Origin of the sequence: Bifidobacterium apousia (genome assembly GCF_007559275.1) — a bacterium.
Classification (GTDB): Bacteria; Actinomycetota; Actinomycetes; order Actinomycetales; family Bifidobacteriaceae; genus Bombiscardovia; species Bombiscardovia apousia.
The window spans coordinates 230,686-692,058 of sequence record NZ_VMHK01000001.1 but is presented as its reverse complement, the minus strand read 5'-3'; the positions used below and the strand labels follow the sequence as shown (position 1 = coordinate 692,058).

376 protein-coding genes, 17 tRNA genes, 1 other RNA gene, 5 pseudogenes and 1 CRISPR repeat array (2 of these 400 cut by a window edge) are annotated in these 461,373 nt (G+C 60.7%); of the genes and pseudogenes, 100 read left to right on the top strand and 299 right to left on the bottom strand.

From position 1 onward, the window contains the following. The 5 genes from FPK30_RS02840 to FPK30_RS02820 all read right to left on the bottom strand — a co-directional run. Positions 1 to 1,023, bottom strand: the 5' portion of a protein-coding gene (locus FPK30_RS02840) for a glycosyltransferase (protein ID WP_144085185.1). The gene continues 135 nt to the left of window position 1, outside the view; 1,023 of the gene's 1,158 nt are visible here — the first part of the coding sequence; it begins with the start codon at positions 1,021 to 1,023; the stop codon falls past the left edge of the window. A 77-nt stretch (positions 1,024 to 1,100) separates the two neighbouring features. Beyond that, the gene (locus tag FPK30_RS02835; RefSeq protein ID WP_144085184.1) at positions 1,101 to 1,964 is read right to left on the bottom strand and encodes a MetQ/NlpA family ABC transporter substrate-binding protein; all 864 of its coding nucleotides are present in this window, start codon (positions 1,962 to 1,964) and stop codon (positions 1,101 to 1,103) included. A gap of 33 nt (positions 1,965 to 1,997) precedes the next feature. Further along, positions 1,998 to 2,879, bottom strand: coding sequence for a MetQ/NlpA family ABC transporter substrate-binding protein (locus FPK30_RS02830; RefSeq protein WP_144085183.1), 882 nt, complete (start codon positions 2,877 to 2,879; stop codon positions 1,998 to 2,000). A gap of 25 nt (positions 2,880 to 2,904) precedes the next feature. Continuing rightward, complete coding sequence (locus tag FPK30_RS02825) at positions 2,905 to 3,585, bottom strand: methionine ABC transporter permease (protein ID WP_144085182.1); 681 nt, start codon at positions 3,583 to 3,585, stop codon at positions 2,905 to 2,907. Next, positions 3,582 to 4,634 (bottom strand): methionine ABC transporter ATP-binding protein, encoded by a 1,053-nt coding sequence (locus FPK30_RS02820; protein ID WP_198199093.1) that lies wholly within the window; start codon positions 4,632 to 4,634, stop codon positions 3,582 to 3,584. The genes FPK30_RS02825 and FPK30_RS02820 overlap by 4 nt, the downstream gene beginning before the upstream one ends. A 135-nt stretch (positions 4,635 to 4,769) precedes the next feature. On the opposite strand from FPK30_RS02820, the gene purT reads away from it, so the two are divergent. The 6 genes from purT (at position 4,770) to purD (ending at position 14,675) form a co-directional block, all read left to right on the top strand. Further along, positions 4,770 to 6,077 carry a formate-dependent phosphoribosylglycinamide formyltransferase gene (gene purT, locus FPK30_RS02815; protein WP_144085180.1) on the top strand — a complete coding sequence of 436 codons (1,308 nt, stop codon included), beginning with the start codon at positions 4,770 to 4,772 and terminating at the stop codon, positions 6,075 to 6,077. A 77-nt stretch (positions 6,078 to 6,154) separates the two neighbouring features. Next, complete coding sequence (gene purC, locus FPK30_RS02810) at positions 6,155 to 6,907, top strand: phosphoribosylaminoimidazolesuccinocarboxamide synthase (protein ID WP_144085179.1); 753 nt, start codon at positions 6,155 to 6,157, stop codon at positions 6,905 to 6,907. A 79-nt stretch (positions 6,908 to 6,986) separates the two neighbouring features. Further along, positions 6,987 to 10,766, top strand: a complete 3,780-nt coding sequence (locus FPK30_RS02805) for a phosphoribosylformylglycinamidine synthase (protein WP_144085222.1) — start codon at positions 6,987 to 6,989, stop codon at positions 10,764 to 10,766. Positions 10,767 to 10,783: 17 nt separating this feature from the next. Next, positions 10,784 to 12,289, top strand: coding sequence for an amidophosphoribosyltransferase (gene purF / locus FPK30_RS02800; RefSeq protein WP_144085178.1), 1,506 nt, complete (start codon positions 10,784 to 10,786; stop codon positions 12,287 to 12,289). Between the two features lie 45 nt (positions 12,290 to 12,334). Further along, positions 12,335 to 13,384, top strand: a complete 1,050-nt coding sequence (gene purM, locus FPK30_RS02795; protein ID WP_144085177.1) for a phosphoribosylformylglycinamidine cyclo-ligase — start codon at positions 12,335 to 12,337, stop codon at positions 13,382 to 13,384. Positions 13,385 to 13,403: 19 nt separating this feature from the next. Then, positions 13,404 to 14,675: a phosphoribosylamine--glycine ligase gene (purD, locus tag FPK30_RS02790; RefSeq protein WP_144085176.1), complete on the top strand. Its 1,272-nt coding sequence runs from the start codon at positions 13,404 to 13,406 to the stop codon at positions 14,673 to 14,675. On the opposite strand, the gene FPK30_RS02785 is transcribed toward purD, so the two are convergent. Together FPK30_RS02785 and FPK30_RS02780 are read right to left on the bottom strand one after the other, a co-directional pair. After that, complete coding sequence (locus FPK30_RS02785) at positions 14,672 to 16,849, bottom strand: sulfatase-like hydrolase/transferase (RefSeq protein ID WP_144085175.1); 2,178 nt, start codon at positions 16,847 to 16,849, stop codon at positions 14,672 to 14,674. The genes purD and FPK30_RS02785 overlap by 4 nt on opposite strands. Positions 16,850 to 16,975: 126 nt before the next feature. Further along, positions 16,976 to 17,896 (bottom strand): metal ABC transporter solute-binding protein, Zn/Mn family, encoded by a 921-nt coding sequence (locus tag FPK30_RS02780; RefSeq protein ID WP_186279329.1) that lies wholly within the window; start codon positions 17,894 to 17,896, stop codon positions 16,976 to 16,978. 220 nt (positions 17,897 to 18,116) lie between these two features. On the opposite strand from FPK30_RS02780, the gene FPK30_RS02775 reads away from it, so the two are divergent. Further along, positions 18,117 to 19,481, top strand: coding sequence for an alpha/beta hydrolase (locus FPK30_RS02775; RefSeq protein WP_144085173.1), 1,365 nt, complete (start codon positions 18,117 to 18,119; stop codon positions 19,479 to 19,481). Between the two features lie 54 nt (positions 19,482 to 19,535). Beyond that, entirely contained in the window at positions 19,536 to 22,145 is a 2,610-nt protein-coding gene (locus tag FPK30_RS02770; protein WP_232345895.1) for a bifunctional lysylphosphatidylglycerol flippase/synthetase MprF, read from the top strand. Here the strand turns inward: FPK30_RS02770 and FPK30_RS02765 are convergent. The 3 genes from FPK30_RS02765 to purE form a co-directional block, all read right to left on the bottom strand. Then, entirely contained in the window at positions 22,117 to 22,560 is a 444-nt protein-coding gene (locus tag FPK30_RS02765) for a Fur family transcriptional regulator (protein ID WP_144085172.1), read from the bottom strand. The genes FPK30_RS02770 and FPK30_RS02765 overlap by 29 nt on opposite strands. Before the next feature lie 69 nt (positions 22,561 to 22,629). After that, the gene (purK, locus tag FPK30_RS02760; protein WP_144085171.1) at positions 22,630 to 23,796 is read right to left on the bottom strand and encodes a 5-(carboxyamino)imidazole ribonucleotide synthase; all 1,167 of its coding nucleotides are present in this window, start codon (positions 23,794 to 23,796) and stop codon (positions 22,630 to 22,632) included. Next, entirely contained in the window at positions 23,780 to 24,286 is a 507-nt protein-coding gene (gene purE, locus FPK30_RS02755) for a 5-(carboxyamino)imidazole ribonucleotide mutase (protein WP_144085170.1), read from the bottom strand. Before purE ends, purK begins: the two co-directional genes overlap by 17 nt. Positions 24,287 to 24,465: 179 nt before the next feature. On the opposite strand from purE, the gene FPK30_RS02750 reads away from it, so the two are divergent. Beyond that, positions 24,466 to 26,367 carry a 1-deoxy-D-xylulose-5-phosphate synthase gene (locus tag FPK30_RS02750; RefSeq protein WP_144085169.1) on the top strand — a complete coding sequence of 634 codons (1,902 nt, stop codon included), beginning with the start codon at positions 24,466 to 24,468 and terminating at the stop codon, positions 26,365 to 26,367. Positions 26,368 to 26,405: 38 nt separating this feature from the next. After that, a tRNA-Arg gene (locus FPK30_RS02745) sits at positions 26,406 to 26,482 on the top strand. 176 nt (positions 26,483 to 26,658) lie between these two features. On the opposite strand, the gene FPK30_RS02740 is transcribed toward FPK30_RS02745, so the two are convergent. Next, positions 26,659 to 29,322 carry a multicopper oxidase domain-containing protein gene (locus FPK30_RS02740; protein ID WP_144085168.1) on the bottom strand — a complete coding sequence of 888 codons (2,664 nt, stop codon included), beginning with the start codon at positions 29,320 to 29,322 and terminating at the stop codon, positions 26,659 to 26,661. 58 nt (positions 29,323 to 29,380) lie between these two features. On the opposite strand from FPK30_RS02740, the gene FPK30_RS02735 reads away from it, so the two are divergent. From FPK30_RS02735 to FPK30_RS02725, 3 genes are read left to right on the top strand one after another with little or no spacing between them, the layout of a single operon-like run. Next, positions 29,381 to 30,133, top strand: coding sequence for a helix-turn-helix transcriptional regulator (locus FPK30_RS02735; protein WP_186279328.1), 753 nt, complete (start codon positions 29,381 to 29,383; stop codon positions 30,131 to 30,133). Continuing rightward, positions 30,130 to 30,516 carry a ferredoxin gene (gene fdxA / locus FPK30_RS02730; RefSeq protein WP_144085166.1) on the top strand — a complete coding sequence of 129 codons (387 nt, stop codon included), beginning with the start codon at positions 30,130 to 30,132 and terminating at the stop codon, positions 30,514 to 30,516. Before FPK30_RS02735 ends, fdxA (FPK30_RS02730) begins: the two co-directional genes overlap by 4 nt. Next, positions 30,513 to 31,118, top strand: a complete 606-nt coding sequence (locus FPK30_RS02725) for a DNA-3-methyladenine glycosylase (protein WP_144085165.1) — start codon at positions 30,513 to 30,515, stop codon at positions 31,116 to 31,118. Before fdxA (FPK30_RS02730) ends, FPK30_RS02725 begins: the two co-directional genes overlap by 4 nt. Before the next feature lie 47 nt (positions 31,119 to 31,165). On the opposite strand, the gene FPK30_RS02720 is transcribed toward FPK30_RS02725, so the two are convergent. The 5 genes from FPK30_RS02720 to FPK30_RS02700 form a co-directional block, all read right to left on the bottom strand. Then, positions 31,166 to 32,317, bottom strand: coding sequence for an MFS transporter (locus FPK30_RS02720; RefSeq protein ID WP_222102855.1), 1,152 nt, complete (start codon positions 32,315 to 32,317; stop codon positions 31,166 to 31,168). Positions 32,318 to 32,435: 118 nt separating this feature from the next. Continuing rightward, complete coding sequence (locus FPK30_RS02715; protein WP_144085163.1) at positions 32,436 to 33,650, bottom strand: SLC13 family permease; 1,215 nt, start codon at positions 33,648 to 33,650, stop codon at positions 32,436 to 32,438. A 243-nt stretch (positions 33,651 to 33,893) separates the two neighbouring features. Continuing rightward, a complete protein-coding gene (gene uriT, locus FPK30_RS02710) occupies positions 33,894 to 35,342 on the bottom strand; it encodes a uridine transporter UriT (RefSeq protein ID WP_144085162.1) in 1,449 nt (482 codons plus the stop codon). 5 nt (positions 35,343 to 35,347) lie between these two features. Next, positions 35,348 to 36,292 (bottom strand): uridine-preferring nucleoside hydrolase UriH, encoded by a 945-nt coding sequence (gene uriH / locus FPK30_RS02705; RefSeq protein WP_144085161.1) that lies wholly within the window; start codon positions 36,290 to 36,292, stop codon positions 35,348 to 35,350. 105 nt (positions 36,293 to 36,397) lie between these two features. Then, positions 36,398 to 38,548 carry a DUF2075 domain-containing protein gene (locus FPK30_RS02700; RefSeq protein ID WP_232345911.1) on the bottom strand — a complete coding sequence of 717 codons (2,151 nt, stop codon included), beginning with the start codon at positions 38,546 to 38,548 and terminating at the stop codon, positions 36,398 to 36,400. A gap of 67 nt (positions 38,549 to 38,615) precedes the next feature. Between FPK30_RS02700 and FPK30_RS02695 the strand changes: the two genes are divergently transcribed. Continuing rightward, on the top strand, positions 38,616 to 38,948 hold the full coding sequence (locus FPK30_RS02695; protein WP_144085159.1) for a nucleotide pyrophosphohydrolase: 333 nt from the start codon (positions 38,616 to 38,618) through the stop codon (positions 38,946 to 38,948). A gap of 10 nt (positions 38,949 to 38,958) precedes the next feature. On the opposite strand, the gene FPK30_RS02690 is transcribed toward FPK30_RS02695, so the two are convergent. The 7 genes from FPK30_RS02690 to FPK30_RS02660 all read right to left on the bottom strand — a co-directional run bounded on the left by FPK30_RS02690 (position 38,959) and on the right by FPK30_RS02660 (position 47,034). Then, positions 38,959 to 39,732, bottom strand: coding sequence for an HAD family hydrolase (locus FPK30_RS02690; protein WP_144085158.1), 774 nt, complete (start codon positions 39,730 to 39,732; stop codon positions 38,959 to 38,961). An 84-nt stretch (positions 39,733 to 39,816) separates the two neighbouring features. Then, complete coding sequence (gene dnaG / locus FPK30_RS02685) at positions 39,817 to 41,907, bottom strand: DNA primase (RefSeq protein WP_144085157.1); 2,091 nt, start codon at positions 41,905 to 41,907, stop codon at positions 39,817 to 39,819. 57 nt (positions 41,908 to 41,964) lie between these two features. Beyond that, positions 41,965 to 43,248 carry a deoxyguanosinetriphosphate triphosphohydrolase gene (locus FPK30_RS02680; RefSeq protein WP_144085156.1) on the bottom strand — a complete coding sequence of 428 codons (1,284 nt, stop codon included), beginning with the start codon at positions 43,246 to 43,248 and terminating at the stop codon, positions 41,965 to 41,967. A gap of 18 nt (positions 43,249 to 43,266) precedes the next feature. Beyond that, the gene (locus tag FPK30_RS02675; RefSeq protein WP_024626651.1) at positions 43,267 to 43,725 is read right to left on the bottom strand and encodes an Ohr family peroxiredoxin; all 459 of its coding nucleotides are present in this window, start codon (positions 43,723 to 43,725) and stop codon (positions 43,267 to 43,269) included. A gap of 70 nt (positions 43,726 to 43,795) precedes the next feature. Continuing rightward, entirely contained in the window at positions 43,796 to 45,154 is a 1,359-nt protein-coding gene (gene alr, locus FPK30_RS02670) for an alanine racemase (protein ID WP_144085155.1), read from the bottom strand. Positions 45,155 to 45,196: 42 nt separating this feature from the next. Further along, entirely contained in the window at positions 45,197 to 45,832 is a 636-nt protein-coding gene (locus FPK30_RS02665; RefSeq protein WP_144085220.1) for an N-acetyltransferase, read from the bottom strand. Between the two features lie 146 nt (positions 45,833 to 45,978). Beyond that, positions 45,979 to 47,034, bottom strand: a complete 1,056-nt coding sequence (locus FPK30_RS02660) for a LacI family DNA-binding transcriptional regulator (protein ID WP_144085154.1) — start codon at positions 47,032 to 47,034, stop codon at positions 45,979 to 45,981. 150 nt (positions 47,035 to 47,184) lie between these two features. Here FPK30_RS02660 and FPK30_RS02655 point away from each other — a divergent pair, with 150 nt between their 5' ends. The 5 genes from FPK30_RS02655 to FPK30_RS02635 all read left to right on the top strand — a co-directional run bounded on the left by FPK30_RS02655 (position 47,185) and on the right by FPK30_RS02635 (position 52,319). After that, positions 47,185 to 48,468 (top strand): enolase C-terminal domain-like protein, encoded by a 1,284-nt coding sequence (locus FPK30_RS02655; RefSeq protein WP_144085153.1) that lies wholly within the window; start codon positions 47,185 to 47,187, stop codon positions 48,466 to 48,468. Positions 48,469 to 48,549: 81 nt separating this feature from the next. After that, positions 48,550 to 49,341 (top strand): SDR family oxidoreductase, encoded by a 792-nt coding sequence (locus tag FPK30_RS02650; RefSeq protein WP_101432669.1) that lies wholly within the window; start codon positions 48,550 to 48,552, stop codon positions 49,339 to 49,341. An 8-nt stretch (positions 49,342 to 49,349) separates the two neighbouring features. Then, entirely contained in the window at positions 49,350 to 50,618 is a 1,269-nt protein-coding gene (locus FPK30_RS02645) for an MFS transporter (protein WP_144085152.1), read from the top strand. 1 nt (position 50,619) lies between these two features. Beyond that, entirely contained in the window at positions 50,620 to 51,417 is a 798-nt protein-coding gene (locus FPK30_RS02640) for an amidohydrolase family protein (RefSeq protein ID WP_144085151.1), read from the top strand. Between the two features lie 2 nt (positions 51,418 to 51,419). After that, the gene (locus tag FPK30_RS02635) at positions 51,420 to 52,319 is read left to right on the top strand and encodes a dihydrodipicolinate synthase family protein (protein WP_144085150.1); all 900 of its coding nucleotides are present in this window, start codon (positions 51,420 to 51,422) and stop codon (positions 52,317 to 52,319) included. A gap of 79 nt (positions 52,320 to 52,398) precedes the next feature. Here FPK30_RS02635 and FPK30_RS02630 read toward each other — a convergent pair whose 3' ends face one another. The 10 genes from FPK30_RS02630 to FPK30_RS02585 form a co-directional block, all read right to left on the bottom strand. Next, entirely contained in the window at positions 52,399 to 52,881 is a 483-nt protein-coding gene (locus FPK30_RS02630; protein ID WP_024626660.1) for an S-ribosylhomocysteine lyase, read from the bottom strand. Positions 52,882 to 52,959: 78 nt separating this feature from the next. Then, positions 52,960 to 54,963, bottom strand: a complete 2,004-nt coding sequence (locus tag FPK30_RS02625) for a RecQ family ATP-dependent DNA helicase (protein ID WP_144085149.1) — start codon at positions 54,961 to 54,963, stop codon at positions 52,960 to 52,962. 90 nt (positions 54,964 to 55,053) lie between these two features. Beyond that, positions 55,054 to 56,016 carry a hypothetical protein gene (locus FPK30_RS02620; protein WP_144085148.1) on the bottom strand — a complete coding sequence of 321 codons (963 nt, stop codon included), beginning with the start codon at positions 56,014 to 56,016 and terminating at the stop codon, positions 55,054 to 55,056. After that, entirely contained in the window at positions 56,013 to 56,873 is an 861-nt protein-coding gene (locus FPK30_RS02615) for an ATP-binding cassette domain-containing protein (protein ID WP_144085147.1), read from the bottom strand. Before FPK30_RS02615 ends, FPK30_RS02620 begins: the two co-directional genes overlap by 4 nt. Further along, entirely contained in the window at positions 56,870 to 57,235 is a 366-nt protein-coding gene (locus FPK30_RS02610) for a GntR family transcriptional regulator (protein WP_144085146.1), read from the bottom strand. Before FPK30_RS02610 ends, FPK30_RS02615 begins: the two co-directional genes overlap by 4 nt. Before the next feature lie 253 nt (positions 57,236 to 57,488). Beyond that, positions 57,489 to 58,337, bottom strand: a complete 849-nt coding sequence (locus FPK30_RS02605) for an ATP-binding cassette domain-containing protein (protein ID WP_144085145.1) — start codon at positions 58,335 to 58,337, stop codon at positions 57,489 to 57,491. Then, entirely contained in the window at positions 58,324 to 59,118 is a 795-nt protein-coding gene (locus FPK30_RS02600) for an ABC transporter ATP-binding protein (RefSeq protein ID WP_144085144.1), read from the bottom strand. The genes FPK30_RS02605 and FPK30_RS02600 overlap by 14 nt, the downstream gene beginning before the upstream one ends. Continuing rightward, positions 59,109 to 60,059, bottom strand: coding sequence for an ABC transporter permease (locus tag FPK30_RS02595; RefSeq protein WP_232345912.1), 951 nt, complete (start codon positions 60,057 to 60,059; stop codon positions 59,109 to 59,111). Before FPK30_RS02595 ends, FPK30_RS02600 begins: the two co-directional genes overlap by 10 nt. A gap of 77 nt (positions 60,060 to 60,136) precedes the next feature. After that, on the bottom strand, positions 60,137 to 61,114 hold the full coding sequence (locus FPK30_RS02590) for an ABC transporter permease (protein WP_144085143.1): 978 nt from the start codon (positions 61,112 to 61,114) through the stop codon (positions 60,137 to 60,139). 2 nt (positions 61,115 to 61,116) lie between these two features. Further along, positions 61,117 to 62,763 (bottom strand): ABC transporter substrate-binding protein, encoded by a 1,647-nt coding sequence (locus FPK30_RS02585; protein WP_144085142.1) that lies wholly within the window; start codon positions 62,761 to 62,763, stop codon positions 61,117 to 61,119. Positions 62,764 to 62,908: 145 nt separating this feature from the next. Here FPK30_RS02585 and FPK30_RS02580 point away from each other — a divergent pair, with 145 nt between their 5' ends. Next, a complete protein-coding gene (locus FPK30_RS02580) occupies positions 62,909 to 63,706 on the top strand; it encodes a type III pantothenate kinase (protein WP_144085141.1) in 798 nt (265 codons plus the stop codon). On the opposite strand, the gene FPK30_RS02575 is transcribed toward FPK30_RS02580, so the two are convergent. From FPK30_RS02575 to FPK30_RS08260, 12 genes and pseudogenes are all read right to left on the bottom strand, one after another. Then, the gene (locus FPK30_RS02575) at positions 63,663 to 65,765 is read right to left on the bottom strand and encodes a beta-galactosidase (protein ID WP_144085140.1); all 2,103 of its coding nucleotides are present in this window, start codon (positions 65,763 to 65,765) and stop codon (positions 63,663 to 63,665) included. The genes FPK30_RS02580 and FPK30_RS02575 overlap by 44 nt on opposite strands. Positions 65,766 to 65,875: 110 nt before the next feature. Beyond that, on the bottom strand, positions 65,876 to 66,628 hold the full coding sequence (locus FPK30_RS02570; protein ID WP_144085139.1) for a pseudouridine synthase: 753 nt from the start codon (positions 66,626 to 66,628) through the stop codon (positions 65,876 to 65,878). A 6-nt stretch (positions 66,629 to 66,634) separates the two neighbouring features. Continuing rightward, positions 66,635 to 68,527, bottom strand: a complete 1,893-nt coding sequence (gene glmS, locus FPK30_RS02565; protein WP_144085218.1) for a glutamine--fructose-6-phosphate transaminase (isomerizing) — start codon at positions 68,525 to 68,527, stop codon at positions 66,635 to 66,637. A gap of 87 nt (positions 68,528 to 68,614) precedes the next feature. Then, positions 68,615 to 69,427 carry an amino acid ABC transporter ATP-binding protein gene (locus FPK30_RS02560; protein ID WP_144085138.1) on the bottom strand — a complete coding sequence of 271 codons (813 nt, stop codon included), beginning with the start codon at positions 69,425 to 69,427 and terminating at the stop codon, positions 68,615 to 68,617. Positions 69,428 to 69,443: 16 nt separating this feature from the next. Further along, positions 69,444 to 70,418 carry an amino acid ABC transporter permease gene (locus tag FPK30_RS02555; protein ID WP_144085137.1) on the bottom strand — a complete coding sequence of 325 codons (975 nt, stop codon included), beginning with the start codon at positions 70,416 to 70,418 and terminating at the stop codon, positions 69,444 to 69,446. A gap of 109 nt (positions 70,419 to 70,527) precedes the next feature. Continuing rightward, the gene (locus FPK30_RS02550; RefSeq protein WP_144085136.1) at positions 70,528 to 71,466 is read right to left on the bottom strand and encodes an ABC transporter substrate-binding protein; all 939 of its coding nucleotides are present in this window, start codon (positions 71,464 to 71,466) and stop codon (positions 70,528 to 70,530) included. A 290-nt stretch (positions 71,467 to 71,756) separates the two neighbouring features. Next, positions 71,757 to 72,233, bottom strand: a complete 477-nt coding sequence (gene smpB, locus FPK30_RS02545; RefSeq protein ID WP_024626674.1) for an SsrA-binding protein SmpB — start codon at positions 72,231 to 72,233, stop codon at positions 71,757 to 71,759. A 93-nt stretch (positions 72,234 to 72,326) separates the two neighbouring features. Next, positions 72,327 to 73,715 (bottom strand): CHAP domain-containing protein, encoded by a 1,389-nt coding sequence (locus FPK30_RS02540; protein ID WP_144085135.1) that lies wholly within the window; start codon positions 73,713 to 73,715, stop codon positions 72,327 to 72,329. 88 nt (positions 73,716 to 73,803) lie between these two features. Continuing rightward, positions 73,804 to 74,727, bottom strand: a complete 924-nt coding sequence (ftsX, locus tag FPK30_RS02535; protein WP_144085134.1) for a permease-like cell division protein FtsX — start codon at positions 74,725 to 74,727, stop codon at positions 73,804 to 73,806. 775 nt (positions 74,728 to 75,502) lie between these two features. Continuing rightward, positions 75,503 to 76,538, bottom strand: a pseudogene (gene ftsE / locus FPK30_RS08265) (cell division ATP-binding protein FtsE); the annotation flags it as partial. 97 nt (positions 76,539 to 76,635) lie between these two features. Further along, positions 76,636 to 77,769, bottom strand: coding sequence for a peptide chain release factor 2 (gene prfB, locus FPK30_RS02525; RefSeq protein WP_045924723.1), 1,134 nt, complete (start codon positions 77,767 to 77,769; stop codon positions 76,636 to 76,638). A gap of 107 nt (positions 77,770 to 77,876) precedes the next feature. Continuing rightward, the gene (locus tag FPK30_RS08260) at positions 77,877 to 78,008 is read right to left on the bottom strand and encodes a hypothetical protein (protein WP_255297770.1); all 132 of its coding nucleotides are present in this window, start codon (positions 78,006 to 78,008) and stop codon (positions 77,877 to 77,879) included. A gap of 146 nt (positions 78,009 to 78,154) precedes the next feature. Here FPK30_RS08260 and dapD point away from each other — a divergent pair, with 146 nt between their 5' ends. Beyond that, positions 78,155 to 79,114, top strand: coding sequence for a 2,3,4,5-tetrahydropyridine-2,6-dicarboxylate N-succinyltransferase (dapD, locus tag FPK30_RS02520; protein WP_144085132.1), 960 nt, complete (start codon positions 78,155 to 78,157; stop codon positions 79,112 to 79,114). A 19-nt stretch (positions 79,115 to 79,133) separates the two neighbouring features. On the opposite strand, the gene FPK30_RS02515 is transcribed toward dapD, so the two are convergent. The 3 genes from FPK30_RS02515 to FPK30_RS02505 all read right to left on the bottom strand — a co-directional run bounded on the left by FPK30_RS02515 (position 79,134) and on the right by FPK30_RS02505 (position 82,352). Then, the gene (locus FPK30_RS02515) at positions 79,134 to 80,423 is read right to left on the bottom strand and encodes a citrate synthase (protein ID WP_144085217.1); all 1,290 of its coding nucleotides are present in this window, start codon (positions 80,421 to 80,423) and stop codon (positions 79,134 to 79,136) included. A 350-nt stretch (positions 80,424 to 80,773) separates the two neighbouring features. Further along, positions 80,774 to 81,550: a type I methionyl aminopeptidase gene (map, locus tag FPK30_RS02510; protein WP_029678693.1), complete on the bottom strand. Its 777-nt coding sequence runs from the start codon at positions 81,548 to 81,550 to the stop codon at positions 80,774 to 80,776. Between the two features lie 103 nt (positions 81,551 to 81,653). Continuing rightward, positions 81,654 to 82,352 carry an HdeD family acid-resistance protein gene (locus FPK30_RS02505; RefSeq protein ID WP_144085131.1) on the bottom strand — a complete coding sequence of 233 codons (699 nt, stop codon included), beginning with the start codon at positions 82,350 to 82,352 and terminating at the stop codon, positions 81,654 to 81,656. Between the two features lie 176 nt (positions 82,353 to 82,528). Between FPK30_RS02505 and FPK30_RS02500 the strand changes: the two genes are divergently transcribed. Next, positions 82,529 to 84,622, top strand: coding sequence for a M13 family metallopeptidase (locus FPK30_RS02500; RefSeq protein ID WP_144085130.1), 2,094 nt, complete (start codon positions 82,529 to 82,531; stop codon positions 84,620 to 84,622). Positions 84,623 to 84,741: 119 nt separating this feature from the next. On the opposite strand, the gene FPK30_RS02495 is transcribed toward FPK30_RS02500, so the two are convergent. Continuing rightward, positions 84,742 to 85,251 carry a single-stranded DNA-binding protein gene (locus tag FPK30_RS02495; RefSeq protein WP_144085129.1) on the bottom strand — a complete coding sequence of 170 codons (510 nt, stop codon included), beginning with the start codon at positions 85,249 to 85,251 and terminating at the stop codon, positions 84,742 to 84,744. A gap of 370 nt (positions 85,252 to 85,621) precedes the next feature. Here FPK30_RS02495 and FPK30_RS02490 point away from each other — a divergent pair, with 370 nt between their 5' ends. Continuing rightward, on the top strand, positions 85,622 to 86,476 hold the full coding sequence (locus FPK30_RS02490; protein WP_144085128.1) for an exodeoxyribonuclease III: 855 nt from the start codon (positions 85,622 to 85,624) through the stop codon (positions 86,474 to 86,476). Positions 86,477 to 86,604: 128 nt separating this feature from the next. On the opposite strand, the gene FPK30_RS02485 is transcribed toward FPK30_RS02490, so the two are convergent. Next, on the bottom strand, positions 86,605 to 88,419 hold the full coding sequence (locus FPK30_RS02485) for a proline--tRNA ligase (protein ID WP_144085127.1): 1,815 nt from the start codon (positions 88,417 to 88,419) through the stop codon (positions 86,605 to 86,607). Between the two features lie 221 nt (positions 88,420 to 88,640). On the opposite strand from FPK30_RS02485, the gene FPK30_RS02480 reads away from it, so the two are divergent. Next, entirely contained in the window at positions 88,641 to 89,111 is a 471-nt protein-coding gene (locus FPK30_RS02480) for a GNAT family N-acetyltransferase (RefSeq protein ID WP_144085126.1), read from the top strand. Positions 89,112 to 89,156: 45 nt separating this feature from the next. Here FPK30_RS02480 and FPK30_RS02475 read toward each other — a convergent pair whose 3' ends face one another. The 8 genes from FPK30_RS02475 to rpmE all read right to left on the bottom strand — a co-directional run bounded on the left by FPK30_RS02475 (position 89,157) and on the right by rpmE (position 97,418). Next, complete coding sequence (locus FPK30_RS02475) at positions 89,157 to 90,563, bottom strand: PIF1 family DEAD/DEAH box helicase (protein ID WP_144085125.1); 1,407 nt, start codon at positions 90,561 to 90,563, stop codon at positions 89,157 to 89,159. A 39-nt stretch (positions 90,564 to 90,602) separates the two neighbouring features. Continuing rightward, on the bottom strand, positions 90,603 to 91,304 hold the full coding sequence (gene orn / locus FPK30_RS02470; RefSeq protein ID WP_101432699.1) for an oligoribonuclease: 702 nt from the start codon (positions 91,302 to 91,304) through the stop codon (positions 90,603 to 90,605). 194 nt (positions 91,305 to 91,498) lie between these two features. Continuing rightward, entirely contained in the window at positions 91,499 to 93,046 is a 1,548-nt protein-coding gene (guaB, locus tag FPK30_RS02465) for an IMP dehydrogenase (protein ID WP_144085124.1), read from the bottom strand. 49 nt (positions 93,047 to 93,095) lie between these two features. Next, positions 93,096 to 94,301 carry an MraY family glycosyltransferase gene (locus tag FPK30_RS02460; protein WP_144085123.1) on the bottom strand — a complete coding sequence of 402 codons (1,206 nt, stop codon included), beginning with the start codon at positions 94,299 to 94,301 and terminating at the stop codon, positions 93,096 to 93,098. Next, on the bottom strand, positions 94,298 to 94,945 hold the full coding sequence (locus FPK30_RS02455; protein ID WP_232341824.1) for an L-threonylcarbamoyladenylate synthase: 648 nt from the start codon (positions 94,943 to 94,945) through the stop codon (positions 94,298 to 94,300). The genes FPK30_RS02460 and FPK30_RS02455 overlap by 4 nt, the downstream gene beginning before the upstream one ends. Positions 94,946 to 95,066: 121 nt before the next feature. Further along, positions 95,067 to 95,972, bottom strand: a complete 906-nt coding sequence (gene prmC, locus FPK30_RS02450; protein WP_186279345.1) for a peptide chain release factor N(5)-glutamine methyltransferase — start codon at positions 95,970 to 95,972, stop codon at positions 95,067 to 95,069. Positions 95,973 to 96,013: 41 nt separating this feature from the next. Further along, positions 96,014 to 97,102 carry a peptide chain release factor 1 gene (gene prfA, locus FPK30_RS02445; protein ID WP_144085120.1) on the bottom strand — a complete coding sequence of 363 codons (1,089 nt, stop codon included), beginning with the start codon at positions 97,100 to 97,102 and terminating at the stop codon, positions 96,014 to 96,016. Between the two features lie 103 nt (positions 97,103 to 97,205). Then, positions 97,206 to 97,418, bottom strand: coding sequence for a 50S ribosomal protein L31 (gene rpmE, locus FPK30_RS02440; protein ID WP_015022244.1), 213 nt, complete (start codon positions 97,416 to 97,418; stop codon positions 97,206 to 97,208). A gap of 208 nt (positions 97,419 to 97,626) precedes the next feature. On the opposite strand from rpmE, the gene FPK30_RS02435 reads away from it, so the two are divergent. Next, positions 97,627 to 98,400, top strand: a complete 774-nt coding sequence (locus FPK30_RS02435) for a (S)-acetoin forming diacetyl reductase (protein ID WP_144085119.1) — start codon at positions 97,627 to 97,629, stop codon at positions 98,398 to 98,400. 88 nt (positions 98,401 to 98,488) lie between these two features. On the opposite strand, the gene FPK30_RS02430 is transcribed toward FPK30_RS02435, so the two are convergent. Continuing rightward, on the bottom strand, positions 98,489 to 99,700 hold the full coding sequence (locus FPK30_RS02430) for a MalY/PatB family protein (protein ID WP_144085118.1): 1,212 nt from the start codon (positions 99,698 to 99,700) through the stop codon (positions 98,489 to 98,491). Positions 99,701 to 99,841: 141 nt separating this feature from the next. Here FPK30_RS02430 and FPK30_RS02425 point away from each other — a divergent pair, with 141 nt between their 5' ends. Then, positions 99,842 to 100,618, top strand: a complete 777-nt coding sequence (locus FPK30_RS02425) for a helix-turn-helix transcriptional regulator (protein WP_144085117.1) — start codon at positions 99,842 to 99,844, stop codon at positions 100,616 to 100,618. 591 nt (positions 100,619 to 101,209) lie between these two features. Here FPK30_RS02425 and FPK30_RS02420 read toward each other — a convergent pair. From FPK30_RS02420 to FPK30_RS02410, 3 genes are all read right to left on the bottom strand, one after another. Beyond that, positions 101,210 to 101,283, bottom strand: a tRNA-Ile gene (locus tag FPK30_RS02420). 70 nt (positions 101,284 to 101,353) lie between these two features. Further along, the gene (locus FPK30_RS02415) at positions 101,354 to 102,982 is read right to left on the bottom strand and encodes a peptide ABC transporter substrate-binding protein (protein WP_144085116.1); all 1,629 of its coding nucleotides are present in this window, start codon (positions 102,980 to 102,982) and stop codon (positions 101,354 to 101,356) included. Positions 102,983 to 103,085: 103 nt separating this feature from the next. Further along, positions 103,086 to 103,712, bottom strand: coding sequence for an ECF transporter S component (locus tag FPK30_RS02410; protein WP_144085115.1), 627 nt, complete (start codon positions 103,710 to 103,712; stop codon positions 103,086 to 103,088). A 305-nt stretch (positions 103,713 to 104,017) separates the two neighbouring features. On the opposite strand from FPK30_RS02410, the gene ettA reads away from it, so the two are divergent. Beyond that, a complete protein-coding gene (gene ettA, locus FPK30_RS02405) occupies positions 104,018 to 105,694 on the top strand; it encodes an energy-dependent translational throttle protein EttA (RefSeq protein ID WP_101432710.1) in 1,677 nt (558 codons plus the stop codon). 38 nt (positions 105,695 to 105,732) lie between these two features. After that, a complete protein-coding gene (locus tag FPK30_RS02400; RefSeq protein ID WP_144085114.1) occupies positions 105,733 to 106,647 on the top strand; it encodes an acyl-CoA thioesterase in 915 nt (304 codons plus the stop codon). 108 nt (positions 106,648 to 106,755) lie between these two features. Here FPK30_RS02400 and FPK30_RS02395 read toward each other — a convergent pair whose 3' ends face one another. From FPK30_RS02395 to FPK30_RS02350, 10 genes are all read right to left on the bottom strand, one after another. Next, complete coding sequence (locus FPK30_RS02395) at positions 106,756 to 107,310, bottom strand: DUF3180 domain-containing protein (RefSeq protein WP_144085113.1); 555 nt, start codon at positions 107,308 to 107,310, stop codon at positions 106,756 to 106,758. After that, positions 107,307 to 108,389, bottom strand: a complete 1,083-nt coding sequence (locus FPK30_RS02390; protein WP_144085112.1) for a dihydroneopterin aldolase — start codon at positions 108,387 to 108,389, stop codon at positions 107,307 to 107,309. The genes FPK30_RS02395 and FPK30_RS02390 overlap by 4 nt, the downstream gene beginning before the upstream one ends. Positions 108,390 to 108,445: 56 nt before the next feature. Continuing rightward, complete coding sequence (gene ftsH, locus FPK30_RS02385; RefSeq protein WP_144085111.1) at positions 108,446 to 110,560, bottom strand: ATP-dependent zinc metalloprotease FtsH; 2,115 nt, start codon at positions 110,558 to 110,560, stop codon at positions 108,446 to 108,448. Continuing rightward, positions 110,557 to 111,159, bottom strand: a complete 603-nt coding sequence (gene hpt, locus FPK30_RS02380; RefSeq protein WP_144085110.1) for a hypoxanthine phosphoribosyltransferase — start codon at positions 111,157 to 111,159, stop codon at positions 110,557 to 110,559. The genes ftsH and hpt overlap by 4 nt, the downstream gene beginning before the upstream one ends. Further along, a complete protein-coding gene (tilS, locus tag FPK30_RS02375; RefSeq protein WP_144085109.1) occupies positions 111,146 to 112,255 on the bottom strand; it encodes a tRNA lysidine(34) synthetase TilS in 1,110 nt (369 codons plus the stop codon). Before tilS ends, hpt begins: the two co-directional genes overlap by 14 nt. A gap of 19 nt (positions 112,256 to 112,274) precedes the next feature. Next, positions 112,275 to 113,699 carry a D-alanyl-D-alanine carboxypeptidase/D-alanyl-D-alanine-endopeptidase gene (locus FPK30_RS02370; protein WP_144085108.1) on the bottom strand — a complete coding sequence of 475 codons (1,425 nt, stop codon included), beginning with the start codon at positions 113,697 to 113,699 and terminating at the stop codon, positions 112,275 to 112,277. Positions 113,700 to 113,809: 110 nt separating this feature from the next. Next, positions 113,810 to 115,441, bottom strand: a complete 1,632-nt coding sequence (locus tag FPK30_RS02365) for a hypothetical protein (protein WP_144085107.1) — start codon at positions 115,439 to 115,441, stop codon at positions 113,810 to 113,812. Continuing rightward, complete coding sequence (locus FPK30_RS02360) at positions 115,438 to 116,283, bottom strand: ABC transporter ATP-binding protein (protein ID WP_144085106.1); 846 nt, start codon at positions 116,281 to 116,283, stop codon at positions 115,438 to 115,440. The genes FPK30_RS02365 and FPK30_RS02360 overlap by 4 nt, the downstream gene beginning before the upstream one ends. Before the next feature lie 58 nt (positions 116,284 to 116,341). Next, a complete protein-coding gene (locus tag FPK30_RS02355) occupies positions 116,342 to 117,568 on the bottom strand; it encodes a glycosyltransferase family 2 protein (RefSeq protein ID WP_045924751.1) in 1,227 nt (408 codons plus the stop codon). Next, positions 117,568 to 119,007: an AI-2E family transporter gene (locus FPK30_RS02350; protein ID WP_144085105.1), complete on the bottom strand. Its 1,440-nt coding sequence runs from the start codon at positions 119,005 to 119,007 to the stop codon at positions 117,568 to 117,570. Before FPK30_RS02350 ends, FPK30_RS02355 begins: the two co-directional genes overlap by 1 nt. A 90-nt stretch (positions 119,008 to 119,097) precedes the next feature. Here FPK30_RS02350 and FPK30_RS02345 point away from each other — a divergent pair, with 90 nt between their 5' ends. Together FPK30_RS02345 and FPK30_RS02340 are read left to right on the top strand one after the other, a co-directional pair. Beyond that, positions 119,098 to 119,991 carry a glycosyltransferase family 2 protein gene (locus FPK30_RS02345; protein ID WP_144085104.1) on the top strand — a complete coding sequence of 298 codons (894 nt, stop codon included), beginning with the start codon at positions 119,098 to 119,100 and terminating at the stop codon, positions 119,989 to 119,991. Between the two features lie 60 nt (positions 119,992 to 120,051). Next, positions 120,052 to 120,126 (top strand) — tRNA-Glu (locus FPK30_RS02340). A gap of 299 nt (positions 120,127 to 120,425) precedes the next feature. On the opposite strand, the gene FPK30_RS02335 is transcribed toward FPK30_RS02340, so the two are convergent. The 4 genes from FPK30_RS02335 to trmB all read right to left on the bottom strand — a co-directional run bounded on the left by FPK30_RS02335 (position 120,426) and on the right by trmB (position 125,416). Then, the gene (locus tag FPK30_RS02335) at positions 120,426 to 121,958 is read right to left on the bottom strand and encodes a xylulokinase (protein WP_415873688.1); all 1,533 of its coding nucleotides are present in this window, start codon (positions 121,956 to 121,958) and stop codon (positions 120,426 to 120,428) included. A gap of 63 nt (positions 121,959 to 122,021) precedes the next feature. Continuing rightward, positions 122,022 to 122,402 (bottom strand): VOC family protein, encoded by a 381-nt coding sequence (locus tag FPK30_RS02330; protein WP_144085102.1) that lies wholly within the window; start codon positions 122,400 to 122,402, stop codon positions 122,022 to 122,024. 114 nt (positions 122,403 to 122,516) lie between these two features. Next, positions 122,517 to 124,538 carry an elongation factor G gene (locus tag FPK30_RS02325; protein ID WP_144085101.1) on the bottom strand — a complete coding sequence of 674 codons (2,022 nt, stop codon included), beginning with the start codon at positions 124,536 to 124,538 and terminating at the stop codon, positions 122,517 to 122,519. 65 nt (positions 124,539 to 124,603) lie between these two features. Beyond that, a complete protein-coding gene (gene trmB / locus FPK30_RS02320; protein ID WP_144085100.1) occupies positions 124,604 to 125,416 on the bottom strand; it encodes a tRNA (guanosine(46)-N7)-methyltransferase TrmB in 813 nt (270 codons plus the stop codon). 143 nt (positions 125,417 to 125,559) lie between these two features. Here trmB and galE point away from each other — a divergent pair, with 143 nt between their 5' ends. From galE to FPK30_RS02305, 3 genes are all read left to right on the top strand, one after another. Further along, complete coding sequence (gene galE, locus FPK30_RS02315; protein ID WP_144085099.1) at positions 125,560 to 126,570, top strand: UDP-glucose 4-epimerase GalE; 1,011 nt, start codon at positions 125,560 to 125,562, stop codon at positions 126,568 to 126,570. 72 nt (positions 126,571 to 126,642) lie between these two features. Continuing rightward, positions 126,643 to 126,716 (top strand) — tRNA-Asp (locus tag FPK30_RS02310). 47 nt (positions 126,717 to 126,763) lie between these two features. Continuing rightward, positions 126,764 to 126,839, top strand: a tRNA-Phe gene (locus FPK30_RS02305). Between the two features lie 65 nt (positions 126,840 to 126,904). Here FPK30_RS02305 and FPK30_RS02300 read toward each other — a convergent pair. The 3 genes from FPK30_RS02300 to FPK30_RS02290 form a co-directional block, all read right to left on the bottom strand. Then, positions 126,905 to 127,444, bottom strand: coding sequence for a low molecular weight protein-tyrosine-phosphatase (locus tag FPK30_RS02300; protein ID WP_144085098.1), 540 nt, complete (start codon positions 127,442 to 127,444; stop codon positions 126,905 to 126,907). Continuing rightward, the gene (locus FPK30_RS02295; protein ID WP_144085097.1) at positions 127,444 to 128,112 is read right to left on the bottom strand and encodes a dihydrofolate reductase; all 669 of its coding nucleotides are present in this window, start codon (positions 128,110 to 128,112) and stop codon (positions 127,444 to 127,446) included. The genes FPK30_RS02300 and FPK30_RS02295 overlap by 1 nt, the downstream gene beginning before the upstream one ends. An 89-nt stretch (positions 128,113 to 128,201) precedes the next feature. Then, complete coding sequence (locus tag FPK30_RS02290) at positions 128,202 to 129,077, bottom strand: thymidylate synthase (protein ID WP_144085096.1); 876 nt, start codon at positions 129,075 to 129,077, stop codon at positions 128,202 to 128,204. A 143-nt stretch (positions 129,078 to 129,220) separates the two neighbouring features. Here FPK30_RS02290 and FPK30_RS02285 point away from each other — a divergent pair, with 143 nt between their 5' ends. Beyond that, positions 129,221 to 129,634 carry an OsmC family protein gene (locus tag FPK30_RS02285; protein WP_024626723.1) on the top strand — a complete coding sequence of 138 codons (414 nt, stop codon included), beginning with the start codon at positions 129,221 to 129,223 and terminating at the stop codon, positions 129,632 to 129,634. A 71-nt stretch (positions 129,635 to 129,705) separates the two neighbouring features. Here the strand turns inward: FPK30_RS02285 and FPK30_RS02280 are convergent, their stop codons facing one another. From FPK30_RS02280 to manA, 4 genes are all read right to left on the bottom strand, one after another. Next, positions 129,706 to 130,752 carry a universal stress protein gene (locus FPK30_RS02280; RefSeq protein WP_101432730.1) on the bottom strand — a complete coding sequence of 349 codons (1,047 nt, stop codon included), beginning with the start codon at positions 130,750 to 130,752 and terminating at the stop codon, positions 129,706 to 129,708. A gap of 171 nt (positions 130,753 to 130,923) precedes the next feature. Continuing rightward, positions 130,924 to 131,637 carry a C40 family peptidase gene (locus FPK30_RS02275; protein WP_232341825.1) on the bottom strand — a complete coding sequence of 238 codons (714 nt, stop codon included), beginning with the start codon at positions 131,635 to 131,637 and terminating at the stop codon, positions 130,924 to 130,926. Between the two features lie 69 nt (positions 131,638 to 131,706). Then, positions 131,707 to 132,615, bottom strand: coding sequence for a CHAP domain-containing protein (locus FPK30_RS02270; protein WP_144085095.1), 909 nt, complete (start codon positions 132,613 to 132,615; stop codon positions 131,707 to 131,709). 293 nt (positions 132,616 to 132,908) lie between these two features. Further along, positions 132,909 to 134,294, bottom strand: coding sequence for a mannose-6-phosphate isomerase, class I (manA, locus tag FPK30_RS02265; protein ID WP_144085094.1), 1,386 nt, complete (start codon positions 134,292 to 134,294; stop codon positions 132,909 to 132,911). A gap of 141 nt (positions 134,295 to 134,435) precedes the next feature. On the opposite strand from manA, the gene FPK30_RS02260 reads away from it, so the two are divergent. After that, positions 134,436 to 134,723 carry a DUF2530 domain-containing protein gene (locus FPK30_RS02260; protein ID WP_144085093.1) on the top strand — a complete coding sequence of 96 codons (288 nt, stop codon included), beginning with the start codon at positions 134,436 to 134,438 and terminating at the stop codon, positions 134,721 to 134,723. Here the strand turns inward: FPK30_RS02260 and FPK30_RS02255 are convergent. Next, positions 134,656 to 135,906, bottom strand: coding sequence for a sensor histidine kinase (locus tag FPK30_RS02255; protein ID WP_232341826.1), 1,251 nt, complete (start codon positions 135,904 to 135,906; stop codon positions 134,656 to 134,658). The two genes, FPK30_RS02260 and FPK30_RS02255, sit on opposite strands and share 68 nt — an antisense overlap. 200 nt (positions 135,907 to 136,106) lie before the next feature. On the opposite strand from FPK30_RS02255, the gene phoU reads away from it, so the two are divergent. Then, a complete protein-coding gene (gene phoU / locus FPK30_RS02250; protein WP_101432733.1) occupies positions 136,107 to 136,784 on the top strand; it encodes a phosphate signaling complex protein PhoU in 678 nt (225 codons plus the stop codon). A 93-nt stretch (positions 136,785 to 136,877) separates the two neighbouring features. On the opposite strand, the gene FPK30_RS02245 is transcribed toward phoU, so the two are convergent. The 3 genes from FPK30_RS02245 to FPK30_RS02235 all read right to left on the bottom strand — a co-directional run bounded on the left by FPK30_RS02245 (position 136,878) and on the right by FPK30_RS02235 (position 139,971). Further along, positions 136,878 to 137,732, bottom strand: coding sequence for a carbohydrate ABC transporter permease (locus FPK30_RS02245; protein ID WP_373924680.1), 855 nt, complete (start codon positions 137,730 to 137,732; stop codon positions 136,878 to 136,880). A 53-nt stretch (positions 137,733 to 137,785) separates the two neighbouring features. Then, on the bottom strand, positions 137,786 to 138,559 hold the full coding sequence (locus FPK30_RS02240; protein WP_198189320.1) for a carbohydrate ABC transporter permease: 774 nt from the start codon (positions 138,557 to 138,559) through the stop codon (positions 137,786 to 137,788). Between the two features lie 137 nt (positions 138,560 to 138,696). Continuing rightward, positions 138,697 to 139,971, bottom strand: coding sequence for an ABC transporter substrate-binding protein (locus FPK30_RS02235; RefSeq protein ID WP_186279323.1), 1,275 nt, complete (start codon positions 139,969 to 139,971; stop codon positions 138,697 to 138,699). Between the two features lie 335 nt (positions 139,972 to 140,306). On the opposite strand from FPK30_RS02235, the gene FPK30_RS02230 reads away from it, so the two are divergent. Both FPK30_RS02230 and FPK30_RS02225 read left to right on the top strand, forming a co-directional pair. Further along, positions 140,307 to 141,320 carry a LacI family DNA-binding transcriptional regulator gene (locus FPK30_RS02230; protein WP_144085091.1) on the top strand — a complete coding sequence of 338 codons (1,014 nt, stop codon included), beginning with the start codon at positions 140,307 to 140,309 and terminating at the stop codon, positions 141,318 to 141,320. A gap of 280 nt (positions 141,321 to 141,600) precedes the next feature. Then, on the top strand, positions 141,601 to 143,781 hold the full coding sequence (locus FPK30_RS02225; protein WP_144085090.1) for a hypothetical protein: 2,181 nt from the start codon (positions 141,601 to 141,603) through the stop codon (positions 143,779 to 143,781). A 123-nt stretch (positions 143,782 to 143,904) separates the two neighbouring features. Here FPK30_RS02225 and FPK30_RS02220 read toward each other — a convergent pair whose 3' ends face one another. The 4 genes from FPK30_RS02220 to lysS form a co-directional block, all read right to left on the bottom strand. Then, entirely contained in the window at positions 143,905 to 144,645 is a 741-nt protein-coding gene (locus FPK30_RS02220) for a phosphoglyceromutase (protein ID WP_024626731.1), read from the bottom strand. Between the two features lie 69 nt (positions 144,646 to 144,714). Continuing rightward, positions 144,715 to 145,662, bottom strand: a complete 948-nt coding sequence (gene menA, locus FPK30_RS02215) for a 1,4-dihydroxy-2-naphthoate octaprenyltransferase (RefSeq protein ID WP_144085089.1) — start codon at positions 145,660 to 145,662, stop codon at positions 144,715 to 144,717. A gap of 66 nt (positions 145,663 to 145,728) precedes the next feature. Further along, positions 145,729 to 146,709 carry a 1,4-dihydroxy-2-naphthoate octaprenyltransferase gene (gene menA, locus FPK30_RS02210; protein ID WP_144085088.1) on the bottom strand — a complete coding sequence of 327 codons (981 nt, stop codon included), beginning with the start codon at positions 146,707 to 146,709 and terminating at the stop codon, positions 145,729 to 145,731. A gap of 34 nt (positions 146,710 to 146,743) precedes the next feature. Next, positions 146,744 to 148,372, bottom strand: a complete 1,629-nt coding sequence (lysS, locus tag FPK30_RS02205) for a lysine--tRNA ligase (protein ID WP_144085087.1) — start codon at positions 148,370 to 148,372, stop codon at positions 146,744 to 146,746. Positions 148,373 to 148,500: 128 nt separating this feature from the next. Between lysS and FPK30_RS02200 the strand changes: the two genes are divergently transcribed. The 6 genes from FPK30_RS02200 (at position 148,501) to FPK30_RS02175 (ending at position 155,091) form a co-directional block, all read left to right on the top strand. Then, positions 148,501 to 148,574 (top strand) — tRNA-Pro (locus tag FPK30_RS02200). Positions 148,575 to 148,875: 301 nt separating this feature from the next. Next, complete coding sequence (locus FPK30_RS02195; RefSeq protein ID WP_144085086.1) at positions 148,876 to 150,078, top strand: ATP-binding protein; 1,203 nt, start codon at positions 148,876 to 148,878, stop codon at positions 150,076 to 150,078. Beyond that, on the top strand, positions 150,071 to 150,652 hold the full coding sequence (locus FPK30_RS02190; RefSeq protein ID WP_144085085.1) for a hypothetical protein: 582 nt from the start codon (positions 150,071 to 150,073) through the stop codon (positions 150,650 to 150,652). The genes FPK30_RS02195 and FPK30_RS02190 overlap by 8 nt, the downstream gene beginning before the upstream one ends. Before the next feature lie 128 nt (positions 150,653 to 150,780). Further along, positions 150,781 to 152,820 carry a DUF4037 domain-containing protein gene (locus FPK30_RS02185; protein WP_144085084.1) on the top strand — a complete coding sequence of 680 codons (2,040 nt, stop codon included), beginning with the start codon at positions 150,781 to 150,783 and terminating at the stop codon, positions 152,818 to 152,820. 12 nt (positions 152,821 to 152,832) lie between these two features. After that, positions 152,833 to 153,525, top strand: coding sequence for a DUF4125 family protein (locus FPK30_RS02180; protein ID WP_144085083.1), 693 nt, complete (start codon positions 152,833 to 152,835; stop codon positions 153,523 to 153,525). Between the two features lie 9 nt (positions 153,526 to 153,534). Then, positions 153,535 to 155,091 carry an acyl-CoA thioester hydrolase/BAAT C-terminal domain-containing protein gene (locus FPK30_RS02175; RefSeq protein ID WP_260804367.1) on the top strand — a complete coding sequence of 519 codons (1,557 nt, stop codon included), beginning with the start codon at positions 153,535 to 153,537 and terminating at the stop codon, positions 155,089 to 155,091. On the opposite strand, the gene FPK30_RS02170 is transcribed toward FPK30_RS02175, so the two are convergent. Both FPK30_RS02170 and FPK30_RS02165 read right to left on the bottom strand, forming a co-directional pair. After that, a complete protein-coding gene (locus FPK30_RS02170) occupies positions 155,041 to 155,301 on the bottom strand; it encodes a hypothetical protein (RefSeq protein WP_144085082.1) in 261 nt (86 codons plus the stop codon). The genes FPK30_RS02175 and FPK30_RS02170 overlap by 51 nt on opposite strands. Before the next feature lie 139 nt (positions 155,302 to 155,440). Beyond that, complete coding sequence (locus FPK30_RS02165; RefSeq protein ID WP_186279322.1) at positions 155,441 to 157,345, bottom strand: PspC domain-containing protein; 1,905 nt, start codon at positions 157,343 to 157,345, stop codon at positions 155,441 to 155,443. Positions 157,346 to 157,521: 176 nt separating this feature from the next. On the opposite strand from FPK30_RS02165, the gene FPK30_RS02160 reads away from it, so the two are divergent. Together FPK30_RS02160 and FPK30_RS02155 are read left to right on the top strand one after the other, a co-directional pair. Beyond that, positions 157,522 to 158,760 (top strand): PspC domain-containing protein, encoded by a 1,239-nt coding sequence (locus FPK30_RS02160; RefSeq protein ID WP_420809425.1) that lies wholly within the window; start codon positions 157,522 to 157,524, stop codon positions 158,758 to 158,760. Positions 158,761 to 158,872: 112 nt separating this feature from the next. Then, positions 158,873 to 159,574, top strand: a complete 702-nt coding sequence (locus FPK30_RS02155) for a LuxR C-terminal-related transcriptional regulator (protein ID WP_144085080.1) — start codon at positions 158,873 to 158,875, stop codon at positions 159,572 to 159,574. Positions 159,575 to 159,779: 205 nt separating this feature from the next. Here the strand turns inward: FPK30_RS02155 and yicI (FPK30_RS02150) are convergent, their stop codons facing one another. Next, complete coding sequence (gene yicI / locus FPK30_RS02150; RefSeq protein WP_144085079.1) at positions 159,780 to 161,846, bottom strand: alpha-xylosidase; 2,067 nt, start codon at positions 161,844 to 161,846, stop codon at positions 159,780 to 159,782. 77 nt (positions 161,847 to 161,923) lie between these two features. After that, positions 161,924 to 163,186, bottom strand: coding sequence for an ABC transporter substrate-binding protein (locus tag FPK30_RS02145; protein ID WP_144085078.1), 1,263 nt, complete (start codon positions 163,184 to 163,186; stop codon positions 161,924 to 161,926). A gap of 239 nt (positions 163,187 to 163,425) precedes the next feature. Here FPK30_RS02145 and FPK30_RS02140 point away from each other — a divergent pair, with 239 nt between their 5' ends. Next, positions 163,426 to 164,481: a LacI family DNA-binding transcriptional regulator gene (locus FPK30_RS02140; RefSeq protein WP_186279321.1), complete on the top strand. Its 1,056-nt coding sequence runs from the start codon at positions 163,426 to 163,428 to the stop codon at positions 164,479 to 164,481. Here the strand turns inward: FPK30_RS02140 and FPK30_RS02135 are convergent. The 3 genes from FPK30_RS02135 to FPK30_RS02125 all read right to left on the bottom strand — a co-directional run bounded on the left by FPK30_RS02135 (position 164,471) and on the right by FPK30_RS02125 (position 167,440). After that, positions 164,471 to 165,313 carry a carbohydrate ABC transporter permease gene (locus FPK30_RS02135; protein ID WP_029676007.1) on the bottom strand — a complete coding sequence of 281 codons (843 nt, stop codon included), beginning with the start codon at positions 165,311 to 165,313 and terminating at the stop codon, positions 164,471 to 164,473. The genes FPK30_RS02140 and FPK30_RS02135 overlap by 11 nt on opposite strands. A gap of 1 nt (position 165,314) precedes the next feature. Continuing rightward, on the bottom strand, positions 165,315 to 166,169 hold the full coding sequence (locus FPK30_RS02130; RefSeq protein ID WP_024626747.1) for a carbohydrate ABC transporter permease: 855 nt from the start codon (positions 166,167 to 166,169) through the stop codon (positions 165,315 to 165,317). A gap of 623 nt (positions 166,170 to 166,792) precedes the next feature. Then, entirely contained in the window at positions 166,793 to 167,440 is a 648-nt protein-coding gene (locus tag FPK30_RS02125; RefSeq protein WP_144085076.1) for an HAD family hydrolase, read from the bottom strand. A 204-nt stretch (positions 167,441 to 167,644) separates the two neighbouring features. Here FPK30_RS02125 and FPK30_RS02120 point away from each other — a divergent pair, with 204 nt between their 5' ends. Then, complete coding sequence (locus tag FPK30_RS02120; protein ID WP_144085212.1) at positions 167,645 to 168,256, top strand: Type 1 glutamine amidotransferase-like domain-containing protein; 612 nt, start codon at positions 167,645 to 167,647, stop codon at positions 168,254 to 168,256. A 10-nt stretch (positions 168,257 to 168,266) separates the two neighbouring features. Here the strand turns inward: FPK30_RS02120 and FPK30_RS02115 are convergent, their stop codons facing one another. The 7 genes from FPK30_RS02115 to FPK30_RS02085 all read right to left on the bottom strand — a co-directional run bounded on the left by FPK30_RS02115 (position 168,267) and on the right by FPK30_RS02085 (position 174,143). After that, the gene (locus tag FPK30_RS02115; RefSeq protein ID WP_232345913.1) at positions 168,267 to 169,826 is read right to left on the bottom strand and encodes a ClC family H(+)/Cl(-) exchange transporter; all 1,560 of its coding nucleotides are present in this window, start codon (positions 169,824 to 169,826) and stop codon (positions 168,267 to 168,269) included. 125 nt (positions 169,827 to 169,951) lie between these two features. Beyond that, entirely contained in the window at positions 169,952 to 170,167 is a 216-nt protein-coding gene (locus tag FPK30_RS02110) for a YbaK/EbsC family protein (protein WP_186279320.1), read from the bottom strand. 115 nt (positions 170,168 to 170,282) lie between these two features. Continuing rightward, on the bottom strand, positions 170,283 to 170,780 hold the full coding sequence (locus FPK30_RS02105) for a hypothetical protein (protein WP_144085073.1): 498 nt from the start codon (positions 170,778 to 170,780) through the stop codon (positions 170,283 to 170,285). 189 nt (positions 170,781 to 170,969) lie between these two features. Beyond that, a tRNA-Ser gene (locus FPK30_RS02100) sits at positions 170,970 to 171,054 on the bottom strand. Positions 171,055 to 171,147: 93 nt separating this feature from the next. Then, positions 171,148 to 172,434 carry a serine--tRNA ligase gene (serS, locus tag FPK30_RS02095; RefSeq protein WP_101432752.1) on the bottom strand — a complete coding sequence of 429 codons (1,287 nt, stop codon included), beginning with the start codon at positions 172,432 to 172,434 and terminating at the stop codon, positions 171,148 to 171,150. Positions 172,435 to 172,577: 143 nt separating this feature from the next. Further along, positions 172,578 to 173,453, bottom strand: a complete 876-nt coding sequence (gene sdaAA / locus FPK30_RS02090) for an L-serine ammonia-lyase, iron-sulfur-dependent, subunit alpha (protein ID WP_144085072.1) — start codon at positions 173,451 to 173,453, stop codon at positions 172,578 to 172,580. 12 nt (positions 173,454 to 173,465) lie between these two features. Then, positions 173,466 to 174,143: a serine dehydratase beta chain gene (locus FPK30_RS02085; RefSeq protein WP_144085071.1), complete on the bottom strand. Its 678-nt coding sequence runs from the start codon at positions 174,141 to 174,143 to the stop codon at positions 173,466 to 173,468. A gap of 221 nt (positions 174,144 to 174,364) precedes the next feature. Between FPK30_RS02085 and FPK30_RS02080 the strand changes: the two genes are divergently transcribed. The 4 genes from FPK30_RS02080 (at position 174,365) to rpiA (ending at position 179,105) form a co-directional block, all read left to right on the top strand. Next, a complete protein-coding gene (locus tag FPK30_RS02080) occupies positions 174,365 to 175,459 on the top strand; it encodes a diacylglycerol/lipid kinase family protein (RefSeq protein ID WP_144085070.1) in 1,095 nt (364 codons plus the stop codon). Between the two features lie 62 nt (positions 175,460 to 175,521). Next, positions 175,522 to 177,195: a phosphoglucomutase (alpha-D-glucose-1,6-bisphosphate-dependent) gene (gene pgm, locus FPK30_RS02075; protein WP_144085069.1), complete on the top strand. Its 1,674-nt coding sequence runs from the start codon at positions 175,522 to 175,524 to the stop codon at positions 177,193 to 177,195. 60 nt (positions 177,196 to 177,255) lie between these two features. After that, positions 177,256 to 178,299 carry a ribonuclease H family protein gene (locus FPK30_RS02070; RefSeq protein WP_144085068.1) on the top strand — a complete coding sequence of 348 codons (1,044 nt, stop codon included), beginning with the start codon at positions 177,256 to 177,258 and terminating at the stop codon, positions 178,297 to 178,299. A 107-nt stretch (positions 178,300 to 178,406) separates the two neighbouring features. Beyond that, complete coding sequence (gene rpiA, locus FPK30_RS02065; RefSeq protein ID WP_144085067.1) at positions 178,407 to 179,105, top strand: ribose-5-phosphate isomerase RpiA; 699 nt, start codon at positions 178,407 to 178,409, stop codon at positions 179,103 to 179,105. An 85-nt stretch (positions 179,106 to 179,190) separates the two neighbouring features. On the opposite strand, the gene FPK30_RS02060 is transcribed toward rpiA, so the two are convergent. Then, a complete protein-coding gene (locus FPK30_RS02060) occupies positions 179,191 to 179,280 on the bottom strand; it encodes a 30S ribosomal protein bS22 (protein ID WP_004268639.1) in 90 nt (29 codons plus the stop codon). A gap of 67 nt (positions 179,281 to 179,347) precedes the next feature. Then, the gene (locus FPK30_RS02055; protein WP_144085066.1) at positions 179,348 to 179,998 is read right to left on the bottom strand and encodes a hypothetical protein; all 651 of its coding nucleotides are present in this window, start codon (positions 179,996 to 179,998) and stop codon (positions 179,348 to 179,350) included. Between the two features lie 90 nt (positions 179,999 to 180,088). On the opposite strand from FPK30_RS02055, the gene radA reads away from it, so the two are divergent. From radA to FPK30_RS02035, 4 genes are all read left to right on the top strand, one after another. Continuing rightward, the gene (radA, locus tag FPK30_RS02050; protein WP_144085065.1) at positions 180,089 to 181,495 is read left to right on the top strand and encodes a DNA repair protein RadA; all 1,407 of its coding nucleotides are present in this window, start codon (positions 180,089 to 180,091) and stop codon (positions 181,493 to 181,495) included. A gap of 123 nt (positions 181,496 to 181,618) precedes the next feature. Continuing rightward, entirely contained in the window at positions 181,619 to 182,482 is an 864-nt protein-coding gene (locus FPK30_RS02045; protein WP_101432761.1) for an ABC transporter substrate-binding protein, read from the top strand. A 25-nt stretch (positions 182,483 to 182,507) separates the two neighbouring features. Next, positions 182,508 to 183,365: an amino acid ABC transporter permease gene (locus FPK30_RS02040; protein ID WP_144085064.1), complete on the top strand. Its 858-nt coding sequence runs from the start codon at positions 182,508 to 182,510 to the stop codon at positions 183,363 to 183,365. After that, positions 183,362 to 184,129, top strand: coding sequence for an amino acid ABC transporter ATP-binding protein (locus FPK30_RS02035; protein ID WP_144085063.1), 768 nt, complete (start codon positions 183,362 to 183,364; stop codon positions 184,127 to 184,129). The genes FPK30_RS02040 and FPK30_RS02035 overlap by 4 nt, the downstream gene beginning before the upstream one ends. A 21-nt stretch (positions 184,130 to 184,150) precedes the next feature. Here the strand turns inward: FPK30_RS02035 and ribF are convergent, their stop codons facing one another. From ribF to nusA, 5 genes are all read right to left on the bottom strand, one after another. Next, positions 184,151 to 185,284 (bottom strand): bifunctional riboflavin kinase/FMN adenylyltransferase, encoded by a 1,134-nt coding sequence (gene ribF, locus FPK30_RS02030; RefSeq protein WP_144085062.1) that lies wholly within the window; start codon positions 185,282 to 185,284, stop codon positions 184,151 to 184,153. 119 nt (positions 185,285 to 185,403) lie between these two features. After that, a complete protein-coding gene (truB, locus tag FPK30_RS02025; RefSeq protein WP_144085061.1) occupies positions 185,404 to 186,462 on the bottom strand; it encodes a tRNA pseudouridine(55) synthase TruB in 1,059 nt (352 codons plus the stop codon). Continuing rightward, on the bottom strand, positions 186,446 to 186,949 hold the full coding sequence (gene rbfA / locus FPK30_RS02020; RefSeq protein WP_045925129.1) for a 30S ribosome-binding factor RbfA: 504 nt from the start codon (positions 186,947 to 186,949) through the stop codon (positions 186,446 to 186,448). Before rbfA ends, truB begins: the two co-directional genes overlap by 17 nt. Before the next feature lie 129 nt (positions 186,950 to 187,078). Then, entirely contained in the window at positions 187,079 to 189,847 is a 2,769-nt protein-coding gene (gene infB / locus FPK30_RS02015) for a translation initiation factor IF-2 (protein WP_144085060.1), read from the bottom strand. Positions 189,848 to 190,030: 183 nt separating this feature from the next. Then, positions 190,031 to 191,089, bottom strand: coding sequence for a transcription termination factor NusA (gene nusA / locus FPK30_RS02010; protein ID WP_101432768.1), 1,059 nt, complete (start codon positions 191,087 to 191,089; stop codon positions 190,031 to 190,033). Positions 191,090 to 191,229: 140 nt separating this feature from the next. Between nusA and FPK30_RS02005 the strand changes: the two genes are divergently transcribed. After that, on the top strand, positions 191,230 to 192,042 hold the full coding sequence (locus tag FPK30_RS02005) for a hypothetical protein (protein ID WP_144085059.1): 813 nt from the start codon (positions 191,230 to 191,232) through the stop codon (positions 192,040 to 192,042). A gap of 431 nt (positions 192,043 to 192,473) precedes the next feature. Here the strand turns inward: FPK30_RS02005 and yicI (FPK30_RS02000) are convergent, their stop codons facing one another. The 11 genes from yicI (FPK30_RS02000) to FPK30_RS01950 all read right to left on the bottom strand — a co-directional run bounded on the left by yicI (FPK30_RS02000) (position 192,474) and on the right by FPK30_RS01950 (position 201,002). Then, complete coding sequence (gene yicI, locus FPK30_RS02000; protein ID WP_144085058.1) at positions 192,474 to 194,894, bottom strand: alpha-xylosidase; 2,421 nt, start codon at positions 194,892 to 194,894, stop codon at positions 192,474 to 192,476. Position 194,895: 1 nt separating this feature from the next. Further along, positions 194,896 to 195,819, bottom strand: a complete 924-nt coding sequence (locus FPK30_RS01995) for a LacI family DNA-binding transcriptional regulator (RefSeq protein ID WP_144085057.1) — start codon at positions 195,817 to 195,819, stop codon at positions 194,896 to 194,898. 111 nt (positions 195,820 to 195,930) lie between these two features. Further along, positions 195,931 to 196,016 (bottom strand) — tRNA-Ser (locus FPK30_RS01990). 108 nt (positions 196,017 to 196,124) lie between these two features. After that, entirely contained in the window at positions 196,125 to 197,087 is a 963-nt protein-coding gene (locus tag FPK30_RS01985; protein WP_144085056.1) for a tRNA pseudouridine synthase A, read from the bottom strand. Between the two features lie 78 nt (positions 197,088 to 197,165). Continuing rightward, a complete protein-coding gene (gene rplQ, locus FPK30_RS01980) occupies positions 197,166 to 197,810 on the bottom strand; it encodes a 50S ribosomal protein L17 (protein WP_144085055.1) in 645 nt (214 codons plus the stop codon). Between the two features lie 128 nt (positions 197,811 to 197,938). Further along, positions 197,939 to 198,934: a DNA-directed RNA polymerase subunit alpha gene (locus FPK30_RS01975; protein WP_015022327.1), complete on the bottom strand. Its 996-nt coding sequence runs from the start codon at positions 198,932 to 198,934 to the stop codon at positions 197,939 to 197,941. Positions 198,935 to 199,009: 75 nt separating this feature from the next. Beyond that, positions 199,010 to 199,408 (bottom strand): 30S ribosomal protein S11, encoded by a 399-nt coding sequence (rpsK, locus tag FPK30_RS01970; protein WP_015022328.1) that lies wholly within the window; start codon positions 199,406 to 199,408, stop codon positions 199,010 to 199,012. Between the two features lie 80 nt (positions 199,409 to 199,488). After that, the gene (gene rpsM / locus FPK30_RS01965; protein ID WP_015022329.1) at positions 199,489 to 199,866 is read right to left on the bottom strand and encodes a 30S ribosomal protein S13; all 378 of its coding nucleotides are present in this window, start codon (positions 199,864 to 199,866) and stop codon (positions 199,489 to 199,491) included. A gap of 132 nt (positions 199,867 to 199,998) precedes the next feature. Further along, positions 199,999 to 200,112: a 50S ribosomal protein L36 gene (gene rpmJ / locus FPK30_RS01960; protein WP_015022330.1), complete on the bottom strand. Its 114-nt coding sequence runs from the start codon at positions 200,110 to 200,112 to the stop codon at positions 199,999 to 200,001. 25 nt (positions 200,113 to 200,137) lie between these two features. Beyond that, on the bottom strand, positions 200,138 to 200,356 hold the full coding sequence (gene infA / locus FPK30_RS01955; protein WP_015022331.1) for a translation initiation factor IF-1: 219 nt from the start codon (positions 200,354 to 200,356) through the stop codon (positions 200,138 to 200,140). 184 nt (positions 200,357 to 200,540) lie between these two features. Further along, positions 200,541 to 201,002, bottom strand: coding sequence for an Hsp20/alpha crystallin family protein (locus FPK30_RS01950; protein ID WP_144085054.1), 462 nt, complete (start codon positions 201,000 to 201,002; stop codon positions 200,541 to 200,543). 384 nt (positions 201,003 to 201,386) lie between these two features. On the opposite strand from FPK30_RS01950, the gene gdhA reads away from it, so the two are divergent. Next, the gene (gdhA, locus tag FPK30_RS01945; RefSeq protein ID WP_144085053.1) at positions 201,387 to 202,733 is read left to right on the top strand and encodes an NADP-specific glutamate dehydrogenase; all 1,347 of its coding nucleotides are present in this window, start codon (positions 201,387 to 201,389) and stop codon (positions 202,731 to 202,733) included. A 457-nt stretch (positions 202,734 to 203,190) separates the two neighbouring features. Here gdhA and FPK30_RS01940 read toward each other — a convergent pair whose 3' ends face one another. From FPK30_RS01940 to FPK30_RS01800, 29 genes are all read right to left on the bottom strand, one after another. Continuing rightward, positions 203,191 to 205,203: an ABC transporter ATP-binding protein gene (locus FPK30_RS01940; protein WP_144085052.1), complete on the bottom strand. Its 2,013-nt coding sequence runs from the start codon at positions 205,201 to 205,203 to the stop codon at positions 203,191 to 203,193. After that, complete coding sequence (locus FPK30_RS01935; protein WP_260804363.1) at positions 205,196 to 207,001, bottom strand: ABC transporter ATP-binding protein; 1,806 nt, start codon at positions 206,999 to 207,001, stop codon at positions 205,196 to 205,198. The genes FPK30_RS01940 and FPK30_RS01935 overlap by 8 nt, the downstream gene beginning before the upstream one ends. Before the next feature lie 337 nt (positions 207,002 to 207,338). After that, positions 207,339 to 207,911 carry an adenylate kinase gene (locus FPK30_RS01930; protein ID WP_144085050.1) on the bottom strand — a complete coding sequence of 191 codons (573 nt, stop codon included), beginning with the start codon at positions 207,909 to 207,911 and terminating at the stop codon, positions 207,339 to 207,341. Between the two features lie 241 nt (positions 207,912 to 208,152). Continuing rightward, on the bottom strand, positions 208,153 to 209,481 hold the full coding sequence (gene secY, locus FPK30_RS01925; protein WP_024626782.1) for a preprotein translocase subunit SecY: 1,329 nt from the start codon (positions 209,479 to 209,481) through the stop codon (positions 208,153 to 208,155). Between the two features lie 185 nt (positions 209,482 to 209,666). Continuing rightward, positions 209,667 to 210,131: a 50S ribosomal protein L15 gene (gene rplO / locus FPK30_RS01920; RefSeq protein WP_029676013.1), complete on the bottom strand. Its 465-nt coding sequence runs from the start codon at positions 210,129 to 210,131 to the stop codon at positions 209,667 to 209,669. A 2-nt stretch (positions 210,132 to 210,133) separates the two neighbouring features. Then, on the bottom strand, positions 210,134 to 210,319 hold the full coding sequence (gene rpmD / locus FPK30_RS01915) for a 50S ribosomal protein L30 (protein WP_045924814.1): 186 nt from the start codon (positions 210,317 to 210,319) through the stop codon (positions 210,134 to 210,136). Further along, positions 210,319 to 211,080, bottom strand: coding sequence for a 30S ribosomal protein S5 (gene rpsE, locus FPK30_RS01910; RefSeq protein ID WP_045924815.1), 762 nt, complete (start codon positions 211,078 to 211,080; stop codon positions 210,319 to 210,321). Before rpsE ends, rpmD begins: the two co-directional genes overlap by 1 nt. Continuing rightward, positions 211,077 to 211,448, bottom strand: coding sequence for a 50S ribosomal protein L18 (gene rplR, locus FPK30_RS01905; RefSeq protein ID WP_015022343.1), 372 nt, complete (start codon positions 211,446 to 211,448; stop codon positions 211,077 to 211,079). The genes rpsE and rplR overlap by 4 nt, the downstream gene beginning before the upstream one ends. Position 211,449: 1 nt before the next feature. Continuing rightward, positions 211,450 to 211,989 (bottom strand): 50S ribosomal protein L6, encoded by a 540-nt coding sequence (rplF, locus tag FPK30_RS01900; protein ID WP_144085049.1) that lies wholly within the window; start codon positions 211,987 to 211,989, stop codon positions 211,450 to 211,452. 16 nt (positions 211,990 to 212,005) lie between these two features. After that, positions 212,006 to 212,404 (bottom strand): 30S ribosomal protein S8, encoded by a 399-nt coding sequence (gene rpsH, locus FPK30_RS01895; protein WP_024626787.1) that lies wholly within the window; start codon positions 212,402 to 212,404, stop codon positions 212,006 to 212,008. 80 nt (positions 212,405 to 212,484) lie between these two features. Beyond that, on the bottom strand, positions 212,485 to 212,670 hold the full coding sequence (locus tag FPK30_RS01890; protein ID WP_015022346.1) for a type Z 30S ribosomal protein S14: 186 nt from the start codon (positions 212,668 to 212,670) through the stop codon (positions 212,485 to 212,487). A 1-nt stretch (position 212,671) separates the two neighbouring features. Next, positions 212,672 to 213,244 carry a 50S ribosomal protein L5 gene (gene rplE / locus FPK30_RS01885; protein ID WP_024626788.1) on the bottom strand — a complete coding sequence of 191 codons (573 nt, stop codon included), beginning with the start codon at positions 213,242 to 213,244 and terminating at the stop codon, positions 212,672 to 212,674. Beyond that, entirely contained in the window at positions 213,241 to 213,576 is a 336-nt protein-coding gene (rplX, locus tag FPK30_RS01880; protein WP_015022348.1) for a 50S ribosomal protein L24, read from the bottom strand. Before rplX ends, rplE begins: the two co-directional genes overlap by 4 nt. Position 213,577: 1 nt before the next feature. Beyond that, a complete protein-coding gene (rplN, locus tag FPK30_RS01875) occupies positions 213,578 to 213,946 on the bottom strand; it encodes a 50S ribosomal protein L14 (protein WP_015022349.1) in 369 nt (122 codons plus the stop codon). A 79-nt stretch (positions 213,947 to 214,025) separates the two neighbouring features. Next, entirely contained in the window at positions 214,026 to 214,292 is a 267-nt protein-coding gene (gene rpsQ / locus FPK30_RS01870; RefSeq protein ID WP_015022350.1) for a 30S ribosomal protein S17, read from the bottom strand. A gap of 2 nt (positions 214,293 to 214,294) precedes the next feature. Next, entirely contained in the window at positions 214,295 to 214,558 is a 264-nt protein-coding gene (rpmC, locus tag FPK30_RS01865; RefSeq protein WP_015022351.1) for a 50S ribosomal protein L29, read from the bottom strand. Further along, on the bottom strand, positions 214,558 to 214,977 hold the full coding sequence (gene rplP / locus FPK30_RS01860; protein WP_015022352.1) for a 50S ribosomal protein L16: 420 nt from the start codon (positions 214,975 to 214,977) through the stop codon (positions 214,558 to 214,560). Before rplP ends, rpmC begins: the two co-directional genes overlap by 1 nt. A gap of 3 nt (positions 214,978 to 214,980) precedes the next feature. Next, complete coding sequence (rpsC, locus tag FPK30_RS01855) at positions 214,981 to 215,826, bottom strand: 30S ribosomal protein S3 (protein ID WP_029678066.1); 846 nt, start codon at positions 215,824 to 215,826, stop codon at positions 214,981 to 214,983. Continuing rightward, the gene (rplV, locus tag FPK30_RS01850; RefSeq protein WP_045924817.1) at positions 215,826 to 216,185 is read right to left on the bottom strand and encodes a 50S ribosomal protein L22; all 360 of its coding nucleotides are present in this window, start codon (positions 216,183 to 216,185) and stop codon (positions 215,826 to 215,828) included. Before rplV ends, rpsC begins: the two co-directional genes overlap by 1 nt. 21 nt (positions 216,186 to 216,206) lie before the next feature. Beyond that, entirely contained in the window at positions 216,207 to 216,485 is a 279-nt protein-coding gene (rpsS, locus tag FPK30_RS01845; protein ID WP_015022355.1) for a 30S ribosomal protein S19, read from the bottom strand. A gap of 15 nt (positions 216,486 to 216,500) precedes the next feature. Beyond that, complete coding sequence (gene rplB, locus FPK30_RS01840) at positions 216,501 to 217,331, bottom strand: 50S ribosomal protein L2 (protein WP_015022356.1); 831 nt, start codon at positions 217,329 to 217,331, stop codon at positions 216,501 to 216,503. A 35-nt stretch (positions 217,332 to 217,366) separates the two neighbouring features. Beyond that, positions 217,367 to 217,669 (bottom strand): 50S ribosomal protein L23, encoded by a 303-nt coding sequence (rplW, locus tag FPK30_RS01835; RefSeq protein WP_015022357.1) that lies wholly within the window; start codon positions 217,667 to 217,669, stop codon positions 217,367 to 217,369. A 5-nt stretch (positions 217,670 to 217,674) separates the two neighbouring features. Beyond that, positions 217,675 to 218,349, bottom strand: a complete 675-nt coding sequence (rplD, locus tag FPK30_RS01830; RefSeq protein WP_015022358.1) for a 50S ribosomal protein L4 — start codon at positions 218,347 to 218,349, stop codon at positions 217,675 to 217,677. A gap of 4 nt (positions 218,350 to 218,353) precedes the next feature. Next, on the bottom strand, positions 218,354 to 219,007 hold the full coding sequence (gene rplC, locus FPK30_RS01825; protein ID WP_015022359.1) for a 50S ribosomal protein L3: 654 nt from the start codon (positions 219,005 to 219,007) through the stop codon (positions 218,354 to 218,356). A gap of 16 nt (positions 219,008 to 219,023) precedes the next feature. Then, positions 219,024 to 219,332: a 30S ribosomal protein S10 gene (gene rpsJ / locus FPK30_RS01820; protein WP_006295278.1), complete on the bottom strand. Its 309-nt coding sequence runs from the start codon at positions 219,330 to 219,332 to the stop codon at positions 219,024 to 219,026. A gap of 285 nt (positions 219,333 to 219,617) precedes the next feature. Next, on the bottom strand, positions 219,618 to 222,374 hold the full coding sequence (gene adhE, locus FPK30_RS01815) for a bifunctional acetaldehyde-CoA/alcohol dehydrogenase (protein ID WP_144085048.1): 2,757 nt from the start codon (positions 222,372 to 222,374) through the stop codon (positions 219,618 to 219,620). Between the two features lie 311 nt (positions 222,375 to 222,685). Then, a complete protein-coding gene (rpsI, locus tag FPK30_RS01810) occupies positions 222,686 to 223,177 on the bottom strand; it encodes a 30S ribosomal protein S9 (RefSeq protein WP_015022361.1) in 492 nt (163 codons plus the stop codon). A gap of 20 nt (positions 223,178 to 223,197) precedes the next feature. Beyond that, complete coding sequence (gene rplM, locus FPK30_RS01805; RefSeq protein WP_024626794.1) at positions 223,198 to 223,647, bottom strand: 50S ribosomal protein L13; 450 nt, start codon at positions 223,645 to 223,647, stop codon at positions 223,198 to 223,200. A gap of 203 nt (positions 223,648 to 223,850) precedes the next feature. Further along, a complete protein-coding gene (locus FPK30_RS01800; protein ID WP_144085047.1) occupies positions 223,851 to 224,483 on the bottom strand; it encodes an AbrB family transcriptional regulator in 633 nt (210 codons plus the stop codon). Between the two features lie 108 nt (positions 224,484 to 224,591). Between FPK30_RS01800 and FPK30_RS01795 the strand changes: the two genes are divergently transcribed. Next, positions 224,592 to 225,227 (top strand): IMPACT family protein, encoded by a 636-nt coding sequence (locus tag FPK30_RS01795; protein ID WP_144085046.1) that lies wholly within the window; start codon positions 224,592 to 224,594, stop codon positions 225,225 to 225,227. A gap of 48 nt (positions 225,228 to 225,275) precedes the next feature. Here the strand turns inward: FPK30_RS01795 and FPK30_RS01790 are convergent. Further along, positions 225,276 to 225,362: transfer RNA gene (locus tag FPK30_RS01790), tRNA-Ser, on the bottom strand. Between the two features lie 226 nt (positions 225,363 to 225,588). Here FPK30_RS01790 and dinB point away from each other — a divergent pair. Next, on the top strand, positions 225,589 to 226,860 hold the full coding sequence (gene dinB, locus FPK30_RS01785; RefSeq protein ID WP_144085045.1) for a DNA polymerase IV: 1,272 nt from the start codon (positions 225,589 to 225,591) through the stop codon (positions 226,858 to 226,860). Here dinB and dapC read toward each other — a convergent pair. From dapC to FPK30_RS01765, 4 genes are all read right to left on the bottom strand, one after another. Beyond that, positions 226,857 to 228,011 (bottom strand): succinyldiaminopimelate transaminase, encoded by a 1,155-nt coding sequence (dapC, locus tag FPK30_RS01780; RefSeq protein WP_144085044.1) that lies wholly within the window; start codon positions 228,009 to 228,011, stop codon positions 226,857 to 226,859. The two genes, dinB and dapC, sit on opposite strands and share 4 nt — an antisense overlap. Before the next feature lie 70 nt (positions 228,012 to 228,081). After that, positions 228,082 to 228,399 (bottom strand): ferredoxin, encoded by a 318-nt coding sequence (gene fdxA / locus FPK30_RS01775; RefSeq protein ID WP_015022367.1) that lies wholly within the window; start codon positions 228,397 to 228,399, stop codon positions 228,082 to 228,084. A gap of 57 nt (positions 228,400 to 228,456) precedes the next feature. Further along, on the bottom strand, positions 228,457 to 229,980 hold the full coding sequence (locus tag FPK30_RS01770; RefSeq protein ID WP_144085043.1) for an amino acid permease: 1,524 nt from the start codon (positions 229,978 to 229,980) through the stop codon (positions 228,457 to 228,459). Between the two features lie 93 nt (positions 229,981 to 230,073). After that, positions 230,074 to 231,303, bottom strand: coding sequence for an FAD-binding protein (locus tag FPK30_RS01765; protein ID WP_144085042.1), 1,230 nt, complete (start codon positions 231,301 to 231,303; stop codon positions 230,074 to 230,076). Between the two features lie 370 nt (positions 231,304 to 231,673). Here FPK30_RS01765 and FPK30_RS01760 point away from each other — a divergent pair, with 370 nt between their 5' ends. The 5 genes from FPK30_RS01760 (at position 231,674) to FPK30_RS01740 (ending at position 239,027) form a co-directional block, all read left to right on the top strand. Beyond that, complete coding sequence (locus FPK30_RS01760) at positions 231,674 to 232,738, top strand: uroporphyrinogen decarboxylase family protein (protein WP_144085041.1); 1,065 nt, start codon at positions 231,674 to 231,676, stop codon at positions 232,736 to 232,738. Positions 232,739 to 232,788: 50 nt separating this feature from the next. Continuing rightward, positions 232,789 to 233,979: an ABC transporter substrate-binding protein gene (locus FPK30_RS01755; protein WP_232345897.1), complete on the top strand. Its 1,191-nt coding sequence runs from the start codon at positions 232,789 to 232,791 to the stop codon at positions 233,977 to 233,979. 9 nt (positions 233,980 to 233,988) lie between these two features. Beyond that, entirely contained in the window at positions 233,989 to 235,809 is a 1,821-nt protein-coding gene (locus tag FPK30_RS01750) for an ABC transporter permease (RefSeq protein ID WP_144085040.1), read from the top strand. After that, positions 235,806 to 237,593, top strand: a complete 1,788-nt coding sequence (locus tag FPK30_RS01745) for an ATP-binding cassette domain-containing protein (RefSeq protein ID WP_144085039.1) — start codon at positions 235,806 to 235,808, stop codon at positions 237,591 to 237,593. The genes FPK30_RS01750 and FPK30_RS01745 overlap by 4 nt, the downstream gene beginning before the upstream one ends. 102 nt (positions 237,594 to 237,695) lie before the next feature. Further along, on the top strand, positions 237,696 to 239,027 hold the full coding sequence (locus FPK30_RS01740) for an O-acetylhomoserine aminocarboxypropyltransferase/cysteine synthase family protein (protein ID WP_144085038.1): 1,332 nt from the start codon (positions 237,696 to 237,698) through the stop codon (positions 239,025 to 239,027). Between the two features lie 161 nt (positions 239,028 to 239,188). On the opposite strand, the gene rpmG is transcribed toward FPK30_RS01740, so the two are convergent. From rpmG to FPK30_RS01675, 13 genes are all read right to left on the bottom strand, one after another. Then, a complete protein-coding gene (rpmG, locus tag FPK30_RS01735) occupies positions 239,189 to 239,356 on the bottom strand; it encodes a 50S ribosomal protein L33 (protein ID WP_015022386.1) in 168 nt (55 codons plus the stop codon). A 46-nt stretch (positions 239,357 to 239,402) separates the two neighbouring features. Then, positions 239,403 to 239,476 (bottom strand) — tRNA-Met (locus tag FPK30_RS01730). Positions 239,477 to 239,480: 4 nt separating this feature from the next. Next, positions 239,481 to 239,552 (bottom strand) — tRNA-Thr (locus FPK30_RS01725). Between the two features lies 1 nt (position 239,553). Continuing rightward, positions 239,554 to 239,635, bottom strand: a tRNA-Tyr gene (locus FPK30_RS01720). 116 nt (positions 239,636 to 239,751) lie between these two features. Beyond that, complete coding sequence (gene nrdF / locus FPK30_RS01715) at positions 239,752 to 240,747, bottom strand: class 1b ribonucleoside-diphosphate reductase subunit beta (protein ID WP_045924827.1); 996 nt, start codon at positions 240,745 to 240,747, stop codon at positions 239,752 to 239,754. Between the two features lie 170 nt (positions 240,748 to 240,917). After that, positions 240,918 to 243,113, bottom strand: coding sequence for a class 1b ribonucleoside-diphosphate reductase subunit alpha (nrdE, locus tag FPK30_RS01710; protein WP_144085037.1), 2,196 nt, complete (start codon positions 243,111 to 243,113; stop codon positions 240,918 to 240,920). 51 nt (positions 243,114 to 243,164) lie between these two features. Next, entirely contained in the window at positions 243,165 to 243,662 is a 498-nt protein-coding gene (gene nrdI, locus FPK30_RS01705) for a class Ib ribonucleoside-diphosphate reductase assembly flavoprotein NrdI (protein WP_144085036.1), read from the bottom strand. Between the two features lie 175 nt (positions 243,663 to 243,837). Then, entirely contained in the window at positions 243,838 to 244,833 is a 996-nt protein-coding gene (gene nrdF, locus FPK30_RS01700; protein ID WP_045925134.1) for a class 1b ribonucleoside-diphosphate reductase subunit beta, read from the bottom strand. 65 nt (positions 244,834 to 244,898) lie between these two features. Then, positions 244,899 to 245,387, bottom strand: coding sequence for a class Ib ribonucleoside-diphosphate reductase assembly flavoprotein NrdI (gene nrdI, locus FPK30_RS01695; protein WP_144085034.1), 489 nt, complete (start codon positions 245,385 to 245,387; stop codon positions 244,899 to 244,901). A gap of 178 nt (positions 245,388 to 245,565) precedes the next feature. After that, the gene (locus FPK30_RS01690) at positions 245,566 to 246,666 is read right to left on the bottom strand and encodes a histidinol-phosphate transaminase (RefSeq protein WP_186279342.1); all 1,101 of its coding nucleotides are present in this window, start codon (positions 246,664 to 246,666) and stop codon (positions 245,566 to 245,568) included. A 118-nt stretch (positions 246,667 to 246,784) separates the two neighbouring features. Then, positions 246,785 to 247,078: a co-chaperone GroES gene (gene groES / locus FPK30_RS01685; RefSeq protein WP_015022393.1), complete on the bottom strand. Its 294-nt coding sequence runs from the start codon at positions 247,076 to 247,078 to the stop codon at positions 246,785 to 246,787. Positions 247,079 to 247,256: 178 nt separating this feature from the next. Then, entirely contained in the window at positions 247,257 to 248,645 is a 1,389-nt protein-coding gene (locus FPK30_RS01680) for a hypothetical protein (RefSeq protein ID WP_144085032.1), read from the bottom strand. 76 nt (positions 248,646 to 248,721) lie between these two features. After that, the gene (locus FPK30_RS01675) at positions 248,722 to 249,375 is read right to left on the bottom strand and encodes a GNAT family N-acetyltransferase (RefSeq protein ID WP_144085031.1); all 654 of its coding nucleotides are present in this window, start codon (positions 249,373 to 249,375) and stop codon (positions 248,722 to 248,724) included. A gap of 80 nt (positions 249,376 to 249,455) precedes the next feature. Between FPK30_RS01675 and FPK30_RS01670 the strand changes: the two genes are divergently transcribed. From FPK30_RS01670 to FPK30_RS01660, 4 genes and pseudogenes are all read left to right on the top strand, one after another. Further along, a complete protein-coding gene (locus tag FPK30_RS01670) occupies positions 249,456 to 250,133 on the top strand; it encodes a 5-formyltetrahydrofolate cyclo-ligase (protein WP_144085030.1) in 678 nt (225 codons plus the stop codon). 101 nt (positions 250,134 to 250,234) lie between these two features. Continuing rightward, the gene (locus tag FPK30_RS01665; RefSeq protein WP_144085029.1) at positions 250,235 to 250,447 is read left to right on the top strand and encodes an FmdB family zinc ribbon protein; all 213 of its coding nucleotides are present in this window, start codon (positions 250,235 to 250,237) and stop codon (positions 250,445 to 250,447) included. Between the two features lie 72 nt (positions 250,448 to 250,519). After that, positions 250,520 to 250,858, top strand: a pseudogene (locus FPK30_RS08340) (SAF domain-containing protein); the annotation flags it as partial. Between the two features lie 622 nt (positions 250,859 to 251,480). After that, complete coding sequence (locus FPK30_RS01660) at positions 251,481 to 251,894, top strand: MscL family protein (protein WP_420809424.1); 414 nt, start codon at positions 251,481 to 251,483, stop codon at positions 251,892 to 251,894. A gap of 9 nt (positions 251,895 to 251,903) precedes the next feature. On the opposite strand, the gene FPK30_RS01655 is transcribed toward FPK30_RS01660, so the two are convergent. The 37 genes and pseudogenes from FPK30_RS01655 to FPK30_RS01480 all read right to left on the bottom strand — a co-directional run bounded on the left by FPK30_RS01655 (position 251,904) and on the right by FPK30_RS01480 (position 319,425). Then, positions 251,904 to 252,140: a hypothetical protein gene (locus tag FPK30_RS01655; RefSeq protein ID WP_144085027.1), complete on the bottom strand. Its 237-nt coding sequence runs from the start codon at positions 252,138 to 252,140 to the stop codon at positions 251,904 to 251,906. Further along, on the bottom strand, positions 252,140 to 255,850 hold the full coding sequence (locus tag FPK30_RS01650) for a helicase (protein WP_144085026.1): 3,711 nt from the start codon (positions 255,848 to 255,850) through the stop codon (positions 252,140 to 252,142). Before FPK30_RS01650 ends, FPK30_RS01655 begins: the two co-directional genes overlap by 1 nt. Before the next feature lie 8 nt (positions 255,851 to 255,858). Further along, complete coding sequence (locus FPK30_RS08255; RefSeq protein WP_260804351.1) at positions 255,859 to 257,382, bottom strand: variant leucine-rich repeat-containing protein; 1,524 nt, start codon at positions 257,380 to 257,382, stop codon at positions 255,859 to 255,861. A 367-nt stretch (positions 257,383 to 257,749) separates the two neighbouring features. Beyond that, positions 257,750 to 258,130, bottom strand: a complete 381-nt coding sequence (gene rplL / locus FPK30_RS01640) for a 50S ribosomal protein L7/L12 (RefSeq protein WP_045924837.1) — start codon at positions 258,128 to 258,130, stop codon at positions 257,750 to 257,752. Positions 258,131 to 258,233: 103 nt separating this feature from the next. Next, positions 258,234 to 258,755 carry a 50S ribosomal protein L10 gene (gene rplJ, locus FPK30_RS01635; RefSeq protein ID WP_024626821.1) on the bottom strand — a complete coding sequence of 174 codons (522 nt, stop codon included), beginning with the start codon at positions 258,753 to 258,755 and terminating at the stop codon, positions 258,234 to 258,236. 380 nt (positions 258,756 to 259,135) lie between these two features. Then, positions 259,136 to 259,870 (bottom strand): 5'-methylthioadenosine/S-adenosylhomocysteine nucleosidase, encoded by a 735-nt coding sequence (gene mtnN / locus FPK30_RS01630; RefSeq protein WP_144085025.1) that lies wholly within the window; start codon positions 259,868 to 259,870, stop codon positions 259,136 to 259,138. Positions 259,871 to 259,934: 64 nt separating this feature from the next. Next, a complete protein-coding gene (locus FPK30_RS01625) occupies positions 259,935 to 261,155 on the bottom strand; it encodes a 3-deoxy-7-phosphoheptulonate synthase (protein ID WP_144085024.1) in 1,221 nt (406 codons plus the stop codon). After that, complete coding sequence (locus tag FPK30_RS01620) at positions 261,136 to 262,296, bottom strand: 3-deoxy-7-phosphoheptulonate synthase (protein ID WP_144085023.1); 1,161 nt, start codon at positions 262,294 to 262,296, stop codon at positions 261,136 to 261,138. Before FPK30_RS01620 ends, FPK30_RS01625 begins: the two co-directional genes overlap by 20 nt. Positions 262,297 to 262,441: 145 nt before the next feature. Continuing rightward, positions 262,442 to 263,806, bottom strand: coding sequence for a C1 family peptidase (locus tag FPK30_RS01615; protein WP_144085022.1), 1,365 nt, complete (start codon positions 263,804 to 263,806; stop codon positions 262,442 to 262,444). 114 nt (positions 263,807 to 263,920) lie between these two features. Continuing rightward, positions 263,921 to 264,901 carry a CPBP family intramembrane glutamic endopeptidase gene (locus FPK30_RS01610; protein WP_144085021.1) on the bottom strand — a complete coding sequence of 327 codons (981 nt, stop codon included), beginning with the start codon at positions 264,899 to 264,901 and terminating at the stop codon, positions 263,921 to 263,923. A 176-nt stretch (positions 264,902 to 265,077) separates the two neighbouring features. Next, positions 265,078 to 266,808 carry a cell division protein gene (locus FPK30_RS01605; RefSeq protein WP_144085020.1) on the bottom strand — a complete coding sequence of 577 codons (1,731 nt, stop codon included), beginning with the start codon at positions 266,806 to 266,808 and terminating at the stop codon, positions 265,078 to 265,080. Between the two features lie 144 nt (positions 266,809 to 266,952). Next, positions 266,953 to 267,672, bottom strand: a complete 720-nt coding sequence (locus tag FPK30_RS01600) for a pyroglutamyl-peptidase I (RefSeq protein WP_144085019.1) — start codon at positions 267,670 to 267,672, stop codon at positions 266,953 to 266,955. A gap of 22 nt (positions 267,673 to 267,694) precedes the next feature. Further along, positions 267,695 to 268,486: an IspD/TarI family cytidylyltransferase gene (locus FPK30_RS01595; protein WP_144085018.1), complete on the bottom strand. Its 792-nt coding sequence runs from the start codon at positions 268,484 to 268,486 to the stop codon at positions 267,695 to 267,697. A gap of 119 nt (positions 268,487 to 268,605) precedes the next feature. Next, positions 268,606 to 269,586 carry a purine nucleoside phosphorylase YfiH/LACC1 family protein gene (locus tag FPK30_RS01590; RefSeq protein ID WP_144085017.1) on the bottom strand — a complete coding sequence of 327 codons (981 nt, stop codon included), beginning with the start codon at positions 269,584 to 269,586 and terminating at the stop codon, positions 268,606 to 268,608. Continuing rightward, positions 269,583 to 270,464 carry an aldo/keto reductase gene (locus FPK30_RS01585; RefSeq protein ID WP_144085016.1) on the bottom strand — a complete coding sequence of 294 codons (882 nt, stop codon included), beginning with the start codon at positions 270,462 to 270,464 and terminating at the stop codon, positions 269,583 to 269,585. Before FPK30_RS01585 ends, FPK30_RS01590 begins: the two co-directional genes overlap by 4 nt. A 78-nt stretch (positions 270,465 to 270,542) precedes the next feature. Continuing rightward, the gene (locus tag FPK30_RS01580; protein ID WP_222102854.1) at positions 270,543 to 272,717 is read right to left on the bottom strand and encodes a DUF2207 domain-containing protein; all 2,175 of its coding nucleotides are present in this window, start codon (positions 272,715 to 272,717) and stop codon (positions 270,543 to 270,545) included. Between the two features lie 74 nt (positions 272,718 to 272,791). Continuing rightward, positions 272,792 to 273,376, bottom strand: a complete 585-nt coding sequence (locus FPK30_RS01575; RefSeq protein WP_144085014.1) for a LemA family protein — start codon at positions 273,374 to 273,376, stop codon at positions 272,792 to 272,794. Positions 273,377 to 273,456: 80 nt separating this feature from the next. Further along, positions 273,457 to 276,246: a polyribonucleotide nucleotidyltransferase gene (locus tag FPK30_RS01570; RefSeq protein ID WP_144085013.1), complete on the bottom strand. Its 2,790-nt coding sequence runs from the start codon at positions 276,244 to 276,246 to the stop codon at positions 273,457 to 273,459. Positions 276,247 to 276,496: 250 nt separating this feature from the next. Then, positions 276,497 to 276,766, bottom strand: coding sequence for a 30S ribosomal protein S15 (gene rpsO / locus FPK30_RS01565; protein WP_024626835.1), 270 nt, complete (start codon positions 276,764 to 276,766; stop codon positions 276,497 to 276,499). A gap of 165 nt (positions 276,767 to 276,931) precedes the next feature. Continuing rightward, the gene (locus FPK30_RS01560) at positions 276,932 to 277,648 is read right to left on the bottom strand and encodes a hypothetical protein (RefSeq protein WP_144085012.1); all 717 of its coding nucleotides are present in this window, start codon (positions 277,646 to 277,648) and stop codon (positions 276,932 to 276,934) included. A gap of 486 nt (positions 277,649 to 278,134) precedes the next feature. Further along, positions 278,135 to 278,392 carry a hypothetical protein gene (locus FPK30_RS01555; protein WP_260804305.1) on the bottom strand — a complete coding sequence of 86 codons (258 nt, stop codon included), beginning with the start codon at positions 278,390 to 278,392 and terminating at the stop codon, positions 278,135 to 278,137. A gap of 265 nt (positions 278,393 to 278,657) precedes the next feature. Next, the gene (locus FPK30_RS01550; protein WP_144085010.1) at positions 278,658 to 278,936 is read right to left on the bottom strand and encodes a hypothetical protein; all 279 of its coding nucleotides are present in this window, start codon (positions 278,934 to 278,936) and stop codon (positions 278,658 to 278,660) included. 409 nt (positions 278,937 to 279,345) lie between these two features. Next, positions 279,346 to 294,467: a CRISPR direct-repeat array (repeat unit 32 nt; unit sequence ATTTCAATCCACGCTCCCGTGAAGGGAGCGAC). Between the two features lie 446 nt (positions 294,468 to 294,913). After that, positions 294,914 to 295,204: a CRISPR-associated endonuclease Cas2 gene (gene cas2, locus FPK30_RS01545; RefSeq protein ID WP_180335456.1), complete on the bottom strand. Its 291-nt coding sequence runs from the start codon at positions 295,202 to 295,204 to the stop codon at positions 294,914 to 294,916. Positions 295,205 to 295,216: 12 nt separating this feature from the next. Continuing rightward, complete coding sequence (gene cas1c, locus FPK30_RS01540) at positions 295,217 to 296,239, bottom strand: type I-C CRISPR-associated endonuclease Cas1c (RefSeq protein WP_232345899.1); 1,023 nt, start codon at positions 296,237 to 296,239, stop codon at positions 295,217 to 295,219. Positions 296,240 to 296,307: 68 nt separating this feature from the next. After that, positions 296,308 to 297,009: a CRISPR-associated protein Cas4 gene (gene cas4 / locus FPK30_RS01535; protein WP_260804293.1), complete on the bottom strand. Its 702-nt coding sequence runs from the start codon at positions 297,007 to 297,009 to the stop codon at positions 296,308 to 296,310. Between the two features lie 10 nt (positions 297,010 to 297,019). Then, complete coding sequence (gene cas7c, locus FPK30_RS01530; RefSeq protein WP_029678124.1) at positions 297,020 to 297,952, bottom strand: type I-C CRISPR-associated protein Cas7/Csd2; 933 nt, start codon at positions 297,950 to 297,952, stop codon at positions 297,020 to 297,022. Beyond that, complete coding sequence (gene cas8c / locus FPK30_RS01525; RefSeq protein ID WP_144085008.1) at positions 297,945 to 299,738, bottom strand: type I-C CRISPR-associated protein Cas8c/Csd1; 1,794 nt, start codon at positions 299,736 to 299,738, stop codon at positions 297,945 to 297,947. The genes cas7c and cas8c overlap by 8 nt, the downstream gene beginning before the upstream one ends. Continuing rightward, complete coding sequence (gene cas5c / locus FPK30_RS01520) at positions 299,735 to 300,391, bottom strand: type I-C CRISPR-associated protein Cas5c (RefSeq protein WP_144085007.1); 657 nt, start codon at positions 300,389 to 300,391, stop codon at positions 299,735 to 299,737. The genes cas8c and cas5c overlap by 4 nt, the downstream gene beginning before the upstream one ends. Positions 300,392 to 300,436: 45 nt before the next feature. Beyond that, positions 300,437 to 302,581, bottom strand: a complete 2,145-nt coding sequence (gene cas3, locus FPK30_RS01515) for a CRISPR-associated helicase Cas3' (RefSeq protein ID WP_144085006.1) — start codon at positions 302,579 to 302,581, stop codon at positions 300,437 to 300,439. Continuing rightward, positions 302,568 to 302,816: an HD domain-containing protein gene (locus FPK30_RS01510; RefSeq protein ID WP_144085005.1), complete on the bottom strand. Its 249-nt coding sequence runs from the start codon at positions 302,814 to 302,816 to the stop codon at positions 302,568 to 302,570. The genes cas3 and FPK30_RS01510 overlap by 14 nt, the downstream gene beginning before the upstream one ends. A 1,009-nt stretch (positions 302,817 to 303,825) precedes the next feature. Next, entirely contained in the window at positions 303,826 to 304,296 is a 471-nt protein-coding gene (locus FPK30_RS01505; RefSeq protein WP_144085004.1) for a holo-ACP synthase, read from the bottom strand. A gap of 291 nt (positions 304,297 to 304,587) precedes the next feature. Then, positions 304,588 to 304,661: transfer RNA gene (locus tag FPK30_RS01500), tRNA-Gly, on the bottom strand. A gap of 811 nt (positions 304,662 to 305,472) precedes the next feature. After that, positions 305,473 to 307,488 (bottom strand): annotated as a pseudogene (locus FPK30_RS08335) (beta-ketoacyl synthase N-terminal-like domain-containing protein); the annotation flags it as partial. 74 nt (positions 307,489 to 307,562) lie between these two features. Beyond that, positions 307,563 to 314,799: pseudogene (locus FPK30_RS01495) on the bottom strand (fatty acid synthase subunit beta domain-containing protein); the annotation flags it as partial. Positions 314,800 to 314,850: 51 nt separating this feature from the next. Continuing rightward, on the bottom strand, positions 314,851 to 316,422 hold the full coding sequence (locus FPK30_RS01490) for an acyl-CoA carboxylase subunit beta (RefSeq protein WP_144085002.1): 1,572 nt from the start codon (positions 316,420 to 316,422) through the stop codon (positions 314,851 to 314,853). After that, positions 316,419 to 318,254: an acetyl/propionyl/methylcrotonyl-CoA carboxylase subunit alpha gene (locus FPK30_RS01485; RefSeq protein ID WP_144085001.1), complete on the bottom strand. Its 1,836-nt coding sequence runs from the start codon at positions 318,252 to 318,254 to the stop codon at positions 316,419 to 316,421. Before FPK30_RS01485 ends, FPK30_RS01490 begins: the two co-directional genes overlap by 4 nt. 64 nt (positions 318,255 to 318,318) lie before the next feature. Continuing rightward, the gene (locus FPK30_RS01480) at positions 318,319 to 319,425 is read right to left on the bottom strand and encodes a biotin--[acetyl-CoA-carboxylase] ligase (protein ID WP_144085000.1); all 1,107 of its coding nucleotides are present in this window, start codon (positions 319,423 to 319,425) and stop codon (positions 318,319 to 318,321) included. 177 nt (positions 319,426 to 319,602) lie between these two features. Between FPK30_RS01480 and FPK30_RS01475 the strand changes: the two genes are divergently transcribed. Together FPK30_RS01475 and FPK30_RS01470 are read left to right on the top strand one after the other, a co-directional pair. Continuing rightward, entirely contained in the window at positions 319,603 to 321,495 is a 1,893-nt protein-coding gene (locus FPK30_RS01475; RefSeq protein WP_144084999.1) for a DUF6020 family protein, read from the top strand. Continuing rightward, on the top strand, positions 321,492 to 322,724 hold the full coding sequence (locus tag FPK30_RS01470; RefSeq protein WP_144084998.1) for a PucR family transcriptional regulator: 1,233 nt from the start codon (positions 321,492 to 321,494) through the stop codon (positions 322,722 to 322,724). Before FPK30_RS01475 ends, FPK30_RS01470 begins: the two co-directional genes overlap by 4 nt. Before the next feature lie 74 nt (positions 322,725 to 322,798). On the opposite strand, the gene rplA is transcribed toward FPK30_RS01470, so the two are convergent. The 12 genes from rplA to dapE all read right to left on the bottom strand — a co-directional run bounded on the left by rplA (position 322,799) and on the right by dapE (position 334,520). After that, positions 322,799 to 323,488 carry a 50S ribosomal protein L1 gene (rplA, locus tag FPK30_RS01465; protein ID WP_029678147.1) on the bottom strand — a complete coding sequence of 230 codons (690 nt, stop codon included), beginning with the start codon at positions 323,486 to 323,488 and terminating at the stop codon, positions 322,799 to 322,801. Positions 323,489 to 323,552: 64 nt separating this feature from the next. Next, positions 323,553 to 323,984 carry a 50S ribosomal protein L11 gene (gene rplK / locus FPK30_RS01460; RefSeq protein ID WP_015022451.1) on the bottom strand — a complete coding sequence of 144 codons (432 nt, stop codon included), beginning with the start codon at positions 323,982 to 323,984 and terminating at the stop codon, positions 323,553 to 323,555. A 138-nt stretch (positions 323,985 to 324,122) separates the two neighbouring features. After that, a complete protein-coding gene (gene nusG / locus FPK30_RS01455) occupies positions 324,123 to 324,965 on the bottom strand; it encodes a transcription termination/antitermination protein NusG (protein ID WP_144084997.1) in 843 nt (280 codons plus the stop codon). A 30-nt stretch (positions 324,966 to 324,995) separates the two neighbouring features. Beyond that, positions 324,996 to 325,220, bottom strand: a complete 225-nt coding sequence (gene secE, locus FPK30_RS01450) for a preprotein translocase subunit SecE (RefSeq protein ID WP_024626851.1) — start codon at positions 325,218 to 325,220, stop codon at positions 324,996 to 324,998. A 44-nt stretch (positions 325,221 to 325,264) separates the two neighbouring features. Beyond that, positions 325,265 to 325,340: transfer RNA gene (locus tag FPK30_RS01445), tRNA-Trp, on the bottom strand. Between the two features lie 120 nt (positions 325,341 to 325,460). Then, positions 325,461 to 326,669, bottom strand: a complete 1,209-nt coding sequence (locus tag FPK30_RS01440) for a pyridoxal phosphate-dependent aminotransferase (protein WP_186279339.1) — start codon at positions 326,667 to 326,669, stop codon at positions 325,461 to 325,463. 43 nt (positions 326,670 to 326,712) lie between these two features. Beyond that, on the bottom strand, positions 326,713 to 327,855 hold the full coding sequence (proB, locus tag FPK30_RS01435) for a glutamate 5-kinase (protein ID WP_144084995.1): 1,143 nt from the start codon (positions 327,853 to 327,855) through the stop codon (positions 326,713 to 326,715). After that, a complete protein-coding gene (gene obgE, locus FPK30_RS01430; RefSeq protein ID WP_144084994.1) occupies positions 327,852 to 329,531 on the bottom strand; it encodes a GTPase ObgE in 1,680 nt (559 codons plus the stop codon). Before obgE ends, proB begins: the two co-directional genes overlap by 4 nt. Before the next feature lie 129 nt (positions 329,532 to 329,660). Then, positions 329,661 to 329,912, bottom strand: coding sequence for a 50S ribosomal protein L27 (gene rpmA, locus FPK30_RS01425; protein WP_015022457.1), 252 nt, complete (start codon positions 329,910 to 329,912; stop codon positions 329,661 to 329,663). A gap of 32 nt (positions 329,913 to 329,944) precedes the next feature. After that, positions 329,945 to 330,253, bottom strand: coding sequence for a 50S ribosomal protein L21 (rplU, locus tag FPK30_RS01420; protein WP_144084993.1), 309 nt, complete (start codon positions 330,251 to 330,253; stop codon positions 329,945 to 329,947). A gap of 155 nt (positions 330,254 to 330,408) precedes the next feature. After that, positions 330,409 to 333,054 (bottom strand): Rne/Rng family ribonuclease, encoded by a 2,646-nt coding sequence (locus FPK30_RS01415; RefSeq protein WP_144084992.1) that lies wholly within the window; start codon positions 333,052 to 333,054, stop codon positions 330,409 to 330,411. 236 nt (positions 333,055 to 333,290) lie between these two features. Beyond that, entirely contained in the window at positions 333,291 to 334,520 is a 1,230-nt protein-coding gene (gene dapE / locus FPK30_RS01410) for a succinyl-diaminopimelate desuccinylase (protein WP_144084991.1), read from the bottom strand. A 143-nt stretch (positions 334,521 to 334,663) separates the two neighbouring features. Between dapE and FPK30_RS01405 the strand changes: the two genes are divergently transcribed. Then, on the top strand, positions 334,664 to 335,608 hold the full coding sequence (locus FPK30_RS01405; protein ID WP_144085209.1) for an AEC family transporter: 945 nt from the start codon (positions 334,664 to 334,666) through the stop codon (positions 335,606 to 335,608). A 22-nt stretch (positions 335,609 to 335,630) separates the two neighbouring features. On the opposite strand, the gene FPK30_RS01400 is transcribed toward FPK30_RS01405, so the two are convergent. The 8 genes from FPK30_RS01400 to FPK30_RS01365 all read right to left on the bottom strand — a co-directional run bounded on the left by FPK30_RS01400 (position 335,631) and on the right by FPK30_RS01365 (position 345,487). Next, the gene (locus FPK30_RS01400; RefSeq protein ID WP_186279317.1) at positions 335,631 to 337,007 is read right to left on the bottom strand and encodes a Maf family nucleotide pyrophosphatase; all 1,377 of its coding nucleotides are present in this window, start codon (positions 337,005 to 337,007) and stop codon (positions 335,631 to 335,633) included. Beyond that, positions 336,970 to 338,022, bottom strand: coding sequence for a homoserine kinase (thrB, locus tag FPK30_RS01395; RefSeq protein ID WP_144084989.1), 1,053 nt, complete (start codon positions 338,020 to 338,022; stop codon positions 336,970 to 336,972). Before thrB ends, FPK30_RS01400 begins: the two co-directional genes overlap by 38 nt. After that, positions 338,022 to 339,362: a homoserine dehydrogenase gene (locus FPK30_RS01390; protein WP_186279316.1), complete on the bottom strand. Its 1,341-nt coding sequence runs from the start codon at positions 339,360 to 339,362 to the stop codon at positions 338,022 to 338,024. The genes thrB and FPK30_RS01390 overlap by 1 nt, the downstream gene beginning before the upstream one ends. A gap of 113 nt (positions 339,363 to 339,475) precedes the next feature. Then, positions 339,476 to 341,047, bottom strand: a complete 1,572-nt coding sequence (locus FPK30_RS01385; protein WP_144084988.1) for a diaminopimelate decarboxylase family protein — start codon at positions 341,045 to 341,047, stop codon at positions 339,476 to 339,478. Between the two features lie 27 nt (positions 341,048 to 341,074). Continuing rightward, the gene (gene argS / locus FPK30_RS01380) at positions 341,075 to 342,832 is read right to left on the bottom strand and encodes an arginine--tRNA ligase (RefSeq protein WP_144084987.1); all 1,758 of its coding nucleotides are present in this window, start codon (positions 342,830 to 342,832) and stop codon (positions 341,075 to 341,077) included. Positions 342,833 to 342,875: 43 nt separating this feature from the next. After that, on the bottom strand, positions 342,876 to 343,265 hold the full coding sequence (locus FPK30_RS01375) for a Rid family detoxifying hydrolase (RefSeq protein ID WP_144084986.1): 390 nt from the start codon (positions 343,263 to 343,265) through the stop codon (positions 342,876 to 342,878). A gap of 103 nt (positions 343,266 to 343,368) precedes the next feature. Further along, a complete protein-coding gene (gene spxB / locus FPK30_RS01370) occupies positions 343,369 to 345,123 on the bottom strand; it encodes a pyruvate oxidase (RefSeq protein ID WP_144084985.1) in 1,755 nt (584 codons plus the stop codon). Between the two features lie 288 nt (positions 345,124 to 345,411). Further along, positions 345,412 to 345,487, bottom strand: a tRNA-Arg gene (locus FPK30_RS01365). A 365-nt stretch (positions 345,488 to 345,852) separates the two neighbouring features. On the opposite strand from FPK30_RS01365, the gene FPK30_RS01360 reads away from it, so the two are divergent. Beyond that, on the top strand, positions 345,853 to 346,482 hold the full coding sequence (locus tag FPK30_RS01360; protein WP_144085207.1) for a CYTH domain-containing protein: 630 nt from the start codon (positions 345,853 to 345,855) through the stop codon (positions 346,480 to 346,482). A gap of 12 nt (positions 346,483 to 346,494) precedes the next feature. Here the strand turns inward: FPK30_RS01360 and FPK30_RS01355 are convergent, their stop codons facing one another. The 3 genes from FPK30_RS01355 to FPK30_RS01345 all read right to left on the bottom strand — a co-directional run bounded on the left by FPK30_RS01355 (position 346,495) and on the right by FPK30_RS01345 (position 349,685). Further along, positions 346,495 to 347,460, bottom strand: coding sequence for a tetratricopeptide repeat protein (locus FPK30_RS01355; RefSeq protein ID WP_144084984.1), 966 nt, complete (start codon positions 347,458 to 347,460; stop codon positions 346,495 to 346,497). 117 nt (positions 347,461 to 347,577) lie between these two features. Continuing rightward, positions 347,578 to 348,603 carry a DUF8094 domain-containing protein gene (locus tag FPK30_RS01350; RefSeq protein WP_144085206.1) on the bottom strand — a complete coding sequence of 342 codons (1,026 nt, stop codon included), beginning with the start codon at positions 348,601 to 348,603 and terminating at the stop codon, positions 347,578 to 347,580. Positions 348,604 to 348,608: 5 nt separating this feature from the next. After that, a complete protein-coding gene (locus tag FPK30_RS01345; protein WP_144084983.1) occupies positions 348,609 to 349,685 on the bottom strand; it encodes a hypothetical protein in 1,077 nt (358 codons plus the stop codon). Positions 349,686 to 349,767: 82 nt separating this feature from the next. On the opposite strand from FPK30_RS01345, the gene FPK30_RS01340 reads away from it, so the two are divergent. After that, complete coding sequence (locus FPK30_RS01340; protein ID WP_186279315.1) at positions 349,768 to 350,703, top strand: FKBP-type peptidyl-prolyl cis-trans isomerase; 936 nt, start codon at positions 349,768 to 349,770, stop codon at positions 350,701 to 350,703. A 92-nt stretch (positions 350,704 to 350,795) separates the two neighbouring features. Here FPK30_RS01340 and FPK30_RS01335 read toward each other — a convergent pair whose 3' ends face one another. The 15 genes from FPK30_RS01335 to FPK30_RS01265 all read right to left on the bottom strand — a co-directional run bounded on the left by FPK30_RS01335 (position 350,796) and on the right by FPK30_RS01265 (position 364,042). Next, on the bottom strand, positions 350,796 to 351,707 hold the full coding sequence (locus FPK30_RS01335; protein WP_144084982.1) for a cysteine ABC transporter substrate-binding protein: 912 nt from the start codon (positions 351,705 to 351,707) through the stop codon (positions 350,796 to 350,798). Between the two features lie 85 nt (positions 351,708 to 351,792). Continuing rightward, complete coding sequence (locus tag FPK30_RS01330; RefSeq protein WP_232341842.1) at positions 351,793 to 352,647, bottom strand: amino acid ABC transporter ATP-binding protein; 855 nt, start codon at positions 352,645 to 352,647, stop codon at positions 351,793 to 351,795. A gap of 10 nt (positions 352,648 to 352,657) precedes the next feature. Continuing rightward, entirely contained in the window at positions 352,658 to 353,332 is a 675-nt protein-coding gene (locus FPK30_RS01325) for an amino acid ABC transporter permease (protein ID WP_144084980.1), read from the bottom strand. Next, positions 353,319 to 353,972: an amino acid ABC transporter permease gene (locus FPK30_RS01320; protein ID WP_144084979.1), complete on the bottom strand. Its 654-nt coding sequence runs from the start codon at positions 353,970 to 353,972 to the stop codon at positions 353,319 to 353,321. The genes FPK30_RS01325 and FPK30_RS01320 overlap by 14 nt, the downstream gene beginning before the upstream one ends. 373 nt (positions 353,973 to 354,345) lie before the next feature. Continuing rightward, positions 354,346 to 354,588, bottom strand: coding sequence for a glutaredoxin-like protein NrdH (nrdH, locus tag FPK30_RS01315; protein WP_024626874.1), 243 nt, complete (start codon positions 354,586 to 354,588; stop codon positions 354,346 to 354,348). 226 nt (positions 354,589 to 354,814) lie between these two features. After that, a complete protein-coding gene (gene nucS, locus FPK30_RS01310; RefSeq protein WP_144084978.1) occupies positions 354,815 to 355,618 on the bottom strand; it encodes an endonuclease NucS in 804 nt (267 codons plus the stop codon). An 89-nt stretch (positions 355,619 to 355,707) separates the two neighbouring features. Beyond that, on the bottom strand, positions 355,708 to 356,004 hold the full coding sequence (locus tag FPK30_RS01305) for a F0F1 ATP synthase subunit epsilon (RefSeq protein WP_144084977.1): 297 nt from the start codon (positions 356,002 to 356,004) through the stop codon (positions 355,708 to 355,710). Positions 356,005 to 356,006: 2 nt separating this feature from the next. Beyond that, the gene (gene atpD, locus FPK30_RS01300; RefSeq protein ID WP_101432899.1) at positions 356,007 to 357,491 is read right to left on the bottom strand and encodes a F0F1 ATP synthase subunit beta; all 1,485 of its coding nucleotides are present in this window, start codon (positions 357,489 to 357,491) and stop codon (positions 356,007 to 356,009) included. A gap of 8 nt (positions 357,492 to 357,499) precedes the next feature. Continuing rightward, on the bottom strand, positions 357,500 to 358,450 hold the full coding sequence (locus FPK30_RS01295) for a F0F1 ATP synthase subunit gamma (protein ID WP_144084976.1): 951 nt from the start codon (positions 358,448 to 358,450) through the stop codon (positions 357,500 to 357,502). A 3-nt stretch (positions 358,451 to 358,453) separates the two neighbouring features. Beyond that, positions 358,454 to 360,112, bottom strand: coding sequence for a F0F1 ATP synthase subunit alpha (atpA, locus tag FPK30_RS01290; protein ID WP_144084975.1), 1,659 nt, complete (start codon positions 360,110 to 360,112; stop codon positions 358,454 to 358,456). 46 nt (positions 360,113 to 360,158) lie between these two features. Further along, positions 360,159 to 360,986, bottom strand: coding sequence for a F0F1 ATP synthase subunit delta (locus FPK30_RS01285; RefSeq protein ID WP_144084974.1), 828 nt, complete (start codon positions 360,984 to 360,986; stop codon positions 360,159 to 360,161). 51 nt (positions 360,987 to 361,037) lie between these two features. Continuing rightward, positions 361,038 to 361,580 (bottom strand): F0F1 ATP synthase subunit B, encoded by a 543-nt coding sequence (locus tag FPK30_RS01280; protein WP_024626881.1) that lies wholly within the window; start codon positions 361,578 to 361,580, stop codon positions 361,038 to 361,040. Positions 361,581 to 361,630: 50 nt separating this feature from the next. Continuing rightward, positions 361,631 to 361,858, bottom strand: a complete 228-nt coding sequence (gene atpE, locus FPK30_RS01275) for an ATP synthase F0 subunit C (protein WP_015022486.1) — start codon at positions 361,856 to 361,858, stop codon at positions 361,631 to 361,633. 130 nt (positions 361,859 to 361,988) lie between these two features. Continuing rightward, entirely contained in the window at positions 361,989 to 362,804 is an 816-nt protein-coding gene (gene atpB, locus FPK30_RS01270) for a F0F1 ATP synthase subunit A (protein ID WP_101432903.1), read from the bottom strand. Between the two features lie 191 nt (positions 362,805 to 362,995). After that, positions 362,996 to 364,042: a homoserine O-succinyltransferase gene (locus FPK30_RS01265; RefSeq protein WP_144084973.1), complete on the bottom strand. Its 1,047-nt coding sequence runs from the start codon at positions 364,040 to 364,042 to the stop codon at positions 362,996 to 362,998. A gap of 95 nt (positions 364,043 to 364,137) precedes the next feature. Between FPK30_RS01265 and FPK30_RS01260 the strand changes: the two genes are divergently transcribed. Then, positions 364,138 to 364,214, top strand: a tRNA-Met gene (locus FPK30_RS01260). A gap of 188 nt (positions 364,215 to 364,402) precedes the next feature. Here FPK30_RS01260 and FPK30_RS01255 read toward each other — a convergent pair. After that, on the bottom strand, positions 364,403 to 365,929 hold the full coding sequence (locus FPK30_RS01255) for a DUF2130 domain-containing protein (RefSeq protein WP_144084972.1): 1,527 nt from the start codon (positions 365,927 to 365,929) through the stop codon (positions 364,403 to 364,405). Between the two features lie 957 nt (positions 365,930 to 366,886). On the opposite strand from FPK30_RS01255, the gene FPK30_RS08250 reads away from it, so the two are divergent. Both FPK30_RS08250 and FPK30_RS01250 read left to right on the top strand, forming a co-directional pair. Beyond that, positions 366,887 to 367,267 (top strand): aldo/keto reductase, encoded by a 381-nt coding sequence (locus FPK30_RS08250; RefSeq protein ID WP_260804152.1) that lies wholly within the window; start codon positions 366,887 to 366,889, stop codon positions 367,265 to 367,267. Further along, the gene (locus FPK30_RS01250) at positions 367,212 to 367,895 is read left to right on the top strand and encodes an aldo/keto reductase (protein WP_260804144.1); all 684 of its coding nucleotides are present in this window, start codon (positions 367,212 to 367,214) and stop codon (positions 367,893 to 367,895) included. Before FPK30_RS08250 ends, FPK30_RS01250 begins: the two co-directional genes overlap by 56 nt. A gap of 49 nt (positions 367,896 to 367,944) precedes the next feature. Here the strand turns inward: FPK30_RS01250 and FPK30_RS01245 are convergent, their stop codons facing one another. Then, complete coding sequence (locus FPK30_RS01245) at positions 367,945 to 368,826, bottom strand: AraC family transcriptional regulator (RefSeq protein WP_144084971.1); 882 nt, start codon at positions 368,824 to 368,826, stop codon at positions 367,945 to 367,947. Positions 368,827 to 368,982: 156 nt separating this feature from the next. Between FPK30_RS01245 and FPK30_RS01240 the strand changes: the two genes are divergently transcribed. The 4 genes from FPK30_RS01240 to FPK30_RS01225 are packed head-to-tail and all read left to right on the top strand — an operon-like array spanning position 368,983 to position 372,508. Next, positions 368,983 to 370,272 carry an MFS transporter gene (locus FPK30_RS01240; protein ID WP_144084970.1) on the top strand — a complete coding sequence of 430 codons (1,290 nt, stop codon included), beginning with the start codon at positions 368,983 to 368,985 and terminating at the stop codon, positions 370,270 to 370,272. A gap of 29 nt (positions 370,273 to 370,301) precedes the next feature. Beyond that, complete coding sequence (locus tag FPK30_RS01235) at positions 370,302 to 371,357, top strand: zinc-dependent alcohol dehydrogenase (protein WP_045924891.1); 1,056 nt, start codon at positions 370,302 to 370,304, stop codon at positions 371,355 to 371,357. Continuing rightward, positions 371,338 to 371,826 (top strand): HIT family protein, encoded by a 489-nt coding sequence (locus tag FPK30_RS01230; RefSeq protein ID WP_222102853.1) that lies wholly within the window; start codon positions 371,338 to 371,340, stop codon positions 371,824 to 371,826. The genes FPK30_RS01235 and FPK30_RS01230 overlap by 20 nt, the downstream gene beginning before the upstream one ends. Next, the gene (locus FPK30_RS01225) at positions 371,813 to 372,508 is read left to right on the top strand and encodes a D-lyxose/D-mannose family sugar isomerase (protein WP_144084969.1); all 696 of its coding nucleotides are present in this window, start codon (positions 371,813 to 371,815) and stop codon (positions 372,506 to 372,508) included. Before FPK30_RS01230 ends, FPK30_RS01225 begins: the two co-directional genes overlap by 14 nt. 115 nt (positions 372,509 to 372,623) lie before the next feature. On the opposite strand, the gene FPK30_RS01220 is transcribed toward FPK30_RS01225, so the two are convergent. Continuing rightward, positions 372,624 to 376,514: an LPXTG cell wall anchor domain-containing protein gene (locus FPK30_RS01220; protein WP_144084968.1), complete on the bottom strand. Its 3,891-nt coding sequence runs from the start codon at positions 376,512 to 376,514 to the stop codon at positions 372,624 to 372,626. Between the two features lie 157 nt (positions 376,515 to 376,671). Between FPK30_RS01220 and FPK30_RS01215 the strand changes: the two genes are divergently transcribed. From FPK30_RS01215 to FPK30_RS01190, 6 genes are all read left to right on the top strand, one after another. Then, positions 376,672 to 377,163 carry an inorganic diphosphatase gene (locus tag FPK30_RS01215; RefSeq protein WP_045924895.1) on the top strand — a complete coding sequence of 164 codons (492 nt, stop codon included), beginning with the start codon at positions 376,672 to 376,674 and terminating at the stop codon, positions 377,161 to 377,163. Between the two features lie 150 nt (positions 377,164 to 377,313). Beyond that, complete coding sequence (locus FPK30_RS01210) at positions 377,314 to 377,760, top strand: DUF3290 family protein (protein WP_015022498.1); 447 nt, start codon at positions 377,314 to 377,316, stop codon at positions 377,758 to 377,760. A gap of 3 nt (positions 377,761 to 377,763) precedes the next feature. Next, positions 377,764 to 378,408, top strand: a complete 645-nt coding sequence (locus tag FPK30_RS01205) for a DUF421 domain-containing protein (protein ID WP_198189381.1) — start codon at positions 377,764 to 377,766, stop codon at positions 378,406 to 378,408. Positions 378,409 to 378,548: 140 nt separating this feature from the next. After that, positions 378,549 to 378,866 (top strand): type II toxin-antitoxin system RelE/ParE family toxin, encoded by a 318-nt coding sequence (locus FPK30_RS01200; RefSeq protein ID WP_144084967.1) that lies wholly within the window; start codon positions 378,549 to 378,551, stop codon positions 378,864 to 378,866. A gap of 48 nt (positions 378,867 to 378,914) precedes the next feature. Then, the gene (locus FPK30_RS01195; protein ID WP_232341890.1) at positions 378,915 to 379,229 is read left to right on the top strand and encodes an addiction module antidote protein; all 315 of its coding nucleotides are present in this window, start codon (positions 378,915 to 378,917) and stop codon (positions 379,227 to 379,229) included. Between the two features lie 217 nt (positions 379,230 to 379,446). After that, positions 379,447 to 380,010: a manganese efflux pump MntP gene (locus FPK30_RS01190; protein WP_144084965.1), complete on the top strand. Its 564-nt coding sequence runs from the start codon at positions 379,447 to 379,449 to the stop codon at positions 380,008 to 380,010. Between the two features lies 1 nt (position 380,011). On the opposite strand, the gene FPK30_RS01185 is transcribed toward FPK30_RS01190, so the two are convergent. Continuing rightward, positions 380,012 to 380,674, bottom strand: a complete 663-nt coding sequence (locus FPK30_RS01185) for a hypothetical protein (RefSeq protein ID WP_144084964.1) — start codon at positions 380,672 to 380,674, stop codon at positions 380,012 to 380,014. Between the two features lie 181 nt (positions 380,675 to 380,855). Here FPK30_RS01185 and FPK30_RS01180 point away from each other — a divergent pair, with 181 nt between their 5' ends. The 5 genes from FPK30_RS01180 to FPK30_RS01160 all read left to right on the top strand — a co-directional run bounded on the left by FPK30_RS01180 (position 380,856) and on the right by FPK30_RS01160 (position 392,519). Next, positions 380,856 to 381,668, top strand: a complete 813-nt coding sequence (locus tag FPK30_RS01180) for a winged helix-turn-helix transcriptional regulator (RefSeq protein ID WP_232341891.1) — start codon at positions 380,856 to 380,858, stop codon at positions 381,666 to 381,668. A gap of 61 nt (positions 381,669 to 381,729) precedes the next feature. After that, a complete protein-coding gene (gene nth, locus FPK30_RS01175) occupies positions 381,730 to 382,377 on the top strand; it encodes an endonuclease III (RefSeq protein WP_144085202.1) in 648 nt (215 codons plus the stop codon). A 10-nt stretch (positions 382,378 to 382,387) separates the two neighbouring features. Beyond that, on the top strand, positions 382,388 to 383,920 hold the full coding sequence (locus tag FPK30_RS01170) for an ABC transporter substrate-binding protein (RefSeq protein ID WP_144084962.1): 1,533 nt from the start codon (positions 382,388 to 382,390) through the stop codon (positions 383,918 to 383,920). A 44-nt stretch (positions 383,921 to 383,964) separates the two neighbouring features. After that, positions 383,965 to 386,706, top strand: coding sequence for a valine--tRNA ligase (valS, locus tag FPK30_RS01165; RefSeq protein ID WP_144084961.1), 2,742 nt, complete (start codon positions 383,965 to 383,967; stop codon positions 386,704 to 386,706). Positions 386,707 to 387,026: 320 nt separating this feature from the next. Then, positions 387,027 to 392,519 (top strand): RCC1 domain-containing protein, encoded by a 5,493-nt coding sequence (locus FPK30_RS01160; protein ID WP_144084960.1) that lies wholly within the window; start codon positions 387,027 to 387,029, stop codon positions 392,517 to 392,519. 65 nt (positions 392,520 to 392,584) lie between these two features. On the opposite strand, the gene FPK30_RS01155 is transcribed toward FPK30_RS01160, so the two are convergent. Next, a complete protein-coding gene (locus FPK30_RS01155; protein WP_144084959.1) occupies positions 392,585 to 392,941 on the bottom strand; it encodes a chorismate mutase in 357 nt (118 codons plus the stop codon). A 166-nt stretch (positions 392,942 to 393,107) separates the two neighbouring features. Here FPK30_RS01155 and FPK30_RS01150 point away from each other — a divergent pair, with 166 nt between their 5' ends. After that, positions 393,108 to 396,863 carry an RCC1 domain-containing protein gene (locus FPK30_RS01150; protein ID WP_186279314.1) on the top strand — a complete coding sequence of 1,252 codons (3,756 nt, stop codon included), beginning with the start codon at positions 393,108 to 393,110 and terminating at the stop codon, positions 396,861 to 396,863. Positions 396,864 to 397,024: 161 nt separating this feature from the next. Here the strand turns inward: FPK30_RS01150 and rho are convergent, their stop codons facing one another. Beyond that, positions 397,025 to 398,890 carry a transcription termination factor Rho gene (gene rho / locus FPK30_RS01145; RefSeq protein WP_232341893.1) on the bottom strand — a complete coding sequence of 622 codons (1,866 nt, stop codon included), beginning with the start codon at positions 398,888 to 398,890 and terminating at the stop codon, positions 397,025 to 397,027. Positions 398,891 to 399,112: 222 nt separating this feature from the next. Between rho and FPK30_RS01140 the strand changes: the two genes are divergently transcribed. Then, positions 399,113 to 399,775 carry a TetR/AcrR family transcriptional regulator gene (locus tag FPK30_RS01140; protein WP_052692865.1) on the top strand — a complete coding sequence of 221 codons (663 nt, stop codon included), beginning with the start codon at positions 399,113 to 399,115 and terminating at the stop codon, positions 399,773 to 399,775. 61 nt (positions 399,776 to 399,836) lie between these two features. On the opposite strand, the gene FPK30_RS01135 is transcribed toward FPK30_RS01140, so the two are convergent. The 11 genes from FPK30_RS01135 to FPK30_RS01085 all read right to left on the bottom strand — a co-directional run bounded on the left by FPK30_RS01135 (position 399,837) and on the right by FPK30_RS01085 (position 411,270). Beyond that, positions 399,837 to 401,426, bottom strand: a complete 1,590-nt coding sequence (locus FPK30_RS01135; RefSeq protein WP_144084956.1) for an NAD(P)/FAD-dependent oxidoreductase — start codon at positions 401,424 to 401,426, stop codon at positions 399,837 to 399,839. 138 nt (positions 401,427 to 401,564) lie between these two features. Further along, positions 401,565 to 401,879 (bottom strand): DUF2469 domain-containing protein, encoded by a 315-nt coding sequence (locus FPK30_RS01130; RefSeq protein ID WP_015022511.1) that lies wholly within the window; start codon positions 401,877 to 401,879, stop codon positions 401,565 to 401,567. Then, on the bottom strand, positions 401,876 to 402,922 hold the full coding sequence (locus FPK30_RS01125; protein ID WP_232341894.1) for a GNAT family N-acetyltransferase: 1,047 nt from the start codon (positions 402,920 to 402,922) through the stop codon (positions 401,876 to 401,878). The genes FPK30_RS01130 and FPK30_RS01125 overlap by 4 nt, the downstream gene beginning before the upstream one ends. Positions 402,923 to 403,167: 245 nt before the next feature. Beyond that, on the bottom strand, positions 403,168 to 404,670 hold the full coding sequence (gene gatB / locus FPK30_RS01120; protein WP_144084955.1) for an Asp-tRNA(Asn)/Glu-tRNA(Gln) amidotransferase subunit GatB: 1,503 nt from the start codon (positions 404,668 to 404,670) through the stop codon (positions 403,168 to 403,170). Positions 404,671 to 404,694: 24 nt separating this feature from the next. Then, positions 404,695 to 406,248 (bottom strand): Asp-tRNA(Asn)/Glu-tRNA(Gln) amidotransferase subunit GatA, encoded by a 1,554-nt coding sequence (gatA, locus tag FPK30_RS01115; protein WP_144084954.1) that lies wholly within the window; start codon positions 406,246 to 406,248, stop codon positions 404,695 to 404,697. Positions 406,249 to 406,252: 4 nt separating this feature from the next. Next, on the bottom strand, positions 406,253 to 406,549 hold the full coding sequence (gene gatC / locus FPK30_RS01110) for an Asp-tRNA(Asn)/Glu-tRNA(Gln) amidotransferase subunit GatC (protein ID WP_015022515.1): 297 nt from the start codon (positions 406,547 to 406,549) through the stop codon (positions 406,253 to 406,255). Between the two features lie 43 nt (positions 406,550 to 406,592). After that, positions 406,593 to 407,582: an ABC transporter permease subunit gene (locus FPK30_RS01105; RefSeq protein WP_144084953.1), complete on the bottom strand. Its 990-nt coding sequence runs from the start codon at positions 407,580 to 407,582 to the stop codon at positions 406,593 to 406,595. After that, positions 407,579 to 408,505, bottom strand: coding sequence for an ATP-binding cassette domain-containing protein (locus FPK30_RS01100; protein WP_144084952.1), 927 nt, complete (start codon positions 408,503 to 408,505; stop codon positions 407,579 to 407,581). Before FPK30_RS01100 ends, FPK30_RS01105 begins: the two co-directional genes overlap by 4 nt. Beyond that, a complete protein-coding gene (locus tag FPK30_RS01095; protein ID WP_144084951.1) occupies positions 408,502 to 409,206 on the bottom strand; it encodes a TrmH family RNA methyltransferase in 705 nt (234 codons plus the stop codon). Before FPK30_RS01095 ends, FPK30_RS01100 begins: the two co-directional genes overlap by 4 nt. Continuing rightward, the gene (locus tag FPK30_RS01090) at positions 409,203 to 409,880 is read right to left on the bottom strand and encodes a type I phosphoribosyltransferase (RefSeq protein WP_232341844.1); all 678 of its coding nucleotides are present in this window, start codon (positions 409,878 to 409,880) and stop codon (positions 409,203 to 409,205) included. Before FPK30_RS01090 ends, FPK30_RS01095 begins: the two co-directional genes overlap by 4 nt. 37 nt (positions 409,881 to 409,917) lie before the next feature. Then, on the bottom strand, positions 409,918 to 411,270 hold the full coding sequence (locus FPK30_RS01085) for a DNA recombination protein RmuC (protein ID WP_144084950.1): 1,353 nt from the start codon (positions 411,268 to 411,270) through the stop codon (positions 409,918 to 409,920). Between the two features lie 176 nt (positions 411,271 to 411,446). Between FPK30_RS01085 and FPK30_RS01080 the strand changes: the two genes are divergently transcribed. Beyond that, positions 411,447 to 413,510, top strand: a complete 2,064-nt coding sequence (locus FPK30_RS01080; protein ID WP_144084949.1) for a P-type ATPase actuator domain-containing protein — start codon at positions 411,447 to 411,449, stop codon at positions 413,508 to 413,510. Between the two features lie 78 nt (positions 413,511 to 413,588). Here the strand turns inward: FPK30_RS01080 and clpB are convergent, their stop codons facing one another. From clpB to ptsP, 18 genes are all read right to left on the bottom strand, one after another. Then, the gene (clpB, locus tag FPK30_RS01075) at positions 413,589 to 416,372 is read right to left on the bottom strand and encodes an ATP-dependent chaperone ClpB (protein ID WP_144084948.1); all 2,784 of its coding nucleotides are present in this window, start codon (positions 416,370 to 416,372) and stop codon (positions 413,589 to 413,591) included. A 160-nt stretch (positions 416,373 to 416,532) separates the two neighbouring features. Further along, a complete protein-coding gene (locus tag FPK30_RS01070) occupies positions 416,533 to 417,348 on the bottom strand; it encodes a fumarylacetoacetate hydrolase family protein (RefSeq protein WP_144084947.1) in 816 nt (271 codons plus the stop codon). 66 nt (positions 417,349 to 417,414) lie between these two features. Then, entirely contained in the window at positions 417,415 to 418,227 is an 813-nt protein-coding gene (locus tag FPK30_RS01065) for a YggS family pyridoxal phosphate-dependent enzyme (RefSeq protein ID WP_144084946.1), read from the bottom strand. Between the two features lie 94 nt (positions 418,228 to 418,321). Further along, positions 418,322 to 419,365: a tRNA glutamyl-Q(34) synthetase GluQRS gene (gluQRS, locus tag FPK30_RS01060; RefSeq protein WP_186279313.1), complete on the bottom strand. Its 1,044-nt coding sequence runs from the start codon at positions 419,363 to 419,365 to the stop codon at positions 418,322 to 418,324. An 87-nt stretch (positions 419,366 to 419,452) separates the two neighbouring features. After that, positions 419,453 to 420,799, bottom strand: a complete 1,347-nt coding sequence (locus FPK30_RS01055; protein WP_045924921.1) for a metal-dependent hydrolase family protein — start codon at positions 420,797 to 420,799, stop codon at positions 419,453 to 419,455. Between the two features lie 253 nt (positions 420,800 to 421,052). Further along, entirely contained in the window at positions 421,053 to 421,784 is a 732-nt protein-coding gene (locus FPK30_RS01050; RefSeq protein WP_144084945.1) for a GntR family transcriptional regulator, read from the bottom strand. A gap of 245 nt (positions 421,785 to 422,029) precedes the next feature. Further along, a complete protein-coding gene (locus tag FPK30_RS01045) occupies positions 422,030 to 423,436 on the bottom strand; it encodes a PTS ascorbate transporter subunit IIC (RefSeq protein ID WP_101432952.1) in 1,407 nt (468 codons plus the stop codon). After that, complete coding sequence (locus tag FPK30_RS01040; protein WP_101432953.1) at positions 423,433 to 423,738, bottom strand: PTS sugar transporter subunit IIB; 306 nt, start codon at positions 423,736 to 423,738, stop codon at positions 423,433 to 423,435. Before FPK30_RS01040 ends, FPK30_RS01045 begins: the two co-directional genes overlap by 4 nt. A 5-nt stretch (positions 423,739 to 423,743) precedes the next feature. Next, positions 423,744 to 424,193: a PTS sugar transporter subunit IIA gene (locus FPK30_RS01035; RefSeq protein WP_232341845.1), complete on the bottom strand. Its 450-nt coding sequence runs from the start codon at positions 424,191 to 424,193 to the stop codon at positions 423,744 to 423,746. Positions 424,194 to 424,391: 198 nt separating this feature from the next. Further along, positions 424,392 to 425,126: an MIP/aquaporin family protein gene (locus FPK30_RS01030; protein ID WP_144084944.1), complete on the bottom strand. Its 735-nt coding sequence runs from the start codon at positions 425,124 to 425,126 to the stop codon at positions 424,392 to 424,394. A 564-nt stretch (positions 425,127 to 425,690) separates the two neighbouring features. Then, a tRNA-Lys gene (locus FPK30_RS01025) sits at positions 425,691 to 425,764 on the bottom strand. Positions 425,765 to 425,859: 95 nt separating this feature from the next. After that, positions 425,860 to 427,380 carry a formate--tetrahydrofolate ligase gene (locus FPK30_RS01020; RefSeq protein ID WP_144084943.1) on the bottom strand — a complete coding sequence of 507 codons (1,521 nt, stop codon included), beginning with the start codon at positions 427,378 to 427,380 and terminating at the stop codon, positions 425,860 to 425,862. A 39-nt stretch (positions 427,381 to 427,419) separates the two neighbouring features. Beyond that, complete coding sequence (locus tag FPK30_RS01015; protein ID WP_144084942.1) at positions 427,420 to 428,946, bottom strand: C69 family dipeptidase; 1,527 nt, start codon at positions 428,944 to 428,946, stop codon at positions 427,420 to 427,422. Positions 428,947 to 429,138: 192 nt separating this feature from the next. Beyond that, entirely contained in the window at positions 429,139 to 429,711 is a 573-nt protein-coding gene (locus tag FPK30_RS01010) for a YbhB/YbcL family Raf kinase inhibitor-like protein (protein WP_144084941.1), read from the bottom strand. Positions 429,712 to 429,916: 205 nt separating this feature from the next. Continuing rightward, positions 429,917 to 431,464, bottom strand: a complete 1,548-nt coding sequence (locus FPK30_RS01005; RefSeq protein ID WP_144084940.1) for a PTS ascorbate transporter subunit IIC — start codon at positions 431,462 to 431,464, stop codon at positions 429,917 to 429,919. An 88-nt stretch (positions 431,465 to 431,552) separates the two neighbouring features. Beyond that, positions 431,553 to 431,825, bottom strand: a complete 273-nt coding sequence (locus FPK30_RS01000) for a PTS sugar transporter subunit IIB (protein ID WP_024626949.1) — start codon at positions 431,823 to 431,825, stop codon at positions 431,553 to 431,555. Between the two features lie 42 nt (positions 431,826 to 431,867). Beyond that, the gene (locus FPK30_RS00995) at positions 431,868 to 432,314 is read right to left on the bottom strand and encodes a PTS sugar transporter subunit IIA (RefSeq protein ID WP_144084939.1); all 447 of its coding nucleotides are present in this window, start codon (positions 432,312 to 432,314) and stop codon (positions 431,868 to 431,870) included. A gap of 77 nt (positions 432,315 to 432,391) precedes the next feature. After that, positions 432,392 to 434,041: a phosphoenolpyruvate--protein phosphotransferase gene (gene ptsP, locus FPK30_RS00990; protein WP_144084938.1), complete on the bottom strand. Its 1,650-nt coding sequence runs from the start codon at positions 434,039 to 434,041 to the stop codon at positions 432,392 to 432,394. A gap of 233 nt (positions 434,042 to 434,274) precedes the next feature. On the opposite strand from ptsP, the gene FPK30_RS00985 reads away from it, so the two are divergent. Together FPK30_RS00985 and FPK30_RS00980 are read left to right on the top strand one after the other, a co-directional pair. Further along, the gene (locus tag FPK30_RS00985; protein ID WP_144084937.1) at positions 434,275 to 434,541 is read left to right on the top strand and encodes an HPr family phosphocarrier protein; all 267 of its coding nucleotides are present in this window, start codon (positions 434,275 to 434,277) and stop codon (positions 434,539 to 434,541) included. A gap of 51 nt (positions 434,542 to 434,592) precedes the next feature. Next, complete coding sequence (locus FPK30_RS00980) at positions 434,593 to 435,651, top strand: LacI family DNA-binding transcriptional regulator (RefSeq protein ID WP_144084936.1); 1,059 nt, start codon at positions 434,593 to 434,595, stop codon at positions 435,649 to 435,651. A gap of 19 nt (positions 435,652 to 435,670) precedes the next feature. Here FPK30_RS00980 and FPK30_RS00975 read toward each other — a convergent pair whose 3' ends face one another. The 5 genes and pseudogenes from FPK30_RS00975 to ffs all read right to left on the bottom strand — a co-directional run bounded on the left by FPK30_RS00975 (position 435,671) and on the right by ffs (position 442,018). Next, positions 435,671 to 436,831 (bottom strand): DNA polymerase III subunit delta', encoded by a 1,161-nt coding sequence (locus FPK30_RS00975; protein WP_045924934.1) that lies wholly within the window; start codon positions 436,829 to 436,831, stop codon positions 435,671 to 435,673. Between the two features lie 332 nt (positions 436,832 to 437,163). Then, positions 437,164 to 437,817 (bottom strand): annotated as a pseudogene (gene tmk / locus FPK30_RS00970) (dTMP kinase); the annotation flags it as partial. Next, complete coding sequence (topA, locus tag FPK30_RS00965; RefSeq protein WP_144084934.1) at positions 437,814 to 440,660, bottom strand: type I DNA topoisomerase; 2,847 nt, start codon at positions 440,658 to 440,660, stop codon at positions 437,814 to 437,816. The pseudogene tmk and the gene topA, both read right to left, overlap by 4 nt. Positions 440,661 to 440,809: 149 nt before the next feature. After that, positions 440,810 to 441,829 (bottom strand): phosphatase PAP2 family protein, encoded by a 1,020-nt coding sequence (locus tag FPK30_RS00960; RefSeq protein WP_144084933.1) that lies wholly within the window; start codon positions 441,827 to 441,829, stop codon positions 440,810 to 440,812. Between the two features lie 98 nt (positions 441,830 to 441,927). Then, positions 441,928 to 442,018, bottom strand: an RNA gene (ffs, locus tag FPK30_RS00955) — signal recognition particle sRNA small type. Between the two features lie 236 nt (positions 442,019 to 442,254). Between ffs and glf the strand changes: the two genes are divergently transcribed. Continuing rightward, positions 442,255 to 443,433, top strand: a complete 1,179-nt coding sequence (gene glf, locus FPK30_RS00950; RefSeq protein WP_144084932.1) for a UDP-galactopyranose mutase — start codon at positions 442,255 to 442,257, stop codon at positions 443,431 to 443,433. Positions 443,434 to 443,684: 251 nt separating this feature from the next. Here the strand turns inward: glf and FPK30_RS00945 are convergent, their stop codons facing one another. Then, positions 443,685 to 444,827, bottom strand: coding sequence for an inositol-3-phosphate synthase (locus FPK30_RS00945; RefSeq protein ID WP_024626959.1), 1,143 nt, complete (start codon positions 444,825 to 444,827; stop codon positions 443,685 to 443,687). 194 nt (positions 444,828 to 445,021) lie between these two features. Here FPK30_RS00945 and FPK30_RS00940 point away from each other — a divergent pair, with 194 nt between their 5' ends. Next, the gene (locus tag FPK30_RS00940) at positions 445,022 to 447,247 is read left to right on the top strand and encodes a transglycosylase domain-containing protein (RefSeq protein WP_144084931.1); all 2,226 of its coding nucleotides are present in this window, start codon (positions 445,022 to 445,024) and stop codon (positions 447,245 to 447,247) included. A gap of 103 nt (positions 447,248 to 447,350) precedes the next feature. Here the strand turns inward: FPK30_RS00940 and leuA are convergent, their stop codons facing one another. The 8 genes from leuA to FPK30_RS00900 all read right to left on the bottom strand — a co-directional run bounded on the left by leuA (position 447,351) and on the right by FPK30_RS00900 (position 456,177). Then, on the bottom strand, positions 447,351 to 449,261 hold the full coding sequence (gene leuA, locus FPK30_RS00935; protein WP_144084930.1) for a 2-isopropylmalate synthase: 1,911 nt from the start codon (positions 449,259 to 449,261) through the stop codon (positions 447,351 to 447,353). Between the two features lie 226 nt (positions 449,262 to 449,487). Then, the gene (locus tag FPK30_RS00930; RefSeq protein ID WP_024626962.1) at positions 449,488 to 450,108 is read right to left on the bottom strand and encodes a DUF5701 family protein; all 621 of its coding nucleotides are present in this window, start codon (positions 450,106 to 450,108) and stop codon (positions 449,488 to 449,490) included. 84 nt (positions 450,109 to 450,192) lie between these two features. Next, positions 450,193 to 450,885 carry an L-ribulose-5-phosphate 4-epimerase gene (locus tag FPK30_RS00925; RefSeq protein ID WP_144085197.1) on the bottom strand — a complete coding sequence of 231 codons (693 nt, stop codon included), beginning with the start codon at positions 450,883 to 450,885 and terminating at the stop codon, positions 450,193 to 450,195. Between the two features lie 94 nt (positions 450,886 to 450,979). After that, entirely contained in the window at positions 450,980 to 452,341 is a 1,362-nt protein-coding gene (locus FPK30_RS00920; protein ID WP_144084929.1) for an MFS transporter, read from the bottom strand. 131 nt (positions 452,342 to 452,472) lie between these two features. Continuing rightward, positions 452,473 to 453,429, bottom strand: coding sequence for a sugar kinase (locus tag FPK30_RS00915; RefSeq protein WP_144084928.1), 957 nt, complete (start codon positions 453,427 to 453,429; stop codon positions 452,473 to 452,475). Positions 453,430 to 453,641: 212 nt separating this feature from the next. Then, positions 453,642 to 454,511 (bottom strand): L-ribulose-5-phosphate 3-epimerase, encoded by an 870-nt coding sequence (locus tag FPK30_RS00910; RefSeq protein WP_144084927.1) that lies wholly within the window; start codon positions 454,509 to 454,511, stop codon positions 453,642 to 453,644. Continuing rightward, positions 454,508 to 455,182, bottom strand: a complete 675-nt coding sequence (locus FPK30_RS00905) for a 3-keto-L-gulonate-6-phosphate decarboxylase UlaD (protein WP_024626967.1) — start codon at positions 455,180 to 455,182, stop codon at positions 454,508 to 454,510. The genes FPK30_RS00910 and FPK30_RS00905 overlap by 4 nt, the downstream gene beginning before the upstream one ends. 5 nt (positions 455,183 to 455,187) lie before the next feature. Further along, positions 455,188 to 456,177 (bottom strand): phosphotriesterase family protein, encoded by a 990-nt coding sequence (locus tag FPK30_RS00900; RefSeq protein WP_024626968.1) that lies wholly within the window; start codon positions 456,175 to 456,177, stop codon positions 455,188 to 455,190. Positions 456,178 to 456,421: 244 nt separating this feature from the next. Between FPK30_RS00900 and FPK30_RS00895 the strand changes: the two genes are divergently transcribed. Further along, positions 456,422 to 457,462: a sugar-binding transcriptional regulator gene (locus FPK30_RS00895; protein WP_232341846.1), complete on the top strand. Its 1,041-nt coding sequence runs from the start codon at positions 456,422 to 456,424 to the stop codon at positions 457,460 to 457,462. 61 nt (positions 457,463 to 457,523) lie between these two features. On the opposite strand, the gene FPK30_RS00890 is transcribed toward FPK30_RS00895, so the two are convergent. The 5 genes from FPK30_RS00890 to FPK30_RS00870 all read right to left on the bottom strand — a co-directional run. After that, a complete protein-coding gene (locus tag FPK30_RS00890) occupies positions 457,524 to 458,612 on the bottom strand; it encodes an aspartate-semialdehyde dehydrogenase (RefSeq protein ID WP_144084926.1) in 1,089 nt (362 codons plus the stop codon). A gap of 17 nt (positions 458,613 to 458,629) precedes the next feature. Further along, positions 458,630 to 459,193 (bottom strand): ACT domain-containing protein, encoded by a 564-nt coding sequence (locus FPK30_RS00885; protein WP_015022547.1) that lies wholly within the window; start codon positions 459,191 to 459,193, stop codon positions 458,630 to 458,632. 23 nt (positions 459,194 to 459,216) lie between these two features. Next, positions 459,217 to 460,023 carry an aspartate kinase gene (locus FPK30_RS00880; RefSeq protein WP_144084925.1) on the bottom strand — a complete coding sequence of 269 codons (807 nt, stop codon included), beginning with the start codon at positions 460,021 to 460,023 and terminating at the stop codon, positions 459,217 to 459,219. A 157-nt stretch (positions 460,024 to 460,180) separates the two neighbouring features. Next, a complete protein-coding gene (gene recR, locus FPK30_RS00875; RefSeq protein WP_015022549.1) occupies positions 460,181 to 460,783 on the bottom strand; it encodes a recombination mediator RecR in 603 nt (200 codons plus the stop codon). Continuing rightward, positions 460,783 to 461,373, bottom strand: the 3' portion of a protein-coding gene (locus FPK30_RS00870) for a DNA polymerase III subunit gamma and tau (RefSeq protein WP_144084924.1). The gene runs 2,331 nt beyond the window's last position; the window shows 591 of its 2,922 coding nt (coding positions 2,332-2,922); its start codon lies off the right edge, out of view; its stop codon occupies positions 460,783 to 460,785. The genes recR and FPK30_RS00870 overlap by 1 nt, the downstream gene beginning before the upstream one ends.

The window sequence follows — 461,373 nt, the reverse complement described above, 5'->3', positions numbered from 1 at the left end:
ATGGTCTATCCACCAGTCAATTTGCGCAGCTAGTGCCTGAGCCTTGCCGACCGGGAAGAGCGAGTGCTGCGTCAGGGCGAAGTGCCCTGCGGCGCTCAGATCAGACTGGGCGATGATCGGGACTGCGCCGCAGGCCATCCCCTCCAGGACGCTGACGGATTCCAGATCCGCGATGGATGGGTGGACCAGCAGGTCGGCCTGCCTGAGCAGATCAGGCATGGTCGCGTTCTGATGGAATCCAATTGAAACCTGCATGCCGGCCAGCTGCCGGGCGGCTTCCGCTCTCAGCCGGCGCTCCATGGGACCTGTACCTGCTACGGTCAAGCGGATCCTGTATTTGTTCCTGCACAAGGCCAGGGCACGGATCAGGGTCAGATGATCCTTTTCCCGAGCCAGCCTGCCAGAGGCCACGACCTGGATCAACCGACCGGATCGCTGCCACTCGTATCGGTCACCAGGGTTGAACCTAGGCTGGTACCCGTTGGATATGACGTGCAGACGGGCCTTGTACCCATGCGAGCGCAGCAGGTCGGCCGTCAGCTGAGTGGGAACGTGGATGTGCCCGACATGGTCGTAGAGCCAAAACCGAAAGAGCCGGTAGACGGCCGCATCCACCCCGGGCAGCCAGCGCAATGGGCCTGCGGAATAAGTGATGTTCTCAGGCTGAATGTGAAACCCTGCGGTCACCGGTATGCCCATGGATCTGGCCTGTTCCAGGGCGGCCCGGCCGAAGGCGAAGGGCTCATAAATATGAACCAGGTCAACACCGGTAAAGGCCTTTCGGAAGAGTTCCGGATCAGCACGAGCAAAGCTCATCTGCTGCCTGGCCGCCACACGGGAAACCAGAGGAATTCGATGCACCCGTGCCGGATACTCGGTCGATCCCACCCCCACCAGACGGATCCGGTGCCCAAGAGCCTCCAGACCCTGGGCGTATTGGATGGCGGAGTTGGAGGTCCCGTTGCCCCTGTTGCCAAAGGAGTCCAGGACCAAGGCCAGCGTCAGGCGAGCAGGATCCCTCATCAGCGTTCCCTCCGCTGTTCATCATCAGCAGACTTGGGCCGAACCAAGACAGAGCAACGACCCGATTGCACCCACTATTAGTAGGAGAAGGCCGGGACGGCCGCCCCACGATAGTAGCGGTTGATGGCATCAGCCACATAGCGGCTGTGATAGGCGGAGACCAGGGCCTTGTAGGCGGCATCATTTTTGTCGGCCTGCCTGGCCACGATGATATTGACATAGGGGTGATTGGCTGGCGATTTGAGATCGCCAGGCACCTGGTAGATGGCATCCTGGATCTTCATGCCGGCATCCAGGATGAAATTGGTGTTGGTAATGCCGGCCGCATAGTCGGGCAGGACCTTGACGATTCCCGGCGGATCGACCTGGTCCAGGACCAGCCCGCGCGGGTTGTCGACGATGTCTTCAGGAACCGGCGTGGTGGCCTTGGGGTCTCGCAGACCGATCAGCCCGGCGCTGGCAAGCACCTTCAGGGACCGTCCCAGGTCGATGGGATCGCTGGGAATGGCCAGCCGCTCGCCATGCCCTATCTGGTCGATGCTCCGGTACTTCTTTGAGTACAGGTTGAGGGGTGAAATGTAGGTGTCGCCAATGGCGGCAAACCGGTACCCATGCTGCTTGGACTCCTGCTCAAGAAAGGCGTAGTGCTGGAAGGCATTCAGATCGATCTCCTTGTTGGCCAGCGCCTGATTGGCGTAACGCCCGTATTGGAAGGAGCGGAGCTTGATTGTTATGCCGGCCCGGCGCTGGTCCAGTTCGTGCTGCACGGCCTTCCAGATCTCCTCATCGGCGTCGCCCACCAGACCGATGCTGATCTCCCGCTGGTCGCGCTCGGGCTGGTTGACCTTGACATAAGCCACGCCCATCAGGACGGCGACCACCAGGATGACGACCGAAACTGCCGCCAGCTCTCGCTTGGCTCTGGTTCTTCTGGTGCTCATATCCGTCCTCCTTCATCGATGGAACCTATCGCATCAGGAAACCTTGAAAGCCGGCAGGCAGGCGCCCTTGTAGACACGGACGATGGTGTCGGCCACAGGCTTGGAATGATAGGCGCGCACCACTGCGGCGTAGGTGGGGTTGTCCCGCTGATCCTTGGTGGTGACGATGATGTTGATGTATGGCTTGTTGGCCGGGTTCTGCAGGTCGTAGGGAACCTCGTGGATGGCATCATGCACGCTGCGCCCTGCATCGACCACGAAGTTGGCATTGGTGACCCCGCCCGCATAGTCAGGCAGCAGATTGAGGATGCCAGCCGGATCCACCTGCTCGATACTCAGATGCTTGGGATTGTCCACCACATCCTCGGGCAGCGGGTTGGTGGCCTTGGGGTCGCGCAGCCCGATCAGCTTGGCATCGGCCAGGACCTTCAAGGCCCGACCCATGTTGGTGGCGTTGTTGGGAATGGCCACCCGGTCGCCGTCCTGGAACTGCGAGGGCTCGGCATAGCGCTGCGAGTAGAGATTCATGGGCGAGATGTAGGTATTGCCAAGCACGGCCAGCTGGTAGTGGTTGGTCTTTACATCGTCCTCCAGGTAGGCATAGTGCTGGGCGGCGTTGAAGTCCACCTCGCGGTTGGATGTGGCCTGGTTGACGTAGATGGCGTCCTGGAAGGGCTTGAGTTCGATCCTGATGCGTTCGCCACGCCGATCCAGCTCTGCCTGGACGGCCTTCCAGATCTGGTCGTCCGAGCTGCCGATGACGCCGACCTTGACGACCTTGACATCGGCACCCACCCGGTTCAGACGGACATCGGTACCGACCACCAACGCCAGCAGGAGGACGATGACCAGGCTGAGCGCCGCCAGCTGGATCTTGGCTTTGTTCTTTTTGCCGACGCGACTACGACCGACCACGATAATCTGACCTTTCCCCGGTTGCTCAGTGTTCGACGACCTCGGCCAGAAGCCGGCCGAACAGTTCGATCAGGGCGATGAAGATGACCAGCACGATGATGGTGGCGATGGTCACGTCATTCATGGACCGCTGGTAGCCCAGACGGATGGCGAAGTCGCCCAGACCTCCGCCGCCCACGATGCCCACGGTGGCGGTCTCGCCCACCAGACTGACGATGGTGATGGTGGTCACCCGGATGATGGAGGGGATGCCCTCACGCAGGTAGACATGCCAGATGATCTGCCAGGTGGTCATGCCCATGGACTCCGCCGCCTCGACATACCCAGGATCCAGACCGGCAAGGGCCGACTCGATCTGTCGGGAGAAGAAAGGCGTGATGCCCACGACCAGGGGGAAGATCGCCCCCTTGGGCCCGATGGCCGTGCCCATGAGCATCCTGGTCACCGGCACCAGGGCCGCCGCCAGAATGATGAAGGGGATGGAGCGGAAAAGGTCGATCAGCTTGTCCAGGATAGTGAAGACCAGGCCGTTGTGGCGGATGCCGTCACGTCGGCTGATGATCAGCCCCACCCCGATGACCAGGGCCAGCAGGAAGGAGATCACCCCGGAGACGCCGACCATGACCAGGGTCTGAACCATGCTGCTGAAAAACTCCGGCAGCCGGCTCATGACGTTGGGGAACCAGGTGGTAAGCAGGGACGTCATGACTTGAGAACCTCGATTCCGATGTTGCGCGCGCGCAGGTATTCCATGGCCTGGCGGATATTGTCAGCGTCGCCGCCCATCCTGACCACCAGACCGCCCAGGGGCGCCCCCTCCACCACATCGATGTCGCCGAAGATGATGTTGACGTCCAGGTTGTAGCGACGGCTGATGGTGGAGACCAGGGCCTCGGAGACCTCCTTGGAGACATAGGACATGCGCATGAGAATCTGCCCGGGCTCCAGGGCCACCAGGGGCGAATCGGCAGCCATCAGATCCTTGACCTTATCCAGGTTGGAGGTGGTGGCCACGAAGGATTTGGTCAGCTGGGCCTTGGGGTCTGCAAAGACATCGAAGACCCTGCCCTGCTCCACGATGACGCCCTGGTCGATGACCGCCACCCAGTTGCAAATCTGCCGGATGACCGACATCTCATGGGTGATCATGACCACGGTGATGCCCAGCTGGTCGTGCAGGTCACGCAGCAGCTGAAGAATGGAGCGCGTGGTGGTCGGATCCAGCGCGCTGGTGGCCTCGTCGCTGAGCAGGATATCCGGCTCATTGGCCAAGGCTCGGGCGATGGCCACGCGCTGCTGCTGGCCGCCGGAGAGCTCGGCGGGATAGTGGTCGGCCAGCTCGGTCAGCCCTACCAGCTCCAGAAGCTCGGACACCCGGGCCCGTCGAGATGCACGGTCGCGGCCGCTCCCCCGCAGAGGCAGGCCCACATTGTCGGCCACCGTTCTGGAGGGCATCAGGTTGAAATGCTGGAAGATCATGCCGGTACGACGCCTCAAGGCCCTCAACTCAGCCGGTGACAGATCCTTGACCTCACGGCCGCGAACCTTGACGCTGCCCGAGTCGTAATCCTCCAGCCCGTTGATGCAGCGGACCAGAGTGGACTTGCCCGCCCCACTCAGTCCGATGATGCCAAAAATATCCCCAGTCTCGACGGTCAGATCGATGTCGGCCAGTGCCGTCTTGTCTTCGTCGTCGTCGCTGTGATAGGTCTTGGTCAGGTGCTCCATCCGCACCGCCGGTGTCCGCTCGCTCACATTCCCGCCTTCCCTGGTCGACTGCATGACATGGTAATCGTCCTGGCGGTCAGCGGACAAGAAGACCTCTATAGATGTCGTTTATAGGCATGTATCGATAAACTGCCTGCTTGGTCGATGGGTCGGTGGCAGAATATGGGTATGAGCGCATCCGGTCAGCAGCGGATTATCAACACCATCAATCCCGGGGAGCGACCGTTCGGCTCTCCTCTGGGGCCAAGACCTACACGAGTCCTACTCCTGGGAGCCGGCGAACTCGGCCGCGAGATCGCCATCAGTCTGATGCGGCTGGGTGCCTGGGTAGGTGCGGCGGACTCTTACCCTGGCGCACCGGCCACCCAGGTGGCCCATGCCGGCTACCAGGTGAAGATGAGTGACCCCCAGGCTCTTGAGGACCTGATCGACAAGGTCCAGCCTGATTTGATTGTGCCTGAAGTGGAGGCCATCGCCACAGACCGCCTGGTCGGTGCCGCGGCCCGGGGCATCCAGGTAGTGCCTGCCGCCCCCCTGGCGGCCATGTGCATGGATCGCAGGGCCCTGCGCGTCTTCGCCCACGAACAGGTAGGCCTGCCCACTACCCCCTACCGATTCGCCGACTCACCCGAAGAGCTGGCCAGTGCGGCGGACCAGGTGGGCTACCCCTGCATGGTCAAACCCTTGATGAGCTCCTCCGGACACGGACAGACCCTGGTGCGGAGCAAGGATGACTTGTCGCAAGCCTGGAATTCGGCACTGACCCAGGGCCGGGCAGCCACCAAGCACCAGGGCAAAGCCGAGGTCATTGTGGAGGCTCTGGCCCCCCTGGCCCATGAGCTGACTGTTCTGACCGTGGCCTCCTCGGCTGGCGTGGCCACCTGCACGCCCATCGGTCAGCGTCAGGAGGACGGGGACTACAGGCTCTCCTGGCAACCGGCGGCGCTGAATCCCGACATCTTGCAGCAGGCCCGGAGTATGGCCACCCGGCTGGTTGAGGCCATGACCTCCCTGGCCCGCCAGAGTGACGAGACCGGTTGGGGGATCTACGGAGTGGAGATCTTCGTCCTGCGCGACGGCTCGCTGCTCTTCAACGAGGTGGCCCCGCGCCCCCATGACACCGGCATGGTGACCATGATCTCCCAACGCCTGACCGAGTTCGACCTTCACGCCCGGGCCATCCTGGGCATTCCCGTCCATCAGGAGGATCTGGCCCTGAATCTGCCGGAGGGCACCTGCGCGGTCAGCCGACCCATCCTGGTCAGGGGCCAGGGACCGGTCAGCTTCCAGGGCCTGCCGCAGGCCCTGGACCACCCTGGCACCGACCTGCGCATCTTCTCCAAGCCCGAAGTGTATGGTCTACGCCGCATGGGCGTGGCCTTGGCCTTGGGGCCAGATTTGCAGACTGCCACCGAACGTGCCGAAGCCGTGGTCCGCGATTTGAAACCCCGGGTGGGCGCGGGGATGTAACCCGGGCTTGCTATGGTGGTCGTGTCCCAAGCAGTGCAGAAGTTTCCAATTCGCAACAAACTCGAGGAAGGCGAACAGTGGAAAAGTTGGGAATGCGCTATCAAGGCAAGGCCAAGAAACTGTACGAGACGGATGACCCGGACATACTCTGGGTTGAGTACACCGACCAGGCCACCGCGGGGAACGGGGCCAAGAAGGCCAATATCGAAGGCAAGGCCAGACTGAACAATAGGATCACCACGGTGATATTCTCCCTGCTGGCCCGCCGGGGTATCCCTAGCCACTTCGTACGCAGCATCTCGGATACCGAACAGCTCAACCGCCGGCTGGACATGTTCCCGCTGGAGATCGTCATGCGCAACCGGGCCGCAGGCTCCTTCGCCCAGCGGTACGGTGTTGCGGAAGGCACCGCTTTGAAGCAGCCGGTGCTGGAATTCTTCTACAAGTCCGATCCTCTGGATGATCCGTTTATCAACCGGGACGACATTCTGGCCCTGGGACTGGCCACTGAGCAGGATCTGGACATCATCGCAGCAAAGACCCGGGAGATCAACGGGGCCCTGACCAGCATCTTCCGCGCCATCAACGTGGAGCTGGTGGATTTCAAGATCGAAATGGGCAAGACCGGATCGGGCATCATCCTTCTCGGCGACGAGATCACCCCCGACACCTGCCGGCTCTGGGCCATCGGCAACAATCATGACGGCCAGGTCACCCACCTGGACAAGGACATCTTCCGCAGGGACCTGGGCAGCATCATTCCGGCTTATCAAACCATTCTGGATGGGCTGACCGAATTGGAGGAGCGCGAAAGCCAATCGAACAGCTGAATCGGTGGACCCGGAAGCGAGCATATCGCCTCCGGGTTTTTCATTGGTCCCCAACCAGTCCATCGCGAAAGGATCCATTGTGCTCTTCCGTGTCTATACCGAGAAAAAGCGGGGCTTCGACCAGGCCGCCGACAGGCTTGCCGAACAGCTGCGCACCCTGCCGGGCGTGCAAGGGCTGACCGGCCTGCGCATGTTCAACCGCTACGATCTGGAAGGCATCGACGAAGACCTCTTCAAACGCTGCCTGCCCACGGTCTTCGCCCAGCCCCAGACCGACCTGGTGGCCACCCGGCTGGAGCAGGCACTACGCATGAAGGGCGACGAGGACCTGCCGCCGCTGGACTCCCCCATGCTCTTCGCCGTGGCCCCCCTGCCCGGCCAGTTCGATCAGCGAGCCGACTCCGCAGCCCAGTGTGTCCAGCTGATCGGCCAGGGCGCCCGCCCCTTGGTGGCCACAGCCACTGTCTACCTGCTCCAGGGCGATCTGAATGCCGAACAGATCGAGACCATTCGCAATTACCTGGTCAACCCGGTCGACTCACGGGTGGTAGGGCTGCAGCAGCCCAAGACCCTGGCCATGCCTGATGACGATCCGGATCCAGTGCCCGTATTGGACGGGTTCCGCGATCTGAATGATCCTGAACTCGAAGCGCTGATTGACAAGCTGGATCTGGCCATGGATCTGCCGGATGTCCGCTTCTGCCAGGATCACTACCGCCAGGAAAAGCGGGATCCCACCCTGACCGAGCTCAAGGTGATCGACACCTACTGGTCCGACCACTGCCGGCACACCACCTTCAATACCAGGCTGGAGCGGATCGATGCGGACAACCCCCGAGTCCGGGCCACGCTGGAGCATTATCGGGCCATTCGCGCAGAGCTGGGCCGTCAGGACCGGCCGGAATGCCTGATGGACATGGCCACCATCGGAGCCAAGTACCTGCAGAAGCGCGGCATCCTGAACGACGTGGACCAGTCCGAGGAGGTCAACGCCTGCACTATCCGGACCAAGGTCGACGTGGACGGCCAGGATCAAGACTGGCTCTTTCTGTTCAAAAATGAAACGCATAACCATCCCACCGAGATCGAGCCCTTCGGTGGTGCCGCCACCTGCATCGGTGGAGCCATCCGTGATCCCTTGTCCGGAAGGGGCTACGTCTACCAGGCCATGAGGGTCAGCGGGGCAGCGGATCCCCGCCAGCCCCTGGATCAGACCCTGCCGGGCAAGCTACCCCAGAGCCGGATCGTCCGTCAGGCGGCCGATGGCTACTCCTCCTATGGCAACCAGATCGGGCTGGCCACCGGGCAGGTTCGGGAGATCTACCACCCCGGCTATGCGGCCAAGCGGATGGAGGTGGGCGCTGTAGTGGCCGCCACCCCGGCCGACCATGTGATCCGCCGGCGGCCTGCACCCGGCGATCTGATCATCCTGGTGGGCGGCAGGACCGGCCGCGACGGAATCGGCGGCGCCACCGGGGCTTCCAAGTCCCAGAATGAAGAAAGTCTGGAACGTTGCGGAGCCGAGGTGCAGAAGGGCGATGCCCCTGAGGAGCGCAAGCTCCAGCGCCTCTTTCGCCGTCAGGAGGCGGCCAGGCTGATTGAGCGCTGCAATGACTTCGGAGCCGGCGGCGTTGCCGTGGCCGTGGGCGAACTGGCGGACGGGCTGAACGTGGACCTGGACCGGGTGCCGCTCAAGTACCAGGGGCTGGACGGGACCGAAATCGCCATTTCCGAGAGCCAGGAGCGCATGGCCGTGGCCCTGGCTGCCGAAGACGCGCCCGCCTTCATCGAGTACGCCCAGCAAGAGGACCTCGAGGCCACCGTCATCGCCGAGGTCACCAAAGAACCCCGGCTGCGGATGACCTGGCGATCAGAGACCATCGTGGACATCCCCCGATCCTTCCTGGCTTCCAACGGCGCCCCTCATAAGGCCGATGCCCAGGTGGCGGTCCCTGCTCCCTACCATGCCCCCTTCGAGGTCCAAGGCAACCTGGACGCGCGCATGAAGGCCCTGCTTGCAGATATCAACGTCTGCTCCCAGCAGGGTCTGGCCGAACAGTTCGACTCCACCATCGGTGCAGGCACCGTCCTCATGCCCTTTGGCGGAGCCCGACAGCTGACACCGGCCGAGGCCATGGTGGCCAAGCTGCCCGTGGACGGACACACCACCACCGCTTCGGCCATGGCCTGGGGATTCAACCCCTGGATCAGCAGCCAGGATCCATACACCGGCGCCTACCTGGCCGTGGTCGAGAGCCTGGCCAAGCTGGTGGCCAGCGGCTTCAGCCGTTCCCGGGCCCATCTGAGCCTGCAGGAGTACTACCCCAAGCCCGGCGACAACCCACGGCGATGGGGTCTGCCAGTGGCCGGCGTCCTTGGCGCCCTCCAGGCCCAACTGGACCTGGCGGTGGGGGCCATAGGCGGCAAGGACTCCATGTCCGGCAGCTTCGAGGACCTGGATGTGCCGCCCACCCTGATTAGCTTTGCTGTGTCCCTGGGGCAGGCCAAGGATGCTATCTCCCCCGAATTCAAGGCAGCGGACCGCCAGGTCTATCTCTTGGCGCCCGATTACCAGGAGGACGGATTGCTGCCCGCTCCGGAGAGCCTGCGGACCGTCATGGATCAGGTGCAGACGCTGATCAGCCAGGGCCTGGTGGATGCGGCTGCCACTCCAGGCTACGGATGCGTCGCCCAATCCCTGATGGAGATGTGCCTGGGTAACAAGATCGGGTTGGATATGGCAGCAAACACTGCTATATCGGCGCTCTTCCGTCCCGCCTATGGAAGCTTCATCCTGGAGGCTTCTGGTCCGGAGCCCTTATTTATTCAGGATTCCGGCCTACATTTGCACCTCCTGGGGCACACCCGTGAGGATTACCGCCTGCGCTGCGGCAGCGAGGATCTGGACCTGGCCGAGCTTGAGGAAATCCGTGCCAAAGGTCTGGAATCCGTCTTCCCATACCGAGGCCAAGGCGACCCGGTGCCGGCCATTGGACGCACCGACCGTGAACCCGGCAGGCCTGCAGCGCGCAGAACCAGGGGGACTGCCAAGACCGCACACCCTAGGGTGGTCATGCCCGTCTTCCCGGGAACCAACTGCGAGTTCGACTCCGCCCGGGCCTTCCGGGATGCTGGAGCCCAGGTGGATACCGTGGTCATCCGCAACTTAAATGCCGAGGATGTGACCGAGAGCTCACGCCGCCTGGCCCAGGCCATCCGCAACAGCCAGATACTGATGCTGCCCGGAGGCTTCTCCGGCGGCGATGAACCCGACGGTTCGGCCAAACTGGTGGCATCCTTCCTGCGTTCGAACCAGGTTGCCGATGCCCTCCAGGAGCTTTTGCAGGACCGGGACGGGCTGGTTTTGGGCGTCTGCAACGGCTTCCAGGCGTTGATCAAACTGGGTCTGGTCCCCTATGGCAAAATCGTCACCGGCTCACCCGAGGATCCCACCCTGGCCGTCAACGCCATCGGCCGCCATCAGAGCCGTCTGGTCCACACCCGGATCAGCTCCACACGCTCTCCCTGGCTGAGCGCCTGCCGGGTGGGCGATATCCACACCATGCCCATTAGCCATGGCGAAGGGCGGTTCGTGGCCGAGCCCGGCCTCCTGCGCACCCTGATCGACCGAGGACAGGTGGCCGCCCAGTATGTAGATGAGCAGGGCCGTCCCTCCATGGATCCGTTGGTCAACCCCAATGGATCCGAGATGGCCGTCGAGGCCATCACCAGCCCGGACGGCCGGGTGCTGGGCAAGATGGGCCACACGGAGCGCAGCGGCCCCGACCTGTACCTCAATGTGCCCGGAAAACGTACGCAGCCGCTTTTCCAATCGGGAGTGGACTACTTTGCCGCCTAGGGGAAAGGACGTAGACCATGTCGTTGGAGCTTGAAGGCATCCACGAGGAGTGCGGGATCTTCGGGGTCTGGGGACACCCCGATGCTGCCCGAATGACCTACTTCGGCCTGCACGCCCTGCAGCACCGCGGCCAGGAGGGTGCCGGCATCGTTTCCAACGACCAGGGGCACCTGATCGGACGGCGGGGCCTGGGCCTGCTCACTCAGGTCTTCCCGGACGAGTCCAGCCTGGCGCCGCTGACCGGGAACCGAGCCATCGGCCATGTGCGCTACGCCACGACCGGTTCAGGATCCATCGAGAATATCCAGCCCTTCGTCTTCCGCTTCCACGACGGTGACATAGCCCTGGCCCACAACGGTAATCTGACCAACTGCACCAGCCTCAAGGCACAGCTGGAGGATCAGGGGGCCATCTTCCATTCCAATTCCGACACCGAGGTGCTCATGCACCTGATCCGGCGCAGCCCTGAAAAGGACTTCATGGCGGCGCTCAAGCAGGCCCTGCGCCAGGTCCATGGCGGCTTCGCCTACCTGCTCATGACCGAAGACGCCATGATCGGCGCCATGGACCCCAACGGCTTCCGCCCCCTCTCCCTGGGCCAGCTGCCAGGAGGGGCCTATGTCCTGGCCTCGGAGACCTGCGCCTTGGATCTGGTCGGCGCCACGCTGGTCCGGGACATCGGCCCCGGCGAAATCGTCCGGGTGGATGACTCAGGCTACAGCATCGAGCGCTATACCGATCAGACCTGCCTGTCCATATGCTCCATGGAGTTCATTTACTTCGCCAGGCCCGACTCCAATATTTATGGGGTCAATGTCCACTCGGCCCGCAAGCGGATGGGGGCCAGGCTGGCCCGTGAGGCCCCGGTGGACGCCGACATGGTCATCGGGGTGCCCAACTCCTCCCTGTCCGCCGCTTCAGGATATGCCGAGGCGGCCGGGCTGCCCAACGAGATGGGGCTGATCAAGAACCAGTATGTAGCACGCACCTTCATCCAGCCCAGCCAGGCCATGCGCGAACAGGGTGTCAGAATGAAACTGGCCGCTGTGCGCGGTGTCGTGGCCGGCAAACGAGTGGTGGTCATCGATGATTCCATCGTCCGGGGCACCACCTCGCGCAGAATCGTCCGCCTGCTTCGGGAGGCCGGGGCCAGCGAGGTGCACATGCGCATCGCCTCCCCGCCCCTGCGCTACCCCTGCTACTACGGCATCGACATCCAACGGACCTCCGAGCTGATTGCCGCCAAGAAGTCCGTGGAGCAGATCAGGGAAGCCATTGAGGCCGATTCCCTGGCCTACCTGAGTCTGGACGGTCTGGTGGATTCCATCGGCCTGGGTCGTGATGCACCCTACCAGGGACTCTGCGTGGCCTACTTCAACGGAGACTACCCAACGCGGCTTGACGACTACGAGCAGGGCTTCCTGGCCTCGCTGACCCCAGAGGACCGGGCCCGGCTGGAAGCCTCCAAGGGATCCTACGGGCTTGACATGCCTGCGGGGTCGGGGCAGAAGACAGACCAATGAGCACTAGCGAAGAGCAAAACAGACAGCGCAGAGAAAGGGGCATCCATGCCGAAGGCATATGAGCAGGCTGGGGTATCGGTGGAGGCCGGATACGAACTGATCGACAGGATCCGTTCCCATACGGCTAGAACCCGTAGGCCGGGCGCCGGCGACATCGGCGGCTTCGGCGGCGACTTCGATCTGTCTGCGCTCAATTACCGCCACCCGGTCCTGGTCTCGGGCACTGACGGCGTGGGCACCAAGCTGATGGTAGCCCGGGAAGCCGGCCGCCATGACACCATAGGCCAGGATTGCGTGGCCATGTGCGTCAATGACATCATCGCCCAGGGGGCCGAGCCGCTGATCTTCCTGGACTACATCGCCTGCGGACACAATGACCCGGCTCTGCTGGAGCAGGTGGTCAAGGGTGTGGCCGACGGCTGCGTCCAGGCCGGGGCCGCCCTGGTAGGCGGCGAGACCGCTGAGATGCCCGACATGTACCAGCCCGACGAGTACGATCTGGCCGGATTCACCGTGGGTGTGGTCGAGCGTGAGTCCCTGGTGGACGGTTCGGCCATCAAGGAAGGCGACCAGCTGATCGGTCTGCCCTCCTCGGGCGTCCACTCCAATGGCTTCTCCCTGATCCGCCAGGTCCTGCTGGACCAGGGGGGCATGAAGCTGGAGGATCGGCCCTACCAGCTTGACGGACGGACCCTGGGAGAGGAACTGCTGACCCCCACCCGCATCTACGTCAAGGCCCTGCGCCCGCTCTTCGCCTCGGGCCTGCTCAGGGGCGCAGCACACATCACCGGCGGCGGCTTCGTGGAGAAGGTGCCCAGGATCCTGCCCGAAGGACTGGCCGCCAGCTTCGACCTGAATGCCTGGCAGGTGCCGCCCATCTTCACCATGATCGAAGAGATGGGCAGGGTCGACCATCTGGAGATGTACAACATCTTCAACATGGGCATTGGGATGGTTCTGGTGGTTTCCCCTGACCAGCTGGACCAGGCCCGCGCAGTCCTGGATGAGGAGCAGGAGCCCTACGCCCTGATCGGACGGGTGACAGATGCTCAAAACGGCCAGCAGGTCATCCTCAATGAAAACGGTCGTCAGTAAATAGCGAGAGGAGCCCATCATGACGGACAAGGTACTGGTCATCGGGTCGGGAGCCAGGGAGCACGCTATCGCCACCACCCTGCTGTCCGGGCCAGGAGTGGATCATGTCTGGTGCGCCCCGGGCAACCCCGGCATGGAGCCGGACGGCATCAGCCTGCTGCAGGTGGATTCCTCGCAGCCTGAACAACTGATCGCTGCTATACACGAGCTGGGGATCGACTGGGTCTTCGTCGGACCCGAGGCCCCACTGACCGCTGGGCTGGTAGACGACCTGCAGGTTGCCGGCATCCCCGCCTTTGGTCCTACCAAGGCTGCGGCCCGCATCGAAGGATCCAAGGGCTTTGCCAAGGATCTGATGCGCAGGCATGGGATCCCTACCGCCGACTATGAGGTCTTCCACGACATGGAGACAGCCAAGGCCTATGTGCGCTCGCACGGGGCGCCGGTAGTCATCAAGGCTGACGGGCTGGCAGCCGGCAAGGGCGTGACGGTGGCCGCCGACCTTGACCAGGCCATGCAGGCCCTGGATGCCATCTTCATCGATCATAAGTTCGGGCAGGCTGGAGCCCAGGTGGTCATCGAGGATCGGCTGGTGGGCCAGGAGTGCTCGCTCATGTGCTTCGTCAGAGGCGAGCAGTTCTGGCCCATGCCCCTATCCCAGGATCACAAGCCCGCCTATGACGAGGATCGTGGTCCCAACACCGGCGGCATGGGGGCCTACTCCCCTCTGCCGCAGTTCGGCCCGGAACTGACCCAAAAGGCCCTGGATACCATCGTTGCCCCCACCGTCCGTGCCCTGGCCCAGGAAGGTAGCCCCTTCACCGGAGTCCTGTACACAGGATTGATGGTCACCGACCAAGGCCCCCAGGTCATCGAATTCAATGCGCGACTGGGGGATCCGGAGACCGAGGTGGTGCTGCCTGCGCTGACCAGCGACTTGGGCACGGCCATCCGCACGCTGATGGAGGGCGAAGAGCCGCAATTCACCTGGGACGACTCCCACAGCCGCTTGGGAGTGGTTCTGGCAGCCCAGGGCTATCCCGGCAATCCCAAGACCGGGGTGCCCGTGCCGCTGATCGCCCCGGAGCAGGATCTCAGAGCCTACTACGCCGGAGTGTCCGGCTCGGCTTCCACTGGCCTGACGTCCTCCTCGGGAAGGACCGCCCTGGTCGTGGCCCAAGGCGACGACCTGGCCCAGGCCGCCCGGCGAGTCTATGACCGGCTGGACGGATTGTCGATGCCCGGACTCTTCTATCGACACGACATCGGCCACCGCGGACTGGAAGCCTAGTTGGCCGAACTGGTCGAGCTCTCTCGGTCCTTGTCCCGGTTCTGCTCTTCCTGACGGACTTGCTCCTTGGCCTGCTCTTTGGCCTGGCGCTTCTTTTCAGCCTTCTGTCGGGCAGCATCGGAGCGGCGGGTGGGCGTGGCAGTGAAGCCCGTCCCCTGCAGGTAGTGTTTGCCGGCCATGATGTCGTACTGGATCAGCTTGTAGTCGTTCAGGAGCTGTCGAGTGGCTTTGTCGAAGTCTCGGGCATTCATGGGCTGGCCCTGGGCATTCAGATAGTTGGTCTGCCCTGCCGGTATTCTGTTCCAGTCCTGGATCTGGTTGGCCACCGGAGGCTCAATGGCGCTGATCTTTTCGTGGAGCTCGGTCAGGAAGGCCGTAAAGGGCGAGACCTTGGCATCCATGTGCTCGGCCGCCTGGGCCTGGAAGAAGTTGGGCGAGGAATAGGCACTGTTGCTGACCTGTGCTCCCGAAGCATCCGAAGCCTTGTTCGACCAGATGAAGTAATCGGTCAGATGCAGGGCCAGGGAGTTGCGCTCGTCCCAGCTTGCCGTGCCATAGATGCCGGGCAAATGATCCCCGTAGAAAACCACGGTGACCGGCTTGCTCTGGGAGTCCAGGCTGTTCAGAAAATCGGCGGTAGCCTGATCACTCAGGCTGACCCCCTTGGCGTAGGTGCGTATGGATTGCATCTCATCGTCGCCCAAGGGTCTATTGGGGTCGGATGAACTGACCGAGAAGCCGTTGTTGTCATACCAGTCGTTGTAAGGCATGTGATTCTGCATGGTGATGACCTCGACGAACTGGTTGCCCCTGTCGTCGCCCATCTGCTCCAAGGCGGATTCGTAAGCGGAGCGATCCCCCACATACTGGCTACGGTCGATGCGGTCCTGGTGGGCTATCTGGTCAGGGCCAGTCAGCGAGTAGAAGTGCGAGAAGCCGAACTTCTTGTAGTTCTCGGCCCTGGAATACATGGAGGACTCATAAGGATGGAAGGCCAGGGACCTGGATGGCGTCCCCCAGGCCTGATTGACCGTAGGTATCCAGTTCAGGTGAGGGATGACTTGCTGATAGGGAGAGGTCAGCGAGGGATCGAAATTGGCCATGGATAGGCCGGTCATGGCCTGGAACTCCAGATTGGCCGTGCCCCCGCCGTATCCGGAGGAGAGCATGAGCCCGCTGGTGGTCCCCCCCTTGATGGATCTGATATGAGGCATGGGGTCCTGGTTGAGCGCGACGCCCGGCACTCGTGTGGGATCCGAGAACGACTCGGAGAGGATGTAGACCAGGCTCGACTCATTCATATAGGCCTTGCGGTCATGGTTGATGCGGTCCGCCGAAAGCTGGTAGCGATGGGCCAGGGACTGCATGGTGGCACGACTGTATCCCGCGGGCTGGTCCATGACCTTGGGCCGCAGCTGCCGGGAGAATGACACGAAGACCCCGTTGCGCTGGGCGTCATAGACCGAGTCCCACATGGAGGGTATGTCGCCCATGAACTGCGAGAAACGATAGGCGGGACTGCCATACGTGCCCACAGTAGACATAAAGACCGCCACCACCAGAACCGGAACCAGGACCCCTGCCGTACGCAGCCCGGCGCCCAAAGGCTTGTTGCCAGTAGCCACCGGACGGCCACGACGGGCATCCATCCGTGTCAGCACCCAGCACAGCGCTCCGAGGACGATCAGGGCCACAACACCCAGCCCGATCATGATCAGGGACCGGGCCGGCAGGAAGGAGACCAGGTTGGCCGCATCAGCATGGAGGAAATCCAGATCCGAGGGCAGGATGGCCTCATAACGGGCACGCACCTTGAAGCGTTCAATGACCGCAATGACCGCACAGATGGCCAGAATCAGGCCTGATGCCGCCCAGAAGCGATTGGTCAGGTAGGTCAGAGCCAGGTAGACCAGGCCCACAGCCAGCATGTTGAGCACCAGGACGAACCGACGCTGGGTCCAAATGGCCGAGATGAAGCCCCAGAATCCAATCAGCGGGTTGGACAGCTCGACGCGGGAGCTGTTCAGAGAGACCCCCCACTGCAGGATGCCCACCGACAGGAAGTCAATCAGGATGAAGGCGAGCAGGTAGACCCACCCGCGTACCCGAAGACGTCCGGTCATGTTCTGCATCCAGGATGTCCACCGGCCGGGCTGACGCTTACGATCCTTCACCGCATACTCCTGACTTTGGCGATTGGGCCCACTGGGCCTTTACCCATACCTGTGCCATTGTTCCCATCAAGGACGACAAGCCCCACGAAAACACCCCTTAGCGAACATCAAGCGCAAGCGGACTCATCAGGCCTTGGTGCCCGGCACCTGCTGGACCAGGGCGCTGATCCAATCCTCCAGGTTCCGGTACTTATCGGGGCGCTGCTCGCTGACCTCGAACACCGGCACATGCGCCTTGCCAGCCTCAACAGCCAGCTCCTTGGAGGTTCGATTGACTTCTTGGGTGTTGAGGACCAGCATGTCCAAGCGTCCGGACGTCAGCAAATGGCGGAAGGCCACCAGGTCCTCAGGGGAGGGTTCACTCTCGTTGGCGGCCGCCCGCAGGTACCCCTCGGGGGTCAGATCCTCCATGCCCAGATCATGACAAAGATAGTAGGCAGCCGATTCCGTGGCCGCATAGTGACGCCCCTGGGTGTGCTTGCGCGCATCGGCAATCTGATCGTCCAACCGGGCCTGCCGACCCTGCCAGTCCTGGTAGGCCTTGTCGAAGCCAGCCGCTCGGTCTGGACGCAGCTGCCGGTAGGCCTCATGCACGGCCTTGGCAGCTGCCCCCCTGCCCTCGGAGGAAAACCAGAGATGGGGGTTGTCGCCGGTCTTGCGCCCTGCTGCCTTGGATACGTCCACCAGTTTGGCCTGTCCGGTTTCCGCGGCCTTGGCAGCCCAGTCGTCGATGCCGGCCCCGTTGACGATGACCAGATCTGCACGACTGATCCGGGCGATGTCCGCCGTTGTCGGCTCATAGTCGTGGGCATCAGTCGAGGTGTTGCTCAGAACGGTATCCACACGGGCCTGGTCGCCGCCCAGGTCCACGGCCAAGGACTGCCATTGGTTGATGCTGGCCACCACCTGCAAGGGGCGGGATCCCGTGGACGACGAGGACGATTCGCTCTTTCCGCAACCTGTCAGACAGATCAGCAGGGTCAGTCCGGCCAGGAGGGCGGCGACCAAGGTGCGGGTCCGGCGGAGGCGTGGGCTGCTGGCATGCATGAATGGGGGGTTCCTTCCTAGCGGCAGCATGGGACGGACCTGTCGTCAGGCTCGCCGACCGTTACTGAGATTGATTATCAATAAATCTACCATAGACGAACCCATGACCGGAATCTGAAGATGCGGTCTTGGCGAGCATGAATGACTGCTCAAATGGCTGCCATGCGACCGGACACTCCCTATACTGAACTGCGGATGTATTTTGGCTGGAAGGAATGGCATGGGTGCATGGCTGGCAAAGGTCCATCTGACCCAGGGGTGGCTGCCTGCGTCAATATTTTCGCTGACAGCCCTGGCCCTGATCGTGCTGACGCTGACCGGGCTGACGCACGGACGCTGGCGGACCCTGCTGCGCCAAGTGGCCATTGCCCTAGGCATAGGAGGCCTAGGGCTGTTGGCCACCTGGCTGGTCTCCGATGTCTTTATGCTCTTCGGTGTCTCCCTGGGCTGGATGGTCATCATCAGCGTGGCCCTGGGGTTTCTGGCAGTGGGGTTTGCCGTCTGCATCCTGATCACTGCACGTGGCTGGCGCCGGATTCTGGCCGCCCTGACCGTCCTGCTTTGCCTGCTGTCCACCGGGCTTCGAGTGGATATCATCTACGGGGAGTTCACCACGCTGGGATCCCTGTTCAGCGTCTCCCTCTACCCCGACTACAGAGACCATAAGGCAGCCAAACCGGCCATGAGCGTGGCACAGTGGCGATCCTTGGCCTCACGGGGCAAACTGCCCTCGCATCCCAGCGTCGGCCGCTCCTACAGCATGCGCATCCCCAACAGCCGCTCCCGATTCGCAGCACGGCCAGCTGATATCTACCTGCCGCCTGCCGCCCTGAGCGACAAACCACCCGCGCTGCCTGTGTTCGTGCTTCTGGCCGGCCAGCCAGGAAGCCCCGATCGCCTCTTCACCGCCGGAGCCATTCCAGCCATGATGGATGCCTACGCCGCCCAGCACGACGGTCTGGCACCAGTAGTGGTCTCCCCCGACCAGAACGGTGCATCCTCTCACAACAGCCTATGCGTGGACTCCCCCGTCTACGGGAAGGCCGAAACCTACCTGAGCAGTGACGTCCCCGCCTGGATCCGCGCTGAACTGCCCGTCGCCAGCCAGCCCCGGCAATGGGCCATCGGCGGATTCTCCCAGGGCGGGACCTGCTCCACCCAGCTTGGGGCACGGCATCCCCATGTCTACGGAAACATGCTCCCAGCAGACGGAGAGCTGGAACCGACCCAGGGTCGGCAGGAGCAGATGATCCGCGACTACTTCGACGGCGACCGAAAGCGCTTCCTGGCCCAGGTTCCGGCCAGGGCCATGCTGGAGCGGGCGCCATCCCGCCAGCTTCTGTTCACCGCAGCCGGGTCCAATGACAAGGAGTCCCAGCACAATATGATGGTCATCGCCAAGGCCGCCAACCAGGCAGGCATGAAGGTGCGGGCCGTCATCACCCAGGGGTCGGGCCATGACTGGCATACCGTCAAGACCGCTTGGAAACCCGGGCTGGAGTGGGTGGGCCAAGCCATGGGACTAGGTCCTATGTCCCGACCAATTGAAGATTTCCCGAACATTACCGAAACACACATCGGCTGAACCGCCGGCAGGTCAGAGCGTCCAAACCGATAAGCAGAAAGAGCCGCCGCAATCATGGAGACAACACATAAGGGATCCGGACTGATGGAGCCTTCGGCCAAGACCGTGCTTCTGCGGGACCTGACCCGGTGGGTCAGACGTCACGCTCTTGCACTGGCTTTCAGCCTTGCACTGGTCCTGCTCAACCTGATCAGCTGGCTGCTGATCTGGCTGCTGCGCATCCCCGGCAGGACACGGCTGGGCATGCCGTTGTCCGACCTGATCATTCACCAGGTTCCGCATCCGGTCCACGGCCCGGGCCGCCCCTCGCTTCTGGTCCAGTTCGGTCGGCTGCTGGTATCCTTGGTCATCACTCCTGGCCCCCTGCAACTGGCCATAGATGTGGCCCTGGTCCTGGTCATGCTGTGCATCGCCGAGACCCGACTCGGTCGCAGGCGCACCGTGCTGGCGGCAGTCATCAGCACGGTAGGCGGCGTGGCTGTCGGGCTGATCATCTGCACCCTGATCAATGCACTCCAAGACCATTGGGCCTGGTTCATCCGAGTGCCCATGACGCTCAGCCCCATCATCCTGGTGGTCGGATCCCTGATGGCCTCCATCCCCTTCAGCGACTTCCTCTGGCGACGCAGGATCGCCACCATAGGCTACACGGCCTTGATATTGATGGTGCTGTATACCGGCAATCCCGGCTACTATTGCGCCCTGGCTGCAGCCCTGATCGGCCATCTGACCGGCCACCTCTGGCACGGACCGGTCCAGGACGCCAATCCGCATGGCCGCAGCGGATCCTATGAGACCCGCCACCTGCTGGGGGCCATCTCCACGGTTCTGGCTCTTGGCCCTCTGGTCACTGTCTCCTCCAGGATCCGCGCAGGATTCTTCACTCCGCTGGGCATGTTCCTGGGTTCGGACCCCGGCGGCAGCGCTGCCCTGTCCCGCTGCCTGGCCGAGAACAACCAGGCCAGCTGCTATGCCCAGTATGGTCTGGTCGCCGGCCGAGCGCCCACCGGCGTCTCGTCCCTGATCATGCCCACCCTGGTACTACTGGTGGTGGCCTGGGGCATCTACCATGGCCGCCGAGTTGCCGCTGTCACCGGTCTGGTGCTCAATACCCTGACCATCGTCCTGGCCGTGCTCTATTTCCTGGTCTTCCCCCTGACCATCGGCGACGGCCTGTCTCGGGTCATCCACCACGGCGCCCTGCCCTCCCTGATGATCATCACCCTGCCGCCGCTGATTCTCAACTGGTTCCTGGCACGCAACCTGCACATCTTCCTAGTGCGAACCAAGGCCTCGCGCCTGCAGGTGGGCTGGGCAGCCATCGTCCTGGCCTTCCTGGCCACAGCCATGGGCTATCTGGCCTTCACCGCCGCAAGCCCCGGATCCTTCCACCCCTGGCCCACCACCGGCAGAGCGCTCTCCCAGCTGCCCGAACTCTATCTGCCCAATGGAGTGGCCTCGCGCTTCCGCCCAACCCTGGTCCCACGCACGCCCACGGGGATGATCGTCAGCCACGGGGTTGGACTGATCTTCTGGCTGGCGGTCCTGGTGGTTCTGCTCTCCTGGATGCGCAGCTCGGTCATCCAGAACGGCAGCGAGCGCCAGGAGGCCGATCGGCTGGTCGAGTACGGGGGCGAGAGCATGTCCTTCATGACCACCTGGGAGGGCAACAGCTACTGGTTCTCGCCCAGCGGCCGGTCGGCCATTGCCTACCGGCTTTTGCACGGCATCGCCCTGACCACCACTGGCCCATTCGGCGACACTGACGAGTATGCAGACGACCTGGACGAATTCACGCGCTTCTGCAGCGCCCACTCCTGGTCACCGGTCTTCTACAGCGTCCACAAGCCTCAGCGCGATCTGCTCGCCTCCCGTGGCTGGTCCACCCTGACGGTCGGTTCGGAGATGGTGGTCACCCCCAGCCTTTGGCAGACCAAGGGCAAGAAGTGGCAGGACATTCGCACAGCCATCAACAAGGCCAAGCGCGACAAGATCACCGACGTGTTGACCACATTCAACGATGCCTCATGGGATGTCCAGTCGCAGATCGTTGACATCTCCGAGCAGTGGGCCGAACTCAAGGCCCTGCCCGAGATGAAGTTCACCCTGGGTGGCCTGGATGAGCTGAGGGACCCGCGCATGGCCATCCTCTACGCCGTGGACGACCAAGGCAAGGTGTTGGCCGTGACCAGCTGGATGCCCACCTACCGCCAGGGCCAGGTAATTGGATGGACCCTGGACTTCATGCGACACAGGACCGACAGTCCCAATGGGATCATGGAGTTCCTGATAGCGCGCATGGCCGAACGACTGCGCGACCAGGGCACGGCGGAATTCATGAGCCTGTCAGCCGCTCCCCTGGCCGGCATGGACAGCAGCGAAGACGATGGGGATGATCAGAGCGAAGATCGGACTGCCTTCCTGCAGCACGCCCTGCATCTGGTGGCCGACCTGATGGAGCCAGCCTATGGCTTCCGCTCGCTCTTCTTCTTCAAGAAGAAGTTCCAGCCCAGCGAACACCCGGTCTATATCTGCTATCCCGACCCGGCCCAGTTGGCCCAGATCGGTTTAGCTGTAGTCCAGGCCTACCTGCCCAATCTCAAGGCTTCGCAGGCCTGGGATGCCATCAAGACCATCATGCCCAAGGGCCGGGAGGATCACTGACATCCGCCTGATCGGATCGATCACGACAGCTGCTGCACAGGCCGTAGACCTCCAAGGTGTGCGAGGAGACTGTAAAGCCATGTTCAGCCGCCACGGACTTCAGCCAGCCATCATCGGGCGGGCTGATTTCGACGGTCCTGCCGCAGCGTTCACAGACCAGATGATGGTGGTGCCTACGCTGGGCCAGGCAGACCCGGTAGAGGCGGATGCCTCCATGCTCAATGCAGTCCAGGCTGCCGGACATATGCAGGGAACCCAACTGACGATAGACCGTGGCCAAGCCGATTCGCTGGCCCGAATCCCGAAGAAGCCTGTGCAGCTCCTTGGCTGAGACGAAGTCATTCTGGGCCTGAAGAACCTTCCAGATGGCGTTCTTCTGCCGCGTCCGGCGACTGACGGATGAGCCAGCGTTCATGATGAGACACACTCCTTGGGCTCCACCAAGCCTACATCCGGATTGCCAGGGCAGATGTGAGGATTCGGTTCAGTCCAGGTCGGACCAACAGCCTGTGGCCTCCAGATCCTGGGCAGTACGCTCAGGATCGTCGGTCAGCACCGTCAGATGCCCCATCTTGCGGTCGGTGCGCACTTCGGCCTTGCCGTAATCATGCAGGAACCATTCAGGGTGCTCACCCAGCAGCCTCCTGACCGGAGCCACATGCTGGCCCAGAACGTTGACCATGACCGCCGGGCTGAGCAGGCGAGGGTCAGGCAGGGGCCACCCAGCGATGCCCCGGACGTGGGCATCGAACTGGTCCATGGAACAGGCCTCGATAGTGTAATGACCGGAGTTATGAGGGCGCGGGGCCAACTCGTTGACCACCAGACCGCCGTCGGGCATGACAAAGAGCTCAAGGGCCAAGGTCCCGGCCAGCTTGAAACCGCCGGCCAAAGTCAAGGCCATGTCACGCGCCCGGTCAGCCATCTCAGGCTCGACCTTCGCCGGCGCCAGAGTCATGTGCAGGATGTTGTGACGATGCTCGTTGCGCACCATGGGGAAGGTCACATAATCCTTCCCGTTGCCTGAAACCAGTATGGAGGCCTCGAAGGCGAAGTCCACGAACCCCTCCAGCACGGAGGACGGGAAGTCACGGCCTTCCATCCGTCCTTTCAGGGCCTGCAGATCCTCCTTGGTGCGCAGGACTGCCTGCCCGTGGCCGTCATAGCCGCCGGTTCGCGTCTTGAGCACAGCGGGCATTCCCAGCTCTTTTAGGTCTGCGTCAAGCTGGTCAAGACTGTCAACCTGCCTCCAAGGGGCGGTATCGATGCCATGGCGGTTGATGAAGGTCTTCTCGTGGACCCGGTCCTGGGTGACCCTGAGCAGGTCGGTCCCCTGGGGGATGGCCACATGGTCCCTCACCTGATCCAGTGCGTCGGCATCCACGTTCTCGAATTCGTAGGTGAGCACATCGCTGCGTTCGGCAAGCCGCTTGAGGGCATCCAAGTCCCCATAGTCGGCTGTCTCCTGGAAGTCGGCTACCTGGGCCGCGGGAGCATCGGGCGTGGGGTCCAGCACACCGATGCGGAACCCGTGGTAGCGGGCGCTTAGGGCCATCATCCGTCCCAGCTGGCCACCGCCCACGATACCGATGACGGACCCCGGCTCCAAATGATCGATTCTTCCCTTGGTCTCCTCAGACAAGCTGGGCATTGGACGCCTCCACGGATCGGGCCAGCTCGGCACGGTAGTCATCCAGGGCCTGAGCCAGCCTTGGATCGTTGATGGAAAGAATCGAAGCCGCCAACAGGCCGGCGTTGGTAGCCCCGGACGCCCCAATAGCTGTGGTCGCCACAGGAATGCCGGCGGGCATCTGCACGATGGACAGGAGTGAATCAACCCCGCTCAGGGCGTGGGATTTCACTGGCACCCCGATGACCGGCAGCGTGGTCTGAGCCGCCACCATCCCAGGCAGATGGGCTGCTCCTCCGGCCCCGGCGATGATGACCCCTATGCCCTGGCTCCGGGCCTGATGCGCGAACTCCGCCATGCGCCCAGGTGTGCGATGGGCGGAGATGACCTCCTTGGTATAGACGATAGCGAACCGGTCCAGCATCCGACAGGCTTCCTTCATCGTCTCCCAGTCGCTCGATGATCCCATGATCACTGCGACGCGTGCCCCTTCATGTGTATTGTCAGCCATCGGCCCTCCAATGTTCATGCACATCCGATACTACGCAAGGCCGGGGAGAAGCCGATTAATCGTGACGGTCCTATGAATGTAAGGGCCGGGCCTGGTGAACATCGGGCTTTCAACGGTTCCAAACCCCCTTCCCAGACCTAGAATCATTGGATTGCATTACAGAAACCGACAGGAGGGTTATGGGCAAGCTTCTGGACAGCATCGACTCCCCACAGGATCTGAAGGTTCTCTCCTTGGAAGAGCTGAATCGACTAGCCGACGAGATCCGTCAGCTGCTGATCCGCTTCTGTCGACGTCACGGCGGCCACCTGGGCTCCAACCTGGCCACCATCGAGCCCATCATCGCCCTGCACTATGTCTTCGATATGCCTCATGATCATCTGATCTTCGACGTCTCCCATCAGGCCTACACCCACAAGATCCTGACCGGTCGGCGCCGGGCCTACACGGACCCGGAGTCCCAGGAAGATCTTTCCGGATTCACCTCGCCCAAGGAGAGCCCCTACGACGACTTCATGCTGGGGCATACCGGCACCTCCATCGGCTTGGCCTGCGGAATGGCTGCCCACCGGGATGCGACCGGAGGCAGGGCCAACATCATCGCCTTCATCGGTGACGGCTCCCTGAGCAGCGGACCGGCCTTCGAGGGGATGGACTGGGCTGCAGAACAGGGCGGCAACCTGATCATCGTGGTTAATGACAACGAAATGTCCATCGCCGAAAACCACGGAGGGCTTTACAAGAGTCTGGCGGCCCTGCGTGCCAGCGGGGGACACAGCTCAAACAATCCCTTCCGCGCCCTTGGATTGGACTACCGCTACGTGGAGGAGGGCAACCGCATTGAGGACCTGATCAAGGCCTTCCGCCAGGTCAAAGACACTGACCATCCGGTGGTGGTTCATATCCATACCCGCAAGGGACTGGGACTTGGTCAGGGCAGCCAAGGACAGATAGGATCGACTTCGATGGCCCAGAGCGATGGGCAAACAGCTCATATGACTTCCCTGCCAGATTTGCCCGCCGAGGGTCCGGTGGAGGCCAACCACTGGCAGGACGGCTTGGACTCCCTTAACCGTCTGCCCAACTCACGAAAGACCTACGGAAGAATGGCCATGCAGGCCCTGGAGGCCAGGTTCTCTCAAGAGCCGGGTCTGACGGTCATCTCCCCCGCTACACCGCTGTCCAACGGCATCGATCCCGACTTCCGCCAGCGGGCCGGCAACCACTACCGGGACGTGGGCATCGCCGAATCCCACGCGATAGCCTATGCCGCTGGCATCGCCAAGGCCGGAGGCACTCCCGTGGTCGCCACCTCAGCTACCTTCTTCCAGAGGGCCTACGACCAGATCGAGCAGGAGATGGCCTTGAACGGCAGTGCGGTGACCCTGCTGGTTTTTTCCACCGGCATCGCCAAAACCGATGCCACACATTCCGGCACGGCCGACATGGTCATGATGCGAGGCATCCCCGGACTGACCTGCCTGGCCCCGACCAACGGATCCGAGTTTCTGGACATGTTGGCCTGGGCTACTGGCCCGGCCCGGCAGCCTGTGGTCATCAGGGTGCCCGGCGAGCGCACGCTGGCTGCAGAACGCGCGGGCAAGCCGATAGCGGGGTCTCCAGATTCCTCGAAGACCGGTGCCGAATGCAGATCAGACGATGCTCCATGGGATCGCTATCGCATCCTGCAAGGGGGCAGAACGGTAGCCCTGCTGGCTCTCGGCGATGCCCTGCCGCTGGGCCGTGACCTTGCTGATTCTTTGGAGAGGTCCACAGGGGTACAGCCCACACTGGTGGATCCTCATCGCTATGACCGTTTGGATGAGCAGACCTTGGATGACCTGGCCAGCACCCACTCCCTGGTGGTCACCATCGAGGACGGCCAGCTGGACGGCGGCTGGGGGCAGACCGTGGCAGCCTACTACGGACCGAGCCAGGTTCGCACCCTGACCTTCGGAGCGGCCAAGGAGTTCAACGACCGGGTTCCCCAGGCCACCCTGCTGGAAAGGTATGGCATGACCGTTCCTGCAATGAGGCAAGCCATATCGGATGCCCTTGGCGACCAGGCTTCACAGATCTGACCCGCCGGTGGACCCAGGCGGGTACAATGAAAGGGTTTGGCCCCGTAGCTCAGCTGGATAGAGCAACTGACTTCTAATCTGTAGGTCGAGAGTTCGAATCTCTCCGGGGTCACCAATAACGCTCCCTGCATTTGCCCAGGCACAGGGAATCTCCCGTTTAGTGCATGTCGCCATAGCAGCATTTGTTCCCTCATGCACGACCTACTCGCCTGAAGACAGAAGGACGGTCAGGTCAAGAGGCTCCAGCAAGAACTTAGGAACCTGCTTTGCACAGGACATCGATTGTTCGCGTCACGACACCCGCAGGATGCCATGCGCGCCTTTTTCAGCCAGGCTCATGACGTGATTGACTATGGCATAGTCGCCGGGCTGATCGACCTTGAGCTCGACAAATCCACCTTGGGCCGGCAGCAGCGGCAGGACCTGCGCTCCCGCTGATGAGGATGAGGCAGCAGCGGAATTCCCTCCTGCGCCTCCGCCAATCAGGTAGCGGCCCTCGGTCCAGACCGTGTCGAACTGGGTTCCCACGATATGGAAGGACAGCGGCTGGTTGGGTCCGGCGTCCAGAACCCAGATGCGAACCCTTTGCCCCTTCTCCAGCTTGAGGGGGTGGGCGTCATATTGAAAGGCCCGTCCATTGAAGGTCATGATATCCGGGGTCAGGGCCGCCACTTTTTCCGCATCGGCAGTCCCTCCGTTGGGCCCCAGATAGATTTCAGACTGGACCAGAACGTATTCGGCAGCCACTGGCGGCAGGGTGCCGTCATCGACCACCACAGCCCCATACATGCCGTTGGCTATATGGTTTGACATGGGGTCGCTGCTGCAGTGGTACATCCAAATGCCAGCCCGATCAGCGGTGAAGGTGTACAGGAGCTCCTTGCCTGGCTCTATATTGCGCATCATGGTCTGGGGGACGGCCGGACCGGCATGAAAATCAATGGAATGACTCATGCTTCCCTTGTTCCTTATGGTGACTTCAAAGGTGTCTCCCACCCGGCCTCTGAGCACCGGACCCTGAGCCAGGGGCCGCGACCCCTTATCGCGTGGATCGCCCGCGTCGTCGAAGCTCCAGACCGTGCGCTCAAGCCCTGCTGCCACCTGCTCCTTGCGCTCTTTGACCTCCAGCGTGTACTTTCTGGTTCCTGCCTTCCCATGGTCATCCAAGGGTGGAAGAGCCGCCTTGACCGGGTCGCTCTTCTCAGCCTGCAACTTGAGCTTGGCGGCTGATGGAACATGGCCTAGGGCTGTCTTCCCAGTGGAGGACTGACCTGGCTCGGCAACAGTTCCGCCCTGTGTTTCGATCTTGAGCTCCATGCCCATCTGGCGATGTCCTGCCAGTGAGCACCATCCCAAGGTATCCGCACCTAGGACCCCCACGTCGACCGAGACGCTCTTACCTACAGGGACGGATCCTGTGCTCTTGCCATTGGCGAAAACCAGGTCGTGCCGCTGATCTCCGGTGTTGCGAAAATCCACAACCAGCCGGTCGCCTGCCTTGATGGTGATGACATCCGGCACAAAAGCCATCCCCTTTACCTTGATTGAAGCTCTGCTGGTGTGACCCGTTGGTTGGACGCTCTTCGACGATGCCTCCTGGACGCCTCCGGCACTGGGCGCCGCCCCGACCGAAACAGCCAATGTCGGCCGCAGGGCCATCACAGTCACGGCGGCCACGAGGACCAGCACAGCAGCCGAGGTGGCAATCAGGTCCGTTCTCAGTGCCAAAGTCCCCACGCGTTCGTTTTGCGAACCCCCGGGCTGGCGCCGACGGTAGCGCTTGGACGCCAGGATCTGCTTGCCACGAGCAGCCAGGTAGACCACAGTCAGCATCATGGAGAGGATTCCCAGAACATTCAGCAGGTTCCCCGCCTTCCACAAGGGTGTGTAGAGTCGGATGGCTCCCAGGAGCCTGATCAGCAAGCCAATCTGCATAAGCGCCCAGGCACCCCAAAGGAGGGGATGGAAGGGCAGAGGCCTGCGAATGACCGAGGGGACGATCATGCAGACATGGGCGATGACCATGGTCATGATGAATCCCACAGCCAGCGCGTGCAGTGCCATGTCCCCCCAGTAGGTGCTGGAATCCAGGGGTGCCGCCATCCAGATGAGGGCAGCCAGCAGTCCCCAGGCGTAGGCCGACAGCATGCAGGTGCCCATGAATCCCGGCAGGCCGCCATGACGGAAGGTGCCCTTGGCCACATCATGACTGGCCATGACCAGGAGGAGCAGTCCCAGCGACAGCCCCAGAAGCGGATAGCCGACCGAAGGCGCCATGGCTTGGATCGGCAGCATCAGGACTGTCAGGAGGCTCAGACCCAGGATTCCCGATTCAAGACGAATATCCGAAAAGACCGCCCTGGCCAGCTCCACCCGCTCCCCCACGATGGTCAGAATCAGAAAGAAGAGCCAGGTTGGAGTCAGAACCGAGGCATCCAATCCTGTGACCCAGCCAGCGGCCCCGACCAGACCCACCAGGGATCCGAGAACCTGTATGAGCACCTCTGCAGAAGGCTGCCGACGCCAGATGGCCACATACATGGCTGTCAGAACCAACATGGACAAAGTCCATGGAATGCCGCCAACAAGCTCCACCCTGACCCATGCCGGGGCACCACCATGGCTGGAAACTATCAGCGACAACAGGCAGAGCAGAGACCCCAGCAGACCCAAGGCAGGAGCGAAAAATCCCCAAGAGGGTTTGCTGGATCCGCCGCTGCGATAAGCCACTGCCCTCTCCAGGCCAATGGCAGCGCCCAAAAACCCATAGACCATGAGCCCGCCGTGCAGGTCAGCCAGGGGCACCCTGTCTGAAAGGTGGATCAGATCCGCGCGGATCAGCGCCGCTACAAGACCAAGCAGCGCAGCCAGACCTGCGCCGATGAGGAGGACCATTCTGGATCTGGGCACGGCCATTCTGCCGCCGGACTTACGCATCTTCTGGTCATCCTGCATGAGTCTGTCCGCCTTGTCCTGGGTTGATAATTAATTTGATAGTTATACAATTTAATCGATGAGTCAGGAAATTCAAGCCCGCAAGCAATGGATCCAAGCCCCCGCCAAGCGCAGAAGCGGGGAGGAGATCCGCTCCGCAATCATGGATTACCTGCGTGCGGCAGCCGAACAGACCGGTGCAGGACTAACCGCGCAGCAGATCGGAGCAGTCTTCGGCATCCATCCGACGACCGCTCGTTTCCATCTTGAACGCCTGGTCGAACAGGGTAAGGCAGTCCGTCAAAGAACAGGCAGTGACAGCCAGTCAACCGGTCGAGGCAGACCTGCTGTCATCTACTCCCCCACATCCATGAACCAAGCCAGGGAGGATATGATCTCCTCGCTCTGCCTGGCACTGGAAACTGCCTGTCCCGATACAAGGAGCAGGAATGAGGCCGCCTTGAAAGCGGGGCAGGCATGGGGTCGTACTCTGGCTCGGCAGGACAAGATCAATGCAGGAAAAAGCGTGCCATCGAGCATGAGGCAGACACTGCTGGATGCTCTGACCACCTTAGGTTTTGCACCGGTGAGAGCGCGGCCGGATTCAGCAAGTCTGTATCTGACCGCATGCCCCTTTCTGGAAAGTGTCAGCAACCATCCCATTATCTGCAAGATTCATCTAGGAATGATCCAAGGGCTGGCGGACGGCAGCAATAAGGAGGCCGGCGACAAAAAAGCCAATGTAGTGTTGGAACCCCTGTCATCGCCAAAAGGATGCTTCCTGAAAGTAGCAAAAGCGGACAACCAATCAAAAAGGAGAGCAAAGCAATGACCTACGTGATTGCCCAACCTTGCGTGGACGTCAAGGACAAGGCCTGCGTGGACGAATGCCCGGTGGATTGCATCTACGAGGGCCCCAGGAACCTGTACATCAATCCTAATGAATGCATCGACTGCGGCGCCTGCGAGCCCGTCTGCCCCGTGGAGGCGATCTTCTATGAAGAGGACCTGCCAGAGGAATGGACCTGGTTCAAGGATGCCTCCGAAGACTTCTTTTCCCAGGTCGGTGATGCTGGCGGCGCCCAGGCCCAAGGACCCTACGATCACGACCATCCACAGGTCGCCGCCCTGCCCCACCAGGATAATTTCGTCTGCCTTCAGCCGGAATCACGCGGCCAGCGCGCGGTCTGGGTCCGCAAGGACCAGACGGAATGAAGACCGGTTCAAGCCTGGACGATCACCTGGTCTTCCCAGACTTTCTGGACCGCCCTGTGGATCAGGCCGCCCGGATGCTTCTGGGCTGCCTGATCATTCGGGACTACGATCCGGAAGGCGAACAGGCCAGGGTTCGGATCGTGGAAACCGAAGCCTACGATCAGAATGATCCGGCCAGCCATGCCTATCACGGGCGGTCGGCGCGCAACGCTGCCCTCTTCGGCCCCAGCGGACACATGTACGTCTACTTCACCTATGGAATGCACTACTGCCTGAACATCTCCTGCCAGGAGGACGGATTCGGCGCCGGTGTGCTGATTCGGGCCTGCCAGCCAGTGCAAGGTCTGGACCTTCTGCGCAATCACAGACACGGCCGTCACCCGGACCGGGAGCTGACCAACGGTCCCGCCAAGCTCTGTCAGGCATTGGACATCGACAAGCGCTACTACGGCCATGACCTGAGAACACCGCCCATCCGCTTGGCAGCCGCCGGGCTGGCCCAGGACGAGACCATCAAGGCAACCCCCCGAATAGGCATATCTCGCGCCAAAGAGACTCTGCGAAGGTTCGTCATCACAGGCAATCCCTATCTGTCTCGATAAGCAAGCGAAATGCTTCACTGTTGGCTCCCACGGTCTAACAGCGTGGGTCATTGCTCAATGAAGCGTGACTCGACACAGCTCTGGAAGCGGACAAGCGAGAGCATGACAGCAGCCAGCAGAGCGATGATCAGCATGCCCATGAAACTGCCGGTCACCGGATCCAGACCAAACGCTGACGAGAAAGCCTTGAAGACCCAGGTGGATGCCGTAAAACCGAGGCTGGTTGTGGCTGAAAAGACCCCCATGACCAGCGGATAGCGCTTGTGCTCAGTCAGATTGGACAGATAGAAGGGGCAGGTGGCCATATTGATGGCGCTGCCCGACCCAATCAGAAACGCCGATAAACAAACCAGCGGGAATGAGCGGGTGGTCAGGAAAAGCAGGGCGCCCAAGGCCATCAGAAGGAAGGCGACCGGAATGGTCCATTGCCGGCATACCCGCTTGATGCCGTTGATGCTTAGCCCGACCACGACCGAGGAACCCGTGTTGAACATCAGGGCCACCCCGGCTGCACTGGTACTGCCCAAGCCGTACTTGGCTATGTAGACCGCGAGCTTGTTGTACAGGACCGCGACCAGGAAAATGCTCAGAAACCCGATGAGAATACAGGAAATGGTAGCCCACCAGCATTGTCCGCTTTTTTGAGAGGATGATGCCTCGGATCTTACGGCCTTTTCCGACTCCTCCTCGACGGCACCGACTCCGGGGACCATGAAGATGACCAAGACCAAGGCAGGCAAGGCCAGAAAATAGAGCCAATAGTTGTGCAGCCAACCTCCCTTGGCCAGAACACCACCCAGGGCAAGGACCAGCATGGAAGAGCCATCCTGAACAGCCAGGACCAGCCCCATCAGCGCCGCCAACTGCTTCCCGCGGAAGAACCTGGCCGACAGGCTGGGGAGAACTGTAGTGGCGATACCCACGCCAAACCCGACAACCAAAGCAAAGAGAAGAAGCTGACTCACGCTGCCATGCACAACCAAGGGCATCAAGCCGCCCAGGGCGACACACAGACAGCTGATGCAGGCAGCGGTCCTGAAACTCATTCTGGTCAAGAGCTGACCGAACAGAAGAGCTGAAACTATGGCAGCCGAGGAGCCTATGGAAACCACCGACTCGACAGTGGAAGGATCGGCGCGAGGAAAGGATGCCTGAATGGCCGCCACGGAGGGAGAGATGATGGAGTCAAACCGCGACATGATGGCCAAGGACATGATTCCGATCAGAACCCCAAGATTCCGTCTGGTCAATATCCCTGTGTTCTTAGGCTTAGACGCGCACGGATCCGGTTCCACCGTTGCTGCCTCCCTCTCAATATCAGCGGCACCATTCCTGGTTGATGGGGGTAGTCTCCTCCAGCAGCAGGGCCATGCCAACCAACACGACGAGGAAGAGCAGATTAAAAGCGGTATAGATTTTCAGGTAATCGCCTTTCTTGCCCGGATACTGCTTGACCACAGCCTTGTAGGAAATCAGTGAGGCCATCGAAGCAACCAGGGTGCCGAGCCCGCCCAGGTTGGTACCCAGAATGATCGGGCGCCAGGCTGTCGAAAAACCTGAGACCAGCAGGGCTGTAGGCACATTGCTGATGACCTGACTGCACAGGACCGAGGTAATCAAAGGGTGGATATTGACCAGGCCACTGACCAGGTTGTAGAACTGGGGGATCCTTCTGGCATTGCCTATAAAGATGAAGAAAGCCACAAAGGTCAGGAGCAGTCCCCAATCCACATGCAGAAAGACCCGCCTGTCGCAGATCAGAAAGGTCACCGCCACCACCAGGACCATGGCCCACTGGGGAATCAGCTTGGCCACACCAAGCAGGCAGACAAGAAAGAGCAGGAGGTAGACGGTGATGCGCCATCCGCTGGACTGCTGCATCTCCTTGACCTGAGGCTGTATCCCCTCCTCCCTGGGCGCTAGTATGCTGCGGCGAATCTCTTGCGCATCCATGCCCTCGAACTTGTTCAGATGCTGATTCCTGAAGACGAACCAGCAGCACAGGAAGAGCATCAGAGCTGCAGCCAGGGCATAAGGCGCCATGAGGAGGAGGAACTCACCGGCAGGCATCTCGGAGCGGGCCTTGAGGTATAAGTTATGGGCGTTGCCGATGGGCGTCAGCATGCTGCCCACATTGGCGCCCAGGGTCATCAGGGTGACGATCAGCAGGGCATGGTTCTCCAGGCCGGCCATGATGAGAACAGCAATGGCGAAGGGCACGAAGGTAACCAGGGCTACATCGTTCGTGATGAACATGCTGGAGAAGAAAGGCAGAGAAACCAGCACCAAGGCCAGGCCCCGCACCGATCGGACAAGACTCAGCAGGCCGGCACCAATGGCATGGAAGACCCCGATGCGCTGAAATCCGCAGACCACCATCATGAGGGATCCCAGCTGGGTGAGGGTATTGACGTGGATGTAGCCCAGATACTGCCGGTCGGGAGGAATGAGGATGCAGGATACGAGAGCGATGACTGCCGCGACGACCAGGACGGTCTCGTTTTTCAGCAGTCCGATCACCCGATGTTGCATGGTCACCTCCGGCGAACGAATTCCTCACTTAGTTTACGCGCCCGCCCCCGGCTTACAGGACCTCTCCAGGCGCTATTTTCCGCCCCTAAGCCCAAGGTCGGGACACTCGGCGCTACTGGCTGCTAGCTTGACTGGCCCCGACTTCTGACCCTTGTCGGATACGCATAGAGTCGGATGCCTATGAGACATGGAAAGGGGTCCTGCGAATCAGTACATCCGCAGGACCCCTATCACACCGGAATATTACCTGTCGTTCATTTGTCCCGGTTCGGGAATCAGATAGGACAGAGCCAGGGCGATCAGCACCAGCACGCCGCCGCCGATCATAGCCGCAATGTATCCAGTACGGGCTCCGCCGGATGCCGCCAAGCCGCTCATGCATGCATAGAGGACCGCATAGCTCAGGCCTGAACCCAGGTTGAAGGCTCCGGCGTTGAGTCCCGGCAGATAGCCGGTGTTGTCCGCAGGAGACAGAACCACGCCCAGCCCATTGAGCATAATGTTAGCCGTCCCTGCGTAGGAGACACCTAGGATCAGGGAGAGCGCCACCAGGCTCCAGATGCTGGGAACCAGGCAGACGTAGATGCCAAAGACCAGTCCCAGAACGCTGACAAGCTGACCGACTCTCAGAACCTTAAGATAGCCGAAGCGCGAGGCCAGCATCCCAGCCACAGGGCCAAAGACCAGACCGACCAGGGCATATGGGGTCAGCGTCGCAAAGGAGACGATGCTGGCCTTCAAGCCGACGCCGACCTCGCCATCCTGAGCAAGCGCCGGAACGATCCCGTTCATGATGGCGAAGACGCCGACCATGGTGGTCAGAGTCGTCAGCAGAAGGCCCCAGGTGCGCCGCTGCTTGAGGTAGGTGGTGGTGACCATGGGTGCCAACGTGGTGCTTTCGACTTTCCAGAAGATCATGAAGAAGACCGCAGCAACCAGGATCTCGACGACCACCAGGATCCAGCGCGCTTGAGCCAGCTTCTCGACCTCATTGATAGCCAGGTAAGCCGCCAGGAAGGCTATGCAGAGGAAGACCACGCCGGCCCAGTCCATGCGGGGACGATCGTCTGCATAGCTCTCGCGGGCGAAAACTGCTACTAGGAGGACAGCAATCACTGCAATGGCCACCATGAACCAGAAGACCGACCGGAAGCCGAAGGTGCCGGCCAGCCAACCGCCTAGGATGGCATCCACGCCTCCGATGCCACCGTTGACCGCCGTCAAAACGGCCATGAGCTTGGCGTAGCGGGCCTCATCGGTCACTTCGGCATGCAGCATGATCAGGGTCATGGGTACGACCGGACCGGCCACTCCTTGAATGACGCGCCCAATCATCAGCATCGTCACATTGGGAGCCAGGGCGGAGACCACGCATCCCAGCGCCGTCAGGCTCAGCATGCTCAGCAGCACCTTCTTGCGGCCGGCCAAATCGCCCAGCCGAGGCAGGAAGAGGGAGAAGACGGCACAGGAGGTGAAGAACACCGTTTGTGTCAGACCAATGCTGGAGCTGCTGGCATTGAGCTCGGTTTCCATGGTCGTTAGGGCCGGCGAGAGCATGGAGGCGTTGAGCTGGAAGGCGAAGACGGCGGCCATCAGGGCCGTCATCAAGGCGACAATAGAAGCGCCAGAGCCACCAGCGGTCGTGGCAGCGGGCTTGTCAGTCTTGGGTGCAGCTGCGTTCGAAGTCTTCATTGATTTCATCCAATCGTGGTGATGGCCTTGACCACCAGGTCCCAGAATCCCTGGAAGTCCAGCTTGACAGCCACCTGGGTGTGGCAGTCCTCAGCAGAGGGCTCAGGGCCGCGCAGATCGGCCACGGTCATCCCGCAGGTCAGGTCCCCGCGCAGCTCCACATCAACCGGGCAACGACGGGTGCTCACAACAGAGGGGTCGATCAGATAGGCCACAGTGCAGGGATCATGCACAGGCGGATCCACGAAGTCCTGGTTGTCCTGGTAGGACTTGCGGAAGAAGTCCATCAACCCGCTGACGAAATGGGCCAGATCGGTGCCGATGCCCTCAATGCGCTGCTGGACCACCGGGGTGCACAGGGCCTGATGAGTCAGATCCAGCCCCACCATGGTGACCGGCCAGGGCTCGTTGAAGACGATATGTGCGGCCTCGGGATCCACCTTGATGTTGAATTCAGCAACAGCGCTCCAGTTGCCCACATGATAGCCGCCACCCATGAGCACAACCTCTTGAACGCGATCGACAATGCGGGGTTCCTTGCGAACGGCCATAGCGATGTTGGTCAGGGGTCCAGTGGGAACCAGAGTCACCGTGCCTGGCTCCTCGCGCATGATGGTCTCGATGATCCAATCGACAGCGTGGCCAGGATCCAGGGGGCGGGTAGGTTCGGGGAGCTCGACACCGTCCAGACCCGTCTGACCATGGATGGAGGCGGCTACTTCCTGAGGACGCACCAAGGGCCTATCACATCCGGCATGGACCGGCACCTGGCGCGCATGAGCCTTTTCCAGCACAGCCCTCGCGTTGTAGGTAACCTTGTCCAGACTCTGGTTGCCCCCAACCGTAGTCACTCCGATCAGGTCGATCCGCGGATCGCCTACTGCCAGAAGGATAGCCACCGCATCGTCATGACCTGGATCGCAGTCCAGGATGATCTTGCGCGTCGTCATATACTCGCCTGCGCCTTTCTCATGAATATGTCCTGGGCCATGGATCATGGCCCAGGACATGATACCCCTGATTGGCATTCAATCCTTGTAGGCGCGTGAAGCTGGTCAGACCTGGACGCGGGCGAACCCACCAACTGCCCAGGCCAGTCGATTCCGAAGCTCGGGATCGACTGCGAATAGCCCCAATCCGTGCACCCCTCGTTTGAGCAACACATTGAACTCATGACGAAGGTTATCCACAGGATTCATCTCTGGCTCCGACCGATGATTAGTCGCCAGTGTGTTGCAACTGAACTTCGGTTCAAATTTGATCTTTCCATTCCTATAAGTGACTGATGGTCCAATGATGACCCCCGCGTAGTTGAGGTCAAAACCTTGGATGGTGAATATGGAGCCCACCTCATCGATGGTGAAGGGCAGCTCGGCCCAGGCAATCCGGTGATTTGCAGCAGAGTTTCCCTGGGCCTCATATAGCTCGTAATTCCAAGGCATGGCGAATTCACCATCCCCTTCCTGACCCTCTTCGGCCCACACCCACTGGCCTGAATCCCCTTGGCGCAGTACAACCTGCCAATGACGGGACGAATCCAGTGGATCCGGGTGTTTCTTGCTGCTGTAAGGCCAGTCATAGGTGGCCAGGAGTCGGCAAAGGCCCAAGGAGCCCTCTCCCCTTTGCTCCCTGTCTTTATAACGAATAAACTCCCTTAAATCCTTGGGCGAATCAAAAACCTTAATCTCATAAGGATGCTCCCAAGGATCCGGATGCAGTGGTTCAATGACACCATCCTTGGCTGTCATCCGATCCAGCCAGGCGCAGGTTGCAGGGTCAGCCTGAATACGCATCTGTTGATCCAAACGAACATGACTGACCTGGAAGGTATCCTCGTGCGCCTGACCGTCCCGTGACTTTTCGCGGATATGCATTGGTTGCGAGAAGGCCTTGTCATGCTCGGAACCAGTCAATCCCAGAAGCCGACTTTCCTGGGCATCCACGAACTGGGACCCACGCAAGACTTGTTCGGGATCGAAGACCACGATGGCTACTTTTGCCCGCCGTAGGATGTCATAGAGCTGGTTGCTTCCGGAGTAGCTCTGCGACCCTTGCGTCAGCAACAGGTGCGCCTCGTCAATCAGCACCACATCCGCCTTGGCATCGACGCTATTCATGGGGTCAGCTGCCCTGCCCGTGGACCGGCCATTTCGATTGGTGTGCTTGCTGAACCGGTTGATGAACTGGACAGCCCCGACCACGCACTGACCGCGCTTCTTCTGCAATCCCAGCTTCAGAGCCATCTGGTTGTAGACATTAGCCTGCTCGGTCTGGTTGACAATAATATAAGAACGTTGCCTGGCCTTTGACGAATGGTTATCGTCATCGCCGTTCAAGTTTCCATAGATGCCATATCTAGCACATATTTGATAGAAGAGATGGCTGAGCAAAACGGTCTTGCCAGTCCCTGACATACCCTGAACGACAATGACCTGGGTATCGGCGTCACCATCAATCTGCACCGGACCCGTCGACTCCGTCATCGAGTGGAAACCTTCGCCAGGGTTTTGGATAATCACCGACTCCAACACATGCAGAACAGCCTCTTCAGCCCGCCGTTGTTCGTCGGTGAGTTTGCGGAAGGGCGAGGCCTTGAACAGGGCAGAGTCCAAGATCGCCTTCTCTTCCGGGAACAGATCGGGCTCCATTTCGTGCAGAGTCTGCCAAGCCTTGGAAAAGATGCTGTCGAATTCATCGCTGGTGTAGTACATGTCCTGAGCGTTGGTTCTACGGTTCATAACCAGCTTGACCGCGTCGACGCTCTGCATATACCCCATCAGCCGATTTTCCATATCCAGAGTCAAGGACTTATTGAAGTGGCGATCGCCGATGATGTACTGGCTGACTCTGTCCTGATGATTGCGCATGAATCGCACCAGGCGTTCCCAATCCGTCCGGGTCCGTGGGTCCAGCTCAATGTGCTGCCTGGTTCGAGAACGGATATCGTTGGTTTCCCCGACGTAAACCACATAAGGAGGCTCACCGCCATGCTTTTTGCTGCTGTCCCTTTCGTCGGCAGAGACGATATACACGGTGGGATATCGTAGGAACAGCTCCTCAAGCAGCCTCTCCTCTAAATTACTGCCCTGGCTGCCATCAGCTTTCGCCTGCTTGTACTCTATAATGGCCTTGGAAAAATCCTCATCCCTGAAATCGCTGTAAGGCAGAGTCATCACCACAGGCTGCGGCGCGCTTGATGAATCCATGGTTTTCACTATGCCACGAACCCACACCAATCTGAATGCAGGAGGGCCGACTGATAGGCTCGAAATCATGATCAGCAAGGAAACCGACAGAGCGGTAATGAATTTTGTACACGAGCGCGACTGGGATCAATTCCACACGCCAGCCAACCTGGCCAAATCAATCTGCATCGAAGCTGCCGAGCTCTTGGAATGCTATCAGTGGGGGGATGATCCCAGGGACGGAGATGAAGGCCACGTGACCGACGAACTGGCAGACGTGCTCACCTATTGCATCCAGCTGGCGGATCGGCTGAATCTGGACATGGATCGGATCATCATGGACAAACTGCACAGGACGGCCAACCGGTATCCAGTGGCCACTTCACGCGGTTCCAGCCGGAAATATCGGCCCCTGCAGTAGACAGATTGATTCAGCAGGTCTGCGCAGCCGGTGACCCAGATTGTTCGAGTCGCTTGGCGATCAATGCTGACAGATCATCCAAGGTGACTCCAGCATAGCTATTCATGGAAACGAACTGAGGACCTGAAGAGGTGTCGACCGGGTTGCTGCCGGTATAGGCCACAGTGGTGGCTCCCGATGCCACAGCAGAAGTAATACCAGTCAGGGTGTCTTCGAAGGCCAAGCAAGAGACCATTTGATCAGGACTTGTAATGCCCAGCAGACCCGCCGCATGTAGATAGGGGGCGGGGTCGGGCTTTTGCGCCAGTCCGTCATCCCCACACACATAGTCAGCAAAAGCCCCGTCAGGAGCCTTGGCGACCACAGCCTGAGCCATGCGGCGTGGCGAAGTAGTGACCAGAATGGAGGTGATGCCAGCCTCAACTAGGTCTGCCAAGACGTCACGGACTCCTTCAATCCATGGCATGTGATGCTCCTCCATGGCAATCACCCCGTCAATCAGCAGATCCGGAATCTGATCCTCTGGAAGGTCAAGACCCCGCTCGCGCATCACCCTTGCTACTTTGGGCAGGGGTTTGCCCGAAACCTGCCAACCCATGTCAGTGTTCCAGTCCCCTCCATGCTTGCGCGCTAAATCAACCTCCGCCTGATGCCAGTAGGGCTCTGAGTCGATCAGAGTTCCGTCCATATCCCAGAAGACTGCAAGCGGTCGACGATCCTCAACAGACCGAGTTTTGCCAGTCGACTCGGCACGACTTTCTTCCTTTTGATGCTCCATGTTCATGCATTCACCCTATCGGCAGGGCTTGCCGACAGTCAAAACACCAACAAGAACAGGGGGGGGGGGGCAGCTTATCTGGTCACCAGATCACTCGGCGTTGCCGAAGACCTGGTTGCGCAAGTTGTTGCGCTGGGTCTCGTATTGAGTGAGCTGGCCAAGAAGGTCGAACTTTTCCTGACCGTCGGGCAACTGATTCATCTGATGCTTGACCGAGGCAATCAGCCGCATGTAGGTGGCATCCAACAGCCTTGCCAACAGCTCGGAGGCATACTGACGCTCCTCCGGGCTAGGCTGCCTCAACTGAACATCCGCTTCTTTGGAGCCCTCGCCCCGGTCTTCTTTCTTATTGCCTCTCTTGGAGCCCGGTCCCGAGTCCCGCTGCTTATCCTCCTGCTTATCCAGATTCAGCGGCAGGGGCATGACGGCCAGCTCATTGATGGCCGACTCCAGCATGGGCCCGCCAGCCTTGGTCAAATTATGCATCCACAGCCCCTGGGGCGTCTTCCTGTCGGGCAGCCCTCCGGCTGCCTGCACAGCCCGATAGAGCGAGCGGAAAATCGGAACCTCGAAACTGTCCGGGCTGAGCTGGGCGAAGGCATCCGACCCGACCGCTCTGGGAATCTGGATGAGCACGCCCATGAACTGCTGCTCGCAGATGAAGACAGCATCATCGATGTGATGATAGCCCTGTCGGAGGGCATCCTCACGCTGTATCCTGCGGCGTTGCATGGCATCGTCACTACCCTGGCCCGCACGACCCTCAGATTCACCCGCGCCGTGGCGAGGAGTGCGGACCGCATAGGCATCCTGGTCCTTCACATGCAGCTTACGACGTGCTCTGTTGACCTCCTGACGCAGCAGATCCAGATCCACGCCGATTTTTCTGGCGGTCTTACGGGTATAGGCCCCCACCAGGGAGCGGTCCCTGATCTGGGCCAGGATGGGCGCCACGGCCTTGACTGCCCCCATCTGCCCGGTGGTGTACTGGGTATCGAACATGGTCACAGCGGTATCGATGACGAAGTCATAGAGCGGCCGGGCATGCTCGACCAGGGAACGCACGGCCTCATCGCCATAGCGGATGCGCAGATCACATGGATCCAGATTCTCCCGGGCCACCGCCACGAAGGTCTGCGTCAGAAAGCTCCCGTCAAGGCCAAAGGCATGCAGAGCGGCCTTCTGCCCGGCGGCATCACCGTCGAAGGTGAAAACCACCCGGGAACCCTGGACCGGCCCGATCAGCTGGATGGCGCCGAGGGCGTCGTCGGAGATGAGCCGGCGGACGATCTTGGCATGATCCTCGCCGAATGCAGTGCCGCAGGTGGCTACAGCCGTATCGACACCGGCAAGGTGGCAGGCCATGACGTCGGTATAGCCCTCCACGATAACCACCTGCCGCTTTTTGACGATGGCGTCTTTGGCCAGGTCGATGCCGTAAAGCACCTGGTTCTTGCGGTAGAGCTGGGTGTCCGGCGTGTTGATGTACTTGGCGTTGATGCCGTCGTCCTCGTAGAGCTTGCGAGCGCCAAAGCCGAGGGTACGGCCCGTGGAATCCCTGATAGGCCAGGTGACCCTGCCCCGGAAATAGTCATAGACCCCCCGTTGCCCCTGCCTGGCCAGACCTGCATCCAGCATCTCCTGCTGTGTGAAACCCTTGGTAGCCAGGTGGCGAACCAGATTGTCCCATCCGCGTGGAGCATATCCGCAGCCGAAATGCGCGCTGTCAGCCTGGGAGAAGGTTCTGCCCGCCAAGAGCTTGCGCGCCGCCAGCGCCTCCTTGCTCATGATCTGCGAGACGAAGAAACGCTGGGCCTCCTCGTTGGCCTCCAGCAACCGGGAACGTTTGGACCCCCGGCGCTTGTCCTGGCGGGAGTTTTCGTAATGCAGCTCAATCTGGTACTTGTCTGCCAGAATCTCGACGGCATCACCGAACTCGACGTTCTCCTCCTGCTCGACATAGGTGAAGACATCGCCGCCCAGGCCGCAGCCGAAGCAGTGCCAGACCCCCATGGACGGACGTACCGAAAAGGACGGGGACTTCTCATCGTGGAAGGGGCACAAGCCCATGTAAGTGCCGGAACCTGAAGGCTTCAGAGTCACGCTTTCAGAGACGATCTCATACAGATCGGCCTTGGCTCTGACCTTCTCGATGTCTTCCTTCTTGATCATTCCGGACATGACACCCAGCCTACCGGGCCAGGCCGATGTGTTGCGCCCGGCATAAATACCGCAGGCCTAGGGGCAGACCAGGGAATGCAGGGCCAACGCCGAGCCGTCGGTCAGAGAGGCCACCTGGTCGATGGCCACCCTCAGGCGCCCCCCGTCTGAACCCGCATGGCGCCAATCCTCCAGGAAGACATCCTCCAGAGCATCCGAAGGTGCTGGCGAGTCGGCCATCATCACCTCAACCAGGTCGGTCACGATTTTCAGCTGCTCTGCATGGAAGGGCTCCTTCTCACGGGGAGCCATGACGAAGTAGACAGCAATCCCCTTCAAGGCCACAATCTCATAGGAGGTCCGGGGAGGAATGACCAGCCCCCCCGAGTACCTGGTCAGCGGACCTTGGCCATGGCGGCTTCGGGTGGCCGCCTCCACGGAGTCGGCAAAGCGCCCTATCAGATAGCTGGTGGTGTTCTTCAACGTAGCCAGGGCCCGACGTGAACCGTCGAAGCCCAGCGGCAACATGCCACGAACAGTTTCCAAAGCTCGTACCAGCTGGTCGGCATCCCAGCGGTCGCCATACCAGGATCGGGCGGCCCGGACCACACCATCGATGATCCTGGGCTCAGCCAGTCGCTCAGGCACGAAAGAACCGACCACGATGGCATCCTCCACGTCATGGACGCTGTAGGCGATGTCATCAGCCAAATCCATGACCTGGCACTCCATAGGAGTGCTGGCCTGCGGCGCCCCCTGCTTAAGCCAATGAAAGACCTCTTGGTCGTCAGGGTAGACGCAGAACTTGGCCGTCCTCTCCCCCTTGGGATGAGCCGAGGCCTCAGCCAGGGTCCAGGGATATTTGACCGCAGCATCCAAGGCAGCCCTGGTCAGATTGACCCCTGCCGAGCGTCCGTCCGGATGGAAGACCTTGGGCTCCAGCCTGGTCAGCAATCGAAGGGTCTGTGCATTACCCTCGAATCCCCCAATATCCGAGGCCAGCGAGGACAGGGCACGTTCGCCGTTATGGCCGAAGGGCGGATGGCCTAGGTCATGGGCCAGACAGGCACAGTCCACCACGTCGGGGTCGCAGCCCAGCATGGTGCCAATCTGCCTGCCGATCTGGGCCACCTCCAGGGTGTGGGTCAGCCGTGTACGGGCAAAGTCGTCAGTTCCAGCGACCAGAATCTGCGTCTTGGCCCCCAACCGACGCAGCGCCGACGAGTGAACCAGGCGCGCCCTATCGCGTTCAAAGGCGGTCCTGCTACTGGTCTTTGGAGGCTCTGGGGCCCACCGTTCCTGATCCTGGGCAGAGTAGCCCTCGGCCAGCAGGCGGGATCCGCCCTCCTCGTCAGTGCCCATCAGGCGCACCCGCTCCGTTCAGTCCAGATTGTCCACAACCACCACTTCAGTGGGCACATTGCCCGCCGTTGCCTTGGAATAGGGGCAGAGCTCCTGGGTGCGTTCCACCAGGCGGGTGGCCAGATCACGATCGACGCCGGGCAGGCAGACCTCAATTAGAGCCTTGATGCCAAAGGACTCGCCCTGGTCGCCAAGGGAGATATGAGTGCGCACCTTGCTCTGGGCCAACTTGGTGGCTGGCACACGCAGCTCCTTGCCGGCCAGTCCCATAGCTCCCTGGAAGCAGGCTCCCCAACCGATGGCGAAGAGCTGCTCGGGGTTGGTGCCCTGGCCCTTGCCCCCCATGGCCTTGGGTGTATCCAGGTCCAGGGAGAGATCGGGCTCGTGGCTATCCGCATGGCCCTCGCGGCCTCCGGTGATGTCAGCTACGGCTGTGTATGAGATATTGCTGGGTTCATTTCCTGTATATGTAGTCATAACCTCATCTCACCACTTATATTGCCCCTTGACAAGGCCCCAAGCCCAGGTTCTACCTGTGATAGTGGTCTCAAAGAATGGATTCAGCGGCCATCAGATGCAGGTCGGCAGGGTCGATCACCTCATGCACGCCCAAGTAGAGCCGTGGAATCCGGCTGCGCAGGCAGGTGAAGATCTCATAGCTGATAGTGTCGGCGGCCCGGGCCCAGTCATCAGCGGTTGGCTCGGCCTGATCCACTCCACTGCCTGGACCGAAGAGAACAACGGTATCGCCTTCGCTCACTCCCAAGTCGGAAGCCATGCCCTTGAGGTCAAGTACGCACTGGTCCATGCAGACCCTGCCAGCGACGCGAACCAACTTGGGCCCTTGACGAGTCATCAGACGGACGGGTCCGCCCCGGTGCTCCCGGCCCGTGGCGCCCTGGCGGTCAAAGCCCGAGGCAGACCGATGGATCCCGTCGGCGTAGCCCAGGGGCATGATGGCCGTGCTGGTGGGTTTCTCCGTCAGATAAGTGCGCCCATAGGAGATGCCGTGGCCGGACGGCATATCCTTGACGGTGCCCAGCTGAGCCTGGAGGGTCATGGCCGGACGCAGACCATAATCGGCCGAAACCCCCATGGAGGGATCAGGCTCGTATCCGTACAGGCCGATGCCCGGACGGGTCAGATCGTAACGTATCCCAGGACGGGTGAGCGTGGCGGCGGTATTGGCCAAATGCCGGATTTCGGGTTTCATGCCTGCGGCCGTCATCTTGTCGGAGAACTCCTCGAAGAGCGCGATTTGCTCGTCAGTGGACGACACAAACTCGTCCACGCCAGGCATGTCGGCCACTGCCAGATGGCTGAAAAGCCCCACAGGCTCCAACAGCCCCTTGGCGGCCAGGCGGGAGAGCTCGTGCAGGGCATCCCCGAAGGCTTCAGGGGTGAAGCCGTTGCGTCCAAAGCCGGTGTCCACCTTGATATGGACGCGTGCAGGTCTGCCGGCCCGATCTGCCGCCTGGGCTGCCATGTCCATGGTCTTTAGGGAACCGATGCCCAGATCGATGTCAGCCTGGATCAACTGATCAAAGGGGGCGCGGTCCCCATTGAACATCCAGGACAGAATCCGGCAACGGTCGGGGCCGATGCCTGCACGACGCAGACGCAGGGCCTCGCTGGACTGTGCCGTTCCCAGCCAAGTTGCCCCGCCCGCCAGTGCCGCTAGGGCGGCGGGGATGAGCCCGTGGCCGTAGGCATCGGCCTTGACCACACCCATGACTGCAGCACCGGAGTTCGTGGAATGAACCAGCTTCACCAGGGTGGCCATATTGGCCTTCAAGGTCCGCAAGTCCACGATGATCTGTCCAGGATAGGCCCGAAGAGCCTGCTCGTAATGCCGCTGGCCCTCGGGCCCGGAGAACCGCCATGCCGGTGCTGCGCTCAATGTCATGGCTCCATTGTGCGACGGCGCTGCGACGGTCGGCCTCCGCCCTCAGACGGCAACCAAGCGCCTGGCGGCCCTTTCGCGCCCAGCCAGGTCAAGAGGCCGATCGTGCCGCTGGTAGGCCACCCGCACGTTCTCGATCTCCTTGTTCTCAGGCATGATGATGTTGCCGCAGCGTGTGAAGCCATGAGTCTCCAGGATGTGCTGCATGGCGTAGTTCTTCAATCCCGTGTCGGCGCGGATGTTCTCGTACCTGCGCATGCTCCAGTCAAGCAGGTCCCCAGCCGCGTGACGTCCCAGGCCGGAAGCGGCCACCCGATGGATGGTGGTATAGGGCCGGTCGTCCAGCCAGCTGCCGTCAATGACCTTATAATCAGGTTCCGGGTCATGGAAGAGGGCAAAAACGCCGATGATGCGCTCGTGGCTGCCCTTGTGCTCGTCCAACTCAGGTTCAGGGTAGGCAGGATCGTCAGGAATCTGATCCATGCCATCCGCATCGTCAACCAAGAGCATGGTGTGACCCCCGGCGATGTCCTCGCGGATGCGTTCAGGCAGGGGGTACTTGTCCCCCCACTGACGGGGGTTGCCAGTCTCGGCCATCCGCTTTCTGGCGTAGGCGTAGACAGGCATGATCGCCTCAAAGTCGTCCATGGTGGCATGACGGATCCAACGTGCAGTCTCCATCGCGTACCTGCTCACTGTGGCTACCTCTTTCTCGACCGGTGCGGCAGGGACGAGACCCGCCCCCGCGATTGCCGAAGTACGAGTGTATCCATCAGCAGGCAGTCACGAAGTGAGTACGCATTGAGCGAATCGGGGAATAGTTTGGGCTATTGTGCACTCTCCTGAACCCGGTCTTCCGAGCGCAAACGGCGAGCACGGGTCAGATTGACCACGCTATGTCGGCTGACCAGACGGGTTGGCATGACCACATGCCGCTGGAACTCCTTGCCCTGGCGTGCATTGATGATCATTCCCACCGCCATCCTAGCCATGAGATCGAATGGCTGGTCCACCGTGGTAAGGGCGGGCATCAAGTAAGAGGATGGATAGACGTTGTCGAATCCGACCACAGACAGGTCCTGCCCGGGCTCCAGCCCACGTTCGCGCGCTGCTCTGTAGATATTGACGGCTGTCAAGTCGTTGCAGGCCAGAATCGCAGTTGGACGGTCAGCGCGGTCCAGCAGATCACATGCGGCTTGGTACCCTCTGTCGGGCAAATAGTCTCCCTGCTGAACCATGTTTGACGGCAGACTGGCACCAATGGCTGCCAATGCTGCTCGGTATCCAGCCAGTCTGGCCTGCGCGGATTGCACATTCGCCGGTCCGGCGATGACGCCAATGCTCCGGTGCCCGGCGTCAAGAAGGCATTTGGCCGCTTGGTATCCTCCAGTCCAATTGTCGAGCGTTATGCTCATGTCCTCATCATTGACCAAATCCACCGGATCGACCGCCACCAGGGGAATGCCCCTTGCCTTGAGCACATTCTTGCCCTCCTGATCTATAGAGGACATCTGGGTGATCACCCCCAGCGGGTTGCGATCAATGATCCCCCTCAGGCATTCCTCGGCACGCCGCTGGTGATCAGTCTGTGTCACTGTCAGCGCCAGACCGGCATCCAAAGCCCACTTTGAGGCATAACGTATCATCTCGATAGTGCCATTGTTGGCAATATAATCCACGACCAGCTCAATAGTCTGAGCAATTTTCGTGCTGACAAGCGGATGCGCATAGCCCTCATCTGCCAACGCTTTTTCGACCCTTCGGCGGGTTTTTGCCGCCACGCCCGGTCGACCGTTGATCACCTTGGAGACGGTCGAAGCAGAGATGCCGAGCTGCTCGGCTATGGCGCCAACGTGCGGATTGCCTGGTTCCTGTCTGGCCATGTGCGTCCTTTCCATTACCCACCAATCGTAACCAAGGAAGCACCGAAACCATCCATGTCGGATTTAGAATTTTTACATCTCTAATTTTCAAATTTCTATTTCTACGCCTATACTGAGGTATACGTTCACAAGATTGGCAAAGGAGCCACGATGAGTACTATCACTGCGGTGAAAACGTATGACTTTCGTTTTCCCACTTCTCTGACCCTTTCAGGGTCGGATGCCATGAACAAGGACCCCGACTATTCGGCCGCCTATGTGGAAATACACACCTCGGCTGACGACGGCATCACAGGTTGTGGCCTGGTCTTCACCATCGGACGAGGCAACGATGTTGTTTGCAGAGCCATCGATTCCATAGGAGAGACTCTGCGTGGCCTGGAGGTTGAACGTCTGCTGGACAGCATGGGCCTGGCCTGGGACCTATTGGTCCATGACTCACAGCTGCGCTGGTTGGGGCCCGAAAAGGGAGTCGAGCACATGGCCATTGGCGCACTGCTGAGCGCCCTTTGGGACATGAAAGCCAAAAGGGCGAGAAAACCCTTGTGGTTGCTGCTGGCTGAAATGGATCCTGAGGATCTTGTCAGCACATTGGACTTTCGATATCTGTCTGACGCCCTGCGCCCCGAGGAGGCCATAGACATCCTCAAGGATGGGCAATCCGGCAAGCAGGAGCGCATCGAGGACATTCGCCAGCACGGGTACCCAGGTTATTCGACAGCACCAGGCTGGCTTGGCTATAGCGACGAAAAAATGGTGGAGATCGCTAAACGGGAGACGCAGGAAAAGGGCTTTAAGCAGATCAAGCTCAAGGTAGGCCAGAACCTCGATGATGACATACGCCGCCTGGGACTGGCCAGGGATGCCATCGGTCCCGACGTCCGCCTGGCCGTCGACGCTAATCAGGTCTGGGATGTCCCGCAAGCCATTGATTGGATCAACCATTTCCATGACTTCGACCTGGCATGGGTCGAAGAGCCCACCAGCCCCGACGACATCATCGGCCACGCAACCATTGCCAGAGCCATCAATCCCATACCCGTGGCAACCGGCGAACAGATGCAGAACCGCATCATGTTCAAGCAGTTCCTGCAGGCCAACGCCTTCGGCATCATGCAGATCGACGCCACCAGAGTGGCGGGCCCCCAGGAGATAGTTCTGGAATACCTGCTGGCTCGCAAGTTCCATAAGATAGTCTGCCCACACGCCGGCGGAGTCGGATTGTGCGAGATGGTCTGCCACTTCGCCATGTTCGACTACGCAGCCGTCTCATGCACTACACAGGGCCGAATGATCGAATACGTGGACAATCAGCACGAATATTTCGTGAACCCCGTGCATATCAGCCAAGGCATGTATCAAGCACCGACCGCTCCCGGCAATGGGGCTGAAATGACCGTGGAAACCGCACAGCGCTACCTGCACCAGGAGTGAGAGCGGCCCACCTCAATCAAAATCCGGTCCAAGCACTGGACCTCTAACAAATCATCCATCCATATAGACAAAGGAGTTCTCATGGATCTGCATCTCAAGAACAAGGTATTCATCATCACCGGCGGCTTCAAGGGCATCGGCAGGGGCATCACTCTACAACTGGCCCAGGAGGGTGCCATAACCGCAGTCATAGACCGTGACGAGTCAGCCAAGGACCAGTTCTGCAAAGACATCGAGGCCTATACCGATACCTACCGGACCTTCATTTTGGATCTGAACGACACCGACGGCATAGCACCCATTGTGGAGCAGGTACACAAGGAATTCGGCCATATCGATGGCATAGTCAACAACGCTGGAGTCAACGACAACAAGGCTTTGGAAACCACTGACTGGCGGGAGTTCGAGCGTTCCGTACACGGCAATCTCACCCACTACTACGAACTCATGCATGCCTCTTGTGCCTATCTCAAGGAAAGCCACGGATCCGTCATCAACATCACCTCCAAAACCGCCGTGACCGGTCAGGGCAAGACCAGCGCCTACGCGGCAGCCAAGGGCGGAGTTCTGGGCCTGACCAGAGAATGGGCTGCGGCCTTGGTGCACGATGACGTACGAGTGAACGCCATCGTGGTCTCGGAATGCTGGACCCCGCTCTATGCCGACTGGATCAAGACCTTTGGCGATGAAAAGGCCCAGCAAGCCCGTCTGTCGGTCATCACAGACAAGATTCCTCTGGAGCATCGTATGACCACACCCGAGGAGATTGGGAACACCGCCACCTTCCTGCTCTCTGATCGCGCATCACACACCACCGGCCAATGGGTGTTCGTCGACGGCGGATACGTCCACCTGGACCGGGCACTGAATTGAGCTCTGCCATGGAAAATACAAATACGCGAAACAAGAGCGGATCCAAGGCCACCGTCGCCATAACCCTGGTCATCGGGCTCTTCTTCATCTGGGGTTTGACCATGAATCTGGTCAACGCCCTCAACAGCCCATTCAGCAACTACATGGAGCTGAATAGTACCCAGGCATCACTGCTGCAGGTGGCCTACTACGGAGCCTACTTCGTCATGGCCATCCCAGCCGGAATCATCTCCAAGCGCTTCGGTTACAAGGGCGGGGTCATCTCCGGACTGATACTGTTCGCAGTCGGAGCATTCATCGTGGTGCCGGCCACAAATATGGCCAGCTACGGACTCTTCCTATTCGCCATGTTCGTGGTAGCGCTGGGAGCCTCCTCTCTGGAGACCAACTGCAACCCCTACGTCACTAAGCTGGGCGATGAAAAAGGCGAATCCTTCAGACTCAATCTGGCACAGAGCTTCAACGGCGTCGGCAACGTGGTGGGGCCTCTGATTTTGGGCAGAGTGTTATCCAAAACCCTGACCCCAAAAGAGCCAGGCTTTGAGCAAGCCAAGGTCAAGTTCCTGTCTGATACCAGGATGATCTATATCGTCATCGGCATCGTTCTGCTGTTGGTGTTGGCCGTCTTCATCGTCTTCAAACTGCCAACACCACCCGGCGATGACGAGCAGGAAGGGAAAACTGGCACCGGTTCCGGCACCTCAAGCCTGCTGAAACGCCCTTACTTCGTACTGGGCGTGATAGCCGAGTTCATCTTTATCGGCTTGCAGGTGGCAGGCATGGCCATGTTCTCCGCTTATGCTCTCAAACACTGGGGCGCCGGCATCACCGCCGGTCTGGCTGCCACACTGTTGGCCTTGCTGTCGCTGCTGTTCACCCTTGGCCGGTTCCTGACCACTCCGTTAATGACCAAATTCGATGCCGGCAAGATACTGGGCATCTACATGTGCGTCACAGCCGTGCTGATGGTTCTGGTATTCCTGGGTCTGGGACGATTCTCGGTCATCTGCTTCCTGATTGCTTACCTGTTCATATCGATCGGCTACCCCACCATCTTCTCGCTGACACTCAAGGGCATCAGGGGCAACGACGCCAAGACCGGCTCTTCGGCGCTGGTCATGAGTATCGTCGGAGCAGCCCTGATCCCGCTGCTGCTGGGTGCCATTCAGGATGCCATGGGCATCGAAATCGCCATGCTGGTGACCGTGCCCGGGTTCCTCTACATCGCCTGGTATGCCTTCCGCGGGTGCCGCATAGGTCTTAAGCAGGGAGCCTGACATGACACGACAACTACAGGTCATCGATGCTCACTTCCATATGTGGGATCTTGCGCGGCAGCATCTGCCTTGGCTGGACGGAATGCCCTCACTGAACCGGAGCTTTCCCCTTCACGAGCTGGAAAGGGAATACGAGCAGCTGGGAGTGGAATTTCTGGGCGGAGTCTATGTGGAAGTAGACTCGGACGACCCCCTATTAGAGGATCGCTTGGTCTATGAGAACGATGACCCCAAAATTCTTGCCCGAATGCTACGAGCCCAGGTAGGGCCCTATATGAGGGTGCCCATCAATGCTACGGGCATCAGAGAGCCGCTGCATACGGACTCCGCTCCTCGCGGCCGTTGCATGGAACCCTCCTTCATCGCTGGGCTTCGCGCCATGGCTGATAAGAGCCTGCCCTTTGAGCTATGCAACCGGGGGGTAGAACTGCCGGACATGGCTCAGGCATTCTCTCAGGTTCCTTCCCTGACTGTCATCATGGACCATCTGGGCAACATGCCCGACTTGTCGCCAGCCTGCAGAAAGGCCATGCAGGCCATGGCGGCGCTGCCGCACTGTTATATCAAGGTGTCAGGCGACTTGCCGGTCGATCGCGACATCGTCGCCTTCGTCAGGGACACATTTCCCCCGGACAGGATCCTCTATGCCTCCAACTGGCCGGTCGTCACCGTGCACTCCTCACTCCAGGAACACTGGCAACTGATGCTGGATACCTTTGGCCCTGATGAGGACTTCTTCAAGCACAATGCCATGAGGGCCTATGGGATCGATGCCGATATGCTTACTGTGGAAGGGTGAACATGAGCACATCATCAGCCAAATTCGAGGGAATATTCTGCCCGTCGATAACCGTCAGCGACGATCAAGGAGTCATCGACACCGACCTGTGGGGACGACATCTGGACCATCTGATCCAAGCTGGCATTAATGGGGTGCTCCTGTTCGGAAGCATCGGCGAGTTCTATGCCTATGATCTCCAAGAGAAGCGCTCAGCCCTGCAATTCGCCGTCGACCATATACGGGGGCGCATGAAAGTATTCGTCGGAGTAGGCGACACTGACATGGACCGGGTTATGGATCTGACAAAGTTTGCCGGAGAAATCGGCGCCGATGCCGTGGTGGCTGTCAGCCCCTATTATTTCGGTCCTTCGGAACCGACCGCTTACCGATATTTCACCAGCATCGCCCAGGCCTCGGCTGTACCGGTGATCCTCTACAACTTCCCTGCTCGTACAGGTAACGACTGCTCCCCGGAGTTGGTCGCGAGACTGGCCCAGGAATGTCCAAATATCGTTGGTATCAAAGACACCGTAGACACAATCAGCCACACACGCCGAGTTGTATCAGCAGTCAGACGTGTCAGCCCTGAGTTCTCGGTGTTCTCCGGATTCGACGAATACTATATGGTCAATCGCATCTGCGGAGGCAACGGTGTTTTATCGGGCCTGACCAACGTGGAGCCGGAAACCTTCGTTGCTATGCATCGGGCCTATCAAGAGGGCGATTACCGGACTGCGTTAGACAAGGCCCGACGCATCAACCACTTGATGGCGATTTACGACACTGCGGATTTGTTCGTGTCGGCCATCAAGGGAGCCGTGCGACTGCAGGGTCTGCCCATCAGCACACGAATCCGCGAACCTGCCATGCAGATTGATGACGACCAGATGAAACAGATCGAAACCATACTGCGTAGTTGAGCTTTCGTCTGTTAGATCGAACTGGGCCTGAGGAAAGGAACATACCCTTCCTCAGGCCCAGTTGTTTGCCTGTCAGCGATCAGACCAGCTTGCGCTCAAAAGGATCGGAGCTGATGCCGGCGGCCACGATGTCGCGGCTCCACTGCTTGGCCGAGAAGAGCGAATGGTCGCGGTAGTTGCCGCAGGAGGTGATCTCGGTGCCGGGCACGTCGTCCCAGGTGGCCTTTTCGGCGATGAATTCCAGCGACTCCTTCAGGGCCTTGGCCACATCCTCGGTCGAATGACGGCCCCAGGCAAGCAGGTGGAAGCCCGTCCGGCAGCCGAAAGGCGAGCAGTCGATGTAACCGGGGATGCGCTCGCGCAGGAGCACAGCGATGGTGTGCTCGATGGTATGCAGCCCGGCAGTTGGGATGGCGTTCTGGTTGGGCTGGACCAGGCGCAGATCATAGTTGGAGATGATGTCTCCTTGGGGCCCTTTCTCCTCGTCGATCAGACGAACGTAGGGCGCCTTGACCTTGGTGTGATCCAGCTGGAAGCTCTCTACAATAGGTTTGTCAGCCATTGTTATTTCCTTTCCTGTCGGGCGCCCGGTATGAAAGGCAACCTTGATGAAGTCGTGTATGTCTCATGGTAGGCCGACCTACCTATCAGATTCGGCAGTGCCCCTGACCACATCCACCCCTCCTCTGGCCGAAAACTCGGAGATGACACCCATGAACTGGGGTCCATACTGCTCCAGCTTGTGCTGCCCCACACCATTGACGGCCAGGAAGGTTGCATCATCAGCCGGACGAAGACGGCACATATCGCGCAGTGCCTTGTCAGAGAAGACAATGTAGGGAGGCTTGCCAATCTTGCGGGCTATGCTGGTCCGCAGATCGCGCAGCTTCTGGAAAAGTTCCTCATCCTCTGGGCTGGCATCGTTAGCAGCGGCCTGATCGAGACCATCATCGTCGACAGTCGAAGAAGACCTGCCGCCGTAAACCTTGCCCGAGGCGCGTGGGCGTTCCGTCCGCTTGATCTCGTAATGGAAGTCCGGACTGACCGTCTGCGCGGCCTTGGGCCCGAAATGGACCATGGGCAACCGCCCTTCGGTGATATACAGATACCCGTCCGAGGCCATCTGGTTGAGCACGTCACGGATTCGCGCCTCTGGAACCTGATCCAGAGCGCCATAGCTAGGGCACCGATCCAACCCTCGACGAAGAAGATCCTGCGAGCGCGAACCTCGGAGAATTTGCGCGATCTTGCCGGAGCCGAATCCCTGGTTCACATCATGCACGCACCTGCTGATGGCACGGGCCACATCGCTGACGTCGATGGTCGTGAAGGTGCTCAGACAGTTGGAACAGTTCTGGCAGCCGCCGCTACACGTGTCGGGATGCCCGACCGGGACGGAATTGCCCTTATCGGCCTCGGCAGGCGAAAGGCCCGCGGCAGCCTGGTCCATCTCCTCACCGAAGTACCGCAGCATGTACTGGTGAAGGCAGCCGGTGGTTCGACAGTAGCCGATCATGACGTTGAGCAGACGCCGGTGTTCAGCCCTGACTGCTTCAGTCTGATCCCCGGTCAGCCTGTCATTGCCGTTGTCCATGTCCAAGAGGCGCCTGCGGGTGACGATGTCGCTCTCGTTCCACAGCAGCGAGCAGCGGGCGGGCTCGCCGTCACGTCCAGCTCTGCCGGCCTCCTGGTAGTAGGCCTCGATGCTCTCAGGCATGTTGTGATGGATGACATAGCGCACGTTGGACTTGTCGATGCCCATGCCGAAGGCGTTGGTGGCCACAACCACCTGCACCTTGTCGTTGACGAAGTCCCGTTGCGCCTGCTCCCTGTCCTGGGCATCCATCCCAGCGTGGTAGCTGACAGCGCTTACACCGGCCTTGGTCAGGTCATCGGCCAGGGCCTCGGTCTCCTTGCGAGTCGCGCAGTAGACGATGCCTGAGTCCTCGCCATGCTTCAGGGCGTACTGGACCACCCAGCGATTCTTGTATTTGCTCTCCAGCTTGATCACGTCGAAGAAGAGGTTGGGCCTGTCGAAACCCGTCACCGCTACGTAAGGGTCGTCCAGGCCCAGCATGTATACGATGTCACGTCGAACCTTCTCGGTCGCCGTAGCGGTGAAGGCTGCCACCGTGGGCCGGTTGGGCAGGAATCTGATGAAATCGCCGATGCCCAAGTAGGCAGGGCGGAAGTCCTGACCCCACTGGGATACGCAGTGGGCTTCGTCCACAGCCAGCAGGGAAATTTTTGTATGTTGGGCGAATTCCCTGAATCTGGGGGCGTCCAGCCGCTCTGGGGCCACATAGAGGATCTTGCTGCGCCCTTGTGCAGCCTGAGCCAGGGCCAGGGACTGCTCATCCATATCCTGGGTAGAATTAACGAATGAGGCCTGTATGCCGGCATCCTCCAACCCGTCCACCTGGTCCTTCATCAGAGAAACCAAGGGAGAGATGACGATGGTCAGACCATCCAGAAGAGTGGCAGGAATCTGATAGCAAATAGACTTGCCGGCACCGGTCGGCATAACACCCAGGCAGTCCTGCCCGTTCAGGATAGCCTTGACCAAATCCTCCTGACCCGGGCGAAAGGACTCATATCCGAAATACCTCTTCAGCGCCTGCCCTGCATCCTGGATGTCCACCATGATTCCCCAGTCTATTGCCCCGGCAGGAGTCAAGCAGTGGGCGAACGACCATGTGGTCAATCGTTGCCGGAATTCTTAGCCATCCTGCTACTAACTCAGAATGCTGAACCCTTGGATAGCTGGTAGCTGCCGACGGCTGGTGAGCCAGTAGCTGAACAGGATGCATATGGCGGAGAAGACTAATGTGAAGACCACTTGGGGCCAGAGTAAATACACGGTGACGTATCCCCATAAATCAACATTCATGAAGGGGCTTAAGGTCTTGTACATCCAATGGCCGCGCATAAGGTTGATCATCTGAACCGCCGTTTGCTGCCACCCCCAGAAATTCCAGCCGGAAATCGAATGCCAGAAACCAACACAGATCAACAGCCCTACCAGCAGCAGACATCTGCCTTTTCGATCAAGACGGGCGGCCAGGTCACCCAGCACCTGGCCAAGCAGAACGAAGGCTACCTGCACCATAAAGACATGCAGCGCCAGAGCCAGCCAACGGGACGGCTGCTGGGCATACGACTGGTTAAAACATGACACACTCCAGGGATCAAGAGTCAGTCTCCAAGACGAACAGCCCTGTACGAGAAACCTTCGGTAACTTTCCGTAAAGGGCATCCATCCGATTTGACCCAGGCTGCTGATCATGGCGATCGCGATCATGAAAGTAGCTGTCGCTAGGGCCATGACCACATTGGAGATGATCTGGGTCCATGCGATCGTGGACCGGGTCACGGCGTTGGAGATCAGGGGCCGGAAAGTCGCCAGTGAGCAGGCAAGGGCGGTGGCCATGAACACCATCTCGGTGAACAGACCAGTGAAGCCAGAGCTTAGGGGAATAAACCCCACAACTCCTAGAGCGAGGACGAGAGCCCAAATCAAAAAGACGATCAGCCTCGGCATCACCTGTACGCGCAGGGCCATCCGGGTCTGCACCGCAGGCGAAAGAAAGCGCTTGATACGAGCCCAGCCTTCAGCAGGTCCAGCACCTAGGCCGGGGCTATCTGACCCCGGCTTGGTCTTCGTCCGCACTACCCCCGCAACTTGCGTGTTATTCATTGTGCCGCTCCTTCCGTTATCTGGACGAAGTAGGTCTGCAGATCCATGGGGGCGACAATAAGCCCCTTGGGCTGCTCGTCGGACACTGGCCCCTCGAAGCTGACGCGCAGCAGGTCGCCGATGCGCTGCCTGCTCAGCAGCTGTGGGTCGCCCTGGGCAAGGTAGCCCTCCACGTCACGCGGACGGCCAGTGACAGTGGTCCCCAGGGCTGACAGATCATCCACGCTGAAAGATCGCAGGACCCGCCCCTGGTCGATGATCGTGGCGCGGGAGATGAGCTGGCTGACCTCGTTGATGATATGGGTGGCGATGATCATGGTCGGTCCGCGCTGCTGATAGGCCTCCAGAACGAATGAGTAGATCCTCTCCCTGGCCGCCGCATCCATTCCTGTTGTCGGTTCATCCAGAATGAGGTATTCCACAGGCAGGCAGAGTCCGATGACGTCCTTGACCACCTGACGCTGCCCCATGGAGAGGGAAGCAAAAGTGTCAGTCAGCCTCAATGCGAAGCTCTTAAGAATACGCTCAGCCAAGTGCCAGTCGAAATCACCGTAAAACCCCTCGGCCATGGCGAATGCTTGTCTAATGTGTCGTCGGGATGGATAGGGCCAGGTTTCGTTGACCAAGGCCACGCGGCGAGCGATTCTTGAGTCGCTGACCAGATCGCTTCCATCCAAGTGAACCAGCCCCTGGTCAGGAAGTGTCCTGCCCGTCATCAGATTGCACAGGGTGGACTTGCCGGCTCCGTTCCGCCCGAAAAGTCCGTATATATTGCCAGGCTCAAAGCAGAGCGAGATCTCATCCAGGGCCTTCAGCTTTCCGTACGATTTGTCCACCTTGGAAACTGTCAGACTCATTGGTAGACCCTTTCTATGATGGCGTCCAAGTCCTCACGGGATACGTCCAGAGCCTTGGCTTCTTCGACCAGATCCTGGAACCTGCCGTTCAGAAGTTCCCTCCTCCGACGCTCACGAACGCTCCGGCCAGCACCGGCAGTGACAAACATGCCCAGCCCCCGCCGTTTCTCCAGAAGGCCCCGGTCGACCAGCAGGTTCATCCCCTTGAGGACTGTGGCCGGGTTGATCTGGTAGGCAGTCGAGATTTCCGTGGTGCTGGGAATCCTTTCACCATCGGCGACCAGTCCCTCGGCTATGGCTTCGGTCAACCGGTCTGCCACCTTCACGAAAACGGGCCGACCATCCGGTATTTCGATCGCCATCGTTTGACCGCCTTGTCTGCCTTGATTCGGGGCGTCGAATTAGGATCTGCATTACTGTTTATTACTTAGTTACTTGAGTAACTAACCAACAGTCTACGATTTGTTTTCCCAACCGTCAATTCAGATGCAGCTTTAATCTGCCCGCTTGCTCATGCTCAGCACGTATGCTCTTGCCGCCCTCTTTCGTTCCGGCAAGGACGGGCATGTCCTCATGTAATTCTGCCTGGCCGGGATGCCGGACGAGTCCCAGTACCTAGAGGGTTGCAGCTGCCAGTAGCTGACGGGTATAGGACCGACTTGGGTAATCGAGGATGGTCCTTACCGAACCCTCCTCCACCACCTTCCCCCGGCTGAGCACCATGATCCTGTCCGCGATGTGCTGGACCACACCCAGATCATGGGAAATGATGATCATGGACATGCCATTGGACGGATCGCTCTGCTGCCTGGACCGGGCCATGATGGATTGAAGGGTATGGAGAATTCCGACGCGTGCCGAGACGTCGATGGCGCTCATTGGCTCATCGGCCAAGAGTATCCGGGGCTTGACGATCAGGGCCCGGGCTATGGCCGCCCGCTGGGCCTGGCCGCCAGACAGATCTGAAGGATAAGCCGTCATGATTCTGCCTGGGTCAAGCTGAACCTCTGACAAGACCTTGGCCACCCGATCAGCGAGGTCTTGCTCCCTCTGATACCGATGCCAGCCGTATCTGCTCGCCTTGAGCCTGGCAGCCAGAAGAGGTTCGGCGACCGATCGGCCGATTGTCCACCGGGGATCAAGCGAGGCAAAGGGGTTCTGAAAGACCAGAGCAGAGTCCCGCACAAGTGCCTTGGCGGCCTGGGAACCATGTAGAACGGGTCCGCCCTCATATGCCACCTGCCCGGCATCAGGCCTCAACTGGCCCAGGAGCAGACGTGAAAGCGTGGTTTTTCCTGAACCAGACTCCCCTATGATCGCCAGGCACTCCCCTGGCAGAAGGGAGACATCGATGCCGTCAACCGCAGCCTTTCGAGCCGTTCCACTTCCTGTGGAGGCATAGACCTTGGTCAGGCCCTTCCCTGTCAGGATCGGATCGGCATGTGCACCGTCAGTCAGCCTCATGCTTACCTCCATCTGTGCTCAGCGTCAACTCTCTGGCCGCTCGCACCAGGGTCCTGCCCTGCGGACTGGATGGACTACGCAGAATGCTCTGCGTCTGTCCGCTTTCCACCACTCGCCCAGCATCAAGGATGTAGCAGTAATCAGCAACCCGAGCCAGTACGGAGAAGTCGTGGGTGATGAACAGGAGGGAGGCCCCGCTCTGATCGACCAGGGAAACCAGCAGATCCACAATCTGCCGCTGGGTGATGGCATCCAGGGCCGTGGTCGGCTCGTCTGCCAGTATCAGTCTGGGCTTGGTGACCAAGGCCGTGGCTATGGCCGCCCGCTGCTGCTGTCCCCCGGACAGCTCATGCGGATAGGATCCAGCCAGATCCGCATCCAACCCGACCTGGGCCAATATCTCCATGACCCGCCTGCGCCGTTCCTGGACGCTCAGACGATAGTGGCGGCGAAGAGGCAGCTCAACCTGGCTGTAGATCTTCTTGACCGGGTTCAGGGCCGTGGAAGGATTCTGAAAGATCATGCCCATCCGGGAACCGCGCAGATCCGCCAGGGACCGGTCGTCCGAACCGAGAATCTGGAGCCCGTCCACCAGAATGGATCCCGACAGGGAGGCCGTCAGTGGTGTGGTGCCCAAAACGCTGCGGGCGATCATCGACTTTCCGGAGCCTGAGGAGCCGATCAGGCCTACCCGCTGGCCGTTCCCGACTTTGAGGTCCACCTGGTCGAGAATGGTGCGGCCATTGATGGACAGGCTCAGGCCGTCAATATTCAGCGACATGATTGGCCTCCCTCGCCTGTATGGACCGCATTCTCGACATGATGATCAGCGTCATCTGATTGCCCGGATTGAAGAGTGGACCTTCCGGCGGCAGCTACGGCAGCCCTGAGCCTGGGGATGGTAACCGGATCGATGGCATCACGCAGAGCGTCGCCGAATAGGTTCAGAGCAACCACCACCATCGTGACCACCAGGCCAGGCCAGAGCACAGTCAGCGGAAAGACGTTGATGAACTTGACCGAGGTGGTCAGCGAGTGCCCCCAGGAGGGCAGACCAGAGGGAACGCCCACCCCCAGGTAGGTCAACCCTGCCTCAGCGAGCACAGAGGTCCCCGCCGACATGGAAAGCTGTACGCACAGGACCGGAATGACATTGGGCACCAGATGGGTGCAGAAGATTCTGAAGGATCCGACCCCGCTGTGCCGGGCGGATCGCACGTAGTCCGACTCTGCTGCCAGAAGCGCTTGGGGCCGTACGATCCGGGCCAGGTTGAGTCCGTAACCGAATCCGCAGGCCACGACGACCACAGCGATGCTGGGGCCTAGGGGGACAGCCAGAATCAGAGCCAGCAAAACTGTGGGCAAAGAAATCAGGGCGTCGACCAGGACCACGACGGTCTGCGACACTCCTGAACGGCGCGAGACCATGGCCATAACCAGAAGAAGCCCCAGAACGCCTGATAGGAGGACCGCCAGAAGGCTGATGGCCAGGTTGGTGGCCGATCCCGCCATCAGCCAGGAGAGAATGTCTGCCCCGGTGCCATCCGTTCCCAGCAGGTGGTCGCGGCTGGGGGCCTGCCAGATCCGGTACCCGTCGGTAGTCCAAATAGGAACCGGTGTCCAGAACCTGGAGATCAGGGAGACCAGGATCCATATGGCCAGAACAGTCATCGAGTATCGCCCCGAGGCCTTGCGCCACATGCTGGACAACACCACCCGCATCCGCCCGAAGAATCCTAGTTGCCCGGGGAATGTGGCCCTGGGTCCCAAGCGCGGCCTGTCTGCGTGTTCCCAGCTCATCAGTCAGCCACCTCCTGCCTGGCCGCACCTCGAAAACGCGGATCGATCAGCCTATGAATAACGTCCACCAGCAGTCCCAGGAAGAGGAAGAAGGCCGCCAGAAGAAGCAGCTCGGACTGAACAGCCGGAAGATCCCGGTTGCCCACATCGGTGATCAGCATGGAGCCAAGTCCCGGCAGGGCGAACAGGTTCTCGCTGACCATGACCCCGGTGATCATCTCGGCCATGGTCAGCCCGATCACCGAAACCAGCTGGGGGGAAGCCAGCCGCAGACCGATACGCAGGGCGGCCTGGGTCCGGGTCATCCCGCAGGCCATGCCCATGTCCACATACCCCGAAGAGAGCATGTCGCCCAACAAGGAGCGGGTGTACCGCATGATGCCGGCACCCACGATGATGCCGGTGGACAGAGCAGGCAGAATCAAAGCAGCCAAGGCCTGACCCGGCTGAGCCCAGCCGAGAGCAGGAAAGCCCTGGGAGGGCAGCAGGCCAATCAGGCCGCTGCCCTTGGCGAAGAGCATGATCAGCAGCAGTCCTGACCAGAGGGCGGGTATGGATCCGCCCACGATGGCGGCCATGTGGCTGAAGGACTGCATCCGTGGCGAGCGCGCCAAAGCGGCCGCGCAGCCCAGGGGAATACCCAGCAGCAGGGCCACACCCAGCCCCAGAAGAATCAGCGGGAAGGTGATCTGGGCCCGGACACCAACCTGGGAGGCGATGGGACGGTTGGTCAGAATGGACCTGCCCAGGTCCCCTTGCAGAAAGCCGCTGATCCAGTCCAGATACTGCCTTGGGTAGGAGCGGTCCAGGCCCATCTGCCGACGCAGCCGGTCAACACGCGCAGGCGGAGCATCCAGTCCGGCCATGACGGCGGCCACGTCACCGGGCAGGATGCGCAGTGCCAGGAAGATCAGCAGGGAGATGCCCATCAGCGCCAAGATGAAGAGCACCAGGCGCCGCACTAGGAATTTGGCCATGGTTATCCCCGCCTGTAGGTCACGTCGGACAAGGGCATGAGGGACTGGTTCAGATCGACCGGGAAGCCCTCCAATCCCGTCCGCCAGGCCGTGGTCACCCGGTAGTTGAAGAGCCAATCCGCCGCCGCATCGTTGCTGACAATCCGGGCGGCCTTGGCCAGGAGCCTGTCGGAGTCATCGGCGGAGGTCGTGGCCATGGCCTGCCTATAGAGCTCCTGGACCTGACGATTGTCATAGTTGTAGTAGTAGCCGGGGTTGGCCCACTGATGGAAGTCGTGGCTCTCGCCATGATCCACCAGAGACAGGTCATAGTCCTTGTTGGCATGGACGTCCTGGAGCCAAACCGAGAACTCCACCACCCGCACATCCAGGTCGATGCCCACCTGACGCAGCTGCGAGCGCAGCTGATCGCCCAACTCGCTGCCGTAGGTGTTGGCGTAGGTCAGCCGCAGCTTGAGCCGGTGTTCGGGACCGTACCCTGCCTGGGCCAGAAGCCGCCGCGCCTGCTCCGGATCGTGGGGGTAGAGCCCGGTCAGATCCTGATAGCCGGGATCCAGGGAGGATATTGGGCCGCCCATGGCCCTGTCCGATCCGCCCCGGGAGGCGATCAGCTGCCGATGGTCGATGGCATGGCGGATGGCCTGACGCACCCGCAGGTCGGATGTGGCGGCACCCTTGCCATTCATGGCCAGGACGTACTTGTCGGTGTCGTCGCCCGCCTTGACCTGGAAGTCCGGGTTCTTGCGGAAGGGACTGGCCAGGTTCTCGGTGACCGGAGCCAGCACCTGCACATCCCCGCTGCGCAGGGCGTTGACGGCGGCGTTGTCGTCATTGAGGTAGCGGATGACGATGGTTGGCGTCTTAGGCTTGTCGCTGCCCCAGTAGTGCGGATCCGCCTTGAGGGTGACCGAATCGTTTGGCCGGAAGCTTTCCAGCAGGTATGGGCCGGATCCCACGGCCTGGGTCTTCATGTCGTAATGAGCCCGCCGGTCGAAGACCAGGCCAGCCCGGCCGCTCAGCTGCCAGAGCAGGTCCTGGTAGGGTCTGGACAGCGTCAGGCGCACTGTCAGCGGATCTGTGGCCTCAACGCCCTGGAAGCCCTCCAGCATCTCGCTGCCCTGATAGTGGCCTGCCATGAGCCCGCGAATGGAGTCGACCACGTCCTGGGCCCGAAGAGCATGACCGTTGGAGAAGCGGATGCCCTCATACAGGTGGAAGGTGTAGACCAGGCCGTCCTCGGAGACATTCCAGGTTCTGGCCAGGCCCGGGCGCACCTGGTTCCGGGAATCCCGTGACACCAGGCCCTGATAGACATTGCCGATCAGAAGCTGATCCAGCGCCGTACCCGACTGGTTGCGGATGTCCAGATTGGTGGGAGCCAGCTTGAGCCCCACCGTGACCGTGTCCGCAACGGTTCCTCCCTCGGCCTGGCCAATAGGTCCACGATGCCCGGTCCACAGCGAGAGAGCCAAGGCCAGGGCCAGCAGGAGACTGAGCAGCTTCCAGGGCAGGGTGTTGCCACCCGACCTCATAGGCCTGATCCTGGCGTTGAGTTCGGGGTCAGTGCTGGGGCCTGGCTCCTGGGCCGAGTCTGTATCAGTTGCGGTCACGCTGCCGTGGGCATGCGTGCCGTGTCGATCTGCATTCATTGACGAATCCTTATGCTGCGGTTGACCGCCATTTTGGTCGATCACCGCCCACCAGCATACTCCCCGAAGCCATCACCCGGGTCTATGCGCTTAGGATGGATCCAGAAAGCGCCACGCGCCCGGACGACGGCAGGGAGGAAGAAGCATGCTGCTGGCCATCGACATCGGCAACACCAACATCGAGGTCGGATTCATGGAGGGCGACCAGGTCGCCGCCTCCTACCGGCTGACCACAAGAATCGACCACACGGCCGATGAGTTCGGGCTTCTGCTGGGGCAGCTCATGGCCCTGGCAGGCTACAAGACTGCGGACGTGCAGGACGCCATCATCTCGTCAGTAGCTCCCGCGGTCATGCACGCCGTCAGATCCTGCCTGATCCGTTTCTTTTCCATCGACCCCATGGTGGTAGGCCCCGGCGTGAAGACAGGCATGAACATTCGTTTGGACGACCCGCGCTCCCTGGGCGCCGACTGCCTGGCCGACTGCGTGGGCGCCTTCCACCGCTACGGAGGGCCGGTCCTGGTCATCGACTTCGGCACAGCCACCACCTTCAACTATGTGGACGACAAGGGCGCCATCCGTTCAGGCCTGATCGTGCCGGGCATCCGTTCGGGGGCTCAGGCCCTGGCCGGACAGACCGCCCAATTGCCCCAGGTGGAAATCACCCGTCCTCAGACCATCATGGCCACGGGTACCAGGACGGCCATGCAGGCCGGACTCTACTACAACTTCCTCGGCGGCCTGGAGCGGATCATTCGCCAATACCGCAGCGAAATCGGCCGAGACTTCCACGTGGTAGCCACGGGCGGCATGGGTCGCACCTTCTCAGAGGACACTGACCTGATCGGGGTCTACGATCCCGAGCTGATCTTCGCTGGCATGTACAGGATTCACCAGCTCAATGCCGATGGCCGACCACACGCTGCACCAGCGCGCCATTGACCTGCAGGCTGGCCTGCTTGCCATCCCCGTCGACGCTGGCCAGCGAGCCCACCAGGGCCTGGCCCTCCAGCTGAACCTGCACCGGATGCCTGGTCCGGTTGAACAGAAAGACGAAGCGCGTCCGATCATCTCCGCTGACTCGCTCAACTCTCAACAGATCGGGGTCGCCCTGGGCTGACCTCATATCAGCGATATCCAGCGCCTCCAAGAGAGCAGGAAGGACCTTGGGCAGATCCTGGGCATCCAAACGGCAGCCCAGGTAGGCGGCCTTGCCGTGACCCCAGTCATGGACGGTCATGGCCGGCATGCCATCCATACCTGTCCAGGGATCCGCCCGGTAGCTAGCCAGGACCTTGGTGCCCTTGTCCAGGTGGCCGATGACATCGGCCCAATCTTGCGCCCTGACCCCGTTGGTCAGGTCAAGATGGTCCAGCAGACCAGGCGTGCCGAGGGCCATGGGTGCGAACTCCTCGACCGACAGACCCAGCAGGTCCCGAAGCGGCCCCGGATATCCTCCCGTCCAGACACGGTCCTGCTCGTCGGCGATACCGCTACCCCAAGTGACGATCAGCCGCCCCCCACCATGTACATACTTGTGCAGCCGCTTGGAGAGGTCAGCGTCGATCAGGTAGAGGGCTGGCAGGACCACCAGCGGATACTCCTCCCATCCGGCCCTGACCGGCAGGACATCAGGCCGGATGGCGTTGTCCAGAAAGGCCCGGTACCAGACCGGCGGCTCCTGGCCATGCTCGACCCGGTCGCTGGGTGAGGCTGCGTGAGAGCTGGCCCACTGGCTTGCATAGTCGAATACCAGGGCCACCGGGGCCTTGGCCAGCGTGGTACCAGCCAAACCAGCCTGCGAGAGGCCCTGCAGGTCCCCTCCCAACTGGCAGACGTCGCGGAAGACTGCCGTGTCCTCGCCGGCATGAGGCAGCATGGCCGAGTGGAACTTTTCCGCGCCGGCCCGGGACTGCCTCCACTGGAAGTAGCAGATGGCATCAGCACCGAGTGCCAGGTGGACCAGGGAGTCGCGCTCCAGCTGTCCAGGCTCCTTGCGGAGGTTGACCGGCCGCCAGTTGACCGCCGAGGTGGACTGCTCCATAAGCCACCAGGGACGTCGGCGGGCGATGGCGTCCACCAGGCTGGAGGAATAGGCCAGCTCCTCCAGATGATCCCTGCCCGGCATCACATAGTGGTCGTTGGCCACAAAGTCCACCTGGTTGCCCCAGTCGTCGTAGTCCAGGGCGAATCCGCCGGCGCTGACCATGAAGTTGGTGGTCAGGGGGATGTCCGGGGTGATCTCAGCCAGGGTGTCACGCTCAGCCATGTAGAAATTTTTGAGGGCATCGGAGCTGAATCGCTCGAAGTCCAGCATGCGGCCCGGATTCTGGAAATTCCCCTGACCGATAAAGCGCGGCGGCAGAATCTGCGAGAAGTCGCTCAGCCGCTGTGACCAAAAGTCCGTGCCCCAGGCGCAGTTGACGGCCTCGATGTCCTTGTAGCGGCGGCGGCACCAGCGCTGGAAGGCCCGCATGGCATCGTCGGAATAGTCGAAGCGATTGTGGCAGCCATACTCATTGCCCACATGCCAGGCCACCAGATAGGGGTTGTCCCGGTAGTGCTCGGCCATGGCCCGGCAGAGTTTCAAAGCGTAGGAGCGGAAGACCGGCGAGGTGGGCCGCCAGTGCTGCCGGGCCCCGGGCCAGACCGTGTCGCCTCGCTCGTCCCTGAGCAGAACCTCAGGATGGGCCTGGGTCAGCCAGAGCGGCGGCGAGGCTGTGGCCGAGGCCAGGTTGACCCCGATGCCCGCCCGGCCAAGCTTGTCGATGATCCGGTCCAGCCAGTCAAAGTCGAATACACCCTGGCTGGGCTCTATGCGCGACCAGGAGAAGACCCCTAGGGCCACCACGTTGACCCCTGCCTTGGTCATCAGCCTGATGTCTTCATCCCATGTATCCTCGGGCCACTGGTCGGGGTTGTAGTCGCAGCCGTACCAGAGGGACTGCTGACCCTTGAGATGCTTGGGCCATCGATAGGCCCGCCGTGTCGGTTTGCTCATGGGTAGAACCTCCTGGTCCGTCTCAATCCTCGGACGGGGGTGCCTGCCGCGTCCACGTCGTCCCGCGGCTCCGGAACCCCTTGACCATTATGGCCCACCAGGCTGACTGTTCAGACTTCTCCTTGAGGCTCCAAGGGAACAGAAGAGTTGAAGATGCGATTAACCCCGGTGAAGGGGTCGGTGAACTCCAAGCGACGGGCCACCAATTGCAGTGGTCGGGAGAAGTCGTCATAGGCACGGGTCTGGATCCGGGGGTAAAGATCGTCGCCCACTATGGGCAGCCCCAGAGCGTTCATGTGCACACGAAGCTGGTGGGTCTTACCGGTCTTCGGGTAAAGGGTGTAGGTGGCCAGGCATCCCTGGCCCGCCGTCAAATCGATCCGAGTAACCGCATTGACAGGCCCTCGCTCCTCCCAGGCCTGGAGAACCCCTCGGCGTTTGATTACCCTGGAACGGCGCTCTAGCGGAAAGACCCGTGGTGGATCCAGGTGTTGCACGGTGCCGGTCCGCGGGCGAGCCATGGGTCCTACCGGCGCCAGGCACTGGTAGACCTTGCGCACGCGATGCTCCTGGAAGAGCATCTGATAGGCCCGCCTGGCAGCCGGATCTCGCACCAGAACCAGCACGCCTGCAGTAGCCCTGTCCAGCCGGTGGGCGGGTATGATGGCGGGCTCCCCGTAGAGCCGGCGCATCCGGATCAGCACGGTACTGGCGTACCACATCCCTCGAGGCATAGTGGCCAGAAAATGGGGCTTGTCGACCACGATGATGCGTTGGTCCTCGTATATGATTCTGGGTTCGAAGGGGATCTGCGGCTCCTTCAGGACCATCCGGTGCCCCCGCTGCCCGGACCCGACAGCCATGGGACCCTATTCCACCGTGACTGACTTGGCCAGATTGCGGGGCTTGTCCACATCCAGACCTTTGAGCCGGGCCATGTCCAAGGCGAACAGCTGCAGGGGGACCACATCAACCAGGGGGCTGAGCAGGGTCGGGCAGGGCGGCCGCCAAAAGACCACGTCAGCATAGCGGTCGGCATCCGGGTCGCCCTCCTCAGCCACGACGATGGTGAAGGCACCACGGGCCTTGACCTCCTCGATGGCCGAGATGACCTTGTCGTGCAGTACATTGCGGCCCCGTGCGCTGGGGACGATGACCACCACAGGCTCCCCTGGCTCCACCAGAGCGATGGGACCGTGCTTGAGCTCGCCAGCGGCGAACCCCTCGGTGAAGATGTAGGCGATCTCCTTGAGCTTGAGCGCCCCCTCCAGCGCCACCGGGTAGCCCACATGCCGACCCAGGAAGAGGAAGGAACGGGCCTTGGACATGCGCTCAGCCGTCTGGCTGATGACCTCGGCCTGTCCGTCCAGCACCTTCTGGATCTTGGCAGGCATGGCCTTGAGGCTGTCGATGGTCTGGTGGATCTCGTCTCGATACATGGTTCCCTTGACCTGGGCCAGGTAGAGCCCCAGCAGGTAGGCCGCCACGATCTGGGCCAGGAAAGCCTTGGTCGAGGCCACAGCCACCTCCGGGCCGGCGTGGGTGTAGAGCACCGCATCGGACTCCCTGGGGATGGTGGACCCTTGGGTGTTGCAAATGGCCAAAACCCGCGAACCCTGCTCCCGTGCATGCCGAAGCGCCATCAGCGTGTCCATGGTCTCCCCGGACTGGGAAATGGCCACAACCAGGGTGCGCGGGGTCAGAATGGGATCGCGGTAACGGAACTCATGGGCCAGCTCAACCTCCACCGGGATGCGCACCCAGTGCTCGATGGCGTACTTGGCCACCAGGCCAGCGTAAGAGGCCGTCCCGCAAGCCACAACGATGATCTTGTCGATCTGGCGGAAGACCTCTTCATCGATGTGAACCTCGTCCAGATCCAGGTCGCCTGACTCATCGTACCGGCCCAAGAGGGTGTTGGAGACGGCCGCCGGATCCTCGTGGATCTCCTTGTCCATGAAGGAGTCCCAGCCTCCTTTTTCGGCGGCCGAGGCATCCCAGTCAATGGTGTAGCGGCGCGGATGCTCCACCGGATGCCCCTGAAAGTCGGTGACCAGGACCTGGTCCGCACTGATGCAGACAGCCTGGTCCTGCCCCAGCTCCATGGCCTGGCGTGTATAGGCTACGAAGGCCGCCACATCGGAGCCCAGGTAGTTCTCCCCGTCTCCCAGGCCGACCACCAGCGGCGAATCGTGTCGGACGCCCACCACCAGATCAGGCTGACGTGAGTCCACAGCCAGGATGGTGAAAGCTCCTTTGAGCATGCGGGCCAACCGCCTGATGGCCTCGAAGATGTCGGGCCGGCCGGTAGCGTCGACGATCTCCTGGGCAATCTTGCCTAGAAGCTTGGCCGCCACTTCAGTATCCGTAGAGGACACGAAGGTGTATCCCTCGGTCTCAAGGTCCAGCCGCAGCCTGGAGGCGTTCTCGATGATCCCGTTGTGGATCAGCGCGACCTTGCCGTCACGGCTGGTGTGGGGATGAGCGTTGACATCAGTGGGTTCGCCATTGGTGGCCCAGCGGGTGTGCCCGATGCCCACGGTGGCCTCGGGCATGGGCTTGGTCTTCAGATCAGCAACCAGATTGCCCAGGCGCCCCGCCTTCTTGCGCACGGCCACCTGCGTCTTTCCCGGGGCAGCCAGGGCCACTCCAGCCGAGTCATAGCCCCGGTACTCCAAACGTTCCAGACCCTTGAGGCAGACCTCCAGGGGCCTGCCACAGGCCGTCCGTACTGACCCCGCATAACCGACGATTCCGCACATGGACCCCAGTCTAGCCATGGGAGCTCCGCCGTCGCCTGTCCGGAAGGCTTCTTGCCGGAATTTCTACAACCTGAACAGCGCCTGAGCCTAGAGTACGGTGTGCAAGAATTCAGCGAACCTCTCGGAGTGCGGATGGTCGATGATGTCAGGACCTCCCTGCTCCACCACGACACCCTGGTCCATAAAGACGATCTGCTCAGCCACCTCGCGGGCGAAGCCCATCTCATGGGTGACCACCACCATGGTCATGCCCTGTTGGGCCACCTGCCGCATGACCCCCAGAACCTCTCCCACCAGCTCAGGATCCAGGGCTGAGGTGGGCTCGTCGAAGAGCATGATGTCGGGGTGCATGGCCAGGGCTCGCGCAATGGCCACACGCTGCTGCTGACCGCCGGAGAGCTGGGCAGGATAATAGTCCATCCTGTCCTCCAGTCCTACACGTTCCAGCTGGGCCTGTGCCTCCTTGCGGGCATCGCTCTTAGGAACCCGGCCCACATGGACCGGCGCCTCCATGACGTTCTCCAAGGCAGTCATATGAGGAAAGAGGTTGAAGCGTTGGAAGACCATGCCGATCTTGGAGCGCTGCCTGGCAATGGCCTTGTCGTCCAGGGTCTGCAGCACAGGGCCCTTGCCGGTATCGATCTTCTGGTATCCGGTCAGCTCGCCGTCCACATAGATTTCGCCGGCTGTGCGGGTCTCCAGCTGGTTAATCAGCCGCAGCAGCGTTGACTTGCCCGAACCAGAAGGCCCTAGGACGGCCGTTACCGTGCCGGGCATGACCTCCAGGTTGATTCCCCGCAGTACATGCTGGTCGCCGAATACCTTATGCACATTCCTGATGACGATGGCCGGATTCTTATTGCCTTGACCATCTTTCTTGGTCTGCCTGTCCTCGTCCATGATTCTCCTCCTGCGCTCAGGCGTTCAGCCCGGCCATCATGACCTTGTTGACTTTGTCAGTTTCCTGACGGGTCTGCGGGTCCTCGCCATCCTTGCCGTCCTTGTTCCCCGACCCTGCCAGGGGCCGCGAGTCGAAGCCCTTGCCGTAGTGCTTCTCCAGCTGGGCCTGAATGACCATGAGAACGGAGGTGATGACCAGGTACCAGATGCAGGCCACGATCAGCAGCGGGATGGTCTTGTAGATGCGGCTGGCGATGGCGTTGGTGGCGAACTGAAGTTCCAGGGTGAAGGGCACGGCAAGGGCCAGGGATGTGGTCTTGAGCATGCCGATGGTCTCATTGCCGGTAGGTGGCACGATGATGCGCATGGCCTGAGGCAGGACGATCCGCCGCATGATCATGGAGGGCGGCATGCCCAGAGCCTTGGCGGCCTCCTCCTGGCCAGGGTCCACAGCCTCGATGCCGGCACGGACGATTTCGGAAAGGTAGGCAGCCTCGTTCAGTCCCAGACCCAGCACCGTGGCCACGGTGGCGTTGAGCACGGTCTTGGTGTCGATGCTCCAGAACTCTGGCCCGAAGGGGATGCCGATGGCCAGCTTGGGTATTAGCACGGAAAGCAGGCCCCAGAAGACCAGCTGGGTATATACAGGAGTGCCGCGGAAGAACCAGATGAAGAACCAGCTGACCCAGCGCAGAACCGGATTGGACGACTTGCGCATGACTGCCAGGATGATGGCCAGGATTGTGGCCAGGACCATGGCGTAGACAGTCAGCAGAAGGGTCCACTTGATACCGTCCAGGACATGCTCGTTGAAGAGGTACTTCCAGACCGTGGGCCAATCAAAGTTGGGATTGGTCACCATGCCATGGATCAGCATGGCCACGAAAATGGCCACGATGACGGCAGCCACGATCGGCCCCGGCTTGCGCACCGGCCTGGCCTCTATTCTGCCGGGGATCTGAATCTGGTCCGTCCCCTTCTTGGTATGCATCTCCTGCTTCCTTCCGCACCGCTGAACGTATTCAGGCCCAGCCTATCCAGCCGGGCCAACCGCTAGGCGCAGTCCGGTTGTTGAGCCGACCCTCGCCTAGAGGCCTGTCTCAGTCAGAGACCGCAGGGTTGATCTCCGCCTTTTCGACTGCCCCGCTCTGGACGCCCCAGTTCTTGAGGATCTTGGCGTAGGTGCCGTCGTCGATCAGCTTCTGGAGCGCCGCCTGGGTGGCCTCAGCCATGCCGCTGCCCTTCTTCAGAGCGGCGCCTTGCAGGACGATGTCGGTATCCTTGCCCAGCTTCTCCAGCTGGCCGTCGGTCTGCTTGATGGCATACCCGGTCACCTGGGAGTCGGCGTAGAAGACGTCGATCTTGCCGTTGACCACCGCTGTGGCGGCATCGGTCTGCTGCTTGTAGGACTGCACATCCACCGGCTTCTTGCCCTTGGCCTTGCACTCGGCCGAGATCTTGTCGGTCGCCTGCTGCTCTTCGATGGTGCCCGTCTGCACACCGACCTTGACGCCGCAGATGTCGTCAGGATTGATCTTGTTGGGGTTGCCTTTTTTGACTGCAAAGGCCGTGCCTGCCTTGAAGGTGGTGACGAAGTCAACCGACTGCATCCGCTCCTTGGTGATGGTGAAGCTGGAGATACCTGCGTCGTACTTGCTGCCGATGGCTGGGATGATGGTGTCAAAGGAGGCGCTGACCATCTCCCCCTTGAGCCCCATCACCTTGGCAATGGCGTTGGACAGGTCGATGTCATAGCCGATCGGTGTCTTGCCGTCCTCATTCATGAATTCACCGGGCGCATACGAGGTCTCCATGCCCACAGTCAGCTTGCCGTCCTTGGCAACCGACTCGGGTACCTTGGCCGCGATGGCCGGATCCTTCTTGATGCCACTGACATCAAAAGCCGCCGGGTGGGAACTTGTTGTGGCCTTGCCCGACGCACTGTTGTTGTCCGCCTCGTCGGTGGTTCCGCAGGCCCCGATGGAGGCCAGCAGGGCGACACTCAGAGCCGCCGTCAGCATCGCCTTGATCTTGCCCATGTCTTCTCCTCTTCCGGACCGCCCCGAGGCGACCCTCCGTGTCCCTTGATCGACATGCACTATTATGCACACATTTGTATTTTTATGCACGCGGCTGACTGTTGGTCTTCCATTGCGGTTTGCTCTGCAGGGCGGAATTTGGCTCCAGATCAAGCTTCAGGACCTTATAGAACACCGCCAATCGCCTTAGCCCCGGGCGTGTCGACCTGCATAGTGCAAGGGAATATCAGCCAGACGACCGTCCCTATCCAAGAGTCATCTGAGCATCGGAAAGTGCATAAGCACGTATCTCAGCCCCGACGGTTCCGGTAGCGCATGGCCCTTTGGGCCTCACGGCGGTCCTGTTCCTCCCGCAGGGACTGACGCTTGTCATACTCACGTTTGCCCCTTGCCACGGCGATCTCCACCTTGACTCTGCCATCCTTGAAATACAAGCTCAGTGGGACGATGGTGTAGCCCTTGGCCTGAATCTGCCGCTCCAGGCGAATGATCTGCTTGGCATGCAGAAGCAGCTTGCGCTTGCGCTTGGGGGCATGATTGTTCCAGGTGCCGTTGAGATATTCAGGGATATTCGCGTTCTCCAGCCAGACCTCGTGCCGACGGTCGATGCTGACGAATGACTCGGCCAGGGAGGCCCGCCCCTCGCGCAAGGACTTGACCTCAGTCCCGGTCAGGGCGATGCCTGCCTCATACCGATCCTCGATCTGGTAGTCATGACGGGCCCTGCGATTCTGGGCAATCATCGACGTGCCAGTCTCCTTAGCCATGATGTCCTCCTCCGGACCATGCCGATCATGTCGCCTGGTAGGCCGGACGGCTAGGAGTGGCGTCCCAGGTGGCGGACCTGGTCCGCTTCGATGTCAGTAATGAATGTACTGGTAGTTGCCAGCCCCGTAAACCGTCTCATAGGCAGGGAACGAGGCAAATCCGGTGCCTCCCTCGGAGATGAGCACGGACCCGTCCCCGTTGACCCGCTCGACCACGGCCACATGACCATAGGTCCAGTCGGCGTTCCAGTAACCGACACGCTGGCCACGGGCGAAGACCATGGCGGCTCCGACGTGTGGAGTGTTGTTGACCAAGTAGCCCAGACTGCGTGCGGTATTGGCCCAGTCAGCCCCGTTGCCCATGTAGGATCCCACAGGAAGGGACAGCTGCGAGCGGCGGATGTAGGCCCAGAGGGTGCACTGACGGGGGGGATAAGCGCTGCCGCCCACCGAGTTGCCGGTGGGATGGCCGTAGCAGAACCCAGAACCCTCAGGACAGCTGCCAGGTACCCCGTAATTCATACCGGAGGCACCTCCACCGCCCCCGTTGCTCGGCGGAGCCGGCTGCGGAGCCGGCGATGGTGCGGAGCCGCCACCGCCGACCTGCTGGGCGCCGCCGGCATGGGGATCTGCACCGCCGCCGGCATTGCCTGTGTTGAGGGAATCGATCATCGACTCGGTGGCCACGATGTCAGCGGCCTCACGGGCTGACTGGGTGGTCAGGGCAGCCTTCTGCCCCTCCAGCTGCTTGCGTGCTGCAGTTCCCTGGTCGCGCAAGGCCTGCAGACTGTCCTGCTTGGCCTGCGCCGCGGCTGCCGCCTGTTGAGCTGCCGCCTGCTGCTGGTCGGCCTTGGCCTTCAATGTGCTGATCTGCTCCTCGATGGCCTCGAGACGCTGCTTGCGATTCATGGACGAATTGAGGGTGTTGGCGGCATCATTGGCTGTGTTGGCCTCGGATCGGGTCACGGCTGCATCGGACTGCATCTTGTCCACAAAGTCCTTGGTGCTGGAGGACTTGGTCACCACATCCATGACCTGGGAAGCCTCAGAGCCGTGGAAGCTTTTTCTCGCCATCTGCGCCACACCGGCCTTGGCATCGTCATAGTCGATGCCGGTCTGACGGATCTTGGCCTCCAGGTCGGCACGATCCTTGCGGGCCGCCTGCAGTCGGTCGTTGGTGGCCTGAACCAGACTGTCGGCCTGCTCGGCCTGCTGCTGAGCTTCGACAGCGCTCTGCTGAGCCGCCGGGATCTGGTTGGCTGTCAGATCGTTGAGGCTGAGAATCTGGTCGGCCAGCTGGCTGTTGACACCTGCCAGTTTGTTCTTCAGAGCCTCATGGCTCTGCACCTTCTGCTGATAGCTACTCCAATCGGCCCGGGCCGGCGCAGGGGCCACCGTCAACCCCAGGATCCCACCGCCCAGCATCATGGCCAACGACCCCACCAGGCCGCAGATGGCTTCCAAGTGCTTCGTACGATTCATGGTCAAGTCCTCACTATCACTTATCCATGCTAGTCATCATTATGGCAGAGTTCGTGCCCATAAGGTCAACCCGGCCCGTCGCTGCGGATCAGATCCTCAGATACCGCCGCAGGGAGATGGAAGAGGCCAATGCGGACAAGAGCATGGCCCCCAGGATCAACGCCGGGGCCATGAGCAGGACCGTGGACTGGTCCACGTAGGGCATCCACTGGACCGTCCGGGCCAGCCAATCCGTGATGAAAAGCTTGACGATGGCGCTCAGAGCGCCGACAGCCAGAAGAGACCCCAGCAAGGATGCCACCACGCCCTCCAGGATGAAGGGCAGCCGTATGGTCCAGTTGGAGGCTCCCACCAGTCTCATGATCTCGGTCTCGTTGCGACGCGAGGCGGCGCTCATCCTGATGGTGGTGCCAGTCAGCAGGATGGCCACGATCACCATGACTACGGCCAGAACCAGGGTGACTGCCGTAGCCCTGTTGAGGATCTTGAAGACCGGATCGAATATCTGGCGCTGGTCGGACACCTCCTCTACGCCGTCGCGTCCGGACAGCACCTCGGAGACCACCTGGTACTTGGTTGGATCCTTGAGCTTGAGACGCAGGGAGGCCTGCATGTCCGCTGCGGTCATGGTCCTTCCCTCATATGTGCCGTTGGGGTACTGCTTGAGGAAGGTGTTCTTGAAGAAGTCCTCCCGGCTCTGGTAGGTGATTTTTGCCACAGAGTCGCGCAGCTCAGTATTGATGGTGTTCTCCAGCTTGACGATCTCGTCGTTGGTGGGCGCCTTGCCGGTCGCGCAGGATGCCGCCTGGCTGGCACCGTCCGGGCATAGCCAGACCACTACCTCTACTTGGTCGTACCAGTCCCCCTTGGCCTTGCTGATCTGGGCCTGCATGAGTCCCGATGCGCCGATGAAGAGGAAGGAGATGAACGTGACCAGCATGACCGAGAGGATCATGGAACCGTTGCGCCGCAGGTTGTCCCAGGTGCTGGAAAGGATGAACCGCAGTCTCATCGTGCCGCCTTCTTCTTGTCATGACGCTCGTCCCGAGCCTGTGCTCCGCTCTTTTGCTGGGGCTTCCTGGCCGCCTTGGGGGCTTCAGGGGGAGCGGGCGGGGCCGGCGGGGCCCCCATGGACTCGGCACCGTAAGACTCAACATCATGATCTATTTCATTCGTCGAGTCCTTTTTACTGGTCCTGCTCTTGCCGGAGGGTGCTTTTGAGGATTGCGCGCCGTCCTGCTTCATGCGGACCGCAGCCTGACCGGATTCGCCGGTCGGTTGGGCTGGGCTGGATACATCGGGCCTCTTGAACTGTTGTTCACGATCAGAAGCCTCAGCAGAGGATTCCTTCAACGGTTGGCGGTTTTTGACTTTGTCATCTTTCTTGGGCCCGCCTTGACCATGGTCATGATTGTGATCGTCATGCGCGAGACCCTTGCGGTCACGACCTGGGTTCCTATCCTGCTCTTGACTGCCCGCATCTTCGGGCCGCGGAGCAGCTTCCGAACCACGAGCGGACTTCCGAGACTTCCTGGAGGCTGCAGGTTCTGCAGGTTCTGCAGGTTCTGCTTGGGGACGATTCCCGGATTCGGCGCGATCAATTCCTGCCTTGCCCTGGTCTTTGTCACCGGAACCTTCACTCGACTGACCCGGTCGATCCTGGCTGCCCTGAGACACCGGTGCAGGTCTGCGGAATCGTTCGTCAGAATCGGAGTCGGCCTTCCGATCGGGCTGCCCCGCAGAGGCTTCTCCATGCTGACTGGAATCTTCCTGCGCAGACTCAAGACTGCCCAGGCCCTTCCCCCAGGTCAGGGTGTCCTCCACCGAGGTGAAGACCTGCCCATAACGTCCTGTTCTCCCCGAATGCATGGACTTGGCCAGCCGTGCGATTCCCTCATCGCCATACTGACCCTGGTCGACGGCCTGTGCCGCCGCCTGGACCACCTGCTTGGCCCCCTTGGTTCCATCCGCGATGGGTTCGGTAGCCGAGCTATTCCCATCCTGCACGACAACCTGCACCGGACGGCGCCCTCCAACACCAACCTCACGAGCACGGTCCAGGGCATCGCCGTCGGCGGGATCCCCGATGGCATGATGGGAGCGCGCCGCAACCTCGGCATCGGGGAAGAAGCGCGAAGAATCGTAGGAACCGTGGGCCTCGTCGCGCATGATCCGACCCGTATGCAGCTCCACCACCCGCTTGCGCATGGAGTTGACGATCTCCTCGTTGTGGGTGGCCATGACCACGGTGGTGCCGGTCCGGTTGATGGCATCCAGAACCTCCATAATGCCCAGGGAGGTTGTGGGATCTAGATTGCCTGTGGGCTCGTCAGCCAGCAGGATTTCCGGATTATTGACGTAGGCGCGGGCCAAAGCCACCCTTTGCGCCTCGCCGCCGGAAAGCTCGTGCGGGTAGTTTTGCTCCTTGCCCGTCAGCCCCACGGTCTTGAGCACCTGAGGCACCAGAGTCTTGATGGTGGACCGGCGAGCGCCGATGACTTCCAGCGTGAAGGCCACATTCTGCCATACGGTCTTGTTGTTGAGCAGCTTGTAATCCTGGAACACAAAGCCGATGGAGCGCCGATACCCGGGAATCTCACGATTGCGCAGACGTCGCAGGTCGTTGCCGGCCACACGGATCTCCCCCTCGGTGGCCTCCTCCTCGCGCAGAAGCAGGCGAAGCAGGGTGGTCTTGCCCGACCCGCTGGCGCCCACAAGGAAGACAAAATCCCCACGATCGACATCCAGGCTGATGTCATCCAAGGCGGGACGGGACCCCTTGGGGTAGATCTTGGTCACGTCCTTGAGCGAAATCAACGCCATTGACTCTCCGTTCCTCGGTATTCCCCTACAGAGGCTATCAAGAAGACCGACACCACACGCTCATGAAACACCGACCCGGAAGAGGCCGAGCGCAGGGTTATTTGCTGGCTTCCTCCTCACGGGCCTGAACCCGCTGCTGATGCCGCCAGCGGATGCCGGCCTCTATGAAGGCATCGATGTTGCCGTCGAAAACGCCCTGGGTGTCAGAGGTCTCGTATCCGGTGCGCAGATCCTTGACCATCTGGTAGGGATGCAGCACATATGAGCGCATCTGGTCCCCCCAGCTGGCCTTGATGTCGCCGGCCAGCTCTTTCTTCTTCTTGGCCTCCTCTTCGTGCCGCAGCACCAGCAGACGGGACTGCAGAACGGCCATGGCAGCCGCACGGTTCTGGATCTGGCTGCGCTCATCCTGCATGGTGACCACGATATTGGTCGGCAAATGAGTGATACGCACGGCCGAATAGGTCGTGTTGACACCCTGGCCGCCGGGGCCGGAAGAGCAGTAGGTATCCACTCGGATATCCGAATCGGGGATGTCGATGTGGTCGGTTGGCTCCACCAGGGGGATGACCTCGACGGCGGCGAAAGAGGTCTGCCGTCGGCCCTGGTTGTCAAAGGGCGAGATCCGCACCAGACGATGGGTGCCGCCCTCCACCGACAGCCGACCGTAGGCGTAGGGGGCATCCACCTGGAAGGTGGCTGACTTGATGCCGGCCTCCTCTGCATAGGAGGTATCCATGACCTTGGTGGAGAAGCCGTGCCGCTCAGCCCACCTCATGTACATGCGCAGGAGCATTTGGGCCCAGTCAGCTGCGTCCACCCCGCCGGCGCCAGAGCGGATAGTGACCACGGCGGCGCGCTCGTCATACTCCCCGTCCAGCAGGGTCTGGATCTCCATGTCAGCCAGGTCGGACCTCAAGGAGTCGATCTCCTTGCGGGCCTCCACCAGGGTGTCCTGGTCATGCTCCTCCTGGCCCAGCTCCTCCAGAGCCTGGACATCCTCCAGCCGGGAGGATGCGGACTCCAGATGCTTGAGCTGGGATTGCAGGGCCGAGAGCCTGCTGGTCACCTTCTGGGCATTCTCCTGATCATCCCAGAGTCCGGGCGCGCTGGCCTGACGCTCCAGATCAGCAATCCGCGAGCGCAAACCCTCCGGGTCCAGCGCCTTGGAAATCATCTCGTACTTGGCCTTGGCCTGATCCAATGCTTGGGCAAAATCCATCTCTGCCATACCGTCTCACCGCTTTCCAGACCGGCTCCACGCGAGTCGGTCGCCGTCTTCATTCCCATTTGCCTTTGACTGTGACGGCCGGATTCCCGCCGACCGGACGGACCGGGTCAAAGGCCGCTGAAGATGGCGGGAATGACAAGACTGGCCAGCAAAGCCACGGCAATGACCAGGCAGACCGCCCTGGCTGTGTTGCGGCGCCGACGTTCCCGGCGCTCGCGCTCATGACTGTAGGCACTCATGATTGATAATTTTACCTACCGGCTGGGACCTGGCTGGCGACCATCCAGACCCGACTGTCGGACGGACCATCGCTGTTTGAGCATCGACCGGTTTATCCTGTAAGACAACCTATGACAATACGACTGCACAGCCTGAAGGAGGAACGATGAGCACAGCACGCACCGCATGGGGTTGGGGCTTGGCCAGCCAGGACGAGCAGGGCCGGACCCTGGACACCTGGTACCCCAAGGCCGAGATCTCGACACCGCCGACCCCGGCCAACCGTCCCAACCACGACTTTGGCGACCAGGTCAACAACCAGCCCGACGCCCGCGGCATCCGAAAGGTTCCGGTCTTCACCGTGGCCGATTTGGATGGCCCAATAGCCAATGCCGCCGATGCCTATCTGCGGCTTCATCTGCTCAGCATGCGCCTGAGCCTTCCCAACAGCATGAACCTGGATGGGATCTTCGAACAGCTCAACACGGTGGTCTGGACCAACTACGGACCCTTTGCCGTGGAGGACTTCGCCCTGCGCCGGTCAGCGGTCATGGCCGCAACCAGCCGGTCCATGCCAGGCATCCCGGTGACACAGGTAACGGTGCTGAGCGTGGACAAGTTCCCCCGCATGGTGGATTATGTGGTTCCCGAGGGTGTACGCATCGGCAACGCCGACCGGATTCGGCTCGGCGCCTATCTGGCGCCGGGAACGACAGTCATGCACGAGGGCTTCGTCAACTTCAACGCTGGCACGCTGGGCCACTCCATGGTCGAAGGACGGATCTCCCAGGGAGTCGTGGTCGGCGACGGTTCGGACATCGGTGGCGGAGCCTCCATCATGGGCACCCTGTCCGGAGGAGGCCGCCACCGGGTCTCCATTGGTCAGCACTCCTTGCTGGGAGCCAACGCCGGCATCGGCATCTCCCTAGGCGACGACTGCGTGGTTGAAGCCGGGCTCTATGTCACCGCCGGCACCAAGATCGGCCTGGGCGACGAGGAGGTCAAGGGGGCAGCACTCAGCGGACGGGATCATCTGCTCTTCATCCGCGACTCCCGCACGGGCCAGGTCAGAGCCCTGCCCCGCAAGAAGGGGATCGAGCTGAACGAACGACTGCACGCCAACTGAACCCAGGCGGTCATAAGACTCAGCGCTCTTCTATAGGCAGGTAGTCGCGTGGCCCCTGACCGGTATAGACCTGCCTGGGTCGACCTATTTTCGTGTCAGGATCGTCCAGCATCTCCCGGTACTGGGCGATCCATCCGGGGATGCGACCCAAGGCGAAGAGCGTGGTGAACATCTCCGGGTCGAAGCCGATGGCGCGGTAGATGAGCCCGGTGTAAAAATCCACGTTGGGATACAGGTGCCGCTCGACGAAGTAGTCGTCATGCAGGGCCAGGTCCTCCAGCTGGAGGGCCACGTCGAAGAGCTCTGCATCCTCGGCGTTCCTGTCCTGGTCGGGCTCGTCCATGAGCTTGTAGAGCCACTGCTTGGCTATTGCCGCGCGCGGGTCATAGGACTTATAGACCCGGTGGCCCAGACCCGCGATTTTCCGCCCCTCGTTCTTGGCCTGGTCCACATAGCCTCGTACGCCCAGTCCGGAATCCCGTATGTTCTTCAGCTGGCGCAGCACGGCCTCGTTGGCGCCGCCGTGCAGGGGGCCTGACAGAGTGTTGATGCCGGCGGCCACCGCAGAATACAGGTTGGCCCGGGCCGAGCCGGCAATCCTCACCACTGAGGTGGAGCAGTTCTGCTCATGGTCGGCATGGATGATCAGGAGCTTGTCCAAGGCTTGCACCCTGAGAGGATCGGCCTGATAAGGCTGGTAGGGCATGGCGAAGCTCATCCGCAGGAAGTCCTCCACATAGCCCCAGGTTCTGTCCGGGTAGAGCAGAGGCTGGTCGCGGCGACGACGGTGGATCAGGGAGACGATGGTGCGCACCTTGGCCATGATGATGGCGCTGGCCTCCTCCAGCTGATCAGGATCATCAACATTGCAGGTGTCAGGATGAAAGCCTGCAAGTGCGTTGACCGCTGCGGCCAGCACACTCATGGGGTGAGCCTGGCGGGGGAAGGACGAGAGCAGATGGCGGAAGTCCTCACCCACGACCGTGTAACCCAGGACATGGCTGCGGAACCGCTGGTACTGCTCGGCATCAGGCAGTTCGCCATGGGACAGCAGCCAGGCCACTTCGAGAAAATTGGACTGGGCGCACAAGTCCTCTATGGCATAGCCCCTGTAGCGCAGTATGGACCGCTTGCCGTCAATGAAGGTAATTCCCGAAACGCACTGAGCTGTGGTCTGGAAGCCGGGATCGAGCGTGACCCAGCCGTCATTGCGCAGGGAGGAGACCAGAATGCCGTCGGGCCCCTCGGTGGCGCGAACCAACGGCAAATCAACCTGGTCGGAACCGATGGACAACCGTGCTGTAGACACCACGCACCTCCTGTCAATCAACCAGTGAGGTGCCAGTGAGCGTCGACGGCCATGCCAGATCAGGCTACCGGCACCTGTACCGGCTTGGAATTGCCGACATGCTAACAGAAACAATCACGATTTCGATTACCGGCTTGTAACCGCAAGCAGGAATCCGCAGCCTCCACCCACGATGCGCAGCTCCAAGCCAGTGCCGTCTTCGCTCCCGCACCAGCTTGCGGGCACAAGGCCAATGAAGCAAGTGCAGGCATCAAACAGGGTCGGCATCAAAAAAGGATCCAAGAGCATCCACATTGTGGACATTCCTAAATCCCTTATAGTCCTGATTCGGCCTCGGACAGCCTTCTGGCTCAGTCCCTGGTCGTCAGGATGACAGGCCCCTGCTCGGTGATGGCGATGGTGTGCTCGCTGTGGGCGCCGCGCGATCCATCTGCAGAACGCAGGGTCCACCCATCCTTGGGATCCTGGTAAATCTGATCGGTGGTCGCTAGGAACCAAGGCTCAATGGCGATGACCAGACCCGGGCGCAGCTTGTAGCCGTGATGGGGAGTGCCGTCGTTGGGCACATGGGGATCGCCATGCATGATCCGCCCTACCCCGTGGCCGCCGAACTCCAGGTTGACGCTGTATCCGTTTTCATGGGCAACCTCACCGACTGCAGCGGAGATGTCGCCTAGGCGGTTACCGGGCTGAGCCTGGGCGATGCCGGCCTTCAGGGCCTCTTCGGTGGTCCGAATCAGCCGCAGATCCTCCGGATCGGCATGCTCGCCCACAACGAAGCTGATGGCCGAGTCGCCTACCCAGCCGTCCACGTTGATGGCCAGATCGAGGGAGAGCAGGTCGCCGTCCTTGAGGTTGTAGTCATAAGGCACCCCATGCAGGACGGCATCGTTGACGGATAGGCAGATGTAGTGGGCGAAGGGTCCGGTGCCGAAATCAGGCGCATAATCCACATAACAGGAAGTGGCTCCCTTGCGGGAGTTGATCCTGTCCTTGACGTAGTCGTCCAGCTCCAGGAGGTTGACCCCAGGCTTGCTCATGGCCTTGAGCTCCTTGAGGATGCTGCCGACAAACCTCCCCGCCGGCTTCATCTGTTCGATCTCCTGCTTGGTTTTGAGCTCGATCATCCTCTGCGTCCTTTCATGATTGGTGCCCGCGGGTGCCGCCCCTCAGGATCCTGCCCAAGTACTACCTCTCAGTATTATCGGGTCACTCGGACGAGTCCGGATCTCAGTTCCGGCCGAAGGTGAAGGCCCTGATAATGGAGACGACTCCCAGCACCAGAAGAGCGCACCCACTGAAGATAACCAGGAAGATGACGGAGCTCAACGGGTAGATCATGACGATGATTCCGGCGATGATGGAGACGATGCCGGAGAAGATGGCCCAGCCTGAATGCGGGAGCCCCCAGGAGGCGGCCAGGCTCATCACGCCCTCCATGATCCAGCTGATGCCCACAATGATGGTGACCAGCAGGGTCAGCGCTGAAGCGGACAGGGCCGTGTTCCTGACGATGACGATGCCGCCGACGGCAATCAGGGCGCCAAAGAGGACACCCAGCACCCTCCAGCCGCCAGGAAGCCCCTTGGACACGATGGAGGTGGCCAGACGAACCACGCCGGAGATGATGAAGTAGATACCCAGCACCACGGTCACGGCAATCAGGGTCTTGTCCGGCCTGAGCAGCAGGGCCAGGCCCAGGATGACTCCAATCACGCCCATGACGCCCATGATGACGCGGATGGCCCGCAGGGTTCTGAATCCCAGGTCCTCAGCGATCATGGAGAAAGGATCCATCCGCGGCGGGCGCCCCTGATAGCCGGGGTATTGCCCATACTGGGCATAATTATTCTGGTATTGGCCGCTATTCTGCCCAGAATCCTGACCACCGTACTGATTGGGCTGACCGCCCTGCATGGGATCCGTCATACCGTCCTCTTTCGCTCGCTCAGGGCGGCCTATGGGCCGTCCCGTTACCGTCTTCCAAGTGTAAATCACCAACGGAGGCAATCGCGGCTTTTCCCTTCGGCGGAGGATTCGCCAGTCCGTCGATTGCCGGTGACCACAGGGTATGGCATGTCACCAAAGATGGCTAGGCTTGTACCATGGCACAATCTACAGCATCCACGACCTCCTCCGGACTTGATCCGGCCTCCTTCTCTTCGGTCATTCGCCCTCAGGACGATCTTTTCCGCTTCGTCAACGGCCCCTGGATCGACACCTACAGTCTGCCCGAGGACCGCTCCCGGTTCGGCTCCTTCGACAAGCTTGCCGAGGATGCCGAAGCACAGATCCATGAAATCCTCGAGGATCCGGAATCTCCGGCAGTCAAATCGGCCCTGCTCTATCGCAGCTTCCTGGACACCGATGCCATCGAGGCTGCGGGAATGGAACCCATCCGCTCCGACCTGCAGGCCATTGATGATGTACCCGACAAGACAGCGTTAACCAGCCTGCTCGGCCAGCTCAATCCGACTGGCGGCCCCGATCTGTTCGGCATCGCCATCTATGGCGATCCGGGCAATGCTGGCGTCAACGTGGCTCATGTGGAGCAGGCTGGGCTGGGACTCCCCGACGAGGCCTACTACCGGGAGAAGAGCTACGCTCCAGTCCGCCAGGCCTACACCGACATGGTCGCCTCATTGCTCAGGCTCTCCGGCTACGCCGACGACCAGGAGGGTGCCCACAGGCAGGCGGAGTCCTTCCTTGAAGTCGAGACGCGCATAGCGGCACGCCACTGGGACAACGTATCCACTCGAGATGAGGATCGCACCTACAATCCCACCACCCTGGCTGATTTGGAGTCAACGCTCGCCGATTTCGATCTGCACACCTGGATCGAATCCTGGCAGAAGGCCTATGCAGCCAGCCCTGTCGCCAATGTGCAACCAGTCGAACTGAGCGCAGCCCTGTCCAGGACCATCGTGCACGAACCCTCCTTCCTGCAGGGTTTGAACGAGCTATGGAAGACCAGCGATCTGGAGGATCTCAAACTCTGGGCCCGCGTGCACACCCTGATCGAGTGGGCAGGTCTGCTCAGCAGCGACTTCGATCAGGCCAGGTTCGACTTCTACGGGAAGGTCCTTTCCGGCACGACCAAGATGCGGGACCGCTGGAAGCGAGCCGTCTCCCTGGTCAACGGCATTTGCGGCGAGGAGGTCGGACGCGAATATGTGCGTCGGCACTTCCCTGCCTCCAGCAAGGCCCGCATGGAGGCCCTGGTCTCAGACCTGATCGACGCCTACCGGGTCTCCATCACCTCCAGCGACTGGCTGGGCGAACAGACCAAGGTCAAGGCTCTGGCCAAGCTGGACAAATTCTCGCCCAAGATCGGCTACACCGAGCACTGGCGCGACTACACGGCCCTGGCTGTGGACGAGAAGCTGGGCCTGGTCGACAACGTGCGGCGGGCCAACCTCTACGAGTCCGGTTATCAGTTCGGCAAGGCCGGCCAGCCTGTGGACAAGGAAGAGTGGCTGATGAACCCTCAGACGGTCAACGCCTACTATGAGCCCACCCTGAATGTCATTGTCTTCCCGGCAGCCATCCTGCAGCCGCCCTTCTTCGATCCTGAAGCCGACGATGCCGTCAACTACGGAGGCATCGGATCGGTCATCGGTCATGAGATCGGCCACGGATTCGACGACCAGGGTTCCAAGTACGACGGCGACGGACGTCTGCAGGACTGGTGGACCCCGCAGGACCGTGAGAACTTCGAGCAGCGGACCAAGGCGCTCATCGAACAGTACAACGGGTTCGTCCCCCAGCAGCTTGCCGAGAAGTACGCCGACAAGCCCGAGCAGGCACCTCATGTCAATGGGGCGCTGACCATCGGCGAAAACATAGGAGACCTGGGAGGCGTCAACATCGCTATCAAGGCCTATGCCATCGCCTTGCAGAAGCGGCAGGGCGGCACGGCCAGGTCAGACGACGCGGCCATGGATCAGGCATTGGCCTCGGCTCCGGTCATGGACGGCTACACTGGCCTGCAGCGGTTCTTCCTGTCCTATGCCTCCATCTGGAGGACCAAGAACAGGGATCAGCTGGCCGAACAGTATCTGCAGATCGACCCCCACTCCCCTGCTGAATTCCGCACCAACGGCATCGTCAGGAATGTGGATCGCTTCTACCAGGCCTTCGGGGTCACCGCCGAGGACGGCATGTGGCTGGAACCCGAAGCACGGGTCAAGATCTGGTAAGCCTGTTCTGATTGAAATCATCGGTTGACGGTTTCAATCAGCCTGTTGATCAAGGCGGGATGTCGACTGGAATCAGCCGGCCTTCCGCCTTCGTCTTGCTCGGCCGAAACAACCATTGCTCATCCAGCATTGGAAGCCCTCACTGGTGTCCGCTCGGCTGCAGATGATACCGATGATGCTGGGGCGGTTTCAGAGGGTGAAGATGTCAGCGGAGTGGTCCAAGGATCCGCACCGGCGGCCCCCTCATCGATAGATGCAGTGCCCGATCGGATCCTGGTGAAGGTATCCTGTCCCCTAGCCAGGTCGTGACCGATGCCATCCGCTACCAAGACCAGGCTGCTATGCGGCTGGCCGTCGCTGGTCCACTCCTCTGTCACCAAGGATCCCGTCACCATGACCGGATCGCCCTTGTGCAGACAGGCCAGAGCATTAACCGCCAGAGTCCTGAAAGCCTTGACTGTCAGCCAGGTAGTGGATTTTCGTTTCCATACCCCAGCCGCAGCATCGTAATAGGCCGGTGTAGAGCCCAGCCTGAAGGAGCAGACTGGTGTGGCTCCCGGCTGTCCCAGACGGGCCGGCTGGGTCCCCATAAAACCGAAGACCGTCGTTTTTATTTCGTTGATGGACATATCGGAACCTCTCTGTCGATGGTATGAATCCGACGCTGTAAACCTGCCGGTCGATTACTCATTGCATAGCAGTGAAGCCGTCCCACGGAGAATCCCTAGCCAGAGCGCGGATAATCGGAGCGGGGGAAGGGACTGGCCCCGGCCAGGAACCCTCCGTCGAACGGTGACTCCATCCTGCCTCCGCACAGGTTCCGTGCACCCGACCCGGAGGGCATTGTGGTCGAATGGGCTCGGCCTGTTTGCGTGGTGGACAACCCTGCCCACGACTGGTTTGGCAATGGCTCTTTCACTGCGCAAGGACATCGAACATCGGTCCTGGGCTACACTGTGAGAGCAGATACATCGGCACGGTTTGGAAGGACCCGCAGTCATGGTTCACACGCTGGTCAGTTGGAACATCGATTCGCTCAACGCCGCCCTGCTGGGCAAGAGTAGCCGCAGCGCCCTCTCCCTGAAGGTGGTGGAGACCATCCGGGATCTGGACCCTGATGTCGTAGCCATCCAGGAGACCAAGCTCAACGGTGACCAGAAGAAATCCGCAGGCATCCTGAAGGCGCTCATGCGCTACTTTCCCGATTACCAGGAGGTGGACCGCCGCTCCGAGCCCCCGGCCCGCACAGGCTATGCAGGCACGCTCATGCTCTACCGCAAGATCCTGCCGGAGCCTACCGTGACCCGCCCCCGCATCGGCGCTCCGGACACCATGGACGACGAGGGCCGCATGCTCACTCTGGAGTTCCCGGACTGCTTCGTCACCACGGTCTACACCCCCAATTCCGGATCGGGACTGGTCAGGCTCAAACCACGTGGCGTCTGGGACGATTGCTACCGCCGCTATCTGCAAGAGCTGGATGCCCGCAAACCGGTCCTGGCCTGTGGCGACTTCAACGTGGCCCACGAGGAGATTGACATCGCCAACCCCGGTTCCAACCATCACTCAGCCGGCTTCACCGACCAGGAGCGCGAGAAGTTCGGCCTTCTGCTGGATGCGGGCTTCACCGACACCTTCCGAAAGATCCATGGCGATGCCGCCGGCTTCTACGACGATCACCGCAGCGTCTACACTTGGTTCGCCCAGCGGGCCCCAAAGAGCAAGATCAACAACTCCGGCTGGCGCATCGACTACTGGCTGACCTCCAACCGAATCGCTGACCAGGTCGACACCAGTGAACCTGTGGACACCGGCAAGCGCCAGGATCATCTGCCCATTCTGCTGCGCATCTGACCTGATAGATTCCTGAACCCAAACCGATACAACCAGAAGGGTGGGGTCTTGGTCGCATACATCATGACGTGACCAAGACCCCACCCTCCTGTATCAGTTGCGATAAGCAACTACGGGTGAGGCATACCCTACTGCAGATCGGCGATCCGATCCACGATCACCTGAGCAGCCTGATCAGCAGGAACTGCTTGCACATCCGAGCCGTCGCGGTTGCGGATCTCGATGGTGCCGTTGGCAATGGTGTCACGACCGGCGATGGCGACCAGGGGGACCCCGATCAGCTCCGCATCCTTGAACTTGACCCCGGGAGATACCTTGGGACGGTCGTCGTAGATGACCTCCACACCACGGTCCTCCAGATCGGCGACCAGCTTCTCTGCGGCATCGAAGGCCTCCTGCTTCTTGCCGGTGGCTACCACATGAACCGCGGCAGGAGCGACAGCCTTGGGCCAGGCCAGACCCTTGTCATCGTGATGCATCTCGGCAATGCAGGCCAGAACACGGGAGATGCCGATGCCGTAGCAGCCCATCCAGACCGGCACCGCCTTGCCGTTGCGGTCCAGGACCTTCAGCCCCAATGCGTCAGAGTATTTCAGTCCAAGCTGGAAGACCTGCCCGATCTCCACGCCACGCTCGAAGCTGAGCGGCCCGGAACCATCAGGACTCATGTCCCCGTGACGGACCTCGGCGGCCTCCACCACTCCGTCGGATTGGAAGTCACGCCCGTAGACCGCATTGGCCAGGTGCATGCCTTGGGCATCAGCCCCGGTCACCCAGGCTGAGCCAGGGGCCACATGGGCGTCGAGGAAGTAGCGGATATGAGCGGCAGACTCGGTGTCAGAACGCTGAGGACCCAAAACACGGGGGCCAATGTATCCCTTGACCAGCTCGGGATGGGCAGCAAGGTCAGCCTCGCTGGCCTCCTCGATTTCAGCAGGGGCGAACTGGGCCTCCAGCCGCTTCATATCCACCTGACGGTCGCCCGGCAGGCCGACGGCCACCAGTTCCCGCCAGCCCTCGGGATGGTCATCATCCGCAGGGTGCTTGACGGCCACGATCAGGTTCTTCAGAGTATCGGCAGCGGTCCAGTCACGGCCATCCTCGCGAGGATGCAGCTGGTTGAACCGCTCTACCAGGGTGTCGATGGTGGTCGAGTCGGGGGTGTCCAGCTCTTGCATGGCCGGGGTTTCAGCGTAGTCGACGGGCTCAGGACGCGGAGTGGTCAGCGCCTCCACGTTCCATGCCTTCCCCGAGGGAGCCAGGGCAAAGGTGTCTTCGCCTATGGGCAGCGGAGCCAGGAACTCCTCGGACTCGGATCCCCCCATGGGTCCGGAAACCGCATGGACAATGACGTACTTGACACCCAGACGCTTGAAGATTCGCTCGTAGGCGCCGCGCTCATCCTGGTAGGCCTTCTTCAGCCCCTCCTCATCCACAGTGAAGGAGTACGCGTCCTTCATGATGAATTCGCGTCCCCTGATCAGCCCGGCGCGGGGACGGAACTCGTCGCGGTACTTGGTCTGGATCTGGTAGAGCACCACCGGCAGGTCCTTGTATGAGGAGTACATGTCCTTGACCAAAAGGGTGAACATCTCCTCGTGAGTGGGAGCCAGCAGGTAATCGGCGCCGTGCCTGTCCTGGAGACGGAAGAGATTCTCCCCGTACTCCTCCCAGCGGTGGGTGGCCTCGTAGGGCTCGCGAGGCAACAGGGCCGGGAAGTGAACCTCCTGGGCGCCAATGCTGTTAATCTCCTCCCGGACCACGGCCTGAACCTTGTCAAGGACCTTCAGCCCCAGCGGCAGCCAGGTGAAGATGCCGGGGGCCACCTTGCGGACATAACCGGCCCGCTGCAGGAGTTTGGCCGAGTCCACATCGGCGTCGGCCGGATCCTCCCTGAGGGTCCGCAGAAAGAGGGTTGACATGCGCATGGCTTTGGTTCTCATACCTCCCAAAGATATGCGCGCAAAGGGACAAGCAGCTGCAGGGGAAGCTACATGACGATTCGCGCAACCAAGCCCGAAACCAAACAGCATAGGCAGGTGCAAGTCGGTCAATTCATAACCTGGCATCCATCCAGCTCCAAGCCCCCTCCATCAAGACAGCCAAGATATAGTGGTTGTATATCGAACAGGTTTTCTGATTTACCAGGACAAGGCGGGCACCTATGTCATCAGAGCCGGGTGTGACCATCCAGACCTTTACCAACCTCGACGCAGAGCACATGACACTCCTCTTGGAGGCCGATCCTTCAGAACGGATAATTCATGACGTTTTCACCCGTTCCCGTGCCTACGAAATCCGAGTGGGACAAGCTCTGGCCGGTGTCATGCTGCTTGTCAGACCAAACACGGATAGCTTGGAAATCGCCAATCTCAGCGTGGATCGCGCTTATCGCCGACAGGGACTTGGCAGCCGATTAATAGACCGAGCCAAGATGGAGTCTGTCAGACTGGGGCTGGAAAGACTGGAAGTAGGCACCGGATCCACCAGTTTTGGGGCCCTTTGCTTCTACCAAACATGCGGGTTTCGCATGGACAGCATTGCACGGGATTATTTCGTCAATCGCTACGCGCATCCCATTGTCGAGAACGGAATCACACTTAAGGACATGGTCCGCCTGTCATGGCATCTCTAGCGGCCCGAATGGCCACACCCGGCCAAGACCAGTAAGGGCGACCCTTCAGAAAAGCTGATCCTGACTGAATTCGTCTTCTGGTTCCTGACCGACGGCGCGCTTGGTGAAGGACTCGGGTCCTTCATCCTTCAGGCGTGCGCAGGCCGCCTTGGACTCGGCCCTCAAACCGGCATCCAGAACGACGGCATCAGGAGAGACCAGGAAGGCATGCTCATTGATGCCCGTCAGGTAGAGCCCATCCAGACTCTCCACACGGGAGAGGGCCACGTACCCCATCCCTGGCGCGAAAGTCCGTCTTAAATCCATGACGGCCCTGTCCAAAGTCATCCCCTGGGACTTGTGGATGGTGATGCCCCAAGCGCAGCGAAGCGGCACCTGGTTGACGGCGGCCAAGACGGTGTCCCCATCCATGGTCTCCCAGGCGGCCGGCTTCATGGTGACCACGTTGCCGTTCTGGAAGGAGACGATCGGCCATCCCCCCTTGGCCGAGCTGGTGAATCCACTGACGGTGCCGATGGAGCCGTTGACATATTGATGGTCCTGGTCGTTGCGCAGGGCCATGACCGCGGCCCCGGTCTTCAGGGCCAGATCCTCGGGGGCCAGCATGTTCTTCTTCAGCCGTTCCACCAGCCTGGCCTCACCTCGGGATGTGGCCTGGTAATGGTGGGCCTCTTCGTCGATGGAGGCCAGGCGCTGGTCGTTGAGCGTGTCGGCCTGTTTGTTGACCGGGAAGAGGTGGACCGCCACCTGACCGGGGGCGGGCACTGCGCCGACACGGGCGGCCAGGACCTCATGGTCCTCCTGGGTGACGCCACCCTCTCTGATATCAGTCAGGACGGTCAACAGCTGGCCATCGTCCTGGCGGTGCTGCTCGGTCAGGTAACAGATGACCGGGTCCAAGTCCTGCCAGACCAGTGATTCGGTGACGAACCCATCCGGGTCCTTGCCGGCCTGGGCATAGCGTTCCCGGGCAGTCTGGAATTCAGGGCTGGGCAGTATTCCTGCAGCTCGGTTGGACCGCGTCACCGGCGGCAGCTGAAAGAAGTCCCCGGAAAGGACCACCTGGATCCCTCCGAATGGTTCGGGGCTGTGGCGAACGGCCCGGCAGGCCTGGTCGACCATGTCGAAGAGCCAGGCGTGCATCATGGAAACCTCATCGATGACCAGGATGTCGGTGCTCTCGATCTGTCTGCGACGGCGGGTCTTGATCCGTTTCAAGAGTGATTCGGTCATGCAGGTGGCGATGCCTACTCCGCTCCAGGAGTGGATGGTCTGGCCGTTGATGTGCGTGGCGGCGATGCCGGTCGAGGCGGTCACCGCCACAACCGCCCCGGCCTGACGGGCCTGGGCGACAAACTCATTGAGCACAAAGGTCTTGCCTGACCCGGGGGCACCCGTGATGAAGGCATTGGCCCCCGCACTCAGTATGGTCAAGGCTTCGGATTGCTGCATGCCTCCATGGTGCCACCGCAGAGGTACATGGCACGCCTGTCAGTAGTCGGTCTTCTCGGGCTTGTTGGCATCCTCGACCGGATTGCCGGATTCTTCGTAATGACGCAGCAGGCTGGTCTGCTCGATCTGTTCCGCGCCAGCCTTGGACTGGGCTTGGTCGGGTCCGGGAGCCGGAAGGAAGAACATGGAGCGGTAGTAGCGCAGTTCGTCCATGGACTCGATGATGTCAGCCAGGGCCCTGTGGCCGCCATGCTTGGCCGGCTTGTTCTTGTAGACGTCCGGGTACCAACGGCGGGACAGCTCCTTGAGGGTGCTCACATCGATGACCCGGTAGTGCAGAAGATCCATCAGATCAGGCATGTACCTGTCAAGGAACTTCTTGTCGGAGCCCACGGAGTTGCCGGCCAGATGGGCCTTGCCGTTCTTGGGCAGGAAGGGCTTGACGTACTCGATCACCTGACGCTGGGCATCCTCCAGGTCAAGGCCGGTCTTCATCTCCTCGATCAAGCCCGAGGAGGTGTGCATCTTCCTGACGAAGTCCCCCATGTGATCCAGGGCCGCCTGGGAGGGCTTGATGACCAGATCGATGCCCTTGTCCAGGACCTTCATGTTAAAGTCGGTGGGCACCACGGAGACCTCGCACAGCTCGTCATGGAAGATATCCAGACCGGTCATCTCGCAGTCTATCCAGATCATGCGGGATTCCTCCGCCGAGAAAGTCAGATCATTCTTATCGCTCATCTGTACGCCTTTCAGATCCGGGTTGCGCACCGGATCGCTCCTTCCGCCGCCTTGGACGGAACATTACAAGATACCGCCAGCGCGTGACCGACAGAGGGATCGCCAACACAACCAACTGGATCATGACTGCCATGAGAGATGCAATCGGCGCAGGTCCTGATGAGATCCTGCGCCGATCACCTGCCTATGTAGGCTCAGTTGTGGAAGCCTGAGTAGTTGGGGGCTTCCTTGGTCATGACGATGTCATGGGGATGCGATTCACGCAGACCGGCATCGGTGATCCGAATGAACCGGCCCTTGCGCTGCAGCTCGGGGATGGTTCGTGCGCCGGTGTAGAACATGGTCTGATGCAAGCCGCCGACCAGCTCGTAGAGCACGTAGTTGAGCGGACCGCGGTAGGGCACCTCGCCTTCGACACCCTCGGGCACCACCTTGTCGGAGCTGGTGACGTCGGCCTGGAAGTAGCGGTCCTTGGAGTAGCTCTTCTTGCCGCGCGGAGCCATGGCACCCAGCGAGCCCATGCCCCGATAGACCTTGTACTGCTTGCCATGCAGGAGGACCTTCTCGCCAGGGGCCTCCTCGGTGCCTGCCAGCAGACCGCCCAGCATGACCGAATCAGCTCCGGCCACGATGGCCTTGGCGATGTCGCCGGAGTAATGGATTCCGCCGTCGGCCACCAGGGGAATCCCGGCAGGGCGGCAGGCCAGGGCTGCATCGTAGACGGCGGTCAGCTGGGGCACACCCACACCGGCCACCACGCGGGTGGTGCAGATGGAGCCAGGGCCCACACCGACCTTGACCGCGTCAACGCCGGCATCGATCAGCGCCTGGGCGCCCTCACGGGTGGCCACGTTGCCGCCTATCACATCCACATGGTCGAAGGCATGATCTGCCTTGATCCTGCGAATCATGTCCAGCATGAGCTTGGCATGGCCATGAGCGGTGTCCACGACCAGGATGTCGACCCCGGCATCAGCCAGGGCGGTGATGCGCTGCCAGGCGTCGCCGAAGAAGCCCACGGCTGCAGCCACACGAAGCCGGCCACGCTCATCCTTGGTGGCCTCGGGGTACTGCTCGGTCTTGACGAAGTCCTTGACAGTGATCAGCCCGGTCAGCTTGCCCTCATCATCGACCAGAGGAAGCTTCTCCACCTTGTATTTGGCCAGAAGCTCGTGGGCATCCTCCTTGGTGATGTTGGACGGACCGGTGATCAGGTGGTCCTTGGTCATGATGTCGCTGACCTTGAGCCGGTCGAAGTCAGCGGGATTGACGAAGCGCATGTCGCGGTTGGTGATGATGCCCACCAGCCGCTGCCGACGGTCCACCACAGGCAGACCGGAGACCTTGTAGGTGGAGCAGAGCTTGTCCAGATCGGTCAGCGTGGCATCTGGGGTGACGGTCAGGGGGTCGGAGATCATGCCGGACTCGGACCGCTTGACGATGTCGACCTGATTGGCCTGATCCTCGATGCTGAGATTGCGGTGGAGGACGCCGATGCCGCCGTTGCGGGCCATGGCCACAGCCATGGCGGCCTCGGTTACGGTGTCCATGGCGGCCGAAAGCACCGGGGACTTCATGGTGATGTTCCGAGTCAGCCGGGTGGTGGTGTCTACCTCGGAGGGGATGACATCGGATTCGTTGGGCAGCAGGAGGACGTCGTCATAGGCCAGACCGATTTTCTGGAAGGCGTCGGGAAGTTGAGTGTAGGAGGAGGGTTCGCTTTGTGGGTTTTCCATAGCCATAGCACCATGCTACAAGTGCTTCTTGACCGTTCACTGCACCGTGTCCGCACTATTTCATTGGGTGAATATCGTCCTCATCCTTGTCGTGGCGGCTCTTGCGATGCCAGTGCGGTCTGGCCGCATGCTGCGAACCTTGGGCGGCAAGAAGAGCGTTCTCACGCCTGATTTCGGGAAGGCGACGACGGTAGTAGGGGTAGAGGGTAGCGAAGGTCAGCAGTATGGCGGCCAGGGCCAGACCGATCAGGACATATCTCAGAGGGAAGAAAAGAATAAAGAGCGAGCCGAAGGCAATCAGGGCGGCCCAGCCCCAGAGAATGAGGACCGCGGAACGAACCGTGTGACCGATGCGCAGCATACGGTGGTGCAGGTGCATGCGGTCGGGGTGCATGGGTGATTGCCCATGGCTGAGCCGCCGGACAATGGCCAAGCACATGTCCAGAACAGGCAGGAAAAGCACCAGGATGGGCAAAAGAATGGGCATAAAGGCCGGCAGATAGATGCTGGCATGAATGGTGGCTGGATCCAGCCGTCCGGTGACCACAATGGATGCGCAGGTGATCAAGTAACCCAGCAGCATGGATCCTGAGTCGCCCATGAAGAGCTTGGCCGGATGCCAGTTGTGCAGGAGGAATCCCACGCAAATGCCCACCATGGCGACGTCGATCAGCGTGGCCAGGGAGGCGTAGTCGGGCGAGATGCGGGCGATGATATATGAGTAGATGGCGAAGGCGATGCCCCCGATGGCTACGATGCCCGCAGCCAGGCCGTCCAGTCCGTCCACAAAGTTGACCGCATTGATGGAGGCCACGATCAGAAATGCCGTGATGGCCATGGACAGGCTGGGCGATGCCGCCACCAGGGATCCCAAAGGCAGGGAGATGATCTGGATGCCGCCCCAGGAGACGAAGACCGAAATCAGCAACTGGCCGGCCAGCTTGAGCATCCAGTCCAGATCCCAAAGGTCGTCGGCTATGCCCAGCAGGCAGATGGCCACGGCCCCGGCCAGAATGACCCAGGCCTGATGACCGGACTGGAAGAGGCCTGTGATGAAGGGGATGCGGGAGGCGAAGCACATGGCCACGGCAAAGCCGATCAGCATGCCCAGGCCGCCCATACGGGGGGTGGGCACCTTATGTACGTCGCGAGCGCGGACCACACCTACGGCACCAACCCGGATGGCGAGATGACGCACCATGGGCATGACCAGCCAGGTGGCTCCGCCAGCGATGGCAGCAATGAACAGGTATACCCTCACCGACCCTCCCCTCCGCTGGTTTGGCTGGACAGTATTGCGCGGACCCGAGTCTCGCCTATGACGCCCTGCCGCAGCACGTGTATTCCGTCAGCATCGGTCCTGTCGGCTTCCACCACCGTGCTGGCCACTGAGCCTGGGGTCGGCCCCCCGTCCAGGTAGAGATCGACGCTGTCACCCAGCTCGGATTCGGCCTGCTGGACGGTCTCCACGCTGGGATTGCCGGATCGGTTGGCGCTGGAAGCAGCCAGGGGGCCGGTCACCTGCAGGAGGGCCCGGCAAATGGACGAGTCAGGCACCCTGACGGCCTGGGTGGGACCCTCGGGCTCCCTTCGAGGGGTGCGCAGAGGGCAGGAACTTCCTACAAGGGCAATAGGCGAAAAGGGGCCCGGCAACAGGGCATCGGACAGGCGATCCAGAGGCGCAGGCAGGCTAAGATCCAGCCGGTCCATGGCCTGGACCCCATCCAACAGCACCTGGATGGACTTGGTCCTGGGACGGTGCTTGGCCTGGAAGAGCCTATCGATGGCCGCGTCATTGCATGGATCGCAGACGATGCCATAGACCGTGTCGGTAGGAATGACCGCCAGCCCCCCGGCGGCCACCACCTGGGCCAGTAACTGCGGCGACCGACTGTCATAGGTCATCACCCGGCTCATACCCTGCATCACGACCTTTCGGCTCGACATGTTCATGTGACCAGCTACCAATCTATCCCAGGACCCCGGCAGCCCGCCAGGACCTGAAGAACCGCGGATCTGCGTCCCGTCACCCTGGCCGTCGGGCTGTCAGGTAGCGGTCGCGGCCAGTCAGATCCCGGTGTGTGTGCGCATCCAGGTACCCTCGCTCCTGTGCAGCTGCAACCATGGCCGCCCCCTGGGAGGCGTCATGCTCCATGACCAGCAGACCGCCGGGTGCCAGCAAAACCATGGCCCTGTCCAGAATGCGGCAGGGCACAAGGCACCCGTCGGGTGAACCGCCATAGAGGGCCAGGTCCGGATCCCAGTCACGCACCTCGGGCTGGCTAGGAATCGCATCCATGGGGACGTAGGGAGGGTTGCTGATGACCAAATCCACATGGGCATCCAGATCAGACAGAGCGGCGGAATCCGTGGCATCAGCCAAGAGCAGCTGATAGTCGGATCCAGCCTCCCGAATGGCAGCCTCCTGAGCGGCGGCATTCAACGCACCCCACCGATATGCCTCCTTGTCCACCTCCACGGCCCGAACCCGCGCACCTGGAACCTCTGTGGCCAAGGACAGGCCGATGGCTCCACTGCCGGAACACAGATCCACTGCCAGTGGATGATCCACTCCAGTCAAGGCATCGATACCTGCCTGAGCCACCGTTTCGGTCTCAGGACGTGGGATAAAGACCCCCGGCCCCAGGCGGAGATCCAAATAACGAAAGTAGGCGTGGCCAAGAATGTACTGCAGGGGTTCGCGTCCGGTTCGCCTCTGCAGATAGGACCGATAACGTTCCAGGGCCGCCGACTGAAAACCACCAGCCTGTCTGCGACCACCTTCATTCGTCAACAGTTCCTCAGCTGTCCGGTCCAAGAGCAGAGCCTGATCCAGCTTATGCAGATCGCACCCAAGGGCATCGGCCAGCAGCAGCCTGGCGTCATTGAGCGGAGTAGGCACACCGGCCTGGGCCAGCAAGTGATGACCCATGTCAACCAGCTCGGCCAGACTGGTCCCATGCTCCTGCTGATTCACCCCTGTGAAGCCATTCTGCGGGCCTCATCAGCTTGAATGTCGGAGTCGATGACGGCCTGCAGGTCGCCGTCCAGGACCTGCTCCAGGTTGTAGGCCTTGTAGCCGGTACGGTGATCCACGATCCGGCTCTCGGGGAAGTTATAGGTCCTGATACGCTCGGACCGATCCAAGGAACGGACCTGGGAATGGCGCATGTCGGCAGCCTGGGCGGCCTCCTCCTCGTGCTTCATGGCCAGCAGACGGGACTTGAGCACCCGCAAGGCGGCCTGACGATTCTGTATCTGGGATTTCTCATCCTGCATGGAGACCACGATGCCGGTGGGGATGTGGGTCATGCGCACAGCCGAGTAGGTGGTGTTGACGGACTGTCCTCCTGGGCCGGAGCTCATGAAGATGTCAACCTTGAGGTCCTTGGGGTCGATCTCGATCTCGTCGTCGTCCTCGTCAGCCTCTGGAAAGACGATGACCCCCGCAGCTGAGGTCTGAATACGGCCCTGGGACTCGGTGACGGGGATGCGCTGGACCCGATGCACGCCGCCCTCGTACTTGAGGGAAGCCCAGACGCCATCGGCAGGAGCCACCTGACCGCGAGCGCGAATGGCCAGCTGGGCATCCTTGACCCCACCAAGCTGGGTGCGGTTCTCGCTCATGATCTCGGTGGTCCAGCCGCGTTTTTCGGCATAACGCACATACATGCGCATCAGATCGCCAGCGAAGAGGGCCGCCTCCTCGCCGCCGCTGCCGGCCTTGATCTCCATGATCGTATCGCGGCCGTCATCGGGATCACGCGGAATAAGCGCGGTGCGCAGGGCCTGTTCCAGGTCCGGTATGCGGTCAGCCATGGCCTTGGCCTCTTGCGCGAAGTCAGGATCCTCCCGTGCCATCTGTTCGGCGGCCTGGCTGTCTTCCAAGGCGCTGTGATAGGCCTTGTAGGCTTCAACGATGGGTGCGAGCTCAGCATGCCTGCGGCCCAACTTGCGGATCTGCGCCGGATCTGAAGCCGTTTCGGGCTGACTCATCTGCTTTTCCAGGCGACCGTACTCCTCGACGGCAGCCACCGCCGCCGGAAACTGCTCCTCGCTCATCTACACCCTTCCCGTCCGCTCATCCGCATGGTTCAAGTCATAAAAAACGCCAGTCCCCACCGGGCATAGCAGAGCGACCCGGAAGGGACTGGCGTTGGAAGTGCTACTTGGTCCTCTTGCCGTAACGGGCTTCGAACCGAGCCACGCGACCACCGGTGTCCAGAATCTTCTGCTTGCCGGTGTAGAAGGGGTGGCAGTGCGAGCAGACATCAACCGTCATATGATCGCCGGGAGCGGTCGAACGGGTGATGAAGGTATTGCCGCACGAGCACGTGACCTCAACGGGATGATAATCGGGATGAATTCCCTGCTTCATGGTTACTCCTAGATTCAAGGGCCCCGGGTCGACCGCCCCTGTGGCGGACGTGAACCGGCAACCGCGTAATAGTCTAGCGCAACCCGGGGAGAATACGACCCCCCTTGCGCCACACGCCGAATCAGCCAACCGGTGTGGCGGACCGCTCGCCCTTTAGAATCAAACAGTCGGACCGACCGGCCCGGCGAGGCGACAAAGGAGGGCAGCAATGCAGCAGGAAGTGGCGTTCGTTACAGGGGCGGCTCAGGGAATCGGCGAGGCCATTGCCCGCCGTCTGGCCAAGGACGGGTTCGCCGTGGCCGTGGCGGACATGAACACCGACAAGGCCCAGGCAGTGGCCGACTCCATTAATCAATCTGAGGGACGGGCCATGGCTGTCACCCTGGACGTGACCGATCGTGTCCAGGTGCGCTCGGCGGTAGAGAAGACGGCCACCAAACTGGGCGACTTCAACGTGATCGTCAACAACGCCGGCCTGGGACCGACCACCCCCATCGATTCCATCACCCCGGAGTTGTTCGACAAGGTCTACCACGTCAACGTGGCAGGAACCATCTGGGGGATGCAGGCCGCCGTTCAGGCCTTCCGTGATCGGGGCCACGGAGGCAAGATCATCAACGCCACCAGCCAGGCCGGCGTGGTGGGCAACCCAAACCTGATGCTCTATTCCTCCACCAAGTTCGCCATCCGCGGCCTGACCCAGGTGGCTGCACGCGATCTGGCCAAGGAGGGCATCACCGCCAACGCCTACGCCCCCGGGATCGTCAAGACGCCCATGATGATGGACATCGCTCATCAGGTGGGAGTCAACGCCGGCAAGGATGACGAGTGGGGCATGTCCACCTTCTCGGACGGCATCGCCCTGGGACGGCTCTCTGAGCCGGAGGATGTGGCCAATGCCGTAGCCTTCCTGGCCGGACACGACTCCGACTACATCACCGGCCAGACCCTGATCGTGGACGGCGGCATGCAATTCCAGTGAGTCTGCAGCAAGGATTCGCCCACATATGATGGACCCCCGCTGATCGGTTCTGCACCACAGCGAGGGTCTATTACCACTCAAGTATCATTCAGGCGTTGAAAACGTACTTGTCCAGACGGTCCATAGCCTCCTGGACCCGGCTCAAAGGCAGCGCCAGGTTCATGCGGATGGCACAGGGAGCCTTGAACTGCCGCCCATCCTGAACAGCCACGCCCACATCCCAGGCCCGCTTCAACAGCTGGTCCAGGCTCAGATCATGCTTCTTGCACCATGGCGTGCAATCGAGGAAGAGCATGTAGGTGCCCTGGGGCTTGGCGAGCTCGACTCCCTCGAAATGCTGCCGGATGTAATCGTAGGCGTAGTCGACATTCCCGGTCAAAACCTGCCGGAGTTCATCCACCCACTCCTGGCCTTGGGGCTTGTAGGCCCCGATCAGGGCATGCATGGACAGCACGTTCATGTCGTTGTAGTGGGCCTTGGACCCCTTGGCCACAATCCTGTCGCGCAGGTACTTGTTATAGATGATGTGGTAGGAGCCGACCAGACCGGCCAGGTTGAAGGTCTTGCTAGGCGCATAGAAGGCGGCCGTTCTGTTGCGGGCATCCTGGCTGACCGACTGGGTGGGGATGTGCTTGTGGCCCGACAGAATCAGATCCGACCAGATCTCGTCGGAGATGACCACGCAGTCGTTCTCCTTATATACCTCCATGGCCTTCTCAATCTCCCACTTCTCCCAGACGCGGCCGCAAGGGTTGTGCGGGCTGCAGAAGACCGCCACATGGATGTTGTGCTCCTTGAGCTTGCGATCCATGTCCTCGAAGTCCATGCGCCAGACGCCCTGCTCGTCCTTCTTCAAGGGGCTGTGCACGATGTGGTAGCCATTGTTCTCGATGCAGGAGGTAAAGCCGACGTAGGTCGGGCTGTGGAGCAAAACCGCATCGCCAGGAGCCGCGAAGGCGGTCAAAGTCGAGACAACCCCGCCCAGGACCCCGTTCTCATAGCCGATGTCTTCAGCTGTCAGGCCTTCCACGCCATTGCGGGTGTGCTGCCAGTTGATGATGGCATTGTAGTACTCGTCAGTGGGATTGAAATAGCCGAAAGCCGGGTGCTTGGCACGCTCGATGATGGCCTCTGGTATGGTCGGCACCGTAGGGAAGTTCATATCGGCCACCCACATGGGAATGACATCGAAGCCCTCCTTGGGAGGGTCGGGGGCGAATCCAGGCTCGGCACCCAGGCCGTCAACCGAAATGGCGTCCTTGCCGTGCCTATCCATGATGCTGGTGAAATCGTACGTCATTAGTCAACCTCTCATCCCGTGCAGATGTGCTCGCAGCGACCTTCCGCCAGTCTACAGCCGCGGGCTCCATCAGAGTGTCTGCGTCTAATACCAGAGCGGCGATGGTACTATCTGGCTTGAGTCAGTGGATGGGGTGACAGAATGAGAGCATCAAAGCCCATTTCATCTTCTCTGCAGCTTTTCGTCCCGCTAGTGGACTTCCTGGGGAAAATCCTCGGACCCAAGACGGAAGTAGTGCTTCAGAGCGTCAAGGATTTCTCGCATTCGGTGGTTGCCATCGCCAACGGCAACTTGAGCGGACGCACCATAGGCAGCCCCGCCACTGACCTGGTCCTGCACATCTGGCAGAACCACGAATACGACCAGCACAACTATCTGACCCACTGCACCAGCTACACCGTCCAGGGACACCCTATGGTCTCCTCTACTCTGTTCTTACGAAATTCGAGGGGACGGGTGATCGGCTTTCTCTGCATTAATTTTGACAATTCCGCCTTCCGACAGGCCAGTCAAGAGCTCAGGCGGGCCAGTGCCTATCTGGACGCTCTGGGACTGGCCGATCCTACTGCTGAGCTGAAGGACGACAGGGCCTTACCAGGACAATCGGAGGCCGAGAACGGGACAGACCGATCGACCCGTGAAGTGCTCTCGGTCAACACAGATGAAGTAGTTACGCATAACATTGCCGAATTCGCCGCAGATCTTGGCATTCCTCCCGTACGGATGAACCGGCAGGAGCGACTGCAGCTGATCATGCGCCTGAATGGGTCAGGGGTCTTTCTGGTCAAGGGCTCGGTGGATACCGTTGCCCGGGCTCTGGGGATCTCCGCCCCCAGCGTCTATCGCTATTTGCATACGATACGCAATGCGGCTGCAGACCCTGATCAGAGCACCTCGGCTCGCCCTGTTCAGCTTTGACACACCCCCTCCAAGGTGTATGATTAACAACAGATATACGGGGGACGTATACACGATGGACCTACAGGGACTGAACTATTTTCAGGCCCAGAGGAGATGTACATGCGTATAGTTTCCCGGCATAAGCCGACGGCTCCGACTCGAGCACGTCCCGTATTCTTTTCCCTGATAAATTCCCATACTTAGCGGTTCTACGGAAACGCTTCCGGATTATTGTGTCATGCGCAGATCTTATGGCTGTCTACGTATGCACGCTTGGGGCACCGAGAAGTGGATATACACCGAGGGTGCTCTATGATCCGAGATAAAAAACGCGCCTAGCTCTTTTCCCCCGGCTTACATGTGAAGCCATACATATGTGCATCGGTGAATCATGGATGCTAGAGCTAGGCGGCGAGAGGACCAGCCCCGACATTAGCCGGGGCAGGTCCTTCTACTAAGACTATCAAGAAAGTTCGGGGCGCAAAACCTTCGCTATTCCACTGGCAGTCACCGAAGACGCAGGCCAGTTCTGAGATAAAAACCTTGAACTCTTGATTCATACCATGAATTTAAGCCCCGGAACTTAGAAAGTTCCGGGGCTTGCTTGTGTGGGGCCTCAGGGGCTTGAACCCTGGACCGAACGATTATGAGTCGTTTGCTCTAACCGACTGAGCTAAGGCCCCGCGCCGTTTATACCGGCCAGAGTCATGGTATCAAAACGACTCGTCATCAGCCAGATCCGGGTTGTCGGACCTACTTGGTGACCTGATTGTAGACAGGCAGACCCATGTATCCGAAAGGAGCCTGGCGAACCTGCTTGCCAGCCACTGCGGAGACCTTCCTGTACCAGAGCGGCAGCACCGGAAGGTCCTTGAAGAGAACGGCTTCGGCCTGGCGGTAATCCTGCATGGCTTCGTCATGATCGGTCTTGGAGGCGGCACGGGAAAGGATGGCATCATATTCGGCGCTCTTGTAGTCTCCATTGTTCAGACCCTTGCCATCGGCCTGGCTGGAGGCATACCCCTGAACCAAGTAGCCTTCGGGGTGGGGATAGTCCGAGGTGATGCCCGAGTTGAAAATACTGTTGACCTGACGGTTATGAACCGCCGTATTGAATTCCTTGCCCGTCGGGAAGATATTCGGTGCCGTCTTGATTCCCAGAACCTGGGCGTACGCATGCAGAACCGCGTCAACCCAATCCTTGTCGGTTCCGTCGGCACTGTAAGCGATGCGAAGCGTGCCCTCCCAGGGAGCGATGGCATCAGCCTCCTTCCAAAGTTTGCGAGCCTGGTCCGGATCGTGCTTCAGCACCTCTTTGCCTTCGATGTCGGAGGCATTCCCCTTGATGGTGGGGGCAAGGAAATCAGTGGCCGGCGTAACCGTACCAGCGAAGACCTTGTCAGCTATTTTCGCGCGATCCAGAGCATACGACAGAGCCTTCCGGCGAAGAGCGCCCTCCTGCCCCTGGAAATGCTGCAAGCCCTGCGGGATAGTCAGGGACCGGAAGGCCGGCCCCGGCTTGATCAAGGGCTGCAGGCCCGAATCGGTATGGAAGGTTTTCAGGCGAGAGACCGGAACCGTATCAAGCACGTCCAGGTGACCGGCTTGAACATCGGCATAGGCGGCATCGAGGCTCTGGTAGTCCCTGAACTCCAGGCTTCCGTTCCTAGCCTTGCGCGGTCCCTTGTATGCAGGATCTTTCTCCAGCTTGATCCCCTGATTGGGCACCCATGATTTGAAGCGGTAGGGTCCGTTCCCGATCGGTTTCTTGCCGAAGGCCTTGATGTCCTTATAGGCGGATGCCGGCAGGGGAAGAAAGGCCACATCTCCCACCTTGTAGGGGAAGGAGGAATCCGGCTTGTCCATGGTCACCTCCAGGGTCAGGTCATCAACCACCCGAAGACCGGACAGGGGAGCCTTGGGGTCACCATGCTCATCCTGCACTTGCCCGTATCCGGCGATGGTCGAAAAAGCCGAGGCGCCCAGCTGCCCATTGGCTGCATTCGCCGCGAAGGACCAGGAATCCGCATAGGTCTTGGCTGTGATCGTCTCACCGTCGCTGAAGGTGAGTCCCGGTTTAAGGACGATCGTGTACCGGCTGGCATCCTCATTGGGAGTAATCGATTTGGCCTGAACCAGGGTCATCCCGCCTCGGGCATCGAAGGTGACCAACCCATCGAAGAGCTGGGTCACCACCTTCCAGCCTGCAGTGTCGTTGGTGCTGGACGGAATCAGAGGAGCAGTGGGTTCGGCATTGTTGACGCTGATGGCGGCCTGAGGGTCAATCCGGTCTTCTTTGGAAGTCTGGGAGGTGCCGCAGGCGCCCGCTGCCAGGATGAGTGGCAACACCGCTGCTGCGATGTAGGAACGAAGCTTGGCCATGATAGGACCCTTCCTGCCCGGTACGGGCTGTCACAGATGCGCAAGAAACACTGAGTCGATAAACATCTGGTCAATACAGTCGGTTGGACGAGGATGCCGATATTCAGACCTGCCTGACATCCTGCCCGGATGCCAGCCGATCCAGAGCACCAGTGCTGCCGATGGCCCGGAAGAGGAACCAGCTGACCAGTCCAGCCAGAACCACTCCACTGATCAGTTCGCAGATGGTGCCGATGATCCCCCTCGGGCTGAAGAGGGAGACCCCCTGATAGTAGAAGGCCAGGAGAAAAGCGTTATAGACCAAGGCTATCAGGATACCCCCCAGAACGGTCGTTCCCAGGGTCCACCGACGGTAGCGGAATATTCCGAAGGCCAGTTCCGCGCAAAGGGCCTCGACGATGGCCTCCACCAGAATCATCGGCACGTTGTAGGCGTTGCCAGGCAGAATCTCGACCAGGACGCTGATGATGCCGACATAGACGGCCGCGCCTGGCTTGCGCAGTATCAATAGGGACAGGGTGCAAGGAAAGTAGAAGACCCCATGCAAAAGAGCCGCCGCCCCAGGCAGAAGGGCCGTCATCAGCGGGAATATCCACGAGGCAAGCAGGCTGGCCAACCAGTAAATCAACCCCGACACCGCGCCCAGGCCTGCGCCGACCGCTATGTCAAGCGGCCTCCAGCGCAACCGATGAGATGTGGAAACCCGACCCTGCTGCTGCTTCTCCGTCATTGATACTCCCTTGCGACCGTCATAGAGCGGACGGCCCCTTTGCTCATGCGCACAGCGATAGGAAGGGACCCGCCCAAGCCGGCAAAGGCCCGTCCGGCGTTCCTTGACCTGCGCATGCCGGGCGGGAACGTCGACTCAAGGCTACCCCGACCACGGCGGCAGAACCAGGGTCTGGTCATAGGTCTTGCTTATAGGCGGCCATCCGCCGGCCTGGCCATGCTTATCAGCCCGGCGCATAAGTCAGAAGTCCCCACTACCATGAATGCAGTTTGCACTGTCTTTCTATGGTTCTGTGAGGTAGCTTCTTGGCCGAATTCATTTATCAGATGATCAAGGCGCGCAAGTCCTTCGGCGACCGCGTCATCCTGGACGATGTGACCCTGAGTTTCCTGCCCGGCGCCAAGATCGGCGTGGTGGGCCCTAATGGCATGGGCAAGTCCACCCTGCTGCGGATCATGGCCGGCCTGGACACGGTCAGCAACGGCGAGGCACAGCTCACCCCCGGCTATACGGTAGGCATTCTCCAGCAGGAGCCGCCGCTGGACGAGGACAAGACCGTGGGCGAGAACATTCGCATGGCCTTCGGCGACATCATGAGCAAGGTGGATCGTTTCAACCAGATCGGCGAGCAGATGGCCGACCCCAACGCCGATTATGATGCCCTGATGACCGAGATGGGCCAGCTCCAGGAGCAGATCGATGCCGCCAACGGCTGGGATCTGGATTCCCAGCTGGACCAGGCCATGGATGCCCTGCAGTGCCCCGACCCGGACACCCCGGTCTCGGTCATCTCGGGGGGCGAGCGCCGACGGGTGGCTCTATGCCGGCTGCTGCTGGAAGCACCCGATCTGCTGCTGCTGGACGAGCCCACCAACCACCTGGACGCCGAGTCCATCCTCTGGCTCGAGCAGTACCTGCACACCTACAAGGGCGCCGTCCTGGCTGTGACCCACGACCGGTACTTCCTGGACAACGTGGCCGAATGGATCTGCGAGGTGGATCGTGGCCACCTCTACCCCTACCAGGGCAACTACTCCACCTACTTGGAGACCAAGGCCAAGCGTCTGGAGGTCCAGGGGCAGAAGGATGCCAAGCTGGCCAAGCGGCTCAACACCGAACTGGAATGGGTCCGCTCCTCCCCCAAGGCCAGGCAGGCCAAGAACAAGGCCCGCCTGGAGCGCTATGAGCAAATGGAGAACGAGGCCCGGAACAACAAGAAGCTGGATTTCTCCGAGATTCAGATTCCGCCGGGGCCCCGCCTGGGCTCCAAGGTGCTGGAGGCCGAGCACATCCACAAGGCCTTTGGCGACCGCGTCCTGATCGACGATCTGAGCTTCACCCTGCCTCGAAACGGCATTGTGGGCGTCATCGGCCCCAATGGCGTGGGCAAATCCACGCTCTTCAAGACCATCGTGGGCCTGGAGCCACTGACATCGGGCTCCTTGGAAGTCGGCGACACGGTCAAGATCTCCTACGTGGATCAGAACCGCGAGGGCATCGACCCCAACAAGAACCTCTGGGAGGTAGTCTCCGGAGGGCTGGACTTCATCGAGGTAGGCGGCGTCGAGGTGCCCACCCGTGCCTATGTGGCCTCTTTCGGCTTCAAAGGCTCAGATCAGCAGAAACCAGCTGGTGTCCTGTCGGGCGGCGAGCGCAACAGACTGAACCTGGCACTCACCCTCAAGCAGGGCGGCAACCTCCTCCTGCTGGACGAGCCCACCAACGATCTGGATGTGGAAACCCTGGAGAGCCTGGAGAATGCCCTGTTGGCCTTCCCCGGATGCGCTGTGGTCATCTCCCACGACCGCTGGTTCCTGGACCGGATCGCCACCCATATCCTGGCCTGGGAGGGCACGGATGAGAACCCGGCTTCCTGGTACTGGTTCGAGGGCAACTTCCAGGCCTACCAGGAAAACAAGGTCAAGCGTCTGGGCGAGGAGGCCTCCAGGCCCCACCGCATCCACCGCAAGCTGACCCGCTGAACGAATACACCACAAGGGATTGAGGGCCGAGGAGAAGCATGAGCACTGAGGATGGAGCACTGGCCCAGGCCATCGCTGGGCTGAACCTGCAGGAGCAGCAGCCTGACGATGGCCGTTCCCGTTTTCTGGGCAAATCGCTGGACTTCCCCACTGGCCGCCTCTATGGAGGCCAGCTGCTGGGCCAGGCCATCATGGCCGGCGGACGGACCGTGCCCGAGGGTCGATTGCCCCACTCGATGCACGCCTATTACCTGCGCACTGGACTTCTGGATCAGGACGTTCAAGCTGAAGTCGAGACCATTCGAGATGGGCGTTCTTTCTCCTCCAGACGTGTTGATCTGCACCAGGGGGAACGGACCATCCTGAACGCTCTGCTCTCCTACCAGCAGGTCGGCCAGGAGGGCATCCGCTATGCCGACCCAATGCCGACGGGGCTGCCCGATCCGGAGGACCTGCCCGGCTCCCGGGAGCTGATGGAACCCTATGCCGACCAGTCCCCCTTCGCTGACTACTATGCCCATCAGAGCCCCTTCGACATGCGCCACGTCGGCGGCACGGTCCTGCTGGATGATGCAGATGAGGCAGACAAAAGGGATTCCGAGGATGACAGCAGGAGCCGCCAGGCCGTTTGGAGCCGCACCCAGGGAGGTGCCGACCTGGATCCGCTGATGCGCCGGGCCCTGCTGGCCATGGAATGCGATCAGATCATGATGGAGCCCGCCCTGCGCCGTGCCGGGCTGAGCATGACCACCCCGGGGATCTCCTTCGCCTCCATCGACCATGCCATGTGGTGGTATCAGGATCTGGATCCTTGCGACTGGCACTGCTTTATTCAGGAGTCCCCAGTGGCCGACCACGGCCGCAGCCTGTGTATGGCCAAGGTTTACAACCGTCAGGGTGATTTGGCAGCCTACATGGTTCAGGAGGCCATGATCAGGGTGCCTAAAAACTGAGCGGCCACAAGGTCATCGCGTATTTTTCCAAGGTGAAGAGTCAACAGCCTGGTCTATAGCAGGTCGGCCATCTTCGGAAATGCCTTAGGCTACGGCCTCGAACGCTGTTCAGCCCGGCCTTTTACTTGAATTGGCCTTTATCTTCGCCCTGTCAGCGGTATCGGTCGCATCGGCCATGGGTCTTCGTGAAGATTTGCGCCGATCGGGGTTCTCAGGCCCGTCATCCGGGGGCAACTGGCAGAGCCACTCCCCCACAGCTCCGGCCACCACATCGATCAGACAGACCAGGGAGGCGACCAGGCACTCCTGCATGACCCGCGTGTAATAGGGCGCGCCTGCATGCCCCATGCTGATCAGTGCCTGACTGCCGTACCAGCCCAACAGGGCGGCGCAGGCAATGCCCATGGCCTTGCTCATGATCAGCACGTTGACCGCGAAGCGCAAATCCATCTCCTTGCGGTCTCCCTTGGCGTAGCGATGCACTTGGAAGGCCATGATCAGGATGGCCGCCCCCAGCAGAAAGAGCAACACGCTGACCAGCCAGGGAACCCCCATGAGGTCCGTCCTGGTGGACATGCCCAGTTCCGAGATGCCGGCGCCTCCCATCAGCCCCAAGACCAGGGCGACCAGGTAGTGCACGAGCGGTGTGCGGCGGGCCCTCATGACAACCCGTCCAGAATCCAGTCCTCCGAGACCAGGCTGATGCGATCCCGGTCAGGAGCGCGGTTGGCCAGGCTTGCCAGACAGGATCCGTCAGCTCCAGGCAGACTGTGTTCAGGCTCCAAGTAAGCCCAGGGAATCAAAATGCGCGATGGAGCATGGGCAGCCAGCAGAGGCGGACGGTCCTGAGAGGACAGAGCCGAACCATCCAAGCTCTCCACCTCGACCACGTCTGCATCCAATCCGCCCATCTGTCTGATAGGGGCGGCCACCATGTCCAGGGCCGACCGCAGTTCCTCCAGATTCAGCGGTGTCTGCAGAATAACCACGGCCGATAGACGCTGATCCCCCTGGTCGTCCCGATAGGCATATAGGGGCGAGATGCCGACCAACTGGCTGCCGGGGATCCCGTCCAAGGCTGCGAGAGCACGAAGCATGGTCAGCCGGTCGGTTCCCGATGCTCCCTCCAGCGCAATCACATCACGCATCAGAAGGCCCTTTGGCTTGGCTCCCTCAACAGTCGGCTGACTAGACGCTTCGTTATCATTCTCCAAATCTGAGGACAGGCCGTTCTGCGTGGAGGAGGTTACGGGGTGACGCAGCCGGGCCTGTGCCGCATGGCCAGAATCGGCCTGACCAGACAGCAGGAAGGAGGGATGCCCTAGAGCAGTATTCCCGCTGCCGCTGACTCGTCCAGATTCCATGCTGGCCGGGTTGCCTTCCACCTGATCGTCGGCCGCACGCTCCAGGGTGACGCCCACCTGGAAACCGACCCCTGTTCCCTGGTCAGCACCCAGACGTGTGACCGTGACCCGGGTGCGGCGGATCTGATGGGAGAGCAGGATGGCATCAGCCACCTTGGCGGTCAGGGACTCCAGAATCTCATCAGCCGGCTCGTTTTGGACCAGGTTGACGATCCGCCGGACAATCTGCACATAGTCCACGGTCTGAGTGCCGTCGTTGAGCCTGCCTGCCTCACTCAAATCCAGGTAGAGGACGGCATCGACCTGGTAGCTGAACCCTGGCTTCTGCTGGCCGTGCAGGGGTGCGACCTTGATGGAACTCAAACGGATGGAATCCATGATGTACGCTCCTCCCTCGCCTTGGAAGATTCACTGGCACCGAGCCGATTCGGAATTCAGTGCTGGTCCTCTGCAGACGGTCCGTTTACGCTGCGCCTGAGCTCCTCAGGAATCTCCACCGGAGGCTGCTCGGAGTCAGGCCGATCCGGCGCAGACAGCCAGAGCTGACGTTCGGGAGCCTTGCGCAGACCAGCGAAGACCGCAGCCAGCTCGTCCTTGTTCAGAGTCTCTTTGACCAGGAGCTGTCGAACGAGCTCATCCAGCACGTCACGGTTTTCAGTGATGATCCGCCAAGCCTCTTCGTGAGCCGTCTCGATGAGATTGTGGACCTCCTCATCGATGGCCTCGGCCGTTTTCTCTGAGTAGTTGTGGGGCTTCAGGGCATCGAGCCCGGCGTCCTGGTCATTTTCGTCAGCCCACTTGATGGCGCCCAACTTGGATGAGAACCCATACTGCAGGACCATCTGGCGGGCGATGCTGGTGGCCTTCTCGATGTCGTTGGAGGCGCCAGTGGTCGGGTCATGGAAGACCACCTCCTCCGCCACACGGCCACCCATGGCATAGGCCATCTGGTCCAGCAGTTCGTTGCGGGACTGCGAGTAACGGTCTGTGGTGGGCATGACCGCGGTGTAGCCCAGGGCCCGCCCGCGAGGCAGAATGGTCACCTTGGTGACCGGGTCGGTGTGGTGCAGGGCCGCAGCCACCATGGCGTGGCCGCCCTCATGGTAGGCGGTGTTGCGCATCTCGGCCAGAGCCATGCCCTTGGTCCGCCGCCGAGGTCCGCTCAGCACGCGGTCGATGGCCTCGTCGATGGCCCGGTTGTCGATCAGCTGGGCATCGGAACGCGCAGTCAGCAGAGCAGCCTCGTTGAGCACGTTGGCCAAGTCGGCACCGGTGAAGCCGGGCGTCCGCACGGCCACAGTGTGCAGATCCACGTCAGGCACGAAGGGCTTGCCCTTGGCATGGACCTTGAGGATGGCCTCACGGCCCTCCAGATCAGGAGCTTCCACGGCTACCTGGCGGTCGAACCGGCCGGGCCTGAGCAGGGCCGGATCCAGAATGTCGGGACGGTTGGTGGCTGCAATGATGATCAGGTTGGTGTCATTGTCGAAGCCGTCCATCTCCACCAGCAGCTGGTTCAGGGTCTGCTCGCGCTCATCATGGCCACCGCTCATGCCGGAGCCGCGCTTGCCGCCCACAGCATCGATCTCATCGATGAAGATGATGGCCGGCGCGTTCTTCTTGGCCTCATCGAACAGGTCGCGCACTCGAGAGGCGCCCAGACCAACGAACATCTCGACGAAGTCAGAGCCTGCCATGGAGTAGAAGGGCACGCTGGCCTCACCGGCGATGGCCCTGGCCAGCAGGGTCTTGCCGGTTCCAGGGGGACCATAGAGCAGGACGCCACGGGGTATGCGGGCACCCAGGGCCTTGTACTTGGAGGGATCCTTGAGGAACTCCTTGATCTCCTCCACCTCCTGGACTGCGGCCTCCTCGCCGGCCACGTCCGAGAACTTGGTCTTGGGGGTCTGCCCGTCGCTGAGCTTGGCGGAGTTCTTCTTGCCCCCCATGCCGAACATGCCGCCGCCGGCCGCCGAGGACATGCGCGAAAGCAGGAACCAAAAGACTCCCAAAATGATCAGCATGGGCAGGATGGAGGAAATCAGGTAGCTCATCATGCTGGTCTGCGGCACCACCGAGTTGTACCCCTCGGAGGGCTTGGCCTTCTCTACGGCCTTGACCACCTGCTGCCCCTGGGCCTCCACGTAGTAGAACTGCACGTCCTTGCCGAAGTTCTTGGAGGTGCGGTTGCCGCGGAAGCCGGGCACATCCTTGACGAAGTCGCTATTGAGCTTGAGCTCGACGACCTGCATTTTCTCGGTGATCTCGGCCTTCTTGACCATGCTGCTGCGGTCGTTCAGCAGCTCCAGGCCATCCTGGGTGTCGATGGTCTGTGCGCCGTTCTGGCTGCTGAAGAAGCCGAAGATGGCTAGGATGATGACCACGGCCAGAATCCCCCAGAGCCAGGGGGAACGCCAGAAGGGGCGGTTGCCCCCATTGGGGCCAGAACCGTTGTTGCCCAGGTTAAAGTTGAAGGGGTTGTTGCCCTTGTCGCCGTTGTCCTTGCCCCCATTGGGCGGACCCTGCTGCGGTCCCTGCGAGTAGCTCATGACTGCTCCCCCTGATCCTGATGATCCTGTTCCTGGGTCGGGTCCATGTATTCCTCGGACCTGAGTACGGCTATCGAGTCCAGATTACGGTACTGCTCGTCGTAATCCAGCCCGAAGCCCACAACGAATTCGTCGGGTATGGCGAACCCTGGATACTTGACATCCACCTCGACCTCGTGTCGCGAAGTCTTGTCCAGCAGAGTGAAAATCTCCACCGATGCAGCCCCTCGCTCCTTGAGATGCTCAACCAACCAGTGCAAGGTGTAGCCGGAATCGATAATATCCTCAACGATCAGAATATGCCGACCGCGCACATCGCAGTCCAGATCCATCCTGATGTCCAGGTCTCCCTCAGAAACGCTGGTCTTGCCTGCCGGATAGCTGGAGATGCTCATGAACTCGATCTGAACCGGAATGGTGACGGCCTGTGAGAGGGCGGCAAGCGTGTTGAAAGCCCCCTTGAGCACGGCCAGCATGATCGGGTTCTTACCCCGGTAATCCCGGCTGACCTGCTCGGCCGTCCGGTTGATCAGCTCTTCTATCCGTTCCTTGGACACTAGTTCATGGTCGATATGGGATTGAATATCAGCGATGCGCATGGTCTCCATCATTGCATATGAGAATGACTTGACCCTTACGGATTGCTGTATGGGAGCTGGGAAAACGGGGGCCCTGCTGGCCGTGCCATCGGCAGACCAAATCATCCAGGGCCCGGACCTGCACGGCTGTGAACCGTATGCCCAGTTTGCTCAGTACCTGGGCCAGCAAGCGGGTGCGCAGAGCCGGATGGCAGTCGGCCAATCCGTGGGCATCCAAGCGGGCCAGCACCCCTTTGGCCCTCTGGTCCGAATCGGGGCGGGTGACCAGCCGCTGGGACAACCCATCGACCTGGGTGTCCAAGTAATCCTGATCCAGACGGGCCATATCGGCGCCAAGGGCCAGGCGGCGGGCCATGTCCCGACCAGCGAAGCGATTCAAGGCGGGCAGTAGGTCGTGGCGGATCCGCGAGCGCAGCGGCAGCGTCTCGGGAAGCGTGGAATCAGCCGGTCGATCATCGCCGTTAGTAGGGTCATCCCACCAGTCGATCCCCTGCTGCCGGCAAATAGCCGTGGTATCCTTCCGGTCCAGGTCCAGAAAGGGACGCAGGTAACGCATTCCCCCACGCTCCACACGCCGAGCCATGCCGGTGATGGCCTCCAGCCCCTGTGAGCGAATCAGTCCGATCAGCACCGTCTCAGCCTGATCGTCACGAGTGTGCGCCAGAAGGACGGCCTTGGCCCCCAGCTTGAGGGCCTGTTCGGAGAGCGCCTGGTAGCGGGCTGCACGTGCATCGGCCTCAGGGCCGGCCGAGGTGACCGGTACATCCACTCTGGTGACGCGGACCGGATCCAATCCCAGCTTCCGGCAGGTTCCAGCCGCACGCTCTGCGACCTGATCCGAATCAGGCATCAGACCATGATCGATCAGCAGGGCACCGCACCGCAGCCCGGTCATGTCGGCCACCAGGTGGGCCGCACAGGCCAGGGCCAAGGAATCCCGGCCTCCCGAGCAGGCCACCAGAATCAATGGGGCATCCTGATCGGGCTGATGCACCCCGTGATGAGCGAACCGCTGATCCTGCAGGCCCAGGCCCTCCCCTTCAAGGGTCGAACGCAGGAGCCCCACCGCCTTTTTCATTGCCGCTGAATAGACCATGGTCCAGGCTTCTTCCTGCTCAAATCCGATCCAAGGATCCGACCAAGGTGTCCACAGCCTGTCTGGCAGCAGCCACATCCTCGGAATCGTTGATGACCACAGCAAAGACCAAAACACCTCCGGAGCGACGAATCACATTGCCCGTAAGCGAGGTCACCTGATCCAGAGTGCCGGTCTTGACCCGAATCAGTCCATCAGCCTGGTCATCCACCTTTCGGCTGGCCGCTGTGCCGGTCAGGCCCACTACAGACAGGCCCTTGACTAGGGGGGTCAAGCCCTTGTCGGCAAGAGCCAGCTGCTGGACGTCAGCCAAGGTGCCCACCCGCAGGACGGAGCCAGGGGTAAGCCCCGAGCAGTCGGCCATGTTGAGGCCCGCGGTGTCCACGCCCAGTTTGTTCAGCGTGCTGGTCACGGCTTTCACAGCCCCGGCTGGGCTGTTGGGCATGCCCAGGGCCAAGGCGGTCAGACGGCCGAAAAGCTCGGCCAGACTGTTGTCGGAGTTGCGCAGCATCAGCGACATGATCTCGCTGAGCCGCGCCGAGCGGATACGGGCCAGAACCCTGCCCTGGGCATGGTCAGCCCGTTCGGGCCCTTGGGCATGATCCACCTGGATCCCGGACTCCATCAGGCTGCTGGCGAAGGATACGGCAGCGGCCTCCGCCGGGTTTTCGACCCTGGGCAAGTAAACCCCTGCATCCGGGTAGGCGACAGGCTCAGTGCGTCCCTGCCGAGCCTCATCCACAGCCATGGAGACAGGCACCTGGAAGTAGATTCCATCAGGATTATTTTCTGCAATGCCCTCCGGCTCCCGATCGTCGCCGAAAAGCGTGTCTTGGTAGGCCAGGGCCACTCGGTCGATCCCCTGCTGGCGCAGAGCCTGAGCCGTCTTCTCGGCCAGGGTCCCTAGTCCGGCCCGGCCATTGACATGCAAGGGGTCGTCTTTGCCTGCCCCTAGGAGCATATCGCCGTGACCGCGCAGGGTCAGCGTGGCCTGCGAGGGGGTGGAGGAATCCAGAACCACCTCAGTATCCAGCTGTGAAGACATGTCCAGAACAGAGGCGGCTGCGGCTGCGGTCAAGGTCTTCATAGTGGAGGCCGGCTGGCGTGCCTGGTCGGCGTTCTTCTGGGCCAGCACCCGTCCGTCGGCCTGTCGCACGACCAGCGAGTACCCATTGCCCAGGCCCGGTGCACTGGCGAAAGCATCGACCAGCTGCTGGACCTGGCCGGCATCCACTGCAGACCCAGGCTTGTCCGCGGCGAGGGTCGGAGGATCTCCTACCATGACCGCAGGAGGGGCCGAGGAATGGCTGGTCTTGGCCAAGGTCAGCGGTCCGGGCACCAGGTCGGCCAGATCCATGCCTGCATAGCCGACGACCAGTATGACAGCCACAAGCATGGCCAAGGCCACCCGCCAGCGTCGCTTGATCCGCCGACGACGTGTCATGCGCAGCTGATGTCTGTCACCCAATTGCTCACTCCCGGACTTGTGTTCGCCAACCGAGTTCGAATCGGTAGGCACCAACCAACTAGCCTAGTACTGGTTCTGTCACTGCCTCAGGACTGCAGAGAGGCATAGCGATCCAGCGTCAGCAGAATGGCCGACTGTCGACGATCGAAGATCCGGGATCCTAAAGCGACACCTGCGGCAAGCACAATCAGCCCGTTCGCCAGTGCGACCGGCACGGGCAGCCAGAGGGGAAGAATCCCGCCTGTGATAATGGCCGGCAATGCCACCAAAAGGGTGGGCAGCATGATCACCAGGCTAGCCAGCAACTGCAGCATCGGCAGGAAGCCTTGGGCCACGGCACGTCCCTGCGGCGAGGTGAAAGGCTGGTCCATGGAGGGTACCGGGTAAATCAGCAGGGCCGAGAAGACCTGGGCAACTCCCAGCCCAGACAGGAGCAATCCTATGGTCGCGGCCAACATATCCAAGGAGATGACCAGATCTGGTCCGCCCTTCATTGCCCCGGAGAATACCAAAGTCACCAGCCCAAGCAGGAGTATGCAGGGCAGAGCTACACTCAGATGGCTGCGGACACGGGAGAGCCGGTCCTCACGACCTTTCACTCCCGCCGCTATCTCCATGCGCAAGGCAAGCCCATCGTAGGCCAGGGCGTTGCCCTCGGGAACCTCCAGCACCCAGGCGCCCACAATCGGTCCCAGCCATAGCATCATGGGCATCTGACGGAAGATTATCGCGTACAGAATCACCACAACAAGCAGAAGCGGATAGCTGACAAGCTTGCGGGGGTCCTGACGAAGATAGATCAGCGATCGCGCAATCATGGCATCCACTACGTTCCGGGACCGGCCCAGCAGCCCCAGCCCCCTGGGGGCAGACGACCTTTCAGCACTGGCCCCCGCGTATAAACGGTCATGACGCAGACACAGCATGCCGATCATGAAACAGAGAGCAAGGGTGGTCAGCTCCACACACAGACGTCCTACCAGAGCCCACCATGATCCTGAAAGGAAATCCTCCGGCAGGCGGACAGCGGCACCCAGCGGCGTCCAGGCCAGTATGTCGGCCGCGGTCTTGAGGGAGTCAGTGTCGACTGCCATGCCATCCATAATCCCGCTGTCCAGCAGAGAGGGCAGCAGACACAAAAGCATGATCACCACGGTGACCAGCAGATAGAGTCCGGATCGGGAGCGCTGAGAAACCATCAAGGTACCGACCAGGTCCAAAACAGCCCGGGATAGGGCCAGCATCACCATGACAGCCAACAGGGCTGCGATCAAAGCCATGATCGTGGCTCCGACACCCGTGCGGGCATAGATGGCTGTCAGAGCGAGGAAGCAGCCAAGGCCGGTCAATCCTGCAGGCCCAGTCAGCCCAGCCAGGTAGAGCCCCACTTGCAGCTGGCTGTCAGGAATCCCGTACAGGACGAATCGCGAAGAGCTCAGAATCGACCCCTGGCCCAGAAAAGCCAGTTGAATCAGGATCACTCCCAGAGTCAGCCCGACCATGAACAGGACCAAGATGGTTCCCATACGCTGCCGGTCGCCCGGACTAGCACTGGGCAGCCAGCCCCCGAGTGTCAGCGCGACCTGCCACGAAGCCAAGCAGATGCCTATGGCCATGAGCAAGCTGATGATGGCGCCGACCAACTGCCAGGAGGAGTGCTTGATGGTTCCCCAGGTAATGGACCAACGCATGGCGATGATGGTGGATGCCGTGCTCATTCCGTCTCCTGGTCTTCCTCGGACCCGGAACCGTTCAGCCAAGCGATTCGCTTAGCCTGGTGGCGGCCTCCGACAAGCTCCAGGAAGCGATCCTCCAGATCCTCGCCGGCAGCGACCTGTGCCACCGTGCCATCAGCCCGAACCAGACCATGGTCGATGATGGCCACATGGGTGCACATCCGCTCCACCAGGGCCATGACATGCGAGGAAATCACCACTGTTCCTCCGGTATCGACATACTCGGCCAGGATGTCCTTAAGATTGGCGCTGGAGACCGGGTCGACCGATTCAAAGGGCTCATCCAGCACCAGAAGCCTAGGGGAATGAATCATGGCCGTGGCCAGGCAGATCTTCTTGGTCATGCCCGATGAATAATCACAGACCCGCTTGCCGCCGGCATCAGTCAGGTCGAAGGCCTCCAGCAGGTCCCTGGCCCGGCCCAGCGCCTCACTGCGCGGCATCCGTCGAAGCATGCCCGAGTAGACCAGCAATTGCAGACCTGTCAGCCTGTCGAAGATCTGATCGCCCTGGGGCATGACGCCGATGACCCGCTTGGCCGTATCCACGTCCGACCACACGTCTCTGCCGAGGATCATGACCTTGCCGGAGTCGGGCATCAGCAGGCCGGTCATCATGTTCAGCGTGGTGGTCTTCCCTGCGCCATTGGGGCCGACTATCCCGTAGAAGGACCCCCTGGGAATATCCAGAGAGAGGGCGTTGACAGCCGGCCGGCCCCGGTAGCACTTGACCAAGGCACGGATAGAGACTGCTGCCTGCGGATCTGGCGGAGGGACCATTGCCGTTTGGGCGGTCATCCTGGGTGGCTGCGCTTCGTCGGACATGGCCTTAAGTCTATCCCATCCCACCCCTGGCTCGGTGCCGGTTGAGGGACGACTGGCCTCAATGCCCTGAGTGCTCGATGGGCTTCCATCCCGGATTGGCGAAGATGGCCTGGAAGGAGATGGGAAGGTAGCTGAGCATGAAGATGGGGAAGCTCAGGCAGTAGGCGAAAAGCTCCTTGTTGGATGCGCCGATCTTGTCCCGCTCGGCCAGGACCGTCAGTGCGGCCAGGCCCATCATGGCCAGGACACCCAGCACTCCAGCTGCGATGCCATTGATCAGTTCAGTCACCTGGCTGGTCCAGGTCACGAAGCCCAGAGCCGGGAAGAGCAGACCGAAGAAGCAGCGGACCAGAGCCAGGACGGTCAGCGGGCAGATGAGAATGGTCAGGTCCACGGCCGAGAAGTCGCGTTCACGGAAGGCTCTGGAGATCAGGGCGGGCCCGTAGTAGCGGAAGACCTGAAGGAAGCCCTTGCTCCAGCGCAGCCGCTGCCGCCAGCTCTGCTTGAAGGTAACCGGCTGCTCGTCATAGAGGATGGCGGTGCCGCAATAACCGATGCGCTCGCCGTGCAGCACCGAGTCCATAGTGAACTCCAGGTCCTCGGTCAGCAGGTGGAACTTCCAGCCGTTGTTGCGCTCCATAACCTCCCTGGAGAACATGAACCCGGTGCCGCCCACATGGCAGCTGGAGCCGATGACCATCCTTGAGGTGTTGAGGAACCGGGATTCGCGGATGAACCATAGGGCTGAGCCGGAGGAGACCCAGTTGTCAGAGAAGTTGACCGAGTTGCGGTAGCTGGTCAGTATGCGGAAGCCGGACTGGAAGGCCTTGTTCATTTCTTCGATGTAATGGCGGTCCAGGAGGTTGTCCGCATCGAAGACGAAATAGGCATCGTAGCGGGAGGCAAGGCCCCGCTCAAGTATCTGGTCCAGCAGAAAGGTCAGAGCGTAGCCCTTGCCCACCTGGTTCGGATCCTGCCGCTCTACCACATGACAGCCCAGGGACCTGGCCAGTCCGGCGGTGTCGTCAGTGCAGTTGTCGGCCACCAGCCATATGTCGATCATGGAGGACGGATAGGTCTGTTCCTTGATGGAATTGATCAGATGACCGACCACCTGCTCCTCGTTGCGGGCGGAAATAAGGACGGCGAACCGCTTGTCGAATGGGGCCTCGGGAAAGACCGTAGGCTTGGAGACAAAGGAGATGACGATGCAGATGGCCTGGTAGACGATGCCCACCCCGCCCAGCAACATCATCAGAACGTCCAGTACTTTGAGCAGAGCCATCAGCGCCACTCCTTGCGGGGGTTATCCTCCCCCTCGGAGGCCTCGTCCGCAGTCTCGGTGCCCTTGAGCGGCCTGTGCCTTACGGGGGCTGAGGCGGACTTGGGTATGGGAACCGTGGCCGACTCATCCAGATCCTTGGCCGTCGGGGAAGAGGTCGGGTAGAGCTCGCGGGCAATCGTCATGACCGGATCGTCCACTCGGACCCTGGCGCTGGTCCCCTTGGCCGATCGGCTGCCCACATGGCTTGCCACCGGCTGAACCACGTGCTCATTGAAAGCCTCGACACCTTCGACCACCTTGGACTTGCCGACCGGCTTGGGATCCTGCATGAGTGGAGAGTCGATCAGCTCATAGTGCCTGACCGAAGCCGAGAATATAGCCTGGAAGCTGGCCGCCAGAGGCAGGGCCAGGAAGGCCCCCAGGGCACCGAAGACCGCACCCAGAGCCAGTACGGAGAGGAAGGCGATAGCAGGGTTGAGGTCCATGGTCCGCTGGGAGATCTTGGGGGCCAGGATCATGTTTTCGATCTGCTGGTAGATGATGATGTAGACCAGCACGATCACAGCCACCAGCAGTCCGCGGCTTCCCCAGGCCACCACTACGGGAATAGCTCCGCCTATGTAGGTGCCGATGGTGGGCACGAACTGGGATACCAGCCCGCAGAAGAGGGCCAGCGGCAGCCAGTAGGGCACCTTCAGAATGACCAGAAAGACCGACATGCAGGCTGCGGAGATGAGCGCCAGAATGGTTCTGCTGAACAGGAAGCTGGAGATCTGGTCCTGGGCGATGGTCCAGACAAAAAGGAAACGGCGCTGGCTCTTGGGGGCCAGCCACTGGCAGAGGCTGCGGCGCAGTTTGGGCCCTGCGGCGGAGATGTAGTAGATGACCAGCAGGACGGTCATGATATTAATGAAGGACCCCACCAGGCCCACGGTGGTGTTCAGGGCCTGTCCTGCAAAGTCCGTCACCCATGAGGTCTGGATGTTCTTGACGATCTCACCGCCAAGATCCTGCATGGCCGGCAGGTGCCAAGGGGTGCGGCTGGCGATGAATTCCGCCACCTGCTCATAGAGGGCTGGAGCCCCGTTGGCCATGCCGATGACCTGCTGAACCAGCAGGTTGCCGAACATCCCCATAAGGACGATCACAATGATGATCAGCCCTACCAGCGTGACCGCAGAGGCTGCTCCCCGCCGCCAGCCATGTCTGACCAGTCTGATCACAAGAGGTTCCATGGCAAGGGAGACAAAGATGGCGATCACCACATCCAGCACCAGGAATTCGATCTTCCACCAGGAGGCGTAAGCGAACCAGGCCAGAAAGACCGCTATCGCTACATAGAGGAGGGCGCGGCCGAACCATTCCGGAGGTCGGCGCGGATCCCCCTTGGGCGGGAAGACCGTCGCGAAATCGAAGCGCTGCTTTTGCTCGTTGGCCATATGTTCCATTATCCCAAGATGGCTGACATGGCGGGCTGTAGGGCACAGGTTGAGCCGACGGTGTATCCGGGCACACGTATCCTGAGGGGTATGTTGACCGTTTCCATAGTCATACCCGCCTGGAATGAGGAAGAACGCATTGAGGACTGCCTCCTGAACGCCACCAGGCAGAGCCAGGCACCCAAGGAGGTGCTGGTAGTCGACAACCACTCCACAGACGCAACGGCCTCCATCGTCCAGCACTTCATTGACCAGAACCCTGACCAGCATGTCAGGCTGCTCCACCAGGACAGTGAACAGGGGCTGATCCCCACCCGCAACTACGGACTTGACCGGGCAACCGGCGATGTGCTGGGCCGGATTGACGCCGACTGCATGCTTCGTCCCAATTGGGTTGAGGTGGTCTCCGGCATCTTCACCCGGGACCCCAAGGCCATGGGCGCCACTGGACCGGTTGCCTACTATGACATGCCAGGCAAGAGGATCGGGCTCAAGGGCGACAACACCATCCGCAGGGCCATCTACCGGGCCGACGACGGGCAATACCTGCTCTACGGTTCCAACATGGCCCTGCGCGCCACTGCCTGGCGGGCCATACGCAGTCACGTCTGCAGGGACAAAGAGGACATCATGCACGAGGACGTCGATATCTCCCTGCACCTGATCGACCAGGGGTTCAAGACGGTCTACTGCAAGGACATGAATGTGGGCATCAGCGCCCGCCGGATGGACACCTCCTTCACATCCTTCCGCCACTACATGCAGCGCTTCAAGAACACCTTTGATGCCCACCCGCAACACACCAGGGAGCAGAAGCCCGAGCACACCCTTTACGCCATCTACCCCATCCTCAGGGCCTTCTATCCCGTCTACCAGAAGTACCTGGAATCCGCCGATATCAACCCTGCGGAGCGTGTCTGGATCCGCGAACAGATGGAGCTCTTCCATCGCCGCGACCAGGAGCTGGACCAGGAGGATCACTGACCGGCGGACGGCACACCAGGTTTGCCTGGTCCATAGGGGGCGGGTATCATGGGCACGTTCGCCCCCGTCGTCTAACGGTTAGGACACCAGACTTTCAATCTGACAGCGAGAGTTCGACTCTCTCCGGGGGTACCAGGCAAAGGGTTGGAAAGTGGCGGTATTCCGCCGTTCAACAAATTCGCAAAAAATCAGCGCAAAATTCGAATCGGGCTGTTTTGGTCGATATTGAACCAAGATAGTACGCACAACAGTACACACTTATAATCATCGCCGATAAGAATCCACCAGCATAGTGAAGTCACATTTATTTGAATTTCTATGGCTTTGCTTGTCGCAGTCTACGAGCATGCGAAAACAGACAAAATAGTTGCCAAAATTACTCCAGCCTGAATCGTCCTCACCGGACATGAGGAACAACTGCATCCGATGGACATTTACCGAAGTGCATCCAAAGCTGGATATAAACGCCGGAACCGGCTGTAACCAGCATCGTACACTTGACGGTTTGCACCGTCGGGAGAAAAGACGCCTCCTGTAAGGTTCGCTTCCACCAATTTCTCCAAGCCCTCCAAATCAGGCCGTGAAGAGGGCTTGGCCTGTTTGCCAACAGAGACCAGCTGAGCCAGGGCCACCGCAGGCATGAGATGGGCATCATCGAGCACTTGAACGGGCGCATCAAGGATATCCGCCAGCATCTGGCACCATTGGGGTTCGCGGGTTCCGCCGCCAATCAGGGTGACGCGTTCGATAGGCGTGCCCAGCAAGTCAAGCCCCTGACGAATCGAATAGGACACACCTTCCAGCGCGGCTCGGGCAAGGTCGCAGGCCTCCGTCTCGGAAGAAACGCCGACATAAGCTCCCCGAATCGAAGGGTTCATCATAGGGAAGCGCTCCCCCACCAGATAGGGCAGGCATATCACGCCGCGCGCTCCTACCGGACTGGATTCCAACAAATACCCCATGCGTCGATAGGGATCGCTGTCGGCCACGGTCGGACTGCCCCCTGCAAAGACTCCGGTGGCCCAAGCATGCACGTTGCCAGCATTGAGGAAGGGCACTGTATTGATGATGCTGTCAGTACCCAGATAGGCCAAATTGACCATTCCGGGGCGGTCAATTACAGCCTGGTCTGTCACTGTGGCAATCCAACCGGATGTGCCCAGGTTGATATTGAATTGACCGGGATGGAATACCCCGCCGCCCAAGGTGGATGCGCCAGCATCCCCCATTCCCGCATAGACCGTGGTTCCCGGAGCAAACCCCGTGGCAGCGGATGCACCCGGCGTGCTGGCGCCGATGCTTTCCCATGGCCAATAGACTTCCGGGAAGATCGCGGCATCCACACCTGCTGCCTCCAGGATGTCCCTTCTCCACTTCCGCGAGCGCAGATCCATGGCGCCTGCCGTCGAGCAGGCCGTCATATCGCCGCAGTAGACACCGGTCAGCCACCAAATCAGATAATCCTTGGCATCGATGAGCACATGGCGAACCTGCGCATAACGGTCGGGCTGATGCCTGGACAACCACATCAGTTTGGCCACCGGCAGGGACCCATCGCAGGGATTCCCCACTACGGTGTGAAAGGACTCAGACCCATAGGTTTCCGTCAGTTCAGCAGACTCTTCTTCGGCCCTGCCGTCCGCGTACAGGATCGCCGGCCCGACGGGCTGCCCCAGTGCATCCAGGGCAATCAGGTCCTGCATCTGTCCGCTCATGATGATGCCGGCGACCTGGTCGCTCTTGAAGTGCTCGATGCTCCGCCCGGCCCTGGCCAAAAGATCACGGGACACCTCAATGAAGGCCTGCAACCAATCCTCGGGATTCTGCTCGATACGCCCGTCACCTGTGTTGAGCGGCAGAAGACCGCTGGACGCGCACACCCTGGCAGAGCCCTGGTCATCCACAAGAACGGCCTTGACTTGCGTGGTCCCCACGTCGAATGCGGCTGTATAGGTCATACCGGTCATCCTAGGCTTTCCCAAGCGCTCAAATGCTTGCATAATCCCATATATGGACTGACGCAGTTACCCCTAAGCCCCTGACCAGTCCACCACTGCTTCGACATTATTCCCGTCCGGATCCAAAACGAAAGCCGAATAGTAATGAGGATGGTAATCGCGCAGCCCTGGAGCACCATTGTCACGGCCACCGGCAGCGAGCGCCTCCCTGTAGAAGGCATCCACCATTGCAGCATCGTCAGCCCTGAAAGCTATGTGGGTCACCGGCGAGCCGGTCCCATCCCCGCTCGGTGTCAGATAGAAGTCCGAGTGGGCCCCGTCGTCCTCTGCGCCGAACCCAATAGTGGGCTCATGGTGGGCCTTGGCCACGTACCCCAACGGTGCCAAGGCTCTGCTATAGAAATCGATGGAAGCCTGGATGTCCCGAACCTTCAGCGTCAGATGATCAATCATGTCCATAATTCTAGGTAAATCGTCAGCCAACAGCGGCCGGTAACCCCGAATGATCCTTGCCCCATGCCGCTCGATGCCGGTGACCGATCGAGCTCGAATCCTCAAGGCTGTGTTTCAGATGTACTGGCCGCCGGGCAGGTGCATGAAGTCCTCCACCTTGTTCCATTTGACCGGGTATCCTGCCCCGTGGGCGCAGAAGACCGAATCAGGGGTGTTCTCCAGGTCGGACTCGGGGTCATAGCCGATGGAATCCACAAGAGCATCCTGGTCCTGGCAGGGACGATACCCGTTGAAGAAACAGGTCAGATGTCCGCGGCCGTGAGTGTAGGTGCTGACCTCGATGACATAATCACGCATCTGTGATACCGGCGCATCCCCTTCCAACTCGACAGTGTCCCCGTCTGCCTGCGGTTCCGAGAAGCTGCCCTTCATCCGGTAGATGTCCGACATAGCCCTGCCCAGATTCTCCTGTGGAAGGGCGAGCCTGAAGTGGTACCAGGGCTCCAGCAGGATATTGCTTGCCTTCATCAGCCCCTGCCGGACGGCCCGGTAGGTGGCCTGGCGGAAGTCTCCTCCCTCGGTGTGCTTGATATGCCCGCGGCCGTCCAACAGGGTGATGCGCATATCGGTGATAGGCGAACCTGTCAGGACGCCCAGATGCTCCTTCTCGGCCAGATGGGTCATGATGAGCCGTTGCCAATTGCCGTCCAAGCGGTCCAGGCTGCAGGTCGATGCGAAACTGAGACCGCTGCCCGGCTCCGTAGGTTCCAGGAGCAGATGAACTTCGGCATAATGCCGGAGGGGCTCGAAATGTCCAACCCCTTCGACGGGGGTCGCGATGGTCTCCCTATAGAGGATTCCGCCCTGGCTGAAGGAGACCTGTATACCGAAGCGCCGCTCCAACTCCTCCTGAATTACCTCCAACTGGACCTGTCCCATCAGTCGTAAGTGAATCTCTTGAAGCTGCTCCTGCCAGACCACATGCAGCAGTGGATCCTCATCCTCCAAAATGTGCAAGGCACTCAACAAGTGGTGCGGATCCACCTCTTCGGCAGCCACTGCATAGGACAGCACCGGCTCCAGCACAGGAATCAGGTCCTTCCGCTCGCACCCCAGCCCCTGCCCCGGACGTGTCAGGTCAAGGCCGGTGGCCGCCACGATGCTTCCGGCCTGGGCGCAGTCCGTCAACGTATAGGAAGCTCCCGAATAGACACGAAGCTGATCAACCGTCTCTTTGGTCTCAACGTGTCCGTTCTGCGCCATATCTCCAGCTGTCCCGTACGCCTCCGCAACAGAACCCGATGCTTTGTTGGGTTCATCTCCATGACGGAATTCGGTGGTCAAAGAGGATTTGACCGGCAGGTCGCCACCGGTCACCTTGAGCCAGGTCAACCTGGCGCCTTTGTCATCATGCGATACCTTAAACACCCTTGCGCCGAACTCTCTGCCGTACCCAGGCGAAAGGGTGTACCGCTCAAACCCCTCCAGAAGGGCGTCGATTCCGTCCAGACGCAGGGCGGACCCAAGGAAACAGGGAAAAAGACGACGGTCGGCAACCAGCCGCGCCAGGCTCTCATCAGATATGCCCTCGGTCTTGAGGTACTCATCCATGACGTCCTCGTTGAGCAAGGCCACATCCTCCATATCGCCATGTTCAAGTCCACGGCTCAGATCGAAGCAGCCCGGAGACCAGCGCTGCTTGCAGCTTTCAAGAATACGGGCGGCATCAGCTCCAGGGGCATCCAACTTGTTGATGAAAATGAAGGTAGGCACCTTGTAGCGTGTCAGAAGTCGCCAGAGCGTATCAACGTATCCTTCCAATCCAGCGGTAGCATCGACGACTAGGAGGGCATAATCCAAGATTGACAGGACCCGCTCCATCTCGGCTGAGAAATCCACATGGCCGGGTGTATCGATGAGGGTCAGGTCGACATCGCGATAGGTCAGCCGGGCTGGCTTGGAGAAGATGGTGATGCCCCGCTGCCGCTCCAAATCGTTGGTGTCCAGATAGGCATCGCCATGGTCCACCCTGCCCAGACGGCGAATTTTCCCTCCCTGGTAGAGCATGGCTTCCGAGAGCGTGGTCTTGCCGGCGTCCACATGAGCCAACATCCCCACCACTATCCTCTTGGCCATCAGGGCCTCCCTCGCTCTTCACATCTACAAGCACCAGACGCATATCCCATCTGTGCGCTCTATGGTCAGTCTGCCAAAACCTGATAAGTCAGGTCATGGATGATCCGGGCGGCCTGAATCCCCTTGCGCTCGAAGTTGGTCACAATTCTGCCGTCGAACCGCTCCGACTCCATGAACATGGCATGAGGCAGGGATTTGGCCTGATCAGCAGTCCCCTTGCCTACATGCTGGGTGGGCAGACTGACCGGCAGATTACCCAGGTTTCTGAATCTCGGATTCTCATCCATCACCTCATGCACATGCAGAGCGTAATCCTCGATATCGGTTGCAATTCGCCAAAGGCCGCCCGGCTCCAGACAAGCCGCCAAGTCATCAGCCAGAGCCGGCTGAACCAGGCGACGCTTATGATGCTTCATCTTGGGCCAGGGATCAGGAAAGAAGGTCCATACTTCCTTGATCAGCCCAGGATCCATTCGGGCCAGGAGGTCTGGGGCGTTAACCTGGGCAAGTCGCAGATTATCCAAGTCCGATTTGCCGGCCATCAGCATGGTATGGGCCAATCCCGGCTGGTAGACCTCCAGGGCCAGGTAGTTCCGATCAGGGTGTTCCCGGGCGCTGGCCACGACGTTCTCCCCCTGGCCGGATCCGATCTCGACGATCAGCGGCGCATCCCGTCCCCAGACCGACCTGACCATTGCTGCATCACAACGCAGATCCTCGTCAACCGTCAACGAACCTTCAGCCTGGCCCAAATCGAGCAAATATCTAGAGGAATACCGAGCCCAAGCCTTCGCCAGCCGGTCGCTCAGCTTCTCGGACCGCCTCACATAGGAGACGATGGACCTCATGGGGGCCTTGCTCTGTCTTTCTGTACTCATCACAGCTCATATATATCCTAGGAAGCGGATACAAGCAGGCACAAGAGTCACATGTGCCCGTGATATACTCAATTCAGAACAAAATACAACAAAATATTGCAAAACCGAACAATAGTCTGGTTTTCGATAGGAAAGGCATGCATATGTCAGTTTTGGTTACAGGCGGCTGCGGGTACATCGGCGCCCATGTGGTTCACGCCCTGCAGGAGACCGACAAGGATGTCGTCGTAGTCGATGACCTCAGCTATGGCAGGCCCGACCGGATCGGGAATGCCCGTCTTTATGGCGCCGACGTGGCTGCACCTGGCGCCGATCAGCGCCTGGCTGAGATCATTGAGGAGAACAAGGTCGACTCGGTCATCCACTTCGCCGCCCGCAAGCAGGTGGGCGAGTCGGTGGAGAAGCCCATCTGGTACTACCGGCAGAACCTGAACGGCATGATCAACGTCCTGTCCGCCATGGCAAAGACCAACGCCAAGAAGCTGGTCTTCTCCAGCTCGGCCGCAACCTACGGCGAGCCTCCGGTCGACGTGGTCCCTGAGGACGTGCAGCCCATGGTCCCCATCAACCCTTACGGCCAGACCAAGCTGGTCGGCGAGTGGATGGCGCGGGCCTGCGAGCAGCCTTACGGCATCCGCTTCTGCGCCCTGCGCTACTTCAACGTGGCCGGCTGCGGACCGGTCAGCCTGGAGGACCCGGCGGTCCTCAACCTGATCCCCATGCTCTTCGACAGGCTGCGTCAGGGCAAGGCGCCCGCCATCTTCGGGGACGACTACCCCACCCCCGACGGCACCTGCGTGCGTGACTACATCCACGTCTCCGACCTGGCTGACGCCCACATCGCCGCCTTGGACTACCTGGACCGCGACCAACGCCGCTACGATGCCTTCAATGTGGGCACCGGCCAGGGCACATCCGTCCGACAGATCGTGGACGAGGTAAAGAAGGTGACGGGTCTGCCCTTCACCGAGGCCGTCAAGCCCCGCCGCGCCGGCGACCCGCCGCACCTGATCGGCGACCCCACCCGGATCAACACCGAGATGGGCTGGCATGCCAAGTATGGCGTCGAGGAGATCGTAGAATCTGCATGGAAGGCCTGGCAGGCCAACCCTGCCCACCACATCGACACCGACGGCTGGCAGCAGCAGGACTAGGCAGCGACGCGCCGGGGCTTGCATTCCTCCGGCGCTCATGTAAACTTTCCTCTTGGCTGTTCAAGCAGTCTCGGCTCCGTAGCTCAGTTGGTTAGAGCGCCGCCCTGTCACGGCGGAGGTCACCGGTTCAAGTCCGGCCGGAGTCGCTGGGAATGGTCTGGCCCGGTCTTTCCGGGTCTTTTCGACTGTTCATGGCTCTGTAGCTCAGTTGGTAGAGCGAGCGACTGAAAATCGCTAGGTCAACGGTTCGATCCCGCTCGGAGCCACCAGCCATTAAGCCCCTGAGACTCTCGAGGAATCCAGGGGCTTAATTGATATTTCATGCATCTATCGTTCAGGACAGCTGCCTAACCACCCAGTCGACGATGTAGGGCGCCGTGTGCTCGATCTGATCGATGGCCACCTCGAACTCATGGGGGCCGCCATACCAAGGGTCAACCAGGTCGATTTGGCTCTCCCGACCCGGTGCCGGCTTGGGCAGGTCCGGGTCGAAGCTGCGGTACAGGTGAACAGCGGATCGCTTGCCGGAGGGCAGCAGACGGAGAAGGGCTCGCATATGGTCGGCCGTCATGGGCAGCAGCAGGTCGGCATCTTCGGCCTCCTCCCGGGTGATCCGGTGGGCGAAGTGGTCAGCCGGCACCTCATAGCCCCGCTCGCGCAGAACTTTCTGAGCACGTCGATCTATGGGGTTGCCGAACTCCTCGTCACTGACTCCGCTGGATTCCACCCTGACCTGATCCTCATCCAGTCCGCGGTCTTGGAAGAACTTGCGCAGAATGACCTCAGCCATGGGCGACCGGCAGATGTTGCCGGTGCAGACGGTCATGACGTTGTAGGGACCCCGTGAGGCCTTTCCTTCAGAATCCTGGCCCATCAACGCACCTTCCCATAGGTGATGTACCGGAACCGCGGGATGGCAGCCGCCTGGTCTGGTTTGGCAGGGTTCATCCACTGGCTCTCGTCGCGCACCTGCCAGAACCGCTTGCTGACCAGCTCCTCCATATCAGGCACAAAGACATCAGCTGGAGTCCGCAGATCCAGATCCGTCACGTAGGCGGCATCAGCCAGCGGGAAGAAGGTGCTAAAGACCCCTGCGCCGCCGATGACCCAGATTTCGCTGCGATCCATCCCATCGTCGGGAATGGCCTCCTGCCTGGCCAGCTCCAGAGCATCGTCAGCTGCAGATACCACCGTGGCGCCTGGAGCCCGAAACCCTGGATCACTGGACAGAATGATATTGTCCCTCTTGGGCAGGGGCCGCTCCCCCATGGAGACCCAGGTCCGCCTCCCCATGATGACCGGATGGGAGACGGTCAGCTCCTTGAAGTGCCGCATGTCCTCGCTCAGATGCCAGGGCAGTGCGTTGTGGTAACCAATCGCGCCGCGCCGACCGTCAGTGGCCTGCGCCTGCGCCCAGATCATATTGACCGATGAGCGGCGGCCTATCTCTTCTTCCTGATGCCGCCATTCCTCATCACCTAGAAGCCCGGCCTGACCGGGCTCGGGTTCGTGATAGCCGCTTCGACTATTGTCATGCTCCATCTGTTGTGTTCACTCCTCATAGCGAGTAGATATACGAGTACATTCTAATCTGCGGATCCGACGGTGCCCGTATTCCGCTCACCGCACCATCAGACCGCCACAGGGGCCTTGATGGCGGGGTGGCAGTGATAGTCCACCACCTCGAAGTCTTCGTACTGGTAGGAGAAGATGGAATCGGCCTTGCGAATGCGCATGGTCGGATAGGGATAGGGCTTGCGTGACAGCTGCTCCAGAACCTGCTCCACATGGTTGTCGTAGATGTGGCAGTCGCCACCGGTCCAGACGAACTCCCCAGGCTCAAGACCTGCCTGCTGGGCCATCATCAGGGTCAGCAGGGCGTAGGAGGCGATGTTGAAAGGCACCCCCAGGAACATGTCGCAGGAACGCTGATAGAGCTGGCAGCTCAGTTTGCCGTCGGCCACATAGAACTGGAAGAGCGCATGGCAGGGCGGCAGGGCCATGCTGTCAACCTGGGCTGGGTTCCAAGCAGTGACGATCATTCGACGGGAGTCCGGGTGGGTGCGTATCAGATCCAGCACCTTGGCGATCTGATCAATGGTACGATCGGGGTCCTCGGGGGTCGGAGCGGGCCAGCTGCGCCACTGAACTCCATAGACCGGACCCAGATCCCCGGTTTCCGGGTCGGCCCACTCGTCCCAGATGTGCACGCGGTTTTCCTGCAGCCAACGCACATTCTGCGACCCCTTGAGAAACCAAAGCAGCTCGTAGGCGATGCCCCGGAAGTAGACCTTCTTGGTGGTAATCAGCGGGAAGGAATGCGACAGATCGAAGCGCATCTGCTTCCCGAACAGCGATATGGTCCCGGTGCCCGTCCTGTCGGACTTCAGGGTGCCCTCGCGCAGGATGGTGCGCACCAGGTCCTCATAGGGAGTGGGAATGTCCGAGTCTGGACGCTCGGGGATGCGTGTGCGAATACGTTGCAGTTCTTCAGGAGTCAAGGCCATGCGGCCATACTATCAAGTCCTCGGTCAGCTGAGCGCGCCCCGGTGACGAATTGCGCTGTCCGGGTTAGATTGGAGGAGCAGGTCCGGCCACAGGGTCGGATCCGAATGACGCACCCGGGCGGGTGCCGGACAAGGAGGAACAGATGGGCAAGAGACTTTGGGTCGAACGCGACAAGGACGGCACCTGGAACGCCTATGGCGACAATGGGGCTCACATCACCTTCGGCAAGGGCGAGGATCAGTTCAACCCCGGCGATCTGATGAAGATCGCTCTGGCTGCCTGCGGAGCCCTGTCCAGCCAATTCGCCGTGGAGAGCGCCCTGGGCAAGGGCAAGGGGGCGAAAATCGTGGTGGACGGCACCTATGACGCCGACGATGACGCCTACCTGAGCTTCGACGAGCAGGTGGACGTCGATGCCACTTCTGCCAGGCTGGCCCAAGATGATGCCGACAAGCTGGAGGAGCGGGTCCGCCGCCATATAGCCAAGTCCTGCACCGTGGCACACACCTATCAGCGGGAGACCCCGGTCAGGATCTCCGTCAAGGTTCGCCACTGAGCCGGCAACATAGATGAGCGGGGACACCCGAGTTCATGGAACTTCGGGAATCCCCGCTCTTGTCGTTGCCCTTACTCCTTGTGTTCGGGATCGATGGTCGATTCCAGGTCAGCCAGCTGCTCGGGCTTGGCTGAATCCACGGAGATGCGCTCCACGCCGGTAATCTCAGCCACATCCGTGCTTTCCGCCGCCTCTGCTGCGGCCTTGAGCCCGGACTCCTCGGCCTCCACGTACTTGCGCGGCACCACGTAGACCGGGCTGACTGCATGCTGCAGGAGCCCCTGGCTGGTCGACCCCAGCAGAAGCCCTGTGAAGCCGCCGCGACCACGCGAGCCGACCACAACCACATCATGGGTCTTGCTGGCCTGGGTCAGCGCTTCCACAGCCGACCCCGGCACCACCGTCTTGTTGATGCGCAGATTCGGATAGGTCTTCATAAGCGGTGCGATTCGGGTATTGAGGTCATCCAGGTAGGAATCCATGACGCTGCGCTCCTCGGCCGAACCCGTACCGGTCAGTCCGGAAATGTTGGGCACTGCAGACATGACATCCAGCTCGGCATCCCAGCTGTCGGCAAAGGAGGCGGCTATCTGCAGGGCCTTGAGGCCCCACTTGGACTCGTCGGAACCCACGGCGACCCGCTTGATATCGTTGCTCAGATGCATCAGATTGCCGTCGTCGTCAGTGTAGGGAACAACCACGATTGGGCAGTAAGCATAAGCGGGCAGGCTGGAGCTGGTAGTTCCCAGCAGTCGCTCGGCCAAGCCGCCCTTGCCCCGGTTCCCGATGACGATCAGCCGGTAATTGCGGCTCAGCTCCACGAAGACCGAGGAGGGATCTCCCGTAACGATCAGCGTGGCTGCACTGACACCTTGCTCATCGGCAATGGCCTTGGCCTTGGAGAGGATCTCCTGGGCGTCGTTGTGAGCGGCCACGTCGTCACCCATGGTGGTATACGTCGCATCGAAAGAGACGGCCGCGTACGAGGGAAGGGAATAGGCGCAGACGATTTGCAGGGTCAACCCTGCATGCTTAGCGTAGTTGGCGGCCCACCACGCCGCCTTATAGCTGGCGTCCGAGCCATCGACGCCTACCAGAACAGCCTTGTCGTTGCTCATCCGACGACCTCCTTTACACTTGGCGATGACAAACCGACACCGCTCCTTCTGTCAGAATATCGCATGCAGGTCTGATCAATAAGTCTGCCAGGACCAACACGCGAGAAACCTCGACTCTGATATATGCAAAACGCCCCCGTAGGGGCGTTAACGCTGCATAAAACCTATGCCTCAGACCAGACGACGGTAGTTGAAAGTCTGATAGACCGCCTGAACCTTGACACTCTGGCCGGGAGCCGGAGCGTGGATCATGCGTCCGCCGCCGACGTAGATGCCAACATGGCTGCCATCGGGGGCTACCATCAGGTCGCCAGGAGCCGGATCCGTAACCGGCACACCCATCGAACCCTGAGCATCGGCTGTGCGGGGCAGGCCAATGCCGAAGTGGGCAAACACGTACTGGGTAAATCCAGAGCAATCAAAGCCTGTGGCAGGATCTGTTCCTCCCCATACATAGGGAATCCCCTGGAACTGAAGGGCATAGTTGACCACATCTGCACCCGTGCCGGTGGCCGGTACGTCAGCGACTCTACTAGCGGCACCGCTACGAGCAGCAGAGCGGCTGACTTGCGCGGCCTGGCGCTGGCTGGCCGCCGCCTGGGCCTGCTGAGCTCTGGCCTCGGCGTCCTTCTCGGCCTGGGACTTGGTGGCAGGGACGTTCAATGACTCGATACCGCCCCAGCGGCTGTCCTTTTCGACGGTGGTCGCTGTCGATTCGGTCAGCAGGTCGGCACGCACCTTGCTGCCGGGGGTGAATGAACGCGACGAAGTGGCTACGGCCTCACTACCATCACTGGCCTGGGCCACGGCGGGTATACCGATGAAGAGCGTGCCACAGATAGTGGCCGCTGCCATCATGCTCACATACTTGCGTGTTTTTTTCATCGTGCACAATTCTATCACGTGTAGGGAACAACAATGAACTTTGGGGAACACGATCCGCGCAACCAAGGATCAGTAATGGATATAGCGCAGAGCATGCACATTCGTCAGAGTGCGGGAATAGGTCTTCCCGTTCATCACGGCGCCGCACTCGGAGGTGACGATGGAGCCATCAGGATTGATCTTCTCTACAATGGCCACATGGCCGTAAGTGGAGTCCGAACCCTCCTGGCCGGCCTGGAAGACCACAATGTCGCCGACATTGCGCGGCGTGTCATCCACCCAGTAGCCTAAAGTGCGGGCCGAGCCTGACCAGTCCTTGGCATTGCCCATATGGGAGCCCACCGGCAGACCCAGCTGGTGACGACGAACATAGGCCCACCAGGTGCACTGGCTGAACTCGTAGGCGTTGCCCACATCACCCGTGGCATGGTTGGGGTTGAACCCTGCCGGCAGAACCGATCGGTCGGCATCCATCAGCGCTGCCACGGCCGGATTGTTTGCCGAGGATTTGGACATCTGCCCGGCATCGAGCGCCGATTCGCCCAGGTCCCAACTGCCCTCGTTGCGCTGTGAAGCCGTCGGCAAGGGCTGGCGGTAGTCGGAGCGAGAGACCCTTGAACTGTCACTGGCATCAGCGTAGCCGGCGGAGGATGAGGGGGTGACAAGGTTGATCGCGACACTGCCGGCCATAGGCAGGGACCAGTCGCCGCGAGCCTGGTTAACAGCCATTGAGGAAGCGGCCGCACCGACAAGGACAGTTAGGGCCGAACCAGTCATGATATGGGAGCGACGGGCTGAGGCCTTGGCCGCCAAACGGATAGAGCGTCGGGTTCGAGGGGCCACCTCGTTGAGCTTGGCCGCCAAGACATCATCAACGCCCTGAATGCCGGCCTCCCGGGTTGCACCCGTCGATCGGCTGGTCGGCGAACTGCCACCTGCGCCCCGCGTGGCCGAAGCCTTGTGCGCAGCATGCTTCATGTAGAATCACTCCCGTTTATGTTCCGACGCGACTTTCGTGCCGTATCACGGACCATCACAAGGGAACACCATAACGCAAGCGAGAACTCAGGCCAAATGACCTGAATTGTCCACACTGGTGTACTCAAGCATGGCTTCGGTGGCCGCTCATCTTCGACAACCACGGAATACGTTAGGATTATACGGACATAAGGCGGACATGAGCAAACCGGCATGCGTGCAATCCGCCACGGCGTGTCCCCCGGTTTTAAACCCCGCCTGGTCCACCCTGAGCGAACCAGGCTCATACGAGGTCAAACCGGAGTCGAAGCCAGGAGGAAGGACCCGCCAGCTTCGTCGGAATCTTCAGGCATGGTGATGTCGACACGGCCGTCTTGGGAGCGGATGAAGAGAGCCTGTCCTTGATCCAGTACACAGGACTGGTCGGTGGTTGCGCAACGGATTCGCCCGTCAGTACAGACGATGATGCGCGGCCCGCGGCGCGGAATCATCAGGTGACGAGGCCCTAGGCGCTCTATCAGATCCCCGTAACGCTGCTGAAGTCTGTTGAGCAGGGGCCAGGTGGCGCCACCCTCCTCCACATGCCCGTAGACCAGCATGTACTCGTTGATCTTGGGCCGGTAGGTCACCATATTATGCATGATCAGGGTGGCGATCATGGAGCTGGATGGGTCAATAGGGGCCGAGGGCTGGCAGTCCAAACTATGCAGGAGGTTGGGAATGTCCCGATGCTTGGGGGTCATGCCTGCCCTGAGCACGTTGTCGGAGTTGGTCATGATCTCTGCAGCAGTGCCGTGGATGTATGCGTGAGGAGTCCCGGCGGGAATATAGACCGAATCGCCCTCCTCCAGATCCACAGGGTTGAGCATGAGCAGACAGAGCACTGCCGGATCCTCCGGGAAAGCCCGCGCGGCACACAGGGCATGATTCAGTACGGCACCCGCTCGTTTCGAATGTAGCCGCCCAGCTGCAGCCTCCAAGGCTTCTTCCATGCCTCGGGCCGCCTCTGGCTCGGCAGTCACGGCGGCGTGGAAGGCCCGGAAAATACGTCGGCGAGAATCCGGCCAGATTAAAGAGGAGACCGGCATCATGGCATCAGCCGAAGCGAAACGGGCCGGCGGAACGCCCAAGTGGAAGGTGCGGGCGGTCAGCGCCTGGGTCATCAGCTCGGCCAGAGGATGATCCACAGCACGCAAAAGGGTCAGCTGAGTGGAAATGGTCGCGAAGCCTACACAGGCCTGGAAGGGCTCCAAGGCCACCACCATTTCGTTCTTGGCCAGACTGTCGTGAAAGGAGCGCCTCGGATCCTCGTCAGGCACCCCCTGGGCATTCTCACGGTTGAAACCGGCACGAGCCTCGAAATCCAGGGGATGCACCTGCAGGGAGAGAGGAATGCGGGCCGAGATGATCTTGAACAGGTAGGGCAGGGTAGGACCGAAGAGGCGAGAGTCGCGCTCTCCCAGCATGGCCATGGGATTGCGGCGAATGGCCTCGGTCAACGGCATGAGTGACCCGTCGGGCAGGGTCAGGGGCGAGGGGGATTCGGTATGCCCGCTGAACCACATCTCCGCCAGGGTATCCTCCTGGCCTTCGACTGACTCATGCAAATGGAACATGCGCTGCAGTCGGTCATGCGAGCCCCAGGCGTAGTGCTTCTCCACAGCTTGGATCGGATACACGCACTCCCCTTTCCACGGGAAATCCCTCCATGGGCCGGTGCATACGAACCCACCAATCCCCGTCATGATAGGACATGGGCCGAGGCCTGGGCAAGGCGATAGGGGTCGCCGCATGTCATTGCGAACGGTACAGTGGGGGGTATGAAGCTGGCTCCCATTTTCGATCCGGACGCCCGCAGGCCATCGCCGCGGCCCGTGCAGGTGGATCTGCGACGCATCTTTTTGTTCGGCACAGGAGCCTGGATTCTAGCGCTGGCCGTAGTGGGCATCCTAGCGCTGACCGGAATGACGGTCATCAAGCCCCTTATCGTCTGCCTTTCCGGGGTTGGCGTGGGCATCCTGCTGATGATCTGGGAGCACTTTAATCGCTGGGATTATCGCCGTCTGGCCCAGCAACCGGACCCTGAGCCAGAGGAAGCATCAGCGTAAATGTGCTCCCCTCTCCCGGCGCGCTCCAGACTGTGACCGACCCATGGTGGGTCAGGGCCACATGCTTGACGATGGCCAGCCCCAGGCCGATGCCCACTGCAGTCTGCTCATTCTGATTGTCCGCACGGTAGAAGCGTTCGAAAATCCTGCCTTGGTCCGCCTTGGATATGCCTTGGCCGTGGTCGACCACCCTGATGATCCCGTAGTGCCCGTCCTTGGAGGCCTGCGCCACCAAGGAGACAGTCGAGCCCGAAGGTGAATAGGATATAGCATTCTCCACCAGCTTGGCCAAAGCCACTCTGATCTGCTGCCCGTCGCCATGAATCGTCAGTGGTTGGTCGCATCGCCACCGTAGTGTCACATGGGCCTGATCAGCTCCATCCTGCTCATCCTGCACCACTGTCCTTATCTGCTCAGCCACGTCAAGCACGTTCTCTCTGCTGGGTTTGATCCGCTCCTGAGCACGGATCAGCAGAAGAAGATCCTTGAGCACATGCCCCAGATAGGCACTGTACCGCTGGACCGAGGAGGCATCCTTGGAGACGCTGCGCAGGTGGCTGCGTAGCAGATCCGGGTCATCCTCCTCCAAATGCGAGGTGGTTTTCAGTTGCGCCGCAAGCTCCTCAAGGGCCTGAACCGGCTTGAGCATCTGCTCGGATACATTGGTCATGAAGGCATCCCTGGTCCGAACGAACCTGACCGAATCGCTCACGTCATCGATGAGCACCACGACCAGGGACTTGTCGATACGTCCCAGGGTGACCTTGAGCCAGTTCCTTCTGGATACCGCCTGGGCCTGAACATGGGTCGCATCCCCAGGATCCTCAATCTCGTCAACATCCCAATCATCGGATTCCCGGCTCTCGGCTGCGGCATCCAGAGCGAATTCCGTAGGCGTTCGCGTGGTCAGATTGAAGGTGCGTCGACCGCCCGAACGGCGTACCTGCGCAATGGCCTCGATGATCTTCGGATCAGCAATCTCATCGTTGCTGACGATTCCCAGCCTGTATGCATCCGGACTTGAGCGAACAACCTCGTCATCGCCATCGACCACAACCGTGGCGGCAGGAATGAGCGCCAGCAGAGCCTGGGTCGAGCCCTCCAATGCCCCACCATCGGCCTGTTCACCATCCGTACTCCGGTTGCCCACAAGACTGCATAGGCGGTCCATGAACCGTCCCATAAGGACTTCCCTCCAGTCCGGCGCCGACCCCGGACGTGCGACATCAACCAAGTCTCATCGGCAGTTCCGGCTTTATTCTCGCATATCCGACTTCGATTGCCGCTCCCATGGCCCGACATTCTTCAGGACTGGCTTTTTCTTGCCATCCTGGTCACATAGACTGGAGCCGTATCGTTGACCGAGGCCGAAAGGGAAGAACAATGCGCGTGATTTTCAACGAGGAACTGGGGCTGGTGGCCGACGATCTGGATCGGATGGTTGCCAAGGTTCGCGATGCCATCAAAAAAGCCGGGCGATCCCTGATGGACTGCGACGTGGATACGGCCCAGGAGGTCATCGACGGGGATGCCGATATAGACAACCTGCAGGCCAGCATCATCGATCAATGCATCAGGCTCCTGGCTAAGCAGAGCCCTGTGGCCACTGATCTGCGGGTAGTGGTCTCCACGCTGAGCCTGTCAGCCACCTTTGAGCGCATGGGAGACCTGGCCAGGCACATCGCCGAGACTGCAAGGCGCTCCTACCCCGAACCGACCCTGCCCGACGAGGTCATTCCCCTGTTCAAGCAGATGCAGGACTTTCTTGACGTCATGGCTGACCGTCTGGTTGACATGCTCTCCGACAGGGACACGACTATAGCCGAGCAGATCATCGTCAGCGATGACCAGATGGACAAGCTCCATCAGAAAACTTTCAGCTATGCCCTCTCAGACGACTGGAAGGGGAGCAGGCAGCAGCTGATCGACCTGGTCCTGGTGGCACGGTTCATGGAACGTCTGGGAGACCACGGCGTCTCGGCGGCCCGGCGTGTGGTCTACATCGTGTCGGGCTTCGACCCCTCTAAGGATCCCAAGGATCTCGACCTCGATCTGGACTGAATGAACAACAAAGGAACGACCTACTGCCTGTCAGTTCATCGGGTGGCGGGCCGTTCCTTTTGTATGTTCGAGTGGTGTCGGACCCAAACTTGTTTATTTTACAGAGCCGCGCACCACTCCGGAGATGACCCACCGCTGAGAGAATATATAAACGATCAGCAAGGGAGCCATAGCCATCAGGTAGGAAGCGAAGGCCACCGTGTAATTGGTGTTGTATTGCCCCTGAAATACATACTGAGCTAATGGCAGGGTCCTAGCACCAGGATCCGTAAGTACCACCAGCGGCATGATGAAGTCGTTCCATGCCCATACGCAGGTCAGAATTCCCACGGTTGCATTCATCGGCATGAGAAGCGGAAAAATAATCTGCCAGAACACCCTCCAGGTCGATGCCCCATCAACCCGTGCAGCCTCTTCCAATTCCATGGGAATGGAATGCAGGTAAGTCGTATACAGAAAGATGTTCATCGAGAACCCGTATAGCGTATACAGCACAATCAGACCTGCCTGGTTATCAAGACCAAGCAATCCCGTTTCCTTGACGACCGGGAGCATCACAATAGGGAACGGGATGAACATGGCTGCCAAGAAGTAGTAGTAAGCGATCTTAAAGAAGGGCCTGTGCATATTCCGGGCTAGTGCATAGGCCAAGACCGAACTGGTCAGCAGCGTCAGCACAACTGAACACACCGTGATCATGGCCGTGTTCATAAGCGCTCTGGGGAAATTGGTCCGTGCCCAGGCCTCTGCAAAATTGCCCCAATGCACTGGATTGGGCCATTCAAAGCCTGTCCCCTTAGCCAGCTGTTCAGGACTCTTCAGCGCGACCGCCACTGCAAAATACAGCGGTACAAGAACAGTCAATGAGCATACTGCCACCAGGGCTGTCAACCACCAATTGACCCTATGGAGACGCCGTCCATGACCGTGTTGTGTATGTGGATTCATGCCTGAAGACTTTGCCGGAATGGCATTCATAACTTGACTTGAGGTCATGGCGCTTAATCCTCCTTCGGATTAAGGTAACGAAGCTGTATAACTGAAAGAGCCGTGATGATCAGGAAGAGAATGGCTGCATCAGCAGACTGGTAGGCGAATTCGCCGCCTGTGAATCCACCTTGATAAATCTGCAGAGTCACCGATTCAGTAGCCATCCCTGGTCCTCCATCGGTCAAGGCGACTATCTGATCGAATGCCTGCATGAAGTTCTTGATATTGAGCACCACATTTATGGTCACGTAGCCCATGATCAGAGGCAATGTAATGGACTTGAACGCCTTAAATCCTGTGGCCCCATCGAGCGAAGCCGCCTCATAGATATCGGCAGGAATGGTCTGCAGACCTGCCAGGTAGATGATGATCGCAAAAGCGCAAGCCTGCCATACCGTCACGATAACGATAGGCACCCAGGCCCAGTGCTCATTGGTCAGGATGTTATCCCTGAGCAGAGGAACTGCTGAGAAGATCTTCGGCACTGACTTGGAAAAGAAGAATTGGAAGACATATCCGATGATCAGCATGGACAGCACGTAGGGAATGAAAAAGATGCCCCTGAACAGATTTCTAGCCTTGATCCTGGCATTCAGGGCCAGGGCAATCGCCAAGGAAATGACATTGGTCAGGATCGTAGCCACCAGTGAAAAGAAAATGGTGAACAAATACGAGTGGAGAACCCTGTCATCCCCAAAGAGATTGACGTAGTTCGACAGGCCTACCATGTGCCATTTTCCGTAACCGGCATAGTTGGTGAAGCTGAAGAAGATGCCGGCCAGCATGGGGATGGTGTGGAAGATGGCGAAAAGGATGATAAAAGGCCATACCATCCAGTAATAAGTAGCCTCAGCAAATCGACGATGCCGGTGAGTGTCTGTGGCCACTGTCGTCTGTGTCATAGTCATGCGTTTGCCTCCGATCACTCGATGGTCCTGGCCGCGACCTTGCCCCACTCTTTGTCGAGTGTGGTGAGGGCCGAATCCAGGTCGCCGTCCAGCATGGCTTTGTTCAATATCGGGTTGTAGCTGATACTGGAGGGTATCTGGTGATCCGCATATCCCTGGATCCTGCCAGAATCTATCCAGTATTTGGCCGGCTTCATGGCCGGATTCTCGTCCACGGGGATCGACGAGAGTGAGGGAATAAGCTGTTGTGACTTGACGAAACGACGCTGAACTTCGTCCGAGTACAGATAGTTGATAAAGGCCATGGATTCCTTCTCATGCTTGGGATGCGCACCCATGGTGATCGCCACATCTCCGCCTGATACGAGAATGGCCTTGTCGGCCTTGTCCGTGGGATAAGGGAAGAAGCCTATATGCATCTTCGGATTGATCTGCAGGACCGGCGCCATTGACCAGTTCCCTGCCAGGAGCATGGCTCCCTCACCACGAGCGAAGGCTGAAGTTCCGTCCTCGTAAGTCATGGTTCTCACGTCTTTGGTCGAATGCTGGTAAATCCAATAGAGCCGTTCCATCAGAGGTTTGAAGTTTTTCTGGAAGGAAACGGGCGAATCCGGCCCTACCTTTTTGCCCTCGGTACGCATTTTGTCCCAGAACCCGTCGTTGTCATAGTAGGGAGCCAGACCGTCGAAAGGCGTTGAAACGCGATTGGGGTCGCCCAGTGTTCCGATAAATGGAGCAACGCCGTCGGCTTCCAGAGCGGCAGCTGCCTGCTCAAGATCCTTCCAGGTCTTAGGCACCTTGATGCCATGCTGCTTGAACAGATCGATGTTATACGTGATACCGCATACGTTGCCGGCATAAGGCACGATATTGATCTGTTGGCCATCTCGACCCAGTCCATTGATCACGGATTGCATGACCGGGCGGATCCTATGGCTTATCGACGTGTTGCTGAAATCATAAAATACCCCGGCCTTGGCCATCTTGCCCATGCTTCCATTAGGATTCAGCGCTATAACATCAGGCGTGCGATCCTTGACTAGAAGAGCCCTCAGGGCTGTGTCGGCTGAAGAGACCTGGTTCTGCACCACTTTGATGTTCGGATGCAGTCGCTCAAAGTCCGCGATAATCCTGGTGTAGTCTTCTACTGCTTCTGGTTTGGTTTGGAAGAAGCTGAGCGTCGTCACATTGGCGCCTCCGGATCCACCGCATGCCGACAGAGGTGCCAGAGCCACGGCAGTAAGAGCTGCCGCGAGCACGCGCACCAATGTGTTCTTCGTCATCTTCATTGACGTTTCTCCTCTGCCCCGTTCGAACCGCCGCGCTGCCATAAGACGGCTCGACCTGTGGTTAGACCAGTCGAAATGGAACATACAGAAACCATCATTGGCATTCCGACCAGCTGATGTAAACGTTAGCACGCCGGTTATCGCTCTGCAAGTTCTTTGGTAGCCCAGCTATTCAGCAATTTTCGGTATGTCAGGGCTAATCCAGACTTGTGAACCCCGTTTAAAAACACATCTCTCTTGCAAAGAATAAGTATGAGATGTATACGTATCCATGATTTGAGCAGCCGTGATAAGATTTTGCAGGCAAAAGCCCTAGGGAAAAACAGGAGGGCATTGTGGGCGCATCCATTCAAGACGTAGCAGATCGTGCCGGGGTTTCAATAGCCACGGTATCCCGTACTTTTACCCTCCCCGACAAGGTTCTCCCGCAAACCAGGGAAAAAGTCCTCAAAGTCGCACAGGACTTGGACTACACCATTTCACGATCTGCTTCAGCATTGAAATCGGGCAAGTCGGCACGAATCGCCTTCCTGACTGGCGGAGAATTGGACTCCTGGTATGACTCGCACGTTCTGGCTGGCCTCAATTCCGTCCTCCATGACGCAGGGTATGACATCGCTCTATACGCTGTTTCAGATGAGCAGGAACGCCATGCCTTCTTTTCGGACATGTCTATCAAACGCAATGCTGATGCTGTGCTTGTGGTCTCCTTTCAAATACCCTACACTGAGGCCGACAAATTAGCCACGACAGGCATCCCGCTTATCGGGATCAACACCGAACCGATTCCGGAATTTTCGGCAACCGTAGGCATAGACGAGACCAGCTGCATGGGATTGATCATCAATCATCTGGTCAACCTCGGGCATCGTAAAATCGCCTACGTCTGCTTGGACCCAGAGACTGAACATTTCAAATGGAATGGTCGGGCGCGTCTGCAAGCATTCCGTTCGATCTGCTCCCAACTAGGGGATCAGGTCAGTCCGACAGTCGTATATGCACCCAAAGACGATACTCGAGCAGACTTCGCCTTATCCCAGTTGGCCAGGTTGGACCAGTACCCGACAGCTGTCATCTGCATGAATGACGAATATGCCCTTCCTCTGCTTTTCTGCATGCAGCGCTCGGGATACACAATTCCCCGAGACGTATCGGTTGCAGGTTTCGACGATTCGACATATGCCCGTGAAATCGGGCTCACCACTATTCATCAGGATCCCTACGAGATGGGAAAGTCAGCCGCTCAGACGCTGCTGAATTTGCTGGAAGGCGAGAACCCTGAAAAGAACATGCAAATTCAGCCATCCTTTCTGGCTGTTCGCAGCACAACCGCCCCTCCGGAGCGCTGACTCTCCGCTAACTTGCCAAGGGGCAGGATTTAGTCCCCGCAATCCGGCGCCAGCTTCAGTACTTAATGGGCGAACTTGCCAAGATCTCTTTGTCCTTTGTTGATGTATACGTTATCATGTGCTTGGAAGCATGGATGTAGCCATGTGGACTCCATGACCATGGATGGGCCCTCGAGCGTGCTAATGAAGCGATACCCGCGTCCCACAGACTTGCTGAAAGGAGCAGTTGATGCCGTTGCCAACCTCGGATCAACAAGAAACCAAAACAGAGAACACCTTCATGGGTTTCAATACAAAAGGTGCCGCTGGCAATCGTGCAAGCTTGTTCGCCGCCGCAGGGCTCGAATGGCCTGACGACATGGTCATGGAATACGACCTGGGCAGATACACTGATTATCCTTTCAGCGTCGACATCTCCAACAATCGCCTTCTGGCTGCCCTGGACAGGACTGGACAGGTGCGACGCGCGGTTGTTGCAGTAGGACGCCAGGACATGCGAGGCAAGACCATTCCTGGTGTCTATGTGTACAAGAAGCTGGCCTTCTGCCAAGGGCACATTGGAATGCAGATCGATTGCATGAACCGTCAATGTCTATCGCCGGCGCTTAGCTTCATAGACGAACTCATACCTGTCTTCGATGCCTCGATAGGTGATCTGCACAGCCAGACCATCGTCTTCGCGCCCCAGGAAGGTGCCAGCAGACCCTTGTGCCTGATTCAGCTTTGTCAGCTTACCAATAGGGGGACGACGCCTTTAGACGTAAATGTATCTATGCTGTCGTCAACGCAGGGCAAGGATGGTGCGGAACTGTTACCCTTGAAATACAATCTTCTGGGCGAATCGGACAGTCCTGTCGCGCACGACACCTGCAAGGCCATGCTCCGGCTTGCTCCAGGAGAAAGTCGGAGCGTGGCCAGTGTCTTCGATTTTTCGGAGCAAGAGGATAACCTGCATACATTCGACTCCATTCAGGAATGCCGGAAAGCTCTGAACGTTACCTTGAAAGCCCGTAAGGGCAGCCTGGGCAAGGTACAGATTCCGGAAGACCCATGGTACGGTGAACTCATCACCCGGTCGGCGGAACTAGCCCGACAAAGTCTTCTTCTGCTGGCAGACGGCAAAGCAGCTGGCTCATTCTGGGGATCCAACGCCAACCCGCTCCCCGACGTATGGATCAGAGACTTCGGCTACTGTGCCATGGGTCTGGTCGACAGCAACCCTGACCTGGCCAATCCCATGATCGAATTCCTCGCGCAGTATGGCATTCCCGACCATGCTTGGGAACGCGAGTCCAGAATGCATCCCGAAGCCAGCGGATTCGAACATTCCTTGGGCAATTCCTGCCTCGCTGCAGTTCTGGCTTCCATGTTGGTTCACCGGCATGGCCGCAAGGCGTTCACTGCAGACCAAAGGACATTCACTCAGTACGTCCGTAGGCTGGCCGCAGATCTTATCGCCGAACGACCTGAGCAAGGTCAACTGTATGAGACCCTTTACATTTCTGACGGACCGTCACGTGGCGACTACCACACCGGGTCCAACATACTGGCCTGGAAGGCCGCCAAGGTCATGGCTGAGGACTTCTCGGATCTCTTGGATACCGGTCAGGCAGAACAGCTGGAACAGATAGCCGAGGAACTTCATCAGTCACTTAACGAGAAATGCGTCCGCAGCATTGATGGCAGCCCCATGTACGTGGAAGGGGCCAACAGGGATGGGAGCATCATCGGCGTCCATGACGGAGAGGAAAGCGACCTGACCATGGCCTCCGTTTACGGATTCACCAGCCGTGACGACGAGCGCATACGCAACCATGCCAGATGGGCCCACAGCACCAGAGACCCGTATTATGCCCCGATTACGGGCGGAATCGACTTCTGGGACTTTGACGACAGCAACGGAATTACCTATCCCGGCCAGATCCATGGCCTCTGCAGGGCGAATACCCGAGAAGAACTTAGCGATGCCCTGCTTGAGCTGCGCAGAACCACCGATCTGGATGGATCCTTCTGGTGGTGGCCCTTCGAGCATGCTGAGCAAGAACCCACCAAGGTCAAACGTGGCCTGGGCAAGTGCGGCTGGTGCGCGGGTGAATTCGTCAGTTTCTTCCTGCACGACATCATGGGAGTCGAGCGCGACCAGGAAACCCGCAGCATCAGAATCGCTCCTTACACACCCTGGCGCCACTTTAGCTGGAAGGACCTGGCCTTCTGCGGCGGCCAGGTCGATTTCGAGCAAGAAGACAACACGCTTCTCTTCACAAATAGAACCGATGAACCCCTGCATGTCTATTTGCAAATTGCCATGCAACCGAACACCATGCTGGAAGATGTCACGCTCAACGGTCAGAGCAGACGATACCAAGCCAGCGTCGTCCATCTGCACGATGGCTCCGCAGTCGGCGTGGAAGAGCAAGTCGAACCTAGGCAAAGTGTCGCTTTGACCATCAGAACCAGATAGGCACCCGCCAGCATCAGGAATGCAAACAGGTGGTGCCTTCCACAAGAGGAGACGACACCACCTCAATAACTTTGGACGCTCTGCATTCAAAGTCCGATTGAGATCATCGGATAGATTTGAATCTCACTTCTGGCCTTGGGCCGCCACAGCAGCAGCACCAGCAGCGGCTGCTTCCGGATCCAGATACTCGCCACGAGGCTTGATGGGCTTGAAGTTCTCATCCAACTCGTAGACCAGGGGGATGGCCGTGGGAATGTTGACCTTGGCAATCTCGTCCTCAGTCAGGTTGTCGAGCATCTTGACGATGGCCCTCAGGGAGTTGCCGTGGGCAGCAATCAGGACGGTCTTGCCGGTCTTGAGCTCAGGAACAATGTCGCTCTCCCAGTAGGGGGTGACGCGCTTGACCACGTTGGCCAGCGCCTCGGCGCGAGGCACTGGGGCTCCGGCATACCGGGGATCATGGGACTGCGAGTATTCGTCGTCAGGGTCGATTTCGGGTGGCGGGGTGGCATAGGAACGACGCCAGAGCATGAACTTCTCATCACCGTACTTCTCGCGGATCTCGGTCTTGTTCTTGCCCTGCAGTGCTCCGTAGTGACGCTCGTTCAGCCTCCAGTCGCGCTTGACAGGGATCCAAAGGCGGTCAGCCTCGTCCAAGGCGATGTTGGCGGTGTTGATGGCGCGGCGCAGCAGTGAGGTAAAGACGATGTCCGGCAGGACACCCTTATCCTTGAGCAGCTTGCCGCCTTTGCGGGCCTCCTGCTCGCCCTGCTCGGTCAGCGGGACGTCCACCCAGCCGGTGAACTGATTGGTGTTGTTCCATGCGCTCTGGCCGTGCCTGAGCAATACTAGTTTGTAGGTCATAGTGAAAATTCTAAGACCTAAGAGGGACTGTTTGGCGGATCTACAGCCCCCCCCCCGTAGAGCGGTCACTTAAAGCAGGCAGACACCCAGCCAGCAGAACCCTGTCAGCAGATCGGTATAGCCCGACAGCGCAAAGGCCCTACTGAAGCGGTTCCGACAGCTGGCCGCTGTGGTGGCAATGGCCAGAGCCAGGACAGGCAGCAGGCAGAGCAGACGGGGCCAGACGTTCGCAAGAGAGCCGTCAGACAGAGACCATGACTCAACCACGCCCAGGATTACAGCCAGGGCATAGCAGGACCCCATCAGAATCAGCGTGCCTCTGGCTCCGATGAAGGAAGACAGCGTGTACTTGCCGGCCAGAGGATCCGCATCAATGTCTCGATAGTTGTTGATCTCCAGAACAGGAATACAGATAAGACCGCCAACCAGGGCGCCGATGAACCCGTGACGGTCGATGCTGCCAGTCTCCAGGTACTGGGTGGCCAGCACGCCCACCAGGCCAAAGAAGATCATGATGCTCAGCTCGCCCATGGCCCTATAACCGTAAGGGTGCTTGCCTCCCGTGTAGAACCAGGCTCCCAGCAGACAGAAAATGCCGACCAGGATCATCCACCAGTGGCTAGTCACCCAGCAGAGGGTCAGTCCGGACAGGCAAGCCATAAGGATGTTGAGGTAGGCGGACAGCAGAACCTTGCGAGGCTCCACACCACCGGCCACCCCTCTTCTGGGCAGATCAGGCACCGAGCCGTCAGCGCCAGCTCCCGAAAGGCTGCTCCGGCCTTCGTCAGTGCCCCTGATGCCATCAAAGTAGTCATTGGCCAGATTGCAGGTGCTGTGGATGAACACAGCCGTCAGACAGCACAAGAGAGCGATCAGCCAGAAGCGCGCATCCGGCCTCAACCCTTGGCTGAACAGCTGCCGGAGGGCCACCGCCGTGCCGATCAGCACCGGCGTGGGCGAGCAAAGCAAGGCCGAGGGTCGCAGTGCGTCCTTGTATTCCTGAATTGTGATGAACATGATTGCCTGATTATCCACCAAATCGCTTGAAAGTCGGACTGCTCTCTTATGAGCGTATCAAGATTTTCACAGCTGCAGGAGCAGGCCCGCCGACCAGCACAGGGCGGAGACCAGAGTACCCTTGCCTGCCATACCGAAAGCCTTGGGCACCTGGCCGCGGGCAAAGGCTCGACAGATCAGCAGAAAGACAACAGCCACAGGCAGGAGGACCAGCACAAGGGGGAAGCCGGGCAGGCCACGCCGCATGACAGCCGGAACGAACTGAATCAGGCCCAGGACCAGGCTCAGGATGTAGACCAGGTAGATGGAGATAGCCGCAGCACGCGCCCCCACCAGAACAGCGTATGTGTGCTTGCCGGCTTGACGGTCATCATCCAGGTCCCGGTAATTGTTGAGCATGAGCAGGCCCACGGCATTGAGCCCGCAGACGCAGGCACCCAGGATGCCGGCGGCATCGACCCTATTAATGAGGAAGTACTCGGTGCCCAGGGTGGCCACCAGACCAAAGAAGATGAATACGCTGACCTCGCCCAGCCCGTGGTAGCCGTATGGATGCGGGCCGCCTACGTAACACCAGCCGGCTATCAGGCAGCAGACCCCGACCAGGATCATCCACCAATGACCGGTCAGAGCCATGACAATCAGGCCCATCAGGCAGGTGAAGGCCGCCGAGATCATGGTGGCGTACAGCACCTTCTTGGGCGGCACGCCGGCGGCCACCAGACGCCTCGGTCTGCCAGAGGCGGCCTCCTCGCCTCCACGGCCGGAGTCAGTGCCGCGAACACCATCGGCGTAGTCGTTGGCGAAGTTGGCTGCAATCTGCATAGACAGGGCGAGCAGGACCAGCAGGACCACGATTAGAGCCAGCCTTCCCGGTGTGGCTGCCTTCAGGGCAGGGTCGACAGGCGTGGGCGAACAGGAACTGGTGCACTGTTCCAAGAGCCGTGACCGCTCCAGGAGTGCTGCCGAAGCGCCCACGCAGACAGGCGCCACCGAGGCAGGCAGCGTCCTGGGACGCATGCCATCCATCCACAGCCTGATATTCATGACCGTCCCTCCCCCGTTATCATCTCATATCGTCTCAGACCAGCGGCTTGACCAAGGGGAAGGTGATGGTCTCGCGGATGGATGCGCCGGTGAGGGCGATCAGCAGCCGATCGATGCCCATGCCCATGCCACCAGCCGGCGGCATGCCTACGCCCAGGGCCTCCAGGAAGTCCTCGTCAATATCCATGGCCTCGACATCGCCGCGGCTGGCCATCTTGGCCTGCTCGACGAACCGCTGCCGCTGGACCACCGGATCATTGAGCTCGGAGTAGCCCGTGGCCAGCTCGAACCCGCGAACGTAGAGGTCCCACTTCTCAACCACTCCCGGCTTGGTGCGGTGGGCCTTGACCAGGGGCGAGGTCTCGACCGGGAAATCACGCACAAAGGTCGGCTCGTAGAGCTTGTCCTGCCAGAAATGCTCCCAGAGGTGTTCGACCAGCTTGCCATGGTTCTCGGCAGGCTCCTCCTCCAGGCCCAGTTTGTCAGCAATGGTCCGCAGATGGTCCACGCTGGTCTGCGGGGTGATCTTTTCGCCCAGGGACTCGGAAAGGGAATCGTACATGCTGATTTGGCGCCAATCGCCGCCGAAGTCGTACTGGCTGCCATCCTGCAGGGTCACCTTCAGTGATCCCGACGTGGCCATGGCCGCCTTCTGGATCAGCTCCTTGGTCAGTTCCCCGATGGTGTCGTAGGTGCCGTAAGCCTGATAGGCCTCCAGCATGGTGAACTCCGGTGCATGCGTGGCATCCACGCCCTCATTGCGGAAGTCGCGGTTGATCTCGAAGACGCGCTCAATGCCGCCGACCAGACAGCGCTTGAGGAAGAGCTCGGGAGCGATGCGCAGATAGAGATCGATGTCGAAGGCGTTCATATGTGTGGTGAATGGTCGGGCCGCGGCACCGCCATGCACGGTCTGGAGCATGGGGGTCTCAACCTCCATGAAGTCGTGATCCTCGAAGGTACGCCTCAGGGAGGAGACGGCCTTGGAACGGCGGCGGACCATGGCCCGCACATCCTCGTCGGCGATCATGGCCAAGTAAGGCTTGCGGGTGCGCTGTTCCTCGGTCAATTCCTTGTGAAGGGCAGGCAGGGGCTGTAAAGCTTTGGCTGCGATGTTCCACTCGGTTGCGAAGACAGAGAGTTCGCCGGTCTTGGAAGCGACCACGCGGCCGCGCAGGTAGAGGTGGTCGCCCAAGTCGACCAGCTGCTTGAAGCGCTTCAAAGAATCAGCGCCGATCTCACGCTTGGAGATCATGCCCTGGATGCGGGTGCCGTCGCCAGCCGCCAGCTGGACGAAGCAGAGTCCGCCACCGTTGCGCAGGAAGAGGACCCTTCCGGCAATGCCAACCACATCCTCGGTCTCCTGGCCTGGCTCAAGGCGGTCTTGATACTTGCGACGCACAACCTCGATACGGTCGGTCACATCCAAATGGACCGGGTAGGGCTCAATACCCTCCTTGAGCATGAGCGCCCTCTTGGCCACGCGCATGCGCACCTGTTCGGGATGGCCTTCAGCGCTCTCCGCTAGGTTGCCGGGATCAATGGCGTCATCCAACTGGGCGCCCTGATCAATCTTCTCCGTGATGGCCATATCCTGGTCAAGCAGTGCCTGAGCACGCTCGACCGTCGTCAGACGAGGGGTTTCTTCCGATGAGTCATTCATAAATCGCTATTTTACGCATGAGCCAGTACTTGGCCCCGGGTGCCGCCTGAAGGCAAGCGGTTGAATGGTCGCGCCGCGCAGACAATAGCGTTTGGCCGACGGTACGTGTACTATATAGTACGTTGTCACGGGGTATAGCGCAGCTTGGTAGCGCGCTTCGTTCGGGACGAAGAGGCCGGGGGTTCAAATCCCCCTACCCCGACAAGCATTCCGGTCCTTATGGGCCGGAATTTCTGTATTCGTAACTTTCAGAGATCAGTATGTGCAAGAACAATAACCTTGCCATGCTCTTTCTCTTCTTAAAAGCAAAAGTTAAAAGGCAAAAGCGATTCTCGTTTTTTTCTCGCATTTTTATCAGTTTGGGATCACAGCCCCAACGATCCTGAAATCTTCCGCTTTACCAATATCCGCTGCATCAATAATTGAGATTCCTCGGAACGGAGCGACAGATCATCAGCATTCAGATGTAGTATATAAACAAATATTCTGTTCAAAGGAGCATAATGCGGATCTTAGCCTTTGACCTTAAAGGACTTCGCTTATACGACAAGGGCGCACTACGCATGATCCTGTTCGCCGAAGATAGGATTACCGATGGCAGCTTCACCCATCGCCTTCAGAGCACCACCTCACCGCTTGGCATCGTCACAGCCATTGGCATCTCCGGTATCAATGCCTCCGGCAAAACCACTGATCTACGCCTGCTTTCTCTAATCATCAACATTGCCAGAGGCGCTTCATTGGGAACTCAACGCTCCACCATCGATCCGCTGATGGACATTCTTGAGCCCACGATTACAGCACGCATTATCTTCGAAGAAAACGGCGAGGCTTGGCTGCTCAATGCCACACTCCGTCGCGCCGACAAGGACGAGGCCACCGCCGACTCCCCCTTAGTTTTCGAAAAGGAACGGCTTTGCCAGTATGCAGGCAGAAGTCTGAGCAAGATTCGTTTGAAAAGAACCATAGATGGCGACGAAGAATCCTGGTGGACTGTAGCGACTCGAGGAATGAATAAGTCGGGCGACGAAAAGGAGCTGGCCGAGGATGTCAAGAGATTTTTGCCCCCCGATCGCTCTCTAACGACGGGGATTCTGCGCACCAAGGAGACCGTGGTCACCCTCTGTCTGCAAAATCCGCTGCAAATGTCCATTCCTGTCACTCCCCCATCGCAAGTGGTACGTCTATTCGATCCGACCATCGAACACTTGGAAGTAAGCGATCACCAGTTCCATATCAAGTTCCGCAATGAAAAGGTTGAGCGCGACTGTGATCCCTCGCAAGCTATGGCCATGATATCGGCGGGAACATTCCGCGGAACCTCCTTGGCACAACATGCTATCGAAACACTTGCGCAAGGAGGCTACTTACTATTCGACGAAATCGAAAACAGCATAAACAAGCAGTTGGTCTTCGCTATCATCGACTTGTTCTCCTCTCCTGCTACTAACCCGCATGGGGCGGTACTCGTTTTTTCTACGCACTATCCAGAACTGCTGGACCATTTCACCAGAAAGGACAACATTTGGTTCGCTGTCAGGCATGAGAACGCTGGATTCCAACTGATCCGGTATAACAAGCTGGTCACCCGCGGTGAACTGAAGAAGAGCGTCCAGTTCATGTCGGGTGCCCTGCAAGGAACCGCGCCCTCAGCCGCTTCCATCAGCGCCTTGCGGAGCTACGTCAAGGAAACGGTTCATGGATAGTCAAGCGATTTATAATGAACCTACCTTGGTTATCTGCGAAGGGTCTGCCGAAAGCGTCATCTTTGAACTCCTACTGACAGCAGGAAAACTGATCATCCCTAAAGATTCCCTTATTGAAGATCCGCAGACTGGTCGGTTTTATACCCGCTGCCGTAAAGATAGGGAAATCGAGGAACGGTTCCTTTCCGTGACCTATGGTTCTTCGTGCGTGAATATCGTCCGTATTATTGACTCGCCAAATGAACGCTTTCACTTGTCGCCTTTGTACCAGTCTAAAGCCCGTGTACTTACACTGACTACTCGTCCTGAGATCGAGATCCTGGCCATCATCAAAGAGGGGGCCTATAGGGACTGGACGCACGTCAATAACATGAAACCCAGCGAATTCTGCAAGGAGAAACTGGGGCTGCACAAGATCAAGCAGTATGCTTTCTTGCACCAATATTGGAATGACGCGGATGAGCTCTGTCGTGTCATCGAGTTGTATCGAAGAAACCATCACTTCCAAAATCATGAGCGCTGTTTGGCCGAGCTCCTCGTTACCCATTCAGGCAACTGCACCGGGCAGGTGTGACCTAGGCGACATAGCCGACTGAAGTCCATCAAAGACCATCAGTCTAGACTGATAGATAGAAGCGACCAGGGCGCTAGGGCTCCATGAGGAACCCGCACCTACAGATACCCTGACAGCAAGGGAGCCAAATGAGCCAGGACCAGACACCTATCCCAGACAGCAAGCGGGAAGAGCCTCAACAGTCCTACCTGCAACCGGACGGCAGCTTCGACACCCAAGCCTTCCTGGACGGACTGGATGCCATCTTCAGTGCGGGCAAGGCTCGCGACGAAGCTGAACCCTACCTGCAGCAGGCGCTGGTGGATGCGGAGAATGCGGGCAATGATGCCGGACTGCTGACCGTGCTGAACGAAATCATGGGCTTCTACCGGTCCCAGGGCCGCCACCAGGAGAACATGTGGATGATCCAGCGCGCCATCGAACTGGCCACACGCATGCGTATTGAGGGGTCCGAGGCCTGGACGACCACCCTGATTAATGCAGCCACAGGTCTGCGGGCAGCCAAGAAGTACGACCAGGCCGAAGACCTCTACCGGCAGGCGCTTGCCTCCGCAGCCAAGACCCTTGGGTCCAAGGATCGGCGCCTGGCGGCCCTGCACAACAACCTGTCCATGCTCTACAGCGAAACCGACCGACCCGACCAGGCCGAGCAGGAGCTGCGCCAAGCCATGGGCATCCTGGAGAATTCCAGCACTGACCCTTCCCAGGATCAGGATCTGGCCACCACCCACACCAATCTGGCCCTTCTGCTCATGCAGCGCAGCGACAGTCCGCAGGCTCTGCAAGAGGCCTGGGACCAGGCTCGCACAGCTCTGGATATTTATCGAACCGGCCACCTGGAAAACAGCGCACACTATGCCTCAGCCTTGGCCGGCTTTGCTCAAGTCTGTTATATGACCGGTCGCTTCAGTCAATCGGCAGACACCTATCGCAAGGCCTTGGCCATCATTGAGGATCGATACGGTAAGGGCAGCGACTACTACCAGATCACCAAGGCCAATCTGGGCCAGGCCCAGGCCGCTGCTGATAAAAACGGGGACAAGGACCAATCCGACCAGGCTAAGCAGGCAGCACCCAGCCAGCCAAAGACCGGTTCAAACCGGCATCCGGCCAGGAATCAGAACAATGACAACAATCAGCATGATTCCCGCACGGATATTCAAGGACTGGACCTGGCCAAGACTTACTGGGAGCAGGTGGGCCGTCCCATGCTGGAGGAACGCTACCCCCAATATCGCGGCCGGATCGCCGTAGGCCTGATGGGCCATGGATCGGACTGCTACGGCTTTGACGACGCCATCTCCCGGGATCATGATTTCGGCCCCGGCTTCTGCCTGTGGCTGACCAGCGAGGATTACCAGACCATCGGCGACCAGCTGCAGAAGGACTATGAGGCCCTGCCCACCGAATTCATGGGGTTCGGCTCACGAACCGACAGCGTCAGAGCTAAGGGGGCTAACCGACGTGTAGGCGTCTTTGAGATCGGCGCCTTCTTCGAATCCCTGACCGGCTACCGGCAGGCGCCCCCGGAAGATCACCCCCACGAGTGGCTGCTCCTGGACGAGGCCACACTGGCGGCGGCCACCAACGGCAGGATTTTCGCCGATCCTCTGGGACAGATGCTGGCCACCCGGCAAGGGTTCAAGGCCATGCCCGACGATGTGCGCTTCTGCCTGATCTCCCGTCGGCTGGGCATGATCGCCCAGGCGGGCCAATACAATCTGCCGCGGAGTCTGCAGCGGGGCGACGAGGCTGCAGCCATGCTGTCAATCAACGAGTTCATCAAAGCCTGCGCCTCCCTGATCTTCCTGATCAACAATCCGCTGACCGTCGGTTACCTGCCCTATTACAAGTGGACCTTCGCGGCCCTGCGGCGGCTGAGCGGACGAGTGGCCACCAGGCTGGCCGACCTGACCGAGCAGCTGGAGGACATCCTGCGCCTGGCATCGGCTGCCTGTTACGGGGGGCAAGGCTTTGGCGAAGGCGGCAAGGGGGCCCGGCCGGCCGCCGAACGCGTCACCGAGCTTGTGGAGTCCATCTGCGCAAGAATCGTGGAAGAGTTGCAGGCGGAGGGCCTGACCAACAGCCCCGAAACCTTCCTGGAATGGCAGCGCCCCTATGTCGAAGCGCACATTTCCAGTGACGACACGGTTCTGCACAGCATCTGAAAGGAGCCAAGGATGGCAAACGACGAGCAATGCCAGAATGAGGAATCCCTGCGCGAGCGGATCGTCCGCCACGAATGGGAACAGTTCCAACAGGTCAACAATGAGGGCGGTCCGGCCAACTGTCAGGGCAACTGGCCCATGTTCCACCAGATGCGCCTGAGCCAGTTCCTGACCTGGCCGCATCCCCTGCTGACCAGCTATGCGGACGACCTGGATCAGGCCGACAAACAAGGGCGCAACCTGTTGACCGAGAAGTATGGGCGGATGATGGAGTCCACAGCCCCAGACCAGTACCACAGCAGCATCGCCCCCTACCTGCCCCGGCTGGGCCTGGACCGACAGGGGCAGCAGGAACGCATCATCGACAGGCAGGTGGCCTGGGCCAAGGACTTTCGCGAGCGCTACCCCCGTCTAGGTCAGGAGATGCGAGTCCTGCGCACCAGTGAAGACACTCCGGAAGCCACCTCTTTCGAGACCTATCTGCGTGGCGAACTAGGCACCTATTCGGCCCGGACCCTGGATCTTTACCAGTCCATGGTGGACCAGATCGAGGCCCGTGGCGGCAACCTGACCGAGGAAACCATCCTGGCCACAGTGCAAATGAACGGCTTCGAGACCCTGGACGAAGCCGAACAGGCCCAGGACCGACCTCCTGAACCACAATCAGGAGCTTCAATCTCTTCAACTTGTCGAACGGTCAGGTAAAGTTGACGGGTGCAAAAGCTGAAACGGGCGGGCTTCACTGCCGCCTCCTTCGTGGTCATCCTGCTGGTCATGCTCCTTTTGGGCCAAGCCATGACACCCGACTGGCAGGTGGAACCCTATCGAGACCACATCAAGGTTCCGACCCGGTCCACAGCTATCGCCTCGCGCCTTGGAGCTACCACCCCTGAAGGTACTTATAAGGTCAAAGAACGGAAAATCAGCATTGCTCTGGATGGCGGAGTCCGCATCCAGGCCATCGTCAGACAGCCGCGCGATCGAGAGGGCACGGGGCCAGCCTGCTTGTTCATCCACGGCGCCGGAACCGGCAAATCCTCAGAAGTGTATGGCGATCTGGCCTCAGCCATGGCCTCGGCCGGCATCACCACCCTGGTGCCTGACAAGCGTTTGGATAACTACACCACCTTCCACCGCGACTATCATTCCTTAGCCGCCGACTACCAGCGATCGCTTGACCAACTACGCTCCTGGCCGGGTGTGGATCCAACCAAGGTAGGCCTGTACGCCGAGTCCGAGGGCACCTGGATATCGTCCATCATGACCGCCAAGGACTCCAGTATCGCCTTTTCCATCCTGACTTCGCCCCCCGTCTACCCGGGACGGCGGCAGATGGCCATGGCGGCTACCAACTACTTGGATCTGATTGGCGCGCCCAAGGGAATCCGCACTGTGATACCCCGGTTCATTAGCATGGACCTGTCCCTGCTGGGCCTGGAGTACGCCGACTTCCCCTCCCTGCCTTATCTGGACCAGCTGCGGATGCCCGTCATGATCAACTTCGGCACCATGGATATCTCCATGCCAATCGAGCAGGGTGCACGCGAAATCATCCGCAGAACTCATGCAAGCGGCAATGACAATGTGACCCTGCGCTACTACCCCACCAACCATCAGATTCGCACCGGCAGTCGGCTGGCCAAGGCCGGGTTGCCCTTGGAACCCCGGTATACTCATAATCTGGAAGACTGGATCAACGCTGTAGCCTTGGGCACCCAGGCCGATCAATGGTCCACTCCCATGATCGCCGGCAGCCAGCCCCACCAGCTCAATCAAGTACCTGATCGTACTGATTCCGGATTGATTTCCTCGCTGACCGCCCTGCTGACCTTGATGGCCAGTGGCCCCGTTCTGCTGGTTGCTGCCCTCATAACTGCCCTGATAGGAGCCTTGAACTCACATCTGCGGGCTCGAGGCAATGTCAGACAACGGTCCGGCTTCAGCAAAGGTCTGGCCGGACGGCTTTGGGCACTGGGACTGTTGGCCGCAGGACTGATAACGGCCCTGCTGGCCTATGCCTTCACTGTGGTCCGCCAAGCCTTCGGCCTGGTCCATCTGTCCTCGATGATGACATTCTCCTGGTTCCTACTATCAGGTCTCTGCCTGATGTTCATCCTGCTCTTGGCGAGCACCCTGACCTCCATCTTCAGCCGGCCTGACGGCAAACCAGCTGTAGTTGGCGCTGGCCACTGGCTGACCCTGACCCTAACCCTGTTGGGGTCACTGGCCATCCTTGGCAGCCTGATCTTCTGGAATATCTTGGTCTTTTGAGTCATGACGAACGCGCTTTGTTGATGCCAGCCAAGTTGATATAGCAGCGACAATCAGCACCAAGCCCAGGCCAGCAAAAATCAATGGAATAATCCGCTGCCAGGGTATGACTAGGGTCAGATCCGTACCGTAACGCAGAAAGACCAATCCTAAAGCCAACATGGTCAGAGCCAAAAGTCCAACCAGGACGCCAAAAATGATGGTAGGCATGCTGGGGCCGCTAGGACGGACCGGCTCCGGCGGCTGCATCCGAACCTGGTATATCGGGGGTGCCTGTGATTCAACCGGCATGACCTTGGTGGTGCGCTCCTGACGATCGAGCGGATGGCCTCCTTCTGGTTGCTGCATATCAGTCATCTTCCTGATCCTCCCCAAACTGCCATGGATTGTAGCTATAATCCCAATATTCATTGATCGATCCGCTGTAGAGCTGCGCCCGCTTCGGCTGGGTAGCGCTCCCCTGGGCTTGCACGGTGACCCGCGCACCGGCCATGAGATTGGCATCGACGATCAATTCGGGATCGTCGGGCATATGCCACTGATCCTCCTTGGACGCTCGCAGGGCTTCCTCCCAATTGCGTCGTTCAGCTGATGGCGACGTATTGCCCCACCACATCCGGTTTCCCTGTTCCGTCTCAGTTATCCAGTCAGCCGCGCCTGATCCCAAGACCCTGTAGAGGTCGGTGTGTTCCCTATAGGACAGACTGCATCCCTTAGGAATGAGCAGGCGAACGTCAGCATAGGCCACAGCCAGGCGGACGGTGCCCGTCGGACAGCCTGAGACTGTACTCTCCGCATCATCCATAATCTGAACACGATGGGTGCCGTGTTTCTGCTCATAACCAGTCAGGTCAATGACGGCACTTCCCTGATCCTGCGGGTCTCCGACCAGTGCGATTCCGCGGCGGTAACGCCTCATGTCTGCACTGTCCGCCCCCAACAAGCGCCCATGGTTGTTGCCGTTAACTTGAACTGTGGCGTATTCGGCTAGGATCCTGCGGTTCTGGGTTTGCTCAATGCCTGGTATGGCCGAACCAGAAGCCAGCATCAGGACAACCAAGCAGGCCATCAGGGCAATGGGGGTCAGTCCTCCAGACCTGCGGCCCATCAAGCCCAGGATCAGTATGACCACGCCAAGTATCAGCGTAACGCCTCCAGCCCAGATCAGAGCGAAAGTCAAGGCCACATTCAATCCGCGATAGGGGTTCGTGGCCATCCACCAGACCCCTGCGCCGGAAACCAGGATCAGTCCTGACAGAAGACTGACCAGCGCAGGTCCGGCGGGACGACGCCGTATCCGGGGCGGAACCGACGGAGTCTTACGGGCTATTCCCGGCCCTGTCGAGAATGACCCGGCTGTGCCATAGTCCGGCCAGTCACTGAATCCATATGACTGATTCATGTTCCCAACAGGTTCTGCAGGTCCTTCTGCCCCCGTCCAACCTCCGGGAGCTGCACCAGCGACAGGATTCTCACAGCCTTGCGTATTATCAGAATCGCTGGCAGCGTTTGCCGAATCCGCTGTCTCAAAAATATGTCCGGAAGCAGTCGCATCCCCTTGTTGTTCCCGAGTTCCATACGAATCGGAATCCCCTGGCTGGTTCCTGTATCCTTCTGTGCTTGCATTGCCGTCTGTCTGCGTATTGCTTCGCGTCCCTGTGTAATCCTGGTACCCCTCATACCCCGAAAAGCTTGGGTAGTTAGGCTGATTCGGATACCATTGCGAGCCTGCACCACTCGGCCGTTCCGAATACTGCGGTCCCATCACCCAAGGATCGCCCGAAACCGGTCTGCCAGCATCCGGCCCAGTCCAGTACCCTCTTTGGTACTCCAGGGCCTTGTTGCGGCTCCACCGGATGAACAGATACAGGACCAGGGCACCGAAGGCCAGTGAAAAGATTCCGACTCCAGGAATCAGGATGGCCAGCAGCCAGTAAATGATAATGCCCACCATGGAAGCATGCCAAATCCCGTGGATCAGCTCCTGGGCGATAATGACCCCACGCCGGTCCGGCAGGACGAACCAGGCAAAGCCGTAGAAGGCGGCACCGGCACCGAAGAAAAAGACCGCCAGAATCATCAAGGCTCTGACCAGGGTCACGCTCCAACCCAGGCGACGGGCCAAGGCTACGCAAACACCGCCTACCCATCCCTGGTCACGGATCAGATAGGACTCCCTGCAGGCGCGGAAGAACCTGTCGAACTTCCACTGCCAGCCGTTGTCGGGGCCATTGCCGTTCATGTCGCTACTCATATCTTCATTAGAACACCCCGCGAGCGCAAATCTCATGGGGGAACACCCTGATTCGACCCTGATTTCTTCCCCTTATTGCCCTATCGGTACGATCCGAAACCGATAATGGAGGCATGAACGCAGCCATGCAGGAAGAACAAACGTTGAGGGAACCACCTCCTCTGCACCCTGCGCGCATGCCCCTGATGAGGCCACACAAGGGCAGGATCCTGTGCGGAGTCTGCAAGGGCGTCAGCCTACACCTGGGCATTCCCGTCTTCTGGATCCGCCTGGTCATGGTGCTTATGGCCCCCAAATTGATCACCTGTGTAATCTACTGCTTTCTGTGGTTGACGCTCCCCCAGGGCGATCCCACCCAGGCAGTCCAACCGAATGACCCGAAGTCAGCCCCGCTGGCACCCAGCATCCTTACTGAACAGCCAGATCAGAAGGAGGATCACGGCATCAGTCCCGGGCGGATAACCAGACTGCTGGCAGGCCTGGGCATCATTCTTCTGCTGACTGCGGTCTTTCTGCTCAACAGCGGTATGCGCCCCGCCTTTGTCGTCCCCTGCCTGCTTTTCTGCGCAGGACTGGTTCTGGCCTGGCTGAGGCCGGAAAACCAAGGAACCGGCTACCACCTGCCGACCCTGATAGGCAGCCTGGCCCTGATCCTGTCTGCTGCGGTGATCTTTCTGCTCTCCACCCAGGAACTGCATTGGGCCCTGACCCTGATAGTCTTGGCCGGCCTGCTTCTTGTGGGCGTGACCGCAGTGGTCGTGCCCTGGGTAGGCTCAATCCTCAGCCAGCTGGGCGATGAACGAGCCATGAAGGAACGCGAGGAAGAGCGGGCCGATATGGCGGCCCATCTGCACGATGGCGTCCTGCAGACCCTGGCCCTGATCCAGCTGCATGCCGACGACCCGCATACCGTCTTCACCCTGGCTCGCTCCCAGGAGCGCGATCTGCGCAACTGGCTCTACCAGGAACGCACTCCCTCAGACCGGTCCGTCAGCACAGGGCTGAGCCAGATAGCCGCACAGGTGGAGGACGATTCCGGCAAGCCGATCGAGGTGGTCACCGTGGGCGACGCCATGCCCTGCGCCCAGACCGATGCATTGCTCAACGCGGCCCGACAGGCCCTGGTCAATGCCGTAACCCACGGTGGGGAACCCATCTCCGTCTATTGCGAGGCCCGCAGGAATCAGGTTGAGGTCTACGTACGCGACCACGGATCAGGCTTCGATATGGATGCGATTCCAGCCGACCGTCTGGGAATCCGAGAGTCCATCATCGGCCGGATTCGGCGGCGTGGCGGCAGGGTCGAGATCGTCTCGCGCCCGGGTTGGGGCACCGAGGTCAGGATGCACATGCCGCTGTCCGAGGCCAGCCAACACCAGGAGGGCAAGGTTGGTCAGACTGAAAAGGGGGACTGAGGCCCAGCAATGATAGGATGCATGGTGAACCATTCATTCACAGACGCATGCCGGTCCGATCCCACCCACACTTGAGGACCCCGCGTCGGGAAAGGCGGGCTGAACCACGCCCATGACCACGACTGCAGCAGAGCCCCATCAAGCCGAGGGAGGGCCCGCAAGCATCCGTGTGGCCGTCGTCGACGACCATGAGATGTTCCGTACCGGCGTCATAACCACCCTGCAGCCGCATTTTCACGTCGTGGGCCAAGCGGCAGACGTGGAATCCTCCATCCTCATGGTCAGGCAGACCCGGCCCGATGTGGTTCTGCTGGATGTGCACGTTCCCGGTGGTCAGGGCGGCGGGGGCGCCGAAATCCTGAGCCGCTCTCATCCCCTCTCCCCCAAGTCGGTCTTTCTGGCCCTTTCCGTATCCGACTCGCCCAGGGACGTGGGCTCGGTCATCCGCGCTGGAGCCCGTGGTTACGTGACCAAGACCATCTCCGCCAAGGACCTGGTCTCCTCAATCCGCCAGGTTCACGAGGGGTACGCAGTCTTCTCCCCCAAGCTGGCAGGATTCGTGCTCTCCGCCTTCCAGGAGGACGAGGCAGCAGATGCCGGTCTGGCGGAAGACGACGAACTGGATCGGCTCTCCGCACGCGAGCAGGAGGTCATGCGCCTGATCGCCCGCGGCTACACCTACCGCGAGGTAGCCTCTGAGTTGTTCATCTCCATCAAGACGGTTGAGACCCACGTCTCCAACGTCCTGCGCAAGCTCCAGCTATCCAACCGAACCGAACTGACCCGCTGGGCCGCTGACCGCCGCATCGTCTGAACAGCCAGATATCAGTCTGGGCCTGTCTAAATTCAGCAAGGTGAAGTCCCGTTTATCACCCTGTTCGCAGGAACGCACGGGTTCCGAATAAACAGAACCCGCGCGTCTTGAATAGTCGTTATCCTGTAGTCTCCCGTATCCACTGACCACATAACAGCCTTTTGCCATATAAATGTGACAAAAGAACTGAGAAACCAGTGAAAACTCAGCTTGCAGAACCTCTGGACACATGCAGTGGATCAGCACCCGGACGGACTAGGAGCGGCAAAGTATGATAATCATATTTCTGCTCATACCAACGGCCGGGCTTGTATTCCTCGCCTGTAAGGAGGTTCTTCCAGACATCTCCCGTATGGTTTCCTTCCTCATCTGGAACATAGAATCTTGCGAATCCATCATCCGCAAATATCGGAGCCACCAGCAGATCATCACCAAGCATGTACTGAGTATCTATATCTTCGCAAGTTGGATCATTGGGGAATTCCAGGATCATTGCTCGCATGACAGGCACTCCAGTTTCATGAGCTTCTTGCGACATGCGTGAGAGGTAAGGCGCCAGACGCTTCTTGAGCTTGGCGAATTCACTGGTCACCTGTACAGCTTCATCGCCATATCTCCAAGGAACTTTCAACTCATTGGATCCGTGATACCTGGAATGCGACGAGAGGAGCCCGAACTGTGTCCACCGCTTATACAAATCGGGTGTGGGCCTAACAGGACGGTCCTCAAAACCTGCAATATCATGACTCCAATATCCAAATCCTGCCATGCCCAGGGACAAGCCCGCACGGAGCGAATCAGCCATAGCCTCATAGGTGGCGGTAGGATCCCCACCCCAGTGAACTGGATACTTTTGACTGCCGACAGTGGCTGAACGAGCGAAAACGACGGCGTTCTCCTCTCCATGAACCGCTGCAGTAACTTCATACACTGCTTTGTTGTACAGAAGAGTGTAATAGTTGTGCATCAGTGCCGGATCAGCGTGATTGAAATATTCCACATGCTCAGTAGGTATGCGTTCGCCAAAGTCGGTCTTAAAACAATCGACCCCCTGTTCCAGAAGATGCCGTAACTTGGATTGATACCACTTCGTCGCCGCTGGATTAGTGAAATCGACGATTGCCATACCTGGCTGCCACATGTCCCACTGCCAGATGGTCCCATCGGTATTCTTGATGAAGTAACCGTTCCTTGCACCCTCTTTGAATATAGGGGATTTTTGCGCGATATAAGGGTTGATCCATACGCAAGCTTTTATACCTCTCTGGTGTAGCTCGGAAAGCAGCTTCTCTGGTTGGGGGAATTTCTTCTCGTCCCACTGGAAACTGCACCATTCCAGTTCCTTCATCCAATGACTATCTATATGCACAACACTAAGAGGGACATCATGTGCTGCCATATCGTCGACCATTTCCAGAATCGATTCCTGATCGAAATAAGGACTCATCGATGTGGAAAGCCATAATCCAAGACTCCAATCGGGCACCTTGGGCGGTTTGCCTGTTAAGTCAGTATAGTTATCGATCACACCCTTAAGATTGTTCCCGGATATCACCGAATAGGTCATTTCCTGTTCAGGAACGGCAAATTCAACACGAGACACATTCTGAGTACCTATTTCAAAACTGACCAGACCTGTGGTATCAACAAAAAGACCATATCCCTTATTGCTCAGATAGAAAGGAATGTTTTTATAAGCCTGCTCGCTTTGCGAACCTCCGTCAAGATTCCAGCAATCAACACTTTGGCCATTTCTGACAAAGTGGGTAAAGCGTTCTCCAAGACCGTATATCTTCTCTCCTACGGCAAGATCAAGCTGATCCACAATGAACGTCTGCCCCGACGGATCGATCACCACCGCCTTGCTATTGAGACTTGCCCTGGTGACCAGCTTTCCTTCACGAATATATTGAAAATCGAGACTGTCTCCCTTAGCTACAACAAGAGTCAGCTTACCTGATGTGAACCGCCAATCATCTGCAGTTTCTTCAATCGTCACTGCCGTATTCGATGGATTCAGTTCAAAACTTGGTTGATGGCTACGATCTCTCTTATAGTTAATCAGTCTTGTAGTTATCACATCTGCATGGGGACTGGTGACCTCAATGGTCAAAACCCCCTTGTTCAGGGTATCGCCCAAGGAATGGATCGGTTGATTAAGCGGGCAATATAGAGTCAGCTTATCCGATTCGATATCTGCGCTGTACACGCTGGAAACATAATTGACCTCATATCCTTGTTTGACAAGCCAGGCACCGTTAAGAAATTTCATCAGTTTATCTTTCTAGAAGTTGATATGCCAAGGGCGGCCCCAAAAGCAGCAGGAGCCGTCCATTGACTGTCGTTTTCTTACTTGCGGATACCGTTCTTCTGATAGTCCGCGTCAAGACCATTGAGGTAGGCGTCAACGTCCCCATTCGTCAGGAAAATCTGGCTCAGGCCTTTCATATCGCTCGCGCCAGTGAACATGACATCCGGGAATATACAGGTTTTGCCCTTGTCGATGTAATCGGCTTTCATTGCCGTAAGCACATCGGTCCCCGCAGGCACATCCGAACGAACTGAAAGCAGATTCTGATCCGTCGTGTATTCCTCTTGGGCTTTCTTAGACAGAAGGAATGTAACAAACTTTTGAGCCGCATCTTGATGTTTGGAAGCTGTTGAAACTCCGATGAGAGCATCAGTGCCGGAAATTAACTTGGTTTCATTGGGTTTATCGCTGGTGGGGAGAACAAAGAAACCAAGGTTGATATTGGGATTGGCCTCCTTAATAGCAGGTATGGCCCATATGCCCGTTATGTACATTGCAGACTTGCCATTGGCAAACTGCGAATTCCCGTCGTTGTAATCGGTACCATTCGGGTCACCTTGAGCGAATTCCCTCAGCTTCAGCATTCGTTCGGCAGCCGTTCTCCACCCTTTGTTCTTAGAAAAAGTCTCCTTGCCTGATTGCAGATTATCCCAAAAATGGTCACCTTGCATTGGAGCAGCAACCGCCATCGCTGTCTTATTGGCTGGATCGGAATCCTTCCACGTGAATATGAAAGGCTGTTCGTTTTGTTGCTTAAGCTTCTGCGCCAGGTTGATGAATTCATCCCAAGTCGTAGGAGGCTTCAGATCATATTTCTTGAAAATATCTACGTTATAGAGCACGCCTTCGCCAATAATGGACCAAGGCACAGCATAATCCTTGTCGGTTTGCCCAATTTTACGCAGGTAATCGTAATATCCTTTATTAGCAACAGCCTTGTATGCCTCAGTACCTTTTTGCTCAGTAAGTATGTTTGCCTTGACTAGATCGTTGTAGTATGTACCATCTGCAGTTATTACATCAGGCACATCATTTTTAGCCATGCGAGATTTCAATACCGTTAGCGGATCAGATGCATTCTGCTGCTCAACTTTGATATTAGGGTTTTTTGATTCGAATTCTTTGATTAGCTTATTAGTAATTTTTACAGACTCAGGCTTCTTCTGGAAAAACTGAATCTGAACCTTGCCATTAGCGGAATTCTCTCCCTTTGCATCATCCCCGCATGCGGCAGCTGTCGTCACCAGCATCGTTGCGGCAGCGGCAAATGCCAATATTTTACCTATCCTAGAGTTCTTCATCTGATCTCCTCCTTTGGAGTAATGAAAAAGTCCAACAACTCCTTAAATTGTTTAACCTTTAAGGCAAAACACGATACTATTCGCGTCTCCTTTATCTTTGTTCATCAATTTGATTTGAGTACAACCGGTTGCATATATCCAATCCTCCTTCTACTTTTCCTAAAGATTAAAAACTATAATTGTTGAGGCTTACACTGTATATGTACAATTAATTGACCATACATTTTCCGGGGAAACCATTGAAACGACAACAGCCCGCGACGATACAAAACGTCGCTGAACGCGCAGGGGTTTCCATATCAACCGTCTCCAGATCATTCTCTCGGCCTGATCTCGTTGCCGCCAATACACGGAAACGAGTACTTCAAGTTGCCAAAGATCTGGACTTTTCCGTTGCTCGCTCCTCGGGCGCCTTGCGGTCGGGCAGATCCTACCGAATTGCCGTATTGCTACCCGGCAGCCCAGCCACCTGGTTTCTTTCGCAAATCATTGCTGGTTTGGATTCGGTATTGCATAGAAACGGATACGATCTTTCTTTTTACCGGATACGCAATGCAGCAGATCAGGAACAGTTCTTCAGCGACCTCCCTACAAGGAAAAATGCAGATGCTGTTGTCGTACCCTCCTTCAATATCAGCCAAGTGGGCATAGACCGCCTGAGCAATCTCGGAGTTCCCATTGCTGGAATCAACATGCAAAATAAGGCCGGCCTCACTTTGGACTCCTTCATTAAAGACCGCGCAACCATGAGGGAAATCGTCGATCATTTGATTTTTCTCGGCCACAGAGACATTGCATATATAGGGTTTTCTCCTTCTAACTCCCTTCGCTTCAGCGCTATGGAAAGGCTCCAAGGATTCAGAGAAGCCTGCCGAAATGCTATTGCCCCCGTGCATACCAGTATCATGACTTTGGACGAACATGACGTGGTTGACGATGTTCTTGAGCCTGAACGTGTTATTACACAGATACTTCAGCTTCCTCACCTGCCTACTGCGATATGCTGCCAACAAGACGGAATCGCAATACCACTAGCCTGCCGATTATGTCAGAAAGGCCTATCGATACCGGATACCGTCTCCATTACTGGATTTGACGATTCAACCTATGCTGAACCTTTCAACTTGACTACTGCTCATCAGGACCCCGAGGACATGGCCAACGGTATAGGAGAGAAGCTCCTTAGGTTGCTGAATGGCAGAACAGTTGATACTCCCTTCGAAGAATTCCCATCGCCTCTGGTAATACGAACTTCGACCGCTCGTCCTCGTCAAAGCGAGCCTCTCATTCCTTAACGGAGCCAGCTGCAACACCTCCTATAATTTGCTTCTGCGCAAACAGATACACAATTAGCATGGGAATCATCGCCAAGGTGTAGGAGGAAAAAGACAGATTGTAATCAGTATTAAAGGTGCTCTGGAACATATACTGAGTAAGGGGAATGGTGAATTGATTCTGCTTCGAGATCATGACTAATGGCATCATGAAATCATTCCAGACCCAGAGCGTTTGCAGAATGGCGACAGTGGCATTGGCCGGTCCCATGAGCGGAAAAATAATACGCCAAAAGGTCTGCCAGGTATTAGCACCATCAAGCATGGCTGCTTCATCAAGACTGGTCGGTATGGTTTCAAGATAGCCAACATAGAACATGGTATTGAACGGCAAGTTGTATATAACGTACAGCGGAATTAACCCATATAAGTTATCCAATCCAAGCAGGCTCATCTCCTTGACAAGTGGAAGCATGAGTATTGAAAATGGAATGAACATGGCCGAGACGATGTAGTAATAGACAAACTTATAACCCTTGCGATTCATATTCCTCGCAATGGCATAGGCAACCATCGAGTTGGTCAACACAGCCAAAATTACTGAGATCGCAGTCAATAGAAGACTATTGCACAACGCCCTCCAAAAACCCGTTTCAGCAATCGCTCTGGAGAAATTGTCCCAATGCCAGCTTGTTGGAAGAGCCCACAAGCTGTTGGCGCTCTGCTGCCTATCCTTCACGGCTGTCGTCAAGGTTATATACATAGGAATCAGAACAGTGAGCGAGCAAAAAAGCAGAAAAACCGTGAGAAGCCAGTTGCTTCGTCTCCTGATGGTATTGCTTTTGATATCCATATCAGTTCTCCCTTGACCTGAACAAGCGCATCTGTACAAGTGAGATGAAAAGAATCAAAACAAAGTACATGACAGCGTTCGCAGACTGGTAGGCAAACTGACCACCCTGAAACCCGTTTCGATAAATCAGGAATGATATTGATTGAGTCGCTGTACCCGGCCCGCCGTTTGTCAGAGCCACCACCAAATCGAAAACCTGCAATTGGTTCTTGAGCTGAAGAACCATATTCACTGCCACGAAAGGCATGACCAGAGGCAGGGTTATTCTCCAAAACACCTGCCGCCTATTGGCACCATCCACCTTGGCAGCTTCATATATGTCTGATGAGATAGATTCGATCCCAGTCATATAGATGACCGTTGTAACCGCACAAGCCTGCCAGACTGCAACGATGACTATAGCAACCCATGCCCATTGCGGATTTCCAAGCAAACTTCGCGAAAGAAAATCGTTATGAAGCCCTTTGCCTATGGAGGTAATCGCCTGCGAAAAAATAAAGTTAAAAACGTACCCGATAACAATGGTTGCCAAGACCGCGGGCAAGAAGAAAACACCTCGCAGAAACCCTTTGAGCCTAATGTTTTGCGTTAAAGCCGCTGCCAAGAGGAGGCTGATCATGTTGGTCAATATGGCAGCAAGAAAAGCAAATCCCAGGGTAAAAATGTAACTATGCAGAATGCTGGAGTCTTTGACAAGGTTCTGATAATTCGATAAGCCAATGAACTTCCATCCCCCGTAGCCCCTGTAGTCCGTCAGACTGTAAAACATACCCATCAAAGCCGGAACGGTCATAAAACAGAACAACAGAACAACTCCGGGGAAGACCATTAGAATTGGCCCTTTCCGTCGTCTCATGCACAACTCCTTTGCTTGCACTTAGTCAGTCGCACAATGCATGCACGACATTCGCATAGGCTTAGCCACTTTTCGGTGCCATGACCTTCAATCATCAAGCCGTAATCACGGCAGAAACACCTTTCAGAGTCAAGGGGACTGAACCGGCATCCTCCTTTGGAATCCGCCTTGCTATAGCAACTCCGTAAAAGCCATAACGCCAGAGAACGCAACAACACTCCCTCGTGGTTGTCTGCATCTCATGACGCCTTAAGAATACAGCAACCGGTTGCAATAATCAATTTAACGGTTAGTCGCATCAGAAATCGCAACATTCCATTCTCTTATCAATAACTGTCGGAACTGACGCTGATGCTCTTTGCACCACTGAAGAATGCACAATTATGACAATCTGATCAACTTAAGACATAAAGCATAAATAAATCATTTGAAGGTTAGGACGGAATCAATAAGCGCCGCATAATACAAACTAGAAGTCGAAAGAGCTGCGGAGTGGGGAATAGTTAAAATATCACCTACCAGAGGTAGCCACCGTAGTAACCAACTGGACCAGGATCAATGTCGCATGTCCAATTACCACCGCTTCGCTTTACATCTGCCACACAGAGCATACGCTGCCGCCTTCATCGATGAAAAAGTTGACGCAGACTGCTGATGTCGTCAACGACAACCCCCTTCATGCCAAGTCTGTCAGCAATTGCCACATGTTCAGGGTCACGATCGACAAAGATTGTGTGCCCGGGGGTGATGGCGAAACGGCGCAGGGCAAGACGATAGAAGAGAGGATCGGAAAGATCCAGATGCTCCTCGGATGAGATCAGGATGTCCTTCAATGCAGAGAGCGGCGAAAGGACCTTGGATGCCGACTCAGTCAGCTGACGGGTCGTTGCCGCCAGGCCCCAAAGGGTCAGGCCAGCTCGCTGCAGATCCTCCAGCAGATCAGATGCTCCGGGAAGCAGGCCCTTCACTGCCAGGGCGCAGTTTTCCAAGCAGACGCGAACCACCCAGGCGACGGCGGGCCCATGAGTGGTTTCATAGTCGGCCAAAGCTCGTTGCGGATCCACGCCCAGATTGATCTGTCTGCTGACACAGGCAAAGCCCCAAGGGTCATTCGGATCCAGCACCATATCGACTACACCGTCAGGATACTGCCCAACCAGGGCTCGGCGCGGGTCCCAATCCACCAGGGTTCCGGGCAACGCGAAGAGGATACTGCCGCCTGGGGCTACGGTATCGGGGCGGTCGTCGCTGTATGAATCCTCGCCTGACATGTCGTGCGATACGCCTTGACCAGATCCCTGCCGTAACTCCTGATGCTGCCTTGCCATGCCCCCAGACTAGGCATTTGAGCCTACAACGTGGTCAATCACTAGGCGAAGACCATTACTTGGATATATTGAGACCAGCAATGGTCGGATCTTACGTTTTGCGACCTGCCCGGGGCGGAAGTCCCGCCTGGCATGAAAGGAGCCGTTATGCGTCGGCTGCTGCTTACATCCTCATTCTCCGCTACCGCTGACAGGTTGCCAGCCTTTCTGGAAGGCTCGCCCAAGAATCATACGGTGGCTTTCATCCCCACGGCCAACCTTCCACAGCGTTCGGATGGTTATGTCCAGGAGGCTCGCCGGGCTTTCACCGACATGGGCTGCCGGATCGACGACCTGGAAGTCTCAACAGCCGATCCGGAGACCATACGTCGCAGCCTGGAGGAGGACGACCTGATCTACCTGTCCGGCGGCAACACCTTCTTCCTGTTGCAGGAGCTGTGCCGCTCAGGGGCTGCTGATCTGATCAGGCAGCAGGTGGGTCAAGGCAAACCCTATATCGGCGAATCGGCCGGCGCTGTGGTGACCGGTCCCGATATCGGCTTCCTGGATGCCATGGATCCACGCTCGGCCGCCCCGGATCTGGACTCCACCGCCGGTCTGGGTCTGGTGGACTTCCGTCTCCTCCCTCACCTTGATTCTGAGCCCTTCGCCGAGGTGACCAGGAAAATTCTGGACCGCTACGGCGACGATGCGCCCATGGTGGCCATCAACAACAGCCAGGCCGTGGCAGTCCACGGGCAGTGCCTGACCATCCTTTAGAGAACGTCAGTCAGCGACAGAGGCTTTCCATGACCCGTCGGGCCTGATCCAGACGATCACCGGGACAGAGCAGGATGACACCGTCTCCGGCGAGCAACCTCAGATCACCAGCAGGAATCAGCCGATGCTCACCCCGGCGAAGACCAATTACGGCACATCCGTGCGGCCAGGGAACCTGCCCAAGCAGACGACCAGCCGCCGGACTGCCATGCTCTATGGGGAACTCCACAGTGACCCTGTCAGGAACCCGGGCATCGGGAGCACGTCCTCGGCGATAACGCTCCAGCAGAGCCTCGTAAATAGGCTGGACACCCAACAAATCGGACACCATCAAAGCCGTAAAAGCGCACAGGGCCACAGGGAGCATGTGGACCAGAGAGCCTGACATCTCCACCGTCAGCAGGATGGAGGTTATGGGGGCCTTGACCGAGGCCGTCAGAGTGCCCGCCATGGCGCAGACCGCACAGACTGGAATAATCCTGACAGGCATTCCCAAGGCGGCCGCACCCATCCCGCACAGGGACCCAGTCAGTGTGCCGACTGCCAGGATGGGCATGAAGATGCCTCCGGGGGCACCGCTGCCGAAGGAGGTAGCCGTAAAGAGCATCTTGACCAGAAGCAGAACCAGCAGGTTGATGGCCACCGACCAAGCCACCTCACGAACACCTTCCGCCTTGCCAATCAGGTCCTCGCCGCCACCCAGAACAGCAGGCAGCACCAATCCGACCGGCAGAGCCAGGAAGAGGGAGATCACCGGTCCCAGCTTCGAGGGCAGGTGCCTGTAAAGGCTCTGCGCGCCCAGCAGCAGACGGTTCATGGCAGCTCCCACAAGGCCGGCCATCAGCCCAAGGGGGATCATCAGCAGATACTGGGCGATGGTCAACTGGGGCATAGCGGTGAAGTCCAGAACCGGGCGCAGGCCGAAGCGGTTTTTGGCGATGAAATCAGCACTCAGGCAGGCCATGCCCGCTGACAGAAGAATCATTGGCGAAAAGGAGCGGTGGATCTCCTCCAGGGCGAAGACCATCCCCGACAAGGGCGCGTTGAAGGCTGCAGACAGACCGGCAGCCGCGCCGGAGGTCACCAGGCAGGTCTCCTCCACACGGTCTCGGCGCAATCCTCGGGAAACCATCTGGGAACCGGCTGCGCCGATCTGTACCGAGGGCCCCTCACGCCCCAGAGACAGGCCGAACATGCCGCAGGCCAGACCGCCCAGGAAGCGTACACCCAGCACAGGGAGGGCAGGCATGCGCATGCCGTGGATGACCACGCCCTCCACCTGAGGGATGCCGGAGCCGGAGGCCATGGGAACCCGGCGGACCATCCAGGCCAAGGCCAGGCCTACCAGCAGGGCAGCCAGCAGCCACGGAAGAATTATCAGGGGTTGGTTTCGCATCTGCGAGTAGGCCCATCGAGCGAACCTGGTGCCATAACCGATGCCCTGCCGGTAGAGCACCACCAGCACTCCCACCAACAGTCCACAGCAAGCGGCTCTGAGCGCCACCAACCACCGGCTGGCTCGACCCGGTCTGGTCGCCTGCACCGGGTCGGAACGATGGGTCTGATCCATCTCTTCTGCCGACGGCTTTCTCCAAGACAGATTCAGCCTCACCGGTCTGCTCCTTCCCTCCTTCGCGCACAACGGTTTCCAGCATCTCCCAAGGCAGAGACCAAGCAATGGCTGAGTCTACGACTTCAACTCTCCGGCAACATGAACACCCGGGATACCAGCTTCCGCGCAAGATCCAGCAGTGAGACCCGGCCCGGCACCGTATCCAGGCACTGGCGCAAGGTAAGAGCCGAGGCCATGTGCAGCCCCCGGCATCCGACCAATTCCCGCACCTGGCGCAGGTCCGGCCGCCCTATGCCCTTGACCACCATGAAACTGCCTAGAAGTTGTCGCACGTTCAAGGGAATCATCCTGTTCCCCACGTCCACCGTTCTCTGACGCATACTGCTCGAAGTGCCAAGATCCGCTCTGGCTACGGATTCAATGCCGCCATTCCCGGAACTTTTGGGCGCCTTGTCAGTCGTTGGCCACCTCCGAGTCGGGCTTCAGCTCCTTCTCCTTCTGGCCTATCCGCTTTCTGTCTATGCGATAGTAAGCGTTGAAGAGACCGCCGGAGGTCAGCAGGACGACGAGAAGGACCAGCAGCCATATGTTCTCTTCGACATCGTATGTCTCAAGCAATTCATAAGAGGAGGAGATCATCTTCAGCCAGCCTGCGACCGACACGAAATACCAGGCAGTCGCCTGGTCAAGGAAGCTCAGCGCCCGTCGACGTTCTGACCGGGTTCTGGTAGCCTGACGGAGAATTTCATGCCCGCGTTTGCGTTCCAACTGAATCTTGACGATGGGCACCAGCCACCACCAGGGCGAGACCTCGTCCCAATTCTTGCTGAGCTGATCAAAGTCGTCCAGGAGCTCCTGATATTCCTGCAGCTCCATCAGCCCCTGGAAGAGTGGGAATGTGAAAAGCAACCAATCTCCGATCAGAGAGACAATGGCGATGAATTGATCCACGACCCGACCTTTCCCTTGCAGAGCCGACACCCAAAGTTCGACTCGCGTGATTAAGCATGGCTACCGTCCTTTATTGTAAGCACCGGGCTCCAACTCACACCGCTGCGCAACCGCTGACCTCCGGACTGGAAACATACGCTTCAGCGAATACAAGAATGCCCCGGATATGGCTCCGGGGCATCAATCAGGCGGACAGGGCGGGATTCGAACCCGCGGTGGCTTGCGCCACAACGGTTTTCAAGACCGTCTCTTTCGGCCGCTCAGACACCTGTCCAAAAGACGTGCCAATCAGACACGTCACTCATCATACGACATCAAGGTTGGTCCAACCACCAACGGAATGTCGGTCGATCCCAGCAGAGGCGGCTCAGGCCTCCCAGGTCTTGGGCTCGATGACCTCCTTGCCGCCCACATAGGAGCGCATGGCCTCAGGGATGACGATGGAGCCGTCGGCGTTCTGGTGGTTCTCCAGAATGGCGACCAACCAACGGGTGGTGGCCAAGGTCCCATTCAGGGTGCTGACGGGACGCGTAGAGCCGTCCTCCAACCGCTCGCGCTCGTTGAGGCGGCGGGCCTGGTATTCGGTGCAGTTGGAGGTTGACGTCAGCTCGCGGTAGCGACCCTGGGTGGGCACCCAGGCCTCGCAGTCGAACTTGCGCGCAGCCGAGGACCCCAGGTCTCCCGCCGCGGTGTCGATGATCCGGTAAGGCACGTCCACCTTGGCCAGCATCTCCTGCTCCATGGCCAGCAGCTGCTGGTGCTGATCACGGGAGTCCTCCTGCTTGCAGTAGACGAACATCTCCACCTTGTCGAACTGGTGGACGCGGATGATGCCCATGGTGTCCTTGCCAGCAGAGCCAGCCTCCCGCCGGTAGCAGCTGGACCAGCCACAGTAGCGCAACGGGCCTTGGCTCAGATCCAGAATCTCATCCTCGTGCATGCCGGCCAGGGAGACCTCGGAGGTGCCCACCAGATACTGATCGTCAGGCTCACGCAGACGGTAGATCTCGTCGGCATGGGCATTCAGGAAGCCGGTGCCGGCCATGACCTCGGGCCGGACCAAGGTGGGTGTAATGGTGGGAATGAATCCGTGCTCCATGGCCTGGTCCACGGCCATGGTCAGCATGGCGATCTCCAACCGGGCCACGTCACCGCGCAGGAAGTAGAAGCGGGAACCGGAAATCTTGACGCCCCTGCGCATGTCGATGCCAGCCACGCCCACGCCCAAGTCCAGGTGGTTCTTGGGCTCGAAGCCCTCTTTGGTGAAGTCGCGCGGGGTACCGACCTTCTTGACCACCACGTAGTCGTCCTCGCCGCCCTCGGGCGCCTCGGGCTCCACTACGTTGCTGAACTTCCACATGAGATCGGTGTACTTGGCATTGGCCTCGTCGGAGGCTGACTTGCAGGCATCCACCTTCTCGGACAGGCTCTTGGTCCGGGCCAGAAGGTCGGCTTTCTCATCAGGAGACGCCGAACCCATGCGCTTGCCGAGCGACTTCTGCTCGGCCCTGCAGCTCTCGTAATCCTGGAGTGCAGCCCTGCGCTCGCTGTCCGCCTTCAGCACTTCGTCGACGAGTTCGACCGATTCGCCGCGTTTGCGCTGTGATTCACGGACAACATCCGGATGTTCCTGAATGAACCTGATATCTAACATATCTGAATTGTATGACTTTCAAAGGACACGGAAACCGGCCCCGCACACCTCTTTCCGAGTCCCATGGCCTCTGCTGCAACCGGCCCGGCCGCGGCAGGAAGGCAGACGCGAACCAGCCGTCCCTTATACGCGTCTGCCACGCATCACTGGCCGAATACAGTCTTGCGGAACCGTTTGCCGGTGGGGGTGCCCGCTAGTCCGCCGATGCCGGTCTCTCTCAGTGATGAGGGCATGCTTTCGCCGATGGACTTCATGGCTGCGATGACCTCATCGGGCGGGATCCTGCTGACACCACCCGACAAGGCGATGTCAGCAGCGATCAAAGCGTTGGCAGTGCCGATGGCGTTGCGATTGACGCAGGGCACCTCCACCAGTCCGGCCACGGGATCGCAGACCAGTCCCAGCAGATTGCTCATGGCTATAGCGAAGGCTTGGGCGCTGGCATCAGGATCGCCTCCTGCACCCTCAACCGCAGCAGCGGCAGCCATGCCGGATGCGCTGCCCACCTCGGCCTGGCAACCGCCTGTAGCTCCGGAAATCATCGCCTTGTTGGCCGTGACCAGTCCGAAAGCCCCTGCCGTGAACAGGCAGCGGATCAGCCCATCGTCATCCAGCCCCAGTCGGTTCTTGAGCACGGTGAGCACTCCAGGCAGGGTTCCCGAGGAACCGGCCGTAGGCGTCGCGCAGATGATGCCCATGGCCGCATTGACCTCATTGGTGGCCATGGCGGCCTCGACAGCCTGCAGCATGGCATCGCCGCTCAGGCTGGTTCGTGTCTTCCGGTAATGATCCAGCAGAGCGGCCTGTCCTCCGCTCAGCCCGGTCTTGGAAAACACGCCATTGCCCTGGGACCCCCTGGCCACGGCAGCCTGCATGACCTGCAGGTTCTTGGCCATTCTTGCCCAGATCTGCTCGCGCGTCTGGTGCGAACGCCGCACCTCCTCCTCGATGGCCACTTCCGATATCGACGAGCCACGCTCTTGAGCCATACTCACGAGTTCAGCGATCGAAGTGAACATGCGCCATGCCTCCTAGTCGATATAAATCATCCGGGACGAGTGACCGGCAATCTGCTGCTGCCGCTGCGTGGACAGCGGATTGTCCAAATCGAACTCGTACACTGCCGTGCCGGCCGGACCCGCGGGCTCATACCTGGTCTGCTTGGTCACGCCCTCTTCCCGGAGCAGATCGCGTATGCGCTCCAACCGACGACTGGAGCCCTTGTCGGATTCATCCAGTTCCACCAGCAGGATGGGCAAAAGCCCTGGAGGAGTGATCAGGCAGCCGTCCAAGTTGATACGCCGCACTTCAATGGTTCCGCCCCCGATGGAGCAAGCCGCGTAGATCACCCGGCCGGCTGGGCCCCGCAAGTCCAGGACGGCAGTGTTCGGGTGGTCGATGGGACTGGGTTCATCCTCCTCGTGGAAGGTCAAATCCATGCCCTGCCTGCGGGCGATGCCGATGGCATCGGGCACCCGGGAGTCATCCGGCGCAAAACCCAACAGGCCGCTGATGACGGCATAGTCGGTACCGTGACCGCTGTGCGTGCGAGCGAAGGAATCATAATAATGAATGTCGGCACGGCTCGGAACACCGCCGGCAAGGATGTGGCCAACCCGACCGATGGCCACGGCCCCAGCTGTGTGCGAGCTGGAGGGTCCGATCATGATGGGTCCTATGATGTCGAACACGCTCTTGTACTTATCCATGCCTGCCTCCTCTTCCCATACCCCCGGGCCTTCCCAGACTTCCAGCGCACGAAGCCGTTGCAGCTCCAGACCGAAGGGACCACATGGACCGAATGACATCATAACTTTCCGGTTTTCATAACTCAATCAACTGATACTGTCAGCGTGATTGCTGTAGAGGGTTCGTTCACGTCGGACACACCCAGGGGGATTCGGGTCGACACCGCGCGCACAATAGAATCATGCCAATTCCAGCGGTCGTCATCCTCGGCATCCTGGCGGTGGCGGCCATTGTCGTCACAGCAGTGGTGTTGATCATCCGCGCCCAAAGACGGCATAGGTTCGCCATGCAGATCCTGGCCCGGGATGACGACCAGCTCAGCTACGCTTTCGTCATCAACCCCTCCAAGCCCCAGGCCGCCGCTGCCCGCGAGCGCATCCAGCAATACTGCCGCGACAAGGGCATCCGCGAATTCAGCTTCATCGAAACCCAGCTGGATCGGGACGGAAAGGCCTGCGCCCGCATGGCACTGGAGCGTGGAGCCAACGTAGTCGTTGCCGTGGGCGGGGACGGGACCGTACGCACCGTAGCCAGCGCCATGGCATCCAGCGACCATGTCATGGGCATCATCCCTATAGGAACCGGGAATCTCTTCGCAAGGAACATGGGCATTCCCGTTGGCGATCTGGACGCCGCCCTGGCCGTGGCCACCTCGTACGGATCCACCCAGGTCGACGTGGGCCGCATGGCTCTGCTGGACCAGGATGATCAGGAACAAGGCCGTGGTCATGCCTTCCTGATCATCGCCGGCATCGGCTTCGACGCCCTGATGATTGACGACACCGACCCCAATCTGAAGAAGACGGTCAGCTGGCTGGCCTACTTCATCAGCGGCGCCAAACATCTGTTCGCACCCAAGTACACGGCCGACATCACCATTACCCGGCCCGACCAGGTCACACAGACCAACACCTCGGTGACCTTCCGCACCTTCATGGCCGGCAACTGTGGGGAGATCCCAGGATTCTCCCTGATGCCCGACGCCTCCTACGAGGACGGCTTCCTGGACTTCGAGATCATCGACACCTCCGCTGGCCTGATCGGCTGGGCCAACCTCTTCGGAGACGTCATGCATCAGACCATCACCCGAAAGGCCAGCCAGAGCCCCCTGTCGACCAACTCCACCATCGTCCAGCTGCAGGGGACCAAGGCAGAAATCCGCCTGGAAAAGCCCGCCTTGGCTCAGGTGGACGGCGACATTCTGGGCGAGACCTGTCACCTGGCACTCAGTGTTGAGCACCGGGCTCTGAACGTGCGGGTCCCCCAGTCCGACTGAGACCGAAGGAGTCTGTTCCCCATCTGCATGCTTTCTCATGCCGGGGTGGCATGATGGGAGGCATGACAGCACAGAACGCGGGCAAGCCTGCCAGCCCGGAAGATCTGATCAACGTCGACGATCTGATCGGCAGGTACTACGATCTCATCCCCGACCCCTCCACGCCCTCCCAGCGGGTGTCCTTCGGCACCTCCGGGCATCGCGGCTCCGCCCTGACCACCTCCTTCAACGAGGCCCATATTGTGGCCATCAGCCAGGCCATAGCCGAACAGCGAGCCAAGGATGGAGTCACCGGACCGCTCTATCTGGGCCGCGATACCCACGCCCTCTCCCTGCCCGCCTGGAAGACCGCTATCGAGGTCCTGACAGCCAACGGCGTACGGGTGCGCATTGACGCCAATGATGACTACACTCCCACCCCCACCGTCTCTCAGGCCATCCTGACACACAACCGGGCTGCCGACGGGACCCAGCGCTTCTCCGGCAAGGACCTGGCCGATGGCATCGTGGTCACTCCCTCCCACAACCCGCCCACCGACGGCGGTTTCAAGTATGACCCGCCCACAGGCGGCCCGGCTCCGGCTGAAACCACCAATGCCATAGCGCAACGGGCCAACGAGCTCCTGGGCGACTACAGGCAGGTCAAGCGGATCCCCTTTGAAGATGCCGTCAAATCCGACCTGGTGGAGCGCTTCGACTACCGGGAACACTATGTGGCCGACCTGGGCCACGTCATCGACTTTGATCTGATCAGAACCTCGGGGGTCCGCCTGGGCATTGATCCGCTGGGCGGGGCCTCGGTCAACTACTGGCCGCTGATCAATGAAAAGTACGGCCTGAACATCGGCGTCGTCAACCCGGAAGTGGATCCGACCTGGCGGTTCATGACCATCGACCACGATGGGAAGATCCGCATGGATCCCAGCTCCCCCTATGCCATGAAGGGTCTGGTGGATCGCCTGAATGCAGGGGCCTGGGACTCCTACGACCTGGTGGGCGGCACCGATCCGGATGCCGATAGGCATGGCATTGTCTGCCCAGGAACCGGGGTCATGAATCCCAACCACTACATCGCCGTCTGCGTGGAATACCTCTTCTCCGGCAACCGTCCCGGATGGCCCCAGGGCGCCGGCATCGGCAAGACCCTGGTCTCCTCCTCCCTGATCGATCGTGTGGCTGCCTCCATAGGCGCCAGGCTGGTCGAGGTGCCTGTGGGCTTCAAGTGGTTCGTCGACCCCCTCTTCAAGGGCGAGGTGGCCTTCGGCGGCGAGGAGAGCTCCGGAATGAGCTTCCTGCGTCGGGACGGCCGCGTCTGGACGACCGACAAGGACGGGCTGATCCCCGACCTCCTGGCTGCCGAGATCACAGCCAAGACCGGAAAGAACCCGGCCCAGCTCCACCAGGAGCAGGTGGAGCGCTTCGGCCAAAGCTGGTACAAGCGGGTGGACACCCCGACCACATTGGAGCAGAAGCAGAAGTTCGCCCGGCTGAACGGGGACGATGTGACGGCCTCCACCCTGGCCGGCGAGCCCATCACTGCCAAGCTGACCGAAGCCCCGGGCAACGGGGCCAAAATCGGCGGCATCAAGGTGACCACCCGGAACAACTGGTTCGCCGCCCGCCCCTCCGGCACCGAGAACATCTACAAGGTCTACGCCGAATCCTTCATTTCCCCCGAGGCCCTGGATCAGGTTCTGGACGATGCCGACCAGGTAGTAGCCAAGGCCCTGGGCTGAACTGCGGACAAGACCATCGCTGGCACGAGGGTTCTTTGTTTCCCTGTCTAGACTGGAATCATGACCAATGACAAGAATCTGGTCGTCTCGACCGACGGCAGCGCACTGAGCAATCCCAACGGCCCCATGGGCTGGGCCTGGGCCGATCATGAGGGCGGCGACGCGGATGCAGGCGGCGCAAGCAACGGCACCAATCAGATTGGCGAGTTGTGCGCCGTCCTGCAGGCGCTCCGAGCCCACCCAGGCGAGCGCCCGCTGATCATCGAAACCGACTCCCAATACGCCATCAACTGCTCCACCACCTGGGTGCCCGGGTGGAAGAAGAAGGGCTGGAAGAACTCCCAGGGCAAGCCGGTCAAGAACCGCCCGCTTATTGAAGCCATCGACCAGGAGATCCAGACGCGGCCTGGATCGGTCAGGTTTGTCTGGGTCAAGGGCCACGCCGGCGACACCTTCAACGAGAAAGTGGACACGCTGGCCCGCGGCTATGCCACAGCTGCAGGCAAAGGCGATCGGGAAGGCTGTCTGCCCGTTGAGGGCTGGCGATCACTGCTGGCCTCCCCCTACGCCAAGGGCACGCAGGTGCCGTCCACAGTCAAGGAGGAGCTGGACGGAGGACCCCAGGTTCTGGACGATCTTGGCCGCAAGAAGGTTCGCCTGGGCCAGAAAGAGCAGAAGGACCTGGCCGAAACCGCCGTCGAATCCGAGGCCGTGGATGCCGAGCAAGCCGAGTCCGTAGCCGCAACATTCTCAGGGTCGCCGGCCGCAGCAGCAGATGAGCGGGACGACGTGCCGTCTAAAGCCATCAATGACACGCCCGCTTCTGACATAGCCGATGATCAAAAAGACAACCCCTCGCCGGCTTTCAACGATACTTCGGACACCGACACGGTTGATCAAGAGACCAAGAATTCCGGCGCTCGAGGGCTGAGAGCCAGCGGCCGGATCCGCATCACGCCTCCTCCCTCTGGCAGCAGCATGTTCACCGGACAGGACCTGCATATAGTCGGCAGCATTGATCTGGACGCCGCCATCGACCCTGACGGCTACGTGAACATCCAGGAGGCCCCATTCCGTCTGCATGCCATCGAAGTCAAGGATTGAGCTGTTCATGGACCGTCAAGGGCCATCGTCTACACTGGAGTGAACCTGAACGAACAAGACCCGCGGATATCAGCTGTTAAAAGCATGGCGGGCATGAAGGAGCGTCTATGGACAAGACCGAGCAGGACAGACTGAAGAAAGCCGCCGGCATCGAGGCAGCCAAGCTGGTCGAGAACGGCATGACCGCCGGGCTGGGCACCGGATCCACGGTTCGGTTCTTCGTGGATGAGCTTGGACGGCGCGTCAAGGAAGAGGGCCTGGAGTTCACCGGCGTGACCACCTCTCGGCGTACCAAGGAACAGGCTGAAGGCTACGGAATCCGTATCGTCGACATCGACCAGGTAGACCACATCGACGTCACCATCGACGGTGCCGACGAGGTCGACAAGAACTTCAACGGCATCAAGGGCGGCGGCGCAGCCCTGCTCTGGGAGAAGATCGTAGCCACCAACTCTCGAAAGATCGTCTGGATCGTGGACGAGTCAAAGGTGGTCGACACCATCGGCCGCTTCCCCCTGCCAGTGGAGGTCATCCCCTTTGGCGAGCGCCATGTCCTGGACCGCTTCAAGGAGCGCGGCTATAACCCGGTCCTGCGGATGGACGGCCAGGGGCAGCCGGTGCTGACCGACGAGCACAACCACATCATCGACCTGCATCTGGAGCGGATCGAGCACCCGCAGGATCTGGCCCAGGACCTGATCACCACTGTGGGCGTCGTGGAACACGGTCTCTTCCTCAACATGGTTGACACAGTCATCGTGGGCGACCCCAATGGTCCCAGGGTCATGACCAACGCCAACAAGTGAGGACAGACGGATATACACGAAGCCCCCCGCGTCCAATCGATGCGGGGGGCTTCGTCGGCCCTAGCGGGCCATAAGCCATAAAGAGCTACTTGCGCTGGTGACGAGTCTTGCGCAGCAGTTTGCGGTGCTTCTTCTTGCTCATCCGCTTGCGGCGCTTCTTGATGACAGAACCCATCCGAGCCTCCGATCCTTAGTTACCTGGAAGTGTCCAACTTGCTTATCGTACACCGCTTGGGGGACGATCAGAGCGGAAAGGCCTTGTAGAAAGCCTCCAGCGCTGTCCGCTGACCCTGAGCACGGAAGACCACCGTGTCGTTCTGCCAGATGACCAGCGCCTTGTGCTCGTCGTCACCATCCGCCTTCTCCAGATAGGATCCGGTGACCGTGCCGCCGCTGCGAACCTTGCCCGAGGCCAGCTCTTTGCCGGACATGCCTGTGGACTGGCTGTCGTAGAGGGCCTTGGCATCCTCGCTCCTGGACCACTGGGCCAGGTGGAGGGTCACATCCCCTCCCGATCTGCCGGTGGAGTAAACCAGGCTGTACTCCTCTATAGGCGTACGGGTGCTCCACTCGCTGTCGGAATCAGCCTTGACTCGAGCGAAGCCGCCCACGGTGTCAGGCATGGCCTTGAGCAGCTCCGAGGCCGAATCCGGCAGGGGCGCCGCCGTGGCCTTTGGACTGGCCTGGGAGGGACGGGAAGAAGCGGAGGTCTGAGCCTGTGCGTCTGGTTGTTGGTTGCGCACCGCCCAGTGCGGCCATACGAAAGCCGACAGGAGCACCAGAACCACTACCGCAGCCAAGGCGATGACCAAGCCTATACGTCGACGGCGTTGCCGGGCATGCGCAGAGGAATCGGGCGAAGAGGACAGGGGTGCAGAAGGATTGTCAGCCATGCCTCCATTCTCTCATGGGCAGGGTGTCGGCACTGCGAAGATGGCGTGAAAGCCCGGGTCCTCGTCCCTGAATCCCGATAGCGTGCAGGTATGGCCAAGACGACGACGCAATACGTATGCACGGAGTGCGGATGGACCGGCGGCAAGTGGTTCGGACGCTGCCCGGAATGCGGCCAGTGGGGAACCATCGAGGAGTTCCACGAAGCCCGCGTGGGCGCAGGAGGGGGCTTGTCCTCCTCAGGAGGCAGCCATACGGCGCCTACACCTCCAAAGACCGGCCTGGCCCGGCCCATCACCAGGGTGGGCACGGACCAGGTCAGGCGCATCCCCACGGGATTCGAGGAGTTCGACCGGGTCCTGGGCGGGGGCATCGTACCCGGATCGGTCATCCTCCTTGCCGGCGAGCCGGGCATAGGCAAGTCCACTCTCCTGCTGGAGACCGCCGGCCGCGTAGCCGACCGGGACGGCCAGGGAGGCAAGGTGCTCTACCTGTCGGGTGAGGAGTCCCAGGCCCAGGTACGGATGCGGGCTAGTCGGGTGGGGGCCCTCAAGGACTCGCTGCTCCTGGCTTCCACAACCGACTTGGCCACAGTGCTGGGGCTGATCGAGCGTGAGAAGCCGGCGCTGGCCATTGTGGACTCGGCCCAAACCATCGTCTCCAACCAGGTCGACGGCATTTCCGGAGGCTCCACACAGGTGCGTGAGGTGGCCATCAGCCTGATCGACATGGCCAAGTCGCACGACATCCCCATCCTCCTGGTCGGCCACGTGACCAAGGACGGCTCCATAGCCGGGCCGCGGACCCTGGAGCATCTGGTCGATGTGGTCTGCCAGTTCGAGGGCGACTCCCAGACCGCCCTGCGCCTGCTGAGGGCCGTCAAGAACCGGTTCGGCCCCACTGACGAGGTGGGCTGCTTCGACATGAGCGAGCAGGGCATCGAGGAGGTCAGCGATCCCACCGGGCTCTTCCTGTCCACGGCCGGGCAGGAGGTGGAGGGCACCTGTGTGACCTTCACCCTGGACGGCCACCGCAGCCTGCCCATCGAAATCCAGGCACTGGTCACCTCCTCGGTTCTGCCCACGCCCAGACGCAACACCAACGGGATCGATGCCAACCGCCTGGCCATGCTGGCTGCGGTGCTCTACCGTCACGGCCGGGTCAACCTGCTGACAAGGGACCTGTATGTGTCCACCATCGCCGGCGGGCTGGCCAAGGAACCCGGATGCGACCTGGCCATCGTGGCCGCCCTGGCCAGTGCAGCCAAGTCCCGGCCCATCCAGCGCACGACCTGTGCCATGGGCGAGATTTCGCTGACCGGACAGGTCAGGCCTGTGCCTCAACTCAACCACCGGCTCCAAGAGGCCGCTCGTCTGGGATTTAGGCGAGCGCTGGTCCCGCCCGATCGGCATTCAGGAGGCCGCAAGCCCATCCAGGGACTGGAAGTGATCGAGGTCACCTATCTGGCCGAGGCCCTGGAGGCTCTGGGACTGGTCTGAACCAGTGGCCGCTGGTCCCCTATCGCACCCTATGGCGCTCACCTGCCGACTCGTTAACCTGCCGGACTAGGATGGAGTCGCCGGAAGACCGACACCCATCACCATCGCGAGGAGCAGATCAGCATGACCATCTTCACCAGGAAAACCATACGCAGGCTGACGGCGGCCGCACTCACGACAGTCACCCTCATGGCCGGCGCGGCCTGTGGCTCCTCATCAAACGACAGCGGGCAGTCAACAGCCAAGCAGGACACCAGTCAGCAGACCATCCATCCCGGCACCCTGACCATTGCCACTGGAGACCCGGCTTATGCCCCCTACGTGGTGGGCAACAAGCCCGAATCCGGCAAGGGCTACGAGGCGGCCGTGGCCTATGCCGTAGCGGAGAAAATGGGCTTCGACAAGGCGCACGTCACTTGGACCAGGACCACCTTTGATGCCGCCATCGCCCCAGGAAGCAAGGACTACGATCTGAACATCCAGCAGTTCTCCATCACCCCGGAGCGTCGACAGGCTGTGGACTTCACGCCCAGCTATTACAACTCCACCCAGTCGCTGGTGGTCAGAAAAAACTCTCCATATGCTTCCGCCACCTCCCTTGCCCAGATCAAGGACGCCAAGATAGGGGCCATGGTCGGCTCCACCTCCTACGAGATGGCCCACAAGCTGGTCAAGCCTGACATCGATACCTTCAACGACGACGTGGCCTCGTCCCAAGCCTTGGATGCCAACCAGATCGACGCGCTGGTCGTGGACACCCCCTCAGCCGTGACCATGGTCGATTCCAAGCAGGTCAAGGATGCCAAGATCCTCGGGCAGATCAAGGGCTCGCAGGACCCGGAGGGCATGGGCATAGTCCTGCCCAAGGGCTCCAAGCTGACCCCGGCCGCTTCCAAGGCTGTCACCGCCCTGAAGAAGGATGGGACCTTGGACAAGCTGCAGAAGCAGTGGCTGCACGTCTACACCTCCCTGCCTACCCTGGGCTGAGAGAAGAAAGGAAACCTTGTCGTTCATGGCCCCCTCGGCACAGGACGCGGTCAGCGATATCCAACGGGAACGGGAACGCTACGGCCGTCGACAGAATCTGCGCTCCGTGGCGATCAGCATCGCCAGCACGCTTGTACTGGCCCTGCTGATTGCCCTGGGGCTGCACGCCTCACCTGGCTGGCCCCGAGTCAAGCAGTCGTTTTTCTCCGGCGCCTACTTCGCCCAAGCCTTCCCCAAGGTCCTCCAGGGGCTCTGGCTCAATCTGGAGGTGCTCTTCTTCGCAGTCATCGGCGTAGCCCTGCTGGGCACCCTGCTGGCCATGATCCGCACCAGCCGGAACCCGCTGCTCTTTCCCCTGCGGGTGCTGGCCCAGGTCTATACCACGATCATGAGGGGCATCCCTATGATTGTGGTCCTCTACCTGATCGGCTTCGGCATCCCCGGACTGGCCATCTTCAATCGGATTCCGGCAGCCCTGCTGGGCACTGTGGCGATTATCCTCTCCTATTCGGCCTATATTGCCGAGGTGCTGAGGGCCGGCTTCCAGGACGTCGGCCCCTCCCAGAGGGCGTCGGCCCGCTCACTGGGCCTGACTTCGGGGCAAACCATGCGTCTGGTCGTCATCCCCCAGGCCCTGCGCAAGGTGGCGCCGGCACTGATGAACGACTTCATCTCCATGCAGAAGGACGTGGGGCTGATTTCGGTTCTGGGAGCTGTGGACGCGGTCCGGGCGGCCCAGATCATCGTGGCCACCTCCTACAACTTCACCCCCTATGTGGTGGCCTCAGTGCTCTTCATCGCCACTTCGGTCCCCTTCATTCTTCTCAACGACTGGTATTCCAACCGGTTGCGCAAGCGCGAACAGAGCGGAGGCATGGTATGAGCGAACAGGCAGGCGCCAATCAGGACCAACCGGTGCTCCGTCTGGAGGATGTACGCAAGACCTACCCTGGGGGCAACCAGGTCCTGCGCGGCATCTCCATGACCATCATGCCCCATGAGACCGTGGCTCTGCTGGGCCCATCCGGCTCGGGCAAGTCCACCCTGATGAAATGCATCAACCTGCTGGAGACCGTCAACGACGGCAGGATCTGGCTGGGCGGCACCGACATCACCGATCCGCGGATCAACCAGGATGCCTGCCGAGCCAGAATCGGCGTGGTCTTCCAGCAGTTCAACCTCTTCCCCCACATGAACGTCCTGAAAAACGTGACTCTGGGGGCCATCAAGGTTCATGGCATGCCCAAGGACCAGGCCAGGGAGCGGGCCCTGGAACTGCTGGACCGCATCGGCATGAGGAAGAAGGCCGGAGCATACCCCGACCAGCTCTCCGGCGGCCAGCAGCAACGGGTGGCCATCGCCCGAGCGCTGATGACCGACCCGGAACTGCTCTTGCTGGATGAGATCACCTCAGCCCTGGATCCCATGCTGGTGGGCGAGGTCCTGGCCATGGTCTCGGAGCTGACCGCTGGTGGCACCACCATCCTCATGGCCACCCACGAAATGAGTTTCGCCCATCATGCCGCCAACCGGGTGGTTCTGCTGCTGGACGGTGTCATCGCCGAGAACGGGACGCCGCAAGAGGTCATGGACGAGTCCGAGAATCCGCGCACCAGGGAGTTCTTCAGCCACTTCCGAGGGCTGTGAGTTCCCAGGTTCCTCCAGTATTCAGTTGGCGGTAAACGCTCTTTCTGCCGCCTTGGTCAGCTCCAGGGTGCGATCGGCGTCCAAGGCCAGCTGTCGTTTGAGGGGCTCCTCGCCCGCATACCGATGCTGACCGCGCAGGCGGCTGAGAAACTCCACGCGAACTCGGTGGCCGTACAGATCCACCCAATCCGGCCGCACGGCGTTGGCCTCCAGGACTTGTGGCATATGCTCACCCGGGGCCAGGAAAGTCTCCTTGGTGCCGATGGAGATAGCGGCAGGCATCCGCCAAGGCGAGCCCTGAGCCAGCCGACCCTCACGGCCCTCCGGCGTGGCCATGGGATCCATGGGCAGCCCCAGGTCAACCAGCCAGCCCGCATAGACTCCATCAGCGGGCATCATCCCCTGGCTGTCGGACGCAAGATTGGCAGTCGGAAATCCCAAGCGGCGTCCCCGCTGCTCCCCATGCACCACTGTGCCTTGAACCATGTGAGGCCGACCCAGAATATCCAAGGCCGTATCCACGTCACCGTCCTGGATCAGTTGCCGAAGGTGGGTACTGCTCCAAGCCCTGACCTGATGTCGCTCCAGGCCGTCAGCGTCAGGCAGCGTGCAGTCGCCGGGGCCCTGGTCGTCCACGACTTCCAGGTTGAACAGTCCGGTGTCTGCTAGGGCGCCGATGGCTCCGATGTCGCCGCTTCGCCCTGCGCCCATTCGCGCATCACGGCCCAAGACCAGGGTCCGCATGGCCAGCCGTTCGGTAAGCTGCTTGAGGAAGAACCGATAGGATTTGGCCGCAAAGGCCAGTGTGTATCGTACCACCACAACCTGTTCCAGCCCCAGCTGGGCCATGAGCCGCAAGCGCTCCTCCATCGGCATGATCTGATCAGAGTCATGGCGAATCAGATCCGAGGGCGGTTCAACCATGTCATGGCTGTCGGCGTAGCTGTGGACCAGTTTGGGACTGGGGTCGAAGACCAGGGCCATGGGCCGATCCTGGCCCTTGGCCGCGAGCTCGACCACCCGGCGCAGGAGGGCCTGATGACCCTGATGCATGCCATCGAAGACACCGATGGTGACCACACTGGACCGGGCCCCCAAGGTTCCCGGCCAACTGACAATGCCCGACTCATCCGGGCTGACCTGGCTGACCTTCATCCGCTTCCCATCACTTAGTCATGGCGGCCCCCGAACCCGGGCGCCGAAAATTCCTTAAGCACTGTATGCCCACCGTCGCACCCTGGCAAGACCCTGGGGCTCAACCCGAGCCTGCACACTCAGGACTCGGGGTGGAAGACCACATCCGGTTTGGCCCCGCCTCGTGTACTGGGCACTAGGATAGCAGCCAGACGCTGCCTGCCCTCAGGTCCGGCCAGGGCGGCCGTGGGCCCAGCAACCGGCAGATCCAGGAATCCGCCGTTGGCCACTCTGGCAGCCTGGTCGGCATCCAGGTTCAGAGCGGGCATGGTCATGCGTGCTGCCTGCGCCAGGTCAAGCGAGCCATCCAAGATCGCCTGCCGGTCGCGGTCCAGGACCATACGACTGCGGACAACCGTCTGACCTTGTCGGTTCCGGTAGGTGTGAGGGACTACCTGGCCGCCCACAGCCTTAGACGCCAGGCCGGGATTCTCCAAATCGAATGGACCCACGCGAATCCGTCTCAAAACAGTCAGGTGGCCGCCCAGATCCAGCTGCTCGCCCAGATCGCGAGCCAAGGCCCGGATGTAGGTGCCGCTGGAGCATGTCACCTCCACATCCGCATCGACCACTATGGTGCCCTGGTCGGGCAGATCCACACGGCGAAAGTCGAGCAGACGGAAGGATGCAATCCGTATGCGTCTGGGCTCCAGCTTGACCTCCTGGCCTGCGCGAGCCAGGTCATAGGCCCGCCTGCCCTTGACCTTGATGGCGGAGAAGGCATCCGGCACCTGGTCGATCCAGCCGGTGAAGCAGCGATCAATCAAATCCTGCAGACCCTGGGCTGTCAGCTCGTCCACCCTCTGCGCAGCTCCAGGACGCACCGTCAGCAGATTCCCGTCTGCGTCGTCCGTAGTGGTGCCCAGCCCCAGGCGCATGGTGGCGCGGTAGGTTTTGTCATGGCCGACGATGACCGTCAGCAGCCGCGTGGCCTGTCCGAATCCAATGACCAGCAGACCGGTGGCCATGGGATCCAGGGTGCCAGCGTGGCCTACGCGGCGCATGCCGAGGCTGGACCGGACGGCTGCCACCACGTCATGGCTGGTCACACCGCTCGGCTTGTCAACAAGGATGATGCCCGAGGTCGGTTCACCGGCGCCGGACTTTATGCCGTCCGACGGCTCAGCGGTCGGCCTCATCCGTATCCTCCGCCGCAGGTTCGTCAGGGGCGGAGCCCGACCCATCGGACTCTTCCTCGTCGTCATGCCGGTACGGGTCGGGGTCGCCGGCATAGCTGGCATTGACCCGGGCCTTGGCCATGGCCTCGTCCCGGTGACGGGCCGCAGTCAGCACATCCTCGATCTCGGTCGCCTCGGCAGGCACCTCGTCGTAGATGAAGCGCAGCGTAGGCGTCAGCCGCAGACCGGCCCGGGCGCCGACTAGGGTGCGCAGCCTGCCGGAGGCCTGCCTCAGGGCCTGCTGGGCGCGCTTGCGTTCCCCGGCCTCATGACCGGACCGACCCAGCTGGGTCCAGTAGATCTTGGCTATCTGCAGGTCGTTGGTGACCCGAACCTCAGTGACGGTGACCCCTGCCAGGCGCTTGTCGTGCATCTGGGACTCCAGCGCAGAGGCCACGACCCGTTGTATCAGGGCCGCTATGCGTACAGCGCGGGGATTTCCAGCCATCATGATTCCTTTCTCGAACCGTCTGCGACTAATCGTCGCATTCATGGACATCCGCCCCGGCCAGGGAGTACCCGGACCGGGGCGGATCGCCACGAACCCTCCGACGCACAGTCGGATGGCCGACAGGCTCTACTTGCGTTCCACTTCCTGCATCTCGTAGGTCTCGATGATATCGCCAACCTCGATGTCGTTGAAGGAGCCCAGGTTGATGCCAGCCTCGTAGCCTTCGGACACCTCGTTGACATCGTCCTTGAACCGGCGCAGGGAGGAGATCTCCAGGTCGTTGATGGTGACCACCCCGTTGCGGGCGATGCGAGCCTTGGTGCCCCGCTTGACGGTGCCGTCCTGGACCATGACGCCCGCGATGTTGCCGAACTTGGAGGAACGGAAGATCTCGCGGATCTCGGAGTGGGAGGTGGTGACCTCCTCGTACTCCGGCTTGAGCATGCCCTTGAGCGCCGCCTCGATGTCCTCGATGGCGTTGTAGATGACCGAGTAGTACTTGATCTCCACACCCTCGCGGTCGGCCAGATCCTGGACCTGCCGGTTGGGCCGGACATTGAAGCCGATGATGACGGCCTTGTCGACCGTGGCCAGGTTGACGTCGTTCTGGGTGATGGCGCCCACGCCCCGGTGGATGACCTGGATACCGACCTCGTCGGATACCTCGATCTTCATCAGGGAGTCCTCCAGGGCCTCGACCGAGCCGGAGGAGTCGCCCTTGATGACGATGTTGAGCATGTCCACCTCGGACTTGGCGAACTGCTCCTTCAGGCTCTCCAGGGAGACCACCTTGCGGCGCTTGGCCAGCTGAGCGGCACGGGCCGAAGCCTCGCGCTTCTCGGCGATCTGACGGGCGGTGCGATCGTCGGGCGCGACCAGGAAGAGGTCGCCGGCGGTGGGCACCGAAGTGAGCCCCAGCACCTGCACGGGCGTGGAAGGGCCTGCGGCATCCATCTGCCGGCCGTTCTCGTCCAGCATGGCGCGCACACGACCATAGGCCGATCCAGCCACGATGGCATCGCCCACATGCAGGGTCCCCTGCTGGACCAGCACAGTGGCCACAGCTCCGCGACCCTTGTCCAAGCGGGCCTCGACCGTGGCGCCGCGAGCGTCCATGTCGGGGTTGGCCCGAAGGTCAAGATCGGCGTCGGCAGTCAGCAGGACGGCCTCCAGGAGCTTGTCCACGTTGGTGCCCAGCTTGGCGGAGATGTCGACGAACATGGTGTCGCCGCCATACTCTTCGGATACCAGGCCGAACTCGGTCAGCTGACCGCGCACCTTCTGGGGATTGGCTCCCTCGACGTCGATCTTGTTGACAGCCACCACGATGGGCACATGGGCGGCCTGGGCGTGGTTGATGGCCTCCACGGTCTGCGGCATGACGCCGTCGTCCGCGGCCACCACCAGGACAGCCACATCCGTCAGCTCGGCACCACGGGCACGCATGGCCGTAAAGGCCTCGTGACCAGGGGTGTCCAGGAAGGTGATCTTGCGATCCTCCCCGTCCAGGGTGACCGTGGCCTGGTAGGCTCCGATGCGCTGGGTGATGCCGCCAGCCTCCTGGGTGGTCGTGTTGGTCTTGCGAATGGTGTCCAGCAACCGGGTCTTGCCGTGGTCGACATGGCCCATGACCGTAACCACCGGAGGCCTGGGCTGCAGGTTCTTGTCATCCTGGTCCTCGCGTTCTTCGTCCAGGTTGATGTCGAACTGCTGAAGGAGCTCCTTGTCCTCCTCCTCGGCGGAGACGATGCGAATCTTCCAGCCGATCTCGTCGCCCAGAATCTGGAAGGTCGCCTCATCCAGGGACTGGGTGGCCGTAGCCATCTCGCCCAGGTGGAAGAGCACCGTGACCAGGGCAGCGGGGTTGACGTTGATCTTGTCAGCCAGGTCGGCCAGGGTGGCGCCCTGGCGCAGCTTGACGGTACGCCCATTGCCAGCGGGGATGCGCACGCCGCCGATGACGGGTGCCTTCATCTCCTGGAATTCATGCCTCTTGGCCATCCGGTTCTTGCGGGCCTTGGAGGACTTGCCTCCCTGGCGGCCAAAGGCTCCGGCAGCGCCGCCGCGACCACGACCGCCTCGACCTGAACCGCCGCGGAAGCCGCCTGAGGGTGCCGACGAAGCGCCGCCGAAACGGCTGCCGCCCTGATGCGTCTGCTGGCCTGGACGGTTATGACCCCACTGGCCTGGACGGGCGCCCTGCCCGGAACGACCGCCACGACCGTTGCGGAATCCGCCCCGGCCCCTGCGGGAGTCGTTGACGGTGGGCCTGGCCATAGGATGCGGCCTGGGGATGTCCGAAGGCATGGGAGCCTTCATCCCCTGCTTGCGGCTGAAAGGATTGTTGCCTGGACGAGGCGTGGATGCTCCCGGCCGTGCACCATGACGCGCTGCTGCAGCGTTGGATCCGCCGGGACGACCGTTGTTGCGCGACCCCTGGGGTCCGGGCCTGCCCATGGCTGAAGGCTTGGGTCCACGGGACTGGTTGCGCTGCTCATGCTCATGGCGGTTGCCCTGGGGGGCACCGGGCTTGGGGAAGTGGCCACCGGGACGCTGCTGACCCCGTGGCGCGTCGCCACCGGCCGAAGGCCGATGGCCCTGTCCGGGCTTGGGCCCAGGCGTGGACTGGTGGGTGCCGCCGGACTGCGGGCGGCCATGCTGACCCTGGCCGCTTCCATGATTAGGGCTGCCTGGCCGGGCATTTCGTGCAGCGGCCTGGCCAGCGTCGCCCTGTCCCTTCTGAGGGAAAGCGTTCTTGAGTCGACGAACCACAGGGGCCTCGACCGTGGAGGATGCGGATTTGACGAACTCGCCCATGTCCTTCAATTTCGCCAGAACAGTCTTGCTGTCTACGCCAAATTCCTTGGCCAGCTCATACACGCGTGCTTTGGGCACTTACTTTCTCCTTACCGGACCGCGCATATGACCGGCGCGATCACTCTTTGATGACGGCGAACATATCCTGTCTCATCGTGCGACCATGATCGTGTTACCTCGTCTCTGTGCCGGGGCCGACGGCATGAACCACCGGACTCGGGATACCGGATCCAGCATACTCGCGTCGTCGGATGTTTGCTCTCAGGCGTCTTCACCAGCAGCCGAAGCCGATTGTGCCTGCAACTCACGCAATTTTTGCTGGTGGGCCTCCTCGGACTCGATGCCGATCTTCCAGCCGGTCAGCTTGGCGGCCAGACGGGCGTTCTGGCCCTCTTTGCCGATGGCCAGGGAGAGCTGGGCGTCCTTGATAAAGGCAATGGCTGTGCGGTTGGACTCGCTGACGATCTGCACCTGGCGGACTACGGCCGGTGACAGGGCCGCCGCCACAAACTCGGCAGGATCCTTGGACCAGTCCACAATGTCGATCTTCTCAGGTCCCAGATTCTCCATGACGGCACGCACGCGCGCGCCGCCCGGACCGATCAGCGCACCCTTGGGATTGACCCCCTTGGTGTTGGCTCGGACTGCGATCTTGGTTCTGGCCCCGGCCTCACGAGCAATGGCCATGATGGAGACTGCGCCAGAGACCAGCTCAGGCACCTCCCGCTCAAAGAGGCGGCGAACCAGCTCCGGGTGGGAACGTGACACGATGATTTCCGGCCCCTTAAGTCCGCGGGAGACATTGACCACGTAAACGCGGATCCGCTGGCCGTGCCGGTAATGTTCTCCAGGCACCTGCTCGCGGCGGGGCAGAATGGCCTCGACATTGTCCACGGCCACATGCACATTGCCGGGATCGCTGGCATCCTGCTGCACGACTCCAGTGATCAGATGGCCCTTCTGGCCCGAGAAAGCTCCGAAGACACGCTCGTCATCTGCCTGACGGAAAAGCTGGCGGATGACCTGGCGGGCCGTGGAGGCTGCCAGCCGATCGAAGTCCTTCGGTGTGTCGTCGTATTCCTCGCCCAGATCATAGCCCGGTTCAGGTTCTTCTGGCGTGGGTTCGCGAGCAATCTCGTCCTGTGCCCAAATGGTGAAAGTCCCCGCACGTTCGTCCAGCTCCACCCGTGCGTGCTTGGCTGCGTGAGGCGACTTCTGGTAGGCCAGAAGAAGAGCCTCGCTCAGTGCTTGATCCAAGGTCTCGGCATCAATCCCTTGTTCGTGTGCCAGCTGATGAATTTCAGCCAGGTCCAGTTCCATGTCAAGACCTCCTATGAAGTTATTCAGACCGCGCTTCTTTTAGTCTGCAATGCCTACTATTCTAGCCTTTCATGCAGACACAGCCGGTTCCTGAATACCACGGGTGGGCGAGTCGTCGGCCAGCGATCCTGGCACGACGGATGAGGACCGGCATCGCAGTACTTCTGCTGGCCGTCACCATCTCAGGATGCGCACCCTCGGCGGTGCACATCAGCCAGCACGACCCCGACAACCTCCGCCCCACCGCCTGCGAACAGGCATGGACGCGGGCCCGGCAGTCGGAACGGCTTCAAAAAGATCAGCCTGACAGCCAAGCCCAAGCTTGGGTTCAAGCGGCTCGCGAGTGCCCTGCTCGCCTGGACGAAGCTACGGTACACGCAGCCCAGGCTTTGGCGACTTCCCAGAGCGGGCAGGCTGATCGTCGAACAGCTACGTTGAGGCTGGTCCAGGCTGCACAGCGGCTGGATCCGCTGGCCAAGGCGCTGCCCACCGAATTAGCCGATCAGGCCATCACCAGCGAAGACCGTTCCGGATTCGAACTCTCGGTCCTTGCGGCCCGCAAGACGGATGCCGCATGGATGCTGACCCTAGCCGATGCACACACTACTGCGGCGCAGATCCTGGTCGGCCAGGCCAAGCACGATCCCCGGCAGGGGGTCTATCCCACCACTGATCTGCTGGCGCACCCTGACGAGTGCACCGATCCCGCCAACGGAATACAGGCCCCCACCCCTGCCCTGATCGAGATGGATACGGCCCGGACCCTTCTGGCTGTGGGGAGGAAGCTGAACGGCTCCTCAGGCACCATACGAACTGACGCCAGCCAGAACGCGAAAAGCCGCCAAGAGGCCACATCGGCCCTGGTCGACATGATCGTAGCCCACTTGTCCATGGCCATGAACCTCGGCTACCCGGCCACTTCGTCAGCCCTGTTGCAGGCACCAAAGCACTGACGTCTGGGACGGATCCTCCAGCAGCAGGCTGCTCTGATCACACTCTCAGGTCTCCTCATCCGTATATGCGAGCAAACCCTGCCAATGCGTGCGCAAAACCTGATTCATGATGAAGATCGATCGTCAAACACACTAAACTAACCATCTCTTACTGCAGATTTCACGAAACTTTGCGGGTGGCGTTAAAGGTTCAGGCAGTGATATTATAGAACGTGTTCCACAGGAGCATTCCCTAGGAACGCGGGGGGTATGAACCCGTACAATGCAGGGGGCGACCCGGTGCTGGCCATCGCATCGCCTTCTGCATTGGACGGTCTTTTATTTGCTCAGCATCGAAGCTCAGAGCCGTGTCAGACTGCCTGTGGCATTACGCCAGCATCCGACCCAGTCGGCAAACCGACAGTGATCTATAAGGATGCGGCCGCCCTTGTTCAATCAGCTGACAGAACCAGACGCCCGTTTCGAGAAGGCTTCCCCTCACCCATCCCCAGGCAACCGGTGAATTCCCGACCGTCCGAGGAAGTGATGGTTACTGTGCTTCCTGAGCGTTCCGCCTGGAAAACCAGGCTGCTTCCATCTTCCTCGGTCACCGTCGCACTGGTTCTTCCATCGTGAGCCAGGAAGACCGAGACCGTAGAATCGGTTCCATAAGCATATTCAGTTGATTCCTGTCCCTGGCGGGTGACTAAAACAGTCCCGTCGCGCACCCAGAGCGGAACCGTATCGAAGCCATGCTTTTCATGCATCCACTGGCCGGACTGTCGGCAGTCCACCTGGCGGCCGGTGAACCAATCCGTCCATACCCCCTTGGGCAGGTAGTATTCCACATCACCCGTGTAGGAGAAGACCGGCGCCACCAAAAGCGAGGGCCCCAGCATGTACTGACGGTCGCAATCCAGCGCCGTCCTCTCGTCAGGGAACTCCATGAACATGGAACGCATGACCGGGACCCCCCGCTCATGCGCACCAAGTCCGACCTGGTAGAGGTAGGGCATCATGGATATCTTCAACCTGGTGAACTTTCGCAGCACGCTCACTGCGGTCTGCTCAGGAGGATTGACCACTCCCCTGCGCTGATCCTCCTCATCGAAGAGCCAGGGGACTCGGTAGACAGTGGAGCCGTGCAGCCTGGAGTGAGAGGAGAGCAGACCGAACGCTATCCAGCGTTTGTAAACGGCAGGGTCGGGTCTTGCTCCTTCAAAACCGCCGATATCGTGGCTCCAGAAACCGAAACCGGAACTTACCAGCGACAGGCCGGCCCGCAAGGTCTGCGCCATGCCGTTGAAGGTGGATTCGCAGTCGCCGCCCCAGTGAACAGGCTGCTGCTGGCCACCCACCGTGGCAGATCGTGCATACAGGCAAGCCTGCCCTTTTCCGTACACCTCTTCGATGGCCTTGAAAACGGTCTGATTGTACAGTTGCGTATACCAGTTATGCATGCTCGCAGGATCCGAGCCGTCGAACCAGACCACATCGGCAGGGATGCGCTCACCGAAATCGGTCTTGATGGCGTCCACTCCTTGCTTGAGGAGATGCTTGACGTGCTCTTTGAACCACTTGCAAGCGTCCGGATTAGTGAAATCCACCAACCCCATGCCGGCCTGCCAAAGATCGGTCTGCCATATGTCTCCATTGGGCTTGCGAACCAGGTAGCCCTTGTCTGCAGCCTGGTCAAAGAGGGCGCTTTCCTGCCCGATATACGGATTGATCCAGGCGCAGACATGCAGCCCCTTCTCGCGGTGGAGGCGTCCCAGGGTCCCCTCTATATCAGGGAAGAAGCGTCGATCCCATTGGAAGTCGGTCCAGTGGAATTCCCTCATCCAATAGCAGTCGTAGTGAAAAACGCTCAGGGGAATATGCCGTTGAGCCATGCCATCGATCATGGATGTCACGGTCTTCTCGTCATATTTCGTGGTGAAGGATGTGGTCAGCCAGAGACCGTATGACCAGGCGGGGACCTTGGCCGGACGACCCACCAGAGCCGTGTATCGCTCCAGGATTCGTTCAGGATTCGGTCCGGCGATCAGATAGAAGTCCAGAACTTCGCCGGGTACGCTGAACTGGACGGTCTCGGTGTTCTCCGTGGCCACCTCGAAGGAGACGTGCCCGCGGTTGTTGACCAGAACACCGTAGCCCTTGCTGGTCATATAGAAGGGAATGTCCTTATAGCCTTGCTCGCTGGCTGTGCCGCCATCTTCGTTCCAGATGTCTATGCTCTGCCCGTTCTTCAGATATGGGCCGAACCTTTCGCCAAAGCCGTAGACCCTTTCCCCGACTGACAAGCCAAGTTGAATGGCAGTGAAGACCGGAGACTCATCATAGGCCCTGGCCGTGGGCGCTACGCCGAACTCCCCCACCGGTTGCGTACTTACGGCGGCGTCGGGAGCCAAAGCGAACCTTGCCAGAGACTTGCCCCTGGCATGGGTGAGCTCCTTGCCCTCGCAGGCAAAAGCCATGTCGAAGACGGGCCCCTTGGTCATGGTCAGGCTCAGGTTGCCCGATGTCAGAGTCACCGAAGCCCCGTCTTCTCCGACCTCGCCGTCGCCAGCACCTTGAGCGCTGGCCTTGACGAATCCGGAATCCGGATCCTGCTCGTGAACAGGGAAGCCCGGACAGGTCCTGGTCCCCTTCCAATGGGTTGCCTGCACCTGGATGATCCCTTCAGCCGGCGAGGTGGCATGGATCCGGAAGGTCGGCAGATTCAGGGTGTCGGCCCGGCCGGTCACGACCCTGGTCGTAGCCAGGACATCGATGCTCCTCCCATCTGGCCCTACCGACAATTCATAGGGAGAACGTGCGTAGAGAGCCTCGACGCCGGGCCGGGTCAGCCAATATCCATTGGTGAACTTCATGTTATTTCACAGCTCCTGTAGTAATGCCCTTGGAAAGGGTCCTTTGGAAGATCAGATAGAAGATCAGCGTGGGCACAATGCTGATCAGTGAGGCCGCAGCCGTGGTGGTCACATCCATCAGCCTGTCTCCAGTCAACGACGCTATGGCAATGGGGACCGTCTGCTTGGAATTGTCAATCAGGAAGGCCATAGGAATCATGTACTCATTCCAGGTCCAGATGAAGAAGAAGACCAGCATGACGCTCAGCGTGGGCTTGGAGATGGGGAAGACAATGTCCTTGAGAATTCTCCACCGGCTGGCCCCATCTATGGTGGCAGCTTCCAGAATGGCCTTGGGGAAGGTTCCGTAGACGCTGGACAGAAGATAGGTGCCGAATGCGCTCTGGATGACCGTGAATATGATGACGATCGACCATTGTGAGTTGTACAAGCCCATAGCATGAAAATCCACGTCAACGGAAAGCACATTGGACGGATCGCTGGCATATCCAATGGAGACATAGGGCACCAAGGAGGTATGTGCCTGGGCTACCCGCGGATCCTCCATGGTCACATCCAAGAGGAGGACACCGTCGATCATGCCACTGTATGACATTCTCAGGAGTTCGTCCGTATCGTCCTCATCCATCAAAAGGACCACGTTGTAGTGGTAGTGTCTGGCCCTGGCAACTACGGCGAAGAAAAAGGTGGCGTAGTTCGAATAGTCGGTATAGGGATGCATTGGCGAGCTCAGCACGATCAGATGGGTTCTGCGGTCCCTTCGGAGCATGGCGGCTCCTGATCCGGGGTGGTAATCCAATTGCTGGACTGCCTTGAGCACCCTGATCTTCGTCGCGTCGCTTACCGGTCGTTTGCCCGAGAATACATAGGAAACAGTGCTTATGGAAACTCCCGCCAGAGCGGCCACGTCTTTGATGCCGACCAAAGGACCTCCTTCAGCAGGAAGGCATGAGCCCCTTTATCGTAATCATGCACATGCCGTCATCAGACAGTATACGAAAAAAGGCCCCGACCGTGGGGCCGGGACCAGTGGGGGCGGTTGAGGCGAGATTCGAACTCGCGGAGGGAGTTGCCCTCACACGCTTTCGAGGCGTGCTCCTTAGACCGCTCGGACACTCAACCATGGTCGTTGCCCGACACTGCCGAACAACAACTTTTCTATTATGCCACAGAGTCCCTACCTGGCAAGCGGCGTGGCGCAGTCACCGATTGCCATGAACAGGCAGAGGATCATAATGTACGGCGGGCTCTGATAGCCTGCGCCCGTTCAGCCAGCTGGCCATCAGGCGGGTAGGCCACATGCTCCAGGGTCAGGCCCCGAGCATCTATGGGACCGGTGGAACCTTCGCGCAGGGGGCGGGCTACCTTGTCGACGAACCATGGCACTGACCGGCGTCCCAGGCCCACCTGAATGCAGGCTGCTACCAGTGAGCGAACCATATTGTGGGCAAATGCGTCAGCCACGATCCGAAAGACGGTCAGCCCGGATTCCATGAAAGTCGGAAGGTACCCGACAACACTCTGGTCCGGAGCCGCACCGAACAGATTCACGGCCGGAACCAGATCCCAGTGTGCGGCCAGGACCTTGCGGATGGTCGTGCCGCCAGGGTTTGGCCTGGCGAAGGATCCGAAGTCATGCAAGCCGATACACGCTCTTGCAGCCTCGTTCATAGCTTGCAGATCCAGGCTTCCCTCCAGGTCCAGCACATAGCCCCGCATGCGGGGATCCCCTGGCTGACCCCCCTGGCTGACCCGATACAGGTAGGTGCGTTCCATAGCAGAGAAGCGGGCATCAAAGCCCCTAGGGGCCAATCCGAGACCGAGCAGAACGATGTCAGCAGGCAGCAGGTGCCTCAGACGGCGTTCCAGGGCCACAACACCGTCTGCCTCCATATGGCCCCTGCAGGACTCGAGCACACCATCGGGAATGTCCAGGTGCGCCACCTGATGAGACGCATGGACCCCGGTGTCGGTCCTGCCAGCCACGACCAGTCTTGGTTCCCAGACGTCGTGGTTATGGGGAACGCCGCCTTGTGAGCTGCGGGCTCCAGTGATCAGAGACAGAGCCTGCTCAATGCAACCTTGGACCGTACGAAGCCCTGGCTGCCGGGCCCAGCCATGGAAGCCGCCACCGTCATAGGCCAGATCCATGCGCAGCCTGACAAGGGACATCTTCCCTTCCTGACCTTCCATCAAGACCTCCCTGGCAGCGATGACAAACGGGGCCGGAGAGCCATGCTCCCCGACCCCGTCATCGAATGCAATAGCCGATTACTCGGCAGTCTTCTCGGCATCCTCAGCCACGTCGGCATCTTCCTCAGCCTGGGCTTCGGCCTGATCCGCCTTGTCAGCGGTCTGTTCCAGATCCTCGGCGGCCTGGTCGGCCTGGGACACGTCCTGATCGGACTCGTTGGCCTCGACGGCCTGGTCGACGGCGTCCTTGGCAGCGCCTTCGGCGACGGCGGCGTCAGTGGCCGCAGCCACCTCGGCATTGTCGTCCTTGGCGGCCACCTTGGCTGCGGACTCAGCCTCCTTGACGACGGCCTTCTTGGCCGACAGGGGCTCGGTGACCAGCTCGATCACGGCCTGGGGGGAGTTGTCTCCACGGCGAGGCGCGATCTTGGTGATGCGGGTGTAGCCGCCCTCGCGCTGCTGCATCTGCTCGGCGATCTGCGTGAACAGGATGTGGACCACAGACTTGTCGCGGATGACGCGCATGACGCGGCGACGGGCAGGCAGATCCCCACGCTTGGCGAAGGTGATCAGCCGCTCAGCCAGCGGACGCAGGCGCTTGGCCTTGGGCAGAGTGGTCGTGATACGGCCGTTGGCAAAGAGGCTGGTGGCCATGTTGGCCAGCATCAGCCGCTCGTGCGCCGGGCTGGAGGCCAGACGTGGGCCCTTGCTAGGTTTTGGCATTGGATTATCTCCTTACGGCCCGGGAGGACAGGTGGGCATACGCCCGAACATCCGACTTCCCGGAATTGCTGTCAGCAGGCGACGGAACCCTTCCCCTCGCCCGCTCATACGAAGGCTGCGATCCTTCTTCACTCGTCGTCAGGCGAGAAGAAGGTGCCTCCCTCGAGATTATTGGTGTCGAAGCCCAGCGGGGAGGCCTTCAGCGACAGCCCCATGCCCTCAAGCTTCTCCTTGACCTCGTCGATGGACTTCATGCCGAAGTTGCGGATGTCCAGCAGATCCTGCTCGGTATGCGAGACCAGTTCGCCGATGGTATGGATTCCCTCGCGCTTGAGGCAGTTGTAGGAACGCTGCGTCAGGTTCAGGTCCTCAATCGGCACGGACATCTGCGGATCGGCCTCTTCCACCACCGGCTCGGGTCCGACTTCCACGCCCTCAGCCTGAGTGTTGAGCTCGCGGCAGAGGCCGAAGAGCTCGACCAGGGTCGACCCTGCGGATGCCACCGCGTCGCGCGGCGAGATGGCAGGCTTGGTCTCCACATCCAGGATCAGCTTGTCGAAATCCGTGCGCTGCTCGACGCGGGTGGCCTCGACCTTGTAGCTGACCTTGAGCACGGGAGAGTAGATGGAATCGACCGGGATGCGGCCAATCTCATCGTTGTCCTGCTTGTTGAGCTGGGCCTGGACGTATCCACGCCCACGCTCCACCGTAAACTCAATCTCCAGCTCGCCATCCTCGGCCAAGGTCGCGATATGCAGATCAGGATTGGCCACGGTGACACCGGCCGGCGGGGTAATGTCCCCGGCGGTGGCCTCGCCCTTGCCGCTCTTGCGCAAATACATGACCACAGGCTCGTCGTACTCGCTGGTCAGCACGATGCCCTTGATGTTGAGCAGGATCTCGGTGACGTCCTCCTCCACACCAGGCAGCGTGGTGAACTCGTGCAGGGCACCCGAGATGCGAACCGAGGTCACAGCCGCTCCCGGTATGGAGCTCAGCAGGGTACGACGCAGGGAGTTGCCCAGGGTGTACCCGAATCCGGGCTCCAGCGGCTCGATGGTGAAACGGGAGCGCTGGGCATTGACGACTTCTTCAGTAAGAGTCGGACGCTGTGCAATAAGCACTGTTGCTATCCTTTCAGCTCCGACCGGTGGTGCACTCACCGGTCTTCGCGGGTGGATTCATGGGTTTTTTAGTGCTCAGACGCGACGGCGCTTGGGAGGACGAACGCCATTGTGTGCCTGTGGGGTCACATCAGAGATGGAACCGACCTCCAGGCCTGCGGACTGCAGGGAGCGGATGGCGGTCTCGCGGCCCGAACCCGGGCCCTTGACGAAGACATCCACCTTCTTGACCCCATGCTCCATGGCCTTGCGGGCTGCGGATTCGGCGGCCATTCCCGCTGCGTAAGGAGTGGACTTGCGGGAGCCCTTGAAGCCTACGTCGCCGCCTGAAGCCCAGGCCACTACAGCACCGGAAGGATCGGTGATGGAGATGATGGTGTTGTTGAATGTTGACTTGATATGCGCCTGCCCGACCGGAACCGACTTGCGATCCCGACGACGAGGCTTGCGCGCGGCCTGCTTTGCTGCTGCCATTGATCCTCGTTTCCTTGTCACGAATAACTGATTGCTCGTGCGAATCCTCGGGGACCCTCATCCCCGCTTCGCATTCGGCCTTACTTGGTCGCCTTCTTCTTTCCGGCGACGGTGCGCTTGGGTCCCTTGCGGGTGCGGGCATTGGTCTTGGTCCGCTGGCCACGCACGGGCAGGCCCCTGCGGTGGCGCTGGCCCTGATAGCAATTGATCTGGATCTTACGGCGAATATCGGCGTCGATCTCACGACGCAGATCACCCTCGATCTTGTAGTTTCCCTCGAGGTAATCACGCAGCGTAATGAGCTGCTCGTCCGTGAGATCCTTGACGCGGGTGTCCGGATTCACTCCGGTCGCGGCAAGTGTTTCCTTGGCGCGAGTACGGCCCACACCGAAGATGTAGGTGAGGGCTATCTCTATGCGCTTCTCGTTGGGGATGTCGACTCCGGCAAGACGTGCCATTGCGATTCCTTTTTGTTCTACGCAGGTCGTGCACCGAGTCTTCCGGTCTCCCGGCCCGGGCCTGCGCACCCGGGGTTCAGCCTGTCGGCTGTGACTCAGCGCCTTTGGTGTTCGTTGCCGCTGGGAATCCGCTCAGCCCTGGCGCTGCTTGTGGCGTGGGTTTTTGCAGATCACCATGACGCGGCCGTGACGACGAATCACGCGGCAGTTCTCGCAGATTCTCTTCACACTAGGGCTGACCTTCATGGTTTTCCTTTGCTTGTGTACCTTGTTACTTGTACCGGTACGTAATCCGTCCGCGGTTCAGATCGTAGGGACTCATTTCGAGCACCACCCGATCCTGGGGCAGAATGCGGATATAGTTCTTGCGCATTTTGCCGGAAATGGTGGCCAGCACCAGGTGCTTGTTCTCGAGCTCGACGCGGAACATCGCATTGGGGAGGGCCTCGACCACACGCCCTTCCACCTCGATCACACCATCTTTTGCCATAAGCCTTCTATCCGATCCTCGGCCGGTTACACAGCGCGCCGAAAGACACGCCAAATGGCAAGTATAGCATTGATGCACCCAAAATTGGGCAATAGCGTGTTGACACGACAAAAGGGCCGTCTGAACGGCTGTCGCTCAATCAGTATAGCAGTCGTTCAGGCGGTCCGATGAGGACCCGAATCCCTCAGTCCTCAATGGCGATGTTCTGCGTGTGGTCAGCCGGCTCGATGCTGGTCTTGGGCAGGGTCACCTCCAGGGTGCCGTTGGCATAGTGGGCATGAATGTCCTCCTGGCGGACCTTGTCGCCCACATAGAAGCTGCGGGAGCAGGACCCGGTGTAACGCTCACGCCGAATCCACCGTCCCTGGTCGTCCTTGTCGCCCTGGTCACTGTTCTTCTGGGCGGAGACAATCAGGTAGCCATCCTCCAGACGCAGACCGATGTCCTTCTTGTCGAAGCCGGGCATGTCGATGGAGAGCTGGTACTGCCCGTCCTGCTCACGCACATCCGTGTTCATCAAGGGGCTGTTCAGCGCGTTCTTGGCGCCCTGACCCTGCCGACGCCCGTCACGCCAGTTGTTGAAGAAGGGATCGTCGAAGAAGTCGCCGAAGATCGAATTGTTCATCAATGCGGGAAACATAGCCATAATCGCATCTCCTGATTCTCAAAGTCAATAGTTTCTGCGGACCGGAACCCCGGGTGGACATCCTGACCTGTCCTCCCGGGCTCCCTGCCCTTCACTTTGTCCAAACCGCAGGCGCCGGGTTCCATGCCCACTGTTCACCCAAGGAATAAAAGTTGAGTCTAGGAGACTCAACTTTCGTCAGCAGTTTTGCTTGCTCGTTCTTGTTCTCTCATTCTTCGGGCCTTGAATGACCACATGCCAGACATTGCGGGCCGGAATTCTTGTGACGTAACTTTGAGACCTTTACCATAGGATAAGATTCCGCCAGCCCCCGCAGGCTCTTGAGGGCGGACCCAATCGCATGTGGACCGGACGGACCGGCCATTCCTAGTCAAAGGAGCTCAGATGCTCACCAACGAATACATCAAGCGCGTATACCAGCAGGTTGAGAAGCGCGACGGCGACCAGCCGGAATTCCTGCAGGCTGTCCGCGAAGTTTTCTCCAGCCTGGAACCCGTGGTGGAGCGGCATCCAGAGTATGAGGCCAACGGCGTGCTGGAACGTCTGGTCGAGCCCGAGCGTGCAGTCAAGTTCCGTGTGGCCTGGACCGATGACCAAGGCCATGTGCAGGTCAACCGCGGCTACCGGATCCAATTCAATTCGGCCATCGGCCCCTACAAGGGCGGCCTTCGCTTCCACCCGACCGTGACCGAGTCGGTCATCAAGTTCCTGGGCTTCGAGCAGATTCTGAAGAATTCGCTGACCGGGCTGCCTATGGGCGGCGCCAAGGGAGGATCCGACTTCGACCCCAAGGGCCGCTCGGATGCCGAGGTCATGCGCTTCTGCCAGGCCTTCATGACTGAGCTGCAGCGCCACATCGGCCAGTTCACCGACGTGCCCGCCGGCGACATCAACGTGGGATCCCGCGAGATCGGCTACCTGTTCGGCCAGTACAAGAGAATGCGCGACGAGTACTCGGGCGTGCTGACCGGCAAGGACCTGACCTTCGGCGGCTCCCTGGCCAGGACCGAGGCCACGGGTTACGGCCTGTGCTACTACACCCAGGAGGCCCTGCAGACGCTGCGCAAGGATTCCTTCCAGGGCAAGACCGTCGTCATCTCCGGTTCGGGCAACGTGGCCATCTTCGCCACCGAAAAGGCCCAGCAACTAGGCGCCAAGGTGGTAACGGCATCCGACTCCAACGGATACGTCTATGATCCCAAGGGGATTGACCTGGATGTCGTCAAGGACATTAAGCTTGGTCACCGCGGCCGAATTCGCGAGTATGCGGACCGTGTGGACTCCGCTGAGTACCACGAGGGCTGCAAGGGCGTCTGGACTGTGCCCTGCGACATCGCCCTGCCCTGCGCCACGCAGAACGAAATCGACGAGGAATCAGCAAAGACCCTGGTCGCCAACGGATGCACCGTGGTATGCGAAGGCGCCAACATGCCCTCCACCCCCGAGGCCATCCAGGTCTACCAGGATAACAAGGTGCTCTACGGACCCGCCAAGGCCGCCAATGCCGGCGGCGTGGCCGTCTCCGGCCTGGAGATGAGCCAGAATTCGCTGCGCCTGCAGTGGACCTTCGACGAAGTGGACCAGCGACTCAAGGACATCATGACTGGAATCTTCCAGAAGTCCTACCAGGCCTCCCAGGAATACGGGCATGAGGGCGACCTGATGCTGGGCGCCAACGTGGCCGGCTTCACCAAGGTGGCCGATGCCATGGTGGCCCAGGGGATCCTCTGAGATCGAACCTGATTCCTGTTCGTATAGGGCCTGACCTGCTGATTTGTGGGTCAGGTCCTTCTTTTAGTGGGCCAACTACCAGCAGCTCAGACGAAGATCAAACCGCCAGGCTCCAGTCAATGCCATCTTGCCCGTGCCTTCGCGCAGATACGAATTGCCCTGTGGCCCAATTCATCAGACAGCCAAGCACTGATCGCCGAAGTCCAGCAGCCGGTAGTGGCAGACGTTGGATGTACCCGCTCCACATGTGCCTCATGAACCAGCACGCGGAAGAAGTCTTGCCATATGAGGTTTGAGCTGGGTGAAATCAGGTTGGTTGTCGGCGAAGTTCCCAGCCATCAGCTACACTCAGGGGCGGGGCATCAGTCATGTGCCGCCCCGCCCCACTGGTTTTGCTTATTGCCGAATCAAAAAGCCCACCGTACCTTCTGCTAACGTTCGGCAATCCCAGAGTGTCTTACTCCAGTTCCAGGGCTCCGGTGTAGAGCTGGTAGTACTCGCCATGCCTGGTCATCAGCTCATCGTGATTGCCGCGCTCGATGATCCGCCCGTGGTCCAGGACCATGATCACATCGGAGTTGCGAACCGTGGAGAGCCTATGGGCGATGACGAAGACCGTCCGGCCTCGCATCAATGCGTCCATGCCTTGCTGGACCACCTCCTCGGTGCGGGTGTCGATTGAGGAAGTGGCTTCGTCCAGAATCATGGCCGGCGGATCGGCCACCGCCGCCCTGGCAATGGAGATCAGCTGTCGCTGACCCTGGGACAGTCCGCTTCCATCCCCCTCAAGAACGGTCTGGTAGCCCTGGGGAAGCATGCGGATGAAGCTGTCGGCGTTGGTCATCTTGGCAGCCTCGATACACTCTTCGTCTGTAGCGTCCAGGCGCCCATAGCGGATGTTGTCCAGGACGGTGCCCGTGAAGAGGTTGACATCCTGCAGGACGATGCCCAGGGAGCGGCGGAGGTCAGGCTTGCGGATGTTCCTCACATCGATGCCGTCATAGAGGATCTGCCCCTGCTGGATGTCGTAGAAACGGTTGATCAGGTTGGTGATCGTGGTCTTGCCGGCACCGGTGGCGCCGACAAGCGCCACCTTCTGCCCGGGCTTGGCGAACCAGGTGATGTCGTGCAGGACAGGCTTCTTCGGGTCATACCCGAAGCTGACGTCGGTGAATCGCACATCCCCCTGGAGGAGGGTGTATCGGCCGTCAGGGGAGGTGATGGCCTGGTCCTTGGCCTTCAGGGCCACATCGCGGGCATCGCCGGGAAGCTTCATGGCAGCCTCCAGCGAGCGCCTGCCGTCGTCGTCGGCCTCACGCTTCCAGGCCCAGTGCCCTGTCTCATGGTCGACAGGGGTCATGGTCCGGCCGTCCGAGGCCAGTTCGACGCTGACCAATCTGACCGTGCCCTGGTCGGACTCGACAGGCTCGTCCATCAGGTCGAAGATCCGGGAGGCGCCTGCCAGGGCCATCATGACCATGTTGAACTGCATGGAGACCTGGCCGATGGGGTTGATGAAGGAGCGGGAGAGGGTTAGAAGGGAGACGATGGTTCCCAGGGTCAGCGGCCCAGCCCCGGTCAGTCCTACATTGCCCATGCCCGCGATGCCGGCCAGACCGCCCACGATGGCCAGGATGACATAGAGCAGGTAGCCCATGTTGCCCACGACCGGCATGGTGACGTTGCCGTAGGTGTTGGCCTGGGCCGAGGCATGGAAGAGCTCCTGGTTCCTCTGCTCGAAGACCTTGGCGGTGGCATCCTCATGGTTGAAGACCTTGATGACCTTCTGCCCGTTGACGGCCTCTTCCACGAAGGCGTTCACCTGACCCAGATAGCGCTGCTGGTGAACAAAGTACCGGCCGCTTCGGGTGACCAGAACCCGGACTACCACGATCAGGACCGCCGCGAAGACCAGGGTCAGGACGGTGAAGGGGATGGAGAGCCAGAGCATGGAGATCAGGGCTGCCAAGGCGGACAGGACCGAGGAGACCATCTGCGGGAAGGACTGCGAGATGGCCTGACGGAGGGTATCCGTGTCGTTGGTGTAGCGGCTCATGGTGTCGCCATGCTCATGGGTGTCGAAGAAGCCGATGGGCAGCTCCTGCTGGTGGGCGAACATCTGGTCGCGGATGGTCTTCAGGGTGCCCTGCTCCACCTTGACGATCAGCCAGTTCCAGAACCAGGAGCAGAAGGTCCCCACTGCATAGAGGCAGCCCATCAGGATCAGGGTCCTCATCAGCGGTCCCCAGTCAGGGTCGGCGGCCCCGACCAGCGGCAGGATGTAGTGGTCGATCAGCGGCTGGAGGAAGAAGGCCGATGCCGCCTGGGCCCCGGCGCTGATGATGATGCAGACCACGATCACCGCCAGCTGCCAGCGGTAGGCCAGCAAGTAGCCCAGGATGCGACGGGTCGTTCCCGGCGCGGCCTTGTCCAGGCGGGGCTTGCGGTCCTTGAATGATCCGTCACTCATGGTCCTTGTCCTCCTCGCTCTGGTTCCTGGTCTGGGACTCGTAGATGGATCGGTACTCCTGACATGTTCGCAGGAGCTCCTGGTGGGTGCCCTTGTCGAGAATCCTGCCCTCCTCCAGGACCACGATCATGTCGGCGTCCTCCACAGAGGCCAGGCGCTGGGAGATGATGATCTTGGTGGTGTCAGGGATTTCCTGGCTGAAGGCGCGGCGGATCAGCTGGTCGGTTTTGGTGTCCACGGCGCTGGTCGAGTCGTCCAGAATCAGGATGTCGGGCTTCTTCAGCAGGGCCCGCGCTATGCACAGACGCTGTCGCTGGCCGCCAGAAAGGTTGGTGCCGCCCTCGTCCAGATAGGTCTGATAGCCATCAGGAAACTCCCGCACGAAATCGTCGGCCTGGGCCAGGGTGCAGGCGCGCACCAGATCTTCGTCCGTGGCCTCAGGGTTGCCCCAACGTAGGTTCTCGGCGATGGTCCCGGTGAACAGGACATTCTTCTGGAGCACCATGGCCACCTGGTCGCGCAGGACGGTCAGGTCGTACTGGCGCACGTCCACGCCGCCCACCTGGAGGGACCCCTCGGTCACGTCGTAGAGACGGGGGATGAGCTGGACCAGGCTGGACTTGGAGGAGCCGGTCCCGCCCACGATGCCCAGGGTGGAGCCCGAGGGAACCTGCAGGTTGATGTGGCTCAGAACGGGACGTTCGGACCGCTCCGAGTAGCGGAAGGTCACATCCTGGAAGCTGATGGAGCCGTCGGCCACCTTCATGACCGGCTTGGCGGGATCATGCACGGTGCTGACCTCGTTGAGCACCTGGCAGATGCGCTCGGCCGAGGCCTGGGAGATGACGACCATGACCACGATCATGGAGACCATGTTCATGGCCATCATGATCTGGATGGCATAGGTGACCAGGGCGGTCAAATCGCCCGTGGTCAGCCCCAGGGCGGCATTGTTTCCGGAGGCCACAATCTGGGAGGCGCCCATCCAGGATATGACCAGCAGAGAGGCGTAGATGCAGAAGTTCAACAGCGCCGGGTTCAGGCTCATGATCCGCTCGGCCTTGCAGAAGGCCCGGTAGATAGCCAAAGAAATACCGTTGAATTTGCGCTCCTCGTAGTCCTCCCGGTTGTAGGACTTGACCACCCTGATGCCCTGAAGGTTCTCGTCCACCACATTGTTGAGGTGGTCGTAGGTGTGGAAGACCCGCTCGAAGATGGGATGAACCAGCAGGGACAGGCCGATCAGACCGAAGCCCAGGATGGGGATGGCGATCAGGAAGACCAGGGATATGGGCCTGGAGATCCTATAAGAAAAGAGCCAGGCCACGATGACCATGATCGGCGCCCTGACCCCGACCCTGATGACCATCTGATAGGCGTTCTGCAGGTTGGTCACATCGGTGGTCAGCCTGGTGATGATGGACCCGGTCGAGAAGCGGTCGATGTTGGTGAAGCTGAAGGACTGCACCTTGGCGAACAGATCGCTGCGGACATTCTTGGCCAGGCCGGAAGAGGCGATGGCCGCATACCGCCCGGACATGAATCCTGAGAACAGGGAGACGGCCGAGCAGGCCAGCAGGATCAGCCCGAATTTGAAGATGGCCGGCATGGACCTCCCCGAGACCCCTTGGTCAATCAGGGAAGCCATGATGGTCGGGATCACAATCTCGAGGACGCTCTCCAAAAAAACGAAAGCCGGAGCCAGAAAACTGGCCTTCCGGTATTCGCGCAGGGAGCGCAGAATGGTTCGGATGGTGTGCTTCGGACGCGCTGGTTCCTGTTTATCCGATCTGACCACGGATGCCGTAGACCCCTTCAAATGGACCTCTTCTGTTTCTGTATTGATTGCTCTATCTTTTACGGCCAATCACCGACATGCATTTACCCTTAGCAAGAGGGCATGGATGCACCAAGGCTATCACCCTGTCCACCAGAGTGGGGCGGACGCGCATGGATTTCCGCCATCCACAAAAAGAAGCTGCCATGCCCCTCGGGGTCATGCAGCTTCTATGGCTCGCATAGTCGTATCAGCAAGTCTTACCAGTGTGTGCTGAACAAGGCACGCTTGGTCTTGCTCATTGCCTGGCATCGGTTGATTGCGCCGGCGGCAAGCCTCTCGCCTGACAAGCCATGAATTAGCGCTTGTCCAGCTGCGCGATAATCTCCTTGGATATCTTATCGACCTCGCCCTGGCCGTCCACTGCAACCAGAAGGCCACGGCTCTTGTAGGTGTTCAGCAAGGGGGCAGTCTCCTTGGCATAGATATCCAGCCGTTTGGCAATGGCCTCGGGGGTATCGTCTGCCCGACCCTCCTCCTTGGCTCGCTTGGCGATGCGCTGCATAAGAACCTCATGGTTGGCATCCAGGGCCACCACAGCCGTCAGCGGAGTGCCCAGCTCTTCGAGCATCTTGTCCAGCGCCTCGACCTGGGATGCCGAACGGGGGTAGCCGTCCAGAATCCAGCCCTGGGCCGCATCATCCATGCCCAAACGGTCCTTGACGATTGTATTGGTCAGCTCGTCCGGAACAAGCTCGCCCTTGTCGGTGTAGGCCCTGGCCTGCTTACCCAGCTCGGTTCCGTTCTTCAGGTTGTAGCGGAAAATGTCACCAGTGGATATGGCCGGAATCCCATAATGCTTGCTGAGCAAGGCCGCCTGCGTGCCCTTGCCTACACCTTGAGGTCCCATGATCAACAGTCGCTGTGCCATTCCCTATCCTTTGCTTGATGTTCTTGGTCTACAGTCCTAGGCGGACCAACCGCGAAGAACCCTCTTTACCGTATGCTAGCGGCTGCCCGCTCCAAGAGCAGGTTTCACTCGCTAAAACTCACACGAACAGTCTTCCTGACTCAGGACTAACACAAAATGGTCCGGCTCCCTGCCAGCAAGTGACAGGGCCGGACCTTCATCTGTTTGGATTGATACCACCTGCAGGTGTTCGACCGAAGGATCAGCCCTCCTTGTGGTCGCCCTCCAGCAGGAAACCGGTGTACTGGAACTGCTCGGTCTGCGCCCTGGCCTGGCGCAGGGTGTCCAGACCGACGCCGGCGATAATCAGTATGGTGGTCCCGCCGAAGGGCAGCTTGGAGTTGATCTTCAGCAGCATGATCAGCACCGTGGGAATCAGGGCCACAAAGAGCAGGTAGATGGCCCCGACCGTGTTCAGCCGGTTCATTACGTATGATAGGTACCGGCTGGTGGCCCGTCCGGCCCTGATGCCCGGGATGAAGCCGCCGTACTCCTTCATGTTGTCGGCAGTCTCGTCAGGGTTGAAAGTGATTGAAGTGTAGAAGAAGCAGAAGAAGACAATCATGACCGAGTAGAGCACGATGTACCAGACCGAGGTCGTATTGGCCATGTTGGCGTTGATCCACTTGACCCAGTTCTGATCGGACTTGCCGAACTGGGCGATAAGGGTGGGAATAGCCAGAATGGAAGAGGCGAAGATGGGGGGAATCACGCCTGACATATTGATCTTGAGCGGCAGATAGGTGGAGGACCCGCCGTACATCTTGCGGCCGATCATCCTACGGGTGTACTGGACGGGAATGCGGCGCTGCGCCAGCTCCACGTAGTCGACCAGAATCAGGATGACCACCAGGACGGTCACCACAATGCCGAATTTGACCCAGTCGCCGTTCTTGCCGTTGGTTCCCCAGCCGATGTTCCAGAGCTGCGGCAGGAAGCCGGAGCAGATGGAGATGAAGATCAGGACGGACATGCCGTTGCCAATGCCCTTGTCGGTGATCAACTCGGCCATCCACATGATCAGACCCGTGCCGCCGGTCATAATCAAAACCATGACGACCAGATTCCAAACAGAACTGTCAGGAATGACCTGTTGCTGGCAGGCCCCGTTGAAAAGCGCACCGTTGCGGGCTGTGACCAGAATGGTCGTGGACTGCAGCACGGCCAGGCCGATGGTCAGATACCTGGTGTATTCGGTCAGCTTGGCCTCGCCGGACTGACCCTCCTTGTGCAGAGCCTCGAAGCGGGGAATGACCACGCGCAGCAGCTGCACCACGATGGATGCGGTGATGTAGGGCATGATGCCCAGTGCGAAGATGGACAGCTGCAGCAGTGCTCCGCCGGAGAACAGGTTTACCAGACCGATGAAGTCCTCATTGCCGGCCGTGGTGATGCACTTCTGCACGGAAGGATAATCCACGCCTGGGGTAGGTATGAACGACCCAATGCGATAGATGATGATGATGCCAAGAACGAAGAAGATTTTCTTCCTCAGCTCCTTGGTCTTGAAGGCCTGGATTAACGTCCTCACCTAAGTTCCCTCCCTACGCGACCGCGCGTTGGTCTCGGTGCATCGCACCTTCTTGCTCCGACCAGCTTAACCGATGGTTCCGTCAAATCATGATGGCAACCGGGTCGGAAACGAATTCCGGCCCCCGCCCGCTTGGAGCGGGGAGGGCCGGAATCATCTGCCTTGCGGTCTGTCCCCTGCGAGTATCAGTTCTCGGAGACGGACCCGCCTGCGGCTTCTATCTTGCTTCTGGCCGAGGCCGAGGCCTTGACGCCCTTGAGGGTGAAAGCGGCCTTGACGTCGCCGTCACCCAGAACCTTGACAGGGCGGCCCTTGCGAACGGCTCCCTTGTTGACCAGATCCTCGACGGTGACCTCGCCGCCCTTGGGGAAGAGTCCTTCCAGGGCACCCAGGTTGACCACCTGGTACTCCTTCTTGAAGGGGCTCCTGAACCCGCGCAGCTTGGGCAGCCGCATGTACAGGGGCAGCTGGCCGCCTTCAAAGCCCGGACGGACCTGATAGCGTGCCTTGGTGCCCTTGGTGCCACGACCGGAGGTCTTGCCCTTGGACCCCTCGCCGCGACCTACACGGATGCGGTCGCGCTTGGCGCCCGGAGCCGGACGCAGGTCATGCATCTGCAGGATGGTGGGCTCTTGCTTGTCGCTGGCCATAATCAGTCTGCCTCCTCTACGTTCACCAGGTGGCGGACCTTGTCGGCCATCCCCCGGTAGACGGGGGTGTCCTCACGCAGGACGGTCTGGCCGATCTTGTGAAGGCCCAGCGACCTGACGTTCTCCTTCTGGCGGTCGGTGGCATGAGCCACGCCCTTGACCAGGGTGATCTTGATCTGCTTGGTCATCACTCACCTGCCTTCGACTGCTCGTCAGCCTTGGCCTTGGCCTCTTCGCGCTCCTTGCGCTCGTCGGCGATGCCGGCGGCACGTGCGCGCAGGAGGGAGTCGGGGGCGACCTCCTCCAGAGGCAGACCACGGCGTGCCGCGATCTCCTCGGGCTCCTCCAGCTGCTTCAGGGCAGCCACAGTGGCCCGCACCATGTTGACGGCCGTGGCCGATCCCATGGACTTGCTCAGGATGTCGGTGATGCCGGCGCACTCCAGGACGGCGCGGACCGGACCGCCGGCGATAACGCCGGTTCCGGGGGCCGCAGGCCGCAGGAGGACAGTGCCGGCCGCATCGTGGCCTATCACGGGGTGGGTGACGGTGCCGCGGATGCGGGGAACAGTGAACATGTGCTTCTTAGCGTCCAGCTGACCCTTGGAGATGGCTGCCGGAACCTCGCGGGACTTGCCGTAGCCAACGCCCACAGTGCCCTTGCCGTCGCCCACGACCACCAGAGCCGCGAAGCTGAAGGTTCGACCGCCCTTGTGGACCTTGGACACACGGTTGATGGTCACGACCCTGTCGAGCATGTCGTCACGGTCGTCGCGATCGCGACGGCCACGACGACCATCCCTGCGGCCGTCACGGGAACCGCCACGACGACCACCGCGGCGATCATCGTTCCGGTCGTTCCGGTCTCTTCTGCCACCCTGGCTGGACTGAGCGTTTGTGGAATCTTCAGTCACCTGGGTTGTTTCCTTTGTCGTTTCGTTGTCGCTCACAGTGCCAAACCTCCCTCACGGGCGCCTTCCGCAACCGCTGCGACCCTTCCGTGGTACTTGTTGCCACCACGGTCGAAGACCACGGTGGTGATGCCGGCCTTCTTGGCCTTGGCCGCGATCTGCTCGCCCACCTTGCGGGCAGCCTCGGTCTTGGTGCCCTTGAAGGAGCCGTAGTCCGAAGCCATGGTCGACTCGCTGACCAGGGTGACGCCCCTGGTGTCGTCGACGATCTGGGCGATCATGTTGCGGTTGGTCCGTGTGACCACCAGACGGGGACGCTCTGCCGTGCCGGAGACGTGCTTGCGCAGACGGGCATGGCGGCGCAGACGGGCGATCTTCTTGCCTTTGCCTAGTATCGAGACCGTCATATCACTTACCAGCCTTTCCAGCCTTGCGCAGGATGTGCTCGTCCGCGTACTTGATGCCCTTGCCCTTGTAAGGCTCGGGTGCACGCAGGGCGCGGATATTTGCCGCAGCCTGGCCGACAGCCTGCTTGTCGATGCCGGAGACGACCACTTCGTTGGCGTTCGGCGTCTCGAAGGTGATGCCCTCCGGGGGGTCGACAGTGATGGTGTGCGAGTAGCCCAGCGAGAACTCCAAGGACTTGCCCTTGGCGACCACGCGGTAGCCGGTGCCGACGATCTGCAGGTGCTTGCTGTAGCCCTTGGAGACGCCTTCGACCATGGAAGCCACGATGGAGCGGCTCAGTCCGTGCTTGGCCTTGGTGGTGCGATCCTCGTCGGCCGGGGTCATGATGATCTCATTGCCCTCGACCTTGCCGGTGATGCCATCGGGCAGCGTGTACCCGTCGGAGCCCTTGGGGCCCTTGGCGGTGAATTCCTGGCCCTTGAAGGCCACCTCCACACCTGCCGGAACGGCGATGGGGAGCTTACCAATATGCGATGCCATGTTCAGCTCTCCTTTCTCACCATACGTAGGCGACGATTTCGCCGCCGATGCCCCTGTCGAGGCATTCCTTCTGGGTCATCAGTCCCGAGCTGGTCGAGATGATGGCGATTCCCAGCCCGCCCAGGGGCATAGGCAGGGAATCCGACTTGGCGTAGCGGCGCAGACCGGGCTTGGAGACACGCTTGATGCCCTGAATGGACTGGCGTCCATCGGGACCGTACTTGAGCGTGATCTCCAGATCCTGCCCGACACGCGCCTCCTTGGCACGGTAATCGGCGATGAAGCCTTCGCGCTTGAGGATCTGCGCGATGTTCGCCTTGAACTTGGAGTACGGCATGTCGACTGTTTCATGCTTGGCCGCACTCGCATTACGCAGACGTGTCAGCATGTCTGCGATGGGATCTGTCATTGTCATGTGGGCTTATGCCCTTCCTCGCCGTGGTTTCCGCCGCCGGGCAGCAAACTGCCGCGACCGCGGACCTTCAGCGTCGATCTTTACCAACTGGACTTCGTCACACCCGGCAGCTCGCCGCGATGGGCCTTCTCGCGAAGGCAGATGCGGCACAGGCCGAACTTGCGATAGACGGAATGAGGACGACCGCAGACCTGGCAGCGCGTGTATCCACGCACCTTGAACTTCGGCTTGCGTGCCGCCTTGTTTCTCAGAGCGGTTTTTGCCATATCAGTTCTCCTTGAAGGGGAAGCCCAGCTGCTTGAGCAGCGCCCGGGCCTCCTGATCGTTCTTGGTGGAGGTCACCACGGTGATATCCATACCACGCTGGTGATCGATCTGATCAGGATCGATCTCGTGGAACATGGACTGCTCCGTGAGACCGAAGTTGTAGTTGCCCTGGCCGTCGAACTGACGGTCGCTGATGCCGCGGAAGTCACGAATGCGGGGCAGGGCCAGGGTCAGCAGACGATCCAGGAACTCCCACATGCGCACGCCGCGCAGGGTGGCGAAGGCGCCGATGGCCTGTCCCTCACGCAGGTGGAACTGCGCCACAGACTTCTTGGCCTTGGTGATCTTGGGCTTCTGGCCGGTGATGGCCGTCAGGTCCTTGACCGCGCCCTCGATCAGCTTGGAGTCACGTGCCGCGGCCCCCACGCCCATGGAGACCACGACCTTCTCGATCCTGGGCACCTGCATGGGGTTGGAGAACTTGAACTCCTTCTCCAGCTCGGGCACGATGCTCTCGCGGTACTGCTGCAGCAAACGAGGGACTGCCGGTGCTTCAACGGTGGTATCGCTCATGACAGCTCCTTGCCTGACTTCTTGGCGAAGCGGGTGCGCACGACCTTGACCTTGCCGTCACGCGCCTCCTCCTTGATGTTTACGCCGATGCGAGTCGGCTTCTTGGTCTCCGGGTCGATGACCATCACGTTTGAGCGATGGATGGGCGCCTCGGTCGGGACGATGCCCGACTCCTGACCCTGCTGGGTGGCGCGCACATGCTTCTTGACGATCTGAATACCCTCGACGATCAGACGGTCATTGGGCAGAATCCGCAGGACCTTGCCCTCCTTGCCGCGATCCTTGCCGCGGATGACCTTGACCTGGTCGCCTGTCTTGATCTTGGCTACCACTTCAGATCACCTCCGGTGCCAGGGACACGATCTTCATGAAGCGCTTGTCGCGCAGCTCACGACCGACCGGTCCGAAGATACGAGTGCCGCGGGGCTCACGGCCGGTGCCGAGGATGACCGCCGCGTTCTCGTCGAACTTGATGTAGGAGCCGTCGTGACGACGATGCTCCTTGACCGTACGGACGACGACCGCCTTGACGACCTCGCCCTTCTTGACCGACCCGCCGGGAATGGCATCCTTGACGGTGGCGACGATCACGTCGCCAATGCCGGCATAGCGTCGCTTCGACCCGCCGAGCACGCGGATGGCCAGGATCTCCTTGGCACCCGTGTTGTCGGCGACCTGAAGCCGCGATTCCTGCTGAATCATTGATTCTCCTTAGCCGCGCTGGTTCTCCGCAGACACCCCGCGACAAGGCGGGATGAAATGCGGAGCCTGGCCGAACTTGTTACTTGGCGCGCTCGACGATGGAGTCGAGACGCCAGCGCTTGGTCTTGCTCAGAGGACGGGTCTCCATGATACTCACGAAGTCGCCCACATGGGCCTCGTTCTTCTCATCATGGGCCTTGACCTTGCGGTTGCTGCGGACGACCTTGCCGTACAGGGGGTGGGTCGAACGCTGCTCCAGCTCTACGGTGATGGTCTTGTCCATCTTGTCGGACACGACGTAGCCGCTGCGAACCTTGCGGAAGTTGCGCTCCTGCTTGTCAGCCATGCTTACTTCTCCTCAGCTTTGCTCTCGGCCTTTGCTTCGGCGGGCTCCTGGCTGATGCCCAGCTCGCGCTCACGCAGGACGGTGTACATCCTGGCGATGTCGTGCTTGACGGCCTTGAGGCGGGAGGTGTTCTCCAGCTGACCGGTGGCCGACTGGAAGCGCAGGTTGAACAGCTCTTCCTTGGACTTCTTCAGGAAATCCTCGATCTCCGCATTGGTCTTTTCATTCAGATTCTTGATGGAATACTCGGCTGTTCCGACTGACATCAGATGTCACCGCCTTCACGTGCAATAATCCGGCACTTCATGGGAAGCTTGTCAGTAGCGCGGCGAAGGGCCTCGCGGGCCACATCCTCGCTCACGCCGCCGATCTCGAAGAGCACCCGGCCGGGACGGACATTGGCCACCCAGAACTCGGGCGCGCCCTTGCCGGAACCCATTCGGGATCCCAGGGCGTGCTTGGTCAGGGGACGATCCGGGAAGACCGTGATCCAGACGCGGCCACCACGCTTGATGTACCTGGTCATGGCGATACGGGCCGCCTCGATCTGCCGGTTGGTCAGGTAGGCCGGAGCCAGGGCCTGGATGCCGTAATCGCCGAAAGCGATCTCGTTTCCGCCCTTGGACATGCCCGAACGACCCGGACGATGCTGCTTGCGGTATTTAGTCCTCTTTGGGATAAGCACGGCTCACTCCTTTGCTTCGGTTGCGACGGGGGCCGAGGCGGTCTGCTCCTGAGCCGCCGCTGGCGGCGCGGCCACACCGCTGTTCTGCTTGGCTGCATCCTGCTCGCGGCGGGTGCGTCCCTCAGAGGGACGAACACCACGACGGGGACGACGATCGCCACGCCGACCGGGGCGGTTGTTCTGCTGAGCCTGCTGCTCCTCGAACTGACGCTCGGTCATGTCGCCCTTGTAGATCCATACCTTGACGCCGATGCGGCCATAGGTGGTCCTGGCCTCGAAGAAGCCGTAATCGATCAGGGCGCGGAGCGTCTGCAGGGGCACGCGGCCCTCGCGGTAGAACTCCGAACGGCTCATCTCGGCTCCGCCCAGGCGGCCGGACAGCTTGATCCTGATGCCCTTGGCTCCGGCGCGCATGGCATCCTGCTGAGCCTTGCGCATGGCCCTGCGGAAGGTGACGCGGTTGGTCAACTGCTCGGCGATGCCCTGAGCCACCAGCTGGGCATCGATGGAGGCGTTCTTGACCTCGAAGATGTTCAGCTGGACCTGCTTGCCGGTGATCTTCTCCAGCTTGGCGCGCACGCGCTCGGCCTCGGCGCCGCGACGGCCGATGACGATGCCCGGCCGGGCGGTGTGGATGTCGACGCGCACACGGTCGCGGGTCCGCTCGATGACGATCTTGGAGACGCCTGCGCGCTCCAGATCCTTGTTCATCTCCTTGCGGATCTTGTCATCCTCAAGGACGAAGTCGCTGTAACGCTCCCCCGCCTTGTTGGAGTCGGAGTACCACTTGCTGCGGTGCTCCTCGGTGATGCCGAGTCGGTACCCAAACGGGTTGATCTTCTGCCCCATTATCGGGCTCCTTCCTTGTCGGCCACCACGACGGTGATGTGGCTGGTCCGCTTGTTGATGCGGGCCGCACGACCCTGGGCGCGGGCTCGGAACCGCCTCAGGGTGGTGCCCTCGTCCACGTAGGTCTCACGAACCATCAGCTCGTTCTCGCGGAAGGGCTGGTTGGCCTTGTCCGCCTTGACACGCGCGTTGGCGATGGCGCTCTCCAGGCACTTGCGAACCGGAACGGCCGCGTCCTGGGGGGCGAACTTCAGAATGGTCACGGCCTCGGTCGCCTGCTTGCCTCGGATGAGGTCGACGACGCGGCGAGCCTTGCGAGGCGTCACGCGAACGTGACGTGCAATTGCCTTAGCTTCCATGTGTCTCTACTCTCCCTCGCCTCAGCGGCGTGCTTTCTTGTCGTCCTTCACGTGACCCCTGAAGGTCCTGGTGGGGGCGAATTCGCCGAGCTTGTGGCCGACCATGGCCTCGGTGACGAAGACCGGGACATGCTTGCGGCCATCGTGCACAGCAAAAGTGTGCCCGATGAAGTCCGGGGTGATCATGGAACGACGGGACCAGGTCTTGATGACGTTCTTGGTGCCCTTCTCGTTCTGCTCGTCGACTTTCTTCTGCAAGTGGGCGTCGACGAATGGGCCCTTCTTGATGCTACGAGTCATCTTTCCGACACTCCCTTACTTGCGGTTCTTACCATTTGGACGACGACGCACGATCATCTTGTTGGAGGCCTTCTTGGGCCTGCGGGTGCGAACCTCGCCCTTGCCCCAGGGAGACACTGGCGGCTTGCCGCCACGAGTACGTCCGCCATGCGGGTGGTCGACCGGGTTCATGGACTCACCACGGGTGATGGGCCTGCGACCCATCCAGCGGGCACGTCCTGCCTTGCCGAGCTGGACGTTGGCGTGGTCGTTGTTGCCGACCTCGCCCACCGTTGCACGGCAACGGGAATCGACGTTGCGGATTTCGCCGGAGGGCATACGCAGCTGGGCGTAGGCCCCGTCCTTGGCCACCAGCTGGACGGCAGCGCCGGCCGAGCGGGCGATCTTGGCGCCGCCCAGGGGCCGCAGCTCAATGGCATGGACGATGGTGCCGGTGGGGATGTTGCGCAGAGGCAGGTTGTTGCCGGGCTTGATGTCGGCCTGGGGACCGGTCTCGATGACGTCACCCTGCTTAATGCCCTGCGGGGCGATGATGTAGCGCTTCTCGCCGTCTGCGAAGTGCAGAAGGGCGATGCGGGCCGAGCGGTTGGGATCGTATTCGATCTCAGCCACCTTGGCGGGCACGCCGTCCTTGTCCCAGCGACGGAAGTCGATGAGGCGGTACTGGCGCTTGTGTCCGCCGCCGCGGTGACGGCTGGTGACGCGGCCATAGGAGTTGCGTCCGCCGGTCTTGCTCAGCTTGCGAACCAGCGACTTCTCGGGCTTGGAGCGCGTGATTTCGGCGAAGTCCGAAACCGAGGCGTTGCGACGGCCCGCGGTCGTCGGCTTGTATGTACGGATAGCCATAATCTAGTTCTTCCTTAACTTTTCTCGGCTAGCCTTCAGTTGTTGGTACCGAAGACATCGATCGACTGGCCCTCGGCCACCTTGACGATGGCGCGCTTCTCGGCGGCGCGACGACCCCAGCCTGTACGGGTCCGGGTCCGCTTGCCCTGCCGATTGAGGGTGTTGACCGATGTGACCTTCACATTGAAGATCTGCTCGATGGCCTGCTTGATGGCGACCTTGTTGGCATCAGGGTCCACCACGAATGTGTACTGGCCGCGGTCCGAGTTGGCGTAGCTCTTCTCGGAGACGACCGGGCGCAGAATGATGTCGTGTGCTGGCTTGTGAATAGCTGCCATGAAAATCAGGCCTCCTTGACGGTCTCGGACTTGGCGCCGCCCTTGACAGCCAGGAAGGCATCGAAGCCATCCTTGCTGAAAACGACATCCTCGGCCGTGACCACATCGTAGGTGTTGAGCTGATCGGCGAAGAGGACATGGACGGTGGGCAGGTTCCTGACGGAGAGCCACTCGTTGATGTTCTCGCGGGACAGCACGACGGTGGTGAATCTGTTGTCGACCAGGGGCAGCAGGGCTGCTTTGGCGGCCTTGGTAGACGGGGTCTCGCCAATGCCGAAGTCGACCACGTGCACGCGCCCGGCGTTGACCCGGTCGGACAGGACGTAGCGCAGGGCTGCGGCCTTCATCTTCTTGGGGGTGCGCTGGGAGTAGTCACGCGGCTGCGGGCCGTGGACAATAGCGCCACCAGTCCACTGGGGAGCACGGATGGAGCCCTGACGAGCGCGTCCGGTGCCCTTCTGCTTCCAAGGCTTGCGGCCGCCGCCGGAGACGGTGGACCGGGTCTTGACCGAGTGCGTGCCCTGGCGGGCTGCAGCCAGCTGGGCGACGACCACCTGGTGGATCAGCGGCACGTGCGAGCGGACATCCTCCTCGGCAATGCCGAAGATCTGCTCGGGTGCATCCACGGTCCCGGTGTTCTTGCCCTGGGCGTCGGTGATGTTCAGAGTCAACTTAGCCATGGTTTCAGGCTCCCTTCACTGCCGAACGAACCAGGACGATGGCGCCGCGGGGCCCGGGCAGGGCACCCTTGATGGCGATGACGCCCTTCTCGGCATCTGCGGAGACGATGGTCAGGTTCTGGACGGTCGAGGTGTCGTGGCCCATGCGGCCGGCCATCCGCTTCCCCTTGAGGATGCGGCTGGGGGTGGCGCATGCGCCGACAGAACCGGGACGACGCTCGTTCTTGTGCGAGCCGTGGGTGCGGCGATAGGACTTGAAGCCCCAACGCTTGATGGTGCCGGCAAAGCCCTTGCCCTTGGTGGTGCCGGTCACATCGACCTCGCTGCCCTCAGGCAGCAGGTCCAGGCCCAGCTCCTGGCCGGGCTGATAGCTGTCGGCATCGGCGGTGCGAACCTCAACCAAGTGACGACGCGGGGTCACTCCGGCCTTGGCGAAGTGGCCAGCCAGCGGCTTGGTCACCTTGGTGGGGTCGATCTGCCCGTAGCCGATCTGGATGGCCTGGTAGCCGTCCTTCTCCTGGTTCTTGACCGCGGTCACCACGTTGGTAGACACATCCACCAGGGTCACCGGGACGAAGAAGCCGTTCTCGTCCCAGACCTGGGACATGCCCAGCTTGCGGCCCAGGAGAGCCTTGCGGTTCCTCTGCTCTTCAGCCATGCGGTTTCCTCCTCCCCTACAGCTTGATCTCAATGTTGACGTCCGCTGGCAGATCGATATGCATCAGCGAATCCACAGCCTTGGGCGTGGGATCCACGATGTCGATCAGACGCTTGTGGGTGCGCATCTCGAAGTGCTCGCGGGAGTCCTTGTACTTATGAGGAGAACGGATGACAACATACACGTTCTTCTCAGTCGGCAGCGGAACGGGGCCAACCACAGTTGCGCCCGCGTTCGTCACCGTCTCGACGATCTTCTTCGCCGATTGGTCGATGACCTCATGGTCATAGGACTTTAGCCTGATGCGGATTTTCTGTCCCGCCATTGCCGTCCGCCCTTTCTAGCGATCTATGAACTGATTACCCAGTCTGTTTCGAGGGCACGGAACGACAGCCGCAGGAGACATTCCTCCCGACAGGCCTCAGCCGGATCCATGCGCAGCCGTGGAGAATCCCGTGGGGATGGGACTCCTCGCTGCACCCGCTATTGTGATTGACAAAATGCGAGCCCAAAACAGGCAACTTTCTTATTAAAGCACGAGGGTTCCCCTAGAAGAATCCGGGCGTGTCGCTCCGCTTCCAGGGGAACCCTCTGCTCAATTCCAGCCCTGTCAGGCCCGCTGGGAGGCCTCCTGGACCACATCCTCGCCCTGGCGGGCAACCCTCATCCGGTGGCCCTCCTCCTGGCTGACCCCGTAGTAGGCAGCCACGGCGATGTCCTTCATGTCTTCAATCAGCGGAATGCGGGGGTTGGCGGGCGTGCACTGATCCTCATAGGCGCGCATGCCGATCTGATCCAAGGACTGCCAGTAGAGGTCCTCGTCCACCCCTGCGGCCTGGAAGGAGGCATCCATGCCCAGGCGCTCGTCCCTGTAGGATTCCACCGCACGGGCCAAGAGCTCCACGCCCTCCTCGGGAGTAGCGGATTCGATGCCCAGCACATGGGCCATCTGCCTGTAGCGCTCCGGGGCCACATACTCGCTGTACTTGGGCCAGCTGGTGGGCTCGTCCGGGATGCGTCCGTTGTAGCGGATCACGTAGGGCAGGAGGATGGAGTTGGCCCGCCCATGGGCCACGTGGCAGAGGGCTCCGATGGTATGCGCCATGCCGTGGCACATGCCCAGGAAGGCCGAACCGAAAGCCATCCCAGCCATGGTCGCCGCATTGTGCATCTTCTCCTGGGCGCGCACCTTGGCCTCGCCGCCGGCGGTGCCCACGGCAGGCTCCAGGTTGTCCCAGATCAGCTTGGCCGCGTGCAGGGCCATGGCGTCGGTGTAGTCATTGGCGTAGACCGAAACGAAGGCCTCCATGCAGTGGGTCAGGGCATCGAAGCCCGAGTCGCAGGCCAGCCTCTTGGGCTGGGTGCGGGCCAGTACCGGATCCACGATGGCCACGCTGGGAGTAAGGGCATAGTCGGTGATGGGGTACTTGTATCCGGTTTTATGGTCAGTGATGACCGCAAACGGGGTGACCTCCGAACCCGTGCCTGAAGAGGTGGGAATGCAGACCAGCCTGGCCTTGGTGCCCAGGGGCGGAATCTTGAAGGCCCGCTTGCGGATGTCGAAGAACTTCTCTCGAACATCGGCAAAGGAGATCTCCGGATGCTCATAGAGCAGCCACATGATCTTGGCCGCGTCCATGGGGCTGCCGCCGCCCACGGCGATAATGGTGTCGGGGCCGAACTCATCGCGCATCATGGCCGCACCGCGCTCCACCGTCTCGACGCTGGGCTCCGGCTCTACGTAGTCGATGATGCGGAAGGTGACGGGCTCGGACCTGGCCCGCAGCTGATCGATGATCTTGTCGACGATCCCCAGCTGCTCCATGACCTTGTCGCATACGATGACGGCCCGGCGGATGCCGAACATGTCGCGCAGGTAGCGGACGGAGTTGGGCTCGAAGTAGGTCTTGGGGGGCACCTTGAACCACTGCATGTTGTTGTTCCTCCGCGCGATCCGCTTGATGTTGATCAGATTGACCGCCTGAACGTTGCCCGAGACCGAGTTGCCGCCGTAGGAGCCGCAACCCAGGGTCAGGGAGGGGGCGATGGCATTGTAGATGTCGCCGATGCCGCCCAGGGAGCTGGGCTGGTTCCAGACGATCCGGCAGGCGTGCATGCGCTGGCCGTACTCGCGCACCAGCCTCTCGTCGTCGGTGTGGATGGCTGCCGTGTGCCCGGCGCCGTAGCGCAGCATCTGCTCGCAGAGGGAGAAGCCCTCGTCCTTGTTGCGAGCCTTGAGCACGGCCTGAACCGGAGCCAGCTTCTCCAGGGTCAGGGGTTCCATGGGGCCGACCTGGTCGCATTGGGCTGCCAGGATGGTCGCGTCCTCGGGGATCTCGAACCCGGCTTGACGGGCGATGAACTGTGGAGACTTGCCCGGAACCTCGGAATTGAGCCTAGGAGCGGGAGCGTCGGCACCGGCATGGGCCCGCACGCCGAACATGTACTCCTCCAGCTTGGCCTTCTCCTCGGGATTGACGAAGTAAGCCTTGCGCCGCTTCATCTCCTCGATCACCCGGTCATGCACATCCTGATGAGCGATGATAGCCTGCTCTGTGGCGCAGATCATGCCGTAGTCGAAATGCTTGGACAGGATCAGGTCGTTGGCGGCCCGGGGCACGTTGACCCTGCGATCCACATAAGCCGGGGCATTGCCGGCTCCCACACCTAGGGCAGGCTTGCCCGAAGAGTAGGCGGCCTTGACCATGCCGGGGCCGCCGGTGGCCAGTATGGTGGCCACACCGGGATGCTGCATCAGGGCGCCGGTGGCCTCGACTGAAGGGTGCTCGATCCACTGGATGCAATCGCGCGGAGCGCCTGCCTCAATGGCCGCGTCGCGGACGATCCGGGCCGCCTCCACCGAGCAACGCTGGGCGTAGGGGTGGAATCCGAAGACGATGGGACAGCGGGTCTTCAGGGCCAGCAGTGATTTGAAGATGGCAGTCGAAGTGGGATTGGTCACCGGAGTCACGCCAGCCACGACCCCCACCGGCTCGGCCACCTCGATGATGCCGTCCACGTCGTTCTCGCTGATGATGCCCACGGTGCGCTGCCTGGCCAGGTAATTGGTCACATGCTCGCAGGCGAAGATGTTCTTGGTGGCCTTGTCCTCCACCAGGCCGCGTCCGGTCTCCTCCACGGCCATCTGCGCCAGCGGCAGGTGCTTGTTCAGGGCCGCGATCGAAGCCTTGGCCACGATCCGATCAACTTGGCCCTGGTCGAGCTCTTCAAAGGCGCGCAAAGCCGACTGTGCGCGGACGACCAGGGCATCGACCTCCCTGCGGGCCATCTCACCACTGTCCGCCCGGACTTCTTTCCCGCCAGCTGCCGGCTCCTGTACTTGATGCTCATGCTTTTGCTTCTGCATTCCAGCCACGATATTGGCCCTCCTCATGTTCCGCGGATGCCGGTCAGAACGGCAGACAGTCTCAGACCGTGCCAGTCCACGAAGGACATCCGTCATAACGTGACGAAAGTCACAATATAGACCAGAGGGGTCACCATTGAGCCCCAGGATGAGCGAACGTTCGCTTGAAGCGTGTCGTGTGGGAATTCGTGGTTTTTCTGGTCATTTTCCGCACGCCAACGTGCGCTTTGCCGTTCGCTTCTGCAGGGACCGTCAAAGCATGAAAAATCCCCGAGGTCTGTGAACCTCGGGGATGGAAGAAACTGTGAACGTCAGCGCTTGGAGAACTGCGGGGCGCGACGGGCCTTGTGCAGACCGGCCTTCTTGCGCTCCACCACGCGGGCGTCACGGGTCAGGAACCCGGCCTTCTTCAGGGCAGGACGGTTGGCGTCCCGGTCTATGGCGTTCAGGGCGCGTGCAACGCCCAGACGGACTGCGCCAGCCTGGCCGGTCACGCCGCCGCCCTCGACGCGCACGACCACGTCGAACTTGTTCTCAAGCTTGAGCAGCACGATCGGCGAGTTGACCTCGCGCTGGTGCAGCTTGCTGGGGAAGTACTCCTCCAGGGTGTGTCCGTTGATGCTCCACTTGCCGGAGCCCGGGATCAGACGGACACGGGCGACGGCCTCCTTGCGGCGGCCGGTGCCGTAGCCCGGCTCGATGGCGGAGGTGCCGGTGCCTGCGCCGGCGTTGGTCTCGGAAGTGTAGGAAGCGCTGGTCTCCTCGGCCTCAAGAACCGCGGAGCTGTTGTTGTTGTCAGCCATGGTGATTATCTCCTCTGGTCCTACTTGGCCTGCTGGGCGACCTGATGGATCTTGTACTCAATAGGCTGCTGCGAGGTGTGAGGATGCTCCTCGCCTGCGAAGACCCGCAGCCTGGTCAGCTGGACCTTGGCCAGCTTGTTCTTGGGCAGCATGCCCTTGACCGCCGTCGTGATGATGCGCTCGGGGTTGTGCTCCATCAACTGCCCGTAGGAGTCGCGACGCAGACCGCCAGGGCGGCCGGAGTGGGTGTAGAGCACCTTGTCGTTCTTGTTGCCCGTCAGCACCATCTTGGACGCGTTGATGACGATGACGTTGTTGCCGGAGTCGGCGTATGGCGCATAGGTGGGCTTGTTCTTGCCGCGCAGCAGATCGGCCACCTGGGCTGCCAGACGCCCCAGCACCACACCGGAGGCATCGACGATATACCAGTCATGTGTCAGATCGGCTGGTTTCGGGGTGAAAGTCTTCACGATTCAACCTTTTCCTTGCATTGTGTTTCGGGCTCTCCGCGCCGCATGCTGCCATGCTGGCCGAAAGCCATGTATTCCGTGGGCTCCCTGAAAGTCCTAGACGGCGAGTGGGAAAAGCGCTTTGAGGACCCCTTAGGGAAACACAACAATCCATTATTGTAACGCCTGAGTGCCGTTCGTCAAAATTCGCGTCGGCCCTAGTTTCAGCGGGAGGCGGCTGCCCGTGCCACCTGCCCGTCCGGATCCTTGCGCAGAGCCTCAAGGGTCGCCTGCCCGGTGTTGGGATTCAGGGCCACGGCCCGGCGCACCATGGCGGCCAGCACGTGGGGGGCATCCTGCTCGTCGCGAGTGCCCAGAGCCCCTAGAAAGTCGAGGGTATCGGCATCGGTGCGCTCGTCCTGGGCGCCCTCCAGACGCATTTTCCAGGAGGTCATGGGGTTGGTCAGCGCGGCATCCCTGACACCGGCGTCCTCGTCCTTGGTGAGCAGACCGGCCAGCCAGTTCTTGTCGTCCTTGTTGGCGGCCACCGCCCGGCGGACCTCAGGGCTGGAATCCTGGGAGAGCTTGACCAGGATATTGGGGAAAGGCATGGTCTGTGCCAGGTAGACCCTGTCCTCCACGGGCGTATGCTCATTGCCGGCCACCGCCTCCAGCAGTGCCGTGAAGCGTGAGAAGGCGGCCTGGTCGGACCTGTCGGGCAGAGGGCTGCGGGCGAACTCGTGCAGCTCGGCCGTATCCGTGGAGTGCCTGAGCCTTTCATAGAACACGGTCAGGGCCTCGTGGGGCTTGCCGGCTGATGGGGATTCGGTTTCCGGTTGGTCCTGGGGATTGGTCATGCGGCCAGCTTAGGTCGTCTCCTTGATATCAGACCCGGCCCGGGATCCCCTCTAGCATGGAGATAATGCAAGCACCGAGGAGACGATAGGCATAGGAGGCAAGCCGATTTGCTCACCATACTGGATACGCCGCAGAAACCGGCTACGGGCTCTCTGACCGAGCGGAAGTCCGAGTTCATCGGCCAGGCCTGCCATGTGGAGGACCAGGAGGCAGCCATGGCCTTCGTCCAAGAGGTTCGTTTACAGCACCCCAAGGCCCGGCACGTCTGCCACTGCGCGATCTGGGGACCGGAGGGCCGCACCAGCGAACGCATGAGCGATGACGGGGAGCCCTCCGGGACGGCCGGCAAGCCCATGCTTGAGGTCATGCGTCGGCAGGGACTGACCGACTGCGTCCTGACGGTGACTCGTTACTTCGGGGGGATTCTCCTCGGGTCAGGGGGGTTGATCCGGGCCTACTCCTCAGCAGCCTCCCTGGCGCTCAAGGCGGCAAAGCAGGCACGTGTGCTCCCGACCCAGCGATTCGCGATCACCGTGGACTATCCAGAGTACGATCCTCTGCGCCGTCTGATCCGCACCTCCGGGGGGCACGTGGAGACCGAGGACTTCACTGACAGGGTCCGATTGACCTACGCCCTGGAGCCCGCCGCTGTGCCAGCCTTTCATGGTCGGCTGGACGACCTTCTGCAGGGCCGTGCCCAGCCGAGCGCGTTGGGCCAAGGCCGCAGGCTGATTCCCCAGTAATGAATAAAACCGGCGATCGTGCAAGATCAGCGATCACCGGTCATCAGGCGGAGACGAGGAGATTCGAACTCCTGGACCGCTTGCGCAGTCAACACCTTAGCAGGGTGCCCCTTTCGGCCACTCAGGCACGTCTCCATGCAGGCTCCCGATCCAGGGTCCGAGCCCCATAGTTTCGAGAACAAAACAATAGAATACCATGATTGACCGACCTGACTCGCCGGTGCGGCAGGATGCAATACAGCACAGGACAGATTCATCCATTTTCATGGATAAAAACCAGAGATGTGAATCTTTTCCAAGAATTTGCGTTTGAGAATAATTTATCGCATGTTCCTCTGGGACCCCCTTATATCATGGAGCCATGAGTACCGCACCAAGGCTTGCAGCCGCCAAGAAAGACTGGGGACATGACGAGACCGGCTGCACGGTGCTGCACATTGACATGGATGCCTTCTACGCCTCCTGCGAAGTCGCCCGACACCCTCAATTGCAGGGCCGGCCGGTCATCATCGGCACCGGACGGCGGTCGGTGGTCTCCGCAGCCAGCTATGAAGCCAGGGCTTTCGGCATCAACTCGGCCATGCCCCTGGCACGTGCCGAGCGACTGTGCCCTCAAGGGGTGTTCCTCCCGGTCGACATGACCTATTACCGGAATATCTCACGAAGGATATTTGATACGGTTTTCTCACGAATTACTGATCAGATCGAGCAGGTCTCAGTAGATGAATGCTATATGGACGTGTCCGGGGCGCTCATGCGCTGGGGCATGCCCACGGCCATCGCCCGGTGGATTCGAGCCAGCGTGGCCCGACAATTCCACGTGACCTGCTCGGTGGGCATCGCCACCAACAAGCTGGTAGCCAAGATGGCCTCCACCAACGCCAAGCCCGACGGCATGCTGCTGATCCCCAAGGCCCGGCAGGCCGAGTTCGTCCAGCTGATGCCCCTGCGCGGCATCCCCGGCATCGGACCGGCCCTGGAGAAGCGGCTCAACGCCTGGGCCATCAAGGATGTGGCCGACCTGGCCACCATGAGCGAGCGGGATCTGACACGGGCCACAGGTTCGAGCCTGACAGCCAGGAAGCTGGCACAGGCCTCACACGGACTGGACGACGATCCGGTCCAGCCGCGAGCGCCAGAGAAATCCCTAGGCGCGGAACGCACCTTTCTGCACGACACCACCAGCATGAAGCAGGTCTGCGACCTCCTGCGCGTCTGCAGCAACGAAGTGGCCACCGGACTGCGATCGCATGACCTGATCGCCCGAACCATCACCGTCAAACTCCGCTTCGATGATCTGCGCTATATGACCAAGGCCCACACCCTGGAGACACCGGTCAACTCAGCCAACCGCATCTATCCGCAAGCAGTCGGTCTGCTGAAGGCCATGCTGGGGCTGCCCGATGGCGTGCCCATGGACACACCCCTACCCAGGTTGATCCGCCTGGCCGGCGTCAGCGCATCCGGCCTGAGCCGGGTGGAGGACACGCCCATCCAGCCGTCCTTGGACGACATCATCCACGAGAGCAAACGTAGCACCGGCAGCGAGGCCCAGCGCCTGGACCAGGCAGAGGCCACCATGGACTCCATCAGGAACCGCTACGGCAAGGGCTCGGTCAGCATGGGCCTCTAAGCGGCGCTCCGCAGACGCCCCAAGGCCAGCTCCAGCTGCTCGTCATTGATGGTTGACGAGAACCGCAGATAGCGGCCATCCCCGTAGAACTCCCCGGGACTAGCCAGAATGCCCAGACGGGACAGGTCTGCCATATCGGCCCAACAGTCTCCCGAGCGGGCTGGTGCCCAGATATAAAGGCCGCCCTGAGGCATGACGGCATCGTATCCGTAAGCTCCGAGAGCTTCAGTCAGGGCATGCAAGCGACGAGCGTAGACATCGCGCTGGGCCATCACAGCCTCGCCATCCTCCAGAGCGGCCCGCATAGCCCCTTGCACTGGACCTGGCACAATCAGTCCCACCTGCTTGCGGTAGGCGGTCATGGCCTCCACCAGCTGAGCATCGCCAGCCACCAGGGCCGCCCTGTATCCGGCCATGTTGGACTGCTTGCTCATTGAGTACAGGCAGAGTATCCCGCTGGCATCGCCGCCGCAGACTTCAGGCTCCAGGATGCAGGGCGAGGCGGGGATCGGCGCATCCTGCCCCGTTTGGTCCGGCCCAGACCAATGCAACAAGGCATAGCACTCGTCGCTCAGAACCGTGGCCCCTATCGAACGGGCCGCCCGTACAATCCTGGCCAAGCCGGTTCGGTCGATGATCTGCCCGCCGGGGTTGCCCGGCGAATTGATCCATATGGCTCGCACGCCGGGCAGGTCCACCCATGAATCCGTGTCAGCCGGATCCTTCACGGTCGTCACCTGGGCCCCGGCCAGCTGGGTTCCGATGGCATAGGTGGGATAGGACACCGCCGGTTGCACCACCCGGTCCCCCGGCCCCAGATGCAGAAGGGAGGCCATGAGCGCCACCGCTTCCTTGGATCCGACCGTGGGCACCAGATCCGCTCCCAAGGCATCCAAATCGACCCCGCGACAACGACGGAACCAGTCGGCTGCGGCCTGCCTCAGGAGACCATCACCGGCAGTCTTCGGGTAGCCTCGTGCCTGGCCATCATCCGCAGCAGCCGCCAAGGCCTCCCTGACCGACCTGGGTACAGGGTCCACCGGCGAACCCACCGACAGGTCGACCAGACCGCCGGGGCATTGCTCGGCACGCCGCCGATAGGAGTCAATCCTTGACCAGTCGTAGGGGGATGCGAAAGAGTGGAAACCCATGGTCCGCCTTTCTCCTATAAGTAAGCCGCGGTGGGATGGCTCCCATCCGCGGCTCGTCAGCCTTCATCGACTACTTGTTGGGTGGCAGGGCTGCCACACCCTCCGGATCATGATCGTAGGGACCGACCGCAGCGGCGCCGCCGGCATCCCCCACCTGGGCGAAGAAATCAGTAGCCGCATCCTTGTACCAGGTCCACTCCTCGGGCAGGTCGTCCTCGTAGAAGATGGCCTCCACCGGGCAGACCGGCTCGCAGGCGCCGCAGTCCACGCACTCGTTGGGGTTGATGTAGAGCGAGCGGACGCCCTCGTAGATGCAGTCCACTGGGCATTCATCCACGCAGGCCTTGTCCTTGACGTCCACGCAGGGCTGAGCGATGACGTAGGTCATGGGTTACCTCCTGAGTATGCGAATACTCACTTTACACTGCAGCGCCGACGCTCCGGGTCAGTCCAGACCGGCCTGGGTGGCCTCGGATATCTTCCCGCTGAGCTGATGACGGCCGAGCAGAGAGTGCCGGTAGGAATAGGCGAAGTAGATGGCCAGTCCTGCAGCCAGCCAGACCACGAATCGAATCCAGGTCAGCACGGTCAGGTTGAGCATGAGCCAGAGGCAGGCCAGGGCGATCAGTATGGGAACCCAAGGGTTGCCGGGCATCTTGAAGGACCGGGGCAGGTCAGGCCGGCGCTTGCGCATGATGGGCAGGGAGATGGCCACCAGCAGGAAGGCCGAGAGCGTGCCGATGTTGACCATGTCGGACAGGACGTCTATGGGGAAGCAGGAGGCCACCACAGCCACCACGATGCCGCCCAGGATCTGAATGCGGGCCGGCGTGCCATGACGGCCGGTGCGGGAGAGGGCACGTGGAAGGAGCCCGTCGCGGCTCATGGCGAAGATGATGCGGGTCAGCCCCAGCAGGAGCACCATGACCACAGTGGTCAGCCCCACCACGATGCCGAAGGAGATGATCTTGGCAGCCCAGGGAGCCCCGACCATCTCGAAGCCGGTGGCCAGTGAGGGGTTCTTGGCCTTGGCCAGATCCTTGTAGGAGACCATGCCGGTGGTGACGATGGCGACCAGGATGTACAGGGTGATGACGATCAGCATGCCCAGGCCGATTCCACGAGGAATGGTCTTATGGGGTTCCTTGGCCTCCTCGGAGGTGGTGGCGACAATGTCGAAACCTACGAAGGCGAAGAAGACCAGGGCTGCGCCTGAGAGGATGCCGGGGATACCGTAGATGGTGGGCTGCATGCCTGAAACCCACTGCCAAAGGGGCTGGCCCATGATGCCCGGCACGCTGGCCCCCGGAACGGCAGAAGCCGGCTCAGAAGGCGGGATGAAGGGCCGGTAGTTGTCCAACTTGACGTAGAAGAAGCCCACTACGATGACGAAGACCACGATGCCGATCTTGAGGACGGTCAGGGCGCCGTCGAACCGGGCTGAAAGCTTGGTGCCCAGGACCAGCAGGACCGTGAAGAGGGTGACGACCGCCAGCGGGGCCAGATCCACATCCAGGCCGCCCAGATGGAAGCTGGAGCTGAAGGAGGTGCCGCCCATCAGATGGATGAAGTCGTTCAGGTAGACGCCCCAGTACTTGGAGATGACCGAGGCGGCCATGAGCATCTCCAGAATCAGGTCCCAGCCGATGATCCAAGCCACCAGTTCGCCCATGGTGTTGTAGGTGAAGGTGTAGGCCGAGCCTGAAACCGGGATCATGGAGGCGAACTCCGCGTAGCACATGACGGCCGCTGCACAGACGATGCCTGCGATGACGAAGGAGATAATGACGGCCGGACCCGCATGGAAGGCCGCTGCCTGGGCCCCCACCGAGAAGATGCCCGCGCCCACAGCCACTGCGACGGCCATGATGGCCAGATCCCAGGTGGTCAGCGTCCGCTTGAGCGACCTGCCCTCCTCCCCGGTCTCTGCCAGGGTCTGTTCAACCGATTTCTTCCTGAATAATTCCATCTTGCTCCCGACTCACGAGTCCCGCTCCGGCGAGTAATCATAGGATATGGTGCCATACAAAACCGAAATACGCTCATTACGTGAAAGCAGGAGCTACCAGGCCAGGTCGATGCCTGGGGTAACGGGCTCGGGAATCAGATGGATGCCGAAGGTGGAATCCACGCCTTTCTGGATGGCACGGGCCAAGGCCACCAAGTCGTCTGAGCGAGCACCTCCGCGGTTGGTCAAGGCCAGTGTATGCACATCAGACAGGGCGGCTGCCGACCTCTCCCCCAAGGCGAAGCCCTTGTGGAAGCCCGCATGATCGATCAGCCAGGCTGCTGAGGTCTTGACCGATGCCGAGTCTTCGACAGGATAGCGCGGAGCATCCGCCGGCAGGGCATTCGCAGCCTCACGACTGATGATCGGATTGGTGAAGAAACTCCCGCAGCTATGGCGGTCGAGCAGCACCCTTTCGCCCCTGGGGCCGTGAAGGTCATCCTGGACCGCCTCCAGAGCCTCTTCCAGGTCGGAGGTTCGACGGCAGGATCCCATCCAATCGGTCAGGTACCGATAGGGATCCTCCAGCATCCCCTTGGCTGCTCTGACCGTCAGAACCGCCTGGCGAATCCGCTCCAGGGGAAGGGTTGTCCCAACCTCGACACCCAGGGCCCTGGCCAGCTGGGCGGAACCCACCTGAGCCGCGGATCCGTGTCGCAGGACCAGGGTGACCGCAAGGACCACGTAGCGCGGCGTGGGGAAGAACCGTGCGTCGGGCACAGCCGGCTCCTGGTACATGGTCTGCTTGAGCAGGGAGGTCCTGTATCCGAAATCCAGATCCGAGGCCCGCAGATAGGCAGTGACCTTGTCCTGACGATCCCAGACCTCGACCGAGTCGACAAGGCGTCCGACCTCCTGGCCGTAGGCGCCGATGTTCTGGACCACCGAGGCTCCGACAGTCCCGGGGATGCCGGATAGGCCCTCTACCCCGATCAGATGCATGCGCACGCAGTAGGAGACCAGATCATCCCAGTTGGTCCCAGCCGTAGCATTGATGTGAACGACGGGAAGGCCGCCCTCAGGCGGAGCCACCTCGTCGGGCACGCTGATGTCCTGACGGGTGTCACGCACAACCACGCCCGGAAAATCCTGGTCGGAGGCCAGCAGGTTGGATCCCCCGCCGATTAGGCAGAGGGGCAACCCCTTGGAATCCGCGTCCTCCACAGCCTCGATCATGCCCACACGGCTTTGAGGCTGAACGAAGGCGGCCATGCTCCCGCCCACACCCACAGTGGTGATATCGGCAAAGGTCGGAATGGTGTCTCTGGAGGATACGTCAGACATGCAATTCACTGTATCATCGTCCCCTTGCCATGCCAGACCTGAAATGCCCCCTGTCGCCCTTGGCGATCATCGATCGGTCATACTCGGATAGCAAAGCAAGGGCATCAAGGTGACTGCGAAGTCCTGTCTGACCCCCCTATCAGCTTTTCCTATAGCTTTCGCAAGACCCGCGCAGGGCCAGGGGACGATGAGCGGCGATAGATATTACCTATATGCCAGGTCGTTGACGGGCTTGCTTCCTGGGGGTTTTATGTGACAAGAGCTTTGGGAAGGGGAATCTCCAAAGCCCTGTTTCCGGACGAAGGGCACCGGAACCACCTGGACACCTGACCGGGCGTTCATAGGACACATACCAGGAAATGAGCATGCAATGACAGAAGACAGAAGAACCCAGTTCCACCAGATAGCCCATGGCCAGACAAGCCGCCCCTGGCTGACCTCTGCCTGGCAGCACCACATCGGTCACGAGTACGGTGCTGAGAATTTTGCCGCAGCCACCTTGGACTTCGTTCGCAAGTGGGATTGGGACTGGGTCAAGATCAACCCGAGGGCCATCTACTACGCCGAGGTCTGGGACGCAGTCTACGACAGGGATGACTATGATTGGCTGATCCCACGCACCGTCCGCACGGCCATCCAGGAGGCAGGGGACATCGCCCGCATCGACTATCGCGACCCTGAAACCAACAAGGTCCTCCAAGAACAGATCCAGGCTGCCAGGGCCATCCGCGACGACCTTGAGGACCGAGCAGTCATCGACACGGTCTTCTCCCCGCTCTCGGTCCTTCTGCAATTGGCCGATCTTCCCCTCTACCCCGAGGGGCAGGGCTCCGCGCAGGAGGACGACAGGGGCCTGAACAGACAGACACTGATCTTCGACCAGCCCGAGGCGGCCAAGTCAGCGCTGGACAAGATCGCCCGAACCCTGGCCGACTACGCAACCCTGCTGGTCAGCCCCAAGGAGCAGGGCGGGGCCGGCTTGGACGGCATCTTCTTCGCCGAAACGGGGCTGGCCAGCCATGGCTACTTCAACCAGGCGCAACTGGAGGAATGGGCCAAGCCCTATGACCGGATCGTGATCCAGGCGGTCAGACAGGCCGATCCCGAAGCCCTGGTCCTGGTGCATACCTGCCGGGAGGATGCGCACCCCGAAGAATTCACCGACCTGAATCCTGATTTTCTTCATTGGGATCAGTTCCGCCCAGGCAATCCTGAAATCAGCACCGACTTTCCAGCGGTGCCCGTGGGAGGAGCCGACTTCGAACTCTTCAACCCGGGCAGCGATGTGGACCAGATCCGCCAGGAATTGGATCAGACCATCCAGGCCAGTCAAGGCCGTCCCTTCCTCCTGGCGCCCTCATGCACCATTCCGACGCCCGCCGACGAGGAGGCCCTGCGCCTCCTGAGCGGAACCCGGGCCCCCAAGCAACGCTGAATCCACACACAACCCACCGACATCAACCGTCAAACTCCAAGGGAGACATCATGGTCATCACATCAAAGCAGCACCGGCAGCATCGTGGCAGCATCAGGGCAATGGTTGCCCTCATGATCACCATGGCCATGGCCGGGGCGCTGTCGGCCTGCGGATTGGGAGGCGACCAGGGTTCCTCCGCAGGATCGTCAGACCATGTGACCATCGCTGCCATCTACCCTAAGACCGGTCTCTACGCCGAGTACGGCAAAATGTTCCAACAGGGTTTTGATCTGGCCAAGGACCAAGTCAACAAGAAGGGCGGCATACAGGGCAAGCGCCTGGACATCGCCTACTACGACACCCAGTCAGACGCCAAGCAGGATGCCGCCGTCGCCCCCAAGATCGCCTCCGACAAATCGGTCATCGCCGTTGTGGGTGACTATTCCTCGCCAGCCTCCTCAGCCGCATCGCCTATTTTCCAACAGGCCGGGCTGGTCCATTACGGCTTCAACAACTCCTCGCCGACATTCACGAATTCGGGTGATCATGTCTGGACACCGCAGATCTCGCAGAAGATTAACCAGGAAGTCAACGCTGAGGCGGTGGCCAAGCGAGCCAAGAAGATCTCCGTCGTCTATATAGAAAACGACTGGGGGAAGGAATCCTTCCAGTACTTCAAGGAGGCTGCGGAACGGCTCGGGGTGCAGATCGTCTACCAGTCCTCCTATCTGCCCGATTCCACGGACCTGACTCCGATACTGATCCCGGCCAAGAACGCTGCCCCCGAGGCCGTCGTGAACATCGGCTACGGACCAGATGGGGCGCTGGTCGCCAACACCCTGCGAGACAAGCTGGACTATAAGGGACCCTTCTTCGGCGGTCAGGAGACCAAGGAGTTCCTCTCCTTGACCGGAGCGAACGCCCAGGGGGCCATCATTACCGGCGTCTTTTCAGCGACAGGCACCAAGGACGCGAAAGCCAAGGCTTTCGTCAAGAGCTTCGAGGACCGGTACCACACCGTTCCGGGCAACTTCGAAATCACTGCCTACCAGGCCATTATGGATCTGGCCTACGCGGGCGAGAAGACCAGCCCCACCAGGGAGGGCATCCAGGAGGCCCTGGGCAAGGTCAAGGACTTCCCGCTCTACCAAGGCCGGGGAGGAACCTTCCGGTTCAATACCAAGACCCGACGGGCGGATACGATCAAGCCCATCCTCCTCCAGGTGGATCAGGGCAAATTCAAACAGATCGAGGAGTGAGCAGCGATCATGGTCGAGACGCTCTTTTCCGGACTCATCCACGGCGGTGTGTACGCTCTGGCCGCCGTGGGAATGTCCCTGGTCTTCGGAGTGACCAATGTGGCCAACTTCGCACAAGGATCCCTGGTAGCGGTCGGCATGATGACGGCCTGGTGGGTAGGCTCCTCCCTAGGCTGGGGACTCGTTCCCACCATATTGGCCGTCGTCCTGGTCACGGGCCTGGTCGGCCTGATCACCAACCTCCTGGTCATCACTCCCCTGGAAGGCCGGCAACCGATCGCCGCCCTCCTGGGCACTGTGGGTCTAGGACAGGTCCTGGATAACGGGATGCAGCTGATCTTCGGCTCTCAGACCAGGCCCTTCCCCCAGCTGCTGCCCACCCACAACCTGCATGCGCTAGGCATCAGCTTCGGCACCTCCGACCTGGTCATGGGTCTGGTCGCCCTGGCCAGCATGGTTGCGCTCTGGGCCTTCTTGACCTACGGCAGGACCGGCCAAGCCATCAGGGCCACCTCCCAGGATTCCCAGGCCGCATTGCAGATGGGGGTGCCGGTCACCTCCATCCGCACCATTGCTTTCGTCATCGGTTCGATCCTGGCGGGCATCGCGGGAATTTTCATCGGCCTGTTCAAGACGAACATCAACCCCATGGACGGCAACGCCATCGGCATGACGGCCTTTGTAGCCGCAGCCATCGGCGGGCTGGGTTCCATCCCCGGAGCCATCATCGGCGGCCTGGTGCTGGGTTTGGCCGAGGCTGTCGGCGTAGGACTCTTCGGCGATGGCGTGCATGACCTGATCACCTTCGGCACCCTCCTGCTGGTGCTGATCCTCAAGCCTTCAGGCTTCCTGGGCCGCAAGGCGGACATGGGCAAGGAACCCATGACCGGAACCCTCCCGGAAGCCGCCAGACCCATCCGACTGCCGCTTTGGGCCAACCTCGGCCTTGCGGCAGCCGCTCTGGCCACCCCCTTCATTTTCTCCGACCACCTGGCTGGGATCGGGACCCAGGTTGCCATCTACGCCATTGCCGCAGTGGGCCTGACCTTGATCTCGGGCTCGGCCGGCCAGACCATCCTGGGGTTGGCGGGACCTGTGGCCGTGGGAGCCTACGCTTCGGCTCTCTTGACCATGCGTCTGCATTGGCCTTTCACGCTCTCCCTGCTGGGCGCGGCCGTCATCGCCGCCGTGGCCGCATCCCTGCTGACATTCCCGGTATGGAAGCTCAGTGGCCACTATGTGGCTATCGCCACCATAGGGGTGGGAGCAGTCATGGTCGCCGTCATCCGCATCTGGGAACCGCTGACCAGGGGCTCGCTGGGTCTGCAGGGCATTCCCCTGCCGACCTTCCTGGGCAAGCCGCTCTACACCCAGCAGATGCAGTACCTGCTGGACCTGGTCGTTCTTCTGCTCGTCCTTGCGGTGACCTCTCGGATCAGGACCTCACACCTGGGTCACGTCTTCGAAGCCATCGGCGAGGACGGCCAAGCGGCCTGGTCCCTGGGGATCAGGACCGGGGCCTACAAGGCGCTGGCCTACGCCCTGGCATGCGGGTCGGCAGGTATCGCTGGCGCTCTGCTGGCGCACCAGTACACCTACATCGACCCAACCCTCTTCAACCCGACCATGTCGACCTTGATTCTGACCATCATCGTCCTGGGCGGGATGAAGTCCCCGACCGGAGCCGTGATCGGCTCTTTGATCCTGGTAGGCGCCCCGGAACTGCTGCGCATCCTGCCCGAGGTGAGAATCATGGCCTACGGACTCGTCCTGATCATCTTCATCATCTGCAGACCACAAGGCCTGTTCTCAACCAAAAGGAGGGCATGATGACAGGCAGTCAGCATAGTCCCGAACCGGTACGTGGCAATCCCGACCAACCCCTGCTCAGCGTGCGCGATCTGAGCAAGAGCTTCCAGGGACTGCAGGCGGTGGCCGACGTCAACATGGATCTGGCATCCGGCCAGGTGATAGGCATCATCGGTCCCAACGGATCAGGAAAGTCCACGACCATCAACCTGATCTGCGGCTTTCTCAAGCCCGACTCGGGCCAGATCAGCCTGAGGGGACGCACCGTGACCGGCCTGCCCGCCACGGACATGGCCGAGCAGGGGGTGTCCCGCACCTTCCAGAACGGCAGGGTCTTCCCGACCATGAGCGTTGAAGAGAACGTGGCCGTAGGATTCCATAGGCGCCTGGAAGCCCGCAGGCCCTTTCGCCGTTTGGAAAGGTGGCCCATCCTGCGATGGATTCCCCTGCTGGCGCAGACCTGGCTGACGCTGGTGCCCGGTCCCGCCTGCCGGAGGGAGGCGGGCGCCGAACGCAAGGCCGTCCAGTCCGAGATCGACAGATTCAGCGAGCGCCTGGAGGAACATCGCACCCAGGCCGCCTACACCCTGTCCTACGCCAACCGGCGACGCACCGAGATAGCCAGAGCCCACGTCAGCTCCCCCGACATCCTGGTTTTGGACGAACCCACCGCAGGAATGAACCAGTCGGAGACGGCCGAGGTGCTGCAACAGCTCCTGGAGCTCAAGGCCCAGGGTCAGACCATGCTTCTGGTCGAGCACAAGATCGATCTGATCGAAGCGCTTTGCGACCAGGTCATCGCCATGGACGGCGGCCGGATCATCGCCTCCGGACTTCCCAGGCAGGTCAGTGCCGACCCCCGCGTCATCACCGCATACCTGGGCGACCGCAGACCCCGCAACGATGCCCCCATGAACGGGCAGGCGGATGTTCTGGCCCGGCAAAATGCCCTGGCTCCGGTCACCGCTGCGGAACCGATTGATGGCCAGGATCCCGACAGCACGGGAACCAGGCTGAGAGCCAAGGCTGAGGCCTCTGATGATGAGGGGAAGCCGACAGCCGAGGGGGAACGAACATTGCTCTCCCTGGATGGCGTCGATGTGAGCTATGGCCCGGTCAAGGCCCTGGACCATGTCAGCCTTCGCATTCCCCAAGGCGGCATCGTTTCCCTTCTGGGCGGGAATGCGTCGGGCAAGTCCACAACCATGAAGACCATCCTGGGCCTGCTGGCTCCAAAGGAGGGGACCATCCGTTTGGATGGACAGGAAATCACCCACACCCCCACCAAGGATCGGGTCCGTTCCGGAATCGCCTCGGTCCCTGAGGCAAGAAGGGTCTTCGCAGCCATGAGCGTAGAGGAGAACCTGCGCATGGGCGCCTTCACCCAAAGACAACGCAGTCAGATCGAACAGGATCTGGATGCCATATATGAGCGGTTCCCGCGCCTGGCCGAACGCCGCGGGCAGCAGGCCGGCACCCTTTCAGGAGGGGAACAGCAGATGCTGGCCTTCGGCAGGGCCCTGATGAGCCATCCCCGGCTGATATGCATGGACGAGCCGACCATGGGCCTATCGCCCAAGCTGGTCGACCAGGTGCTTGAGCAGATCGCCTCCCTTCGCGACCAGCTGGGCATCTCCATCCTTTTGGTCGAGCAGCAGGCCGAGCTGGCCCTGTCCATCGCCGACTACGGGTACGTGCTGCAGAACGGCTTGATCCGTCTGGAGGGGCCCGCCCGACAGCTCTTGAATGATGAACGTGTCCGCCAGGCATACCTGGGCAAGGCAACCTCCGATAGCGGGCGATAAGGAACACCTATGGGAGCAACCTTGCCTGAGACTCTGAAAGAAGATTCGATGGTGGGCTAGCAAGGGATTCCCAACCGGACACAAGCAGAGGGGCACAACCGTATGAGCAAAGGATTCGCAACAAGAGCCGTCCATGACGGCTATGACTGTCAAAGCCAGGGCGGGGGCGCAGCCAGCGTCCCCATCTACCAGTCGGCCGCCTTTGACATGGTCACCGCCGACCGGGGAGATGCCCTGGCCGCCGGCGAAATTCAAGGATTCTCATACTCTCGCCTGGCCAACCCCACGGTCAAGGTCCTGGAGGACCGCCTGGCCAGTCTGGAGGGGGGCAAGGGGGCTGTGGCCATGGCCTCGGGGATGGCCGCCGTGTCGTCCGCCCTCATGTGCGCAGCCGAAGGTAGCGGGAGGCTGATCTCCCCTGTCGATCTTTATGGAACATCCGTGGATACCATGAAGACCTTCTTTCCCAACTTCGGCATCGAAACGGATTTTGTGGACGACATCAACGACCTTGAGGCAGTGGAATCCCTGATCCAGGACAACACCAGGGCCATCTTCGCCGAATCCGTGGCCAATCCGTCCACAGCCATCGCCGACATCCCCGGCCTGGCCGACCTGGCCCACCGGCATGGACTGGCCCTGATCATCGACAATACGGTGCCCACGCCCTACCTGCTCAAGCCGATCGACTTCGGCGCCGACATCGTCGTCCACTCGACCACCAAGGGGATCAGCGGCCACGGCAACGCCCTGGGCGGGGTCATCGTGGATGCGGGACGGTTCGACTGGGGCAATGGTCGCTTCCCGCAGATGAGCCAGCCCGAGCTGATCATCAGCGACGAGCGGCACGGGTCCATGGTCAGCTTTCTGGATGCCTTCGGCAAGATGGCCTTCCTGCACAGGGTCCATACCAAGTACCTGCACACCTTCGGGGCGGTCATGAGCCCCTTCACCGCCTACCTGCAGCTGACCGGCCTCGAGACCCTGGCCCAGCGGGTCGCCACCGAGGTGAAAACGGCAACAACCCTGGCCCGCCACCTGCTGACCATTCCCCAGGTGGAGCGGGTCAACTATTCGGGCATACCCGAAGGGCGGCACCAGGGCGATGCAGACCAGCAGGACCGCCTGGCATCGACCCTGCTGCCCAAGGGCGTCGGCACGATTCTCTCCTTCAGGGTCCAAGGGGGCTACGAACAGGTCAAGCGCATCGTGGACTCGGTGCGTCTCATGAGCTACATGCCCAACATCGGCGACTGCCGCACCCTGATTGTGGACCCGGCCAGGATCACCCACAGGGAGGTTCCAGAACCCTACCGCCTCAGCGCCGGTGTGGGCGACGACCTGATTCGAATCTCCGTAGGCCTGGAGAACCCGGACGACCTGATCGCCGATCTGGATCAGGCCTTTGCGGCCGCCTACCAGGGCGCTCTCTGAAGGCTGAGCCCCCTACATCGCCAAACCCGTTCTGCTTCCAACACTATCCGCAGATAATGCGGGTCAGGAACATAGGCGGATTTGTATAAGGAAGAACGCTTGTATAAAAAAGAACCCGACCAGATGGTCGGGTTCCGATGAAGCCAAAAGACGGGAAGAACTCAGCGGGTCTCCCGGTGCAGGGTATGCTTGCCGCAACGGGGGCAGAACTTCTTGAGCTCCAGACGGTCAGGAGTGTTACGACGGTTCTTGGTCGTAATGTAATTACGCTCCTTGCACACGGTGCACGCCAGCGTAATGCCAGGACGGATATCTGCGGCTTTTGCCATGGTTCACCTCTATAGTCGTTGCACGACCGACGTATGTCGGCCACAGTAGCGAGGAAGAGACTCGAACTCTTGACCTTACGATTATGAGTCGTACGCTCTAGCCAGCTGAGCTACCCCGCCAGAGAGCCTCGGGTGAGAATCGGACTCACGACCTCTTCCTTACCAAGGAAGTGCTCTGCCACTGAGCTACCGAGGCGTGGCGGATAGAGGATTCGAACCTCTGAAGCATTACGCGGCTGATTTACAGTCAGCTCCCTTTGACCGCTTGGGAAATCCGCCATGCCGCACTAGAACCGGAGCTCCGTACGGCAACTTGCCTATAATGACATGTTTTTCTGTTTTCCGCAAGTCCCGCTCCAACGTCGTGTCTTCCCCGTCAGAGCGGGACGGATGGGTCAGAAATCCCAGTCCTCGTCGTCCGTCTCCACGGCCTTGCCCATGACGTAGGAGGAGCCCGAGCCGGAGAAGAAGTCGTGGTTCTCGTCGGCGTTGGGGCTCAGCGAGGCGATGATGGCGGGATTCACATCGGTGGTGTCCGAGGGGAAGAGGGCGGGATAGCCCAGGTTCATCAGGGCCTTGTTGCCGTTGTAGCGCAGGAACTTGGTGACGTCCTCCACCAGGCCCACCCCGGAGTACAGGCTCTCGGTGTATTCCACCTCGTTGTCGTACAGGTCGCCCAGGAGCTCGTAGGTGTAGTCGCTCATGGCCTGGCGCTCGGAGTCGGAGACCTTGGCCAGCCCCTTCTGGTACTTGTAGCCGATGTAGTAGCCATGCACGGCCTCGTCCCGGATGATCAGACGGATCAAATCAGCCGTGTTGGTCAGCTTGGCATGGCTGGAGAAGTACATGGGCAGGTAGAAGCCCGAGTAGAAGAGGAAGGACTCCAGCAGGGTGGAGGCCACCTTGCGCTTCAGGGGGTTGTCGCCCTCGTAGTAATCCAGCACGATCTGGGCCTTGCGCTGGAGGAACTCGTTGTGCTCGCTCCACTCAAAGGCAGCGTCGATCTGAGGGGTGGAGGCCAGGGTGGAGAAAATGGAGGAGTAGGACTTGGCATGGACCGACTCCATGAAGGCGATGTTGGTGTAGACCGCCTCCTCATGGGGGGTCAGTGCATCCGGGATCAGGCTGACGGCGCCCACGGTCCCCTGGATGGTGTCCAGAAGGGTCAGGCCGGTGAAGACCCGCATGGTCAGGGTGTGCTCCTCCTCGCTCATAGACTGCCAGGAGGGCAGATCATTGCTGACGGGAACCTTCTCAGGCAGCCAGAAGTTGCCAGTCAGACGGTCCCAGACCTCCAGGTCCTTCTCGTCCTCCAGACGGTTCCAGTTGATGGCGGAGACCCGGTCGATCAGCTTCAGCGGCTGCCGGGGAATGGAAATGGGTGGGACCATGGTTGATTGCTCCTTGTTGGATGGGTGTTCGACAGTGCGAAGCGGATCATGACAGGACCGTCAGTCTACCGCATGGACGGACCCGACCTGTGGATGTGGATACCAAAGGGCCGGCGCCGCCCTCAAAGACGGCACCGACCAGTGATTGCATAGGCCTGAGGACAGATGCCTTAAAGCATGCAGCTGACGCAGCCTTCGACCTCGGTGCCTTCCAGCGCCTGCTGGCGGATCCTGATGTAGTAGAGGGTCTTGATCCCCTTGCGCCAGGCGTAGATCTGAGCCTTGTTCAGGTCGCGGGTGGTGGCCGTGTCGGGGAAGAAGAGGGTCAGCGAGAGCCCCTGATCCACATGCTGGGTGGCCTCGGCGTAGGTGTCCACGATCTTCTTCCAGCCGATCTCGTAGGCATCCTCGAAGTAGTCCAGGTTCTCGTTGGTCATGTAGGGAGCCGGGTAGTAGACGCGCCCGATCTTGCCCTCCTTGCGGATCTCGATCTTGGAGGCGATCGGGTGGATGGAGCTGGTGGAGTGGTTGATGTAGGAGATGGACCCGGTCGGGGGGACAGCCTGGAGGTTCTGGTTGTAAATGCCGTCCTTGAGGATGGCCGCCTGGAGTTCCTTCCAGTCCTCCACCGTGGGGATGTGGACCTGGTACTGGTCGAAGAGGTCCTTGATTCGCTGGGTCCTGGGCTCCAGGGAACGGCTGCCCTCGGTGTACTTGTCGAAGTAGTTCCCTTGGCCTGCCGGCTTGGCATAGTCGGACTTGGCGAAGGAGGCGAAGGCCTTCCCCCGCTCCACGGCCAGGGCATGGGAGGCCCTGTAGGCGTGGTAGGCCACGGTCATGAAGTACATGTCCGTGAAGTCCAGCCCCTCCTCGGACCCGTAGTGGATGCCCTCGCGGGCCAGGAAGCCGTGGAGGTTCATCTGGCCCAGGCCGATGGCATGGCCCTCGTCGTTGCCCCGCTTGATGGAGGGGACGGCCTCGATGTTGGTGTGGTCGGAGACGGAGGTCAGGGCCCGCACCGAGGTTTCGACCGTGTCAGCCAGTCCGCCGTCCATGGCCTTGGCGATGTTGAGGGACCCCAGGTTGCATGAGATGTCGCGGCCGATATGCTCGTAGTTCAGGTTCTCGGAGTAGGTGCTGGGCTCCTGGACCTGCAGGATCTCCGAGCAGAGGTTGGACATGGTGATCCGGCCGTCGATGGGGTTGGCCTTGTTGACCGTGTCCTCGAAGAGGATGTAGGGGTAGCCGGACTCGAACTGGATCTCGGCCAGGGTCATGAAGAAGTCACGGGCGTCGATGTACTTCTTGTGGATCCGCTTGTCCTTGACCATCTCCTCATAGTGCTCGGTGATGGGGATGTCGGCGAAGGGCTTGCCGTAGACCCGCTCCACGTCGTAGGGCGAGAAGAGGGCCATGGGCTCCTTGCGCTTGGCCAGCTCGAAGGTGATGTCGGGGATGACCACGCCCAGGGCCAGAGACTTGATGCGGATCTTCTCATCCGCATTCTCCCGCTTGGTGTCCAGGAAGCGCATGATGTCAGGGTGGTGGGCCGACAGGTAGACGGCGCCGGCACCCTGGCGGGCGCCCAGCTGGTTGGCGTAGGAGAAGGAATCCTCCAGGAGCTTCATGACCGGGACCACGCCGCTGGACTGGTTCTCGATGTGCTTGATGGGCGCGCCCATCTCGCGCAGGTTGCTGAGCAGCAGGGCCACGCCGCCGCCCCTCTTGGACAGCTGCAGGGCGGCGTTGACACCGCGGGAGATGGACTCCATGTTGTCTTCGATGCGCACCAGGAAGCAGGAGACCGGCTCGCCGCGCTGGGCCTTGCCCAGGTTCAGGAAGGTGGGGGTGGCGGGCTGGAAGCGGCCGGAGATGATCTCGTCCGTGTACTTCATGGCGGCCTGCTCGTCCCCGTCGGCCAGTTCCAGGGCCACGGCCACGCAGCGCTGGGGGAAGTCCTCCAGGTAGCGCTTGCCGTCGAAGGTCTTCAGCGCGTAGGAGGTGTAGAACTTGAAGGCGCCCAGGAAGGTCTCGAATTCAAAGCCGCTCTCGGCCGCATGCTGGTAGATCCTGTCCAGGAACTCAGGGGTGTAGCGCTCGAAGACCTTCCGATCGTAGTACTCGTGGTCCAGGAGGTAGGCGATCCGCTCGGCCGTGGAGGGGAAGGTCATGGTGTTGGGCCCCACGTGCCGGTCCATGTACTGGCGCTCGGCCTCGTGGTCCTTGTCGAACTGGATCCTGCCGTCCTTGTCGTACAGGTTCAGCATGGCGTTCAGGGCATGGTAGTCGTGAGCCGGGTCGAAGGTCTCCTCATCCTCGGATGCGGTCCTGTCCAGGGCCAGGGACGTGTCCTCGTTTGCTCCCATCGGGTGTCCTTTCATGAAAATTACGGTGATAGTACGTGTAATGCAATTGGCTCAGGACTCGGGATGGTTGCGGAAGAAATCCACAACCCCGCGGCGGACCTTCTCCTGGTCCTCCTTGGTGCCCATGAGCTCGAAATAGTAGAGGAAGGGCACATTGCACTTGCGGGAGATGATGTCCCCCGCCATGCAGAAGGCCTCCCCGAAGTTGGTGTTGCCGGAGGCGATGACCCCGCGGATGCCGGCCCGGTTGTCCGGGTCGTTCAGGAAGCGCTTGATCTGCGGCATGACCGCCTTCTTGGCCGATCCGCCCCCATAGGTGGGGACGATCAGGATGTAGGGCTGTCGAATGTTGAGCGGCGGGTCCTTGGGCCTCAGAGGGATGCGGAAGACATCGATCCCCTCCTCATCCAAATGGCAGTTGGCGATGAACCGGGCGGTGTTGCGCGAGGCCGATGAGAAGTAGACCACAGCCCCCAGGCGCTGACCCTGGGCGGCGAACTCGGGAGCGCTGAGCTCCGAATCAGTTCCGGCGGTCTGCTGTTGCTCCATGCTTCCTCCTGATCAGGCCATCCAGAGCCTGTCTTGACGGTGATGCCCGCCCTGAGGACGGACCGATCAGAACCCGCCCAGCGCGAGCCTGAACTACTATATGTGCTGTTGATATTGAAAACGGTGACCATATCTAGGGTTTTCTGTGCCCAATATCACACCGGTTCCGATTCGTTCAGAAGTCCCAATCGTCGTCGTCCGTGGACTCGGAGTGCCCCATGACGTAGGAGGAGCCCGAACCCGAGAAGAAATCATGGTTCTCGTTGGCCGATGGCGACAGGGCCGCCAGGATCTCCGAGCTGACATCGGTCTGGTCGGCTGCGAACCGGGCCGGGTAACCCAGGTTCATCAGCGCCTTGTTGGCATTGTAGCGGACGAAGGCGAAGACATCCTCGACGAAGGGGAAGCCCTCATAGATCTGCCCGGAGTAGACCATCTCCAGATCGTAGAGCTTGTCCAGCAAATCGTTGGTGAACTTCTCCAGCATGGCCTGGTCGGCCTGGGTCCTCTCCTCCAGACCCCGCTGATACTTGTAGCCCGAGTAATAGCCGTGGATGGCCTTGTCGCGCAGGATCAGCCGGATCATGTCAGCCGTGTTCATCAGCTTGGCATGGCTGGAAAAGTAGAGGGGCAGGTAGAAGCCTGCATAGAGCATAAGCGAGGAGAGCATGGTGGAGGCCACCTTGCGCTTCAGGGGATCCTCGCTGACGTACTCGTGCAGGACCGTGTGGACGCGCTCCTGGAGGACGTCGTTGGCCACGGCCCAGCGATAGGCCTTGTCGATCTCCTCGCTGGAGCAGAGGGTGGAGAAGACCGAGGAGTAGGACCGGGCATGGACCGACTGCATGAAGGCGATATTGGTGTAGATGGCCTGCTCCTGCTCGGTGCGGGCGTGATCGATCTGCACCAGCTCGCCGATGGTGGCCTGGGTGGTGTCCAGCATGGTCAGTCCGGTGAAGACGCGGACCGTGGTCTGGCGCTCATGATCGGTCAGGGTGTTCCAGGATGGGATGTCATTGGACAGGGGCACCTTCTCGGGCAGCCAGAAGTTGGAGACCAGGCGGTTCCAGACCTCCAGATCCTTCTCGTCGGTGATCTTGTTCCAGTTGACCGGGCGGATCCTGGCCTCAGGGGTGACACGGTACTGGGGCGGGGTGATGGATTGGCGCATCATCTCGTCGTCGGCATAGACGCTGGACTCTGCCTTGGTGTTTTCTTTGGTGCTTTCCTGCTGGCTCATGACAAAACCGCCTTTCGTGAATCAGTCGACTGCTGCTGGAGCTGCACTCCCATTCCGGCCAGAATGGCCCTGACCGCCCGAACGTCCTCCGCGGTGCCCAGCAGCTCGAAGCGATAGAGCTCAGGGACGCCGCACCGGTGGGCTATCAGCGGTCCGGCCGCGCAATAGGCGCTGCCGAAGTTCCGGTTGCCCGAGGTGATGACCCCGCGGATCAGCCCGCGGTTGACCGGATTGTTCAGGAAGTGGATGACCTGTTTGGGCACGGCCCCCTTGGCTGACCCGCCGCCATAGGTGGGCACCAGCAGAAGGTAGGGCGCATCCATGACGAGCATGGGCTGGCGCCGCTCGTACAGGGGGATGCGGAGAGGCTCCTCCACGCCCAGCCGCTGCACAAAGCGGTGGGTGTTGTTGGAGACGCTGGAGAAATACACCAGCCTGGAGGCACCATCGGGAGGATCGTGCCGATCCACATCTGCTAAGGACATAGAGACTGCTGCTCCTTGGTAAACACTATATATTGGATTGACTTGGCCAGCCAACCACAATATATAGGTTTATCCAAGACGACACAAGTTCACAGGGGCAAAACCGTCCCCGCTGTGACATTCCATACAACAGCAGGGACGGCAGTCGAATACATTGACGATTGCGCCAGCGCAACCTTCAGTCGGCGATCGGGTCCAGCGGCAAACCCTGTCGACGCAGGTCGGCGCAGACCTCCAGCACCCGGTCGTTGGCCTCCCTCTCCCCCACAGTGATGCGGATGCCCTCGCCAGGGAAGGTTCTGACCGATAGGCCTGCGTCGCGGAAATGCTGATCAGCCTGCGTGGCGGCCTGGCCCAGAGGCAGCCAGTAGTAGTTGGCCCGAGGTTGGGGGATCTTCCACCCCTGCTCCTGCAAACCAGCCAGGATTCTGGCCCGTTCCTGCTTGAGTGCCTGGACCCGCTCGGCCAGGCGGTCCTGTGCATCCAGGCTGGCCATTGCCGCCGTCTGGGCCACATCGGTGACGCCGAAGGGCAGGGCCACCTTGTTCATGCCGGCAATGATTGGCTCGGCAGCCACGGCGTACCCGATCCGCAGACCGGCCAGTCCGTAGGCCTTGGAGAAGGTCCGGGCCACGATCACATTGGGATGCTCGCGCATGAGTGACAATCCGCCGGCGCGGTCAGGATCGTCGTTGAACTGTATATAGGCCTCGTCAAAGAGCACCGGCAGGTCGGCGGGCAGGGCCTGCAGCAGCCGTTCGGCCTGGTCGCGGTCGACGTTGGTCGCAGTCGGATTGTTGGGGTTGTTGACGATGACCAGTCTGGTGTGGTCGTTGACCGCGGCGATCATGGCCTCGATGTCATGCCGCCCCTCTTTATCCAAGGGCACGGGCACCCCTGTGGCTCCGGCCGAGGTGACGATGATGGGATAGGCCTCGAAACTACGCCAGGGATAGACCACCTGGTCGCCATGACCGGCCACCAGGTCAACCAGCTGGGTAATGACCTCAGTGGACCCGCATCCCAGCTGGATGCATGCAGGATCCACCCCGTGCAGCTGGGCCAGCCGCTCCACCAGACGGGTGCCATGCATGTCCGGATAGCGGTTCAGATGGCCCAAGGCCTGCTCCGAGACGGTCTGGAGCACGCCCGGCAGAGGCGGGTAGGGGTTCTCGTTGCTGGAGATCTTGTAGCTGGTCAACCCGGGAACGGCTGGTGCCGTGCTGCCCTGCCGGTATCCGGGCAGGGAATCAATGCTGGCGCGATGACGATAGTACATGAGCACCATGCTAGTGGCCGCCATATGTCTCCGCGGCGTCTGTTCCGCTGCACGGTCTCCCGAGACGCGAATGGCCCCCGGTCCTTGCGCAGGACCAGGGGCCACTATCACCGCCTCTTTACTTGAGGATGGCCAGAACGTCGCGCGCGGACACGATCAGGTAGTCCTCGCCGCCGTAGTTGACCTCGGTGCCGCCATACTTGGAGTACAGAACCTTGTCGCCAACCTTGACATCCATGGGGATGCGCTCGCCCTTGTCGTCACGACGGCCGGGGCCTGCCGCCAGCACCTCGCCCTGCTGGGGCTTCTCCTTGGCGGTATCGGGAATGACCAGCCCGGAAGCGGTCTTGGTCTCCGCCTCAGCCTGCTTGATGACGATCTTGTCTTCCAACGGTGTGAGTGAAATCGACACTGTGGACCTCCTACATCTTGTGAGAACAGCCAATGAACCCACGCCGGAACGTCGATGAGAGGCTGACGAACACTCACCACGCATTCCTTTGCGCTACAAGTCATAGTAGCGCGAAATTAGCACTCTGCCAACTTGAGTGCTAACGCTGGTGGTGAAAGATCAATACCGGATCGGCCCCTCAGGACTTAGATGCCGGACGCCGCCGGGCCAGGATGGCCTCCACGCCGATGGACAGGGAGTCCTCGCTGCGGTCGGGCACCTCGACCTGGGCCTGCATTTCCTGCTTGTGAAAGTCGTCGGGCCGCTTGTCGGCTTTCTTCTGATCCGCCTGTTTCTTTTCTGGGGGACGGGCCACGGAGACCTGCCGGGTGGACTTGATCTCCAAGCTGTGAGGACCCTCATCCTCGCTCTTCTTGCCATCCATGTCCGATCCCTCGCCACTGGCTGATCCTAGGGAGAAGGAGATCAGATCCTGGCCCGCCGCCATACCGAAGGCATCCAAGGCCGGAGAGGGACTGATGCGCTTGAGCTCATTAGTGGCGTCGTCCTGGGCCGACGAAGCTGGGCGCGCATTGCCAGAGACTGGTCCCGACTTGCCCGACTGGGCAGCGGCGGACCGGGCTGCAGGCTTGGAGGCAGCGGACTTGTCCAACGACGACTTGGACGCTGCGGGCTTGGAGGCAGCCTTTGCGGCCGTTGAAGATTTGGTGGTTGCCGGTTTGGAAGCCTTCGGTCGAGAAGCCGCTTGTTTGGCTGGGGTCCGATCAGAGGCCTTCTTGGCAGCGGATGGCCTGCTCGTCGCATGCCCGGTCTGCGCAGCGGCCTTCTCGGTCGACTTGACGGACCCAGCCGAACCTTGAGTCTTACTGCTGCCGACTGCCGGATTTGCAGGCTTGGAGGAATTGTGCTGTCTGGCCTGAAGAGCTGCCTGCTGATCAGCCTTGGCCTGGGCCAGCGTTCGACGGATCTCGCCCTGGTCCAACACATCCGTGGCAGTTTCCGTGCGGCCCTCACTCTTGGCCTGACCGGGTTTGCCGGAGGTCTTGCTCTTAGTCAGACTGGCTGCCTGCTGACGACGCTGCCGGGCACGCCGCTGGGCTAAATTGCGCTCCCAGGCCCGGGCCTGAGCCGAGGCATGCGCGCCGGCGGCCAACACCACTACCACCAGCGCCAGAGGAATCAGCGTAAACCATGGGCTGTAGTCCACAAGGAAGGAGCAGCCGGCCACCAGCAGGGTGATGACCAAGAGGGCAAGAACCAGGATGCGACGACGACGTATGGCCGCGCGGCGCAACTGTCTGATCTGCTTGATGCGCTGGGCTTGACTGCGCCGGTTGCCATCCTGCTGCCCTTGCTGCATGACCAACCCTTTCACCGTCCTCGACTGCCTGTCGCAGAACCTCATGCCGTCTTCCCGACCCACCATGTGCAGGGAGGTGGAAAGCCTGTCCTGGCGATGCTCCGAGGCCCGCTTCATGCCCTTGACGGTGCGAAACGGCAGCCAACCCAGCACCAGAATCACCGCAATCACCAAAACCACGATGCTGCTGAGTGATTCATAAACCATAGGTACTACGTTAGTTGACGGTATGCCCCAAGCGGCAAGTCAAACCCAGCGTGTCGACCATGTCCGTTCCAGGAGCTCATAGACGAGCCAGCAAATCCGGATCGAATTGGTCACTGATCCAGGCAAAGGTCAGGTGGTCCCGCCACTGTCCGTTGACGTACATGTAGCTGCGGCGCAGCCCCTCGGGCTCCATGCCCAGCTTCCGGACTACGCGCAGGGACCGTTCGTTTTCTGGCAGAATCGCCACTTCAAGCCGGTGCAGATGGGGGCCCCTCCTGTCTCTGAATGCCCAGTCAGCCAGCATGGTCAGAGCCAGGGGCGCGAACCCATGACCAATCCAATCCTGGTCCACCCAGTAGCCCGCTGTCGCTGTACGCATGGACCCGTAGCGGATGGCACCCAAGGAAATCTGCCCCACGATGCTCTGATGAAACTCCATCAGAAAGACCGCTGAAGTGCCCTCCTGCCGGGCACGTTCCAGCTCCTGCATCCACTGGGCATAGGTCATGCCAGGTCCGTGGCGGGGATCCCCTGACTCCCATGGGGCCAGCCAGTCGCGATTCCTCCATCGGACCGCGTTCCAGGCTGCTTGGTCGCCCTCGCGGATGGGCCTCAGCAGGAAGTCCCCATGGCCCGGGGGCGAAGTCAGACGATCAGGCAGATCCAGGGCATGGTCCGAACGGGCTCGGGAACCCTGCCAGACCTGGCGGAAGGTATGCAGAACCGACATGACTCCATGTTCTCACCGAACGGCAGCCGAAGCGGGCATGCGTCCACCAGGGAGAGCCCCCTGCTGGTAGAACTGAGGGCATGAACGAGCAGGAACGCATCGATGTGGACAAGCAGGATCGACGCGGCCGGTTGCTTGAAGCCCGACGGCGTATCGACCCGGCCCAATGCCTGGACGCAGGCCGCAAGCTTGCCGACCTGCTGGCAGGCCAGGTGCTTGCCAGGGTCGAACGCTCCCGAGGCGGCCAAGGCCTGACCGTGGCTGCTTTTGCCTCCATTCGAGGGGAGATAGCCATGGATCCCAGCCTGGAACTCCTCCTGGGCCGGGGCGACCAGGTGCTCATTCCCATGCTGGGTACAGGCACCGAAGTAGGTTGGGGTCGACTGCAATCAAGGCAGGATCTGGGTGACATGAAGCGGATTCCAGGTTGGCGGCCTGACGAACCCGATATGCCTGCCCTGTCGGCACAGGCCTTGGGTACGGCCGATCTGATTCTGGTGCCAGCGCTGGCCATCGACCATGCCGGCATTCGCCTGGGTCGGGGCGGCGGCTGGTATGACCGTGCTCTGGTCATGCGTGCAGACCGGACCCCAGTAGTAGGCATCTGCTGGCCCGGCGAATTCGTGGAAGCCCCTCTGCCCCATCTGGACCATGATCTCCCCGTGGATGCAGTCCTGACGCCTGCAGGTTTCACGCCCACAGCCACAGGTCTGTCACGAAGGCCCGGCACAGACCATAATGGTGATGAACAAGGCTGACGAGAGGCCCGGTGCCGATTCTTCTGGTCGAAGCCACCACTAGGATATTGGGTATTGAACCAATCGTCGAGCGAACCGACCATCAGCGGAGGGAAAGAACGGTGCCCACCTATCATTATCGCTGCAAGAACTGCGGATACGACTTCACCAAGGAGCAGTCCTTCAACGACGAACCCATCACCATCTGCCCCAAGTGCGGGCAACAGCAGGTCCGTAAGATCTTCTCCGCAGTGCCCATCGAGTTCAAGGGTCATGGCTTCTACCGGACCGACGGAGCCTCATCCTCCTCTTCGATCTCCACCAGCAGCAAGTAGACCGAGAGGCACATTCGACCACATCGACCATGCAGACCCATAGGCCGGCCAAGATCCTGGCAGGCTGGGGGCATGGTCGATTTTTCCATCTTCAGCAAGAAGGATAAGCCTTCATCGGCAGCCGGATCCCTGACCCGCCGGCGGCGACTTTTTCGGCTCAGGCGTGTGGGGACCGCCCTGGCATTGGGGCTGGCAGTGTTCTGTACCCTGCAGATCCTGGTCCAGGCCCAGGGCCGCCTGTCTATACTGGTCGCCGCACGGCCCATTGCACGCGGATCAGCCATCGAACCTGCCATGGTTGAAAGGCGGATCCTGCATGGCAGGGAGCGGCTGCCCGGCCTGATCTCCTCATATGGGCAAGTCCGTGGACGGCGGCTGATGATCAGCGTCCATACGGGACAACCGCTAACGACGGCCATGATCAGCGCCAGACCGACACAGCCGCCCGGGACCACTCCGGTGACCGTCCGCTTGACTGACGATCCGGGAGACCTGCAGGCTGGGGACAAGGTGAGTTTGCTGGCTTCAGGGGACTGCCCTGCTGATGCCGGCCCGCACCCTGTCCAGCCGAATTCCGGGCAGGCCTCAGGCGGCGGACATTGCATGATAGCCGAGAAAGCTCTGGCTCTACAACCGGCGCAGACAATCCCCAGGGACCGATCCGACCCGGAAGGGCGGGAGGGCAACCAAGTCCGGCAAGCGTCCCAGGCCGTCTTCGCTCTGGATGCCGGCCAGGCTCTGCTCCTGCTGTCGCTGGATCCTTCCACCCCTGTCATCGCCATCCGCTCCGACAGAACTTCTGCACCGACACCCTCCAATCATGTCGGAAAACCGAAACCATTCTGGGCCCGCGATAATGGAGGAAGAAGCAGGCATGGGCGCTCCATGCCTCACATCAGCTACGGAAGGATGCAGAATGGCCTCGATCAATCAGGTGGCGGCCAAGGATACCGCCGAAGCAGTCCACAAAATCTCGCAGATCAGCAACAAGGGCGTGCTGGGCGAGTTCAAGCAGTTCATCTCACGCGGTTCCATGGTGGATATGGCCGTGGGCGTGGTCATGGGTTCGGCGGTGACCAGTGTGGTCAACGCCATCGTCAACAATCTGATCAGCCCGCTGATCGCCATGATCTTCGGCAAACCGGACCTGTCGGGACTCCTGACCATCAGCTACCGGAACGCCACTATTTCCTTTGGCGCCATTCTGACGGCCCTGCTCAACTTCCTCTTGATCGCCATCGCCGTCTACTTCTGCATCATCATGCCCATCAACAAGCTGCGCCAGCTGAGCCGGGCAGCCTCGGGCATCAAGGACCAGCCCAATGCACCCAGCCCGCAAGACCAAAGCCTGCAGCTGCTTCGCCAGATCGCCGACGACATCCACCGGTCAACAGGTGCAAGCGACAGTCAACAGACTGGAACCGAACTGCCCAAGGGCCAGGATTAGGATCAGCGGTCAGTCGCCGCGCTCATGGGGAAAGAGCCCCCAATGCGGGGGCAGCTCGCCCAGGATCCGCCGATCATCCCCGTCAAGACGATCCTGCGCACAGACCCGATCCTGAGGATCTTCCTCGGTGCCATCAACATCAAACCGTTCCCTGCCTGGACGAACTACCCGGCGATGCCGACGCGGGTGCGAAGCTGCAGGCTCACCGGGCTGCTTCCCGCGCTCTGGTTGGTCATCCTTCGCCATTAACGCGCCTGCTGGTAGATATCGGCAAGGCGGGCGACGATCCTGTCGGCTTCTTTGTCAGGGTTGACAAAGGCCGAAACACTCCAGACGGTCATGACCGACCATCCAAGATACTGCAGGTCCTCGGTGGTGAACCGGTGACGTTCACGGGTGGACTGGGTGTGCATGAACTCGGCGTCGTCTGTCAGCACCGCCAAAGCATAGGGCTTGTTCTTGAGCCCGACCACCAACGGAACTCGGGGCGCCTGGTCGTACCCGTAATCCAGGGCTACATCCAGCCCCCGGGTTCGCAGCCGCTGGGCCAGATCCCGGAAGAGCACATTAGTGGACTGCTCGGCCTGCTCGGGCCGGACCGGTTCCGCGTCGGGGTGCTCAGCCCAGGTCAGCAGATCCTTGAGCAGACGGGGCCCGGGCTGGTGAAGACGGTCGTCTTCCAGATCCTCAGCGGAAAATGCCGCGACGATGTCCAGATTCCGATCCGGCAGAACGAGAGCATCCAGCAGCATGCCCTTGCCCCCTTCGCCTTCCAGATCGCCGAACTGCTGCAGGAGACGGCCGTGAGTGGTCTTGGCAAACCCCAGAGTCAGGATTACGTCCGTGGCGCGAGCACCACAGACCTCGTCAATGCCGACGATGCGTACATGCCGCAGGAACTTGGCGAAAACCCTGTCCTTGGCTGCCGCCGATTTGAGTTCAGCGCCCAGCCGGGAGCGATGGGTTGCCGACAGCGTGACCACAGTCAGCAAATAACTGTTCGGCACCAGGGAGAAGGATCCGGCCCTGCGCTTGAGCATGTCGACAACGGCAGCGACCTCCTGTTGGCTGGACTCGACCAGCCCGGTGGCCATGACCGGGACGCCAGCGCCCTCCACCCTGGTCAGGGTCACCCTGCCAGGTTCCCGACAATCAGGAACAGGTGCCGACAGATCCCCATAGCCGTGATCCTTCAGGAAGGTGTCCAAGCGAACCGAGCGGCGCGAGGGGCGGGCTTTGACGGTGACCGGGACCAGATGGCCGACCAGTTGCAAAAGGCCATCCGAAGTGATGGTAGGCCGGTGGGCGATGACCGCCACCTGCCGGGCCCGAGCCAACACAGTCAGCACCTGGATGGAAGGCATATGGGCTCCGGCATCGATGATGACCGTATCGGCCAGCTGTGTCGGATTGGTCCTGGTTGCCAGTGTGGCCGGAGTCGCGATGATGATGGGCTTGGCCGCCGACAGGATACCAGGGTGGGCCTGTTGGAAGACCGTAAGGGAGGCACCGGGGTTGCCGGCCAGCATGGTGTGCAGCTGATTGGCCTCCTGGGTGCGCGAGAAGAGCAGCTCGGACAGACGCTTTTCACTCTCCTGGGCAACCATGGGCCCTACGCTGGCCACGTGCTGGGCATCCACCTGGCTGAAGCGGTCGGCTGCGTTGGACAGGGCGGAACCATCCTGGTTGGAGATGATCTGCGAGGAACGCATGATGTCGTCGAAGACCGTGGTCCACCAGGCCAGTTGCAGCTCGGCCCGCACCGCCTTGCCTTCAACCTGACGGTTGCGCAGGTCCTGGACCAGCTCCTGCAGCCCTGCCTTGCTGAATTCACCCTCCAAAGCGCAGCGCTCAGGCAAGGTATCCAAGGCTGTATGGTCGTCAAAGAGCGCCTTGAGCCGCTCCTCCACCTTGTTGAGGTCCATGGTCTCCAGATCGCCCCCGGCCGGAGTCGAGTCCAGGACGGTGTCCAGAGCTGTCATGTCGCGGATCAGGGATTCCTGCGTGTCGATGATGACGTCCAGTTTGGGCGGCAGGACCGGCCAGCCGCCGTGGGGGACGAAGGTCCGCCACTGCTCGGCCTGCTTGGAGACCACCACCAGCGACTCATGCAGATCCTCGACCTGGGCCCCGGGCCTGAGCAAGCTCTTGGCCTCCTTGACCAGACGTCTGCGTTCCCAGAATCCCAGGTTGGTGCCGTTGGCCTTGCGATCGGCCTTGGACTTGGTGGCCTCGATCATGGCGGGAATGTCGCGCTCGAATATGGAAGGCTGGAAGACATCCAAGACCCGGCGCAGGTTCTTGAGGACCACCACCTGCCGTCCCCAATCCTTGACGGTGGCAGGCACAGGGAATCCGCAGGTCTCTACCGTGGATTTGACCTGCTCACGGGTGTCCGGCAGAAGCCGCTGCAGAAGACGGACCACACGGGAGTACGCGTCCACAGCCTCGTTCTCGTTGACCAGGGTGGCTCCGAACCAGGGGGTGTCCTGGGGGCCGATGACGAATTCGCCCAGCTCGGCAGCCCTCTCCAGCTTGTCCGCCCACGTATCCAAATCGGGTTGCAGATCGTGGGCGGTGGCCGCGCCCAGACGGACACGGGTGGCAGGGTGCGTAGGCATATTGGCGATGTTGGCCAGATTCTGAATGGTTTGGTAGGCCGAAACCCCCCAGCTGGAATCCACCCCATGCAGATCGCCCAGGTAGCGGGTCAGTCGGGAACGGACACCCACAAGCTCATCAGCCACCTGGTCAAAATGCTCGCTGGCCTTGCCGGGTTTGAACCCCACTGCATCGATCAGCCGTTGGTCCAGGACCCTGCCCAGTTGATCATCGGTCAGATCGAGGGCCATATCAGCCATCCCAGCGGCATCCAAACGATGCTGGAAACGCCGCTTCTCCTCCACCACGCAGGGCACATAGAGCACGGTCCTGCCGGCGGTGACGCAGCGCGAGGCGATGGCCAGGGCATCGTCGGCGCTGTGGAGGCCGGTCTGCTCATCCACAAGCACGCTGTGCCCGGTCGCCACCAGCTGGGCGGCATAACGGACCCGGTTGTCCACGTCTCCAGCCTCAAACTCGCTGTGAGGGTCAGCATCGAAGGGGCTGTAGTCGGGCACTGGTCCGCCCTTGAGCCGCTCGGAGGCTGCCTGGTCGCCAGCCAAGGCATCCAGCAGATCGTTGCCGGTGGACCCAGCGGTCATCCGGTCCAGAATCCGAAGGCTTTCGCCCAGCAACTGGGCCGATGGCTCGATAAAGCACCCCAGAACGATTTTCCGCTCAATGGTGAAGTCACTGATATGCGGCGTGATCAGAGCCGTCATGTCCTTGAAAAGCGATGAGGTTTCAGGGGTGCCGCCCTGATAATGGGAGGCAGAAAACAGGCGATCCGGATCCAGGGTGATGCCACGCTCGCGCATGGCCGAGATCAAGGCAGGATTAAGATCCACCTTGCCTGTGAATCTGATGGAAGCCCTGGAGGCCCCCTGTGTGCTCTCATCGATGCGCACGGGATAGAGCAGTACGGGCATGTCGCGCCCCTGCCAGGCAGCCACCCCTACGACCATGGAGAGCTGGGCGAAACCGCTGGCACGCTCCTTGGCGGCCTGATCGTCCAGAACCCGCTCCATGCGGCGGTGGGCCGCACGCAGCATGCCGCGGTCACGGAACAGCGCATCCAGATGAACCTGGCCGCTGGCGAAAAGCTGGGCAATGCCTGAAGGATGCGCGTGCGTCAGGTCCATCTGCGCGGCCAGCTGCGACACATTCTCCAAGGGGGTCAGTCCCACCTGGTTCTGATAGTCCTGACGCCATCCCCGGATTCGCTCTAGGGGCGTCAACGGGGCCTTGACTTCTTCTGCCGCACGGTCGGAGGAGGACCCGGCCGTTGATGCCTGTGCATCTTCGGCCCGTTTGTCATCTTCCGATCCCCCGGTGCTCATTACCGTCTCGCTCATCCGTCCACTCACTTCCGCACGGCGTTCAGATATTCGTGATACCCGTCATTGTTGCGCAGGGCCGCGTCGATGTCCTGGTCGCCCTGAGCCTCCAACCAGGCGTACAGATCATCATAGAGGGCCGGATTCATCGCCAGGAAAGGCAGCAACTGGCGATGCTTGGCCATGGCGAACTGCAGGGCGAAGTCCCCGGTGCGCTTGGCATCATCGGAGCTCATCCCATCCACCTCGATAGCCTCCTGACCACGGTCATAGTCACCCTTGGAAACCCGCTCGAAAACGGATCCAGGCTCGAAAGCCGGCTGATACCGCTGGTCATCCTCCGGCTGATCCGCTGGCTGAGGACGCCGAGCCTGATCTGATTCCTTCCTGGAAAGGCGGGCCAGCTCCACGGCTCCCAGCGGGGTGAATCCCTGGGCCGTGTCCGTTTCGCCAGCTCGGCCTGGACGAGATTGACCATCGGCATATCCCCTGCGGCCGGAAGCCGCGCGATCATCGCGATGACGACGATCTTCACGGGCATCGCGAGCATCCTGGTCGTAGGGATCCTGATCAGGAGCGGATTCAGCGGAACGGGAACGACGAGCATCAGCGAAAAGATCACGGTCGACCGGCTGGCTGTCCTCCTGCCGAGTGCCGACCAGCGGCAGACTCTGCTCGGATTCGTGCTCTTGCCATGGCAGAGGCTGGCGGGCTTCGCCACGAGCGTCCTGGGTCTGGAAGTCCCCTCCACGGCGATCGCCTTCGCGGGATTCGAATGCCCTGTCAGCCTGGCCATGATCGGCTGAATCAGCATCGTCAGAATACCGAGCCTGCGGGCCTCGCGAATCTGTGGGCTCTGCTCTTCCGGAGAAAGGCGGCGACGGATTGCCCTCCGAACCTTGAGCGGCTGGGGCAGTCCTGGGACGATCCTGTGAAGCACCGCCGACCTCTTGGGAAGCATCGGCTGTCTTGGCAGCGCCCAAAGCCATATCGTGAAGGGCAGTGACCCGGTTGCGGACCCCGTCGGCCTTGAAGATGCCAGTGGGCTCGCCGGCGCGCATGTCCAGAATGTCATCGACGGACATTTCGGCCGCATCAGGCTCCACCATGCCCCGGGGCTGTGTGGAGTATGAGAAGAGGTCGGGCACCCGGGGCGAGGGATCGGTCTTATCCTCTTCGGGATTGCTGATGCGCACGAAGTCGACAGGGACATCACCGAACTGAAAGCGAGCCGAGCTGCTGGACAGGGGGAAGGCGGCGTCCACGGGCAGCCTGACCAGCGATCCGTCGGACTGGATCAGATAGGAGCCGTTGGTGGAACCCATGTCGCGCAGGGTGGCCAGACCGTCCTGGTCGACGGCGAAAATGGCATGCCGCTTGGACATGGATTTAGTCTGATCGGGCACCTCCAGACGACGCCGACCGTCATCGGCCAGCGGACGCAGAGGCTTGCGGCCGATCTCGACGGTCTCGCCAGGCTTGAGCCGGGTCTCTTCCGCCCCATTGAACTTGATTATCCACACCTGCCCCGGTCGCCGATCGTCACTCACGTTTTCGACCTCCCAAATCTGCAGCCGCCTTCACTCGGTACTATCGCCTATTCTGTCATGAAACCCAGAGATAGGATTGATTGCGTGCCGAATTACCTGATAAAGGACACATGAGAGGCTCGCAGGCATAGCGCACCACTTGGAGCCCTCCGAATCGGCAGTATCTACAAACCTGATTGCGCAAACGGCACGTGGTTCATTGCCTGCCATGAATCAATTCAGACACTTCGGGCAACCCAGGTACAGATAGTCTTCGAGCGAATAGGCACACCCATCCCCCATGGTATGGCCGGATATGGGAAAGCCCCGGGCCGTCTGTGACGGCACAGGGCTTTCCAGCATGCAAGGGCTCAGAAAGAGCCGATGACTACTTGAGCTCGACGGTGGCGCCGGCCTCTTCCAGCTGAGCCTTGGCCTTGTCGGCGTCCTCCTTCTTGGCACCTTCCAGGACGGCCTTGGGGGCACCGTCAACCAGAGCCTTGGCGTCGGCCAGGCCCAGGTTGGTGATGGCCTTGACGGCCTTGATGACCTGGATCTTCTTGTCACCGATGGCGGAGAGGACGACGTCGAACTCGGTCTTCTCCTCCTCAGCCGGAGCAGCAGCACCGGGAGCGGCAGCGGCCACGGCCACGGGGGCGGAGGCCTCGACGTCGAACTCGTCCTCGAACTTCTTGACGAAGTCGGACAGCTCGACCAGAGTCATTTCCTTGAACGCGTCGATGAGCTCGTCAGCGGAGAGCTTGGCCATAATGGCTTCCTTTCATTTGTGGCGACCGGCATTGACTGGTAGGCCGATCACCGAACATCTTCTTTTGTATTTGCCGTATGGATCCGGGCCAGTGGCCGTGGACTCAGGCGGCCTTTTCCTGCTTCTCGCGCAGGGCGTCGAACGTGCGCACGGCCTTGGTAGGCACAGCGACGAACAGGTTGGCGGCCTTGGACATGGTGCCCTTGAGCGCGCCGGCCATCCGGGAGAGCAGAACATCGCGGGATTCCAGATCCGCGATCTTCTTCATGGCATCCGCGTCAGCAACAGCTCCATCAATGAAGCCGCCCTTGACGATCAGTGCCGGGTTGTCCTTGGCGAAATCACGCAGCGTCTTGGCGGCATTGACGTAATCACCCTTGACGAAGGTGATGGCGCAGGGGCCGGCAAGCATCTCATCGAGACCCTCGATTCCAGCCTCTTTGGCCGCAATCCGGGCTAGCGTGTTCTTCGCCACGTTGTAGGAAGTATCGCGGCCTAGCTTGTTTCGCAGATCGGCGACCTGCGGAACACTGAGCCCGCGGTACTCGGTGAGGATGATGGCGTCGGCGTCACGGAACTTGTCCGTCAGCCTGGCGACAGCCTCTTCCTTTTCGGGCCTTTTCATGGCGTTCCTTCCTAGACAGACCTCTGGAGGGAGCCGGGCGACCGAGCATGACAGGCAAAAAGAAAGCCCTGCCGACAGGCAGAGCGAAAAAACAGGTCGCAAGGACCGATTTGAAACTCAACCTGTGCTGGCTCGATCAACCGAACTTAGGAGACCCAAGGGTCCCGACCAACGGTCTTTGGTATGCAAGGGGCAATATTACACAGGTCGGGTGCAGCCGTCAAGTTCACAGGCATGGCAAGTTCGGAGCCAGCCAGCTTCGGGGACTGCAGAACTGCAGCAGATTCACGGCATCTAGGCCCTGACGGGCGCAACCCGTCAGATCGCAGGCCCATAGGCACCAAGCTGCACGGCTGAGGGCTCCTTGTACTGACCTGCACTCAGAGCTCGCGCACGATGCCCAGCACAAGCCTGGCGGCCGTGTCGGCATATTCGGAGATGTCGAACTCCCGGAAGACCTCGTAGTCGGTGTCGGCGTTGTCGCTCAGAGCGCGGATGACCAGGGCTGGCACCTTGTTGCGGGCCGCCACATGGCAGACAGCCGCGCCCTCCATCTCGACCGCGTCGGCCCCGGTCTGCTCCTTGACTTCGGCGATCTTCTCCGGGCTGTCCACAAAGTAGTCACCTGTCGCAATGGTGCCGACGATGTGCTTGATCCCCATGGAGTCCAGGGTCCGGCTTGCCAGATCCAGCAGGTGAGGGTCCGAGTGGAACTCCTCGGTGCCGGGGGCCGACTGGGCCACCAAGCGCATGTCGGTATCCAAATAACGCAGAGTGCCTCCAAGAACCACGTCGTTGATGTGCAGGTCCTTGTTCAGGTTGCCCGCAATACCGGAGAAGATAACGGCCCTGGGATGGAAGGCATCGATCAAATACTGTGTGGTGGCGGCGATGTTGACAGTACCCATGCCACCCACGGTGGCAGCCAGACGAACCGGGCCGTGCGCCCCATTCAGGGCGCCGCATATGACCTTCAGGCCAGCTTCACCGGCCCCGGGATCCTGATCCGCCTGCTGCAGACCTCGGCCGATCAGCGCCACCTCCTCATCCATGGCCCCGATGACGGCAACCGGCCGCCGATCCTCACCCTTCGGGGAAGCATCCGCTTCGCTCATACCTGACTCCTTATCCAAGATTCCACTGGCAACTGCAGCCCGACCAGACTACTGCAGGCGCAAGTCAACGAGTTGCGCTTCGACGACGATCCACTGCTCCTGCCAGCTCCTCCAGCAGGTCCTGGGTATCAGGCCAGGAGATGCAACGGTCGGTGATCGAACACCCGTAGACCAGCTGGTCCAATGGGGCCGGCTTCTGATTGCCTCCACGTATGAAACTCTCCATCATCAGGCCAGTGACGCCTTCCTCACCGTCGCCTATCCGCTGGGCCAGCTCATGGACAACCTGGATCTGGCGCCGCTCGTCCTTGCCGGAATTGCCATGGGAAGCATCGATGAGCAGTCCGTGGGCAGCCGCGCTGTCCTCAGGCATGCGCTGGCGCAGCACGGCAAGGGCTGCCCGCACCGAATCCTGATCATAGTTGGGGCCGGACTTGGAGCCGCGAAGAACCAGATGGCAGTCGGGGTTGCCCATGGTCGCCACAGCCGCAGCCTGACCCTCATGGTCTATTCCGAAGAAGGTATGGCGCTGAGAGGCTGCATAGCAGGAATCAATGGACACATCCACGCTGCCATCCGTGGCGTTCTTGAAGCCGATGGGCATGGACATGCCGCTGGCCAGCTGCCGATGGACCTGGCTCTCCGTGTTCCGGGCACCAATGGCCCCCCAACTGACCGCGTCAGAAATGTACTGGGGCGATGTGGGCTCAAGAAATTCCGTAGCAGCCGGAAGTCCGGTTTCCAGCACACCCAGCAAAATGCGCCGCGCCAGGACCAGACCCTTCTGGATGTTATAGCTGCCATCCAGGTCGGGGTCGTTGATCAGGCCCTTCCAACCGACCGTAGTCCGTGGCTTCTCGAAGTAGACCCGCATGACGATCAGCAGCCGATCCTTCAACCGCTCGTTGACGGCCGACAGACGACGAGCATAGTCCAGGGCGGCATCGGGGTCGTGAATGGAGCAGGGACCCACAATGACCAGCAGCCGGTCGTCCCGCCCATGCAGGCAGTCCACGATTTCCTGCCGGGAGCGGATGACCAGATCCTTGGCCGATCCGTCCAAGGGATATCGAGTCAGCATCTGCGCGGGCGAAGGCAGGCGGTCAAGCTCAAAGACCCTCCTGTTGACGATCCGGCCTATGCCTACCTCGTCCTCCCACCTGGGCAGGTTCCCCGTCTGCAAGGGGTTGACGCCTGCCGCCAGCGCCTTGTGCACCAGTTCAACCTCGTAGGCCTTGCTGGGTCGGGGCAGAGGATCCTGTGGCTCATCCTTCATCCGGCTCATGCCTTCTCCTTTCCCGACGAGCCAGCACGGCATCGGCCAGGATCTGCAGCAGTTCCTCGGTCCTGTCCCAGGAAATGCAGGCATCAGTGACGGACCGGCCGAAGACCAGGTGATCCAGCGGGGCCGGAGCCTGGTGACCGCCCTCAAGGAAGCTCTCCATCATGATGCCTGACAGGCCCTGCTCACCCTTGGCGATACGTTCTGCCAGCTCTTCGACCACCTGGGCCTCACGCACTGGATCCTTGCCGCAGTTGCCATGGGCTGCGTCGACGATCAGCCCCCGGCAGGCACCAGGGCCCAGCGGGGCCTGATGCATGACCTCCAGGGCGGACCGGACGGACTCCGAATCGTAGTTGGGGCCATGACTGGAACCGCGCAGAATCAAGTGACAATCTGGATTGCCCCTGGTCTCGGCAGCGATGACATGGCCGTCCAGGTTGATGGACAGGAAGTGATGCTCGGATGCTGCGGCCAGGCAGGAATCAACCGCTGCCTTTACACTGCCCTCGGTCGAATTCTTGAAACCCATGGGCATGGACATGCCGCTGGCCAGTTCCCTGTGGACCTGGCTCTCCGTGTTCCGAGCCCCGATGGCCCCCCAGCTGACCGCGTCAGAGAGATACTGCGGGGTGATGGGATCCAACCATTCCGTGGCCGCCGGAATCCCTTGCCCCAGAACCTGCCAGAGCACCTGACGGGCCAGGCGAATCCCCTTGCGAATATTGAATGTTCCATCCAGATCGGGGTCGTTGATCAGGCCCTTCCAGCCCACTGTGGTCCGGGGTTTCTCAAAGTAGACCCGCATGACGATCAGCAGCCGATCCTTCAACCGCTCATTGACGGCCGACAGACGACGGGCGTACTCCAGAGCAGCCTCCGGGTCGTGGACTGAGCAGGGGCCGGTGATGACCAGCAGCCGATCGTCCCGGCCATGCAGAACATCCCGAATGGCCTGACGGGAGTCCCGCACCAACCCCATACGCTCCGAATCCAAGGGCCGCGAGCGCAGAAAGACCCTGGGGGCCGGGATGGGATCCAGCTGACGAATGTTGACGTCCACTGTTTCGGGAAAGACGGCCGTATCGGCAAAATACTGCCGCTCCTCTTCCGGGATGATATCCGGTTCCTTGACGAATGCCACGGTCGCTCTCCTCTCTGTCGTACTTCGACGATCTTGCCCGAATTCCTTATGACCATCCGCGTCCGGGCCAATGCGGACGGTCCGTTCCCGCGATCCATGCAGACCACGGGAACGAACAGCTCAATGGATAAATTGGTGACGTTGCTCAGGCCAGGGCGCCCATGGGATCCCAGGCGGGCAGCATGATGGCCTCTTGGTCGAAGGCCCGGCGATACTCCTCGGGCAGCATGGACTTGGGCACGGCCACCTCATAGACATACTGGCTGAACCAGTCGTCGCTCATGGTGAAGTAGCCCTTGTTGGCGATGTCCCCGCCCCAGGAGTTCTCCACCCGCCAGCGGTTGGTGGTCCGGCCGTCATCGGCCACATCCACACCCACGAATGCCATGGCGTGGTTCTGGGCCGAGTCGCCGAAGCGCACCCGCTGCTCCTTGTCCATGTCGAAGTCCACACCGTAGACCCGGCCGTACTCGAACAGGTCAGTGGCCCACTGACCGGCCTTGCGGTCCATCATGGGGTGGCAGTCGGCGCCGAACCAGACCGGCAGGCCCTGCTCGCTCATCAGACGACGGGCGCAGTCCTTCATGACCTCCACCGGAACGTTCAGATACTCGGTGGGATCGCCGCCAGCCACGTTGCCCAGATGCTCGATGCCGATCTTGCGGCCCTTGGGGTGCTCGGGACGCGGATCGTCGACCAGGCAGACATAGTCTTCAAGTCCGGCATTCACGTAGCGCTTCCAGAACTCCTGCGGGGTGATCCGCCCATCCCTGTGGAAGACGCCGTCCTTGTCGGTCCACTCCCAGTCGAAGCTGGTGGGCGGGGTGCCCAGATGAATGGTCAGGATACGGTGACCGGCCTCCAGGGTCTGATCGATGATCCCGTCGATGCCATCCGGGTTGGCCACCATGTGAGCCGTGGCCTGATGAAGCAGGCGACGGAGCTGGTCGTTCATCTGGCTGGTGTTCTGGGAGGAAGCGGTCTCGGGATAGAACTGCTTGGGCACTGCGCCGTACTTCTTATAGATGTTCATGGCCATGATCCACTGGCCGCCATCGCCCATGACATCGCCCATCAAGAAGCGCATGAGCTGGGAGTCCACGGGCTCGCCAGCACGCACCAGAGCCGCCACGTCGCGCAGGAAGTAGTTGACGCGCTCAAGCTTGTCATAGTACATGGCATAGTTCTGGGACAGCTCGAAGTCGCCCATGGGGTTGGCGGTGCTTTCACCATCGATGTTCAGAGCCTTGCGGGCCACGAATCGGGCCACGTTCAGCGAGCTGAAGAGCCAGCAGCGGCCAGAGTGCGCCTGCGAGGTGACCGTGCCATTGTCGATGCTGACCGAAAAACGGTGCTGGAGCAGACGGGAGCGGTTATAGTTGTGGGCCACTTCGTCAATGCCTACCTGAGTGACGGCATTCATGGCGACATGGTTGGCCTCGCGCTCATCGAAGGCGGTGCGCAGGCCCTCCAAACGGGTCTGATCCAGTGGTGTCAGTACTGATGTCATACGGTCTGTCCTTGTTTCCTTTCATGCGGATGTATCTGCATCCCTGTATTCAGCATAGCGGGAATCGGTCCTCATGGGTTCGCCTGGCGGATGATGTGGACAACTGTGCCTTTGTCAAGCCAGAGAGAAGCGCTGGGCCGCATTGACCACGGCCAGGGCCACCAGGACCGCCAGACCAAGAGAGATCCAGCCCTTATAGGTTCCGGGGCGTGAGCGATTGGCGCGCAGGCGGTCTGCCAACTGTCCGCGAATCAGCCAGAGGACGACCAGTCCCCCGATCAGGCCCAGCAGGGTCATGCCCTGGTTGATCATCGAGCCGGTGCGGGCCGGCACTGTCTGGGTCAGCCACATCATGGCGTCAGCCAGGACCAGGTTGTTGAAGATATGCAGTGCCATGGACCAGAGGATGGAGTATTCCATGGCGATGACACCCAGAACCAGGCCCAGCAGGAAGGTGAACAGACTCTGGGTGATGTCTCCGTGCAGGCAGGCGAAGATAAAGGAGGAGGTGACGATGGCGAAGGTCCGTCCGTAGGGCCTGAGTCGGCCCATGACCACGCCACGCAGCAGGAACTCCTCGACGACGGGGACCAGGATAGCCGTGTCCAGGGGCGACAGGAACCCGTGCTGGCCCGCCGCGATCTGGGAGGTAGTGGAATGGTAGACCAGCCCCAGGGCCTGGGATCCCTGGTTGACCACCCAGGTGAAGCCGGTCTCGATGCTGCTGGCCAGCATAATCAGCAGGATGGCCCCGATCAGCGCGGCTGGGCCAGGATTGGTTTGCGCCTTGTACTGCACAGGGTTGGTCCCGCGCCCGCGCAGATCCTGGCTGCGGGTGCCGAAGAGAAAGACCAGCATGACCAGATCGCCCAGCAGATCGGCCAGCCCCGGCTGACGGGCAATGCCCAGGGCCGCGGCCACCGAGGGCAGATTCAGAACCCCGGCGATCAGGTTGGCCGCCACCAGATACACCAGGGCATAGAGGGATTGCAGGTCCACCCCACGGCGCACCTGGGCACTCCATGGGCGCGAAACAGCCGACCCGGATGACCCCGTGGCGGACACATGTGATGATGCGTGCCGTGATTGCTGCATGACGCTCTCCCAACCCCGTGACACTTGGCCTGCACCTCTTCACTACCGACTCTAGGCCTCAGCAGGTGTTCTGGTCGAGATTGACGGCCACCCAACTTCCAAGCAAGGCGGAACGACAGGGCCGGATCGCAGACCATGCCTGCGATCCGGCCCTGACGAACAATGTCCTTTGCTGATCAGTCCTGATCGGTCGGGGCAGCGTCGTCGTTGATGGGCGGAATAACCGTCGTTTCCTGATCGGTGACCGCCTTCTCCACCTGTCCGTCCTCACGCTGGGCCGGCGCGTCATCGGCCTGGACGGAGGCATCGGGAAGGGCACTCGGCGCTGGGGAAGGCAGAACCTGAGTAGGCATATTGGCTGAGGGCCTGACAGCCGCAGCCGCGCTGACATCATCCCCGGAATTATCGGCAGAGTCAGTTGCCACACCATCGGCTGGCTGGCTGGCTGGGACCGGATCGACTGATGTCTGAGGGGCCTCTTCCTGGGTGTCGGCAAGGGGCTGATCGACGGCCTGATCCTCGCCTTCAGCCTTCGAGGATGCCGCCGTAGCCGACGCAGCAGGGGCCGGCAACGGATCCGCGGCAGGCACAGCATTGACCACGGGCACGCTGGGCGCCTGCCCCTCGTCCTGGTCATTGACCACAGCCTCATCGTGGAAGCCGTCGAAGTTGCCGAAGGACTTGGAGAAGATGTTCCGCAGCTCGTCGACCCGAGCGGTAATGGTGGCCTCCCGGTGCTGCAGCTTGGTGATGTGGTCCTTGAGCCCGTCAAGCTCGGCCTGGGCGGCCTTGCGATGGGCGTCGACTTCGGCCTGGGCGCGCTGCTTGGCCTCCTCCAGCAGCTGGTTGGCCTTGCGCTCGGACTCCTCTCGCTTGAAGGAGGCGAACGAATCGGCATCCTTTCGGGTGGCCTTGGCCTGTTCAATCAGCTCCTGGGTCTCCTTCTCGGTCTTTACCCGCCGATCCTCCAGGCTCTTGAGCAGCTCGCCCACCTTCTTGGTGGCATCCTCCTGCTGGGCGGCGATGTCGGAACGGACCTGCTCGGCCTCGGCGTTGACCTTGGCCATGGTCTCGGCGCTGGTGACCTTAGACTCGTCCACGATCTGCTGGGCCTCGGACTTGGCTTTGTCGGTGATCTCCGAAGCCTGCCTGCGGGCGTCATTCAGGCTCTTGGAGACCTGCTCGCGCACGTCGGCCAGCTTCTTGTTGGCCTCGGCCAAGGCCTTCTGGATCTGATCGTTCGCCTCTTTCTTGAGCTTGGCGATCTCCTCGTCGTTCTTGCGCCGCTTGTCGGCAATCTCCTTGGCGGCCTTGGCCTTCTGCTCGGACAGCTCCCTGTCCTGGGTGGCCTTGCTGGTGGCCAGCCGCTTCTCATGCTCCTCGCGGGAGTTTTGCAGCTCCAGATCCAAGGCCTGTCGACGTTCGGCCACCACCTTATCGGCAGCTGACTTGCTCTGTTCGCTCTGCTGCTTGGCGGTGGTGGTGACGGTTCTGGCTTCGTCGTTAGCGGCCTCAACGATGGACTTGGCCTTGGCGTTGGCCTCGTCCACAATGTGCTTGGCTTCAAGCTGAGCCTCGTTGACCAGGGTCGTCGCCTTCTCCTGGGCGGAGGTCTTGGTGGATGCCGCATCCTGCTTGGCGCGGTTGAGCAGCTCGGTGCTGGTCTGCTCGGCCGAGGCCAGCAGTTGCTGGGCGTTGGCTCCTAGTGAAGCAAAGGAGTTGCGCGGCTGTTCGGGCTTGCGGGACTTGGCCTCCTGGAGTTCCGCCTCCAGCTTCAGAATGCGATCGTCATCGGCCTTGATCTGCTGACGCAACCGGGCCAGATTGCTCCGCGAGGCCGCCAAGGCCTGGTCGACCCGCTCCTTGTCATAGCCTCGCAGGACAACGGGAAACTGATCTTCGGCCATGGAAACACTCCTCTTCGCCACCAGGACATGCCGGCCCGTGACAGAAATGTCTTCGGTCCGGTGGATTTACCTCGACTCTACCCCATGACCGGCCGAAAGTCGCCGTCTGACCTGCCGCCGACACATTGGCCTTACATACGGGTCTCAGGCGATAAGAATGGGACTGGAGGAGGGCCTGCGGTAGTAGCGAATGGTCTCATTGACCACCTCGCGCACAGCCTGTATCTGCTGATCCAGGGGCAGGCCGCACTCCTGACCGCCGCTTTCGTTGACCAAGGGAAGGCTGACGAACCCGGCCAGGACGTCCTTGTGTCCTGCAGCCCATGCCAGCAGGTTGTAGAAGAGCGCGTTGCAGACATAGGTGCCTGCGTCCGAGCTCAGGGTGGCAGGAATGCCGCAGGTGCCGAAGTCATGCAGGATAGCCCTCAGCGGCAGTCGGGTCCAGTAGGCGGCTGGGCCCTGGGGGTCGATGGGCTGGCGGCTGGCATGACGGACCGCATCTCGAGACTCCTGCTCCCCAAGATTTTCACGGTCGTCAGCGTCGTCCTCCTTGAGGTTGACGGCGCAGCGCTCCATGGCGATGCCGCGAGCCCGACGCTTGAGCCCTGTGGCGATGATGATATCAGGGCGCACGCGCTCTATGGCCTCATGCAGGATGGGCCAGGCCTTGGCGAAGCTGACAGACATGGTAACGGAGGAAATAGCCAGATCCACGCCCTCCAAGGGATCCTCCTCGGTGGGGCCGACTGGCCGCATGCCTTCCATGCCATGCTCGGCCAAAGCCTGTGAGACCTGATAGGAGGGGTTGACATCAACACCCTCGTAATGATCGTATCCGGCGACGATGACCTTGATCTGCTCCATGTGCCCCATGGTACACAGGGCTTCACCCGGCCAGGGAGCGCGCTATCCATTCAGCCATGGGCACGTCCGAGGGCAGGGTGATCTTCATGTTGGTCACGCTGCCGGCCACGATGGCCACCGGCTCCTCGGGCAGGCGGTCCACCACCACCCGGGTGTCATCGGTGGGATGGAAATCGGGGTCTGCGGCGGCCAGGTCGTAGGCCTTGCGGAGGGTGCCGAAGCGGAAGGCCTGCGGGGTCTGGGCCCGGAACATGTTGTCTCGGTCGGGCACCTGGCGCACCACCTTGCGCTCGCCCAGGTCGCCGGCCATCAGCATGGTGTCGGTCGAGGCCACGGCCACGGTTGCGGCGTTGAAGGTATCCAGGGCATCGATGCAGCCATTGATGGACTCCTGGCTGACGAAGGGGCGTACGGCATCGTGGATGAGCAGCTTGGCGTCCTGGGGGATCTCCGCTTCGGCCAGGGTCTGCAGGGCCGCCTCGGTGCTGTCCATGCGCTCGATGCCGCCCTGGATGACCGTGCGGACCTTGTCGTAGGTGTCATCGCCCACGATGGCCTCGACAGCCTCCCGCACCCGATCGTTGACCACGACCAGAATGTCGGTGACCCGGGCATTGAACTGGAAGGCATCAATTGACCAGGCGATGATGGGTTTGCCGCCCACCTGCACCAGCTGCTTGGGGTTGCTCTCGTCAAACCGAACGCCCAGCCCGGCTGCCAGAATCACCGCCACAACTGGCTGAATCTGCTCCTCCGGCTCTGCGTTATCCTGACTGACCTCGGACGGGGCTGCTGATGCTCTGCTCTCACTCATAAACTCAACGGTACTCACGCGAGGACAGGAAGGGGCGCAGACCCGGCGCTATCTGCACCGAACATCTGCACCCGAGGCCTGCTCCGGCTGCCGGAAGCCGGATCAATCAACATACTGCATCAGTCGTCGGCCAGGATAAGGGCCAGCATGCGCCCCTCCCCCGCCTTGCTAGCCAGCGAGGCCCTGCGGTGGGAGTACCAGAGCGGATTCTCCAGCGTGCACAAGGGTCGGCGCAGATCCTCCAGACGCTTCGACAGGGAGGGACCCTCACTGTCATGGCTGCAGAGCTCTTCCAGATCCGGATCCTGGCAAAGGTAGCTGGTGGCGGCAGCGACCCGCGGGGTGGAGTCCACGATACGGGTCACTCCTGCCGCCTTCAGTTCCATCCTGGCTGCAGCGGCGATGTCGATGGCGATTCCGCCGAATCGGCATGGTCCTGATGCGCCGGGGAAACGCTTCTCGAAGTCATCAGCCAGGTTCGAACACACCTGATAGCAGTCTGCGCAGATCCGAGGCCCCAGCGTTGCCACGATCCTGGACGGGTCGGCGCCCCTGTCAGTCATGGCCTTGACTGTGGCCGGAATGACGCCAGCCACCAGACCACGACGACCGCAATGCGCCGCCCCCATCACGCCGGCCTGGGGGTCGGTCAGCAGCACAGGAAGGCAATCGGCCGCGAAGATGCCCAGGGCCAGGTCACGACGGGTGGTCACCTGCGCATCGGCTTCGCAGCGCCCCTGGGGCTGACCCTGGTCAGCGTCCCAGACCCTGGCTGAGTGAACCTGATCCACCAAGACCATGGGACGGTCCAGCTGGCGGCCCAGGGCCTGACGGTTGGCAGCCACCGCCTGCGGGTCGTCGCCCCCCTTGCCGCCGAGATTCAGCTGGGCATAATCGCCCGAGGAGACCCCTCCCAGCCTGGTGGTGTAGACCACCTTGATCCCTGGCGCCAGGGCTATGGGAATCGTGACCGGGATTGGCCGACCCTGATCGTCCAGCGATGACAGGGGGCTACTGTCCAGCAGGGTCCGTTCCCGATCCCAGGCTTCGCCCTGAGCGCTCTGGGTGCCCTGCTCTCTTGGTTCAGGCTTGGGACTCATGCAGTCGCCGCCCGGTTCAGGCGGTCCATCTCGTCCTCGCTCAGTTCCATGTCAGCCGCCTGTAGGGAATCCAGAATGGTGGCCGCCCTGTGGGCCCCGGGAACCACGAAGACGTTGCTGTTCTGGGACAATTCCCAGGCCAGGACCACGCGCTGGTGGGAAACGCCGAGCTCCTGGGCCACCTGCCGGAAGGCATCATAACGGGTTTCGTCCTTGGGCGCTCGGAAGCCTCCCAGAGGGCTCCAGCAGACGAAGGCCAGACCCAGTTCGGCCGCATGGTCCAACTCCTGGCGGGAGCTGGTGAAGGTGGGCGAGAACTGATTCTGCACGGCTACGAGGTCATCGCCCAGAATCTTGCGAGCCAGGTCCATCCGCTCGATGTCTACGTTGGAGACGCCCAGGGTCCGGGCCACGCCCTGCTTGGCCAGTTCAGCCATGGCCTCCAACGACTCCTGGTAGGGCACCTGCGGGTCAGGACGGTGCATATAGAGCAAGTCAATGGTGTCCACGCCCAGGGCCTGGGCAGACTCCTTGGCGTGCCGGATCAGGCTCTCCGGCCGACCGTCCACAGCCCAGGTGGGCCGTCCGTCAGTGAAGTTGCGGTAGTGCCCAACCTTGGTGGCCACCAGCACGTCCTGACGAGGTCCCTTCCAGGAGTCCAAAGCCTGGCGAACCAGTCGTTCATTGGTCTGCTCAGGGCCACCTGACTCGTAGTAGGACCAGGCAGTATCCAGATGTCGGCAACCGGCATCCAAAGCCTGATGGATGACCTCAATGGCCGTTCCCTGGTCCGGCTTGCCCTCAATGGACAATCCCATGCAACCCAGTCCGACCGCTGTCGTAGTAAAGGGCCCCAAGGCCCGCATCGACGATGTCATGCATGTACTCCCGTCTTGTAGATTGATGCCAGCTTCAATGCCGCCGGCTTCGTATCGAGCTTAGCTTGTGGCCCAGTATCAACGACCGCCGAAGGAACCACCACCGGAGCCGCCACCGGAGCCGCCGAAGGAACCACCACCGGAGCCAAACCCACCAATACCACTGCCGGAACTGTTGCCGCTGGCCTGGCCGATCAGGCCGCCGATCTGTTCGAGTCCCTGGGTCAACTGAGTACCCAGATCAACCACCCCGCCTTGGCCAAGCATTGAATTTGCAGCCAATGTTTCAGGGCCACTCACGGAGGAAGCCACCGGAACATTCTGGCTGTAAGGCAGGAAGGTACAGTAGAGCAGGCTCCCGCGCGCATTATTATTCAGCCAGTCGAAGTCGGTCAGTTCAGGGCTGGCCTGTGCCAGCTGAGCGACAACCCGGTCACTTATACCGAAGGCCGCAGCGTAAACCAGGTAGCGGTCCCAGAGCACCAGGTCCTCCACGCCCCGGTGGCTAAAATCGCTGAAGTCCAGCAGATAGCGCCGAAGCCCTGACACCTGACCAGCCATGAGCTGTCCATTCCTGCTGAGCACTTGCGAACTACCATAACGAATGGAGAATGCTGCAACAGCCACCAGAAGCACGGCCAATGGCGCACGTACCAGCACGGTGCCCGGCAGGAATCCAGCCAGCAGGATGAAAGCGGCCAAGAGCACGGCCAGGAAGGGCAAGACCTCTATACCATGACGATAGGCACGCAGGTCAGCATTGTTGGTCTCGTACTTGACGGCCTTGTCGAAAGCCTCCAGATAGACCTTGCCATGATGAGCTTCGGTGCTGGAGAAGAGAGCAATCATCTCGTACAGGTCGAAACGTTCATCCTTGGAGCCCATCAGAGCAGAAGCACCTTCCAGCATGGTCAGGCAGGCTTCCTCGCTTAAGGACAGGGCCAGGGAGGCTCGATCCTGACTGCAGACCGGATTAATGACCACCTCCATGGACTGCCGTTTGCCTTTGTGGAGCAGCGAGCGCATCACCTTAGTCAGGGAACCTCCGCCGGAATTCGCCCGGTCCTCATACTTGACCGGAATCAGAGCGATGGCCCGCTTGGAGGCCAGGGAGAGAATGGTGGCTGACAATTGCCTGCCAATAGGGGATTCTCGGGTCAGCATCAAATCGTTGATAACGGCGGCCACGGCCGGTGACAGATCAGGAGGCTGACGGTAGTAGATAATATCGCCTCGGTACTGGGAGTCTCCATAGGTGCGGAAGGCCTGCCAGAGCATCACTACAATCAGCGCGATAGCAGCTAAGACGGTCAGTACACCAGCCAAAAGTCCGATCCGCGCCCATCTGGTCTGCTCGGCGTGCCAGTGCTCATACTGCTGGCGCTCCTGCTTGATGATGCGGTCACGCGCCGGTTGAGAGTCGGTCCTGACTACCGAGGAAACCCTCTTCGCATCGAAGAGAGCCACCAAATCCAGATGCTGACCTGGCCCGATCTGGTCAGCTGAAAAGTGGATACTGCTGTCATCGCCCACCTGGTAGGAACCCTTGCCAGCGAAATGGAGCCAGGCCTTGGTATCCTTGTCCTTCTCTGCTCCTATAAGCTTGGGAAGCCTAACATCAGCGCTCATATGCTCGACGGAAATCTGGTTGGTGTCGCCCACGGGCTCCCATTGGAATTCAGCCACATCGGGATGGGCAGTAGTGACACCGTGGAAGGTCATGTCGATGCGGAAGCGCCGACCTGAATCCTCGGCAATCTGCGGAATGTTCCAACCCAGCTCCACCTGACACCGGTCCCCCTGGGCGCCGCAGGCGGATCCTTGGTCCGAGTCGCCCGGCTTGTAGGATTCCAATCCTGAGTCCGAGACTGTGCCCATATACCAGGTGCCAGCCATGGTCTTATCCCAGTCGGGAACCTGATCGAGGTTATCAGGATCCGTCGGCGGATCGGCTTGCCTATATGTAGAGCCATTGGTCAGGTCGCGCACGCTTATGTCACTGATGCCCGTCAGCCGGTCAGGCTTAATCTGATAACGCTGGTAGAGCTCCCTCCAGGGACGTTTATCGCCGTTGTCGTCCTCACGGGAGTTCATGGTTACGGTCAGGTTCTGACTGATGCGCAAATCGCCGTTATCCAGGACCTGGACATCATAGTCCACTGAATCGTATACCAGATCCGGCCAATTCTTGTTGAAGATAAGCAGAGCAGCGACTATGGACGTCACCAAGGCTGCCACCAAAGCCAGTGCCAAGGCTCGGAAAAAGCGGGAAGTGCTCCAGGAGGGATGACTTGAGACCGGTTTTCCAGAGGAGGCCACTGGGGCGTTCACTGTCCGAAGTCCACTACGGGCGCCTGGCGGCTACCCTCGTCAGCCTGGAAATACTGGGCCTGACGGAAGTGGAAAAGGGATGCGATGATGTTTGAGGGGACCGTCTCGATGCGGGTGTTGAACTTCTGAACCACATCATTGTAGAACTGCCTGGCGTAGGCGATCTTGTCCTCCAGGTCCTTGAGCTGACGCTGCAAGTCCAGGAAGTTCTGGTTGGCTTTGAGCTCAGGGTAGGCCTCCGCCCGAGCCATCAGAGTGACCAGGGATTGACCCAGCCGTTGCTCAGCATCGGCACGGGCCTGCATCTGGTCCCCGCCAGCCGTCTGGGCCTGGGCCACGTCGGCGCGGGCTTTGGTCACCTCCTCCAGGACGGTGGACTCGTGTGAGGCGTAGCCCTTGACCGTCTGGACCAGGTTGGGCACCAGATCGGCACGCTGCTTGAGCTGTACATCAATCTGGGCCCAGCCATTGGCCACCCGGTTGCGCAGATTGACCAGACCGTTGTAGATACCGATTCCCCAGATAACCAGCAACACGACCAGCAAAACGATGATGATGAGCACGATCATTGATACGGACATGCCCTCATTCTCTCACTAAATTCAGAGGAGACAAAAAAGGGACCCCGTCCAATGGAACGGGGTCCCAGCATCAGTAGGAATCAGTCCTCACTGTCGAAGGGATCGAAGTCCCTGCGCACCCGGCGACGGGGACGCTCGGAACGCTCCTCTCTGTCGGCCCGGTACTCGTCATAGTGCTCGTCGGCAGCGTAGCGCGGATTCTCCCTGCGGCCACGATAGCCGCCACGCCCGGAAGAGCGGCGCTCATGACGACCACCGCGATCACCGCGGTCATCACGCTCGGAGCGGCTGCCACGGCCACGACGCTCGCCACGGCCCCGGCCGCCACGATCCTCGTCATCGTCGCGGGAGACCCGACGACGATCGCGACGGGAGCCGCGGTCCTCGTCCTCGAACCAGTCTCCGCCATCCTCATAGTCGCGGCCGCGGCTCTGACGACGGTGCCGGGGACGATCCTCCTGATCCTCATCGTCATAGTAGCGATCATCACGCTCGGAGCGGGAACGGCGCGGGGCCTCATACCGATCATCACGCTCGGAGGAACGGCTGCGGCGATCACGACGATCACGGTCACCACGGCCGCCACGCTCACGACGATCGCCACCACGGTCACGACGGCCGCCACGACCATCGCGATCACCGCGATCACGGCCGCCTGCGGACTCCTGGTCCTCGAAGCCGGGGATGGCCAGAGAGATCTTGCCGCGGTCGTCCACACCCTGCACGATGACCTCGACGGTGTCGCCCTCCTTGAGGACGTCCTCCACGGAGTCGATGCGCTCGCCGTTGGCCAGGTTGCGGATCTGCGAGATGTGCAGAAGTCCGTCGGTGCCGGGGGTCAGGTTGACGAAGGCGCCGAAGCTGGTGATCTTGACCACCTTGCCATTGAAGGTCTCCCCCGCCTCAGGCACATGCGGATTGGCGATCTGGTCGATGACCTCCTTGGCCTTGGCTGCTGCCTCGCCGCCCTCGGAGGCGATGTAGACCGTGCCGTCGTCCTCGATGGAGACATCGGCGCCTGTATCCTCCTGGATCTGGTTGATCATCTTGCCCTTGGGGCCGATGACCTCGCCGATCTTGTCAACCGGGACCTGGGTGGTGATGATGCGCGGCGCATAGGGGCTCATCTCGGCGGGCCCGTCAATGCACTCGTTGATCACGTCGAGGATGGTGGCCCGGGCTTCCTTGGCCTGCTGCAGGGCGGCGGCCAGGATGTCGGCGGGGATGCCGTCCAGCTTGGTGTCCAGCTGCAGGGAGGTGATGAATTCGGAGGTGCCGGCTACCTTGAAGTCCATGTCGCCGAAGGCATCCTCGGCACCCAGAATGTCGGTCAGGGTCTTGTAGGTGGGCCGACCGTCGACCTCGCCTGTGACCAGGCCCATGGCTATGCCCGCCACAGGGGCCTTCAGAGGCACGCCGGCAGCCAGCAGGGACAGGGTGGAGGCGCAGACGGAGCCCATGGAGGTGGACCCGTTGGAGCCGATGGCCTCGGAGACCTGACGGATGGCGTAGGGGAACTCCTCGCGGCTGGGCAGCACCGGGATCAGAGCGCGCTCGGCCAGGTTGCCATGGCCCACCTCGCGGCGCTTGGGCGAACCCACGCGGCCGGTCTCGCCGGTCGAATAGGGCGGCATCTCGTAGTTGTGCATGTAGCGCTTGGTGGTGGGGCCGGACAGAGCATCGATGGTCTGCTCCATCTTCAGCATGTTCAGGGTGGTGACGCCCAGCACCTGGGTCTCGCCGCGCTGGAAGAGGGCTGAGCCGTGCACGCGGGGCACCACGTCCACCTCGGCGGACAGAGTGCGGATGTCGCGCAGGCCACGGCCGTCGATGCGGTAGTCCTGGGTCAGGATGCGGCGGCGTACGATCTGACGCTGGAGCTCCTTGAAGGCGTTGCCCAGCTCCTTGTCCTTCTCGGCCTCGTCCATGTCGGTGAACTCGTCGGCCAGAGCTTCGCGGACCTTCTCCTTGATCTCATGGATGCGATCCTGGCGGGGCAGCTTCTCCGCGATGGAGAGGGCCTGATCCAGGTCGGCGTGGGCCACCTGGTCGATGCGAGCGTAGAGCTCGTCGGTGTACTCGGGGAAGAGCTGGAAGTCCTTGGTGGGCTTGGCAGCCTTGGCCTTGAGCTCGCTCTGGGCCTCGCACAGAACCTTGATGAAGGGCTTGGCGGCCTCAAGACCCTGGGCGACCACCTCTTCGTCAGGCTTGATCTGGCCCTCGTCATAGATCAGGCTCCAAGCGTTCTTGCCGGCGCCTGCCTCAATCATGGCGATGGCGACATCCCCGCCCTCGACCACACGGCCGGCCACGACCAGCTCGAAGACGGCGCGCTCGCGCTCGCTCCAACGGGGGAAAGCCACCCACTGACCATCGATCAGGGCCAGACGCAGACCCGAGACCGGGCCCTCGAAGGGCAGTCCGGAAATCAGGGTGGAAGCAGAGGCCGCGTTCAGGGCCAGCACGTCGTAGGCATCCTCGGGGTTAACAGCCAGGATGGTCTCCACAACCTGGACCTCGTTGCGCAGGGTATGAGGGAAGAGAGGGCGCAGGGGGCGGTCAATCAACCGGCAGGCCAGGATGGCCTCGTTGGAGGGCCGACCCTCGCGGCGGAAGAAGGAGCCGGGGATCTTGCCCGCGGCGTACATCTTCTCCTCCACATCAACGGTCAGCGGGAAGAAGTCGTAGTTCTCCTTGGGGCTGGATCCGGCGGTGGTGGTGGACAACACCATGGAATCGTCATCAAGATAGGCGGCTACTGCCCCATCCGCCTGCTGGGCGAGACGACCCGTCTCGAAGCGCACCGTGCGCTTGCCATATGATCCGTTATCGATCGTGGCTTCTACAGCCGTGATTTCGGGACCCTCCATAGGGTTCCTCCTTTTGTTTACTGCTTGTGTACTACCTGATGTCAGGATGCTCGGCATCAATTGACTGCCGGAGATCCTTGTACTTCGGTCTGGTCCTGCCGAACCCCATGTCCGGCTATCTTCATGCCTTGCGGACCAACCTTGCATTTGAGTTCGGCACCATCTTCTACAACCCCATCCCGGGGTCAACGGTGCCTGGTTCAGTCATGCAAAAGCGCCCGAGCGCTAGGCCCGGGCGAAAGCATGCGTATCAGTGGCGCAGTCCAAGACGCTCCACCAGGGAACGGTAGCGGTTGATATCCACCTTCTTGAGGTAATCCAGCAACCGGCGACGATGGCCGACCATGAGCAGCAGGCCACGACGCGAATGATGGTCGTGCTGATGCTGCTTGAGGTGCTCGGTCAGGTCGGAGATGCGCTTGCTCAGCAGAGCCACCTGGACCTCGGGGGAACCGGTGTCACCCTCGTGGGTCGCGTATTCCTTGACGATTGCCTGCTTCTGCTCACTCGTAAGAGCCACGGCTCCTCCTCTTGCATTCTTCCGTTACGCGGTGCACCAGCCCTATGCTGAAGCGCTCTCGATCCGCGGGCGAAACACGCCAAAAGTCCATTATACACAGCGATGGGACCGGATGCGGGAATGGGAGGAGAAACACATGCATCCCTGACGGACTCGGCGATAAGGTCAAGCCGCAGTGATCAGGCCTCCGAAGAGGACAATGGCGATGGCCACCAGCTCGATGATAAAGAATAAGGAGAGGGCCGACCAGCTGTGGGTCAGCGTGTTCCAAGGGGAATCCTTGCGCACACAGACCAGGATGGCCACAAAGATAACCGCAAAGACCGCCACGCCCAAGCCAGCGGCGATGATGCCCAGATTGGCCGCGTTGGCCAGGATGGCCTGATGCTGGTAGACGACGAAGGTGCTGTACCAGAAGTTCATCTTGAGCAGGCAGAGGCCGGCGATCAGCTGTTCGGCGGCCAGGCCCAGCACGAAGACCACCCGCCAGAACCAGGAGGATGACTCGATGATGGACATGCCGATGCCCATAAAGGTCAGCACGGTCACCGTCCAGGCTATCAGGGCTATGCCGCGCGGATCCAGGACCGAGGCATAGTGGAGCACGCCCTGGGTATGGTTGATGGCCAGCGAGCGCCCGTATCCATAAGGAATGACGATGGCCAGAAGTACCGCCAACGCGAAGACCACCCAGCGGACCGGGCGAGCACGGCGCTGCTCAATCTCAGCCAGAGAGTATTCAGAGTCCGGAATGGTCGCCTCAGGATGAGCCGAAACCTTGTTCACTGCGGTCGCCTCATCTGGATGCGGTTGCACGACTGCGGAATCCGTTGCATCGCTTCTGCCGGATTCCGCGCCATCTGCATCGTCGAATTGCTCCATCGGCGACCACACCTCCAAGTCCGCTGCTCGTGGACACATCGCCTACAAGCTTATACCGGGCAGCGCACCCGCGCCCAAGAATGCAAAAGGTCAATTCACTGGCACTCGGCATCCAGGCAATAGCAGATAAATGGAGTCGTTCTGACAGCGACACGGCTCACCCACGCAGAAGCGAGGAACACCTGATCTCTGCGACCGAAAATGCTGCAGACCCAGACTCATCCCCCACGTATCCGATGAGCACCCGGGCCGCGTCTTCTGACCAGCCGATCATGCACATCTGAAAACCATGACAATCCGTATTCAAACACCGTGCTAGTCATCTGCAAAGCAGACAAACCCTCAATCAGGGCACACCAATGCGATTACTCCGGCTGGAGAGGATCAAACACTCATGTACGGACTAAGAAGCGGTTATGGATTTTCCCCGGCGCTCCAATAGCGATTTTTACTGATTGCAACGGCCTGCGGAGCTTGGTGGGTGAATCAGTCGAACTGCCTGATGCCGATGACATCACGGAAACTCACATACTCGTCACCGGGACCGCAGCCTGTACCGTAATTTGTACCGTAGTAGACGCGATCCGACTGGATCATTCTCCTGTCCTCATCATCCAACGAATCCCAGACCCGCCGCTCGGCTTCATCCATTTTCTCAGTGATGGGATGCCTAGACGCATAACTGTCGATCAGATCCTGGGGGATGTTGTGATGAGTGGTGCAGGCCTTATCCTTGGTTGCCATGTCTCTCATGAAATCCTCATCCATGGCCATTCATCTCCTCTTATCTTTGCGAACCTGCAGGGCATCCATCCGATGTCCCACAGGATCATCCCCGCGCCTGCTGGGGACACAGAGCATTCTCATTTTTGGCCGAACAGACGGCTGGACCATCCCCAGAGAATCAAACACTCATGTAAGAACTATGAAGCGGTTATGGACTCTCCCCCAGCGCTCCCGTGGCGATTCTCTTGCTGATTACAACAGCATACAGGAATCCGGGGATGAATCAGTCGAACTGCCTGATGCCGAGGACATCGTAGAAACTCACCTTGGTGTCGCCGCCGAAGCCAGCACCATAGTTTGTCCCATAGTATGTACGATCCGACTGGATCATTTGCCTGTCCTCATCATCCAACGAATCCCAGACTCTGCGCTCTGCATCATCCATGTCATCAGTAATGGGATACTTTGACGTATAGTCATCAATCCTCTTTTGGGGAATAAGGTCATAAGTGGTACAGGCCTTATCCTTGGATGCCATTTTTCTCATGAAATCCTCGTCCACAGCTATTCATCTCCTCTCAACTTTGCGAACATGCGGGCATCCTTCCGATTCCCCTGCAGGATTGTCCCCGCATCTGCAGGGAGGGCCAGTAGTATTTCTATACTACGAAAAGACCCGGTCACTGCTTGGGATCATTCTCGCGAATGCCGGGAGCACAGCACTCTTGCAGCTAGGAACAAGAGAATGGCATAAAAAGATTGACACTATACCGGAGCAGCAACTCATACTCATGTTTAGAAGGAATACAATTCTTAACAGAGTTCTGAGGAAAGAACAGTTTTAATACATGTTCCCGCTAAAAGACAGTGTTGTCTGGTTGATTCAGAGCAGCATAATCGGTTTGCCAATTCAGGCTTCTAGGGGGGGGGGGGGGGTACATACCGCAGGCAGAAAACCATACGTAGTGGCATTCCTAATCCACGCTCCCACGAAGGGAGCGACCGAGTGTTGGAGACCAGAGCCGCCTGCCTTTGCAATTTCAATCCACGCTCCCGTGAAGGGAGCGACCGTTGAATCTATTGCCGTTGTAGTTGTAGTTGAGATTTCAATCCACGCTCCCGTGAAGGGAGCGACAGTCCGGCCAGTCACAGACCAGCGTGTGCGCCTGATTTCAATCCACGCTCCCGTGAAGGGAGCGACTAGCCGGCTGGGACGACCAGGCCGCAAAGATGCGATTTCAATCCACGCTCCTGTGAAGGGAGCGACCAGGTCGAGGATCTGCGTGTTCTCCTCGTCGGTATTTCAATCCACGCTCCCGTGAAGGGAGCGACCTGCGGCAGTCCCGGCTGGAGATGGATCGTGTCATTTCAATCCACGCTCCCGTGAAGGGAGCGACCTGCAGGGTCGCGTCGGCTCGCAGCTCCTCGTTATTTCAATCCACGCTCCCGTGAAGGGAGCGACGTGCGTGGTGGTGCCGTCCGCCGTGTCCTCGCGATTTCAATCCACGCCCCCGTGAAGGAAGCGACCGGGCACCTTCCTGATCACCGTCAACCGGACCTTCTATTTCAATCCACGCTCCCGTGAAGGGAGCGACATCTTGTCCTTGAAAATCCACCCTTCCTTAGTGATTTCAATCCACGCTCCCGTGAAGGGAGCGACGCAGCAACATCGTAGGCTGGGCCAAGTCAGTCCTATTTCAATCCACGCTCCCGTGAAGGGAGCGACCTGCGGCGCCCGTCACGTCAGCCACGTCATTGCAGATTTCAATCCACGCTCCCGTGAAGGGAGCGACAGACCAGGAGCAGCAGGCAGGACTCAGCCGGTATATTTCAATCCACGCTCCCGTGAAGGGAGCGACTTGGAATTGGGCCAAATGGTCGGATGGACGTGTGATTTCAATCCACGCTCCCGTGAAGGGAGCGACCTCCCGCATGACCATAGCCCAGCTAAACGAGTGGATTTCAATCCACGCTCCCGTGAAGGGAGCGACAAACCGGGCAGGGCTTATCACCCTGCCCACCATTATTTCAATCCACGCTCCCGTGAAGGGAGCGACCTCTGATAGGAGCGATATGGCACAGTTGAAACAGATTTCAATCCACGCTCCCGTGAAGGGAGCGACCCGACCTGGACGGGAGCCACGCAGGTTATCCAAATTTCAATCCACGCTCCCGTGAAGGGAGCGACCCATGACGACCTCCTTTCCGCCCTTATCGGGCATATTTCAATCCACGCTCCCGTGAAGGGAGCGACTAGGCTGGGTCTTGCCGTGCCGTCCGACTCCCCCATTTCAATCCACGCCCCCGTGAAGGGAGCGACACCTGGCCTTTGAGTCGATGGCGCGATCTCTCCGATTTCAATCCACGCCCCCGTGAAGGGAGCGACGCCAGCATTGCGCAGCAGGGCCACGCTCTGCGGGATTTCAATCCACGCTCCCGTGAAGGGAGCGACCACTAAGGTCAAAGTAGCCATTGCCGACTTCCAGATTTCAATCCACGCTCCCGTGAAGGGAGCGACGAACGCCATCAGCGGCATAGTCGATAGTTTCTGATTTCAATCCACGCTCCCGTGAAGGGAGCGACCAACGTTCTGCCAGGATGTCTGCACCCAGGAAGTATTTCAATCCACGCTCCCGTGAAGGGAGCGACTCTCAACATATGTATTTGCACACCGCGAGACCGATTTCAATCCACGCTCCCGTGAAGGGAGCGACGTCCACCCGCGTGGAGCGTCCCCCGGCTTTCACATTTCAATCCACGCTCCCGTGAAGGGAGCGACCCTTGCGCCACTCGCCCAGCTGATCCATGCTGGTATTTCAATCCACGCTCCCATGAAGGGAGCGACGCAGACAGGATTGGAGTACTGATGCCAGCAAGCATTTCAATCCACGCTCCCGTGAAGGGAGCGACCGCTGTAGCCGCCGCCCTGTGGGCGTTGGCCTGCTATTTCAATCCACGCTCCCGTGAAGGGAGCGACCCGGATGGCTGGATGGATGCTGGACAAGACGGGAATTTCAATCCACGCTCCCGTGAAGGGAGCGACTCGGGTGCTGCCACAAGTAGTTGGCGAAATCGTCATTTCAATCCACGCTCCCGTGAAGGGAGCGACCTCATGCGGCCACCCCCATCTCTTTCTTGTCAAGATTTCAATCCACGCTCCCGTGAAGGGAGCGACATTTGTTCTCATAGTGGTTGGTCACCTGTCCTGTCGATTTCAATCCACGCTCCCGTGAAGGGAGCGACCTTCGTCGTAGAAGCCGGTCATGCCTGCTGGCAATTTCAATCCACGCTCCCGTGAAGGGAGCGACAGAAGCGCCATGCCGCCTGGATTGAATCGAGAGAATTTCAATCCACGCTCCCGTGAAGGGAGCGACTCATGAGGCCGCCCAGCACATCTGGCCCGAAAAATTTCAATCCACGCTCCCGTGAAGGGAGCGACCTCACATAGTCCTGGGCTGCTTCTTCAAATTCGTAATTTCAATCCACGCTCCCGTGAAGGGAGCGACCAGGGCCCGCATGATGGCCGCGTAGGAGTCGGCATTTCAATCCACGCTCCCGTGAAGGGAGCGACGATTGCTGGTGTCTTATGGGGGGCATCGAGAGCCTATTTCAATCCACGCTCCCGTGAAGGGAGCGACTTCTCGCAATCCGGCGAATCGGCACGGTCAGGTATTTCAATCCACGCTCCCGTGAAGGGAGCGACCTGGCAAGAATGCGGGAATGGACGTATCCCATGTATTTCAATCCACGCTCCCGTGAAGGGAGCGACGAGCGACTTGTTGGAATTTAGTTATATTAGACTATTTCAATCCACGCTCCCGTGAAGGGAGCGACTGGCCTTGCGCAGCCATCCCAGATTGTTGTCTACATTTCAATCCACGCTCCCGTGAAGGGAGCGACTCGCAGTAGAGGCCTTTCCCTCCTATGCAAAGCCAATTTCAATCCACGCTCCCGTGAAGGGAGCGACCTGTCGGTTGGTCGATGTTGACACGGTGCATGAAATTTCAATCCACGCTCCCGTGAAGGGAGCGACCAACAGCGGAAAACTCAACAATGTCGTCATTGTTATTTCAATCCACGCTCCCGTGAAGGGAGCGACCCGTGCTCCAGACGCGTGCCCTCCACATGCGTCATATTTCAATCCACGCTCCCGTGAAGGGAGCGACTTCGTCATTCCATTCGTTGCTGTGCAGTTCCCGGATTTCAATCCACGCTCCCGTGAAGGGAGCGACTCATTGGCATGAGAGCGGTCGCTATGGATATGGCATTTCAATCCACGCTCCCGTGAAGGGAGCGACCACCGCCAGCAAGTGGCTGCACGACGGCGGCTGATTTCAATCCACGCTCCCGTGAAGGGAGCGACGTGCGGGTGGACTTCATCCTCGACCCGCATTCCGTATTTCAATCCACGCTCCCGTGAAGGGAGCGACGATAACCGTGGAGGTGCATTTTGGCGCTCAATCAATTTCAATCCACGCTCCCGTGAAGGGAGCGACGTATTCGCAAGGGCATACGTGGTTTCAGGCTTGGATTTCAATCCACGCTCCCGTGAAGGGAGCGACCCTACCACAGCACCGTACTTATCGCCATTGATATTTCAATCCACGCTCCCGTGAAGGGAGCGACATATGCATTCAGACGATGAATTCCATGAGATAGCATTTCAATCCACGCTCCCGTGAAGGGGGCGACGCCATTCTGCTCAGCATGACCACGACACCAGAAGATTTCAATCCACGCTCCCGTGAAGGGAGCGACTCATACTCGCGGATTGTGCCGTTGTCGGTACTCCAATTTCAATCCACGCTCCCGTGAAGGGAGCGACCTTGGCTGTGTGTGGCTTCCCTTTTTCATGCCTAAATTTCAATCCACGCTCCCGTGAAGGGAGCGACATCTACGGCACCAACGTGCACGGTGAGCGCGAAAAATTTCAATCCACGCTCCCGTGAAGGGAGCGACACCAGCAGCTGGTCAGCCACCAGGGTCTGCCGGTTATTTCAATCCACGCTCCCGTGAAGGGAGCGACCATGTCGGTCAGCGACAGATACCGGAACCTTGTCATTTCAATCCACGCTCCCGTGAAGGGAGCGACCCTGGCTGGTGGGCACCGTGCTGCCTGCCCTGGATTTCAATCCACGCTCCCGTGAAGGGAGCGACTTGCAGACAATGAACCACTGCAATTCATGGGATTATTTCAATCCACGCTCCCGTGAAGGGAGCGACGAGAGAGGACCACGTTGTCGGCGGTCATATCCCCATTTCAATCCACGCTCCCGTGAAGGGAGCGACTCTGACGATTCGGAAGAGTCTGAAGAGGATTATAATTTCAATCCACGCTCCCGTGAAGGGAGCGACCGGTATCGGGCGTAAGGCACGCGCACGTTGCCGAATTTCAATCCACGCTCCCGTGAAGGGAGCGACATATATCATGACAAACAAGACACTTAATCTGAGCATTTCAATCCACGCTCCCGTGAAGGGAGCGACCGTCCAGTTCCGTCCGATTGCTGGCGTTGATGATATTTCAATCCACGCTCCCGTGAAGGGAGCGACCCAAGACCGGCAGTATCATCAGCCCCGAGGAGTGGATTTCAATCCACGCTCCCGTGAAGGGAGCGACGAATAACACAATGGATGAACCGGACTGGTTCAAATTTCAATCCACGCTCCCGTGAAGGGAGCGACGGACCCGGGATGATGTCTTCTACCATGTCTATGGATTTCAATCCACGCTCCCGTGAAGGGAGCGACGTTCCCATAGGCCTTCATCAGGCCCTCGTAGACATTTCAATCCACGCTCCCGTGAAGGGAGCGACGGATCATGCGCAGGTCACGAGCCAGGTTTACCCGATTTCAATCCACGCTCCCGTGAAGGGAGCGACTGCTCATTGGTGGCGTGACCAATGATGATAATGAATTTCAATCCACGCTCCCGTGAAGGGAGCGACCAGCGTCCAGGATCGGGTCAAAGAGCAGCGGATATTTCAATCCACGCTCCCGTGAAGGGAGCGACCCTGCCTGCGGGACACCAGCAAAGGCGAGCGATCCAATTTCAATCCACGCTCCCGTGAAGGGAGCGACATGTCAGGGTCGCTTCAGCGCCGCCCACCTCGGCATTTCAATCCACGCTCCCGTGAAGGGAGCGACCAGAGTCCCCATAGTGCCCGTGCTGGCCCAGGTGCTATTTCAATCCACGCTCCCGTGAAGGGAGCGACCATATTGCACTTATCGATTTTGATAGTAATATATATTTCAATCCACGCTCCCGTGAAGGGAGCGACAGGCTCAGGCCGGCCCTCGCGCTATTCTGCCCGGAATTTCAATCCACGCTCCCGTGAAGGGAGCGACTGATTGCAACTTCTACCTCTCAAACAATCTTGGAATTTCAATCCACGCTCCCGTGAAGGGAGCGACGCCTTAAAATTACGTTTACCCCACTTGCAAGGCAAGATTTCAATCCACGCTCCCGTGAAGGGAGCGACCGGCGCAGCCATGCGACATGGCAACCGACAAGGAATTTCAATCCACGCTCCCGTGAAGGGAGCGACGGCTCCCAGATCCAGTTTGTAGCCCTGGATGATATTTCAATCCACGCTCCCGTGAAGGGAGCGACCATCACGCCGGTAGGCAGCAACGGTTTGGATATATTTCAATCCACGCTCCCGTGAAGGGAGCGACCTGCTCGTCGGTGGCTCCCTGGGCTGCGGCCTTGAATTTCAATCCACGCTCCCGTGAAGGGAGCGACCCGGGGTCTTGTACACGTGCAGCTCGTCGCAGATATTTCAATCCACGCTCCCGTGAAGGGAGCGACCTGGTCCTTGTACTCCTCGACCTCGGTGCCGGCATTTCAATCCACGCTCCCGTGAAGGGAGCGACTCCGTAGTCAGCTGTATAATAAGAGGAGATTTGGATTTCAATCCACGCTCCCGTGAAGGGAGCGACACATGCAGGCCTCCAACATCCAGGCAGGCGACTGATTTCAATCCACGCTCCCGTGAAGGGAGCGACGATTTCCAAGCAGGGCAAGTACGCCTACTACACATTTCAATCCACGCTCCCGTGAAGGGAGCGACAAACGTCCTATGAGGCGGCGGAAACCGTGAACATATTTCAATCCACGCTCCCGTGAAGGGAGCGACCCGTAATTGGACCCCTTGATGGCCATGCCGTTCAAATTTCAATCCACGCTCCCGTGAAGGGAGCGACCACCGGGCCGCAAGGGCCTGCAGGCAAGGACGGCATTTCAATCCACGCTCCCGTGAAGGGAGCGACGCTGGACGATCCGAAACAGGATGCGCGCATCGAATTTCAATCCACGCTCCCGTGAAGGGAGCGACCTAGTATTGGCCTGCACGGCGCTCATCGAGGCATCATTTCAATCCACGCTCCCGTGAAGGGAGCGACCCAAGACCTTCACACCGTCCAGCCTTTTGTTCCTATTTCAATCCACGCTCCCGTGAAGGGAGCGACCAGCTCCAAAGGCAGACTGCCGTCGAAGCAGATATTTCAATCCACGCTCCCGTGAAGGGAGCGACGCGGCACGGCAGCTTGCCCTGGCACAGAGCATGGATTTCAATCCACGCTCCCGTGAAGGGAGCGACCTGTTTGCGGGACACCAGCAGAGGCGTACGATCCAATTTCAATCCACGCTCCCGTGAAGGGAGCGACACGGGTCGTGGCCATCGACATCCCACGGTTCCTTATTTCAATCCACGCTCCCGTGAAGGGAGCGACCGGTCATGAGGCCGCCCAGCACATCTGGCCCGAAAAATTTCAATCCACGCTCCCGTGAAGGGAGCGACAGCTTTATGGGCCGACAGTGGGCCGCTATCAACCTATTTCAATCCACGCTCCCGTGAAGGGAGCGACCATTGAGGACGCCAAACGAATCGTCCGCAACCAATTTCAATCCACGCTCCCGTGAAGGGAGCGACTATCACATGCATGTAGTTTGACACAGCGACTTGGGATTTCAATCCACGCTCCCGTGAAGGGAGCGACTTGCCAGTCCTGACGACTCTGCTCCGCTTACGGATTTCAATCCACGCTCCCGTGAAGGGAGCGACGAGCGAGTCGAGTACAGTGGTGCAGGTCACAGAATTTCAATCCACGCTCCCGTGAAGGGAGCGACGACAAGGTGAGCCAGGTCATGGAGCAGGGCCGGCAATTTCAATCCACGCTCCCGTGAAGGGAGCGACGGCATGGACACCGCCTGACGGGGTTTTTACCAGATTTCAATCCACGCTCCCGTGAAGGGAGCGACCACCTGGGCTATCCGGATGGTGGCGTTGGAACCGATTTCAATCCACGCTCCCGTGAAGGGAGCGACTGGTGCCAGGCATCGGCGTCCAGGCCATCGTCCTATTTCAATCCACGCTCCCGTGAAGGGAGCGACACGTGCGAGAGATCAAAGGAGACAAGTGATGGGCATTTCAATCCACGCTCCCGTGAAGGGAGCGACTCGCTTGTATGCCACCATGTGTTTGTGACTGCTGGATTTCAATCCACGCTCCCGTGAAGGGAGCGACAAGCATAGAGGACGTGTCAGTAACCCGTGACACAATTTCAATCCACGCTCCCGTGAAGGGAGCGACTTGTCCTTGGCCTTATCATCGTCTACCAGCATGACATTTCAATCCACGCTCCCGTGAAGGGAGCGACATCAATATTGCGGTGGCTGGTGCTATAGGAGACAAAATTTCAATCCACGCTCCCGTGAAGGGAGCGACTAGTGCCACATAAGACCCTTGGCGATAGCACCCGCCATTTCAATCCACGCTCCCGTGAAGGGAGCGACTTTCATCATCCAAAACATGGCTGGGATCGCCCCAATTTCAATCCACGCTCCCGTGAAGGGAGCGACCTCCCTTGTGTGAGGCTGGAGGCTCCCAGTCCAGATTTCAATCCACGCTCCCGTGAAGGGAGCGACTCCGGCTGTGATTCAAGTGGCCGGCAGGGCCTCGGATTTCAATCCACGCTCCCGTGAAGGGAGCGACCCGATACTGGGATCTGTTTGACTGCCCGGAGGTCGATTTCAATCCACGCTCCCGTGAAGGGAGCGACCAGATGGAGGCGTTCTCGGCATTTGACGATGATCATTTCAATCCACGCTCCCGTGAAGGGAGCGACACACCGGGCCGCAGGGACCTGCCGGAAAGGACGGCATTTCAATCCACGCTCCCGTGAAGGGAGCGACCCACGCTGCCCCAAGGGTCCAACGCCACTGTGGAATTTCAATCCACGCTCCCGTGAAGGGAGCGACGTGGCCATCAGCATCGCCTTCAGCTCCGGCACGCTATTTCAATCCACGCTCCCGTGAAGGGAGCGACTCAACACCGGCATCAGCATGACGACATGGGGCGAATTTCAATCCACGCTCCCGTGAAGGGAGCGACCGGGGTCCATCCCGGCCTTGGTGAGCAGGGCGCGATTTCAATCCACGCTCCCGTGAAGGGAGCGACCGTGACCGCGCGTGTCGGATAGCTGCAAGATGGGATTTCAATCCACGCTCCCGTGAAGGGAGCGACCGCAATTTTCCCGTCTCCTTGAGCCCATAGGTATTTCAATCCACGCTCCCGTGAAGGGAGCGACCCGTCTTCCACGCCCTCACGGCCACCCGGTGAGGACATTTCAATCCACGCTCCCGTGAAGGGAGCGACCGCCTTTCGCCTGCCACTGGGCCAGGGTGTCGGTATTTCAATCCACGCTCCCGTGAAGGGAGCGACGGCAGGTCAGCTTTGAACAGCTCGACCGCATAGCCATTTCAATCCACGCTCCCGTGAAGGGAGCGACTCGTGGGGGATGTCCAGGTGTTTGACGATGCACTGATTTCAATCCACGCTCCCGTGAAGGGAGCGACCCGATACCGCCAGCATTAGACCCGTCAGCAACCAATTTCAATCCACGCTCCCGTGAAGGGAGCGACCCACCTCCATGCACCCGTCGCGGCCGGAGCTCAGAATTTCAATCCACGCTCCCGTGAAGGGAGCGACAACAGCGATCTGAGCGGCCATCTCTGGCCCTCCGATTTCAATCCACGCTCCCGTGAAGGGAGCGACGCGCATTGTTTTCCCCTCCTCATCTAATCGGCATATTTCAATCCACGCTCCCGTGAAGGGAGCGACAGGCCATCGACCAGCTGGGCGCCCACGGCTGGCAATTTCAATCCACGCTCCCGTGAAGGGAGCGACCAGGAGCCTGGACAGGCGGGGCGACAGGCCCGGCCATTTCAATCCACGCTCCCGTGAAGGGAGCGACCCCCCGAGCGTTCGTCTCCCCTGGTCACCGAGAGATTTCAATCCACGCTCCCGTGAAGGGAGCGACAAGCTGGGGCCGCCCCCAAAACTGGGGCCTGCGCCATTTCAATCCACGCTCCCGTGAAGGGAGCGACAGGCGTTGAGGGCCCGCAGGGACCCAAGGGCGAATTTCAATCCACGCTCCCGTGAAGGGAGCGACACCATGGCGCGACAGGCTCACGCCGAACAATGAATTTCAATCCACGCTCCCGTGAAGGGAGCGACATGCTTGGATTGCGTCAAGTGCAACCGTGTAATCATTTCAATCCACGCTCCCGTGAAGGGAGCGACTGTATCTACAGCCATTGAAGCCGGTGCATTTCGAATTTCAATCCACGCTCCCGTGAAGGGAGCGACAGCCGCGTGGAAATAACCGTGCAGCCCCAGACAATATTTCAATCCACGCTCCCGTGAAGGGAGCGACCCAGTCTGTACGGCCTGATGGACAGGGACATTGCAATTTCAATCCACGCTCCCGTGAAGGGAGCGACAAGTAAGATGCCCGCAGGGAGATGTGAAAGGGGATTTCAATCCACGCTCCCGTGAAGGGAGCGACCTCCCCTATCACACCCCAGACGGCCGGATCCCCGATTTCAATCCACGCTCCCGTGAAGGGAGCGACATGAAGCCTCCGATCTCAGGATAGCCGAAGCACATATTTCAATCCACGCTCCCGTGAAGGGAGCGACTTGCGGTTACGGTCGAGCGGGAAGCGCCAGCTGCTATTTCAATCCACGCTCCCGTGAAGGGAGCGACTTGCTCAGATGGATGGAATCGGTGTCCGAATACATATTTCAATCCACGCTCCCGTGAAGGGAGCGACTTCGGCTTGCCCATGTACTGTGTCCCATCGGTATTTCAATCCACGCTCCCGTGAAGGGAGCGACTTCTCCACCACCTTGGCTGCAGTGGGATTACCAATTTCAATCCACGCTCCCGTGAAGGGAGCGACTACACACGGTACATGGCGGTCTTGCTGGCGAGATTATTTCAATCCACGCTCCCGTGAAGGGAGCGACGGGTGCGCCTGTTTCGGATAGGTATGGTGGTCGTGATTTCAATCCACGCTCCCGTGAAGGGAGCGACTGGGGATGACGAAATCAAGGTCGGCGTCGGTGATGATTTCAATCCACGCTCCCGTGAAGGGAGCGACCGGTGACGGGCTGCAGCCTTACGCCGTCCAGCGTATTTCAATCCACGCTCCCGTGAAGGGAGCGACACCTTGCGATAGGGGGTGAATTTTGGACAACGTGCTATTTCAATCCACGCTCCCGTGAAGGGAGCGACACCAGCTAAACCGGGAGTCGTCGAGGACTTGCCGATTTCAATCCACGCTCCCGTGAAGGGAGCGACGGCTCTGTTGGCTGATCCTTTCCGGCTTTTCCCCATTTCAATCCACGCTCCCGTGAAGGGAGCGACTAGCCTCATCCACAGCAGCCGCAACCAACGCTATATTTCAATCCACGCTCCCGTGAAGGGAGCGACGGTCGTCACGCCGACAGGGTGTGTGCTAAGGCCGATTTCAATCCACGCTCCCGTGAAGGGAGCGACCGCCGATGCCGTCCACAAAAGCCTGCAGGGACAAATTTCAATCCACGCTCCCGTGAAGGGAGCGACCGGATCCGCGTGGTATGTTGGTCGGCGCCTCCGAATTTCAATCCACGCTCCCGTGAAGGGAGCGACGGACTTCGACCCGATGTAATGCACCTTGATGTTATTTCAATCCACGCTCCCGTGAAGGGAGCGACTGGGATGTAATTTTTTATTGTCTTTAGGCATGGAATTTCAATCCACGCTCCCGTGAAGGGAGCGACCCTTGGTAACTTTCATGTGTTTGCTCCCTTTGCAATTTCAATCCACGCTCCCGTGAAGGGAGCGACCTGGCCCCGAACCGTGCCGGCAGGATGTGCCTGTGATTTCAATCCACGCTCCCGTGAAGGGAGCGACGCTTAAGGCATGCAGGGCAGACCTTATGGTCATTATTTCAATCCACGCTCCCGTGAAGGGAGCGACGGGAGAGGAACTCGTCCAGGCTGTCCAGGATGTTATTTCAATCCACGCTCCCGTGAAGGGAGCGACCCTCCACGCCGTCCACCAGGATGCTGACGTGGTCATTTCAATCCACGCTCCCGTGAAGGGAGCGACCTGTCCACCCGCGTGGATCGTCCCCCGGCTTTGACATTTCAATCCACGCTCCCGTGAAGGGAGCGACGGGCGCAGCACGTCCTGCATTTCGCTTTCGCCCGTATTTCAATCCACGCTCCCGTGAAGGGAGCGACCTGCCGGTGACCGTCACCTGTTCGCCGTTCAGCCGACATTTCAATCCACGCTCCCGTGAAGGGAGCGACGCCCATGCTGCTGATAAGATTCCTGATCCACCCATTTCAATCCACGCTCCCGTGAAGGGAGCGACCAGCCTGCTCCAGCACCGCGTCCTCCACGTCACCGGATTTCAATCCACGCTCCCGTGAAGGGAGCGACCCATCTGCTGCAAGGCGGCTATCTGGTTGTCGGTATTTCAATCCACGCTCCCGTGAAGGGAGCGACTAAGGCCGCCAAGGCGCAGACCACGGCCGACGGATTTCAATCCACGCTCCCGTGAAGGGAGCGACATCTATCTACCAAAGACTACATCAACCGAATCGAATTTCAATCCACGCTCCCGTGAAGGGAGCGACTTCCACGTTTGCCGGCATTGCCACTCCCCCAATGAATTTCAATCCACGCTCCCGTGAAGGGAGCGACCCACTTGGTATCCGCATCAAAGGCGCTCAGTTTATTTCAATCCACGCTCCCGTGAAGGGAGCGACATCTGAGCCAGGCGTATCGGGCAAAAGCCACGCGGATTTCAATCCACGCTCCCGTGAAGGGAGCGACTATATTTGTCATATCAGCTTGCGCAAAAGCTCAAAATTTCAATCCACGCTCCCGTGAAGGGAGCGACTTTGGGGCGGCATAGATGTGCGCAAAAGTGATTGGATTTCAATCCACGCTCCCGTGAAGGGAGCGACGAGGCTGCCGAGCTCAGACGCGAGCAGGATGCCATTTCAATCCACGCTCCCGTGAAGGGAGCGACCATCACCGACAAGCTATACCCATGCTCACGCCAGATTTCAATCCACGCTCCCGTGAAGGGAGCGACCTGCCTGACGGCAAGACCATCCAGATCACCGGCAAATTTCAATCCACGCTCCCGTGAAGGGAGCGACAACAAATTGGAGGCACCCATGCCCGACACCATTGCATTTCAATCCACGCTCCCGTGAAGGGAGCGACAAGTACTCTCTTTGCCGTATCAACTAGGGTCTTATTTCAATCCACGCTCCCGTGAAGGGAGCGACGATTCATTTGCCATGAGGGTGCCGGTAATCTGGAATTTCAATCCACGCTCCCGTGAAGGGAGCGACGGTACACCCGGGCCGAGCTTGAACAGCAGGAGATTATTTCAATCCACGCTCCCGTGAAGGGAGCGACGTCCGGACACGGCCGCCAGGCTTCCCGCCGGCCGACCATTTCAATCCACGCTCCCGTGAAGGGAGCGACATAGTCCTCCGGAGCTTCTTTCTTGATTACCTCGGTATTTCAATCCACGCTCCCGTGAAGGGAGCGACCGGCCATGGTGCGTTCCCGGATCAGGTCCCGTTCATTTCAATCCACGCTCCCGTGAAGGGAACGACATGCGCGTGCGCCGGCAGAGCGTCCAGCGCTGGGAATTTCAATCCACGCTCCCGTGAAGGGAGCGACTGGCTTTCTGCTTGTCGTTCAGGTCCGGCGAGGAATTTCAATCCACGCTCCCGTGAAGGGAGCGACGGGATGGGCGACAAGCCCGGGGCGATGACTTGCAATTTCAATCCACGCTCCCGTGAAGGGAGCGACACCCGCTTGGACCTCTCCCAGCTCCCCGACGATGAATTTCAATCCACGCTCCCGTGAAGGGAGCGACTGACCCTTCAATCAATGACATGGGCGCTGGCAATATTTCAATCCACGCTCCCGTGAAGGGAGCGACTCACCTGTCCTGTCGGAAGCATGGCGGAAACGATATTTCAATCCACGCTCCCGTGAAGGGAGCGACCTGGCTGCTCCTGAGCGCCGGCCAGCTCGCCCAGAAGATTTCAATCCACGCTCCCGTGAAGGGAGCGACCTGTAGCCAGCTTGACCATTGCGTCTCCTGAACTATTTCAATCCACGCTCCCGTGAAGGGAGCGACAAGGCGCGAAGCTCCGGGGGGACGGCGATGCCGAATTTCAATCCACGCTCCCGTGAAGGGAGCGACGCATGCGACTGCTTCAGGTCGTAGCCGCATTTGTCATTTCAATCCACGCTCCCGTGAAGGGAGCGACTGAATGCAAAAACCGCCCCCGCTCCGGTCTCCCATTTCAATCCACGCTCCCGTGAAGGGAGCGACCACGGCAGCCAACATCATCTTCACCAACGGCATATTTCAATCCACGCTCCCGTGAAGGGAGCGACCAGCTGTCCGGCTGGCCCAGCATGTGCAGGGCCTATTTCAATCCACGCTCCCGTGAAGGGAGCGACGATGTCTTCAGCCGCCGTACATGGGTCCTCTTTGATTTCAATCCACGCTCCCGTGAAGGGAGCGACCTCCACGCCGTCGGCCCGGGCCGCCTGCTCCTGATTTCAATCCACGCTCCCGTGAAGGGAGCGACCAGCCGGGCCAGTCACAGGCCAGGGTGTGTGCAGATTTCAATCCACGCTCCCGTGAAGGGAGCGACTATTTGTAAGGAGGCGACCATGGCCGGAGGATCCATTTCAATCCACGCTCCCGTGAAGGGAGCGACGTGGACGACGAGTGGATCGACCATAACGTTTTGCAATTTCAATCCACGCTCCCGTGAAGGGAGCGACTTTTATATCCACAGCACACCAAATTCCGGCTTTTATTTCAATCCACGCTCCCGTGAAGGGAGCGACCGCACCCCCTGGCCGAGTGGGCCAGGGACCACAGCATTTCAATCCACGCTCCCGTGAAGGGAGCGACTGGTGCTCTGCTGGTTTTCGCTCATGTCTACTCTGATTTCAATCCACGCTCCCGTGAAGGGAGCGACGGGACACCCGGTTCACCGAGCCCGCCCCCGGCAGATTTCAATCCACGCTCCCGTGAAGGGAGCGACTGGCGAGGATCTGCGCCCCGTTGAGGAGGGCGGCATTTCAATCCACGCTCCCGTGAAGGGAGCGACACGCTCGGGCCTGCGAAGCCGACCTCACGAGAGTATTTCAATCCACGCTCCCGTGAAGGGAGCGACCCGCAGTCCGAAACAAGCATTCCCAGTCAGCCCCATTTCAATCCACGCTCCCGTGAAGGGAGCGACTGCGTGAGACGGCCTACTCGGACACGGACACCGAATTTCAATCCACGCTCCCGTGAAGGGAGCGACAAAAGCAAATCGGCAAGCGCCTGCTTTGGGCAAAAATTTCAATCCACGCTCCCGTGAAGGGAGCGACTCGGTTTTGTCATCATCCGTATCCCATGCATCAAATTTCAATCCACGCTCCCGTGAAGGGAGCGACGTGCCCTTCAGGCTGGCAATCTTGCCGTCCTCGGATTTCAATCCACGCTCCCGTGAAGGGAGCGACCCCTGGTGCCTGCCGGCGGGTCACTCTCAGTGCAGATTTCAATCCACGCTCCCGTGAAGGGAGCGACACAGCCAATCATCGGTAACCATATCAACGTCAAAATTTCAATCCACGCTCCCGTGAAGGGAGCGACGAGCCAGTCACCAGAGGAGTCATAAGGCACGGCGAATTTCAATCCACGCTCCCGTGAAGGGAGCGACTGCTCAATGATACATCCCTTGACCAATATATGGTCAGCTTTTAATAGCTAGCGAGTTCCAACAGCCGAACATACGTACACAGATTCTGTCTCTAGCCGAGCAATTGAGATGATGCCTCAAATCGACAACATCACTATTTATTTATCAAACAACCGTTCATATGTTTCACTAAAATTCTAGCTTTCTTCGCATCTACAGACATCTGCTTGGAAATTCAAAAAAGAACTCAGCTCACTAAAACATGCGAAATTAAGACTGAATATCATATAAAAGCAACGATTCGTAGCGCGAAGAATCAGACTAATACATGATTGCTAGCGTTTCGCGCCTCTGAGGATTCGCAACAACAGTCAGCATACTGCACTGTTTACAGAATTACACCAACTACTCAGCCATCGTCTAATTTCGTGGCACAGACAATACAGTGCAGCCATAACCCAGTGATTCTATAACATCATCACTTGGTCAACAGGAATATGCCGCCTCACCCCGTAATAATGGATTCTTCGAGAATATCTGGCACCCAGGTCGTACATGATCAAGCTGTCTTCCTGAGGGTCGATCAGCGTCATTAGCCGCTGTTTTAGGAGTTCACGGTCTGCAGGAGTAACCACGCATTCAAACACACTATTTTGCACACGCTGCCCAAACTTCATGCACTCATGGCCGACCTGCCGCAACCGCCTCCGACCAGCCGCCTCACAGGTGTCGACATCATAAGCAACAACGACCATCATTATTCTTCCACCCTACTTCCAAAACATTGGCGGATAGGCATCCATGTCCCCACGTATGTATCTAGCCAGCAATAGTGCCTGCACATAGGGCACTAAGCCCCAAGGCACTTTCTCCTTAAGAAAGGGGTGCATGATTTGCTCATTTTTACGCTTCTGCCAGGCAGAAAGCACCTGCTTCCTCCCCTTGTCGTTAAGATAAGTTCCTCCGTTCTCTCGAACCTCAAAATCTCCAGCCTTAACTACATGGGTGTTGACCAGGGACAAAGCCAGCCGATCCGCAAAGACGGGACGCAATTCTTCAACAAGATCCAGGGCCAGGGAAGATCTACCCGGCCTGTCTGTATGCAAAAAACCGACATAAGGGTCAAGGCCGACACCTTGAAGTGCAGAACGGCAATCTCCGGAAAGCAGCACATAGATAAATGAGAGCAGGGCATTCATTCTATCCATCGGTGGCCTTCGGCTGCGTTGCTCGAAGTAGAAATCATCCTTGTTCGTGAGGATGAGATCATCAAAAGCATAAAAGTAGCACTTGGCGGCATCCCCCTCCACACCGCGAACCGAATCCGCCGTCTGGCAGTCGTCCAATTCCCGCAAAGCTGCCAACAGACGGGCGCTCTGCTTTTTCACACGAGGCACGTTGATCCGTAAAGCGTGGTCTCGGGTAGCACGCTCCAGCACCTGTCGTGCATTGAATATCTTGCCCATGACGAATGAAGCTGCAATCGAACAGACCTCATTATCGTCATCGGCCATATGGTACTGACGGCGTCGCAAAAGTACATTTCTGTTAGCCTCTCCAAGCACTGACCCATAGTATTTGCCCTGAGGGGAGTAGAAGGCGAATGAGACACCAAATTCATTGCACTTGCCCAGCAAGGCTGGCGAAGCACCCTTGTAACTGAAGCAAAGAATAGACTCCAAGGCACGCAGAGGTATCCGTCCCATGACGCGATCGCCCTCATTCACCACAACGTTCTCCTGCTCTAGGGAAAGGTAGGCATCCTCTGTAGTGACAAACAAGGTGTTTAACATCTGTCTCAATGGATCATCGCTTCCCTCCGGGGCTTTTCCTCAATAAACTCTCATTGCCCAAGTTACCTCTACAACTCTTTCAAGGTCTTTCGAATATAGTCAGCAGCGGAAGACTTATGCACAAGTTCAGGCAGACAGATATCTTTCAATGAGCATGACCGGCACCCCGTCTTTGGCTTCACCTTGGGAGTATAACCTCGCCGATAAAGGTCCCGCATCTGCGTCAGATCATGGACTACCTGAGCGCGAAGATCATCATTGAGTTCGACCGCTTCACGGCGCTTGGTCCGCTGATAGAACAATGCCCCCTGGCTGATGTTACAGGAGAGCATTTCTTCCAAGCACATAGCTTCGCCGCACAATTGCAAACGATCAGCATTATTGACCTTGCTGGAACCATGCTTGTATTCAACAGGATAGGGTTGCCAACGTCCTCTCCTGCCTATCAACGAAACTCCATCCTGAGCTGCGTGAAATTCGACGATGTCACAATCGCCGACGACTCCCAACTTTCGAGAGAATACACGCAGATCGCGCAGTATCAAGGTGTCGCCGCGTTTTTCAGAAGCATGGTAGTCGTGAGCACGCCGGTGCTCGAAGTCTCCTGCATACGTTCTGGTGTTGTCACGCCATTGCTCCTCTATGTGGATCAACGCCCATTGGCGCTTGCAGAATTCGAAATGTTGAATGCCAGACAGGGCCAGCCATTCATCCTCAGGATATTCGGCCGGCCCTGTGGCCATGGACAAGTCCATGGAATTATCACTCATTGCGGCAGACTCAGCCATCCACCATTTCAGTCAGTTCGACCGACTGCGGAATAGCTGAAGTATCGACCGTCACATCGTAATCCGAGAAGCTGCGCGGGGTCTCGACCTCAGGCTTATGAGCCACGTGAATGCTATCGAACAGTTTATAGGAGGGAGCATCGCCAAGATCGTTGCTGTGCTTGAAGACATAGAGCTTGCGAACCGCCATCTTGCCCCTGGCCGCGGAATGATCAAACTCGAACATATTGAGAATGGCCTGCCAAAGCATGGCCAGGTCTTCCTCGCTAAATCCGGTGGTCTTTTGCGCAAGCTTGGCATTCACATAGCCATCAGCACGGTATAAACCATAAGGAACGATTGACTTGTTGCCCATCTCGTTGTTCTTGTTCTCTTGGTCTTTTTCCGTAGTAATGGCCACCCTGGTGATGGTGACAGACTGCGGGAAGATCGGATCGATGGACCTCGAGAATCCAAGTTGCACAGGACCACGCACCTGGCCACAGGCCAACCCGCCCTTGACGAAGGTGGTCATCACCGCACCAAAGGTCCTGATATCGAAGAAATTGGAGCACATGTAATCGAGGATTAATCTATCCAGCTCGCCGTTTTCCTTCTTGGCCTTCTTTAAAGCCTTCCCGATACTGTCCACATCGGGATCCCCGTTGACGCCAACCGCTTTCAGCGCCTCAGCATCAAGGCGGTTCAGCGGAACCTGCTGCTTGATATAGATACGCCAGGGCGCCTTATCCCCATTAATCAACTGCACATAGTTACGTATCTTCCTCTTCAGGCAAACATCGGTAACAATTCCGATCCCGGTCTCACTATCGGTTCGTGGCATATTGCCTGACTCTGGATCGCCGTTGGGATTGCCATTCTCAACATCATAGAGAATGGAAAAATCGTACCTATTTTGGATAGCCTTGGCAGTTTGTTCACTCATTTACAACTCCCTCTTCCTTGCTGGTTTCCTTATTGTCGTCCTTGTTCTTGCCCTTGTAGCGCTCCTGAGTCTCGAAATAGTATCCGAGCTGGAAAGCACCCTGTTCGGGCAGCGATAACCTCGTCGGGAAGTTCTCGCCGATTCTGGTCATCAGATCTGCGATACGCTTGGTATAGTAAATGCGCGTTCCCGTCGCCAGTTTCCGCAAATGCTTTTTCGCCAAATCACCCAAGTGCGGGAAAACCACGGCTGGCATGGTCGATGCATTGGTAAAGAACCGGTCACCAATCGTGGTATTGATACCAGGATTCGCAGCATGTTGTATGTCCTCATACAGGGCGAACAGTCGTCCTAGGACATAGGGCACATTAGTGCTTTCTTTGTTGATGGACACTTGCAATACCTCCTTAGGGCATTGGTTGTTTGGGTGACGAAGAAAATACGCTTTGATGATTGCAGCCTTGGCGCGAGGTACGTCATGCTCAACACCAATCCGGTTTTCAACAGCAGTCAGAAGCGACGTAGGATAGGGCGCACCTATAAGAATGGCCTTAAACAGATCGGAAACCGTATGGGGGGAAGCCGGAATCCTCTTTTTCCCACCAGTAGCAGATGGCACAGTTTGCGCAAGGAGCATCCACACAGGTAGATAGCGAAGCTTATCAAATTTCGGGCGTTCGATATCCAGATCTTCATAATGCCGACGTACATGCTCCATGTAACTGCCATAAGTGTCCTTCAAGAAAAAGGACACCGAAAGCCGAGCAGCATTGGGAGCAAGTCCGAGGATGTAGAAATGCTCATCCGGATTAAGCCTGACACCATTGAAATCAACTGGGTTTCCTTTAGATAAGGCCGTGACAGTGGCTATCAGGTCCTGTTGGTTAACCCCCGCAGCGCCTTCAATGCACATGTTCATCTCAGCTGAATACTCAGCCTGTCCCGATTCTGCCCAGGAGACAATCGTCAAGGAACCATCATTGATGGTTCTTGTATACTGATCGTCCTTCAACACGGTATTTAAGGCTGTAGTGTAAGCAAAGGCTTCACGTTTGCTCATAGGAGCATTTTTATCCTGCTTTTTGTTGTAGGAAAGATATGCTGGGGCATTGAAAGACACCAGTGCGGATCCACTGGATTGTGCGTTGCGGACGCCTCTGATATTTGGATGAGTAAGAGCAGGGACGACAGCTTGACCTGAAACAACACTTTGCATGGTTTCAGAACTAGGGGCCGCCTGATCACCATCCTCGTCACCCGAAGCGAACCATGAATCCCAGTATTGCTGCATGGTTGGGTTTTCAGATAAAGGTAAGCCGTTGCGGCAGAGGACGAAATTACCGGTCAAGGCCTTCTTCCAGTCCCCTTCGCTCAATTTCTCCTCGACAACTGTCGCCTGAGGCGTCCGGGAGAAGAAAGCGAGCACTGCGCGGGCTTCAGCTTCATCGGCATTTGCAAGCACCTGCCGATGCAATTTAGCAGCAGCTGCAAAGCGCTTGGCCGCCTTGTCTGTTGCACCGTTGGCATCTGCACCTAGCAGGTAAGAGGAGTTGTCGCAGAGGAAATTGGCCTGAATTTTCACCGTTCGTAATGCATGTGCCGGAACAGGCATCATACGTCTGAACTGCTTGTTCTTTGTCAATGTCCCAAACGGAATGACATGGGTTATGGCCCCGTCATCTGCTATGTCCAGTCCCCACGGAACATTTTCAACGCTGTATCCATACCGCGGTGCCTGACCAGTCTCCACCAGCCGCTCGTAAAGTCTGACTAGTTCGCCAATCATGAGCTCACCTTCGGATCAGTTGCATCCAGCACACCATTAATCAGCTCAGCTCTGAAAAACATAGGTTGCGGGTCCGCAGGATCTCGATAGTCCATGTCATATAACATGTACCCCAGATCCCGATGACCATTTTCGAAACCCTTGGGCTGACCCTTATCGACATCCCAAAGCCGAAAATCGACAGGGAACTCCCGGGTTCCAAAATAAGGGTGGTGATAGTATTGCCCGTTCTGAGCCCGCCTATTGAACATGCTGATGAACTTAGCCGGGGTATCCCCAGCGGCAGCTTTACTATTCATATCAAAGTGCGCCTCAATCACATAGTGAACATCCCGCAGAATGGTGGAGGCACGCTGCTGAATGTCTGAGGAAGTATAGATCGCGCTGTCTTTGGACGGATCATTGATCATCGACCTGATAGTATCGGCCGAAATCACGCTGCTGACCTCATTGCGACGAACACTGGTGAACCTGATCGGATTCATAACCACGATCCTGTCAATCCGCCAGACCATGCCCGGATGCCAGAACACAGCCTCCAGAATTCCCCGTGCCGCCGACGGCGTCATCACGTCGTACGAGACCCTCTCTACTTTCATTTCCGGTCTGGTGAAGAGGGCGTACGGACCCCAGACCTCAAGTTGTACTGTCATTGGTCTCCTTTCCTGTTGCCGGTATTGCTAGTTACGATTCATTCATCAATACAGCAGACCGTTTTGAGGCAGCTGATCTTCATCGACTTGCAGACCTGTAGCACTGTCGTACATGCCCATATCCAGCAGAATAAATGCGTCGTCATCCGACTTGGCACCATGCTCCGCCAGAGCGGATATCTTTCCGGCTTCTTTGAGCCTGTCCAACTGCCTAGGCCAAACATTGACCGCGTACCGACCCAATCTGCGGAACAGCCCTCGCGTATAACAACGAGGATCAGTCAGTTGAGCACACAGGTCGCTTGCTTCTTTGTTGACAGGTATATAAACAGGAACAGTTGGAGTATCAATCAGCTTGAACTGCTCAGCAATCTGAGCGAACGGCATACGGCATCCTGATATTCCACGTTCATGAGCCTTAAGAATCTGATGCTGATCAAGACTCTCGTCCCCACGCATTCCAAAGAGTCTGGTGAAGTATTCATGAATCGCTTTTGATGATGCCAGATCAGCATTGTCTTCCCGCACCAATTCGAAAGCCAGCATATTCTGTTTCAAGAATGAAACTTGGCCCTCATCGGTGGAAAAAACATGAACCAATGAAGCATCCGCATCACGTCGACCTTCTCTATTGCAACGGCCGGCTGTCTGAAGAATCGAATCAAGACCAGTCTGTTCCCTATATGCCTCAGGGAAATCGACATCCACTCCGGCCTCTATCAGAGACGTGGATACGACCCTGCAAGATTCTCCTTGGGCGAGACGTTCCCGTATCTGCTTCAGCAACCGTTCCCTGTCATAGGCACATTGCAGTGTAGTCAGGCAGAAAGTGCCGTCTTCAAAGCCATGCTTTCGCACCGCTCCGGAAATGTACTGCGCTTCCTTACGTGTGTTGACCACGCACAGGACCTGATTATGGCCTTCCAGTGCCGCAGCCATCTCATCCATGTCCTTATGACCGTCATCGACGATTCGGTTGCGCCGGAATTCCAGGCGTTCCTTTTCGCTCAATGGCGCAATTTCTGGAATTGCCAGAGTTGGACGTCGAAGAGCCTGGGCAAACAGATCCTGCAAGGCCGGCTGTGTGGCTGTACACAGCACCGCAGTGACATGATAATTGGTAACCAGCTCAGCTATGGCTTGTACACATGGTTTAAGCCGAGGCAAGGGCAAGGTCTGGGCCTCATCGAAGATCACAACAGAGTTGGCTATGTTATGAATCTTCCTGAGTTTAGAAGCCTTGTTAGCGAACAGACTTTCGAAAAACTGCACAGCAGTAGTTACGATAACCGGCATGTTCCAGTTCTCAGCTGCAAAACTACGATGCAGATCGTTTGCTGTAAGCTCGTTTTCCTCCTTCAATTGGAAAGCCGCATCTGCATAGTGTGGCAAAACCTCATCTGGCCCAAGGAGGGTTTCAAATTCCTTTACCGTCTGGTCAATGATTGACGTGTAGGGCACGACGTAAATGACCCTATCCATATGATGCGTTTTGGCGTGTTCAAGCGCGAAAGTAAGTGAGGAGTCTGTCTTGCCACCGCCTGTAGGAGCGGTCAACGTATATAGACCTGGTTTCCATTCAGGATCGGCTCCGTGAGTAAGGCAGTCACGCAATATGGCATTGCGTTTTTCATTCAACGACGTACTCGCCTTCGCCGACAGAAAGGATTCAGCCCTACGTTCCATGATTTCAGCAAGCGCCTTGATTCTGACTGACTGATGCTCACGCAGCTGCTCAGCCAGCGATTTGCTTATTTCACGTAATTCCTGTGGAGGCGGCATTATAGAGCTGGACAGACGATCAGGACCGAGATCCTGAAGCAGCTGCTCGAGGAATGGCGATTCGTCGCGCTCTACTTTGCCATTGACAAAGAACTCAGCATCCAGCCGGTCCGCATCCACTAGCGCTGATTCGTGCATACGGATACGCATCATGTCCGAGAAATGTGAGCCCAACGAAGCAAGCGGTTTGACTTCGGGAAGGGTAATCTCATCCTTCCAATGCGATGCATCAGGGTTGGGACGCTTCATTCTGCCGACCAAGGTGCTTGCATTCTCGGTATCAATACGATTGCCAAAATCCGGCAAACCAGCATGATGCCCTGCAATGGCAAACGTGGCTTCTTGAAGATGAAGCTTATAGGCTACTTTCATCCCGTATGAAGAGTGATTGACACTACTGCTCATCATAGGCCTCCCTTATCATCCTCTGGAACTCCTCCGAATACTTGCCTATGTCGTGAAGAAGGCCTGTATCCAGACCCATATCAGCCTGATCCTGGTCATACAGATAGCCGGCCAGCCTGCCGGCGAAGGCTGCATCAAGGCATCCAGTCATGACCAGATGCTGCACGCAGACTTCAAAACCATGGTCCTTCGAGGTGCGGGCAAGATACTCGTTTTTCTCATCGCCTTCGACCGTCATACGATCATCTCTTCTCAACTTCGATCACTTTTGAGCGGTTGCGCTGTATTCACCCGAATCCAAGCCGTCAATCCCCATACGCAAACCGGCTTCCCACAGATGTACGCAGAATCCCTAACCATCGCCCCGTCTCCTTTGTTAGGCGATCACTTGTGTTCTGATACAGGAATATAAACCTGTCTACTCGATATGTCAATTCGGTCTATTGATAATTGAGAGATGTTCCTCTTAACCAGCCCAGATTAATGCCAGCCTTTTGCTCAATGCCGCCATAAAAAATATAAGAGGCTCATCATCAAACAACGATGAGCCCACTTAACAGGAATAATCAAAAGACCGTTTCAATCCACACTTCCGAGAAGGAAGCGACCTCATATCCTCAGCAAAAAGAGGACATATCGCTCTATAGTAATATATGCTCCCGTGAAGAGAGCGACCCATTAGGATTTACGCCTCTCAAAGCGGCCAACGTACATTACCATCTCAATAAAATCGAGTTATATAGAATGTCTTGTAATCACATATTAGGCGCCTTCGCTTGAAATAGAGTACAGATACTCTCTTTAGTGGAGACATGTCCTCGTAATTAATGGGCACTTGGTACTTAGCTGATGATCACACGATTCCGGCTATACGAATATTAAACCAATGATATAACTAAGCAATTTCAATTACCATTGCATATTCTAACAAAAATCACAACACTACTAAATCAATATCAAAATAGGAACAGCCCTCTACCCGCAAAATCTTCAAGCAAATGCAGAAGAGGGCTATCGGCTTGCCTACGTACTCCACAACAATGCTTCTCTTCCGCTAATACAGAAGCGTGATCAATCGCTAAGACACCACAAGCAATATGCTGCAGATCGAAAGCGATGATACCTATATTAAACCGTCACGAGCTCATAACGATCTCGCTCTGCGCCGACTAGGGTAACTTTTGTCTCAGATGACCAACAAGACAGCTAAGAATTCACACCTCACAACCGCAGGTTCCAACCCAATTTCAGACGCACCCGCACAAAAGCACAACCGCTGAAGCTACTGGCCCATCATGGCTGAGAGCGATATGCCAGCGCAACTCCACCTGGTCGACTTGTCTATCGGTCAGAGGCAAAGATTCATGAAGCTTGGCCTGTACGGAGGACTCTAGGTTGACGCTCGGCCGACCCCGGCCGTCGTCCAGAATCTCCACCCCGCTCCAGGGGAAATCATCTAAACCATAGGGCGATAGCTCAGGCCCCAGCGCCTGAGACCAGGCCTTGAGCACCGACTCCTTGCCGGCCCAGCGCGCCGCCAAATGCGTCGCCGTGTCGTCATGCTTGAGCTGGGCCCGTTGCTGGGCCTGCCGCCGCTCCCGTGGCGAAAACAAACTTGTCATGCGCGTGCCTGGCATGGCCAGTTGCCGGCCGAACTCCTTCAGGTCGACCAGGTCATGACCCAGCCCTAGTACCTGTCCAAAACCGGCATCATCCATAGGCCCGAGTATGCCCCTTATCGGCCCCTGCAGCAAATTATCCGGTCAGAACTCGAAGACTCCGCAACGTCCCAATTACGTCAGTAGCAGGAGTCGCAACGCTGGCATGACGCTGTTGACCCGCCTTGCATCCGCCACTATCCAACAGTCTTCGACCTGTACCCTATCGTGTACCCATTTAGACAGTAAAGTGCCGAATACTGGAGAAAATTTCGTTCGGTCAGGCACAATCCTGATCGCTCCAAGAGGTTAGGAAACTCGCCGAAAATGTTGGAATATCAACGATTATCGTGGAGCGGGCGACGGGAATCGAACCCGCGTAATCAGTTTGGAAGACTGAGGCTCTACCATTGAGCTACGCCCGCAAAGCCGTTGGCTCGGTACAGAGCATAGCACATGGGCCGGCCGGAACATGCAGTACATTGGTTTTCACGCGGTTTAACTTAGCGATCAACATATGCAGACATCACTGGGCAGAACCCCTCGGTGACCTGGAAACCTAAGCTGATTACCCCTCCCCTGCACACGCCGGTTCTGGTAAAGGTCACCATCCGCTAGGCATTCGATTCAATCGCCCGATCCGGCGACATCGACAACCAGCGACTCCCCCTTACTGTAGGCGTCCTGCCCACAGCTGAAGGGGAAAATATCGGCGTGGCTATGATAGTCGGGCTTCTTGCCATGAGTATTATGGCAGCAAACCTCAGCAGTAGGAATTCCATTACAGCGATCACTAGCACTAAAACTTCGCACGAGTAAGAGGCCGGACACTCCCCCAAGACGAGTTCGGCCATTTGGGTGGCCCAGCAATAATCCCAAGTAAAATCTGGGTCACCCATCTACTTTTTATACCTTTTTGTGAAAAGGCTCCAATCGCAGCCTGGCAATAGCACACCGCCGGTTGAGCAACATACGGGCAATATTCGGACAAAATCCCTTATGCACAGCCATTACAACAGCTCCAATGACCAATAAGTCCTGACGACCAGATAGCTCGCATACCTGCAAGGGAGCCCTTGTACATAAGGCATGAAGACAAGGGACAGCGGCACCCAATGGCGAGATAATAAGGGAGGCGAGCCGTCTGGCCCACCTCCCCGATCTTCGCAATGACTGTTCCCTCACCGGACTCCCGCCTACTGCTTCAGACGGAAGTCCAGCTGGTTCACGCCGCTTTCAGCTCCGGTCGTAGTAGCCGTCGGCACCCAGGCGGGCCTGGGGATCCAGCAGCATGGCCTTCTCAATCTCGTGGCCCACATACCCGTGGCCGTCCTCATGGAAGCGACGGTTGTCGATGGGCTCATAGAGCGGGGCCCGACCCATGCGGCCCTCCTCCAGGTGGCGCTGGCCAGCAGCCAGACGGTCGTTGGCCCGGCGACGCCACTCGTCCACGGCCTCCTGGCCGGAGGTCTGGAGCACGGCTGCCTCAAAGGCTCCTGGGCTGACGATGACCCCGATGCCGGAGACATGGCCGAAGCCCAGGGAGGTAACCAGCCCAGCCTTGATCCTGCCCACCTTCAGAGGCTGCTCCAGCCAGACCAGATGGTCGTCGCGCCTCAGGACCGGATCCACGCAGTCCAGGGAGGCATTGGCCGGGATGACCCCGGACCGGAAGAGCTGGGTGAGCCCGTTGATCTGGAAGATGCAGGCGCCGCCCTTGGCATGGCCGGTCAGGCTCTTCTGGGAGATGACGTAGAGCGGGTTGCCGTCCGTCCGCCCGATGGCGTGGGCCAGGGTGTTGTGCAGCTCGGACTCGTTGGGGTCGTTGGCATTGGTGGAGGTGTCATGCTTGGAGACCACGGCGATGTCGTCGGGGCTCACGCCCAGCTTGGCCAGCGAGCGCACCAGATCCGAGTCCTTGCCGCCCATGCCGGCGGCCAGCGCCCCCAGCCCGGGTGCGGGGATGGAGGTGTGGGCGCCGTCCGCGAAGGAGTGGATGTACCCGACCACACCAGCCACAGGCAGACCCATGCGCAGAGCGATGTCGCCCCGGGTCAGCAGGATGGTCCCGCCGCCCTGGGACTCCAGGAAGCCGCCGCGCCGACGGTCGTTGGCCCGGGAGAAGAACCGGGGCTGAATGCCCTTGGCGTACATCTCGGCGGAATCGGCGGTGGCGTTCATGTTGCCGAAGCCGATGACCGACTCCACGCCGATGTCGTCAATGGCGCCCGTGACCACGAAGTCCGCCTTGCCTAGGGCGATCTTGTCAGCGCCCTCCTCAAGGGAGACTGCAGCCGTGGCGCAGGCCGAGACCGGCTGGACCATGTTGCCGTATCCGCCGATGTAGGACTGCATGACGTGCGCGGCCACCACGTTGGGCAGGGCCTCCTGAAGGATGTCCGTGGGGATCTCCTTGCCCAGGAAGCGGTCCAGGTAGAGTTTGCGCATGGAGGCCATGCCGCCGAAGCCGGTCCCCTGGGTGGAGGCCACCTTGGAGGGGTGCACGGCCTGCAGGATCTCCACCGGGGTGAATCCGGCCGACAGGTAGGCATCCACGGTGGTCACGATGTTCCAGAGGGCGATCTGATCCACGTCCCCGACCATGGAGGCGGGGATGCCCCACTTGACCGGGTCGAAGCCTTTGGGGAACTGGCCGCCCACGGTCCTGGACATGGTGGCCCGGCGCGGCACGCGGATGCGGGAGCCGGGCAGGCGGGTGACGGTCCACTCGCCGGACTGCTCGTCGCGGGCGATGCTGGTGTGGTCAGGATCCTGGGCCACGTACTCTTCGGCCATGTCCTTGGTGGGCACCGAGAAGGCCACGTCGTGATCCAGGAAGACATCCACCTCCTCTTCATTGGTGCCCTGGCGGTAATCGGAGCCCATGCCGTCGTCGAAGGGACGGATGCCGGAGCGGGCCACCACCTGGTCGTGGTAGCGCTCGGCGATGTCCTGCTCGGGCACCAGCTCGCCATCAGTGTCGTACCAGCCCGGCTTGGGGCTGTCCTGCCATTCGACCAGACCCATGTTCCAGGCCAGTTCGAGGACGGCTGCGGCGCTCAGGTCGACCTGGCCATCCGAGTGGATGCCCATCTCGGCCTCGAAGCGGGTGCGGCCGGAGCCCCAGGGACCCATCTCGCCGATGGAGACGATGACGATCTGATCCTCGGGCCGAGCGGTCACGCCCTGCCAGTCCTGCAGATCCACCGGGGCCTGGGCAGGCACACGAGGTGTGGGCAGGGCCTTGATGACCCGGTCCGGGTCCTTGTCGGCATCTGCGGATGCATCCCCGGACTTTCCGGCTGGAGTCGGTGTCGACGGATCGTCGTCCTGGGCAGCCTCGGCCTTCAGGGCCTTGAGGTCAAGCGGGCTGGAGCCCAGGCCGCCGGTCAGGTCGGCCTGGAGCGGGGCCTGGAGAGCCTGGTGGCGGGCCTCTACAGTGCAGAGCTCCAGCAGGGAATCAGCCATCTGCCCGGTGGAGTAGGTGTGGATGCCGTGGCGCTCTACCACCCGGACCAGCGGATCATTGCCGCCCATGAGCCCGGTGCCCCGGACCCAGCCGATCAGCGGATGGGCGAAGGTGACCCGGCCCGACCAGTCCTGCTCGGGGCGGGACCGGTTGACGATGGCATCCAGGGCGGCCTTGACCTCCCCGTAGGCTCCGTCCCCGCCGAACATGCCGCGGTTGGGCGAGCCAGGCAGGACCACATGCAGACGGTGGTCGACATCGGTGTCCGCCCCGATGCCGGCAAACCCGGCGATCTGGCGTTCCAGGCTCCAGAGCATGAGCCGGGCCTGGGACTCGAAGAGCCGGCCCGAGTCGGCCATGGTCCCGTGCATGGCAGGGGCTGCGAAGGGCAGCAAAAGGGTGGGCTCGTAGGCGGGCTTGAGCACGGTGGTCGTGGCTCCCGTGGTCTTGCGCTGCTCGTTGCCGACCCAGTCGACCAGGGCATCAACATCCCGGTAGCTGGACAGGTTGGCGGGCACGATCCAGAGACGGGCACCGCTCACGGCATGGCGACGGTAGAGGTCGCGGGCCCAGATGACGGTCTGGGGCTTCAGGGAGTGGCAGACGGCGATGACCGTTGCCCCGCCCTCCAGGAGGCCGGCAGTCAGCGATCCCGCGATGGACTTGGGAGCCACGCCGGTGACCACGGCTACGTCCTTGGCGAACCGTGCGGTGGTCTGGTCCGAGTCGGCTGGGGTCATGGCCTGGTCGGCGATGCCGCTGAAGACCCGGGCCAGATCCTGCTCGCCACGGTTGCGCGCCTGTTCGGCGTACCAGACGGCCTGATCGTGGACCTCGCGTCCGGCTCCTACGAAGCTCAGGCCGCTGCGGTCGTCATCATGCTCGTGGTAGATGTGAGCCAGATCCTCGCGGGCGCTGGCCCAGCGGTCGTCGAAGAGGACGGCGCGCGAGGCCTCGAACCGTGGCGCCACCTGCTCGGGCCAGTCGCTGCCCAGCTCGGCATCGACGGCGGCCACGACGGCAGCGTCCTCATTCTCGCCAGGCTGGACGGTCGGAGGCTTAAGCCCCAGCTTGTCCAGGAGGAATCGTGCAGTAGAGGCCAACACACCCTCAGAGCCAGTCACCTGAGCAGCGAAGGCATCAAGGGCAGCGGAGTCGACCACAGCACCGCCAGCAGCACCGCCTGCAGAGGGCATAGAGACCGTGACGCCGTGACGCTGGGCCACCTGCTGAACGGCCTGATCGATCAGTGCATTGGCCGCAGGCACAGTGGAGACAGCCTCGGTGGGCAGGAGCGCCAGGTCGCCGCCACGCGAGGAGGCGCCCTGGCGGGTGTCCAGGACCAGGCTGGCCACGGTGGCCGAGACCCAGCCGGCACCCAGCTGCCAGACATCGGAGACCCGCTGCTCCACCTGCTGCAGCTTGAGGCCGGAGGGGCCGAAGAGGTCGCGGATGCGCTCACGCACGATGTCGGAGAGCACCGGGCCGAAGGGCCGATAATTGGGGGCCACCTTGTTCACCAGGGCGCTCAGATCGGTCATGCTGGCCTCGGCGGCGCCGTCCACGCTGGCCACGCCCAGCTCGGAGCTGATGTCCATCAGCAGCTGGTTGCGCCTGGAGGAGACGCCGTTGGTCAGGGTGTCGGTGGTGTCGGTCTGCCCGATCTGCTCGGGGCGGATCTTGGTGGAGTAGGCCAGCAGGACAGCGATGGCATCCGAGGCCTTGAAGGGCAGGTCGGCCACATCGGCACCCGATGGGCCGCCGGTCGCCGGGGCCGGAGCGGGGGCCGAGTCCTCGGCTGCTGCAGGGGCAGGCGCGGGCGCAGCAGCCTGAGCAGGTTCAGGGTTGGATTCCTTGACCGGAGCTGCGGGCTCTTCCTGAACCGGGGCCATGGGATCAGTGTCGGTCAGATAGACCCGGCTCTCGTCCCTGCCCAGGTTGTAGACGCTCACGTGACGCTCGCGGAAGTCTGGCAGCTTCAGGGTCTTGGCGCCCAGGTTGGCCAGAGTGGGCGAGTGGCCCAGCCCTACCTCGATCAGCTGCTCCACGCCCAGGCCGCCCTGCTCGGGGGCGTCGAACATGATCGCCTGGGTCTCGATCCAGCGCACAGGAGAGGCGAACTGCCAGGAGAGCAGCTCGGTCAGCAGCAGACGGCCCAGCTTCTGGTCGTCGGCCGCATACCGGTCCCAGACCCGAGGATCGTCCAGAGCCTGCTTGATGCGTTCGGAAGGAACCACCTCCAGGATGGAGGCCGCGAACTCCTTGGTCATCTGGAAGGGCCGTGCAACCAGGTTGGGTATGTAGCGACCCTCCAGGCGGGAGTAGTCGATGTGCTCGGGCAGCAGGGCATCCAGGGTGTCGCGGAACTCGGGCACACCCTTGCGCAGCAGTGTGGAGTGGAAGGGCACGTCGATGCCGGGCACGTACATGAAGGCCGGCTTGCCACCCGCCTCCTTGGCCCGGCGGTTGGCGTCGGCACGCAGGTACTCCAGACCGGAGATGGTTCCGGCTATGGCGTACTGCTGGCCGGCCAGGTTGTAGTTGACGATCTCCAGGAATTCGCCGCACTCCTTGGATACGGACTCCACATACTGCTTGACCCCGGAGTCGCCCACGCCGAACTGGTTGGGACGCAGGGCGCCCATCTGGTAGTTGCTGCGCCCCTGCTCGTCGCGTTCGATCAGGGAGTGCATGGTGGAACCGCGGTGGAAGACCAGCTCCAGAACCGTCTCCAGGGACATGACCCCGGCGAAGGAGCTCAGGGCGTTGTACTCGCCCAGGGAGTGGCCGGCGAAGTAGGCGGGCCAGATGTCCATGCCGGACTCGCGCAGGCGAGCGGTCTGGGCGAAGGCCACGGTGGCCAGGGCCACCTGGGTGAACTGGGTCAGGTTGAGCAGACCCTCCGGATGGTGGTAGGTGACCCCCTTGGCCGTCAGGGTGTGCGGGTTGTCACGCACCACAGCCAGGATGGAGAACCCCAGCTTGCTGCGGGTCAGGGCATCGGCCCGTTCCCAGGTCTCACGGGCGGCCGGGGACTTGGCCCGCTCGTCCAGGACCATGCCCTGCTGCTGGATTCCCTGGCCAGGATAGACGTAGGCGGTTCTTGGGGCACGAGCAATCGCCGTGCCGCGGGAGACCAGCTGGCCGTCGATCCTGCAGGTGACCTCCAGGACCAGGCCGCTATGGCGGACCTTGCCCACGCGCTCCAGGCTGATCTCCACCTTGTCGCCCAGCTGAACCATGCCGTACATGTTGTAGGTCCATCCGGCGATCTCGTAGTGGACGCCCTGCTCGTCGGTGGCCTGGGCCGCGTATTGGGCGGTGGCCGACAGCCACATGCCGTGCACCAGCGGCGCAGACAGGCCCGAGACCGCGGCACCTCGCTTAGAAGTGTGGATGGGGTTGAAGTCCCCGGAGGTGCGGGCGAAGGCGGTCATGTCCTTGGGGGCGGTGACGGTGACGCGGCGCAGCAGCCTGCGGGGTGTGTCCACCGTGTCGGCGCTGATGCCGCCGTACTCGGGAGCCTCCTGGGGCAGCTGGTCGCTGTAGGCGCGGCCACGGATGGCGAAACGCTCGACCTCGCGGGCCAGCACAGTCCCGTCCTGGGCAGCGTGGACCACATGGATGGTCACCACCCGGCCGGAGGAAGATTCCTGGTAGGGCTCGGCCCAGCTGGTCAGCTCGATCCGCTGGCCGGTATGCTCCAGCAGGCGCTTCTCGCTGACCTCCAGCTCGATCAGATGGTCCAGGTGGACGGCGTTGAGCAGGCCCTCGATGATGGGGAAGCCATCCACATAGACGGATCCCAGAGCTGCATAGATGGCCGGCCAGGCCGGGCCCACCAGCGCGTCGGGGGCGAAGCCGGAGGGGATCAGCGCATCGGGCAGGGCGCCCCCGGTGGCCGCCTCATGGTCGAAGCCCAAGTTGGCTGCCAGAGTGTAGCCGCTGTGGGCCAGGCCGAAGGGGTGCTCGGGGTCATCGTCCTTCTCGATGGCAGGCATGGCCGCCAGCTTGTCGCCGGTGATGGTGGTGTTGCCGATGCCGGCAGTGTCGGCCAGCAAGGCGTAGACGTCCTTGGGCAGGCGGGTGCGGTCGACTACCGGGAAGAGGCCGACCTGGTCGCTCTTGATGGTCAGCGGCACGACGATGTGGCGCACCGCATGCCGGTCCAGGCCGCCGTCGGGGTCGTCGTCCCAGTAGGTGTCCAGATGGATGTCCAGGTCGTAGTGCTCGCCCAGGTCGTCCTGGCCGGTGGCGGTGATGGTGTAGTTGGGGTCGTCCATGGCCGTCCCGTAGGCCGGATTGGCCATCAGATGGCCCACCCAGGAGATGTTTGGGCTGCGGCGGATGAACTCCTGCGCATCAGCAGCGCCTGCCAGCTGGCTGTAGGCCTTGGCGGGACCGCTGCCCAGGTCGCGCACCCGGCCTATGGCCGCCTGCTCGAACCGTCCCAGAATGGAGGCTACCGGCTCGTCCACCGTGGTGATGCCTGCCACGGAGATGGGTCCGGGGATGGCCCTGACCGAGTCGGCGCCGTAGCGGGGGTCCTCGGACTGCCAGAGCTGGTCCTGACCCCACCAGCGCAGCAGATCGTTGTCGATGACCGGCACGAAGGGCATGGGCTTGGGGTACTCGCGCACCAGAACAGGGAACCAGGCCACATCGGTGGGCACCACCTTGAGCTCGGCTGCCTGGGGGTAGGCCTCATGCAGCCGGCGAAGCGCCTGCTCCGGCTCGGCCACATCCTGCCTGGAGGCGAAGATGGAGTCGAACTCGCCGCTCTGACGCTCGCAGACACGGGCCTCGATGCGCCGCAGCAGGTGCAGGAAACGGTCGATGTAGGTGTCGTCTGCCCAGGGGTAGGCCAGGTCGGCGAAACGCTGGGCCCAGTCCTGGTAGGTCATGGTCTCCAGATCGCCGAAGTAGGGCTTGGCGGTCTTGTTCAGGGCCTCGATGATCTCCCCGCGGCGGGTCTCCAGCTCCTCCGGATGCTTCATGACCCGGACCAGCAGGCGGCCGCACTCGGCGGAGGAGTTCTCCATCTCGTAGATGTCGGCGTGCAGGTGGCTCAGGCCGGAGCCCACGCCCCCCACGGACTTGCCGCTGGGCACCCACTTCTCGCCCATGGGAGCGAAGGGATCCGGATCAGGGGTGGAGCTGTCGATGCCGGGGGTGGCCACCAGAGCCCGCTTGATCTCGGGATTGGTGTGGGCCTCCTTGGCGGTCATGGCCGCTGTGCCGATCATGACGCCGTCCACGGGCATGTCCGGCAGGTGGTAGGCGCGGGACCACTGGCCGCTGATGTAGTCGGCCGCCCGCTCAGGGGTGCCGATGCCGCCGCCGGCCACCAGAACGATGTTGGGGCAGGCGCGGACCTCGGCGTATGTGGTCGAGAGCAGGTCGTCCAGGGACTCCCAGGAGTGGTGACCGCCAGCGGCTCCGCCTTCTACCTCCATGAGAATATGGGTGGGGGCGACCTTGCGGGCGATGGCCACGACCTGGCGGATCTGATCCACCGTGCCGGGCTTGAAGGCCACGTAGGGGAAGCCCTCTTCGTTGAGCTGATGGATCAGGGTCACGGCCTCGTCCAGCTCAGGGATGCCGGCAGAGATGACCACCCCGTCGATGGGGGTGCCGGAGGCGCGCTTCTTGGGCACGATGTGCTGACTGCCGAACTGCAGATTCCACAGGTAGCGGTCCATGAACATGGCGTTGAACTCGACCGTGCGGCCCTCCTGCAGCTGGTCCTCCAGCTGGGACACATGGCGGTCGAAGACCTCGGCGGTCACCTGGCCGCCGCCGGCCAGCTCGGCCCAGTAGCCGGCATTGGCGGCCGCAGCGACGATCTCGGGCTCCACGGTGGTCGGGGTCATGCCGGCCAGCATGACCGGGGGCTTGCCGGTCAACCGGCTGAAGGCCGTCTCCACCCGGGGACCGGCAGGGGTCTCCAGCAGACGGGGGGCCAGCTTGGACCAGTCCTGGGTCCTGGCCGGATCCTCCTCCATGGTGGACAGCTGCGCGCGCCGGGCCTGGTTGGAGGCCTCGACCACGCCCACGCCGGTTCCCTGGACCAGGTTGTCCACCAGCTTGCCCAGGGTCTCGCCCGGGCCCAGATCCACCAGCCAGAGGGAGGCGGCATCCTGCTGGTCCATGACCTCGGCGATCCGGCCGGCCCAGTCGGCATGGTTGAGCAGAACCTCTTCGGCAAGGACCCGGGCACGCCCGGTGTCCAGACCGCAGCGGGAGGCCCAGTCCACGCTCAGATCCACAGCCTCCTTCATGAGCGGCGAGTGGAAGGGCAGGGTCACATCCAGGTACTCCAGAACCGGCGAGAAGGCGGTTCCGCCACGGACCTTGTCCTCGCGCAGTTGGCGCTGGTGCTCGCTCTCCTTGCCTGCCTCGATGGCGAAGGCGGCCAGATCCTCCGGATAGCCGGACAGGACCAGGTTGCGATCCGAGTTGGTCACAGCCACGCTGATGGGGCCGCGAGCGCCAGGCACCCGGTCAACCAGAACCTCCACCTGGCGGCGGGTGGCGCCGCGCACCGAGAGCATAGGGGTGGCCTCACCCTGGCGGTGAATGCCCAGACGACGGGCCTGGCGGGTGCCGGCCGCGCCGATCAGCATAGCAGTGGCCAGGATCTGGTCGATGGCGCCCTGGGCGGCCTTGAGGGACCCAGCCGCCTGGATCTCCTGAACCATGTGGACGCCGATGATGCCCTGGGAGTGTCCCAGCAGGGCCACCGGACGGGCCTGGGCCGCATCGTAGCCCAGCTGGTCCATGTCCATGAGGGCGCCCAGCTGCACCAGGGCGATGCCGGGCACGCTGACAGCCGCGTCGGCGGCCGGTCCCAGTCTGACCGGGTCAGGCTTGTAGCCGAACAGGTCCAGCTGACGGCCGTTGGTGGCCAGCAGGTCGGGTTTGACCGCCCTGAGCAGGTCGGTGGCCGCCGCCATCCGCTCCCTCAGAGACCTGTCGATGTCGGGATCGCCCTGCAGATCGGCCAAGGCCACGGTCCAGGGGTTGGACTGGCCGGCGAACATGAGCGCGTGCGGTTGCTCGGCGAGACGGTTGATGAAGAATGTACTGGTCATGATGTCCTATTCATAGAGAGTTGGGGATTGCTGATAATGACGAGGGGAAGTTCATAGAGGCTGGTTGCCGTGGTGCTTGTCGTTGACCCTGACGCGCTGCTTGTCTGCCAGGAGGTCCATGGCCTGGATCAGGACCGGTCTGGTCTGCTCCGGGTCGATCATGGCGTCCAGCTCGCCCATCTCCAGGGAGAGATTGGCGTTGACGGTGCTGGTTTCATACTCCTGGGCCAGCCGGTTGCGCAGCTCATCTACGTCCCGGCCGGCCTCCTTGGCCTCCTGCAGGTCGCGCCGGTGGATGATGTTGACCGCGCCCTGGGCCCCCAGCACGGCGATCTGCGAGGAGGGCCAGGCGTAATTGAGGTCCGCGCCGATGGCCTTGGAGCCCATGACGATGTAGGAGCCGCCGAAGGCCTTGCGCAGCACGATGGTGACCATAGGCACCTGGGCGTTGGCGTAGGCATAGATGACCTTGGCCCCACGACGGATGATGCCGGCGTGCTCCTGGTCCGAGCCCGGCTTGTAGCCAGGGGTGTCCACCAGGGTGATGACCGGCAGGTTGAAGGCGTCGCAGAGGCGGACAAATCGGGCCAGCTTCTCAGATGACTCCACATCCAGGCTGCCTGCATCCACCATGGGCTGGTTGGCCACGATCCCCACCGGCCGGCCCTCCAGGCAGGCGAAGCCCACCACGATGGACCGGGCGTAGAGCTCCTGGACCTGGACCAGCTCGCCGTAGTCGACGATGGCGTGGATGACATCCAGCACGTCGTAGGGCTGCCGGTCGTTCTCGGGAATGACCGTGGCCAGGCGTTTGGCGGCCTGGCGCTCGGCATGGCCGGAGATGAAGGCGTACCGGGGAGGCTCCTGGTCGCTGTTGGCAGGCAGGTAGGCCAGGACGGTCCGGGCGTAGTCGATGGCGTCGGCCTCGTCCTCGCCCAGGTAGTGGGCCACGCCGGAACGGGTGTTGTGCACGTAGCCGCCGCCCAGCTGGTCCATGCTGATGGTCTCGCCGGTGGCCGCCTTGACCACATCGGGACCGGTGACGAACATGTCCGAGTTCTCCTTGGTCATGATGATCAGGTCGGTCAGGGCCGGGCAGTAGACGGCACCGCCTGCGCACGGGCCCAGGATCAGGGAGATCTGCGGGACGAAGCCGCTGGCCTGGCAGGTCTTGCGGAAGATGCGGCCGTACTGGGTCAGGGCGGCCACACCCTCCTGGATGCGGGCGCCGCCCGAGTCGATCATGGCCACGATGGGGACCTTGATCCGCAGGGCCATGTCCATGAGCCGGCAGATCTTCTCGCCCTCGGCCCGGCCCAGGGTGCCGCCGCGAACGGAGAAGTCCTGGGCGTAGACGCCGACCTTGCGCCCGTAGACCAGGCCGAAGCCGGTGATGACCGCAGAGCCCGCCCGGTCCCCGGCGATGTCACCGCCGGCGAAGCGTCCCACCTCCTCGAAGGTGTCCTTGTCGAAGAGCAGATCCAGGCGCTCACGGGCGGTCTGCTTGCCCTTGGCATGCTGCCGGTCTCGGGCGTGCTCCTCGGCCTGTTTGGCCAGAGCGGCGGCCCGATGGATGCCCTGGCGCACCGGCTGGGAGCCCAAGGTGGATTCGGTGACGATCATGCCTGCTCCTCCCCGCCCAGATCCAGGGTGACCAGGGTCTGGCCCGGATCCACCCCCTGTGCCACGGACACGTCGATGGTCTTCACACGGCCCTTGGCCGGGGCATAGACGTAGTTCTCCATCTTCATGGACTCCAGCACCACCAGCAGGTCGCCCTTGTCCACCTCCTGGTCGGGGGCCACGTTGATGCGGGTGACCACCGCCTGCATGGTGGCCACGATGACGCCGGACCGGGCCGCATCCTGCCGGGGTGCGCCGGGCTCCTGATCCCGCAGCCCGCGCCCACGCAGGGGCTGCCGGGGCCGGGCAATGCCGCCGTGGCCGCCGACGCCGCCCATGCCGCCCAGCAGCGACTGGGGCAGAGCGAGCCTGACCCGCTTGTCGTCGATCTCCACGTTGTAGGTCTCCATGGGATCGCTGTCCCGATCCTGTTCCTGGGCCGAAGCACCGGAGACCGAGGCGGGCTGGCCGCTCCCGTTGGAGGCAGGCTCCACGTTCAGGTAGACCCGTTCCAGCCACTTGGTGGACACATCGAAGGAGTGCCCGTCCTCGGCGGTGAACTCGGGGTTGGTGAAGATCTTCTGGAAGAGGCCGGCCGGGGTGGGGACCCCGCTGATGCTCATCTCGCGCAGGGCCCGACGAACCCTGGCCACGGCCGCCGGACGGTCCTGGGCGGTCACGATCAGCTTGCCCATCATGGAGTCGTCCCTGGGCGAGACCGTGTCGCCCACCTCGACGCCCGAATCCACGCGGATGCCGGGGCCGGAGGGCCACTGAATCGACTCGATGGTCCCTGAGCTGGGCGTCAGATTGGTGGCCGGATCCTCGCTGGTGATGCGCAGCTCGAAGCTGTGGCCGCGGGGCGGGGGCGCCACGTTCAGGGAGCCGCCGTCGGCGATCCGCAGCTGCTCGCGGACCAGGTCCAGTCCGCAGACCTGCTCGCTGACCGTATGCTCCACCTGCAGCCGGGGGTTGACCTCCATGAAGTAGACATCGTCCCTGGGGGTGACCAGAAACTCGCAGGTGCCCAGGCCCACGTAGCCCACCGTGTCGAACAAGCGGCGGGAGAATCCCTCCAGCTGGGCGATCACGTCGTCGGACAGGAAGGGCGCAGGAGCCTCCTCCACCAGCTTCTGGTTACGGCGCTGGACCGAGCAGTCCCTGGTGGAGTAGACGGTGAACTGGCCGTGGCTGTCCCTGCCGGACTGGGTCTCCACATGCCGGGCCCGGTCCACGAACTTCTCGATGAAGTAGTCGCCCAGGTCGCCGCCCTGAAGGGCATCATGGTTCATGTAGAAGGTGCGCAGCTCGTCGCTGTCGTTGATCAGGGTGATCCCCCGGCCGCCGCCGCCGTCAGCCTTCTTCATCATGACCGGATAGCCGTGCTCGTCGGCGAAGTCCAGCAGGGGGCGCATGTCGGTGACGGGTTCGCTCAGGCCTGGCACCACGGGCACTCTGGCCCTCTCGGCCACCTTGCAGGCGGTGATCTTGTCGCCCAGTTCATCCAGGACCTCCGGGGCCGGACCCACCCAGGTGATGCCCGCCTCGATCACCTTGCGGGCGAAGGAGGAGAACTCAGACAGAAAGCCATAGCCCGGGTGGAGGGCGTCAGCGCCTGACCGTCGGGCGATGGAGACGATCAGGTCCTCGTTCAGATAGGTCTCCATATTGGTGTCCCCAGGCAAGAGGTAGGCCTCGTCCGCCATCTGGGCATAGGGGGCGTCCCGATCCTGGTCGGCATAGACGGCCACGGTGGCGATGCCCATCTCCTGGGCGGTGCGCACGACCCGCAAGGCTATTTCGCCGCGGTTGGCGATCAGCAGTTTTTTCATTCCCCTCTCCTCACTGGTTGATCAAGGGCGATTGGACTGACGAAAAGCATGAACAAGGCAGGAATTAGGCTCCCACAACGGCCACTTCAGGCAGGACGCCCACATCGGCCGTGGACACGTCAACCTGGCTGCCGTCGGGCAACCGCACCCGCAGGGAGGCATCCGGATTGATCTCCAGGGCACGGCCCTCCACGGGCTCACCGGCTACGGGGACGACCCTGACCCGCCTGCCCAGCGTCCAGCTGAGCGCGGCAATCCGCGAGCGCAGCCCCTGCGGCCCGTTCAAGGCCCTGTCCAGCGACCCGTCAAAGCCAAGGGGGGCCATCTCCCCGCTCAGGTGCCAGCTGATGGCATCGACCAGGTCGTCGCGCAGGGTCTGGTAGTCGGGCAGGTCCTGGTAGTGGAATTGCAGGGAGGTGGACTCCGCAATAGGCAGCACCTGCCGGGGTAGCAAGAGGTTGATGCCGATGCCGACAGCCAGGGCCGACCAGTCCTGATCCACCCGAACCAGCTCGCAGAGAATGCCGCCCAGCTTGGCCCCGCGGCAGAACAGATCGTTGGGCCACTTGAGGGCCAGGACCCCCTCAGGGTCGCCGCCGTCGGCCAGCCGGCAGCCATGGTACGCAAGCACATCCTGCAGACCTTCCAGAACAGCCAGCCCCGCTACCATGGGCATCCATCCGCCAAAGGGCCCAGTCAGCAAACTGGTGGGCAACGGCAGGGCCCACGTGGCCAGCAGGGAGCGTCGGGGCTGATTGACCCAGGTTCGGGCAAGACGACCGCGGCACCGGGACTGCGCATCGGCAACCGCTACGCTCAGCGGCATGGTGCTCCCCCCGGCGCCCGGCCATCGCCGAATACCTTTACTTGCGACTCTTCCCTCGTACCGTGTAGTCGTAGAAACACCCTGACGGGCATTTTTTCGAGGCGTATTTTCGGCTTTTCCCCATGTGCCAGAGGCCAGTCCCTTCACGGTCTCCGTGCTCGTTGTCGATTCACCGCCCCCAAACAGCCGCTCGACCCGGTCGCGCGCATCCGAATACGTCGAGGCTTCCAGAGCATGAGCCACGAGCGTATTGGTCGAATCGACGGTGTCGAGCACCACGATCGAGGAGAGTACGCCACTGTCCAGCGATGCCGATGGCTGCCACTTGATATTCTGATGAGGCACGCGTTCCACTATACGGCACAAGGGGTCAGCCCCGGTAGCGAACCATCCACAAAAGCGGCGGCCGGTTTTTGTATCTTTTCACAGGAGACCCTTGGACAGCTTTGAGCGCATCCTCGGATGGGCACTGGATAAAATGGGGAAGCCGTAGACCAGGCACGACCCGCGAAAGGGGTTCTTTTGAGCGCAGACAGCGGAAGGACGCAACCGAGAGAGGCGGGCGAACAACCTGTTCAGACTTCGGCCTTGCAGACCGGAAGGCCTGGATCCCGCGCATCTCGGGCCGTCGGCCTGGTCCTGGCCCTGCTGGCCTGCCTCTGGATCGCTTTCTGCACTGGTTTGGGCCCCATCTACCGTCAAGAGGGTTCGCTGACACAGGTTGGCCTGGCCCAGGTGCTGATCATGCTGGGAACCCTGGCTATCTGCCTGGCCCTGGTCCTGGCCTGCCGCCGGATCCTGCTGGGCGGCGCACCCCTCCGGATGTCGCAGCGCTTGACCTCCCTGGCACAGCGCCCACGGATGCGTGCCTACGCGGTCTTCATCACCCGGCAAACCAGCGGCTGGCGGCCCATCATGCGTCTGCTCCTGCTGGGCTGGGCCTGGGCCTTTCTCACCCTGCTGGCCGCCTATGGGGCCGACCTGTACGCGCAGGCCCAGGAATGCGCCAACTTCCTGGCTCAGCTGCAGGGCGATCAGCCCCCCTACGGCGGCAATGCCTTCACCCAGATGGACGTCTACCCCATCGGCCACTATCTGCTGCCAGGGCACCCGGTCTTCCTGACCGACCAGCACAACATGGTGTTGACCCTGGTCTACGGGATGACCATCATGGCCTCCAACCATCTGACCGGATCCTATGACGCGGGCATCGTGCTCCTGGCAGGGCTGCAGGTGATCTTTGCGGCCTTCTGCTGCGCCGTCACCGCCGACCGCTTCCTGCGCGGCAGCGGAACCGAACACGTCGGTGCCCTGGCCCGCACCCTGGTCATGCTCTTCTTCCTCTGCTCCCCCTTCGTGGTCTTCAGCACCTTCAGCCTGACCAAGTCCCCCCTCTTCGCCTTCGCCTTCATCTGGTGGTTCGGCATCTGGCGCCAGCTGGAGTCAGGGGACAAGGACTCGCCGCTCTACGCCAGCCAGGCGGCAAAGTTGCGGCCCGGCCTCGCCTTGAGCACCCTGATCATGCTGATCAGCGCCAAGTACGCCCTCTACATTGTTCTGGTCCAGTTGGTCCTGGCTCTGATCATCCGCCGTCGCCAATGGGCCACCATCCTGATAGGACTCCTGCTGCCCCTGGTCCTGTTCACAGGGGTGACCGGAGCCCTGACAGCCACGGGGACGGTCATCCAAGGTGACCCTGTGGAGAGCCGCAGCATCCAGCTGCAGCAGATCGCCCGGGTGGCCCAGCGCAACCCCCAGGGGATTCCGGCCCAGGCAAGGGCTGATCTTGAGCCCATCATGGACCTGGACAATGCCGCCATCCAATACACCCCCTGGGAGGCCGACCGGGTCAAGTCCTCGGGCAACCAGCCCAAACTGATCGTCTATCGCTGGAGGACCGTCACGCCCGAGCAGATATCCCGTCTCAACCGGGCCTGGCTCCAGGTGGGACTGCGCAATCCGGTGATCTACCTGGACGCCTTCATGGCCGAGGCCTACGGCTACTTCGACCCCGGCGACCCTGCCTACGTGGCCATGTCCTACTACCTCAACAATGGCTATGTGCAGAACTCGGGCTCCTGGCTGGCGGCCTGGTGCCACGACTGGCGCAACGGGGTGACCGGATTCGTCAGGACCTGGGCCGACACCCCCCTGCTGGGCCTGGTGGCACGGGCCAACTTCTGGGTGGTGGCCGCCCTGCTGCTGATCGTCGCCCGCCTGGCGGCCGGTCACTGGCGCGGGGTCCTGTGCTGGTTCCCCCTCCTGCTGATCATGGGGGTCATGATCACCGCCCCGGCCAACAACTTCGAACGGCACATGCTGCCGGTGGACATGGTGGTGCCCTTCCTGATCCTGGACATGGTCCGGCAGAGCCGCCGTGCCCGCGCCGAAAATCTGATGGACCGGCCGTCATGATCGGCAAGTCGAAACGGTCCAGACCGCCGGACGAAGACCCTGCCGAGGCGCAGCAGGCTCGCCAGGTACCTGCCGCATCCGGTGCCGCCATGGAGCAGATTCTCCTGAAGACGCTGGATCATCTGGATGAGGCGCTGCCCTGGACCAGGTCCCTGCCCGCCGATGGACGCAGAACCTTGGAAGGGGCCGTTCGAACAGCCCTGGACGACCTGCGCTCCCGACTTGACTCCCAAGGCGCGGAAGACAGCGAAGTCCCCTCCCCCGTCCCAGCCGAGCTCTCCCGGAGCCTGGGCCCCCACCGGGCCATGGAGCTGACCCAGGTCATTCTGGACATGCTTGAGGAGGCCGGCCGGACCATGGGAGCCGAGGAGGAACGGTCCACGCTGGTCTACACCCGTCATGCCGCCACCGCAGCAGCCGCTCTCTATGCCGACCTGGCCGAGGCAAGAAACGGACGCAAGGCCACAACGGAGTCCAGGATCATCCGGCATTTGATTGAGCAAACGGCGGATACACGGACCGTTGACGATCTGGCCCGGCTGGGCTGGCCGACCGAATTCGACTGCTTCGCCGTCGTTGGCGAGGCCCAAGGCAACGATGAGGGACAGGGCATGGAGAACGCCCGCCAGCCTATCCACACCACGGTGGCCCGTCAAGGCGGCAGGGCGCTGGTGGGCGAGAACGAAGGGCTCATGGTGGTTCTGATCGATCCCAACCGGTCGGGTACCCCGGCCGACTTCTGCGCATCCATCCTGCGCTTCTTCGCCGATGAGTCAGCTGTCTGCCTGGGACCTTTCCACCATGGAATCTCCGGTGCGGGAGCCTCCATCCGAGCCGCCCTGAGCACGCATGCGGCAGCCCCGGCAGTGGCTGACCCCATCACCGCCGCCCTGCCCAGGCCACTGCACGCCGACGACCTGCTGCCCGAACGAGCCCTGAACGGGGACGGGGACGCTGCCGACCAGCTCTACCAGGAGGTCTATCTGAGCCTGACCGGCCAGGATCCGGACGGGCCCCTGCCGACCACCCTGCTCACTTTCCTGCGCTCGGGCAACTCGCTTGAGGTCACCGCCAAGAAGCTGGGCATCCATCCCAACACCGTGCGCTACCGGCTCAGGCGCTGTGTGGAAGTAACTGGCTGGGATGCCATGGACCCCCGAGAATCCTTCGTCCTCCAAGCGGCCCTGATCATCGGCAGAATCCGCAGGTCGCATCCGGGCGCCGACTGACTGGCACCTGGCCAAGATATAAAAAGAGCGGGGACCCGAAGGTCTCCCGCCCTGGAAGTATCAGCCGAACCGGCTCAGAGCACCGCGATGTCCAGGGGAACGCCCGGGCCCATGGTGGTGGTAACGGTGGCCTTGGTGATGTAGCGACCCTTGACCGTGGCCGGCTTCAGGCGCTTGATCTCCTCGTCGACCGCGTGGAAGTTCTCCTCCAGAGCCTGCTGCTCGAAGGAGACCTTGCCCACGGGGAAGCTCAGGTTGCCGTTCTTGTCCACACGGAACTCGATACGTCCGGCCTTGATCTCGGTGACCGCCTTGGCCACATCCATGGTCACGGTGCCGGTCTTGGGGTTGGGCATGAGGCCACGGGGGCCCAGGACACGACCCAGACGGCCGACCTTGCCCATCATGTCGGGGGTAGCCACCACGGCATCGAAGTCCAGGTAGCCGCCGGCGACCCTGGTCACCAGCTCGTCGTCGCCCACCTCGTCAGCTCCGGCCTCGGCGGCTGCGGTCGCCTGGGGACCACGAGCGAAGACCAGGACGCGTACGGTCTTGCCGGTGCCGTTCGGCAGGCTGACGGTGCCGCGGACCAGTTGGTCGGCCTTACGGGGATCCACGTTCAGGCGGTAGACGGCCTCTACGGTCTCGTCAAACCCGCGCTTGGGCATGCTCTTGAGCAGGGCGATACCCTCCTCGGGGGTGTACAGGTTGGTGCGATCGACCTTCTCGGCCGCCTCGCGGTACTTCTTGGAACGCTTGGTCATCTGCTTCTCCTATCAGCAGTCGCGGTGCGGGCAAGCGTATGCCCTACCGCTCACAACGAAAATTTCAGTCGGTGACGGTGATGCCCATGGAACGGGCGGTGCCTTCGATGATCTTCATACCGGCCTCGACGTCACGGGCCGACAGATCCTCCATCTTGGTCTGGGCGATCTCGCGGACCTGGGCCTTGGTGACGGAACCCACCTTGGTGGTCAGCGGGTTGCCGGCACCCTTGGAGACACCGGCGGCCTTGCGCAGCAGGTCAGCTGCCGGCGGAGTCTTGGTGATGAAGGTGAAGGAACGATCCTCGTAGACGGTGATGATGCAGGGGATGACCTGGCCCATCTTGTCCTTGGTGGCATCGTTGTACTGCTTGCAGAAGTCCATGATGTTCACGCCGTGGGAGCCCAGTGCGGGGCCCAGCGGGGGCGCGGGGTTGGCCTTGCCGGCCTCTATCTGCACCTTGATCAGCGCGGTGACTTTCTTCTTTGCAGCCATATGCTGGTTCTTCTTTCTACGAAGCGGTGATGTCGGAGACCATGGATCCCCTCCCGCAACCTGTTCTTTCCAAATGCGCTCCACAGGAGAGCACAAGCTTGATGATTATCGCATCGACCGAGGACCGACCGAAGGCTTTCAGGCGATCTTTTCGACCTGGTCGAAGCCCAGCTCCACAGGGGTGTCCCTGCCGAAGATGGAAACCAGAACGGTCAGCTTCTGGGTGGTGGGCTCCACGTCGGAGACCACGGCAGCCATGGTGGCGAAAGGCCCTTCGGTGACGGTGACCTGCTCGCCAACGGCGTACGAGACCTCCACCGTGCGCTTCTTGGCGGCCTCGGGCTTGTCGCCAGCGGCCTTCAGGGCCTCGGAGGCGATCATGGGGGCCATCATCTGGACGACCTCCTTGCGGGTCAGCGGGGCCGGCTCCTTGCTGGGGCCGACGAATCCGGTGACGCCCTCGGTGTCGCGGATGATGCGGCGGGCGTTCTCGTCGGGCCACATGCGAATCAGCACGTAGCCAGGCACACGCACACGGGTGACGACCTTCTTGCCCTTGTCGGTGTGCTTCTCGACCTCCTCCATGGGAATCTCCACCTGGAAGACCTTGTCCTCCAAGCCGAAGGAGGCTACGCGGGACTCCACGTTGGCCTTGACGCGCTTCTCGTAGCCGGAGTAGGTGTGCAGAACATACCACTTGCCCTCGAGGGTGCGCAGCTTCTTAGAGAACTCGTCCACGGCACGCTGACCGGGATCCTCCTGGTCGGGCTGGTCGCCGGAATCGGAAGAATCGTCCTGAGTGTCCTTGGCCTGGGCGGATTCGGCGGGTGTGCTGTCCTGCTCGGCCTGCTCCGAAGAGGTTCCGAGCTGCTGATCCTGGACCTGGGCATCCTCCTGCGTGGGGGCATCATCGGATGCCGACGGGACCGACTCAGCGGCCTGATCGGGGTCCAGTCCCTCTCTGGTCAGATCATCACTCATGGATCACTCCACCTTCTACCTTGTCACAGCTCAGCCGAATATCAGGAAGGCTAGTTTGCCCAGTCCGAAGTCCATTACGGTTACGAAGATCATCAGCAGCAGCACGAAGATGAAAACCGCCACGGACCAGCCCACCAGCTCCTTGCCCGTGGGAGTCACCACCTTGCGGATCTCATCGATGACCTGCTTGATGAAGAGCCCGATACGCATAAAGAAGTTCGGCCTGGCTTCCTCAGCCCCATCCTTCTGTGCCATGGTCATCCGTCCTTCGTTTGTTCTGCATCATCTGCTGCAAGCCTTGGCAGGGAAGGCGGGACTCGAACCCACAACCTACGGTTTTGGAGACCGTTGCGCTACCAATTGCGCCACTTCCCTATCGGAACTTCCCACCAGCCTACTCGACCGGGAGGAAAAACCGCCAAATCGCAAGTTTAGCCTAAAGGGCGGATTGCGTCCAACCGTGTTGCCTCCACAGCATTTCGCCCAGGAGCCGGATCAGGCGCTGACCCAGGCCCCAAGGCGCCTCATGCCCTCGGCCAGGTCATCGTCGGCCAGCGCGTAGGAGAAACGCAGGCAGCCGGGCGCGCCGAAGGCCTCGCCTGGTACGGCCGCCACCTGGATCTGCTCCAGGATGACCTCGGCCAGCTCACCCGAGGTGGCGCAGACCGTGCCTTGCGGGCCCACTGGCCGATTCAGCAGACCGGTCACGTCGGCAAAGGCGTAGAAGGCGCCCAGAGGCTCAGGGCAGGTCACCCCCTCCATGGCGTTCAGGGCATCCACAATGGCCCGCCGACGCAGGGCAAAGGCCGACCGCATGGCTTCCACGTCCTCCAGGCCCCCGGTCAGGGCAGCCAGGGCCGCCTGCTGGGAGACGTTGGCCACGTTGGAGGTCATATGCCCCTGAAGCTTGGCAGCCGCCTGGGCCACCGGCAGGGGGGCGACCAGCCAGCCCACCCGCCAGCCGGTCATGGCATAGGTTTTGGCCACGCCGTTGACCACGATCAGCTGATCGCGTACCTGAGGCACCAGAGCGCCCGGATAGGGGGTATGCGCCCCCTGGTAGGTCAGGTGCTCATAGATTTCATCGCTGATCACCCAGATCTGGTGTTCGATGGCCCAGCGATCCACGGCAGCCACCAGGCCGGCGTCCCAGACAGCCCCGGTTGGGTTGGCGGGCAGGTTGAGGATGATGGCACGGGTGCGCTCGGTTCGGGCCGCCTCCAGCTGCTCCAGGCTGGGGATATAGCCCTGATCGGCTCCGCTGAGCACCGGTACCGGATGGCCGCCAGCCAGCAGAACCATCTGGGGATAGCTGGTCCAGTAAGGGGCGGGAATGATGACCTCATCGCCGGGGTTCAGCAGGATCTGGAAGGTCTCATAGACGGCCTGCTTGCCGCCGTTGGTGACCACCACCTGATCCGGGTCGATTCGATAGCCCGAATCGCGCAGGGTCTTGTCGGCGATGGCCTGCTTCAGCTGGGGCAGACCAGCCGTGAGCGTATAGCGGTGGTTGCGCGGGTCCAGACAGGCGCGGGCCGCCGCCTGCACGATGTGGTCAGGCGTGGGAAAGTTGGGTTCGCCGGCGCCGAAGCTGATCACATTCATGCCTTGGGCCTTCATGGCCTTGGCTTTTGAATCCACGGCCAGAGTGGCACTGGGGGCCACTGCGTCTATGCGTCTGCTCAGGGTCTGCCATTGCGCCATAGTCATGCTGCCATGCTACCGCCCAGCACCCCCAGGGCTGTGCTCAGACCAGTACCAGAGAGTCCCGATGCACCAGCGGGTGGGCATAGTGGGCGCCCAGTCGGCGGCGGAGCTCCTTGGTGTTGAGGCCCAGCATGTCCTGGGCCTCCTCGGAATCGTAGCCGGACAGGCCCTTGGCCACCTGATGACCGGACTCATCGTGAATCCAGACCGGATCCCCGGCCGAAAACTCGCCCTGGACCGATCTGGCACCAGCCGCCAGCAGGCTGGCCCGACCGCCGCGCAAGGCTTTGACAGCCCCCTGATCCACCAGATAGCCGCCCCTGGGACGGGAGGCGAACTTGATCCAGAGCCGATGCGAGGAGCCCCGCGGACGGATGGGGGCGAAGAGGGTGCCCACCCTGTCGCCGGCCAGAGCAGGACCTGCAAGGTCGGCGCGGGTCAGCACCACAGGCATGCCGGAGGCCGCAGCAATCCGCGCCGCCTCCAGCTTGGTGGACATGCCCCCGGTCCCCAGCCCGGAGACGGACCCCTGGGCATCCACCTGGTCCATGATGGCCGCCACATCGGGCACGAAGCCGATTCTGCGGGCCCCTGGCCGGGATGGGGGTTCGGAGTAGAGGGCGTCCACGTCAGTCAGCAGAACCAGGGCATCGGCGCTGACGATGTTGGCGATCAGGGCCGAAAGGTGGTCGTTGTCGCCGAAACGGATCTCGTTGCTGGCCAGGGCATCGTTCTCATTGACGATGGGGATGACCCCCAGATCCAGCAGACGGCAGAGGGTGCGCCGGGCGTTGCGGTACTGGACGGCATGGGTGGTGTCACGGGCGGTGATCAGGATCTGGCCCACACGCAGGCCATAACGGGCGAAGGCAGTCTCGTACTGGGCCATGAGCAGACCCTGGCCCACTGAGGCCGTAGCCTGCTGGGTGGCCACGTCACCGGGGCGTTGGTCAAACCCTAGGGTGCCGAAGCCGGCCGCGATGGCCCCGGAGGTGACCAGGACCAGGCGGGCGCCATCCACAGCAGCCGAGGCCAGGGCGCCTACCAACGAACGCAGGCGGCCAAGGTCCAGATGCCCGTGGGGATCGGTCAGGGAGCTGGAACCTACCTTGACCACCATGGTGCGGGCCTGGGCCACACGGGAACGGACCGCGGCCTCGTCGGATTCCTCCCCGTCGGTCATTGCCCGGCCTCTTCCGAACTGGCGGTATCCGTATCCCCGCGCCCCAGCAGGCCCTGCCTGTCGTGGGGATCGTCATCCACGGAGGGATCGGCCCAGTGACCCTGGCGCCGTTCCTGCTCCATGACTTGACGCACCGCCTGCCTGGCGTCCATCATCTGATGGTACTGGCGGCGGCGTTCGCTGTTGGTGCGGCGGCGGTTGAGCCCCTGGCTCTCCTCCAGCCGCAGGTCGCGGCCCCGGGCCACCTGGGGGGTGCCATCCAGCATTTCGGCACCGGCCGCCACGCTCGGGTCCCAGTCGAAAGCCACCGCATCGTCGCCAGGACCGATGCGGACCTCGTCACCTGGTCTGGCTCCGGCCTTGCGCAGGGCATCCTCCACACCCATTCGGGCCAGGCAGTCGGCCAGATAGCCCACGGCCTCCTCGTTGTCGAAGTTGGTTTGGCGAACCCAGCGCTCGGGCTTGGCACCGCAGACCCTGAACCAGGTCTGCCCGGATCGGGTCTGATGCCGCTCAAGAGTGAAGTCTCCGGACTGGTCGGCATTCCTGCGCCGCCGCTCCAGGGGGCGGATGACCACACGCTCCTCCTGCCTGGCCTCCTGCTGCTCCCGCAGCTGCCTGCGTAGCCGATCCACCAGACCGGCCAGGTAGTAGCCCAGTTCCCTGAGGCCCTGATGCGAGGCTGTGGAGACTATGAAGACCTTGAGGCCCAGGGCTTCGAAGTCGGGACGGACGAATTCGGCCAGTTCGCGAGCCTCCGGCAGATCGGCCTTGTTGAGGATGATCACCCTGGGCCGCTCGGCCATGGGGATGACCCCCAGCGGAAGCTCCAGGCGGTCGGCATAGCGGGACAGCTCCTCTTCCAGGGCCCGATAGTCGCTCATGGGATCCCGATCAGACTCCAGGGTGGCGCAATCGATGACGTGGGCGATGATCTCGGTGCGCTCGATGTGCCGCAGAAACTCCAGCCCCAGGCCCTTGCCCTGGGAGGCTCCCGGGATCAGCCCTGGCACGTCGGCCATGGTGAAGCGGCTCTCCCCTGCCTGGACCACGCCCAGGTTGGGCACCAGGGTGGTGAATGGATAGTCGGCGATCTTGGGCCTGGCCGCGCTCATGGCTGCCACCAGACTGGACTTGCCTGCGCTGGGGAAACCCACCAGGGCCACGTCGGCGATGGATTTGAGCTCCAGCACCAGGTCACGCTCCTGACCGGGGTCCCCCAGCAGGGCGAAGCCGGGAGCCCGCCTGGCCTTGGTGGCCAGGGAGCGATTGCCCAGGCCGCCCACGCCGCCTTGGGCCGCCACGAACCGGTCCCCCGCATGGGCCAGGTCAGCCAGACGCTCGCCCGGTTGCTTGCGCTCGCCTTGGCCTCCCTTGGCAGTGAAGACCACGGTACCCACCGGCACCGGCAGAATCAGATCCTGGCCACGGCTGCCATCCTTGTCGCCGCCCAGACCCATGGTGCCTGACTCGGCCTGGCGGTGCGGCAGGAAGCGGTAGTCCAGCAGGCTGGTGGCGTTGGCGTCGGCCTGAAGGATGACCGAGCCGCCCTGGCCGCCGTCGCCCCCATCGGGCCCGGCCAGGGGCTTGTACTTCTCGCGGCGGATGGAGGACGCCCCATTGCCGCCGTCGCCACCCTTGACATGGACGGTGACCTGATCCACAAATGCGCTCATAGGGGCCCATGGTACTCAATCCGGCCTGACATGCGGCCCCTGAGAGCTGAATGCCCGGCATCTCCATACATATGCAAAAAGGCCACCCCTTGACAGGGATGACCTTGGGCCGATGCCGATAACGGGCAATCAGGCGGTAAGCACGTCAACAACCTTGCGGTCGCGCCGGTTGGCGAACCGAACGGTTCCGTCCGTCAGGGCGAAGAGGGTGTGGTCCTTGCCCAGACCGACGTTCTGGCCGGGATGGAACTTGGTGCCACGCTGGCGAACGATGATGTTGCCGGCCACTACGGCCTCGCCGCCGAACTTCTTGACGCCCAGGTACTGTGCATTCGAATCGCGCCCGTTGCGAGAGCTGGACGCGCCCTTCTTATGTGCCATGTCTGGTTCCTTTCCTACCTCGACCTAGGCCCTCAGGCGATGGCCGTGATCTTGACCACGGTCTGCTTCTGGCGGTGGCCCTTGCGGCGCGCCACGCCGGTCTTGTTCTTGAACTTCTGGATGTTGATCTTGGGGCCCTTGGCCTCGTCGTCCACAACCTCGCCCTTGACTGAGATCTTGGCCAGATCCTTGGCGGCCATGGTCACCTTGGGTCCATCGACGACCAGCGCGACCGGAAACTCGACCGACTCGCCCTTCCTGGCAGCCAGACGGTTGACCGTGATCTGGTCACCGACCTCGACCTTCTCCTGATGGCCTCCGGCCTTCACAATCGCGTACATAGCCCTACCTTGCCTGTTGTCCAAAGCTGTTTGCGCCCGGCATCCGAGTCCCGCCATACGATTGACGAACCCGTCCAGACACCAGCTAACCAGTATAGAAGCAAACACACCGCATCGTCAAATGTGCCTGCCCCGCTGACAAAACGAAATTCAGTTTATGACTCCTTGGCGACATCCGCCGTCTCAGCCTGGGCATCGTCCTCGTCCGACGCCGCCTGGGCCGCCGCAGCGATCCTGGCCAGCTTGGCCTTGACTGCAGGAGTCGAGCCTGTGGACAGGGTCTCCTTGGAGGAAGAGCCATGCCCATGCTTGTTGGTCTTGACGAAGGGGTCGCCGCCCTTGACCGCATAGGGGTCGGCATAGGAGGCGGAAATGGTCGGCTTGTCGTGGAGGATGAAGCCTCGGCCGTGGCAGGTGGGGCACTCCTCGGAGAAGGCCTCGACCAGCCCCTGGCCCACCCGCTTGCGGGTCATCTGGACCAGCCCCAGGGAGGTGACCTCGGCCACCTGATGCTTGGTGCGGTCCCGTGCCAGGCACTCCACCAGGCGGCGTAGGACCAGGTCGCGGTTGGCCGGCATGACCATATCCACATAGTCGATCATGATCATGCCGCCGATGTCGCGCAGGCGCAGCTGCCGGGCGATCTCCTCGGAAGCCTCCAGGTTGCAGCGGGTCACCGTCTCCTCCAGGGACTTGCCCTTGCCGATGAAGCGGCCCGTGTTCACATCGATGGTGGTCATGGCCTCAGTGCGGTCGATGACCAGGGAGCCGCCGGAAGGCAGGTAAACCTGACGCTCCATGCCCTTGCGCAGCTGGCTGTCGATGCTCCAGCGGTCGAAAACATCCTTGCCCTGGTGCTCGGCAGGGTCCCAGTGCTCAAGCTTCTCCTCCAGGTCGGGGGCCATGGTCTCCAGGTAGTTGCGGACCCGCTCGTAGACTCCTTCCCCCTGGACCACCAGCTTGGCGAAGTCGTCGTTGAAGATGTCGCGGACCACGCGGATGGCCACGTCCGGCTCGCCCTGCAGAAGCTTGGGGCGCTTGCCGTGCAGGAACTCCTTGCGCTTGTCCTCGATCTTGCTCCACTGACGCTGCAGGTTCTCCAGATCCTTGGTCAGGGCCTCCTCGCTGGCCCCCTCGGCCGCGGTGCGGATGATGACGCCCATGTCCTTGGGAGCCACCCTGGAGACGATGCTCTTGAGGCGGGAACGCTCGCGGTCGGGCAGCTTGCGGCTGACGCCGGTCATGCCGCCCGAGGGCACCAGGACCAGGAAGCGGCCGGCCAGCGTGACCTGCGAGGTCAGCCGGGCGCCCTTGTGGCCGATGGGATCCTTGGTGACCTGGACCAGCACGGGGTCGCCGGACTTAAAGGCCAGCTCGATCCGGCGGGGCTGGCCCTCCAGGCGGGTGGAGTCCCAGTTGACCTCGCCGGCATAGAGCACGCCGTTGCGGGCCTGGCCTATGTCCACGAAGGCGGCCTCCATGCTGGGCAGGACGTTCTGGACCCGGCCCAGGTAAATGTTGCCGACAGTGGAGACCTCCTGGATGTCGGAGACATAGTGCTCGACCAGGATGTCGTCCTCGATGACCGAGATCTGGGTGTGGTGCTCCTTCTCACGCACCACCATCAGACGGTTGACGTTTTCACGGCGGGCCAGGAAGTCCTGCTCGACCAGCTGGGACTGACGGGAGCGCTCGCGGCGGTTGTCCCGTCGACGCTGCTTCTTGGCCTCCAGGCGGGTGGAGCCCTCCACGTCGGTGATCTCGTCAATATACTGCTGCTTGCGGGAACGGCGGGTGCCGGACACCTCCGGCTCGCCCTCAGCGGACTTGGCACCCCTGCGACGACGGCGACGGCGGGTCAGCGGGACCTCGTCCTCATCATCCTTGTCCTTCTCCTGCTCGTGCCCGCGATGGCGACGACGCGTGGAAACGGACTTCTCAGCGTCCTCCTCGTCGCTCTTGGCACGGCGGCGACGACGGGTGCGGGTGCCGGACTCCTGCGGTTCCTCGTCCTGCTCCTGGTCCTCGTCGACCACGAAGGTGATGCCCTCGTGATCCAGATCCTCCTCGATGCGCTCCACCTCGTCGGCGGCCCTGCGCTCCTCGGCGTTGAGCCTGCGGGAACGGCGTGAACCGCCCTCCGAAGTGTTCCTGGACCTGCTGCGGCGAGAGCTCTTGGGCGAGTGCTCGGCATCCTCGTCCTCATCATCCCGTTCTTCGCGCTCATCATGCTCGGGCCGGGAGGCGGGTATGACGGGCTCCTGGAAGAGCAGGGATGTCATAGGACGGGGACGGGAGGCGCGCGGGCGCTCATCCTGCTCCTCGGCCTTCCGGCCTGCCCTCTGGCTGCGGCCCGAGGTCAGTGCCTCCACAGCCTCAATGGCACGCTCCTGACGCTCCTGATCAGCCTCACCCTCCTGGGTATGCTCCTCATCGCGTCGGCGGGCAGCAGTTCGGGTACGACGACGAGTGGTCGTCCTGGTCGGCTTGGACTCGCTCTCATCCACCTGGACGTCCTGATCGGCCGCCTGATCCTCCTTGGGCTTGCGGGTGCGACGGCGACGGGTGGCGGAGGGCTTGGACTCGTCGTCCTCCTCCTTGGCCTTGCGAGAGGTCTTGCGCTTCTCGGCCTCGACCTTCACGGGCACGTCGGCGCCGGCGGCGCCGGCCACTCTGACCACACGCCGTCCAGCACGGCGACGGGTGCCGGAGCCAGCGGTCTGCTCGACCTGCCCTTCCTGCCCATCCCTGGTGGCGGACCTATTATCCTGGGTATCCTCAGTATTCGTTTTTTCGGGCACAATGCTCCTTGCGGCACGCCGCCTCGCGCCGCTCTCACGGTTCCGATCCGTCCTCACGCTGCACTCTCACTGCAGCCGCGCACCTGCGTGCGCCCGATCGAAACGCCTTGGCAAAAAGTCTTCCTGACGCAGGCGGACACCGACGCCCGCACGGATCACTGGGTCTCCGTCCGGGGGGATCAACGCCTACGCTGCAAGTGGTCAGGCAGAACCACCGTCCTCTAGTATGTCACAGATCAGCGGCCATCAGGTCCATTGAGCCACTCGACCAGTATGGCTTCCAGCCGAACCAGGTCATCCAAGGGCACCTGTTCGTCGGCCTTGTGAGCCAGCAGGGGGTCCCCCGCCCCCAAATTGACAGCCGGTAGGCCAAGGGCTGAAAACCGCGCCACATCGGTCCATCCCAGTTTGGCGCGAGGCTGCTGACCCGTGGTCCGGGCGACCAGATCCGCCAGCGAACGCGCCCAAGGCGAGTCCAAACCAGGACGGGCCGCGGGCGATTCGTCGCACATGCGCACCGAAAATCCCTGGAAGACTCCGCCCAGGGCCACATGCTCGCCATTGCCGAGCTCGGCCCCCGTCCCCTGGCCCATCATCAGCTCCTTGGCCTGGGACAGGCTCTTGTCGGGGGCGAACCGGTAATTGACATGCACCCGGCAACGGTCGGGGATGACGTTGGTGCCTAGGCCGCCCTCGATCATGGTGGCGTTGAGCCCTTCCCGATAGTCCAGGCCATCCACCTTCACCGTGGCCGGACGGTACTGCTCCAGCCGGTTCAGAATGGGTGCGGCAGCGTGGATGGCGTTGCTGCCCATCCAGGCCCGGGCGGAATGGGCCGTCGTGCCGTGGGTGATCAGGTCGAAGCGCATGGTTCCGTTGCAGCCGGCCTCGATGGCACAGTCGGTGGGCTCGCCGATGATGGCGAAATCCCCTCGCACCCAGTCAGGATGGGCAGCCACCACCCGGCCCAGCCCGTTCAGATCGGCCTGGACCTCCTCATGGTCGTAGAAGACGAAGGTCAGGTCATAGACCGGCTCCTGCATGGTGAGCGCCAGGTGGAGAAAAACGGCATCAGAGGCCTTCATGTCGGCGGCGCCCCGGCCGTACAACACCCGGGATCCGGGGTGGGCGGCGGCCAGGTCGGCGCGGATGGCCGGGTCGCCGGGCTCCAGCCAGCGCGGGGGCAGATTCCCATCCACGGGGACGGTGTCCAGATGACCGGCAAGGACGATGCGGTGGGGACGGCCCAGCTGGGTGGAGGCCACGACCGTGTCGCCCAACCGTTGGACCAAGAGGTCAGCCCTTGACGACAGGGCCCTCTGGACGGCATCAGCCAGGGCGCCCTCCTGGCCGCTGACCGAGTTCAGGGCGGTCATGGACTCCAGTATCCTTGCCAGGGACCGGGCAGGTTCAGCCCCCTGTACGCCGGTGAGAAGATCAATATCGGTCTGTGTGTTCTTGGCCATAGTGCCATGCTAGCGGGCCGGGAATCGCAGGTGGACTTGCAGCCGCAAGCATGAGGCCCGGGTGGCACAATGGGGACGACAGAAGCGGTGGCACTCCGCCTGGGAGGCCGCCGTCCACCATGCGAGACGAGGAGGATGCCGGAGTGCCTGGACTGCTCAGTGCCATGGAGGGGTTCTTCATCATCGGCGTGGTCATCGCCGTGGGGTATGTGGCCGCCCGCTTCCATGTAGGCGGTCCCACAGCCCAGCTGGTGCTCAACAAGTACTCCTTCTTCGTCTCGACGCCCTGCCTGATGTTCGCCATCCTCTCCAAGCAGAAGCTGTCGGTCATCTTCCACCCCAGCATCATCGTGGCCTTCCTGTCGGCGGCGGCTGTAGGCCTGCTCTTCGTGGCCCTGAACGCGGCCAGCTTTCACCTGCCGGCTGCCGAAGCCACCATCGGCGCTCTGGACTCCCTGTATTTGAACTCCAACAACATCGGGCTGCCTGTAGCCACCTACATTCTGGGCAATCCCACGCTGGTGGCACCCATCCTGGTCATGCAACAGGCCCTGTTCACTCCCATCGGGCTGACCGTTCTGGACGCGACCACCTCCGGCAAGCTCTCGGTCAAGACCATCCTCAAACAGCCCCTGAAGCAGCCCATCCTGATCGGCTCCATAGGCGGCATAGTGATTTCGGCCATCAGCGCCCAGGCCGGCCATTTCATCATCCCCGACTTCGTCTACAAGCCCATCGACATGATCGGGCAGTCGGCCGTGCCCATGATCCTCATGGCCTTCGGCATGTCCCTGCGGGGTTCGCGGCCCATGGGCCAGGGCACCGACCGTCGTGCCACCCTCTGCGCGGTGATCCTGAAGAATCTGGTCATGCCCATAATCGCCTACCTGCTGGCCCGGTTCATGATGGGCTTCAGCGGGGCGGAGCTGTACGGGTGCGTGGTTCTGGCGGCCCTGCCCACCGGCCAGAACGTCTACAACTACGCGGCCCGGTACGAGGTGGGGACCACCTTCGCCAGGGACGGCATCCTGCTGAGCACGATCAGCTCACCCGTAATCATCGCCCTGGTCGCCCTGCTCCTGAGCTGACTCGTCAGACCGGGCCTTCTGTTCAGCCTTCGGCCGCCAGAGTCTCCAAGCGTTGCCGGAAGTGCGGCCAGTCCTGACCGAAGGCCTTCAGCAGGGGCAGATCCCCGACCTTGTCCAGATCCACCCATTCCAGGGCAATGCTCTCATCGTCATTCATGCGCGGCTCGACCTGGTGGCCTGGACGCTCGAAGGCCAGGATGGTCGTATAGCCCCAGGGGCCGTGATCCTCCAGGTAGGAACCCACCACCTGAATGTCCTCCGGGCGGATGTTGGCCTCCTCATAGCTCTCGCGCAGACCGCCCTCCAGCGGATTCTCCCCGTCGGAGATGGCGCCGCCCGGCACACCCCAGGTGCCGCCCTCGGCGCTCCAGCGTGCCCGGTGCTGCAGAAGCACGCTGACCGGTGCGCCCGTGCGGGCATCACGCCGGGCCAGCAAGACGCCGGCAGCCCCGTTGAGCCCCCAATGACGTCTGCCGCAGGCGCAGTCCACCCACCCGTCGCCAGGCTGGTGGACATTCTCCACGGGGGCGACCAGTCCTTCAGGCCCATGCGTCGATCCGGCGGTCTGCCGCCGCTCGGGCATGACTCGTCCGGCCCATAGGTCAGGCCAGGAGACGCCCAGCTCCTGGGCCAGAGCGCGCAGGGTGGGCATGCTCAATCCCATCACTCCACTGGGATCGCCCTGGATGCCCTGGATGAAGGCGCTGCCCAATCCTTCCAAGGTGAAGGATCCGGCCACCTCCAAGGGTTCGCCGGTGGCTACATAGGCCTGCATGGAGGCCCGATCATAGTCTCCGAAGGTCACCTGAGCGCTGCTGACCGCTCGGGCCCGTTGGCCGGTGGCCAGATCGATCAGACAGTGGCCGGTGACCAGGGTGCCGGTTCGGCCACGCATGGCCATCAACCGCTCCAGAGCACGCTCCGGCTGGTGAGGTTTGCCCATGACGGCCCCGTCCACGCTGAACAGCGAGTCGCACCCCAGCAGGAGGGGCCCACGCCCGGCGCCGAGCATCCCGCCCCAGGCTCCAATGACCTGGCTCATGGGATCCCTGGAGGATGCATCCGAATCACCCTGGCTCAGAGGCCTAAACGTGACCAGATCGCCCCGCGAGCGCCGTTCGGCATCCTTGACGGCATCCATGGTCGCTTGGACAGCCGAAGCCTTGGCCTCAGCCAAAACACTGACCCGTTCGCGCGCATCCAGGTCCTCCAGGTGGCGGCCCAGTTTACGGGCCCGTTCCGCCAGCACAGCCGGCTCATCCACCTTTGAGGGTCGGATGATGGGGTCGATGCCCGCCTGGACCAGAAGCCGCCGCCTGGAGGGCGAGGACGAGGCCAGAATGAGCGGGATATGCCTGTCTTCAGTGTTCACGATTGCCTTCCTGGTCCCCTTCCACATGGACCCCCCGGCAGTCCACGTCCAGCGACAGGACCCGCCAGCGGCCGGAATCCAGATAATCCTTGGCAATGGTCCGCAGCTCATTTTCGGCATCACCGTAATGCAGGACGATAATGCAGGGCCCGGCTCCGGAGACCGCCGCCGCGTAGCCCCGACCGCGCAGGAGCTGCAGGAGCTTGGTTGAGGAGGGCATGAGCCCGGCCCGGTATGGCTGATGGAGCCGGTCCTGGGTGGCTACGAAGAGCAGGGCGTTGGCCCTGGCAGCCTGCTCAGCCGCCTCGGCCCCCAGGTCATCCAGGGACTGAGGGTTCAGAGCGCCAGGAATCAGGGCCGCCCTTGACAGGTTGTGAACGGCATCCGCGTAAGGCACCCGGTTGGGCAGGGCCTGTCGGGCCTTCTGTGTGGACAGATGGGCGCCGGGAACAAAAACCGTGGCTTTGATGGCCGGGTCCACCTGGTAGCGCAGGGTGTGGTAGCCGCCCTCCAGGGGCGCGCCCCCGGCTATGGGCAGGGAACCCACCCCCTCGCCAGTGGCCAGATCATAGGAGACGGTCAGCCCCCCGTAGACGGCAGGCGCCACGTTGTCGGGATGCCCCTCGATCTGGGCTGCCAGCGCGAAGACGGCATCACGGCGCAGTGGGCCAGTGTGGGCGAAGGCCGCAGCCGCCGCGATTCCGGCCACGATGGCCTCGGCGCTGGATCCCAATCCCCTGGCCTGGGGGATTCGGTTGACCGCGCGCATGATGAAGCCGAACCTTGGCAGTCCGAAGACCTGGCAGGCCCGCCTGAAGGTGGAGACGACCAGGTGGGTCTCGTCTCGGGGCAGGGTCCGCTCCCCCTCGCCCTTGATGACGACATAGGCGGTGGTGTCGCCCGGATCCACGGAACGGGTGAAGACGATCTCGTCATGGTAGTCCAGCGCCAGCCCGACCGCATCGAAACCTGAACCCAGGTTGGCGCTGGTGGCTGGCACACGCACCCGCACAGTAGACGGGCCCTCTGTTGCAGCGGCCATCATTGGGCCTGCCGATCGAAGACGCGAAGGATAGAGGCCTGCCCAGTGACCGAGTCGAAGGTGGAGATCCGCTCGACCACCTGCCGCAGGGTCACCTCGTCGCACAGGTGGGTGACCACGCGCAGCTGCTGGATCTCGCCGCTGTAGCCCGGGTCATGCAGGGTGGGCTTGATGTCCTGGTTGACTCCGTTGATGGAGATGCCCGCCTCGGAAAAGACCTGGGCGATGGCCGCCAGCACGCCAGGCTTGTCGTGGATCAGGAAACGGACGGCAAAGGCGGCGCGGGATGCATCCAGCGGGGCCATGGGGATGTTGGCGTACATGGGGATCCCCGGACCCATGCCATGCTGGACGATGTGGCGGGCCTCGGTGACCACGTCCCCCAGAACGGCTGATGCTGTGGGCGCCCCGCCGGCACCCCGACCATAGAACATGAGGTCGTCGGCGGCCTTGGCGGTGACGAAGACGGCGTTGAAGCTGCCATGGACCGAGGCCAGAGGGTGGCTGTCGGGAATCAGCGCCGGGTAGACCCGGGCGGAGATGCCCTGTTCGCCGCGCTCAGCCACGGCCAGGAGCTTGATGACCCGGTGCTCGGTCTGTGCGGCCGCTATATCGTCGGCGGTGATGGTGCGGATGCCCTCCACGGGTACATCATCCATGCGCACATCAGTGTGGAAGGCCAGCGTGGCCATGATGGCGGCCTTGGCGGCTGCATCCAGCCCGTCCACATCGGCGGTGGGGTCCGCCTCAGCGAAGCCCTTGGCCTGGGCGTCGCGCAGGGCCTGGTCGAATTGAAGACCCTTGGTGGTCATCTCATCCAGAATGTAGTTGGTGGTCCCGTTGACGATGCCCACCAGGCTGGTGATGCCGTCGCCCACCAGGGATTCGCGCAGGGGACGGACGATGGGGATGGCCCCGCCCACGGCCGCCTCGAAGTAGATGTCAACGCCCTGCTTTTCGGCAGCCCGGTAGAGCTCGGGGCCGTGCTGGGCCAGCAGGGCCTTGTTGGCGGTGACCACGCTGGCGCCCGACTCGATGGCCTTGAGCAGCAGGGTGCGGGCCGGCTCGATGCCGCCGATCAGCTCGATGACGATATCCGCCCGGGTGACCAGGTCGGCTGAGTCTGTGGTCAGCAGGGACGGATCGATCCAATCAGCCTTGACCTTGTCAGGATGAAGGACGGCGATGCCCACCAGCTGCAGGGGACGGCCCACTCGACTGGCCAGGTCCTGGCTCTGCTCCACCAGGAGGCGGGCGGTCTGGGAACCCACGGTCCCAGCCCCCAGAAGTGCTATGCGGATGGGCCTGACGGCCTCCTGCTGCTGCATGCGTTCAGGCATATGGATCCTCCATCCGCCCCATCGGGGCCTGTCGCAGGGTGTTGCTCCATCTTAGAAAGCCAATCCGACACCCGTATCCACCCCGGCGCCTGCTTCCGCCAAGACGGGGCGCATCATCCCTGATCCAAGGCCAGCAGGTCATCCATGGTCTGCCGCCGCAGCATCAGATGGGCACCGGACTGGTCCAGACCTACCACGGGAGGGATCAGAGCCTGGTTGTAATTGCTGGCCATGGTCCGCCCGTAGGCGCCGGTCACCGGCACCATAAGCAGATCACCCCGGCGAATGTCCGCTGGCAGGGCCACATTTTGCACCAGGATATCCCCCGATTCACAGTGCTTGCCGACCACACGGGCCTGGATACGGTCCCCGCTGCCATCCCGGTTGGCCAGGACAGCCGTGTATTGAGCTTCGTAGAGGGCCGGACGAATGTTGTCGCTCATGCCGCCGTCAACCGAAACGTAGGTGCGCACGCTTCCGTCAGACAGGGGGACGGGCTTGACGGTGCCCACCCGATACAGGCTCATGCCGCAGGGTGCCACGATCCAGCGGCCGGGCTCGAAGGCGATGACCGGCATGGGCATGCCCAGGCGACGGTTGATGGCGACCATGTCAGCCCCCAGGCTGGTCAGGGTCTGGTCCAGGTCCATCCGATCCTCATCCGGGGTGTAGGGCACGGAGAAGCCGCCGCCCAGGTCCACCTCGGGCATCAGGTAGCCGTCGGTGGCCCAGAAGGTGTGCCGCAGCAGCATCATGCGCCGGGCGGCCTCGATGAAGGCCGAAGAGTCATGGATCTGGGAGCCGATATGGGTATGGATGCCCACCAGCTCCAGTTCCTTCTCGTGGGAGCGAATCTCCTTGAGCAGGGCGATAGCCGGTCCGTCAGCCAGGGCGGACATGGCTTTGATCCGGGCGGGATCAGCAGGTTCAGCGGGCCCGTTGGCGGCCGAATACAGGGCTGAAGACGACCGGGAGACCACGGAATCGACAGGAGCCGAGGAGCCGTCATTCCTCGTAGCCGCCAATTCTGCTGCCCCAGCCTGTCCGGAGGATCCAGGCTCAGGCCCAAGGTCCAGCAGGCCCACGTCGGTGCCCTGGGGCAGCAGGGGGATGCCGAACTTCTGATCCTCATGGGCGGTAGAGATGTACTCGTGGCCGCCGGCGTGCACACCCACGGTCACCCGGAGCATGACCTTGGCGCGACGCCCCTGGGCCCTTGCAGCAGCGACGATTCGCGCAGGCTCGTCGGGCGCATCGATGACGATGGCCCGGTAGCCCTCCTTCACAGCCAGATCAATCTCCTGGTCGGACTTGTTGTTGCCATGCAGGACCAGACGACGGCCAGGGGCGCCAGCGGCCCGGGCGATCAGCATCTCGCCCAGGGAGCAGGTGTCGATATCCAGCCCCTGGCGCAGCATGATCCGCACGGTCTCCTTGCTGAGGAAGGCCTTGCCCGCGTAGCTGACCCTGGTGGTCGCACCGCCCAGGTCTCGCAGAGCCGCCTGGCGGAAGGCCGAGGCCCGTTCCGCCATCATCGCGGTGTCCATCAGATACATAGGAGTGCCGTAACGCTTGGCCAGGTCCTCCACAGAGCACCCATGCATGGTCAGCGTGCCCTGACGGTCCCGCTGCAAAGCCTCGGGCCAGAACCCGTCGGGCCCCAGCCCGCACATCCCTGTTTCCATCAACGACCTCCTGGTGACCTTGAGGGCTTACATACGGTCCGGAGCCTGGACGCCCAGCAACCCCAGACCGTTGGCGATGACCTGCTGCACGGCGTCATTGAGCCGCAGACGCGCCGCTGCCCGGGCCGGCTGTGGATTCCTGTCCTCGTCCTGGTCCAGATCCGCCCGGCCGGTCGGCTCCATGGGCACCACGCGCTCCAGGTTGTACCAACGGTGATAGACCCCAGCCAGCTGCTCCAGGTAGTGGGCCACCCGGTGGGGGGCCTTCTGGTCGCCGGCAGTCTGAACCACATTGGGATAGAGTGCCAGGACACCCAGAACCTCGTTATCGGCGGCAGTGTCCAGCAGGGACAGGTCGGCCGCGGACGGGTCGATGCCCGCCTGGGCTGCGTTCCGATCCACATTTTTCGAGCGGGCGTGCGCATACTGCACGTAGTAAACGGGGTTGTCGTTGGTGTGCGAGGCCAGCAGGTCCAGGTCGATGTCCACGCTCTGGTTGTAGTCGGTGCGGGCCAGGGAATACCGGGCGGCATCCACCCCCACGGCATCCACCAGATCGTCGATGGTGACCACGTTGCCTGCCCGCTTGCTCATGCGCACGGCCTGGCCGTCCTTGATGACATTGACCAGCTGGCCGATCAGGATCTGCATGTTCACGCCGGGAGTGTCCCCAAAAGCCGCGCAGATGGCCATCATCCGGCCGATGTAGCCATGATGGTCGGCACCCAGCATGTAGATGGCCTCGTCGCAGGGATCCTTGGCCCTGCGTCGCTTGTTCAGATAGTAGGCGATGTCGGCCGCCACATAGGCTGCGTGCCCGTCGGACTTGATGATCACCCGGTCCTTGTCGTCGCCGTAGGTAGTGGAACGGAACCAGGTAGCCCCGTCCTTCTCGAAGATGTCGCCCTTGGCCCGCAGCTCGTCAATGGCCCGCTCCACCTGACCGGACTCATAGAGGCTGTTTTCATGGAACCAGACATCGAAATTGACCCGGAAATCACGCATGGACTGCTGGATCTCGGCGAACATCATGGGCACGGCCCGGGTGCGGAAGGCCTCGCGCTGGGGACTGTCACCCTCGGCGCCGTCCTGGTCGCGCACCCTGGGCATGGCCAGGATGTCCTGCCCTTCGTCGGCGGCCTCCTTGACCACACGCGAGGCAATCTCGTCAATATATGAGCCCTTGTAGCCGTCGGCAGGCACGGGCTCGCCATGGGCCGCCGCCACCAGGGAACGGGAGAAACGGTCGATCTGCGTGCCGTGATCGTTGAAGTAGTACTCCCTGACCACCTTGGCGCCGTTGGCCTCCAGGACGCGGGCCATGGAGTCGCCCACAGCCGCCCAGCGTGTGCCGCCGATGTGGATTGGACCCGTGGGGTTGGCCGAAACGAATTCCAGATTCAGGGTGCGCCCGCTCAGATGATCGTTGCTTCCGAAAGCAGATCCCGCCTCCAGGACCGCATCGACCACAGCAGCCGCCGAAGCCGAGTCCAAGGTTATGTTGATGAAGCCGGGGCCGGCCACATCCACCTGGGCGATCCCATCGGCCTCCCGCAGCGCCTCAGCCAGGGCCTGCCCCAGTTCGACGGGCCTCATGCCGGCCTTCTTGGCCAGCTGCATGGCAATGTTGGTGGACCAGTCCCCGTGGGAGCGGTCCTTGGGGCGCATGACCGCCAGATGGTCGGCATCAGGAACCATGTCAGGCTCCAGGCTTCCCAGGCGGCCTGACTGGGCCATCTTGACGGCGGTCGAAGAGATGATACGGGCAAGTGCTTCAGGACTCATGCCCTCAAGTCTAGCGACGGCGGCGACCAGCAGCCGTCCTGTCTCAGGCCAGAGCCACGACCTCGATCTCGACCAGGGCCCCCTTGGGGATGTCCGCGCCGCCGAAAGCCACACGGGCCGGCCGCACCGAGCCGATAAAAACCTGGGAGTAGGCCTGGTCCACCAGGGTGAAATCCTCCACCCGCCGCATAAGAACGGTGGCCTTGACCACCTTCTCCATGCCGCTGCCGGCTGCATCCAGGATGTTCTTGACATTCTTCAGGGCCTGGGTGGCCTGGTCAGCCGCCGTGCCCTCCACCAAATCCCCGGTGTCCGGGTCGATGCCCAGCTGTCCGGAGACAAAGACAAAGCCCCCGGCCTTCACAGCCTGACTGTAAGCCCCCAAGGCCTGGGGCGCATATGGCGTGCCGATCTCTTCAGGTCCGTCTTCCATGGATCCGTCCTTTCTTCAGGTCCGCCACACCCATGCCGGGCCGAAGCCCCGGGCGGACACCGTCCACTATAGGAGTGCCCGCCCGGCGCAAGCGGCATCAGTCTCAGCCCTTGCGAGCCTCCTGACCCATCCAGTAGGCCAGGGAGCGCAGATCGCCAGCCTCGTAGGTCTTGACGAATTTCTCGACCTGGTCCGGATCCGAGCAGGTCTCCGGGAACCGCATGTAGCGGGTGTCCAGAGGGCTGGCTCCCGTCAGCTTGACATCGATGACCGAGGACCTGTCGGCCTTGCGAGCCTCGGAGAAGGCGTGGCGGGCATCGGCCACCGTGCGCACAGTGAAGCCCAGAGCGCCCATGCCCTCGCCGACCTTGGCCCAGTCGGTGTCGGGCAGATCCACTCCGCTCAAGGGCTGATGGCTGTCGTCGCGCTGCTCGGCCTCGATGTAGCCCAAGGACTGGTTGGAGAAGACCACGTTGATGACCGGAGCATGGTACTTGAGCTGGGCCAGCACCTCCTCGCCGAGCATGGCGAACCCGCCGTCGCCGCTCAGGGAGTAGACGGTCGATTCCGGATGCTCCAGCTTGGCAGCCAGGGCGGCCGGCACGGCGTAGCCCATGGTGGCATGCTTGCCGGAGACGGTCCAGCGGTTGGTGGGCTTCAGATGCAGCAGACGCAGGAAGTCAATATCCACATTGCCCACGTCGGGGATGACGATGTCATTGTCCTCAAGCTGCTGATCGATGACGTGGTAGACGGGCTCAGGCCGCAGGGGCGTGCGAGTGTCCTCGTTAAAGGAGGCCACCCACTGGTCCCAGTTCTCCTTGCTGCGCAGGCAGGCCCTGTAGAAGACGGACTCCTCCTGGTCCTGGCCGGCGGCGGTTATGGCCTTGAGGGCCTCGCGGGCGTCGGCCTGGATGGCCAGGACCACATTGGCCTGGAAGCGCTTGCCCAGCTTGACCGGGTTCAGGTCGATCTGGATGACCTTGGTGTTGGGGGTGACGAACATGGACCCGAAGGGGTTGTCCGAACCCACCCAGACCGTCAGATCGGAAGTGTAAATGGCCTCGGTGGCGGTCTTGGTGGCCACGCGGCCGGCCGACTGCAGGTAGGCAGGATAGGTGTCCTCCACAATCCCCTTGGCCGGGAAGGTGGAGACCATGGGCATCTTGAAACGCTCGGACATGGCGACCAGCTCATCGCGAGCGCCGGCAGCGCCCTGGCCGAAGTAGAGCAGCGGGGCCTTGGCGGACTGGATGATCTCCACCGCCTTGCTGACCTGGTCGGCCGCAGGCTTCAGAGGCTCCGGCTTGCGGAAGTTGGGCGCAGAAGCCACCGGGCGGTCGTCGATCTCGGCCCAGGCCAGGTCCTTGGGGATGATGACCACGGAGACCCCGTGGCTGGCATAGGCGCGGCGGATGGCCTCGTCCACCAGGGCCGGCAGCCCCTGGGCGTTGGTGGCGGCCCTGGCGAATACGGCCACATCGGTAAAGATAGGCACCTCGTCCATGGCCTGGAAGAAGTCCATGTTCATAAAGGCCTGGGGCACCTCGCCCACCAGGGCCAGCACCGGCACGCCGTCCTCGCGGGCATCATAGAGGCCGTTGAGCAGGTGGACAGCCCCTGGGCCCGACGAGCCGAAGCAGACGCCAATCCGGCCGGTCAGCTTGGCCTCGCCGGCAGCAGCCAAGGCTCCGGCCTCCTCATGACGGACCTGGATGAAGTCGATGCGCTCGCGCTCGTTGTGGATGGCGTTCATCATGGAGTCGAAGGAACCGCCGGGCAGGCCATAGATGCGCGGCACCCCCCACTGCTCCAGGACGTGAAGGACAGCATCCCCTGCATTGATTCGATTGGCCATGTGAACTCCTTTGCTTCACCGGGGAAAGGAGGCTCCGCCACAACGCGGAAGCGTCGGTCCTCCCCGACGTTCGGTCTTACCCTTTCACTATGACACCTGAGAACGAGGACACGAGCGGGCCAAGGGCCATGTTCCTCAAAAGCTTAGTGATTCACCACACATATCGTGACGCATATCGTGCGCTTATTTCGTCCAGTAAATGCTCTGATCATAATCCCGGGCACGATGACAGACGGGAGTCGTATAAAGAAAACCCCCACGCTCTTCCTGGCCGCAGGGATTTCATCTTGGTGGGCTCGAAGGGATTCGAACCCTCGACCTTCTGTTCCGGAGACAGACGCTCTATCCGCTGAGCTACGAACCCGACAGCCACTTTCCAGTGGACAACAGAGACCATACTAGGACACTTTGCGCATTTTCGCACCCATGCGCGTCCTCACGTGTCGGTCCAGCCCCCGCCGTTCTCGGCGTGTTGCCCCAAGATTTCAGGCGTTTCATAGGTATCGTGATGGCATGGCTTCGTGTCACCGCCCCGGTTGCGCCATTGCATCCTCATGCGGTGGCGCGAAGCCGCCAACATTCCCGGATGATCTTCTCTCGGGATGATTCACACTCTAGTTCCTTCACCCGGCCATCACAAGCGACCTTCACATACCTGGACAACTCGGATGCGCTGTGGACAGCGCACAGTGACCGCACCCGGCCTACCGTACCATGGGATGCATGGCCATGAATGAGGATGAGGACGATTTCGAGTTCGAGCGCAGATTCTTCTGCCGGAACCTCCCCCGGGAGCTGCTCGGGGAGAGTCGGCCGACCCTGATTGTGCAGAGCTACTACGTGCATGAGGACAACTTCGCCCTGCGGATTCGCCTTCAGGGGCAGGTGGACCCGATGGTGCCCATGACGGCCCGGACCGATGCCCTCCACACCCTGCTTGAGGAAGGCGACCACTTCGAGGCTGCCTCAATGACGGCCAAAGGCCCCTCCGTCGGCGGCACCCGCTACGAGGCCGAACGGGCCATCGACCCGGGCATCGCCCTGGAGCTGATCCTGCGCGGCGGCATTCCCATCGTCAAGAACCGGTATGGAGTCTGGCTGGACGAGGACTGGTGGAACCTGGATGTCTTTGGGGACGGCAACGCCCCCCTGGTAGTGGCCGAGGTGGAGCGGACCGGGCCGGTGACCGACCTGACCATCCCTGATTTTTGCGCCACGGAGATCACCGATGACCCACGATTCTCCAACGATGGGCTGGCCGACCATCCCTTCGGCGACTGGGCGGCCAACTTTGACCGGGAGCTGAAAGCCAGCGGACCGCGCTTCCTCACCAACTTCGACGAGAACCGGGATTCCTGACCCAGGAGCGGTTCAGTACATCAGTGTGGACAGACGGCGACGGGCCTTGGCCAGCCGAGGATCGGTCGGCTCGGGAATGACGAAGTACTCCAGCAGACGGCGGCGGATGGGATCAGTCTGATCCCGGTGCCCGGCCAGAAAGTCCAGCAGACGATCGAAGGCATCCTGGATCTGGCCGCCGATCATGTCCACATCGGCCACATCCAACTGGGCCTGCAGGTCGTCAGGGGCGTCGGCGGCCGCCTGACGGACCCTGCGGACATCGGCCGTGGCTGAACGGGCCATCAGCAGGCACTTGGCCTGTTCCCGCTTGGCCAGATCGTCGGTCGCGTCAGCCTGGACCAGCTTGTCATAGGCTTCGGCCGCAGCTGCATAGTCGCCCTCCTGGGCCAGCCGGTGGGCCTCTTGATGGGCAGGAGGGATGGCATCAGCCGCTGTCTGGCCATCCTGCTCCTCTTGCCCCTGGTCGTTGGTCTCCTGGTAGGGGGCGCTGCCGGTGATGCCGGCCTTCTGCGCCATTTGAACCACCTGTGGGATGAGCTGATCGGTGATCTGGTTCATCTCCTCATCGGTGGGCATCCCCTGCAGGATTGGCATGGGTCGGCCTGCCAGCAGGGCAAAGAGGGCCGGAGCACCCTGCACCTGAAAGGTCTGGGCGATCTGCGGATTGGACGCGATGTCGATGCGGGAGAGTTGAACGCGCCCCTCCTGGGCATTGACGGCCTGGGCCAGGCGGGTGGCCAGGGGAAAGAGACGGTCGTCTGTGGGCACCCAGAGCAGGATCAGAATGGGGAAGGTGGCTGAGGTCTGAACCATAGCCTGAAAGCTGGCCTCCGTAGTATCGATCACGTAGCCGCCGGCAGCGGGTGCGCCTCCCTGCTGGCCTGGCTGAGCATCGACCTGATGCTTGAGCGCGCCCAGGTCGACCGCTCCTGCCAGCGAGACGCCCGGCTGCCCCTGCCCGTTCTTGTTCGCCATGTCAGTCCTCCTAAACCTCGCGGCCGCCGACTGCAGCTTCGGCTCGCCCTCGATTGCATACTCCTGGAAGCCAATCTAGTCCAAGGGTCGGGCGTTCACCCAGCGCAATCCCGCCCTTCAGACCGCTTCCACCTTGATGGGTTCACGCTCGGCGCCCACGGCCCTGATGGGTTCATGCGAGTCCGCCGAAGGTATGTACAGGGCGATCACGTTGACATAGGTGACCTTCATGGTGCTGGTGGGCTTGCCCTGTCCGAAGAGGGCCTTCTCGGCATCCGAGGCCGGCGAGGACTCGCGGCCCTCACCCGCCTGCCTGGTCCAGACCGAATCGATCCGGGCCACGACCAGATCGCCTCCATCGGAGGAGTGCATGACCCGCAGCTGCCCCTGTGCCGGGGTGAAGGTCTGCGACTGGTTGCCCTTGTTGGCTTCGATCCCCTGCTGGACCACCTGGGTCAGCGTGCCCAGGGAGGTGCGGAAGTCATCCTGGGCGAACTCCTTGGCATACTTGCTGCCCTGGGGATTCTGCAGGAGGTCGGCATAGCGGCGCACGGCCTCCACCGGCGTAGCCTTGAGCCCCTGATCGTCGCCCTGCCCCATCCTGGCGCCGATGGTGGCCACCGGGAACTTGGGCAGCTGGGCTCCCTGGAAGAGCCGGGCCACCCCCCAGAGCTTGTAGTTTTCATGGGCGGACTCCTGGTCCAGCACCAAGAGACGTTTGGACTGCTGATCCTGCGTGGTGGTGGTGATCGAAAAGACCGAGCGCGGCCAGCCAGGATCGCCGGGGATCACCGTCTGAGCGATGGTAGTAGGAATGGTTGTCTTCGGATCCAGCTGCCCGGTGGCCTGGGCAATGGTCAGTTCGCTGGTGCGGATCTCCAGCTGGGGTCCGGTGACCCGCTGGTCCAGCCCGGCCGGATCCTTGGCCTCGTTGGCCTGGTCCAGAACAGCCCCGATGCTCTTGCGTATGCGGGCCTCTTGGGCAGGGGTCAGATTGGGCTCAGGAGCCGTGGTTGCGGTGCTCTGAGGCTCGGTCCGGCGAGCTTGGGGAACCTGCCCCTCGCAGGCAGACAGCCCCGGCAGAAGGACCAGGGATAAGGCCAGTGCCGCTGCAGCCGCCACCCTGTTCATCGGCTTGTTCATACTCATCAGCGCTCCTCCTCCCCTTCGTGGGCAAGCCTGGCCAGGTAGGAGGCCATCTCCTGACTGCTGATGACCCTGGTGGACGACATATCGTCGGCTCCCCGATCGCCGCTGACGGTGCGGCCGTCACCATCTTCCTGTTGGTCGGCGACCATATTCCGATTGCGCGGGTCAATCACCACGGGCGGCCTGGGCGGGGGTCCTGGATCCCCCTGTCGTGCCTGGCCGCGGGCATGACGCCGACGCCGACCCGAGGTCGAGCTACGCCGTTGCCCCAGGCCAGGCAGAATGGCGCTTCCCAGGGCCTGGGCCACGCTGACTTCGGGAGTTTCCTCAGACTCCTGCTCGGGCTCGGTCTGCTTGCGGCGCTTGGCCGGATCCATGGCGAAGACCGTAGCCGAAAGAACGGCCAGCAGGGCCAGCAACCCACCGGCAAAGTAGAAGGGCATGGCAAAGTTAGGCAGCTTGTCCCGCTGCCAGAGCATCTCCAGCCCCAGGGAAGGGGAGCCCTGGGGGACCGCCACCAGCAGGACGGCCTGAGGGTCGTCGGTCTTCAAGGACATCGACACGCTGCTGTCAGAACAGGTGACCTGTTTCCACATATCCGAATCCTGAAAGGCCACGCCCTGATCACGTTTGACGGCCTTGCCGGGGCTGGTGTCACTGCCAACGGACAGGGTCTGCCAATCATCCAGGCCACGCACCCGGGCCACATCATGCCCGGCCGTCCAGCCGGCTGCATCTTTGGCCGTGGTCAGGGCCATGCAGATGGTCGGCTTCTGCGACTTGTGCGCTGTGGACCCGGAGACCCCGGCAGAGGCCGCATCCACACGCATGGTCACCCTGCTGTCCACCAGGGGAAGCACACCTGGATCGGTCACCACATAGGCTGCCTTCGTGCGCCCATGCGCATCCACGTGAGCCGAAGGCTTCCAGACCGTGGCGTTCATGATGCCCAGCACAATGGCCGCCACAGCCAGCAGTCCGAAGATGGGGGTGACGATGCCGCGCATGATCATGCTGTGACGCGAAGGCTTGTCAGGCCGCGTCATCTCATCTTGTTCTTCGGGTACTTGCTCCATATTATCGACATTCTACCGTCGGCTCCCTATGATCTGGTTTCCGGCACTGGGAAATCACCCATAAGCCCTAAACTGGGCTTCTATGACCATCATCGCAAGAAAATCAGGCAGCAAGCGTCTGCTGGGCGCCATGACCGCTCTGGCCCTATGTCTTGGACTGTCAGCCTGCGGCGGGAAATCTGACGGGGGCAGCCGCTCGGGCGACACCATGCAGGGCGTATCAGCCAGCGGCAAACTTGGCAGCAAGCCCGACATCAGCTTCAAGACTCCCTTCAAGGTCGAGAACCAGACCCATCAGGTCATCCAGAAGGGCGATGGCGAGGTCATCCGCGACGGGGATCGCGTATGCACAAGGAGCCTGGCCCTGGATGCAAAAACCGGCAAGGTGATCAACTCGACATGGGACCAGAGCAGCCCGGAGTGCTCCATCGTCATCAGCAAGAAATCCATCCCGGCATACTATGACACCTTCAAGGGCCTCAAGGTCAACTCGACCGTTGCCGTAGGCATCGATGAGTCAGGTTCCGGCAGCAGCAAGGCGACCGAGTCCTATATTATGGCCCTGACCTTCGTCTCCCGGTCCAAAAACCTGACCCGCGCCCAGGGTCAGAAGGTGACCGACCTGCCCAGCGACCTGCCGAAAATCAGTTTGGACGACAAGGGCAAGCCCTCCCTGGACCTCAACGGGTACCAGCCCAAGGGAGGACTGGTCGTCCAGCCCCTGATCAAGGGCAAGGGGGCCAAGGTCGGCCAGCATCAGAGCGTCAGCGCCAACTACACCGGATGGCTGGCCTCCGACGGCAAGCAGTTCGACTCCTCCTGGGATCGGGGGCAGGCCAGCGACTTCAGCCTGGACCAGGTGGTCAAGGGCTGGCAGCAGGGTCTGGCCGGCCAGACGGTGGGCTCTCAGGTTCTTCTGGTAGTTCCGCCTGACCTGGGCTACGGCAGCCAGCAACAGCAAAAGATCCCGGCCAATTCGACCCTGATTTTCGTGGTCGACATCCTGGCCGCCTACTGACCAGCCAATCCTCCAGCTCAGGCAAATAGGGGCCGTACCCATCCAGTCGCATTCGGATGGGTACGGCCCCTGTCACAAGCCAGACGGCCGGTTCAGGCCTTGCCGCCCTCGACTACGATCTCGTCGGGGTTGGCTGCGCTGCCGTAGACCGGTTCCAGGGTCTTGCGGTAGTCCTCATGGAAGAACCGCTCCTGGCCCAGCTTGTCCAGCTCTTTGTTGATGTAGTCCAGCAGGGGCTTGTTCCCCTTGCGCACAGCCGGGGCGATGACCGCCTCATCCCCCAGCTTGGTGATGCCCACCGAGAAGCCCTTGTTGGCCTTGGCCCAGGCCAGCACCTCGGTGTTGTCGGTGCTCATGGCGTCTCCGCGGTGGTCCAGCAGGGCGTTGTAGGCATCTGCGTACTGGTCGTACTTCTGCAGCTTGACCTTAGGATAGTGCTGCTCGAAGTAAGGCTCGGCCGTTGTCCCCTTGGCGATGATCAGAGTCTTGCCCTCCAGCTCCTTCACATCTTTGATCAGCGCCGAATCCGGGGAGACCACGCCCAGGAAAACCTTCATATAGGGCTTGGCGAAGTCCACCTTGCGGGCGCGATCATCGGTAACGGTGAAGTTGGCCAGGGTCACGTCCACCTTATTGCTGGACAGCACATCCACACGGGCGGCCGGATCCACCGAGGTGTACTCGGGCTTGACGCCCAGATCCTTGGCCAGACGCTCGGCAAAAACGATGTCGTAACCCTGGTTCTTGCCATCCTTGTCCACGTAGCCGAAGGGGGCCTTGTCGGTGAAGACGGCCACTCTGAGCTTGCCGGACTTGGTGATCTGCTCCGGGGTTCGTGCAGACCCGGATGCTGCCGAGGAGCCGGAATTGCCCCCCGAGGCGCTTCCGGCATCACTGGGGGTGGCCGCCGAAGGACCGCAGGCTGCCATGGAAGCCATCATCGCGATCGTCGCCCCCGTGGCCAGCGCCGCCCGTATCAATCGGTTCATTACCCTTGCGGTCATGATCCCTCTTTTCCTCTTATCTTTCTTATGGCCGCCCCAGTGGGCGGTTCCGGCGATTGCCGCCGGACGAATATGCGCAGTCCCATCAGGACTTCTGATCCTGGTCCTGTTCCCGCCTGCGCTCATAGGTGAAGGTGGACAGGAAGCGTTGCGCCCGGTCAGTGGCCGGGTGGGTGAAGAAGGCCTCGGGGTCGTCGGACTGCTCGACCAGGACGCCCTCGTCCAAGAGGACGATGTGGTCGGCGATGCCCCTGGCGAAGGCCATCTCGTGGGTGACGATCATCATGGTCAGCCCCTGGTCGGCCAGCTCCAGAATGACCTGGAGGACCTCGCGGACCATCTCCGGGTCCAGAGCCGCGGTCACCTCGTCGAAGAGCATGATCTCGGGATGGAGGATGAGCGCCCGGCAGATGGCCACCCGTTGCCGCTGGCCGCCCGAGAGCTGGCTGGGCCAGGCATCCCGGCGGTCGGCCAGACCGACCCGATCCAGCAGCTCCAGAGCCTCCTGCCGCGCCTGGTCCCGCTTGCGCTTCTGCACCAGGACGGGCGCCAGAGTCACGTTGTCCAACACGGTCCTGTTGGGGAAGAGGTCGTAGCTCTGGAAGACCATGCCGATCCTGGTGCGCAGGTCGGAGCTGCGGCTGCCTGACATCAGGCCGCCAGGACCTCCGCCGTGCTTGCCCAGAGGACGACCGGTCTCCACCACCTGGCCATCCAGAAGAATCCGGCCACCCTGTATGGGCTCCAGTCCGGCTATGGTCCGCAGCAGGGTGGATTTGCCTGAACCCGAGGGGCCCAGGACCACAAAGACCTTGCCCTTGGGCACCTGGAAGGAGATGTCATTGAGCACAGGGCTTTGCGCCTGCGGATACTGCTTGACCAGGTGCTCGACGGTCAGCACCGCCCGCTCCTCCTGCTCGTCCTGTGGCTGGTTCGCCATCGTTTGCCCCTCAGTCATGGGCCCACCTCTTTTCCAGATGCCGGGCCACCAAGGACAGGGGCCAGCAGATGAAGAAATACATGAAGAAAATCACCCCGTAGATCCAAAGGGTCGCCTGAGGATAGGCGAAACGGTTGGCATCAATGATCTGCTGGCCGACCTTGATGACCTCGATGACACCCAGCAGGGCTGCCAGGGAGGTGGTCTTGACGATCCTGGTGGCCAGGTTGACGCTGGCCGGCAACAGTCGGCGCAGGGCCTGTGGAAGGATGATCCTGGAGAAGGTCTGCCAGGAGCTCAGTCCCAGCACGTAGGCCGACTCCACCTGGGTGCGGGGGATGGACTCCAGGGCCCCGCGGACCAGGTCACCCAGCTCGGCCCCGCCCCAGAGCACAAAGACCAGCAGGCAGGCGCCGGTGGCATCCAGATTCAGGTTCCATGCCCTGGACAGCCCGTAGAAGGCGATGAAGAGCAGGGCCAGCTGGGGCATGATGCGGATGAAGTCCAGATAGACCCTCATCAGGAACCGAATCAGACGGTTGCGCAGGGTCATCAGCCATCCGACCACCAAGCCCAAGGGCAGGGAGAGCAGAACCGAGACGCCGGCTATCCAGACGGTCACCCAGAGCCCCTGGAAGAGCCTGGGCATGACCCCTGGCTGGAAGAGCACCTCAACGCCGTGCATAGTCGAACCTCCGCTCAAGAATGGTTCCGATGACGGAGATGGGCAGCAGGATGACCAGGTAGGTGACGATGAGCAGGGTCAGCGACTCGTAGGTGTCGTATGAGGTGCCCATCAGATCCTTGGTGACATACATGACATCGGCCAGAGCGATGGCCGAGACCACTGAGGACTCCTTGATCAGGAAGATGATGTTGGCTACCACGCCCGGTATGGCGCTGCTCAGGGCTTGGGGCAGCACGATCCTCGACAGGGTCTGCCCACGCGTGAATCCCAGGACGCGGGCCGACTCGATCTGCACCTGGGGCACCGCCTCCAGTCCGCCGCGCATGGCCTCGGCCATGTAGGAGCCGCCCAGGAAGGCCAGCCCGACGATGGCGCAGGTCTGGGCGCTCCAGTTGACACCAAGCTTGGGCAACCCGAAATAGAGGAAGTAGAGCTGAACCAGGAGCGGGGTGTTTCTTGACAGCTCGATGTATACCCTGGCCACCTGCGAGAGCAGGGGGATCCTGAAGGCCTCCAACCCGGCGCAGACCACCCCGATCAGCATGGAAAACACCACGCCAAAGAAGGAAATGAAGACCGTCACATAGGCCGCATTGACGAAGAAGTGCAGATTCTGCGCCATGAAAGTCCAATTCATGCCCTCACCTCCCTACTTGCTCTGGTCCTGTTCATCGTCTCCTCTTCACTGCTTCTCACCCGCTTCACGCCGACTGCGGCATTCAGTCGACAATCCTAGAGAACGCGAGCCGCTTTTCTTTGTTTTTCGATATACGAATGCTGGATACCGCGTTATCATCCGCTCTCACAGCAACACGGACAGCGATCCACCATGATGCTGAAGCCATCCAGCAACCGGACAGTGCGGGCGAGATGGCCCTAGCCGACCAAACTGACCGACACCTGCAGATCCTGCCTACCTGGCATCTGTGTTTTTGATCATCCCTACTGCTCACCAAGCTAACAAAAAAGCCCGATCCACATATCCGTGAACCGGGCTCCGAGTGCTGTGATCAGGCAAAGACCTTGGCGCTCTGTGCTGCCTTCCTGATCAGATCGGGGCGATACCCGCTCCACGTCTCCTGGTCAGTGACTACGATGGGGGTCTGCTTGAATCCCTGGGCGATGAACTGGTCGATCAAGGTCTGATCCTCGGTCAAATCCACCTGCTCGAATTCCAGCCCTTGCTTGGTCAACTGACGCTTGGTGGCATCACACTGGGGACAGTGCGCCTTGGTGTAGACCGTGATGGACATGATCGCCTCTCCCTTACATGTTGCCGTGATGCTCCAAGCTCTATAGCTCTCTGCTTGGAACCTAATGATTGCACTCTACACACTCCAAGGCTCAAGCACAATACCACCTGTAGTGGCGTGTCAGGCCAAAAACCCCAATATCTAGTAGCTTTTCAGGTCTTGTAGGCTCTGGTGGAAATATATGTGAGCTGCCTGACATGCCGAATGCGCAGGACTGAAAAATGCCTTAGAAGAGGGTCAGTTCATCGCTGTCGGCGCCCTTCATGGCCTCGTAGTCCAGAATCAGGCACTCGAATCCCCTGTCCTCGGCAAGGACCCTGGCCTGGGGGGTGATGGTCTGGGCCGCAAAGATCCCGCGGACAGGAGCCAGCAGGGGGTCGCGGTTGAGCAGGCGGCAGTAGCGGGTCAGCTGTTCCACCCCGTCAATGCCGCCATGCCGCTTGATCTCGATGGCTACATGCCGTCCCTGGCCGTCGACGGCCATGATGTCCACTGGGCCGATGGGCGTCGGATACTCCCGGCGCACCAAGGTGGCCCCCGGGCCGATGCGGTCGATCTGTTCAGCCAGATAACGCTGCAGATGTGCTTCCACGCCGTCCTTGACCAATCCCGGATCCGTCCCCAGGTCGTAGCTGTCGTCGGCATAGACCTGGTAGAGCCTGATGGTGAGCACATCGCTGGATTTCACGGCTGAAACACGCAGAACCTTATGGACGGGCCGAGTCTGGTCCTGATCTTGCTCCTGAGCGATCAGAGCATCGGGCGCGGCAGCTTCGGCTACCTCGTCCAGCCCGGTTTCAGCCACGGAATCAGCTTTGACGCCCGCACTGTCCTTGCCCGTCTCCTCGGGTTCGATCTCCCTGATGGTGCAGGGGGCGCACATCCAGTTCAGGGGCTTGTAGGAGCCTAGCTCCGAAAAGATCAGACAGCTCATGTCGGCCTTGATCAGCAGGACACGCCTGGCCGGCGGCAGGCTGGCGTTGAGACGCCCGGAGTATTCGGCTGAGCAGTCGGCAACAATGATTCGCACAGATGCCAATATATCAGTCGCTGTCCCGGGCGAGAAAGAAAAAAGCCCGGCCGATGCAAGAGCACCAGCCGGGCGGAAGAGGAAGGGAGTCAGGACTGCTGTCCCTGACCAGCGTCCTCCAGGTAGTGATCCACGGCCACAGTCAGCTTGTTGCTGTCGAAGGAGGCGAATCCGCTGTCCACATGGAAGGACTGACGACCGCCATCGGTGGCCTGAACCCGGATGTTGCCCTCCTGCAGCAGGGCCAGCACCGGCTCGTGGTCGGGCATGATGCCCATGGACCCCTGGGTGCCAGGCACGGTGACCGACCGCGCCTGACCCGACCAGATGGGCCTGTCCGCCGATACGATGTTGACCTGCATGGAGGCCTTGCCCGTGTCCGCCATGACTACCGGTATTCCTTCTGCATATCGTGCCACTTGTGCTCAAGGTCGTCGATGCCGCCGATGCCGGAGAAGGCCTGCTCGGGCACGTCGTCATAGGCGCCGTCGCAGATGCGGGTGAAGGCCTCAATGGTCTCGTCCGCAGGCACGTAGGAACCCTTGCGACCGGTGAATTTCTCGGCCACGTAGAAGTTCTGGCCCAGGAACTGCTCGATCTTGCGGGCACGGTTGACGGTGGTCTTGTCCTCCTCGCCCAGCTCGTCGATGCCGATCAGGGCGATGATGTCCTGGAGCTCCTTGTTCCTCTGCAGGATGGCCTTGACCCGGTTGGCGCAGTCGTAGTGGGCCTGCCCCACGTAGCGCGGATCCAGAATCCTGGAGGTGGATGCCAGCGGGTCCACAGCCGGATAGATGCCCTGGGAGGCGATGTCACGGCTGAGCTCGGTGGTGGCGTCCAGGTGAGCGAAAGTGGTGGCCGGGGCCGGGTCGGTGTAGTCGTCGGCCGGCACGTAGATGGCCTGCAGGGAGGTGATGGAGTGACCCCTGGTGGAGGTGATCCTCTCCTGCAGGGCGCCCATCTCGTCGGCCAGGTTGGGCTGGTAGCCCACAGCCGAAGGCATGCGGCCCAGCAGGGTGGAGACCTCGGAGCCGGCCTGGGTGAACCGGAAGATGTTGTCGATGAAGAGCAGCACATCCTGATTCTCCACGTCGCGGAAGTACTCCGACATGGTCAGGGCGGTCAGAGGCACGCGCAGACGGGTCCCCGGGGGCTCGTCCATCTGGCCGAAGACCAGTGCGGTCTTCTCCAGGACGCCAGCATCGTCCATCTCGCCGATCAGATCGTTGCCCTCACGGGTACGCTCGCCCACGCCAGCAAAGACGGAGACGCCGCCGTGGTTCTGAGCCACGCGCTGGATCATCTCCTGGATGAGCACGGTCTTGCCCACGCCTGCGCCGCCGAACAGGCCGATCTTGCCGCCTTCCACGTAGGGGGTCAGCAGGTCGATGACCTTGATGCCGGTTTCGAACATCTGGGTCTTGGACTCCAGCTGATCGAAAGCAGGCGGGTTGCGATGGATGGGCCACCGCTCGGTGACCTTGATCTGCTCACCCTCCTTCTTGTTGAGGATGTTGCCGGCCACGTCGAAGACGTGTCCCTTGGTCACGTCGCCCACGGGCACCATGATGGGCCCGCCCGTATCGGTGACGGTAGCACCGCGGACCAGGCCGTCGGTGGGCTTCAGGGCCACGGTGCGGACCGTGGAATCGCCCAGGTGCTGCTCCACCTCCAGCATGATGGTGGTCAACGACTCGCCCTCGGTGTTCGAGGACTGGCTCAGGTCCACGGTCAGGGCATTGTAGATGTCCGGCAGATGGCCTGCCGGGAACTCCACATCGATGACCGAACCCTGGACTCGGGTGACACGCCCCTTGGAGGCCGAATCCGGCTTGCGGCTCGCTGTGGTCGGCTGTTCTTGCTGTGCAACCATTGGCGTTCCTACTCTTCCTCTTTGTTGAGCGCATCGGCGCTGCCGACGATCTCGGTAAGTTCCTGCGTGATGGCCGCCTGACGGCTGGCGTTGAGCTGGCGGGTCAGGTCGTCGATCAGTCCCTTGGCGTTGTCAGTGGCGGTGTGCATGGCGTTCTGCCTGCTGGCGGTCTCCGAGGCGGCCGAGGTGAGCAGGCATTCATGGATGCGCGACTGAATGTACTTGGGCAGAACGGCATCCAAGACCTCCTGAGAGCTGGGCTCAAAGTCGTAGAGAGCCGCATAGCGGTCGCTCTGGCGCCCATGCCCGTCGTCCGGCACGGGGGCATCGATGGCCTCCTCAGGCTGCTCCTGGTCAGGCCTGATCAGCTCCAGGGGCAGCATGCGCAGCACTCGAACCTTCTGCACCACCATGTTGATGAATTCGGTGAAGACGATGTAGAGCTCGGAGACGCCCCCCTTGGCCGCTGGAGTCATATAGGTATCCAGCAGTGCCTGGGAGATCTCCCTGGCTACATCCACACCGGGCCGATCGCTGTGACCCTCCCAGGTCTTGACGATGCTGCGGTTGCGGTAACGATAGTAGGAGACACCGCGGCGACCGTAGACGAAGAGCTGAGGCTGTCGGCCCTGCTCGTCCAGGCGGGCCAGCAGAGACTCCGTCTCGCGGATGACCGAGGAGGTATAGGCCCCGGCCATGCCGCGGTCGGCCGTCAGCGCCAGCACAGCCACGCGTGGGTTCTTCTCGTCCTTCCTGACAATGGGGTGGCGGATATCATCCGTGTGGGCCACCAGTGCCTGGACTGCATCGAAGATCGCATCGGAGTAAGGCTTCGCTTCCAGGGCCACGGTCCTGGCCTTGGCGATATGCGAGGAGGCTATCATCTCCTGGGCATTGAAGATCTTCTCCAACGCCGAGGTGGAGGCGATCCTTGACTTGAATGCGAGTTGTGAGGCCATGGTCTACCGCTTCCCGGCCTTGCTGCCGCTCTTGCCGTCGGCCACCAGCTTCTCCTGCTGGACGGCCACTGGCTGCTCCTGCTCCTGGTCGGCCTTGTGACCGTCCAGGGTCTGGCCCTTGTGGGTCACGAAGGTCTTGGCGAACTCGTCCACGGCCTGGTCAAGAGCCTTTTCGGTATCGTCGGTAAAGTCCTCCGTATCGCGGATGGTCTTGAGGATGTCCGTGTTGTGGTCCAGGTAGTCCAGAAGGCCGGACTCGAAGGGCAGCACGTCCTCCAGATCCAGATCATCCAGTTTGCCATGGGTGCCCACCCAGACGGAAACGACCTGCTTCTCCATGGCGTAAGGCGTGAACTGGGGCTGCTTGAGCAGCTCGGTCAGCCTGGCGCCACGGGTCAGCTGGGCCTTGGAGGCCGCATCCAGATCCGAGGCGAACATGGCGAAGGACTGCAGAGAACGATACTGGGCCAAGGAGATCTTCAGGGTCGAGGAGACCTTCTTCAGAGCCTTGGTCTGTGCGGCGCCGCCCACGCGGGAGACGGAGATGCCCACGTCCACGGCGGGACGCTGGTTGGCATTGAACAGATCGGACTGCAGGAATATCTGGCCGTCGGTGATGGAGATCACGTTGGTCGGAATGTAGGCCGAAACATCGTTGGCCTTGGTCTCGATGATGGGCAGACCGGTCATGGATCCGCCGCCCAGATCATCGGAGAGCTTTGCGCAGCGCTCCAGCAGACGCGAATGCAGGTAGAAGACGTCGCCAGGATAGGCCTCGCGCCCCGGCGGACGACGCAGCAGCAGGGAGATGGACCGGTAGGCCTCGGCCTGCTTGCTCAGGTCGTCGAAGACGATCAGGACGTGCTTGCCGCCGTACATCCAGTGCTGGCCGATGGCCGAACCGGTGTAGGGGGCTATGTACTTGAAGCCTGCGGAATCAGAAGCCGGGGAGGCCACAATGGTGGTGTACTCCATGGCGCCGGCCTCTTCCAGAGAGGAACGAACCGAGGCGATGGTGGTGCCCTTCTGGCCGATGGCCACGTAGATGCACCGCACCTGCTTCTTAGGGTCTCCGGACTCCCAGTTGCGCTTCTGGTTGATGATGGTGTCGATGGCGATGGCCGTCTTGCCGGTCTGCCGGTCGCCGATGATCAGCTGACGCTGACCGCGGCCGATGGGAGTCATGGCGTCGATGGCCTTGATGCCAGTGGCCAGGGGCTCGTCGACGGGATGCCGGTGCATGACATCGGGAGCCTGCGCCTCCAGGATTCTGCGGCCCTCGCTCTTGATTTCACCCAAACCGTCAATGGGCTCGCCCAGAGGGTTGACTGTACGCCCCAGATAACCGTCGCCGACGGGCACCGAAAGCACCTCGCCGGTCCTGTGGACTTCCTGGCCCTCTTCGACACCTGCGAAGTCGCCCAGGATGACCACGCCGATCTCTCGGGCGTCCAGGTTGAAAGCCAGACCCAGCGTGCCGTCCTCGAAGGTCAGCAGCTCGTTGGCCATGCAACCAGGCAGTCCCTCCACATGCGCAATGCCGTCACCGGCCGTGCGGACATAGCCCACCTCCTGGGTGGGGGTGTCCGTCGGCTTGTAGGACTCGACGAACTGGTCGAGCGCCTTGCGCACCACGGCGGGATCAATGGTCATTTCTGCCATGATCACTCCTTATTTCTGTTCTTGTTCAAGTCTGTCGGTTCTCCGCTCATCCTGCCACGGCCATCCGCCGCTTCAGATGCTTCAGTTGCGTAGCCACCGTGCCGTCTGTGGAGACCGAGCCGTACTGGACTTTCATGCCGCCCAGAACCGAGGGATCGACCACCGAGTTGATGTGGACCGGCTTGCCCAGCTTGCGCCCGTAGACCTCCTGCAGGCGGCTGACCTGCTGGTCATTCATGGATACCGCCGTGGTGACGGTGACCATGACCTGGTCCATATGCTCAGAGAAGCGGTTCACCAACCAAATGATGGTGTCAGGGAAGCGACGTCCACGCAGATCGATGGTGGCGTTCAGGGCCATCTGCTCGGTGACCGGATGCATGTGCTGCCCAACCAGGAGCGCCCTGAGCAGGTCGGCCCGCGCTGTGGAATCACTGTACTCGTCCGAGAGCCTGAAGAGCACCAGCGGCATGCCCAGCAGGGCCGAATGGATCTCAGCCAGCTCGCCTGCCACCTGGTTGGTGATGCCCAGAGCATCGGCGTAATAAGCGATGGCATCCACCGACATGTCCTCGGCCGCGTTGGCAATGTGCACCACACGGCTCCACTGATGATCAGTCAAATCATGAAGGATGTCCACGGTCAGCGGATCGGCCTTGTCAGCCAGGATGGTGTCGATCACCTGCCACTTGTCCTCAGCCGGACGGGAGGGGTCGGTCAGCGCACGCTCCAGGGGCCTGTTGGCATCGAGCAGGGTCACGAAGGTATAGAGCTCCATGGCCACGCGGAGGGCATCATTCCCCTTGCTCTTCAGCAAGGGGGCATACTTGGCCCTGGTCTCCTTGTCGGAGCTCAGCGAAGTCTCTCCTCGCATGTCACCTCCCCTTTCGCGGAATCAACGTTCCCGTCATCCGCCAATCGGTCATTATGCCTGCCGCTTGTCCGAGGACTGCCCGCCTTGGTCCGCGATGATCGAGTCGATCATGGAGGACTGTACGGCATCATCCTGAAGCTGCGAGCCCAGGATTTTGCCGGCAAGAGCCGTAGCCAGCGTGCCCACCTCGCCCTTGAGCGAGACCAGCGCCTGCTGCTGCTGGGACTTGAGGGATCGCTGGGCGTTCTCGGTGATCTGGTTGGCCTCGGTCTCGGCCCGGGTCCTGGCATCCGCCACGATCCTGGAGGCCTCAGCGCGGGCGTCATCCCGGATCTGGGAAGCCTCAACACGAGCCTTGCCCAGCTGATCCTGATACTGCTTGCGGGCCTGATCCGCCTCTTCACGAGCCTTGGCGGCCTTCTGAATATTGCCCTCGATCTTGGCCGAGCGCTCATCGAAGATGGCCTGGAACTTGGGCATGAAGAACTTGTAGAAGAAGACGGCCAGGATGACCAGGATGACCAGCGACCACACAATGTCATAGAGCTGGGGGATAAATAGCTGGATCCCCTTGCCTGCCGCTAGAGCGTACATTGGCTCCTCCTTTCCCTTATCGAAGCCGGATCATGCAGGAATCGCACGGCTCAGGCGATGAAGAGCGCCACGAAGCCCAGCAGTGCCAGCACCTCGATCAGAGCCAGACCGATGAACATGGTGGTCCGCAGCTGTCCGCTGATCTCAGGCTGGCGAGCCATGCTCTCGACGGTCTTGCCGACGGCGATGCCCAGACCCAGTGCGGGGCCGAGAGCTGCGATGCCGTATCCCAGGATGCTCAGATTGCCGGAGACCTCAGCAAGTGTGATAATGTCCATTTATTTTCCTTTCCTCCACCGTTGCCGGTTCTTGGATTGTGGTTCGGCCCCGACCCCCGTCTACCGGCCGGAACCGACGAATATGTGGGCTGCGACCGCCTGAAGCGTCGACCGCGGCTGTTCTTTTCGCTCAACCTTCTTCAGGGTAACTCATGGAGATGTAGACCGTGGTCAGGATGGCGAAGATGTAGGCCTGGAGGGCCGCCACGAAGATTTCAAAGGCCGTCAGGGCGAAGCCAAGAACGAACCAGCCTACACCAGCCAAGGCCAGGAGCTTGTTGCTGGCCTCGATGATGTAGAACTGGGTGAAGGCCAGGCTGACCGCCACCAGCAGATGGCCTGCGATCATGTTGGCAAAGAGTCGAATGGTCAGGGAGGCCGGCTTGACGATGACCATCTCCAGCAGCTGGATGGGCGTCAGAATGATATAGAGAGGCCAAGGCACTCCAGCCGGGAAGAGCTCAGACTTGAAATAGCCCCAGACGCCCTGCTCACGGAATCCCGTGACCATATATTGGCAGAAAGTCCAGATGGCAAAAACCAAGGGCATGGTGATGGTGGCCGTGGCCGCGATGTTCATGCCTGGTATGATGCCGCAGAGGTTGAAGACCAGGATGGTCAGGAAGATGGTCGTGATCATGGGCACGTAGCGCTTGCCCCGAATCTCGCCCAGGGTGTCATAGACGACCGAGTCGCGGATGAACTCGATGACCCACTCAATGGCCCCCTGCCAACGGGAGGGGATCAGCTTGGCCCTTGCAGCAGTGATTCCCAGCACCAGAAGGATGATGACCATGGCTACGAACCTGATCAGGATGATCCGGTTCATGGCGAAGGGCGTTCCCTGGAAAAGAATCTCAGGAGGCAGGAAATCTTCGATGGTGGGTAGCTCGCTTGGCTTGGCCATGGCCAGACTGAAAGCTTCACTTCCCATTGCCTCTAGCATCTATCGCCTCCTGAACGACACAGTGAACACTATAGCGCGCACGCGACTCATGGCTGCACCGTATGGGTAGTGTAGCCCACACCAACAGCCACGGTAACCATAGATTCCTCTAGTGTGTCACAGATAGTGGCCGCAGGTCGAATCCGAACCGCGGCGTGGACAGGTTGTTGACGAAGGTAATGCAATCGTCATCAACTCTTAACAGCGCCCGGAATGAGCCCATACCCGTCACCCGCCAAAGGCTGATATCCGTCAGCGCGCGGGCCTCCGGGAGCGTGTCTGATGGATCGGTCGGTACCCAGTCGGCCCGTTGCCCGCAGAGTCGGCACCTGGCTCAGGTCGTAGGGAGTGGTCTCATAAACCCAGTTCAGCCAGTTGCGCCAGAGCAGGTTGGCATGGGCACGCCAGGAGAAGACCGGCTCCAATGCCGGATCGTCATGAGGATAGTAGTTGACCGGGAAAGGCACCTGGTCCAGGCCCTTGGCCATGTCGCGCTGGTACTCGTGGGACAGGGTGTCACGGTCGTACTCCCAGTGGCCCAGCACGAAGATCTCTGAGAAATCCTGGGTGCTGATAAGCCCGGGACCGGACTGTGGACCCCAGGTCAGCACCTGCAGATCAGGACAGGCCCGCACCTGGTCCTCATCCACCCCGGCCCAGCGGGAGTGTGGCTGCAGGGCAATCTCGTCGAAGCCGTTGGTGATGAAGCAGTACTCGTCCTGCAGATACTGGGGAAAGACCCCGAAGACCTTGCGATCCAGGTTGCGCTTGGCGATGCCGTGGCGGTAATAGAGCCCAGCCATGGCCCCCCAGCACAGATACATAGTAGAGAAGACGTGGGTAGACGCCCAGTCCAGAATGCGGGTCAGTTCCTGCCAGTAATCGACCTGCTCGAAGTCCATCTGCTCTACCGGGGCGCCAGTCACGACCAGACCGTCATAACAGTTGTCCTCGAAGGAATCCAGATTCTCGTAGAACTTGACCAGATGATCCATACTGGTGTGCACGGCCTGATGGGTGGAAGTCTTCATGAAGTCGATCTCCACCTGGAGCGGCGACTTGGAGATCAGCCGCAGCAGCTGGGTCTCGGTCTCCACCTTGGTGGGCATCAGGTTGAGGATGACCAGCTTGAGCGGACGCATCTCCTGGCGCTCCGCCTCGTGGCTTTCCAGGGCGAAGATGCGCTCCGAATCCAGGATGGATCTGGCCGGCAATCCGGTGGGGATGGTGATAGGCATGGCTCCATTATCTCCCAAGTAAAGCCTGCCCACACACGGACTTGACAACTGTGATGGAATCCGTAGTATAGATAACTGCTGTGTTGAACAGCCGACGCGGGGTGGAGCAGTTCGGTAGCTCGCTGGGCTCATAACCCAGAGGTCTCAGGTTCAAATCCTGACCCCGCTACCAGTAAGGCTCGGAATCGTTTGGATTCCGAGCCTTTGTTTTTTCTATCTTGTTGTTCTGTCTCAGCGTACTTGGGGCAGACCGGAACACTGGCCAGTATGGTGCAGTCAGATACGGGTGGACGGCCCAATCGCAAAATCAGAGAAAGCCGTCTACATCCATCCCTTCACATGACTGCACCGTTCAGATTCTCAGTCTCCTATGGCTTTGGACTTCTTTACTTCGTCGAACTTGGCCTTCATGGTCTCGTTGTTTCTGGTCAGTCTTCGTATAGTCACGTCCTGCGCCTTGTTGTTGGCCAGGCGAAGCTGGTTCTCGGAACCCAGCAAGGCGTCCTTGATCTTGTTCAGGTGGCTGATGGATTTGTCGATCTCCTCTACCGCACTCTTGAACTTTTTCGAGGCGATTTCGTAATTGCGACCAAAAGCACTCTTGAAGGAGTCCAGCTCTTCCTCAAAATGCGTTATATCGATATTCTGCGCCCTCTCCTCTTCAAGTTCATTCTTGTATTGCAGAGAGTTCTTGGCAGCGTCCCGGAGCAGGGTGATTATCGGAATGAAAAACTGCGGACGGACGACATACATTTTCGGGTAGCGATAGGAGACGTCCACGATACCCGTGTTGTACAAGTCGCTGTCAGGCTCCAGCAGGGAGACCATGATGGCGTATTCGCAGTCCTTTTCCCGCCTGTCCTTGTCGAGCTCTTTGAAAAAGTCCTCGTTCTTGTGCTTGGTGGAGGTGGTGTCCATCTCGTTCTTCATCTCGAACATGATGGACACGATCTCCGTGCCTGAATCGTCCTTGTCACGGAAGATGAAGTCACCCTTGCTGCCCGTCCTGGCGTCGTTGTCCTTCTCGAAGTAGGCATTGGGGAAGGCCGTGGACCGCAGCTTGTTGAACTCGATCTGGCAATGCTGTTCAAGCGTCTCCCCCACCATCTTGGTGGACAGCTTCGCCTTCAGATCACGCAGCCGCTCAATCTGCTCGTCACGATCCTGGATCTGAACCTCATAGCGCTCCTTGAGCGACTTGGCCTCGACCTTGCTCTGCAGCTCGGCCTTGTCAAGGCTGCTCTTCAGCTTGGCTATCTCGGAATCCTTGTCCGCAACAACCGCCTGCAGCTGCGACTTCAGCTGCTCCTTGGAGAGCTTCTCCTCCGACTCCTTCTCAAGCTGCAGCCTCTCAAGCCTGCCCTTGAAATCATCACGCTCCTTCTCCACCGGGCCCAAAGCCTGGGCAAGCTCCTGCTTCTTCTGCAACTCAAAAGCATCCAACTGATTCTGCAATTTGACGATCTCGGCCTCTTTGTCCGCAGCCGCCTTCTGCAGCTCGCTCTTTGAATTGGCCTCTGCCAGATCGAGCGCCTGCTGCTTCTCCGACTCAGCCTTGTCCAGCTTGGCGCTGAGATCGTCTTTCTCCTTTTCGACCTTCCTCAAGGCTTCCGAAACGGCCAGCTCCTTGGCAGCCTGCTCGGATTCCAGCTTTGCCTGCAGCTCCTGTATCTGGGCATCCTTTGCGCTTTTGGTCTTCTGTAGCGTCTGCTCGGCCTGAGCCTGGTCCAGTTCACGGATCTTGCTATTCTCGCGTTCAGCCTGCTCAAGCCGTTCCTGAAGCTGCCTGTCAAAATCCTTGTCACGAACCTGCTTCAGGATATCGGCATATCCAGCCTCGTCAATGGTGAATGCTGTTCCGCATTTGGGGCAAATAATCTCGGGCATATGCAAACCCTTTCTATACGAACCTGTGTTTAAAACTACCTTTGCTCAAAGCAGTCTGCGCTGAAAACTGAGTATCTGCGATACGTAATGAAAACTATATTTGATCTACGCCTACGCCGTCATAATGATTCAATAATCATGGGCCAGGTGATAATCTTGCGGATCGCACCACAGGCCCGGCGATAGTCTCCCGCTTGCCTTGCAGCCTCGAAAGCTGCTGCTACGATCGCCTCTTCAACGCCAACCGCCTCAGCAATCCACAACAGCGACGCAGCGTTCTCCAATTTGTTATAACAATTTTTGCACTCTGATTCGGCTTCTGCCCGGAGTAGGCGCCCGATCCATGGGTCGCATTGTCTGCAAACCACTGCACCATATGCTGTTTTTCTGTTCTTGCATGCGTATCCGGCGAATTGTTTCCCTCACTAAGGTACCTATCGGAATACGGATAATGCGAGCGCTTGAAACGCAACAAATGCGAAAAAGCAACGCAGCTCGTATCATTTCCACTTGCCACGTGAGCCTTCTTCATTAAAGGTTAACTTCAACTTTTACGTTGATTGTATCAGCGGAAAATAAGGCGTGCCCAGTTGGCAACCAGCTTGGCTACATTGTTCGGCTCGCATCCACTCCAAAGAACAAAGTACGTATATGACACATGTATATCAATGAACATCAGGCATACCCTGTCTGGCTGTTATATCAGGTATTCAATTTCACCATTGACAAGACCCAGGGCTTCTAGGTTAAGAACTGACTGACTCCAAATCACTCTCGGGAAATAGCGCCACCGTGCATGCCATAAAAGCCTTATGTCTTCGGCAAAGAACAATAAGAAGACAATGCCCCCCCCTACAAATATTGTTGTTCGCTCCATAAGCCAAAAAAGTAGACTTCCACCAACTTGAACTTGCTAGCATAATCGCATATGCGCCGAGGAAGGCCAAGGGGGCTTAAATGCAATACACACAACTGGGCGAAACGGGCATCAACATATCGAAGATCTGCGTGGGATGCATGAGCTTCGGCAAACCAGGCACCATGCACGACTGGACACTGGATGAGGAAGGGACCGACGCGGTCGTTGCGCACGCACTGGATCTGGGCATCACCTTCTTCGATACAGCGAACGGCTACTCGGACGGAACCAGCGAAGAGTACCTGGGAAAGGCGCTTAGCAAGCATACAAGCCGCGAGCGGGTGGTCATCGCCTCCAAGGTCTACTTCAATGAGGGGCGACTTTCATCCAAGGCCATCCATCGGGAGATCGAAGGGGACGCTCATGCGGCTGGACACGGAATATCTGGACCTCTACATCATCCACAGATTCGACTATGAAACGCCCATCGAGGAGACCATGGAAGCGCTGAACGATCTGGTCCAGTCTGGCAAGGTGCGAGCACTGGGCGCCTCGGCCATGTACACCCGCCAGTTTCAGGACATGCAGAAAGTCGCCCAAGACAACGGTTGGGCCCCTTTCAGTGCCATGGAAAACCATTACAACCTGCTCTACCGGGAGGACGAGAAAGACCTGATCCCCTTCTGCAAAAAGACGGACGTCTCGCTCATGCCCTACAGCCCTCTGGCCGCTGGCCATCTGACACGGCCCACTTGGACCGCCGACACCCTGCGTAGCGCCACCGATAAGGTCTCGCGCGGCAAGTGCGACCGGGCCGAAGACAACGACTTGGCCATCATTGACCGCGTACAGAAAGTGGCAGAGCGGCACAACGTACCTATGGCCCGGATAGCCATTGCCTGGCAGTGGGCCAAAGGCGTCGCCTCACCGATCATCGGCGCTACAAAGGCCCGGCACCTTGACGATGCCGCAGCTGCGCTGGATTTGGAACTCACACCTGAGGAGATCTCCTCCATGGAGGAGCCCTATCTGCCACATGAGACCGTGGGAGCCATTGACAGCAATCCGCCCCAGGGCGTGGTGCTGCTGGACACGGAGGAGAATTAACTCGGCTGACACCCATAACTAGCTCGGTCCAGCTTATATGAAATAGAGTTCACGATAGCTTCTCTGTTGTGGGTTCTAATGAAAGATCAAAATCTTTGGATAATATCAATCCATCCACAATAGTCTGCTTCATATTTCTATAGTCTGTAGGTGTCACCCCTTTTTGCCGCTTAAATACGCGCGAAAAATAATTGAATGACCATCCTACTGATTGCGCTATTCGTTCCACCGGGTAATTAGTGGATCTCAACAAGCTCATTGCTCGATTCAAGCGGATTTCCTGAAGGACCTGGTTGGGAGTCAGCTGAATGGCATCTCGGAAGATTCTTGTTATATAACTTTCGCTAAAATGAAAGTGCTTTGAAAGATCCTCGAGTTTAATCTCTTCAGGGTAATGATTAGTCAAATAATCAATCATAGATTTAATCTTTGAATTATCCTGTGTCTTAGCAAATAGAGGCTCTACATAAGAAAAGGGCTGACGTTCGATCCGCTCCTGGTACAAGCCCAAAAGCAGGAGCTTGAGTAACGAGTCCATAAGCAACGGACGAACCTCCCCCAGTTCACGCCCGCCGACCGTTGCAGCAGTATGCAGCTGCTGAATAATCATCAGCAGCATAGGGGCATCAATATAAAAATCTCTGCACTCAAGAACTGGACGGATAATTTCATAGAGCCCAGATTCGACCACAAATTTAATATCCAATACTGTCGAACCCTGCAAAAACACATAACCATGAGAAGTACCCTCAAATACAATGAACAAATGATTCTTCTTTAAATCAATGATTTGTCCATCATATGTCAACTGTTCAGAGCCGGACATGAAGAATTGCAGTTGACAGAACTTATGCTTGTGTTTAGCAATCTCATCACCCAGCTGATAGGACTTTCCACTGATCCAGAGAATCCGGACGTCCTTGTCTCGCATACCTTCTCCTCACTGTTCTAGATACGGCGATTGGGATAATCATAATCGGCGAATCATGTCTGAATTTGAGCCATAGCATGATTTCCAGAACAGCTGCTGTTCAACCAATCACACGTTATCACGTAAACATTGCAGTTTGCTTGGAGGAATGGTTTCATGAACACGAACACAATAGCCGCAACGGCGCAGAAAAAAGTTCGATGGCATATTCTACCCTATTTGTTCATCATTTATTTTGTGGCATTTCTTGATCGTTCCAGCATAACTTACGCCTCCATTGGCGGCATGGATGCAGATCTAGGGTTAACTGCAACCACATATGGCTTTATCGCGGGCATATTCTTCATTGGGTATTTCTTGTTTGGCATCCCGGGAAATATGATCCTCGAAAAGGTCGGTGCAAAGCGATGGATCGCCCTCATTCTCATACTATGGGGGCTAGTAACCCTGCTGACCGGGTTTGTGCAATCAGCAGTCGAACTTACAATATTGCGCTTCTTGCTTGGCGTATTCGAAGCTGCGCTTTTCCCCGGTATGACTCTGATCGTTACCTACTGGTTTGTCAGCAAAACCAGAGCTGCAGCCATCGCCCTTTTCATGATTGCGCCTCCTCTGGCGAATTCATTCGGGGCACCTGTAGCGACTGCCATAATCAGCAACATCCACCAATTCTTAAATCTATCCGGTTGGCGTTGGCTTTTTCTGATAGTCGGATTGCCGGCTGTGCTCTTGGGAATATTCACATACTGGTATCTGAATGACAAGCCACAGGATGCCAAGTGGCTGACATCTGAAGAACGCCGATGGTTAATCGACGCGTTGGACAAAGACAACCAGGAAAATTCCAAAGAGGGCGAAATCGCCGCACCATTTAAAGAGGCATTCCTAGATAGGAAGATCTGGATCGTAACCCTTATGAACTTCTTCTATGTCATGGGGTTATATGGCATCACATTCTGGCTTCCGCAGATGATCAAGTCAATTTCCTCCAGCAGCTCCACCATGACTGTGGGCTGGTTAACGGCCATACCGTATCTTCTGGGAGCAGTGGCTTTGGTCGTAAATGCCCGGTCATCAGACCGGACAGGAGAGCGCTATTACCACACCGCTTTGGGTGCAATCGTCGGGGGATTGAGCCTGCTCGCATCTGCCCTAATACCTAATCCATACTTGGCTATGGTTTTCATCTGCCTTGCTGCAATAGGTCTTTACGCTTGGTCTGGACCCTATTGGGCAATCACCACGGCCATCGATCCCCGTATCGCAGCAGTCGGTTTGGGCATTGTCAATGCTATTGGCAACTTGGGAGGATTCGTCAGCCCTTATGTAGTCGGATGGCTGAAAGATTTGACAAACTCCACAGTAAGCGGGATGTACTTCCTAGCTGCATCGCTGATCCTGGCCGGATGTCTGGTCATGCTTTTGAAACGGACCAACGCACGTTAAATAACAACCAATAAGAAAGAGGCAATATCATGGTAAGAAAAATGATTGTTCCAGAGATGGAATGGACCGACCACCACAGCGAAGGCACTCAACAAGTTGCTGTCATGGAAAAAGTAGGAGATATTGACATCAAATATGCCAAAATCCCCCATGCGAAGGATAATGAAATTCGCGTAGATGTCAAATGGGTGGGCATATGCGGCTCGGATTTGGAGGTATATAGAGGAGCTAGAACACCTGAATTTCTCTCCTACCCTATGAGGTTGGGTCATGAAGTTGCAGGGATTGTCGATGAAGTGGGCTCACATGTGGTTGGTCTTAAGGTTGGCGATCATGTTGCACTGCGGTACGTGTGGGGAGCTTTTGCCGAGTACATTACTTGTGATCCATTCTCAGCGGTGCTGCTGCCCAAAGATTTTCCTCTCATGCATGGTTCTCTGATCGAAATCACGCCGACCATACTCAACGGCATGGAACGCGCAGAAATCAGCCAAGCCAAGAACGTGTTGATTATGGGTCAAGGCGTAAGTGGATTGCAACTGACACAGGTCGCACATTTATACAGCCCAAGGAACCTTGTAGTAACCGACCTATTCGATGAAAAGCTGGCGCTTTCCAGAGAATTCGGAGCTACTCGAACGTACCGAATCCCTTCACAGGACACGCCAACCATGGACATCGTAGGCAAAGACTTCCCAGATGGCTTTGATGTCGTGATCCCAGCACTGCTGGAAGGCGACGCCATAATCGATGCCTTGGATTGCTGCGCGCAGAATGCCAAATTGATCATGTACGGAGGCATCGGGAAAACCTCGAAGACCATCGATTTCTTCAAAATGCACCGTCGCCGCGTCGACATACTGACCACAGAACCCAAACGCGACATCGACAACCATCGACTGCTACGAGAGGGAAGAGACATGGTGCTCAATGGACTAATCAACACCGAGCGAACCGTTACCAACATCTTCCCGCTTTCTCAAATTGCCCGGGCCTTCAAATTGCGGAACCATACGCAAGCTGACGTCATCCATGTCATGATTGACTGTGATGCCACTCACGACGATGGTCGATACGATGAGTAAATCAGAAGTTGCCATGCACCAGCAGGGTGTTCGTCCAGGCTGCTTTTACTGCGAACATAGTGAAATACAACGGGCTAGGATGATTTTCATTACAAAATTATCAACATCCACCGTGTTCCTCAACAGGGATCAAACTCATCCGGGACGCTGCATCGTCGCATTGAACTGGCATGTTGACGAACTGTTTGAATTGAGAGGGAAAGAACTTACTCAATATATCCAAGAAGTCGCAGATGTCGCACGAGTTCTTAAATCCATTACCGGATGCAAAAAGATCAACTATGGCATATACGGTGATACCGTTTCCCATTTGCACTTCCATCTGGTCCCTAAGAAACCTGAAGACGACGATTGGGATGATGCTTTCATTAACAACCCACAAAACCCAATAACGGGCAAAGATGACGTTAATAACCGACTCATCAGCCAAATCCGACAGGAATTGGAGGATAGACATGAAACGCTCTGAGATTGACCACATTATCGATCGAGCTCTAGAGTTCAGCACCAATCGGGGTTTCGTTTTCCCGCGCTTTGCCTATTACACGGCAGAGGATTGGCAAAAGCTGAATAAGAATTCCCAAGAAATCATCGACAACATGCTGGGCTGGGATGTTACTGATTTCGGCGAAGGAAACTTTAGTAGACGTGGATTGGTAAGTTTCACTTTCCGCAATGGCAACTATGAGCACCCCGACCTATATCCCAAGCCTTATTGTGAGAAACTCTTCGTAATAGAAGATGGACAAGAGTTGCCCTATCACTTCCATCGAAAGAAAATGGAGGACATCATCAATAGAGGTGGAGGAACATTGGAAATCACCGTCTATAAAGCTGATGCCGACGAAAAGCTAGACAAACAGAAGTCAGTAACTTATGTCTCCGACGGAGAGCGATTCACTGTCCCCGCAGGCTCAGTAATTCAACTGCCACCCGGGCGGAGTGCCACCATGACGCAAGGAACATACCATCAATGGAAAGGAGTGCCTGGGACCGGCAGAATCCTCTTGTTCGAAGTATCATCCACCAACAACGACAAAACAGACAATCGTTTTCTGGAAGACATACCTCGACTGATTTCCGTCGAAGAAGATACACCAAGACAACATCTTCTTTTCAATGATTATGGTGAAATCAAGCTGAAAGGCTGACCGACGAATCATCGGTAAGACGGTGAAGGTGCCAGACCCTTTGAAGATCTGCCACCTTCACCGGTATGAAACTTCCTAAGTAACACCAGCTAAACACTCGCCTGCTCCAGGATCACTACCTCTCGCGGTTTCTGGCTGACATCTGTCTGACTAAACGGAAGATGATAAGCCCAGTTATGACCGCCGCAGTGGCAATGGACAGGGGAAGCACCACCGCAGATCCGGTTTTAGGCAGCGCGACTTTCAGAGCGTTCCAGTCATCACTGTTGGATTCAACAGCTTGATCGGCACAGAGCAGACGGCCATCGACCACCGCTCCGCGAGAATTCGCTCGGTCTGAGATTTTTTGGCCATTTTCCAGTTGAGGCAGGGAGGCCTGATCCTCCACCGGGCAGGGCACCAGCGGACTGCCTGTCACCCGGGCTCTGTCGGTGTGCCTACCTGATATGCCTGTCACTGTGGCATGCACATCAACAGACTGTCCGGGTCGAAGCATCAGGGTCGACCAGTTGTCAGGATAGTGGATTCCGGTCACCCGCCCCTGACCGACGACTGTCTGATCCTCCAAGTGCAGTTGCCGAGCGGGGAAAACTGCTCCGGTCCCATCGCTGGGATCGCGAGGAGAATCGTTGGTGATTCGGAAGACAATGGCGACATCGTCATGAGTCCGGAGAGCCTGCTCCGGCTGATCCCGATCACCCTTGAGCATGCCGCCAGCCTGATCGAATTTCTCGATATGCAGAGCCGGGGTCATATCGGGCGTTCTGGTCCAGACTGTGTTGGAGACCAGGGTCTTGTCCTGATAGAACTCAGTGAATCGGTTCTCATGACGTTCCACGTTCTTCAGACGCCTGCATTGCAGGTAGGCCCTCCAGCCGACCGGGCGGTCGCCTGAAGCGCTGACTAGGGCCAGATATCGCGGTGTGGCCTCCACTTTGACCAGACCTGCCGGGTCTGCCGTCATCGTGAACAAGGGCCCACCATGTATATCTGCGGACATATCCGAACCGGCCATGATCTGTCCATGATGAATGAGGATGCGCCCATTCTCGTAAAGGTCCTGGGTTGCGTAGACGGCCCAATGGCCAGTGAACTGATCCACCGTAGGATCCAGCCGATCCTCAATCCGCCAGGTTTTCACTTGCGGGTAAGCCCGTCCGGCCGGCAGCAGACTTGAGTCCAGGCGATAGAGGAAGAGCCGATCGCGGTAGATGCTGCTGCCATGTGCGCTTTTCCCGCCCACGGCGACCACCACATCCTTGGCGGGATTGAGCAACTTGACCGGATTGGTAACCACGTTGGTCGCTTTATGCAGGTCGTTGACGATCTGGGTCGCTTGGTTACGTACTACGTGACCTGATTCTGCACGGATGACCGTGTAGGGCAGGATCAGATCGTAGGTTCGGCCCAACAGCCCTTGGTCAATAGCCGGCTCTCTGAGAGGATTATGACCTCGTGCAGCAGCATAGGCAGCCAGATCAGCTGGTTGGGGATCCCCTTTGAGGGTCACGCCGGTGGCCGGAACATAGGTATCCACAGTTTTGGCAAAGGCCAGCACTACGCCGTTTTCCACCTGGATATTGAAAGCCTTGGTGTAATCGCGGCCGTCGGAGCCCAGAACTTCGATACGTTTGGAATTGATATCCAGGTGCCGAGCGTCGTAGGCATCCGTCATACCCAGCCGCCAAACAGGATAGGCGATGTCTTTGTGACGGGCGTCCAGACTAATCCGGTAGGCCCCTTGGTCGCCTATGAACAGCACCTTGCCATCGATGCTGACGCCTGGATCATGCGCGCTGACATCGCTCTTTGAGGGATGGAAGTCGGCTGGCGGATTGCTCACCTGGTTGGAGGGGGTCAATGAGTTGTTCAGTGTCAGCACCCACTGATTGCCCACCCGATGATCCGTTGGGGCCTTGGGATCGACTGTGCCCTCAAAGCGCAGGCGGATTCTGGGGTTGCCCCCGGCACGCCACTGGCTGATCCGGGTGGGGTCGGTGATGGTCACCCGCAGGCTGTGCTCCTTGTCCTTCCACTTTGTGGCGTATCCGGTCTTGGCGATGACATCGCCGCTCTGCAGATCAGTCACCTCAAGAGTCTGCTTGTCAGGCAAAAACCAGCGGTCGTAGACATCAGTCAGAATGATCGATTTGACAGGATAGGCCAGGTTGTCGGGCAGGCTCGGCTGGGTATCCAACTGATACTCCAACCGCTGGCCAGGAAAGACCACCTTGCCGTCAACGCTGGCCTGCTCCCCGCCTTGACCGGCCTCCGAGATGACATCCTTGCGTACCGGAGGCAGATATCCGCAGATGCCCGGCTCATTGGTCTGCACGCTCTGCGTATTGACTGTCTGGGAGCCTGAGTTGGTCAGCGCCGCGCCCTGGCTGCCATGGCCTTTCGGGGCCTTGCAAAAGGTCAGTTCCTGGTCAGGTGTTCCGCCCAGGTCCTTGCGAACCTTGGCTGCACCGCCGCCATTGGCAAAGCGAACCGTAAAGGGAACCAGCATGGTGACCTGCCTGGGGTCCTCCATCCCCTTGAGACCGTTCAGCCATCCGCTTTTGGCCTGTGCCCGCGCCCGGGTGCCGGTCACGCTGATCTCGAAACGGTCGGTCACATCCCTGCCCTTGTCCACAATGTCCTCGATGCTGCTGCGGCGGTAGTGCCCATCGGCATCCGCCTTGGCCTTGGCCTCGAAGATGCGAATAGCCCGAGCGCCATCCTGATCAACCAGATAGTCGGCAGCGCTCCAGTCGTCAGCCAAAGCGAAAACCTTAGGCGCTTCGATCAGATGGGCTTCAACAGTGGCGTTGACCACCGATCCCACTCTGTCGCCGTCCAGAAAGGCACGTCCGTCGCCACCAGTTTTGTTGGTCCATTGAGGGTCAACGACTGCCTTCCAGAGCCCGGTGGCGGGATCGTGCAGAATCCAGGATTTGTCGGGACTGGGCTTCCAAGTGGGAGTGCGGCGCTCAGGGGTCGACTGGTCAACCTGACGGACGCTGCCCTTCCAATGCACTTTTCCAGAGTCCAATATGACCCCAATGTCCGGCTGCTCGACGGTCACGTCCAGCTGCCATGCCCATTGATGCTCCTCGGGCAGAGCCCCGCCCTTCCAGGTGGCTGTAGCCCTATTGCCGGGCGGTCTGCTCCCATCGGCGGTGTTGAAAGTGAATTTGCTGGTCAGATCCTCACCGCTGGTCAGGTCTTTGACCTTCTGCCCGCCGATATGGTACTGCTTGCCTTGGGGATCGAAGACATCGCTGAAGGTCAACTCACGGCCGCCTCGACCGGTTCCTGTCTCGATGCGGGTGCGGTTGGCCATACCATCCGCGCTGGTGCCAGGATCCACTTTCTTATCGGGCGGGTTTGGTGGCAGATCAGCAGGTTTGGGCTCATAGTCATTGAGCATGAAGACCACCAGGGAGATGCCGTGCTCGTTGCCGGCGTACAGGTCGGCGAACTTGTCCAGGCTGTCTCCAGGCTGGTCCCAAAAAGGTTCGCCGGTACGATAGGTCACCCCTCGGTTGCTGAAGGTACGGTTGGCCACCTGGCTTCGCCAGTTGTCCATCCATATGCTATGGATGGCCATGCTGACCCCATCGAAGACCCGCTGAGAGCCGCGGTAGCCCGTGACCACACCCACGCCGGTCACCCGGCAGTGGCCCTGTCCGGATTGGTCGGCATGGGCCTCGTTGAAGCGTGCCTGGCAGTTGCCGTTGGCCTCATTCAGAGCCTGGCGTTTGACCCGAGCAGTAGTGGCATTGCCGCCATCGACAATCCCCATCGTGGAGAAGGCTCTGTCGATGCTGCCTATCTCATAGCCGCCGAAGGAGCCCTGATCGTCATCCTTGTAGGTCCAGCCCTGCCAAAACCGACCATTGCCTTCAGCACCGCCGCCGGAATGTCCTGGTCCGCCGCCAGCCATGGCGGGGGCCGCCGGGCCGACAAGGGCCGCCAGTGCAGCCAAGGCCGCCAGCAGACCCTTCCATCTGCGCTTGTTCATACTTGTCCTCACTCTTCGCCCACCCCATGAATCGAGTATGAGCGGCCGCCGAACAGGCGTGAGCGTCAGCGAAGCACTGTGGTCGAATGTGCCCCGGGACGGTTATGCTGTGTATGAGACATACCTATGCCGTCCAGACCGAAAAGGAGACAGGACAATGGCAGAGACATTCGACGTGTTGGTCGAGATCCCCCGGGGCTCCCGCAACAAGTATGAGATGGACCACGACAGCGGCCACATCAGGCTGGACCGCACCCTCTTCACCTCCATGGGCTACCCCGACGACTACGGCTACATCGACGGCACCCTGGGCGAGGACGGCGATCCCCTGGATGCCCTGGTCATGATTCCCGATTCGGTCTTCCCGGGCTGCATCGTCGAATGCCGCGCCGTGGGTCTCTACCACATGGTCGACGAGGCTGGCGGGGACGACAAGGTCCTTTGCGTGCCCGCCGACGTCCGCTTCGACGCTATCAAGGACATCGACGACGTCTCCGACTTCCACAAGCAGGAGATCAAGCACTTCTTCGAGCAGTACAAGGCCCTGGAGCCCGGCAAGGAGGTCATGCCCGGCGACTACTGGACCAACGCCGAGGCCGCTGAGACCCAGATCAAGGCTGCACGCCAGCGCCTGGCCGCCCAGCACTGACCTTTCAAGGCCGCCCAGCGGTCGCAACAACCCCGGCAAGGGCTCAATCGAGCATCCGAACCGGGGTTTTGCATGCCCAAATCCTCCCAAAAAGCGCCTGGCCGTCTACGATTGCGAATTGCGGGTGCGCGCGCAAGGGCAGGAGCGGCTATGACTTTCTATACATACCAATACCTCAAGGGCGGGCAGACCAACTGGACCATGATCAGGATCATCGTGGTCGTCGTTCTGGCCCTGGCCTTTCTCTTCTTCCTGTTCATGTACTCCCGCCACCGTTGGAACCATAAGTACAAGGATCTGTCCATCATCCTGGCCACCCTGCTTCTGCTGGCGGCGGCCATCCAGTACAGCGACTACACCAATCTGCGCACAGCCAGCCTGCAGAGCGGTCAGCTGACCACGGTCATCGACAAGTCCGCCGCCAAGCTCAAGGTCAACCCTGAGCAGATCAGCATCAACGACACCTCGCGCAACAATGACATGATCATCAAGACCCCCAAGGGCTACTACACCCTGGTATTCAACAGCTCCGGCTCCGAGTTCCTGCTGCAGCGCGCCGACCTGTACCACCCAGACATCACCGTGATCGGAGAGTGACCCATGGATATCAATTTCTACGTCAACGTGGCCCTGAAGCTGATCGTCGGACTGCTCTTCATCACCCTGCTCATCAATGTGACCGGCAAGGGGAATCTGGCGCCCACCTCGCCCATGGACCAGCTGCAGAACTACGTCCTGGGCGGCATCATCGGCGGGGTCATCTACAGCGATAGCATCTCCATGGCCCAGTACATCGTCATTCTGCTGATATGGGCGGCGCTGATCCTCATCACCCGATATGCCAAGACCCATATCCACACGGTAGGCAAGTACATCGACGGCGAACCGGTCACCATCATCAAGAACGGCAAGCTGCTGGTACAAAATTGTCTCAAGGTCAACCTGACGGCCAAGGAGGTGGACTTCAAGCTGCGCACCAAGGGCATCAACGACATCCGCGATGTCAAACGGGGCATCGTCGAGCAGAACGGCAGCCTGACCATCATCTCCGAGGGTGACAAGGACGTGCGCTATCCGGTGGTCATGGACGGACGGGTCAATCCGGACGTGCTGGATACCATGGGACGGGACGAGGACTGGCTCAACGAGCAACTGGCCAAGCAGGGCATAGACAAGGTCAGCGATGTATACATGGCGCGCTTCCAGAACGGTGAGTTCTATGCCGTCACCTACCAGGATCAGTAGTACTCGAAAACTGACTACAGAATTCGCGAATCACTCGACATTCAGGTGTCATAAGCAATTGTTGCAATGTACACTGTAGTGTACACTTTCTTGTGGGGAATGGGACGCATCTTCTCGAAATAAGAGGGGAAAGCGACACCATGCCCTTATCCATCATTGAGGTACTGGAGACTGAGGAATTCAGCCGGTGGATTGATGAATTGAAAGACACTCAGTCGGCAGCCCGCATCCTACACCGATGGGAACAAGTAAAACGATCCGGACACCTTTTAGGCGACTGGAAGACTGTGGGAGAAGGCATATTTGAAATGCGTTTTCACAATGGTCCGGGTTACCGCACCTACTTCGGACTGAAGAACAAACAGGTCGTGTTGCTGCTTTGCGGCGGCAGCAAGACTCACCAGAAGAGGGACATAGACCGGGCAAAACATCTGTGGAAGTCATATCTCGAGAGCTGACAGCATCCAGATGGGCAACAAACGGACCATATTAAGGACAGAGTCGTGATGACGTTGAAGATCAGGGAATTCCATGCAGGCGACCATATACATACCGAACAAACAGCCGTCCGCTACCTGCAGGTTGCCATGGAGGAGGCCGACAAGGCCGAAACCTCTCGGCAAGGGGCTGCAATCATCGCAGATGCACTCGGCGAGGTGGCGCGAGCACAGAGGCATATGAGCGCCATCGCCTCTGATGCCGACCGATCCCGGTCGGGCATCTACAAGGCCCTGAGCAATCAGGGGGATCCGGCGCTGAGCACGGTCATCAGCGCCGTCCATGCGGCAGGGGGCAGTCTGACTGTGACCGTGGCTCACTAAGGGGCCGATCGGACAGCCTGTCATGCTTGATTATCACAGCGCTGACAGGTAAAATCTATGTCCATATTGTTATGGCGTAGCATGTGAACGGCATTCAACGAATTCAAAGCCGACACCAATCGGCAGTTCCGCGCTCGACGCTCCCGAGGCGTAGGCGGGTTTGAGGAGACCTGGTCGAGGCCCATCCCACCGGGGATGAACCCTTTCAAGGAATGCCGTGTTTTTGAGATTGTTGTTTATCGCTTTAGGTGTATCTTCTGATGCCTTCGCTGTCTCCATCAGCAAGGGGCTGTCCGTGGACCGACTGCGGGCGCGCCATCATTGGCTGGTCGGACTTTGGTTCGGCGGATTCCAGACTCTGCTGCCCTTGCTAGGGTACTTCGCCGCCTCCATGCTGCAGGACTCTTTGGCCGCCGTGGATCACTGGATTATCTTCGGCATCCTTTCAGCCATCGGGGTCAACATGATCCGCGAGGGCGTCTACGGCGAGGAGGAGGGAGCGAACGGCGAGGAGAGCTTCTCCTGGCGGCAGATGCTCCCCGCAGCCATCGCCACCAGCATCGACTCATTCGGCGTGGGGGCAGGCCTGGCCCTGCTGGGCATCAACATCTGGCTGTCCGCACTGGTCATTGGGCTGGTGACGGCTGCAGCCTCCATTCTGGGGCTGCGCATCGGATACGCTGTCGGGTCACGCTGGCGCAAACCTTCCAGAATCGCCGGCGGCATCATTCTGATCGTCATGGGCATCCAGATCCTTCTGGATCACCTGATGAATGCCTGACTCAGAACGTCGTCTGCACGACCACGACAGCCAGAACCACGATGGACCCGGCCAGAAGAACCGACATCAGCGCCAGACCAAGGGCCCCACGCCGATCAGCTGCCTCCTGGGCCCAGCGATAGCCCGAGGTCATGAGCCCGACCAGCAGCAGCAAGGCCACAAGCACCACCAGGATCAGCATCAGGTCAGGATGCAGGCCTCTGACCAGCTCCGGCAGGAAGACCCACCCCGAGGCGGCGACGGCGGTCACCCCGTCCATGGCGGTTGCAGCAATGCCGCGGATGACCATCCGCCTGTCCCGACGCAGCATCTGCCGAGCAAACATAAACACGGCCAGGAGGGCCAGCAGGAATGCCGCAGTCGACAGCCAGGCCCAGAGGGCACCAGCCCCCTGCACCACCAGGGCCGGCACCAGAGCGACCAAGGTCAACAGACCGAACATGGCTCGGTCAGGGCCAGGTCGGATGCCTTTGCCCACCAGGGGCCAGGCGGCCAACAGGGCCAATGCCAGCACCAGGACCAGGACGGTCTGCACCCATCGAGCGACCCGGGGTCCGGCCAGCAAGCCCGTCGCCAGGCCCGGCACAATCAGGGCCGCCAAGGCCAGCAGCTGCGTCAGGGCGGGCGCGCGCCCATCCTGGGTTTCTTTTCCGGTCTGCGCCATGGGTCCTCCTGCCTGTCCCCGTCGGGGAGCCATACGTCACATCCTAGGGCAAGGCCATCCTGTGAACTCGGAGCCTCTGTGACGGGCCGATTGTACAATGATGACGACTGTTCAACGAATCCACCCCCGCTATGGACGAACGGACAGGGAAGAAGGTACCCCCGTGACGGATCTGACCTTGATGACCTGCGCCGAGGACCCGGCATCGGTTCTGCCAGCCTTGGCCCTGCTCTCCCATCGGGTGCGCGTCCTGCCCCTGGATGCCGCCTCCCTGGTAAGAATGCCCGAGGACACCGTGTTGCTGATCGACGCCAGCGACGACCTGGCCGAGGCCAAGACCCTCTGCAACCTGACCCGGGCCTCGGGCCTGTCCACGCCCATCATCCTGATTCTGAGCGAGGGCGGCTTCACCGTGGTCAATGCCAGCTGGGGTGTGGCTGATGTGATCATTCAGTCCGCATCGCCCGCCGAGGTCGAGGCCCGGCTGCGCTTGGTCTGTCAGCGCGTGACACCGGCACGCAAGCCCGATGCTCAGCCAGAAGAGGCGGAGGAGCAGGTGCCTACCGGCCAGGTCCGCTCGGGTGACCTGGTTGTGGATACCGAAAGCTACACGGCCCGAATCCACGGCCGTCCCATCAACCTGGCCTACAAGGAGTTCGAGCTGCTCAAATATCTGGTCCAGCATCCAGGCAGGGTCTTCACCAGGGCCCAGCTCCTCCAGGAGGTCTGGGGCTATGACTACTACGGCGGCACCAGGACAGTGGATGTACACGTGCGGCGGCTCAGGGCCAAGCTGGGCAGCGAGTACGAGCATCTGATCGGCACGGTCCGCAATGTGGGATACCGGTTCGACCCGCCCTCATCGGCACGAACGGCCCAAGCCCCCAAGGCCACGACAGATGCAGGAAGCGGACCGGACACCGCCGGGCACAATGACAACCAGTCCGAACAATCCAAAGATGCCAAGAAGAAGAAAACCGATCATAGTGACTGATGCATCATCCAATCAACAGCACCGCCAAGGCAGGGAGAGCAAGGCCCGGCGCCTGACCCGCATGCACGAGGAGTACCGCATCCTCTGCCAGGTCTTTCCCGAGGCGGTCTGCGCCCTGCACTTCCGCAACCCCTTCGAACTGCTGGTGGCCACGGTCCTAAGCGCCCAGACCACCGACAAGCGGGTCAACTCGGTGACCCCCGAACTCTTCGAGCGCTATCCAGACCCTGCGGCCATGGCCCAGGCCCAGCCGGCCGAGCTGGAGGCCATCATCCACCCAGTGGGTTTCTACCATGCCAAGGCCCGCCACCTCTTGGGGCTCTCCCTGATGCTGACTGAGGACTATGGCGGCAAAGTTCCCCAGACCATGGAGGAGCTGACCAGCCTGCCCGGCGTGGGGCGCAAGACCGCCAACGTGGTCCTGGGCAACGCCTTCAACATCCCCGGATTCCCGGTGGACACCCACGTCACCCGGGTCACCGGCCGCCTGCGCTGGCGGACCGACTGGCGCAGCACCCACCCCGATCCGGTGAAGATCGAGCACGAAATCTGCGACTGCTTCCCGCCCGAGGACTGGACCAATCTGTCGCACAGGCTGATTCTGCACGGCCGGGCCACCTGCCACGCCCGCAAGCCCGACTGCCTGCACTGCCCACTGGCCGAGACATGTCCCAGCGCCGAGCTCCTGGCCGGACCGGCCTCTCGATAGAATCAAAACCATGGCACGCGGCAGACACAGAGGAATCAGCTCCGGAATCATCTTCATCCTGGTACTGGCGGTCCTGACCGCGGGCACCTACATGGCCTGGCCATTGTTGACTGGCCGAGGAGGCTGGCGGCTGCCCTGGAACCTTGGAGGTTCGGACCAGGTAGTGCGCATCCGGGCCCGGCAGGCCCCAGTCTCCCTGGACATCCGCACTGAGCCCGGCCGGGCCACTGACCAGGCCCTGATGGGCAACGTCTACCAGACCCTGACCAGGCCCGACGCCCAAGGTCGGCCTACTCCTGGACTGGCCCAGAGCTGGGAGGTCTCCGCCGATGGGCTGCTCTACACCTTTCATCTGCGCAGCGACGCCCGCTTCGCCGACGGGCGCCAGCTGACCTCAGAGGATGCCCTCTGGTCCCTGCGCCAAATCATCGACCACCGGTATCAGGGCCACCAGGACCTGGATGGCCTGGCCAAGGTCACCAACCCGGATGATGCCACCCTGGTGATCAGACTGAAGAGCCCAAACGCCCTCTTGCTGAACGCTCTGAGCGGTCGGGCCGGCATTGTCTACGATCGCCAGGCCCGCGTCAACTACTCCACCCAATCGGCCGGATCAGGCCCATACCAAGTGGATGACTGGCAACCGGGAGCCAGCCTGACCCTGACCACCAACAAGTCCTACCGAGGCCCGGACAAGGCCGCCATCCACAAGGTCATCTTCAGCTATGCCGGCAGCCCCGAGCAGACCGTCAAGGATCTGAACCAGGGGCGTCTGGACGCTGTAGTGGACATGGATCCGGCTACCGCCAAGCAGGCTGGCAAGGCTCCGACAGCAACACCCAGCACGAACAATGTGGTCCTGGCTTTCAACAACGAGGCATCCAGCCTGCTGTCCGACCAACATATGCGCGAGGCTGTCCGCTATGCCCTGGACCGCCAGGCACTGGCCGATCTGGAAGGCGGCGGAGCCAAGGCCTTGGGCGGACCGCTCAACCCGCTCAGCCCAGGCTACGATCCCGGTCTGCAGGCCTTCCCATTCGACCGTGTCCAAGCGGCTCGTCGAGCCTCCTACTATGCCCAGTCCTACTATCACGGCGGCCTGCGCCTGGTCTATCCCCAGGAATTCGGCAGCCAGGTGGGCGATCTGATCAGCACGCAGCTGAAGGCGGTGGGTATCCCCACCCAGGTCTCCATGGTGGATCAGGCTGCATTCCGCGACCAGGTGCTCACCCGTCACGACTACGACATGGCCCTGCTGGTCATGGACAATGACGACATCGGCCGCTTCGCCGACCCCAACTCCACCATGCTCTTCGACAACACCGAAGTCCAGGAATCCTGGAAGCAGGTCAAGGCCAGCACCGACCAGAACACCTATGCCCAGCGGCTGCGAGCCTTCGCCCAACAGGTCAGCGACCTCTCCCCCAGCGACTGGCTTTATGAGCGCACGCCCTTGGTCCTGAGCACTCCCCGTCTCCAGGGCATGCCCGGCTACCTGACGGATCGCTACCTGCCCCTGTGGAACCTGCACATCAAGGGGTGAGGAGACGGGGGCCCCTTGTCATCATTCGTCCATAAAATGCTGGTATGTCTGCTGAACACCAAGGAATCGTCAATGCCCATCTGACCCCCCTGCCTGACAGGGTGGGCGTGGATGGCCTGGAGGAAAAGTGGTGCCGCGACTGGGATGAGTCCGGCGTCTACCGCTTCCGCAACACCCGCGAGCGCTCCGGCGTCTACTCCATCGACACCCCGCCGCCCACCGTCTCGGGGCATTTGCATGTGGGGCACGTCTTCTCATACACCCACACCGACGTGATCGCCCGGTTCAAGCGGATGCAGGGCTACGACGTCTTCTACCCCATGGGCTGGGACGACAACGGCCTGCCTACCGAGCGGCGGGTCCAGAACTACTACGGGGTTCGCGTGGACACCTCGCTCAAGTACGATCCGAACTTCAAGCCCCCCTTCCACGGAACCAAGGGCAAGAAGATCAGCGCCAAGGATCAGGTGCCCGTCTCCCGCCAGAACTTCATCGAACTGTGCGAGGAACTGACCGCCGAGGACGAGAAGCTCTTCGAGCAGCTCTGGCGGTCGCTGGGCCTGTCAGTGGACTGGTCGCAGACCTATCACACCATCGGCGAGCATCCCCGCCGGGTGGCGCAGAAGGCTTTCCTGCGGAATCTGGCCCGGGGCGAGGCCTACCAGAAGGAGGCCCCCGGGCTCTGGGACGTGACCTTCCAGACCGCCGTGGCCCAGGCCGAGCTGGAGTCGCGCGAGTACGACGGCTTCTACCACCGGGTGGCCTTCCGGTTTGCGGACGGCACGCCGATATACATCGAGACCACCAGGCCTGAGCTGTTGGCGGCCTGCGGCGCCCTGATCGCCCACCCGGACGACAAGCGCTACCAGAAGTACTTCGGTCAGAAGGTCTACTCCCCCCTGTTCAAGGTAGAAGTCCCCATCCTGGCCCATCCCGCCGCCGAGATGGACAAGGGCGCCGGCATCGCCATGTGCTGCACCTTCGGCGACGTGACCGACGTGCAGTGGTGGCGGGATCTTAACCTGCCCACCAGATCCATCATCCAGCGCAACGGACGAATCGTCATGGACGTGCCGGATTGGATCACCGATGAGGGCGGACGGCGCATCTTCGAGCAGACCGAGGGCAAGACCACCTTCTCAGCCCGCAAGATCATCGTGGACGCCCTGCGCGAATCCGGCGACCTGGACGGCGAGCCCAAGCCCACCAAGCGCATGACCAACTTCTATGAGAAGGGCGACAAGCCCCTGGAGATCGTCACCTCCCGCCAGTGGTACCTGCGCAACGGCGGCACCGACCAGAAACTGAACCAGGAGCTGCTGGAGCGCGGCAAGGAGCTCCACTTCCACCCGGACTTCATGCGGGTGCGCTACAACAACTGGGTCGAGGGCCTGAACGGCGACTGGCTGATCTCCCGGCAGCGCTTCTTCGGAGTCCCCTTCCCACTTTGGTACCCGGTCAAGGAGAACGGCGAGACCGACTACGCCCATCCCATCACCCCGGCCGAGGACAGGCTTCCCATCGACCCCAGCAGCGATGTGCCCGAGGGCTTCGAGGAATCCCAGCGCGACCAGCCCGGCGGCTTCACGGCCGAGAAGGACATCATGGACACCTGGGCCACCAGCTCCCTGACCCCCCAGATCGTAACCCACTGGGCCGAACCAGGCGAGCAGGATCAGGCCCTCTTCAAGGCCACCTTCCCCATGGACCTGCGTCCCCAGGGACAGGACATCATTCGTACCTGGCTCTTCAGCTCCATGGACCGCGCTCATCTGGAGAACGGTTGCCTGCCCTGGAGCGACACCACTCTGTCGGGCTGGATCCTGGATCCGGACCACAAGAAGATGAGCAAGTCCAAGGGCAATGTGGTGGTGCCGGACGAACCCATCAAGAAGTATGGCGCCGATGCTGTGCGCTACTGGGCATCCTGCGCCCGGTTGGGCCTGGATGCCACCTACGATGAGGGGCAGATGAAAATCGGCCGTCGCCTGGCTGTTAAGCTCCTCAACGCTGTCAAGTTCGCCCTGGCCATCGGGCGGGAGGATGAGAACCATAAGGTCACCCAGGCAGCGGAGGCGACCTGGAACCCCGCTGACGTCACAGTCCCGCTGGACCGGGCAGTCCTGGCCGGCCTTGCCCAAGTGATCGACCAGGCCACCAAGGCCCTGGAATCCTACGAGCACTCCAAGGCCCTGGAGGTGACTGAATCCTTCTTCTGGGACTTCTGCGACAACTACATCGAACTGGCCAAGAACCGGGCCTACGGAACTGCGGATGCCACCGGCAGGACCCCTGGCGAAGCCCAGGTGCTCAGCGCCCGCACAACCCTGGGACTGGTTCTTGACGCTCTCGACCGTCTCCTGGCCCCCTTCCTGCCCTTCGCCACCGAAGAAGCATGGCAGTGGATGCACCAGGGAGACGGATCGGTTCACCGGGCCTCCTGGCCACGTCCAGAATCCTACCGGGCAGCTGCCCAGGGACAGGATCCCGCTCTTCTGGCCTGGGCAGGCACGGCCTTGGCTTCACTGCGGCGGATCAAGTCCGAGGCCAAGGTCTCCATGAAGACCCCCATCCTCTCCGCCTCCTTGAGCGTGGCGCCGGAGGGTCTGAAAGCCGTCAAGGCCGCCCTGGACGACATAGCCGAAGCGGGCAGGGTCACCGGAGATCTGAATCTGGTCGAGGAGACCACCCAGCCCGAGACCGAGGGAGCCGGCGAGGATGAAGCGGGCATCCGAGTGACAGCCAGCCAGCTGGGCGAGCCCCCGGCCAAGAAGCCTCGCAAGTAGGCTCCACAATTCCCCAATACAACCGAGGCGGTTCGGCCATAGGCACCGCCTCGGTTTTCTTATCCGTGTCACTGGTGACAATGACAATCTGCAATGCCAGTCAAACCATCGTCGTTCATGCAAAAAGTACAGCTTCCATAATCAACAGCATGCCTCTTGCAGTGAATTTGCCCTGCAACACCCTGACCACAACACTCTAAACCGCACAAAGATTGCAATGCTACAGTAAAAGTTATAGAGGGACTTTATTTTAGTGTGCGTCGACGCAGATTTTGGGGCCACGACCTGGGGAATCGGCACGCTTGGGGAGGAAGAGTCGAATGGGGAATGCTCATGGCATCCGCAGACTGGTGACGTTGACAGCCATGATTGGGCTGGCGCTGATCGGAGCATCAACAGGCGCATACGCAACCACCGGCGACATGACACCTGCATCTGCCACAGAATCGCCCTCGCCCAATCCTGACAGCAGCGCAAGTCCATTGCTCCGGGCAGGCAGTGAGGCACAGGCTCGAGCCGCTGCCCCGACCGCCTCACCGTCACCGTTGGCCAGTAACAATCCTTCACCATTCAAGGCCGTCCAACCATTCAACAGCAAAAGGGCGGACAGACCGTTCAGGGACAGCTCACCGAGAGACAAGTCACCCCAGACCAGGGATTCATCCTCATATACCCTCACTTTCGAGCCTGACGGGGGCTCGCTGGCGTCCGGCTCACCGGCCCTGAGCCAGACAGTGACCTCAGGTCATCTGGCATCCCCACCTGCCGTCAACAAATCTGGCTACCTGTTTGATGGATGGTTCCTCAAAGGCTCCGATGTGGCCTATGACTTCGGCAAGCCGGTCACCAGCACGCAGTCGCTGACGGCCCGTTGGTCGTCGGTCAACGACGCCCAGTGGACGACAGCCGACGTCAGCGGTGGCGACACCGGGGGTTCGGCAATCACCCTGACTCCCCCCAAGCCCAGAGGAGTGAGATTTGCACAGGTCAGCGCCGGACACGATCACACCCTGGCCGTAGGCTCGGACGGCCACGTCTACGCCTGGGGAGACAACAGCAGGGGTGAGCTCGGCGACGACACCACAATCAACAGAAACACGCCGGTTCGGATCACCGAAAATGACGCTATCAAGGGAAAGACCTTCGTATCCGTCAGCGCGGGAACCACATTCTCCATGGCCCTAGCCTCGGACGGCACCGTCTACACCTGGGGCGACAACAGTCGCGGCGAACTCGGCAACGGATCCACCACGAATTCTTCAGTACCGGTAAAGGCGAATCTCAACGCCACCATCACCGCCATCAGCGCCGGATACTGGCATGCCATGGCCCTGTCCTCGAGCGGGACGATCTACACATGGGGAGACAACGAATACGGCCAGCTCGGCAACGGGCACACGGGTGTCAACGTCAACGCTTCACCAGCAGCGGTCTCTTCATCCGGCGTCACCTTCACCACCATCAGCGCCGGATACGATTTTCAAACGGCGCTGGACAGCCAAGGACATGCCTACGCCTGGGGACGCAACCAGGGCGGCCAGCTCAGCATCGGCACCATGGACGGCACCAGCAGTGGTTCCAATGTCTACACTCCATCGCGCATTTACGGCGACTCGACCGGCAACCCAGACAGCACAGTCTACACCGACATCGATGCAGGGTACCTGCACGTCCTTGCACTGAGCAATACAGGCAAGGTGTACTACTGGGGTTATCCCCTGACCAAGGGCAATGACGCCAATGCCGACAGCGTCCACTCCTTCTATCCCAGCCTGGTAAGTCTGCCCTCAGGAGCGGCGACGCCTGTTTCAGTGAGCGCCGGGGACTACTCCTCTGCGGTGGTCGATTCTGCGGGCAGCCTGTACATGTTCGGCAGCAATTCCAGCGGCCAGCTGGGCGACGGCACCACAAGCCCCAAATCAACTATGACCAAGGTGAGCCTGACAGGTGTCACGGTCAGCGAGTTCGATGTCTGCCGGCACAGTCTGGCCATCGGCTCGGATGGGCTCCCCTACAGCTGGGGAGAAGCGAAAAGCGGCAAGCTGGGACAGGGCAGCAAGGGACCTCAAAGCGGCTCGCAGCCCAAGCCTGCAGCGATCAGCCCACCCCAGATAGATCTGGCCAAGGTAACCTTCGGCAGGACGGATGTAGCCAAGACCGACAGCAACAGCCCAATCAGCCGAACCTCCGCAGGCGACGACACCTGGAGCGCCAATACCCCATGGACGATCGCGACCCCCCACCACACCTACGGAACCACCGAGATCAGGATCAACGATGGTCAATGGTCCCTTGGCGGCGCAGCACAGCAGGGGCAGAGCATCGCCAACTATACCTTCACGCCCACTGCTAAGAAGGTCACCTTTGATTCGGACGGGGGTTCATCTGTCTCAGACCAGTCCGTCATCGCAGGCAAGCAGGCCTCACCTCCCACCGTCACCAAGGCAGGCTTCCTGTTCGACGGCTGGTTCATCAAGGAAGCCGACGGCAGCTCCAATGTGGCCTACGACTTCAGCAGCCCGGTCACCGAACCACTGAATCTGAAAGCGCATTGGTCTTCGTCAGACATGAAATGGAAAACCTCGGATGCCCTCCATGGCGACGACACCGGGGGCTCCAAAATCACCCTGACTCCCCCCAAGCCCAGAGCAGTGAGATTTGCCCAGGCCAGCAGCGGGCGCTACCACACCCTGGCTGTGGGTTCTGACGGTCACGTCTACGCCTGGGGGAATCAGGCCAGCGGCGGACTGGGAAACAGCAAAGACTCAGGCACGGCAACAACGCCGGTGCGGATCACCGAAAATGATGCCATAAGGGGAAAGATCTTCATAGCCGTCAGCGCCGGCGACGCTTATTCCATGGCCTTGGCCTCGGACGGCACCGTCTATACCTGGGGCAGCAATGGCAAGGGACAGCTCGGCAACGGCACTACCGGAAACTATTCCACAGAACCAGTAAAGGCACAGACCGGCAATGCCAAAATCACCGCCATCAGCGCGGGACGGGCATACGCCATGGCCCTGGCCTCGGACGGTACAGTCTACACCTGGGGCAACAACGGCAAGGGACAGCTCGGCAACGGCAGCTCAGACGGTGGCAGCCATCCCTCCCCCACCAAGGTCACGGCGCTGTCCAACATCACCGCCATCAGCGCAGGGTTCACCACAGGCACGGCCCTGGACAGTCAAGGCCACGCCTGGGCCTGGGGCGAGAACAGCAAGGGACAGCTCGGCAACGGCGCCCTTGGTGACAATCCGACGCCGACACGCGTCCAAGACCTGGACACCGGACAGCCTGATGCCCGGTTCTATATCGCCATCAGCGCGGGCTACCAGCACGTGCTGGCGCTGGATACGGATCATGACCTCTATGGATGGGGTTCCGGCACCGCCATCGGCTCCACTACCGATACCAATGTCAGCACGAAAGGATCCACTAAGATCAGCTTCGGAGACGAGACTGTCAACATCACCGCCATCAGTGCAGGCGACGATGGATCCGAAGCCATAGACACCAACGGAAGAATCTACACCTGGGGCAATCAGGGTTACGGCCAGCTAGGCAACGGCAATAGTGATGCATGGCAGACCAATCCGAAAGCCATCACTCTGGCCCAATCGGTGAAGGCCTGCGCGGTAGCCACCTCCGGCCATCACCAGACGGCCATCGGGTCTGACGGATTGCTCTACACCTGGGGATACAACTACTACAACCAGCTGGGACAAAGCGTATCGGCATTAAGACCCGGCGCCACACAGCCGCCGCAGATCACCCTGGCCAAGGTCGTCTTCGGCACCATGGCCAGCAGCACCGAGCCAGCCACGAATCTGACCCAGACAGGCAAAGACACCTGGGATGAAAACCGGGATTGGACCTTCGTCACGCCCGCGTACCCATACGGCCCATCCAGTTTCACCATCACATGGACTATCGCCGACGACTCCGGAGACTCAAAGCAGACACAGCAGTTCGACTACACCTTCGATCCGACCGAGAAGCGCATAACGCTTGACCCCCAGGGAGGTACTGGAGCTGCATGGACAAGCAAGGACATCATGGAAGGCGAATTGGTACCGCGACAGACCCTGACCAAGACAGGCTTCCTGTTCGACGGTTGGTTCGTCAAAGCGGCTGACGGCAGCTCCAATGTGGCCTACGATTTCGGCAAGCCGGTCACGGACCCGTTGACCCTGGTCGCGCACTGGACGCCTTCGGCTCCAATGACCGTCGACCCAACCGTCAGTCCGTCCACTGGCGGATACCAGGTCACCATCACTCCGCCCTCGCAGCGTGGCATCCGCTTCGCCCAGGTCAGTACAGGCAAAAACCATACCCTGGCCGTCGGCAGCGACGGGAATGCCTACGCCTGGGGAAACAACAGCACGGGCCAACTCGGCAACGGCAGCAAGGACGGCAGCAAGACGCCCGTCCAAGTGAAGAAGCCCGAGGGAATTGGCGACAAGGACAACTTCTCCTACATCCAAGTCAGCGCAGGATATGGGTTCTCGTTGGCCCTCGGCAGTGACGGCAACGCCTACGCCTGGGGAGACAACAGCAGGGGACAGCTCGGCAAGGGCACCGCAGGCGGCACCGATACGATACCCGTCCAAGTGAAGAAGCCCTCCGGTGCAGGTACTGACTTCGCCTACACCCAGGTAAGCGCAGGCGGCTATCATTCCCTGGCCGTCGGTAAGGATCATCAGGCCTATGCCTGGGGGGACAGGAGCAACGGCGGACAGGTGGGCGACGGGAACACGACCGGGAACGCCCCTGCTCCTGTAGCCGTCAACGCAAGCGCCACCAGTCCTGGATTCCAGGCCAGACAGGTCAGCGCTGGATATCAGCACTCTCTGATCATCGGTATAAGCGGGCAAACCTACGCATGGGGATACGGCGCCAGCGGCAGACTGGGCAACAATGCCAAAGCCTCACAGGCCACTCCTGTGTCGGTATCGTCACCCGTGCAGTACGAGGACGGATCAATAGGATTCTTCGCCACCCAGGTCAGCGCGGGAGGCTCGCACTCCCTGGCCATTGGCAGAGACGGCAAAGCCTACGCCTGGGGTGCGAATACCGACGGGCGACTGGGCACCGGAGACACCAATGATGCCGCAATACCAACCCTGGTGGCCGATCCCGACGGAGGCAGCGATGGATTCGAACCCACCGAGATCAGCGCCGGAGGATGGTTCTGCGCAGGAATCGACAACAAAGGGAGGATATACACCTGGGGAAACAACGGTCAAAACGCCCTGGGCAATGTCTCCATCACGGGATCCATCAGCGCATCCCCCGTTCTGGTGAGCAAAGACGGCAGCACCACACAGATCAGTGCAGGCGAGCGCCAAGTCCTGGTCATCGACTCCAACGACATGGCCTATGGCTGGGGCGACAACAGCAGCAGACAGCTAGGAACCAATTTGGACAACACTTCCGTCAAGGCAGCCACCTTGGTCTGCCCGCCGCAATTGACCATCAGCTCGGTCACAGTCGGCACGGATCCGGATACTGCCGCAGTTCTTGAACTGACCCGGAGCGGCACAGCCGACGCATGGGGATCATGGAATACCTGGACCTTCTATACCCCAGCCTTCAAGGCGGGCCGGACAACAGTCAACATCACCTGGAATGTGGGCCAAGGCAACCCTCAAACCGAGAATCTGCCCTTTACCTACAGGGATATTCTGCCCCTGACCGGTAGCCAGGGTCTGCTCATCGTGCTGCTTGTCGGACTTTTCATAACGGTGACTGTCCTGGCAGCAAGACAGCATTACTTGGAAATGGCCCGCCAGACTCTAGCCAGCACTCGCTGATACTTTGTGGCCGACGGCATAGGAATTGATCCGAGCCGTCGGCCATGACCATACGATGGATTTCCTCAGTGTGAGTTGGCCTGATCGGCCAGCCGTTCGTGGTCGCGCTTGGCGGCATCGGCCACCAGATGCAGATAGGCCTCAGCCAGATCCGGGTCCAGCCCGTAATCATCAGCCTTGTCTCGCAAGGCAGCTATTTGTGCGCTCTCCCGGCGCATATCCGCCGAGGCGAATCCTGCCTGAGCCTTGAGCAGCCCGATGCGGTGGGTCACCCTGAACCGTTCGGCCAGCATGGCGACAACGGCGGCATCGATGGTGTCCACATCGGCACGCAATTCCTCCACCTGTCGGGCGGCCTGGGCCTGTGGACCCCCGCTCTGCACCTGGTCATCGATTACTGTTTCCATCTTCGCATCGCTCATAAAATACCAGTCTAATCAAGCGCCTTAGGCGACTACGACAAGCCCTGCCACCACTGTGACACTGGTGTTATTGTAGTGGATGGGATTATTAACTCTTGGGGAGAGAGTCTCGTTCGTCTACACCTGCCTATACAAGTGCCGGACGCATGGGGGAGGATGCCTTCACATGAAGATGGTACGTAGTCGTCGCGTCACACTGCTCATCAGCCTCTGCTGCGTCTTGGTTGTCTGCAGCATGCTTGGTCTGCAATTCGGTCAAGCAGCGCCGGAGTCCAATGAGACCGCAGTCGCGACTCAGGGAACTGGAGCAATTGGCACTGGAACCAATACTCCCGGACAGATTCCTTCGGTTTCCCCCGGTCCCTCATCATCGCCGTCGGGCATGCCCACCCTGTCCAGTGGCTCTGGTGCAGCGGCAACAGGACAATCAGCGCCTGCCGCCAGCACATCGCCCACCTCTCCGTCCTCGCCTTCGCCCGGCACAGCAGGTTCCTCGGAACCGACCTCAACCGCCTCTTCCCCATCGAATGCCACCAGCCACACAGTCACTTTCGACTACAACATGCAGTCTGCAACTCCGACCACCTCGACTGTGGCTGATGGCGCCCAGGTTGCGCGCCCCAGTCCTGAACCCACCCGCCGAGGATTCGTTCTCGAAGGATGGTTCGCAGGCAAGGTAGCCTATGACTTCTCCGCACCTGTGCATGCGAACCTAACCCTGAAAGCCAAGTGGGCCCGCGCCGACCAGACCTGGACCATGCAACCGCAAGAGGGACCAGAATCAGGAGGCACCGGAGTGACCCTTACCCCGCCTCCACCCTCCGGTGTCCGTTTCAGCCAGGTTAGTGCAGGCACCCGGTTCTCGCTGGCTTTGGGATCGGATGGCAACGTCTACGCCTGGGGCTTTAACCGTGCTGGTCAGCTAGGTGATGGCACTATTGTCAACAGGTCGACGCCCATAAGGGTGCCCCGGCCCGAAGAAGCCCGCAATGACAAGGATTTTCGGTTTGTCAGTGTCAACGCTGGCCGGTTCTTCAGCATGGCCCTGGACAACCATGGCACCCTCTGGTCCTGGGGGTACAACTATCTGAAGACCTTGGGCAACCCGAATGTGGCTGACAGCGGCATGCATAACTATTCGGAACACCTGGTCAAGGTGATGCTGCCTGAAGGAGTGCCGGCCGGATTCACCTACAAGGCCGTCACCGGTAGTCACAATCACACCCTGGCCATAGGATCGGATGGCAACGTCTATGGCTGGGGAACCTGCAGTGAAGGAGAAACCGGCCGCCATAAGTGCGACGGCATATGCGACTCCACGCCCAGCCTCATCCAGGGATTCGATAAGAACCACAAAATCATAGCTGTGCAGGCAGGAATGAACTACTCAACAGCTCTGGACGACGCTGGCACGGTATGGTCATGGGGAAGCAACCTTTACCACCAGTTGGATCCATCCGCCGGCGCGGTCGTAGGAAACTATACGCCGATCAAGATCCACGGCCTTGACAAGGTCCATGTGGTGGCCATCGCAGACGGCTTTGAGAACACCCTGGCCCTGGATGACCAGGGAAAAGTCTGGACCTGGGGAATGAACGAAAACGGCCAGATCGGCAACGGGTCAAGCGCCAGCAAGACCGAGGTGTTCAAAGACCCCGTTCAGGTCAGCTTCCCCCAAGGGACCAGAATTACCGCCATCGCTGGTGGCCACCATTACGGTTCCAATCACGCCATAGCTCTGGATTCAGATGGCAATATCTGGGCCTGGGGCGACAACAGCTACGGACAAATGGGCGACGGCAAGACCTCTGCAGCAGACAGCCCCCAGACCACTCCGGAACGCTTGGAAGATCCAAAGCTTGCCGGTCGGCACTGGATCAGCATCAGCGCTGGCGAAGATTTTAACCTGGCTATCGGCGACGACGGCCAGACCTATAGCTGGGGACGTGACGACGAGGGTCAGCTGGGTCAGGGTACCAGCGGCGATGGCGCCCATAACCGGCCCTCTGCGGTCGCCTTCCCCTGGCCGGCGAAACTGACCGGAATCAAATTCGACACTACGGATATCACCACCGGAATGCAGGCGCAAAAGAACGGGACCTGGACGGCTAGCACCCCGCCGCACGCCCCAGGGCTGGTGGATGTGGCCCTGACATGGACCTTGAACGATCAAGAACAGACCCAGGTCCACCTGCCCTTCCGCTACCTGGCGCGCGGGGTGACCGTAACCTTCCAGTCAGAGAGCGATTCACCGGCACCACCCAGCCAGAGTCTGGAAGCGGGAGAGCGGGCAGTCCGCCCCAGCGCTGATCCGACCAAGGCCGGCTACCGCTTCGACGGCTGGTTCCTAGGCAAGACCGCCTACGACTTCTCCAAGCCAGTCACCAGCTCCATGACGCTCAAGGCCCACTGGAGCCCTGAGAATCAGAACTGGAGCATGACCCCGAGCCATGGAACCGAGATGGGCGGAACGAAGGTCACCCTGACGCCGCCAGCCCTGCGGGGCATTCGCTTCAGCCAGGTCAGTGCCGGTTCCCACTGGTCCCTGGCCTTAGGGTCCGACGGGAAGGCCTACGCCTGGGGCAAGAACAACAGCAGCCAGCTGGGCAACGCGAACATCGCCAAGGGCAGCGCCAGCACCATGCCGGTCCGAGTGGACATGCCCGAGAAAGCGGAAGCCAACTTCGTCTTCACCCAGGTCAGCGCGGGCCGGGATTATGGCCTTGCTCTAGGTTCCGATGGAAAGGCCTACGCTTGGGGCAACAACGACATTGGCCAGCTGGGCGACTCCACCCTAAATGCCCAGGGCCGGCCCCATCTGGTACCTGGTCTGCCTGACAAGATCCGGTCCATCAGCGCCGGTGGTGGACATGCCTTGGCTCTGGATTCCCAGGGACGAGTCTGGTCCTGGGGTGCCAACCAATACGGGCAGCTGGGCCTGGATAATGCCGGCGGCGATACCGTCTCGCCAGACGGGCGAACCAGCCCTGCCATGGTGACCGGAATCCCGACAACCACAACGGCAATCAGTGCCGGAAGCCGGTATTCGCTGGCCATGACCGTGGATGGACAGGTCTACGCCTGGGGCACCAATGATTCCGGCCAGCTGGGCGACCCCTCCCTGCCAGTGAGCTCTGACGGCGCCAACCCCACACCGTCTGCCGTTCAAGGACTGACGGGCGAGATGAGTGCCATCAGCGCTGGAGACCACCAAGCTCTGGCCCTGGATTCCCAAGGGCACATCTGGACCTGGGGACAGGTCAAGGGCGAGAACAAGAAAACCCCTGCCCTATTGACCCTTCCCGACGGACTGCCGACGGGGTTTGCCATTACACAGATCAGTGCTGGCACCGGAGCATCCTCCGCCCTGGGCTCCGACGGGCGGATCCTGACCTGGAGCAATGCCGCAGAAGGCACAGATCCCGCATTCTTGGCCAAACCCAGGAACGTGTCTGAGGATTTCAGCTTCACAGCCGTCAGCACGGGCGACCCGAGCTCACTGGCCCTAGGCTCCGACGGCCTGGCCTACGGATGGGGTGCCGACGATGCCGGCCAGCTGGGTGACGATCAGTCCGGACCGGACCTGAACAGCAAGACGCCACAGGCTGTCGTGATCAGAAGCCTGGTCAAAACGGTCACCTTCGCCGGACTGTCTGCAGAGGGAACCCCGCAGTACCAGAATGGCGCCTGGGTGGCAGTCACCCCACGCTACAGGCCCGGGCAGGTGGATACTGTCATTCATTGGAGCCTGGTAGGCGTGGACCAGCAGGATCAGACACTGCCCTACACCTACGACCAGTTGGCCGTCCTGCCCCTGACCGGCAGCACTGGCGTGATTCTGCTGATCATAGCTGGCCTGCTGGGCATGGGAGCCGCCATGGCTGCCAGATTCCATCGGCGGGAGAACAAAATGGCAGCATGACAGGGGCAGGGACGACACTATGAAAAACCTGGGCTGACAGGCTTCGAATAGATCATCGCCCTAAACAGCTGTCTTGTTTCGCCACTGCTTATGCATTGGGCCCTATCCACGAACTGAATCGCGGATAGGGCCCAATAAACATGTCAGGCGTCAGGCCCGAGTCACTTCTGAGCCAGCATGGACTGGTTGATAGCCGACAGGAAGTCCCGGTTGGTGGCCGTCTTCTTCAGCCTGGGTACCAGGGTCTGATAGGCCTGCTCGGTCTCCATGCCGCCCAGGAGGCGACGCAGCCGGTAGACCACAGCCAGCTCCTCGGGCGCGGTGATCAGCTCCTCGCGCCTGGTGCCGGAAGCGTTGATGTCAATAGCTGGGAACATGCGTTTATCGGCCAGGTCCCTGGTCAGCCTCAGCTCCATGTTGCCGGTGCCCTTGAACTCCTCGAAGATGACCTCGTCCATCTTGGACCCGGTTTCCACCAAGGCCGAGGAGATGATGGTCAGGGAGCCGCCGTTCTCGATGTTGCGGGCGGCGCCGAAGAAGCGCTTGGGCGGATAGAGGGCCTGAGCGTCCACACCGCCGGAGAGGATGCGGCCGGAGGCGGGAGCCGAGATGTTGTAGGCGCGGGCCAGGCGGGTCATGGAGTCCAGCAGGACCACCACATCCTGCCCCAGCTCCACCAGACGCTTGGCCCGTTCGATGGCCAGCTCGGCCACAGTGGTGTGATCGCTGGCCGGACGGTCGAAGGTGGAGGAGATGACCTCGCCCTGAACCGTGCGCTCCATGTCGGTGACCTCCTCGGGCCGCTCATCCACCAGGACCACCATCAGATGCACCTCAGGGTTGTTGGCGGTGATGGAGTTGGCGATGGACTGCAGGGTCAGGGTCTTGCCGGCCTTGGGCGGCGAAACGATCAGACCGCGCTGGCCCTTGCCGATGGGGGCGACGATGTCGATCAGACGACCGGTGATGTTCTTGGGCTGGGTCTCCATCCGCATGCGCTCCTGCGGGTAGAGGGGGGTCAGCTTGTTAAAGTGAGGGCGCCCTGCTGCATCCTCCACGCTCATGCCGTTGATGGTGTCGATAGCCTGCAGGGGAACGAACTTCTGGCGCTGATTGCGATGCTCACCCTCGCGAGGAGGACGGATGGAACCGTGCACGGCATCGCCCTTGCGCAGGCCGTACTTCTTGACCTGACCCATGGAGATGTAAACGTCGTTGGGGCCAGGCAGGTAGCCGGAGGTGCGCACGAAGGCGTAGGAGTCCAGCACATCCACAATGCCGGCCACGGGGACCAGATCCTCGGGCTTGAAGTTCTCCCTGGGCTCATAGTCACGATCCCGGCCGCTGCTGCGATGGTTGTTGCGGTTGCGGCGGTCGTTGCGATCGTTGCGGTCATTGCGATCGCCCCGGTTTCGGCGATCATAGCCGTTGTGGCGGTAGTCGCGCCCATCCTCGCCACGATCCTCATAGCTGCGCCGACGAGGGCGGTCGTTCCGTGAGGGAAGTGCTGCCAGAATATCGTCCAAATTACGCACTGAACCGGAGCCAGAGCCTTCGCGCTCCTCACCATGCTCACGCTCGCTCCGGCCACGGTTGGTGCGGGAGCCCCGGGACGAATCCGTGCTGCGGTGACGGCGCCGGGATATGACCACGTTCTCCTCGTCGGCCACAGTATGAGGGAAGCGGTTCCTGTGCTCGGTATGGCCGCTCTTATGATCGTCAATGCCCAAAACATCGAAGAGGTCACCGACAGGACGATCATCCTTGGATTCCTTGGCCTCCGTGGATTCCTGTCCGCCCTCCGCAGAGGACTTCGCCTCCTGCTTTGTCGGCTGCTGCTGTTCGTCGGCCTGGCCCCCCTTGGCCACGGCGGCCGCGGCCTTAGGCTTGCCCACGGTTACTCCCTCAGGGGCCTTGCCACCCGAGCGTGCCGCCTCGATCGTCTCGATCAGGACAGGCTTGCGCATGCCGGAAATACCGCGCAACCCCAACTGCCTGGCCAATTCCTTGAGTTCGGGCAGCTTCATGGAATGAATATCTTGGCTTGTTGCCACTGTTGTAATGCCTTTCCTTCGCTATGCCTAATTAGGCTAGGCAAATAGCTTGAGAATAGTGCGGGGGTACCGCTCATGAAAATTCGATGCCGACTCGGCTTATCGAACTTCCATAAGCCTACAACGAGTGCCCGACCGGTGCAAGGAACAGCCTGCGTGTCCAACAATTCATGGATAAGCCTCTAGACTAGGCATATGAATGACCGATCATCTCTGCGTGAGCAACGGCGGAGCGAATTCGTAACCACCGCCATGCGGGTCTTCGACCGGAAAGGTGCTGCAAACACCTCCCTGCGCGACGTAATCCACGCCATGAACCACGGCAAGGGCGTGGGCATGAGCGTTTTCTATTACTATTTCACATCCAAGGACGACCTGATAGACGCCTGCGTGCGCACCTATCTGGCCTCTTATGTGGACCATGTGGTTGACATTCTGCAGGATGCTGACCTGAGCGTTCAAGAGGCGCTGGACGACATCTGCCCGCATCTGATAAGAGCCATCTGGAAGATGGACGTCATCTTCGCGGACAAGGCCAACTGGTACAACTACCTGAGCACCAACAGCAATGTGATGGAGGGCTTCGTCAGGCAGATCATCGACCCTTTGACCAAGGCCCTGGACCGCTGGCTGGATCGGGGCGACCTGCCGCAGACCCAGCTGATCCAAATAGCCAGCACCCGCACTGTGGCCTGGCTGATGGCCGACGGACTCTCGTCCATCGTCAGCAACGGCAGAGGACCCGCCGGACACCCGCAGATCAGAGAGGTGGTCCGCCAACGTGTCCGCGAGAGCGTAGCCTTCTTCTCGCAGCTGCTGGGCCTGCCACTGAAGCCCCCAGCCATCGCCCTGTCATAAAATGACCAAGCCCCCGACCCTGCAGTCGAAGGCTTGGAGGAAAACGAAGACTGAGGTTTGCTTACTTCTCCTCGTGGTAGGACTTCTCAGTGTTGACATTCCAGACGTTGGTCTTGTCAGTACGCCCCGATTTGATGTTGGCCACAGCTTCCATGGATGTGGCCATGGAGTGATCCTGGTTGTTGTAGTGATGCTGCCCGTTGCGGCCCACGCAGTAGAGGTTGCCGAAGGAATCCAGCCATTTGACCAGCTCCGGCATTTGCGCGTAAGTATCGAAGTATGCCGGGTAGGCCTTGACCACCCGCTCCCGGTGCGAATCCAGCACGTCGGTAGGGCCGTTGATGATGCCCATCCGGGTCAGCTCCTTGATGGCGAAATCAGTGGTCTCCTGATCGCTCATGCTCCAGAAGTCGTCGCCCTCCTTGCAGAAGTACTCCAGGCCGATCCAGACAGTGCCGTCCACATTCTTGACCATGTAGGGGCTCCAGTTGTTGAAGATCTGGATGCGGCCCATCTTGTAGCCGGGATCCTGCACATAGATCCAGCAGTCGGGAACGATGGGCGGGTCGCCCAGGGTCTTGATGGAGGTGGTGTTGCGGATGCGCAGGTGGCGGACCAGCAGGCCAACAGTCACGAAGTCACGGTAGGGCAGGCCCTGAGCCACCCTGACCATTTCCTTGTCGGTGGAGGGCTCCTCGTGGGCAATGGCCTCCACCAGGTCCTTGATGGGCATGGAGGAGATGATCTGATCAGCCTGCAGGGTCACCTCCTTGCCATCAGCGTTGCGGTAGATCACACCGGTCATGCGGCCATCATGCTGGGTCAGTCCGATCACACGGGCATCGGTGATCACATGGACCCCGTGCTCCACATTGCGACGCTCCACGGTCTCCCAGAGCTGGCCCGGGCCCAGCTTGGGGTACCAGAACTCCTCGATCAGGCTGGTCTCGACCTGATGGGCATCGCGCTTCTTGGGCAGCAGCTTCTGGACAGCGTTCTTGAGCACGCCCATGATGCTGAGCCCCTTGACCCGCTGGGCGCCCCAGTCGGCGCTGATCTCGCGGGGATGGCGGCCCCAGAGCTTTTCGGTGTAGCCCTCGAAGAACATGGAGTAGAGCTTGCGACCGAAGCGGTTGATATAGAAGTTCTCCAAGTTGTCCTCAGGAAGCTTGTGGACGACGGACTTCAGATAGCTGAACCCGGCCTGCATGGTCAGCTTGAAGCCCATGGCCTTGAGTGTGTTGAGTGTCAAGGAGATGGGATAGTCGAAGAAGTGGTGGTTCCAGTAAATCCTGGAGACGCGATGACGCTTGAGCATGACCCGGTCCGTCTTCTCCGGGTCGGGGCCGCCGGGCTCCAGATCGTGGTGGCGGCCCAGTTTTTTATCGTCATAGGAGGGCGCGCCCTGCAGGGGCAGGACCTCCTTCCACCAGTCCATGATCCGGTCATCCTTGGAGAAGAACCGGTGGCCGCCGATATCCATGCGGTTGCCGTTGTGCCGAACCGTGCGTGAGATGCCGCCAAAGGCGTTAGTGGCTTCCAGCACAGTGACGTCATAGCGCTCGTCACCGCCGTCCTTGACCAGTTCCCATGCCGCTGTCAAGCCGGCGGGCCCTCCGCCGATGACGATCACGGACTGCTTGCGCTCCATGCCAACCTCCTGAAAACCATATAAAATCATCACCACTGTATCCGGATCGTCTCCAGTCAAAAGCTGCTGAAGGACTTCCCTCACGAATTCCCGCCATTGCGTGGAACAAACGTGATGATGCTCGCCCTTGCGCGACGCTTAACCCAACGAATCGGGGATATCGATGTCTGTCTTCTGCACTTCCTCCACATTGACATCCTTGAAGGTGACGATGCGGACGTTCTTGACGAACCGGCTGGACCGGTAGACATCCCAGACCCAGGCATCGGTCAACCGGACGTCGAAATAGACGTCCTGCCCAGCGGAGCGGACGTTGAAGTCCACCTTGTTGGCCAGGTAGAACCGCCGCTCGGTCTCGACGACGTAGGTGAACAGCTTGATCACGTCCCGGTACTCGCGGTACAAGGCCAGTTCGGCGTTGGTCTCATAGTTGTCGAGATCCTCAGCACTCATCGACTACCTCCATTCGCGCGATCACGGCCATGGCCAAGCGTACGCCACCAGGCGCGTTTGGATCGCTTGGCCTCAGCCGACCCATAGGCCCAGTCCGAGGCCGTGTGCTCCTCGTCGGACTGCTCGGCAACGGATTCTTCGGAACCGGACCCCTCCCCCGTATCTTCAGCGTCCTTCTGACCAGGGACCGCCTTCCCATCATTCCTGCTATCGGGTCCTGCATGGCCTTGAGCAGATTGTTCTGAATGCGGGTCACCCTTCGAGGCCAGATGGGTCCGGTCACCTGATACGTGCGGATCCTGAGCTGACGGAGTGGACTCCTCGGACCCGCTTATGCCGCCATCCTCATCCGCAGCGTATCCGTGTGCAACAAGGGCTTCGGCCACGCCAGGATTTTCACGGATGACATGCATGCCGAAGGCATTCAAAGAACGGATGGGATCATACTCGTCGACCAAGGCGTCCATGACGATCTGATCCTGATACTTGCCGTTCTCGGCGTCCCAGAGCGCATCACGGGAGGTGCCCGAAATCATGAATCCCAAGGACTGATAGACGGAGATGGAGCGTGTGTTTTTCTCTGGCACAGCCACCCAGATCCGGTGCAGGCCCAGACCCGTAGGAGCGGCAGCGTACCCGTAGGTCATGATTCTGGGCATGGCATCCCGGGAGTAGCCGCGCCCTCGGAAATGCCTGCCCAGGACCACCTGGATCCTGGCTGAACGCGACCAGCCGTCCACGTCGATCAGGAAGATCATGCCGATGACTCCCTTGGTGGCATCGGCATCGGGCGAGCCGTCCTGGTCGGTGTCCGCATCAGTGACCATGGCCCAGGCCAGGGTGCGACGGGACTCGGGGTCGCCCACGCCTGAATCACGGGCGGCCAGGCCCTTGGACCAGGCCACCGACCGACGCACCCAAGCGTTGACGACGGCTCGTTCGGCGCTTGGTCCCTTACCGGTGATGCCGGTGGAATTATAGAAGGCCTCCAGCTGATCCATTGCCGTCAGATCGGCGATAACCGCCGGACGCAGGTGCAACATCTCGCCCCGGATATAGGGGATCTCGATCCGGTCGGGCAGCTGTCGGCTCGCCACATCGTCAGGTCTCTCAGCTTGCGTTTGCGGTCGGTTATTGTCCCTGCCGCTCATAGACATCACGTCACCTCCATGGTCGCCACCTTGCGATGGCAATCAATTGTAATCCCTCGCCCCTGGGAAAACCATGAGAAGCCGGGCAGGTCCGCCGGTCTGAACCCGATGGAATCAGGTCGGCGGACCGGGCCTGATCAGGACTTAGCGATGCGCTCCATGACGATCTTGCTGACTGCCTTGGCATCGGCCTGACCTTTGGTGGCCCGCATGACCGCTCCGATAATAGCGCCCATGGGCTTCATATTGCCGCCCTTGAGCTTGGCCACGATGTCCGGGTTGTCCTTGAGGGCCTGATCGACGGCTGCGTCCAGAGCCCCGTCATCCGAAACCACCTGGTACCCGTGCTTCTTGACAACCTCGGCGGGCTTGCCTTCTCCTGCCAACACGCCGGAGACGGTCTGCTTGGCCAGCTTGTCGTTGAGCTTGCCGTCAGCAATCAGCTGCTCCACATCGGCGACATCCTGAGCCGAGATGGGCAGTTCCTGCAGGCTGACCCCACGGGTGTTGGCCTCGCGGGAGATCTCGCCCAGCCACCACTTGCGGGCTCCGGCAGCCGTAGCGCCGGCCTTGACCGTGTCCTCGATCAGATCCACGGCGTCGGCGTTGACTGCGTCCTGCATCTGACGGTCGGTGAAGTCCCACTCCTTCTTGAGACGGGCGCGGCGCTCACGCGGCATCTCAGGCATCTGGGCCTTGAGCTCCTCGATATGGTCCTTGGTCACATGGACCATGACCAGGTCAGGGTCAGGGAAGTACCGGTAATCGTTGGCATCGGTCTTGACCCGGCCGCCGGCGGTGGTCTGCGTGGACTCATCCCAGTGGCGGGTCTCCTGCAGCACCTCCCCGCCGGACTCCAGCAGGGCGGCCTGACGGCGGATCTCGTAGGTCAGCGTCTTCTCGATGCCCTTGAAAGTGTTGACATTCTTGGTCTCCGACCGGGTTCCCAGAGGGGCGTCCGGCCCGGCGTGCAGGGAGACGTTGACGTCAGCGCGCATGTTGCCCTGCTCCATCCGGGCGTGGGAGATGCCCAGGGCCCGGACGATGTCGCGGATGGCCCGAACGTAGGCCCCGGCCACCTCTGGGGTGCGTGCCCCGGCGCCCTCGATGGGCTTGGTCACGATCTCGACCAGGGGCACGCCGGCACGGTTGTAGTCCACCAGGGAGTGGTCGGCGCCTTCGATGCGGCCGTCGGCACCGCCCACGTGGGTGTTCTTGCCGGCATCATCCTCCACATGGGCCCGCTCGATGGGCACACGGAAAATGCTCCCGTCGTCCAGCTCCACGTCCAGGTAGCCCTCGCCATTCAGGGGCTTGTCATACTGGGAGATCTGATAGTCGCGGGGCATGTCCGGGTAGAAGTAGTTCTTCCGGGCGAACTGGCTCCACTCGTTGACCTTGCAGTGCAGGGCCAGGCCGAGCTTGACCGCATAGTCGATGGCGGTCTTGTTGACTACGGGCAGGCTGCCGGGCAGACCCAGGGAGACCGGGGTCAGCTGGGTGTTGGGCTCGCCGCCGAACTCGATATGGGCCGGGCAGAAGAGCTTGGTGTTGGTGCAGAGCTCGACGTGGACCTCCAGGCCGAACACCGGGTCGTACTTGGCCACGGCATCGGCGTACTTCATCAGTTTTTCAGCCATTATGATTCCGTTTCCTTCCGATGCCTACTTGGTCGAATCCTGAGCCAGGCCATCCAGCCAGGGGGTGGACAGCTTCTTGGAGATGGGCCCGCCCCACTGCTCCTCCAGGGCTGCCTCAAGAGCGGCGGCAGGCCGGTACATGACCTCGTCGCGCATCTGGGGGGCGAAGAACTGGAAGCCGACAGGTAATCCGTCGTCGCTAAGCCCGGCAGGAATCGACATGGCTGGAGTGCCGGCCAGGTTGGCCGGAATGGTGGCCACATCGTTCAGATACATGGCCAGCGGGTCGTCCATCTTCTCGCCGAAACGGAAGGCCGTGGTCGGCGATGTGGGAGAAACCAGGACGTCGGCCTGTTCGAAGGCCTTCTCGAAGTCGCGGATGACCAGGGTGCGGACCTTCTGAGCCGAGCCGTACCAGGCGTCGTAGTAGCCGGCGGACAGGGCGTAGATGCCCAGGATGATCCTGCGCTTGACTTCGTCGCCGAACCCGGCTTCACGGGTGGCAGCCATCATATTGGCAGCCGTCTGGGGCACGCCCTCGGGGGGCATGACCCGCAGGCCGTAGCGCATGCCGTCGTAACGGGCCAGGTTGGAGGAGACCTCGGAGGGCATGATGATGTAGTAGGCGGCCAGCGCGTAGGGGAAGTGCGGGCAGGAGACCTGGACCACCTCGGCGCCCATGGACTCCAGCAACGAAACGGCCTCGTTGAAGCGGGCCTCGACGCCGGGCTGGTAGCCCTCGCCGCCCAGCTCCTTGACCAGACCCACCTTGAGACCCTTCAGATCGCGCTTCTGGCCCTGACGAGCAGCCTGGGCCAGAGGGGGAACCGGCTTGGGAATGGATGTGGAGTCCCGGCGGTCGTAGCCGCCGATGACCTCCTGCAACAGGGCCGCATCCAGCACGGACCGGGAAACCGGACCGATCTGATCCAGGGAGGAAGCCATGGCGATGGCCCCGAACCTGGAGACGCCGCCGTAGGTGGGTTTGACGCCTACGGTGCCGGTCAGGGATCCGGGCTGGCGAATGGATCCACCGGTGTCGGTGCCCAAGGCCAGCGGAGCCTCAAAGGCACCGACAGCCGAGGCCGAGCCGCCGCCTGAACCGCCCGGAACCCGCTCGGTGTCCCAGGGGTTGTGTGTGGTTTTGAAGGCTGAGTGTTCAGTGGAGGATCCCTGAGCGAACTCGTCCAAGTTGGTCTTGCCCAGAATGGGCATCCCTGCAGCCTTGAGCTTCTTGATGACGGTGGCATCGTAAGGCGGCACCCATCCCTCAAGGATCTTGGATGCGGCCGTAGTGGGGATGCCCTCGGTGACGATCATGTCCTTGATGGCAATGGGCACGCCGGCCAGTTCCGGCAGCCCCTCGGCGCCTTCATGAGCCAGACGCTGATCGAAGGCGTCGGCCTGCTCCAGGGCCTGATCGGCGCTGACCTGCAGGAATGCATCAATGCTGGGTTCGGCGGCCTCGATCACATCCAGATGGGCCTGAACCAGTTCACGGCTGGAGACCTGCCCAGATCGCAGCTGCGCGGCCATATCGGAGGCGGAATGCTTGACCAATTCTTCCTGTGCGCTCATCGTCTCACTCCTCACCCAGAATGCGCGGGGCCACAAACATGCCCGACTCGGTGACCGGGGCCCCCGAAAGGGCAGCCTCCTGGGTCAGCGGCTCTTCAGCCTCATCGGGGCGCAGGTAGGCTTCCAGAGGAATGGGATTGGCAGTGGGCGGCACATCATCGCCGGCCACCTCCTGGACCTTGGTGATGGAATCGGCGATCACATTGAGCTCGCCCTTGAGGCGGTCGGCCTCCTGATCGGTCAAGGCGATTCGGGCCAGATCGCCCAAGTGCTTGATCTCTTCACGTGTAAAAGTTGGCATACCACTTATCATATGGGTGCTCTATGACACGCAGAAGACAGGGTCAAACGATGTCTGCACGCCGGAAGACCAGGGTTCCCAGAGCACAGCACAGGGCTGTCCAGACCGTCAGAATCAGGCCCGCCTGCCACCAGGTCGGCCACCATCCGATGCCTGCTTCTGGCGCCCAGCCCAGACCTGAGAGGAAGGTGCCCAGCAGACTGGCGGGGGTCAGCCTGAAGAGGGTCTGCAGCCAGCCGGCATGAGGGATTAAACCCCGCAGAAGGTACAGAATCAGCGGCAGGACCACAGTCAGCCCCAAGAACAAGCCGATCCCGCCGGCCTTGGATCGACTCAAGGCTCCCAGACCCAGGCCCATCAAGGCAAAGAGGACCAGCAGGAGCGGGCCGCCCAGCAGATCAATCAGCGCAAGCCCAGGCTGGTAGGCGGGCAAGGCGCCGGATTTGCCTGGCAGAAGCAGGGTTGCCAGGATCCAGCTGATCAGCAGGCCCACCTGTGCCGCCAACCAAGTCAGCAATGTCAAGGCAAGACCCTTGGCCATCAGGACCATGCCTCGACGAGGGTTGGCCATCAGCGTGCTCTCAATGGTGTCGCCAGAAAACTCGCGTGTAAGGACCAGAACCCCCAGAATGCCCGCCATGATCATGGCCGGAAACAGGCCGGAAGCAACGGCCAGCCAGAAAACGTCACCGGAGGCAAACACGAGATGGGCTGGGAAGTCATCGATCTGCCGGTCCAGGCCAGCCAAGACCCTGGTCGCACGAGCCATCAGGCCGGTGCTCAACGGCTGCAGCAACGTGATGATCAGCAGCAGGACCCAAGTCGATTGCAGGGAGAACATCTTGCGCAGCTCCCCTCGGACCGCCCCGGAAAGGGTCAACTGACCGGATGGACGACGCGAATCCAGGAAGGGCAGCCCCGAGGTTCGACGCAGCCGAGTGAAGTCGGAACCATGCCGTGGAGTTGCGTAATCAGGCTCTGCGGCTACCTCTCGCCGGCTCCGACGGGCTCGGCGACCGTTGTCGGCACTCATGGCCGTGCCTCCGGATCACGCTGCCGCGCATCCCTTCCTCCGTGAATGACGCCCTTGTAGGCCTGTTCCAGGGACACTTCCTCCTGCTGAAACTCGTAGAGCACCACACCCTCCTGGGCCAGAATCGAGGCTGTGGAAGCCAGGGGCGCACCCTGGATGCGGAAGCGGGCGGCATCGGGAGGACAGTGCTTGTCCGGGGGCAGACGGGTGATGCTGATTCCGGCAGCCGTGGCCAGGGCGGCCTTTAATTGGTCAGGCTGTGGCGTCACCGCATAAATGGAGTCACGGGAGTGCTCGCCGATGAACTGGGCCACGGTCGTTCTCTCTAGGATCCGTCCTTTGGCGATGATGACCAGATCGTCAGCGATTTGAGCTACCTCGTCAATCTTACGGGAGCTTAGGAGGACTGCCCGGCCCTGTGAGGCAAGACTGCGCCAGATGCCCCTCATCCGCTCGGTTCCCTTCGAATCCAGAACCAGATTGTGGGGGTCGCCCAGAAGGGCTGCAGCCAGGGCCAGCCGCTGACTCATCCCCAGAGAAAGGGAGCCCATCGGCCTGTCGGCGACCGATTGCAGGCCAACCATCTCCAGTACCTGATCCACCCGACGGTGATCAATGCTATTGACCGCGGCCAAGGCCAACAGGTGATCCCTGGCCTTGCAGGCAGAACGGGCCTCGCTTGGATTCAATACTGCCCCCGCCGTCCGCATGGGCGATGAGAGCCGGACGAAGGGATGGCCATCGAACAGGGCCCTGCCTGCATCAGGGCGAACCAGCCCCAGAGCGATGCGCAGAGCAGTCGACTTACCAGCGCCTTTGGGCCCCACAAGCCCAGTCACCCGACCGTCCCTGGCCGTGAAGGAGACACGGTTCAGTACCTTGTGGGAGCCGTAGCGCTTGGTCAGCGAGTCGATGACGATCATGGACCTGCCACCTCCGCATGCTGACAGATCCAGGAGTGCATGGCTACGGCAGCCGCAGCCCCGGCGTTGATGGAGCGCACCGATCCGAACTGGGAGATGTAAACTACATCGTCCGCCAACTCCAAGGCCTTCTCGGACAGCCCTGGCCCCTCAGCGCCGAACATGAGCAGGCAGCGACTGGGAAAGCGGTAGGTCTCCATGGGTACGGCCCCGGGGACGTTGTCGATGGCGATCATACGGGGCATGGACTCCCCCTGCCTGGCTGTTTCTTCTCGCAGAGCGGTCGCCATGGTTGCTATGTCGGGGTCGTGGACCACGTGCTGGTAGAGCTCGGTCATCAGCGAGCCCTTGCGGTTCCATTTGTGAGGTCCGACGATATGGACGCGGCTGGCGGCGAAGGCATTGGCTGTGCGGACCATGGAGCCGATATTGAAGTCGTGGGTCCAGTTCTCCACAGCCACCTCAAACTCATGACGACCCCGGCGATCCAGGTCATCCCGGATGGCCTCGACCTTCCAGTAGCGGTATCGGTCCAGGACGTTGCGGCGATCCCCTTGATCCAGCAGTGCGCGGTCATAGCGCGGGTCAGTCGGCATGGGCTGCTCAGGATGCTCTTCCTGCCAGGGGCCGACCCCCACCTGCCGGAAGACCGGCTCATCTGAGGCCATGGCCGCTCGGGTCACTGGATCAGGCTCCCTCATGATCGCTCCGGGGAATCGTCGGCCGCACCGACGAATTGATCCTCCTGGTAGGCACAGATGAAAGGCAGCCGTTGCCGGGATCCGTCCACCGGATCGACCACCTGAATGCTGCCGCCTGTCCGGCCGCCCACCAGCGAAGCGATGGCCAGCGTCTCCGCGCCCTGGCGCTGGATGATCCCGCAGTCAAGATTGAGCTCGTTGTTCTTGCCCAAGGTGACCAGGGATGAAGTCTGCACGTAGGATTTCCTGCCCAGCCAAGCATCCAGCAGGATGACGCGCCTGCCCTTGATGGACGGGCCTTTGATGGAGGGGTAGACGAAGTCCATGACGAAGGCGTCCAAATCCTGCCCGCGCGAGGCCGCTGCATGAAGCATGGCATCAGCCAGTGGCACAGCAGCAGCGGTAAGCGCCCCGACCGCATCGAAGTCGTCGACCGAATATCCTGCATCTTCCAGGGTGTCCAGAAGAACATGCCCGGCCAGTTCGGCCCCGCGGTGGTGAAAGGTGACCCCGCTGAGCTCGGTGAAGGGACGCCCGCCGATCTCCTGGGCAAGGAGCGCACGGAGCTGGTCGACAGGCTCAGGCAGGTTTGTTCCGGATTCGCGCCCAATCAGATCCGGCGACCCAGTGGGCCTGAAGGATGAACCCTCTTGTCTCTTCGTTGCCTCGTTCATGCTTATCAGATTAGCGCCGGAGGCCCCTAAGCGATACTCACTGCCCTTGGTCGGAAAGAACCTCCGGAGCCGTCAGCTCTCTGATGTTGCCCTTGTCCGAATCGATCATATCGACCGAATCGATGACCTTGGCAGGATCCATCTGCTGCAGCTTGCGGGCGGTGACCAGAACCCGCGACTCCAAGGAGGAGGCGAACTTGTTGTAGGCAGTCACCGTGGCAGTGATGGAGCGCCCCAGTTTGTTGGCCCGATCGCCCAGAACCACAAAGCGGTCATAGAGCTCGTGGGTGAGCGTGAAGAGGGTGCGGGCGTCCTCGGACAGGTTCTGCTGCTGCCAGGCGTAGGCCACCGACTTGAGCACAGCCCAGAGGGTCACCGGCGAGGTCAGGGCCACCTTCTGCGCAAAGGCATCGTCCATCAGGGTGGGGTCCACCTCCAGGGCGGCCTGCAGAAGGGAATCGTTGGGGATGAAGGCCACCACGAAGTCCGGGGCCGTTTCGAAGGCGTTCCAGTACTCCTTGTCGGCCAGGGCCTTGACATGCTCGCGCAGGGCCCGGGCATGCGCCTTGAGCAGTTCGTCCCGGCGGTGCAGCTCGTCATCCGAAGCGGTGTCGGGGATCTCGCAGGCCCGCTGGTAGTCGGAATAGGGGGCCTTAGCATCAATGGGGATGGTCTTGCCGCCAGGCAGGTGAACCACCATGTCAGGACGCAGGACACGTCCATCCGAGGCAGTGACCACCACCTGGGTGTCGAAATCCACATGTTCCAAGAGCCCCGCCGACTCGACGATATTCCTGAGCTGAGCCTCGCCCCAAGCGCCGCGCACCTTGTTGTTGCGCAGGGCCGAAGCCAGGGAGCTGGTCTCCTTGTCCAGTCTCCCCTGCTGCTCACCCAGACTCTTCAGCTGCTGTCCCAGAGAACCCATCTCCTGTTTGCGGCCCTCCTCGATCTGGGCCACCTTGTGCTGGAGGGCATCCAGGTTCTTCTGTACCGGAGCCAAGGCCGAGAGCACCTTGCTCTCCTCCTCCAGATTCTGAGCCTGCCTGCGCCGTTTCTCCTCCTCCTGAGCCTGGGCACGGCGACGCTCCTGCTCGATTCTGATCTGCTCGGCCTGCTGGGCCTGGGCCAGCTGGGATTTGACAAAGGAGAGTTCGCGGTTCAGGCCATCCACCTTGGTCCGAGCCTCCACCAAGGCCGCCTCGGATCCATGGAGCCGGTCCTGGGCCTGATCCAGCTGCGAGCGCAGCTCATCCACCTGGCTATCAGACCCCATGCCGACGGCCCTGCGGCCCTGGGTACGACCCAGGGCATACCCGGCCAACCCTCCCAGGACCATACCGATCAGCAGGAGAAACACCACCATGACCACTGATGACGTAGAATCGAACATATGTTCTAGTAAACCCCCAAGGCTGGACCCCAAGGTCGTGCCGGCCCGGCAGGCTGTCGACGGTAGTCCGAAAATTCGTTTTTTCCGCAAGGAATCGGCCTTGAAACCAGTGCCAGGCCCCGACGACGGGCAGAATAGGAAATATCAAGGGGTTGGAGCAAGACCGAAGGAGATCCGTGGGTATCGATATCTTCCTGGCGATAGCCGATCTGGTCGTGGCCTGTGCGGTCACCTGGCTGATCATCTGGTACTTCCTTATGCCGTCGGCTCATGTCCATGGCCAGGATGCAGGCACGGGCTCCCCAGCCAACCGTGCTTGGCGCGATCCCGAGGATTGGGGCAGGTGGGGGGCCGATCTGGACTCCCGCGGTCATCGTCTGATCAGGCCGACCATCGTCAGCGCCCTGCTCACCGCGCCCGTCCTGGTTCTGGATCTGTTCGATCGTTTCGGCCCCGATTTGCTACCCTCTTGGCTGACCAGCCCCTGGGTGCAGGCTATTCTGATAACTCCAGTCTTCTTCTACTGCGGCCGTGGAATACTCACGGACGGCTGGAAGGCCATGACCGAGCACCGCTGCAGCCCCGACCTCCTGGCCATGCTGGCCACAAGCCTGGCCTACCTGTACAGCCTGGTCACCTGCCTAGCCGGATCCCAGCTGCCGGAAGGCTCCCGATCCCCCTACTTCGATCTGATCGGCGTGGTCATCACCCTCCTCTTGCTGGCTCGGGTCATCGGCACCAGAATGGAAGCCTCCTTGGTGGCCTCGTTGAACCACCTGACGGAGATACGGCCAGCCTCAGGCCTGGTAGCCGATCCGGAACATCCGCAATCCATCCCCGCCCAGATCCTTGCACGTGACCGGATCCGCCCAGGCGATCTGCTCCTGGTACGCACAGGTGAGCGGCCCGCTGCTGACGGAGTTGTGGAATCAGGGTCGGCCCTGGTGGACGACAGCGAGCTGACAGGCGGTGACAGACCCCGGCCATGCGGGCCCGGCGACCGGATCCTGGCCTCCAGCATGATTCTGGAGGGCCGACTGTCCATTCGCGCTGATGCTGTCGGCGACAACACCTACGCAGCCAGGCTCGCGAAGATCATCCCCCAGGCCCTGGTCGAGCGATCCCCGGACATGCGCAGGATGGATCGGATCGTCCACACAGCCATCGCCATGATCATGATCCTGGCTGTCTGGGCCTTCATGCTCTGGCTCATGCTGGGTCCGCAGCCCCACCTGGCCCATGCTGTAGGCAATGCCGTCTGCGTGCTGACCATCGCCTGCCCTGCTGTCGCAGCCATGACCATCCCCATGGCCTTCCGAACCAGTCTGGAGACGGGCCTGGCCCACGGCCTGCTCTTCACCTCGCCACGAGCCATGAACCGCCTGGGCCGGGTGCGGACCCTGATTCTGGACGACTCCTCTCTACTGGACCCCGACGACTCGGAGGGCCAAGGGGTGCATACGGAATCCCTGACCCGAACCGCCACCCATCTACGCGCCCTGCGGGTAAGCAGCCTGATCCTGGATGGAAGCCGCCAGCCGGACGACAGGATTGAGCGTGCAGCCCGTCAGGCTGGCGTGGACATGTTGATCACCCAGCTGACACCCGAGCGCAAACGCGAATGCATGGATAGACTCAACCACGATCTGACCCGGACCAGCAGGGGCGTTCCGGCGGATCGGACTGGACAAAACGCCACCTCCACCGGGGAACAGGGCCGAACCAGACTAGTGGCTTTGGCAGCTGCGACAACCGCCGATCATGAGCTGACAGACAAGGCCCGAGTAAGCATCGCTCTGGGTCCCCAGCTTCAGGCAGATGCGGACGGTACAGACCCGATGCAACCGGATCTCATCCTGCACCAGGGCGATCTGGACGGAACCGGCAGGGCCATAGAACTGAGCCGGGCCACAACCCAGGTCATCAGGCAGAACCTGACCTGGTCCACTGTCTACAACATCATCGCCCTGGTCGTTGCCACCGGAATTTGCCAACCTTTCCTTGGCTGGATGCTCAACCCCATGATCGCGGCAGTGACAGGGGCCCTGTCCACCATTCTGGCCATGCTCAACGTTCGTCGTCTACACCGGCTGCGGCACCTGCGCCGCCGCTGGCTGCGCCTCGCCCTGATCGACACGGACCAACTTCCGACGGTCGCGGCACGGCGACCCCAGGTCATCGTCGACAGCCAGTGGGAATCCATGCAAGAGGGCCAGGATCCGGCGGCCGCCATGGACTGAATCCCCATAGAGCACAGTAGGCGATATACCAAAAGGGTCGGCACCGGGGATTATCCCCGGTGCCGACCCTAATTGATCTCAGCGAGACTGGGCCTCATCCTGATCGTCGCCACGAGCGGCATGACGGCCACGGCCACCATCGCGTCCGCCATCGCCGGCATCAGCATCGGCATCGCCATCAGCCGTCACATCGTCGACCGTGACCGAGTCGTCCACCAGATTCTCGGTGGGCCAGGCGGTCAGCTCCAGGTGGTCGCCGCCGGTCTGGTCCACCAGAACCGTGTCGCCGTCGTGAACCTTGCCAGCCAGCAGCATCCTGGCCAGCTGATCGCCCACCTCGGTCTGCACCAGCCGACGCAAGGGACGAGCGCCGAAGGCCGGGTCATAGCCCATGTTGGCCAGCCACTCCCTAGCAGAGTCGGTGACATCAAGGGTGATGCGCCGGTCGGTCAGCCGCTGGGCCACCTGCTTGACCTGGATGTTCACAATGGAACCCAGCTCGTCGCGGGTCAGCGGATGGAAGATGACCAGATCGTCCAGCCGGTTGATGAACTCAGGCTTGAAGTTGGCGTGCACGGCATCCATGACCGCCTTGCGCTTGCCCTCCTCGTCCAGGTCGTCCCGAACCAGGAACTGCGAGCCCAGGTTGGAGGTCATGATCAGGATGGTGTTCTTGAAGTCCACCGTCCTGCCCTGGCCATCGGTCAGCCTGCCGTCGTCCAAAACCTGCAGGAGCAGGTCGAAGACCTCAGGGTTGGCCTTCTCCACCTCGTCGAAGAGGACCACCGAGTAGGGCCGCCTACGCACGGCCTCGGTCAGCTGACCACCCTCCTCATAGCCCACGTAGCCGGGGGCAGCGCCGATCAGACGAGAGACCGAGGCCTTCTCCATGTACTCTGACATATCGATGCGGACCATGGCCTTCTCGTCGTCGAAGAGGAAGTCGGCCAGGGCCTTGGCCAGCTCCGTCTTGCCTACTCCAGTGGGGCCCAGGAACATGAAGGATCCGGTAGGCCTGTCAGGGTCGGCGATGCCGGCACGCGAGCGCCGGACCGCGTCGGATACCGCATGGATGGCCTCCTGCTGGCCGACCACCCGCTTGCCCAGGTAGTCCTCCATATGCAGGAGCTTCTCGTTCTCGCCCTCCATGAGCCGTCCTACGGGAATCCCAGTCCAGTCAGAGACGATCTCCGCCACGGAATCCGCATCAACATGGTCGGGAACCATGGGCTCCTGCGCCGGACCGCCGGCGATGTCAGCCCCATCGGGACCCGCATCGTTGGCGGTATTCTTGGCCTGCTCGGCCGCGTTCTCCGCCTGGGCCAGCTGCTTGCGAATGCCGGGGATCTCTCCATAGAGGATGCGGGAAGCCTTCTCCAGGTCGCCCTCACGGGTGGCCTTGTCAGCTTCGACCCTCTTGGCATCCAGCTGGGCGCGCAGGTCGCCGACCTTGTTATGGCCAGCCTTCTCATTCTCCCAACGGGCCTTGAGACCCCCCAGCTTCTCGCGGGAGTCCGCCAGCTCGGCCTGCAGCTTGCTCAGACGGTCCTTGGAGGCCGGGTCATCGGCCTTCTTCAGCTGCATCTCCTCCATCTCCAGACGGGTGACACGACGTTGAAGCTCGTCGATCTCCTCAGGCTGAGAGTCCAGCTCCATCCGCAGGTGGGCAGCGGCCTCGTCAACCAGGTCGATGGCCTTGTCCGGCAGCTGACGACCAGAGATGTACCGGTTGGACAGCGTAGCTGCCGCGACCAGGGCATCATCCCCGATGGTCACCTTGTGGTGGGCCTCGTAACGCTGCTTGAGGCCACGCAGGATGGCCACGGTATCCTCCACGGAGGGCTCACCCACGAAGACCTGCTGGAAGCGGCGCTCCAGAGCCGGGTCCTTCTCGATGTTCTCACGGTACTCGTCCAGGGTGGTGGCGCCAATCAGGCGCAGTTCACCCCTGGCCAGCATGGGCTTGAGCATGTTGCCCGCATCCATGGATCCCTCGGCAGCACCAGCCCCGACGATGGTGTGGATCTCATCGATGAAGGTGATGACCTGACCGTTGGCGCTCTTGATCTCATTGAGGACGGCCTTGAGGCGCTCCTCGAATTCGCCCCGGTACTTGCTGCCAGCCACCATGGAACTCAGATCCAGGGAGATCAGCCTCTTGCCCTGCAGGGTGGTAGGTACGTCACCGGCCACGATGCGCTCGGCCAGACCCTCGACCACAGCGGTCTTGCCCACACCGGGCTCGCCGATAAGGACGGGGTTGTTCTTGGTCCGCCGGGACAGGATCTGCATGACACGACGAATCTCCTGGTCCCTGCCGATGACCGGGTCCAGCTTGCCCTCCTTGGCCTGGGCAGTCAGATCGGTGGAGTACTTCTCCAGGGCCTTGTAGGTACCCTCGGCATCCGGGCTGGTCACCTTGGCGCCGCCGCGCACCTGGGGCACGGCCTTGCGCAGGGTATCGGCCTGCAGACCGTTCCGATTCAGAATATCGGCGGCCTGCGAGGGACCCTGAGCGATGGCAATGAGCAGATGCTCGGTAGAGACGTACTCGTCCCCCATGGCCTGCATTTCCTTCTCCGCCTGGGCCAGGGCCATGCTGAGCTGACGACTGGCATCGGGCTGGGAGGCCGTGGATCCGCTGGCCGACGGCAGAGCCACCAGGGCCTGACGGACCTCGGCTCCGACTCGTTGGCTGTCGCCACCGGCCGCCTGGATCAGTCCAGGCACCACCCCGGACTGCTGACGCAGCAGCGAATCCAACAAATGGAGCACATCCACCTGGGGGTTGCCAGCCGCCGAGGCCGACTGGATAGCATCGCCGATGGCCTGCTGAGCCATGGTGGTGAAGTTTTCGTTCATAGAGCATCCTCCAACATTCTTCGGCGGGGCTAGCCGAATCACTCGACCGGGCCCCGTCACGGGTTCATCTGTCTTCTACAACAGCGAAATGAGGATACCTATTCCCAAACTTGAGCCTAAACGACTCAAGTTTTTACCTTGCGTGTTTTACTGTTTTTGGCTACTCGTCGATGACCACATTGCGCAGGTAGCCGATTCCCTCCACCTGGACCGTGGCCTCGTCGCGGTTTTTCAACGAACCTGTGGCGTTAGGGGTACCGGTCATGATGACATCGCCGGGCAGCAGGGTGGCAAAGCTGGAGATGAAAGCGATCTGCTCAGGAATGGAATGGATCAGGTTGGCGGTGGTGCCGCTGGCCCCGGGCACCTCTTCTCCGTTGAGCTTGAAGGAGATCTTCGCATCCCGATAGTCCAGGTCGGTCTCGATCCAAGGCCCAAGCGGGCAGGCGGTGTCAAAGCCCTTGCAGCGGGTCCACATGGGGTCGTTCTTCTGCAGATCGCGCAGGGTCACGTCGTTGACGCAGGTATAGCCCAGCACATGGTCCATGGCCTCGTTGACGCTCACCTTCCGGGCCATCCTGCCGATAACGACGGCAACCTCGGGCACGTAGTTCATGTCCTTACTGTAGGAAGGCTTGACGATGGGATCGTCAGGGCCGATGACCGAGGTGGAAGGCTTCATGAAGAGCATGAGCTTTTCCGGAGGCTCCGGGTTCGGGGACTGACCATGCTCGGCCATGTAGGCGGCGTGGGCGCGGTAGTTCTTGGCTGCCCCGTAAATCTTGGAAGGGATGACCGGAGCCAGCAGCCGCACATCCTCGTCGTCCAGGGGGTAGCGCTTGCCGGTGGGCTCGACCTGCTGGCCGGTCAGGGGGTAGCCGCTCAGCTCGACCAGGTAGTCCTTGCCGTCCTGCTTGTCAGTTTGGACAAAGGCGTATCGTGGGGTGTCCTTGTAGGAAAAACGCGCGATTCTCATAGGGCACAGTCTAGCCCCAGGCGGAGCCTCTTGACAGGATCGGGTTCCGAAACAGACAGTAGCTGGTCAGATAAAAGCCCGCGGACCAAAGATGGCCGTGCCTACACGGACCTCGGTCGACCCTTCAGCCACCGCATACTCCATGTCTCCAGTCATTCCCATGGACAGCATGGTGCAGGCGTCGGTGCCCGGCTCCCCCGAATCCCTGATGCGGTCGCGCAGACCGCGCAGATGGGCGAATCCGCTCCTGATGACGGCCTCGTCGTCCACATGTGCACCGACAGTCATCAGGCCCTTGAGCCGGATTCCCTCCATAGCGGCCAGCTCATAGGCCAGATCCAGGGCCTGGTCGGGAGCGCAGCCCGACTTGGCCTGCTCGCCGGACTCGTTGACCTCCAGGAGGATGCCCACAGTTCTGCCCGACGCCAGTGCCCGCGTGGCCAGCTTTCGAGCCAGCGATGGCCCGTCGACCGACTCGACCGTGTCGACATATGGCAGGATCTTATTGATCTTGTTTGATTGGAGCTGCCCGATCAGATGGAAGCCCACGCTGGGTGAATCGTTATCCGCAGCATCGGTGCCAAGGGCCAGTCCCTTGTCCCGACAGAGCTCCAACAATCCCTGGGCCTTGGCGGTGACCTCCTGGGGACGGTTCTCACCGATTCGACGCACCCCGGCATCAATGGCTGCCATGATCTCGCCCACATCGCGGGTCTTGGTGGCCGCCAGCAGTGTCACCGAGCCTTCTTTTCGACCAGCGGAGTCCTCCGCTTTGGCGATCCTGTCAGCCACGCGCTTGACACCATCCGCAATCTGCCGGGCTCGTTCCTGGCTAACCTGCCGATTGCCCAGATCCTTGTGGTCCATATAGGCGACCATGACCCGCTACCTCCTTAAAAATCCGGAAGCCTTGACTGAGGCCATGGTAGCCAGTGGCTCATACCGGAAAGACTGGTGAGCCGGGATCGAAAACCTACAGACTCGGCTTTAGGTCAGAAACGTTCAGCTCGCTCAGATCCAGCTGTCGGTCCCTGCGGTCAGCGGCCAGTGTGTTCCACGTGAAACCATCGAGCAGTTCCTGCGCGCTGGCAGGTCTGGGCCGTTCCAAGAGTCCCAGGAGCCAGCCACAAACCCCCAGCACTTGCCTGGCCGACCAACCATTTTTTCTGAGCGACCCCAGATCCGGCGATCCGAAACGCTTGGACATCCGTCTGCCGTCTACGCCATCAATCAGCGGCAAATGAGCGTACTGAACACGAGGAGCCTGCGGCTGCAGGTGGTACCTGATCCACACCTGGATGGCTGTGGACCTGAGCAGGTCCCTTCCTCGCACAATCTGATTGACCCCCATGGCCAGGTCATCCACCGTCACCGCCAGCTGGTAGGAAACCAAGCCGTCCGAACGTCTGACGACCACATCGCCGACCTGCCTGGACAAATTGAAGGACTGCGGGCCAAAGATCAGATCGTCGAAGCAACAGATGGCATCCGACTCGTCGGGCTGATCAGGGACTGCGATTCGGAGGCTGTGCCGCTGCCCTTGAGCCAGCCTTTCACTGACCACCTGGGGGGAAAGTCCTCGGCAGGTACCCGGATAGACAATGAACCCGTCGCCTTCATTCGGCGCCGATGCCGCGCGGATGTCGGCACGGGAGCAGAAGCAGGGGTAAATCAGGGACTGCCCGCCAATTAATTGCGACGATTCCAGTAATTTCAATGCCTGATGGTAAGCATCGGCGCGCTGGGACTGGTAGACCACCTCGCCATCCCAGTCCAATCCCAGCCAGGCCAGGTCATCCATGATCCAACGGTCAGCGTCCTTGACCACCCGCGGCGTATCTATGTCTTCAATGCGAAGCCGCAGTACCCCGCCAGACCCTTGCGACCTGACACCCAGCCAGGCCGCCAGACATGCATAGATATTGCCCAGATGCATCCGCCCAGTCGGCGAAGGCGCCAACCTTCCTACGACCTTGGCCTGACCGGCCTGGCTCACTCTCGGTTCTCCCTTGTGCATACCGACATGCTTGCATACCACCAGGTCATTGAGGAGCCATCAGTCAGCCAAACTATTGCATGCCTTTGAATGGCCCCAGGCAAATGCTCAGAAGCTGTCGAGCAGACGGTCGATCTCCTCGAAGTGCTTGACCTTAGGACGCCAGACCGGCTTGCCACGAACGATGACCAGCTTGGGATCAGCCAGGGTCCGCACATTCTTGGCAGGATCCTCGTCGAGGACGATCAGATCCGCATCCTTGCCCGTATCGACCGAGCCAGTAACATTGTCGAAGCCCAGGTTGCGGGCATTGACCTGGGTGGCAGCGTGGAAGGCCTGCGCCGGGGTGAAATCGGCATACCGCACCAGATAGTCGAGTTCCCGCCAAGTGCCGTACTGAGGCACGAAGGTCATGCCGGTGTCGGTGCCAACGCCGACGGCAATGCCGTTCTCATGAGCCTGCTTGGCGCTCTTGACCATACCGTCGACCACCAGTTCGGAATTGCCGCGTACTATATCGCTGATCCCCAGCTCCTGCTGGCTGATCTTGACCAGAGGCAGCCCGGCGGACAGGGTGGGGTCCAAGGCCGAGAAGCCGCGAAGCGAGCGCGGATTGTCAAGGAAGAGCCCAATCATCTCGTCATCCAGAGCGCTGCCGTGCTCGATGGTATCCACTCCCGCCTTGAGAGCGGCCTTGACCCCCTCGGGGCTCTGAGCGTGTGCTGCGACGAGCACACCAAACTCATGGGCCTCATCGCAGACAGCGGCCATTTCCTCCTCGGTCATCTGCGGGCTACCGGCCTCGCCAAGCTTGGTGGCATCGGTCACGCCGCCTGTCGCAGCCACCTTGATGGCATTGACCCCATGGTCCAGGTTCTCCCTGGTCCGACGCCTGGCCTCTTCGGGAGAGGAGCAGGACAGAGCGATGAAGGGATCGCCATGACCTCCAGGAATTGCCAGGAGCGGGCCGGCAGCCAGCATGCGCGGGCCGGTCAGCTCGTCGGCATCAATCTTGTCGCGCAGACGAACCGCCTCATAGCCCACATCGCCCAAGGTACGAATGGTCGTCACGCCCGAGTTCAACAGGGTGGAGACGTTGCCTTTGATCCTGGCATCCATAAGCACTCTGCCGGCGGGGCTGTGCACCACTTTCAAAGCAGCGTCGACCACGCGCGGCGACAGGTCAGTACCGCCGGACAGGGGCTTGCCGTCGGCAAAAAGATGGGTATGGGCATTGATGAGTCCAGGTGCCACAAACTTGCCCGTAGCGTTGATCCGGTGATATCCGGAAGGCACATAGGCCAGCGGGGTCGGGCAGACCTGTTCTATCCGGCCGTCCGCGGAAACCAGAACAGACATATCCTTCTGGACCGTGCCTTGTTCATCGCCGGTCGCAATACTGGCATGCTCAAGCACAAACGGCTCGCGCTCTTTCCTGCCTTGAAGACGCCCCATGGTCGTACCTGCCTTCCCATCTCCGATGCACTCTTTGCGAGGAATCGGGCATATATGGTCAATCATATCCATGGCGGGGCGAACCATTCAAGCAGGACAAGCATGACACACAGACAGTGGATCCCATTCAGGCGCACCCTGCCACGGGAACTAGACCGCAATTCCCGAATACCGCCATGAAGGACTGTCCAAGGGGCGGGAAACATTCACAGTCATCGCCAGAGGCCACCACCGACCTTCCTGAGCGGGAATGTTACCTGGAGTCCGGCACGCTGTTGATGACGAACTCTATTTCGGAATATGCCGGCGGTTGAAGAGCCACGCCGAATGCCACCACCGAGCCGAATCCGTCGAAGACGGTGGAATCCATAGCCAGCACGGGCCGACCCTTGTCCACGTGAAAGTACCCGGCTATCCGTGAATCGACATTCTCGATGCGGACCACGACCTCGTTCCTGGCGAGCCTGACGTCGTATCGTCCTTCGATGAAGTCATAGAGGGATCCGTCGGAGAAATCATGCTCAAGTATCTCCGGAAACTCTGCATCCGGCAGGTAGGTGCAGACATATTGCTGTAGGTTGCCATTGACATAGCGCAACCGCTCCAGCTCGATCAGGTCCGCTTCAGCCTCCAGACCCAGCTTTGATGCAATATCGGCTTTCTTGACAATCCTGTTGCCCAGCACTCGGGTCTTGACCGTTCTGCCCAGGTCATGCTGCTGACGCCAGAAGCCTCTGATGCGGCCGTTGATCACCTCGCGGGAGGAAGTGGGCGACTTCAGCTTGAAGGTTCCCTTGCCCTGGCTACGAACGATCAGCCCCTCACGAATCAGATCTTCGATGGCATGGCGAACCGTGATCCGACTGACCTTGTACCGTGCGCAAAGTTGGGACTCAGTAGGTAGCTGCGCCCCTTCTTTCATCCGTTTGACGCTTCCGCGCAAATGGTCTCGCACGGACACATACTTGGGAATTCCATCTACCATTGCAAAACCGACCCACCTGATATTTCCTTGCTTTCATGAATCGAAATCCCGCGGCCTGTGCCAATCGAGACTTGCTTCGTTCAATGATTGCAGAAGCCCCTTGTCTCTGCCTTGCACAGGGGCCAAACTGAAATATTGTCCAGCAACGGATAGGTCATGGAACTGATATTGAAAAGTCCGCTAGTCCCATGACCCTTCCCATCGTCGCCCCTGTCATCTTCATAGATGAGACAGGGGCTTCAGATTCAGGCGACGGCTTCAGCCTTGTCAGCCGAGTCAGCTGCAGCAGCAATAGCCTTCTTGCGCTTGTTCATGAAGTAGGAAACCACATAGACCAGGATCAGCACGACAATGATTCCCGCGATGATCGCAATCTGGCCGCCAGCCTTGTTGAGGTAGCCTAGGAAGATGCCGGCCACGCCGAAATCGGCATCCGAGTATGTGGCGGCGCCCTTGCCCACAGAACCCAGCACTGGCAGAAGCAGGAGCGGCAGGAAGGTTATGGCCAGGCCATTGACAAAGGAACCGAGAATGGCTCCGCGCCGACCGCCCGCGCCATTGCCGATCACGCCTGTAGCGCCGCCGGTCATGAAGTGGGCCACGACACCGGGGATGATGACAGTGGTGCCAGCCAAGGCCATGATGGCCATGCCCACGATGCCGCCGACGAAGCTGGACAGGAACCCAATCAGAACGGCGTTGGGGGCAAAGGTGAAAGTGACAGGGACATCCAGTGCAGGCTTGGCGTTCTTGACCAGGTGCTCACTGATGCCCTTGAAGGCAGGAACGATCTCGCCCAAAACCACACGAACACCTGCCAGGATGATATAGACGCCGGCAGAGAAAGTAGCCGCCTGCAAGACCACATAGACGATGAAGTTCTGTCCGTCGCTGAGCTTGCTCTCGATATAGCCGGGACCGGCGAAGAGCGCCACGATGACATAGATCACGGCCATGGACAGAGCGACGATAACGGTTGTATCGCGCAAGAAGCCCAGATTCTTGGGGAAGTTGATATCCTCAGTCGATTTAGAGGGATGCTTCTTGCTGCGGGTGAGCATGGCCACCAGACCGCCCAGGGCGATACCTGAGCCGCCGGTGTGACCCAGGGCCACATCATCGGTACCAGTGACCTTCTTCATGAAAGGTTGCACGACTGCGGGCGAAAGGGTCACAACCAGACCCTGAGCGATTGAGCCCCAAAGCAGGGTCTGCCAAGTGGAGAATCCGGCCGCTACGAAGATGACAGTGATCATCGTGGCCATATAGAAGGCCACATGCCCTGACAAGTAGACATATTTGAAATATGATGTTGCCGAAAGAAGGACATTGACAATCATTCCAAAGAAGAAGATGAGTGCGGCAACAGAGCCGTACTTAACTAGGACCGTGCCGACGATGGCCTCGTTGTTAGGGACGACGCCCTGGACGTGGAAGGCGTGTTGGAACATATCCCCAAAGGGAGTCAATGCGTTGGTCACCACGCCTGCACCGGCGGCCAGAACCAGGAAGCCTACGAACGTCCGTATGGTTCCTTTCATGACGTCCGTGGCAGACTTGCGCTGCAGGGCCAGGCCGATCAGGGAGATCAGCGCGACAATAACGGAAGGCTGTCGGAAAATGTCCAAAAGGACCTTTAATGCACCGTTCATGCCGTCTGCCCTCCTTGAGAAACATCCACACCGTGACGCTTCAGGGCCTCGGCCAGCTTTTCTTTGATCTCATTCATATCGATCAGGCTGTTCAGGACAACCACGTCTCCCAGATCCTTGGCAGCATCAGCGATATCACGCCCGACAAAAATAAGATCGGCATCGCCCTTGTTGACCGAGCCCAAATCGCTATGGTCGGTCTCGACACCGGTCACACCAAGCTCTTTCAAAGCCTTGTCAATGTTGAGCTGGGTGATGAAGCTCGACCCCAGTCCAGTGCTGCAAACCGTCAGAATCTTCATATTGATTACCTTTCTTCCTTGAGGATCGTCCTCAATTCCTCAACGTTCGCGGCCTTGCCCAGCCGTTCCTGATTGGTGCCGTCACTCAGGAAGGTCGCCAACGATTGCATCAGGCTCAAATGGCTGTTCGAGTCCTGCGCGGCCAGGCAGAAGAACGTGCTGATCGGGTGATCCTGTGAATCGGCCAGCAAAAAGGGCCTGCCGACCTTCAGCACCGACAGGGAAGTGGTCACAACGCCTGCCTCCGGCCTGGCGTGGGCCATGGCGATGCCTTGACCCAGATCAATGTAGGTGCCGCCTGGTTTGCGTATCGAAGCCTTGATGGCCTCGACATAAGAGAGCTTGATCCTTCCCAAGTCAACCAGCGGAGCGGTGACCACATCCACTGCTTCCTCCCAATCGGCCACGCCGTCCCTGTACATGACGGTGCCTTCCGGGAAATACTCGTCCAGCAATTTGCCTCCTCGCATACAATGAAGTCCATCCGCTTCGTAGCGAACGTTCGCGGGAGGGTGGATGCCTCCCCACGGAATCTTCAACCTCGAATTCCGCAAACATTATAACAACATGACAATATGATGTCTATGCTTGCGTGTTCAGACGCCGGTTCCCGGGCCTCCGAGAAGGAGCCCGGGACCTTGGCTTCCTGTTGATCAGGCGGCGAAGAGGACCTTGAAAATCACGGCTCCGACGATGGCACCGATGATGGGCGCCACCACTGGGATCCAAGCCTCCCTCCAGCGCGAATCTCCCTTGTTGGGCACGGGCAGAATCCAATGAAGGAAGCGCGGCACCAGATCACGTGCGGGGTTCAAACCGGGGCCGGTTGGACCGCCCAGAGAGGTGACCAGCCCCCAGACGATCAAGCCGACAACGATGGAGGCGGCAGCCAACCCCCTAGACCCCCATGGGCCTTGCAGACAGCAGAGGGCTCCCAGAACCAACACCAGCGTGCCAAAAAACTCATTGATGAAGTAGTTGACCAACGAGCCCGAGGCGTCAGTGGTGCAGAAGGTGCCCAAGATCGGCGAGGGGTCTTTGGTCATGCGGTAGTGCGGGAAGTAGCAGGCATAGACCACCAACTGGCCCAAGGCCGCCCCGACCAGCTGCGCCAGAATATATGGCAGAACCTGGCTCCAGGGAAAGATGCCGATGACGGCTTGTCCCAGAGTCATGGCCGGGTTGATGTGGGCTCCGGATACCCCGCCAAACATGAGCACGGGAAACATGACTCCGAAGCCATACCCCATGGCAATAGTGAGCCAGCCGGAATGGTGGCCCTTGGTGCCCTCCAGATCCACGTCGGCGACCGCGCCGTTCCCGAAGATCATCAATATGGCGGTGCCGACACATTCAGCGGCCAACTTGGTCATGAGCGAATATTCCATTCAATCCTTCACCCCTCTCTCGATGCCGCCGTGGCGCCACTTTCCCCAACCGGTCATATAAGGGCCAAGGCATGAGCATCATTCAATAAAAACAGGTGATGGCACTAGGCCGAGAAGCGCTTATGATCTCCGTTGATTCAAGTGATTCAGTGAAATCCGATAAAGCGCCAGCCCCAACCGCGTGTCACCATCAACACGACTGCACTTAAACCGGCATGCATATTCTATTCCAGCCACTGCTGATTATGACGCATTGAGAACCACGCACGGTTATCCATGTCCCAGACGGATTTCGCGCTCTCGGCAGTTTTTGAAGCAGCTCCCGCCCGCTCATACATCTGTCCGCTTGATTCGTAAGCACAAGATTCGCATGCTTTTCTGCCGGTCAGGAATGCACGAACGCTGTTTTTGTGGCTTCCATGCCAAGCAGGCACGGAATGTTGCGCCAGAGCTTTTTGACAAGGACTTTTGTCACACAGATGTTACACAAAACCGTGTTTCAGGCGAATTCCCCGAGCAATGGAAAAGCCCCGCAGCCTTTGCGGCTGCAGGGCTTTGACTCTGTGCCCCCACGGGGGCTCGAACCCCGGACACGCTGATTAAGAGTCAGCTGCTCTAGCCAACTGAGCTATAGGGGCAGGACACTTTCAAGAGCCAAGTAGATACTATACACGGTTTCTGCAGACCCGCAACACGGCGCGTCACAGGTCTGCCGAATCCATACATAGTTTGCTTAGACGATCTTGGGCATGGGCGTGGTCAGGGAAGTGGTCAGGTTCACCTGCAGGAGACCGGCCCCTGTATGGGCCTCGACCTTCTTCAGGGTGACTGTGCGCTTGTCCTGGTCGGCCCGGTCGTCGTCGGTCATGGTAGCCGGCGACTTGACCGCCACCACCACCAGATCCTCGAGGGAGATGCCTGCCTTATTGCAAAGGTCGGAGGCCGCCTGAAGGCTGTCCTGGAAGCCCTCACGCTCAATGACCCGATCAGCCGGCACGCCGTAGGCGCTCTGAGCGATCCAGCGAATCCGATCCGGCACGGACATATCATGCAGGCTGGCTGTATCCGCCTGGGCCTTCGCAGGCTCCTGCAGGGCCTTGACCAGATCATCCAGCTGAGGCTCAAGGGCCTTGCCCCCGTCACGGAAGAGGTTGCCTGCGATGGGCCTGCGGAAGCCCAGACCGTCGGCCGTCTCCCGCAAGGAATCCACCTGATCGTCCTCGCCCTCCCAGAGGTTGATCAGCGGGAAGGTGGGGATGCCCAATCCCTCCAAACGATGCACATGGAAGGGGTAGCGCCAGCTCAGCCTGGGATCGTCCCGCCAGGTGGTGGCACGGGTGACGACCACGGCGGCGGCCGGCCATTGGGCCCCGTACTCGCGGGCGGCGATGTCCAGCCACTTCTGGGCACCGGCATCAGCTCCGTAGCCCGCCTCGACGACGACCACATCATGTCTGGCGCAGGCCATCTCCACGGACACCAGGCTGGGGATGCCGATGGAGACGTTGGCGAAAGGCCCGCCATGCACATAGACCGGTGAACCCTCCAGGGTCTGAGTGAAGGCAGGCTTGACCGCATCGGTCAGAATGCCGGTGATCCGCCACAGGTCCACAAACTCACCAAAGGTGACTGGGCGACCGTCCAAGGTCCCCGCGACCATGCCTGCCACACGCCGCTCGATCTCCTCCATGCTCCGGGAGAGCACGACGATCTGCATGAGCTCGCAGGTTGGCGTCAGCACGGTCCGCTCGGGCAGATCGCCCTTGCCTCGGTCCACGGTGATCTGCCGCAAGGACCGCGAAGGCACCTCGCTGACCCGGGGCACCAGGACGGTGTCCAGCCGGCCCTCGTCCACAGCCTTCTCCGCGAAGGAGACCAAGAGGTTCTGTGCGGATTCGATAGCCGCCATCTCCCCGCACAGACCCCAGTCCACCAGCTCAGGATGCGTCAGGGAGGACTTGCCGCCACCGGAGGCGCCACCCTTGGACCCGGCTGCGGTGATGCCCATGCTGGGCTGACGCAGGACGGCCGCAGCATCCACCCCTCGGGCGCGCAGAGCGTCGATCAGGGCGATGGTGGTTGTGGTCTTGCCCTCTCCTCGCGAGGCCTTGAGCGGGGTGTCGGCGGTCACCAACAGCACCCGGCCCTGCTTGCGCGGCATATCCGGATGCTCCCGCAAATCCTTCAAGTAGCCGAAGGCATCGATCTTGTCAAACAAGCCGTATGGCCTGACATAATCGTCGAAACCGCTCATGAGGCTCTCCTCCTTAATGGTTTTTGCAAATCGGATGGCTCAGTTGTCGGACAGGTGGTAGCCGTTGCGCATGCCCATGCTGACCGTGTAGAGCACCTGGCCAAGCAGGTCATCGGTCTCCTTGCGCAGACGGTCGGCCATGTCCTGGTTGGCGGCCTCCAACACCTGGCGCACCTCGGCGTTGTCGGTGCCCTGGTCGGCGCCTTCCAGCCGTGCCACCTGCTCGTCAGCGGCGGCAATCAGCCAGTGGCCCTCGCCGCCCACGCTCTGCTGGTAACGCTCGACAGCCGCCGAGGTGCCGGCGAATTCGGAATCGCACAGGGCGGCGATCAGCCGGTCGGACCAGTAGAGGCTGTCCGTGGAGACCCGGTCAGTGGCGTTGGCCAGATAGTCGGGCGTCCGATCCACATTGGCATAGAAGGGAACCAGGGCATTGAAGGCGTTGGACCCATAGGACATCCACTGGATGGCCCGGCAGGATTCAGGCCGGTAGGGGCGCAGCTGGATCAGGGCCAGCTGGTCATTGCGGTTGATGCCGATGGGCCGGTAGAGCCCCTTGGTGTGCTCGTTGCCGGTCCGCCCATAGGGATCGTAGGGCGTGCCCTGGTAGTGGGAGCTGAGCAGATACTTGACATCCTCCACGGTAATCAGCCGCTCGGGCTGGCGGCACCAGGGAATGTTGTCGCTGGTGGGGGCATGATCAGCATCCGGTCCATCCCAGATCTCGTCATAGGGGTTGAGGAAGCGCTGCATATACCAGGCCCGAGGCGTGTTGTAGACATGATCCGAATCGCTATGGGATCCGAAGGCATCACGCGGATTGAAGGGCGAGGCCGACTCCACGGCAAGGTTCAGGTGGTTGTCGGCGATGAACTCCCGCAGGTCGGCCGAGCAAAGGTGATCGGTCTGCTCCCCGAAGGCGTCGTCCAGATCGAATTCGTCAATGCCCAGCTGGTTGGGCATGGTCACATAAGAGTCATCGGGCACCCGCTTGGCGATCCAGTGATGGCCGCCTATGGTCTCCATCCACCAGATCTCGTCCACGTCGCTGAAGGCAATGCCATTCATCTCATAGGTGCCGTAGCGCTCAAGAAGGGAACCCAGCCGCAGGACACCCTCCCGGGCCGAGCGGATATAGGGCAGGACGATGGTGACCAGGTCCTCCTCGCCGATGCCCCCGGGCACCTCGGCCAGGTAGCCCTCCTCCCCCGGACGGCCCTGGGCGGGGGTGAGCTCCACTAGCGGATCGGCGCCCAGAACACGCTCATTGGTGGTGATGGTCTCGGTGGCTGACATGGCCACGTTGGCACTGTTGACGCCCGCTTCGGCCCACAACCCTTGATCGAGCACAGCATTGGGCACCGAGGTGTAGCGCATGGGGTCCTCGGGCAGATCCATCTCCAAGTGGCTGATCACGCTGCGGTAGTGCCGTGGCTGCTGGTCGGGAGCGACCAGGACGAAGCGCTTGGGACGGAACTCCCCGTTGGCTGAATCCTCATTTCGGGCGATGATGGTGGATCCGTCATAACTGGCGTGCTTGCCTATCAGAAGCGTGGTGCAGGGCATATAAGCGTCTTCCTTTGTCTGATTGCGGTCAACTGTCATCACCAGTCCGGACGCCGGAGGATGCCGTTCCAACCGACTGCGTGGGCAGGCAGGGATGACGGCCGTCTGCGCACTTGGGGCATGGCCTCACTCTAGTGCCAGACCGCCCCAATATCGGTCCCAATATCAGGGGATGTGCGCTAAATCAAATTCTCATGCATCGGCTGGCAGCCAAACCCGAGCTGCAGCGGCTACAGGCTGGGCGGAATGAACGGCATGGACCAGGGCGTTCAGCCAGAATCCCTCCTCCAGATTCGGCAGAGCTTCCTTCGTGGCCCAGACCGACAGCACATAGTCATGAACCTGGTCTGGAGGGGTGGGGCCGTTGTAGCGCATGAGCACGGCGGGATCGTCGGCGATCTCCTCCTCCATGACCAGCGGCGAGGCGGCCGAAGTCCGGCCCTGAGGCACACCGGGAATCAGATTGGGCAGGTTTCTGGAGAAGTCCTCGGGAATGGCCAGCACAGAGCTGTCAGCCTCATCAGACTGCAGGGCAGCCAGAGCGTCAACAGGCAGATTGGCCAGGGACCAGTGGATCCAAGGGAAGCCGCAGACCGGCACGGAATCAGGATCCACCAGCATGCAATGCAGGTAACGGGCCTCCTGGGGTACATCCTCAAGCCGGAAGGGGAAGGAGACGACAGGACGTCCCTTGCGCGTAAGGGACTGCGGGGCACGCTTGGCGTACCGATCGGGAATGGTGCCGAAATCTGTGATAATCCTCATGGTTCGATTCTCGCCCGCTCCAGTGACGGGGTCAAGTTCATCCGTTAAAGACGCTTGGAGCAATAAAGCCCATCGCGCTGGGTCAAAATGCAAGAGTCGCCCGTTTCCCTCCACGTAGAAAGGAAACGGGCGACTCTGAGTTGGGGCGGAGAAAGGAATCAGCAGGACCTTTCTCCTGGCGCCTATAGGGCGCGCTTGCACATGCCTATTCGGCTTTTGCTGCCTTGGCGGCCTTGGCCTCGGCGCGGGCGGCCTTGGCGGCTGCACGAGCCTGAGCCTTGGCCTCCTTCTCTTTAGCCTCGACATCAGCGATGAACTCAGCATGCTTGGCGGCAGGCATCCATCCGGTGTTGACCACCTTGACCTGCCAGATCCAGGCCAGGGCGAAGATGACCACGGCCAGGACCACCAGGACCACGGCCCCGGCAGGGATACCCAGCTGGGCCAGCTTGCCGACCACGGTGCCGTACCAGGCGAAGTCGGCATCGCCGAAGGTGGCGTTGGACAGACCGAAGCTGCCCAGAACCGTCATCAGGATGGCCGGCAGGAAGGTGATCAGCAGACCATTGATGAAGCCGCCGACCACAGCGCCGATGCGGCCGCCCGTCGCATTGCCGAAGACACCGGCACCGCCGCCATCGAAGAAGTGGGGCACCATGCCCGGCAGGATCAGGGCCAGACCCCAGACGGGCCCGAGCCAGACGGCGATGATGACCAGGGCCACCAGACCACCGGCGAAGGAGGCCAGGAAGCCGATCAGGGATGCGTTGGCACCGTAGGGGAAGACAATGGGGATATCCAGAGCAGGACGGGCGCCGGGGACCACCTTGTTGGCGATGCCCTGGAAGGCGGGCACCAGCTCGCCCAAGATGATGCGAACGCCGTAGAGGATGATGCTCACGCCGATGCCGAACTGCAAGGCCTGGGCGAAGGCGGCCATGAAGAAGGCCCCCCAGTTGGCCGGGTGTGACGGAAAGACGGCGAAAGCGGCCTTGGCCGGCACCACAAAGGCGGTCCAGACAGCGAAGACCAGGTAGAGGACGACCATGAGCAGGGTGGTGGAGACCATGGAGTCACGCAGGAAGCTCAGCCCCTTGGGGAAGTCGATGTCCTCGGTGGAACGCGACTTCTTGCCCACAGCGCTGCCGACCGCGCCCGAGACCACGTAGCCCAAGGTGTTGAAGTGGCCGATGGACAGCTTGTCGCTGCCGGTCACCCGGTTCATGTATGGCTGGGCGAAGGCGGGCATGGCCACCATGATCACGCCCATGAGCAGGGAGCCGATCAGCACGATGAGCAGGTTGTTGCCCTTGCCGAACCCGATCGAAAGGACCAGGGCCAGCAGGGTGGACATGAAGACCATATGGTGGCCGGTCAGGAAGACGTACTTGAGCGGGGTGAACCGTGCCAGCAGGATCATGACGATGAAGCTGAGCACGATGATATAGGCGGAGGCTGCGCCGAACTGGCTGGAGGCCTGGGCCACGATCACCTCGTTGGTGGGGACGACCCCGTGGGCGCCAGTAGCCTTGAAGACCAGCTTGCCGAAGGGATCCAGGGCGTTGGTCACCACGGTGGCGCCGGCGCCCAGGATCAGATAGCCCATGGCCGCCTTGAGGGCACCCGAGATGACCTGGCCTGCGCTCCGTTTCAGGGCGATCAGGCCGATGGCCGCCACGATGCCAATCAGATAGGCGGGCACATTCAGAATCTCCTGGCTGATGAAGTTCAGCACCGCAAGGAAGACATTCATTGTTTGTCCTTACTATTTCTCTCTTGTTCTTACCGCGAAAGAGCGGGCGTCCCATCGGCCTGGCGATGACGAATGCCCGCCGGACGCATCAGTCGGCGTACTGCTCCAGGATGCCCTTGATCTCGTCCTTGTCCATGAAGTTCTGGACGGTCTCGACCGGGGTGGTGGTCCCCTCCAGCTCGGGCGCCAGCTGGGGCGAGGTCAGCACCAGGTCGTTCATGTTGGCCGTGCCCTTGGCGCTGCCCGCGTCGGAGGTGGTCACGGTCACGTCCATGCCCAGCTCCGATGCCACCTGCTCGACGTTGACCTTGAGCAGGACCGAGGTGCCGATGCCGTTGCCGCATACGCAGAGAATATCCATGAGTTGCTCCTTTGTTTCTTGTTTGCTCTTACTGCATCTTGTTCACGATTGAAGAATGGCGCGGACCTCGTCAGGGGTGCCGGCCTTGGCCAGCTGCTCGGTCTTCTTCGCGTCGGTCAGCGCACCGGCGATGGCGGACATCACCTGCAGGTGCTCCTGCTCATCCCGTCCGGCCAGACCGATCACCAGGGAGACCGGATCATTGGCCTTGTTGCCGAACTCGACAGGCGTGGACAGCCTTACCCAGCTCAGGCCGGTTCCCAGTACCGCCTCGCTGGGCCGGGAATGGGCCAGAGCCAGACCGGGGGCGATGACGATGTAGGGTCCCATCTTCTCGACGGTCTCGATCATCTGGTCCGTGTAGGCATCGGTGGTGAACCCGGAGGCCACCAGCCTGTCGCCCGCCTTGCGGATGGCGTCCCGCCAGTCAGCCGCCGGCACATCCAGGGCGAAGGATGTGTCGGGAAGGAAGGCTTGGAAATCCGTCATGTCTGCTCCTTGCTCGTGCTGTTTGACTTGCTTGATTGCACCAGATCCGGTGGATTCGCGTGGATCCGGCCGACTGCTCACCACCCTTGGGGATGGTAGAACTCCCCGTCCAGAGCCCTGGCGGCCAGCGCCTTGGCCTCGTCCATGGTGTGCTTGGCCAGTTCGGCGCGGACATCATCCAGGGCGACCGGAGTCATGGACAGGCTGGTCACGCCGATGCCGGCCAAAACTACGGCCAGGTCCGGATCGGCAGCAGCCTCGCCGCAGACTCCGACAGGCATGTTGTTGGCCTGACCGGCATCAGCGATGAGCTTGATGGCCCTGAGGACGGCAGGATGCCAGGCGGTCTGATAGGAAGCGACCGAGCCCAATGTGCGGTCGGCGGCCAACGTGTACTGGGTCAGGTCGTTGGTGCCGATGCTGACGAAATCGGCCACCTTGGCCACCTTGTCGGCCATCAGTGCAATCGAAGGAACTTCGGCCATGACGCCCACGCGCTTGAGCCCCTTGCTCTTGCCCAGACGGACGAAGTAGTCAGCCTCGTGCTCGTCAGCGACCATGGGCGCCATGACCCACAGGTCAGCATTGGTCTCGGCATCGGCCCGGGCCAAGGCCTCCAGCTGATCCTCCAGGACCTGGCTGTGGACCTTCAGCGTGCGCAGACCACGCAGCCCCAGGGCAGGATTGGGCTCGTCGGCCTGGGTCAGGAAAGGCAGAGGCTTGTCGGCGCCGGCATCCAGCAGGCGGATGACCACCTTGCGGCCAGGGAAGCGTTCAAGAAGAGCACGGTAGGCCTTGGCCTGCTCCTCGACGCCGGGAGCCTGCTCGTTGCCAAGGAAGAGGAACTCCGAGCGGAAGAGTCCAACCCCTTCGGCGCCATACTCCAAGGCCGGATCAGCATCCGCGGGCTTGCCGACATTGGCCAGGAGGGGGATCCTGGTTCCATCCTTGAGCTGACCAGGGCGGCCTCGCAAAGCCTTGGCCTGATCCGCTTCGCGTCGGGCCTGCTCAGCCTTCTCGATCTGTTCCTGGTTGGGATCGGCAGTCACCTTGCCGGCAGCTGCATCGACGATGACCGTCTGTCCGTCGGACAGCCCGGCTGCGTCCTGAGCGCCCACGACGGCGACGATCCCCCTGGACCGGGCCAGGATAGCGGTATGGCTGGTCGGACCGCCCTCGATGGTGACAATGGCCAGCACCTTGGTCATGTCCAAGCTGGAGGTGTCGGCCGGAGACAGGTCAGGGGCGACCAGGACGAATGGCTTGTCGCTTTCCGGCACGCCCGGGGCCGGGACACCGAGCAGATGGGCGATGACACGCTGGCCTACATCATGCAGATCGTTGGCACGCTCCCCCATGTAGCCGCCGATGGCCTGGAGCTTCCCCTCGAAGTCGGCAAAAGCCTCATAAACGGATCGCTCGGCGGTCTTGCCACCATCCAGCAGGGATCGGATCGAGGTCTTCAGGGCCGGGTCCTGGGCCATCTGGGCCAAGGCGGTCAGAATCGGAGCAGCATCCTTGGCCCCCTGCCCATCCTGGGCGGCCTTGGCGCGCGCAAGCAGATCCCTGTTGACCGATGCCAGGGCGGATTCGACCCTGCTGAATTCAGCATCCGCCGTCAGATTCTCAGGCCTCGCCTCATCACCGGGCACATCCAGTCCGGCCGCCATATGGATAACCGGGCCAACGGCAACGCCGCGGCCAATGCCCACGCCTTGGATCTCCATGTCGCACTCCTTAGTGCCTGGCCACTGCGTGCAGGCCGCCCTTGAGGCAAGCTCCACAACGGCGGTGGAAACGTTCTTTAAGCAACGATGTTCAGTATACACAAATCCATTTGTTTTTCAACGGTAATCGTTTTCTGTAATTCCTTGTTGACGGTGGTAAGATAACCAGCGTATTCATCACTCGACATGCCGGTTCGACAGAACCGGCCATATCTTCAGGAGAGCTGGTAATCATGGCAACAGCACAACGTTCCACCGTCATCACCGACCCGGTAGGCATTCACGCCAGGCCCGCTTCGGAGTTCTCGCAGGCCGCCGCATCCAGCGGATGCAAGGTCACCATAGCCAAGGGCGAGGGCGATCCCGTGGACGCCGGCAGCATTCTGATGGTCATGAGCCTGGGCATCGCCAAGGGCGACAAGGTCACTGTGACCGTCGATGGCGACGAGGCCGAGTTTGTGGCCGATTCCTTGGTCACCAAGCTGACCCAGGCCGAGTAACCCCGCCGCCAGCTGCAACCGACATCCGCGGAGAGATCTTCGAGGGAACCAATGGGACACACGGCGGACAATAAGCCTTCCATTGCCAACGTCGCAGCTCTGGCCGGAGTTTCCACGGCGACTGTGTCCCGCGTCCTTTCCGGCCATAGAAGCAAGAATGACGACATCAGCCGCAGGGTTAGAACCGCGGCCGAGAAGCTCAACTATTCGGCCAACTTTGCTGCCAGCGCACTCCGCTCGGACCGCAGCAGAACCGTAGGGCTGGTTCTGTGCGGCACCTCCGCGGGGCTAGACGGATCCATTCTGGATCTGCTCAGCAGAAGGCTGACCGAACAGGGTCGCTACCTGCTGGTCATATCCGTCAGGGGCGACCAGGAGCGCGAGGCGGCCATCAGATCAATGGCGGCCCGACAGGTCGAAGGAATCATCGTCGTTCCTTCGCCGGACGACGATCCGGTCGGCATGCCGGCTGACCTGCCATCCGAGCTGCCCATCGTCCAGGTCGGCGGCAGACCGGTCTCCTACCACACCAGCTGGGTCGGCATGGACCAGGCCGCCTCCATGCGGCTGATCATTGCCCACCTGGCCGAACAGAACGCGCATGCCGTGGCCTATCTGAGCCGTGAACTGAGCACCAGCGCTGCCTCCGAGCTCTTCACGACCTTCTCCACCCTGACCAACACCTTGGGGATGACTCCTCAGCCGGATTGGGTCCAGTTCGGCCCATGCAGCATGCAACGCGGCCACGATGCCGTCGCAACCATGCTCAGCGCGGGAAACGACCATCCCGATGCCATTATCTGCGGGGACGACTCGCTGGCTCTGGGCGCTCTAATGGCCTGCAACCAACTGGGCTTCCAGGTTCCCGACCAAATCAAGGTGGCCGCCTTCGTGGACAGCCCTGCCTGCCTGGTCAGCAGTCCGACCTTGACCGCAGTCAAGACTCCCCTGGAGGGCATCGTCCAGGAGGCTCTGCGGTTGGTCGACGCCAAGGGACAGTCCATTCTGCCATCCCATGTGGCTCTGCCGCCGGCACTGGAGTGCAGGGAATCGACCTGGTCGCCAAGGATCGGCAGCAGCAACATGACCTCGCCAGGCACTTTCGCCTGACGAACCCTTGGGTTTGCGCTCAGACCAGCAGGGTACAGAAAAGAGCCTCGAAGTCCAAGAGCGGCGAACCGTTGGCAGCCAGTCTCCTGCGAGCCCGGGCGATCAGCTGAATGCGATCGATAGCCCCCTGCCTGGAAAGTCTGACGGACAGATCGGCAATTGCCGCCCGATTCTCCAGATTGACCAAGCCGGCCTTCTCCTCGGCGCCGTTCTGCAAGACGCCCACATCCCGGTAGACGCTGGCCAGGGTACTCAGGTTGCGGTCCAGCACATCCCGGGTCAGCCTAGTGACACGCCGACGGACCTGATCCTTGCCCCCCAAGGCATGGTAGGCCCCGCGCAGCTGCCGGGGAATACGCTCCTTGTCCCTGAGTCCGTTGATCTGCCGAAACTCCCGCTCGTCCCTGGCCACCTCGTCGTCTACGGTGGCGGTGGCCTGATCGCGGGCCGCGTCGACCACCCGACCAGCCAGGACCACGGCATCCGAGGCGCGCCGCAGACCCAGCAGACCTACCACCAGCTCATCACGGTCGGCCAGAACCTGATCCTTGGTGGCATAGAGACGAGCGATGCCGATATGTCCCTGAGCCAAACGGGCGGCCTTGGCGGCCAGAGGCCGGTCCACGCCCACCTGATCGGTCAGGAAATCGGCCACAGCGGTGTTGGACGGCACCGCCAGGTTGAGCACCCTGGTCCGTGAACGGATGGTGGGCAGCACATCCTGGGCGCTGGGTGCACATAGGAGCCAGATAGTGTGCTCAGCCGGCTCCTCGATCTCCTTGAGCAGCACATTGGTGGTCCGCTCCAGCATCCGGTCCACGTCTTCAATGATGATGACCCGCCAACGCGAGGTTGAAGGCATCTGCTCCGAGGTCATGATCAGCTCCCTGACCTCGTTGATGCCGATAGTGACCTTATTGGTGGACAGTATGGTCACATCCGGATGGGTTCCTGCCAGGACCTGCTGAGTGACGCGGGTGGGTTGGTCGCTCAGGCCCTGATCCGGACTGATCAGGGCCGCCGCGAAAGCCCGGGCCAGATTGGAGCGTCCTGATCCAGGAGGGCCGCAGATCAGCCAGGACTGCGCCACCTCGTCATGACCCTGCGCCTGAGCGGCCACCGTCCGCTTGAGCAGATCGACCGTGGGCTGCTGGCCCACAATGGCATCCCAGACGCTCATCGGGTCTTCCGCAGGAGGCGGGACCGGAGCAGCCAGCGAGCCGGGGAATCCACAGGAATCGAATCGTCGTCAGCATCACCGCCGACTGTTTCCGCATCCATGGACTGATCGTCCTGCTCATCATCAAGTTGACCCTGCAGGTCGTCATCAGCCTCCGATGCCTGATCGGACCTATCCGCAGCCTCAGTCCAGTCCGACTCGGCATCCTGCCCGTCGTCCTCATATCCTGCAGTCGATTCGTCATCGTCGGCATCGTCCTGAGCGTCAGCGTCAGCGTCATCATTCTCATCGTCGACCTGCGGCAGATCAGGCTCGCGGCCCTCAATCAGCTTGTCCAAATCATCTTGGATGACCTGCCAGACCCGGTCGATGGACTGGGTGGCGTCGATAACCAGGAACCGGTCAGGCTCCCTCTGAGCCAGTTGCAGGAATGCCTGACGCACATGCTGCTGGAAGTCGTCGCCAGCCGACTCCAGCCGATCGGGTTCATGATCCAGACGCGACTTTGACTGAGACGGATCCGCATCCAGCAGGTAGGTGCGCTTGGGCAACAAACCCTGACTGGCCCACAGGCTCAGCCGACGAATCACGTCCGCCGACAGATCACGGCCTCCGGCCTGATAGGCCACTGAGGAATCCAGGTAGCGGTCGCAGAGCACAATGTCTCCGCGATCCAGAGCCGGACGCACCACCTGGGCCACATGCTCGGCCCGATCCGCTGCATAGAGCAGGGCCTCGGTCCTGGGGGCCAGATCGTCGGAGGCATCAACCACATCAGTGCCACCGGTCACGGCAACCGAGGGGAAAGCAGCCAAGCCATGCAGAACGAGTTCCCGAATGGTCAATCCGACGGGAGTGCCGCCTGGTTCGCGGGTGACTTGGGATCGCAGTCCGCACTCCTGCAGATAGTCGTGTGCTCGTTGAACCTGGGTGGTTTTGCCTGCCCCATCCACACCTTCGAAGGAAATGAACAAACCATCACTCATGCCTGATGCTCCGTACTCTTGGAAGTCTTGGCGGCCTTGGCCTTCTTTGTGGTTTTGCGGGCGCGAGTAGCCGACTTGCGGGCAGTCGCCTTTCGTGCGGTCGACTTGCGAGTGGTTCTGCCACGCCGCTTGGCGGGTCCGGCCGCGCGCTTCTCTGCCAGCAGGCGGAAGGCCACCTCCGGTTCGATGGACTGGGCCGTGTACTGCTTGGGCAGGGTCCTGTTGGTCTGCCCGTCGGTGATATAGACACCGTAGAATCCGTCCTTGATGGTGACGGGTCTGCCGCTGTCAGGGTCCGTACCCAGCTCACGAAGAGGAGGCTTGGCCGCGCTCCGGGAACGCCGTCCGTACTTGGGCTGGTCGAAGAGGGCCTTGGCCCCGGACTGGTCAATGGTGAAAATCTGATCCTCGTCGGTCAGCGAACGCGTTTCGGTGCCGCCGTCGGCTTTGGTGGCCGTCAGGTAGGGGCCATAGCGACCGTTGCTGGCTGTGACGGTGGCCTGGCTGGTTGCTCCCGTCTTGGCATCGGTCAGCTCGATGCTGCCCACTGTCCTGGGCAGGCTGAGCAGCTTCAGGGCATCCTCCAGGGTGACCGTGTCTGGATCCATGGTTTTGAAGAGCGAAGCCATCTTGGGCTTAGGACCTGTTCGCTTGGCCGTCCGTGCAGTTTTACCAGTCGGCTTCTTCTCTTCGGCCGCTTCCTCTTCTGGGCTGATCAGGGCCACATAGGGCCCGAATCGACCCTTGCGCACCTCAACCCGACCGCCGGTCTCCGGATCCTTGCCAAGCTGACGGGGACCGCCAGCATTGGCTGCGATCAGCTCATGGCCCGCTGCCACCGTCAGCTCGTCCGGAGCCATCGTCGGTGGCAACGAGGCGCGCTTGGGATTGCCGTCGGCATCCAGGTCAGCCGTATCCTCAAGATAGGGGCCGTAGCGGCCGACCCTCACCTGCAGGCCATCGCCTATCTCGATGGTGTTGATCTTGCGAGCGTCGATGTCTCCCAACTGGGCCACCTGCTCCTGCAAGCCCTGATGAGCCTGGTCAGCGTTCTGAGCGGCGCCCGGGCCAGAGCCGAAGTAGAACCGGGTCAGCCAGTCCTTGCCCCGCTCCTTGCCATGGGCGATCATGTCCAGGCCGTTCTCCATCTGCGCCGTGAACTGGTAGTCCACATACTTGGGGAAATTGGTCTCCAGCAATCTGACTACCGAAAAGGCCAGCCAGGAGGGGATCAGGGCACGACCGCGCTCGTAGACGTATCCGCGATCGATGATGGTCGAGATGATGCTGGCATAGGTGGAAGGCCTGCCGATCTCCTTGGCCTCCAGGGTCTTGACCAGGGAGGCCTCGGTGTAACGGGCCGGCGGCTGTGTCTCATGGCCCTCAGGCTCAAGGGCAGCAGCACGAAGCACGTCGCCCTTCTGGACCGGAGGCAGAGATGAATCCTCATCGGTTTGTTCAGGGCCTGAACCCATGGCCTTAAGGAAGCCAGGGAACTTGATGACGGTACCTGAAGCCTGGAAGAGGGCTGTGCCCTCCTTGCCCGTCGAAGCCGACAGGCGGATGGTGGCGGTGGACCCGGTGGCGTCGGCCATCTGCGAGGCCAGGGTGCGACGCCAGATCAGGGTGTAGAGCTTGAGCTGGTCAGGGGCCAGACGGTCGGCCAGCTCCTGGGGCCTATGGAAGGTGGAACCGGCGGGCCGGATGCATTCGTGGGCCTCCTGGGCGCCGGCGGTCTTAGTCACATACTGCTTGGACTCAGCCGACAGGTACTCGGCCCCGTACTCGCGTTCGACCCCCTTGCGAGCAGCGGCAATGGCCTCCTGGGAGAGGGTGACCGAATCGGTACGCATATAGGTGATGAACCCGTTCTCATAGAGCCCCTGGGCAGCGCGCATGGTGGCCCGGGAACTCATGCCCAGCCGGTTGCCTGCCGTCTGCTGCAGGGTCGACGTGGTGAAGGGGGGCTGGGGGCGCCGCCGGTAGGGCTTGGTCTCCATACCCGTCACCGTGAAGTCCTGATTTTTCAGCGTCTCAGCCAGGCTTCGGGCGTGCTGCTCATCCAGCTGCAGGACCTGCTCCTTGGCTGCAGCCTGCGTCGGCTGACCCTTGGAGGTGAAGTCCTTGGAGACCGCCAGCCGCTGATCCCCCAGACCGATCATCCGCGCCTGAAAACCGCCCGACGATGACGATTCCCCAGCATCCTCCTGCACCAGATGCGCTAGCAGATCCCAGTAGGAGGCCTTGACGAAGGCCATGCGCTCACGCTCGCGCTCCACAATCAGCCGAGTCGCCACAGACTGGACACGCCCGGCGCTCAGCCCCGGACCCACCTTGCGCCAGAGCACCGGTGAAAGTTCATAGCCATAGAGCCGATCCAGAACCCTGCGGGTCTCCTGGGCATCCACCATGTGGGCATCCACGTCCCTGGTGTGCTTGAGCGAATCCTTGATGGCCTCTGGGGTGATCTCATGAAAGACCATGCGCTTTACCGGCACCTTGGGTTTGAGGGTCTGCACCAGATGCCAGGCGATGGCCTCCCCCTCCCGATCCTCATCAGTGGCCAGGTAGAGCTCGTCGGCGTTCTTCAGCGCCTTCTTGAGCTCGGACACCGTGTGCTTCTTCTTGTCGTCCACGATGTAGTAGGGCTTGAAGCCATCGTTCACGTCCACGCCGAACTTGCCGTAGGCCTTTTTCTGGGAGGCCGGGACCTGCGATGGCTGGGCCAGGTCGCGGATATGGCCCACCGAGGCCATGACCGTGTAGCCCTTGCCCAGGTACCCGCCGATCTTCTTTGCCTTGGTTGGCGACTCAACAATGACGAGCTTATTGCCGGATGCCATGGCCTCTCCTTATATTGTGGTCTTTCGCACGCCATCTTACTCACGAGGTTCCGTCACCATGCAAATCAAGGGGTCATTGTGCATGGGTGTGGATCCCTGGGATCCAGGGTGGATGAATCAGAGACGTTCAGTATGCTCAGCGACTGACTTCAGTCATTCTGGGGAGGAGCCGGGGGCCGACCGACAAGGCCCATTCTGGTCAGAGGCGAGGCCGTAATCTGCCTCAGCGCCAGAACCAGTCCCAGGGTCAGCGACAGAAGGGAGGCCATCAGTATGACGGCCGAGCAATGAACCCCGTAGGCCGCCCACCGAGCGCCGATCTCCAGACCAGGGCTGACCTGCCAAATGACATAGCAGGCATAGAGCATCCCCAGGAACCCTGCCACCAGCATCAAGGTAGCGACAATCTGGATCGAAGCCGAGGACATCCTGGTTCCAGGAACGTCCATCCCGGTGCCACGAGTGACGGCCAGAGCAATAAGGCAGAGACCGACCGGAATAAGCACGCCCATGACCACGTCTGAGGGGCGATGCCAACCTCCCTGCACCAGCGAGCAGCCCACAGACAAGTCAAAAGCGAACCCCACCAAGGCGACCGGGGCCCTCCAAACACGCGGCACCACACAGAGCAGAGCCAGGACCACCGCCAAAGCCAGGATTGTGTGACCTGAGGGGGCAGAATTGGCTGTGGAAGCCTGAGAATGGATCAGCACCGGGCGAGGCAGGAAGCGCTTGAGCATACGCGCCGCCCCGTAGACCACCAGAGCATACACGGCAACCTGGCCGAGCAGCCACCACCGGCGCCTGACCAGAACAACCACCAGGGCTGCAAGGCCCAGCACCACGCAGATCACCACAGTCACATAGGGCATGGCGAACAGTCCCAGATAAGCCTTGACAAGGGGCGCCTGATCAAGGAAACCGCGGAAGTTGGTCAGGGCCATGTCGTCATAGGTCTGCCCGGGAACAGTCCACACAGCTGCCCACCAGACCAGAGCCGCCAGACCCAGGCAGGCCAGGCCGGCGACCAGGCACAGAACCAGGGCCGAAATCCGGGGGCGAGACGTCAAAGGATCCCGGTCAACATGGCTGCCGTCCGCTTCGGTTTGCTCATTCGGATCCCGGTACCAGGCTTCTTGCGCTTCGCCCTGCTTGTGCTTGTTGGTCATACCTCAAGACTCTAACCAACCCCTGGGTCGACAGCCGACACCCCGTCCGACGGACGCGTTCCCTTCACGACTTCAGCCAGCCCAGGCAGGACAGATATGGAAAACTCCCACGCACCCGCCAGAGGCCACTTACCCTTGCTGCATTCCTGCCCTGGGGGGATTGGGTGACATAACGCCACGTGAGAGCAAGTCACCATGATAGCAGACAGATTCCACTTGTCCACTAAAAGGCACCGAACCCTCCGTGCCAGGTGCGCATTCAGTTGACATCACCGCCCGCCGTTTCCCCAACCAGGCCCGTACGCTAGCATGTAAACAACAGGATCGCCGTACTCCAGCGGTTGATCACGGATCATGCCGGACCCTGACAATAGACAATAGGCACCCCGGCATCACAGCGACAAGGGATGGATGGCAGAAGACGAATGGCTGACATGGATGCTGATTTGGTGATTGTAGGCGCTGGCTTGTTTGGCCTGACCGTGGCCCAGCAGGCGGTCGAGCACAGTGGAGCCCGAGTGCAGATCATCGACGTGCGCGATCACATCGGCGGCAACGCATACTCCTACATGGACGAGGAGACCGGGGCCGAAATTCACAAGTACGGCGCACACCTCTTCCACACCTCCAACCGCAAGGTCTGGGAGTACGTCAATCGCTTCACCGAATTCACTGACTACACCCATCGGGTCTACACCACCCACAAGGGCGAGGTCTATCCCCTACCCATCAACCTGGGCACCATCAACCAGTTCTTCCACGCCCACTACACCCCCCAGCAGGCCAGGGATTTGATTCGTCAACAGGCCGGCGAATTGGCCGGGACCGACCCGGGCAACCTGAACGATCAGGGGATCAGCCTGATCGGCCGCCCCCTCTATGAGGCCTTCATCAAAAACTACACGGCCAAGCAGTGGCAGACCGACCCCTCACAGCTGCCCGCCTCCATCATCAAGCGGCTGCCAGTGCGATTCAACTACGACAACCACTACTTCAAGGACACCTGGGAGGGCCTGCCCAAGGACGGCTACACGGCCTGGTTCGAGCGGATGATCGACGACCCACACATCCAGGTGAGCCTGAAGACCGACTTCTTCGACGACTCCCAGCCCTGGAACCGGGATGCTCTGGTGGGGCAGGTCCCCGTGGTCTACACGGGCCCGGTCGACCGTTACTTCGACTACCGTCTGGGCGAGCTCAAGTGGCGGACCGTGGACTTCAAGGAGCGCCGCTACGACGAGGACGACCACTTCGGCTGCCCGGTCATGAACTTCTCCGATCCTGACGTGCCCTACACCCGCGCCATCGAGTTCAAGAACTTCAACCCCGAGCGCTACGACCGCCAGAATCATGAGCGCACCGTGGTCTGGGAGGAGTACAGCCGATTCGCCGGCAAGGGCGACGAACCCTACTACCCCATCAACACGGGCGACGACCGCGCCCTCTACACCCAGTACAAGCAGCTGGCCGCCCAGCAGCCGAAGGTGGTCTTCGGCGGCCGCCTGGGCACCTACGCCTACTACGACATGCACCAGGTCATCAATTCAGCTCTGGATGCCTGGGATAAGCGGATCGCTCCCCTGGTAGGCCACACCAAGGACTGAAACCCTGATTGCACTCCTGACGATCTTCCAGGGGCAATTCAGAGGAAATCCTTGAAGGGAGCCTGAGACTGAAGAACTCGGCGCCAGGTTGAGCCAGCAAATCCGAAAGCACTGTTCCGTTCAGAATACAAAGAGGCCGGCCGCCTATGAAAAGCGACCGGCCTCTTTCCAGACCAAGCATCTGCCATTCATGCATCCGGGGCGACCTTGGAAGAGGCGCCCCAGACATCAATCAGGCAGAATCTGCAGGCTCAGGCGTGCCAGACGTCCTTGCCGTTCTCCTTGGCGGCCTTGACATCGGCATCCAGGGCGCTCTCGTCGCCCTCGACCTTGCCGGCGATGTAATCCTCGACCAGCTGGCGGGCCTCGTTGTCCTCATGCTGAACAGCCGGGGACTTCATGAAGTAGGAGCTGGGTGCCAGCACCGGGCCGGCCAGGTGGCGGTCCAGGGCGATCTTGGCGGCACGCAGGGCATCGATGACGATGCCGGCCGAGTTGGGCGAATCCCAGACCTCCAGCTTGTACTCCAGATTCAGCGGGACATCGCCGAAGGTGGTGCCCTCCAGGCGCACGAAGGCCAGCTTGCGGTCATCCAGCCAGGCCACATAGTCGGAGGGACCGATGTGGACGTTGTGGGGATCCATATCGTGGGGAACGATGGAGGTGACCGCACGGGTCTTGGAAACCTTCTTGGACTCCAGACGGGAGCGCTGCAGCATGTTCATGAAGTCCATGTTGCCGCCCACGTTCAGCTGGTAGGTGCGGTCCAGACGCACGCCGCGGTCCTCAAAGAGGCGGGCCATGACGCGGTGCGTGATGGTGGCGCCCACCTGGCTCTTGATATCGTCGCCCACGATGGGCAGGCCGGCATCGCGGAACTTCTGGGCCCACTCGGGGTCGGAGGCGATGAAGACAGGCAGGCAGTTGACGAAGGCGCACCCGGCCTCGATGGCGGCGGTGGCGTAGGCCTTGTCAGCCTGCTCAGAACCGACGGGCAGGTAGGAGACCAGCACATCGACCTTCTTGTCACGCAGAACCTGGGCCACATCCACGGGCTCCGCATCCGACTCGGTGATCATCTTGCTGTAGTACTCGCCCAGTCCATCGCCGGTCGGCCCGCGCAGGACCTCCACGCCCTTGTTGGGAACGTCGCAGAACTTGTAGGTGTTGTTCTGCGAGGCGAAAATGGCCTCGCTCAGGTCCTTGCCGACCTTGAGGGAATCCACGTCGAAGGCGGTCACGAACTCCACGTCACGAATGCGGTAGCCTCCGAAGTTGGCATGCATGATGCCAGGGATCTTGTCATCATCCTTGGCGTCCTTGTAATATTCGACTCCCTGTACCAGCGAGGAAGCGCAGTTGCCCACGCCCGCTATAGCTACACGGATGCTCATACAAACTCCTCTGATTTACTGAGTTATTTCCAACCTAAGCATACCTTCTCCCGATGGATTGCATGGTGGCATGAAGCCTCATATGCGTGCCAGCTGGCAGGACAGACCTCCCGGGAGGGCACAAACGTACGAAAATGATGAACGTTCAGCCCTAGGTCGAACAGTTTTCAGCCCTGCCGGATAGCGTGGTTGGCATGGCCAATCAGACTCGTTCAGTCAGTTCGACCTCGCCCACCCGCAGGGCCCAGTCCGGGTCGCGCGGGAGCGGCAATCGCACCGACAGACCCACCTCGCGGCATGCCGACCGGAACCCCCGGGGTAACGGGCCCCGCCGCGGACAGCGCCGCAAGTCACATCGTGTACTCAAGTGGATCCTGGCCCTGCTGGGACTGGTGCTGGTCGCCGGAGCGGCGGCCTTCGCCTATCTGTACCTGACCACTGAGATCATCCCACCGGAGAAGCAGGCCCTGGCGCAAAAGACCACAGTCTACTATGCGGACGGCACCACCCCCATTGGCACCTACGCCGACCAGAACCGGCAGATCATCGACTGCACGGTCCTTCCCAAATACGTGGGCAATGCGGTCGTCGCCTCGGAGAACCGCTCCTTCTACAAGGACAACGGCATCGACCTCAAGGGCATCGGCCGGGCCTTGCTCAACAACGTGACCAAGGGCACCCGGCAGGGCGGATCCACCATCACCCAGCAGTATGCCGAGCGCTACTATCTGGGCGAGACCACCTCCTACAAGGGCAAGCTGCGCGAGGCCATCCTCTCCCTGAAGATCTCCAGGACCGAGAATAAGGACACGGTCCTGTGCAACTATATGAACACCATCTACTTCGGCCGCGGCGCCTACGGTATCCAGGCCGCCGCCCAGAATTACTTCGGCAAGGACGCCAAGGAGCTGACCATGCCCGAGTCGGCCATGCTGGCCGGCATCATCCCCGCCCCGGCCTCCTGGGATCCGGCGATCAACCCTAAGCAGGCTGAATCGCGCTTCCACCGGGTGCTGGGCATCATGGAGGAAGACCACTACATCAGCCACAAGGACCGGGTCGGCGCCCAGATGCCGCAGACCATCAAGTACTCGCCGGAGAACGTCTACCAGGGGCCCAACGGCTACCTGCTGCGCATGGTGCGCAATGAGCTGTCCTCCGGCAAAAAGGCCCCCTTCACCGCAGACGACCTGGACACGGGCGGCTACCGGATCATCACCACCATTCAGAAAGACAAACAGGATCTGATGTTCCAAGTGGCCAGTCCAACCACCGGCAACAAGCACCAGCCACCCACCCTGCAGACCGGAGGGCTCTCGGTCGACCCCAAGACCGGCGCTATCATCTCCTTGTACGCGGGGGACGACTATCTGACCCACCAGCTCAACAATGTGGACCAGGCCACCTTCCAGGTGGGTTCGACCATGAAGGCCTACACCCTGTTGGGAGCCATCCAGGATGGGGTCAGCCTCAACACGGTCTTCAATGGCAACTCTCCACGCACTTTCTCCAGCGTAGGCAAGTCCGTCGCTAATGCCGGGCAGGTCAGCTACGGGTACATCAACCTCTACTCGGCCTTCGCCAACTCGGTCAACACGGTCTTCATGGATCTGGGCGAGCACGTGACCTCCCAGAAGACGGCCCAGCTGGCACATACGGCCGGCATCACCGGCAAGATCGACGACACGACCACCTTCGACACCCTGGGTCTGGATGCTCTTTCGGTCTATGACGTGACCCAGGGCTACGCCACTCTGGCCAACGGGGGCAAGCGACCCCTGCTGCATCTGGTGGCCCAGGTCAAGGACGCCAAGGATCAGGAGCTCTACACCGCGGCGATCCAGTCGGACCAGGTCTTCAATGCCGACCAGGTGGCCCTGCTGCAGAAGGCCATGACCACCACGGTTCAGTACGGCACCGCCTCCTACGCGCGTTCCCTGGGCCGGCCCATCGCCGGCAAGACAGGTACAGCCAACGACCAGACAGCCATCTCCTTCATCGGATTCACTCCCTCGCTGCTGACCACCTTCGCCGTCTGGAACCAAGGACAGGATGGCAGTGCCCTCAAGGTGCCTGATGTCTATCAGAACGAGTTCTATCCGGTCCAGCTGTTCACCCAGTATATGAAGTCGGCCCTGGGCAACAGCCCGGTGGAGCGCTTCCCTGCGGCCGAGGACCATGGCAAGATCGGCGGACCGGACGGCAGCTGGGGCACCGGGTATAAGCCGAGCTACTCCTATACGCCCAGGCGCAACTACAACTATGAATACGTGCCTCAGCAGCGCAACCAGCAGCAGATAGTCCCGCAGGAGGAGTCAGGAGCCGGCAGCGGCTCGGGCTCAGGCAATGGAGGCGGGGCCGAAGGCGGCAACGGCGGAACCACCGAGGGCAACTCCGGGTCAGAGTCATCCCAACAGTAAGGCTGTCCGGACAGACCGGTCCGATCCGGACGAATCAGCTGCGCTCGGATCGGACCGTAAGGCTGGTCTAGCTGGTCTGGGGTTGCTTTATCCCCTATGACCGCTAGCCGCGCTGGAAGCGGTTGAGGGCCGAGATGATGGCCTTGAGGGAGCTGGTGGAGATGGACGAATCGATGCCCACGCCCCAGATCACCCGGGACCTGGCCGGTTCGCCCACCCGGCATTCCACGTAGGAGGCGGCCAGGGCATCCGTGCCTGCGGTCATAGCGTGCTCGGCGTAGTCCAGAACCGAAACGGTCTGATCCAGGGACTTGAGTGCATCCAGGAAGGCCGCAATAGGACCGTTCCCATGCCCCTGAACACGACGGCGCTCCTCAGGATCGCCTGGGGCAAGTCCCCGGTCCAGCAGGGTGGCATCGAGAACAGTGTCGGAGCCGTCCTCGCCGGAGGTGACTGCCACATTCAGGAGCTTGAAGCGTCCCCACTGCTGCAGGGTCTCGTCGCGCTGATCGGCCATGGACTCGCCGCCGACCACGCTTCCGCCGGCCTCCACGGGCAGGTACTCGTCCTTGAAGAGCCGCCAGATGTCGGCATCCTTGACCTCGCGCTTGGTCCTGTCGGCATAGCTCTGGACCAGTCGTTCGAACTCCACCTGAAGGCGCTTGGGCAGATCCAGATGGTGGTTGGCCTTGAGCAGGTAGGCCATGCCGCCCTTGCCCGATTGGGAGTTGACCCGGATGATGGCCTCGTAGTTGCCGCCCACATCCTTGGGATCGATGGGCAGGTAGGGCACCAGCCAGAGGAAGTCGTCGGGGTTGGCGTTGGCGCGCAGAGCCGCCTGCTGCCGGGCATCCAGCCCCTTCTTGATCGCGTCCTGGTGGGAGCCGGAGAAGGCTGTAAAGACAAAGTTGCCCACATAGGGGTGCCGCTCGGAGACGGCGATCTGATTGCAGTACTCCACCGTCCGACGGATGCCGGGCATGTCGGAGAAGTCCAGCTGGGGGTCGATTCCCTGGACCAGCAGGTTCAGCCCCACCGTGCAAATGTCGACATTGCCGGTGCGTTCGCCATTGCCCAGCAGGCAGCCCTCGACCCGGTCGGCCCCGGCCAGCAGGCTGAGCTCGGTGGCGGCCACGGCCATGCCCTCGTCATTGTGGGGGTGCAGGGAGAGCACCACTGCATCCCGGTCCTTGAGGTTGGTGGATATGTACTCCACCTCGTCAGCGAAGACATTGGGGGTGGTCATCTCCACGGTGTTGGGCAGGTTGATGATCATGGGATGCTCCGGCGTAGGCCGGATCACGTCGATGACCGCGTTGCAGACCTCCAGGGAGTACTCAGGCTCTGCGCCAGAGAAGGATTCGGGCGAATACTCGTAGGAAAGGTCGGTGCCCCCGGCATCGGCCTCCAGAGATCGGCAGAGCTCGGCTGCGTCAGTGGCCAGCTGCTTGATGCCGGCCTTGTCCTTGTGGAAGACGACCTCCCGCTGCAGGACCGAGACCGAGTTGTAGAAGTGGACCACCGCCCGCTTGGCCCCACGCAGGGCCTCGTAGGTACGGCGGATCAGATGCTCGCGGGCCTGAGTCAGGACCACGATGGTCACGTCGTCAGGGATCAGCTCGCGCTCTATCAGGAGGCGGATGAAGTCGTAATCGGTTTCGGAGGCCGAGGGGAAGCCCACCTCGATCTCCTTGAAACCCATGGAGATCAGCAGATTCCAGAATCTCAGCTTGCGCTCGGAATCCATGGGGTCGACCAGGGCCTGGTTGCCGTCGCGAAGATCCACCGAGCACCAGCGAGGCGCCCGCTTCAGGGTCTTGCCCGGCCAGGTGCGCTGCGGATAGTCAAAGGGAACCTGCTTGTTGTAGGCCACATACTTGGTGTAGGGCATGGCGCTGGGCTTCTGCGGCGAACCCACAAACCTGGGGGGAGGCAGCAGCAGGTCGTTGTTCCCTCCATTGGACGCCGCGGCCTGGGCCGCAAGATCAAACACGGATGCACGATCCTGATCCATCTCTCCTCCTTCTTTCGTTCGTCGGAAACCACAATGTCGCCCGGCTATAGGCGTTCGGGCATGTCGAAACCGCACCGGGGGTGTCATTATCTTACCGGAGGAGGGCCGGGACATGCGGTCCGGGTCCGCATTACGACGCAGCGGAAGGCGAGCGCGCGGAGCCTGGCATAATTTGCGAGGTTGCCAAGGATGCAAATACCACACGATGCAAGCGCTGACAGAGTGCTCACTGGAAAAGGGAGACGCCGCGACGGCCCTCGCAGTAGGCGTTGCCCAGCCAGGTGTGACGCGAGTTGGGCCAGACCGAACCCAGGCGGGGGGCGTTCTGGCTCATCCAGATGCTGGGCACACGCCCATCGGCGCTGTGGGACCCCAGCAGGTTGAAGCCGTTCTTGACCGCCAGCCAGTCGGGATGCTGGGTGGCGATGGCCAGACCCTCCTCCAAGGTCAGAGGGAGGCGGTCGTCGGAGTCGATCAGTTTGCGGGCCACGTCGGGTTCGCGGTTGGTGTAGCAGGTCCCGGTATGCGGCTCCAGGACGATGTAAAAGGGACCCTCGGGCGGCTCGAACCCGTTCTGGGGCAGGAAGCTGGCGATGTCACGCGGCGGCATGGTGGTGAAGCCGGCCATGCGGTTGATGCTGGTCCGGGCGATCAGCGACTCGGGCGAGACCAGCTCTCTGGTGGGGATGAGCAGGATCTGCTCGCCCAGCTCAGTGGACTCCAGCGCGGAAATCAGGGGTTGGGCCAAGGCTCTGAAGGCGGCGGCGCTGATGTCCGCCACATCCGGATAGCCCAGGGCCACGATCCGATCCAGTTGCCGCTGCACTTCTTGGGAAGATCTGGTCATAGCCTCCAGTCTAATTCGAATCTGCCCCCGCGAGCACCTACACTCTCGACACTCACCTGCCAGGGCGAGGTATCGTATTCCGATTTAGTGCTGGCCGTACACGTGCTGATAACGGTCGTTCAGACTGGCCACATCCTCGTCGGACAATGGCACAGGCGTACCGATTTGCTCAGCAGCCCACACCGTACGCGCCACCTCCTCCGTCATCGCCGCCGCCTTGACCGCAGCCTCAGCATCAGCACCGACCGTGAAGGGGCCGTGATTGCGCATGAGCACCGCAGGACAGCCCGGATGTTCCGCCAGGGTTTCGACCACCCCACGACCTATCTGGTCCGAACCAATCAAGGCGAAGGGACCCACCGGCACCGGACCACCGAACTCGTCACCCATCATCGTCAATACGCATGGAATTGACCGGCCCACTGCAGCAAAGGCCGTAGCAAAGGTCGAATGCGTATGCACCACGCCAAATACTTCAGGCATGTGCCGGTAGATGTAGGCGTGCGAAAACACATCCGAGGAGGGGGCGGCAGATCCGTCCACCACATGCCCTTCCAGATCCGTGACCACCATTGATTCCGGCGTTAACTGCTCGTAGCGCACCCCGGATGGCTTGATCACCAGCAAGTCGGCTGAATGCAGGCGTTGCGAGACATTCCCCGCCGTCCACACCACCAGCCCCCACTTGATCAACTGCTCATGCAGGGCGGCAACATGCTCACGAACCAATCCCACTTCGACACGTACCTCATCAGAAAAATCAGCCAAGGACGTCATACGAACCACCACCATTCCCAATAAGGGGCCGACCCTTCCTGCGAAAAGCCGGCCCGGTTTGCTTACCTGCGTGCACAGACCCTGCTGCGTATCCTCACAGGCTTTCCAGATCCTTGCCCTTGGTCTCCTGGGCAAAGAGATAAATAACAGCGCCGATGACCAGGCAGACACCGAAGAAGGTGAATGCCGTGGTGACAACGCCGATGTTGATGTGCTGGGAGACATAGTCGCCGCCCACCAGGAGCCCCATGAATATAGGGCCTACGATCTTGGCCGTGGCGCCGATGCCGTATCCCAGCCCCAGTCCGGTGGAACGAACATCGTTGGGTAACTGCTCGCCGCCGAAAGCGTTGAGAATGCCGAAGACACCGTCGGCGAAGGTCATGATGACCAGGACAGCGATGTAGAACTGCCAGCCGGAATTGTGGAAGAAGGCCGCGTAGAAGCATCCCAGAGCCCCGATGATGCCGAAGGAGAACATGGTCCAACGCCGACCGATGATGTCAGCCAGCCAGGCAGAGCCGAATCTGCCGATGCAGTCGGCCACGGAGACGCCCATGAACAGGTAGGCCACCATCTGCGTTGAGAAGCCGAAAGCATCCTTCATCAGCGTTTGACCCCAGGATTGGATGGCGAAGGAACCCAGAATGAAGCAGAAGGAGCCAACCGAAATGATGACCAGCGGCCTTAGATGCTTGGACAGAAGCAGACGATAACTGGCCTTCTGCTCCTGCTCGACCTTGGGCAGGGCGCCGACCTGGTCCGCGGGAAGCTCAAGAGCCCATGCCAAGGCCTTGCGGGCATCATTGTCACGTCCCACGCTCTGATAGAAACGAGGGGACTCCGGCACCGTCGCCAACCAGAACAGAAGAAGGACAGGGATAACGCCCAGGGCCACCAGCACGCGCCAATTGTCGCCAATCAGGCTCTGCGAGACGGATCCCAGGAGCAGACCCAGAGGAATGAAGACCGAGGCCAGGCCGGAGAGCATGCCGCGCTGTCTGGCCGGCACGAATTCCTGGACGTAGGGGATGGAGATGATGTTCAGGCCGCCTACGCCGACACCCACGCCGATGCGCAGGATGGCCAGCAGGATCCAGGCACCGTCAGGCAGGAAGACTGACAGGGCCGTGAAGACCACGAAGCAGAGAACACACCACTGGAAGGCATGCTTGCGGCCGAAGCGATCGGCCAAACGCCCCCAGAGGATGGATCCGATGACCGTGCCCAGCCCGGAGCAGGCCAGGATGATTCCAGCGGAAACCCCGGTCAGGTGCCAGGCCGAAGTCAGGAGGGAGACCACGAAACCAATCAGGAACATATCGAAGAATTCGGATATGTTGCCGGCTATGGCCAGGCCGATGATGCTTTTCTGATGTCCGGTCAGGGGACGAGCGTCTATCTGCTCGTATGCGGTCAGTGTCTCCCCGGCCTGTGTGACATGTGTATCACTCATAATGGTGCTTTTCTTTCTCGGATGGTCATGATGATGGCGGCCCGACCCCCGTACGGATCTGACCTGAGGATCCAGGTCGCTCTCTCCTTCCTTGGAGAATGCTGCGGCGGCCTTGGATCATGAAGGAACGGTCAACGGTTGATATCCCCGCCCAGCGGAATATCCAGTTCCTGGGCGCGGATACGGGTCAGATCGCCCATATGCGTCAGGGCATACTCGGCGGCCCGCTGTCCCCACCTGACACCGCACTCCACATCATCGGAGAGGAAGCCGTGGAGGGTGGCAGCCACGAAGGAATCCCCGGCGCCGGGACGATCCACCACCGGAACCGTCGTGGTGACGTACTTCTTGATTCCCTTGGAGGTTCTCAAGTAAGGACCATCCAAGTGATTGGTGGAAACAATGTACTCATTGCCGAAGCGCTGGTAGAGCTGCTCGCAGACCTCCTCGCCTGTCCCCTCGATTCCGAAGACGCTTTTGGCGTCCTTGATGGAGCAGAAGAGAATGCGGGCCTTATGAGCGATGGGCTCCAAAACCTTTCTGGCCTGGTCACCAGACCAAAGCTTGCTGCGGAAGTTCACGTCAAAGGCGATGTCGATGCCGCGCTTCTCCGCCTGCTCGGCCGCATAAGTCACCACCTGAGCGGTGGTATCGGTCAGGGCCGCGGTGATGCCGGTCAGGAAGAGCAGGCGGGTGTCCAGCATCCGGTCCCAGTCGTAATCCTCGATCCCCGTCGACCTGAAGGGGGTGTACTCGCGGTCGTAGATGACGTTGGCCGGCATGGGGGGTTCGCCCGGCTCCATGAAGTAGAGGGCGATTCGGCTGGCCGGCTTGCGGACCATGGTGCTCAGATCAACACCCACAGACCTGTACTCGCTCAGGACGTATTCGCCCAAATCCCCCTCCGGCAGCGAAGAGGTCCACAGGGTCTTGCGCTGAAGCTGAGCCAACACTCCAGCCACATTGGCCTCGGAACAGGCTGGATTCATCAGGACCGACCGGGCGTTCATCAGCCGCTCCCCCCTCCTGACCGTGAGCCTGATCTGCCCCTCTCCTATGGTCGAAAGGTCATATGCATGTTCTGCCATCACTTGCTCCTTGTCTACATGGCCGCTTCTCTAGAATGGACCACGACGTCCGCTTCATTCCGTATTACGACCTGTCACATTCAAACTCGCACCGATCGGGTCGACCCTCCAGGGGCGACCGCTGGCATCATTGCCTCCCTGCCGATGCCAAGGGGGTGGAGGACCGGCACAACCACCCCCGGGTCGCAACCGTGACCGCTGCGACCTGTACTTCAGCCTCTGGGGTCAAGCACCTCCATGTCAGCCCCTCGCAGCCAGGTTTCCACTTTCTTCCTTGCATTCGCGACGATCTGATCGGCCTGGTCCGAATCATCGTTCCACATCTCCAGCATGATCCGCCCCGACCAGGATTGCCGGGCCAGCTCGGCGAAAGCCGTGGGAAAATCGGCACAGCCCTCGCCCATGGTGATGCGACGCGGCTGCCCTGGGAGCACATCCTTGACATGGATGGCCAGCATTCTGCCGGCTCCAGCCCTGAGCTCAGCCACGGCATCCAGCTCCTGCTCGTAGAGGTTGCCGATATCCGGGTACATGCTCAACCAGGAGGACCCGACCTGATCGCAGATGGCCAGACCCTTGGTGATGGAGGTGATGTCATTGCCATCCACATTCTCTATGCCCAGCATGACGCCGGCCTGGGCCGCATACTCAGCCGCCCTGGCCAAAACCTCCACATACCTGGCGCGCTGGTCGGGATCAGGGTCCTCGTAGTAGGCGTAGTAACCGGCTACCTGAATCAGGGGAATGCCCGCCTCATGAGCCAGATCGATCGCCTTGAGGAAGATCTCATAGGCCTGACGGCGGACAGCCGGATCGGCCGAGCCAGGGCCAACCTTACGGTGGCAGCTCAGGCAGATCCCTCCGACCTGGACGCCCTGGCGGTCAGCGGCCTGACGGAAGGTGGAAGCCTGGGCAGCCGTCCAGTCCAAGCGGGCCATCCGCTTGTCGCTTTCGTCAATGGACAGATCCATGAAGGTGAACCCATCGGCCGCCACCTGGGACATGAACGCATCCCAATCATCCGGCTCGGCGGGGGACTTCAGGGCCTTCTCATAGATGCCCAGGGTGATGCTGCCGCTCATTGCGGCCACACCCTGCCGATGGTCTCCCGCAGCTCGGTCGCAGCGGCCAGGGGGTCGTCAGCCTTGACAATGCCGCGGCCGGAGATCACCACTCCGACGGGAACTCCTTGGAAGAAGGGCAGATCCTTGGCCGTGACCCCGCCGGTCACAGTGACCTTGAAGCCCATCTGATGCAGCTGGCGGATGCGATCCTTGTCGTCCTCCCCCCAGGTCAGCTTTCCGGCCGCTTCAGCGTCGCGAGAACGATGGACGATGACCTGGGTAGCTCCAAGTCGCCGCCATTCGCGCGCCTGTTCGGGATCGTAGGTTTCACCCAGCTCAATCTGGACCTCACCGCCGAACTCCTGGGCCACCTTCACCACCTGCTCGACCGTGGTCATGCTGGCCCCGGCGACCACCGAGACCCAGCTGGCACCCGCCTCGAAGCAGGCGCGGGAGATGACCGCACCAGCCTCGGCGATCCTGACATCAGCCAGGATGGTCTTATTGGGATAGAGAGCACGGATCTCGCGCACGGCTCTCAGCCCTTCGGCGATGATCAGGACCGTTCCGCACTCGATGACATCCACTTGGCTGACGGCCGCATTCAGAGGCCTCAGGGCCGAGGGCATATCAAAGGTGTCCAGCGCGATCTGAAGCTGGGGGCGTTCCAGGGTCTTGTCTGCTGCCATCGCGCTCAGGCCTCCTTACGGAAGGAGAAGAAGTTGTGGGCGTTGCGGATGAGCAGCTTGTCCACGTAGTCGGGATCAAAGCCTTCGGCGATCATGCGGGGGCCGTCCACTGCCGGGTTGTAGTCCACGCCGCTCACAGAGCCGTAGACCTTCTGGTAGGAGCGCTTGCCGGAGTCCGTGCCCAGGAGGATACGGTCCTCATAGCCGTCTTTCTTGAAAGCCTTGAGCTCCATCATCCTGTTGGAATCGGGCTGATACTTGATCCTGTTGGTGCCGTCGATTTCCAGGTAAACGCCCAGATCCAGGATCTCCTCCAGGTAGTAGACATCAGCATTGCGCTGAATGTGGCCGATGGCGATCTGGTCCGCGGGGACCCCCAGCCCGATCAGAGTCTGGGCCTGTTCCAGGCCACAGGTTCCATAGGTGGTGTGTGTGTTGATGGGAGCGCCGGTTTCGATGGCCGCCTTGGCAGCAGCCTCCATGCACTTATGCTCGAAAGGCGTGATCTCGCCGTAAGCAGTGCCGATCTTGATGACACCTGCCTTATAGGGGCTGCGATCCACCAGGGGGCCGGTGTAGTCGTTGCGATCGATGCCCTCACGGATATCGGCGATGACCAGATCGGCGATCTGATCGACGCTGTAGCGGTTGATCCAGTGGGACTGGGTCTCCAGGTAGACATGCTCACGATGGAAGCCGGTGGCCCCTATGATCTGCAGGTTCTCCACCGAGCGGGCCACCTCAGCCAGCTTCTCGATGTCACGGCCGCAGTTGATGGGGCACATGTCCACCACGGTGCCGCCCTGCTTGCTCCACTTCAGCGAGGCCTTGGCGAAATAGCCGGCCTCGGTCTCTGCCTTCTCGACTGAATCCAGTTGATGGTCCTTGTCCAGGTAGACCTCACCGGCTCCCACCCGGATCAGATGGTCGTGGCTGTTGACTACGCCAAGCGTGCTCGGATCGACATCACCCAGAATGGTTCGTGCGAATGCCATGTGAACTCCTTTGTTGTTTGTGCTCTGCGACTTCGCGGCACCGGTCTTCAGGCTTTTCTTCCGGTGCCTTTGACAGGAAACAGACTATGGGAGCCATCAGAGAACAACAAGGATATCGATGAACATATGTACTTGAAGAATAAATTTATATCTTTATATATTTCATTTCCAGCATTACAAGAGCTTTCTTTAGACCATTTGGGACAGCTAGGCTCGTGTATGCGAATTCTGATAAAATGTACATATGTTCAGCGATTTACAGATGATGACCAGCTCGGATGCTCGCAAGCGGGTCCAGCTGCTTCTTCGCATAGCCCGCATGTACTACCAGGACCACATGCTGCAGTCCCAGATCGCCACAGAGACAGGCTATTCCCGCCCCTCCGTCTCCCGGATGCTGAAAGAGGCCCAAGAGCGAGGACTGGTAAAGATCTCCATTGAGAATCCACTGGAACGGCTTGAAGACCTGGAGTCCAGGCTGATCCGGCAATTCAACCTCCGTTGTGCTCGGGTCTCGGAGCCACCGCAAGGATGCACCGGGTATGATGTCGTACCCCGAAGCGCGGCGGCTCTCCTGGTTGAGCAGACCAGGCCCGACTCTTTGATAACCGTCTCCAATGGCAACGCCGTCGCCTACACGGTTCGAGAAGTTCCCCTGCAAAACTGGGCAAAGTCCAAGGTCGTGCAGATGATCGGTTCCCTGTCGCCGACCAATCCTATGACGGATTCACCGGAGATATGCCGCATGCTGGCCCAGCGACTGGGCGGCAGCTACTCGTCGCTGCCGGTGCCCATGATCCTTTCTTCGACATCCGTAGCTGAAGCCATGCGCAAAGAACGCCAGATCGCCGACACCCTGACTCTGGGCGGACACGCCGACGTTGCGGTGGTGGGAGTCGGGTCGGTCAAGGAGGGAAGGTCAGGACACATTTTCAAAGACTACGAGAATGCGGCTTTCATCAAGGAGGTGACCGAGCTCAAGGCCGTGGGACACATCTGCGGGCATCACATCGATGCCCAGGGTCGCCACATCCGAACCAGCCTGTGTGAACGCACTATATCGATTGAATTCGAACGCCTGAAGCGGATCCCTCTGGTCATAGGCGTGGCCTGGGGGCCGCAAAAGGTTGCCAGCATCCTCGCCTGTCTGCGGGCTGGGCTCATCTCTGCACTGGCCACCGACCGCGACACGGCCGAAGGGATACTTGAGCTGGAACAACGGCAGAGGAGGGCAGGCAGAAAAGCCTCACAAACCCCGAGCCAAGCAGAGGCCAAGCAGGGCTGACCCTGCATGAAAACCATCAGGCAGACGGAGCCTGGTAGAACCGATCAGCCCAGATGCGCAATCAGATCCTGTCGGCGAAGTGCTTGCGGGCGATCAGCTCGGCAATCTGCACGGCGTTGAGGGCAGCGCCCTTGCGCAGGTTGTCGTTGGCCACGAACATGGACAATCCCCTCTTGCCCTCCACAGCCTGGTCCTGGCGGATGCGACCCACGAAGCTGGGGTCTTTGCCGGCTGCGTCCAGTGGAGTGGGGATTTCCGCCAGACTTACTCCGGGGGCCTTGGACAGCAGGTCGCGGGCCTGGTCAGGAGTGACGTCGTGCTCGAACTCGGCATTGATGCTCATACCGTGGGCAGTGAAGACCCCTACCCGCACGCAGGTGCAGGAAGCGGCCAGATCAGGCAGGTGCAGGATCTTGCGGCTCTCATTGCGCAGCTTCTGCTCCTCGTCGGTCTCCCCGCTGCCATCATCGACCAGAGCGCCGATGAAGGGAACGGCGTTGAAGGCAATGGTGCGCACCACCTTGGTGGGCGGTGGGAACTCGATGGCCGATCCGTCGAAGACCAGCCGGTCAGCCCCTTGCTCCACGGCGGTTTTGGCCTCGTCGCGCAGCTGGAGGACGCCGGCACGACCAGCCCCCGACACAGCCTGGTAGGAGGAGACGATCAGACGGCGCAGACCGTATGCCTTGGCTAAGGGACTCAGCACCGGCATGCAGGCCATGGTGGTGCAGTTGGGATTGGCCACGATCCGCCGCGGGATAAGATCCAAGTCCTCCGGGTTGACCTCAGACACCACCAGGGGGACCTCGGGATCCATCCGCCAATGGGAGGAGTTGTCGACCACGTAGGCACCGGCCTCAGCGAAGCGAGGAGCCCAGGTTCCTGAAGTCGAGCCGCCGGCGGAGAAGATGGCCAAATCGATCCCGCTCAGGTCGGCCTGCTCAACATCCTCGACCGTGATGGTCCTGTCACGCCAAGGCAACTGCTCTCCGGCAGACCGCGACGAGGCCATGAATCGCAAGTCAGCCACCGGGAAGTCCCGTTCGTCCAGCATGCGGCGCATGACCATGCCTACTTGACCTGTGGCGCCCAGAACGGCTACATTGATGCCACGACGTCCGTTGTTCGCCAAATCAGCCTTATCCGTCATTGCTCTCTCCTTCTCGCTCAGCGACCCGTGCCGCCATAAACGACCGCCTCGACCTGATCGGCATCCAAGTGGAAGGCCGTATGGATGGCCCGCACCGCCTCGTCGAGATCCTGGATGGGCACCAGGGCGGAGATGCGGATTTCGGAGGTCGAGATCATGAGCACGTTGATATGTCGGTCGCTCAAGGCCCGGAAGAAGGTGGCGGTGATGCCCGAATGGGTTTTCATCCCTACGCCTACCAGGGTCACCTTGCCCACCTCGGGATTGATATCCACTGACCGGAACCCCAATTGCTCGCGGGAGTCATCCAGCATGGGGACCACCTGATCAGCCTGAGCGGACGGGAGCGTGAAAGAGATGTCCACGGTGCCGGTAGCCGCCCCAGCCTGGACGATCATATCGATGTTGATGCCGCCCTCGGCAAGGATGGTGAAGAGCTGTGCGGCCACGCCAGGTCGGTCGGGCACGGCACGCAGACTGACCTGAGTCTCACTGCGGTCGTGGGCAACCCCTGAAATGATGGGTGACTCAGGGCCGTTCAGGTCCGGAAACAGGTCACCCATGGATTCGCCGTTGGTCATGTCCTTCCTTCCGTCATATCCCGTCACCTGTCAGCGCGTGCGGCGGGGCGATCCGGCAGCTGGCCGGTCTCCAAATTGGGAATCTTGTCAGCATCGACATCGTCGGGCATGATCAGCGTGCCTGGGCGATGGGAAAAGGAACTGCGCACATGGATGGGCATGCGGAAACGCTGGGCATACTCCACGCAGCGCAGGGCCAGCACCTTGGATCCGCCGGCCGCCATCTCCAGCATTTCCTCATATGAAATGCGGGCGATTCTACGGGCGGTGGGAACGATGCGCGGATCGGCGGTGAAAACCCCGTCCACATCGGTATAGATCTCGCAGACATCCGCCTTGAGTGCCACGGCTAGGGCCACAGCCGAGGTATCCGAGCCGCCACGACCCAGGGTGGTGGCGTCGCCGTCTGAATTGACCCCCTGAAAGCCGGCCACAATCCCCACTTCACCTCGGTCCAAGGCCTTCATGACTCGCTGAGGTCGAACATGGCGGATGTGGGCTGCGCCGTAGCGTGCATCAGTCATGAATCCCGCCTGCGAGCCGGTGAAGGAATGGGCATGCTCGCCTTGTGCATGGATGCTCATGGCCAGCAGGCTCATGGAGATGCGCTCACCCGCCGTCATGAGCATGTCCATCTCTCGGGCAGGAGGATTGGAATCCACGTCCATGGCCTGGTCAATCAGATCATCAGTGGTGTCCCCCATAGCGGAAACCACCACAGCAATGTCATTGCCGGCGCGCTTGGTGTCAATAATGCGCTTGGCCACACGCTTGATGGAGTCCGAGTCCGCCACCGAGGACCCGCCATACTTCTGAACGATAAGTGCCACTGCTGTTCCATCCCGCGACGGTTAAGCCACTAGACCATCATCTGCAACATGTTGATTACATGGATTATACGAACGACACCGTTCTATCAGACCCCCTCCACCAATATGCGAAACATTGACGGCAGCCAGGGAGGCTACGAATCAGTGACCGCAGGCCTTACAGATCGCGACGGCCGGATATTGCCCGGCCAAGGGTGATCTCGTCGGCATATTCCAGATCGCTGCCGACAGGCAGACCGCTGGCCAGCCTGGTGACCCGCAGATCCAGAGGGCCCAGCAGCCGTCCCAGGTAGGTGGTGGTGGCCTCGCCTTCAATGTTGGGATCCAAGGCCAGCATGACCTCCTTGACCTGATCCGTGCCCAACCGCTTCAAGAGCTCGGGAATGCGCAGATCGCCAGGACCGACGTTGGACATAGGGTCGATGGCCCCGCCCAAGACATGATAAAGGCCCCTATACTCTCCGGTCCGCTCAATGCTCATGACATCCTTGGGTTCCTCGACGACGCAGATGATGCTGCGGTCACGACGCGGATCCTGGCAGATAGGGCATGGGCTGGTCTCGCAGACATTGCCACAGATCTCGCAAAACCGAACCTTCTCCTTGGCGGCGACGATAGCATCGGCCAAATCCTGAGCGCTACGCCGATCGGCTCCCAGAATGTAGAAGGCGATGCGCTGCGCGCCCTTGGGGCCAATGCCCGGCAGTTGCGCAAAAGCATCGATCAGCTCTTGAATGGCTCCATCATAGGTAGCAGCCATCATTCACCTCCCTGTCGCTGCGCCTGTTCCTGCCGGCGCTTTTGGACGTTGATCGGATTCTGGGGATCGTCAGCAGCAAAGTCCTCCACCTTGGTCACGTCGAACAATTTGGTCAGTTCATCCTGGTTCATGGCATTGTCCGCCCCGAGTCTGGCATCGTCCATGGAATAGACATCGTCCTCGGGATCCACTGACGGCCTTGAGGTCTGGGAGGAAACTGCAGCAGACGAGGCCCCGTCCTGACCGGGACCACTGGAGGCCGGACTAGCGAAGCCTGCTGGCGCTCTCCTGCCCTCAGCTCCAGCAACCTTTGCCATTGTCTGGGGGCCATCCGAGCCACCGACAGCATCGGAACCGTGATCGTCGCTCTGCGCATCCGACAAGGTTGATGCGCCAGTCGCCATGACCCCTTCACCGGAAACCGATCCAGTTCCCAATGTCGAAGCCGAGGTGGCGCTCGAGACGCCTCCCTGACCGGATGAATCTACCGACTGAGAAGCTTCATGGCCTTGACTGTTGGAGGACTCTGCAGAGACTACGGCGCTGGTCCCGGAATCGGGCACAGCCCAAGGATCCGTGTCATCGGTCAT

Bases quoted from the DNA above. Each gene is read 5' to 3' on its own strand.
- FPK30_RS01295 (WP_144084976.1), bottom strand. From the start codon at position 358,450: ATGGCCTCACAACTCGCATTCAAGTCAAGGATCGCCTCCACCTCGGCG.
- rpiA (WP_144085067.1), top strand. From the start codon at position 178,407: ATGGACAAGACCGAGCAGGACAGACTGAAGAAAGCCGCCGGCATCGAG.
- gatB (WP_144084955.1), bottom strand. From the start codon at position 404,670: ATGGCTGAAAAACTGATGAAGTACGCCGATGCCGTGGCCAAGTACGAC.
- FPK30_RS01615 (WP_144085022.1), bottom strand. From the start codon at position 263,806: ATGACATCAGTACTGACACCACTGGATCAGACCCGTTTGGAGGGCCTG.
- atpB (WP_101432903.1), bottom strand. From the start codon at position 362,804: ATGCTAGAGGCAATGGGAAGTGAAGCTTTCAGTCTGGCCATGGCCAAG.
- FPK30_RS00980 (WP_144084936.1), top strand. From the start codon at position 434,593: ATGGGACACACGGCGGACAATAAGCCTTCCATTGCCAACGTCGCAGCT.
- FPK30_RS02655 (WP_144085153.1), top strand. From the start codon at position 47,185: ATGAGTACTATCACTGCGGTGAAAACGTATGACTTTCGTTTTCCCACT.
- FPK30_RS02660 (WP_144085154.1), bottom strand. From the start codon at position 47,034: ATGGCCAGACAGGAACCAGGCAATCCGCACGTTGGCGCCATAGCCGAG.
- topA (WP_144084934.1), bottom strand. From the start codon at position 440,660: ATGGCATCCGGCAATAAGCTCGTCATTGTTGAGTCGCCAACCAAGGCA.
- FPK30_RS01070 (WP_144084947.1), bottom strand. From the start codon at position 417,348: ATGAGAATCGCGCGTTTTTCCTACAAGGACACCCCACGATACGCCTTT.
- FPK30_RS08250 (WP_260804152.1), top strand. From the start codon at position 366,887: ATGCAATACACACAACTGGGCGAAACGGGCATCAACATATCGAAGATC.
- FPK30_RS01160 (WP_144084960.1), top strand. From the start codon at position 387,027: ATGGGGAATGCTCATGGCATCCGCAGACTGGTGACGTTGACAGCCATG.
- FPK30_RS02600 (WP_144085144.1), bottom strand. From the start codon at position 59,118: ATGTCGCTGAATATTGACGGCCTGAGCCTGTCCATCAATGGCCGCACC.
- FPK30_RS01510 (WP_144085005.1), bottom strand. From the start codon at position 302,816: ATGACGGTCGAAGGCGATGAGAAAAACGAGTATCTTGCCCGCACCTCG.
- FPK30_RS02695 (WP_144085159.1), top strand. From the start codon at position 38,616: ATGATCAGCAAGGAAACCGACAGAGCGGTAATGAATTTTGTACACGAG.
- nusG (WP_144084997.1), bottom strand. From the start codon at position 324,965: ATGAGTGATGATCTGACCAGAGAGGGACTGGACCCCGATCAGGCCGCT.
- FPK30_RS02625 (WP_144085149.1), bottom strand. From the start codon at position 54,963: ATGGTGGACATCCAGGATGCAGGGCAGGCGCTGAAGAGGTATTTCGGA.
- FPK30_RS01050 (WP_144084945.1), bottom strand. From the start codon at position 421,784: ATGGTAGATGGAATTCCCAAGTATGTGTCCGTGCGAGACCATTTGCGC.
- atpD (WP_101432899.1), bottom strand. From the start codon at position 357,491: ATGGTTGCACAGCAAGAACAGCCGACCACAGCGAGCCGCAAGCCGGAT.
- FPK30_RS01390 (WP_186279316.1), bottom strand. From the start codon at position 339,362: ATGCCTGAACGCATGCAGCAGCAGGAGGCCGTCAGGCCCATCCGCATA.
- cas8c (WP_144085008.1), bottom strand. From the start codon at position 299,738: ATGATTGGCGAACTAGTCAGACTTTACGAGCGGCTGGTGGAGACTGGT.
- FPK30_RS02665 (WP_144085220.1), bottom strand. From the start codon at position 45,832: ATGGAGACTGCACGTTGGATCCGTCATGCCACCATGGACGACTTTGAG.
- nrdI (WP_144085036.1), bottom strand. From the start codon at position 243,662: ATGGAGCAACAGCAGACCGCCGGAACTGATTCGGAGCTCAGCGCTCCC.
- adhE (WP_144085048.1), bottom strand. From the start codon at position 222,374: ATGCAGAAGCAAAAGCATGAGCATCAAGTACAGGAGCCGGCAGCTGGC.
- leuA (WP_144084930.1), bottom strand. From the start codon at position 449,261: ATGGATCAGGATCGTGCATCCGTGTTTGATCTTGCGGCCCAGGCCGCG.
- FPK30_RS01655 (WP_144085027.1), bottom strand. From the start codon at position 252,140: ATGGCGAAGGATGACCAACCAGAGCGCGGGAAGCAGCCCGGTGAGCCT.
- FPK30_RS02355 (WP_045924751.1), bottom strand. From the start codon at position 117,568: ATGGCTCTGCTCAAAGTACTGGACGTTCTGATGATGTTGCTGGGCGGG.
- FPK30_RS01100 (WP_144084952.1), bottom strand. From the start codon at position 408,505: ATGATCGTCATCGACTCGCTGACCAAGCGCTACGGCTCCCACAAGGTA.
- FPK30_RS01765 (WP_144085042.1), bottom strand. From the start codon at position 231,303: ATGTCTGACGTATCCTCCAGAGACACCATTCCGACCTTTGCCGATATC.
- FPK30_RS02595 (WP_232345912.1), bottom strand. From the start codon at position 60,059: ATGCGGGTGGTGTTGTCCAGCATGTGGCGCAAGGCCTCGGGGCGATAC.
- galE (WP_144085099.1), top strand. From the start codon at position 125,560: ATGTCAGTTTTGGTTACAGGCGGCTGCGGGTACATCGGCGCCCATGTG.
- FPK30_RS01670 (WP_144085030.1), top strand. From the start codon at position 249,456: ATGAACGAGCAGGAACGCATCGATGTGGACAAGCAGGATCGACGCGGC.
- FPK30_RS00910 (WP_144084927.1), bottom strand. From the start codon at position 454,511: ATGAGCGGCAGCATCACCCTGGGCATCTATGAGAAGGCCCTGAAGTCC.
- FPK30_RS01130 (WP_015022511.1), bottom strand. From the start codon at position 401,879: ATGAGTGCTGAGGATCTCGACAACTATGAGACCAACGCCGAACTGGCC.
- spxB (WP_144084985.1), bottom strand. From the start codon at position 345,123: ATGGCCAATCGAATCAATGCAGGGGATGCTGTCCTTCACGTCCTGGAG.
- FPK30_RS01760 (WP_144085041.1), top strand. From the start codon at position 231,674: ATGACAGAAGACAGAAGAACCCAGTTCCACCAGATAGCCCATGGCCAG.
- rplA (WP_029678147.1), bottom strand. From the start codon at position 323,488: ATGACCAAGCGTTCCAAGAAGTACCGCGAGGCGGCCGAGAAGGTCGAT.
- FPK30_RS02640 (WP_144085151.1), top strand. From the start codon at position 50,620: ATGACACGACAACTACAGGTCATCGATGCTCACTTCCATATGTGGGAT.
- FPK30_RS02490 (WP_144085128.1), top strand. From the start codon at position 85,622: ATGGTTCACACGCTGGTCAGTTGGAACATCGATTCGCTCAACGCCGCC.
- nrdF (WP_045925134.1), bottom strand. From the start codon at position 244,833: ATGCGCCAATCCATCACCCCGCCCCAGTACCGTGTCACCCCTGAGGCC.
- FPK30_RS02410 (WP_144085115.1), bottom strand. From the start codon at position 103,712: ATGACGGAGAAGCAGCAGCAGGGTCGGGTTTCCACATCTCATCGGTTG.
- cas5c (WP_144085007.1), bottom strand. From the start codon at position 300,391: ATGACAGTACAACTTGAGGTCTGGGGTCCGTACGCCCTCTTCACCAGA.
- ribF (WP_144085062.1), bottom strand. From the start codon at position 185,284: ATGAAGGTCAGCCAGGTCAGCCCGGATGAGTCGGGCATTGTCAGTTGG.
- FPK30_RS02055 (WP_144085066.1), bottom strand. From the start codon at position 179,998: ATGGCTGACAATCCTTCTGCACCCCTGTCCTCTTCGCCCGATTCCTCT.
- FPK30_RS02735 (WP_186279328.1), top strand. From the start codon at position 29,381: ATGAGTCAGGAAATTCAAGCCCGCAAGCAATGGATCCAAGCCCCCGCC.
- FPK30_RS01750 (WP_144085040.1), top strand. From the start codon at position 233,989: ATGGTCGAGACGCTCTTTTCCGGACTCATCCACGGCGGTGTGTACGCT.
- rpmC (WP_015022351.1), bottom strand. From the start codon at position 214,558: ATGTCAGTCGGAACAGCCGAGTATTCCATCAAGAATCTGAATGAAAAG.
- rplF (WP_144085049.1), bottom strand. From the start codon at position 211,989: ATGGCATCGCATATTGGTAAGCTCCCCATCGCCGTTCCGGCAGGTGTG.
- FPK30_RS01005 (WP_144084940.1), bottom strand. From the start codon at position 431,464: ATGAATGTCTTCCTTGCGGTGCTGAACTTCATCAGCCAGGAGATTCTG.
- truB (WP_144085061.1), bottom strand. From the start codon at position 186,462: ATGAGGCCGACCGCTGAGCCGTCGGACGGCATAAAGTCCGGCGCCGGT.
- guaB (WP_144085124.1), bottom strand. From the start codon at position 93,046: ATGGCTATGGAAAACCCACAAAGCGAACCCTCCTCCTACACTCAACTT.
- FPK30_RS02370 (WP_144085108.1), bottom strand. From the start codon at position 113,699: ATGACACGTCGTCGGCGGATCAAGCGACGCTGGCGGGTGGCCTTGGCC.
- gatC (WP_015022515.1), bottom strand. From the start codon at position 406,549: ATGCCAACTTTTACACGTGAAGAGATCAAGCACTTGGGCGATCTGGCC.
- FPK30_RS01040 (WP_101432953.1), bottom strand. From the start codon at position 423,738: ATGAAGATTCTGACGGTTTGCAGCACTGGACTGGGGTCGAGCTTCATC.
- FPK30_RS01265 (WP_144084973.1), bottom strand. From the start codon at position 364,042: ATGCCTATCACCATCCCCACCGGATTGCCGGCCAGATCCATCCTGGAT.
- FPK30_RS02325 (WP_144085101.1), bottom strand. From the start codon at position 124,538: ATGGCCAAGAGGATAGTGGTGGGGATGTTGGCTCATGTGGACGCCGGC.
- FPK30_RS02335 (WP_415873688.1), bottom strand. From the start codon at position 121,958: ATGACCGGTATGACCTATACAGCCGCATTCGACGTGGGGACCACGCAA.
- ftsX (WP_144085134.1), bottom strand. From the start codon at position 74,727: ATGAGACTGCGGTTCATCCTTTCCAGCACCTGGGACAACCTGCGGCGC.
- nusA (WP_101432768.1), bottom strand. From the start codon at position 191,089: ATGGAACTGGACCTGGCTGAAATTCATCAGCTGGCACACGAACAAGGG.
- FPK30_RS02165 (WP_186279322.1), bottom strand. From the start codon at position 157,345: ATGAGTAGCGACATGAACGGCAATGGCCCCGACAACGGCTGGCAGTGG.
- FPK30_RS02040 (WP_144085064.1), top strand. From the start codon at position 182,508: ATGGCCCCCTCGGCACAGGACGCGGTCAGCGATATCCAACGGGAACGG.
- rplL (WP_045924837.1), bottom strand. From the start codon at position 258,130: ATGGCCAAGCTCTCCGCTGACGAGCTCATCGACGCGTTCAAGGAAATG.
- rpsC (WP_029678066.1), bottom strand. From the start codon at position 215,826: ATGGGGCAGAAGATCAACCCGTTTGGGTACCGACTCGGCATCACCGAG.
- cas7c (WP_029678124.1), bottom strand. From the start codon at position 297,952: ATGAGTGAACAAACTGCCAAGGCTATCCAAAATAGGTACGATTTTTCC.
- FPK30_RS01590 (WP_144085017.1), bottom strand. From the start codon at position 269,586: ATGAGTCCCAAGCCTGAACCAAGAGAGCAGGGCACCCAGAGCGCTCAG.
- purT (WP_144085180.1), top strand. From the start codon at position 4,770: ATGGGTATGAGCGCATCCGGTCAGCAGCGGATTATCAACACCATCAAT.
- FPK30_RS02475 (WP_144085125.1), bottom strand. From the start codon at position 90,563: ATGCAGCAATCCGAAGCCTTGACCATACTGAGTGCGGGGGCCAATGCC.
- FPK30_RS01215 (WP_045924895.1), top strand. From the start codon at position 376,672: ATGGCAGAGACATTCGACGTGTTGGTCGAGATCCCCCGGGGCTCCCGC.
- prfA (WP_144085120.1), bottom strand. From the start codon at position 97,102: ATGAGCGAGGAGCAGTTTCCGGCGGCGGTGGCTGCCGTCGAGGAGTAC.
- FPK30_RS01180 (WP_232341891.1), top strand. From the start codon at position 380,856: ATGACCTGCGCCGAGGACCCGGCATCGGTTCTGCCAGCCTTGGCCCTG.
- rplO (WP_029676013.1), bottom strand. From the start codon at position 210,131: ATGGCCAGCGACAAGCAAGAGCCCACCATCCTGCAGATGCATGACCTG.
- FPK30_RS01325 (WP_144084980.1), bottom strand. From the start codon at position 353,332: ATGCACGGCGTTGAGGTGCTCTTCCAGCCAGGGGTCATGCCCAGGCTC.
- FPK30_RS02120 (WP_144085212.1), top strand. From the start codon at position 167,645: ATGCGTCGGCTGCTGCTTACATCCTCATTCTCCGCTACCGCTGACAGG.
- FPK30_RS01320 (WP_144084979.1), bottom strand. From the start codon at position 353,972: ATGAATTGGACTTTCATGGCGCAGAATCTGCACTTCTTCGTCAATGCG.
- rpmD (WP_045924814.1), bottom strand. From the start codon at position 210,319: ATGACCAAGCAGATCAAGATCACCCTGGTCAAGGGCGTGGCTCATGCC.
- tilS (WP_144085109.1), bottom strand. From the start codon at position 112,255: ATGGTCTATTCAGCGGCAATGAAAAAGGCGGTGGGGCTCCTGCGTTCG.
- FPK30_RS02750 (WP_144085169.1), top strand. From the start codon at position 24,466: ATGGGCAAGCTTCTGGACAGCATCGACTCCCCACAGGATCTGAAGGTT.
- FPK30_RS02190 (WP_144085085.1), top strand. From the start codon at position 150,071: ATGGATAGTCAAGCGATTTATAATGAACCTACCTTGGTTATCTGCGAA.
- rpsH (WP_024626787.1), bottom strand. From the start codon at position 212,404: ATGACAATGACAGATCCCATCGCAGACATGCTGACACGTCTGCGTAAT.
- valS (WP_144084961.1), top strand. From the start codon at position 383,965: ATGTCTGCTGAACACCAAGGAATCGTCAATGCCCATCTGACCCCCCTG.
- FPK30_RS02550 (WP_144085136.1), bottom strand. From the start codon at position 71,466: ATGGGCAAGATCAAGGCGATGCTGACGGCGGCTCTGAGTGTCGCCCTG.
- uriH (WP_144085161.1), bottom strand. From the start codon at position 36,292: ATGACGACGCGCAAGATCATCCTGGACTGCGATCCAGGTCATGACGAT.
- FPK30_RS01345 (WP_144084983.1), bottom strand. From the start codon at position 349,685: ATGGAGCAAGTACCCGAAGAACAAGATGAGATGACGCGGCCTGACAAG.
- prfB (WP_045924723.1), bottom strand. From the start codon at position 77,769: ATGGCAGAGATGGATTTTGCCCAAGCATTGGATCAGGCCAAGGCCAAG.
- FPK30_RS02540 (WP_144085135.1), bottom strand. From the start codon at position 73,715: ATGAATCGTACGAAGCACTTGGAAGCCATCTGCGGCCTGGTGGGGTCG.
- FPK30_RS02245 (WP_373924680.1), bottom strand. From the start codon at position 137,732: ATGAATCCACATACACAACACGGTCATGGACGGCGTCTCCATAGGGTC.
- FPK30_RS02135 (WP_029676007.1), bottom strand. From the start codon at position 165,313: ATGGATATCAAAAGCAATACCATCAGGAGACGAAGCAACTGGCTTCTC.
- FPK30_RS02650 (WP_101432669.1), top strand. From the start codon at position 48,550: ATGGATCTGCATCTCAAGAACAAGGTATTCATCATCACCGGCGGCTTC.
- FPK30_RS01055 (WP_045924921.1), bottom strand. From the start codon at position 420,799: ATGGGGCGTCTTCAAGGCAGGAAAGAGCGCGAGCCGTTTGTGCTTGAG.
- FPK30_RS02680 (WP_144085156.1), bottom strand. From the start codon at position 43,248: ATGGGCACTGACGAGGAGGGCGGATCCCGCCTGCTGGCCGAGGGCTAC.
- FPK30_RS01235 (WP_045924891.1), top strand. From the start codon at position 370,302: ATGGTAAGAAAAATGATTGTTCCAGAGATGGAATGGACCGACCACCAC.
- nrdH (WP_024626874.1), bottom strand. From the start codon at position 354,588: ATGTCCATCACGGTCTACACCAAGGCGCACTGTCCCCAGTGTGATGCC.
- FPK30_RS01755 (WP_232345897.1), top strand. From the start codon at position 232,789: ATGGTCATCACATCAAAGCAGCACCGGCAGCATCGTGGCAGCATCAGG.
- rpsJ (WP_006295278.1), bottom strand. From the start codon at position 219,332: ATGGCGGGACAGAAAATCCGCATCAGGCTAAAGTCCTATGACCATGAG.
- purD (WP_144085176.1), top strand. From the start codon at position 13,404: ATGACGGACAAGGTACTGGTCATCGGGTCGGGAGCCAGGGAGCACGCT.
- lysS (WP_144085087.1), bottom strand. From the start codon at position 148,372: ATGAATGACTCATCGGAAGAAACCCCTCGTCTGACGACGGTCGAGCGT.
- FPK30_RS02080 (WP_144085070.1), top strand. From the start codon at position 174,365: ATGCCAATTCCAGCGGTCGTCATCCTCGGCATCCTGGCGGTGGCGGCC.
- FPK30_RS08260 (WP_255297770.1), bottom strand. From the start codon at position 78,008: ATGAGTGCCTACAGTCATGAGCGCGAGCGCCGGGAACGTCGGCGCCGC.
- dapD (WP_144085132.1), top strand. From the start codon at position 78,155: ATGAGCACAGCACGCACCGCATGGGGTTGGGGCTTGGCCAGCCAGGAC.
- FPK30_RS02255 (WP_232341826.1), bottom strand. From the start codon at position 135,906: ATGGGACGGTTCATGGACCGCCTATGCAGTCTTGTGGGCAACCGGAGT.
- FPK30_RS01230 (WP_222102853.1), top strand. From the start codon at position 371,338: ATGGTCGATACGATGAGTAAATCAGAAGTTGCCATGCACCAGCAGGGT.
- FPK30_RS02570 (WP_144085139.1), bottom strand. From the start codon at position 66,628: ATGGCTGTCGGGTCCGGGCAGCGGGGGCACCGGATGGTCCTGAAGGAG.
- rplB (WP_015022356.1), bottom strand. From the start codon at position 217,331: ATGGCTATCCGTACATACAAGCCGACGACCGCGGGCCGTCGCAACGCC.
- rpsI (WP_015022361.1), bottom strand. From the start codon at position 223,177: ATGGCTGACAACAACAACAGCTCCGCGGTTCTTGAGGCCGAGGAGACC.
- FPK30_RS02495 (WP_144085129.1), bottom strand. From the start codon at position 85,251: ATGTCCATCAACGAAATAAAAACGACGGTCTTCGGTTTTATGGGGACC.
- FPK30_RS02485 (WP_144085127.1), bottom strand. From the start codon at position 88,419: ATGAGAACCAAAGCCATGCGCATGTCAACCCTCTTTCTGCGGACCCTC.
- FPK30_RS01930 (WP_144085050.1), bottom strand. From the start codon at position 207,911: ATGGCACAGCGACTGTTGATCATGGGACCTCAAGGTGTAGGCAAGGGC.
- FPK30_RS01340 (WP_186279315.1), top strand. From the start codon at position 349,768: ATGACCATCATCGCAAGAAAATCAGGCAGCAAGCGTCTGCTGGGCGCC.
- FPK30_RS02180 (WP_144085083.1), top strand. From the start codon at position 152,833: ATGGCAAACGACGAGCAATGCCAGAATGAGGAATCCCTGCGCGAGCGG.
- cas4 (WP_260804293.1), bottom strand. From the start codon at position 297,009: ATGAGTGATAATTCCATGGACTTGTCCATGGCCACAGGGCCGGCCGAA.
- FPK30_RS01250 (WP_260804144.1), top strand. From the start codon at position 367,212: ATGCGGCTGGACACGGAATATCTGGACCTCTACATCATCCACAGATTC.
- menA (WP_144085089.1), bottom strand. From the start codon at position 145,662: ATGTTCATCACAATTCAGGAATACAAGGACGCACTGCGACCCTCGGCC.
- FPK30_RS01660 (WP_420809424.1), top strand. From the start codon at position 251,481: ATGGTGGATATGGCCGTGGGCGTGGTCATGGGTTCGGCGGTGACCAGT.
- gluQRS (WP_186279313.1), bottom strand. From the start codon at position 419,365: ATGCACAAGGGAGAACCGAGAGTGAGCCAGGCCGGTCAGGCCAAGGTC.
- rpsK (WP_015022328.1), bottom strand. From the start codon at position 199,408: ATGGCAGCAGCAAAGCAGGCCGCGCGCAAGCCTCGTCGTCGGGATCGC.
- FPK30_RS01280 (WP_024626881.1), bottom strand. From the start codon at position 361,580: ATGTACGCTCTAGCGGCAGGCAAGGGGATCCAGCTATTTATCCCCCAG.
- atpE (WP_015022486.1), bottom strand. From the start codon at position 361,858: ATGGACATTATCACACTTGCTGAGGTCTCCGGCAATCTGAGCATCCTG.
- FPK30_RS01010 (WP_144084941.1), bottom strand. From the start codon at position 429,711: ATGAGGATTATCACAGATTTCGGCACCATTCCCGATCGGTACGCCAAG.
- FPK30_RS01195 (WP_232341890.1), top strand. From the start codon at position 378,915: ATGACGTTGAAGATCAGGGAATTCCATGCAGGCGACCATATACATACC.
- FPK30_RS02400 (WP_144085114.1), top strand. From the start codon at position 105,733: ATGAGCACTGAGGATGGAGCACTGGCCCAGGCCATCGCTGGGCTGAAC.
- FPK30_RS01610 (WP_144085021.1), bottom strand. From the start codon at position 264,901: ATGCAGCAATCACGGCACGCATCATCACATGTGTCCGCCACGGGGTCA.
- FPK30_RS01105 (WP_144084953.1), bottom strand. From the start codon at position 407,582: ATGAGTGCCGACAACGGTCGCCGAGCCCGTCGGAGCCGGCGAGAGGTA.
- FPK30_RS02145 (WP_144085078.1), bottom strand. From the start codon at position 163,186: ATGAAGAACTCTAGGATAGGTAAAATATTGGCATTTGCCGCTGCCGCA.
- FPK30_RS01015 (WP_144084942.1), bottom strand. From the start codon at position 428,946: ATGCCCTGCACCACGCTTCTGATAGGCAAGCACGCCAGTTATGACGGA.
- FPK30_RS02345 (WP_144085104.1), top strand. From the start codon at position 119,098: ATGTTGACCGTTTCCATAGTCATACCCGCCTGGAATGAGGAAGAACGC.
- rplV (WP_045924817.1), bottom strand. From the start codon at position 216,185: ATGGAAGCTAAGGCAATTGCACGTCACGTTCGCGTGACGCCTCGCAAG.
- hpt (WP_144085110.1), bottom strand. From the start codon at position 111,159: ATGCGCATCGCTGATATTCAATCCCATATCGACCATGAACTAGTGTCC.
- glf (WP_144084932.1), top strand. From the start codon at position 442,255: ATGGCTGACATGGATGCTGATTTGGTGATTGTAGGCGCTGGCTTGTTT.
- FPK30_RS02615 (WP_144085147.1), bottom strand. From the start codon at position 56,873: ATGAGTCTGACAGTTTCCAAGGTGGACAAATCGTACGGAAAGCTGAAG.
- uriT (WP_144085162.1), bottom strand. From the start codon at position 35,342: ATGAAGACTTCGAACGCAGCTGCACCCAAGACTGACAAGCCCGCTGCC.
- FPK30_RS01560 (WP_144085012.1), bottom strand. From the start codon at position 277,648: ATGGAGCAATTCGACGATGCAGATGGCGCGGAATCCGGCAGAAGCGAT.
- FPK30_RS02005 (WP_144085059.1), top strand. From the start codon at position 191,230: ATGAGGACCGGCATCGCAGTACTTCTGCTGGCCGTCACCATCTCAGGA.
- FPK30_RS01375 (WP_144084986.1), bottom strand. From the start codon at position 343,265: ATGGAAGACGGACCTGAAGAGATCGGCACGCCATATGCGCCCCAGGCC.
- clpB (WP_144084948.1), bottom strand. From the start codon at position 416,372: ATGAACGAAAACTTCACCACCATGGCTCAGCAGGCCATCGGCGATGCT.
- FPK30_RS02505 (WP_144085131.1), bottom strand. From the start codon at position 82,352: ATGACGGATCCCATGCAGGGCGGTCAGCCCAATCAGTACGGTGGTCAG.
- FPK30_RS02235 (WP_186279323.1), bottom strand. From the start codon at position 139,971: ATGAAGATGACGAAGAACACATTGGTGCGCGTGCTCGCGGCAGCTCTT.
- FPK30_RS01090 (WP_232341844.1), bottom strand. From the start codon at position 409,880: ATGAACGAGGCAACGAAGAGACAAGAGGGTTCATCCTTCAGGCCCACT.
- FPK30_RS01505 (WP_144085004.1), bottom strand. From the start codon at position 304,296: ATGGATGATGCCGGTTTTGGACAGGTACTAGGGCTGGGTCATGACCTG.
- cas3 (WP_144085006.1), bottom strand. From the start codon at position 302,581: ATGATGAGCAGTAGTGTCAATCACTCTTCATACGGGATGAAAGTAGCC.
- rpmE (WP_015022244.1), bottom strand. From the start codon at position 97,418: ATGAAGCAGGGAATTCATCCCGATTATCATCCCGTTGAGGTCACGTGC.
- FPK30_RS02765 (WP_144085172.1), bottom strand. From the start codon at position 22,560: ATGAACGCTGGCTCATCCGTCAGTCGCCGGACGCGGCAGAAGAACGCC.
- FPK30_RS00925 (WP_144085197.1), bottom strand. From the start codon at position 450,885: ATGACGTCCTTGGCTGATTTTTCTGATGAGGTACGTGTCGAAGTGGGA.
- FPK30_RS01240 (WP_144084970.1), top strand. From the start codon at position 368,983: ATGAACACGAACACAATAGCCGCAACGGCGCAGAAAAAAGTTCGATGG.
- FPK30_RS02240 (WP_198189320.1), bottom strand. From the start codon at position 138,559: ATGCTGGCCGGCATCTTCTTCAGCTTCACCAACTATGCCGGTTACGGA.
- FPK30_RS01745 (WP_144085039.1), top strand. From the start codon at position 235,806: ATGATGACAGGCAGTCAGCATAGTCCCGAACCGGTACGTGGCAATCCC.
- FPK30_RS01225 (WP_144084969.1), top strand. From the start codon at position 371,813: ATGAAACGCTCTGAGATTGACCACATTATCGATCGAGCTCTAGAGTTC.
- FPK30_RS01020 (WP_144084943.1), bottom strand. From the start codon at position 427,380: ATGAGCGGTTTCGACGATTATGTCAGGCCATACGGCTTGTTTGACAAG.
- FPK30_RS02825 (WP_144085182.1), bottom strand. From the start codon at position 3,585: ATGACGTCCCTGCTTACCACCTGGTTCCCCAACGTCATGAGCCGGCTG.
- FPK30_RS02500 (WP_144085130.1), top strand. From the start codon at position 82,529: ATGGCACAATCTACAGCATCCACGACCTCCTCCGGACTTGATCCGGCC.
- smpB (WP_024626674.1), bottom strand. From the start codon at position 72,233: ATGGCTAAGGAGACTGGCACGTCGATGATTGCCCAGAATCGCAGGGCC.
- FPK30_RS01740 (WP_144085038.1), top strand. From the start codon at position 237,696: ATGAGCAAAGGATTCGCAACAAGAGCCGTCCATGACGGCTATGACTGT.
- FPK30_RS02610 (WP_144085146.1), bottom strand. From the start codon at position 57,235: ATGGCGATCGAAATACCGGATGGTCGGCCCGTTTTCGTGAAGGTGGCA.
- rpmG (WP_015022386.1), bottom strand. From the start codon at position 239,356: ATGGCAAAAGCCGCAGATATCCGTCCTGGCATTACGCTGGCGTGCACC.
- rplK (WP_015022451.1), bottom strand. From the start codon at position 323,984: ATGGCTGCAAAGAAGAAAGTCACCGCGCTGATCAAGGTGCAGATAGAG.
- FPK30_RS02415 (WP_144085116.1), bottom strand. From the start codon at position 102,982: ATGGCCAAGCTTCGTTCCTACATCGCAGCAGCGGTGTTGCCACTCATC.
- atpA (WP_144084975.1), bottom strand. From the start codon at position 360,112: ATGGCAGAAATGACCATTGATCCCGCCGTGGTGCGCAAGGCGCTCGAC.
- FPK30_RS01355 (WP_144084984.1), bottom strand. From the start codon at position 347,460: ATGGCGAACAAGAACGGGCAGGGGCAGCCGGGCGTCTCGCTGGCAGGA.
- FPK30_RS00885 (WP_015022547.1), bottom strand. From the start codon at position 459,193: ATGACCAACGGCGAATCCATGGGTGACCTGTTTCCGGACCTGAACGGC.
- argS (WP_144084987.1), bottom strand. From the start codon at position 342,832: ATGAGTCCTGAAGCACTTGCCCGTATCATCTCTTCGACCGCCGTCAAG.
- FPK30_RS01360 (WP_144085207.1), top strand. From the start codon at position 345,853: ATGAATGAGGATGAGGACGATTTCGAGTTCGAGCGCAGATTCTTCTGC.
- cas1c (WP_232345899.1), bottom strand. From the start codon at position 296,239: ATGTTAAACACCTTGTTTGTCACTACAGAGGATGCCTACCTTTCCCTA.
- FPK30_RS02435 (WP_144085119.1), top strand. From the start codon at position 97,627: ATGCAGCAGGAAGTGGCGTTCGTTACAGGGGCGGCTCAGGGAATCGGC.
- FPK30_RS02300 (WP_144085098.1), bottom strand. From the start codon at position 127,444: ATGGGCCAGGATTCTGAAGGAAAGGCCTCACGGGGTCCCTACAACGTC.
- FPK30_RS01675 (WP_144085031.1), bottom strand. From the start codon at position 249,375: ATGTCGGTTCTGCATACCTTCCGCCAGGTCTGGCAGGGTTCCCGAGCC.
- FPK30_RS02775 (WP_144085173.1), top strand. From the start codon at position 18,117: ATGGGTGCATGGCTGGCAAAGGTCCATCTGACCCAGGGGTGGCTGCCT.
- purE (WP_144085170.1), bottom strand. From the start codon at position 24,286: ATGGCTGACAATACACATGAAGGGGCACGCGTCGCAGTGATCATGGGA.
- FPK30_RS02360 (WP_144085106.1), bottom strand. From the start codon at position 116,283: ATGTCCGACGAAGCGCAGCCACCCAGGATGACCGCCCAAACGGCAATG.
- FPK30_RS00905 (WP_024626967.1), bottom strand. From the start codon at position 455,182: ATGGCAGCAGACAAGACCCTGGAACGCCCCCAGCTTCAGATCGCGCTG.
- dapC (WP_144085044.1), bottom strand. From the start codon at position 228,011: ATGGGTTTCCACTCTTTCGCATCCCCCTACGACTGGTCAAGGATTGAC.
- FPK30_RS00995 (WP_144084939.1), bottom strand. From the start codon at position 432,314: ATGACGGATTTCCAAGCCTTCCTTCCCGACACATCCTTCGCCCTGGAT.
- FPK30_RS01485 (WP_144085001.1), bottom strand. From the start codon at position 318,254: ATGAAAAAACTGCTGATCGCCAACCGCGGCGAAATAGCCTTGCGGGTC.
- FPK30_RS01595 (WP_144085018.1), bottom strand. From the start codon at position 268,486: ATGAGTGAGAGCAGAGCATCAGCAGCCCCGTCCGAGGTCAGTCAGGAT.
- FPK30_RS00915 (WP_144084928.1), bottom strand. From the start codon at position 453,429: ATGGCAGAACATGCATATGACCTTTCGACCATAGGAGAGGGGCAGATC.
- FPK30_RS00960 (WP_144084933.1), bottom strand. From the start codon at position 441,829: ATGACCAACAAGCACAAGCAGGGCGAAGCGCAAGAAGCCTGGTACCGG.
- FPK30_RS00895 (WP_232341846.1), top strand. From the start codon at position 456,422: ATGTTCAGCGATTTACAGATGATGACCAGCTCGGATGCTCGCAAGCGG.
- FPK30_RS01490 (WP_144085002.1), bottom strand. From the start codon at position 316,422: ATGATCGTCACCGAATCCACCTTGGGCTCCCAGCCGGTGCGCCAGGGC.
- FPK30_RS00975 (WP_045924934.1), bottom strand. From the start codon at position 436,831: ATGAGCGTCTGGGATGCCATTGTGGGCCAGCAGCCCACGGTCGATCTG.
- rplN (WP_015022349.1), bottom strand. From the start codon at position 213,946: ATGATTCAGCAGGAATCGCGGCTTCAGGTCGCCGACAACACGGGTGCC.
- FPK30_RS02835 (WP_144085184.1), bottom strand. From the start codon at position 1,964: ATGAGCACCAGAAGAACCAGAGCCAAGCGAGAGCTGGCGGCAGTTTCG.
- FPK30_RS01680 (WP_144085032.1), bottom strand. From the start codon at position 248,645: ATGGTTTATGAATCACTCAGCAGCATCGTGGTTTTGGTGATTGCGGTG.
- trmB (WP_144085100.1), bottom strand. From the start codon at position 125,416: ATGAGTACAGAAAGACAGAGCAAGGCCCCCATGAGGTCCATCGTCTCC.
- glmS (WP_144085218.1), bottom strand. From the start codon at position 68,527: ATGTGCGGAATCGTCGGTTATGCGGGGTCAGTACGGACGGCCTGTGGC.
- FPK30_RS02455 (WP_232341824.1), bottom strand. From the start codon at position 94,945: ATGACCTATGACAGTCGGTCGCCGCAGTTACTGGCCCAGGTGGTGGCC.
- FPK30_RS02720 (WP_222102855.1), bottom strand. From the start codon at position 32,317: ATGTCGCGGTTTGACTCCATCATCTCTCCCTCCGTGGCGGCCATTCAG.
- FPK30_RS00920 (WP_144084929.1), bottom strand. From the start codon at position 452,341: ATGAGTGATACACATGTCACACAGGCCGGGGAGACACTGACCGCATAC.
- ftsH (WP_144085111.1), bottom strand. From the start codon at position 110,560: ATGAGCTACTCGCAGGGACCGCAGCAGGGTCCGCCCAATGGGGGCAAG.
- FPK30_RS02285 (WP_024626723.1), top strand. From the start codon at position 129,221: ATGGGCAAGAGACTTTGGGTCGAACGCGACAAGGACGGCACCTGGAAC.
- FPK30_RS02590 (WP_144085143.1), bottom strand. From the start codon at position 61,114: ATGGCCAAATTCCTAGTGCGGCGCCTGGTGCTCTTCATCTTGGCGCTG.
- rplW (WP_015022357.1), bottom strand. From the start codon at position 217,669: ATGGCAGCTATTCACAAGCCAGCACACGACATCATTCTGCGCCCGGTC.
- rpsS (WP_015022355.1), bottom strand. From the start codon at position 216,485: ATGACTCGTAGCATCAAGAAGGGCCCATTCGTCGACGCCCACTTGCAG.
- FPK30_RS01940 (WP_144085052.1), bottom strand. From the start codon at position 205,203: ATGAGTGACGGATCATTCAAGGACCGCAAGCCCCGCCTGGACAAGGCC.
- FPK30_RS01690 (WP_186279342.1), bottom strand. From the start codon at position 246,666: ATGTACTATCGTCATCGCGCCAGCATTGATTCCCTGCCCGGATACCGG.
- FPK30_RS01285 (WP_144084974.1), bottom strand. From the start codon at position 360,986: ATGCGAGGAGAGACTTCGCTGAGCTCCGACAAGGAGACCAGGGCCAAG.
- FPK30_RS02125 (WP_144085076.1), bottom strand. From the start codon at position 167,440: ATGTCAGGCGAGGATTCATACAGCGACGACCGCCCCGATACCGTAGCC.
- FPK30_RS01030 (WP_144084944.1), bottom strand. From the start codon at position 425,126: ATGGAATATTCGCTCATGACCAAGTTGGCCGCTGAATGTGTCGGCACC.
- FPK30_RS02390 (WP_144085112.1), bottom strand. From the start codon at position 108,389: ATGGATTCCATCCGTTTGAGTTCCATCAAGGTCGCACCCCTGCACGGC.
- FPK30_RS02605 (WP_144085145.1), bottom strand. From the start codon at position 58,337: ATGAGGCTGACTGACGGTGCACATGCCGATCCGATCCTGACAGGGAAG.
- FPK30_RS02185 (WP_144085084.1), top strand. From the start codon at position 150,781: ATGAGCCAGGACCAGACACCTATCCCAGACAGCAAGCGGGAAGAGCCT.
- FPK30_RS02290 (WP_144085096.1), bottom strand. From the start codon at position 129,077: ATGGCCTTGACTCCTGAAGAACTGCAACGTATTCGCACACGCATCCCC.
- FPK30_RS00985 (WP_144084937.1), top strand. From the start codon at position 434,275: ATGGCAACAGCACAACGTTCCACCGTCATCACCGACCCGGTAGGCATT.
- FPK30_RS01170 (WP_144084962.1), top strand. From the start codon at position 382,388: ATGGCACGCGGCAGACACAGAGGAATCAGCTCCGGAATCATCTTCATC.
- FPK30_RS02675 (WP_024626651.1), bottom strand. From the start codon at position 43,725: ATGACTACATATACAGGAAATGAACCCAGCAATATCTCATACACAGCC.
- purM (WP_144085177.1), top strand. From the start codon at position 12,335: ATGCCGAAGGCATATGAGCAGGCTGGGGTATCGGTGGAGGCCGGATAC.
- FPK30_RS02155 (WP_144085080.1), top strand. From the start codon at position 158,873: ATGACCACGACTGCAGCAGAGCCCCATCAAGCCGAGGGAGGGCCCGCA.
- alr (WP_144085155.1), bottom strand. From the start codon at position 45,154: ATGACATTGAGCGCAGCACCGGCATGGCGGTTCTCCGGGCCCGAGGGC.
- FPK30_RS01335 (WP_144084982.1), bottom strand. From the start codon at position 351,707: ATGACCGCAAGGGTAATGAACCGATTGATACGGGCGGCGCTGGCCACG.
- FPK30_RS02395 (WP_144085113.1), bottom strand. From the start codon at position 107,310: ATGAGGGCCCGCCGCACACCGCTCGTGCACTACCTGGTCGCCCTGGTC.
- FPK30_RS01575 (WP_144085014.1), bottom strand. From the start codon at position 273,376: ATGTCCGTATCAATGATCGTGCTCATCATCATCGTTTTGCTGGTCGTG.
- FPK30_RS01400 (WP_186279317.1), bottom strand. From the start codon at position 337,007: ATGTGGAAGGGGACCAGGAAGGCAATCGTGAACACTGAAGACAGGCAT.
- dapE (WP_144084991.1), bottom strand. From the start codon at position 334,520: ATGGCCAAGAACACACAGACCGATATTGATCTTCTCACCGGCGTACAG.
- FPK30_RS02330 (WP_144085102.1), bottom strand. From the start codon at position 122,402: ATGATTGATCATCTGACGCTGAAGGTTCGGGACATCCAGGCTTCCATC.
- FPK30_RS02070 (WP_144085068.1), top strand. From the start codon at position 177,256: ATGACCAATGACAAGAATCTGGTCGTCTCGACCGACGGCAGCGCACTG.
- rpsQ (WP_015022350.1), bottom strand. From the start codon at position 214,292: ATGGCTGACAAGCAGGAGCGCAACTTCCGCAAGGTTCGCAGCGGCTAC.
- gdhA (WP_144085053.1), top strand. From the start codon at position 201,387: ATGCTCACCAACGAATACATCAAGCGCGTATACCAGCAGGTTGAGAAG.
- FPK30_RS01800 (WP_144085047.1), bottom strand. From the start codon at position 224,483: ATGACCAATCCCCAGGACCAACCGGAAACCGAATCCCCATCAGCCGGC.
- FPK30_RS01135 (WP_144084956.1), bottom strand. From the start codon at position 401,426: ATGGAGCGCAAGCAGTCCGTGATCGTCATCGGCGGAGGGCCCGCCGGC.
- recR (WP_015022549.1), bottom strand. From the start codon at position 460,783: ATGGCTGCTACCTATGATGGAGCCATTCAAGAGCTGATCGATGCTTTT.
- FPK30_RS01220 (WP_144084968.1), bottom strand. From the start codon at position 376,514: ATGAACAAGCGCAGATGGAAGGGTCTGCTGGCGGCCTTGGCTGCACTG.
- FPK30_RS02580 (WP_144085141.1), top strand. From the start codon at position 62,909: ATGCTGCTGGCCATCGACATCGGCAACACCAACATCGAGGTCGGATTC.
- purF (WP_144085178.1), top strand. From the start codon at position 10,784: ATGTCGTTGGAGCTTGAAGGCATCCACGAGGAGTGCGGGATCTTCGGG.
- FPK30_RS01385 (WP_144084988.1), bottom strand. From the start codon at position 341,047: ATGGAAACAGGGATGTGCGGGCTGGGGCCCGACGGGTTCTGGCCCGAG.
- FPK30_RS01585 (WP_144085016.1), bottom strand. From the start codon at position 270,464: ATGACATCGTCGATGCGGGCCTTGGGGCCCTTTACTACGACAGCGGTC.
- FPK30_RS02770 (WP_232345895.1), top strand. From the start codon at position 19,536: ATGGAGACAACACATAAGGGATCCGGACTGATGGAGCCTTCGGCCAAG.
- FPK30_RS00890 (WP_144084926.1), bottom strand. From the start codon at position 458,612: ATGACGGATAAGGCTGATTTGGCGAACAACGGACGTCGTGGCATCAAT.
- FPK30_RS02635 (WP_144085150.1), top strand. From the start codon at position 51,420: ATGAGCACATCATCAGCCAAATTCGAGGGAATATTCTGCCCGTCGATA.
- rpsM (WP_015022329.1), bottom strand. From the start codon at position 199,866: ATGGCACGTCTTGCCGGAGTCGACATCCCCAACGAGAAGCGCATAGAG.
- orn (WP_101432699.1), bottom strand. From the start codon at position 91,304: ATGAGCGATAAGAATGATCTGACTTTCTCGGCGGAGGAATCCCGCATG.
- FPK30_RS02620 (WP_144085148.1), bottom strand. From the start codon at position 56,016: ATGAATAACACGCAAGTTGCGGGGGTAGTGCGGACGAAGACCAAGCCG.
- FPK30_RS01065 (WP_144084946.1), bottom strand. From the start codon at position 418,227: ATGGTCGCCTATATGGACCACAAGGATCTGGGCAATCGGCAGGTTAGC.
- FPK30_RS01210 (WP_015022498.1), top strand. From the start codon at position 377,314: ATGACTTTCTATACATACCAATACCTCAAGGGCGGGCAGACCAACTGG.
- rpmA (WP_015022457.1), bottom strand. From the start codon at position 329,912: ATGGCACATAAGAAGGGCGCGTCCAGCTCTCGCAACGGGCGCGATTCG.
- FPK30_RS02725 (WP_144085165.1), top strand. From the start codon at position 30,513: ATGAAGACCGGTTCAAGCCTGGACGATCACCTGGTCTTCCCAGACTTT.
- FPK30_RS01600 (WP_144085019.1), bottom strand. From the start codon at position 267,672: ATGGAGCAGATCAAGGTCATCGTCGCCGGATACGATCATTACGAGGGT.
- FPK30_RS01985 (WP_144085056.1), bottom strand. From the start codon at position 197,087: ATGGAAGGTCAGGAAGGGAAGATGTCCCTTGTCAGGCTGCGCATGGAT.
- sdaAA (WP_144085072.1), bottom strand. From the start codon at position 173,453: ATGTTCACTTCGATCGCTGAACTCGTGAGTATGGCTCAAGAGCGTGGC.
- FPK30_RS02295 (WP_144085097.1), bottom strand. From the start codon at position 128,112: ATGGAGCATGACAATAGTCGAAGCGGCTATCACGAACCCGAGCCCGGT.
- thrB (WP_144084989.1), bottom strand. From the start codon at position 338,022: ATGGCCGCTGCAACAGAGGGCCCGTCTACTGTGCGGGTGCGTGTGCCA.
- mtnN (WP_144085025.1), bottom strand. From the start codon at position 259,870: ATGAGCGAAGCGGATGCTTCCCCGAAGGGTGAGGATCGGCGGCCGGTT.
- yicI (WP_144085079.1), bottom strand. From the start codon at position 161,846: ATGAAATTTCTTAACGGTGCCTGGCTTGTCAAACAAGGATATGAGGTC.
- FPK30_RS01095 (WP_144084951.1), bottom strand. From the start codon at position 409,206: ATGAGGGAGCCTGATCCAGTGACCCGAGCGGCCATGGCCTCAGATGAG.
- FPK30_RS02585 (WP_144085142.1), bottom strand. From the start codon at position 62,763: ATGAATGCAGATCGACACGGCACGCATGCCCACGGCAGCGTGACCGCA.
- FPK30_RS02555 (WP_144085137.1), bottom strand. From the start codon at position 70,418: ATGCATACCAAGAAGGGGACGGACCAGATTCAGATCCCCGGCAGAATA.
- rplU (WP_144084993.1), bottom strand. From the start codon at position 330,253: ATGTACGCGATTGTGAAGGCCGGAGGCCATCAGGAGAAGGTCGAGGTC.
- FPK30_RS01625 (WP_144085024.1), bottom strand. From the start codon at position 261,155: ATGAGCCGGATGAAGGATGAGCCACAGGATCCTCTGCCCCGACCCAGC.
- FPK30_RS02430 (WP_144085118.1), bottom strand. From the start codon at position 99,700: ATGACGTACGATTTCACCAGCATCATGGATAGGCACGGCAAGGACGCC.
- FPK30_RS01245 (WP_144084971.1), bottom strand. From the start codon at position 368,826: ATGCGAGACAAGGACGTCCGGATTCTCTGGATCAGTGGAAAGTCCTAT.
- FPK30_RS01045 (WP_101432952.1), bottom strand. From the start codon at position 423,436: ATGAACGGTGCATTAAAGGTCCTTTTGGACATTTTCCGACAGCCTTCC.
- FPK30_RS02630 (WP_024626660.1), bottom strand. From the start codon at position 52,881: ATGGCTGACAAACCTATTGTAGAGAGCTTCCAGCTGGATCACACCAAG.
- dnaG (WP_144085157.1), bottom strand. From the start codon at position 41,907: ATGTCCGGAATGATCAAGAAGGAAGACATCGAGAAGGTCAGAGCCAAG.
- FPK30_RS01770 (WP_144085043.1), bottom strand. From the start codon at position 229,980: ATGGAATTATTCAGGAAGAAATCGGTTGAACAGACCCTGGCAGAGACC.
- obgE (WP_144084994.1), bottom strand. From the start codon at position 329,531: ATGAGCGCATTTGTGGATCAGGTCACCGTCCATGTCAAGGGTGGCGAC.
- FPK30_RS02060 (WP_004268639.1), bottom strand. From the start codon at position 179,280: ATGGGTTCTGTCATCAAGAAGCGCCGCAAGCGGATGAGCAAGAAGAAG.
- FPK30_RS01125 (WP_232341894.1), bottom strand. From the start codon at position 402,922: ATGTTGCACCTGCGTCCGGCGGTTATCGCCGATCTGACGGCAATGGAT.
- purK (WP_144085171.1), bottom strand. From the start codon at position 23,796: ATGCCCAGCTTGTCTGAGGAGACCAAGGGAAGAATCGATCATTTGGAG.
- FPK30_RS01470 (WP_144084998.1), top strand. From the start codon at position 321,492: ATGATCGGCAAGTCGAAACGGTCCAGACCGCCGGACGAAGACCCTGCC.
- rplC (WP_015022359.1), bottom strand. From the start codon at position 219,007: ATGGCTGAAGAGCAGAGGAACCGCAAGGCTCTCCTGGGCCGCAAGCTG.
- radA (WP_144085065.1), top strand. From the start codon at position 180,089: ATGGCCAAGACGACGACGCAATACGTATGCACGGAGTGCGGATGGACC.
- pgm (WP_144085069.1), top strand. From the start codon at position 175,522: ATGACAGCACAGAACGCGGGCAAGCCTGCCAGCCCGGAAGATCTGATC.
- FPK30_RS02425 (WP_144085117.1), top strand. From the start codon at position 99,842: ATGAGAGCATCAAAGCCCATTTCATCTTCTCTGCAGCTTTTCGTCCCG.
- map (WP_029678693.1), bottom strand. From the start codon at position 81,550: ATGATCGAGCTCAAAACCAAGCAGGAGATCGAACAGATGAAGCCGGCG.
- FPK30_RS02280 (WP_101432730.1), bottom strand. From the start codon at position 130,752: ATGAGCAACGACAAGGCTGTTCTGGTAGGCGTCGATGGCTCGGACGCC.
- FPK30_RS02045 (WP_101432761.1), top strand. From the start codon at position 181,619: ATGACCATCTTCACCAGGAAAACCATACGCAGGCTGACGGCGGCCGCA.
- prmC (WP_186279345.1), bottom strand. From the start codon at position 95,972: ATGGGTCATCACTTGCTGGCCCAGGCCGGTGTGCCTACTCCGCTCAAT.
- FPK30_RS02560 (WP_144085138.1), bottom strand. From the start codon at position 69,427: ATGGACGAGGACAGGCAGACCAAGAAAGATGGTCAAGGCAATAAGAAT.
- FPK30_RS02160 (WP_420809425.1), top strand. From the start codon at position 157,522: ATGCCCCTGATGAGGCCACACAAGGGCAGGATCCTGTGCGGAGTCTGC.
- FPK30_RS01255 (WP_144084972.1), bottom strand. From the start codon at position 365,929: ATGCCCGAGATTATTTGCCCCAAATGCGGAACAGCATTCACCATTGAC.
- FPK30_RS02480 (WP_144085126.1), top strand. From the start codon at position 88,641: ATGTCATCAGAGCCGGGTGTGACCATCCAGACCTTTACCAACCTCGAC.
- FPK30_RS01950 (WP_144085054.1), bottom strand. From the start codon at position 201,002: ATGGCTATGTTTCCCGCATTGATGAACAATTCGATCTTCGGCGACTTC.
- FPK30_RS02085 (WP_144085071.1), bottom strand. From the start codon at position 174,143: ATGGATAAGTACAAGAGCGTGTTCGACATCATAGGACCCATCATGATC.
- FPK30_RS02690 (WP_144085158.1), bottom strand. From the start codon at position 39,732: ATGAACATGGAGCATCAAAAGGAAGAAAGTCGTGCCGAGTCGACTGGC.
- gatA (WP_144084954.1), bottom strand. From the start codon at position 406,248: ATGAGCGCACAGGAAGAATTGGTCAAGCATTCCGCCTCCGATATGGCC.
- rho (WP_232341893.1), bottom strand. From the start codon at position 398,890: ATGAAGCTGCCCGAACTCAAGGAATTGGCCAGGCAGTTGGGGTTGCGC.
- rplR (WP_015022343.1), bottom strand. From the start codon at position 211,448: ATGACGGTCTCGATACTAGGCAAAGGCAAGAAGATCGCCCGTCTGCGC.
- menA (WP_144085088.1), bottom strand. From the start codon at position 146,709: ATGAATATCAGGCTGTGGATGGATGGCATGCGTCCCAGGACGCTGCCT.
- FPK30_RS01650 (WP_144085026.1), bottom strand. From the start codon at position 255,850: ATGAGCGAGACGGTAATGAGCACCGGGGGATCGGAAGATGACAAACGG.
- FPK30_RS01350 (WP_144085206.1), bottom strand. From the start codon at position 348,603: ATGAACAAGCCGATGAACAGGGTGGCGGCTGCAGCGGCACTGGCCTTA.
- FPK30_RS01555 (WP_260804305.1), bottom strand. From the start codon at position 278,392: ATGGCAACCAAGGATAAGGCCTGCACCACTCATCACAACATCCCCCAG.
- FPK30_RS02170 (WP_144085082.1), bottom strand. From the start codon at position 155,301: ATGCCTACCATCATTTTTGGCGTCCTGGTTGGACTTTTGGCTCTGACC.
- FPK30_RS01150 (WP_186279314.1), top strand. From the start codon at position 393,108: ATGAAGATGGTACGTAGTCGTCGCGTCACACTGCTCATCAGCCTCTGC.
- FPK30_RS02740 (WP_144085168.1), bottom strand. From the start codon at position 29,322: ATGCAGGATGACCAGAAGATGCGTAAGTCCGGCGGCAGAATGGCCGTG.
- FPK30_RS02130 (WP_024626747.1), bottom strand. From the start codon at position 166,169: ATGAGACGACGGAAAGGGCCAATTCTAATGGTCTTCCCCGGAGTTGTT.
- cas2 (WP_180335456.1), bottom strand. From the start codon at position 295,204: ATGATGGTCGTTGTTGCTTATGATGTCGACACCTGTGAGGCGGCTGGT.
- FPK30_RS01570 (WP_144085013.1), bottom strand. From the start codon at position 276,246: ATGGAGGGTCCCGAAATCACGGCTGTAGAAGCCACGATCGATAACGGA.
- dinB (WP_144085045.1), top strand. From the start codon at position 225,589: ATGAGTACCGCACCAAGGCTTGCAGCCGCCAAGAAAGACTGGGGACAT.
- infA (WP_015022331.1), bottom strand. From the start codon at position 200,356: ATGGCAAAAGATGGTGTGATCGAGGTGGAAGGGCGTGTGGTCGAGGCC.
- FPK30_RS00940 (WP_144084931.1), top strand. From the start codon at position 445,022: ATGGCCAATCAGACTCGTTCAGTCAGTTCGACCTCGCCCACCCGCAGG.
- FPK30_RS02260 (WP_144085093.1), top strand. From the start codon at position 134,436: ATGAAGCTGGCTCCCATTTTCGATCCGGACGCCCGCAGGCCATCGCCG.
- fdxA (WP_015022367.1), bottom strand. From the start codon at position 228,399: ATGACCTACGTCATCGCTCAGCCCTGCGTGGACGTCAAGGACAAGGCC.
- FPK30_RS01000 (WP_024626949.1), bottom strand. From the start codon at position 431,825: ATGGATATTCTCTGCGTATGCGGCAACGGCATCGGCACCTCGGTCCTG.
- FPK30_RS01440 (WP_186279339.1), bottom strand. From the start codon at position 326,669: ATGGCGCAATGGCAGACCCTGAGCAGACGCATAGACGCAGTGGCCCCC.
- nrdF (WP_045924827.1), bottom strand. From the start codon at position 240,747: ATGGTCCCACCCATTTCCATTCCCCGGCAGCCGCTGAAGCTGATCGAC.
- FPK30_RS01155 (WP_144084959.1), bottom strand. From the start codon at position 392,941: ATGAGCGATGCGAAGATGGAAACAGTAATCGATGACCAGGTGCAGAGC.
- FPK30_RS02270 (WP_144085095.1), bottom strand. From the start codon at position 132,615: ATGAAGCATGCTGCGCACAAGGCTTCGGCCACGCGGGGCGCAGGTGGC.
- FPK30_RS02645 (WP_144085152.1), top strand. From the start codon at position 49,350: ATGGAAAATACAAATACGCGAAACAAGAGCGGATCCAAGGCCACCGTC.
- ptsP (WP_144084938.1), bottom strand. From the start codon at position 434,041: ATGGAGATCCAAGGCGTGGGCATTGGCCGCGGCGTTGCCGTTGGCCCG.
- FPK30_RS02365 (WP_144085107.1), bottom strand. From the start codon at position 115,441: ATGAGCACGGCATCCACCATCATCGCCATGCGTTGGTCCATTACCTGG.
- FPK30_RS01890 (WP_015022346.1), bottom strand. From the start codon at position 212,670: ATGGCAAAAACCGCTCTGAGAAACAAGGCGGCACGCAAGCCGAAGTTC.
- FPK30_RS02780 (WP_186279329.1), bottom strand. From the start codon at position 17,896: ATGCATGCCAGCAGCCCACGCCTCCGCCGGACCCGCACCTTGGTCGCC.
- phoU (WP_101432733.1), top strand. From the start codon at position 136,107: ATGCGCGTGATTTTCAACGAGGAACTGGGGCTGGTGGCCGACGATCTG.
- FPK30_RS00945 (WP_024626959.1), bottom strand. From the start codon at position 444,827: ATGAGCATCCGTGTAGCTATAGCGGGCGTGGGCAACTGCGCTTCCTCG.
- FPK30_RS02195 (WP_144085086.1), top strand. From the start codon at position 148,876: ATGCGGATCTTAGCCTTTGACCTTAAAGGACTTCGCTTATACGACAAG.
- FPK30_RS01200 (WP_144084967.1), top strand. From the start codon at position 378,549: ATGCCCTTATCCATCATTGAGGTACTGGAGACTGAGGAATTCAGCCGG.
- serS (WP_101432752.1), bottom strand. From the start codon at position 172,434: ATGTTAGATATCAGGTTCATTCAGGAACATCCGGATGTTGTCCGTGAA.
- FPK30_RS01185 (WP_144084964.1), bottom strand. From the start codon at position 380,674: ATGGCGCAGACCGGAAAAGAAACCCAGGATGGGCGCGCGCCCGCCCTG.
- rplD (WP_015022358.1), bottom strand. From the start codon at position 218,349: ATGGCTAAGTTGACTCTGAACATCACCGACGCCCAGGGCAAGAACACC.
- rpmJ (WP_015022330.1), bottom strand. From the start codon at position 200,112: ATGAAGGTCAGCCCTAGTGTGAAGAGAATCTGCGAGAACTGCCGCGTG.
- rbfA (WP_045925129.1), bottom strand. From the start codon at position 186,949: ATGGCTGGAAATCCCCGCGCTGTACGCATAGCGGCCCTGATACAACGG.
- nth (WP_144085202.1), top strand. From the start codon at position 381,730: ATGCACGAGGAGTACCGCATCCTCTGCCAGGTCTTTCCCGAGGCGGTC.
- FPK30_RS02225 (WP_144085090.1), top strand. From the start codon at position 141,601: ATGGGTTTCAATACAAAAGGTGCCGCTGGCAATCGTGCAAGCTTGTTC.
- FPK30_RS02115 (WP_232345913.1), bottom strand. From the start codon at position 169,826: ATGGATCAGACCCATCGTTCCGACCCGGTGCAGGCGACCAGACCGGGT.
- FPK30_RS00930 (WP_024626962.1), bottom strand. From the start codon at position 450,108: ATGACCAGATCTTCCCAAGAAGTGCAGCGGCAACTGGATCGGATCGTG.
- FPK30_RS02275 (WP_232341825.1), bottom strand. From the start codon at position 131,637: ATGAAAAAAACACGCAAGTATGTGAGCATGATGGCAGCGGCCACTATC.
- nrdE (WP_144085037.1), bottom strand. From the start codon at position 243,113: ATGGGAGCAAACGAGGACACGTCCCTGGCCCTGGACAGGACCGCATCC.
- secE (WP_024626851.1), bottom strand. From the start codon at position 325,220: ATGGCACAGAAGGATGGGGCTGAGGAAGCCAGGCCGAACTTCTTTATG.
- FPK30_RS01140 (WP_052692865.1), top strand. From the start codon at position 399,113: ATGAATGACCGATCATCTCTGCGTGAGCAACGGCGGAGCGAATTCGTA.
- FPK30_RS02575 (WP_144085140.1), bottom strand. From the start codon at position 65,765: ATGAGCAAACCGACACGGCGGGCCTATCGATGGCCCAAGCATCTCAAG.
- FPK30_RS01305 (WP_144084977.1), bottom strand. From the start codon at position 356,004: ATGGCGGACACGGGCAAGGCCTCCATGCAGGTCAACATCGTATCGGCG.
- FPK30_RS01205 (WP_198189381.1), top strand. From the start codon at position 377,764: ATGGATATCAATTTCTACGTCAACGTGGCCCTGAAGCTGATCGTCGGA.
- fdxA (WP_144085166.1), top strand. From the start codon at position 30,130: ATGACCTACGTGATTGCCCAACCTTGCGTGGACGTCAAGGACAAGGCC.
- FPK30_RS02350 (WP_144085105.1), bottom strand. From the start codon at position 119,007: ATGGCCAACGAGCAAAAGCAGCGCTTCGATTTCGCGACGGTCTTCCCG.
- nrdI (WP_144085034.1), bottom strand. From the start codon at position 245,387: ATGTCCTTAGCAGATGTGGATCGGCACGATCCTCCCGATGGTGCCTCC.
- rplQ (WP_144085055.1), bottom strand. From the start codon at position 197,810: ATGCCAAAACCTAGCAAGGGCCCACGTCTGGCCTCCAGCCCGGCGCAC.
- yicI (WP_144085058.1), bottom strand. From the start codon at position 194,894: ATGAAGTTCACCAATGGATATTGGCTGACCCGGCCCGGCGTCGAGGCT.
- FPK30_RS02700 (WP_232345911.1), bottom strand. From the start codon at position 38,548: ATGGATTCATCAAGCGCGCCGCAGCCTGTGGTGATGACTCTGCCTTAC.
- rplJ (WP_024626821.1), bottom strand. From the start codon at position 258,755: ATGAAAAGGCCCGAAAAGGAAGAGGCTGTCGCCAGGCTGACGGACAAG.
- FPK30_RS01605 (WP_144085020.1), bottom strand. From the start codon at position 266,808: ATGGCCGAAGATCAGTTTCCCGTTGTCCTGCGAGGCTATGACAAGGAG.
- FPK30_RS02715 (WP_144085163.1), bottom strand. From the start codon at position 33,650: ATGCAACATCGGGTGATCGGACTGCTGAAAAACGAGACCGTCCTGGTC.
- FPK30_RS02035 (WP_144085063.1), top strand. From the start codon at position 183,362: ATGAGCGAACAGGCAGGCGCCAATCAGGACCAACCGGTGCTCCGTCTG.
- FPK30_RS02220 (WP_024626731.1), bottom strand. From the start codon at position 144,645: ATGACCTACAAACTAGTATTGCTCAGGCACGGCCAGAGCGCATGGAAC.
- proB (WP_144084995.1), bottom strand. From the start codon at position 327,855: ATGACCGACGGGGAGGAATCCGACGAGGCCGCGGTCCGTTCCCGTGTG.
- rplE (WP_024626788.1), bottom strand. From the start codon at position 213,244: ATGAGCGATACCACCGTTGAAGCACCGGCAGTCCCTCGTTTGCTGCAG.
- FPK30_RS00900 (WP_024626968.1), bottom strand. From the start codon at position 456,177: ATGGCATTCGCACGAACCATTCTGGGTGATGTCGATCCGAGCACGCTT.
- FPK30_RS01330 (WP_232341842.1), bottom strand. From the start codon at position 352,647: ATGGCGAACCAGCCACAGGACGAGCAGGAGGAGCGGGCGGTGCTGACC.
- FPK30_RS01085 (WP_144084950.1), bottom strand. From the start codon at position 411,270: ATGTTCGATTCTACGTCATCAGTGGTCATGGTGGTGTTTCTCCTGCTG.